At 36.4% G+C, this 461,373-nt stretch carries 323 protein-coding genes, 2 tRNA genes and 3 rRNA genes (2 of these 328 running past the window's edge); 197 read left to right on the top strand and 131 right to left on the bottom strand.

All coding sequences use genetic code 11. The features are described 5' to 3' along the window. Together PQ463_RS08250 and PQ463_RS08245 are read left to right on the top strand one after the other, a co-directional pair. Nucleotides 1–310, top strand: partial view of a DUF1214 domain-containing protein gene (locus PQ463_RS08250; RefSeq protein WP_274257192.1) — the end only. Its footprint begins 1,145 nt before the window's first position; only the last 310 of its 1,455 coding nucleotides appear in the window; the start codon falls outside the window, past its left edge; its stop codon occupies nt 308–310. Between the two features lie 17 nt (nt 311–327). After that, the gene (locus tag PQ463_RS08245; protein ID WP_274257191.1) at nt 328–1,821 is read left to right on the top strand and encodes a DUF1254 domain-containing protein; all 1,494 of its coding nucleotides are present in this window, start codon (nt 328–330) and stop codon (nt 1,819–1,821) included. 139 nt (nt 1,822–1,960) lie between these two features. Here PQ463_RS08245 and PQ463_RS08240 read toward each other — a convergent pair whose 3' ends face one another. The 4 genes from PQ463_RS08240 to PQ463_RS08225 all read right to left on the bottom strand — a co-directional run bounded on the left by PQ463_RS08240 (nt 1,961) and on the right by PQ463_RS08225 (nt 3,946). After that, a complete protein-coding gene (locus PQ463_RS08240; RefSeq protein ID WP_274257189.1) occupies nt 1,961–2,446 on the bottom strand; it encodes a hypothetical protein in 486 nt (161 codons plus the stop codon). 484 nt (nt 2,447–2,930) lie between these two features. After that, nucleotides 2,931–3,068, bottom strand: a complete 138-nt coding sequence (locus PQ463_RS08235) for a hypothetical protein (RefSeq protein ID WP_274257187.1) — start codon at nt 3,066–3,068, stop codon at nt 2,931–2,933. A 184-nt stretch (nt 3,069–3,252) separates the two neighbouring features. After that, nucleotides 3,253–3,414, bottom strand: coding sequence for a hypothetical protein (locus tag PQ463_RS08230; RefSeq protein ID WP_274257185.1), 162 nt, complete (start codon nt 3,412–3,414; stop codon nt 3,253–3,255). A gap of 4 nt (nt 3,415–3,418) precedes the next feature. Continuing rightward, the gene (locus tag PQ463_RS08225) at nt 3,419–3,946 is read right to left on the bottom strand and encodes a hypothetical protein (RefSeq protein ID WP_274257184.1); all 528 of its coding nucleotides are present in this window, start codon (nt 3,944–3,946) and stop codon (nt 3,419–3,421) included. A gap of 527 nt (nt 3,947–4,473) precedes the next feature. Between PQ463_RS08225 and PQ463_RS08220 the strand changes: the two genes are divergently transcribed. Continuing rightward, complete coding sequence (locus PQ463_RS08220) at nt 4,474–5,598, top strand: S41 family peptidase (protein ID WP_274257183.1); 1,125 nt, start codon at nt 4,474–4,476, stop codon at nt 5,596–5,598. A 775-nt stretch (nt 5,599–6,373) separates the two neighbouring features. Here PQ463_RS08220 and PQ463_RS23410 read toward each other — a convergent pair. Then, nucleotides 6,374–6,580: a transposase gene (locus PQ463_RS23410; RefSeq protein WP_443135191.1), complete on the bottom strand. Its 207-nt coding sequence runs from the start codon at nt 6,578–6,580 to the stop codon at nt 6,374–6,376. A 423-nt stretch (nt 6,581–7,003) separates the two neighbouring features. On the opposite strand from PQ463_RS23410, the gene PQ463_RS08210 reads away from it, so the two are divergent. The 12 genes from PQ463_RS08210 to PQ463_RS08155 all read left to right on the top strand — a co-directional run bounded on the left by PQ463_RS08210 (nt 7,004) and on the right by PQ463_RS08155 (nt 20,642). Continuing rightward, the gene (locus PQ463_RS08210) at nt 7,004–8,608 is read left to right on the top strand and encodes an arylsulfatase (RefSeq protein WP_274257181.1); all 1,605 of its coding nucleotides are present in this window, start codon (nt 7,004–7,006) and stop codon (nt 8,606–8,608) included. A gap of 319 nt (nt 8,609–8,927) precedes the next feature. After that, nucleotides 8,928–9,983, top strand: coding sequence for an HAD family hydrolase (locus PQ463_RS08205; protein ID WP_274257180.1), 1,056 nt, complete (start codon nt 8,928–8,930; stop codon nt 9,981–9,983). A 17-nt stretch (nt 9,984–10,000) separates the two neighbouring features. After that, complete coding sequence (locus PQ463_RS08200; protein ID WP_274257178.1) at nt 10,001–10,741, top strand: hypothetical protein; 741 nt, start codon at nt 10,001–10,003, stop codon at nt 10,739–10,741. Between the two features lie 164 nt (nt 10,742–10,905). Beyond that, nucleotides 10,906–11,286 (top strand): helix-turn-helix domain-containing protein, encoded by a 381-nt coding sequence (locus PQ463_RS08195; RefSeq protein ID WP_274257176.1) that lies wholly within the window; start codon nt 10,906–10,908, stop codon nt 11,284–11,286. A 499-nt stretch (nt 11,287–11,785) separates the two neighbouring features. Beyond that, nucleotides 11,786–12,235, top strand: a complete 450-nt coding sequence (locus PQ463_RS08190; protein WP_274257175.1) for a response regulator — start codon at nt 11,786–11,788, stop codon at nt 12,233–12,235. Nucleotides 12,236–13,682: 1,447 nt separating this feature from the next. After that, a complete protein-coding gene (locus PQ463_RS08185) occupies nt 13,683–14,072 on the top strand; it encodes a single-stranded DNA-binding protein (RefSeq protein WP_274257173.1) in 390 nt (129 codons plus the stop codon). 35 nt (nt 14,073–14,107) lie between these two features. Further along, nucleotides 14,108–14,467 carry a DUF7222 domain-containing protein gene (locus PQ463_RS08180; protein ID WP_274257171.1) on the top strand — a complete coding sequence of 120 codons (360 nt, stop codon included), beginning with the start codon at nt 14,108–14,110 and terminating at the stop codon, nt 14,465–14,467. 29 nt (nt 14,468–14,496) lie between these two features. Then, on the top strand, nt 14,497–14,877 hold the full coding sequence (locus PQ463_RS08175) for a Cas9 inhibitor AcrIIA9 family protein (RefSeq protein ID WP_274257170.1): 381 nt from the start codon (nt 14,497–14,499) through the stop codon (nt 14,875–14,877). Beyond that, nucleotides 14,874–16,190 (top strand): PcfJ domain-containing protein, encoded by a 1,317-nt coding sequence (locus PQ463_RS08170; protein ID WP_274257168.1) that lies wholly within the window; start codon nt 14,874–14,876, stop codon nt 16,188–16,190. The genes PQ463_RS08175 and PQ463_RS08170 overlap by 4 nt, the downstream gene beginning before the upstream one ends. A 224-nt stretch (nt 16,191–16,414) precedes the next feature. Next, nucleotides 16,415–16,885 carry a JAB domain-containing protein gene (locus tag PQ463_RS08165; RefSeq protein WP_274257166.1) on the top strand — a complete coding sequence of 157 codons (471 nt, stop codon included), beginning with the start codon at nt 16,415–16,417 and terminating at the stop codon, nt 16,883–16,885. Nucleotides 16,886–17,187: 302 nt separating this feature from the next. After that, entirely contained in the window at nt 17,188–18,066 is an 879-nt protein-coding gene (locus PQ463_RS08160; RefSeq protein ID WP_337992888.1) for a HamA C-terminal domain-containing protein, read from the top strand. Next, the gene (locus tag PQ463_RS08155) at nt 18,063–20,642 is read left to right on the top strand and encodes a DEAD/DEAH box helicase (RefSeq protein ID WP_274257163.1); all 2,580 of its coding nucleotides are present in this window, start codon (nt 18,063–18,065) and stop codon (nt 20,640–20,642) included. The genes PQ463_RS08160 and PQ463_RS08155 overlap by 4 nt, the downstream gene beginning before the upstream one ends. Nucleotides 20,643–20,775: 133 nt before the next feature. Here the strand turns inward: PQ463_RS08155 and PQ463_RS08150 are convergent, their stop codons facing one another. The 6 genes from PQ463_RS08150 to PQ463_RS08125 all read right to left on the bottom strand — a co-directional run bounded on the left by PQ463_RS08150 (nt 20,776) and on the right by PQ463_RS08125 (nt 33,357). After that, the gene (locus PQ463_RS08150) at nt 20,776–24,699 is read right to left on the bottom strand and encodes a P-loop NTPase (RefSeq protein WP_274257161.1); all 3,924 of its coding nucleotides are present in this window, start codon (nt 24,697–24,699) and stop codon (nt 20,776–20,778) included. 168 nt (nt 24,700–24,867) lie between these two features. After that, on the bottom strand, nt 24,868–25,185 hold the full coding sequence (locus tag PQ463_RS08145; RefSeq protein WP_274257160.1) for a hypothetical protein: 318 nt from the start codon (nt 25,183–25,185) through the stop codon (nt 24,868–24,870). Beyond that, complete coding sequence (avs1c, locus tag PQ463_RS08140) at nt 25,172–25,432, bottom strand: AVAST type 1 anti-phage system protein Avs1c (protein WP_274257159.1); 261 nt, start codon at nt 25,430–25,432, stop codon at nt 25,172–25,174. Before avs1c ends, PQ463_RS08145 begins: the two co-directional genes overlap by 14 nt. Nucleotides 25,433–25,434: 2 nt before the next feature. Then, the gene (locus PQ463_RS08135; protein ID WP_274257157.1) at nt 25,435–30,594 is read right to left on the bottom strand and encodes a S1 family peptidase; all 5,160 of its coding nucleotides are present in this window, start codon (nt 30,592–30,594) and stop codon (nt 25,435–25,437) included. After that, nucleotides 30,578–31,786: an AVAST type 1 anti-phage system MBL fold metallo-hydrolase Avs1a gene (gene avs1a, locus PQ463_RS08130; protein ID WP_274257156.1), complete on the bottom strand. Its 1,209-nt coding sequence runs from the start codon at nt 31,784–31,786 to the stop codon at nt 30,578–30,580. Before avs1a ends, PQ463_RS08135 begins: the two co-directional genes overlap by 17 nt. A 272-nt stretch (nt 31,787–32,058) precedes the next feature. Next, the gene (locus PQ463_RS08125; protein WP_274257154.1) at nt 32,059–33,357 is read right to left on the bottom strand and encodes a DUF6602 domain-containing protein; all 1,299 of its coding nucleotides are present in this window, start codon (nt 33,355–33,357) and stop codon (nt 32,059–32,061) included. 564 nt (nt 33,358–33,921) lie between these two features. Here PQ463_RS08125 and PQ463_RS08120 point away from each other — a divergent pair. The 10 genes from PQ463_RS08120 (at nt 33,922) to PQ463_RS08075 (ending at nt 46,711) form a co-directional block, all read left to right on the top strand. After that, entirely contained in the window at nt 33,922–35,064 is a 1,143-nt protein-coding gene (locus PQ463_RS08120) for a caspase family protein (RefSeq protein WP_274257152.1), read from the top strand. Next, nucleotides 35,061–36,161, top strand: a complete 1,101-nt coding sequence (locus PQ463_RS08115) for a hypothetical protein (RefSeq protein ID WP_274257151.1) — start codon at nt 35,061–35,063, stop codon at nt 36,159–36,161. The genes PQ463_RS08120 and PQ463_RS08115 overlap by 4 nt, the downstream gene beginning before the upstream one ends. Before the next feature lie 14 nt (nt 36,162–36,175). Continuing rightward, nucleotides 36,176–37,261 carry a ComEC/Rec2 family competence protein gene (locus PQ463_RS08110; protein WP_274257148.1) on the top strand — a complete coding sequence of 362 codons (1,086 nt, stop codon included), beginning with the start codon at nt 36,176–36,178 and terminating at the stop codon, nt 37,259–37,261. A 400-nt stretch (nt 37,262–37,661) separates the two neighbouring features. Next, entirely contained in the window at nt 37,662–39,098 is a 1,437-nt protein-coding gene (locus PQ463_RS08105) for a hypothetical protein (RefSeq protein ID WP_274257146.1), read from the top strand. A gap of 62 nt (nt 39,099–39,160) precedes the next feature. Continuing rightward, nucleotides 39,161–40,567: a hypothetical protein gene (locus PQ463_RS08100; protein WP_274257144.1), complete on the top strand. Its 1,407-nt coding sequence runs from the start codon at nt 39,161–39,163 to the stop codon at nt 40,565–40,567. Nucleotides 40,568–40,757: 190 nt separating this feature from the next. Then, entirely contained in the window at nt 40,758–41,426 is a 669-nt protein-coding gene (locus PQ463_RS08095; protein ID WP_274257142.1) for a hypothetical protein, read from the top strand. A 43-nt stretch (nt 41,427–41,469) separates the two neighbouring features. Further along, the gene (locus PQ463_RS08090) at nt 41,470–43,308 is read left to right on the top strand and encodes a hypothetical protein (protein ID WP_274257140.1); all 1,839 of its coding nucleotides are present in this window, start codon (nt 41,470–41,472) and stop codon (nt 43,306–43,308) included. A gap of 256 nt (nt 43,309–43,564) precedes the next feature. Then, the gene (locus PQ463_RS08085; protein ID WP_274257139.1) at nt 43,565–44,467 is read left to right on the top strand and encodes a DUF932 domain-containing protein; all 903 of its coding nucleotides are present in this window, start codon (nt 43,565–43,567) and stop codon (nt 44,465–44,467) included. Between the two features lie 355 nt (nt 44,468–44,822). Then, nucleotides 44,823–46,334, top strand: coding sequence for a MauE/DoxX family redox-associated membrane protein (locus PQ463_RS08080; RefSeq protein ID WP_274257138.1), 1,512 nt, complete (start codon nt 44,823–44,825; stop codon nt 46,332–46,334). A 104-nt stretch (nt 46,335–46,438) separates the two neighbouring features. Next, nucleotides 46,439–46,711, top strand: a complete 273-nt coding sequence (locus PQ463_RS08075) for a DUF6520 family protein (protein WP_274257137.1) — start codon at nt 46,439–46,441, stop codon at nt 46,709–46,711. A gap of 62 nt (nt 46,712–46,773) precedes the next feature. Here PQ463_RS08075 and PQ463_RS08070 read toward each other — a convergent pair whose 3' ends face one another. Genes PQ463_RS08070 through PQ463_RS08060 form a run of 3 tightly spaced genes read right to left on the bottom strand, consistent with a single transcriptional unit; the run spans nt 46,774 to nt 53,870 of the window. Further along, nucleotides 46,774–49,410 (bottom strand): alpha/beta hydrolase family protein, encoded by a 2,637-nt coding sequence (locus tag PQ463_RS08070; protein WP_274257134.1) that lies wholly within the window; start codon nt 49,408–49,410, stop codon nt 46,774–46,776. 22 nt (nt 49,411–49,432) lie between these two features. Next, the gene (locus PQ463_RS08065; RefSeq protein ID WP_274257132.1) at nt 49,433–50,836 is read right to left on the bottom strand and encodes a RagB/SusD family nutrient uptake outer membrane protein; all 1,404 of its coding nucleotides are present in this window, start codon (nt 50,834–50,836) and stop codon (nt 49,433–49,435) included. 10 nt (nt 50,837–50,846) lie between these two features. Next, complete coding sequence (locus PQ463_RS08060) at nt 50,847–53,870, bottom strand: SusC/RagA family TonB-linked outer membrane protein (protein WP_274257130.1); 3,024 nt, start codon at nt 53,868–53,870, stop codon at nt 50,847–50,849. 502 nt (nt 53,871–54,372) lie between these two features. Between PQ463_RS08060 and PQ463_RS08055 the strand changes: the two genes are divergently transcribed. Continuing rightward, nucleotides 54,373–54,765 carry a helix-turn-helix transcriptional regulator gene (locus PQ463_RS08055; protein WP_274257128.1) on the top strand — a complete coding sequence of 131 codons (393 nt, stop codon included), beginning with the start codon at nt 54,373–54,375 and terminating at the stop codon, nt 54,763–54,765. A 58-nt stretch (nt 54,766–54,823) separates the two neighbouring features. On the opposite strand, the gene PQ463_RS08050 is transcribed toward PQ463_RS08055, so the two are convergent. Next, nucleotides 54,824–55,000, bottom strand: coding sequence for a BF3379 family histone-like protein (locus PQ463_RS08050; protein ID WP_274257127.1), 177 nt, complete (start codon nt 54,998–55,000; stop codon nt 54,824–54,826). Between the two features lie 77 nt (nt 55,001–55,077). After that, on the bottom strand, nt 55,078–56,775 hold the full coding sequence (locus PQ463_RS08045; protein ID WP_274257126.1) for an AraC family transcriptional regulator: 1,698 nt from the start codon (nt 56,773–56,775) through the stop codon (nt 55,078–55,080). A 223-nt stretch (nt 56,776–56,998) separates the two neighbouring features. Here PQ463_RS08045 and PQ463_RS08040 point away from each other — a divergent pair, with 223 nt between their 5' ends. The 4 genes from PQ463_RS08040 to PQ463_RS08025 all read left to right on the top strand — a co-directional run bounded on the left by PQ463_RS08040 (nt 56,999) and on the right by PQ463_RS08025 (nt 60,230). Then, nucleotides 56,999–57,796 carry a hypothetical protein gene (locus tag PQ463_RS08040; RefSeq protein ID WP_274257125.1) on the top strand — a complete coding sequence of 266 codons (798 nt, stop codon included), beginning with the start codon at nt 56,999–57,001 and terminating at the stop codon, nt 57,794–57,796. Nucleotides 57,797–57,819: 23 nt separating this feature from the next. Beyond that, nucleotides 57,820–58,686 carry a helix-turn-helix domain-containing protein gene (locus tag PQ463_RS08035; protein ID WP_274257124.1) on the top strand — a complete coding sequence of 289 codons (867 nt, stop codon included), beginning with the start codon at nt 57,820–57,822 and terminating at the stop codon, nt 58,684–58,686. Nucleotides 58,687–58,736: 50 nt separating this feature from the next. Continuing rightward, the gene (locus PQ463_RS08030; protein WP_274257123.1) at nt 58,737–59,918 is read left to right on the top strand and encodes a hypothetical protein; all 1,182 of its coding nucleotides are present in this window, start codon (nt 58,737–58,739) and stop codon (nt 59,916–59,918) included. A 111-nt stretch (nt 59,919–60,029) separates the two neighbouring features. Next, nucleotides 60,030–60,230 carry a YqaE/Pmp3 family membrane protein gene (locus PQ463_RS08025; RefSeq protein WP_337992883.1) on the top strand — a complete coding sequence of 67 codons (201 nt, stop codon included), beginning with the start codon at nt 60,030–60,032 and terminating at the stop codon, nt 60,228–60,230. A gap of 205 nt (nt 60,231–60,435) precedes the next feature. On the opposite strand, the gene PQ463_RS08020 is transcribed toward PQ463_RS08025, so the two are convergent. The 9 genes from PQ463_RS08020 to PQ463_RS07980 form a co-directional block, all read right to left on the bottom strand. Then, on the bottom strand, nt 60,436–60,882 hold the full coding sequence (locus PQ463_RS08020; protein WP_274257122.1) for a hypothetical protein: 447 nt from the start codon (nt 60,880–60,882) through the stop codon (nt 60,436–60,438). Nucleotides 60,883–61,001: 119 nt separating this feature from the next. After that, nucleotides 61,002–61,556: a YceI family protein gene (locus PQ463_RS08015; protein WP_274257121.1), complete on the bottom strand. Its 555-nt coding sequence runs from the start codon at nt 61,554–61,556 to the stop codon at nt 61,002–61,004. Nucleotides 61,557–61,561: 5 nt separating this feature from the next. Further along, complete coding sequence (locus PQ463_RS08010; RefSeq protein WP_274257120.1) at nt 61,562–61,975, bottom strand: cytochrome c; 414 nt, start codon at nt 61,973–61,975, stop codon at nt 61,562–61,564. A gap of 18 nt (nt 61,976–61,993) precedes the next feature. Then, nucleotides 61,994–62,836: a DUF5777 family beta-barrel protein gene (locus tag PQ463_RS08005; protein ID WP_274257119.1), complete on the bottom strand. Its 843-nt coding sequence runs from the start codon at nt 62,834–62,836 to the stop codon at nt 61,994–61,996. Between the two features lie 23 nt (nt 62,837–62,859). After that, the gene (locus PQ463_RS08000) at nt 62,860–63,252 is read right to left on the bottom strand and encodes an OB-fold protein (RefSeq protein WP_274257118.1); all 393 of its coding nucleotides are present in this window, start codon (nt 63,250–63,252) and stop codon (nt 62,860–62,862) included. A gap of 29 nt (nt 63,253–63,281) precedes the next feature. Then, nucleotides 63,282–63,686, bottom strand: a complete 405-nt coding sequence (locus PQ463_RS07995) for a winged helix-turn-helix transcriptional regulator (protein WP_274257117.1) — start codon at nt 63,684–63,686, stop codon at nt 63,282–63,284. Nucleotides 63,687–63,826: 140 nt separating this feature from the next. Beyond that, the gene (locus PQ463_RS07990; RefSeq protein WP_274257116.1) at nt 63,827–66,277 is read right to left on the bottom strand and encodes a TonB-dependent receptor; all 2,451 of its coding nucleotides are present in this window, start codon (nt 66,275–66,277) and stop codon (nt 63,827–63,829) included. 84 nt (nt 66,278–66,361) lie between these two features. After that, nucleotides 66,362–67,261, bottom strand: a complete 900-nt coding sequence (locus PQ463_RS07985) for a FecR family protein (RefSeq protein ID WP_274257115.1) — start codon at nt 67,259–67,261, stop codon at nt 66,362–66,364. 49 nt (nt 67,262–67,310) lie between these two features. Then, a complete protein-coding gene (locus PQ463_RS07980; RefSeq protein ID WP_111376270.1) occupies nt 67,311–67,826 on the bottom strand; it encodes an RNA polymerase sigma factor in 516 nt (171 codons plus the stop codon). A gap of 198 nt (nt 67,827–68,024) precedes the next feature. Here PQ463_RS07980 and PQ463_RS07975 point away from each other — a divergent pair, with 198 nt between their 5' ends. Next, entirely contained in the window at nt 68,025–69,050 is a 1,026-nt protein-coding gene (locus tag PQ463_RS07975) for a hypothetical protein (protein ID WP_274257114.1), read from the top strand. Here PQ463_RS07975 and PQ463_RS07970 read toward each other — a convergent pair. Continuing rightward, the gene (locus tag PQ463_RS07970; protein WP_274257113.1) at nt 69,035–70,156 is read right to left on the bottom strand and encodes a PepSY-associated TM helix domain-containing protein; all 1,122 of its coding nucleotides are present in this window, start codon (nt 70,154–70,156) and stop codon (nt 69,035–69,037) included. The genes PQ463_RS07975 and PQ463_RS07970 overlap by 16 nt on opposite strands. Before the next feature lie 45 nt (nt 70,157–70,201). Then, nucleotides 70,202–72,649 carry a TonB-dependent receptor gene (locus tag PQ463_RS07965; RefSeq protein ID WP_274257112.1) on the bottom strand — a complete coding sequence of 816 codons (2,448 nt, stop codon included), beginning with the start codon at nt 72,647–72,649 and terminating at the stop codon, nt 70,202–70,204. 806 nt (nt 72,650–73,455) lie between these two features. Here PQ463_RS07965 and PQ463_RS07960 point away from each other — a divergent pair. The 8 genes from PQ463_RS07960 (at nt 73,456) to PQ463_RS07925 (ending at nt 81,144) form a co-directional block, all read left to right on the top strand. Continuing rightward, a complete protein-coding gene (locus PQ463_RS07960) occupies nt 73,456–74,439 on the top strand; it encodes a hypothetical protein (RefSeq protein WP_274257111.1) in 984 nt (327 codons plus the stop codon). A gap of 781 nt (nt 74,440–75,220) precedes the next feature. Next, complete coding sequence (locus PQ463_RS07955) at nt 75,221–75,529, top strand: hypothetical protein (protein ID WP_111376265.1); 309 nt, start codon at nt 75,221–75,223, stop codon at nt 75,527–75,529. Nucleotides 75,530–76,367: 838 nt separating this feature from the next. After that, a complete protein-coding gene (locus tag PQ463_RS07950; protein ID WP_111376263.1) occupies nt 76,368–76,964 on the top strand; it encodes a class I SAM-dependent methyltransferase in 597 nt (198 codons plus the stop codon). A 122-nt stretch (nt 76,965–77,086) separates the two neighbouring features. Continuing rightward, nucleotides 77,087–77,665, top strand: coding sequence for a PhnA domain-containing protein (locus PQ463_RS07945; protein ID WP_274257110.1), 579 nt, complete (start codon nt 77,087–77,089; stop codon nt 77,663–77,665). 74 nt (nt 77,666–77,739) lie between these two features. Then, complete coding sequence (locus PQ463_RS07940) at nt 77,740–78,126, top strand: DUF983 domain-containing protein (RefSeq protein WP_239457789.1); 387 nt, start codon at nt 77,740–77,742, stop codon at nt 78,124–78,126. Nucleotides 78,127–78,616: 490 nt separating this feature from the next. Then, on the top strand, nt 78,617–79,300 hold the full coding sequence (locus tag PQ463_RS07935; RefSeq protein WP_111376259.1) for a Crp/Fnr family transcriptional regulator: 684 nt from the start codon (nt 78,617–78,619) through the stop codon (nt 79,298–79,300). A 126-nt stretch (nt 79,301–79,426) separates the two neighbouring features. Then, nucleotides 79,427–80,209, top strand: a complete 783-nt coding sequence (locus tag PQ463_RS07930; protein WP_337992882.1) for a YoaK family protein — start codon at nt 79,427–79,429, stop codon at nt 80,207–80,209. 167 nt (nt 80,210–80,376) lie between these two features. Then, nucleotides 80,377–81,144 (top strand): HD domain-containing protein, encoded by a 768-nt coding sequence (locus tag PQ463_RS07925; protein WP_111376258.1) that lies wholly within the window; start codon nt 80,377–80,379, stop codon nt 81,142–81,144. 232 nt (nt 81,145–81,376) lie between these two features. On the opposite strand, the gene PQ463_RS07920 is transcribed toward PQ463_RS07925, so the two are convergent. Beyond that, complete coding sequence (locus tag PQ463_RS07920; RefSeq protein ID WP_274257109.1) at nt 81,377–81,817, bottom strand: hypothetical protein; 441 nt, start codon at nt 81,815–81,817, stop codon at nt 81,377–81,379. 257 nt (nt 81,818–82,074) lie between these two features. On the opposite strand from PQ463_RS07920, the gene PQ463_RS07915 reads away from it, so the two are divergent. Next, nucleotides 82,075–82,755, top strand: coding sequence for an aspartate/glutamate racemase family protein (locus tag PQ463_RS07915; protein ID WP_111376256.1), 681 nt, complete (start codon nt 82,075–82,077; stop codon nt 82,753–82,755). Nucleotides 82,756–82,833: 78 nt separating this feature from the next. Here PQ463_RS07915 and PQ463_RS07910 read toward each other — a convergent pair whose 3' ends face one another. Continuing rightward, entirely contained in the window at nt 82,834–83,814 is a 981-nt protein-coding gene (locus PQ463_RS07910; RefSeq protein WP_274257108.1) for an AraC family transcriptional regulator, read from the bottom strand. A 234-nt stretch (nt 83,815–84,048) separates the two neighbouring features. Between PQ463_RS07910 and PQ463_RS07905 the strand changes: the two genes are divergently transcribed. From PQ463_RS07905 to PQ463_RS07800, 22 genes are all read left to right on the top strand, one after another. Beyond that, entirely contained in the window at nt 84,049–85,254 is a 1,206-nt protein-coding gene (locus PQ463_RS07905; protein WP_274257107.1) for an FAD-dependent oxidoreductase, read from the top strand. Nucleotides 85,255–85,431: 177 nt separating this feature from the next. Next, nucleotides 85,432–86,979, top strand: a complete 1,548-nt coding sequence (locus PQ463_RS07900) for an alkaline phosphatase family protein (protein WP_274257106.1) — start codon at nt 85,432–85,434, stop codon at nt 86,977–86,979. A 528-nt stretch (nt 86,980–87,507) separates the two neighbouring features. Further along, complete coding sequence (locus PQ463_RS07895; protein ID WP_274257105.1) at nt 87,508–87,804, top strand: hypothetical protein; 297 nt, start codon at nt 87,508–87,510, stop codon at nt 87,802–87,804. Nucleotides 87,805–88,064: 260 nt separating this feature from the next. Further along, complete coding sequence (locus tag PQ463_RS07890; RefSeq protein ID WP_274257104.1) at nt 88,065–88,991, top strand: hypothetical protein; 927 nt, start codon at nt 88,065–88,067, stop codon at nt 88,989–88,991. Nucleotides 88,992–89,043: 52 nt separating this feature from the next. Further along, nucleotides 89,044–89,793 (top strand): hypothetical protein, encoded by a 750-nt coding sequence (locus PQ463_RS07885; RefSeq protein ID WP_274257103.1) that lies wholly within the window; start codon nt 89,044–89,046, stop codon nt 89,791–89,793. Nucleotides 89,794–90,351: 558 nt separating this feature from the next. Beyond that, complete coding sequence (locus tag PQ463_RS07880) at nt 90,352–90,696, top strand: YoaK family protein (protein WP_337992881.1); 345 nt, start codon at nt 90,352–90,354, stop codon at nt 90,694–90,696. Then, complete coding sequence (locus PQ463_RS07875) at nt 90,669–90,902, top strand: hypothetical protein (protein WP_274258012.1); 234 nt, start codon at nt 90,669–90,671, stop codon at nt 90,900–90,902. Before PQ463_RS07880 ends, PQ463_RS07875 begins: the two co-directional genes overlap by 28 nt. A 78-nt stretch (nt 90,903–90,980) precedes the next feature. Further along, nucleotides 90,981–91,424: a hypothetical protein gene (locus PQ463_RS07870; protein WP_274257102.1), complete on the top strand. Its 444-nt coding sequence runs from the start codon at nt 90,981–90,983 to the stop codon at nt 91,422–91,424. A 211-nt stretch (nt 91,425–91,635) separates the two neighbouring features. Continuing rightward, a complete protein-coding gene (locus PQ463_RS07865; RefSeq protein WP_239452901.1) occupies nt 91,636–91,899 on the top strand; it encodes a DUF4134 domain-containing protein in 264 nt (87 codons plus the stop codon). Further along, nucleotides 91,899–92,213 (top strand): DUF4133 domain-containing protein, encoded by a 315-nt coding sequence (locus PQ463_RS07860; RefSeq protein ID WP_274257101.1) that lies wholly within the window; start codon nt 91,899–91,901, stop codon nt 92,211–92,213. Before PQ463_RS07865 ends, PQ463_RS07860 begins: the two co-directional genes overlap by 1 nt. Nucleotides 92,214–92,240: 27 nt before the next feature. After that, nucleotides 92,241–94,730, top strand: a complete 2,490-nt coding sequence (locus tag PQ463_RS07855; protein WP_274257100.1) for a TraG family conjugative transposon ATPase — start codon at nt 92,241–92,243, stop codon at nt 94,728–94,730. Continuing rightward, nucleotides 94,727–95,413: a conjugal transfer protein TraI gene (locus PQ463_RS07850; protein WP_274257099.1), complete on the top strand. Its 687-nt coding sequence runs from the start codon at nt 94,727–94,729 to the stop codon at nt 95,411–95,413. Before PQ463_RS07855 ends, PQ463_RS07850 begins: the two co-directional genes overlap by 4 nt. A gap of 11 nt (nt 95,414–95,424) precedes the next feature. Further along, nucleotides 95,425–96,045 (top strand): hypothetical protein, encoded by a 621-nt coding sequence (locus tag PQ463_RS07845; protein ID WP_111376245.1) that lies wholly within the window; start codon nt 95,425–95,427, stop codon nt 96,043–96,045. A gap of 4 nt (nt 96,046–96,049) precedes the next feature. Further along, nucleotides 96,050–96,685, top strand: a complete 636-nt coding sequence (locus tag PQ463_RS07840; RefSeq protein WP_274257934.1) for a TerB family tellurite resistance protein — start codon at nt 96,050–96,052, stop codon at nt 96,683–96,685. A 4-nt stretch (nt 96,686–96,689) separates the two neighbouring features. Then, a complete protein-coding gene (gene traJ / locus PQ463_RS07835) occupies nt 96,690–97,898 on the top strand; it encodes a conjugative transposon protein TraJ (protein ID WP_274257098.1) in 1,209 nt (402 codons plus the stop codon). A 24-nt stretch (nt 97,899–97,922) separates the two neighbouring features. Beyond that, complete coding sequence (gene traK / locus PQ463_RS07830) at nt 97,923–98,531, top strand: conjugative transposon protein TraK (RefSeq protein ID WP_274257097.1); 609 nt, start codon at nt 97,923–97,925, stop codon at nt 98,529–98,531. A 7-nt stretch (nt 98,532–98,538) separates the two neighbouring features. After that, complete coding sequence (locus tag PQ463_RS07825; protein WP_274257096.1) at nt 98,539–98,790, top strand: hypothetical protein; 252 nt, start codon at nt 98,539–98,541, stop codon at nt 98,788–98,790. Between the two features lie 4 nt (nt 98,791–98,794). Further along, nucleotides 98,795–100,087, top strand: coding sequence for a conjugative transposon protein TraM (traM, locus tag PQ463_RS07820; RefSeq protein WP_274257095.1), 1,293 nt, complete (start codon nt 98,795–98,797; stop codon nt 100,085–100,087). A gap of 12 nt (nt 100,088–100,099) precedes the next feature. Further along, complete coding sequence (gene traN / locus PQ463_RS07815) at nt 100,100–100,933, top strand: conjugative transposon protein TraN (protein WP_274257094.1); 834 nt, start codon at nt 100,100–100,102, stop codon at nt 100,931–100,933. A 30-nt stretch (nt 100,934–100,963) separates the two neighbouring features. After that, nucleotides 100,964–102,100 (top strand): hypothetical protein, encoded by a 1,137-nt coding sequence (locus tag PQ463_RS07810; protein ID WP_274257093.1) that lies wholly within the window; start codon nt 100,964–100,966, stop codon nt 102,098–102,100. 22 nt (nt 102,101–102,122) lie between these two features. Then, a complete protein-coding gene (locus tag PQ463_RS07805; protein ID WP_111376239.1) occupies nt 102,123–102,434 on the top strand; it encodes a hypothetical protein in 312 nt (103 codons plus the stop codon). Continuing rightward, a complete protein-coding gene (locus PQ463_RS07800; RefSeq protein WP_274257092.1) occupies nt 102,431–102,763 on the top strand; it encodes a helix-turn-helix domain-containing protein in 333 nt (110 codons plus the stop codon). Before PQ463_RS07805 ends, PQ463_RS07800 begins: the two co-directional genes overlap by 4 nt. Before the next feature lie 112 nt (nt 102,764–102,875). Here the strand turns inward: PQ463_RS07800 and PQ463_RS07795 are convergent, their stop codons facing one another. Next, nucleotides 102,876–104,912, bottom strand: a complete 2,037-nt coding sequence (locus PQ463_RS07795; RefSeq protein ID WP_274257091.1) for a transketolase family protein — start codon at nt 104,910–104,912, stop codon at nt 102,876–102,878. 72 nt (nt 104,913–104,984) lie between these two features. After that, entirely contained in the window at nt 104,985–107,612 is a 2,628-nt protein-coding gene (locus PQ463_RS07790) for a glycoside hydrolase family 3 C-terminal domain-containing protein (RefSeq protein WP_274257090.1), read from the bottom strand. Between the two features lie 299 nt (nt 107,613–107,911). On the opposite strand from PQ463_RS07790, the gene PQ463_RS07785 reads away from it, so the two are divergent. The 36 genes from PQ463_RS07785 (at nt 107,912) to PQ463_RS07610 (ending at nt 176,250) form a co-directional block, all read left to right on the top strand. Then, the gene (locus tag PQ463_RS07785; protein ID WP_274257089.1) at nt 107,912–108,940 is read left to right on the top strand and encodes a LacI family DNA-binding transcriptional regulator; all 1,029 of its coding nucleotides are present in this window, start codon (nt 107,912–107,914) and stop codon (nt 108,938–108,940) included. A 258-nt stretch (nt 108,941–109,198) separates the two neighbouring features. Continuing rightward, entirely contained in the window at nt 109,199–111,352 is a 2,154-nt protein-coding gene (locus PQ463_RS07780; RefSeq protein ID WP_274257088.1) for an alpha-glucuronidase family glycosyl hydrolase, read from the top strand. A gap of 167 nt (nt 111,353–111,519) precedes the next feature. Then, nucleotides 111,520–112,257 carry an SDR family NAD(P)-dependent oxidoreductase gene (locus PQ463_RS07775; RefSeq protein ID WP_274257087.1) on the top strand — a complete coding sequence of 246 codons (738 nt, stop codon included), beginning with the start codon at nt 111,520–111,522 and terminating at the stop codon, nt 112,255–112,257. Nucleotides 112,258–112,379: 122 nt separating this feature from the next. Then, complete coding sequence (gene uxuA, locus PQ463_RS07770; RefSeq protein ID WP_274257932.1) at nt 112,380–113,543, top strand: mannonate dehydratase; 1,164 nt, start codon at nt 112,380–112,382, stop codon at nt 113,541–113,543. A 138-nt stretch (nt 113,544–113,681) separates the two neighbouring features. Then, a complete protein-coding gene (locus PQ463_RS07765) occupies nt 113,682–116,288 on the top strand; it encodes a glycosyl hydrolase 115 family protein (RefSeq protein WP_274257086.1) in 2,607 nt (868 codons plus the stop codon). Nucleotides 116,289–116,339: 51 nt separating this feature from the next. Further along, nucleotides 116,340–117,446 carry an endo-1,4-beta-xylanase gene (locus tag PQ463_RS07760; RefSeq protein ID WP_274257085.1) on the top strand — a complete coding sequence of 369 codons (1,107 nt, stop codon included), beginning with the start codon at nt 116,340–116,342 and terminating at the stop codon, nt 117,444–117,446. A gap of 256 nt (nt 117,447–117,702) precedes the next feature. After that, nucleotides 117,703–119,136, top strand: coding sequence for an MFS transporter (locus PQ463_RS07755; RefSeq protein WP_111376306.1), 1,434 nt, complete (start codon nt 117,703–117,705; stop codon nt 119,134–119,136). 21 nt (nt 119,137–119,157) lie between these two features. After that, nucleotides 119,158–120,192, top strand: coding sequence for a glycoside hydrolase family 43 protein (locus PQ463_RS07750; RefSeq protein WP_274257084.1), 1,035 nt, complete (start codon nt 119,158–119,160; stop codon nt 120,190–120,192). 164 nt (nt 120,193–120,356) lie between these two features. Then, on the top strand, nt 120,357–121,838 hold the full coding sequence (locus tag PQ463_RS07745; protein ID WP_274257083.1) for a xylulokinase: 1,482 nt from the start codon (nt 120,357–120,359) through the stop codon (nt 121,836–121,838). 9 nt (nt 121,839–121,847) lie between these two features. Then, nucleotides 121,848–123,173 (top strand): xylose isomerase, encoded by a 1,326-nt coding sequence (gene xylA, locus PQ463_RS07740; protein ID WP_274257082.1) that lies wholly within the window; start codon nt 121,848–121,850, stop codon nt 123,171–123,173. Between the two features lie 401 nt (nt 123,174–123,574). Beyond that, nucleotides 123,575–124,231, top strand: coding sequence for a fructose-6-phosphate aldolase (gene fsa / locus PQ463_RS07735; RefSeq protein WP_111375839.1), 657 nt, complete (start codon nt 123,575–123,577; stop codon nt 124,229–124,231). Between the two features lie 560 nt (nt 124,232–124,791). Beyond that, entirely contained in the window at nt 124,792–127,881 is a 3,090-nt protein-coding gene (locus PQ463_RS07730) for a SusC/RagA family TonB-linked outer membrane protein (RefSeq protein WP_274257081.1), read from the top strand. A gap of 11 nt (nt 127,882–127,892) precedes the next feature. Beyond that, entirely contained in the window at nt 127,893–129,833 is a 1,941-nt protein-coding gene (locus PQ463_RS07725; RefSeq protein ID WP_274257080.1) for a RagB/SusD family nutrient uptake outer membrane protein, read from the top strand. A gap of 149 nt (nt 129,834–129,982) precedes the next feature. Then, nucleotides 129,983–131,713 (top strand): glycoside hydrolase family 43 protein, encoded by a 1,731-nt coding sequence (locus PQ463_RS07720; protein ID WP_274257079.1) that lies wholly within the window; start codon nt 129,983–129,985, stop codon nt 131,711–131,713. A gap of 97 nt (nt 131,714–131,810) precedes the next feature. Then, nucleotides 131,811–133,046, top strand: a complete 1,236-nt coding sequence (locus PQ463_RS07715) for an SGNH/GDSL hydrolase family protein (RefSeq protein ID WP_274257078.1) — start codon at nt 131,811–131,813, stop codon at nt 133,044–133,046. 37 nt (nt 133,047–133,083) lie between these two features. Further along, on the top strand, nt 133,084–135,801 hold the full coding sequence (locus PQ463_RS07710; RefSeq protein WP_274257077.1) for an alpha/beta hydrolase-fold protein: 2,718 nt from the start codon (nt 133,084–133,086) through the stop codon (nt 135,799–135,801). Between the two features lie 30 nt (nt 135,802–135,831). Beyond that, entirely contained in the window at nt 135,832–138,288 is a 2,457-nt protein-coding gene (locus PQ463_RS07705) for a glycoside hydrolase family 95 protein (protein ID WP_274257076.1), read from the top strand. 17 nt (nt 138,289–138,305) lie between these two features. Next, the gene (locus PQ463_RS07700; protein ID WP_274257075.1) at nt 138,306–140,588 is read left to right on the top strand and encodes a glycoside hydrolase family 127 protein; all 2,283 of its coding nucleotides are present in this window, start codon (nt 138,306–138,308) and stop codon (nt 140,586–140,588) included. A gap of 42 nt (nt 140,589–140,630) precedes the next feature. Beyond that, on the top strand, nt 140,631–142,208 hold the full coding sequence (locus PQ463_RS07695) for a glycoside hydrolase family 43 protein (RefSeq protein ID WP_274257074.1): 1,578 nt from the start codon (nt 140,631–140,633) through the stop codon (nt 142,206–142,208). Between the two features lie 22 nt (nt 142,209–142,230). Beyond that, nucleotides 142,231–144,153, top strand: coding sequence for a glycoside hydrolase family 97 protein (locus PQ463_RS07690; RefSeq protein WP_274257073.1), 1,923 nt, complete (start codon nt 142,231–142,233; stop codon nt 144,151–144,153). Nucleotides 144,154–144,159: 6 nt separating this feature from the next. Next, complete coding sequence (locus tag PQ463_RS07685; protein WP_274257072.1) at nt 144,160–146,754, top strand: glycoside hydrolase family 31 protein; 2,595 nt, start codon at nt 144,160–144,162, stop codon at nt 146,752–146,754. Further along, on the top strand, nt 146,751–149,225 hold the full coding sequence (locus PQ463_RS07680; RefSeq protein WP_274257071.1) for a glycoside hydrolase family 31 protein: 2,475 nt from the start codon (nt 146,751–146,753) through the stop codon (nt 149,223–149,225). Before PQ463_RS07685 ends, PQ463_RS07680 begins: the two co-directional genes overlap by 4 nt. A 52-nt stretch (nt 149,226–149,277) precedes the next feature. Beyond that, nucleotides 149,278–150,615 (top strand): glycoside hydrolase family 43 protein, encoded by a 1,338-nt coding sequence (locus PQ463_RS07675; RefSeq protein ID WP_274257070.1) that lies wholly within the window; start codon nt 149,278–149,280, stop codon nt 150,613–150,615. Between the two features lie 37 nt (nt 150,616–150,652). After that, nucleotides 150,653–152,023: a glycoside hydrolase family 43 protein gene (locus PQ463_RS07670; protein WP_274257069.1), complete on the top strand. Its 1,371-nt coding sequence runs from the start codon at nt 150,653–150,655 to the stop codon at nt 152,021–152,023. Between the two features lie 131 nt (nt 152,024–152,154). Further along, nucleotides 152,155–154,032 carry a glycoside hydrolase family 97 protein gene (locus PQ463_RS07665; protein WP_274257068.1) on the top strand — a complete coding sequence of 626 codons (1,878 nt, stop codon included), beginning with the start codon at nt 152,155–152,157 and terminating at the stop codon, nt 154,030–154,032. Between the two features lie 693 nt (nt 154,033–154,725). Beyond that, nucleotides 154,726–157,926 carry a SusC/RagA family TonB-linked outer membrane protein gene (locus PQ463_RS07660; protein ID WP_204251869.1) on the top strand — a complete coding sequence of 1,067 codons (3,201 nt, stop codon included), beginning with the start codon at nt 154,726–154,728 and terminating at the stop codon, nt 157,924–157,926. A gap of 10 nt (nt 157,927–157,936) precedes the next feature. After that, nucleotides 157,937–159,826, top strand: a complete 1,890-nt coding sequence (locus PQ463_RS07655; protein WP_274257067.1) for a RagB/SusD family nutrient uptake outer membrane protein — start codon at nt 157,937–157,939, stop codon at nt 159,824–159,826. Between the two features lie 40 nt (nt 159,827–159,866). Continuing rightward, a complete protein-coding gene (locus PQ463_RS07650; protein WP_274257066.1) occupies nt 159,867–162,890 on the top strand; it encodes a SusC/RagA family TonB-linked outer membrane protein in 3,024 nt (1,007 codons plus the stop codon). A gap of 27 nt (nt 162,891–162,917) precedes the next feature. Then, the gene (locus PQ463_RS07645; protein ID WP_274257065.1) at nt 162,918–164,657 is read left to right on the top strand and encodes a RagB/SusD family nutrient uptake outer membrane protein; all 1,740 of its coding nucleotides are present in this window, start codon (nt 162,918–162,920) and stop codon (nt 164,655–164,657) included. A 44-nt stretch (nt 164,658–164,701) separates the two neighbouring features. After that, nucleotides 164,702–165,736, top strand: coding sequence for a DUF5627 domain-containing protein (locus tag PQ463_RS07640; protein WP_274257064.1), 1,035 nt, complete (start codon nt 164,702–164,704; stop codon nt 165,734–165,736). Nucleotides 165,737–165,768: 32 nt separating this feature from the next. Then, entirely contained in the window at nt 165,769–167,445 is a 1,677-nt protein-coding gene (locus PQ463_RS07635) for an endo-1,4-beta-xylanase (protein WP_274257063.1), read from the top strand. Between the two features lie 602 nt (nt 167,446–168,047). After that, nucleotides 168,048–171,056 (top strand): SusC/RagA family TonB-linked outer membrane protein, encoded by a 3,009-nt coding sequence (locus PQ463_RS07630; RefSeq protein WP_274257062.1) that lies wholly within the window; start codon nt 168,048–168,050, stop codon nt 171,054–171,056. A 9-nt stretch (nt 171,057–171,065) separates the two neighbouring features. After that, the gene (locus PQ463_RS07625; protein ID WP_274257061.1) at nt 171,066–172,562 is read left to right on the top strand and encodes a RagB/SusD family nutrient uptake outer membrane protein; all 1,497 of its coding nucleotides are present in this window, start codon (nt 171,066–171,068) and stop codon (nt 172,560–172,562) included. 255 nt (nt 172,563–172,817) lie between these two features. Then, a complete protein-coding gene (locus PQ463_RS07620; protein ID WP_274257060.1) occupies nt 172,818–173,780 on the top strand; it encodes a glycoside hydrolase family 43 protein in 963 nt (320 codons plus the stop codon). Between the two features lie 53 nt (nt 173,781–173,833). Continuing rightward, nucleotides 173,834–175,117 carry a family 8 glycosyl hydrolase gene (locus PQ463_RS07615; protein WP_274257059.1) on the top strand — a complete coding sequence of 428 codons (1,284 nt, stop codon included), beginning with the start codon at nt 173,834–173,836 and terminating at the stop codon, nt 175,115–175,117. A 17-nt stretch (nt 175,118–175,134) separates the two neighbouring features. Continuing rightward, nucleotides 175,135–176,250, top strand: coding sequence for an alpha/beta hydrolase-fold protein (locus PQ463_RS07610; protein ID WP_274257058.1), 1,116 nt, complete (start codon nt 175,135–175,137; stop codon nt 176,248–176,250). A 351-nt stretch (nt 176,251–176,601) separates the two neighbouring features. On the opposite strand, the gene PQ463_RS07605 is transcribed toward PQ463_RS07610, so the two are convergent. Further along, nucleotides 176,602–178,521, bottom strand: coding sequence for an RICIN domain-containing protein (locus PQ463_RS07605; protein ID WP_274257057.1), 1,920 nt, complete (start codon nt 178,519–178,521; stop codon nt 176,602–176,604). Nucleotides 178,522–179,404: 883 nt separating this feature from the next. Between PQ463_RS07605 and PQ463_RS07600 the strand changes: the two genes are divergently transcribed. The 4 genes from PQ463_RS07600 (at nt 179,405) to PQ463_RS07585 (ending at nt 182,917) form a co-directional block, all read left to right on the top strand. Next, nucleotides 179,405–180,385 (top strand): hypothetical protein, encoded by a 981-nt coding sequence (locus PQ463_RS07600; RefSeq protein WP_274257056.1) that lies wholly within the window; start codon nt 179,405–179,407, stop codon nt 180,383–180,385. Nucleotides 180,386–180,421: 36 nt separating this feature from the next. Next, a complete protein-coding gene (locus PQ463_RS07595; protein ID WP_274257055.1) occupies nt 180,422–180,928 on the top strand; it encodes a TlpA family protein disulfide reductase in 507 nt (168 codons plus the stop codon). A gap of 93 nt (nt 180,929–181,021) precedes the next feature. Next, the gene (locus tag PQ463_RS07590) at nt 181,022–181,855 is read left to right on the top strand and encodes an SMP-30/gluconolactonase/LRE family protein (RefSeq protein ID WP_274257054.1); all 834 of its coding nucleotides are present in this window, start codon (nt 181,022–181,024) and stop codon (nt 181,853–181,855) included. Between the two features lie 147 nt (nt 181,856–182,002). Further along, a complete protein-coding gene (locus PQ463_RS07585; RefSeq protein WP_274257053.1) occupies nt 182,003–182,917 on the top strand; it encodes a glycoside hydrolase family 16 protein in 915 nt (304 codons plus the stop codon). Nucleotides 182,918–183,020: 103 nt separating this feature from the next. On the opposite strand, the gene PQ463_RS07580 is transcribed toward PQ463_RS07585, so the two are convergent. From PQ463_RS07580 to PQ463_RS07550, 7 genes are all read right to left on the bottom strand, one after another. Continuing rightward, complete coding sequence (locus PQ463_RS07580) at nt 183,021–184,409, bottom strand: endo-1,4-beta-xylanase (protein WP_274257052.1); 1,389 nt, start codon at nt 184,407–184,409, stop codon at nt 183,021–183,023. 120 nt (nt 184,410–184,529) lie between these two features. Continuing rightward, nucleotides 184,530–185,633, bottom strand: a complete 1,104-nt coding sequence (locus PQ463_RS07575; RefSeq protein WP_274257051.1) for a CIA30 family protein — start codon at nt 185,631–185,633, stop codon at nt 184,530–184,532. Nucleotides 185,634–185,636: 3 nt separating this feature from the next. Beyond that, nucleotides 185,637–187,163 (bottom strand): RagB/SusD family nutrient uptake outer membrane protein, encoded by a 1,527-nt coding sequence (locus PQ463_RS07570; RefSeq protein WP_274257050.1) that lies wholly within the window; start codon nt 187,161–187,163, stop codon nt 185,637–185,639. Between the two features lie 58 nt (nt 187,164–187,221). Further along, complete coding sequence (locus PQ463_RS07565; protein ID WP_274257049.1) at nt 187,222–190,320, bottom strand: SusC/RagA family TonB-linked outer membrane protein; 3,099 nt, start codon at nt 190,318–190,320, stop codon at nt 187,222–187,224. 453 nt (nt 190,321–190,773) lie between these two features. Beyond that, nucleotides 190,774–194,898 carry a hybrid sensor histidine kinase/response regulator transcription factor gene (locus PQ463_RS07560; RefSeq protein ID WP_274257048.1) on the bottom strand — a complete coding sequence of 1,375 codons (4,125 nt, stop codon included), beginning with the start codon at nt 194,896–194,898 and terminating at the stop codon, nt 190,774–190,776. A 238-nt stretch (nt 194,899–195,136) separates the two neighbouring features. After that, entirely contained in the window at nt 195,137–197,416 is a 2,280-nt protein-coding gene (gene bglX / locus PQ463_RS07555; RefSeq protein WP_274257930.1) for a beta-glucosidase BglX, read from the bottom strand. Nucleotides 197,417–197,764: 348 nt separating this feature from the next. Then, nucleotides 197,765–198,091, bottom strand: coding sequence for a hypothetical protein (locus PQ463_RS07550; RefSeq protein ID WP_274257047.1), 327 nt, complete (start codon nt 198,089–198,091; stop codon nt 197,765–197,767). Nucleotides 198,092–198,265: 174 nt separating this feature from the next. On the opposite strand from PQ463_RS07550, the gene PQ463_RS07545 reads away from it, so the two are divergent. The 20 genes from PQ463_RS07545 to PQ463_RS07450 all read left to right on the top strand — a co-directional run bounded on the left by PQ463_RS07545 (nt 198,266) and on the right by PQ463_RS07450 (nt 231,908). Further along, nucleotides 198,266–201,004: a substrate-binding domain-containing protein gene (locus PQ463_RS07545; protein WP_274257046.1), complete on the top strand. Its 2,739-nt coding sequence runs from the start codon at nt 198,266–198,268 to the stop codon at nt 201,002–201,004. 231 nt (nt 201,005–201,235) lie between these two features. Next, nucleotides 201,236–202,594, top strand: a complete 1,359-nt coding sequence (locus PQ463_RS07540) for a sugar porter family MFS transporter (protein ID WP_274257045.1) — start codon at nt 201,236–201,238, stop codon at nt 202,592–202,594. After that, entirely contained in the window at nt 202,557–204,173 is a 1,617-nt protein-coding gene (locus tag PQ463_RS07535; RefSeq protein WP_274257044.1) for a glycoside hydrolase family 32 protein, read from the top strand. The genes PQ463_RS07540 and PQ463_RS07535 overlap by 38 nt, the downstream gene beginning before the upstream one ends. 170 nt (nt 204,174–204,343) lie before the next feature. After that, complete coding sequence (locus PQ463_RS07530; RefSeq protein WP_274257043.1) at nt 204,344–207,445, top strand: SusC/RagA family TonB-linked outer membrane protein; 3,102 nt, start codon at nt 204,344–204,346, stop codon at nt 207,443–207,445. 14 nt (nt 207,446–207,459) lie between these two features. Further along, nucleotides 207,460–209,151: a RagB/SusD family nutrient uptake outer membrane protein gene (locus PQ463_RS07525; RefSeq protein ID WP_274257042.1), complete on the top strand. Its 1,692-nt coding sequence runs from the start codon at nt 207,460–207,462 to the stop codon at nt 209,149–209,151. A 19-nt stretch (nt 209,152–209,170) separates the two neighbouring features. Continuing rightward, nucleotides 209,171–210,568, top strand: coding sequence for a DUF4960 domain-containing protein (locus PQ463_RS07520; protein WP_274257041.1), 1,398 nt, complete (start codon nt 209,171–209,173; stop codon nt 210,566–210,568). A gap of 22 nt (nt 210,569–210,590) precedes the next feature. Continuing rightward, the gene (locus PQ463_RS07515) at nt 210,591–212,147 is read left to right on the top strand and encodes a glycoside hydrolase family 32 protein (RefSeq protein ID WP_274257040.1); all 1,557 of its coding nucleotides are present in this window, start codon (nt 210,591–210,593) and stop codon (nt 212,145–212,147) included. Nucleotides 212,148–212,173: 26 nt separating this feature from the next. Next, nucleotides 212,174–213,079 carry a carbohydrate kinase family protein gene (locus PQ463_RS07510; protein ID WP_274257039.1) on the top strand — a complete coding sequence of 302 codons (906 nt, stop codon included), beginning with the start codon at nt 212,174–212,176 and terminating at the stop codon, nt 213,077–213,079. A gap of 735 nt (nt 213,080–213,814) precedes the next feature. Beyond that, the gene (locus PQ463_RS07505; protein ID WP_274257038.1) at nt 213,815–214,402 is read left to right on the top strand and encodes an RNA polymerase sigma-70 factor; all 588 of its coding nucleotides are present in this window, start codon (nt 213,815–213,817) and stop codon (nt 214,400–214,402) included. Nucleotides 214,403–214,491: 89 nt separating this feature from the next. Next, the gene (locus PQ463_RS07500; protein ID WP_274257037.1) at nt 214,492–215,415 is read left to right on the top strand and encodes a FecR family protein; all 924 of its coding nucleotides are present in this window, start codon (nt 214,492–214,494) and stop codon (nt 215,413–215,415) included. A 142-nt stretch (nt 215,416–215,557) separates the two neighbouring features. Further along, nucleotides 215,558–218,935: a SusC/RagA family TonB-linked outer membrane protein gene (locus PQ463_RS07495; protein ID WP_274257036.1), complete on the top strand. Its 3,378-nt coding sequence runs from the start codon at nt 215,558–215,560 to the stop codon at nt 218,933–218,935. Nucleotides 218,936–218,942: 7 nt separating this feature from the next. Continuing rightward, nucleotides 218,943–220,376: a SusD/RagB family nutrient-binding outer membrane lipoprotein gene (locus tag PQ463_RS07490; protein WP_274257035.1), complete on the top strand. Its 1,434-nt coding sequence runs from the start codon at nt 218,943–218,945 to the stop codon at nt 220,374–220,376. A gap of 11 nt (nt 220,377–220,387) precedes the next feature. Beyond that, nucleotides 220,388–221,962, top strand: coding sequence for a calcineurin-like phosphoesterase C-terminal domain-containing protein (locus PQ463_RS07485; RefSeq protein WP_274257034.1), 1,575 nt, complete (start codon nt 220,388–220,390; stop codon nt 221,960–221,962). Between the two features lies 1 nt (nt 221,963). Continuing rightward, nucleotides 221,964–222,872, top strand: a complete 909-nt coding sequence (locus PQ463_RS07480) for a glycerophosphodiester phosphodiesterase family protein (RefSeq protein ID WP_274257033.1) — start codon at nt 221,964–221,966, stop codon at nt 222,870–222,872. Nucleotides 222,873–222,912: 40 nt separating this feature from the next. Then, a complete protein-coding gene (locus tag PQ463_RS07475) occupies nt 222,913–223,197 on the top strand; it encodes a hypothetical protein (RefSeq protein WP_274257032.1) in 285 nt (94 codons plus the stop codon). A gap of 565 nt (nt 223,198–223,762) precedes the next feature. Beyond that, nucleotides 223,763–226,639 (top strand): TonB-dependent receptor, encoded by a 2,877-nt coding sequence (locus PQ463_RS07470; RefSeq protein ID WP_274257031.1) that lies wholly within the window; start codon nt 223,763–223,765, stop codon nt 226,637–226,639. Nucleotides 226,640–226,843: 204 nt separating this feature from the next. Beyond that, the gene (locus PQ463_RS07465) at nt 226,844–228,052 is read left to right on the top strand and encodes a DUF5690 family protein (protein WP_274257928.1); all 1,209 of its coding nucleotides are present in this window, start codon (nt 226,844–226,846) and stop codon (nt 228,050–228,052) included. A gap of 37 nt (nt 228,053–228,089) precedes the next feature. Then, the gene (locus PQ463_RS07460; protein WP_274257030.1) at nt 228,090–229,247 is read left to right on the top strand and encodes a TIGR03364 family FAD-dependent oxidoreductase; all 1,158 of its coding nucleotides are present in this window, start codon (nt 228,090–228,092) and stop codon (nt 229,245–229,247) included. Nucleotides 229,248–229,398: 151 nt separating this feature from the next. Beyond that, nucleotides 229,399–230,079 carry a phosphonatase-like hydrolase gene (locus tag PQ463_RS07455; protein WP_274257029.1) on the top strand — a complete coding sequence of 227 codons (681 nt, stop codon included), beginning with the start codon at nt 229,399–229,401 and terminating at the stop codon, nt 230,077–230,079. 146 nt (nt 230,080–230,225) lie between these two features. Next, complete coding sequence (locus PQ463_RS07450) at nt 230,226–231,908, top strand: DUF4983 domain-containing protein (RefSeq protein ID WP_274257028.1); 1,683 nt, start codon at nt 230,226–230,228, stop codon at nt 231,906–231,908. A 193-nt stretch (nt 231,909–232,101) separates the two neighbouring features. Here PQ463_RS07450 and PQ463_RS07445 read toward each other — a convergent pair whose 3' ends face one another. The 3 genes from PQ463_RS07445 to PQ463_RS07435 all read right to left on the bottom strand — a co-directional run bounded on the left by PQ463_RS07445 (nt 232,102) and on the right by PQ463_RS07435 (nt 236,798). Continuing rightward, complete coding sequence (locus tag PQ463_RS07445) at nt 232,102–232,686, bottom strand: helix-turn-helix domain-containing protein (protein WP_274257027.1); 585 nt, start codon at nt 232,684–232,686, stop codon at nt 232,102–232,104. 526 nt (nt 232,687–233,212) lie between these two features. After that, on the bottom strand, nt 233,213–233,995 hold the full coding sequence (locus PQ463_RS07440) for a GLPGLI family protein (protein WP_274257026.1): 783 nt from the start codon (nt 233,993–233,995) through the stop codon (nt 233,213–233,215). 4 nt (nt 233,996–233,999) lie between these two features. Next, nucleotides 234,000–236,798, bottom strand: a complete 2,799-nt coding sequence (locus PQ463_RS07435) for an outer membrane beta-barrel family protein (protein ID WP_274257025.1) — start codon at nt 236,796–236,798, stop codon at nt 234,000–234,002. A gap of 1,126 nt (nt 236,799–237,924) precedes the next feature. On the opposite strand from PQ463_RS07435, the gene PQ463_RS07430 reads away from it, so the two are divergent. The 10 genes from PQ463_RS07430 to PQ463_RS07385 all read left to right on the top strand — a co-directional run bounded on the left by PQ463_RS07430 (nt 237,925) and on the right by PQ463_RS07385 (nt 251,811). Beyond that, the gene (locus PQ463_RS07430) at nt 237,925–239,064 is read left to right on the top strand and encodes an FIST signal transduction protein (RefSeq protein WP_274257024.1); all 1,140 of its coding nucleotides are present in this window, start codon (nt 237,925–237,927) and stop codon (nt 239,062–239,064) included. A gap of 2 nt (nt 239,065–239,066) precedes the next feature. Further along, complete coding sequence (locus tag PQ463_RS07425; RefSeq protein WP_274257023.1) at nt 239,067–242,093, top strand: PAS domain S-box protein; 3,027 nt, start codon at nt 239,067–239,069, stop codon at nt 242,091–242,093. A gap of 1,003 nt (nt 242,094–243,096) precedes the next feature. After that, on the top strand, nt 243,097–244,644 hold the full coding sequence (locus tag PQ463_RS07420; protein ID WP_274257022.1) for an alkaline phosphatase family protein: 1,548 nt from the start codon (nt 243,097–243,099) through the stop codon (nt 244,642–244,644). Nucleotides 244,645–244,865: 221 nt separating this feature from the next. Continuing rightward, nucleotides 244,866–245,150: a hypothetical protein gene (locus PQ463_RS07415; RefSeq protein WP_274257021.1), complete on the top strand. Its 285-nt coding sequence runs from the start codon at nt 244,866–244,868 to the stop codon at nt 245,148–245,150. Between the two features lie 237 nt (nt 245,151–245,387). Next, nucleotides 245,388–246,901, top strand: a 16S ribosomal RNA gene (locus PQ463_RS07410). Between the two features lie 130 nt (nt 246,902–247,031). Continuing rightward, nucleotides 247,032–247,105: transfer RNA gene (locus tag PQ463_RS07405), tRNA-Ile, on the top strand. Nucleotides 247,106–247,196: 91 nt separating this feature from the next. Continuing rightward, nucleotides 247,197–247,270 (top strand) — tRNA-Ala (locus PQ463_RS07400). A 126-nt stretch (nt 247,271–247,396) separates the two neighbouring features. After that, nucleotides 247,397–250,279, top strand: a 23S ribosomal RNA gene (locus tag PQ463_RS07395). 153 nt (nt 250,280–250,432) lie between these two features. Further along, nucleotides 250,433–250,542, top strand: a 5S ribosomal RNA gene (rrf, locus tag PQ463_RS07390). The 16S, 23S and 5S rRNA genes sit together here with 2 tRNA genes alongside, the layout of an rRNA operon. A gap of 219 nt (nt 250,543–250,761) precedes the next feature. Further along, nucleotides 250,762–251,811: a proline iminopeptidase-family hydrolase gene (locus PQ463_RS07385; protein WP_443135196.1), complete on the top strand. Its 1,050-nt coding sequence runs from the start codon at nt 250,762–250,764 to the stop codon at nt 251,809–251,811. Between the two features lie 122 nt (nt 251,812–251,933). On the opposite strand, the gene PQ463_RS07380 is transcribed toward PQ463_RS07385, so the two are convergent. Continuing rightward, a complete protein-coding gene (locus PQ463_RS07380; RefSeq protein WP_274257019.1) occupies nt 251,934–252,773 on the bottom strand; it encodes an alpha/beta hydrolase family protein in 840 nt (279 codons plus the stop codon). A gap of 368 nt (nt 252,774–253,141) precedes the next feature. Between PQ463_RS07380 and PQ463_RS07375 the strand changes: the two genes are divergently transcribed. Beyond that, entirely contained in the window at nt 253,142–253,315 is a 174-nt protein-coding gene (locus PQ463_RS07375; RefSeq protein WP_274257018.1) for a hypothetical protein, read from the top strand. Between the two features lie 218 nt (nt 253,316–253,533). On the opposite strand, the gene PQ463_RS07370 is transcribed toward PQ463_RS07375, so the two are convergent. The 4 genes from PQ463_RS07370 to PQ463_RS07355 all read right to left on the bottom strand — a co-directional run bounded on the left by PQ463_RS07370 (nt 253,534) and on the right by PQ463_RS07355 (nt 256,225). Further along, entirely contained in the window at nt 253,534–254,187 is a 654-nt protein-coding gene (locus PQ463_RS07370) for a response regulator transcription factor (protein WP_274257017.1), read from the bottom strand. Nucleotides 254,188–254,190: 3 nt separating this feature from the next. Next, entirely contained in the window at nt 254,191–254,964 is a 774-nt protein-coding gene (locus PQ463_RS07365) for a sensor histidine kinase (RefSeq protein WP_274257016.1), read from the bottom strand. Further along, nucleotides 254,961–255,341, bottom strand: coding sequence for a hypothetical protein (locus PQ463_RS07360; RefSeq protein WP_274257015.1), 381 nt, complete (start codon nt 255,339–255,341; stop codon nt 254,961–254,963). The genes PQ463_RS07365 and PQ463_RS07360 overlap by 4 nt, the downstream gene beginning before the upstream one ends. Nucleotides 255,342–255,610: 269 nt before the next feature. Continuing rightward, complete coding sequence (locus PQ463_RS07355) at nt 255,611–256,225, bottom strand: hypothetical protein (protein WP_274257014.1); 615 nt, start codon at nt 256,223–256,225, stop codon at nt 255,611–255,613. A gap of 317 nt (nt 256,226–256,542) precedes the next feature. On the opposite strand from PQ463_RS07355, the gene PQ463_RS07350 reads away from it, so the two are divergent. The 3 genes from PQ463_RS07350 (at nt 256,543) to PQ463_RS07340 (ending at nt 259,358) form a co-directional block, all read left to right on the top strand. Further along, the gene (locus PQ463_RS07350; RefSeq protein WP_274257013.1) at nt 256,543–256,965 is read left to right on the top strand and encodes a hypothetical protein; all 423 of its coding nucleotides are present in this window, start codon (nt 256,543–256,545) and stop codon (nt 256,963–256,965) included. A 76-nt stretch (nt 256,966–257,041) separates the two neighbouring features. Continuing rightward, nucleotides 257,042–258,265: a hypothetical protein gene (locus PQ463_RS07345; protein WP_274257012.1), complete on the top strand. Its 1,224-nt coding sequence runs from the start codon at nt 257,042–257,044 to the stop codon at nt 258,263–258,265. Between the two features lie 442 nt (nt 258,266–258,707). Next, a complete protein-coding gene (locus tag PQ463_RS07340; RefSeq protein ID WP_274257011.1) occupies nt 258,708–259,358 on the top strand; it encodes an outer membrane beta-barrel protein in 651 nt (216 codons plus the stop codon). A gap of 243 nt (nt 259,359–259,601) precedes the next feature. Here the strand turns inward: PQ463_RS07340 and PQ463_RS07335 are convergent, their stop codons facing one another. From PQ463_RS07335 to PQ463_RS07305, 7 genes are all read right to left on the bottom strand, one after another. Further along, nucleotides 259,602–260,243 (bottom strand): class I SAM-dependent methyltransferase, encoded by a 642-nt coding sequence (locus PQ463_RS07335; protein WP_274257010.1) that lies wholly within the window; start codon nt 260,241–260,243, stop codon nt 259,602–259,604. A 291-nt stretch (nt 260,244–260,534) separates the two neighbouring features. Continuing rightward, nucleotides 260,535–262,538, bottom strand: coding sequence for a RagB/SusD family nutrient uptake outer membrane protein (locus PQ463_RS07330; RefSeq protein ID WP_274257009.1), 2,004 nt, complete (start codon nt 262,536–262,538; stop codon nt 260,535–260,537). A gap of 12 nt (nt 262,539–262,550) precedes the next feature. Beyond that, nucleotides 262,551–265,943, bottom strand: coding sequence for a SusC/RagA family TonB-linked outer membrane protein (locus PQ463_RS07325; protein WP_274257008.1), 3,393 nt, complete (start codon nt 265,941–265,943; stop codon nt 262,551–262,553). Between the two features lie 339 nt (nt 265,944–266,282). After that, nucleotides 266,283–267,275: a hypothetical protein gene (locus PQ463_RS07320; protein ID WP_274257007.1), complete on the bottom strand. Its 993-nt coding sequence runs from the start codon at nt 267,273–267,275 to the stop codon at nt 266,283–266,285. A gap of 10 nt (nt 267,276–267,285) precedes the next feature. Then, the gene (locus PQ463_RS07315) at nt 267,286–267,579 is read right to left on the bottom strand and encodes a hypothetical protein (RefSeq protein WP_274257006.1); all 294 of its coding nucleotides are present in this window, start codon (nt 267,577–267,579) and stop codon (nt 267,286–267,288) included. 37 nt (nt 267,580–267,616) lie between these two features. Continuing rightward, nucleotides 267,617–268,279, bottom strand: a complete 663-nt coding sequence (locus PQ463_RS07310) for a hypothetical protein (RefSeq protein ID WP_274257005.1) — start codon at nt 268,277–268,279, stop codon at nt 267,617–267,619. Between the two features lie 9 nt (nt 268,280–268,288). Next, on the bottom strand, nt 268,289–268,687 hold the full coding sequence (locus PQ463_RS07305; protein WP_274257004.1) for a hypothetical protein: 399 nt from the start codon (nt 268,685–268,687) through the stop codon (nt 268,289–268,291). Nucleotides 268,688–268,956: 269 nt separating this feature from the next. On the opposite strand from PQ463_RS07305, the gene PQ463_RS07300 reads away from it, so the two are divergent. The 5 genes from PQ463_RS07300 (at nt 268,957) to PQ463_RS07280 (ending at nt 276,016) form a co-directional block, all read left to right on the top strand. Next, entirely contained in the window at nt 268,957–269,703 is a 747-nt protein-coding gene (locus PQ463_RS07300; RefSeq protein WP_274257003.1) for a LytR/AlgR family response regulator transcription factor, read from the top strand. Continuing rightward, nucleotides 269,703–271,625 (top strand): histidine kinase, encoded by a 1,923-nt coding sequence (locus PQ463_RS07295; RefSeq protein WP_274257002.1) that lies wholly within the window; start codon nt 269,703–269,705, stop codon nt 271,623–271,625. The genes PQ463_RS07300 and PQ463_RS07295 overlap by 1 nt, the downstream gene beginning before the upstream one ends. A gap of 130 nt (nt 271,626–271,755) precedes the next feature. Further along, nucleotides 271,756–273,024, top strand: a complete 1,269-nt coding sequence (locus PQ463_RS07290) for a hypothetical protein (RefSeq protein ID WP_274257001.1) — start codon at nt 271,756–271,758, stop codon at nt 273,022–273,024. A 53-nt stretch (nt 273,025–273,077) separates the two neighbouring features. Beyond that, nucleotides 273,078–274,490: a tetratricopeptide repeat protein gene (locus PQ463_RS07285; protein WP_274257000.1), complete on the top strand. Its 1,413-nt coding sequence runs from the start codon at nt 273,078–273,080 to the stop codon at nt 274,488–274,490. Nucleotides 274,491–274,558: 68 nt separating this feature from the next. Continuing rightward, nucleotides 274,559–276,016 (top strand): hypothetical protein, encoded by a 1,458-nt coding sequence (locus PQ463_RS07280; RefSeq protein ID WP_274256999.1) that lies wholly within the window; start codon nt 274,559–274,561, stop codon nt 276,014–276,016. 19 nt (nt 276,017–276,035) lie between these two features. On the opposite strand, the gene PQ463_RS07275 is transcribed toward PQ463_RS07280, so the two are convergent. The 30 genes from PQ463_RS07275 to PQ463_RS07130 all read right to left on the bottom strand — a co-directional run bounded on the left by PQ463_RS07275 (nt 276,036) and on the right by PQ463_RS07130 (nt 313,079). Next, nucleotides 276,036–276,494, bottom strand: coding sequence for an RNA methyltransferase (locus PQ463_RS07275; protein ID WP_274256998.1), 459 nt, complete (start codon nt 276,492–276,494; stop codon nt 276,036–276,038). 90 nt (nt 276,495–276,584) lie between these two features. Next, nucleotides 276,585–277,736, bottom strand: coding sequence for a hypothetical protein (locus tag PQ463_RS07270; protein WP_274256997.1), 1,152 nt, complete (start codon nt 277,734–277,736; stop codon nt 276,585–276,587). A gap of 64 nt (nt 277,737–277,800) precedes the next feature. Further along, nucleotides 277,801–279,291 carry an eCIS core domain-containing protein gene (locus PQ463_RS07265; RefSeq protein ID WP_274256996.1) on the bottom strand — a complete coding sequence of 497 codons (1,491 nt, stop codon included), beginning with the start codon at nt 279,289–279,291 and terminating at the stop codon, nt 277,801–277,803. Between the two features lie 59 nt (nt 279,292–279,350). After that, a complete protein-coding gene (locus tag PQ463_RS07260; RefSeq protein ID WP_274256995.1) occupies nt 279,351–280,463 on the bottom strand; it encodes a hypothetical protein in 1,113 nt (370 codons plus the stop codon). 83 nt (nt 280,464–280,546) lie between these two features. After that, nucleotides 280,547–280,984 (bottom strand): HIT family protein, encoded by a 438-nt coding sequence (locus PQ463_RS07255; RefSeq protein WP_274256994.1) that lies wholly within the window; start codon nt 280,982–280,984, stop codon nt 280,547–280,549. A 4-nt stretch (nt 280,985–280,988) separates the two neighbouring features. Continuing rightward, the gene (locus PQ463_RS07250; RefSeq protein WP_274256993.1) at nt 280,989–282,641 is read right to left on the bottom strand and encodes a pyridoxal-dependent decarboxylase; all 1,653 of its coding nucleotides are present in this window, start codon (nt 282,639–282,641) and stop codon (nt 280,989–280,991) included. After that, nucleotides 282,638–284,371 (bottom strand): eCIS core domain-containing protein, encoded by a 1,734-nt coding sequence (locus PQ463_RS07245; protein ID WP_274256992.1) that lies wholly within the window; start codon nt 284,369–284,371, stop codon nt 282,638–282,640. The genes PQ463_RS07250 and PQ463_RS07245 overlap by 4 nt, the downstream gene beginning before the upstream one ends. Nucleotides 284,372–284,558: 187 nt before the next feature. Continuing rightward, nucleotides 284,559–284,930, bottom strand: coding sequence for a hypothetical protein (locus PQ463_RS07240; protein WP_274256991.1), 372 nt, complete (start codon nt 284,928–284,930; stop codon nt 284,559–284,561). A gap of 74 nt (nt 284,931–285,004) precedes the next feature. Next, on the bottom strand, nt 285,005–286,123 hold the full coding sequence (locus PQ463_RS07235; protein WP_274256990.1) for an eCIS core domain-containing protein: 1,119 nt from the start codon (nt 286,121–286,123) through the stop codon (nt 285,005–285,007). A gap of 3 nt (nt 286,124–286,126) precedes the next feature. Next, nucleotides 286,127–286,891, bottom strand: coding sequence for a GH-E family nuclease (locus tag PQ463_RS07230; protein ID WP_274256989.1), 765 nt, complete (start codon nt 286,889–286,891; stop codon nt 286,127–286,129). Nucleotides 286,892–286,919: 28 nt separating this feature from the next. Beyond that, nucleotides 286,920–287,495 (bottom strand): hypothetical protein, encoded by a 576-nt coding sequence (locus PQ463_RS07225; RefSeq protein ID WP_274256988.1) that lies wholly within the window; start codon nt 287,493–287,495, stop codon nt 286,920–286,922. A gap of 6 nt (nt 287,496–287,501) precedes the next feature. Beyond that, nucleotides 287,502–288,869, bottom strand: coding sequence for an ATP-binding protein (locus tag PQ463_RS07220; protein ID WP_274256987.1), 1,368 nt, complete (start codon nt 288,867–288,869; stop codon nt 287,502–287,504). Further along, on the bottom strand, nt 288,859–289,782 hold the full coding sequence (locus PQ463_RS07215; protein ID WP_274256986.1) for a hypothetical protein: 924 nt from the start codon (nt 289,780–289,782) through the stop codon (nt 288,859–288,861). Before PQ463_RS07215 ends, PQ463_RS07220 begins: the two co-directional genes overlap by 11 nt. Nucleotides 289,783–289,848: 66 nt before the next feature. Continuing rightward, complete coding sequence (locus PQ463_RS07210) at nt 289,849–290,688, bottom strand: hypothetical protein (protein ID WP_274256985.1); 840 nt, start codon at nt 290,686–290,688, stop codon at nt 289,849–289,851. Between the two features lie 12 nt (nt 290,689–290,700). Then, nucleotides 290,701–292,641 carry a hypothetical protein gene (locus PQ463_RS07205; RefSeq protein ID WP_274256984.1) on the bottom strand — a complete coding sequence of 647 codons (1,941 nt, stop codon included), beginning with the start codon at nt 292,639–292,641 and terminating at the stop codon, nt 290,701–290,703. A 223-nt stretch (nt 292,642–292,864) separates the two neighbouring features. After that, on the bottom strand, nt 292,865–296,560 hold the full coding sequence (locus tag PQ463_RS07200; protein ID WP_274256983.1) for a contractile injection system tape measure protein: 3,696 nt from the start codon (nt 296,558–296,560) through the stop codon (nt 292,865–292,867). After that, nucleotides 296,544–299,261 (bottom strand): baseplate wedge protein, encoded by a 2,718-nt coding sequence (locus PQ463_RS07195; RefSeq protein ID WP_274256982.1) that lies wholly within the window; start codon nt 299,259–299,261, stop codon nt 296,544–296,546. The genes PQ463_RS07200 and PQ463_RS07195 overlap by 17 nt, the downstream gene beginning before the upstream one ends. Beyond that, the gene (locus tag PQ463_RS07190; RefSeq protein WP_274256981.1) at nt 299,261–302,983 is read right to left on the bottom strand and encodes a baseplate J/gp47 family protein; all 3,723 of its coding nucleotides are present in this window, start codon (nt 302,981–302,983) and stop codon (nt 299,261–299,263) included. Before PQ463_RS07190 ends, PQ463_RS07195 begins: the two co-directional genes overlap by 1 nt. Continuing rightward, entirely contained in the window at nt 302,980–303,414 is a 435-nt protein-coding gene (locus PQ463_RS07185; protein WP_274256980.1) for a GPW/gp25 family protein, read from the bottom strand. The genes PQ463_RS07190 and PQ463_RS07185 overlap by 4 nt, the downstream gene beginning before the upstream one ends. After that, the gene (locus PQ463_RS07180; protein WP_274256979.1) at nt 303,407–303,706 is read right to left on the bottom strand and encodes a PAAR domain-containing protein; all 300 of its coding nucleotides are present in this window, start codon (nt 303,704–303,706) and stop codon (nt 303,407–303,409) included. Before PQ463_RS07180 ends, PQ463_RS07185 begins: the two co-directional genes overlap by 8 nt. A gap of 133 nt (nt 303,707–303,839) precedes the next feature. Continuing rightward, nucleotides 303,840–305,639, bottom strand: coding sequence for a type VI secretion system tip protein VgrG (vgrG, locus tag PQ463_RS07175; RefSeq protein ID WP_274256978.1), 1,800 nt, complete (start codon nt 305,637–305,639; stop codon nt 303,840–303,842). Then, entirely contained in the window at nt 305,639–306,313 is a 675-nt protein-coding gene (locus tag PQ463_RS07170; protein WP_274256977.1) for a CIS tube protein, read from the bottom strand. Before PQ463_RS07170 ends, vgrG begins: the two co-directional genes overlap by 1 nt. 11 nt (nt 306,314–306,324) lie before the next feature. Beyond that, on the bottom strand, nt 306,325–306,495 hold the full coding sequence (locus PQ463_RS07165) for a DUF5908 family protein (protein WP_157957661.1): 171 nt from the start codon (nt 306,493–306,495) through the stop codon (nt 306,325–306,327). 6 nt (nt 306,496–306,501) lie between these two features. After that, nucleotides 306,502–306,972 carry a phage tail protein gene (locus tag PQ463_RS07160; RefSeq protein ID WP_274256976.1) on the bottom strand — a complete coding sequence of 157 codons (471 nt, stop codon included), beginning with the start codon at nt 306,970–306,972 and terminating at the stop codon, nt 306,502–306,504. Further along, complete coding sequence (locus tag PQ463_RS07155; RefSeq protein WP_111364636.1) at nt 306,959–307,429, bottom strand: phage tail protein; 471 nt, start codon at nt 307,427–307,429, stop codon at nt 306,959–306,961. Before PQ463_RS07155 ends, PQ463_RS07160 begins: the two co-directional genes overlap by 14 nt. Nucleotides 307,430–307,482: 53 nt before the next feature. Next, nucleotides 307,483–309,060 carry a phage tail sheath family protein gene (locus PQ463_RS07150; RefSeq protein ID WP_111423162.1) on the bottom strand — a complete coding sequence of 526 codons (1,578 nt, stop codon included), beginning with the start codon at nt 309,058–309,060 and terminating at the stop codon, nt 307,483–307,485. 36 nt (nt 309,061–309,096) lie between these two features. Beyond that, complete coding sequence (locus PQ463_RS07145; protein WP_274256975.1) at nt 309,097–309,918, bottom strand: hypothetical protein; 822 nt, start codon at nt 309,916–309,918, stop codon at nt 309,097–309,099. Further along, nucleotides 309,915–310,484, bottom strand: coding sequence for a Pvc16 family protein (locus PQ463_RS07140; protein ID WP_111364641.1), 570 nt, complete (start codon nt 310,482–310,484; stop codon nt 309,915–309,917). The genes PQ463_RS07145 and PQ463_RS07140 overlap by 4 nt, the downstream gene beginning before the upstream one ends. Before the next feature lie 363 nt (nt 310,485–310,847). Next, a complete protein-coding gene (locus tag PQ463_RS07135; protein ID WP_111423166.1) occupies nt 310,848–311,708 on the bottom strand; it encodes a helix-turn-helix transcriptional regulator in 861 nt (286 codons plus the stop codon). A 393-nt stretch (nt 311,709–312,101) separates the two neighbouring features. After that, the gene (locus PQ463_RS07130; protein WP_274256974.1) at nt 312,102–313,079 is read right to left on the bottom strand and encodes a GlxA family transcriptional regulator; all 978 of its coding nucleotides are present in this window, start codon (nt 313,077–313,079) and stop codon (nt 312,102–312,104) included. 140 nt (nt 313,080–313,219) lie between these two features. Here PQ463_RS07130 and PQ463_RS07125 point away from each other — a divergent pair, with 140 nt between their 5' ends. Next, the gene (locus tag PQ463_RS07125; protein ID WP_274256973.1) at nt 313,220–313,531 is read left to right on the top strand and encodes an EthD family reductase; all 312 of its coding nucleotides are present in this window, start codon (nt 313,220–313,222) and stop codon (nt 313,529–313,531) included. 231 nt (nt 313,532–313,762) lie between these two features. After that, entirely contained in the window at nt 313,763–314,005 is a 243-nt protein-coding gene (locus tag PQ463_RS07120; protein ID WP_111364648.1) for a hypothetical protein, read from the top strand. A 21-nt stretch (nt 314,006–314,026) separates the two neighbouring features. On the opposite strand, the gene PQ463_RS07115 is transcribed toward PQ463_RS07120, so the two are convergent. Continuing rightward, complete coding sequence (locus PQ463_RS07115) at nt 314,027–314,530, bottom strand: DNA-deoxyinosine glycosylase (RefSeq protein WP_274256972.1); 504 nt, start codon at nt 314,528–314,530, stop codon at nt 314,027–314,029. Nucleotides 314,531–314,878: 348 nt separating this feature from the next. Here PQ463_RS07115 and PQ463_RS07110 point away from each other — a divergent pair, with 348 nt between their 5' ends. From PQ463_RS07110 to PQ463_RS07095, 4 genes are all read left to right on the top strand, one after another. Beyond that, entirely contained in the window at nt 314,879–315,304 is a 426-nt protein-coding gene (locus tag PQ463_RS07110; RefSeq protein ID WP_274256971.1) for a hypothetical protein, read from the top strand. A gap of 410 nt (nt 315,305–315,714) precedes the next feature. After that, nucleotides 315,715–315,942 (top strand): hypothetical protein, encoded by a 228-nt coding sequence (locus tag PQ463_RS07105; RefSeq protein WP_274256970.1) that lies wholly within the window; start codon nt 315,715–315,717, stop codon nt 315,940–315,942. A 13-nt stretch (nt 315,943–315,955) separates the two neighbouring features. Continuing rightward, a complete protein-coding gene (locus PQ463_RS07100; RefSeq protein ID WP_274256969.1) occupies nt 315,956–316,426 on the top strand; it encodes a hypothetical protein in 471 nt (156 codons plus the stop codon). 776 nt (nt 316,427–317,202) lie between these two features. Further along, a complete protein-coding gene (locus PQ463_RS07095; RefSeq protein ID WP_274256968.1) occupies nt 317,203–317,514 on the top strand; it encodes a hypothetical protein in 312 nt (103 codons plus the stop codon). 319 nt (nt 317,515–317,833) lie between these two features. Here PQ463_RS07095 and bioB read toward each other — a convergent pair whose 3' ends face one another. Further along, entirely contained in the window at nt 317,834–318,823 is a 990-nt protein-coding gene (bioB, locus tag PQ463_RS07090) for a biotin synthase BioB (protein ID WP_274256967.1), read from the bottom strand. A gap of 109 nt (nt 318,824–318,932) precedes the next feature. After that, nucleotides 318,933–319,403 carry an Lrp/AsnC family transcriptional regulator gene (locus tag PQ463_RS07085; RefSeq protein ID WP_111364653.1) on the bottom strand — a complete coding sequence of 157 codons (471 nt, stop codon included), beginning with the start codon at nt 319,401–319,403 and terminating at the stop codon, nt 318,933–318,935. 190 nt (nt 319,404–319,593) lie between these two features. Here PQ463_RS07085 and PQ463_RS07080 point away from each other — a divergent pair, with 190 nt between their 5' ends. From PQ463_RS07080 to PQ463_RS07045, 8 genes are all read left to right on the top strand, one after another. After that, complete coding sequence (locus PQ463_RS07080; protein WP_274256966.1) at nt 319,594–320,409, top strand: DUF1338 domain-containing protein; 816 nt, start codon at nt 319,594–319,596, stop codon at nt 320,407–320,409. 37 nt (nt 320,410–320,446) lie between these two features. Then, the gene (gene amaB / locus PQ463_RS07075) at nt 320,447–322,000 is read left to right on the top strand and encodes an L-piperidine-6-carboxylate dehydrogenase (protein ID WP_274256965.1); all 1,554 of its coding nucleotides are present in this window, start codon (nt 320,447–320,449) and stop codon (nt 321,998–322,000) included. Nucleotides 322,001–322,163: 163 nt separating this feature from the next. Next, complete coding sequence (locus PQ463_RS07070) at nt 322,164–325,286, top strand: SusC/RagA family TonB-linked outer membrane protein (RefSeq protein ID WP_274256964.1); 3,123 nt, start codon at nt 322,164–322,166, stop codon at nt 325,284–325,286. 22 nt (nt 325,287–325,308) lie between these two features. Then, nucleotides 325,309–326,808: a RagB/SusD family nutrient uptake outer membrane protein gene (locus PQ463_RS07065; protein ID WP_274256963.1), complete on the top strand. Its 1,500-nt coding sequence runs from the start codon at nt 325,309–325,311 to the stop codon at nt 326,806–326,808. A gap of 138 nt (nt 326,809–326,946) precedes the next feature. Further along, nucleotides 326,947–328,953, top strand: coding sequence for an MGH1-like glycoside hydrolase domain-containing protein (locus PQ463_RS07060; protein WP_274256962.1), 2,007 nt, complete (start codon nt 326,947–326,949; stop codon nt 328,951–328,953). Between the two features lie 193 nt (nt 328,954–329,146). Next, nucleotides 329,147–331,282: a beta-galactosidase gene (locus PQ463_RS07055; protein ID WP_274256961.1), complete on the top strand. Its 2,136-nt coding sequence runs from the start codon at nt 329,147–329,149 to the stop codon at nt 331,280–331,282. Between the two features lie 153 nt (nt 331,283–331,435). Further along, nucleotides 331,436–333,733: an aminotransferase class III-fold pyridoxal phosphate-dependent enzyme gene (locus PQ463_RS07050; RefSeq protein WP_274256960.1), complete on the top strand. Its 2,298-nt coding sequence runs from the start codon at nt 331,436–331,438 to the stop codon at nt 333,731–333,733. Nucleotides 333,734–333,902: 169 nt separating this feature from the next. Beyond that, nucleotides 333,903–336,851 (top strand): FAD-binding and (Fe-S)-binding domain-containing protein, encoded by a 2,949-nt coding sequence (locus tag PQ463_RS07045; protein WP_274256959.1) that lies wholly within the window; start codon nt 333,903–333,905, stop codon nt 336,849–336,851. A gap of 562 nt (nt 336,852–337,413) precedes the next feature. Here the strand turns inward: PQ463_RS07045 and PQ463_RS07040 are convergent. From PQ463_RS07040 to PQ463_RS07025, 4 genes are all read right to left on the bottom strand, one after another. Next, nucleotides 337,414–339,423 carry a hypothetical protein gene (locus tag PQ463_RS07040; RefSeq protein ID WP_274256958.1) on the bottom strand — a complete coding sequence of 670 codons (2,010 nt, stop codon included), beginning with the start codon at nt 339,421–339,423 and terminating at the stop codon, nt 337,414–337,416. A gap of 55 nt (nt 339,424–339,478) precedes the next feature. After that, nucleotides 339,479–340,912 (bottom strand): hypothetical protein, encoded by a 1,434-nt coding sequence (locus PQ463_RS07035; protein ID WP_274256957.1) that lies wholly within the window; start codon nt 340,910–340,912, stop codon nt 339,479–339,481. Between the two features lie 87 nt (nt 340,913–340,999). After that, nucleotides 341,000–342,697: a RagB/SusD family nutrient uptake outer membrane protein gene (locus tag PQ463_RS07030; protein ID WP_274256956.1), complete on the bottom strand. Its 1,698-nt coding sequence runs from the start codon at nt 342,695–342,697 to the stop codon at nt 341,000–341,002. 19 nt (nt 342,698–342,716) lie between these two features. Further along, nucleotides 342,717–345,911, bottom strand: a complete 3,195-nt coding sequence (locus PQ463_RS07025; RefSeq protein ID WP_274256955.1) for a SusC/RagA family TonB-linked outer membrane protein — start codon at nt 345,909–345,911, stop codon at nt 342,717–342,719. Nucleotides 345,912–346,836: 925 nt separating this feature from the next. Between PQ463_RS07025 and PQ463_RS07020 the strand changes: the two genes are divergently transcribed. The 9 genes from PQ463_RS07020 (at nt 346,837) to PQ463_RS06980 (ending at nt 368,638) form a co-directional block, all read left to right on the top strand. Then, nucleotides 346,837–349,041, top strand: coding sequence for an alpha-galactosidase (locus PQ463_RS07020; RefSeq protein WP_274256954.1), 2,205 nt, complete (start codon nt 346,837–346,839; stop codon nt 349,039–349,041). A gap of 832 nt (nt 349,042–349,873) precedes the next feature. Beyond that, nucleotides 349,874–350,551, top strand: coding sequence for an RNA polymerase sigma factor (locus PQ463_RS07015; RefSeq protein ID WP_274256953.1), 678 nt, complete (start codon nt 349,874–349,876; stop codon nt 350,549–350,551). Between the two features lie 87 nt (nt 350,552–350,638). Next, a complete protein-coding gene (locus tag PQ463_RS07010; RefSeq protein ID WP_274256952.1) occupies nt 350,639–351,820 on the top strand; it encodes a FecR family protein in 1,182 nt (393 codons plus the stop codon). A 234-nt stretch (nt 351,821–352,054) separates the two neighbouring features. Further along, on the top strand, nt 352,055–355,363 hold the full coding sequence (locus PQ463_RS07005; RefSeq protein WP_274256951.1) for a TonB-dependent receptor: 3,309 nt from the start codon (nt 352,055–352,057) through the stop codon (nt 355,361–355,363). 25 nt (nt 355,364–355,388) lie between these two features. Next, nucleotides 355,389–356,999 (top strand): RagB/SusD family nutrient uptake outer membrane protein, encoded by a 1,611-nt coding sequence (locus PQ463_RS07000; protein ID WP_274256950.1) that lies wholly within the window; start codon nt 355,389–355,391, stop codon nt 356,997–356,999. Between the two features lie 237 nt (nt 357,000–357,236). Next, a complete protein-coding gene (locus tag PQ463_RS06995) occupies nt 357,237–361,199 on the top strand; it encodes a beta-galactosidase (protein ID WP_274256949.1) in 3,963 nt (1,320 codons plus the stop codon). Between the two features lie 87 nt (nt 361,200–361,286). After that, nucleotides 361,287–363,638 (top strand): beta-galactosidase, encoded by a 2,352-nt coding sequence (locus PQ463_RS06990; RefSeq protein WP_274256948.1) that lies wholly within the window; start codon nt 361,287–361,289, stop codon nt 363,636–363,638. Nucleotides 363,639–363,674: 36 nt separating this feature from the next. Next, nucleotides 363,675–366,647, top strand: coding sequence for a glycoside hydrolase family 2 TIM barrel-domain containing protein (locus PQ463_RS06985; protein WP_274256947.1), 2,973 nt, complete (start codon nt 363,675–363,677; stop codon nt 366,645–366,647). 125 nt (nt 366,648–366,772) lie between these two features. Then, nucleotides 366,773–368,638 (top strand): glycoside hydrolase family 35 protein, encoded by a 1,866-nt coding sequence (locus tag PQ463_RS06980; protein WP_274256946.1) that lies wholly within the window; start codon nt 366,773–366,775, stop codon nt 368,636–368,638. 342 nt (nt 368,639–368,980) lie between these two features. Here the strand turns inward: PQ463_RS06980 and PQ463_RS06975 are convergent, their stop codons facing one another. Continuing rightward, entirely contained in the window at nt 368,981–369,826 is an 846-nt protein-coding gene (locus tag PQ463_RS06975; RefSeq protein WP_111376567.1) for an AraC family transcriptional regulator, read from the bottom strand. A 179-nt stretch (nt 369,827–370,005) separates the two neighbouring features. Between PQ463_RS06975 and PQ463_RS06970 the strand changes: the two genes are divergently transcribed. The 9 genes from PQ463_RS06970 (at nt 370,006) to PQ463_RS06930 (ending at nt 387,910) form a co-directional block, all read left to right on the top strand. Continuing rightward, nucleotides 370,006–370,920 (top strand): dihydrodipicolinate synthase family protein, encoded by a 915-nt coding sequence (locus PQ463_RS06970; protein ID WP_274256945.1) that lies wholly within the window; start codon nt 370,006–370,008, stop codon nt 370,918–370,920. A 199-nt stretch (nt 370,921–371,119) separates the two neighbouring features. Continuing rightward, nucleotides 371,120–372,703, top strand: a complete 1,584-nt coding sequence (locus PQ463_RS06965; RefSeq protein ID WP_274256944.1) for an aldehyde dehydrogenase (NADP(+)) — start codon at nt 371,120–371,122, stop codon at nt 372,701–372,703. 1 nt (nt 372,704) lies between these two features. Continuing rightward, nucleotides 372,705–373,715, top strand: a complete 1,011-nt coding sequence (locus tag PQ463_RS06960; protein WP_111423213.1) for a 4-hydroxyproline epimerase — start codon at nt 372,705–372,707, stop codon at nt 373,713–373,715. A gap of 454 nt (nt 373,716–374,169) precedes the next feature. Next, nucleotides 374,170–375,405 carry an NAD(P)/FAD-dependent oxidoreductase gene (locus PQ463_RS06955; protein WP_274256943.1) on the top strand — a complete coding sequence of 412 codons (1,236 nt, stop codon included), beginning with the start codon at nt 374,170–374,172 and terminating at the stop codon, nt 375,403–375,405. Between the two features lie 3 nt (nt 375,406–375,408). Beyond that, complete coding sequence (locus PQ463_RS06950; RefSeq protein ID WP_274256942.1) at nt 375,409–376,710, top strand: aminopeptidase P family protein; 1,302 nt, start codon at nt 375,409–375,411, stop codon at nt 376,708–376,710. Nucleotide 376,711: 1 nt separating this feature from the next. Beyond that, on the top strand, nt 376,712–378,868 hold the full coding sequence (locus PQ463_RS06945; RefSeq protein ID WP_274256941.1) for a S9 family peptidase: 2,157 nt from the start codon (nt 376,712–376,714) through the stop codon (nt 378,866–378,868). A gap of 247 nt (nt 378,869–379,115) precedes the next feature. Beyond that, nucleotides 379,116–382,322: a SusC/RagA family TonB-linked outer membrane protein gene (locus tag PQ463_RS06940; protein WP_274256940.1), complete on the top strand. Its 3,207-nt coding sequence runs from the start codon at nt 379,116–379,118 to the stop codon at nt 382,320–382,322. A gap of 11 nt (nt 382,323–382,333) precedes the next feature. Beyond that, nucleotides 382,334–383,794, top strand: a complete 1,461-nt coding sequence (locus PQ463_RS06935; protein ID WP_274256939.1) for a SusD/RagB family nutrient-binding outer membrane lipoprotein — start codon at nt 382,334–382,336, stop codon at nt 383,792–383,794. 267 nt (nt 383,795–384,061) lie between these two features. Continuing rightward, nucleotides 384,062–387,910 (top strand): M43 family zinc metalloprotease, encoded by a 3,849-nt coding sequence (locus PQ463_RS06930; RefSeq protein WP_274256938.1) that lies wholly within the window; start codon nt 384,062–384,064, stop codon nt 387,908–387,910. A gap of 417 nt (nt 387,911–388,327) precedes the next feature. Here PQ463_RS06930 and PQ463_RS06925 read toward each other — a convergent pair whose 3' ends face one another. Next, on the bottom strand, nt 388,328–389,539 hold the full coding sequence (locus PQ463_RS06925; RefSeq protein ID WP_274256937.1) for a M24 family metallopeptidase: 1,212 nt from the start codon (nt 389,537–389,539) through the stop codon (nt 388,328–388,330). A 207-nt stretch (nt 389,540–389,746) separates the two neighbouring features. On the opposite strand from PQ463_RS06925, the gene PQ463_RS06920 reads away from it, so the two are divergent. The 5 genes from PQ463_RS06920 (at nt 389,747) to PQ463_RS06900 (ending at nt 395,964) form a co-directional block, all read left to right on the top strand. Next, a complete protein-coding gene (locus tag PQ463_RS06920; RefSeq protein WP_274256936.1) occupies nt 389,747–391,027 on the top strand; it encodes a S28 family serine protease in 1,281 nt (426 codons plus the stop codon). Nucleotides 391,028–391,368: 341 nt separating this feature from the next. After that, nucleotides 391,369–391,971 (top strand): murein L,D-transpeptidase catalytic domain-containing protein, encoded by a 603-nt coding sequence (locus PQ463_RS06915; RefSeq protein WP_274256935.1) that lies wholly within the window; start codon nt 391,369–391,371, stop codon nt 391,969–391,971. A gap of 218 nt (nt 391,972–392,189) precedes the next feature. Beyond that, the gene (locus PQ463_RS06910; protein ID WP_111376580.1) at nt 392,190–393,215 is read left to right on the top strand and encodes an NAD(P)-dependent alcohol dehydrogenase; all 1,026 of its coding nucleotides are present in this window, start codon (nt 392,190–392,192) and stop codon (nt 393,213–393,215) included. 367 nt (nt 393,216–393,582) lie between these two features. Beyond that, nucleotides 393,583–394,089, top strand: coding sequence for an acetolactate synthase small subunit (locus PQ463_RS06905; RefSeq protein WP_274256934.1), 507 nt, complete (start codon nt 393,583–393,585; stop codon nt 394,087–394,089). Nucleotides 394,090–394,182: 93 nt separating this feature from the next. After that, nucleotides 394,183–395,964 (top strand): mechanosensitive ion channel family protein, encoded by a 1,782-nt coding sequence (locus tag PQ463_RS06900; RefSeq protein WP_111376582.1) that lies wholly within the window; start codon nt 394,183–394,185, stop codon nt 395,962–395,964. A gap of 278 nt (nt 395,965–396,242) precedes the next feature. Here the strand turns inward: PQ463_RS06900 and PQ463_RS06895 are convergent, their stop codons facing one another. The 11 genes from PQ463_RS06895 to PQ463_RS06845 all read right to left on the bottom strand — a co-directional run bounded on the left by PQ463_RS06895 (nt 396,243) and on the right by PQ463_RS06845 (nt 406,277). Further along, nucleotides 396,243–397,598, bottom strand: coding sequence for a hypothetical protein (locus PQ463_RS06895; protein ID WP_274256933.1), 1,356 nt, complete (start codon nt 397,596–397,598; stop codon nt 396,243–396,245). Between the two features lie 80 nt (nt 397,599–397,678). Further along, complete coding sequence (locus tag PQ463_RS06890; protein WP_274256932.1) at nt 397,679–398,752, bottom strand: response regulator transcription factor; 1,074 nt, start codon at nt 398,750–398,752, stop codon at nt 397,679–397,681. Nucleotides 398,753–398,851: 99 nt separating this feature from the next. Further along, nucleotides 398,852–399,976: a hypothetical protein gene (locus tag PQ463_RS06885; protein WP_274256931.1), complete on the bottom strand. Its 1,125-nt coding sequence runs from the start codon at nt 399,974–399,976 to the stop codon at nt 398,852–398,854. A gap of 23 nt (nt 399,977–399,999) precedes the next feature. Further along, a complete protein-coding gene (locus PQ463_RS06880; RefSeq protein ID WP_274256930.1) occupies nt 400,000–400,785 on the bottom strand; it encodes a polysaccharide deacetylase family protein in 786 nt (261 codons plus the stop codon). 137 nt (nt 400,786–400,922) lie between these two features. Beyond that, nucleotides 400,923–401,420: a 4'-phosphopantetheinyl transferase superfamily protein gene (locus tag PQ463_RS06875; protein WP_274256929.1), complete on the bottom strand. Its 498-nt coding sequence runs from the start codon at nt 401,418–401,420 to the stop codon at nt 400,923–400,925. Then, nucleotides 401,417–401,671, bottom strand: a complete 255-nt coding sequence (locus tag PQ463_RS06870; RefSeq protein WP_274256928.1) for an acyl carrier protein — start codon at nt 401,669–401,671, stop codon at nt 401,417–401,419. The genes PQ463_RS06875 and PQ463_RS06870 overlap by 4 nt, the downstream gene beginning before the upstream one ends. A 1-nt stretch (nt 401,672) precedes the next feature. After that, a complete protein-coding gene (locus PQ463_RS06865) occupies nt 401,673–402,941 on the bottom strand; it encodes a beta-ketoacyl-[acyl-carrier-protein] synthase family protein (RefSeq protein ID WP_274256927.1) in 1,269 nt (422 codons plus the stop codon). Further along, nucleotides 402,938–403,375, bottom strand: coding sequence for a 3-hydroxyacyl-ACP dehydratase FabZ family protein (locus PQ463_RS06860; RefSeq protein WP_274256926.1), 438 nt, complete (start codon nt 403,373–403,375; stop codon nt 402,938–402,940). Before PQ463_RS06860 ends, PQ463_RS06865 begins: the two co-directional genes overlap by 4 nt. Nucleotides 403,376–403,386: 11 nt before the next feature. Further along, nucleotides 403,387–404,439, bottom strand: a complete 1,053-nt coding sequence (locus PQ463_RS06855) for a type III polyketide synthase (RefSeq protein ID WP_274256925.1) — start codon at nt 404,437–404,439, stop codon at nt 403,387–403,389. Beyond that, a complete protein-coding gene (locus PQ463_RS06850; protein WP_274256924.1) occupies nt 404,436–405,149 on the bottom strand; it encodes a methyltransferase domain-containing protein in 714 nt (237 codons plus the stop codon). The genes PQ463_RS06855 and PQ463_RS06850 overlap by 4 nt, the downstream gene beginning before the upstream one ends. After that, entirely contained in the window at nt 405,150–406,277 is a 1,128-nt protein-coding gene (locus PQ463_RS06845) for an NAD(P)/FAD-dependent oxidoreductase (protein WP_274256923.1), read from the bottom strand. Nucleotides 406,278–406,447: 170 nt separating this feature from the next. Here PQ463_RS06845 and PQ463_RS06840 point away from each other — a divergent pair, with 170 nt between their 5' ends. After that, nucleotides 406,448–406,804: a prenyltransferase/squalene oxidase repeat-containing protein gene (locus PQ463_RS06840; RefSeq protein ID WP_274256922.1), complete on the top strand. Its 357-nt coding sequence runs from the start codon at nt 406,448–406,450 to the stop codon at nt 406,802–406,804. 243 nt (nt 406,805–407,047) lie between these two features. On the opposite strand, the gene PQ463_RS06835 is transcribed toward PQ463_RS06840, so the two are convergent. From PQ463_RS06835 to PQ463_RS06805, 7 genes are all read right to left on the bottom strand, one after another. Continuing rightward, nucleotides 407,048–407,737, bottom strand: coding sequence for a CPBP family intramembrane glutamic endopeptidase (locus PQ463_RS06835; RefSeq protein ID WP_274256921.1), 690 nt, complete (start codon nt 407,735–407,737; stop codon nt 407,048–407,050). A 75-nt stretch (nt 407,738–407,812) separates the two neighbouring features. Beyond that, entirely contained in the window at nt 407,813–408,403 is a 591-nt protein-coding gene (locus PQ463_RS06830; protein WP_274256920.1) for a Crp/Fnr family transcriptional regulator, read from the bottom strand. Nucleotides 408,404–408,521: 118 nt separating this feature from the next. Next, nucleotides 408,522–408,740: a hypothetical protein gene (locus tag PQ463_RS06825; protein WP_274256919.1), complete on the bottom strand. Its 219-nt coding sequence runs from the start codon at nt 408,738–408,740 to the stop codon at nt 408,522–408,524. A gap of 54 nt (nt 408,741–408,794) precedes the next feature. Further along, a complete protein-coding gene (locus PQ463_RS06820) occupies nt 408,795–409,316 on the bottom strand; it encodes a PPC domain-containing DNA-binding protein (RefSeq protein WP_274256918.1) in 522 nt (173 codons plus the stop codon). Nucleotides 409,317–409,321: 5 nt separating this feature from the next. After that, the gene (locus tag PQ463_RS06815; RefSeq protein ID WP_274256917.1) at nt 409,322–410,833 is read right to left on the bottom strand and encodes a glycoside hydrolase family protein; all 1,512 of its coding nucleotides are present in this window, start codon (nt 410,831–410,833) and stop codon (nt 409,322–409,324) included. A gap of 203 nt (nt 410,834–411,036) precedes the next feature. Beyond that, nucleotides 411,037–413,217, bottom strand: a complete 2,181-nt coding sequence (locus tag PQ463_RS06810; RefSeq protein WP_274256916.1) for an HAD-IIB family hydrolase — start codon at nt 413,215–413,217, stop codon at nt 411,037–411,039. Between the two features lie 266 nt (nt 413,218–413,483). Continuing rightward, nucleotides 413,484–414,383 (bottom strand): carbohydrate kinase family protein, encoded by a 900-nt coding sequence (locus PQ463_RS06805; protein ID WP_274256915.1) that lies wholly within the window; start codon nt 414,381–414,383, stop codon nt 413,484–413,486. Nucleotides 414,384–414,718: 335 nt separating this feature from the next. On the opposite strand from PQ463_RS06805, the gene PQ463_RS06800 reads away from it, so the two are divergent. Next, on the top strand, nt 414,719–417,100 hold the full coding sequence (locus PQ463_RS06800; protein ID WP_274256914.1) for a TonB-dependent receptor: 2,382 nt from the start codon (nt 414,719–414,721) through the stop codon (nt 417,098–417,100). A gap of 57 nt (nt 417,101–417,157) precedes the next feature. After that, the gene (locus tag PQ463_RS06795; RefSeq protein WP_274256913.1) at nt 417,158–418,255 is read left to right on the top strand and encodes a PepSY-associated TM helix domain-containing protein; all 1,098 of its coding nucleotides are present in this window, start codon (nt 417,158–417,160) and stop codon (nt 418,253–418,255) included. A gap of 294 nt (nt 418,256–418,549) precedes the next feature. On the opposite strand, the gene PQ463_RS06790 is transcribed toward PQ463_RS06795, so the two are convergent. The 3 genes from PQ463_RS06790 to PQ463_RS06780 all read right to left on the bottom strand — a co-directional run bounded on the left by PQ463_RS06790 (nt 418,550) and on the right by PQ463_RS06780 (nt 422,575). Then, nucleotides 418,550–419,359 (bottom strand): SDR family NAD(P)-dependent oxidoreductase, encoded by an 810-nt coding sequence (locus PQ463_RS06790; RefSeq protein WP_274256912.1) that lies wholly within the window; start codon nt 419,357–419,359, stop codon nt 418,550–418,552. A 71-nt stretch (nt 419,360–419,430) separates the two neighbouring features. Next, nucleotides 419,431–420,018, bottom strand: coding sequence for a TetR/AcrR family transcriptional regulator (locus PQ463_RS06785; protein WP_274256911.1), 588 nt, complete (start codon nt 420,016–420,018; stop codon nt 419,431–419,433). A 169-nt stretch (nt 420,019–420,187) separates the two neighbouring features. Continuing rightward, the gene (locus tag PQ463_RS06780) at nt 420,188–422,575 is read right to left on the bottom strand and encodes a TonB-dependent receptor (protein WP_274256910.1); all 2,388 of its coding nucleotides are present in this window, start codon (nt 422,573–422,575) and stop codon (nt 420,188–420,190) included. Nucleotides 422,576–422,716: 141 nt separating this feature from the next. Here PQ463_RS06780 and PQ463_RS06775 point away from each other — a divergent pair, with 141 nt between their 5' ends. The 6 genes from PQ463_RS06775 to PQ463_RS06750 all read left to right on the top strand — a co-directional run bounded on the left by PQ463_RS06775 (nt 422,717) and on the right by PQ463_RS06750 (nt 429,181). After that, the gene (locus PQ463_RS06775; protein ID WP_274256909.1) at nt 422,717–423,739 is read left to right on the top strand and encodes a sensor histidine kinase; all 1,023 of its coding nucleotides are present in this window, start codon (nt 422,717–422,719) and stop codon (nt 423,737–423,739) included. Next, a complete protein-coding gene (locus PQ463_RS06770; RefSeq protein WP_274256908.1) occupies nt 423,736–424,434 on the top strand; it encodes a LytR/AlgR family response regulator transcription factor in 699 nt (232 codons plus the stop codon). Before PQ463_RS06775 ends, PQ463_RS06770 begins: the two co-directional genes overlap by 4 nt. Nucleotides 424,435–424,513: 79 nt before the next feature. Next, nucleotides 424,514–425,557: a tetratricopeptide repeat protein gene (locus PQ463_RS06765; protein ID WP_274256907.1), complete on the top strand. Its 1,044-nt coding sequence runs from the start codon at nt 424,514–424,516 to the stop codon at nt 425,555–425,557. Between the two features lie 18 nt (nt 425,558–425,575). Further along, the gene (locus tag PQ463_RS06760; RefSeq protein ID WP_274256906.1) at nt 425,576–425,986 is read left to right on the top strand and encodes a hypothetical protein; all 411 of its coding nucleotides are present in this window, start codon (nt 425,576–425,578) and stop codon (nt 425,984–425,986) included. Nucleotides 425,987–426,178: 192 nt separating this feature from the next. Next, nucleotides 426,179–427,855 carry an aspartate-alanine antiporter gene (aspT, locus tag PQ463_RS06755; RefSeq protein WP_274256905.1) on the top strand — a complete coding sequence of 559 codons (1,677 nt, stop codon included), beginning with the start codon at nt 426,179–426,181 and terminating at the stop codon, nt 427,853–427,855. 393 nt (nt 427,856–428,248) lie between these two features. After that, nucleotides 428,249–429,181, top strand: coding sequence for a T9SS type A sorting domain-containing protein (locus PQ463_RS06750; RefSeq protein WP_274256904.1), 933 nt, complete (start codon nt 428,249–428,251; stop codon nt 429,179–429,181). A gap of 84 nt (nt 429,182–429,265) precedes the next feature. Here the strand turns inward: PQ463_RS06750 and PQ463_RS06745 are convergent, their stop codons facing one another. From PQ463_RS06745 to PQ463_RS06700, 10 genes are all read right to left on the bottom strand, one after another. Beyond that, the gene (locus PQ463_RS06745) at nt 429,266–429,712 is read right to left on the bottom strand and encodes a copper resistance protein CopD (RefSeq protein ID WP_274256903.1); all 447 of its coding nucleotides are present in this window, start codon (nt 429,710–429,712) and stop codon (nt 429,266–429,268) included. A 20-nt stretch (nt 429,713–429,732) separates the two neighbouring features. Then, nucleotides 429,733–430,449: an anaerobic ribonucleoside-triphosphate reductase activating protein gene (locus tag PQ463_RS06740; RefSeq protein ID WP_274256902.1), complete on the bottom strand. Its 717-nt coding sequence runs from the start codon at nt 430,447–430,449 to the stop codon at nt 429,733–429,735. Continuing rightward, nucleotides 430,403–430,570, bottom strand: coding sequence for an anaerobic ribonucleoside-triphosphate reductase (gene nrdD / locus PQ463_RS06735; protein ID WP_202006439.1), 168 nt, complete (start codon nt 430,568–430,570; stop codon nt 430,403–430,405). The genes PQ463_RS06740 and nrdD overlap by 47 nt, the downstream gene beginning before the upstream one ends. Then, a complete protein-coding gene (locus tag PQ463_RS06730) occupies nt 430,551–432,674 on the bottom strand; it encodes a ribonucleoside triphosphate reductase (RefSeq protein WP_274256901.1) in 2,124 nt (707 codons plus the stop codon). The genes nrdD and PQ463_RS06730 overlap by 20 nt, the downstream gene beginning before the upstream one ends. Nucleotides 432,675–432,688: 14 nt before the next feature. Then, nucleotides 432,689–433,420 (bottom strand): iron-sulfur cluster repair di-iron protein, encoded by a 732-nt coding sequence (gene ric, locus PQ463_RS06725; RefSeq protein WP_274256900.1) that lies wholly within the window; start codon nt 433,418–433,420, stop codon nt 432,689–432,691. Between the two features lie 30 nt (nt 433,421–433,450). Beyond that, nucleotides 433,451–434,965 carry an L-aspartate oxidase gene (gene nadB / locus PQ463_RS06720; RefSeq protein ID WP_274256899.1) on the bottom strand — a complete coding sequence of 505 codons (1,515 nt, stop codon included), beginning with the start codon at nt 434,963–434,965 and terminating at the stop codon, nt 433,451–433,453. A gap of 28 nt (nt 434,966–434,993) precedes the next feature. Then, a complete protein-coding gene (nadA, locus tag PQ463_RS06715; protein ID WP_274256898.1) occupies nt 434,994–435,926 on the bottom strand; it encodes a quinolinate synthase NadA in 933 nt (310 codons plus the stop codon). A 192-nt stretch (nt 435,927–436,118) separates the two neighbouring features. Further along, the gene (locus PQ463_RS06710; protein ID WP_274256897.1) at nt 436,119–438,116 is read right to left on the bottom strand and encodes a TonB-dependent receptor; all 1,998 of its coding nucleotides are present in this window, start codon (nt 438,114–438,116) and stop codon (nt 436,119–436,121) included. 60 nt (nt 438,117–438,176) lie between these two features. Beyond that, entirely contained in the window at nt 438,177–439,022 is an 846-nt protein-coding gene (locus tag PQ463_RS06705; protein WP_274256896.1) for a hypothetical protein, read from the bottom strand. Between the two features lie 71 nt (nt 439,023–439,093). Continuing rightward, the gene (locus PQ463_RS06700) at nt 439,094–439,462 is read right to left on the bottom strand and encodes a hypothetical protein (protein ID WP_274256895.1); all 369 of its coding nucleotides are present in this window, start codon (nt 439,460–439,462) and stop codon (nt 439,094–439,096) included. Nucleotides 439,463–439,586: 124 nt separating this feature from the next. Between PQ463_RS06700 and PQ463_RS06695 the strand changes: the two genes are divergently transcribed. From PQ463_RS06695 to PQ463_RS06665, 7 genes are all read left to right on the top strand, one after another. Beyond that, the gene (locus PQ463_RS06695) at nt 439,587–440,063 is read left to right on the top strand and encodes a c-type cytochrome (protein WP_274256894.1); all 477 of its coding nucleotides are present in this window, start codon (nt 439,587–439,589) and stop codon (nt 440,061–440,063) included. Nucleotides 440,064–440,095: 32 nt separating this feature from the next. Then, complete coding sequence (nosZ, locus tag PQ463_RS06690) at nt 440,096–442,069, top strand: Sec-dependent nitrous-oxide reductase (protein ID WP_274256893.1); 1,974 nt, start codon at nt 440,096–440,098, stop codon at nt 442,067–442,069. 90 nt (nt 442,070–442,159) lie between these two features. Further along, entirely contained in the window at nt 442,160–443,125 is a 966-nt protein-coding gene (locus tag PQ463_RS06685; RefSeq protein WP_274256892.1) for a nitrous oxide reductase accessory protein NosL, read from the top strand. Between the two features lie 188 nt (nt 443,126–443,313). Beyond that, nucleotides 443,314–444,546: a nitrous oxide reductase family maturation protein NosD gene (locus PQ463_RS06680; RefSeq protein WP_274256891.1), complete on the top strand. Its 1,233-nt coding sequence runs from the start codon at nt 443,314–443,316 to the stop codon at nt 444,544–444,546. Further along, nucleotides 444,543–445,265 (top strand): ABC transporter ATP-binding protein, encoded by a 723-nt coding sequence (locus tag PQ463_RS06675; RefSeq protein WP_274256890.1) that lies wholly within the window; start codon nt 444,543–444,545, stop codon nt 445,263–445,265. The genes PQ463_RS06680 and PQ463_RS06675 overlap by 4 nt, the downstream gene beginning before the upstream one ends. Beyond that, the gene (locus PQ463_RS06670) at nt 445,249–446,016 is read left to right on the top strand and encodes an ABC transporter permease subunit (RefSeq protein ID WP_274256889.1); all 768 of its coding nucleotides are present in this window, start codon (nt 445,249–445,251) and stop codon (nt 446,014–446,016) included. The genes PQ463_RS06675 and PQ463_RS06670 overlap by 17 nt, the downstream gene beginning before the upstream one ends. 30 nt (nt 446,017–446,046) lie before the next feature. Continuing rightward, the gene (locus PQ463_RS06665; RefSeq protein WP_111376616.1) at nt 446,047–446,418 is read left to right on the top strand and encodes a group III truncated hemoglobin; all 372 of its coding nucleotides are present in this window, start codon (nt 446,047–446,049) and stop codon (nt 446,416–446,418) included. A gap of 138 nt (nt 446,419–446,556) precedes the next feature. Here PQ463_RS06665 and PQ463_RS06660 read toward each other — a convergent pair whose 3' ends face one another. From PQ463_RS06660 to PQ463_RS06630, 7 genes are all read right to left on the bottom strand, one after another. After that, nucleotides 446,557–447,153, bottom strand: coding sequence for a Crp/Fnr family transcriptional regulator (locus PQ463_RS06660; RefSeq protein ID WP_111376617.1), 597 nt, complete (start codon nt 447,151–447,153; stop codon nt 446,557–446,559). Between the two features lie 252 nt (nt 447,154–447,405). After that, complete coding sequence (locus PQ463_RS06655; RefSeq protein ID WP_274256888.1) at nt 447,406–448,728, bottom strand: OmpA family protein; 1,323 nt, start codon at nt 448,726–448,728, stop codon at nt 447,406–447,408. 29 nt (nt 448,729–448,757) lie between these two features. Beyond that, nucleotides 448,758–455,060 (bottom strand): MBG domain-containing protein, encoded by a 6,303-nt coding sequence (locus tag PQ463_RS06650; protein ID WP_274256887.1) that lies wholly within the window; start codon nt 455,058–455,060, stop codon nt 448,758–448,760. Nucleotides 455,061–455,074: 14 nt separating this feature from the next. Continuing rightward, a complete protein-coding gene (locus PQ463_RS06645) occupies nt 455,075–456,202 on the bottom strand; it encodes an ABC transporter substrate-binding protein (protein ID WP_274256886.1) in 1,128 nt (375 codons plus the stop codon). A 49-nt stretch (nt 456,203–456,251) separates the two neighbouring features. Further along, the gene (locus PQ463_RS06640) at nt 456,252–456,839 is read right to left on the bottom strand and encodes a phage tail protein (RefSeq protein WP_274256885.1); all 588 of its coding nucleotides are present in this window, start codon (nt 456,837–456,839) and stop codon (nt 456,252–456,254) included. A gap of 230 nt (nt 456,840–457,069) precedes the next feature. Then, nucleotides 457,070–459,424, bottom strand: a complete 2,355-nt coding sequence (locus PQ463_RS06635; protein WP_274256884.1) for a mechanosensitive ion channel family protein — start codon at nt 459,422–459,424, stop codon at nt 457,070–457,072. Nucleotides 459,425–459,530: 106 nt separating this feature from the next. Continuing rightward, entirely contained in the window at nt 459,531–459,776 is a 246-nt protein-coding gene (locus tag PQ463_RS06630; protein WP_274256883.1) for a hypothetical protein, read from the bottom strand. Between the two features lie 90 nt (nt 459,777–459,866). Here PQ463_RS06630 and PQ463_RS06625 point away from each other — a divergent pair, with 90 nt between their 5' ends. The 3 genes from PQ463_RS06625 to PQ463_RS06615 all read left to right on the top strand — a co-directional run. After that, nucleotides 459,867–460,163 carry a winged helix-turn-helix transcriptional regulator gene (locus PQ463_RS06625; RefSeq protein ID WP_111423310.1) on the top strand — a complete coding sequence of 99 codons (297 nt, stop codon included), beginning with the start codon at nt 459,867–459,869 and terminating at the stop codon, nt 460,161–460,163. A 189-nt stretch (nt 460,164–460,352) separates the two neighbouring features. Continuing rightward, nucleotides 460,353–460,616, top strand: a complete 264-nt coding sequence (locus PQ463_RS06620; RefSeq protein WP_274256882.1) for a hypothetical protein — start codon at nt 460,353–460,355, stop codon at nt 460,614–460,616. A gap of 80 nt (nt 460,617–460,696) precedes the next feature. Beyond that, on the top strand, nt 460,697–461,373 hold the beginning of the coding sequence (locus tag PQ463_RS06615; protein ID WP_274256881.1) for a CusA/CzcA family heavy metal efflux RND transporter. The gene runs 3,700 nt beyond the window's last position; only the first 677 of its 4,377 coding nucleotides appear in the window; it begins with the start codon at nt 460,697–460,699; its stop codon lies beyond the right edge, outside the window.

Raw genomic sequence — 461,373 nt, 5'->3', positions numbered from 1 at the left:
TATTCTCCATGTGCCTGCAAATGTTCCAACCAAGCAATACTGGTCGGCAACAGTCTACGACCGGACAACACATTGCCTTATCAAAAATCTGCAGCGTGCAAGCAGAGCGTCAAATGCAGCGGAGATCCAAAAGAACACAGACGGCTCGGTTGATATTTTCTTCGGCCCAAAATCCCCTGCAGGCAAGGAATCAAATTGGATACCAACGGACCCTAAGGGGAAATTTGAAGTATTATTCAGGCTTTACGGCCCGGAAAAGCCTTTTTTTGATAAGACATGGAAACTTGGAGATATAGAAGAATTCAAATAAGCAAAATCACTAAACCAATGGAAAATAAGCTCATCTGCGTAATTTTGATGGCAGCCTTGACGGCATGCAACCAAAATAAAAACAGGGATGCGGAAGCATCAAATTCTAAAGGGATTGAAAGCCTAGCGCCAGCCCAGGAGCGACGGCAGCTGCCAACGGGGCCCGACACGAATGTAAAAATCACCCGGGAATATGCTGCTCTGACAGCTAAGGATGCCTATTTTTGGGCATGGCCTTTAGTAAACATGTACAACCGCCGAATGGCTTTCAAGGATGTAAAAGAGTTGGCCTTGTCCGGGCCTCTTTTAATGGCTCCGCTCAATCAGTTTACGATGCTTACTGATTATGTGATACCTACGGAACGCGCTGTAGCCTGTCCCAATCAGGATGTGGTTTACGGCATTGGATGCCTTGCCTTAGACCAGTCGCCGGTTGTCGTGCAAGTGCCTGATTTTGGCAAACGTTTTTGGGTCTACCAGATAGTTGACCTGCGGACAGAAAGCTTTGCCAAATTGGGAAAGATGTACGGCAATAAGCCGGGCTTTTATTTATTGGCAGGGCCGGACTGGAAAGGCGAGGTGCCGAAAGGAATAACAGAAGTTTTCCGCTCGTCCACCAATACAGGATTGGTGGGACCCCGCGTTTTCCTGGATGACACAAAAGAAGACCGAAAAGCAGTTCAGGAGGTATTGAAATCGGTCGTGATGTATCCCTTGTCGGATTATGACGGCAAAATGAAAACCGTCGATTGGGCCAATATCAAAAAGCTTCCCGGAGGCAGCTCAGGGAAAGAAGAAGCGGTATGGGTAAACCCCCAGACATTCTTTGACGAGCTGCCTGTTGTGCTGGCAGATGCAAAGCCATTGCCAGGCGAGGAGGCAAAATATAAGCAGATACTTGCTGTAATGGAAGCCGCCAAGAAAGACCCAAAACTGAAACAGGCGATGATTGATGCAGCTGTTGAGACTGAGCGTCAGGTAATAAAACCTTTAATGGAATTCCGCAACTGGGGGATCCAATTGCCTTTTCACTGGTCAGGGGTAACGAACGGCGCATCGTGGGGCACGGATTATTTTACGCGCACTGCGGTAGCCAAATCCAATATCCTGGTCAATGCCCCAAATGAAACACGCTACTTTTATCAGGATCTGGATTCAGAAGGTGCCCGATTGAACAGCTCGAACAAATATAAAATTACTTTTGCCAAAGGACAGCTGCCTCCTGTTAATGGATTTTGGTCGCTTACATTATATAACGAGCATCACTTTTTTGAAATCAACAAGCTCAACAGATATTCATTGGGTACAAAGAACAAGACAATGGCATACAATTCGGACGGTTCGCTGACCATTTATATTCAATCAGTTCCGACTGATGCGAAAACCCAAAACAATTGGCTTCCGGCCGTTGAAAAGGGGGATTTTTCGCTTTATCTTCGCACTTACTGGCCAAAAGAGGAAGTAGTAAATGGAAAATGGACTCCGCCAGCTATAATGAAAGTAGTAAAATAGTTTTAAACTATAAGCGGGGATATCATTATCGAAAAGATTAAATGATAAAATAAAAAAGGCGCCAGTTGTCTTTAATTGGCGCCTTTTGGCTTTGTGAACCTGCTGGGATTCGAACCTTTTTAACAAATTAAATAGGAAATTATTTTCTCATTCTATAAATTATTTTCCGAGTATTGCTTTCTATGAGATCCCAATCCCATTTTTCGGGACTTCCCAATTCCGGATTTATACTTTCCCAGCTTTCTGCTCTTTTTTTTGAACTACAAGAAACATTGCATTTAATTTTTGCTTCAATATTAGGGAAACTTAGGTTAATAAAAATTAATCCCCAACCGTCTATCCTGTATCTGTAAGTTTTTCCTTTACACCTTTTAGGATCAAGTTTGATCTGAGTAACTAAAGCTTTTCCCTTACTCTCAGGATAATAAATTCCAAATGATAAATGCTTTTCTCCTTCAAGATTTGAATATTCAAAATAGTCTTGAAATTTAGAAAAATTATTAAAAGATACTATTTCTTGTTCCATTTTGGAGTAAGACTCGTAAATCACTGCGTTTGAATCCGATAAAATGAATTTAATCAGTTCATATAATTTATTCTTATCAATTATTTCTTCTCTTTGCATTAATTGGAATTGTATAATTTTGAATATTTTTCAATTTGATCCCTCTATTTAAATTAGTTAAATGCACATAACTATTTATAAAAATAACTCTAGAATAATTTTAATTGTAAAACTGGAGTATGAATTATTATCTCTCTTGTCCAAATCTTATCAAGAGTAAATACATTCTCGTTTCATAAATTAATATTAACTTCAATTTGATTTATTTTTTCTAAATCCCCTTTAAAATGGTTTGAAAATTGTTCCATTAGGACTACTAAGTAAAAAAGCTTCAGATTTCTCTAAAGCTTTCTATATATTTATTTTTGAGCATTAACTTCAGGATTTATCTCAGCACTGTCGGGTGTTTTTTATTTCTAGAGTGGTATAGCCTATCAGACTGAACCTGCACTGCAAAATGAAAATGCAGAGAACTTGCAGCAGATGCATTCTTGCGGCTTTTAAGTTGATAGCCCTCAGAAGATCAGACCCGCTGCGCTGCGGGCTAATTTTTAAGGGTTGTTTTCTTTTTCATTAGTTTTTTCTTCTGGAAAAAATCGCTTAAAGCTTTTTCTTCAGCTGGTGTCAGAGAGTTTAGCCCGCCGATGCTGTCTATTTCCAAGTCTAATTTTTTTGTTTTCATAATTATTTATTTTTGTTTTAATTTTAAAACAATGTTCTAATGCTAAAGGTTTGGAAATAAATTAAGCCTATTCTTTGGAGTGCAAACCGTGATAGTGGGCAGAAAAAGCAAATCATTCAAATGCAAAGCCTCTTCCCATTAGGCTAATTGCTCAAATCCACTGCTGATGTTATGCGATCGGCATTTATTTTTTTACCGTAATTTTTCCTTTTGCAGTTTTTACCGCAGCATTTTTTTTAGATTTTCTGCTTGCAATAAAATCACTGATTTCTTTTCGTTCTTTGTCAGTTAATGGAGGACTTTGAATTATAAAATCTACTCCTTTAGGTTCTTTAATCAAGTTCATCTCTCTAAGATTTAAAATATTTTTTCACTAATTTTTTTGCCGCTTCAGTTTCGATAATCATTCTCTGATTTTTAAAATGAAAAGCGCCTAGATTTTCTTCGTAATGTTTAATTAAGTTTGTTTTAGCTGTAAATGCGACAAAACCGTCAAAGCCTTTTTGGAAAGAGACTTTGCAGGCATAAGCCACTAAATTTCCTGCAACACCCTCATAAAGTTTATCTTTGCCAATATTAAACGGGGAACTTTCAAGCAAATTCATATAAATGTGGTCCTGTTCGACAGTTATGCTTAAAAGGCCTTGCAAAATTGATGGATTGTTTGCTATTGTCAGTTTATAGACTTCTTTCTGCAAATCTTTGAATTCTAATTTCCAGTCAAAATTCCAGCCATTCTTTTTGGTTGCATTTTTCAAGTCAGCTGTAGTCATTCTGCTGACTTCTGTTTGAAAACTGTCTCCAGAAATTGTGTTTAAAATGGAATCTGTTAATTTGTCAATTATGAAATCTTGTTCTATTTGAATTTTATTGCCCATACTTCAAAAATACGAAATAATTTGATTTTTATGAAATAGAATTTCTGCCGCGAATTTTCGGTCCGCTGCATTAGTTAGTTAGTTAGTTAGTTAGTTAGTTAGTTAGTTAGTTAGTTAGTTAGTTAGTTAGTTAGTTAGTTAGTTAGTTAGTTAGTTAGTTAGTTAGTTAGTTAGTTAGTTAGTTAGTTAGTTAGTTAGTCAGTTATATGTTTTCTCTTTTCTTCTTCTTCTTCTTCTTCTTCTTCTTTTAGATTGTTTTTTTTTCGATTTTGTTTTGGCCGGCGATTGTGGAGTTGGGAAAAGAGTGCGGTTGATTTTAATGGGGAGGATTATTTTATGGCCATTTGAAATCCAAATTGTTTAGAACAGAAAAAAAATGAAAGTAGCTATAGCATAATATAAAATAAACAAGACAACCCGTATTTTTCACTTTTGTAATTTGTAACTTTTTTAAGTTTTAATTGTAGCTTTTTTGACACGCACAAAAAAACAAAAGAATAGTTTTACAATTTAAAACTAATCCATCCATGAGAAGAAAACTACAATTGCAATTTCAAATTTGTAAAAATTGTTTCAAATTAAAAACTATTTTCTATTTTATCATCTTATCTTCGATCCAAAGCGTGTTTGCTCAAACAGAAACTGAAGATGTTTTAAATGGCATCTGGAAAATGAGAGGATATGGAAAAATTATAACTATTAATGACACAGCAGTAAACAGCTACGAAACAACATCTATTTCATGTACACTAAGTTCTCAATTGAAAAGAAATGATATTTTGCAATTGGGAACTATTAAAAGAGTGGATCAAAATTTGCTTACCATTACGCAGGGTATAAAAATATACACACTAGATAAAATAAGTGAACTGCCAAACACCGCTGAATGTAATGTAGCAAAACTCGAAGATCCTAATTATAATTTTGATGTTTTTTGGAATATGATGAATGAAAATTATCCTTTTTTTAGCGAGCGAAAAATGGATTGGCTCAGCATAAAGGAAAAATATTCAGGCAAAATCAAAAATAAAACTCAGTTACGCCATACTTTGAAAAGTATAATCAAACAGTTAAATGATGGGCATACAACCTTGATTATGCCTAAAAAAAATAGTGCATTTCCCCATTACAGAACAAACCATAAAACAGTCGTTTTGGAAGATGAAATTTTAGGACGTTATGTCAAGAATCCAATAAGATATGGAACGAGTATTAAGGGCAACGGTCTGTTAAACTATGGAATCACTGAAAATAATATAGGTTATATACAGATAAACAATATGCTGTTTTTTTCTCATAAGTACAAGAATCCTGACGCTCTATCGGGATATGATTATTTATTCGGCTACCTGAACGCATCTGAAAGTAATCCTAATCATTTTGAAGATGAAAAAAGCGGAATTAGAACGCTAATGGGGAAAATCATCAAAGAGTTACAGGGAACAAATGCAGTAATTATAGATTTGCGTTTCAATTCAGGAGGCTATGATTTGGTGTCATTAGAAATACTAAGGCATTTTATTGCTGAAGAAACTAAATTATATTCTAAAAAAGCCAAGTTGTTAAACGGTTACACAGAACCGGAGTTTGTTTCTGTTGCACCTGCTGACACAACATATAATAAACCAGTTTTTCTTCTCACAAGCCACTAGACTGCCAGCGCTCCGGAAGTATTGTCTCTTGGTTCAATTGCAATGCAAAATATTACGCGCATAGGGTCTAATACTGAAGGCATATTTTCTGATATTATAGAAAAAAAATGCCTAATGGCTGGATATTAAACCTTTCCAATGAAATTTACCAAGATATTAATGGGACTTGTTATGAAAGCATAGGAATTCCCCCAAATAAAAAAATAAACTATTCTCATAGTCAAAATGTATTTATTAGAAAATTAAGAAAGAAAATAGGCAATGGAGACGAAGCTATTGAAATGGTGTTTAAATTGATTGACAAATAGATTACTTCGAGCAAGACAGGTGCTTAGCAATGTCATGTTTAGTAAACAGATTTGCGGGCGATTCAAATTGATTGAAAGCAAAAAAGCTTCAGAGAAATCTGAAGCTTTTTTATTGGCACCGAGAAAGGGTTTGAATCTGTAAATTTCTGGAGACTTTTATCCCGACAGAATCTAATTCTCTAGCAATTCTCGGGCTCCTGTATCGGCATTGTTTCCACTGGTATAATCTTATGGTTTCGCGTATGATGTGGGCTTTTCGTACTGATTTTGCAGTGTGTGCTCTTTTGCGCCATCGAAAAAAACTGCCTTCGTGGATCTAAAAAATCAGACGCTTCTTCTCAATAGGAAATATTTCAGAATTTTCGCTGATGAATTCATATTTCACCCGCCGCTCTTTGACTAGATATTTTGAGGCTTTTTTAGGATATCTCTTTCTATTTCCAGCTGTTTTATCTGTTTCCGCAGCTTCAGCAGTTCATTTTTATGGGATATTTCAGCTGGGGTCTTTTTTTTGCTGTAAATCCACCTTCCTGATAGAGCTTCTTCCAGTGCTGCAGGGTGCTTGGGCTGATATTGAGCTCTCTTGCCACATCACAGACCCTTCCGCAGTGGATGCTCTTGGCGGCGGCCAGAATCTTAAAGCCTAAAGTAAAGGTTCTTCTCGTATTTGTCATGCCGTAAAATTAGCACTCATAAAGTTAGCTTTCAATAAGAAATTCTAAGTGCTATATGCTTCTTTTTTACTCCTTCAGATAAGCACTCCCCAATCTTTTAGTTGCGAAAAAGGTAGCAGCTCCAAAATAGGAACATGACATTATATGGGCTGATTTAATAAACCGCATAAATGGCTAATCTCTCAGAGTCTGTAAGCTCAAATCCGATTTTGAGGAAATAAGTTCGTTGCACTTTCTATTTTTTTGTTGCAAATTATAAAATGAAACCTTTTTACCGTTATTCTGTGTGGGTTCTTTCTTTAAATTTATATTCCCTTGAAAATGAGCGGACGCTTAAGCACAAAAAAAATCTTTAATCATTTTTTAATCAGCTCTTCCATGACATAACAAATTAATCTCTTGTATAATTATAAATCTCTTATTATGAAAAAAAGAAGACATCTATTATCAATATTGGCGCTCTCGTTATTTACGTGCGCTGCTATTGATGCCCAGACGAAAAAAAGCCCGAACATTATTATTCTGCTGTCAGATGATACGGGATGGGGTGATTTAGGCCCTTATGGTGGAGGGGAAGCCAGAGGCGCAGCCACTCCTAATATCGACCGCATGGCAAACGAAGGAATGCAGTTCTGGTCCTTTTACGGCCAGCCAAGCTGCACACCGGGGAGAGCTGCCCTGATAACCGGAAGAATTCCCAACCGCAGCGGTATGACAACAGTTGCTTTTCCAGGAGATGGAGGGGGGCTTCCAAAAGCCGAATGGACTTTGGCGTCTTTATTGAAACGCAAAAATTACAATACTTTTTTCGCTGGGAAATGGCATCTTGGCGAGGAAGATTATTCTATGCCCATTGCGCAGGGTTTTGATGTGATGAAAAATGTAACATTATATCACTTGAATGCCTACACCTATACGGATCCGGATTGGAATGCGGACATGCCGGATGATATCAGAGCAACGTGGGTTAAAGGGACTAAAGGCGCACTCGAAGGAGAGGCAGGCAAACCTTATAGAGAAGTAAGAAAAATCGATGGAAAAGTGATTCCGTTTTTAGATCAGTATACGGAAGAGGAATCCATTAAATGGCTGAAAGAGAATGCTAAAAAGGACAAGCCTTTTTTTATGGAAATTTCTTTTGCCAAAAACCACCAGCCTAACCTGCCTCATCCGGATTATGTGGGGAAATCTGCAGGAAAAAATAAATATGCCGACTGTATTGTCGAACTGGATTCAAGAATAGGCCGCATCATGGACGAGGTGCGTAATCTTGGAATTGCTGAAAACACTTTGGTTATCTACACAGTGGATAACGGCACTTGGCAGGATGTATACCCTGATTGCGGCTATACGCCTTTCAGAGGAACTAAAGGGACAGACCGTGAAGGGGGAAGCCGTATTCCGACCTTGGCTTGGTGGCCAGGGAAAATCAAGGCAGACAGTAAGAACAGTGACATTTTAGGAACACTTGATTTTATGGCAACATTTGCCGCTTTATCAGGACAGGAGCTGCCAACTGTAGACAGGGAAGGAAAACCGACTATTTTTGACAGCTATGATATGTCGCCGGTTTTATTTGGCACAGGCAAATCAAAAAGAAATATGTGGCTTTATTTTACGGAAGACGAATTGGCTCCGGGAGCAATCCGAATTGGTAAATTCAAGGCGGTATTTAATCTGCGTGGCGATGATGGCGCCCATACAGGAGGTCTGGCAGTAGATGCCAATTTAGGGTGGAAAGGGCCAGCAAGTTATGTGGCTACCGTACCGCAGATATTTGATTTATGGGCAGATCCCCAAGAACGCTATGATTTGTTTATGAATAACTTTACCGAGAAGACATGGTTTTTGCCAACTGTTCAAAACATTCTTGCTGATTTTGTCAAAACGTATGAAAAATATCCGCCAAATCCATTGCAGAGCCAAATGTATCCTGGACCAATAACAATCAATGATTACATAATGATGAAAAATGTTCAGGAAAAACTTAAAGCCACAACTACTGCAAAAAGAAGCGGAGGCGGGTGATAAAATATCGGCTGAAGATTGAAAAGCTATTATTTGGCTGCCATGAAATATGTGATTTGTTTTAAGAAAGGGCTGGCTATGCTTGCATATAAGCAGCTGGCTCTTTTTCTAATGCCGTCCCTCAAAGGTTTCTTAGCATGCAGAAGCATATGAAGCAAGCGAGAATGTTTGAGGTTTGGAAAAGGGAGGGAAGAGCAAAAAAAGCCCCTCAAATCGTTATGTAGTGCCTTAACTTTAGCTTTAATAAAGAAGGGAATGAAAGATTTCAAATTTTTATTAAGGTCATATTTTGACCACCAGCAAAATTAAATCAGATAAGATGAAAAAAGTAAATAATACAGCAGGCCTTAAATTATTCCTTTCCGTTGTTTTGCTGATCGCTGCAGCAGGATGCAAAAAAGAAGGGATTAAAGAAGACAGTACCGCCAAGGAAAAAGCTCCGACAGCAGTCTCAAGCGGTGATCATCTGCCATCATGGAACGATACAAAAGTAAAACAGGACATCATTGCCTATGTAAAAGATGTAACCAATACAGAAAGCCCTAATTTTATACCTGTAAAGGACCGCATCGCAACTTTTGACAATGACGGTACTTTATGGGCTGAACAGCCTTTTTATTTTCAGCTTTTCTTCGCCTTGGATCAGGTCAAAGCCTTAGCTCCCAAACATCCGGAATGGAAGAGCAAGCAGCCTTTTAAAGCAGTGCTGGAAAATAATATGGAGGAACTGATGAAGCAGGGCAAAGCAGGATTGATGCAGATAGTGGCCGTCAGCCATGCGGGAATGTCTATCGATGAATTCGAGGCTAGCGTAGGCAGATGGATCAGCACGGCGAAGCATCCGACAAAGAAAAAACTTTATAGAGAACTCATTTACCAGCCTATGCTTGAATTGGTCAAATATCTGCAGGATAACCAGTTCAAAGTATTTATTGTTTCTGGGGGCGGTATAGATTTCATGCGCGCGTGGGCAGAGGATGTCTACGGAATCCCAAAAGACCAGATTGTGGGCAGCACACTCCAGGCGAAATATGACTACAACAATGGCAAACCGGTGATAACAAAACTGCCTGCCCTGGATTTTAATGATGACAAAGAGGGAAAACCAGTTGCAATAGAAATGTATATTGGAAAAAAACCGGTTTTCGCAGCAGGAAATTCAGACGGCGACCTTCAGATGCTGCAGTGGGCGGCTTCCAATAAATACAAGAATTTTGAATTGTATGTCCACCACACAGATTCTATCCGCGAATGGTCATATGACAGAAAATCTCAGGTGGGGACACTCAATAAAGGGCTTGATGAGGGAAAGGCTAAAAATTGGGCTTTTGCGGACATGAAAAAGGATTGGAAAGTGATTTTTCCGAGCAATTAACTGATCAAATGTGAGCTATGAAATTGAAAATATTTAACCGGGAAGCAAAAGGCGCCAGAGATTATGCTGCGTCATTAATGATGCTCTTCGTGGGGCGCATTGCTGGGGCTGCTCAGGAAACCGAAGAAAACAAGGAACCGCAGAGCGGTGCCACTTCGGTAAAACTATCGCAGGAAGTGATGACCCCCACCACTTTAGCCTGGCAGCTGCAATTGGAAGAATATGCAATTTTTAAGACTGAGGGACAGGATGGATTCGCACAAAATTTTCGTTTTAGGGGGATAATTCCTTTGAAAGAAGGATTTTTAATAAAAGTGCCGCAGCTGATAAGGGTTATTACTTTTTTAAATACGGCGCCAGACGGCAAAACCGGATTGGGCGATCTGACTTTGAACCAGTTTTTTCTCCTCACCAAGAAAGACTGGGGGAGTTTGGTGCGGGATGGAATATTCAGATCCCTACAAGAACCGACGACCAGCTGGGTTCTCCCCAGTGGAGTATCGGTCCGGCTTTCACAGTTACTTTCACAGATCTTGGAAAATGGCAGATGTACTGGATATGGGAAAATTTTTTCTCCATATCTGGAAATGACAAGTATGGTTCTTCCGCTTATGCCGTCTTGCAGCCAAATGTCTTTTATACATGGGCAAATGGGGTTTATGCTGGGATTGAGCCCGAATGGCAGATCGACTATAAGACGGGAAAAGTGGCTATACCGATGGATTTCAGGGTTGGATATATATGGTCGGGCAAATTAAAGTATAATGCTTATATCGAACCTGAGGTTATGGCTTATAGATCCGACGGCTATCCGAGAAATTCTTCAAATTTTGGAGTTAGATTAGGATTTAGATGGTATCTGCCAATGTAAAATCTGTCTAACTGGCGGTATTAGATTGAAATAATTTAAAAAAATAAGCATATGGGTAATATGTTTCACAAACTAACAAAGGTAGAAAAAGAAGAATGCTTGGTAAAAATAGAATTTTACACGAATTCTAAAAAGCTTTTTTTGAATAAAGATTTCTGCCTGGCCCAGCTGGCGGAAGAAACAGGAATTACCGGGCATAAAATTTCTTATCTGATTAATTCCGAGTTTGGGGTAAATTTTAATGATTATGTAAATTTAAAAAGAATTCAATGCCTGCTGGAAAATATAAATGACCCTATATTAAAGAATCTATCTATTGAAAAAATGTCGCTTATCTGCGGATTTGGCTCCCGGGCAAGCTGTTTTAGGGCATTGCGCAAACATAAGGGCAAATCTTTAAAACATTTTAAAATAAGCTCGCACCTTTCATAATATTTCTTTAGTTGAGTTGGATCAGAGATAAATCAATCTTGAAGGCTCGGCAGAGCGGCAATAAATCTGGCTGCGAGTCAGTTAATTTGCAACTGTTTCATGGAAAGGGTTCTAATTTTATTTAATGCAGTATTACAAGTTCTTGCATAATCTAGCAATCATCTTTTTATTTTTAGTATCATTATGGCCAGATGGCATATCGTTAATCAGGCAGTAAGTTTATTTAAATGGATAAAGTATTAAAAAAAATAGTTAGTTAGTTTTCTTTTAGATTTTCAGGCTGGCGCTGAAGAATGTTTGGATTTTTCCAAACGGGCATTTTGGGTCACAAGAATGATTTTTTTTTAAAGCTTTTTCTTTCAAAGAAAAAAAAGAATTATCTTTACTGTCACCACCAAAAAAAGTGTAATTCTATTTTCAATTTTAAGACCTAAGTTTTTTTTGCTAACCGTTGCGGTTTTGGGAGCTATTTCATGGCCGCACTATAAATTTAAAAGCTATGTCACAAAAGCGAAATCGGGAGAAAATTATCTATCTGGCAGAAGATGATGAAGATGACAGGCTGCTTTTTTTTGACGGTGTGCAGGATTTAGAGCTGCAGGCAGCTGGCAAGGCCGCCTGCGACGGGCAGGAACTGCTCAATATGCTCGACAAGACTGCAGAGCGCCTGCCCGACATGATTTTTCTGGATATCAATATGCCTATCAAAAACGGCTTTGACTGCCTTGAGAAAATCAGAAGTAGGGAAGGTGCTTTGAAGGAAGTAAGGATCATTATGCTTTCCACCAGCAAAAGCCCCGATAATATCGAGCTCTGCTATAAGCTTGGCGCTGATTTCTATGCTGTAAAACCAAGCAGCTTTCAGGGGCTGAAGGACCTGCTCCAAAAAGTATTTGAAATGGAATGGGGCAGTTTTCAAAAAAGCGCCAGCAAATTTCTGCTTGCCTAGACAGAAAATCTTATCGCAACTGTCGGAACGTCAAGACTAATGGTTCGGAAAATCCGTAGTGTTTTAAAGTTAGTGATATGGAAATTTAGATTGCTAGGATCTTGGAATAGAATAATTATCGGCAAACAATAATTTAAAGATGGGCAGTATTGCTCATCTTTTTTGTTTTAATATTGTCTTAAATGAGCTAAAATCCAACATAGCGGGCATAATATTATGGAAAAGACTTGTTTCAATTGCCAGAAGTATCAGCAGACCAGCTGTCAGCACTGGCAAAAACCACGAAGCCTTTCGGGTTTGAGCACTAAGGCGGTGGGTTTTTCCAGCTTTATTTTGGCCCGCGAAGATGTAGGAGGCCAGGCAGGTTTATTTAGATAATATTAAGTAGTTAGTTAGTTAGTTAGTTAGTTAGTTAGTTAGTTAGTTAGTTAGTTAGTTAGTTAGTTAGTTAGTTAGTTAGTTAGTTAGTTAGTTAGTTAGTTAGTTAGTTAGTTAGTTAGTTTTTGATTGTTTGAGATTTTTCTCTTTTCTTCTTCTTTTTTTTTTTTAGATTTTTTTGTTGTTGTCTGCTCTTAAAATTGTATAGAATATTAGTTTTTAGGAGCTTTTTCCCGCTATTCGCTGCAATCTTCTGCGCCGAACATCGCCACAGAAGGATTTCCACTGCTATCGGGGCTAAAAAAAAAGCAGAATTCATTTATAAAGATAGAATACGATTTTTTATAAGAGCGGGATGCATCCAATTATCTCGTGAATTTGAGAATGAATTTCTCTCGACACTGTTGAGAGTTTTTTATTTCCAAATCGATAAATTGAATAATTATTCTGCGGTATAATAAGGCAGCGCATAATCTAAAAACCAGTTTGGAAAGTTCTCTAATTTAATTTCTATGTTGTTATGGTATAATTCAGCTCCGTTGTATAGTCCTTGCATTCGCTGTGTATCAATCTGCTTATATATTTCTCATTCACGATCTCAACTGCATTTTCGTAACCGTACTGTGTGCCTGATAATTGGATCCTTTTGCGGACAGCCGTAAATTTTAGCTCCTTGAAAATCTTGTCAAGGAACTCCAGTGCAAGGATTTCCAAATCTCCTCCTCTTTTTTGACATGGAAAACAAATTTTAAATGTATCACAAATATAGATTATATCCAGCCAATCTTATTGTGCATTTTGTTTTCCTTTTTTGAATCCTGGCTGGAGGAAATAGGATAGTCTTATTGGTTTTCATTCGAAACGGATAAAAAGGCAGCCAAGTTAGCGTGCACCGGATCCTGCAGGCGCATAACGGCGCTGCCGCCCTTCGGGACTTATAGCCCTCCGTTTCCTTGATGCCCGCTTTATTGCTGCTTTCTTTTTTTCCGTTTTTTCTTTTGAAAACATTTTGTGGGAAAGGCAGGGAAAAAGGATTTTAAAACAAGTAATCACTTAAAATTTAGAAATCATGGAAATCACAGGACGATTGACAAGGGATGCGGTTGTTGCCAAAACAGCCAAAGACAGGGAGGTGGTAAATTTTTCAATTGCAGTCAACGACAGCTACAAAGCAAAAGGAAGCGCCGAAACAACTAAAATAGTAACCTACATAGACTGTTCCTATTGGCTCAGCTCGGGTGTTGCGCAGTGGCTCAAAAAAGGCGCGATGGTTGAGCTTTTCGGACGTGTAGGAGTGAACGCCTATCTCAATTCTGAGGGCAAGGCTGTGGCAAGCCTCACTTTCCACACAAGCAATATCAAAATACTGGTATTTGTCCCAGATGCGCAAGCCTTGCAGGGAACTGCCGTTCCTGCCAAAAACAGCAAAAAGGAACAGCCTGACGACCTGCCTTTCTAATCCGAATCAAATGTATAAGCCTAAAGAAATGAGTTATGAAAGCCTTGAAAAAATCAGTATACGCCGAGTATGACGTGCGCGATGCATTCCAAAAGATAATCCTTTTGGAAATGCAGTCTTATTACGGAACAAAAAAACAGCAGCTCAAAGCATTCCTTGAAGACATGCAGAGAAGCGGATGCATCAGCGGTATGATATCCCAGTTTATTTATCATGCCGACTGTAAAAAATTCTACATCGAACATCTTGATGATTTGGAAGACATCAGAAAAGAAATGGAAGATTCCATTGGGGAAGCCGTAAAAGACCGCTACGGTCTGCCTCATTACACCTTTATATGCTGGCTCTGTTTTGAAGAGTACTGTTATGACATCTACAGAACCTCTTTTGAATAATCTTTTTGTTTAATCTTAAATCTTCCCTTATGAAAGCTTCAGAAAACTTTAAGACCGCTATAGAAAACTATCTCAATCAGACTGCCCTTGCCGATGCTGTCTTTGCAAGGGACTTCTCCAAGGAATCGAAAAACTTGGAAAGCTGTTGCAATTACATTTTCGGCGAGGTGAAAAAAACAGGACTGTGCGCCTTTGACAATCAGGAAATATTCGACATGGCGGTCAAATACTACACCGATGAAAGCATCGGACAGCCTCAGCTAGTTAATTGCAGGGTAGTGGCTAGTCCGCCTGCAAAGGCTGATTTGTTTACTTCAGTTGTAGAAGTTCCGCAGAATACTGCCGTTGTAAAAACGGCAGTAATTGCTCCCAAAGCCGAATCGAAAATCTTAACGCTTTTTGACCTATGATACCTAAAACAATCATCGAAAAGCAGATTGTGTCCCTGAGCGAGACCCTTTCGCCTGTAACCCAAAAGATGCAGGTTTGGGCAGAGAAAAACATTTTCATCAAATGGGGCGTGCTTTCAAGGGGAAAATTCCACTGCCTTGACTGCGCACACTCCTGGAAGCCTGATGCGCTGAAAGCATCCTGCCAAAAGTACATCAACTGCACTGCGTGCAATGGAAAGCTTAAAATGCACCAGTACAATCAGGTGCGTTTCAAAGAAATAGAATATTTCGCTGTGTTGGATGTATGCGGGGGATTTCAGGTCGTTCGCATCATCTGTTCGCACAAGGATATGAAAAAGAGCTGCAAGCCGACCTATTTTCATAAGGAAGTAATGCAGCATTGGATAAACGGGAAAGGGGAGGTGCGCACACTTTCTCTCGGCACGAACGTTTTTTCACAGGCCTATGATACATGGAAATACTATTCTCCCCTTGAAATCCGCCCAAAAAGTTTTGAGGATTCTCCCAAATTCCGCATCAATCCTTATAAGGTTTATCCGTCTTCAAAAGCGATTTTCGTTCTGAAAAGAAATGGCTTCAAAGGCAGTTTCTACGGTATCGCCCCACAGGTGCTTTTTACGGCTCTTTTGAAAGATACCCACGCAGAGACGCTCCTAAAGACTGGGCAGACCGATTTTCTTGTTTATTACCTGACCTCATATTCACAGAACATCAGGGAGAACTGGCAGGCAGTCAAAACCTGCGCCAAGAACGCTTACAAGGTTAAGGACTTCTCACTTTGGGAAGATTACATTTCCCTGCTCAGATGGTTCAGAAAGGATTTGAATAATGCCGATTTGGTATGTCCTGAGAATTTGGAAGAGGTGCACGACAGACTTGTGGAGAGAAAACGCATAATCCAAAGACGCCAGCATATAAAAGAGCTACGCCAAGAAATACAGCAGGCGCAGATTGGCTATGAAGAGCAGAAGAAACGGTTTTTCGGGCTTGAGTTCACAAAAGAGAATCTTTCCATCTGCGTGATGGAGAGCGTGCACGATTTTCTGGAACAGGGCGATGTGCTCCGACACTGCGTATTTACCAATGAATACTACAAAAAAAGGAACTCCCTTATCCTTTCGGCTAGATTTGAGAACAAACCTGTGGAGACTATTGAAGTGGCGCTTCCCTCGCTTGAAGTTCTGCAGTGCAGGGGAGACAAAAACAGGGTTTCCCCGCACCATAAGCAGATTTTGAAGCTTCTGCATCAGAACCTCTATCAGATTAAAATGCGCATGAAAAACAAAAAAGAAGAAAGAGCCGAAATTTAGTTTTCGGCTTTTTTGTGGAATTTCGCGGCGCAGACACTTGAAGGAGATATTGTTTCAGGGTTCAGGCTTAATTCCGAAACAAAGTTCGGGAAGGAAAGGCGGTTCGCAGAAAAAAATTCCCCCATAAATGCAGGAGGGAAAACCTGCTTTATTGCGTTGCTTTTTTCGCTCGCTTTCTCATTCCCGAATGGGGTTCCATTATTAATCTTTAAACTCAAGAAATCATGGAAACTTCAAAAACACTTCAGAACTGGAATCAGGTAGCAGAAGTACAGTTGGTCTATAAAACAAAAGTGAAAGCTTCAGAAAGACCTTATATCAGTTCCTCCAAAACAGTTTATCAGCTGGCGCTCCAGTTCTGGAATCCAGATACAATCGAATTTTTCGAAGAGTTTAAGATCCTGCTTTTGAACCAGTCCAATAAGGTATTGGGCATGTATGAAGTATCCTCAGGCGGAATTGCCGGCACTTCAGTAGACCTCAGGCTGACATTTGCAGCGGCGCTTAAATTTAATGCAGTATCGCTGATTATGATCCACAACCATCCGTCAGGTCAGGTTAAACCTTCTGAAGCAGACAGGCAGATAACCAGAAAAGTTAAAGAAGCAGGCAGAATAATGGATATCACACTGCTGGATCATCTTATCATTACTCCTGAAACTTATTATTCATTTGTAGATGACGGAGCTTTTTAGCTCTGTTATTTAATAAAAACTTTTTATCAAAAGCAAGTTAGCTTTTTTATTAACGGTTGTATCACAAAGAATTTTAACAAATAATACTGTAAAAATTTATTTATAGCAATTTTCTGCAAAATGGATAATTCAACTTTATTAAGACTAGTATTATTTTTTTGTATAATTGTATTGTTGATTTTTCCAAATGAAACTTTTACTAAAAAAAATAAATATTTTTTGTTTAATCTTCTAATAAAATATATCTGATGAGTTTAAAAACTGACATTAGAAAAGATTTTCTAGATTTATTCTACTAAGATATAAAGGATCTGGAGCTGGAAAATTCAAATAAATTAAATTTATTTACTCTACGGGTTACTAATAATCAATTTGTTTACAATGAACTAATTGAGTTATTAGCAGACCAGCTACACTATTTTGCTTTATCTAGAACTGAGGTAAAGAAATTAGTTGATGAAGGAAAGTTTAGGTCGCTTACTGATAAAGCAAGAGGTCTTCTAAGAAATCATTTAGAAATCAAAAAAAATCCATTATCTACGGCTAAAGAGACTGAAGGAGGTGAACTTGGGGAAATATTACTTTATTGCCTATTAGAATCTCATTTAAATGCTCCAAAAATTTTAACGAAACTAGAACTTAAAACGTCAAATCAAATGTTTGTTAATGGTGCAGACGGAGTTCATTTGCTGAAATTAAACGATAAGGATTATCAGTTAATTTTTGGAGAATCAAAATTACATTCGGATTTACAACAAGGCATTTATAAAGCATTTGAATCCATTGGTAAATTACTTTCCCAAAAAGGAGCAAAAAAAGACTTTGAAATTGAACTAGTAAGCAGCCAGCTGATAAAGGAAGCTTACGATGAGAATAGCTATGATCTCTTAAAAAAAATTATCATACCAAGTGCAAGCACAGACGAAACAAATATTGACCATTCGTTTGGAATCTTTTTAGGGTTTAATATTGATATTGATGACGATGAAAAAAGAATGCCCAATCATGAATTTCGTGAAAAGATCAGAGCTAAAATTACTGCTCAGGTTAATTCATTATTAAGCTCAATAAATTATCAAATAAAAAAAACAGAATTTACGGGATATAATTTTTATATATATGTAATTCCATTTTCTGATTTAGAGAAGACTAGACAGGACATAATAAAGGAATTGTTATGAGCCAAATAAAAATCATAGATAAATTAACCGAGGACATACTACATGGTGAATATTTTAAAATTTTATTTGATAAATGTTCTTTGATAAATGCTGAACAAGCTATAAATAAAAAGACAAAAAGCATTCTTTCAAATAAAGAATTGAAGGACTCCTTGAGATTTGCGGATATTCTTTCAAATTCATCAGATTCATCTGCTAGAAACAGAGCTTACCAGATTGTCACATTTCTCAACCACAATTATTGTGAAAATGAAATATATAGAACAATGTCAAAAGCCATATATTCAAAATTGGGTAATTTTCCCGCAGTAAGATATCTGGAAAACTTAAATTCTAATCGTTCGTTAATACCATTTGACCGAATGATTGAAGTGGAAGCAAAAAAGATAATCCAGCATGTTCCGGACTCCGAGAATCAGGTTTTTACGGATTCTCAATATTTATTGTTTAAGAATTTAAGTTCTAGCCTCAGATTTAGCTTTTCTGGTCCTACTTCGATGGGCAAATCATTTATAATAAAAGCTTTTATTAGGAAAGTTATAAAAAATATTCCTCCCGAAAATTTAGTTGTATTGGTTCCTACAAGAGCGCTGATAAATCAGTTTACCATAGATTTAAAAGGAGAATTACAAAGTATACTTGAACGCTATAATTATAAAATTGCAACAAATTCCAATATTAGCGATTTACTGACGGAGGAAGTTCATAACTATATTCTCATTTTAACACCAGAAAGATTAATCAGTTATTTGTCGCAAAAGAACAATCCTCCTATAGGTTTTTTATTCGTAGATGAGGCTCATAAACTCGCACAGGAAAAGGATTCAAGAAGTATAACCACTTATTCTGCTATTGAACGAACGTTGAGTAAATACGGTAAAAATGTTAAGCTGTATTTCTCCTCGCCCAATGTTTCAAATCCCGAGGTTTTTTTGAATTTGTTTGACAGCCAGACCAGTGATAATTACTTTCAAACAGACGAATCGCCTGTTTCGCAGAATTTGTATTTTATTGACATAGTAAACGAAACTGTAGAGCTAATTGAGAAAAATGATTTCAAAAAAATTGAGACAGAAAATTTTAATGAAAAATTTTCCACGATCAGTAGAGTGATAGATTATTTGGGGGAGAATTCTAATAATCTAATTTATAATAACAGCAAACCAAAAACCATAAATGGAGCGGTTGATTTTGTAAAAAATAGAGATAACAAAAAAAAAGAAATCACAACTGCCATTGCCAACGCCTCAAAACAAATTAGGGATTACATCCATAAAGATTATTTCTTGGCTGACTTAATAGAAAATGGGGTTGCTTACCATCATGGAAAACTTCCGCAATTATTGAGAAATCTTGTAGAGGATTTATATAAGAGCGAGGAAATCAGGAATGTATTCTGCACATCGACATTATTGGAGGGAGTCAATATGCCGACTAAAAACTTATTTATCCTAAATAATAAAAATGGTTTAGGAAAATTGGAGGAAATTGATTTTTGGAATCTTACTGGCCGGGCGGGTAGGTTAAATAAAGAATTATTTGGAAATATCTACTGCATCAAGCATGAGGATTGTACATGGGAAAATAAAAGTACTATATTTCTTAAAAAGCCCATTACCTTAAAGCCTACAATTTTGACCAAAATTGACAAGAATTTGCAGAAAATAGAAAAAATTTTATTAAACAAAAATATCAGTGGCACGGAAACTGAAAAAGAAATTCTAGATTACATAGCAAACATAATATGTATCGATACTTTAGAAATCAGGTCTTCATACAAAAGCCCTGTTATTGAAAAACTTATCGAGAAAAATAAACAAAAGATAATTGACATTGCAAAAAGCATTACCAAGGATATAACTATACCAAAAGAGATTCTCAATGCCAATCAGTCGATCAATATCAGCAAGCAGCAAAAAATTTTTAATATTTTAAAGGGAAGACACTTAAAAAAGCAGGAAATAAGACTTCCAAATACTGATATTTCCTATGCTGTCTGTCTGCAGATTTTGGAAAGTATGTATGATTTATATGAGTGGGATAAAGCTGAAAAAAAGCTTTCAAATAAGAATAGTATGAAATACTATGCTGTTATAATGAACCAGTGGATGAATGGAATAACTTTAAATCAAATCATCGTTCAATCTCTTAACTGGCATGATGAAAAATCCTTGCAGATACAAGTTGATTACATTGAGTTTGCAGTATTTGAGAAAAATAATTTAAATCATGTTAACATTGTTATTGAAAAAATTATTGATGATATAGAATACGTCTTAAGATTTTTGTTTGAAAAATATTTTAATCATTACTATCAAATAGTAATAAACTTATTAGGTGAAGAGAATTCAGGAGAAAATTGGGCAACCCTTTTAGAATACGGTACTCAAAATAGAATTGTTATCGCATTACAGAATATGGGATTATCAAGACATACGGCAATGATTATCTATAATAAATGCAGATATGCGCTTACTATTCAGGATTCCAAGCTGGTTTCAATCAACAAAAGTGAAATACTTAAAAATTATAAAGAATCATCAATAGAGTTTCATGAAATAACCACTATGTTATAATATTCTAGTTAGATAAAATACCTAAATACATTATTATCGCTATACCATAAATTGTTATACTTGAAAGTTAAGAGTCCGATGTTATTAAGTATGCTATGGCTGGCAATGGTGTTCACAATGTTTCTTTCTATTGCTAAATTTGCGGTTGGTTTATTTCCTGCTGCGCAGCTTCAATAATCTTAGAAATAATATCCTGATCTGACCATAGCTTTTTTGAATTACAGTTTTCATAATACCAATTTATAAAGCTATTGTTTATCTTGCTTTCAGGAATCAATTTAATGTTTTTTTCGACTGTTTCAAGATGTTTGTGTTCTAGTTCTTCAAGCCATTCCTTATCAAATATTTCATCACTGCTTAAGATTGATCTTGCCTGCGATAACTTCCATACTTCTAATAAAATTCTGTATTTGAGGTCTGCCGTTGACTCTGTCGCCTGTTTTCTTATTTCGACATTCAAAAGATCAGCATGTTCATGATCCGGAATTATAGGTAAAGGGAGGTTTAAATTCAAATCTTCGAACTTAGTGTCATCAAAATCATTTAAAATTTCAAAAAAATCCTTTTTGAATCTAAATCCGCTTATAGCTATGTTGTCCTGGATTGAAACTATTGAGAAAAAATAGGCCGGGTAATCAGCTAGACCGCGAAGTGAATATGCAAGCAAAAAGATGTTGTTTTCCTTTGTGAAATCAAAATCTTTGATACCAATTACCACAGTATCGGCACTATCCATTTTGTTGATTCTCTTGGGCATTATAAAATCATAACCGATTTCCAGTGATGCCGCTTCCAAAATTTGTTTGAGCTGGGACATTTCACTGGTAATAAATTCAGTATACCAATTTTCGATGGCCAGACGCCCGACTTTGACGGGAATCTGAGTACTGAATGGAAAATGATTCATCAAGTAAGTAATACTTTTGTAAAGACGTTCGTATATAATATTTTCATCCTTATCTACAGATAAAGTATCAAAGTATACGGCAGTCAGTTTTTCTATATCGTGAAAAGAAGCCTGCATTTCTGTAAGTTTTAAAAAAATAGACTTGAAATTGTTTGAGGCTACATATTGGTCATTTTCTCCTTTTGGATTAAATAAGTTAACAAATTGGGAATTTGAATTCCTAATTGCGCCAAGCCAAGAATTGATTGATTTTTCTGCTTTCTTTAGGTCGTCTTTATCAGGCATCGTATTGGCATATTTTGGATACGGCTTTACTGGTGTCAATAAATTGTTGAGTTTATCGCTGGCCTGCACATAGATTTCAGTTTCCTTATCTCTTTTGGCTTTATTTCCTTCATAAGAAGAGTCAATAATCCTCAGGGCGCTTTTACACCATTCTATAGCTGCAGCTCGTATTTGCAGATTTTTTTTCTGCCATTCAAAAGCTGAATTTTCATAATAATTTCTGCTTATAGTTTCTATCCATATGTTAGAGTATGAAGCTTCAGATGAATCCGGAACGATTTCCGGACTGATGCTTTTAGTTGCATCACTTCTTGTTACTCTGATGATTTCTTCTGTTGGAAAAGGCAGTATTATGGGGTGGGTATTATATTTTAAATAATAAGGAAGAAAATTATAAACATATTCAATCCTATTCATGCTTTGATTGACCGTTGTTTTTGATGATTCACCATCCCATATGAAATGTATGTCAATATGATTGTCATTTTCTTCAATTCTTAAGGATTCAGTGTTTTTTCTAAGAAAGTTTATAATATTTTGTTTGTTCTCCAAAACATAATTTTCATACAATGGAGGATTTGATATAAAGGCATATTGAAAAAGTCCTACTGCTTCTTCGATTGGAAGATTTTTTAAGTTTTCGGATAAGAAATTTGTGTCAAAGGGAATAGTTAGTTTTAGATCAAGCTTTATAAACCATTTTGCTAGATGGCCGAGACCTACATATGATGGCTTGAACGAATTAGAGCTGTTGATTTTCTTTATTAATGCAGTTGCCAGATAATTTATATCACCTCCCTTAAAATCATATTTTGATAAATTTTTCAAAAGATCTCTCTGTCTGGTCATATTTGCACTGAATTGACTTGGCATCACTTTTAGAAGGTCATCATAGGTGTTGATCTGTTTGCCAGGTATTGTATGCATTACAAACAAATCCAAGGCTCCAATTTTGAATGCCTCGTCAAAGTGCTGCTGATTTTCGAGCCAGTATTTTTGAGGTTCAGTATGAGAAACACCATTGAGCGCATGCAACATATCCATATATGTTCCATGGCTTAGAATTTCTGAAATATTATTATAGAATTCGAAAGATTCTTCTTTTTTGATTAACAGCGCTGCATTCTGAAAGAAATTTTGCTTGTCGGAATCTTGTAGTAATTGATAAAGATTGATAAATGTGTCTGAAATAGCCAAAGTATTGTGCAATAGGTGGAGCAGATGATTAGAACGAATAGGATGCAGCCCTTCGATATTTTTCCCGTCAAAATTAAGAAAATACTCGTTTTGAAGTTCGTTAAGTACTTCACCACGGTCTTGATTTGCAAAAGTTACAGATTTTTCGATGTAACGGACAAGATTTTTAGTTTCGATTTTTAGTTGGAGACAATCAGCTGCCGATACGATTCTAAGAATTTCCGTTTTGGCAGCAGGACTTCTATCATCTTTTAATTTTTTAATCTGTGATTCAAGGCGTTGACTGATCATTTCACCACGAGTCAGCAAGTAAGTGTATTCGATCAGCAGTCCTTTTTCTAAAACCTGTTCCCAGACCGGCTGCCATTCTTTAATTTCCGGATGCAGCTTACCTTTTTGTTTAAATTGGTTGAAGATGTCTTCAGCTTCCTCTTTTCCGATGCTTATGTCTATCGGCTGCAGGCTGATAGTGGAAATGTCCCCCCCATATCTTATCCAGTCTTCGTGCCTGGAAGTGATAATATACTGAACCGGCAGAAGTGATGTACGCTGTACCAGTTTTTGCCAATGATCTACTTCTGCATCTAGACCATCAATAATCACAATTGGGAATTCACCAATCAAAACTCGGGAATGAAGAAACTCCATAACCGAATTAGCCTGCTCCCAGTTATTTGTAATATGAAGCTGGTAAATATTACGTTTTTCTCTCAGCGTATAACCCGTCTGCCAGGCAAGGGTAGATTTTCCCTGCCCACTTGAAGACCTAATAAGAACGACATCATTAGTTTTGACAGCCTGGATTATTTCTTTTTCCCATAATTTTCTCCGCGCTGGAAGGCCGTTTGAAATATGGTAAGGCTTGGCAGATTTACCATCATAATAATTTAAAAGGCTGGAAGGTGATTCATTAGAATAATTTACCTGCTCTATCCAGTTGTTTTTGACAGCTTCATTTTTGACAGCCTTTGAATAGGAGTCTCTGACATCTTCAAATATTACGCGAACATTTTGATGGCTGATTGTTGCGCGTTCCTTAGACCATTGTAAAATATTATTGAGTAATGCATTTATAAATTGTCTTTCTGTACCGATGTTGACGTTCCAAAATTTAATTAAAAGCGTTGTTATGCTGTTTGTAATTTCATCAAATGATATTTTCTCATATGATATTCTGCTTAAAAAATCCTCAATATTAAAACTAGGTTTGTAGTAACTTGCTATTTTTGATTCCCAATGTTTAAGTGAATTTGATGTAAGCTTGTTTTCAAAAAGCTGTTTTAAAGCACCGTCAGATACTTGGAAATTGTAAACCAGTCTGAAACTACTTGAACTATCTGCTAAATAAGTTTGCAGGAAGTTCTGAAGAATATTCCAGTTCCAGAAATCACCTGCATTTAATTTGTTATCCGAGGATTTTAGTTGTATGAATTCACTTGAGCTAGTGGTCAAGGAAGTTTGTGTTAAGTCTATATCTTCAATTCCTTCAAGAGTTATCTTTTCGTTACCTGCCGGTTCTTTTAGTTTGTCAAGAATTAGATGGCAGGAATACAGAACCTGGTAATGAATCCCTCTAAAGTTAACCGCTCCACCGTTTCTTTTTTTTAGGAGAGTATTTAAATCCTCCATGATATCTAATGTTTTTATTTTTTTGTTTTGAGGCTGCATATTGATTAATTAAAACTTGAAGGATTAGCTAACTATTAGATATTAAATTGAAGTTGATCATAAAACTAACGATAAAAATCTCAGAAAATTTATTACACTCCCGTATAAATTACAGCATTTAAATTCTTAATTTGCCTTAATTTTTGTGGTAGAAATGCTATCATCTTGTTATTCAATTTCTGGCGACATATTTTGTTCACTGGATTCTTCTTTTTCTTTATTAAGGTCTTTAAATTGTATAGATTCCATCCATTTTTGCATGTTGGCATGAAGTCTTGCTTTTTCATCGATTGTAGTCATATCAATCCTATGATTGGGAAGTGATTTTACTTTCCTTAAACTTGGAACTACGGAGTGGTATAGGCCGTAATCCTTAATGTCGTTTTCAACTTTATATTTAACTTCTTCAATCGACAAAAATATGTTATGTTCAAATTCTAATCTTGTTGTTGGCGGAGGCATACCTCCGAGATTATTTTTTTTCATTTTGGTCTTCGTATTTCATATTATCAAAGTTTGATACTGAGTTTGCACTAAGTCTGGCCATTTCATTTACAGTATGGAAATCAATGCGTCCGTTTGGTAATTTTCTAATTTTTTGTAAACTTTCAGCGCTTTTCCGGCTGGATTCTGTAAATGACATTAGTCCATTTCGCAGCAGCTCTTCCAAAATACAAAAATTGCGTTCGAAATCCTCGCGAGAGGATAAAAATTGTTTCTTTATTTTTCCCATTTTTAAATGTCAATTTCATCAAAAATTTCATCCATATTGCAAAGTGAAACCCTATGATTTATTGCAATATTTAGCGAATGTTTAACTACATACTCAAATCTTGTAGGCCCATTAGTACTTTCATAGAAGCTTCGGTTGACATAATCGTCGGATTTAATAAATTCATTGATAGACAATGGTGCAATGCACTGGTTTATTGTACTGATGAGCGTTTCACAAAAAAAATTATCTAATAAGTTTTTTTCATTCAGCCTGCTGATATTCCATTCTATAGACTCTAGAAAGACTTCATCAATATCAACTTCAGCAGTAGGTGCAACCACTTCCGGGAAGCTTTTCCTAATTTCATTGTAAAGCTCGCTTTTAACAAAATCTTTCAGTATTGCTGCAATCCTAAAAAAGTTGTAACGAATGGTAAAGTGTCCAATTGTTGTAAATTCTTGTATATCTATTTTATCTAGGCAAGAACTTAAAGCAGCAGGTTGCGAGGCTGCTGTCTCTAAAAGGATAAATGATGCCCGTTCGGTGGAATATATCGGTTTACCACTTAAAGATTGCTTTATCAAAACTGGAACAATAAGTTTTGGGTCGGTGTTGCAAAGTAATGTGATGCAATTGTAAGCCGCTTCAGATATTCGATCGACTGGATGATTAAGGAGCCAGATAAGAAATGAAGCTACTTGAATGTCCGGATCTTCTTCATCATTTGATGTGTTTTCAATCCAGGAATATTTTTCAATTCTCTTCTGGTGCGGCTGGATAAGTTCTGTAAAATGTTCTGACACTAAGTCGTAAATTTTATGAGTCTGTTCAGCTGAAAATTTGTCCTGTAAAAACCATAAAAGCTGGCTCACTACGACCCACGGAATTTCATCAAATTCTTCTATAAATGGCTTTAATATTGACATGCCTTCTTCGGCGGAATCGATGAGCCCCTTTATAACCCTGCGTGCCTCACTATTTTCCGAGGAATAGTTTCCATGCCAGATCATGTACTTTTTGCTCATGAATGCATTTGTACCAGTATTGAGTAATCTTTCTCTTTCATCTGAAAGCTCTTTAAGGGATGAAGCTTCCATCAGAAATTCCGTGACTGGATTCCCTGGCTTGTCTTTACTATAAGAGTTCTCTATTTTTTGCGGTTCTTTTTTATCGATATTGTATTCTATTCCATATACTTTTAATAAAGATTGCAGCTCCAGCCTATTGGATTGATTCAATTCATCAAAAATAGATTTGAGATAATAATTTGCATGCCCTTGCGCATGAAGTTTTACCGCGTTACTAGCAATAAAAGGCAACAGAAATTTAACGGAGACAGTGTCTGTTTGGATGATACTTTGTAACGCATTACTTTGTATAGTCGTAAAACGATTAAGATATCTCTCGGTATCGGTATTTATAATGAATATTTGGCTCATTGCCCAGACTAGCTGACGTGATTTGATTTGGCTGTTTTCAAGAATTTCCAATATTGCTCTTTCCTCTGTTAAGCCGCCGGCTCCCAAAACATAGCCGTTGCCGGGTATTGGTGTGTCTATTTCATCATACTCTGCATTCTTGATTACTTGACTCGCATCAGGCAAGATTTCGAATTTGTAATAATCAAGTGCATTTTTAAGTTTATCATTTCTTATCAGGCCGCCTATAAAATGTTCTTTTTCTTGTCTAACGTACCTTTGAAAAGTCATCTCACCAGAAGCGAAATCCAAAAGTCCAGCCAAAGTTTTCAGAGCTGATAAAACAACGCTGCCTTTATCTGGTAGTGACATCACTCGGCCAATAAGTGCAAGCTGATCTTCCTTGTACCAGCTTGGGCCCATTGACGTTTTAAGCATTTCTTGAAAAACTGCCTTGGCTTTGTTACTATTTCCGGCTAAGCCATATATCTCCATTATTTTAAGCAATTCGGGTGTTCTTTCCCACCTGTTATAAACGTTCTCAATAATGTGTGATTCCCAAATTTTCAAAAGTTCCTCCAAAGCATTACCAAAGTCTTTTTTGATTAGTATTTTACATACTTCATAGAGTGTTCTCCTAAAACCTTCTGAGTATAGACCAAGCTGCAATCTACTCATGCGCGAGATAAAAAAATCAAATAACCGTTGAAAAACCTCTGGTAACAACTTAACTGAAATTTCAAAACATTTGCTATAAATGATAGGGAAAAGGTATTCCGGTAAGTGATAGGCACGATCCCATTTGCTTCTCTCATCTAATGAAAAATTGATTGCTTCAAAAACCCTTAATAATTCTTCTTCGGCAGAAGCAAAATTTGAATCTACCGCACGGCACCATAATAGTCTGCCTTCTATATAACCCAAACTTTGCAGTATGGAGCTAGAGTAATTTTCCCAATTCTTATATCTATTAGTAAGGCTTCTTAATGGAACAAAGTTTTCAGTCTCATCAGTGTAGCCTTCGCAAATTGATCGAAAAAGAAGATTATATATTTCATCAAATTGAAGATCTACTCCATTAGGAGCGCGGAGATTAAATTCTTCATTTTCAGTTGTTTTGTTTTTTAAAATCAGAGTCCTTAATAAATCACAGTCAGAACTATTGTTGAGCAATGCCAGTATGATATTTTTCGCATGCTCTTGCTTGTAACCATAATCGCGCACCAGAACTTCCAAATCTTTAACTAGAAGTTTAAAATGCTCGTTTTTATCAACAATGATGTTATTATAATCATTAAATTCATCAAAAAATAATATGCTCAATGCACGAATGTTTGCCCATCCATCATCAATATCAATTTTCATTTTTTCATGCACCATTTTAGATGGAACAAAATAATCGATACTGCGCAGTGCATATGCATTTATCCAACCGGATCCAAGCTCACGTAATGCATATATATCGTCAGCGCCTTCATTCTCATTAGCTTTTCTAGCACCGTCTTCTACATTTTTCAGCATGGCCAATATACCCATACATCTTTGAAAACCTGTCTTCGGATTATCACTGATGGATAAGGCGTTTGCTCTGATAATTACTTCAAACATGTCTACATTCATCCCGTCATTTGAACGTATTCCCTCTTCAATGAATTTACGGTATCTTTTTTCTAATGATTCATATAAAATATTGGCCTCGTCAATTGCCTTGTTCTCATAAAATAATTGTAAAAAGTTAACAGCATCATAATTGCCAATAAGCAGGTCTGCATCTCGTACGAGATATTTAATAGCTGCGTCATATTTTCCAATAGAGATTAGAGAAAAGGCAAGCAGGTTCGCATGTTCTGTAAAAATACTGTCATAGCGGAAATCAATCCTTTGTAGTAACAGCAATAAACGGATTGTGTCGAGTGTCAGTTTTAACTCTATTGACAATCTGATTACCTGCTTGATATCGTCTAAAACCAGATCAGGAGCAACATCATTCATTGCACATCGGTCTGCCCATGTTTGGTTGCATTGTTGAACAGCAAATGATTTCTTTGAACTCTTTGAATAATGGTAAAGTAGGTTATTAAGTGATAGATCTAATTCAAGTTCTGATGCTAGAAAACTAGAGATATAATCATTTGCAAGTGGTTCTTCTCGCTTTGTCTTTGAGACTGCATAAATTTTGAAAGAGTTGTGATAAATTTCAAGATAATTTTCACCAGAAAATAAATATTTTATCGAATCAAAATTAGAGGTAAATGTTAGTTTTAGCGATTCAGGTAATATCTGATATGCTTCGTCTGTCGAAATGGGTTGACGGACTTGTGAGAATATTATGATAATCCAGAGCTTGCTTGGATTTTCATAAAATCGATCCCATAGCGAATCATAGTAATTGGTGATATCTCCCTGAATTATGGGGATCTTTTTCAGCCATTCATCAAACTTCTCATCAAAAAAATCCGGTTCACAGTTCTTTAAGAAATTAATAAGATAACGCAAATACAGAGGATGTCCTTCAGATTTTTCAGCAAGAGCCTGAACCTCTTCAACTGATATAAGATCTTGCCTTAACTCTTCAATTATAAGCCCTTCACACTGGGACATTGAAAGCGGAGTAACTAGTATCTGCTGTTCTGCAGCGATTAAATTTTTGTAGTGCGAGGGTAAAATTTGCGGAGATGTTGCGGACAATAGTATTTTTATTCCTTTTGGAACTGATGTAGGGAGTACTCCAAGGAATTCCTCCAGTAAGGGAACTTCATCAAGTCCGTCGATAATTATGCAGACCGTTAGTTTTTTTGCCAAGTGATAAGCTGCAAACTCCTCCAAAAGATTTTTCATCCTTAGAAGCCGCTGTTCAAAAGAAAGTTCATCTTTGGGCAGCCGCTGCCCTGTTATGGTTGTTGAAATCACGTTTTCCAAATACTCTAAGAAAAACAGCTTGGATCTGCGAAGGGCCAATGGCTCATTATCATTTGGAATTTTCAGAAAATACCGACAAGCAACTATTGTTGTTTTTAGACGTGGGGAAAAGGATGCTGAAAGTGTTGATTTACCTGATCCAGGTGAGCCGTATAGTAAAAACCAGCTACTGTCAGTTTCAAGAGCTTCTTCAAGTCTGGTTATCACGGCACGGTTTGGTCTCGAGGTAGCTATTTGTTCTTCAAAACCATGAGGAATGTGATATGCAGGCAAATTCTCGTCGAATTCAACACCATTCGATCCCAAGAATTTGGATGCTTTCAAAACACTTACAATTGAAAGTCGTTCATCTAATTGTCTTCGTACAATTCCGGCGACTTTTCCCTCAATTATTACCGGAGCTCCTGAAAGTCCCTCGTGATCGAATTTCGGGTCAATATCAAGCTCATTTATTATAAAATCGCTTGCATCATCGTTTATAGATTGGCTAATTTTTCCATTTAGACTGACCCCCAATTGGCGCGATGCGTATGGGAAGCCATAAATCTGACACGGTTCCCTTAAACGAAGTATGCTTGCTTCCAAAGGCAGAGAATCTAGGTCATCTACATCGCAGGACAATAAACATAGATCTAGATCAATCGAAGTTGCTACAACTTTGCATTCAACTTTTCCTTCACTTCTTTGTATAAATATCTTTTGGTCATCTACATAATCTGCGATGACATGAAAGGCTGTAAGGATTACATTTCTCGAGATTACAAAACCAGTTCCCTGGTCGCTTCCGCAATGAATTTCCAGACAGGATTGCAGTACATGCGAGTGATTAATTAATGGTTTCATGCAACGTAATTTTTATTGCCGCACCTTCCGATACAACGCATTTGTAATTGTATTTTTCTTTCATTTTTTCATCGTTAATATGACTGATAATTTCCAGTGGATAGTTGAAATATAAGGTTCTTTGGTAATCTGTTTTTCTTGTAACGATTCTGGCGATGGTTTCCATATCAGGATGTCCAAAAGAATTTCCATTGGTCGAAATAAGAAATTTTTTTGAATCAATTAAGTGCAGCAATTCGTCATTGGTGTTGACAGCACTTCCATGGTGCGCAACTTTAATAGCGTCAAAGTAGAGCGGAAACTCATAATCAGCATATAAAAGTTTTAAGCTTTCAATTATTACAGAAGGATGAGAATCGCCTAGGAAAAGGATTTTAGAGTTTCCGGATTGCATTATAAATGATATTGAGCTTCCATTGGCAGGAGCATTGTCCTCTGAGAACTCCGTCAACAATAATTTTTCGAAGTCCAAGTTATAGCTTGCAGAAATATTCTTTTCCCGATTAACTTTCATTTCTTTTGCGCTGGCAATTACAAATTCAAAGGCATCATCAATAAAATCGGAACTGGATAAGTCATTTACGTATCCCAGCTTATAAAGCTCCTTTAGCCAATAATCTTTTAGCTTGTCTAATTTAAATTTGTTTGGAGAAAGAATCAAAAATGAGAAGCTGCCCTCAAAAAGAGCTTCTTTGTGAAAAACAACACGTGAACCTGAAAAGTGCTTATTCCAGTTGTACAAACCTTCATGAATTAGCTTTGCAAGTGCTGAGCCTTTTTTTACACTTACATCCCTTTCCTTTTCTAATAGCTCTTCTTTTAGTGATACAGTTGTTTTCATTTCTGCTAAACTTTTTAGAGAATCTGAAAAAAATTTTTTATCATCACCTTCTCGAAATTGTAAATGTCGATAAGAATTATGCCATATATTTTTGATGTCAATAAATTTTACGTTGTTATTTTCTTCTAGAAGTTTATTAATTCCAGAAATATGATCTCCATCGATATGTGTAACAACGATCAAATCCAGAACTTGCTGTTTCAGTTTTAGTTCTTGAAGTTTAGGTTTTAAAAAGTTCCTATATGTATTAACATATCCACCGTCAATCAGAACATTTGTGCCTTCACTAGAAACTAAGAAACTGTCGCCATTGAGTGCGGGAAAAAAAAAAATTTCAGTAGTTTTCTCCATTTTTTTTGTGAGCTGTTTTTATATTACCTGCAAAACAAATATAAGAATAAAGAAACTAATCTATTTTTGCCTTGCGAAAAGAACAATCATTTAGAAACTATATTTTATAGACTTCCTAATGCTTCAAGGCATCTAAAGTAGAACCAATATAAGTTTCTATGTGATGCCTTAATTTTTATCTGTATGTCAGTTTTGTTACTTTTCTTCTTCGTGAATCATCAGCGCATAAAGGCCCTTAGGTATGAAAGCCGTAAATTTAGATGTAATATGGTTTAAGTTTTTGAATTACCAGCGGGCTGTTTGTTCATCCAGAAAAACATCTCACCGCTTTTATTTTCTCCAATATAATTTTGCCCATTTCCTAATGCAATCACTGGTAAATCAATTAATAGCAATATTTCATCATTTTCCTGATAAGCGATTCTTTTGGCTGTTAATGACTTTATGAGTTCCGTGACTTCAACATTTTTGGAGGCTAAGAATTTTTTAAGTTCCTCGTCGCATTTTATACGGCCATTTTTTACAAGTGTCTTTAGAATTATTGTTTCATTTTCATCAATTTTAACTGGTTCCCATTCCATTTTTTTTGGTGCTTCAGCGAGCTGCTCATCACTAAAAGAAGTATAGTTGTATTCCCAGCCAAAATACGATTCATCTATTTGGTTTTCTTTGCAGCTTAAGAATTTGTGAAAACCTTCGGGAGAAAAATCATCACCAAATATTTCTGAGCCCAGGCTGAACCTGTAACTCAATCTGGTCCAGATCATTTCCAGGAGTAAAAACATAGGTTTTTCATTAGTGGTAAACAAAATCTGCCAGAAAAATTCCTTTCGATGCTCTAGGGGATAAGCAAAAGGCATTCCTATATTCTTAATTATCGAATTCTGGCCGCAGATCAGCAGATCGGGAAAGTTAACAGGACTATAGTTGGGTTTTGGGCCTTCTGTGACAGCATCCTTAAGGAGGTTATAAAAACTTTCACGGAGGGCATTCTCCTTTTTATAGCTTTCATACCCAATCAATATTCTAATGGGCCAGAAAGCCTGTAGCTGCAGGTAATGATACATCATCTGTTCTCTCCATGAGAGATCGGGCAGCTGTTCATATGATGGCAGATTCTTGCCGACAAGTAATTTGTAGGAATCAGACAGGATTTGATTCATATATTGCTCTCCGTCCCGAGGTTCGGAAACCTCTATAACGGATCTTAAATTTTCGTGTGCATCATAAATGTCATTTTTGTATAGTTTTTTTTTGACCTGCACTACAGCTACTACGTCGCGGATATGATATTTATATTGATTTGAAAAAGATATTTTTTTGCCATCACCAATAACGATCATGCAGTCCATTTCTTTACTTAATCTGCCGCTGTCATTATAAATAAAGCTATTGTTTACTATTTTCAGATTAAGCCCTGAAAAAATAGATTTATTTAAAATTTCTGAAGTTAATCCTTCATACATGTTGCCTATGGTTACTGTATGCTTGATATCAGAATCATTTAAAGATATCTGTTCAAGTCCTGTTTTCTTAAGTTGCTCGAGAAAATCTGAAATAGTATTAATCATATTGTGATTTATTTAGATTTCCAAATATACTGAAATGTAGATGATTATGCTTTATGCATTTAGGTTCTCGATATAAAACTATGACTACTTTAGCAATAGTAAATTATGCTAAATGATGGATTTTGAAACTGATCTAAAGAGGATTTTATGGCATGACCTTGGGACATTGAGTTGCTGACATAATAGATGTTAAAAGCAATAGTGATTTTACAATCGACAGCCTTTAGTAAATGGCCTAAAAAATATTTGAGAAATCTAATTAAGGTTGTTTCCATTAGATAATTTGTTGCCGGTTGGATGTTTACTGATATGTTATTTAATTGCATATAGGAGATGGGGTTGGTGAAGAGGAGTGCTCAAGACAGTAAAGTATTGTGCGATAACTCAAACAAAGGCAACAGTAGTTGGGAGATTAAGATTTTGAATCAAGATTTTAGACTGGATTCTGATTTTAGGAAGTTTGGATTTTGTTAAAAACAGGTGTAAATACCTATAGTTTTTCTTTTAATTGTCTTTATTTTGCTTTTATTTTATCATGATTTTTAAAACTAGCCACCTTAAAATATGAGTTTAATATTTGAGAATAAAACGGAAGGCCCTAAAATGCATGTGCTGTTAATAGGGGTCGGAGGTTATAGATATCTTAAAGAAGGAATGGAGCCGATTGATCAAGAGTTTGATGTTGCAAAGGATCTTGAACAGTTGACTTCTCCTCCAGTATCTGTTGAAGCTTTATATAAATGCATAAAAGAACTCCATGATGCTGAGAGATGGATAGTGCCATTGGGAAGTGTGCAGATATTATTGTCAAAAGCTCCACAAGGAAAAGAAGTTTTTCCGGGGGAGGATTTAATTCCAGCAACAATTGAAAATATTCAGAATGAATACGAAAAGTGGAAAAAACGATGCGATGAAGATTCTGATAATGTAGCTTTTTTCTTTTTCTGCGGGCATGGATATGAAAAGGATTCATTGCACCTCCTTTTAGCGGAAGATTTTGCCAAATCATCTCTGAATCCTTTTTCTGGAGCATTTTGTTTTACGGAAACAAGAGTTGGATTTCAATCTTGTAGAGCAAAAACACAGCTGTTTTTTATAGATTCATGCAGAGGTCTTACCAATGATATGCTTCTTAATAGGTTCATGGCAAATCCTCTTGATCCGCCTTCCCACACTCAGACAAACTGCCTATATGATCTAACGCAGCAATCTGTGGCAAGGAACAAGAATGCTCAAGGCAGAATGAACAGCATTTCACATTACACAAATTCACTTATCAAAGCGCTTCACGGCGGCATTTCAAAAAAGAAAGATGATGGCTGGGTCGTTTCGACAAGTGGAATATGCGGAGAAATGAATACCCTTATGGGTATAATGAACCCTGGAAATGCAGGAATCGAGAAATGCAGCACTTCCTATAGCGACAGCATCGACCTCCTTCATCATCCAGAAGCTCCGCAGGCCGAGATAAATATAATGTGCTGCCCAGATGAAGCGCACAGTGCCGCGGGTTTACACTGCAGTAATCTTGATACAGCAGATGAATATAGAAGAGAACCAGAACCTCAGCCCCAACCCTGGATATTTCAAGGTAGCGCGGGAATGTATAGGATTTCAGCTGAATTCAATGATAATTCTTTTTCTAACCACGTGGAGTATTATCCGGTTGAACCGCCTTTTATGAAAACAAAAATTTATATCAAATGATTAGGTCAACCATTAATATAAATATGAATTTCCAGAATGATTCAGAGTTGAAACAATTGGAGATTCTCGACTCAAATCTTAATGTAGTTATATTTAAGTGGACTACAGAGTCTAGTTATAATGCTCTCCTTAAGGAAGGCGTGTATGCTGTCAGGGTTACGGATCCTAGAGGAATAGAGCATCTAAGAAGTTTTATTGCGGGTTCAGAACCTAATATTTCTGTAAATATTGGGAATGACGACAGTTTAAACGAAGAGAAGTTTAATTACAAAACATCTAATTGGAAAGATATTGACATGCAATATCTAATGAATTTTCAGTATCCTTACGATCAAAAATTCAGATATGATTACAATTTTATTCATGAGTTTTTATCTGAGCGTTATCGTGAAAATGTTTTTCCAGTAAGTATTTTCAATGAAATAGATCTAAATCAGTCCTATAAAATTAGCACCTTAGAAAAACCAAATTCCAGACTTTATCTGAAATATGGAGGGATTAACTTTCTAGTGAAACTGCCTATTAATGAGGAAATAAACATTTCGGTTTCAAATAACCGAAGCACAAGATCGAGTCATGAACTCTGCTTTACAGTTGAGCTTGGATCAAAAGAAGCTGAAACACTTTTAAGGATGCTTTCAATAGGAGAGATAGGAAAAGCAAAAAGCCTTTTTGAGCATATTAATTATGCGGAAAAACTTCTTTATGATAAGATAGAAAATCCTTCGTACGCTTCATTAGGAGGCTATTTTCTTTTGCGCACTAATTCAATCGAGAACCTGCACCACTGGCCGAAAAATCTTGCAGATTGGTTTGACTGGCTTCCGGACGGATGTATTATACATGCAGCACAGTTGATGCGTGGACCGAATCCGGATCTTCTTGAAATCAGGGATTATCTTCTGGAGGCTTGCCGAAGAGGAATACCGCAGTTTACAGACGGTTTAAAACTTCTTCATGAAGGTTTAATGAGGCTACATTATATGAATCAGGAGGATGAGGTAATTATCGCTGCATATAAAGAAGTCCGCAACTGGCTGTCCTGCGCTGATTCTGCCAGTGCATTTACGGTTTTGCGCAGCAGACAGAAATTATAGATAAAAAAAGGATTATGAAAAATGTATTCAATGTTAATGCGCTTCCAGCCACATTTGGCGATTGTCTTCTTGTTGAATATGGAGACGACAAAAAGTTAAATCGTATCCTCATAGATGGAGGGACAGGGGGGACAAAAGCTTCAATCAAAAAAATATTCAATCTTCTTCCTGAGGATGAGAAAGAATTGGAATTGCTTGTTGTAACTCATATCGATCAAGATCATATAGAAGGAATTTTATCAATTCTGGAAGAGAAGGCACTGCCTTTCAAAATTAAATCCATTTGGTATAACGGCTATCTGCATCTTCCAAGCGATGATACCGAAAGTTTCGGTCCGGCACAGGGCGAACGACTGACTGCGGCAATACTTAGGCATTCACTCAAATGGAATACTGAATTTAATGAAAAAGCAGTTGTAGTCCCTGATAATGGAGAGCTGCCTGTCGTAATATTGGGCGGGGGGATGAAATTAACACTTTTATCGCCAACAAATGAAAAGCTGCGTCTTCTGCGCCCTGTATGGGAGAAAGAACTGGAAGATAATGGATTGAAAGCAGGTTTTGGATATAATATGGAGGACGAAGGCGAGGCGGATGATACCGAAAAATTTGGTAAAGGATTTTTTAATATCGAGGAGCTTGCGGCTAATCCTTTTAAAGAAGATAGTAGGGAAGGCAATGGAAGCAGCATTGCCTTTAAAGCTGAATATTGCGGAAAATCAGTACTCTTCTGTGCAGATGCGCACCCTTCAGTATTAATCGAATCATTAGATAAATTAGGAAAGGAAGTTCATGAATTTGATTTGGTAAAAGTTTCGCACCATGGAAGCCATAGCAATACTGGTCCGGATTTTCTAAAAAAGATTTCCAGTGCCAGATTCCTTGTCTCGACTAATGGCAGCAGATACAAACATCCCCATGCAGAAGCTATCGCACAGATTATTGTTTCGGATAAAAATCATAAGGAAATTATTTTTAATTATAAAACTGAGTTTAATTCAATGTGGGACAGCAAGATTTTGAAAGATAAACATAATTATAAAGCAATATATTCTGAAAACGGCTGCAATAGCTTGACAGAATTATTTCCTAATGATTAAAAGAAAATCTCCAATTTCTACTTTCACACGTATCACTAAGTATTTTGAAAAAATAAGTTATGGATCTGCAGGATGGAATTGAAAGATATGTGATGGCGCAGGAAAATGTCTACCATCAGATATTTGGATGAAATAAAAAAAGAAAGAAACAAACAAACAAAGCCATTGGATGTGGAATGCTTGAATAATCGGATATTGGCGTTATGTTTTTTATTTTGAAACTGCGCAGAATAACTGCGCAGAATAGCTGTTATTTTGAATCGTAATCAGCAGTAAATGTTTAAAAAATCAAATCAGTTTTAGAATAAAAGAAAAGATGATCCAGCTTTACAATATTCTGATGATTTGAGAAAGCGAAGAAGAATCTAAATATTTACGGCCTTTAAAATCAAAATGAATTATGAGTCTAGTTTATACAATTACATCAGGATATTTAGAATGCCAGGATGAGAAGGTAGATATTCCTTTTGCTTTAGTGTTTTTAGAAGACGGAATTTACAGGCTTGAAATAAATCTTGAAGATCATTCCCTGCATAAGAAATATGAGTTTGCTTATTATTACAAACTAGTTGGCATAACTGAGAAAAAATATGAAATCGAATGTGCCGGTTTGTTGTTGACCAAACATAATAGCTATAATAACAAAATTGAGTTTAGACTGGATGGGGATGTTAAACTTGTCAAACCCAATTCTAAAAAACTTTCCAATGACGAAGAGGATTTCAGAGAGCGGATATGGTTTGTTGAACTGGAAAACTTTAAGACAACATTTGCAAATTTTACACATACTACAAGGAAGAGGGGGTTTAGTGATGTTGACGATTTTTTTACCAATACTATTCCGGATCATACTGAAACAACTTTGGTAATTGATAATTTGAAAGATAATGGCAATTATTTTAAAGTCAGGATCATTCAAAAGATAAATTCTCAAAATTTGCTGCTGGATTTTAGAGAAAGTGAAGGACACTGTAGATTGTATTATGATGATTATCTTAGTATTAAGAAAGATCTAATTTCCCTGTTATCTTTTATGAATGGTGCAGTTGTAAAAATTAGAAAGGAGTACATAGGAGAATTTTATGGACAAAGCAATACAGGCTACTTTTCACGGGCAGAAATAAATTACTCGTTTTTAAATAAATACGATGACAGCCATAATAATTATCTGCAGATAAATTATCACCATTCATACTCCAACAGGATTTTTTGGGAGATTTTTAGTAATTGCTTTAACAGATTCAGGCATTTTAATGAGATGCTGGATTTCAGCTCATTAATTTTTTCACTGAATGTATCAACTCAAACGATGGGTTTAAAAGAAAGATATTTTATACTCATCACAGCTTTGGAAAAAATTGCCAAAAAGTATTCTGAGAGTATAAATCAGCAGCCAGGTAATTTTATAGATAATGAGTTCTTCGAGAAACATATTAAAGCCAAACTTTTAGATTCAATTCTACCAGTAAAAGAGATTGATAAAAATGCCTGGAATCGAATGAATTCTATTCTTTCAAATTTAAACAAAAACAACAGTTCATCTAAAAACTTATTGGATTTTTTAATTTTTGCAAAAATTCCAATTAGCACAAGTGTTAAAAAAATGATCAAAAAAGAAAGGAATTCAGCCGTTCATGAAGGAAATATTGGAAATAGCAACGAAGAAATGTGGAAAAATTATTTAAAACTTGATCATATCTTAAGGGATGTTATTTTAAATCTAATAGGATATTTTGGATCTAGAAACAGGAAGGGGCTTTATGCCACAATTGATGAATTTGAACAGGCGAATCCAAAATATAATAACAGAGTATCAAATATTATAATAAAACCGTAGACTATACAATATTCGAAGGCTATTTATAAATTAGAAATTATGCTTCCTATCATCATTAGCTTATGGAAAAATATGAAAATATAAAAGAGGAACCAATTGCGGTTAATCTAACTGCTGTAATTGATTTTCTTTCTGAATTCAAAAAAATAAAGAATGGAAAAATACTTTCAAAATACGAGACTATCAATAACGTTGATATTGAGTTTTTTAATACCAGAGACTATATTGAATATAAAACCTCTTCACTAAAAAAAATAGATCAAAACATTGAATCTATCGGCTTTGGTATGCTTGATCCTTTTGAGATTTTAATCGGCGATAGAAGATTCCAATTGCTTAAAGGTGCAAAGTCCGCAAGATTTAAGCTGTCTGGACTTGAAATGAATGGAAAGATAAAAGAAATTGAATCTAATTTTTCGGACAGCAAAGGCTACTACAGGGCAATACTCTCGATTGACGGCTTTACAAAAATACCCAGTAATTACTTTTGGACAAAATCGTTCAAAATAAAACAGAATATAAGAGCCGCAGGATATCTGGAAATAAATATTGGTAATTACAGTTTGGGCTTGTTTGATTATATGATAGACAATCAAAATTATTTAATTCTTGAATGTCACTGCGAAACAAGCAGGATTGAATTTGAAAAACTGCTTGAAAGTATTCTATATTCATTTGCATTAGTAAGCGGATGTTTGGTCAAGGATGCCCAATATATTCTGAAATTTCAGGATCCTGATTTCAGCAGAGTTGAAGGATTTTCATTTAAAAAAAGCAATGAAAGTGTTATCACAAACAGAGAACTATACAATTACAGGGAGTATAAGGCATATTCTGGAGCCGATGGGTTGTTTTTTTTTCCAAAAAATATATTTTCAAATTTAGCGCAATCCTGCCGTAATGATGATATTTTGCTGCGTGCAGTAAGGATCATTTGCCAGTCAAGAAATCTTTCGGTAGAAATTGAAGCAGCTGCTATTTTTGTAGCACTAGAAACTGTAAAAGGTATTGTGATAAAGGAAAATAGCGAAAAAATTGCACCTTTCAAGGATCCAAAATTTGCAGATCAGATACTAAAAGAATTTAAGATTAAAATTGATTCTTTTGATGACAGTAACTTCAACAGTAAAAAGTCTGTTATAAATAAATTAGACAGCCTAAATCAAGTCGGAAACAACGAAAGCTTCAAGCTGGCTTTTGAATTGTTAGGATTTGAATTAAGCAAAAGTGACTTGAAATGCATAAGCATGAGAAACCGATTTCTGCACGGCAATATGCCTTATGATGACAAAAATGAAGTGATAAGAATGAAAGAGCTTACCAAAATAAGTCTGAGCGCTCATTTTCTTACCTGCTGCTTAATCCTGAAATATGTCGGATTTAATGGTGTTGTCAAAAACTTTCTCAAATATCTGGATCTAACAAATTGTATTGACGAAGTGGATGAAGAATTGTTCCGGCATATATAAGCAGGATAATTTTTTATTGATTAATTAAAATAAATATATTTGAAAGACTTTCCAATTTAAATTGTAATAAGGTTGTGACTGCATTTCTTTGACAATTAAAATGGATTAATCTTCCGAAAGAGATTTAAGGGGCACTCTATAAATTACTAAAAAAAATGCTGGGGAAACGAAAACTTTATCATAATTTAAAATGAAAAAAATCTTATTATTTATAATTCTAATCCCAAATTTTATTTTAGCGCAAGTAAATTTTGATGTAAGAAATGTTAATTGGGGAATGTCGATTAAAGAAGTTAAAGATTCCGAAAAATATTTAACTCCTTCTAGTGAACAAAATAATGAATTAGTTTATAGTAATATTGAACTTAATGAAGACATAACTTGCAGATTAATTTATTATTTCTCAAATGGTAGATTATCGCAACTTACTTATGTAGTGTATGGTCCAAAAGATAATAATTCAAGAGTAACTCCGGAACATAACGTTCCCATTTCATATAAAATTAATAAAGTTAAATTTATATTTGAAGCATTAATCAAGAAACAGATGACTCCTTTTTTTTTAGGTTGGAGAATCACTGGTACTAGGGGAGATGCAGATAAAAAACTAAAAGAAGGAAAGATTGACGACGAAACCATAAATTTGATCCAAACAGAATTAAATCGACTTAATGGCGATGGAGTAAAAATATCTTACGAGAGCAAAAGAAGTTGGGCAAGCTTTGAAATAAGACATTTTAAAAAAGAGGAATTTAATACTTGGTTAAAACATGGCGATGACTATTATAATACGTATTTATGGTTGAAGATAAGTCCTAGTATTGAAGTTGAGAAAGAAATAAAAAAGAGTGAATTCTAATTAAAAACATCTAAAAATACCTAACCTCAAAATTTTAGAATAAATGAACAAACCAAGTCCCGAAGCACTTGAAGAATTAAGGAAGCGTTGGGAAGAAATGCAGGCTATTCGTAAGTCACGAAGAACACAGGAAGAAATAATCAATGAGCTTTCATTATTAATTAGCGGTTTTCAAAAAGGTTCATTTCTACCTTATCTAACTCAAATGACGAGCCGTATTGACCAAAGGGAAACTTCAGAAGTCTTTAAAAACCTGATGTCTCCGATGAAGCAATTTGTATATTTAACAGATCTATATTTTTCAGTCGAGACTGGTGGAACTAAAGTAGGTATTTCGAAAGAAGAATGGGATAAAATTACTCGCTTGTTGAATGAAATTGAAATGACCTATTTCGTGGATATTGGCTTTAATGACGAAAACATAAAAGATAGTCCAAATATAGATAAAGTTTCGGTTTCATTACAAACTTTTCTAAATTACTTTGGGAATGCACAATTATCCTATGATGAGCAAACATTAGAAAGATTACAAAGAAACTGTGGCGAGTTTAATGAAGAAGTGAAAGAAATTCTCGGTTTTTCAGTAACAGAGTCAATTACTTTTTGCAGTCATATTAAAGATCTCATAAATAAAAAATATACAGATTGCAATTACTATTTTTTGAATCAGGAAGAATGGCCAAAACTAACGAAGAGATTCGTTGAAAGGGGAATAATTGACCCACGGGAATGGATAGATGAGCCCGAACTAAAGCTTATGAAAGATTTTGTGCATAAGCCAGGTTTTATATTTATTCAAAATGTGAGTGACATTTATGAAGTAAACTTACCAGCCAATACTACTAAACTATTAATTGAGTTTTTAACTTATGATGAAAATCAAAAAAAAGGAGAAATATTATATTATGCAGACAAAAATCCTTTTTTTGATACACCATTAATAAAACTTAATGAAGCTGAGTTTTTGTGTCCTCAATACAAATTTTTAATTGAGAGCTTTTATAATAGAATCAATTCTAAATTATCTGAAATAAAAAAAGAGAAATATACCCAATTTAGAAACCTGAAACTTGAGAAAAAAGTGGAAGAAGTTTTTAGAAAGTTATTTGGTAAAGAAGCTCTAATATTTGATTCTTACTATGTCGATAAAAAAAGGTCTGAACAAGACTTACTTATTATGTTTAAAGGTTTTTTCTTCATAGTAGAAATTAAGGACACTCTTTTCAGAGCGCCAATGCGTGATCCAATAAAAGCATTTGATAAGATAAAATCTGATTTCAAAAAATCAATTCAATATGGATATGACCAATGTGTCAGAATCGAAAATAAATTCGCGGAAGGAAAATCTTTTGAGATTTTTGACAGCAAAACTCACAAAAGCATATTCCAAATAAAACCAAACAAAATCAAAGATTATTTTTCTATAGTTGTTACTCAATTCAAATATGGGAATATTCAAACAAATCTTGAAAACCTATTAACAAAAGATGAAGAAGCACTATATCCTTGGTCTGTTTGTATAGATGATTTAGAAGCTTTTGTTCTTGCTTTAAAAAAACTAAAAAAAGGTATGGCAAGAACACAGTTTATAAACTATTTAAGACACAGAGAGGCCTACAACGAGCACTTAATATGTGGAGATGAATTGGAATTATGTGGATACTTTATAAATTCACCAAATGACTTTGAGAAATTTTCAACTATCGAGGAAACTTTTAATGCTGACCCAAGAATGTCTGAATTATTTGATGCAGAATATTATAATGGATTAGGATTTGAGAATGAAATTGACATAGAAATTAAGAGACATAGAAAAGTTAGACCTTATCAAAAGAAGTGGGAATTTGATATAGTTAGTGGAAATGACTTTATAAACAAATAATAGGCTGCGGGTAAAATTAACTACAAGAGGTTTGGGCGATTGGCTAAAGTTATTAAAACTAAGCAAAATTTGGCTTATAAATTTAATGCTAACACCGCTAAACAGTGGTTTAAAGAAATGGCAAGAATGTGTTAAATTCACGTTTTTCTTTCTCAATAAAATATTTACTCAATATCTAATAGAGATAAATTTTATTTGTTTTGTACCTTATTTGTACCATTGATTATTAAGTTGTTGATTTTCAAGTTGGTTATTTTTGAAGAAGAAAAGTAAAACTGAAGTATGCTGTCTTCATTCGAAACAGATAAAAAGGGCAGCCAAGATAGATCCAGCCGTTTGCTGCATGCGCATAATAGACTCCGTTTTACTTCGTCTACCCTTTGGGACTTATAGCACTCCGCATCCTTTAACTGCATTGATCTGTGCTTTCTTTTTTTCTGGAGATGGCATAATGTATGAGATCGCTGGTGCTTTGGGGAGGGGCGAGAAAATCTTTATCACTGCAAAACTCCCTAACTATATCCATGTGGGAAAGGAGGATCTCATTGAAAAATACCTTTTCCTTACCATCTTGCATGACGGAAGCGGGAGCATAACGGCTGCCTTTACGTCGATACGTATTGTATGCGCTAATACACTCAATGCAGCCATGCAGTCTAAAACCAATACGGTGCGCATTCGCCACACTTCAAATGCTAACGACCGTCTTGCGCAGGCACATAAAGTGATGGGGATTTCAGATACCTTGTCCAGCAGTCTGGAAGCAGTTTTTAATTACTGGAGTAAAACCGGCATATCAGATAAAGAGATTAAAAACCTAATCCAGCATGCTATGGCACCCAGCACGGAAGTGCTTAAAAAACTTCAGGAGGGAAGAGACGAGGAATTATCCGCCTGTTTTAATAATATGGTCGATAATGTTTTTGAATATGCCATGGCACATCCTACACAGCAGACAGCCACAACTAAAGGAACAGTCTTTTGCGCTTACAACGCTGTAACAGGATATTTTCAGAATGTGAAAAAATACAAAAATGAGGAAGCAAAACTTTGTTCTATCCTGATGGGAGGAACGGCACAGCTCCGTGGTCAAGCAGCATTTAATTTATGCCTTGATTTTGCTGTTAAAGGCTTTAGTTCCTATATGGTACAGAATTGAGTTTGTTTAAATTGGAATACAGGCTGTAAAAACGGCCTGTATTCTTATGCCGGCGTCGCTGCAAATCTTATGATTTACAGCGCTTTTATTCTGAAGATATGTTAAGATGAGGTTTGTTTGAAGCCGATTCCATATTTAATTTTATTTGAAGGGAATGAAAATCAGGACTTACAAAACAAAAGTTCTTTAAAAAAATCTTTACGAGGAAAAAAGAGGTGTTTTTTAAAAATTTTGGCTCCGTTTTTATAATCTCTTGTTTATGGTCTGTTTATACTTTTGAAGTAATCATTTTTATAGAAATTATTTTTCTAATCTAAATGTTTGCGTAATAAGTTTTAACCAAAGAAAATTAGACATGAAATTAAACTCAAATACTAAGGCTGCCATTTTTGAAACCACATGTTTGCTATATATTTTTCTGCTGGTTTATGCCGCTATGAATAAAGCGCTTGATTTTGAAAAATTCAAAGTAGAGATGGGGCAGTCACCGTTATTAAGTGCTTTTGCTGACTGGATGTCCTGGCTGGTGCTGATAATAGAGTTTACAATAGTCTTTTTTCTTTTATTTCCTAAGACGCGGACTAAAGCACTTTATGCAGGATTTTGCCTGATGTCCATGTTTACCGCGTATATTTTTATAATGCTGAATTTTAGTTCTTTTCTTCCCTGTTCCTGCGGTGGAATATTAGAAAATATGACCTGGAAGCAGCATTTCTTATTCAATGTTTTCTTTGTACTGATTGGAGCATGGGCGCTCTGGCTGCATAACGATAATAATAATTCTATAAATCGAAAGCTTGGATTTTCTTATGCTATCTGCTTATTTTTGAGTGCCCTTGTCAGCACAGTTATAGTGGTGGTTTTATTTTTCAGCTCAGAGGAAATAATGCAGCATCAGAATCCTTTTATACGCCGTTATCCCCATCATCCGGCAACTCTTATCGATACACTGGATTTAAAATACAATTCATATTATTTTGCTGGTTCAGGCAATGGCAATGTTTATCTCGGTAATCTGACAGTCCCTCTATATCTATTATCTATTGACAGTCTCATGCATCAGCAGAAAATAAGAATGACGCTGGATAAAAGCAGTTTTTCTTTCAAAGAGATTAAAATAAATGTAAATCCTCCATTTTTTTACTTGGCTGATGGCAGAACGCCTGCTATTTTTAAAGGCAGGGTAGATAATTGGAGGGCTGAACTGCAGCAGACACGACCGCCTTACTTTACAAATGCGATTCCAATAGACAGTTCAGCTGTAACATTTAATGGAATAAGCAGCAAGACGGGTGACAATACGCTGGGGATATTCCGTTTCGGGAACCATTCAAAGGTACATATGTCGCCTGAACTTCTACAAAAGCAGGTTGATGGAGTGTTTGATACTGAAGGCATGCTTCATTACAGTGAGGAAATGAAAAGGATAGTATATCTCTATGCCTACAGAAATCAGTACATTGTTGCAGATCAGAGCGGCAGGTTAGACTATAGAGGCAATACTATTGATACTATTTCAAAAGCGCAGATAAAAGTCGCATATCTTAAAGACCGGACTGAACGGACAATGTCAATACCTGCTCTTAATGTCAATAAAAGCAGCAGCGTCTGCGGGCATCTGTTATTTGTAAATTCAAATGTTCCCGGGCGCTATGAGCAGAAAGAAGTCTGGGAGCAGGCATCGGTCATTGACGTTTACGACCTTAGAAGAAAAACCTATCTGCACAGCTTTCATATCTATGGAATCGGAGATCAAAAGCTTCGAAGCTTTATGGTGACCCCAACGCATGTCTATGCTCTTATCGGCAGCCAATTGGCGGTCTACAGGCTTGGCGGGCAGATACGCCAAGAAATGAAGCTTAACTGAAATGAAAACTAACATTAGACAATATACCAGCGCTGAGTGTCAGGAATCAGATCGAACACCTGTAGAAAAAAGTAGATCATGTTTTAACCTTAAATTATAGTATTATGAAATCAATCGTTTTGAAAAAGATGATGCCTGCGGCAGTTTTTATGCTGGGCATCTCGGGAGCGTTTTTCACTATGTCAATGCAGAGCGCTGCAGAGGACGTGGTTCCGATCATCGGCTTTGTGCCAAGCGAGGATGACCCTTGCGATATTCCTGTTTCCTGTGATACCGCCCAAGGACAGCTTTGCCGTCTTTTTGGAGCAACAGGCCCGCAGGCTAAAGCAATGGACAGTCCCACAACCTGCAACAGGGTAGTGTTCCGTCCGCAGTAAAAATTAGGAACAATCCTTAAAAGGCAAATGCAGCTCTTTTAGAGCTGCATTTGCTGTTTAAATTATTGAAGGCCATTTTTTATCCAATCGGCTGGAGGGATGTTTTTTAAATGGAAGTCAAACCACTGGCGGATCCTTTCTGAGAGATCCAGCTGATTCTCAGAGGACGCCAGATCGTGCCCTTCTCCTGAATATACAAGCATGATGTTCGGTTTTCCAAGACGGCGCAATGCCAGATAGTATTCTCTGCTTTGGTTCCAGCTGACGTTTTCATCAGCGTCTCCTGTCCAAGAGAGCAGTGGAGTGGTGCAGTTTTCGGCATATTCTATCGGTGAATTTTTCCTGTAGCCCTCGCGGTTTTCAAATAGCGAGCTTCCCATGCGGAACTGGTGGTTTTCAAAGAGCCACATCAGAGGCTTGCCGAACAGCCCTACTGAGAGATAATGGCTTGTAAGATCCGAAATTCCCGAACCGGAAACAGCGGCCGCAAAAAGAGGGGTCTGGGTAATGATGAAATTGGCCTCATAGCCTCCGAAGGAATGGCCGATCAGTCCGATTTTATTTTCTTGGATAAGGCCGCTTTTCATCACTTCCTGTGTTGCAGCGATCACGCAGTCCGCTGCGGATAATCCCGGATTGCCTTTCTGATACGTAATATCGGGAAGAAGCACGAAGTATCCCTGTGTTGTATACGCTGATATGTTGAATCCTTCCGCATCCGATTCTGAAGGGCTGACATAAGTATGGATTTTGTCTGAAAACTTCTCGTAAACATGTACGATCATGGGGTATTTCTTCTGCGGATCAAAATCTGCGGGATAATATAAAATGCCTTTCAAGGAATCTCCAGCGCTATTTTTGTAATGCATAATTTTTGCCTTCCCCCAATAGAAAGACTCCTGCTGCAAATTGCTTTGGAAAATAAGTTTAGGCCCCTGTTTTCTGTTCTTTTTCACCATCAGACGGGGAGGCAGCTCGTAATTCTGCTCCATATACATATATGCGTTAGCAGACGATGCCTTTGCCATAAGGCTCAGGTTTGAATTATGGGAGTATGCCAGTTTTTCCATTGATCCACCCGACCAAGAGTAGTAGCCTGAACCGCCATCTTTGTCTGAGGCTTCCAGCAGTAATTCCTTATCAAGATTTATGGGATCCAGTATCCAGCCGTCGTAATTCAATCTGCCGGCTATGATTCTGGAGTAGCCTGCCAGACGGAATCTGGTTTTGGTTTCCCGGCCATGGGTCAGGCGCCTTGCAGAAATTCCATCCGGGGTTACAGCCCAGATATCATATTCATCGCACAGGACTATTTCATGATCGAGGGGCGTGAATCCTAAAAAAGGATAGGATTCTTCTGCATTAGGATGTTCGCTTTTATTATGTGAAAAGGATTCTCCGATATTCTTTGTGATATGGGTGCGGGTCTTTTTTTGGATGTCATAGATCCACCAGCCTCCTTCTTGAAAATACGCTATGTATTTCCCTGTTGGGGAAGGGATGGTATAGAGGAAAAAATCGGAATGTTTCTTTAGCATCAGCTCTTTTTTGCCGCTGGCCAGATCAAGGAAATAATAATCCTTTGGGCCTTCCCTCATATATTGGGGTTCATACTGTCTGGTATTGGAAATTACGGCATGCTTCTGATCTCCGGTGAGCATGGCCTGAGGCAGTGAATCGTTTGAAACAAGCCTGTAGCGGTCTTCCTGCGGATGCCATAATCCAAGATAGACTCCCTCAAACTTTTTTTGCTTTTCTTCCGTTGGGTAGATCCATTTGGCATTTGCATTCCAAAGCTGCACATTTCTGCTTTTATTCGCGCCATCAGATTTCTCTTTTTGCTGCAGGCCGAAAAATACGCTTTTCATGTCTTTTGAAATCTGCACTTTATAGCTGGCTTTTGGGATAGCGAGCGTATCTCCGAGGAATATCTGCTGCGTCTGGATATTGGAACGATGCAGCTTGGCATTGGGGATATCATATAGGAACAGCTGGCAGCCGGATTCAGCATCTGTTTTTTCCGTAAATGCCAAAGCATCTCCTTCCCTGTGCCAGGTTAGATTGTCAAATGTGCCAGCAGTGGTGCATATAACCGTATTTCGCTCCGTTGCAGGATCCAGCAGGTTTATTGAGTATTGGCCACCATTTTTTGCGGTGTAGAGCAGCAGACGTTTTGCCGGGTCGGAGACAAAGTCTTCGACGCCTGAAATATGATATTCCCCCTTGCCGTCCGGAGATTGAATGGAAAGCGTTTTTTCTTTTGTAATTTCTTCTTTTAGAATTGCAATTTTACAAATTGAAGGGAGGTATGAGTGTTTTATGACTCCTTCTACTTCCTTTTGCCGGCCGGTCTTTAGATCTATTTGATGAAGGCATTTTTCTGTTTTATAAGCAAACCAGTCTGAAGAAATGAAATTGCCCCTTTGGCCCAGAGCAAAAGAATATTTTTTGGAAGATGCCGTGCTTTTTAAAAAAAGCGTATCGGCTCCGTCTTGCCGATATACAGTATAGCTTACCCAGTTCCCGTCTGGACTGATTTTTTCAGGATACAGTTCTTCCCATTTTTTATAGTCGGCCGGAGTCAGATGCTTTTTCTGCAATGCCTGCCCCGTTAAAGGGCAGGTGACTAATTGCAAAACTAAAACTAAAAAAAAGACTGCCTTGCGACAGGGTAACGGCATTTTGATATGTTTTTTCATTATGGCTGGATCAGTATTAAGGTTAGTAGCCTGGATTTTGAGGCTGAAGATTTGGATTGAGATTGAGCTCGCTCTCAGGCAGAGGCAGCAGCCTGTCGGTATCGTTCCAGCCTGTTTTGGACTGCAGAGCAGCGTTTATTCTGCCTGTGCGCTTCAGGTCAAAGAAGCGGTGTCCATACTCGGTGAAGAGCTCTTTTCTTCTCTCTACTATGACGGCCTCGATAATCTGATCTTTGGATTCTGCCTGCAGGCTGCCGAGCCCCGCTCGGCTTCTTATCATGTTGAGGTCTTCCAGCGCTCCGTGAAGATTTCCAAGCTGCGCGCGCGCTTCTGCTCTTATGAGATACTGTTCCGCCAGACGCAGAACCATAGAATATTCTTTTGAAGCGCCGGTAGATTGCGATTCTCTGTATTTAAAGGCATGATGCCATATTCCCGTTTCGTTTGAAACTTCAGCTATCCAATGCGTTTTTCGAAGATCCTCCATCTCAAATGAATTAACCAGAGATTCATTCAATGCGGCTAGAGGAGGAGCGCCGGAACTGAAAATAAAGATGCTGGCCTCATCCGTGTTTTTTCCGGTCAGTGATGGCATGAACTGCCAGATAGCTTCGCTTGAATTTTTTAGAAACACCTGATCCAGATCTGTTTCCAGATGATAGAGGGATTTCTGCTGCAGCACTGCCGTGGCCATGGCTTCAGACTCTTCCCAGTCCGCTTTATAAAGATGCACCCGGGCTAAAAGCGCCTGTGCCGCAAATGAATTTGGACGCACTCGATCTGAAGTCAGGTAAGAGGGAGGGAGCATCAGAGCCGCGGCTTCTAAATCTGCTATAACGCGCACATAAGCTTCACTTTCGGGCATTCTGGCCACTGTGCTGTTATGCATGTATTGGGTTGTCTCAATATAGGGAATGCCGCCAAAGAGCTGGAGCAGATAGAAATGGAGAAGCCCCCTTACAAATAGAGACTCACCCTGCAGCTGTCTTTTCTGCTGCTCATCAAAATTGGCAGACTTGAGGCCTTCAAGAATGGCATTGCAGGCATAAATCTGGCTGTAGGAGCTGTTCCAGAACAGAGCGATATTGCTGTTGGAAGGTGAGACCGTATTGGTGTAGAAAGCAAAGGAAGCATCGCTTGAGGCATCATACCAGTCCAATTCGTCGGTGTAGCATCCCAATTGGACCGATAATCCGAATTGTGTGCCTGTGAGTATGCTTGAGTCGCGCATTTTAGCGTAGACATCCGCCATAGCGGCATTGGCTGTCGTGTAGTCTTCAAAGACAGCCTGGCTTGAGAGCTGTGATTTTGGAAAACCGGCATCCACAAAAGAATCGCAGGCTGCGGCAGAAAAAAGCAGAGCGAGAAAGAATATTTTTTTACGAATGAACCAAAGGTTCGGCTTGCTGTTATACATTGGTTTCATAGGACAGATTTTAAAAGGTTAGCATAATTCCTGCTGTAAAGATTTTTAAGGGCGGCAGATAGCCTGACATGCTGAATTCAGGATCTCCATCCTTGTATGGAGTAATGGTCAGAAGGTTCTGCCCCTGCAGCGAAACGGTGCATTTGAGCTCTTTTGCGTTAAGCGGGACATCGTAAAACAGCGCTACGGTCTTTAGCCTTACGTATGACGCATCGACAATTGAGCCATCGCTCATCGCAAAACGGGATTGGGCTAAGACTGCCGCTGGATTATACCCGGCAGAATAGATCTGATAGGGGCCTGCATCTCCCGCGCTGGTCCAGCTTTTGGTCATCCTTTCAGGCTGATTACCAATATATCCCGCTAAGCCATTGTCAAAGCTTTGGTTGCGCTGTTTGACAAACTGAAAGAGAAAATCCAGTCTCCACTGCTTGTATCGGAACTGGTTCTGGAAACCTCCAAAATAATCCGGATTAAGATTGACTACAGTCTGCCTGTCATCGGGAGAAGAGATTATGCCGTCATGGTTCTGGTCTTGGAACTGGTAGATGCCCGTTAGGGGATCGAGTCCTGCATAGCTGTACCGCAACTGGATATTCAGCGGTTCTCCGATGCGGTATCTGTTCTGGTAGGTGGAGCCGTTGAGGTTTGGGAATGCCAAGAGCCTGTTTCTGGAAAAGCTGATGTTGATATTGCTGGTCCAATTGAAATTTTTCCTGCTGAAATTAGCTGTGCGGAGCGTGAATTCCAATCCCCTGTTCTGCACTGTTGCCGCCAGATTCGCCTGAATCTGGGAGAACCCCGTGGTGCCGGGCAGAGGAATTCCCACCAGCTGGTTGGATGATCGGTTCTGATACCATGCTGCGGTCAGAAAAATGCGGTCGCCGAAGAATCCAAGTTCTGCCGCGGCCTCTAATTTCCTGTTGACTTCCCATCCGAAGTTTGGATTGTAGAGACGGCTGGGCTGCAATCCGATTATATTGCCATAAGTGGCGCCTGAAGAGACATAGGTATTGAGATACTGGTAATCGCCAATCTGATCGCTTCCCGTAGTACCGAAGCTCGCCCTTAGCTTTCCGAAGCTGAGCCATGAATTTTCAGAAAGGAAGCTTTCATTGGAGAACAGCCATGCCAGACCCACGGCGCCGAAGTTTGCAAATTGATTGCCGGGGCCGAACCGGCTTGACCCGTCACGGCGAGCGGTAAGATTTAAAATATAGCGGTCCTTCCAATTGTAGTTGGCTCTGCCGAAAAATGCCTGATAACGGTACAGCAGCCCATCGCTCAAGAGCACCTGCTGGTAGGCGGCAGAGGCAAGATTGTAAATAAGGCTGTTGGAGCTGAAGCCTGTTCCAGACTGGAAAAGGCGGGTGGTATTTTGCTCTTGGAAAGTCCCCCCTAATAGAATTTCCAGTCTGCTCCCGCCGATTTCTTTTTTCCAGTTGATCTGCGGTTCTATAATCCAAGAACTGCGATCGGTATTATTGAGTATTATATTTGAAACCGCACTGGTATAGCCATAGGATGGGTTGTATATGGTCGAGGGATTAATGCGGCTTTCGGTATGCTGCAGGTCTGTATAGCCAAAACTGCCTCTTATGATAAGATTGGGAATGATCTCATAAGAAAGCACGCCATTGGCCAGCAGATCGCTGGTCTTTGAGACATATTGCGATGCCAGAAGGCGCAACGGATTTTCCCAAGTGCCATTTTCCCAGTTTAGATTGCCTTTGGAATCAAACAGGGCGGGAGCATTCGGGGCCAGCGTGCGGGAATCGAAAGTGAAGTCGTTTGCCGGCTGGTCATTGTTTTGCGAATTGTAGCCTGCTGAAATGACCAGACGGAATTTATTGTCGGCTGACTGGTGGTTTAAATTGAATTGCACCCCGCCCTTTTTATACATAAAATCTCCCGGAAATACTGTGGTTTCGGTATGGTAGCTGCCGCTTAGCAGAAATTGGGTGTTTTTGGAGCCTCCGCTCAAGGTTCCCTTTATGTCCGTGATAGCGGCGGTACCGCCAATAAGTTCCTTCTGCCAGTCGGTGTATCTGCCCTGATCCCAAGTTCCGTTAATATCATAGTCCCGTTTAGGGTATTTGGTTCTGCCGTCATTTATGAATGCCTGACGGCGCATAGAGAGGTACTGTTCGGTATTCATGAGCTTCATGAAACGGGTGACTCTTCCAGCTCCTGATGATGCGCTGAAATTAAAGCTGGTTTTCCCTTCTTTTCCCTTTTTTGTGGTGATCAGCACTACGCCATTTGCCCCTCTTGAGCCATAGATGGCGGTTGCATCGGCATCTTTGAGCACCTCTATGCTTTCGATTGCTGCCGGGTTGATGCTGTTAAGGGGGCTGGTATTGAAGGTGGGGAAGATGGTTGAGGTCTGTTCGTAGCCTATGGGGTCTGTGGCATAGGGAACGCCGTCTATGATGTAAAGGGGATTGTTGGCATCGGGCCTTATGCTGTTCTGGCCCCGTATTTTAATATCGAATCCTCCGCCCGGAACTCCTGTTGTCTGGGTTATCTCGACGCCTGCCATACGGCCCTGCATGGTGGCAAGCACGTTGGTGACGGGCTGCGTTTCAATGTCTTTTGAGGTGATCCGCGCGATGCTTCCCGTGCGCTCGCTCTGTTTGACCGAGTAGTAGCCAGCATTGACCCGGACTTCCTGCAGTTCAGTGGTGGACGACTGCATGACAATATCCATAACAGGTTTTCCTTTTACGGGAATTATGGCCGTTTTGAATCCAATAAAGGAAACCGACAAGGTGTCTTGGACGGAAACCAAAATGGCATACTGGCCTGTAAAATCGGATACCGTGCTGGTCTTGGCTCGTCCCTTGACCGCTATGGTGACGCCTGGAATGGGACTAGTTCCGTCGGAGACGGTTCCGGTGAGCATATAGGGTTCTGATTTTTGGAAGAAGTGCCGGGAATTTTTGGCTGAAACGGCGGAGAATGAAAGGAGCATTGCTGTAAAAAAAAGGCAATAAAGAGCCTTTCCATCCTTGGAAAATGAAAAATAATTCATAATATTGGGATTGGTTAGTTAAATGGATATTTGATTAGCTAAGGTCCTCTGCTCTAGTTTGGTCGCTGCAGCTGAGGGCCATTTTTTGTTTATTATGGTAATTAAATAGTGTTTCTATGCATTGATCAAAGTTTTAAATTTTTAAAAGCGAAAATTCCAAAATTTAAAGTAGCGCTAGAATCTGAAGAAGAGAGGTACAAAAAAAGGGCAGGTACTCACTTTAAACGTTATCGAGGCACTGGCGGTACCCTACCACGAATAAGTGAGCCCACGCCCATATTAAGGCGTGAGCATTGACACTTATCATCTCGTGGTTATTTTAAACGCCAGTTTTCGATAACGAGATTCAAAGCGAATGCTTCAAATATTTTTATGTGAAGAATCGCAAAGTTAATATTCAAAAATTGAATAAAGAGCAAATATACCTAAAAAATATTCACATACATATAAGTATGTGTTAAACTTTTATTTAATCCCGTTATTTCTGAATTAATAAAATGACATGATAGTAGAACTTATTATTTCGGAATTAGATTTTTATTTAATTGAAAAAGTTAGAGAATTACGAAAAAAAGAGAATATCTCACAAGTGCAATTGGCTCAAAAGATTGGGGTATCTGAAGGTTTTATAGGTCTTGTCGAAAACCCTAAACAAAATCATAAGTATAATATTAGAATGTTGAATAGAATTGCAAATGCATTAAAACTCAAATCCTATTTTGACCTGTTTCCTGATAAAGTATTATCTAATGATATTGTTAAAATTAAAATTGAACTTTTTGATTCAAAAAATAAAGATCGAAATTCTAGATTTAAAAGTGTAAAGATCACTTCTTGTACTGATTCAGAAATAGAAGAGTATAATAAAAAGCAATCTAGAAGTAAATCCAATTAATCTTAAAAAAAAGCCTTTCAATTGAAAGGCTTTTTAAATAAAGTAAGATAAAAGATAATTATTTCTTAGATTCTTCAATAGAAACTTTTCTGAATTCTTTTAAAAGCTTTTCAATTTCTAAAGATGATTTGCGGGCTCTCGCTCCGGCAGCTTTTACTCCTTTTTCAGCTAATGCATCCGATTCTGTTTTGAATGTTTCGATTTCAGCATTGATTTTTGCCAATAGATCTGTCATGGTATTTCTTTTTTTTAAATTACAGTAGCAAAAATATGAAGTTAAATAGGATATCCCAATCTCTATCAAATAAAATTTCAGGGCTTTTCTTTTTTTAGCTGCCCGATGAAATAGGAGGGGGCTATGCCCGTTTTTGCCATAAAGGCTTTGGTGAAGCGCTCTGTGGTGCTGAAGCCGGCTTCCTGAGCCAGTGCGGCGTAGGTGTAGTATTTCAATTTGCTCTCTGTCTGGAGCAGCGGTATAATATAATCGATGCGCAGTCCGTTTATGTATTCGTTGATTCCTTTATGTCTGTAGTGCTCCAGTATGTTTGCCAGATATTTGGCATTGGTGTTAAAGTCGGCCGCAAGGCTTCCTAGCTTCCAGTCTTTTTCGAGAAACCGCTTTTTGTTTTCGAAATTTTCAAGCTGTTTGAGAAGTAGGGAAGCTGTTTCAATGCTGATATTTTTTAAGGGAACTGTATCCGTTTTAATTTTTGAACTGTTTTTCTTTGCATCAAGCTCCTGCATAAGCAGCCGATAATTCTTTTTATATATGTTTCTGAGCCTATAGTGGCGGCAAATCAGCGCAATGATGCTGATGGACATTAAAATGGTGCAGGCTATGAAAATGCGTTCATGCTCTTTTTTCCAGGAAAGCTTCTGTCTGATGGTCTTGTTTTCTGCCGCTATCTTTTCCTTTTCCGAGAGAAGCTCTTTGGTGTCATACTGCTTGTGGATCTTTCCCAATATGTATCTGCTGTTTTCTGTCAGCAGGGTGTCAGCTTTAAGCAGCTGGTCGATGTAGTAGCTTTGCCTGTTTAAATCTTTTGCGCTTTTGGAATAGCTGATCAAGAGTTCAAAGGCCTGCCTTAAATCCGGGCGCAGGTATTTCTTTTCATTGAAGATTTTATCCACTAGCGCAAAATAGCCTGCAGCTTTTGCCTTCTGGCCCAAAGACCAGTAGCTTTTGCCGATGTAAAAGTATCCGACGGCTTCATTGCCGAAGTCATTGTTCTCTTTGATGGCTTCAAGGGAGGATTCGATATTTCTTATGGAGGCGCCGTAGTTCTTTTTGAAGTATTCGTTGATTCCTTCAGAATGCCTGAAGTATGGAATCATTTCTTTGATGCCGAGCCTTTGGCTTTCTTCGATACCGAGCCTGTTAATTTCAGAGCACCGTCCGTAATCTCCCAGTTTGTTATAGCAGAGCCCCAGCATGTGCAGTGAATTAAGGTAGGGTCTGGGCTGCTGACTTTTATAATAGCCGGCGCATTGCTGCATCAGTGAAGCTGCTTCCCCATAAAAGCCGATATAGAATTTGGTCAGGGCGATGCAGTATTTTACCTTATGGATAAGATACTGGTCATTGGTTTTGGAGATGTAGCTGTTGGCTGTCAGATAATTGTCCAGGGCTTCCTGCTGCTTTTTCATTCCGTAGTAGACGGTTCCCCTGCTCAGATAGGCGCCACCAATCAGCCTGCTGTCATTGGATTTTTTCGCTGCATATATCATGCTGTCCGCATACATCAGGCGCTGTTTTGCAGGGGAGATTAGTGCCAGATTCTGGTAGCCGCCGATAATCTCCTTGCAGTTTTTCTCATTCTGGGCTTTATACAGATAGGCAAAGGCATAAAGTGCCGCACTTGCGCTGTCTTTTTTAAGAGCGTAGAATCTGCTGTCCAGATATTCGTAGTTCTTTTCCTTTAGGGAATCGGGAATCTTCCAGCTGTTTTTCTGGGCTGAGGCCAGATAAAAGAACAGCAGGAATAATAAAAGCAGGTTCGGTCTATTCATAAGCATGCGATTTAAGGGGGGGTACTGATTATGGAAATATTGGGCATTGCCTCTTTGATGTGAGAATAATTTTACTTTACAATATAAATGTAGCATAAACAATTGGATAATAGCAGATTATTTGTGGGAAATGCACTATGGATTTCGCGAAAATCCGAAGTGGAAATAATGAAAACCCGAAGATAAAAGGTTGCGGGGCATTTTTAGGCGGAATAGCTTTGCCTTGAATTCAAAAAGCAAAATGCTGGGCAGGGTGCCGGGCAGAAGTTCTGCTTATCCGGATGAAAAGGACTGGGAGAAGTTCCCATTCATATTCAAACCACTTATTATGAAAACCATTTTATTATGCATCATCACATCAATTTTTTTTATTTCATGTTCTGCCGATTCTGATTTTCAGGCTCAGGAGAAACAATCCGGCATTGCCGGAAAGGGTACTGCCCAGATCCAGTATCCAAGCAATCCCGAGAATCCTTTCGATCAGCAGGGAAGAGAGATTTACCGCCTGCTGGATCTTTACCATCAAAAGAATGCGTCTCCCAATTCAGTGTCAGAGCTTGCCCGCCAAATTAGGTTCCTTATGGAAGGGGTAAACGGCGGATCGGGAAAAAGCGGCAGACTTATACCTTTTACTGATGACCTTGTGCAGTCCATTATGGACGATCCTGATAACAGCATGATCTTAATTGTACAAAATAGCGTTCTGCAGTCCTATGCAAAGGAAAGCCTCATTATTTTTCTTCAGGAGCTTATTGTTAAAAGGCAGGAGGTATTTAGTGTCACCAACAGCTATATTATAGGATATGAGGCCCAAGTGCTCGATGATGCCGATTTTACTTCAGAGGAAGCAGAGACCATTTTGACCGTAGCCTCCATTTCAAGGTATTCGCTCTATTCTGAGGAAGAGCGCAAGGATAAGGATTGGGACATTCTTGTGGGAAACAGATCATGCAGACCTTTCTTTGAAGCTAATGAAGCGCCGCTTGTCAGAATAATCAGCCTTTTAGGCAGGCTGATTTAGGCTGTCTCATATCAGATTCCATTATGCTGAAAGATTTGATTGGCGGCAAAATGAATCAGCTGTCTTTTTCAGGCGTTGCCATTGATTTGGTTAAGGAATATGCGGCTAAGCTTTCTTCAGAAGAATCATTTGTTCTTCATCATCCCGTTATGCTCTTAATGAAGTCAGGCAGATTTAAAATGCGCACTGGAGAAAGCATTCAGGATCTAAAAAAGCATGATCTGCTGATGCTCCCGCCGAAAATCAGCTGCAGAGCAGTTGAATGGGAGGATGGGCCGCAATTTTATGTGATTGGGCTATCTGCCAGCAGGATGAACCGAGGCTCTAATTTCCATTACACAGATTCTCTGTTTTACAGGTCAGTGAGGGAAGCCATAAAAATAGGCCTAGATGTGAAAGACTATAAAGTGCTGTCGCTGATATGCAGGCTGCTTTATAAAGAAGGGGATAGAACTGAACCTGCTGATTTTGATAGGGAATTATGCCGCATGAGTGCTGATCTGCTTTTTTTTGAAATGAAGCTCATCCATTCCAAGTACTTTAGCCTTGCTGCATTGCATGCTTCGAGAGGAGAAAGGCTTTCACTGCAGTTTTTGGCTGTTCTTGCCATTCACTGCCGAAAGCATCACAGCGTGAAGTTTTATGCCGGTGCGCTGTATGTCACTTCAGGCTATCTGAATAGGGTGGTGAAGGAAATAACAGGAAAATCTGCCAAGAAGACAATAATTGAGGCTGTGCTTGTCCAAGCAGTAAACCTGCTCCAAGATTCCAATTTCACCATTGCTGAAATAGCGGAAGAGCTGGAGTTCAGCTCCCTTTCCGCATTTGACATTTTCTTTAAGAAATTGATGTTCTGCACCCCGTCTGAATACCGTTCGAAATGCCCCTAGAGATTTAAGAGTCGTTAGTTTTTAGTATTAACTGCAATTGAAACATGAAAATGATGAACAATAGATATCCTTTAGAATGGCTGGATGATCTGATATTGGAACGTTTTGGCTCCAATGGAATGGATGCGGGCCAATTGACCAAAGAGCAGCTGGCTGCGATTTCAGAAGATGCGGCAAAAGAGTCGGTGAGGATCCGGGTGAGGATCAAAAACGAAATATTTGCCCTGAGGCGCAGAAAGCAGATCCGCCTTCTGGTCAGAAAGTACCATTCGACATTGATTTTCCTATTGGATGCGATGGCGGACAGGCAGAAAGAGGGTGCCTTTCAGAATGCTGCCTTGTCAAGGTGTGGTGAGGATATCATAAGATGCCTTGATGGTCTGCTGTCATTTTTGGAGCAGCGGTATTCGGGCTATTTGAGTTTGGATGAAAGGATGCCCATTGTGTATCTGCTGGTCTGCAGAAAAGAGGCGCGGCTCAAGCTGAAACGGCTTCAGAAGCTTCAAACAGGAAGCGGGCAGATGCAGCAGGCTTTAGGAGCGGTTGTGGAGGAACTGGCCCAATCTCTTTCGATGCAGGGCAGCAGCAGAGCAACTTTCCGCCAGGCGATCTATGAACGGACCCTTTTAAATGAGCTTTTGCAGATTGACTATTCTCAAGACGAAGCGATGATTGCGCTTTTGGACCAAAAGCTGGTCAGTTTGAATTTCAACAGCGCCGTTTATATCAATCTGCTGATAAGCCGTTTTATGTCCGGATTGGAAGAGCGGGAAAGCCTTTCTGAAAAGCTCGCTTTTTTATCCTATTTGCTTAAAGAGGTCAGTCAGATCCCTTCGGGCGGAAAGCTGTTTTTCAATGCTGGTCTTGAGCCTGTAAAAACAGTATTGGAGAACTGGTTCAGACGCGAGCTTGAGTATCTGGAAAAACAGATAGAGTTTGCCGGGGGACAAGGTCTTGCCGGTTTGGCCCAGAAGCATGAGAATAAACTCGAATGCGATCTCTCGGCAGATCAGATCGGGATTATTCTCAGAGCTGCCGATGAGGCTCGCGTGGTGAAGTCCAGATCAATGAGCCTGGTCTTCCAAAGGATAGTGCCCCATCTGTCCACCGCCTTTAAAAGGGATCTGTCCTACCAGTCGGTGCGCAGCAAATCCTATAATGCGGAGGAGAACGACAAGAATATTGCCATACTCACTCTGGAGAAGATGATCAGGAAAATCAGGTCGTATTGAATGCCTATTTGATTATCTGATTTTCTTTTGAAACAAAATCTGTTGAGAGGCGTCTTACTTGTTTTAGCTCTGAATTCTTTTCTTTTACCGTATCATTAAAACCAAAAAACTATGATGACCTTAATTGCCATATTTTTTCCCTCGCTGTCTTTTCTTCTGCGAGGAAAGCTTCTCACAGCTCTTTTATGCCTTATCCTTCAGATCACGCTTATCGGTTGGATTCCCGCGGCCATATGGGCTGTAGTGTCGCTTCAGAATGCACGAGCAGATAGAAGGGCCGGTAAAGTGATAAGGGCAATGAAGGCAAAGTAGGAACGGCCAATAGCTGGTGATCCATCAATCTGAGTTAGCGCCTTTTTAAGGTTTTTGGCAATCGATCTGATGGCTTTGGCTTTTAGGAGGCCTATTGGGTCTGCAGGATGATTTGGGCTAAAAATTTGCCATGGCCGAAGGTTTTAAAATCCGCATTATATTCCCTAATTTGCGGCAGAATTTTTAAGAAAAAAAATGATTTTAATCAAGTTTGGGAATTGGTGCTGATCTGATTTCTTAGCGCCGCATTTAATTGCATTTTAGTCTTTGGCAGATGCGACAAAACCTGTTTAGGCGTTTTAACAACTTCTCTGCTGATTGGATCAAACCATTTTACTTCTTTTATAACTTCTGCACAGCATTCATTGTTTGAGTTAGAAAAGCAGCTCTTGAAATTGATAGTGTCCCCTATATGGCAATATTTCATTTCAACTGAAAAGGATTGGGTAAACATCAAAGCTTTATGGCAGATTAATTCATGATTTCCTTCCTGTAAGCCTAAATGCATGGAATTGAGTTTTTCTTTTGAAAATCCGTTATTGAATAAAAAGTGATATAACAGTCGAAGGGCATATGAAATGTATGCGGCATCTTCCATAACCATATAATCATTTACATCTTCTCCGGTAACAATGTAATTTCTGCAGATCATTTTAGTTTAATTTTAAGGTTAAAAAAAGAGACCGGCGCTATAAATTCACACCGGCCTACAGAACATTTGTCATGTTTAATGCTCTTTCAAATCTGGATAGGGCTGATTATTAAAAGAGATTATTTAATTAATGAAAAATTATAATCAATCTCGATTTTGTCGGCAATTTTCTTTCTCACAAGACTAGGTATTTCAATAGCAAAGTCTTCAGGTTTTACTTCAAATGAGCCAATGGCTTTAACTCCATTTTGAGCTTTGGAGATTTTTACAATCACTGAGACCGGTTTTGTTTTTCCGTGAATGGTGAGATCTCCTTTTAATGTGAAATTTTTGGGTGAAGCTGTAATTTTTGAACTGTCAAAATCTTCAACTTTACCTTTGAAAGTTGCTTTTGGAAATTTTTCAGATTCCATGTAATTTTCATTAAAGTGCTCTTCCATCAGCGCCACTTTAAAACGAAATCCCTTTATAAGCACCAGACTGGCAAAATCCCCCGTTGTCTGATCCAGAACAGCCGATGCTGATTTGCTTTCGGCGGCAACTTCTTCGTAAGATGGCATGGATGCCTGAAATTTTATATTGCCTGTTTTTGTAATTAGTTTTTGCGCAGTTCCCTGAGTATGTGCTGCTATAGCTACCAGTAGCGCTAAGAAAATTAGATATGGCTTTTTCATAAAAATTAGTTTTCTTTTAGCCCATCGGTGTTCCATTTTACAATTAGATCAATATTAGCCTGAGCCATTCTGCCGCCTTGAGGCATAAGTCCCTGCTGGCCGCTTTGCAATTGAATTCTGCCTAATAGACCAGCATTTTCTACAGCAGCTTTTACCTGCGCATAAGTAGTTAATGGTCTGAAAGATGCCGATCTTCCGCTTGAGTGGCAGCTTATGCAATTGGCATCAATAATAGATTTTACATCTTTATTGTAGGTAATAGCAGTTGTTGGATTTGTGGGATCCGTCGGGTTTGTCGGGTTTGTCGGGTTTGTCGGGTTCGTTGGACTTGTTGGCGTTTCGATCTCCTGAGTTGTATCAGAATCACTGCAGCTTGCCAATGCAGCGAGTAAAATTGTAAGTGCGATTGTTTTTTTCATGATTTATTGTTTTAATTGTTAGAAAACTCGGTAAAGGTTAAAGCCAAAGAAGAAATCTCCTTTGCCCCAGTCGCCAGAGGCATTGGTAAGATATCCGCTCTCGCTCATAGATTGTGAATTGGTAAATATTAATTGAAATATGTGTCCGCCAGTTTCTATATCAAGGCCCACAGACAGCGGATTTTTATAAAAGTCCGGCTTATCAAAATTGTGCATGTATTCTAAATTGACAGACAGCCTCTTCGTGATCTTATAGCGTCCCCCGCCGCCAAAAGAAAACTGATTGTCCCTTTCTATATCAGGATTGTAAAGGTTCTTGTGTATAAAGGATGGCACTAATTCTAATGAGAATTTTTTACTCACTTTTCTGGAAATTAAAACCTGCTGCACATAGGTCATGCGATGTTTGGATTCTAAGCCCGGGTACTGGTCTTTTTCCAAAAAAGTATTGATGTCTGCCACACTGTATCCAACAATGTCGAGAGGGAAACTATCGTTTTGTCTTGCCATTCGATACTTTAATCCGATTTCATACATTTTGTTTAAAGTATGTCTGGAAAGGCTCGCTGATAGCCAATCTGTAATGCCATAAATTCCCCCAAGTTTTGTGGTGGCATTGTCAAGGCCGAAAAAACTGTCAAAGCCATCTTTTACAGAGCCGAAACGGTGTGAAACCACAAAATAAAACTCTTTTTTAGCCGGCATTTTTGTGGTCTGCAGCGTTACCAGCTGTAAAGCTTTAAAGGTTGCTGTAGAATAGCTTTCTTCTGTCTGAGTAGAATCAAGACTCTTTAGTAAATCATCCTGAGAATAGGCCAGTGTTGCTAAAAACAGGCAGAACGGAACTAGAATTTTCTTCATAAATTAATTAGTATTGGTTTGGGTTATTTAATGCTGCATTGGTCAATTTTGACTTCCATAAACAGTTCGTCATATCCAATGCATTTGCCTTTAATCGTAGTTTTTTTATCGATCATTTTGTCTTTTAGCTTTTCTTTGAAAAGGCAGAAAACGCTATTTTCAAGTACAATTGCAGAATCGGTTTCTTTGGTTGCAGCTCCTGTTATTTCAATAGTTTTGTTGAGATATAATGCATCTGCTTTTTTAGGATCTGCGGTATAGTCTTCAAGAAGTTTTTTTGCCGTTAAACTAAAATCTGGAGCTTCTGATTCTATATTGCGGGCTTCTTTAAAGATGACTCCATAATAAAAGTAGATGCCCCCAGAAATTATTAGCAGTAATATTGCGGCTAGAATTGCTGTTTTTTTTCTTTTCATATTTGGTTTGTATTAGTGATAAATAATAATCAGCCAGCGCTCTTTTTTACTTGATGGCTTTCATCGCGCATTTTTTTTCGATGCTGTAGGCCAAAATCCCGTAATGATTTGATAATAGGTTCCAGCGAAGAACTGTAATCGGTTAATTGGTACTCGGTTTTAGCGCGGCTTTGATCATCTGTTTTCTTTTCAACAAATCCGTTTAGTTCCATTTCTTTCAGTTCATGGGCCAAAACTTTGGAAGCAATTTTGTGCACTTCTTTCTGAATTTCAGAAAACCGTTTGCTGCCTTGCATAAGGGTCAGGATTATCGGAATTCTCCATTTTCCGCCGATCATGTAAATGGCGTCCATAATGGATGCTATTTCAGACTTGCATTGTGATGCAAATCTGATCTGCCGTTTATTGGATGTTGAATTTTCTTGTGTATCCATGCTTTAAAACTGTCTCAAATCAAATGATGATTCTATAGTGAAACAGCCTTAGTAAAGATTACCCTACCAAAGAATTGCGATTTTTTGAAAAAAGAATAAAATATAGAATAAGAGTTTTAAAAAACTCTTGCGGAAAGATGTTAGAATGAAACTCTAAAACTCAGATTTGGAGTTCTTTGCAGCGAAAAAGTGTCCACTTCTTCTATAGAATTGGTTAAAGTATTTATTCTGTAATATTCGCTGATTTCATTTCTTCTGTTTAGGATATTTAAGATTGATACGCCAATTTTATATTGAATTCCCTCTGCGGTTTCCCACTTGTAGGTTGAAGAAAGGTTAACCTGCCAAAACATATGAAGATTGCTGTTGTTTGGTTTATTGTAAACCAGTACAGGATCAGAAAGATCAATTTGAGATAAGTCTGGAGATGTTTTTGGCCTTCCTGAAGACCATTTTGTGCCAAGAGCAATCTTGAAATTATTTTTCTCATAAATTCCTGCCCACGATAAAGTGTGCGTCAGCTCAAAGTTGTTTGGAAAACGGGGATATTCGTAATTGATAAAATGATAATTGTTTTCATTGTAAGTATAGCTTAACCACGTAAGAAAGCGGTTTATTTTTTTTTGGATCAGCATTTCTGTTCCCCATATTTCATAATCGCCGGTAGTTCTGACAAATTCCAGCTGATTCTGAAAACCCTGGCTGGAGGTCGTTATTCCGGTTACTTTTTTGTAAAAGTTTTCGATATCCAGAAGCCAGCTGTTTTTTTGGAAGAATAGGTTTAATGAAAGCTGTCTGCTTCTTTGTATTGGAATTGTGCCGTTATTGGAAACAATCCAGCGTCTTTTTTCGATGCCGAAATAATCTTTCTGCAGATCAATAATCTGCTGGGAGTTTTGGCTTTTTAGCTCGCCAAGTAATTCTAAAGTCACACTTTTGCTGATTCCGTAACCCAATTGAATTCTGGGCTCTGCAATATATTTTTTGAATTTTTCAATATAATTAAGCCGCATTCCGCCCTTTGCATATACTCGGGAAATGGTATCGCTATATTTTCCTTCCAGAATTAAAGCATGAGTTCTTAAAACCTCTTTTACATTACGATAAAAATCGGGATTGGTTACCTGCTCTAAATTTGTAATGCCAATTTCATTAAACTGATAGCCGTCGCTGAAGCTAAATTTAGAGTTTAGGATATGATTGTTCTCTAAATTCACGCCATTATTATTGACTGTGTTTTCCTGAATAACAGTCTGGTTTTCGTAAGCTGTGTTTTGATTGGCCAAAAGCTCGTACGAAGAATTATAGATATTAATCTTGGTGGTGTTGAAGCTGTTCCAGTTTCTTCTCCATGAGAGATTTGCGCCGTAATTCTGCTGGCGCAAATTATTGTTTTGCGATTTATTGATACTGTATGAAGCGGCACTTTTAACAACCTCTAGATTATCTTTTATGGTTATTAAATCCAATATTATTTGATCTTTGATCCCTATTTTTTGAGCATATTTTATCGTAGCATCATAAAAGCCAAATTTTTTATCGCTTTTATAATTGAGATTTTGGTTCTGCGAAAAATCTGTGATTGTAGTATTTTGAAATACTTTATTGAAGTACTCCCGATAGGTAGGGGTTTCTATAAAATCTGTAATCGATTTACGCGCCGAAATTTCGATGTAGCTTTTTTTAGAAAAATTATACTTTCCGTACACATCAGCATTAATCATATTGATTCCTGCGCTGAATGAATTTTTTTCTGCTTTTTCCGGAGTGGAAGAAATCGCAACTACACTTGAAACGCTTTCTCCGTAAAAGGCAGAACTTCCGTTTTTATAGATGGAAATAGTATGCGCAAGATTTGGATTGAAAACAGATATTAAACCAAAAAAATGTCCCGTTTGAAACATTCGTATCCCATTCCACAAAAATAAATTCTGATCGTGCGTACCGCCTCGAACATTGATGCTTGATACGCTTTCATCGAGACTGTTTACGCCCGGAATCTGCTGCATGGTCTGCAAGGCATCAGGTTCAATTAAACCGGGAAGAATACCAAATTTTTTGGGTTTAATTTCAAAAGATCCATCAGTGTTTTTTGAAATGCCCGAAGCCAGGATAGCATTGGTTTTAATTTCGTGCAATTCTGTTATTTCAGGTTCCAGTAGGATTTGAATGCAGTCTTTATCCCCTGTATTGCCTGCCGTAATTCTCTTTGATGCAAAACCGACATGGCTGATTGCAAAAGTATTTCTGCTTTCTTCACTAAACTCAAAATAGCCTTCTGAATCAGTTGTAAAATGATTTTTATTGTTTAAACTGATGTTGGCATTTTCAATGGGCTTTTTATCTATCGAAGATAAGACATAGCCGCAAATCGTTTTTAAAACAGCATCCTTTTTATAGATGTTGATGAATTTGTTGCCTATATTTTCAAAAGATAAATTGGTTCTTTTTCCAAGATATTCCAGTTTTTGGTCTAATGAAAATGATTTCTTGGGAGGATTTAATTCGAGGCCTTCAATATTGTCTTCGGTATAATTAAAGCTCACGCCATACTGTTTTTCAATATCAATTATTATTTTTTTAAAAGGCATAACCTTTCCTTTGTCCTGAGCAGAAAGATTCAGGACAAGAAAAAAGAGAAAAAACAAAAAATGGAATTCTTTGGGGCGGAACATTTATTTTTCGTCAAAAATTATTTTGCTGTTTGAAACTTTTCTAGCTTCTAAATGATAAGTCGTGCCAATAATCTGCAAAGCTGTATTGAGATCTTTTGCAGGCAATTTTCCTGTAAACAGGGAGATGGTGTCTTTGGCATTCAGATCGATTTTAATATTGTATTGCCTTTCAACTTCATCTAAAATAGTCCGTATGTTTTCTTTATAAAAACAGATCTGGTTATCCATCCATTCTGGCTGTAATGAACTTACAGTCATTTTTATCTGTTTTCCACTCTCAAAGCGAACGCTTTGTCCATGAGTTAATAGAATTTCAGCGTTGCCATAAGTTACTTTGACACGGCCTTGGTAACACGCAACATCAAACTTATTTTTTCTGGCTTTAACATTAAATTGCGTTCCTAAAACTGTTACTTTTCCAAGATTGGTCTGCACTTCAAATTTTCTGCCTTTTGCCACTTTGAAATAGGCTTCTCCTTTTAGTTCCAAATGCCGGTTGCTGTTCCAATTCCATTTTTTATAGTGTATTTCAGAACCTGAATTTAAAACCACTTCAGAATTATCGGGTAATGAAAAAGCAGTCTTTTTTCCAAGATCGGCAGTTTCTGTTTGAGGGATAAAAACTTTCATTGCAAAGGCAATTCCAAGAGCCAGGACAAAAATAGCGGCAGCTCTAAAGATCCATTTTTTGTATAATGGAACCGTTTTTGGAGCTGTTTTTTTCTGGCTTAAAATATTCGATAGCATAGCATTCTCATCCAAATCACCTGCTTCGAGATGATTGGTGTATTTTTTTATCTTTTGATATTTTTCAAAATCGGGACTTGCCTCAAATGCTGCCAATTCATCAGGAGATAATTCGTCGTTGAGCCATTTTGCCAATAAGCGATCTTTTTTCATTTTATCGTATATTTAATTAAAACAATTAGAACTGAATTTACCCTACTTTTTATAAATCAATTTCTTTGCGTAAGCTTAACAGGGCCAAATGAATGCGTTTTTCCACGGCCTTTACGCTGATGTCTAGCTCCGCGGCGATTTCGCTGTATTTTTTTCCGTCAATTCTGTGCATCAAAAAAGCTGTGCGCTGTTTTTCGTTTAAGTTTTCGATGGCTTTTAAAAGTTTTGCCTGAAACTGTTTTTCTTCCAGAAGATATTCCGGACTTTCATTTGTTTTATCCAAACCGGTAAAGTTTTTTTCATATTTCAAAACCACTTTCTGGTGCGAAATCTGGTTGAGGCTGCTGTTGTTTGCAATAGTGTAAAGGTATGATTTTGCTTTTTCTAAAGGCACAGAAGCGCAGTTCTGCCAAAGCTTAACAAATGCTTCCTGAGTTATGTCTTCTGCCTGTTCTGCGTTTCCGAATTTGTAGAATAGAAAATTTCGAAGCGCTTTTGCATGGCTTTTGAAGAAAGACGAAAAAATGATTTCATCACAAGTATTGGATTGGTTTTGGTCTGGCATGTAGAGTTTCAATTTTTCAGCGTAAAAGTATTTGTTTTTAATTTAAGTAGGGTAAAAGTAGAGATGATTGTTTTATTGAGGAATAAAATGCTATTGGTTTTTGATAATTTAGCATAGATGAAAATTATGAAAGCCTTGATTCAGTGTATTAAAAAACAGTTTCTTTCAAAATTTATTTACCTTTGTAAAAACATAAATATGTTCCTTTTGAAAAAATATTTATCAATTGCAGCTTTCCTGTTCTTGCTGTTTTCCTGCCAAAGTGAAATAGACGAACAAAACACTACTTCGCAGGGGACAATTACTGCTGTTTCTCCGCTTACAGCTTATCTGCAGAGGGTTGCGATGGTTAAAACCGTACAGGACAATATGATTGACGGGTCGAGTTATTGCACCATAAAACTCCCTTATGCCGTTACGGTAAACAATGAGAAGATTGCGGTTAATGCCACAGCCGATTATCAGAAAGTTTTGGATAACATCAACGCCAGCAATTATGATGAGGATATTGTAAGAATAGATTTTCCGGTAACGATGGTCTACTACAATTACATCGAAAAACTGATTCCAAATCAGGCAGATTTTGATTCTTTGATTGATTATTGGAATCTCTATCCGGATCTTTTATCCAAAATCAACGGTCTGAATATCAATTATCCGATAACCATTAATAGCTACAACAGCACCAATCAAGCAGCGGGTTCTCAATCGATAGTAAGCGACGAGGCCTTTTTCAATTTCATTAAAAATTTAAATGAAAGCCAGTACATATCTTTAAAGTACCCTATCGCAATTACGGATTATAATAGTCAGATAAAATCGATTTCAAATAATCTCGAGTTTGAAAATGCCATTAAATATGCCATAGACTATTGTCCTGAAAATAATCTTGCGCAGTTGGATTTTACAGCAGCCATCACAAAAGGTTCTTGGGAAATACCCTATTTTTATGATGGCACTGTTAAGACTTCAAATTACAGCGATTATTCATTTGTATTTAAAACAGATAAATCGGTAGTTGCCAGCAAAGCAGGAGTTTCAGAAACCGGGCAGTGGGAGAGTTCAGTCCAAAACGGGATTACGGCAGTAAATATAAGTTTTAGCACTGGAGTGCTTTCTAAATTGAATTTTAACTGGAAATTGTTTGAGTTTAATAATTCTCAGATACGATTGCGAGACGCAGGCGCAACGACTAATTATCTTTATTTTCAGAAGAAACAGTAACGGTTCTTTTTCTTTCTTCCCAACCAGATAAGAAATCCTGTTACGGGTAATGTTGCCGCAAATAGGCAAACCAGAAAAGCTAAGATTTTTGTTGGATAGCCATAAATGCTTCCCGTATGGATCGGATAAATTAGGCGTCGCACTTTATCTCCGCTGCTCAGGGATTCATATGGCCTAATTTTCAAAAGCTTGCCTGTATATTTGTCAAAATAAGCCATGCTTGAAATATTGGGAATGGATTTTTCAAGATTCAATTTAATAGCCATAATGCTGTTTATGGTATCAGATGGAATTCTAATCTGTGTATCGCCTTTGTATTTATAGATGTTTTCTGTTTTAGAAAGTATGTTTTGATAGAAATAAGTTTTGTCCATTTTTGGATCTGTTTTCGTCGGATTTTCAACTTTAGCCGAAGGTTTTTTACCTGTTCCATCTGCTAATAGATAAATGCCGCTTTCAAACCATTTGAAAGACCACGTTAATCCAGTCAAAGAGATTATCAGAAGGAATAGAAAACTGTAGAAGCCAAAATTGGAATGAAAATCCCAATTAACCCTTTTAAAAGAAGCGTTCCATTTTACGGTCAATCTCTGCTTTAGGTTTTTTGTTTTTTTTGGCCACCATAAAATTAGCCCCGAAAGCGGCATGAAAACAAAAATAAGGCAGCTGCAGCCTGTGATAAACTTTCCAACTTCTCCTAGAATTAAATGGCGATGCAGATCTAAAATGATAGAGAAAAACCTGCTTTTTTCTGGAATTGCAGCCAATACTTTTCCCGTATACGGATCTACTGAGAAAACCTGATCCTTTTTATCGGCATCTGTTCCGGAAATAATTGCGGTTCTCGCCGGATCCTGATAAGTTTGGATTCGGTCTAATGCTGTAATTCTGTATTGTTTTTCAATGGAAGCAAGGTAAAGATCGACAGGCATTTTTTTTGTTCCGATGGCAGAAACTTTATAGAATTCAGGATGTATAAAAGAATCAATTTCTTCTTCAAAAACCAGAATGCTTCCGGTAAGGGCTGCAATAAATACAATAAGCCCGGACGCTAGTCCGAGCCATAAATGTAAATACCCAATATTTTTTTTAAATGTTTTATTCATGCAGATAGGAGATGAAAAATATTTTTTAAATGCAGTTAAAGCTATTTAGAAAGAATAGCCAAGGGTCAAAAGCCAGTTTGAAGGTGCTCCAGGGAATAAGCGGATATAGTCGTATCCTCCAACCCAATAGGTTTTGTTTAGAATGTTATTAGCATTCAGCTGAATTTTAAACTTATTGATATTATAGTAAAAAGCGGCATTGAATAAGGTATATCCAGGAAGCGTTTCCGTAGTGGTCTGGCTCATGGTGCGTGTTGTTGCAAAATTAGATCCCATTGCGATTCCAAAATCTTTTAAAGCGCCATCCGTAAAATTGTAGCGAGTCCAGATATTGCCCTGCTGTCGAGGCGTATTTGGTTTTTGTCTTCCAATTTCGACTTCAATGGGGCTTTCTGTAATAAAAGCTTCATTATAGCTGTAAGCGGCAGAAATGCTCCAATTGCGGGTGATATTTCCATTAAGATCAATTTCGATCCCTTTAGATTCCTCCTCACCAATAGATCTCATTAAATCTGGATTCGACGGATCATTTGCAGGATACAATGTGTTTTTCTGCTGTATTTTGAATAAAGCAACCGTCACAAAAAGTTTTTCGTTGAACCAGGATGATTTTCCTCCAAATTCAACCATATTGCTTTCTAACGGATTAAATGGCCCTCCCGCATTTGGATTTGCCAGAGTTGACGCCGTTTGAGGATTATAGCCCTGAACATAAGTTCCGTATAGGTTAATATTTGGATTAAGGGTATAAGTAAGGCCAAAACGCGGTAAAAACGAATGCTGTTTTACTTTTGTTTCTGTAGCTTTTTTGTAATTTACTTTATCTGAATATTCATCGTAGCGAATACCGATTAAGGCCTGAAAAGCGCCAAATTTAATATGGTCCTGAATATAGATTCCATACAATGAATAATAGGTTGGGTCAACCTGGCGCGCCGCATAAAAATATTTGCTCATATCTTTTAGCTGCTGCGATGCAAATGGATTGCTCAAATCAAAATGAGCTACGTTTGGCACTGGATTTCCTTTAGAATCCAACAAATAATTGGATTTGTTTGCAGGGTTATAAGTGGCAATAAAGCCATTGTTGGCGGCATTTCGGTAACCGCTTGCAGTCAATTGCGAACCGCCTGCGGGAACCTCTTCCTGAGCATAATCAAAACCAGCTATCAGATTATGGCCTAAAGCGGCTGTTTTAGCTTCGTATTTAAAGAAAGTGGAAAGATTGTCGATATAACGCTTGCGCTTGCGTTGGAAAACCTGCATTTCAATTGCTGTTGGGATTGTAGATCCGTCTGCGGCAGAAGCATATTTATTGGCACCGCGATGCTCTAAAAGATCCTCGTTGTATCCCGTTCTGATATAAGATCCTGAAAACGATAAGCGATCTGAAAACTGGTGATTTAAGGAAGTTGTAACGATATAGGTTTCCTCTTTTAAATAATCGTTTGTTGAGTTTAACGAATTTGAAATTTTTGTAGAGTAGAGGCTGTTTTCGTAAGTGGATTGTCCGCGGTCCAGATTTCCATTCGAACTGCTGTAGATCAAATCAAAATTTACGCTTGTTTTATCATTCGGAAGAAAAGATAGGGAAGGAGCTACAACAATATTCTTATCGTATTGCAGATCTCTGAATGAGTTGGCATTTTCGTAACCTAGATTCAGACGGTATAAAAGCGATTTATCTTCGGTTAAAGGGCCTGTGAAATCGGCTAAAGCTCTTAAAGTGTTGAAACTTCCCGTAGAAAAACTCACACTGTTTGCTGCCTGATCCAAAGGTTTTTTGGTCACACGATTTAAAACTCCTCCAGGAGAAGCATTTCCAAACAGTGCCGATGATGGTCCTTTTAAAACTTCCACACGCTCCAGATAGTTTGCCAGAGGCTGTTTCCAAAATCCGGTAGAGGTTCGCATGCCATTTAGCAATTGCGTATTGCTTCCTCCGTTTATTCTAAAACCTCTAATGGAGATATCGTCGTAAAAAGTAAACTGGCTTACACCGCTGAAATTTTTTACTACGTCGCCCACGCGAATTGCTCCCTGATCGGCAATTAACTCTTTTGTGGCATATGAAACAGCCTGCGGCAAATCCTTTAAAGCGATTTCTGTTTTGGCACCGATAAAAGATTTGGTATTTCGATATGATTTTTCTTTGCGTCCGGTAATTTCTACAGTCTGCAGCGCATTGATGTTTTCTTTTAAAGTAATGGAAATATCGAGATTTTCATTTTCATGCAGTTCAACGTTTTTTTGTTCTGCTGTGAATCCCATCGCAGAGAAATAGACTGTATAGTTTCCGGCAGCAAGATTTGCAATTTCAAAATTTCCCTTGTCATCAGAAACAGCATTCTTTTTAGGACTTTTAATTGATATGGAAGCGTAAGAGACGGCTTCGTTATTTTCGGAAATAATTTTTCCGGTAATTTTAGCATTTTGCGCCGAACCAATATGCAGAAAGGCGAGCAGTAATAAGAAAGAGAAAGTTAATTTCATGGCGGTTATTTATTTTTCGTCCGCAAACTTATTATTTATTTAGACTAAATACAAATAATTTAAATATTAGAAGCCATTTGTTAAACAAGGGGCAATCTCCGCGAACTAATTCTAGCTCCTTATTTTTTAATTCTGTTTGTTTTTGAACGGATTAAATTAATCAATGGAAAATATTTAAGTAATTGGTTTTTACCGTTTTATTTAGGTTTGACTAAGGACATCTTTTATTTTTAATTTAGTAAGGCAGGATTCTTCCATTTTAAAAGCAGTTACCTAAAAGTAAGTGAATTTGAAATGAGAGATATTATTTTAGCATTTAATTTTGGAGGTTGCATCCAAAGCCAAAACCTGCACCCCGATTTTGACACGGAAATTTTCGCAGTTTTTATAAATTTCGGAGGAGTAGGGATGAGCTGGAGATTGGGTGAGACTAATATATAAGTAAAAGGAGTTAGGTGCTATTTATACAGATTAGCGGGTAAATAAGGCAATGCAGCGGCTTTCTTTTGGCCGGCCAAGAATAATAAACATCGATAAAAGCGGTTCGGATACTGCCGTTATCAAAGTCCATAACAAGCGTTCGTTTTGCAAATTGGCCGTATAATTTTTGGATTCAAGATTGCTTCTAGATTTATTTGAGAGATGCGGCAGAATCTTATTATATTGCTTTGGAACCATGAAATGAAGAAATATAATGCAATACGTATTTATACTGATTTTTTATATCTATCTTTTTCTTAATTTTGATAGCAGCGTGTAACAGAATTGGACAGCAAAGATATATCCAATGTAAAACGATGCAATGTATGGCAACGAAGAGTTATAATGACAAGAAAATGGGAACCTACATTTTTGGTTCGGTGCTTTTAGTTTTTTTTATTTATATTTTTTTATTTTCTCCTGATACTCTTCCATTTTACAAGCAAAGAATGATGGCATTTGCCTCATCTTTACTGGCTGGCCTATTTGCATTTTTTCTTTCAGGTTCGGTTAGGCTGACTGGGCAGTCTCCGGAAACTAAATTTGGAAAAATTACTATGCAGGCTGGTTCCGGTATTGCTGTTTTTATTCTTGTTTTGATCTGGTGGATGGTATCACCGCCAATTTCAGCTGATAAAGAAACAAAAGAGGCTGTAATGGAATTATCCGCTATTAAAATTAAAGATATTACGGCAAGAGTTACATTTCACATAGACAATGCTGATGAAAGAGCGCCTGACTTCTTTAAGAACACAGCAGAATTGGAATTAAGGATAATCGAGGATAAAGATCTAGATTCTCTTAATGTACAGGGATGGAAGAATGGTTTTTTTATCTCGGGGAATTCATTAGATATAATATCCAGCACCCAGCTGTTTGACAGAAAATTGATCCAGAGCGTGGACTTAAGCTCTATTGAATTGATAAGGAATTATAGGGATTTTAAAGGAAAAATCAATAGTTTAAAAGATAATAAAAAGTGGGCTAAATCAAGTTTTGAGGGGCTAATGCAGGTTGTGGAAACTAATAAATGGCTTGATAGCTTAAAGAGAGGCAGTGATAGTCTGGATTTTCCTGTAACATTTGATGATTTTCTTGCCTTATACAAGGTAACTAATAAGCAAAAGATCGAACTGACAGAATATGATTACCGCATTAAAGTTTATCCGATAAGAGCAAAACTGGAAGTTTTTAAAAACGATTCGCTTATAGGAATATCTGAAGGCATTGTCGTTAAGGTCTGGGAACACGATGAGGACGTAAGAAATCTTTTTGTGGTTAAATTTCCCGTAACCAAACTTAATCTTTAAAATAAGCAGAGGCATCTTTCTGCCGCCTTAAGAGAGCCTTTGTTAGAGGATGTCTTCAAGAAAGGGAAACCAGAATAAATTTTTGTTTCGGATAATTGCTCTAATTTGTTTTATTTCCAGTTACAGTTTGCATCCCCATTTAGTTGGTTATGCGTTTTTTCCTTTTTTCTAAGTTTTGGTTTTGGCCAGTGGCGTAGAAGGGGCTAGAAAGATTCGCAATTTTAATGGGAAGATCTCGAATTCACTTTTTTTATTGGTTTGCCGATTTGTCTCGCGATTTTTTTAAAATATTAAAAATGTTGCCGATACGTTTGTCTTGAAAAATATTTACTTGATTTAAATCAAATTTTTTGCAAAGCATTTAATTGTATTTTAGTCTTTGGAGACTCCTAGAATTGAGCAGCGGCTATTATCAGGATTTTAGTAGGATTTATTTGTTATGGAACTATAGGGCCAGAGATTAGCCGCTAAATCTCTGGTTTTATTATTTAGGCAAATTATGATATTAGTTTTTTGACATGACCCGGCTATTTTAATTCAGCTCATTGCCAATTTCCCCAGAAGGGTTTTTCTCGGTTTCGGCAAGCTATTTGAGTACTGTCTGCCGGCATTAGACAGATCAAAGATGGCCACCATTTTAATGATGATAGGCTGATCTGGAATAAGGTTGTTCAATTTTTCACAGCTGGGCGATGCCGCTAACTTTTAGTCCGAATAAAGCGGAAGATATCAGAATGTAAGTTATATATAAGCCTATAACGGTTTTGAATTTTAGAAATATATGGATCAAATGGATATTGGGAAGGAGAAAGGCAGGTGCGAGTTTTTAGATCAGATTTTGATCGTTCTAGGGCATGCGTATCCCTGCAGCGTGGCTTTTGAAGAAATGGCCGAAATGTTTTGCGGCCCTGGCAGCGGCGCATCCTTATCGGGCAGCAGCATCGAAATTGAGTCAAGAGTCATGGAGGCCTTATTGGAATTGGAAAGTTTAGGCCTTGTGGCTATAGATTCTAATAGCGATGAAAGCTCTCTCAGCGTTTTAGGATTGGAGCGGATTGCCGGAAAAAGATTTTTTTTGCGGCTTGTATGATTTTTTTATTGGTCTGCATTTCCATCTGCAATGCCTTTCTGAAATGGAGAATGGGAAATATAATGCGGTTCAATCAAGATGCATACGCGAAGAATGCGTGCAATATAAAGATAAAACGAAAGGAGTGTGGCAATGCCGTGGGCTTAATAAAGGGCTTTGCGTTTTGGAGCCTTAATTTAGGGCAGCTCTTATATCGCTGCTGATTTATAATTGAAATCGGAATCCTTTGACGGAATTCTTGATTTAAATCAAAAAAATAGTTCGGATATTTATGCTATTTTCGCTTCTCAAGTTCATGGGAATGAGAATGATTTTTAGGAGAATTTCAGACAGCTAAAAATCAGACTTTTTTGTTATTATTGCCGCCAGAGATTTAGCTTCTTTAATCTCTGGTTTTCTTTGCAAGGGATCTTACTATTAATTCATTTTTAACTATAGCCAACTATTTTTGAATCCTGCGGCATCCCCAAAAAAAAAGCTGTTTGCTGCTTTTGCTTTAATTGGAAAAGCTTTTTGGGGAAGCGCTGCTGGAAAGAAGATGGCACTTTTCCGGCTTTAAGGGATAAGGGCAGATTCTAAAAATATCCCGCCCTCTATTTATGCCATTGGTTATTTATTTATCTCTAATGGATAATATTCGGCTGCCAAAGCGGCCTGTTATAATTATCTGTTAAAATTACATTTTCTGCCCCTTCTTTTTTTTGATTTAAATCAAATTTTATAAAGATATTAATCAGCTAAATATATTGGGACTCTCTATATTTTTGCCACTTGTCAAATTATTCCATTTAGCAGGGAAAATTAAGCCAACTGCAGCAAATGCAAAAGTATTTATAAAATGATTTTTGAACAGCTCAAGCAAAATAGATCTATTGATGATAACGAGTTTAACCAAGTGTACCCTATTAGGATAAAGAAGCTGGCTGCCCGCCATTGGACACCTGTAAAAATAGCCAGAAAAGCGGCTGGTTTTTTGGTGGACAAACCTGGTAAAAGGGTATTGGATATAGGCTCGGGGGCTGGAAAATTCTGCCTTGTGGGGGCCGCTTTAACCAATGGGATTTTTTATGGGGTCGAGCAAAGGGAATCGCTTATAAAATTATCGCGGAAAATTGCCGAAAAATATAAGATTGATAATGCAGAATTCATACACTCAAATATTATGGAGATATCTTTTTTGGATTATGACGCTTTCTATTTTTTCAATTCATTTCAGGAAAATATAGATCTGACGGCCCGCATTGACAAATCAATTGATCCAAGTGAGGAACTGTATAATCTATATACGGCTTATCTTAAAGGCCAGCTGGAGAAAACTCCCATTGGCACAAAACTGGTTACCTACTGGAGCAATTGCAGAGAGGTTCCAAAGAGTTTCAGCCTAGAATCCGTTTCGCACGGCGGGGTATTAAGCTTCTGGAGAAAAACGGCTTAAATTGGGGCATGAAATCTATAAACGCTGCCAAATAAAATCAATTAAAATAGGGACTGTGAAGGATATATGGATTTAGAATATGTTCTGAGAAGCCTGTAATCTTTATTTCCAAATAAAATAAAATGAAATTAGAGGAATTATTAAAAAAGAGAAGCGGAAATGTCTGCGAATTGAGCGACATCAATAAAAATCTAGTTGCTTATGAAGTTCCGCCAGCCCAAAATAAAGGGGCGGACGGTTGGATTTTAATCAATGAGAAATGCCTTCGCCAAATTGAAAAAAAAGAGGAATTGGATGATGCTTTCTGGAAAAATTTTCTGCCAATATCAATGTGGAGCGAAGTGCCGGCCGTGCAGGTGGTATCATGGCGCATGCTTAACCGGTTTCGCAATGAAAGCTGGGCAGCCGATGCGCTGGATATGATGTATTTGGATGATGAAAATCTGCAATGGGCAAAAGCAGCCGGAGACCATACCGATGACGGGGCCATTAATTTCCACAAAGACAGCAATGGCAATATCCTGCAAAATGGCGATACGGTGACCCTTATCAAAGATTTGGATGTAAAAGGTTCGTCTTTAAATGCGAAAGTCGGCACGGCAGTTCGAAACATCCGTTTGGTCCATGACAACCATGAGCAGATCGAAGGGAAAATAGAGGGGCAGGCTATCGTGATTTTAACCAAATTTGTAAAGAGATAGTCCCTCAGGGCATCTATAAACTTAAAATTAAACCGTGGCTCATGGATTTGGAGCTTTAAATGGATATTTCGAAGATGAAGAAAGGAAGCAGATTAAATAGCATTTTAACGGGAAGCTGCCCTAAATGCCAGAATGGGAATATGTACGTGGATAAAAACCTGCTGCATTTGGGCTCTGTTTTAAAAATGCATGAGAAGTGCAGCCATTGCGGGCTAAGATATCAGATAGAGCCTTCTTTCTTTTTTGGCGCAATGTATGTAAGCTATGGGTTGAATGTCGGTGTTGGAATTGCTGTTTTTGCCATCTCATATCTTATTTTTGATTCTGGAATAAAAACATCGTTTATTGCAATTACTGCAGTGCTGGTAATTTTGTTTCCGATATTGCTGCGATTATCCCGAAATATTTATATCAATATGTTTGTCTGCTATGATCCGAAAGCGGCAATAAAAAAAGAATAATTTAAAAAACTCCTGACCGGAAAAAGGAAGAGCGTTTAACTGATGCTTTTCCTTTTTTTTTAGATTATCTGATATGGCATTGGCAGTGGCGGCAGCCTTTCGCCTTATGCGCTATGATAGCGCATTTATTTTGCATTGCCGGCTGCCAAGTTTTATAGCTATAGCGCTTGCACTGGCTGTTTTTTCTGTGTTTTTATCGGCCAGCATTCAGATTAGATAGGATTTCTTTAAATTCCCTTATGGCTCTTTCATTGGACAATAGGTGCGACGTTAGAGATTTCTTCATTGGCAGATTCTTTAAAGCTTTTAAAATTTGCGGCGGAGCGGTCTGCAAGGCACAACGGCATATGCCGGCTTATCATTTCAGGGGGCAATGCTGCAAAAGCAAAAGGTTTCGAAATCGATCCAGCTGATTGGAACGGCATATAAAACTTGATTTAAATCAAGTTTTATATGGAGTAGGGAAAAATATTGTAGCTTTGATACAGCTATGATTTCAAAATTCATCTTCAATAACCAGTATATTTTAAATGAGCTGCCCCAAAGCGATAGGGACCTGCTTGAAAAGGTGATGCAAAGCAGAAAGTATGCTAAAAACCAGACAGTATTTACCGAAGGGACGCTGCCTACAGGCATTTTTTATATTCAGACAGGCAAGATCAAAAAGCACAAGGTCGATAATGATGGAAGGGAGCAGATTATTTACATCTACAGTTCAGGAGAGTTTTTCGGCTATACGGCCATACTAAGCGAGAAGGCATATGGAGATAACGCTGTGGCCATTGAAAATTCAGTCATTTCATTTATATCCAAAGAGGATTTTTTTAATATTCTTAATAATTCTGCAGTGTTTTCGCGCCTGCTTTTAAAATGCCTCAGCCATGAGTTTAGCGTGGTGGCAAATCTAATGGCTGTTTTATCGCAGCGGACCGTAAGGGAGCGCGTGGCGCTTAGCCTATTGATTCTGCATGATAAATATAAAACAGATGATGGCCAGAAAAATGTTTTTATTACCCTTTCCAGGGGAGATCTGGCCAAAATGGTAGGCACTGTAAATGAAACTCTGGCAAGGGTGCTCCATGATTTTAAGAATGAAAATCTTATATGGATGGAAGGGCGCAAGATCCAGCTGGTTAATTTCCAGCAATTGATCCGCATAGCCAATTTTTATTGATGGCAAGGCTATGAAGGTTAACTGATCTGGCCAGGCTGGGCGGAATTTTGTTTGAAGAGAGGAAAGCTGCCCCTTCTTTGCAGCAATATGTTAAGGAGGCAAAAAGAAAAATTGCCCTATTTACAAATGAAAGGCATTTTAAAAGTAATGCTTCGCCAACTTATAAAAGCACTGCTGGAAATGTTTAAGCACCGAGGAAAAAAAAGAAGTTTGAGGCACAATCTAAAAATTGCCGCCCTTCTCTCGTCTGTTGCCGGGATGGTAAATGTGGCAGGTTTTTTTTCAGTGCAGACCCTTACCACCAATGTGACGGGCCATTTTGCGTTTTTTGTAGATGAAATCTTCAAGCTTGATCTCTTAGCGGCATTGACGTGCTTTGGCTATATATTTTTCTTTTTTATGGGCTCTTTCACATCGAGCCTTCTAATGGAGCTGGTAGTGCGCAAAAGAGAAAATATCGTGCATCTTATTCCTGCCTGCATTGAGATTGCAATTTTATTTTTTATTGCCTTCTTTGGAGATGGCTTAAAGGCCGTTTTTCCAAATTTAATTTCCTTTATTCTGCTTTTTGCAATGGGAATGCAGAATTCTTTTGTTACAAGAATCTCAAATTCCGTAGTGAGAACCACCCATTTAACCGGCCTATTTACCGATTTGGGCATTGAGCTGTCCCAGCTTTTCTTTTATAGGGAGCAAAATAGGAAAGCTGAACTTTCCTCTTCAATTAAGCTGCGGATAATTATTATCAGCTTTTTTTTCATTGGAGGCATTACAGGAGGCGTTTTTTATTCAAAAATAGGGCTGCAGGCATTATTTCTTGGAGGACTTATATTGTTTGCGGGCTTAATTTATGACAATATTAAGCTAAATGTAATCCTGCTTGCGCGCAAATTAAAAAGAAAACAATAGCAGATCAAATCCAATCCGATCTAATCTAATCTAATCTAATCTAATCTAATCTAATCTAATATAATCTAATCTAATCTAATCTAATCTAATCTAATATAATCTAATCTAATCTAATCTAATCTAATCTAATCTAATCTAAAATATAAGTTCTATTAAATCTTACCAAAATGGAGTATAAATATTATATCAGCAGCCACAACGGCATCGAAACGCTCTATAGAATTAAAGAAGGCAGAATTGGAGATTCTGCAGGCACTTTGGAATCTTTTCAAAATGGACGGTGGAATGGCGATTTGAGCTCCTTAAAATCTTTTATGAGCAGGTATGCTTCCGGCTGGCTCGATGAAGGCGACGCCATGGATTATAAGACAGCCATAAGGGCATTAGGAAAAAAAGTGGATGAGGCCAGAAGTTTTGCGGCTGAAAAGCATGGAAACCAGAAATATGGAAAATACCCCTATGAGGTGCACCTTGTAAATGCAGTTAGCGTATTGCTGCGCAATGGCATTTTGCCTGACACTGAAATGAATATCGATTTATGGAGCAGCGCTTGGCTGCATGATGTGCTGGAAGATACAGATACGGACAGGGATGAAATAATTGACAGGTTTGGGATACATATTTTTGAAATAGTATGGTCCCTGACTGATGGCAAGGGGGAAAACAGGAAAGAAAGGAAACAGGCAATGTATGAAAAAATAGTCCTGAACCAGAATGCAATCATAATCAAACTCGCTGATAGGATTGCGAATCTGGAATTCAGCATCATTGGCAATAATCAGGAAAAAATCAAGCTGTATGCCGATGAAAATGATGAATTGAACAGCTATTTGGCCGGCAGGATTACTGAAAAAGAAGGGCTGGTGCTGCTGGATTATCTCAATGGCCTGGTTGGCAGAATGAAACTGCAGCACTATAACAGATTGGCTCCATAAAATCTTCACTAGCAGATTCATATCGGAGAGTGCCTGTTAAATCATCGGAAGGAGGGAAATCCAGAGAAGCGATGGCTCAGATTTTTTTAGGCATATGCAATGCTTTTTTATGAGCTCTTCCCGCTATACGCTGCACGTGAGCGTTAGCGGACTGGCGAAGCAAGTTCCGGCGCACTATTTTGGGCACGGATCAGGCAAATGTGCCGGGCCGAAATTGGTTGGCGCAAAATTTTCAGCCGTTTATTTTGTCCATATGGTAGCGCGAGAGCCATTTTTCCATTTTCTGGAGCGGCTGTATTTCTTCAGGGCTGCCTGTGGGGTCCAAAAGCCCTGTTATGGTCCTTGAGCAATGGAATTTTTTATCTTCAAAAAGACAGGTGAACCTGGGGAATTCGTTGTGGGATACCAGCCATTGGTTCTGCTCTGTCTTTTTTATTTCAAACTTCTTCATTTTTCTTAAGCTTTCCAGCATCTTCAGGAATTCCAATGAAGCAATGTTTCGGAATTTTCTAAGAGTGTAGATTGTATAGTGCAAAATTAATGGAATATTGCCGGCATTGGATGCTTTAAATGGAGAGATTGTTTTTTTTTTTTTGGAGTTTTTTCCGCTTTTCGGTTTACCCGATCTATGGCGGACTGGGGAAGGAATCTTTTTTGGCCAGCTGTGTATCAATTTTATATGATGATATTTTTTTGGAGCTTTCTTCCCCGTGCCATCGGATTTTCTCTAATGCCTAGACCGCGGTGACAATATTGATGAAATTGCGGGCAAGGTTAAAAGGCAGTATTTTGTGTAAATTAGCAGACGTAAAACGGCCAAAGTTATCTATGTCTTTTGGAAGAGATGTGTTTAATGATCATTTAAAATGAGAGCATCGGCTCTGAAATCGGCAGGCAGTTGCAGGCTAAACAGCCATAAATTAAGAAAACATGAGAAAAATAGGATTGGTAGGCGGCATAAGCTGGGTGTCAACATTGGATTATTACAAGTTTATCAACGAAGGTGTAAATGCAAGGCTGGGCGGACTGAATGCCGCCCAGTGCATCATCTATTCCCTTAATTTTGGGGATGTTCAGGCCAAAAGCTGGGAAAATTCCTTTGAATTACTGTTGGAGGCCTGTGAAAGCCTTAAAAGAAGCGGGGCAGAAGGCATTGCCCTATGCGCCAATACAGCGCACCTTTTTGCAGACAGGCTTCAGCAAACCGTGAGACTGCCCATTATCCATATAGGGGAAGAGACCGCAAAGGCCGTGAAGAGGCAGGGGCTTAAAAAAGTGGGATTGCTGGGCACAAAGTTTACCATGGAGATGGATTTTTATGCCGGCAAGATGCAAGAGCATGGACTGGAGATGCTGATACCCGAAAAAGAAGAAACAAGGGATTATATCCAATATACGCTAAAAGAAGAGCTGGGTGTTGGACTTATCAATCCTGAAACCAAAGCCAGCTATATTGCCATTGCCAATGATCTTGTTGTCCGTGGTGCAGAATGCATCATTCTGGGCTGTACGGAAATCCCAATGCTCATCAGCGAGGATGATTTTGCAGTGCCGGTTTTTGATACCGCAAAAATACATTCGCAGGCCATCGTGGATTATATGCTTTCATGAGGCGTTTTCCCAGATTGAGAACAGTTAGTGTTAGTGAGAACAGGTGTTTTTATGTAATAAAGAAACAGCTATACTGACTTATCTAGAGCGTCTAACCTGGCTTGGGGCAATGCCGAACTTTTTTTTAAATGCATTGCTAAAGTGCTGCAATGAATAGTAGCCCAATTCAAATGCGATTTCAGAAGCCAGTTTTCTGCCGTCAAGCAGATCGTTTTTTGCCAGCTCTAAACGCAAGTCAGACAGGTAGGAGAAGGCTGTCTGATTAAACATTTCTTTAAAACCCCGCTTCAGCTTGTATTCGTTTATTCCTGCTATTTTGGCCAATTCAGCCAGTGTGGGAGGCGACTCAACATTTTTACCCAGATAATCGCGGGCAAATACGATCCGCTCTTTGTCGTAATCATGTTTTATGTATTGGGATTTTGAATTTTGAAAAGCATTGAATGATTCCGCCTGGAGAACAAGCAGCTCAATTGTTTTGGATAGAAGAAACAATCTTTTTAATCCGCTGGAGTACTCACAATTCAAAATAGAATTGATGCAGGTCTGTATGGGCAGATTGATATTGAGATTGGAATTTGAAAAAGCCGAAGGGGTTCCCGAAGCTATTTTGCCGGCAAACCTTTTAAGGGATTCATTCCCGTCTTTGGACATTCTCAAAAAAGAATTCTTTTCGAATTGAATCATAAATGACTTCATCCGCAATTCATCAAATTTCATTTTGCCTTCAGCATTGGTGCCATAGAATAAATTGTGCTGATTTTTATTCAGCTCAAAAGAATTGTCCATTCCATCCTGTTTGATGGAGGTTCTTCCCTGAAGGTTAAAATGCATGGCTACCAATTCCGTATCTCCTTTCCAGTCCAGTTCGACAGGGCTGTCAAGATTAGTTTCAGAATATAGAATCTTGATGCCGTCAAAAAGCCATTGCCTGCCCGTTACTTGCCCAAAAGGCAGGTTCATTTCAAAAACGTCTTCTTTGAAGCCGTGATTGCTAAAATCATTTTCATCAAAGGCTATTTCAAGCGCCTTTTTATCATTTTTTAATTCAAATCCCATTGCTCCTTAATTTGCCAGCCTGACTCCTTTTTTTGCAACTCCGTTTTCTGCAAGCTTGATAGTTTTGCATAATGACAAAGCAAGGAACAGACAAATACAAATTTAGAAAAAACTCCGCAGACTGATGCTTTCCAGAACGATTATTGAAACTATGGCTTGCAGGAAAAGAGATACAATGGGGAAACTCAGGGTATTGCTGGATCAGTGTTTTGCGCTAATTATTTAAGGAATAAAATGGATTATAAATCAAATAGAAAAGCAATGGATAAAAAAGCGATTATAATAGGCGCGGGCGCAGCAGGGCCAATACTGGCTCTACAGCTGAAAAAAATAGGCTTTGAGCCTGAAATATTTGAATCGAGATCAGAAGAGAATATAAAAGAGGGCGCCTTTTTAGGCGTCACTCCCAATGGTCTTAATGTATTGAAAGAATTTGTTGATTTGAAGCTGCTCAAAGAAGATTATACTCCCGGTTCGATGAAATTTTTTAATTCCAAAGGAAGACAGATAGCAGAACTGGGCACGGCCTATCAGAAGCAGCAGTATGGAGCTGAGACCATTCAGATTAAAAGGGCAAACCTGAACCGATATGTCCGGATGGCGGCAAAAGCTGCAGGTATAACAATAAACTATAATAAAAAATTTCTAAGGTATAGTGAGGCAGACAGAAAAGTGACCGCATATTTTGCTGACGGAACTGAAGCCGTAGGCGATATTATGATAGGCTGTGACGGAATGTTTTCCGAGGTTAGAAAACAGCTGTTTCCTGGAGTTTCCGCTCTCAAATACACCAAACTTATCTCAACTGGCGGCTATGCGAAGATTCCTGAACTTTCAGAGCCGTTGGATTCAATACAGATGACTTTTGGCGAAAGGGGATTTTTTGCCTATTCGGTTTCTGATAAGGGGGAAGTCTGGTGGTTCAACAATTACTTTAGAGAGCTGCAGCCAAAGCGGCAGGAAATGGAAAAAACGCTAAAAGCCGAAATTCAGAAACATTTAATAGATGTACATAAAAATGATGATCCTCTGTTCTCTAAAATAATAAAAAATAGCCATGAGATTATTGCCTATCCGATTTACGATGTGCCTAAGCTTCTGCATTGGCATAAAGGCAGGGTCTGCCTTATTGGAGATGCGGCGCATGGCATTTCTCCTCATATTGGACAGGGAGCATCATTGGCTCTAGAAGACACAATTGCAATTGCCGAGTCATTAAAATTGCATGGCGACTACAGCACTGCGTTTCGGATTTTTCAGTCTGAACGCCAGCCCAGAGTAGAAAAAATAATAAAAAGCGCCAGAAAAACAGGCGATTCTAAAACCAGGAGCAATCCAATGGGAGCATGGTTTCGTGACCGCTTAATCGGTTTTTTTATAGGCAGGCAGATCCAAAGGCTTGATTGGATTTATGGCTGGATCTATTCACCCAAGAGTTAAATTTGAAGCGGTTAAAGACTGATAAAACGGCCATTCTTTTTTAGGATTAAAGCAATTTCAAGCTAGGATAAGTGCGCCTCTGGGGCCAGCTTTTAAAACAGGTAGAACTACTTGCGCAGGCTTGGCTTTAATTGTCGTAATTTACTTATATTTAATAACTTAAAAAACAGCTGGAATATGGAAAATGCAAACCAATTTGACGGACTGGAAACTTTTGAGCATATTGTGGTGCTTATGCTGGAGAACCGCTCATTTGACAATCTGTTAGGCTATCTCTATAAAAATGGCGAACTGCCGCCTGAAAAGCCTTTTGAAGGGCTTTATAATCCCAATATTGACTATGCGAACCCCATTCCCGCCAGAGCGGCGGGCTATCCAGAGAAAACGGACATTTCCCCTTCGCGGGCGGTGAGCTACTCGATGCCCTATCCGGATCCGGGTGAGGAATACCCCCATGTCAATACGCAGCTTTTCAATTCCATCATCCCTGAGAGCAATATAGGAGCGGCTGACTATAAAATGGCACCGCCTTATAATCTGCCGGCTTCCCCGGGCGAGCCCAGCATGAATGGCTTTGTCAACGATTACGAAAATACGCTCAGGTCAGCTTACAGCATTGATAATCCTACCTATGAACAGTATGAGGTGATCATGCAGTGCTTTGAGCCGGACCAGATTCCTGCAATGGCCACTTTAGCCAAAGAGTTTGCGGTTTTTGACCACTGGTACTGTTCGGTGCCGAGCCAGACCTACTGCAATCGGGCATTCTGGCATGCGGCAAGCTCAGGGGGAAAAGTGATTAATCCCCTTGGCGAGGATGGAACAGGTTTTCCAGGCATTGATGGCGATCTGCATGGGATGGATTCATGGATAAAGGATGTCTGGTCGCTGCCGACCATCTTTGACCGCATGAACGATAATAATGTTTCATGGAAGGTCTATTCGCCTATTGCGCCTTTAAGCCTGACCTATATAGTCAATGGAACCGGCGAGGGAAAAGACAATACGCACGGGCATCTCGATTTTTTCTTTGATCTGGAGTTTGGCACCCTGCCGCAATACTGCTTTGTGGAACCCCAGTTTCTGCATAAGCACAATGACCAGCATCCGTCGGCAGTGAACCATGAATTGGCTGTCGGGACGGTGAAGTTGGGAGACGAGCTCATCGGCGAAGTGTACAATGCCATCAGAAAAAGCCCCAAAAGGGACAAGATACTTTTCATCATCACCCATGACGAGCACGGAGGCTGCTATGACCATGTGGCGCCGCCAGGTACGGTACCGCCTGCTGCTGGCATGAAGGGGGAGTGCGGTTTCGGCTTTGACCGTCTAGGGGTGCGCGTTCCGATGATAATGGTGTCTTCCTATATCCAGCCGCAGACGGTAGTCAGCGGACAGTTTGAGCATGCATCATTCATAAAGACGGTTTGCCAGAAATGGCAGATGGATCCGCTGACCGATAGGGACAGGGATCCTGAGGTTTTGCCCTTTACAGAAGTCTTTTCTAATCAGAAAAGGGCAAATTGGCCTGAAATTCCATCAGGGATGGACTTAAGGGAGCTGCTTCCTGAACCGGACACCAGCGGGGATCCCTTAAACGGGCTTCAGAAAGCCATGCTAAGCAGCCTGCTGCATATTGAGAAGGCCAGAGCGCTGGGCAATACCCAAAAAGAAGAGATACAGACCATTGGCGATATGATGGAATTTATAAAAAGGTTCCAGTGACCAATTGCCGAATGCTTTAATTTATGAAGCCCCTGAAGACTTATGTTTTCAGGGGCTTTTTAAATCTTCGCAAAGCAAACGCCCTTTGTCTATTTTTGATTTTGGGCTCATTGAAGCGTTCAATATAGGGTCTGATAATTGGCTGCAGATGAATTAAATTAGGGGGCAGAAACCAGAGATTAGAGCGGCTAACCTCTGGAGCCAATGCGTAGAGTACCAAAAACATTTTTCTTTTTTCTGTTCTCAAAAATAACTGCCACCCAATTATTCCAGTACAATTTACGGCTTAATTTTCTGATAAAAAAATGATTTTAGTCTGGCCAATATGGTGGGCACCATTAACGAAACCCTGGCTAGGGTGCTTTATGATTTTAAAGATGAGAGGCTTAGCTGGATGGAAGACAGAAGGATATAGCTTCTGGATTTGCAGCAGCTGGCCAATGTCGCCAACTTTTAATTCGGATAAAGCCGATGATATCGGAATATAAATTATATATTAGCCACTTATGGTTTTAAATGCAAAAAGATATGGATCAGACGAATATAGGCAAGAAGCAGAACAAGAGCGAGTTTTTAGATCAGATGCTGATCGTTCTTGGCAGCGCTTATCCCAGAAGCCTTAGTTTTGAAGAGATGGCCGAAGCGCTTAGCAGCCCTTCTTCCTCTTGGTTTTCATCGGCCAACGGTATTGAAAATGAGACAAAAATCATGGAAGCCTTATTGGAATTGGAAAATTTTGGGCTTGCTGCCATAGATTCCGATACCGATGAAAGCTGCCTCACCATTTTAGGCCTGCAGCGCATAGCGGCAAAAAGTCCGATTTAGCGGATCTGCACTTCTTCTGTTTCCAATATCTTTTTTTTACTATGCCCTGGTCCATTGACGCGAATCTATCTAAAACCTTTACGGATATCGGATTGTTCCGGGCTGATTTATATCGGGCTGAATCCAGATTGTCTTTTTTCTGAAATTTGCATTGCACTGAGGGCGGTTTTGAGGGATCGGCAATTGGATTGCTGCAGAATGTGGCAGAATTGGAATGGTGTGCCGCCTAAAAATAAAATGCCTGTTATGGAAAAGCTTGTATGGATTTGAATGAGAGAAAAGTTAAGAAGCTTGCTGGGATTTTTATGCTGGCAGCGGGTCTGGCAATGGCCTTTTTTGACCTGAAAAGCGGAGCCAGAACAGTAGGTCCGCTTATAATTCCTGCTGTTTTTATCATTGTTGCGCTATCGATTCTTTTTAGGGGCATTTCAGGATGGTTTTCTCAAACAGCGATGCTGACGCTTCTAAGGCCAAAACCGCGATATGGATTTTTGGGCGTTTTTATTGCGACGCTTTCAATATTTTTCAGTGCAGGGTTTTTGGTGTTATTTTTTGCTGCTCAATTAAAATGGGATATCGGCCTGTCAGGCTGGATAGCCGTCTGCCTATCTGCATTTTTTGCGCTGGCTTTAATCCATGGTCTGATATTTGGGGCTGCGGTTTCCGAAAAGCGGCTCAAACTGATGCGGAAGAGGCGAAATAGGCTGTCTGCCGATGATAGGGGAATCACAGTTGAAATGCCGCTGTTTGACAAGAGCTGTTTTATGGCATGGCAGTCCATTGAAGCCATTGCCTATTACAATTATATTGCGGGCAGCGATTTTACAGAACATTATGCTGGGTATCGGCTTTATTTGAACGCCGTTCCGATCTATGCGAAATATGAAAAGCAGTTCTGGCTCAACAGGCTGTTTCCGAAAGATTCCCAAAGCAGAATAATAGACATTGGTGATGGGACGGAATGCTTTTGGGAAATGCCAAAAGTTGCGGCGAAATATTTAGGGACGAAAGCGGATATCGAGACCAAAGACGCAATGAAAAGCGCATTGGTCTCAAGAAGGACCTATAAAAGCGGAAATAAAGCCATAACCTCGGAGCATTGGAGGCCAAACGGCGGCGGGGAGGAAGAGATTATTTTCAACAGGTCCAATAGGATCCTCGATGAGATCAGGAAGAGCTGCCGATAGGAATTTACCCTAAAGGGAACTTATAGAATAGATAACCATAACAGCCAATTTGATGGCAAGAAGAAGGATAACCATGCTTTTATTGGGAGCTGCGCTTTTCATACTGTGTGCTGCAGTTTACTGGCTATCGGCATTGTATGGAAAAATGCGGTATGATGCCGCCTATAAAGATTACCGGATGGGCATCAGCGCGGAGAATTATGCCCTTGTTCCCGTCTCAAAAGCTGTTCCCCAGGACCTATTGTCTGAAAGGATAAATTTTGACACTGTAAACCATAAATTCATTCTCCCTTTAAAGCATCAGTATTATGATGAGCAGAAGAGCCTGGCCATAATTAGGAACTGCACCTATATATTTGATGCGAAGGGCGTCCTGCTTTCAAAAATAGAATCTGCAGAGGAAATGGGGCAGCAGACCGAGTTTGGCCATTGCGTGAAATTGGAGGACGTGCTCGGCGCTAAAAATGAAGCGGTCACGGTGGCGCATTTTCGGAAAGAGAAATGCACCCTGAACTTGAATCCTTTCAGGGGGCTTGGCAGCCCCAACGGACCGGGCAGAAATATGGCCTGGCAGGGCACTGCCTATATTGGTTTAAAGATGCAGAAGGAAGTTCTGAAGCTTAAGGATGGGGAAGTGTCGGCCAGGAATTTTTTCTCGAATAGATATGAAAGAAACGATTATGAACTGGGCATAAGCCTTTACCGGGTGCCGGTTGAATTTCAAAAAATCTCCTGCGTAAGCTTTTTGGTGAGGCGCAAAGCTTACGGGCCAAACGAGCTGTACATCATCCGATCAAGATAAATGGGCTTAAGGCTTTTTTTATCGCTTAAAGCAATGGGAATTTGTTTTTCAGTTTTCTTTTAAGTCCATTCGAACCTTTTTTCCACTGGGCTTAAACTTGATTTAAATCAAAAAAATAGTTCGGATTTTTATATTATTTTCGTATCTGAAGTTCATGGGATTAAGGGCGATTTTTAGGAGAATTTCAAGGAGCACTAAAATCGGACTTTTTTGTTATTATAGCCGCCGGAGATTAGCTTTTCTAATCTCTGGCTTCTTTTTAAAAGATCTAATCATTGTTCAGATTAACTACAACCAGCTATTTTTGAATCCTGCGGCATCCCCAAAAATCAGTTATTGGCATAACTTCGGAAATAATAAAAGTTTTTGGGGAGGCGCTGCCGGAAAGGGAACGCACCGTTTCTCAATGCATCGGGTGCCTGCTTGTTGCGTCTGAAAAAAAGATTTATAAAAAATGTTTATCCATCAGGGCAGAAAAAGAAATTCGAAGCACAATCTCCAGATTGCCTCACTGCTGTCTTTTGTTGCGGGAGCAGTCAATGCTGCCGGCTTTTTGCCATGGGGCTGCAGAACTCGCTGGTCACCAGAATTTCCAATGCTGTGGTGAGGACAACCCATCTCACAGGGCTCTTTACGGATCTAGGGATCGAGCTCTCCCAGCTGTTTTTTTATAGGGATGCGCAATCAAGGCGCAGGCTGTTTTCCTCCATTAGGCTCCGCTTTACGATAATCGGCTTTTTCTTTCTGGGAGGCATTGCAGGAGGCCTGCTGTATTCCAAAGTTGGGATCGCGGCCCTATTGTCCGCCGCGCTGCTTCTGGCCATAGGGATTCTTTATGATAATCTTAGGCTGAAAATTAGGCTGGCCAGAAGAAGATGCAGACAGAGGCAGAAGCGCAAGTAATCCGTAAATCCGCCATTGCTTTCGATAGTTGGGAGCCTGCTCTGATTTTGGAAGCAGTTCGGCCATTAAATTTAAAAGCATATGTACGCAGAAACTCCTGGAATGTTCCGGGAGTTTTTTTTTGCCATGGAATAAAGCAGGCTGTTGAAATCGGAGGGGTACTGAAAGGCACAGAAAAAGTTGTACTTGCAGGGGCCTTTGCGTAATTGTTCCTTTGTCCTGCAATGAAATCGGAATGGGTTCCGGTTTTCTGAAAGGATGTCTAATGTTTAAATGGGATGGTTATGCTTGGAGATGTTTCATGGAAGGCTTTTGTGATTGCAGCCACTGCTTTTCTTTTTTTGTGGTACGGCTATGTGTTTTTTCGGTATTATCCGAAGAATTTCATTTCGATTTTGAAAGGGGGCTTTAGGCGCCGATCTTTGGCTGCAGAGGACATGAAAAGCGATAGCCCATTTGCCAAGTTTAAAGAATCTTTCAGTACGCTTGAAGATGCAGAAGAGCTGTATTCCAAATTGTTGGATGCATTTGCTGAAAGCGATGCTAGAGGGGTATCCAAAACGGAATTCAAACATTATCTGCAGTTTGTGCTGTCTGAATACCCTTTTGTGAAGCAGTCCGCTTTGCGTGAAAAAATCAACTCCCTTGTCATTTCGGAGAGTCTTAAGTATCCGGAATTTGTTTTGGGCAGTCTGGAGATGGACAGTCTGTGGGAAAAGCAGCGATAAAAAATAGGCAGAGAAATTTCCCCTGTTCGCTCTAGTGCGTTATGGCGGTTTGTGACAAGGAGATAGAAGCTGTAGCAGCGGCATTTCTCTGCTTTTATTTCAAGTGATGGTTTAATTTAAATGATGGGAGATGAAAAGGTGGAATTGGAGATTGAAATTCTTATGGAGAAGGCTTAAAAATATATCGGACACTTTAGCACTGTCCCTGCTGATGCTTTATTCAGGGGCTCTTTACAGCCAGGATGGGGTGGCGGGCATCAATGAGGCCAACCAGAAGGTGCGCAGCTACTTTGATGCGGGCACCGAACTGATGTACGCTGTGGGAGCCATATTGGGGCTTATCGGAGCGGTGAAGGTGTACCAGAAGTGGAATGCGGGCGATCCCGATACGGGAAAGGTCGCCGCGGCATGGTTTGGCAGCTGCGTGTTTCTAGTGGTGGTGGCTACGGTCATTAAATCCTTTTTTGGGGTCTGATGGCAAACAGCGTTTACAGGATCAATAAGGGCATTAATCAAAGCATTGAATTTAAAGGCCTCAAAGCGCAGTATATCTGGTATTTAGGTTTTGGAATAGTGGCGCTTATGATACTTTTTGCCGTGCTTTTTATTGCGGGCGTGCCTTCCCTTGCATGTGTTGGGCTTATCGGAATTGCAGGGGCCTTTCTGGTCTTTAAGATATATAGAATGAGCGCCAAATATGGAGAGCATGGCTTGATGAAAGCCATAGCCTCAAAGCGCATTCCCAACTGCGTGAAGGTGCGCAGCAGGGGTGTTTATATAAAGCTGTAGCTATAGAACGTTAATTTATAGGAAAGGATGGAGAAGAGGATGGAAGAGCTCCTGCCGATTATGGCAGTGGAGCATGACTGCATATTGTCAAAACAAGGGGATATAACCTTAGTTTTTAAGGCGGATCTGCCTGAGATTTTTACGCTTTCAGATCAGGAATATGAAGCTTTCCACCAGTCGTGGATAAAAGCCATAAAGGTGCTGCCGAAGTTTTGCGTTTTCCATAAGCAGGACTGGTTTTTAGAAAGGAAATATAAAGCTGATTTCTCAAGCGGGGACAGCAGTTTTCTGACCCAAAGCAGCGAGCGTTTTTTTAACGAAAGGCCTTTTTTGGATCATTCCTGCTATATTATGCTGACCCAAAAGCCGCAGGGAAGGAGAAATGCAACCTCGCTGTTTTCTAATCTGCTCAGGAGTTCCATAGTTCCCGAGGAAACTTTAAAACCGCAGCTGCTGCAGGACTTTACAGATGTCTGCGGCCAGTTTAAAAGGATCATGGAGGACAGCGGATTCATAAAGCTGGTGCGTATGAAAAATGAATCGCTTAAAAGCGGGAGCAGAAGGATCGGGCTGGTGGAAAAGTATTGTTTTTTATCGGAGCGGGAAGATTCATTTGTTTTCAGCGATATCAGATTTGATGAAGGCTTGGAAGTGGGCGATAAACGCTGCCAGCTTTTTACCCTCGGCGATGCGGCCGATCTGCCGGGCCTATGCGGATCTAGAATCAATTTTGACCGCTATTCGACTGATAGAACCAAATTTAGCGTAGGATTTGCATCAGCTTTAGGGCAGCTTTTGTCGTGCAATCATATCTACAGCCAGTACATTTTTATTGAAGATGCTCAGAAAACCATTAGGAAGCTGGAAAGCAAGAGGCTTCGGCTCCAGTCGCTGTCGGCTTACAGCAGGGGAAATATGATTGCCAGAGATGCCGCTAATGATTTCCTGAATGAAGCCGTGTCTGAGCAGAGGCTTCCCGTAAAGGCCCATTTTAATGTGCTGGCATGGAGCACGGATAAAGAAGAGCTCAAGGACATTAAGAACAAGGTGTCATCAGCACTTGCCCAGATGGATGCGGCCGCCAAGCTGGAAACGGTTGGAGCCCCCCAGATTTATTGGGCTGGAATTCCAGGCAATGAAGGGGATTTTCCGATGAATGACACTTTTGACACTTTCACAGAGCAGGCGGTCTGTTTTCTGAACATGGAGACTGGCTGCAGATCTTCGCTGAGTCCTTGCGGTTTAAGGCTTGGAGACAGGCTGACCGGAAAACCGGTTCATGTGGATATCAGCGATGAGCCTGTTAGGAAGGGAATCTGCACGAATCGCAATAAGTTTATACTCGGGCCTTCGGGCAGCGGAAAATCCTTTTTTACCAACCATATGGTGAGAAGCTACTACGAGCAGGGAACGCATATAGTGCTGGTGGATGTCGGGCACAGCTACAAAGGGCTCTGCGATATGGTGGGCGGCTATTATTTCACGTACGATGAAAAGAATCCGATACGCTTTAACCCTTTTTATATTTCAGAAGGGGACTCTCTGGATACCGAGAAAAAAGAAAGCATTAAAACGCTGCTTTTGGCGCTGTGGAAAAAAGACGATGAAACCTTTAACCGAAGCGAGTATGTGGCGCTTTCAAATGCCCTACAGCTGTATTATGAAACGCTGGATGCCGATTCGGATATTTTCCCATGCTTTGACAGCTTTTATGAGTTTCTGAAAGAGGAGTTTGTTTTGATTCTGTCGGATGATAAGGTAAAGGAGAAGGATTTTGACGTGAATAACTTTCTATATGTATTGCGTCCCTATTATAAAGGAGGTGAGTTTGATTATCTGTTAAATGCAACAGAGAATCTGAATCTTCTGAAAGAAAGGCTTATTGTCTTCGAGTTGGATAATATCAAAGACCATCCGATTCTTTTTCCGGTGGTGACCATCATTATTATGGAAGTATTTATCAGTAAGATGCGAAAACTGAAAGGTGTCCGCAAGATGATACTCATTGAAGAGGCGTGGAAGGCAATTGCCAGGGAAGGAATGGCAGAATACATTAAGTATTTGTTTAAAACGGTAAGGAAGTTCTTTGGAGAGGCAGTTGTGGTTACGCAGGAAGTGGAGGATATTATTTCTTCTCCCATAGTAAAACAGGCCATCATCAATAACAGCGACTGCAAGATCCTTTTGGACCAGAGCAAATACCAGAACAAGTTTGATCAGATTCAGGAGCTTCTGGGACTGACCGAGAAAGAAAAAGCGCTTGTGCTTTCGGTAAACAAGGCCAATGATCCCAATAAGAAGTACAAAGAAGTTTTTATCTCCCTTGGTGGCATGCTTTCTAAAGTTTACAGAACCGAGGTATCCTTGGAGGAATATCTGGCATATACTACTGAAGAAAGCGAGAAAGTGAAAATGAATGCCTACGCCGAGAAGTTTGGCGGGGACATCAAAAAAGGAATAGCCGCAATGGCTCAGGATATGAGGGAAGGAAAACAATTAAATGAAAAGGAAAAATGAAAAAGAGATTAATTGCCAGTGCGGTCTGCCTGCTGCTTATCAGCACCCCTGTGAGACCTGCTGAAACGGCTGCAGTGCTGCCGATACTGGAAATTGTAAAGGCAGTAACAAAGAAAGTTATAAAAGCAATTGATCTGAGGATCCAGAGGCTGCAGAATAAGACCATATGGCTTCAGAATGCACAGAAAAAAGTTGAAAATGTCCTGTCAAAATTAAAGCTCGATGAGATATCGGACTGGACCCAGAAGCAGAAAGAACTTTACAAAGGCTATTACGAGGAACTCGCCAAAGTAAAATCAATCATAACCTATTATCAGAGGATAAAGGATGTCACTAAAAAACAGACCAGACTGGTTCACGAATATGAAAGGGCATGGAATCTTTTTAAAAAGGATGCCCATTTTAAAGAAAGCGAGATACAGTATATGGAGCGCGTTTATTCCGGAATTCTGGAAGAAAGCCTTAAGAACATCGACCAAATTTTTTTAATCCTGGATTCTTTCTCAACGCAGATGAGTGATTTGAAAAGGCTGGAAATTATCAATAGAGCTGCAGACCAGATCAACGCCAATTATGATGACCTGATGCTGTTTAACCAGCAGAATATAATGCTTAGCCTTCAAAGGGCTAAAACAGAAGCTGATGCAAATCAAGTCAAAGAATTTTACGGAATTCCGCAATAAAATTAAATATTATGAAAAAAGTAATCATACTGCTCTTCACGGGATTTCTTTTAAGTCAAGGAATTCACGCGCAGGCCAGGCAGAGAAAGGAACTGCTGCTGCAGATTGCTGCACTTCAGGTTTACATGGATTATGCTAAAAAAGGATATTCAGCTGTTTCGAAAAGTCTGAATTTCATTGGTGATGTAAAGAAGGGAGAAGTTAATCTCCATGGTGATTATTTTACATCGTTATTGAAGATTAATCCGAGGGTGAGAAACTATTATAAAACAGCAGAGATCATCTCCTTGCAGTTTAAGATAGTGAAAATGTATAAAAGCACTTATGCTAAACTCAAGACTGATGATTTATTTCAGGGAAATGAGCTCGATTATATTGCGCGTTCTTTTGAAAGGCTGCTAGAAAGCTGCAATGAAACTTTGGACCAGCTTCTGGTTCTTACAACTGATTCAGAACTGGAGCTTAAAGATGACCAAAGAATAGCGCGTATTGATGGGCTGCATAAAACGATGGTTGAGAATTACGATTTCTGTCTGTCTTTTAGCAATGAAGCAAAGTTACTGTCATTGTCAAAATCTCATGAAAAAAGAAGTGCTGAATCCGCACAAAGCATTTACGGACTTAAAAATTGACGCCATGAAAAGGATATTGATTTTAGTATTTCTGGTCTTTTTTGGATTTATCCCAAGCAGCATAAATGCGCAGTCGGCAGAAATCCAGCAGCTGATCTTAAACATTGAAAAACTCTCGCAGTTCAAAAAGATTCTCAGCGATATGAAAAAGGGTTATGAGCTGCTTTCAGGAGGCTACAAAACAGTTAAAGATATGACTGAAGGAAATTTCAGCCTTCATAAAACATTCTTGGATGCCCTTATGCAGGTAAGCCCAACGGTCAAGAATTACAAAAAGATAGGAGATATCGTGAACTTCCAGATATTGTTGGTAAAAGAAAGCAAAAAAGGACTTTCCAGATTTATAAAAAGTGAAAGTTTCAGCCAGCAGGAGATCAATTATTTTGAGAAAGTTTATGGAAACCTTTTGAATCAGAGTTTAAGAAACCTTGATGAACTCACTATGGCAATTACAGCTGATAAGCTGAGAATGTCAGACGATGAAAGGCTTCAGGCAATTGATGATATTTATATGGAGATGCAGGATAAACTGTTGTTTTTGAGGGGTTTTAATAAATCATCAAGCATGCTGGTGCTGCAGAGAGCAAAGGAAAAGAAAGATGTTTATGCTTCCAAAGAACTTCTTGATTTAAAAAATTAATGCGATGAATTTGTATAAATCTTTAAAGAGAATTCTGTTTTTAAATGCAGCTGTGTTTATGCCTTTTGCTATTCATGCTCAAGGCGTCGGAGATGATATGCAGAGTTTGCACTCCGTGTTGGACCAGCTTTATGATGAGATGATGCCCTTGTGCAGTAATCTTTTGGCTGTAGGGCAGGGGATAGCTGGTTTTGGGACGATCTGGTATATAGCTTCCCGAGTCTGGCGCCATATTGCAAACGCTGAACCTATAGATTTTTATCCCCTGTTCAGACCTTTTGCGATCGGGTTCTGCATCATGATTTTTCCATCTGTTCTTGCTCTTATCAACGGGGTTATGAAACCGACTGTCACGGCTACGGCCGCTATGGTTACGGGATCCAATAATGCTGTGGCGGTTCTTTTGAAAGAAAAGGAAAAAGCAATCAGAGAAACGGATCCATGGCGGATGTATGTAGGGGTTTCCGGTGCTGGGGACCGTGACAGGTGGTATAAATATACTCATGATGAAGATCCTTCCGATGAGAGCTTGATTGCCGGTATCGGAAACGATGTCAAATTTGCCATGGAGAAAGCATCCTATAATTTTCGGAATTCTGTTAAGGAATGGATGAGCGAGGTGCTCAGAGTATTATTTGAAGCAGCGGCTTTGTGCATTGATACCCTTAGGACATTCCAGCTTGTAGTGCTTTCCATTTTAGGGCCGCTTGTATTTGGCATAGCTGTATTTGACGGGTTTCAGCATACCCTCACCGTCTGGCTTGCCAGATACATAAACATTTATTTATGGCTTCCCGTTGCCAATATCTTTGGAAGCATCATTGGGAAAATTCAGGAACTGATGCTCAAACTGGATTTATCGCAGGTGGAGGCAAGTGGAGACACCTTTTTTAGCCGGACCGATATGGCTTACCTCATTTTTATGATTATTGGAATCATAGGCTATTTCACTGTTCCGTCAGTTGCCAATTATATTGTCCATGCAGCCGGGGGCGGAGCTCTTGGCCAAAAAGTTACCAGTATGCTTGGCAGTTCTGCCAATTCAGTAATTGCCAAAACCTCGCATGGGGTTGGCATGGCAATGGATGCAATGGGAAATGCCGCTGGGCAAATGTCGCAGAGCATGTCTTCATCAGCTGGCAATGCTCCCTATTTTAAAGAGAAGGGAAATTACATGAATGATAAGCTCAAAGGAAATTCCAAACAGACTTAAAACCAACATCCCATGTTTACTAAAATGAAAAATATAGATGCCGCTTTCAGATATGTGAGAGGTTTTACAATGCTTGTAATTGTTGGGTGTATGGCAGTGTGCTGTTATGCACTGTATAAAAGTTTCCAGACCGTAAGGATGATGCAGGACAAAGTGTATATTCTGGCCAATGGCAAAGCGCTTGAAGCTTATGCGTCAGATCGAAAGGATAATGTGACTGTGGAAGCCAGGGATCATGTGAAAACCTTTCACAAGTTTTTCTTTACCCTTGACCCTGACGATAAAGTGATTAAAGCCAATATCACAAAAGCGCTGTATCTGGCAGACGGCAGCGCCAAGCGCATTTATGATGATCTGAAGGAAAATAATTTTTATTCAGGAATTATATCCGGGAACATCAGCCAGACCATCCTGATTGATAGTGTGAGCATTGATATCCGAGAATATCCCTATCGTTTTAGATGTTATGCCAGACAGAACATTATCCGCACTACCAGCATTATAAAAAGAAGTCTGATTACTGAAGGTGCGCTTCGAAATGTATCAAGAAGCGATAATAATCCGCACGGTTTTCTGATCGAGCGTTTTAATACTGTTGAAAATAAGGATATCTCGGCTGAAACCAGAAAATAAAATTCATATGAAATCTTTATTTAAAAAATGCACTGAGCCAATGGTTTATCACAAGTTTTATCTGCTGGCGCAGAAAAGATGGGCTGAAAAAATGAAAGGATTCACAGGTGGCCTTTCAAAGAGACAGCTCATATGGGCACTGCTATTATTTACGGTTTTAACATCAGGGCTTCTGATCTACAAGCTGTACAGGGCATTTTATAAAGAGGCTGGGGTTCCAGAAGTTTCAAAAACTAAGAAAATCAACTTAAAAAACTAAAATTATGCAAGAGAAAACAATATCGCTAAAGGAGTCTAAAAAGAGAAAGATGCTTTTAATGCTGCCTCTTATAGCGCTTCCGTTTCTAACATTCCTATTCTATTGCCTAGGAGGGGGACAAATGGAAGCCAAGACAGCAGAGAATGATAAAAAGAAAGGATTTAATTTTAATCTGCCGCTGCCTAAATTTAAAGGAGACTCAGCACTTGACAAGATGGGCTATTACGATCAGGCGGCAGCTGATTCTATAAAACTGCGGGAGCAGATTAAAAAAGATCCCAACTATTTTGATGGTAAAGCTCAAGAAGTTAAGGCAGATTCATTTTCCGCGGATGATTTTGACTCCGGCATGCTTCCAAAAAGCAGATCGGCTTTTAATTCGCAGCCTTTTCAGGACCGCAATGAGCAGAAAGTTTACGAGAAGCTTAGGGCTCTTGAAAAGGCAATCAGCCAGCCTGCTGTCCCTAATGCTTATGGCCAGGATATGCGGGAGTTTGAAAACTATGGGGCATCAAAAAGCGAACCGGATGCGATAAAAAATTTGGAGCAGATGATCTCGCAAATGGGCACTTCTGAGGAACCTGATCCTGAACTGAAGCAGCTTGGAGGGATGCTGGAAAATATTTTGGATATACAGCACCCCCAGCGCGTGCAGGAAAGGCTTAAAGAATCATCTGACAGTAAAAAGGGAAAAATATATCCAGTGCAGAAAAAATTGCCGGAGAACATCATGAGCTCCCTTGAGCGGAATGCCAATGCGCAGGATCCTGTAAAAACAAATGCATTTTATTCGCTGGACGAAGAACAGCCTTATGAAATGATGCAGAATTCCATTGAAGCAGTTATTCATCAGACACTGACTATTGTCAACGGATCGATGGTCAAATTAAGACTTTCGCATGATGTTTTCCTGCAGGGAACAGCGATACCCAAGAATACTTTCCTGTACGGAACTGCAGCTTTAAAAGGCGAGAGGCTTGAGGTAAAGATTGCAAACATACAGTATGGTAATTCCATATTTCCTGTCGAGCTGGCTGTTTACGATATTGACGGGATTGAAGGCATCTATATTCCTGGGGCGATCAGCAGGGATGCTGCCAAATCATCCGCAGACCGTTCCATCCAGAGTCTCGGTCTTGCCGGAATTTCGGATTCATGGGGCGCGCAGGCTGCAGAGATGGGAATTGAAGCGGCAAAAAGCCTTTTCAGTAAAAAAGTGAAACTCATTAAAGTGCTTGTAAAAGCAGGTTATAGGGTGCTATTATATGATGAAAAACAAAAGAATTTAAAACCTTAAAAGAAAGAAGAGATGAAAAGAATAATCTATCTGCTGCTGCTTGCATGTCTTGCCGGTATTTCAGCTTACCCTCAGGGATCAGGAAAAGAAACTGCATTTTATGAAGATCATTACAAAAATCTCCAAATTGGTTTTTCTAAAACCACAAGCATAGTATTTCCCTATGCCATTAAAAGCATAGATAAGGGAAGCGCAGATGTGCTGGTGCAAAAAGCAAAAGGGGTGGAGAATGTACTGCTGGTTAAGGCTGCCAAACCGTATTTTTTTCAGACCAATCTAACAGCTGTAACTTCAGATGGAAGGCTATACGTGTTTGTCCTGAATTACGATGACGGCTGCTCCGATTTAAATATTAAGGCGGAAGATGGCATCGCAGTTAATAAAGATATCCTTTTCTCTCGTGAGAACGAGAATCAGAAAAAGATCGAACAGGGGGCTTGGCTTGCATTAGGCAAAAAGAAAAAAGCAAGCGGGATTAAAAGTTTAAAGTTTCAAATGAGCCTTGAAGTCAATGGCATTTTTATAAGCCAGGATGTTATGTATTTCAGGATAGCATTGGAGAACAAATCGAAAATAAATTATGACATCGACCAGATTCGGTTTTTTATAAGAGACCAGAGGAAATCAAAACGGACAGCCTCACAGGAAATTGAAATGGTGCCGCTGTATGCAACTTCAGCTTCGCTGGTTATACCTGATAAATCTCAGGTTGTAAAAGTTTTTGCTTTTGGCAAATTTACCATTCCTGAGAAAAAATACCTCACAATTCAGCTTATCGAAAAGAATGGCGGAAGAAACTTGGATGTTGACATTAAAAACATGGCAGATAAAATGCTTTCACTGTAGTTCAGATTTATAAAAATAAATAGCAGCACTATGACAATCGACTTAAGTGACAGTGAAATGATGCTGGGTTACGCCCAAGAAATGGCTTATCTCGGCTACACGGATGTTGCCTTTAATATTGATCAGGTTAATAACAGTGATACGCTGGAGTTTTTTCGCGATCCGCAGCAAGCAGAGGAATATTGTGCTGTAATGGCTAACGATGCAGAATACTTTGAGAGACTGCCTGTAAAGTCGCTGATACATGATTTAAATGCGCTTATGCAAAGCGGAATTGACCTGTCCTCTATTGAGGCTATTGAGATAACTGGTTTTGCCAGGGGCGAAAGAGAAAGGAAAGAATTTTTAGAGAATAATTTAAATGGAAGTATCATGAATGAGAAGAATTTAGAATTTTTGGCAGACCAGATCAAGTATGCTGGTTTTGGGGAAGCGCTGCAGCCCATATTAAAAGAGCAGCTGGGAAAAGGGGAAAAGGAATTTACGGTTCTCCATGAAGCCAATTTTGAGAAGAGCGCCTTTAAATGCGAGCTGAGCTTTAAGAAATCCGACCGGAGCGATCTGTATTTCTTCAACTCCTATAAGGCCATGCTCTCCAAGGAAGGGGCTCCACATACATTGGAGCAGATCTTCTATATGGGAAAGGATAATAATTTTACAATGAAGGAGGCTTTTAATCTGCTGGAAGGAAGATCGGTCAATAAAGATCTTATGACCAAGGAGGGCGAGAAATATAATTCTTGGATTTCTTTGGACTTTAAGGATGCCGAGCCAAACGGAAACTTTAAGATGAACCATTACCACCAGAATTACGGCTATAATCTTCAGGCGGCTCTTGAGAAGCATTCCATTAAGGAGCTTCAGACACCCGAGTCTAAAGAGAGTCTGCTTGGCTCGCTTAAAAAAGGGAATATCCAATCGGTCACTTTTGTTGTCAATGGCGAGGAAAAGAGAAGGTTTGTGGAGGCCAATCCGCAGTTCAAGACCATCAGGGTCTATGACGAATCGATGCTACGCATCAATGACAGACAAAGCCAGGAGCAGAAGCAGAAGGATTCCAAGGAAGATATCTCCAAAGGGGAGAAGAAGAGCGCTGATGGGCACGGAGATGATGATTTGGGGGAGAACAAGGAAAAGAAGGCGAAAAGAAGATCGCCGTCCATTTAGCTCAGGTGATCATTGATGGATTATGGAAAGCGTGAAACCCTTGGCAGATTTTTTTTCTGCCATTGAAAAGGACGGGCGCATCGGCACGGCGCATATAGCCCTTTATGCGGCCCTTCTGCAGTTCAGGTCTGCCAAAGGCTTTGCCAATCCTGTTGAAGTCTTCAGAAGGGAATTGGCGCCCACGGCCAAGATATCTTCCGCATGCACCTACCATAAATGCCTGCGGGAGCTCGATGAGTACGGATACCTGCGCTATGAGCCTTCTTTTAAGAAGACAAGGGCAAGCCGGATATATTTTTTTGATTTTGAACTGCGTAAATTAATGGAGCCATGAAGCCTTTTGCTTTTGAGGATCTTCCCAATATATTGGGAAGCCTTGTGATGCGTGTGGAGAGCATTGAGCGTATGGTAAAACAGATCAGGGACAATAAGCCTCCTGAGGATTTTGATCCGGGCCTAATGACCATTCTGGAGGCCTCAAAGCTCGTGAATCTATCGGTGGCCACCATCTATTCGAAAGTATGCCGAAAGGAAATGCCCGCCAACAAGAAGGGCAAGAAACTTTATTTTATAAGGTCAGAACTGCTGGAGTGGATCAAATCCGGGAGGATCAAAACCATGTCGGAAATGCAGCGGGAAGCGGATCAGAGATTTAATAAATAGGATTATTTTGGAAAGCCTGCACAAAATTTGCAGGCTTTTTGTTGCATAAAAAATTAAGCCAATAACTTAAATAAAATAGGCTTACCTTTTTGTGGCAAAACAGAAGGCAATTCTAATGTGCTATTCCTAAATATTTTACGATCTCATTGCTAATATTTTCAGCCGTAAATCCAAATTTTTGATCTAAAACTGAAGCTGGAGCTGAGTAGCCAAAATGATCTAAACCATAGACAATTCCTCGAGAACCCACTAAACTTTCAAGATTAATAGGAAGACCGGCTGTCAGACCGAAAACCAATCCGTCTTTTGGAATAATGCTTTCTTGATATTCTTTTGGTTGAGATCTGAAAATGCCCTCAGAAATAATGGAAGCAACATTTATCTTTAACTGTTTTGTTTTTTCCAATTCAGAGGCTGCTTCTAAAAGAGTGGCAACCTCAGATCCGTTTCCGATCAAAGTAAGATCTGGATTTTGGTTTTCTTTAATTAGATATCCCCCTTTTTTAGCTTGTGATGCAGCTGCAAATTTTGGATCCTTGTACGGAAGATCTTTGATGTTTTGTCTTGAAAGGATTAATGCTGTAGGAGTTGTTTTATTTTCAACAGCCATTTGCCAAGCTACCGAAGTTTCAGCCGCATCGGCTGGACGCAGTGCCAAAAAGCTTTGACGGCCAGAATGGTTTTTAATTTTTTCTAAAAGCCTGATCTGAGCCTCTTGTTCAATCGGCTGATGCGTTGGCCCATCTTCTCCAACTCTAAACGAATCATGCGTGAATACATATTTTACAGGAAGCTCCTGAATTGCAGCAAGACGCATGGCTGGTTTCATATAATCAGAAAAAACAAAGAAAGTGGCTACAACAGGAATTACTCCGCCATGCAGAGCCATTCCATTTGCAATTGCGGCCATTGTAAGTTCGGCGACGCCTGCTTGAAGAAATGCTCCGCTAAAGTTATCTTTCTGCATCACTGAAGTCTTTTTCAAGAAACCGTCCGTTTTATCGCTGTTAGACAAATCAGCAGAAGAAACAATCATGTTTTCTATTTTTTCAGCCAAATAGCCTAAAACCTCCGCAGAAGCATCGCGTGTTGCCGCATTAGCTTTTTGAGATATAGAACTGAAGTCCATTTCAGGAAGTTCTCCGCTGAAGAACTGCTGGATTTTTTTAGCAGATTCAGGATTTTGGCTTTCCCACGCCAAAATTTTTGATTTCTTTTCTGCAGCATCCTTAGTTTTTTGTTCTAAAACTTTTTGATAATGGCCTTCAACGCTGCTGTAAATGGCAAAAGAATCTTGTGGATCAGCGCCCAAGTTTTCAAGTGTCTTTATAAAGTCTGCTTTTGTTGCCCCGATAGGTTTGCCATGAAGTTCACATTGCCCTTCGTATAATGTGCCCTCAGAAGTTACGCAGCCTTTTCCCATAATTGTCCTTCCAATAATAAGCGTAGGCCTTTTTAATTCGGCATTTGCTGCGTTTAACGCAGAACGTATCTGGGTATGATTGTGAGCATCAATAGTTATGACCTTCCATCCCCAAGATTCATATTTTGCGGCTGTATTTTCACTCGTTACTTCGTCGGTCATGGATGATAATTGCACATCATTGGAATCATAAAACATGATAAAATTGTTTAATCCCAAATGTCCTGCAATCCTTCCTGCTCCCTGCGAAATTTCTTCCTGAATGCCTCCGTCTGTTATAAAACCATATATTTTGTGATCAAATAAATTATCGAATTTTTCAGATAGGAATTTAGCGGCAATGGCAGCTCCAACACCCATAACATGCCCTTGTCCCAATGGACCGGATGTGTTTTCAATACCTCTCTTTACATCAATTTCTGGATGGCCAGGCGTTACAGAACCCCATTGTCTGAAATTTTCAAGATCTGTTTTTTCATAATTTCCCAAAAGATAGTATTGGGCGTACATTAATGCAGATAAATGCCCAGCGTCCATAAAAAAACGATCTCTGCAAATCCAGTTCATTTCAGTTGGATCATATTTCAAATATTCAGAATATAAAATGTGCATAAAATCTGCTCCTCCCATTGATCCTCCAGGATGTCCGGAATTTGCTTTTTCAACCATTGATATTGCTAAAGCTCTAATATTATCTGCTGATAATTGGTCTATTGTCTTGTCCATTTTTAAGTTTTTTAATAAATGCTAATGATATGCCTTTGACTAAAATTAAAATTCAAAGGCACTGCTAATTAATTATTTTTCTATTTCTAAAGTTTGAGTTATAATATTGCCTTTTGTTCGATTTTTTTCATCTGGCTGTGAACCTCCAACTGCAATTTGAATTTTGCCTTCATATGCTTTTAAGCTTCCGTTTTCTGTCACATAAGAAAGATCTTCAGGAGAAAGAGCAAAATTGACAACGGTACTTTGGCCAGGTTTCAAGTTGAACCTTTCAAATCCTTTGAGGCTTTTTAAAGGAGATTTTATGGATGCATTTGGATTAATTAAATACAGTTGCGCAACTTCTTCTCCTTCCATTTTTCCGGCATTGGTTATTTTAACAGAAATAGTGGCTGGCTGGCCCTTTTTTATTTTTGCAGGAGCTTTTACTGCGCTGTATTTGAATTCAGTATAGCTTAAACCATAGCCAAATCCGTATAAAGGAGTGCCTTTAAAGTAACGATATGTTTTATTGTCCATTTTATAATCAACAAAAGAAGACAAATCGGAATCGTCTTTGTAAAAGGTTACCGGAAGTCTTCCAGCAGGATTATAGTCTCCAAAAATGACATCGGCAGAGGCCGTTCCTGCAGATTGTCCGCCATACCATATGTTTAGGATAGCCGGAATGTTTTCTGCTTCCCAAGGCACAGCTATTGCGCTGCCGGTCATCATGAGAAAAATTACGGGTTTTCCAGAAGATTGAAGCATTTTTAGAAGTTTTGTCTGCACTTCTGGAAGTAGGATGGAAGTACGGTCTCCACCATTAAATCCGGGTGCATCAACAGGCATTTCTTCTCCTTCAAGTTGAGGAGAAATGCCTCCTGCAAAAATAAAGGCATCTGCATTTTTATGGCGCCCAATTAAATTCGCAAAATCTGTTTTTATAAAATTCCCGGTTTGCAGAGCCACTTCAGCTTTTCCTTCACCTTGCCAATATTCCAACACTAGTTTATAAACAGAATCTTTTTTGGTTTGCAGTTTGTATGTTTTTGCTCCCCATCGGTTTTTTTTCCAGGCATCTATAACTTCTTTACCGTCAATAATAAACCTGTAACCGTCATCTGCGGCCACTTCAAAAGTAATTGAACCATCCTCATCTGCTTTAAAATTGGTAGTATAGCGTGCCGAAAAATGATTTGCTTTGATGTTTTGGGCAACCATTTCTCCTTCCTGCCAGAAATTATTTATTTCAGATTCAGTTCTCGTAGTTTCAGGTGCGCCAGATAAGGTATTGTTATTATAATACTCAGCTTTAAAGCCTTGTTTTCCTTCATAAGAATAACGGCTCTTTAGATCTTTGTAAACCAGTAATGTATCATTTGTAAAGTTGGTGGCTTTTTCATAAACCACTTCAGTTTCAGGGCTGACTTTCTCTTTAATGCCTTGCAAAACTGTTGTTAGTTTTGATGGAGTTCCGTTGTAATTTCCAAGTATGGAAATTGAATTATCTGCATTTGGACCTAAAACAACAATCTTTTTAAGTTTTTTGCTTAATGGAAGCGTATTTCTTTCGTTTTTAAGAAGTACTATAGATTGTCTGGCCATTTTTAGAGCATGCTCCTTATGCTCATCTGATTCTAGAACTGAATTTGGAGTCTGTGCATATTTAACCATTGAGACAGGATCAAACATGCCCAGCCTAAAACGGATCAAAAAAAGACGTTTTACAGAAGCATCAATCTGTTTTTCGGTGATTTGTCCGTTTTTAACAGCTTGAACAAGTGATTTATAAGCATCTGTTCCGCAGTCAATATCTGTTCCATGGAGCACTGCATCGGCTGAAGCAGATGCGGCATCAGAATGTGTTTTATGGTTTTTGAAAAAATCATCAATAGCCCAGCAGTCAGATGTGACATAACCGGTAAATTTCCATTCATTTCTTAGAATGTCATTCATTAGGATATCACTGGCGCAGCATGGCTGGGTTCTAAAGGCATTGTAAGCGCACATAACCCCTGCAACTTTAGAGCTGGTGATTAATTTTTTGAAAGCGGGCAGATACGTGTCCCAAAGTTCATATGGAGTTACATCCACATCAAAAGTGTGGCGTAGAGATTCTGGCCCGCTGTGTACAGCATAGTGTTTTGCACAGGCTGCAGCTTTAAGATATTTAGGATCATCTCCTTGAAGGCCTTTGACAAATGCATCGCCTAAAATAGCTGTCAGATAAGGATCTTCTCCATAAGTTTCCTGTCCGCGTCCCCATCTGGGATCTCTAAAAATATTAATATTTGGGGTCCAGTAAGTAAGCCCTAAATAACGTTCGTTGGTTCTGTTAAGTTCAACAGCCTTATTGTAAATGGCTCTGCCTTCTAGAGCAGAATAATCGGCCATTTTGAAAAGCGAGTTTTTATCGAAAGTAGCGGCCATTGCAATCGCCTGCGGGAAAACGGTTGTTTTAAAAGGAGTTCTAGCGACCCCATGAAGCGTTTCGTTCCACCAGTCATAAGCAGGAATTCCCAGTCGCGGTATAGCAGGTGCCGCATTTAGCATTTGTGCCACTTTTTCTTCTAATGTTAATTGCCCCACTAAGTTTTCTACTCGTTCTTCAAAAGTGAGATCAGTATTTTGAAAAGGAAATTTGGAATCTTTATTCTGTGCAGTGCACCAAAGAGAGAGTAATATCAGGATCTGATATTTTATTTTTTTTGTTTTCATATAAATAAATTTTACTGATGCTGGGACTGATGAAGTGCTGTATTTTTTATTTTAAAATAAATTGCAACCGATTGTGTAAAGGAAAGAAAAATAATTTAACTTTAGAGTGTTATTTGATAAATAATGCCATTTTACTGTTTTTTTTAATTATTTTTGATGATAAATGTTTACGTTTTCTATTGGTTATAAGTAAATTTGTTATAAGTAAATTTGTCATGTAAAACGAAAACAGGCGGTATTGAATTGCTGTGCTAAACTTTTTAAATTATGTTCAAAATTTACGACTAATCATAATAGTAATGGAAGAAAATAAATATGTAACGATTTATGATATTGCTGAGAGGCTTAATCTGGCAACATCTACTATTTCACGAGCTTTAAAAGATCATCACACGATAAGTGATAAGACGATTAAAAAAGTGAAAAAAACCGCTGAAGAAATGGGTTTTGTCCCGAATACTTTAGCAGCAGGTTTGCGTGGGAACAAAACCAGAACCATTGGCGTTTTGATTCCTACCGTTACACAGCCCTTTTTATCTTCTCTGATTAGCGGAATCGAAATCGCGGCTCAAAAATCGGATTATACCGTAATTATTATGCAGTCGCACGACTCATATGAAGAAGAGGTAAATATGGCCAAATCTTTATATAGCAATCGCGTAAGCGGCGTAATTTGTTCTCTGGCAATGGAAACAAGCGATACAGCTCATTTCCATCAGTTTTCAAATAATAATATTCCGTTGGTTTTTGTGGATAGAGTTCCAAAAGGATATAATACTTTTAGAGTTGTAATTGACAATTATACAGCAGGCTACAAAGCAACCAAACATCTTATTGAACAAGGCTGCATCCGTATTGCCCATTTTTCTGCTGGTTCAGAATTGGGAAACTTGTATAATGAAAGGAAAAGAGGTTATATTGAAGCCTTAAAAGATCATAATATCGAAGTGGACGAAGAATTAATCATCAACTTGAATTCGGTTACATATGAAGACGGGGTAAAGGGCAGCAACGCTTTATTTGATTTAAAGCCAATTCCGGACGGATTGTTTGCACCAGGAGATATTTTGGCTGTAAGCGCAGTTCAAACTGCAAAAAAACGCGGAATCAGAGTCCCTGAAGAGTTTAAAGTAATTGGTTTTAATAATGATCCAATTTCGCAGATTATTGATCCAAATATATCGACTATTACGCATCCTGCAGAAAAAATGGGAAAAGCAGCGGCTGAAATTATCATTAAGAATTTGAAATCGTCTAAAAATGACGATGCGAAAGAAATCACTTTTTTAAATACAGAAGTACTCGCGAGAGAATCTACTCAAAAGTAATTATTTTTAAGATGCTACAGAGCAGGATAGTTTTTGTAATTATCCTGCTTTTATTTGTTAAATAAATTATTTTTTTGAAAAAAAGGCATCCAAAATTTTTTTCTTAAACAACAATCCTATATTTTTACGCAACCGATTGCAATTATTGTTTTATTTAGAATAATGCATTTTTCGGTTCAAAATTTTATTATATGCTTTTAATAAGGTGTAAAATATTGATGTTGTAAAAATGAAATTGTCAAGAATAAATTAAAGCCAATGACTTCATTAAGATTTGTTTTCCTGTTTCTTCTTATTTCCTTTTCGACTGCAGCGCAAAAGGATTATAAATTGTGGCTTCAGTATAATACAGTTGCTGATTCAACAGCAGCTTCTGAATACAAGAACAATCTTAAAGGCATTGCAGTATTAGGAAATTCTGAAACCATTAAAATTGCTGAAAAAGAACTCAAAACTGGATTTGCGGATATGTTAGGAAGTATTCCTGAAATCAGAAAAGACGTAAAAGGAGAGAATAATCTAATTGTTGGCTCACAAATGAATTTAAGTTCCGAAATCAAAACAGAATTGCAAGCTGATTTGAATAAAATCAATACTGAAGGTTTTATTATCAAATCCATTTCACTTAAAAATAAAAAGCAGATAGTCATTACAGGAAAGAATGATATTGCTGTTTTGTATGGCGTTTTTCATTTCCTGAGAATATTGCAAACCAATAAATCGGTTAAAGATTTAAATATTGCTGATTCTCCAAAAACGAATATCAGAATCTTAAATCATTGGGACAATCTTGACAGAACGGTAGAACGTGGTTATGCTGGATTTTCGTTATGGAACTGGCAGAAACTTCCAGATTTTATAGACCAGCGCTATATTGATTACGCTAGAGCGAATGCCTCAATTGGAATTAACGGAACGGTTTTAACCAATGTAAATGCAAACGCCTTAATTCTGACTCCGCAGTATTTGGAAAAAGTGGAAGCATTAGCCAATGTTTTCAGACCTTATGGAATAAAAGTCTATCTAACGGCAAGATTTTCGGCGCCAATTGAAATCGGAAATCTAAAAACAGCCGATCCAAAAGATCCTGAAGTGATTAACTGGTGGAAAAATAAGTCGGCTGAAATCTATAAACGAATTCCAGATTTTGGCGGATTTTTGGTAAAAGCCAATTCAGAAGGTCAGCCAGGGCCTCAAAATTACGGCAGAGATCATGTTGATGGCGCTAATATGCTGGCCGATGCCGTTGCACCTTTTGGCGGTGTAATTATGTGGAGAGCCTTTGTATATTCTGAACATGATGCCAATGATCGCGCTAAACAGGCTTATGCCGAATTTCAGCCGTATGACGGGAAATTCAAAGAGAATGTAATGGTTCAAGTCAAAAACGGAGCGATTGATTTTCAACCAAGAGAGCCGTTTCATCCGTTATTTGGAGCCATGCCAAAAACGCCTTTAATGATGGAATTTCAAATTACGCAGGAATATTTAGGTTTTAGCGCACATTTGGTTTTTCTGCCTAAATTATTTCAGGAAGTTTTGGAATCGGATACCTTTCAAAAAGGAAAAGGTTCAACGGTTGCTAAAGTTGTTGATGGCACTTTATATAAAAATAAACTAACGGGAACTGCCGGTGTTGCTAATATTGGTAACGATTTAAATTGGACAGGACATCCTTTTGCGCAAGCCAATTGGTACGGTTTCGGAAGATTGGCATGGAATCCGTATTTAGATTCTGAAGTTATTGCAGAGGAATGGTTGAGAAGCACATTTTCTAATAATGAAAATTTCATTAAGACAGTAAAAAATATCATGATTGAATCGCGTGAAGCCGTTGTCAATTATATGACACCGCTTGGTTTGCATCATATTATGGATACAGGGCATCATTACGGACCAGGACCTTGGGTTTCCAATTTATCAAGACCAGAATGGAATCCGACGTATTATCATAAAGCAGATAAAAACGGAATAGGTTTCGACCGATCGAAGTCAGGAACAGATGCTGTTTGGCAATATGCACCGGAAGCTGCCAAACTTTTTGATAATGTAGAAACTTGTCCTGAAAAAGAGCTGCTATGGTTTCATCATCTTTCATGGGATTATAAACTGAAAAACGGACAAACGCTTTGGAATGGCTTGGCGCTAAAATATCAGGAAGGTGTAGATCAGGTTAGAAAAATGCAGGATGTTTGGAACAAAACTGAAAACTATATAGACAGTGAACGATTTAATGAAGTGAAAATGCTATTGGAAATTCAGCATAAAGAAGCAAAGTGGTGGCGCGATGCCTGTTTGCTGTATTTTCAACAGTTTTCAGGAAAAGCGCTTCCTGATGGAGTAGAAAAACCGACACAAACATTAGAGTATTTTAAATCATTAAAATTTCCTTTTGCACCGGGAAATGGATAAATAAATTGGATAATTGTAACACAGATGACGCAGATTCACTATTGCGAAGACACGGGAAAAAACGGATTTTTTCCAATTAAAATCGTAAATAAAAAATCTGTGTAAATAAGCGTTTTCGCAATAGCGAATCCGTTTTAGCAGCATTCTAAAAATATAGCATAAAAGTTATGAGCAAGAAAACGGCAATTGTAACGGGAGGAAATTCGGGATTAGGTTTTGCAACGGCAAAAAAGCTTTGTGACAACGGAATCACAACTTATATAATTGGCAGATCGAAAGAAAAAACAGAAGACGCCTGTAAAGAAATTGGAGAAAATGCCATTCCTGTAATCTTTGATTTAAATGATTTGAAAGGTATTCCGGCAATGATTGAAAGCATTGCCAAAAACAGTCCGATTGATATTTTGGTCAACAACGCCGGAATCAATATGAAAAAAGAAATTCCCGAGGTAACTAATGAAGATTTCCTTTCGATAATTCACACCAATTTATTGAGCGTTTTTGCCGTAAGCAGAGAAGTGATTAAAAACATGAAAGAAAACGGAGGCGGAAGCATCATTAATATCAGTTCGATGGCATCACAATACGGAATTCCAAAAGTAATTGCATATTCGTCAAGCAAAGGCGCTATTGAAGCGATGACGCGTGCTATGGCAGTTGAATTGGCTCAGTTTGGTATTCGTGCCAACTGTATTGCTCCAGGATTCATTAAAACGAAAATGTCATCAACAGCGCTTGATAACGATCCGGAAAGAAAAAATAAAGTATTGGGAAGAACGCCAATGGGCTATTTAGGCGAGCCTTCAGACATTGCAGATGCGGTTTATTATTTTGCTTTAAGCGAATCAAAATATACTACAGGTACAGTATTGCCTGTTGATGGCGGGAATAGTATTGGGTTTTAGCGAATGCTGAAAATGGCTCGCAAAGACGCTAAGCCGCAAAGTATTTTTCTTTTTAAGCTTTTTTGAATAAAAACTTTGCGGCTTTGCACCTTGGCGAGATAAAAAAAATAAGTATGATAAAAATGCAGCAAACCATGCGTTGGTTTGGACCTCAAGACAACGTAAAACTTATCGATATTAAGCAAGCGGGCGCAACAGGAATTGTAACGGCATTGCATCAGGTCCCTGTTGGCGAGATCTGGACTGTTGAAGCGATAAAAGAAAGACAGGAAATTATTCGCAATTGCGGCTTGGAATGGACTGTCGTTGAAAGTCTTCCTGTTCATGAAGAAATCAAACGAGCTTCTGGAAATTATCTGATATACATTGAAAATTATAAAATCAGCTTGCAAAATCTGGCGCAGTGCGGCATCAAAATCATAACCTACAATTTCATGCCGATTCTGGACTGGGTGCGAACCAATCATAATTTTATAAACGAAGATGGAAGTAGGGCTTTGCTCTATAATCAGAATGCGTTTGCTTATTTTGATGTTTTTCTTTTAAAAAGACCGGATTCGGAAAGCGATTATTCTGATGCTGAAAAAGAAAAAGCGTTACAGTTTGGAAATCAATTATCGGAAGATGAAAAAGCATTATTGTTTAAAAATGTTTTGTTAGGACTTCCGGGAAGCAAAATCAATTTTACAGCAGAACAGATTTTGTCTCTTTTAGAAAATTATGCTGAAATCGACAATCAAAAGCTAAGAGAAAACCTGATTTATTTTTTATCAGAAGTAACTCCGATTGCGGAGAAAAATGGACAAAGATTAGCCATTCATCCGGATGATCCCCCGTTTTCGGTTTTAGGCCTTCCAAGAATTGTCTCAACAGAAGAAGATTTGAAAGCGATTTTTGATGCCGTTCCATCAGCAGCAAACGGATTGTGCTATTGCACAGGTTCGTTAAGTGCCGATCCAAAAAACAATCTGGAAAGAATAATAGACGATTTTGGAGACCGAATTCACTTTTTGCACCTGAGAAATACTATCCGCGAAAGCGAAACTATTTTTAGGGAATCAGAGCATTTAAACGGTGATGTTAAAATGGAAGCGATTGTTGAGAAATTGCTGGTGTTAGCGAATAAAACTAAAATTAGTATCCCAATGCGCCCAGATCACGGTTTTCTGCATAGAGTTGATGAAGCAGCTGAAACTTATCCGGGTTATTCGTTGACGGGAAGGTTAAAAGGTTTGGCGGAGTTAAGAGGTTTGGAAATGGGAATTGGGTATAAATTGAATTTATAATTAAAGTTTTCTAAATCTAATGCGCTTAGAATTGCCCGCAAAGTGGCAGAGCCGCAAAGCTTTGTTTTGAAAAGGCTTAAAAAGAATTGCTATGCGACTCTGCCATTTTGCGAGATTAAATAAAAAGGTTGTCACGCTATGTGTTTAAAAATTAAAACTTCATACATAATCCTGCTGTTTTTCCTAATCGGATTAAGCACAAATTCATATGCGATAAATCCAGAAAAATATGTAGTCAATCAGGCTTCTAAAGAAAATTTTCCTTTAGTAGGCAATGGGAAAATAGCTTCAATTTTGGTTGACGATAAAGATTATGCAGGAGTTTTAAAAGTAATAGGACATTTGGAAAATGATCTTTTTAAGGTTTCCGATTTACATCCGAAAAGAATTAAAAAGATTTCAGAAGCAGAAGATTTTGTTGTTATTATTGGTACACTTGGAAAAAGTGAAATCATCAATCATTTAGCCAAAAAAGGAAAAATTGATGCGAATCTGCTTCAGGGGAAATGGGAAAAATTTGCCACGCAGATAGTTGAAAATCCGTTTAAAGGAATCAAGAAAGCGCTGGTGATTGCAGGTTCAGATAAAAGAGGAACGATTTACGGAATTTATGATTTGTCTAATCAAATTGGAGTTTCGCCTTGGTATTATTGGGCTGATGTTCCAGTTAAAAAACAATCAGAATTGCATGTTAGGCCTGGAATTCATTCGCAGGGAGAGCCAAAAGTAAAATACAGGGGGATTTTTATAAATGATGAAGCTCCAGCATTAACTGGCTGGGCATTCGAAAAATTTGGAGGTTTCAATTCGAAATTCTACGATAAAGTTTTTGAATTGATTCTGCGAATGAAAGGCAACTATTTATGGCCGGCAATGTGGGGCAGAATGTTTTATGTTGAAGATCCGCAGAACGCTGTTTTGGCTGATGAATACGGTATTGTAATGGGAACTTCGCATCATGAACCCTTAACGAGAGCCCATGCCGAATGGGGAAAATCTAACGGGAAATGGGATTTTACTGCCAATTCAGAAGCTTTGATTCAATTCTGGAAAGACGGAATTAAACGAATGGGAAACAAGGAAACCATCGTTACCATTGGAATGCGTGGCGACGGCGACGAACCTATGACGGAAGGAACTGCGATTGAGTTATTAGAAAATATTGTAAAAACACAAAGAAATATCATTTCACAAATTACGAAAAAGCCAGCAGAGGAAACTCCGCAACTGTGGGCGCTTTACAAAGAAGTTCAGGATTATTATGACAAAGGCATGACAGTTCCCGATGATATTACGCTTTTGCTGTGTGATGATAATTGGGGAAATATCCGCAAACTTCCAGAACTGGATTCGAAACCCAGAAAAGGCGGCTATGGCATTTATTATCATTACGATTATGTTGGCGGCCCAAGAAATTACAAATGGATCAACACGAATCAAATTGAAAGAGTTTGGGAACAAATGGATTTGGCGTATCAATACGGTGTCGATAAAATCTGGATTGTAAATGTGGGAGACATCAAACCAATGGAATTTCCGATTGAATTTTTCTTGAACATGGCGTGGAACCCTGAAAAGTTCAATGCTGGGAATTTAGAACAGTATTATGCAGATTGGGCTAAAAAGAATTTTGACAATCAGTTTACAGCTGAAATTGCAGAGATTTTGAAATTATATACAAAATATAACTCACGAAGAAAGCCTGAATTATTAGACTCAAGAACATATAGTATAACGAATTATAATGAAGCAGATAGGATTGTTGCAGAATATCAGAAACTGGTTGAAAAAGCTAATTCGGTAAATGAAAAATTGAAACCAGAATACAAAGGTGCTTTTTATCAGCTGGTTTTATTTCCTGTTTTGGCAAGCGCTAATTTAAATGAGTTGTATGTGGCGCAGGCTAAAAATCAATTGTATGCAGAACAGGGAAATGTCGCTGCAAATGATTATGGCGAAAAAGTAAAGAAGTTATTTGAAAAAGATGCCGAGCTCACAAATTATTATCATGCCCAAATGGCCAATGGGAAGTGGAATCACATGATGTCTCAGACACATATAGGTTATGATAATTGGCAGCAGCCTGAGAAAAATGTGATGCCGAAAACAAAGAAAATTGCGCCTGCAGTTCAAGCGGTAAAAGTGATTACCGCTGAAGAGATTTTAAAAAAAGAGACATCAATTAGCAAAAAACAAGATTTAGCTCAAGCTCATGGTTTTATTGAGAACGACGGTTACATTTCAATAGAAAGTGAAAATTATACTAAAGCAATAAATTCAGATTCTGTAAAATGGACGATAATTCCAAATCTTGGAAAAACATCATCAGGAGTAACTTTAAAGCCTTCGAATAGTAAACCTGTTGAGATTTCGGAACAGTCTCCAAGGTTAGAGTACACTGTTTGTTTTTTTAGCAAAGGAAAAATAAAAGTAAATGCCTATTTTTCGCCAACAATCAATTTTAAAAAGGGAGACGGATTAAAATACGGAATCGGCTTTGATGATGAGAAACCGCAAATCATGAACCTCAACGCAGATTCTTCGGAAAAAGCTTGGGTAGAATCTGTCGCGAATAATATTAAAATAATAGCCTCAACTCATAAAATTGAAAAAGCAGGAAATCATGTTTTGAAAATTTACGGAATTGATCCTGCTTTGGTGCTTCAAAAAATTGTAATTGAAACCCAAGAAGGAAAAGTTTTGCAGTCGTATTTGGGATCGCCACAGAGTTTTAGGAAGGAATGATTACTATCTCCGTTAAGAGAAAAAAACTATTAACTATTTAAACCAAAAAATATGAAATGCATTAAACCTTATTTAGTTGCCGTCACAACTTTGCTGGCTGTCAGCTGTACATCGCAAAAAGAAACCGCTTCATTAAAAGATGCTTACAAAGATGATTTTTACATTGGTACTGCTTTAAGCGCGAATCAAATCGAAGAAAAAGACAAAAAAGAAGATTTTTTGATTCGAAAAGAATTTAATGCAATTACGGCAGAAAACATCATGAAATCTATGTTTACGCATCCGCAAAAGGACAAATATGATTTTACTTTGTCTGATAAATTTGTGGCGTATGGAGAAAAGAATAAGATGTTTATTCACGGACATACTCTGATTTGGCACAGCCAATTAGCGCCTTGGATGGAAAAGATTGCCGACAGTACGGAAATGAAAGCATTTATGCAAGATCATATTACGACAATAGTTTCCAGATACAAAGGCAGAATCAACTCTTGGGATGTTGTAAACGAAGCTTTGAATGAGGATGGAACTTTAAGACAATCTGTTTTTTTGAAAACATTGGGCGAAAAATATTTGGTTAACGCTTTCAAACTAGCGGCAAAAGCAGATCCAAAAGCAGAATTATATTATAACGATTATAATATCGAAGAACCTGCAAAAAGAGCAGGAGCGATTGCTTTAATCAAAAAAATAAAAGCCGAAGGCGGAAAAGTTTATGGAGTTGGAATCCAGGGACATTGGCGATTGGAAAGTCCATCAATCGAAGAAATAGAAAAAAGCATTTTAGAATATTCGGCTTTAGGGCTTAAAGTAGCGTTCACAGAATTAGATATTACGGTTTTGCCAAATCCGTGGGATTTGAAAGGAGCAGAGATTAGTCAAAAATTTGAAGGAAGCGCAAAAATGAATCCATATCCGAAAGCATTGCCAGATTCTATTCAAAACAAACTTGCAGAACGTTATGAATCGATTTTTAAATTATTTTTGAAACACAAAGATAAAATCAGCCGTGTTACTTTTTGGGGAGTTCATGACGGACAATCTTGGCTAAACGATTGGCCAATAAAAGGAAGAACTAATTATCCGTTGCCATTTGATGCGACTTTAAGGCATAAAAAAGCTTACAGCAGTATTTTAAATCTTAAAGAAACCAAATAATAACTGCTAAAAATACTTGGATTTTTATAAATTAATTAACAATCGGTTGTGATTTGAAAAATAAATTAAATAAAGAAAAGTAAATTTGTAAAATATGTTTTTTTGTATAATTTTACACAACCGATTGTTTTAATGAAAACTGCCATGATATTAGCAGTTAAAAGAATGAGAAATGATCAAAAAAACTGAATAGCTTTATTTTTAGAAACCACTTTTGCTTACATAACTAATCAATAAAATGACCACAAACCCACGAATGACTAACATTTCACAAAAACTATCCATCAAAGAAAAAATTGGATACAGCTTAGGAGACTTAGCAGCCAATTTAGTTTTTCAAACTCTGATGACGTATTTGGCGTATTTCTATACCGACATTTACGGCTTATCGCCAACAGATTCTTCGATCATTATGCTGATTGTTGGATTGGTAGCAGCTTTTATTTTTAATCCGATTATTGGGGTTTTGGCAGACAGAACCAGTACCAAATGGGGAAAATTCAGGCCGTGGATTTTATTGACAGCGATTCCGCTTGGAGCAGTTGCTTTATTGGCGTTTTCAACTCCCGATTTCTCATACAAAGGAAAAGTAATTTATGCAGTTATCACCTATACTTTGCTGTTGCTTTTTTATGCCGGAAACAACCTGCCATATTCTGCTTTAAGCGGTGTTATTACGGGTGATATGAAAGAACGAAATAGTATGTCGTCCTATCGTTTTGTTGCGGTGATGTTTGCCCAGTTTTTTGTTCAGGTTTTTATGCTTGGCATTATCAAAAGTGCCGGAAACGGAGATAAAGCGATCGGAATCGAAAAAGTAATGACTGCGCTGGCCATTATTGGAACAATCATGCTTTTAATTACTTTTTTAACTACAAAAGAAAGAATCATTCCCAAACCAGAACAAAAGTCAAGCGTAAGAGAAGATTTAAGCGATTTAATCAAAAACAGGCCTTGGATAATTATGCTTTCGCTAACGACTTTGGTTTTTGTGACTTTGGCAATGAAAGGTGGTTCGTATGTGTATTATTTTGAAAATTATGTGGATAAAGAGCAATTAGCCATTTTTATTCAGCCTATTTTAGATGCTTTATCCAATATCGGATTGAATCATTTTGGGAATGACCCCGTTTCAGCAGGTTTCGGACTGTTTAATGCAGGCGGAATTATTTTTATGATTGTTGGCATTACACTTTCTAAAAATCTGGCAGACAAGTACGGAAAAAGAAATGTTTTTGGGGTGTTTTTATTCATCTCGACTTTATTCATTATTGCATTCTATTTTTATCCGCCAACATCAATTAGTCTGATGTTTTTCTCTCAAATTCTGCACGGATTTTTCTACGGAATCACAATTCCGATTCTTTGGGCAATGATTGCCGATGTTGCCGATTATTCAGAATGGCTCAATAACCGTCGCGCAACTGCTATTATATTCTCTGCAATGATGGTTGGACTAAAAACGGGATTAAGTGTTGGAGGTGCTTTAACCACTTTATTTTTGGGTTATTTCCATTACGTTCCAAATGCACCAGAGCAGTCTCAAACTGCGATAAATGGAATCAAATTACTGGTGAGTATTTTTCCTGCAATTCCATTTTTAATTGGAGCTGGATTGCTGTTTTTCTATAAAATTAACAAAGAAATGGAAGTGCAGATCGAAACCGAACTAAAACAAAGAAGAGCTTAATCATTTAAACAAAATATTACTATGCCTGAAGATAGCATTGAACACATTAATTTTGAGGAAATTAATGACCTGGCGATTTCAAAGCCTTTAGTGTCCCATATGTACACAGCCGATCCTTCGGCACATGTATTCAACGGAAAAATTTACATTTATCCATCTCATGATATTGATGCCGGAATTCCGTTTAATGATAATGGGGATCATTTCGGAATGGAAGATTACCATGTTTTTTCTATGGAAGATATTTCATCAGAAGCAGTTGATAATGGTGTTGCGTTGCATGTAAATGATGTTGCTTGGGCTGAAAAACAAATGTGGGCACCTGATGCAGCTCATAAAAACGGAAAGTATTATCTGTATTTCCCAGCTAAACGAGCTAACGGAATTTTTCAGATTGGCGTTGCCATTTCGGATTCGCCAGTTGGGCCTTTTGTTCCTGAAAAAGAAGCGATAAAAGGAAGTTACAGCATAGATCCTGCTGTTTTTGAAGATGAAGATGGTAAACATTATATTTATTTTGGAGGAATATGGGGCGGACAGCTTCAGAAGTACCGTAATCATCAGTACGATCAAAATAACGAAGAACCTTTGGCTGAAGAAAAAGCTTTAGGGCCAATAGTAGCTTTGTTAAGAGATGATATGTTGGAATTTGCCGAAGAACCAAAAGAAATTCAAATTTTGGATGAAAACGGAAAAGTGATTTTGGCAGGAGATAATGCCAGACGTTTTTTTGAAGCTTCTTGGGTTCACAAATACAACGGAAAATATTATTTCTCGTATTCGACAGGCGATACGCATTTTATTTGTTATGCTATTGGCAGCAATCCGTATGGACCATTTACGTATCAGGGAAGAATTTTGAATCCAGTTGTAGGTTGGACATCGCACCATTCAATTTGTGAAGTAGAAGGCGAATGGTATTTGTTTTACCACGATTCGAGTTTGTCAAAAGGGGTAACGCATTTGCGAAGCATGAAAGTAACCAAAATTGATTATTTGGAAGATGGTTCTATAATTACGATTGATCCATACGGAATAAGAAGATTGATTGATTAGGGCTTTTTGCGTAAAAAAATTTCGCGAAAATTACAATCGGTTGTGTTGTTATATTTCGACTGATTTTAAAGAAATGGGAACCAAAGCAGCGGCATTTATTGCACATGATGAAGAAACAAGGTGTTATGTGCCGACAAAATTAATAATAAGAGAATCATTATAGTATGTATTATATCGGTTATGATATTGGAAGTTCTTCTGTCAAGGCAGCTTTGGTAGAAGCAGAAACAGGCAAAAAAATCATTGTTCTGAATGAGCCTCAAAATGAAATGGAAATCCTTTCTATTCACCCCGACTGGGCGGAACAAGATCCTGAAATCTGGTGGAAGCACATTTGTACGGCAACAAAAAGAGCCATTAAAGAAGCGAATATTGATGCTTCTAAAATTCAGGGAATTGGTATTTCGTACCAAATGCATGGATTAGTGATTGTGGACAAAGAAGGCGCTCCTTTACGAAATTCAATTATTTGGTGTGATAGCCGTGCCGTTGAAATTGGAAATAAGGCTTTCGCCGAAATTGGAGAAGAAAAATGTATGTCGCATTTATTGAATTCGCCAGGGAATTTTACGGCTTCAAAACTAAAGTGGGTTAAAGAAAACGAACCTCAGCTTTACCATAAAATTGCTAAATACATGCTTCCCGGAGATTACATCGCTTTGAAATTGACAGGTGAAGTAACAACGACCAAAAATGGTTTGTCTGAAGGAATGCTTTGGGATTATAAAGAAAATAAAGTAGCCGATTGGCTTTTGGATTACTACGGAATCGACCAGTCTATGACTCCAAAAATTGTAGAGAATTTTACAAATCAGGGAGTTGTTACTGAAAAGGCTTCAGCAGAGTCTGGTCTTCCTGCGGGAATTCCTATTGTGTATAGAGCAGGAGATCAGCCTAATAATGCTCTTTCATTAAATGTATTGAATCCAGGAGAAGTGGCGGCTACGGGTGGAACTTCGGGAGTGTTTTATGCAGTAAGCGAAATGTCTTCTGGAAAAAGCACTAGAGTAAACAATTTCGTCCATGTAAACTACGAACTGGAAACGCCACGAGTGGGTAAACTTTTGAATATTAACGGAGCTGGAATTCAGTACAGATGGCTTCGCAATAATATGGGGAACGAAAGTTATGAGGCAATGAATGAAAAGGCTTCAAATATTGAAATTGGATCAGAAGGAGTAGTTGTGATTCCGTTTGGAAATGGCGCAGAGCGTATGTTCAACAATAAAACTATTGGTACGCATTTCTTAAACCTCAACCTGAATATTCATAACAGCGCGCATTTATTCAGAGCTTCTCTTGAAGGAATTGCGTTTTCGTTTGTGTACGGAATGGAATGTTTGAAAGATGATAACGCAACGATTAATGTAATTAGAGCCGGAAATGATAACCTTTTCCGTTCTGAGATTTTCTCCAATACTGTAGCAACTTTAATCGGCCATGAAATCGAGATCTACAACACAACAGGAGCGGTTGGCGCGGCAAGAGCGGTTGGCTTAAAAGATGGCGATTACAGCAAGTTTGGAGCAAATGTAAGCGACAACGACCATGTAATGACGTTTTTACCGCTTCATAACAAAGAACCTTACGAAGCCGCTTATAAGAAATGGAAACAAGAATTAGAATTAATATTAACAACTAAATAAAAGAATCAAATGATAGTTTTAGGAGATAAAGAATACTATAAAGGTATTGGCCAAATAAAATTTGAAGGAAAAGAGTCTGATAATCCATTGGCATTTAAATATTACAATCCAGACCAAGTTGTAGCTGGAAAAACAATGCGTGAGCACTTTAAATTTGCTATCGCTTACTGGCATACTTTCTGCGGACAGGGCAGCGATCCATTCGGCCCAGGAACGCAGCAGTTTGCTTGGGATGCTTCACCAGATCCTTATCAGGCAGCGAAAGATAAAGCAGATGCAGCTTTTGAATTTATCAGCAAAATGGGATTCGATTATTTCTGTTTCCACGATTACGATTTGATTGCTGAAGGAGCAACTTTCGCAGAATCAGAAAAACGTTTGGCTTTTATTACAGATTACTTAAAACAGAAAAAAGCAGAGTCTGGAATCAAATTGCTTTGGGGAACTTCAAACTGTTTCTCAAACCCAAGATTCATGAACGGAGCGGCTACAAATCCTGATTTTAATGTTGTGGCAAGAGCTGGAGGTCAAGTAAAATTAGCACTTGATGCAACAATCGCTTTAGGCGGAGAAAACTACGTATTCTGGGGAGGTAGAGAAGGTTATATGTCTCTATTAAATACAGATATGGGAAGAGAATTAGACCATATGGCGCAATTCTTAGCAATGTCTAGAGACTATGCAAGATCTCAAGGTTTTAAAGGAACTTTCTTCATCGAGCCAAAACCAATGGAGCCATCAAAACACCAATACGATTTTGACTCCGCTACAGCAATCGGATTCTTGAAAAATTATGGTTTAGATAAAGACTTTAAAATCAATATCGAGGTAAACCACGCTACATTGGCACAGCACACTTTCCAGCACGAATTGGAAGTGGCTGCAAAAGCGGGAATGTTAGGAAGCATTGATGCCAACAGAGGCGATTATCAAAACGGATGGGATACAGACCAATTCCCAAACAACATTCAGGAAACGACTGAAGCCATGCTGGTATTCTTAAAAGCTGGCGGATTGCAAGGCGGAGGAGTTAACTTTGATGCTAAAATCAGAAGAAACTCTACCGACTTAGAAGATGTTTTCTTGGCGCACATTGGCGGTGCTGATACTTTTGCAAGAGCATTATTGACTGCAGATAAAATCATTACTTCTTCTCCTTACGAGAAATTAAGAAAAGAAAGATATAGCTCATTCGATTCTGGAAAAGGTAAAGATTTTGCTGAAGGAAAATTAAACCTTAAAGATCTTTATGCAATCGCTCACGAAAATGGAGAATTAAATCTTCAAAGCGGCAAACAAGAATTGTTTGAAAATATCATCAACCAGTATATTTAATTGGTAAACTTCTATAGCAAACCTAACAGGTTTTAAAACCTGTTAGGCTTCTTAAAAAAAAACTTAGTGAGAAATAAATTAAGAGAATCTAAATTTTTAAATATGATAGTTATAAAACGTTAATATTAAAAAAAAAAGGATTCTTTTAGATGAAAACTTCGAAAATGTGCATTAAGATTATGGCTTTTTTGAATCGAGATTTGAAAAAAATAGATTAAAGGTTTAGTTGCTATTTTTTGAAAATCGAAACGAATAAAAGGTCAGTTTGATAAAATAATAGGGAGTGTTTTTTATTGAAGGTTTTTTGAAGAGCAAAATCAATCGAAATGCACATTTTTAACTCACTAAAATTTAGATGTGCTGCAGCGCGTTTCTCGAATTAATCACAAACCAAAAAACTTATGAAATTTTTTATTGACACTGCCAACCTTCAAGACATCGAAGAAGCGCAGGCTTTAGGTGTTTTAGACGGTGTAACCACCAATCCGTCTTTAATGGCAAAAGAAGGCATTACAGGAAAACAGAATATCCTAAAGCACTATTTAGATATTTGCAATATCGTTGACGGTGATGTTTCGGCAGAGGTAATCTCAACAGATTTTGACGGAATGATTAGAGAAGGTGAAGAACTTGCTGGACTGCATCCCCAAATTGTAGTGAAACTGCCTATGATTGGCGATGGTGTAAAAGCTTGCAGATACTTTTCTTCAAAAGGAATTCGCACCAATGTAACTCTCGTTTTTTCTGCTGGTCAGGCTTTGCTTGCCGCTAAAGCTGGAGCAGCTTATGTTTCTCCATTTTTAGGAAGATTAGATGATGTTTCGACAGACGGAATGCACTTAATTTCTGAAATCAGAGAAATTTACGATAATTATGATTATCAAACTCAAATCCTTTCAGCTTCTGTAAGACATACGATGCATATTGTAAATTGTGCCAAAGTTGGATCTGATGTCATGACGGGGCCGCTTTCTGCAATTAAAGGTCTGCTGAAACATCCTTTAACAGATATTGGCTTAAAACAATTTGCAGAAGATGCGAAGAAGATGAATCTTTAGTATTTTTATTTCCATGTTTATAGTTTTAAAACTCTCTTCTAGCTATTTAGAAGGGAGTTTTTTTATGGAATATAAGCAACCGATTGTTTGTTTTTAGTTTTGCATGAAATATATTGTTTTACACTCAACTTGTTGATTTATAGTTTGTAATGTTGGAAAACTCTTATTTTATAAGGAATTGAGATGATTCTGTTTGAAAAATCTTTTTATGGTTTTACTGCAGCGTTTTAGTGTTTTTTCAAAAAATATTAAATTTTAACTTTTTATATTTTTTTTAAGGTTTTGAAGTAAACGATTTATTATCTCTAACGTTTTCGTTGTATTAAACCCTGCTATTGATAATTATTTAATATTTTATTAGAATAAACAAGGAATCTGTTTTTTTGGCAAGGTATTTTTTTTAAAATGATAAAGAAAATTAACGCAACCGATTGTGTTTTACAGGTATTTTTTTATATTTGTAATAAATACACTTATAAAGTTGATGGTCTATTTTAACTGTTAAAGTATTTTGAAGAACTAACCAACAAAAACCAATTTTAATAATTAAATCAGTTTTTATGAATAATTTTTTTATTACAAGTAAATCAAAGCATATAAAAAGCTTCGGTTTTTTGATCCTATTGTTTTTGGTCTCAATGCAAATTAAGGCGCAAACAACAGTTACAGGAACAGTGTCGGATGCGAATGGTCCAATTCCTGGTGTGAATGTCAATCTAAAAGGAGCAAAAAACGGAGTAAGTACAGGTTTCGATGGCAACTATGTTATAAGTGTTCCTTCAAATGGTGTTCTTGTCTTTAGCTTTATAGGTTTTAAAAGCCAAGAGATTAGCGTGAATGGAAAAGCAAAGATTAATGTGCTTTTGGAGGAAGATTCCAATAATTTAAAAGAAGTTGTCGTAATAGGATATGGCACTCAAATTAAGGAGGCTGTTACAGGATCGGTTGCTTCATTGGGAGGAAAAGAATTAAATGAAGTGCCTGCCGCCAATATTACCCAAGCCTTACAAGGAAGGCTTCCAGGGGTTGAGATGACGCAAACTTCTTCTAAACCTGGTGCCGCTATGCAGATAAGGATTCGTGGTACAAGATCTCTTACAGGAAGTAATGATCCTTTGGTAGTACTAGACGGAGTTCCGTTTGCGGGTTCGATAGGAGATATTAATCCTGCAGATATTAAGTCTGTAGATATCCTGAAAGATGCTTCGGCTACAGCTATTTATGGTTCTCGTGGTGCCAATGGCGTAATTTTAGTGACTACTTTAAAAGGAAAGAAAAATCAGAAAGCTACATTTACATATAATGGTTTTAGCGGGATTAAACAGGTTTTCTCAAAATATCCGATGATGGATGCTGCTAAATTTGCAGCTCTTCGTGATTATACAGGTTTATATGCAGATGGTGTTGACGAGAAAAGAAATGTAAATACAGATTGGCAGGATTCATTGTACGGTTCTGGAGAAATGATCAGCCATGATGTTAGCGTTTCGGGCGGAACTGAAACAGGCGCTTACAATGCAGGTTTAGGATATTACAAAGAAGAGTCGGTTCTTCCAGGCCAGAGCTATGAGCGTTTTAGCCTTAGAGCAGGTTTAGACCAGCAGATTAATAGATCTATTCGCATTGGATTTAATACCAATAGCAACTACAGCATTACAAATGGTGATAATATCGGAACAGGAACTATTCTGCAGACTTCACCGCTTGCTAATCCATACAATGCAGATGGCTCTTTGAAAAGAACAGTTAGCATGGCAGCAGATGACCAATGGGTTTATACTAGAGAATCTATTGAAAATTTAGGGGATGCTTATGTGAATTTAAATAGAGCTTTCAGTTCTTATAATAACATTTTTGCGGAAATTAAAATTCCTGGAGTTGAAGGTTTAAAATACAGATTGAATACCGGTTTAAATTTACGCACATCAAATGCTGGATATTATGAAGGTCAGGGAGTTTTTGACGTAAACCCTGCAACACTTTCTAATGCGGCCATAACAAACGGCTGGTCTACGCAGTGGCTGTTGGAGAATTTACTGACTTATGATAAAACGTTTGCACAGAAACATACCATAAATTTTGTCGGATTGTATTCAAATGAGCAATATACAGGACAAAGTTCGAGAGTGACTCGAAACGGAATTACTTCTGACGCATTCCAGTTTTATAATTTAGGGCAAAGCGAAGAAGAAGCTGTGATTAACCCTGCAGATCAGGATTATACGCAATGGGGATTGACATCTTATATGGCTAGGCTAATGTATTCGTATGATAACCGTTACTTTATTTCCGGAACAGTTCGTTCTGACGGCTCATCAAGATTATCTCCAGGTAACAAATGGGTAACTTATCCTGCAGTATCTGCTGGTTGGACTCTTTCAAATGAGTCATTCATGAAAGATATTAAATACATTAATTTATTAAAATTGAGAGCGGGGTATGGAGAAACTTCAAATCAAGCAGTATCTCCTTATGCAACGCTGGGGGCTTTAAGCACAAGACCATACAATTTTGGAAGCAATAACTCAACAGGAGTATATGTTACTGAACTTCCAAATCCTAATTTGGGATGGGAGTTTTCAACTACATGGAATTATGGTTTAGATTTCGGATTTTTTAATAACCGTTTATCTGGTACAGTTGAATATTATAAAACAGATACAAAAAATCTATTGCAGCGTGTGGGACTTCCAGCTACATCTGGTGTAAGCAGTTATGTGGCTAATGTAGGAGAAACACAAAACAAAGGTTATGAAATCTCATTGAACGGAGTTATTTTAGATAATCCTAAGGGAGTGACATGGTCTGTGGGAGTTAACTTCTACAAAAATGAAAATAAGTTAGTGTCTTTAGCATCAGGTGCTAGCCGTGACGAAGCCAACAACTGGTTTGTTGGATATAATATTAATTCAATCTTTGATTATGAAAAGGTTGGAATCTGGCAGGAAGGCGATCCGTACATGTCAATTTATGAACCAGGGCCAACTGGAATTAATCAGCAGGGAACAGTTGTGGGATCGATCAAAGTCAAATATACAGGAGATTATAAGCCAGATGGTTCGCCAACCCGTGCCATTAATGCAAGCGATCGCCAGATTATAGAAACAGATCCAGACTTTCAGGGAGGTTTCAATACTAATGTAACTTACAAAGGATTTGATTTTAATGCAGTAGGAGCATTTAAAAGCGGAGGTGTATTAATAAGCACATTGTATGGAGGAGCAAGTTATATGAATCTTTTAAACGGGCGTAGAAGCAACGTTGATGTTGACTACTGGACTCCAGATAACAGAGATGCAGAATTCCCTAACCCAAGAGGCATCAGAAGTGGTGATAACCCTAAATACATGTCTACTATGGGATACTTTGATGCTTCTTATGTGAAGATTAGAGCAATGACTCTTGGTTATACTCTTGATCAGGACTTTACAAGAAATTTAGGCATCGATAAATTAAGACTTTATTTCACAGTGCAGAATCCGTTTGTTTTATTTTCTCCATATCATGATAAATCTGGAATGGATCCCGAAACGAATTCATTGGGTGACGAAAATCAGGCTGTTGCCTCTTACCAGAGAAGATTTTCTGTTATAGGCACTAATACTCCTGCAACCAGAAATTATTTATTTGGACTTAATTTAACATTTTAATCAGAACAGATATGAAACGATATATTTTTAAAAATTTAATTATAGGATCAACAGTTTTACTTTCATTGGCAGGCTGTTCCGATATATTAGAGGAAAAACCTCATGATTTTTACGAACCAGGCTATTTTAAAACCGAACAGGGAGTTAAACAGGGTTTAACTTCCCACTATGCACATTTGCGTTGGATTTACGGACAGGCTTATTTTTATAATGCATGCCAGACAGGAACAGATGAAGCGACCTATGCGCAGAGTGCAGACGGAAATTTTAAAGATCACGATTTGTCAGGTGTTGGGGTAATAAACCCAAATTCAAGCCGTTCGGATGTTTTGTGGAATAACTCTTATTATGATATCAATACTGCTAGCGGTATTATCGAAAATGGTGCGGCCGTTGGAGTTGCCAGCAGTTTAATTGCGGAATCAAAATTTTTTAGAGGGTTTGATTACTTCCTTTTAGTGCAGACTTTTGGGGGCGTGCCGTTAGACTTAGGAGCTGGAGAATTAAAGTTTAACAGCAAACCATCCAGATATTCTAAGCGTAATACAGTTCCTGAAGTATATACAAAAGCCATTTTTCCAGATTTGGCTACAGCGGTTAAGGACCTTCCAGATGCGCCTAGATTGACTGGTACGGTAACTAAAACTGTAGCGCGGTTATTTTTGGCAAAGGCATATCTTACTTATGCTTGGTGGTTAGAAAACCCAAATAGCATTCCTACTTATCCAGATGCTCCGAGAACTGATCCTGATGGACATAATGCGCAATGGTACTTTCAGAAAGCTTATGATTTGGCCGTAGAAGGTATTAATAATCCAGGGTCTTATGGATTGCTTGATTCGTATTATGATGTTAATGCCGGCGCAAATGACAGAAATAAAGAAGTGATGCTTTTTGCAGATCATACGCAGGAAAGCGAGTATTACAATGGAGCTAGCCTTACGTACGGAAGCGGCGGTGCTCCAGATAACTTCTCAGGTTGGATGGTGACTTGGAACTATACTGCTATAAGAAGTAAAAACGGAACAGCGGCAGTTTCTTCAGTACAAAGAGAAGCAAATCAATTTTTAGGGCGTCCGTGGACTAGAATGGCTCCGCCTATTGAAGTTTTTACGAATACTTTTGCAGATAAGACGAACGATTCAAGATATGATGGAACTTTCACAACAGTATTCAGAGGGAATTGGAATCTTCAAGGAACAGGTCTTACGGGCGTGGCAACGCTGGCCAATGCAAATGGTCTGACAATTAAACCAGGCGATGCGGTTTTAAGTTTCCTGAATGATGAACCATCAACTGCAATCATTTATCCTTCTGGCCAAGGCGAAAGCGGAGTAGGTGCAGGAGTATTGCCAGGAAGGGCAGATTATGTGATTTCTCCAAAAGGCATTAGCAGAATCGTATATCCAGGTTTCTGGAAACTTGGGCCATACAGAACAGATAATGCTGGAGGATTGGGACAGCCTAATGCAGGAAGCACAAGACCGTTTCCAGTAGCAAAATTCTCTGAATTATATTTGGTTGCAGCCGAAGCAGCTGTTAAAGGAGCTACGGGATCTTGGAGTGCCAGATCGCTTGTAAATGTACTAAGAGCCAGAGCAGGAAAATGGAAATGGGATAATAATGGCAATACTGCTAAAATTCAGGATAATAGTGCTGCTATGACCAATGCGACTCCAGCCGTAATTGATATTAACTACATTCTTGCTGAACGTTCACGTGAGTTTTTTGGCGAAGGATACCGCTGGTATGACTTGGTAAGAACACAGAAGTGGAATGAAATTGCAGGGAAATATTCTATAGGAGGATCTAACTACGGACAGCATACACCAGAAATAGTAACCAGAACAATTGATCCGCACCATTACCTAAGACCAATTCCGCAAGGACAAATCGATGGAATGGAGATGTCTGCTGATGAAAAAGCAGTTTACCAAAATCCGGGATATTAAGTTTATTTTTCTAAAAACTAATGCTAAGCAAATAAGGTCAATTTTATAAATTATCTTATTAGGGTTTATTAATTTAGTTTTAAACAAGCCGGGAGAAATCCTCTCGGCTTTTCAATATTTTTCGAATGCACTTTAACAAACCAAATAAAATGAGTAATAAAAAAAAGATTTTTGTATCAGCTGCTGTTCTGTTTTGCTCTATGCTTACGCAGGCTCAGCAAAGCAGCATACAAAAAAAGAAAAGCAGTAAAGACCCCATTTTTTCAAATGCAACTTACGTGGGAGATGACCAGATTTACAAAAGCAATCCGTTAAAAGAAGATGAGTTTTATTCTCCGATTCTACAGGGATGCTATCCTGATCCAGCCATTACAAGAAAAGGTGATGATTATTATATGGTGTGCTCTTCGTTTGCCATGTTCCCTGGGGTGCCCATTTTTCACTCTAAAGATTTAGTAAACTGGACCGATTTGGGTGGAGTATTAAATAAAGTTTCGGAGTTCAATCCTCATGATACGGGAATCAGCTCTGGGGTTTATGCTCCCGGAATTACTTACAATCCTCACAACGATACTTTTTATATGATTGTTACTGCCTTTACAGGCGGTTTGGGGAATATCATTGTAAAAAGTAAAGATCCTAAAAAAGGATGGGGAAGTCCAATTAAATTAGCTTTTGATGGAATAGACCCTTCTATTTTCTTTGATGACAACGGAAAGGGGTATGTCGTGCATAATGATGCTCCTGATAAAGGGAAAGAATTGTACCAGGGACATCGCGTAATTAAAGTTTGGGAATATGATTTAGAAAAAGATCAGGTAATTCCGGGAACAGATAAAATTATTGTAGATGGCGGGGTTGATCTTTCTAAGAAGCCAATTTGGATAGAAGCTCCTCATTTGTATAAAAAAGACAATCATTATTATTTAATGTGTGCCGAAGGAGGTACAGGAGGAAATCATAGCGAGGTTGTTTTTATTAGTGACAGTCCAAAGGGGCCTTTCAAACCAGCAAGTAATAATCCAATCCTAACACAGAGATATTTCCCTCAAAACAGACCCAACAAAGTAGATTGGGCGGGGCATGCTGATCTAGTGCTTGGGCCAGACAATAAATATTATGGCGTGTTTTTAGGAATTCGTCCAAACGAAAAAGATAGGGTAAACGCAGGGCGTGAAACCTTTATGCTGCCTGTAGACTGGTCTGGTACTTTTCCTGTTTTTGAGAATGGTTTAGTGCCAATGGGGCCAAAATTAAAAATGCCAAAAGGTGTTGTAAACAAAACGGGCAAAGATGGTTTTTTCCCTAATGGCAACTTTACATTTATCGAGAATTTTACATCCGAGAAGTTAGATTACAGATGGATTGGATTGCGAGGGCCAAGAGAGCATTTTATTTCTATTGTTAAAAAAGGTCTGCAGATTACGCCATTTGCAGTAAACATAAAAGAGCTAAAACCAACTTCTACCTTATTTTACAGACAGCAGCATAATACTTTTTCTTTTTCAACCACTTTAGAATATAAACCAGAATCAGAAAAAGATTTGGCAGGAATCGTATGTCTTCAAAACGAAAACTACAACTATGTTTTTGGTGTTACTAGGAAAGGAAAAGATACTTACATACTGTTGGAAAGAACAGAAAACGGACAATCGGAAATTGTATCAAGCGCAAAAATAGATGCTAAAGGAGCTTTACGCTTGCAAGTTAAAGCAACAGGCGACAATTATCAGTTTAGCTATGCTTTGAATGGAGGCGATTTTGAAAATCTTGGCAATCCAGTTTCAGGAGATATTCTTTCGACAAATGCCGCTGGCGGATTTACAGGAGCTTTGGTAGGTTTATATGCTACTTCATCAAATAATTCACATCCGAAATAAAAAAATTAAAAACTCAAACTCCCATTTATTTCAATTTAAAAAATGATTTATGGGAGTTGTTTTTTAGGATAGCAGCAGCCATCAAATTTTAGAAGAAATGATAAAAAGATATTTTAAATATTTATTGCTATTACAGCTTTTCACTTTAATAATAGGATGTAAGGCCAATCAGCCACTGGCGAATTCTTCTGAAAAGACGAATGCTGAAAACTGGGTCGGATCATGGGCTTGCGCGCCAATGCTTGTAGAACCAAACAACATGCCTCCAGCCCCAGGTTTGGCCGAAAATACGCTTCGTCAAATTATAAAAGTTTCGATTGCAGGAGAGCATATTCGACTGCGTTTCTCAAATGTATTCAGTGATCAGCCTACCGTTTTAAAAAAGGTAAGCATTGCCAATGTTCTTGATGCTCCCGCAATTGATAAAAACACACAAAAAAATCTCAGTTTTAATGGGAATCAAGAAGTAACATTACATCCAGGCCAGGAAGTATTTTCAGATAAACTGAATTTTCAGCTAAAGCAAGGCCAATTACTAGCCATAACCATTTATTATGGAGCTGCGTCACAAAAAACAACTGGGCATCCCGGATCGAGAACAACGTCTTATATTTTGTCGGGAGACCATCTCAATAATGACGTTTTTTCCGAGTCTGTAAAAACAGATCATTGGTATTCTATCATGGGACTTGATGTCGCGGCATCAAAAAATACGTCAAATATTGTTTGTCTAGGAAACTCCATAACAGATGGCCGCGGATCTGGAACAAACAGGCAAAATCGCTGGACAGATATTCTAGCCGCTAGACTGGCTGCGAATAAAGCAACTCAAAATATTGGAGTTTTAAATTTAGGGATAGGCGGAAATTGCGTTGTAAAAGGCGGATTAGGCCCAACAGCATTAGACCGTTTTGACCGTGATGTACTTTCGCAGGCAGGCGCAAAATGGCTTGTAATATTGGAAGGGATAAATGATATAGGAGGAATTAAACGTCCAGAAGATGCTCCTATAAAAGCCCAGGAAATTATAGGCGCTTACAAAATTATGATAGAAAAAGCACATGCCAAAGGCATAAAAGTGTATGGCTGTACGATTCTGCCTTTCCAGAAATCATTTTACGACGCACCTTTCAAGCAGGAAGCAAGAGATGCTGTAAATGCATGGATTCGAAACAACCATTTTGATGCAGTAATAGATTTTGATAAAGAAATGGCTTCTGAAACTGATTCTAAAACCATTTTATCAAATATGCACGATGGCGATTTTTTGCATCCTAATGAATTGGGATATCAGAGAATGGGCGATGCAGTAGATTTGAATTTATTTAAGTGAAATTCAATTTAGTATTAAAACAATTTTAATAAAAGTCATGAAATCAACAATTAGATTTTTCGCAATAGCAGTCCTTTTTTTAACGGGACAGCATGGATATTCTCAGGATCCAAATTTTCATGTTTATTTAAGCTTTGGACAGTCCAACATGGAAGGCGCTGCTCCGATAGAAGCTGAAGACAAAATAAATGCAGATCCCCGTTTTCAGGTTCTGGAGGCAGTAAATTGCCCTGACTTAAATCGCGAGATGGGAAAATGGTATACCGCAATTCCGCCATTATGCCGATGCAAAACAGGATTGACATTAACAGACAATTTTGGAAGAACAATGGTGGCCAATCTTCCTAAAAACATAAAAGTTGGAGTAGTAAATGTGGCTGTCGGAGGGTGTAAAATAGAACTTTTTGATAAGGATAACTTTGAGAATTACATGAAAACAGCGCCAGATTGGATGTTGGGCATGATCAAAGAATATAATGGAAGTCCGTATGCAAGACTTGTTGAAATGGCAAAAATTGCGCAAAAGACAGGAGTTATAAAAGGCATTTTACTGCATCAGGGAGAATCTAATACAGGAGATACGCTATGGCCTAAAAAGGTCAAAATAGTATATGATAATCTAATGAAAGATCTGAACCTTGATCCTAAAAAAGTGCCATTGCTTTCCGGTGAAACCGTTCATGAAGAACAAAAAGGAAAATGCGCCAGCATGAATGCAATCATTGCAACGCTGCCTCAGACTATTCCAACTTCTTATGTAATTTCATCAAAAGGCTGTGCAGTGGCTTCAGATTTTCTTCATTTTAGCGCAGCGGGATACAGAGATTTAGGGAAACGTTATGCTGAAAAAATGCTTTTGTTATTAGGGTATAAATCTAATAACACAAATGATCCTTTTATCGTTCAGGCACCATTTGGATTTGACCAGTTAAATCCAGCAGTTCCAGCGGGAAAAGTCGAAACGGTAAATTATAATTCAAAGACAGTTGGCACAGTAAGAAAAGCCACTATATATACGCCTCCAGGATTTAGCAAAAGCAAAAAATATCCAGTTTTATACCTTTTGCACGGAATTGGCGGAGATGAAAAAGAATGGCTTAATGGCGGAAGTCCGCAGATTATATTAGACAACCTTTACGCAGAGGGAAAACTCCAGCCAATGGTTGTGGTAATGCCAAACGGAAGAGCCATGAAAGATGACAGCGCTGCAGGAAATATAATGGCGCCAGACAAAGTGCAGGCATTTTCAGATTTTGAAAAAGATTTATTGAAGGACTTGATTCCTTTTATCGAAAAAAAATATAATGTTTACAAAGACAGAGAGCATCGCGCCATTGCAGGATTATCTATGGGAGGCGGACAGTCTTTGAATTTCGGATTAACCAACTTAGACAAATTTGCTTGGATTGGCGGTTTTTCATCAGCTCCAAATACAAAGAAAACAGAAGAATTGGTTCCTAATCCTGAAGAAACCAAAAAGAAGCTGAAACTGCTTTGGATTTCTTGCGGAGATAACGATTGGCTGCTTGAAAACAGCAGACGAACTCATGATTACTTATTCAAAAATAATGTGCCGCATATTTATTATCTAGAGCCAGGAGTTCATGATTTCAAAGTATGGAAAAACAGTTTGTACATGTTCTCACAGTTATTGTTCAAACCTGTTGACCAATCCAGTTTTGCAAAATATACGGTTCTAGGAACCACAGCTCAAACCAACATACGTAATGCTAAATATCCTCAGATACTGCCAGACAACAGGGTAATTTTTAAAGTAAATGCCCCTGAAGCATCAAAAGTGCAGATAGACTTAGGAAGAAAGTACGATATGCAGAAAGACGGTCAAGGAGTTTGGAATGTTACTACTGATGCAATTAACGGCGGATTTAATTATTACTCGCTCTTGATTGACGGCGTGGCAGTTGCAGATCCGTCAAGCGAAACTTTTTACGGAATGGGACGTATGGCCAGCGGAATAGAAATTCCGAAAAGAGATGGTGATTTCTATGAATTGAAAACCGTTCCGCATGGCGAGGTAAGTATAATGAAATACTTTTCAAAAGGAACTAATTCATGGCGTGAAATGTATGTATATACGCCGCCAGGATATGCAGCTGCATCTGAAAAATTCCCAGTATTGTATCTTCTGCATGGAGGAGGTGAAGACCAAAGAGGATGGAGCACTCAAGGAAAAGCAAATTTGATTTTAGATAATTTAATTGCCGAAAGCAAAGCAAAGAAAATGCTTATTGTAATGCTTGACGGCAATATGGGAAATACAGGCGGAATTGCTGGTTTTGGCGAAGAAACATTAAAAGCATTTGAAAATGAGTTGGAAAATGAAGCAATACCTTTCGTAGAAACTAATTTTAAAGTTGCAGCAGACAGCAAAAATAGAGCCTTAGCAGGTTTATCAATGGGAGGGCTCCAGACACTTTACGCAGGAATAAAAAACTCAGATATGTTTTCAAGTCTGGGCATTTTCAGTTCAGGATGGTGGGCAAGCAATCCAAAATTATCAGATCCTCAATATGAGTTTATAAAAAACAATGTCTCCTCTATTAATGCTAATCTAAAAGACTTTTGGATCTCGATGGGAGGAAAAGAAGATATTGCATACGAGAACTGTAAAATTATGATGCAGAAATTCGACCAGTTTGGCATTAAATACAGCTACAGCGAGTATTCTGGCGGACACTCTTGGCCAGTATGGAGACATGATTTAATGATGTACTCACAGTTATTGTTTAAATAGCAAAATGCATTGTTAAATGAGAAAAAAAACATGAAAAATCATTTATTTAATCTGCTGTTTTTCTTTGGGATTTCCATATTCGCGCAAGCGCAATCAGATCTTAAACTTTGGTACAAAACCCCGTCAGGCGATGTTTGGGAAAATGCATTGCCAATTGGAAATGGTTTTCAGGGCGCAATGATTTATGGGAATGTTGGAAAAGAAATTCTTCAGATGAACGAAAGCACGGTTTGGAGCGGAAGCCCTAACAGAAATGATAATCCGCTGGCAAAAGAAGCTTTGGCTCAGATAAGACAGTTTCTTTTTCAGGGAGAATATAAAAAAGCCGAAAAACTCATCAATGAGGCTATCATTACCAAAAAATCTCATGGCCAGATGTTTCAGCCAGTCGGGAATTTGGAACTGAATTTCCCAGATCAGAAGTATTCCGATTATTATCGTGAACTGGATATTGAAAATGCAGTTGCAAAAACAATGTATAAAGTAAATGGAGTAACTTTTACCAGAGAAGCTTTTACCTCTTTTGCAGATAGAGTTTTGGTCATTAGACTTTCAGCCGATAAGCCTGGACAGCTATCATTTGCAGCTGGTTTTACATCAGAACATAAGAAGCAAAAAATTATAATTAATAATAATGAAATTTCACTTTCGGGAAAGACAAGTGATCATGAAGGGGTAGAAGGAAAAGTTCAGTTTAATGCATTAGCAAAATTAAGAGTTGATGGCGGAAGCGTAAGTGCAGCTGATAATACTTTAAAAGTTGATAAAGCAGATTCAGTGGTAATCATGGTTTCTATAGCCTCAAACTTTATAAATTATAATGATATAAGGGGTGATGAAAATAAACTCGCTAAATCTTATCTCGATAAAGCGTTTGTCAAGAATTATGATAAAATGAAAGCGGCTCATACTGCTGCGTATCAAAAGTATTTCAAAAGAGTAAAATTTGATTTAGGAACTACAGAACAAGCTAAATTGCCTACAGACCAGAGACTATCCAATTTTAGAAATGTTTCAGATCCGTCTTTTGTAACTTTGTATTATCAGTACGGCAGATATCTGCTAATTTCTTCTTCACAGCCAGAGGGACAGGCTGCAAATCTGCAGGGAATCTGGAATCGCAGCATGACACCGGCATGGGACAGCAAATATACCATCAACATTAATACCGAAATGAATTACTGGCCAGCCGAAAAAACAAACCTTTCTGAAATGCATGGGCCTTTGCTGAAAATGATTCAGGAGCTTTCGCAGACAGGACAGGAAACCGCCAGAGTAATGTATGGAGCAAGAGGCTGGATGGCGCATCATAATACCGATATCTGGAGAATAAATGGCGCTGTTGACGGCGCAACTTGGGGAGTTTGGAATGCAGGCGGAGGCTGGTTGAGCCAGCACGTTTGGGAGCATTATTTATATACAGGTGATTTAGCATATTTAAAATCGGCTTACGAAATATTAAAAGGAGCAGCTCTTTTTTATGCTGACTTTCTTGTTGAAGACCCTGCAAACGGATGGCTGGTGGCAGCACCTGGAAATTCGCCTGAAAATACGCCAATAGCACATCAAAATTCTGCAATGACAGCAGGTTCTACCATGGACAATCAAATTGTGTTTGATGTTTTTAGCACGCTGATAAAAGCTTCAGAAGTTTTACAGAAAGACGCAGCATTTGCAGACAGTCTTAAAATGCTGAGAAAGAAACTGCCTCCTATGCAGATAGGCAGATACAATCAGCTTCAGGAATGGCTTGATGACGTAGATGATCCAAACGATAATCACCGCCATATTTCACATTTGTATGGTTTGTATCCGTCTAATCAGATTTCGGCGTATAGAACTCCAGAGCTTTTTGCCGCTGCAAAAAATACACTGCTGCAAAGAGGCGATGTATCTACAGGATGGAGCATGGGTTGGAAAATAAACTGGTGGGCAAAAATGCAGGATGGAAATCATGCTTACAGCTTAATTCAGAATCAGTTGACACCGCTTGGCGTAAATCACGAAGGAGGCGGAACCTATAATAACCTTTTTGATGCGCATCCTCCGTTTCAGATCGATGGTAATTTTGGCTGTACTTCTGGAATCACCGAGATGCTGATGCAGAGTTCGGATGGAGCAATTCATCTGCTTCCTGCTTTGCCAGATGCCTTAAAAGAATACGGACAAATAAGTGGTTTAAAAGCGAGAGGAGGTTTTGAAATAAAAGATTTAAAGTGGAAAAATGGAAAAATAATCGCTTTAACTATTTATTCTAATCTGGGTGGCAATCTAAGATTAAGAACTCCTAATGAGCTTATGCTAAAAAAGAGCAAAAAATTGAAAATAGCATCAGGAGAAAATCCAAATCTATTTTTTGCAGTGGAACAAACCGAAAAACCAATTATTTCTAAGGAATCAAACCTACAGCTTCTAGATATTAACACATCTTATTTGTATGATAGGATGACTGAAAAAGGGAAAACCTATACTTTTTACTTTCAATAACTTCAAACTCAAGTATAATGAAAAACACAATTTTGTTTTACCTATTCGCCCTATTGATGGGAGCCAATATATCGGCTCAAATGAAGCTATTTGATTTAAGTGAAGTAAAACTAAAAGAAGGACCATTTAAAAATGCTCAAGATGTAGATCTAAAGTATATTTTAGCTTTAGATCCGGATAAACTTCTAGCGCCTTATTTATTAGAATCTGGGCTTCCGCCAAAGGCAGATCGTTATGGCAATTGGGAAAGTATAGGATTGGATGGGCATATCGGCGGACATTATCTTTCGGCTTTAGCTATGATGTATGCATCTACCGGAAACAAAGAGCTTAAAGAGAGGTTAGATTATATGCTTTCAGAATTGGCGCGCTGTCAGGCTAAAAATGGCGAAGGCTATGTTGGGGGTATTCCGCAAGGCAAAGTTTTTTGGGATCGAATCCATAAAGGAGATATTGACGGAAGCAGTTTTGGACTCAACAATACTTGGGTTCCTATTTATAACATTCACAAACTTTTTGCTGGTTTAATTGATGCGTATCAATACACTGGAAGCGAGCAAGCGAAAGATATAGCAATAAAACTTGGAGATTGGTTTATAGAATTAATCGCACCGCTTTCTGATGAACAGATTCAGAAAGTTTTGGCAACAGAGCATGGAGGCATAAATGAATCTTTTGCCGATTTGTATGCCATTACAAAAGATAAAAAATACCTTGAAACGGGCGAAAAATTATCGCATAAAGCCTTATTGAATCCGTTATTGCAAAAAGAAGACAAACTCACAGGACTTCACGCTAATACTCAAATACCAAAAGTGGTTGGTTTTGAAAAGGTTGCCGTCCTTTCTGATAATAAAGAATGGTCAGATGGTGTGCAATATTTTTGGGATAATGTGACCCAAAAACGCACAGTTGCATTTGGAGGAAACAGTGTTGCAGAACATTTTAATCCAATTTACGATTTCAGCGGTATGGTAAAATCGAATGAAGGGCCAGAGACCTGCAATTCGTATAATATGGAACGTCTTGCCAAAGCTTTGTTTCTCGATAAAAATGATGTGCGCTATCTGGATTTCTACGAAAGAACACTTTACAATCATATCCTTTCAAGCCAGCATCCCGAAAAAGGAGGTTTTGTATATTTTACGCCTATTCGCCCAAATCATTACCGCGTGTATTCTCAGCCTCAAACAAGCATGTGGTGCTGTGTGGGAACGGGACTTGAAAATCACGCCAAATATGGAGAATTAATTTACAGCCATTCGCAAAATGATCTTTTTGTAAATCTTTTTATTCCATCGGTTTTAAAATGGAAAGAAAAAGGTATAGAGTTGGAGCAAACCACAAAATTTCCTTATGAAGATGAGACAGAATTAGTTTTAAAACTTAAAAAAGCAAAAAGCTTTGCTTTGAATATCCGTTACCCAAAATGGGCTGAAAGTTTTGAAATATTAGTGAATGGAAAAGAACAAAAAATAGCATCTAAACCCTCTGAATATGTTGCGATTTCAAGAAAATGGAAATCAGGAGATAAAATAAGTGCCAGATTTAAAACGTCAATACATCTAGAAAATCTGCCAGACGGCTCCAATTGGAGTGCATTTGTCAAAGGGCCAATTGTGCTGGCGGCCAAAACTTCGACAGAAGGATTAGACGGCTTGTTTGCAGATGACAGCCGAATGGGACACGCCGCAAGGGGAAAATTTATGCCACTTGATAAAGCCTATGCATTGGTTGGAGATAAAGCAGATTATATATCAAAACTAAAAGAAACAGGGAACTTAAGATATAAGTTAGATTCATTAGAATTGGAGCCTTTTTTTGAAGTGCACGATGCCCGTTATCAAATGTATTTTCAGACGTACTCCAAAGAAGAATACAAGGAAAAGCAGGAATTGCTAAAACAGCAGGAAATTGAAGCGATGGCTCTTGAAGCCAAAACAATAGATAAAATAAATTGCGGAGAACAGCAGCCAGAAGTCGATCATTTGTATAAAGGTGAAAAAAGCAATTCGGGTTACGAGGATGGGAAGTTCTGGCGAAATGCGCGCTCTTATATCTCTTATCAAATGCTGAACAAAAACAGCAAAGGTCAGTTTTTGCAAATCAGTGTTTTAGATGAATTCAACAGTGATAATATTACTATTCTCATTAATGAAAAACCAGCTGTAATAACATCATCTGATAAAAAGACAATCAGCATAAAAATAGATGACAAGGAAGTGCTGAATATTAAAATTCTGGCAAAAGAGGGAAAAATCAGTCCGAAGTTCTCTCAGCTTAGAATTGTAACGGATTAACACATAATATTTCCTTTAGAAAGGTCAAAAATCGAAACCGAAATGAAAACAAAAGATTTTATATATGCCGTTCTGGTAATTGTATTGAACATATTGACAAACCAAGCTCAAAAAGGCAAAGCCCAGAACCCCATTATTTTTGCAGATGTCCCCGATTTATCTATAATCAGGGTTAATGATGCTTATTATATGAGCAGTACCACAATGCATATGAATCCCGGAGTTCCTATTATGAAATCTAAGGATTTAGTGAATTGGCATTTGGTTAATTATGCCTATCAAACCTTAGAGGATCATGATGACCGACTGAATTTGGATCATGGCAAAAACGACTACGGAAGAGGTTCATGGGCAAGCAGTCTGCGTTATCACAATGGTGTGTATTATGTAAGCACTTTTTCAGGAACGACAGGAAAAACCTATATATTTTCCACAAAAAATATTGAAAAAGGTCCATGGAAGAGAACTGTTTTAAACAATTCCTATCACGACCATTCTCTTTTCTTTGATGATAATGGAAAAGTGTACTTAGTTTGGGGAGCAGGAAAAATTCAAATTGTAGAATTAAAAGAAGACTTATCAGAAGTTAAAGAAGAAACTAAGAAAGTTTTAATAGAAAATGCCAATGCTCCTGCGAAGAGCGATATTATGCTGCCGGCAGAAGGATCACAGCTTTTTAAAGTTAACGGAAAGTATTGCTTATTTAATATCTGCTGGCCCAAAAACGGCATGCGCACGGTAATTATACACAGAGCCGATACTATTGCAGGGCCATGGGAAGGAAAGATTGGATTGCAGGATTTGGGCGTTGCTCAAGGCGGACTTATTGATACGCCAGACGGCAGATGGTTTTCGTATTTATTTAGAGATGCAGGAGGCGTAGGACGTATTCCGTATCTGGTTCCTGTAAAATGGGAAAATGGCTGGCCAATATTGGGCGACAATGGTAAAGTGCCTCAAAATTTAAATCTTCCAGCCAATAAAAGCTTAATTCCTGGAATTGTAAATTCAGATGAGTTTAATCGTAAAAAAGGAGAAAATGATCTGCCTTTGGTCTGGCAATGGAATCATAACCCAGATAATGCAAACTGGTCGGTCAAAGAAAGAAAAGGGTATTTAAGATTAAAAGCATCCAGAATAGACAGCAGTTTTACTCAGATAAAAAATATTTTGACACAGAGAACTTTTGGACCTTTATGTTCGGGAACTGCTATGCTTGAGCTTTCAAATATGAAAGAAGGAGATTTTGCTGGACTTTCGCTGCTGCAAAAAGATTTTGGCTTGGTTGGAGTAAAAGTAGATCAGGGAGCAAAAAGAATTGTGATGATCGATGCTGAAAAAGGAAATCCAAAAGAAGTAGAGAGTGTTCCATTAAATCAGGACAAAATATATTTTAAAGCCGAATGTGACTTTAGGAGTCAAGCAGATCAGGGAAGATTTTATTATAGTTTAGACGGCAAAAAATGGATCAGCATTGGAAAATCCATTAAGATGCCGTATACCATTCCGCATTTTATGGGCTACCGATTCGGGTTGTTCAATTACGCTGCTAAAACTGCTGGAGGTTTCGCCGATTTTGATTATTTCAGAATTGATGGAAAGATTTCAGAAACGAAATAATCCTTATAAAACGCATAATAAAATGAATATAAAATTTAGATTCAGTCTAGCTTTGTTTCTGTTTACGATTGCTTATTCGTATGGACAGAAAGCAGTTTTGACTTCTCCCAATCAAAAAATAGCGGTTAGATTATTTGACAGTCAGAATACTAATTCTGGAAATTGGTATTTGCAGGTGAATTACGGCAATAAAGACAAACATGATGAAATAATTCCAAAAATAGATTTGGGAATTGTACGAAACGACCAGACCTTTTCAAAAGGCTTAAAATTAAAAAAGATCGGCAAATCTGCACTTATTAAAGAGCAGTACAAAGCATTGCACGGCAAAAAATCGGAACGTTCCAATACCGCAAATGAAGTGGTTTTGTATTTTGAAAATGAATCGAAATCCCATTTAAATATAATTTTGAGAGTGTATAATGACGGTGTGGCATTCCGTTATGAATTTCCAGAAAAACAAGGAACTTATACCATTTCAGATGAGTTAACGGCTTATTCTATTCCCGAAAGTACAGAAAGATGGCTGGAAAAGTTTGATTTGTCCAATGAAGGGCTTTACACTAGTATGGACAATGGAGATGTACAGCAGGACTGGTGTTATCCAGCGTTGTTTAAAGCAAAAAATAGCCCTTGCTGGTATCTGATCCATGAAGCCGATTTAGACTGGAATTATGCTGCTTCTAAACTGGCTAATACCCAAAATAAAAACCAGTATAAAGTAACGCTTCCCGGAACAGAAGAAGGCGTAGGAGAGCCTTTTGCTAAAATAACATTGCCTTGGAAATCGCCTTGGAGGGCTGTAATTGTGGGAGAACTTGGAGATATTGTCAAATCTACTTTGGTGGATGATGTGTCTAAACCTTCTGTTTTAAATAAAACAGATTGGATTCAGCCGGGTGTTGCGTCATGGAATTATTGGTCGAATAACCACGGAACAAAAGACTATAAAACCGTAACCCAATTTGCCGATTTAGCAGTGGCCATGAATTGGCCATATACACTTTTGGATTGGGAATGGGATCAGATGGAAAATGGCGGCAATTTAGAAGATGCCATAAAATATATTCATTCAAAAGGAATTAAACCTTTAATGTGGTACAATTCAGGTAAATTTAAATGGATCACTTCAACGCCTATTGACCGAATGCTGACTCACGAAAACCGAGTTAAGGAATTTGAAAAGCTAAATAAACTTGGCGTTTACGGGATAAAAGTTGATTTCTTTCTAAGTGAAAAACAAGAAATCATAAAGTATTATTTGGATATTTTAGAAGATGCAGCGAAGTATAAAATCATGGTCTATTTTCACGGATGTTTGGTGCCGCGTGGATGGCAGAGAACTTATCCGCATCTTATGACTTACGAAGCTGTCCGTGGAGCTGAATGGTACAACAATGGGCCTGAATTAACCGCAACGGCAGCAGAACATAATAATACATTGGCTTTTACCCGTAATGTCGTAGGATCAATGGATTACACTCCGGTAACTTTTACCAACTCACAATTTCCTCATATTACTTCTTATGGCCATGAACTGGCATTAAGCGTAATTTTTGAATCAGGAATACAGCATATGGCAGATAGACCCGAAGGTTATTACGAATTGCCAGATGCAGCCAAAACATTTTTGAAACATGTTCCCGCCTCTTGGGATGATACTATTCTGCTTGACGGGTTTCCCGGAAAATATACCGTTATCGCAAGAAGAAAAGGAGCAGATTGGTTTATTGGCGGTATTAATTCTGGAAGAAAAGAAAGAAACCAGAAGTTGAAATTTGATTTTTTGCCAGATGGACAAACTTTTAAGCTCACTTTAATTGCTGATGGAAATCATGATAAAGCTTTTTCAACGCAATATTTATTAGTAGACAAAACAAGTTCGGTAGAGGTGAAAATGTTACATCAGGGAGGTTTTGCAGCGATGTTAGTGGTAAATAAATAATGGTGTATGTTTTTTAAACTTAAGCTTATAGCTCCTTTTTTTCTGATATTTTTATTTGGTTTTAAAAATATAGATAAAAGTTATATTCTCGAAAAAGACCGTCTTTTGATTCCTTTAAAAGAGGGAATGCTGCATATTATTCCTCTAACGGAGAATTCGGTTAGAATTCAGTTATACACCGAAAACACAAAAGAACTGCAAGAGCTGATTTTGGTAGAGAAGCTTGCTGTTCCTGTTTTTAAAGTTGCAGAAAGCAATAAAGAAATTCAGTTAAAGACTAAAAGTTTAACTGTTGTATTTGATAAAGAGGAAAAAAGTTTAAAGTTTAAAGATAAAGAGGGGAAAATATTCTTAAGTGAAAAAAGTGCGGGTAGAAAAATGACGTTAAACGATGCAAATGAATATGCATCTTTTACAGTCGAACAGCGTTTTGATTCGCCAGACAACGAATTTCTTTTTGGTTTAGGCCAATTTCAAGACGGGCATTATAATCTGAGAAACGTCAGTCGAAAATTGACACAGGTAAATACTCAGATTGCCATTCCTTTTTTGTACTCCAATAAAGGATACGGAATTTTATGGCATCAGTATGGCTTAACAGAGTTTAATCCAAATGACAATTTTATTGCGCTTTCTAAAGAGATTAAATCTTCTGAAAAAGGAAAAGAAGAAGAGGTGACAACAACTTCTGGAACCCAGAAAGTATTGCAGAAAGAAGTAGTTTACAAAGGGAAATTTAATTTAGAAAGAGAAGGACAATATTCTATTATGCTGGATTTGGGCGATATGGACAATAGGCATCTTGTTATAATTGACGATAAAAGAGTAATAGACCAGTCCAATTTATGGTTGCCGCCGGCCGTTAGTGAGCTTTTAGATTTAACAGCAGGAGAGCATGAGGTTAAGATAATCTGCAATTCGGCTAATACCCCAAAGCTTTCTTTTAGAAAAACGGATAATTCAACAACTTTTCGATCAAGTTCTGCTCAATGTCTGGATTATGTTGTTTTTAAAGGCAAAAATGCAGATGAGGTAATTAGCGCCTACAGAACCGTTTCGGGTAAATCGCCATTGTTGCCTTTATGGGCATATGGCTTTTGGCAGTGCCGTGAACGATATACTTCAAGCGACCATTTAATTAATACAATTAAAGAATTTCGAGCACGAAAACTACCTGTAGACGTTATAGTGCAAGATTGGCAATATTGGGGTGATAACGGCTGGGGCGTACCTCAGTTTGATGAAAAGAATTATCCAAATCCGTTGGGTTTTATAAAAGAATTACATGACTTAAATGCTCATTTTACTGTGTCGATCTGGTCAAACCCTGATAAAAATTCTGTTATAGGAAAACAATTTGATACAAAAGGATTGTACATTCCTAATGCAAAATGGTTGGATTACTTTAATCCTGAAACACAAGAAAGATATTGGAATACCTTAAACGATAATTTGTTTTCTAAAGGGGTAGACAGCTGGTGGATGGATGCAACTGAACCTGAAAACGATGCACTCGTTGGTACGATAACACATCAGGGGCCGGGAGATTTTTATCGTCTTACTTATCCGCTTTTTGTTAGTGAGTCGGTTTATGAAGGCCAGCGAAAAACAAATCTTCAAAAACGTGTAGCCATTTTAACCCGTTCAGCATTTGCAGGACAGCATCGATATGGAACCATAAATTGGTCAGGTGATATAGGCGGAAACTGGGATAGTTTTAAAAGACAGATTGTTTCGGGAATGAATTTTACTTTAACTGGAATGCCTTATTGGACAACCGATATTGGCGGTTTTTTTAGACCTGGCGCCGGACAATACACAGATGAAAATTTCCATGAATTATTAACCAGATGGTTTCAGTGGGGGGCATTCAGCACCATTTTCAGAATTCATGGTTATCAGACCGAAACAGAGCCTTGGAAATATGGATCTAAAGTGGAAGAGAATATGAGAAGAATGCTAAATCTTCGCTATACGCTAATTCCTTATATCTATTCTGAAACTTCAAAAATAAAAGAAGGATCAACTTTTATGAGGCCTCTTGTAATGGATTTTCAAAATGATGAGAATGCGGTAAATCAGCCTTATGAATATATGTTTGGAAGTTCCATATTAGTGGGGCCTATTACAGAGGCAGGAATAAAACAATGGCAGGTTTATTTGCCTAAAGATACAAATTGGATAGACTTTTGGACTGGAAAAAGCTTTAAAGGAGGTCAAAAAATAGAAATAAATGCTGAAATAGATAAAATCCCACTATTTATAAAAGCGGGGTCAATTATGCCTTTTGGTCCTGAAATGCAGTACACAGCTGAGAAAAAATGGGATGATCTTGAAATAAGAATCTACGAAGGTGCAGATGGTGAATTTACGCTTTATGAGGATGAAGGAGATAATTACAATTATGAAAACGGATCTTATTCGTTAACTAAATTCGAGTGGAAAAATGCTGAAAAAAGATTGATAATAAATGCAGTTAAAGGTTCATTTAAAGGCATGCTGAAGACTCGAAAATTTAATATTGTTTTAATAGGTTCAAAATCAGAGGTAAAACCAATTGAGGTTGAATATTCAGGTAAAAAAGAAAATTTTAGGTTATGAAAAAGAAATATTCATTAGTACTGGCTCTTTTTATAATGGGTTTGTATGTTAATGCGCAGTCTTATCAAAAAACAGGATTAGGATTGAAGACAGTTATCAATTCTACCGTAATTGAAATTCAGTTTTACAGTCCGCAAATTGTGAGAGTTATAAAGTATCCTGAGAAAAATACCTTTGAGAAAAAGAGTTTATCGGTAATTAAAGAGGCTGAAAAAACAAAACTTGTTATAAGTGAAAACGGTAGAGCAGTTCGAATTAAAAGTAAAGTAATGCAGGTAAACCTGAATTTGCATTCAGGCAAAATTTTATTTGAATCTTTGTCAGGCGCAGTTTTATTAAATGAAAAAGAAAGAGGAGCAGTGTTTACCAATTTTAACGACACTGGCAATAAAACGTTCACCGTAAGTCAGTCATTTGTATTAGATCCAAAAGAGTCTATTTACGGCTTAGGAATACTTCAAAATGGAAAAATGTCGCAACGAAACCAAAAACTGCATATGGTTCAGAATAATACATGGGATTTTGTTACTTTTTTCCAATCTGACAAAGGCTACGGATTGTTTTGGGATAATTATTCCCCAACAGATTTCAATGATAATGCTGAAGAAACCTCTTTTAAGTCAGAAGTGGGTAATGGCATTGATTATTATTTCATGCTTGGGAACAACGCTGACGGTGTTATTGCCCAAATGCGGGACTTAACTGGCCATGTTCCAATGTTTCCAAAATGGACTTTTGGTTTTTGGCAGAGTAAAGAACGTTATAAAAGTCAGAATGAAATAGTAGAGGTCGTTAAGAAATACCGCGGTCTCGGTGTTCCATTAGATGGTATTATCCAGGATTGGCAATATTGGGGAGATAATTATCACTGGAATGCAATGAGTTTTCTAAACCCTGAATTTTCTAAACCCGAAGAAATGGTAAATGACATTCATAAATTGAATGCGCATCTTCTTATATCCGTATGGTCATCTTTTGGTCCTGAAACGCCTCAATTTAAAGAAATGAAGGAAAAAAATATGCTGTTTGATTTTCAGACATGGCCGCAGTCTGGAAAAGAGGCATGGCCGCCAGATATGAATTTTCCTTCTGGTGTAAAGGTCTATGATGCCTACAATCCAGAAGCAAGAGATATTTATTGGAAACACTTAAATAAAGGATTATTTTCTTTAGGAATTGACGGTTGGTGGATGGACTCGACAGAACCTGACCATTTGGATTTTAGACCTGAAGATTTGGACGCTAAAACATTTTTAGGATCTTTTAGAAAAGTGAGAAACGCTTATCCGTTAATGGCAGTTGGCGGGGTTTACGATCATCAGCGCCAATTCTCATCGGCAAAAAGGGTTTTTATTTTAACACGTTCGGCTTTTGCAGGACAGCAGCGTTATGGAGCCAACACATGGTCTGGAGATGTTAATTCTTCTTGGGAAACCTTACGAAATCAAATTCCGGCAGGGTTAAATTTTTCTCTTTGCGGTATTCCATATTGGAATTCTGATATTGGCGGTTTCTTTGCTGGAAGCTACAATACCAATTCAAATGATGGTTCGGGTGCAAAAAATCAATCCTATCAGGAACTCTATATACGCTGGCTGCAATTTGGGGCTTTTACACCAATGATGCGTTCTCATGGTACTGATGTTCCAAGAGAGATTTATCAATTTGGAAAAAAAGGAGAACCTATTTATGATGCTATCGAAAAAACAATCAACCTGCGTTATATGCTGCTTCCTTATATTTATTCGAATGCATGGAAGGTTACAAAAGAGCATTCTAGTTTTATGCGTGCTTTAGTAATGGACTTTAAAGATGAAAAGGTTAAAGACATGAACAACGAATATCTGTTTGGACAATCGATTTTAGTAGCACCAGTTGTTAACGCGCAATATACTCCCGAAACAATTGTTAAAACAAACGAAGATACGGGATGGAATAAAAAAGAGAGAGATGAATCTGCAAAAAATGCTGTTGTAGATTTTAATGAGAAAAAAATAAAAAAAGTCTATCTGCCAGACGGAAGTCTATGGTATGACTTCTGGACAAACAAGAAGCACAGCGGAGGACAGGAGATTGATCAAGAAACTAAAATTGATCAGATTCCTTTGTATGTTAAAGCGGGCAGTATTATTCCTCTAGGACCAAAAGTTCAATATGTAGAGGAGAAGAAATGGGATGATCTTGAAATAAGAATCTACGAAGGAGCAGATGGTGAATTTACGCTTTATGAGGATGAAGGAGATAATTACAATTATGAAAACGGAAAGTATGCTACAATAACGTTTAAATGGAATGATTTAAAAAGAATCCTAACCATCAATAATCAGCAGGGATCGTTTTCTGAGATGATAAAGCAACGCAGATTTAAAATTATAAAAATATCTTCAGATCACTTGGAATCAGATGCATCTGCAAAGGAATTGGAAAAAACAATTAGTTACAACGGAAATCAAATTTCGATAAAGCTGTAAGGAATAATAAAATATCAAATCAGATAATTCAAAATTTTTTAAATTAAATATTATGAATAAAAGCACCCATAAAATTATAGTTTTCTGCTCTCTTATAATGATTTCTTTTCAAGGAATTGCCCAAAGTGATATTAAGCAAAAGCCGATAATCCAGACAAAATATACCGCTGATCCAGCCCCAATGGTTTACAAGGATACTGTTTTTTTATATACTTCTCATGATGAAGATGATGCGGAAGGTTTCAAAATGCTTGACTGGCTTTTGTATACTTCCACAGATATGGTAAACTGGACCGATAGGGGAGCTGTAGCCTCTTTAAAAGATTTCAGCTGGGCAAGACAAGACAACGGAGCTTGGGCCATTCAGACGATTGAGCGCAATGGCAAATTTTATCTGTATGCACCGATGCATGGAAATGGAATAGGGGTTTTAGTATCAGACAGTCCTTATGGGCCTTTTAAAGATCCATTGGGAAAACGATTAATAGATACTGATCATAAATGGAATGATATTGACCCATCTCCTTTTATAGACGATGATGGACAAGCCTATTTGTATTGGGGTAATCCGGATGTTTATTACGTAAAATTAAATAAGGATATGATCTCTTATTCGGGCGATGTTGTAAAAGAACCAACTAAACCGAAGAATTATCAGGAAGGCCCATGGATTTACAAAAGAAACAAACATTATTATATGTCTTATGCTTCAACCTGCTGTCCGGAAGGAATTGGATATGCTATGAGCAATTCTCCAACAGGACCGTGGGAATACAAGGGAATGGTCATAGAAGCCAGCGAAAAAACAAGAGGGAATCATCCGGGAATTATTGATTATAAAGGAAAATCGTATGTTTTTGGGCATAGTTATGATGTTATAAAAAGACAAACTTCTACATTTTATGAAAGACGCTCGGTGGATCTGGATGAAATCATTTATAATCCTGACGGAACGATAAAAACACTGTCGTATTTCTCCGTTGATGGACCTGCTGCTGTAGGAGATATTAATCCTTTTAGCCGTGTTGAAGCCGAAACAATTGCTTGGAGTAAAGGTGTGAAGTCAGACAAAAAGGATCAAAAAGGAGTTTTTATAACCCAGATTGACCATAATGATTACATAGAAGTTAAAGCAGTTAATTTTAAGAAATCACCAAAAGAATTTTTAGTAAATGCATCTTCTGTTTTGGGAGGTAGAATAGAAATACATCTAGATGATAAAGATGGAGCACTTTTAGGAGTGTGCGATATAAAAAATACAGGAAGCGCGAATAATTGGAAAGATTTTGCCTGTAAGGTTAAAAACGTAAAAGGTCTTCATAATGTCTTTTTTGTATTTAAGGGAGAAGGAAAATCCATGTTTAATTTAGACTGGTGGACTTTTAAATAATTTTTATTTCTAGTTTAAAAAGTAAAAAATAAGGAAAATGTCATATAAAATTTATGTAAAAAAATTAAGGTTTTTAGCAGCATTTAGCATTTCTGTATGCGGTTTTGCTCAAAACCCTATCGTACAGACTAGCTATACAGCAGATCCGGCGCCAATGGTTTACAATAATAAACTGTATTTGTATACTTCGCATGACGAAGACCATTCGACTTGGTTTACCATGAATGACTGGAAATTGTACACTACAGATGATATGGTAAACTGGACAGATCATGGAGCGGTATTATCGTATAAAGATTTTAGCTGGGCAAAAATGAATGCTTGGGCAATTCAATGCATAGAAAGAAAAGGCAGATTTTATTTGTATGCTCCAATTACAGATAATCAAGGGCGAAATGGGATTGGCGTAGCAGTTTCAGACAGTCCGTATGGGCCGTTTATAGATCCGTTAGGAAAACCTTTGGTGCAAAATAGTGACGCCGATATTGATCCGACTGTTTTTATCGACGATGATGGACAGGCTTATTTATTGTGGGGCAATCCGGTTTGCCATTATGTGAAATTAAATGAAGACATGATTTCTTATGCCGATGAGGTAAAGATATTTCCAAATACAATTGAATCGTTTGGAAAGCGTACCGGAAAAGAAGATCCGCGCAGACCTACCACTTACGAGGAAGGGCCGTGGCTTTATAAAAGAAACAGATTGTACTATCTGTTTTTTGCTGCCGGACCAATTTCTGAGCATATAGGATATTCTACAAGCAAAAGTCCGCTTGGGCCGTGGAAATATCAAGGAGTTGTAATGCCTACGCAGGGTGAAAGCTTTACCAATCATCCTGGGGTAATAGATTTTAAAGGAAAAACGTATTTCTTTTATCATAATGGCGCTTTGCCAGAAGGCAGCGGTTTTACCAGATCTGTGGCAGTTGAAGAACTGCAATTTAATTCTGACGGTAAAGTCAAAGAAATGAATATGACAGAAGGCATCAAAAAAGGAATCGCTACTCTGAATCCGTATGCTAAGTCAGAAGCAGAAACGATAGCTTGGTCTAAAGATGTAAAATCAATGCAGAATAAAGAAGTAGGCGTCTTCATAACTGCTATGAAAAACAATGCCTTCACGAAAGTGAAAGATGTTGATTTTCGTGAATCGGGCGCTTCAAAATTTACAGCTCGCGTAGGTACTACGCACAATGGAAATGTATCAATGGAAATTAGACTTGATAGTCTGGAGGGAGAATTGATAGGAACAGTAAAAGTTCCTATGACGGGAGGAAATGATAGGTGGGCTCTGGTTACAGCAGATATCAAAAAGGTTTCTGGAGTGCACGATCTTTATTTTATATACAAAGGCAATGCCGCTGAAAAAATCATGTATTTTGATTATTGGATGTTTTCGAAATAGCATTTTTAGCTAACCCTACTTCAGTAAAAAGAGTTTAATCATTACAAAAAGAAAAATCTTCAAAGGTTATGAATCTTAAAAAAATAATATTTTTATGTTTAGTTAGTTTCTTTAAACTAAACGCCCAATCAGTGGTAAAAAGTCCGGACGGAAAACTTGCGGTGTCGGTTTCTGCAGATAATGGAATGCCCCAGTATAGCGTAACATACAATGAAAAAACATTTATAGAAAAATCGCCATTAGGCTTAAAAACGAATGCGGGAGATTTTAGCTCCGGACTGGCTTTGCAGGCGAATAGCGTCCAAAACAAAGTTGACGAATCGTATCAGCTGCGCAACATCAAAAAAAGCAGCGTGCATTATACGGCCAACGAAGCTGTTTTTTCATTCACAAAAGAGGGCAGGCCGGCTCTAGATGTGATTTTTAGGGTGAGCAATAATAATCTGGCATTCAAGTATAAAGCATATCCGCAGAAAGAAACGCTTTCGTGCGTGGTTCAGGAAGAGGCTTCGGGATTTCTGATGCCAAGCGGAGCCACTACATTTCTATGTCCGCAAAGCAATCCGATGACCGGATTTGCGAGAACAGGTCCTAGTTATGAAACTTCGTATATGTTAGATGATGCCGTTGGAAAAAATGGCTGGGGAAATGGATACACTTTTCCATGCCTGTTTAAAGTAAACGGCGGATGGGTCCTGATTTCTGAAACAGGAGTAGACGGCGGCTATTGTGCCAGCCGCTTGATAGGACATGAGAACGGATTGTATTCCATTGGATTTCCGATGCCGGGAGAAAATAACGGAAACGGAACAGCTTCGCCGGGAATCCCGCTTCCGGGAGAAACGCCATGGCGCACCATTACAATTGGAGAAACCCTTGCTCCGATAGTGGAGACCACAATTCCGTTTGACTTGGTTAAGCCAAAATATGAGGCCTCTAAAGAATACCAGTACACAAAAGGCACTTGGAGCTGGATTATCAAAATGGATAATAACACCACTTTTCCTGTTCAAAAGCAATATATTGACTTCAGCGCTTTAATGGGATATGAAACCATTTTAGTCGATGCGCTTTGGGATACGCAGATAGGCCGAGATAAAATAGAAGAATTAGCGGCGTACGGCGCTCAGAAAGGCGTTGGGCTTTATTTGTGGTACAATTCAAACGGGTATTGGAATGATGCTCCGCAAGGCCCGAGAGGATTGATGGATAATGCGGCCATCAGACGAAAAGAAATGGCATGGATGAAAAGCATCGGAATCAAGGGAATTAAAGTGGACTTTTTTGGCGGCGATAAGCAGGTGACCATGAAACTCTATGAAGATATTCTGACGGATGCCAATGAATTTGGAATAATGGCTGTTTTCCATGGCTGCACATTGCCTCGAGGCTGGGAACGCATGTATCCGAATTACGCCTCCAGCGAAGCGGTTCTGGCAAGCGAGAATCTGCATTTCGGACAGCAGAGCTGCGATAATGAAGCTGTAAATGCGGCGACGCATACTTTTATCAGAAATGCGGTGGGAAGCATGGATTTTGGCGGAAGCGCTTTGAACAAATTCTACAATAGCGATAACATTCCCAACAAAGGCTCTAAAAGAATGACTTCAGATGTTTTTGCTTTAGCCGCTTCAGTGCTTTTTCAGAGCGGAGTGCAGCATTTTGCTTTGGCGCCTAACAATTTATATGATGCTCCGGACTGGGCCATAAAATTTATGAAAGAAGTGCCAACGGTCTGGGATGAGGTCCGCTTTCTGGAAGGATATCCAGGCAAATATGCTGTGCTGGCCAGAAGAAAAGGGGCAAAGTGGTATATCGCGGGAATTAATGCTGAAGATAAGCTGTTAAAGATAAAGTTAAAACTAGAAATGCTTAATTCTGGAACGACGGTAAATTACTACGCAGATGACGATCAGTTAAACGGAAAAGTAAGTAAATTGATAGTAGGCAAAAACAAAGAAGTTGAAATAAAAATACCTAAAAATGGAGGTATAGTAATAACAGATTAAAACGTTTTACTGATCCATTCTTATATAAGCCAGCTTATTGGTTAAGCTGGCTTTTTCTTTCCAAATAGTATCCATGTTTTTTGATGTGCTGTAATTATTACAATCGGTTGTTTTTTTGCTTCTAAATTTACTTCCTATTGAATCTATTACGCTTCAATTTGGGGCTAATGTGCTGATTATATGAATATATTGTGGTAATATGCTTACAATACAGAACTGTTTATAGTATTAAGTGTAAAATACACAATTGTTAATAATTTTGAGGATTAGCTGAAAAACCAATATTGTTTCTAGTTGAAATTGTTTTTAAAATATTAAATAATCAATAAATTACGTTAAAAAGTATTTAATGTATTATTATTTATGTGTTTTTTTACGGAATAATCAGTATAATTTCAAACAATCGGTTGTGTAATTCATTTTTTTCTATATTTTTGTTAACATAAAATTCACATTCATTTCTCAAAAACAAACCGAAGATTTCATTAATCAAATAATGGAGTCAGATGAACTATAAAAAACTTACTAACCAACCTTTTAAACCACAAAATAATGACTCACAATTCGACATGAAGCAATGATGATTATAAGCAGTTATCTATGGTTCGACAGGATAAGTTTTTCCTTGTATTCCTACTGCTTATCAATTTGAGAAGAGATAAATAAATAATTAGTTCAAACATCTTAATTAATATGAGAATAAAATTACGTGAAATTTTTATTGGCATGAAGTATCTGCCTTTAGGAGTTTTGTTTCAGTTTTTGTTTACAGGTGCATTGCAGGCTGCTGAGAAGGCGAAACCTTTGGAAAAAGCAGTATTCCAGACTAATCAAGAAATTATAATAACAGGACGAGTAACCTCTGCCAATGACCATTTGGGAATTCCAGGAGTAAATGTTGCCGTAAAAAACGTGCCGAATGCGATTGCTGTTACTGACATAGATGGTAAATACGTTATAAAAGTTCCGTCGTCAAAATCGATTTTAGTTTTTACAAGCGTAGGGTTTAAACCGTTGGAGATAGCCGTAGAAGGTAAGTCTGAAATTAATGCAGAAATGAAGCAAGATCAGACCGATTTGGGAGAAGTGATTATTGTGGGATACGGAAAACAGAAAAAAGCAAGTTTGGTTGCCTCCATTGCACAGGTTTCTGGTAAAACGCTAGAACGTGCAGGAGGGGTTAACAGTATTGGTGCTGCTTTGACAGGGAATGTTCCCGGGTTAATTACTTCTGCTAGTACTGGTATGCCAGGTGAAGAAGATCCGCAGCTTTTTATTCGTGGAGCTAGTACTTGGAACAATGCACAGCCGCTTATTTTAGTAGATGGGGTAGAAAGATCAATGAATAGTGTCGAAATCACTTCTGTAGAATCTGTTTCGGTTTTAAAGGATGCTTCTGCTACTGCGGTTTACGGAGTGAGAGGGGCTAATGGTGTAATTCTTATTACGACCAAACGAGGCCGTTCTGGTGCTGCGCTTATCAGAACCACTGTTAATACTACGGTAAAAGTGCCTTCAGAACTTCCTGCCAAACTGGATGCTTACGATGCGCTTATGGTTAAAAACAGGGCTATTGAATACGAATTGGCGTTGAGCCCTTCAAGCTGGAACGATTATCTGCCACAGGCTATAATTGATAAATACAGATATCCCGCCAATACTGCTGAAGCTGAACGTTATCCGAATGTTGACTGGCAGAAAACGCTTTTTAAAGATTATGCAATGTCTTACAATGCAAGTTTAAATGTAAGCGGAGGAACCAAATATGTGAAGTATTTTGCCAGTGCCGATTTTGTAAGCGAAGGAGATCTTTTTAAAAAATACAACAATAATAGAGGATATGATGCGGGATACGGTTATAACCGTTTAAATGTTAGAAGCAATTTAGATTTTCAGATTACGCCAAGCACTGTTTTTAAAGTTGGACTTGCGGGTTCTCATGGTGTTAAGAAAAGCCCTTGGGGAGCTTCGGGAAGCGAGTATCCAATGTGGGATGCGGCTTATTCGACAGCTCCAGATGTGTTCCTGCCTTTCTATGCTGACGGTTCTTGGGGGTATTACGCGCCTAATCAAGGTAAAGCTTCTAACTCTGTGCTGAATTTAGCGATAAGCGGGGTGCAGTATGTAACCAATACAAAGTTAAATACCGATTTTACGCTGGAGCAAAACTTAGACAAAGTAGTCAAAGGGCTTAGTTTTAAAGGAATGATCGCTCTTGATAATACTTTTGTGGAGAATAACAGAGGGGTAAATGATTTATATAATGATGTACAGCAGAAATGGATAGATCCAAACACTGGATTGGTGCTTTACAAAAATAGTTTTGACTTTAATAACCGATTTGATTTTCAAGAAGGGGTTAAGTGGTCGCCTAGTGCAGGTACTGTAAATGATGGGGCTTCAGTTCGTAACCTTTTCTATCAGCTTCAGTTAAATTATCATACCAAAATTGCCCAGAAACATGACATTGGTGCTTTGGGGCTTTTTAACAGATATCAGACTGCGACAGGAAGTGAAATTCCGCACTTCAGAGAAGATTGGGTTTTCCGTACCACTTATAACTACGCCGACAAATATTTTATCGAATATAATGGAGCCTACAATGGATCGGAGAAATTTGATAAAGAAAACCGTTTTGCATTTTTCTCTTCCGGTGGGGTAAGCTGGATCGTTACCAAAGAAAATTTCATGAAAGGAACAGCATCATTTCTGGATTTGTTAAAATTGCGTGCCACTTATGGAGAGATTGGTGATGACAACGTTAATGGAAGATGGCTGTATATGTCGCAGTGGGCTTATGGAGGCAATGCGCTGATGGGAGTGACAGGCGAAGCTGCAGAACAGAGTCCGTACACTTGGTATAAGGAAGCTTCTGTGGGTAATCCTGATGTTCACTGGGAAGTAGCTAAAAAGAGTGATATTGGGGTTGACTTTGGTTTTTTCAAAGGATTGGTTTCAGGAACTTTTGATTGGTATAGTGAAGACCGTAGAGATATCTTATTGGACGGCCTTAGAAGAGCAATACCTTCTTATTATGGTGCAGTGGCCCCTGTTGCCAACCTTGGACAGGTTCAGAATAGAGGTTATGAGCTTGAGCTTAAATTTAATTATACTTTTGGGAGTGGCCTGAATCTTTGGTTGAACACCAGCATTACGCATGCCAAGAACAAAATCATAAGTGCCGATAATCCTGAGTTGCTGCCAGATTACCAAAAAGGAGAAGGAAAAGCAATTGGACAGAGTTACTCGTATGTTAGCAATGGCTTCTACAATACATGGGATGAATTATACGCCAGCACTATTCATAGCACAAATGATGGACAAAAATTACCAGGCAATTATAATATCCTGGACTTTAATGCAGATGGTGTTATAGATGCGAAGGATAATATTCCGTTCGGATATTCTGGGACACCGCAAAATACATACAACACCACTTTTGGAGTAAACTGGAAAGGTTTCAGTGCATTTGTTCAGTTTTACGGTGTAAGCAATGTTACCAGACAAGTCGTTTTAACCAGTCTGTCTGAACAGAATCACGTGGTTTACGATCAAGGATCTTATTGGTCAGCTGATAATACAAATGCCGATTCTCCAATGCCTCGCTGGCTATCTACTGCAAGCAGTTTTAATAATGGAAGCAGATACATGTACGATGCCTCATACTTGCGTCTAAAGAACGCTGAGATTGCCTATACATTTGACGGAAAATCAAAATGGGTAAAATCTGCAGGTCTGCAAAGCATTCGAGTATATATCAACGGAAACAACTTATATCTATGGTCAAAAATGCCAGATGATAGAGAATCTAATTTTGCAGGAACAGGGTGGGCGTCACAAGGAGCGTATCCAACTGTAAAGCGATTTAATCTGGGAGCCAATATTATATTTTAAACTGAGAATTATGAAAAAATATATAAACACTATAGTAAAGTACAGCATTGTTTTAAGTGCGCTTTTAATTTCGGGATCCTGTGAGGATTATCTTGAAAAATCATCAGATTCTGATATTTCGTCAGAAGAGGCATTCAAAAATTTTGAAAATTTTCAAGGCTTTACAGAAGAATTGTACCATTGCATTCCTGATTTTACAAATGCCTATTGGACAAATTCATGGAATTGGGGAGAAGATGAAATTCAGTCTACAGCTCGTGATTTTCATTTTGTATGCAAAATTGATAAAGGAGATTTCTGGGGATGGCAGACTGAATTTGACGGATGGCAGGCAGGCTGGATGAACAGAAGAAATGTGAGCACAAATAGCGACCGTTTTGCTAAAGATTTGTGGACATTAGGATGGGCAGGAATACGTAAAGCTAATATAGGACTGGCCAACATTGATAAAATGACCGAATATACAGAGGAAGAAAGGAAAATGATAAAAGGACAGCTTTTATTTTTTAGAGGCTGGTTTCACTTTCAATTCATGCAGTATTTTGGAGGGCTTCCCTATATTGATCAAGTGCTTCCTAGTGATAAGCCCTTAAAATTGCCAAGACTTACCTATCAGGAATGTGCAGATAAAGCAGGAAGCGATTTTAGAGAAGCTGCCGATTTACTGCCGGTGAATTGGGATGATACTACCATTGGAAAAAGAACTTTAGGAAAAAATGATCTGCGCATTAATAAAATAATGGCTCTTGGATATTTAGGAAAAAATTATCTATGGGCAGGAAGTCCGTTAATGAATAAGGTGTCTACCGGTAATGCTGGTTATGATGCCGAATACTGTAAAAAAGCGGCAAAAGCTTTTGGTGAACTTTTGACTATAACAGAAAGCGGCGCATCTCAGTATAAATTGGTTCCATTCAGCAAATACAGTGATAATTTTTATACAACAGGAGGTAACTGGAGAATGCCTGGATCAACAGAAGCGATTTTTAGAGGACCTTATTTTGGTGCAAACGGATCGAATTGGGGAACTTCAAAACAATATCAGCCAGCTCCCCAAATTTGTGATGGCGATGTGAAGTTTTTGCCAACAGCAAATTATGTTGACAATTACGGAATGGCAAATGGAATGCCGATTAAAGATATTACGAAAGCTGATCCAGAATCTGGATATGATCCGCAATATCCTTGGAAAGGAAGAGACCCGCGTTTTTATAATGATATTGTATTTGATGGCGTAAAATGTGTTACAGGATCTATGCCTGCAAACGAAGAGCAAAACAGATATGCCAATCTTTATACTGATGGAAGCTATAGAAATATAAGCTCAGGCAGCAGAACAGGATATTTGCTGTATAAATTCATTCCAAGAACAGCCAATAAATTTGATGATGGTTTTGGGTACGGAAACAATCTTAATATCCACCTTCCATGGATGCGTCTGTCAGACATCTATATCATGTATGCAGAAGCAGCCGCGGTAGGTTACGGCGGTGCAGCAGGAAAAGATCCGCAATTTTCAAAAACAGCTGTTGATGCTATAAATGTGATCCGCGACAGAGCTGGCGTTGGCCATGTTGCAGCTGTATTTACAGGTGGTTTAGATGCGTTTATTGGAGAAGTAAGACGTGAACGCGCAGTTGAATTGAGTTTTGAAGGACACCGTTTTAACGACTTGCGCCGCTGGATGCTTTTAATTGATAGTCCGTATACTTTGAAAAAGTCAATTGAATTTGATAGAGCAGGTCCATTAGATGTAGATAATCCAAGCCAGAATAAAGTGCTTAATATTCGCGAGGTGGTAATATTGGAGCGAAAATTTTCTGAAAAACATTATTGGCTGCCATTAAAAAATGCAGACGTAAATATGTATATGGAGTTTTCACAGAATCCAGGATGGTAGTTCATAGACTATTTTAATAAACTAAAAAAAATATAGAATAATGAAATTTATACAGCTTAAAATAGTGCTATGTTTTGCAGTATTAACTTTGTTACCTGCTAAAATCCTTGCACAAAATAATCAAAAAATAAATTTAACAGGGATTATAACTGGAGCAGAAGGAAAGCCTCTTGAAAATGCGACTTTAGTAAGCAGTTCGGATAATGTTTCGGTAACGACAGATGCTACAGGGAGCTATTCGATTACAGTAACGCCAGATGCCGATTTAGTAGTGCAGGCGCCGGGATATCAATCACTTTCCGTTAAAGCTTCTACCGGAATAGACGATTTAAGTCTTAATCGCATTGCGGCAGACCAAGTGCAGATTGCTTTTAAGAAGGAAGATGCTCAGAATTTGATGGGAGGCGTTTCGTATATAAATGTGCCTCAAATAATAGATAAAAATTATACGACTTACAGTCTTGACGGGGTTCAGGCTCTTGTGGGAGGTTATAATGGAAGTATATGGGGCATGGGAGGCGATTTAGTGCTGGTAGATGGCTTTCCAAGGCCGGCCAATTCAATACTTACTACTGAAATAGATCAGATTACTTTTTTGAAAGGAGCATCTGCCGTGGCGCTTTACGGAAGCCGCGCCGCTAAAGGGGTGATTTATATTACAACTAAAAAAGGCAAAATTCAAAAACAGCAGATTACATCAAGACTGGATAATGGCGTGTTTATTCCCAAGAGCCTTCCTAAATATTTGGGATCAGCAGAATACATGCAGTATTACAATCAAGCGAGAGTTAATGATGGTTTAGATCCTTTATATTCAGATGAAACAATCTATAATTTTGCTTCGGGGAAAAATCCGTACCGATATCCGAATGTTAATTATTATGCACCTGAATACATAAAGAAATTTTATTTTAATTACGATGCCAATGTCGAAATTACCGGTGGTAATAAAGTGGCCAGATATTTTACAAATGTCAATTTTCTATCGCAACAGGATCCTTTGCAAGATTTTGGTGAAGCGGCACATAATAACATGAATAGATTTAATATTAGAGGTAATGTAGACCTTAGCATTAATGATCGAATTTCTGCAACTATAGGCGCTAATGCCATTTATTCAAACACAAGAGGAGTGAATACAGACTATTGGCAAAATGCGGCAACTTTAAGACCGCATCTGTTCAGCCCTTTATTGCCAATTAGCATGATTGAGCCAAATGATAAGGCAACATTGGCTCTTGCTAACAGCAGTAATTATATAATAGACAATCAATATCTTTTGGGCGGTACGCAGCTTAATCCGACAAATCCGTTTGCAGCAATTTATGCCGGAGGATATAATACCTTCACAAGCCGTCAGTTCCAATTTAATACTGGCGTTGATGTGAAGTTGGGAGATTTATTGGAAGGTCTTTCATTTCACACTGATTTTGCTGTAGATTATGCTACCTCTTATACTCAGTCGTATAATAATTCGTATGCTACTTATGAGGCAACTTGGAATACTTACGCAGGATTTGATCAGATAACATCTTTGACAAAATACGGAAAAGATGCAAAATCTGGAGTGCAGAACATTAGCAATAGTGCTTTTGATCAGACAGTGGCTTTCTCAGGACAGTTTAATTATGTGAAAAAAATAAAAGAGCAGCATAATGTATCAGCTATGCTGACAGCTTCAGGATTTCAGCAATCACGATCTGAAGTGTATCATAAAACCAGTAATGCTAATTTGGGGTTGAACTTAGGGTATAATTTCAATCAAAAATATTTTGCAGAATTCAATGGTGTATATGTCCACTCAGCAAAATTTGCTGAAGGAAACCGAGGGGCATTTTCTCCAACGATGTCTGTTGGATGGAAATTATCAGAAGAAGAGTTCATGAAGAGTGTAAGCGCGATCGATTATCTTAAATTGACAGCTTCGGGAGGTGTTTTAAATACCGATCTAGACGTAAACAGCTATTATTTATATCAGAGCATCTATACTCAGACAGATGGTGCTTGGTTTAGCTGGAGAGATGGTGCGCTTAACAGAAGTACAGACTCAAGAAGAGGTGAAAATTTAGACCTTACTTTCGCACAAAGAAAAGAGATAAGCTTTGGTCTAGAAGGTTCGTTCTTCGAGAAATTAATAACATTGAACAGTAATTTTTTCATTAATAAATTCGAAGGAAATGTTATTCAGGCTGCAAGTTTATATCCTATCTATTATACGACAGGCTGGCCAAACACTTCGTTTATTCCTTACATCAATTACAATGATGATAAACGTACAGGATTTGATTTCGATTTGAGATTTAACAAAAAGGTCGGAACTGTAGATTTAGCGCTTGGCTTTACAGGAACTTATTTAAATACTGAAGCTTCAAAACGTGCAGAGCTTTATGAAGACTCTTATCAAAACAGGCAAGGCAAACCTTTGGATGCTTTATGGGGACTTAAAAATGATGGTTTTTTTAGAGACGCAAATGATATTCAAAACTCGCCTTCACAAACTTTTGGACAGGTTAAACCAGGTGATATTAAATATAAAGACCAGAATGGCGATGGTATAATTGATGTGAAAGATGAGGTTTATTTGGGTAAAGCAGGATGGAACGGAGCTCCGTTTACTTATGGGGTTAACTTTACTGCTAAGTGGAACAACTTTACATTCTTTACAATAGTTACAGGCCAGACTGGTGCTTACGGCATGAAAAATAACTCTTACTATTGGATAGATGGAGAAGATAAATATTCTGTAAATGTTCGCAACAGCTGGACAGAAGAAACAAAAGATACTGCTGCTTTCCCTCGATTAACGTCATTGAATAGCGATAATAATTACCGCTCATCAGATTTCTGGATTTACAGCACCAATAGGATTGATCTTTCTAAGGTTCAAATTACATACGATTTTCCAAAAAAAGCGCTGAGTCAGACTTTCTTTAATGGTTTAAGTGTTTATGCGCTAGGAGCCAATCTTGCGACCATAGCAAAAGAAAGAGAATATATGGAATTGAACATAGGCAGTGCTCCGCAAACCAGATATTTCAATCTAGGTCTTAAAGCATTATTTTAAATTTTAGAAACACTTAATTTAATTAATATGAAAAAAATAAAACTATTAACTTTTATATCAATTGTGTTTGTTTTTTGCAGCTGTGATGACTTGATTGAGCCTGCCATAGAAAATAACAGGGGATTGAAAGATATGTACGCGGAAGCAGAATATGCTCAGGGAATTCTTTTAAATGCTTATACTAGACTTCCCGGAAATTCTTGGTCCTTTAACGATGTGGCGACAGATGACGCCGTTACCAACGATATCAATAGCAACTATCTTAAAGTGGCAACAGGACAGTGGACTGCCAATTTTAATCCATTAGACCAATGGACAAATTCAAAAAGCGCTATTCAATATCTAAACATATTTCTTGCGGAAGCCGATAAGGTAAAATGGGCAAAGGATGATAATGTAAGCGTATTGTTTAGAAATCGGCTAAAAGGCGAAGCTTACGGTCTGCGTGCACTTTATATGTACTACTTATTGCAGGCACATGCAGGTGTTGCAGCAAATGGTGAGTTATTGGGAGTTCCGGTTTTATTAGAGCCTCAAACTTCAACTTCAAACTTCAATGTTGGCCGCAGCTCATTTGAGGATTGCATGAAACAATTGTACGCTGACGTTGCAAAGGCTGTTGAATTGCTTCCGTTAGATTTTGAAGATGCTGCAACTCTGCCTCCTGGGTATGATAATTTAGCAGATTATAATCGTGTTTTTGGGCAGTACGCTAGACAAAGAATGTCTTCTAGAATTGCACAAGTGGTAAGAGCTCAAGCGGCTTTATTGGCAGCGAGTCCAGCATTTAGTTCTGGAAGCACTACTGCTTGGGAAAGCGCAGCTAAATATGCAGGGGAATTATTAAATCTGAATGGCGGCATTGCAGGTATCGATCCGAACGGTTTAAACTGGTACAATAATGCGGCTGAATTGAGCAGTTTAGGTGGAGGAGTAAATCCTAAAGAAGTAATCTGGAGATCGGATATTGCAGAAAGCAACACTTTAGAAAGCGATAATTTTCCGCCGACACTTTTTGGAAAAGGGCGTGTTAATCCAACTCAAAATTTAGTGGATGCTTTTCCTATGGCGAATGGATATCCTATTGCAAATCCGGCCAGCAATTATAATGCTGCCAATCCGTATGCCAATCGTGATCCGCGTTTGCAGAAATTTATTTTAGTCAATCAGGCTACAGCGGGTGTAAACAATACTGTTATTACTACAGCAAGCGACGGAAGCACAAATGACGCGCTGAACAAAGTAGGTACATCGACGCGAACAGGCTATTATATGAAAAAATTATTGCGTCAGGATGTTAACTTAAATCCAAATGCAGTCAATAATCAAAGACACTATAAGCCTCGCATGAGATATACAGAGCTGTATTTGATTTACGCTGAAGCGGCAAATGAGGCATGGGGGCCATTGGCTAGTGGTTCTGCAGGATTTTCGGCTTACGACGTAATTCAGGCACTAAGAAAAAGAGCAGGAATAAGCCAGCCCGATTTGTATTTGGAATCTATTAAATCAGACCAGTCTGCGATGCGTAATTTGATTAGAAACGAGCGCCGATTGGAATTATGTTTTGAAGGTTTTAGATTTTGGGATTTGCGCAGATGGAATTTAAACTTAACCAGCGCAGCAGAAGGAATGAAAATTCAAGGAGGTGCCTATCAAAAAATTACTGTGGAAAATAGACTTTTTCAAGAGTATATGAATTATGGTCCGATACCATATTCTGAAGTTCTTAAGTTTAACGCTCTCATTCAGAACAAAGGATGGTAGAATTATTTCTATCTAAAATGTCTATTATATAAATGTATAAAAAAATGAAAAACAAGATATTTTTAATGGCCGCGGTTCTCTTTGGCTTATTGGCAGCATGCACTAACGATGATCAAAATTTTGATGATTATGAATATTCAGCAGTTTATTTTGCTTATCAGTTTCCTGTTAGAACCATAACTTTAGGAGAAGATATATTTGATACATCGCTAGATAATGCGCATAAATGTAAAATTATGGGAACTTTAGGCGGGGTTTATGAGAATAATAAAGACGTAACAATTGATGTTTCGGTTGCCAATTCTCTAACATCGAATCTTTTATTTAAGAGCGGAGGCGATCAGATTGTTGCCATGCCTTCAAATTACTACACACTTTTGAGCGATAAAATTGTTATCCCGAAAGGTCAGATTTCTGGAGGAGTCGAAGTGCAGTTGACAGATGCTTTCTTTGCGGATCCTCTTGCCATAAAAAAGACCTATGTTATTCCGCTTCAAATGACAAAAGTTATGAATGCGGATTCTATTTTGTCAGGAAAAGCATTAGTTGCAAATCCATTAAGACCCTTAGCTTCCGATTGGAGTGTAGCTCCCAAAGACTATGTTTTTTACGCGATTAAATATGTAAATCCTTGGGACGGATTTTATTTAAGAAGAGGTAAAGACACTTTTGTTGGAAATAACGGAAACACTGCGCTTAATAGAGTAGTAAGCCGTCACAGCCAATATGTTGAGAAAGATCAGGTTAACAGGATAAATACCTTGTCAATGAAGACTATAGATTTTCCTGTTACTATTAAAGATAATACGGGAGCCAATATTAATTTCAATCTGGTGCTCACATTTGACGATAATAATGGGTGTACTGTTTCTGGAAACAATAGTGCTCAGTTTACAGCAACTGGCACAGGTAAATTTGTGAAAAGAGGGGAAAAAAACAGCTGGGGAAGCAAGGATCGCGATGCGCTTTATTTGGATTATAAAGTGAATTTTCAAGATTTTAGCCTAACAACCCAAGACACATTAGTGCTTCGTGATAGAGGCGTAACTGCAGAATTATTTACGCCAGTTGCCAAATAATTGAAATTATTAAAAGTATAAATTTAAACGATATGAATAAATTATATAAAATGGCGATGCTGTTCTGCACTGCTGCAGCAGTCTGGTCCTGTGCAAATGATAGTGTTTTAGATTTTGAATATGCCAAACCTGAGTCCATTGCCAATCAGGAGAAAATAGATGCCTATAAAGATTTAAAAACCTATGTTGGCAGATCGGGCAATCCAGATTTTAAATTAGGTGCCGGAATTTCATTATCAGAGTATGTTTCAGGTGGAATTGTCAAAAGGCTTGTAGATCGAAATTTTGACGAAATCACCATGGGGTACGAAATGAAGCATGGGGCAGTAGTTAAAAATGACGGCACGTTTGACTTCTCTGGAATAGATAAACTGCTGGCAGCCACTCAGCAATCTGGAGTGACGCTATTTGGGCATACTTTATGCTGGCATGCCAATCAAAATGCAGCTTACTTAAAGGGCCTTATTGCTCCTGTAATCATTCCATCAACAGGAGGACCAAGTTGGGATCTTGTAACAGGCAATGATTTTGAATCAGATAACACATCCAATTATCAGGTTAATTCAAATGTAACCATGGCATATACTGCAGCTGGCGAAGGTGCAAACGGAGTAGGCAGAGCGCTTAAATTAACCAATGCTGCAGTTCGTGCGAACGACTGGGAGGCACAGCTGTTTATAAAATTTTCTCCAGCTGTTCAGGCAGGTGAAAAATACCAGTTGTCAATGGATATCCGTTCAGATGTAAATGCTTCTTATCCTACGCAGGCACATGTAACGCCAGGAGCCTATAAGCACTGGGATTTTTTCGGAACAATTTCTTCAACGCCAACTTGGACAACCTATACAAAAGAAATTACCGTTTCGGCAGAGCAGGCAACTTGTGGAGTAATTGCTTTCAATCTTGGAAAAACGGCTACCAATTACTATTTTGATAATATTACATTAAAGAAGTACAATTCAACAGGAGGAAGCACAATCATTGAGAAGACTCCAGAAGAGAAGAAAAATATCATTAATGAAAGTCTGGAGAAATGGATCTCAGAAATGATGAAAAAATGTGCTCCTGCCGTAAAAGCTTGGGATGTGGTTAATGAGCCGATGGATGACGGCAAACCTTACGAATTAAAAACAGGTATTGGAAAAACTTTGGCCGCAGACGAATTTTTCTGGCAGGATTATTTAGGTAAGGATTATGCGGTAGAGGCATTTAGATTGGCAAGAAAATATGGTAATCCTACTGATAAATTATTTGTAAATGACTATAATCTTGAATATAATTTGGACAAATGCAAAGGGCTTATTACGTATGTAGAGTATATTGAAAGTAAAGGACAGAAAGTTGATGGGATTGCAACACAGATGCATATTAGCATTAATTCGAATAAAGAAAATATTGCAGCAATGTTTCAATTATTGGCGGCAACAGGCAAGCTTATTAAAGTTTCAGAATTGGATATTGCTGTAGGAACTGCAGATGTGACCGAAACTATGCTTCAAAAACAAGCTGAAATGTATAAATATGTTGTAGATATGTATTCAAAATATATTCCAGCCAAACAAAGATATGGCATTACGGTTTGGGGAGTTAGCGACAGCAAAAAAGATTCTTCTTGGCTTCCTGGCGAAAAACAAGCTTTATGGGATATCCAGTTTACCCGTAAACCAGCCTATGCACGATTTGCAGATGGATTAAATGAAATGAAGTAAAGTAAATATATTTTTAAGTGTTTTTTGTAGCCCGATGCAATAGCATCGGGCTTTTTTATTGAATAGGTTTTGTTAGTTTAAAAAAGCGGCTAATTTTTTAACAACCGATTGTTATTTTGGCTTTTTCTAGCCTTTTTTAAATCAATATCAGTATAAGATAAATTGCAAAACCGATCATTTTAACTGATTTTAGTAAATTTTTACTGATATTTTATAGGTTTTTAAAGATTTTACGCTCTTTTTTCAATATTGTATTTTTTATAGAAAGTCGGTCAGTTAGCTACTGAATTATAATTATTTATTTAATAATTATTTTTAAAATGAATAATTATTAAATTTTTTAAGATAAAAATATTTTTAATGTTTTTATTTGTGTTATTTTTTGAGTTTTTTTTAAATAAATTATTAAGCAACCGATTGTTTTACGAGTTGTTTTTTTATATTTGTGATGATATGTTGTTTGTAAAATTGATTCATATTTAAATAGTCTTTTTTATAAAAAAGATTTTAAGCATAAACGGAATAAAAGAATACATATGAACCTTTACTGATTAAAAAAACAAAAACCATTAACTATTTAAACCAAACAAAAAACAATTAATATGAAGTTAAAACTCAAAATTGCACTAATCGGACTGCTGTTAGTTGGCAGTCATAACATAATGGCACAATCAAAGACCATTCATGGCGTGATTACCGACCCTTCGGGATTTCCGTTGCCGGGTGCCAGTATTAATGTAGTAGGTACGCAAAATAGCGCATCGACAGATTTTGACGGTAAATACTCTTTAAAAGGAGTTAATCCTACCGATAAAATAACGTATTCTTATGTTGGTTTAGTTTCACAGACTATTACTGTAGGCGAAAGAAGCTCAATCAATGTGACTCTTGTTCAAAACACGCAAAATTTAAATGAAGTTGTAGTAGCCTATGGTACTCAAAAGAGAGCTAAGGTTACAGGAGCGATTTCTACGGTAAGTTCAAAAGATATTGCCGCAGTGCCTATTACCAATGCTGAATCTGCTTTACAAGGACGTGCTGCAGGGGTTACAGTGGTAAATGGCGCGCCGGGTTCTAATCCTACAGTGAGCATTCGTGGTCTGGCAACAATGGGAAACAGTGCTCCTTTATATGTGATTGACGGAGTTTTAACTGGGAATCTTTCTGGATTAAGCCCTAATGACATTGAGAGCATCTCGGTTTTGAAAGATGCTTCTACAACCGCTTTATACGGTTCTAAAGCTTTTAATGGCGTTGTTATGGTGACCACCAAAAAAGGTAAAAAAGGCCCAGGCCAATTAAACTTTAGCACTTACGTTGGCGGACAGGAAGTGACAAAACGATATAGTGTTTTAAATACGCAGCAATATTTGCAGTACGCTAAAGATTTAGGAAGCGATTTAACAGCAAGAGCGGCAGAGTTTGGAAATATCAATACCAACTGGCAGGACCAGATTTTTCAAACAGGAGTTATGCAGGATTACAACCTGAGCTTTTCAAATGGTACAGAGACTTCAACAGGGCGTTATTCTGCAGAATATATGAAACAGGATGGAGCTATTATCAATACGGGTTTCGAACGTTATTCTTTTAGAGCCAATAATACGCAGGATATTGGTAAACTAAAAATAGGAAGCAACATGGGGGTTTCTTTTAGCACGATTAATCCAGAGCGCAGCTCAGGAGGAAGAACTTTACTTGAGCATGCCATTAAAATGGCTCCATATTTCCCAATTTATAATGAAAACAGTTTAGGCGGTTATCAAGGGCCTAGCGCCATTGATGGAAATGATGCTGAAAACCCAGTGCGTGTTGCTAACTTAGGGTATCAAAAAATTAACAACCTGTCTATTATCGGAAATATTTATGCAGAATTGGAAATCTACAAAGGGTTGAAATTCAGATCGCAAGTTTCTTTAGATTACTTTACAAGTAAAGATCATACTTTCATTCCAAGTTTTCAAGATGGTTCTTACCATAAACAAGCATTTTCTTCTACTAACGAAACAAATTCTCAAGGGCAAACTATCGTTTTCGATAATAGTTTAACGTATAAAACAACGATTGCTCAAAAGCACAACCTTGAAGTATTGGGAGTTATTACTAAAATTGACGGCAAAGGACAAAGTTTAGCAGCAGGTAGCAAATACTACATTTCAAATGAAATTGATCAGTTAAGATATAATGAGGGGAGTTTAGGGTCTTCTAATTATGAAGAAAAAAACTTAGGATATATTGCTCGCATCAATTATGATTATGATGGCAAATATCTTTTAGCAGTTTCAGGACGTAGAGATGCATCTTCTCGTTTTGGGGCAAATAACCGTTGGGGGAATTTCTACTCAGTGGCTTTAGGTTGGAATATTGCGAAAGAAAACTTTATGCAAAATTCTATTTTCAGCACCTTAAAACTTAGAGCTAGTACAGGAACAACAGGAAATGATAGAATTGACAATTACCAATACAGCGCTACTTTATTGGCAAATTACAATTATCCAATTGGAGGAGAAAATGCACCTGGCGTTTCTTTAGGTGTTGCGGCTAATCCGGACTTGAAGTGGGAGTCAAAACTGGATAGAAATATTGGTGTTGATTTCGGTTTATTTGATGATGCGCTAACAGGTTCATTTGAGTATTTCAATAATAAAAGCAGCGATATTCTTTTTGCAGTTCCTCTTGCTGCTTCTGTCGGATCTGCAGGCGGCGGAACTCAAATTCAAAATATTGCAGATGTAAAAGTAAGCGGTTTTGAGGTTTCTATTGGTTACAATGACAGAAAAGGAGACTTTACATGGTCTGCCGTTGCAAATTTAGGGACAAGTAAAAATGAAGTGGTTGGTTTAGCGCCTGGAGTGACCAGCGTATTAGGTGGTCCTTCTGCAAGAGCAGGTTTAGAAAATTTCTCTAGATTAGAAGTAGGACAGCCATTATTCTATTTTTATGGATACCAGACTAATGGAATTTACCAAAATCAAGCAGAAGTGGATGCTGTTTTTGGACCAGGTCAGACTGCTATAAAACCGGGAGATATTAAAATTGTAGATCGCGATGGCAATAAAGTGATCAATTCAGATGATAAAACAAACATCGGAAATCCGTATCCTGATTTTACTTACGGTTTAAACCTAACTGCAGCATATAAAAACTTTGATTTCAATTGTTTTATCACAGGAGTTGCAGGAAATGATATTTATAATGCAAACACTTTTGACCTAAAAGGAATGAACCGTTTGTTTAATGCCAGCACTGATGTTCTGGACAGAGCAATTGTTCAAAACGGTGTTGTAACAAATCCGTCAGCGACTTTGCCAAGAGCACAAGGAGCAGATATCAACTGGTCTTCTGCAAATCAGCGCTATATTGAAGATGGTTCTTTTACAAGATTAAAAAACATCGCTTTAGGATATACATTAACTGGAGATGCATTTAAGAGCTATTTCTCAAAAGCAAGATTCTATATAAGCGGACAGAACCTTATAACAATTACTAATTACTCTGGTTTAGATCCAGAAATCGCACGTGCCGATGGCAATGCAAATTCAGCAGGTATTGATTTAGGAAGGTATCCACAGCCGAAATCGGTAATTTTTGGAATTGATGTTACATTTTAATATTTAAAGATGATGAAAAAAATTAAATATATATTTATAATGCTGTCTGGAGCTTTAATCATGACTTCATGTGACAGTAGCGAATTAGAATTGACTAACCCCAATACTTTATCGCCTGAAACTTTCTTTAAAACTGAAACTCAGGTGCAGTCTGCTGTAAATGCTTCGTATGCAAATCTGCAGACAAGAGGGCTTTATGGAAGAAATCTTTTCTTCGCAATGGACCTTATGGGACATGATGCTTTAGGAAATCCGCAGTTGGAAGGTAACAAAAAACCTTTTCAGGATTTTTCTTTTAATGCAGGAAATGATATTATTCAATACTATTGGGAGTCTTGTTTTACGGGAATATCTAGAGCAAATTTTGTGCTGGATAACGAACAGAGAATCAATGCGCTTCCCAATAATGTTTTGTCTCAGGAAAAAAAGAACAAGTATTTAGGAGAAGCTCATTTTTTAAGAGCCTACTATTATTTCCTGCTAGTAAGACGTTTTGGCGATTTGCCAATTTATAAAACAGGTACTATTGTAGGAAATGCAAGAAGCCCTAAAGCAGAGGTATACGCTTTGATTGAAGAGGATCTGGTATTTGCAACACAAAATCTTTTGCCAAAAGGATCAGAATCTGCAGGAAGAGCCAATAAAGAAGCAGCTTATGCGCAATTGGGTAAAGTATTATTGTACCAAAAGAAATATGACGAAGCTTTAGCGGCGTTTAACAATGTGACTGGTTACAGCCTTGAAGATAAAGGTAATTTTTACAACAACTTCATGCAAGAAACAGAACATGGCAAAGAGTCGATTTTTGAAATCGAGTTTGATGAAAAAAATGGAACTGGTGATCAGTGGGGAGCTGTTGGTGACAGTGGCGGAACCGGTTTTGATGAGTCAACGCTTAGAGGTCAGGAATACGGAAATCTTAGCTGGTACAATGTTTATCCATCAGATGGTCTTTTAGACTCTTATGAAGCAGGTGATAACCGTTTTGGTGATACTTTTTATGTGCCAGGATCAACTTATTTAAAAGGAGCTAAGGTGATGGTTCCAAGTAATTTTACTACTTCTGCAGGCATTAGAAGAGCAGGATGGAAAAAATATCAAAACTATTACAATAGAGAAGATGAAGCAACGCGTTCAAGCATTAACTTTAAAGTGATGCGTTATGCAGATGTATTGCTTATGAAAGCAGAATGTGAAAACCAGAGGAATGGCGGTTCGCAGACAGCAGCGATTGCTTATATTAAAGAAGTTCGTGACAGAGCAAACTTGGCAACGAATATTACAGCATCAAAAGACGCAGTTTTTGCGGCAATTGTTCACGAACGTCAGGTAGAATTTGCTGGAGAACAATCTCGTTTTGATGATCTTATAAGATGGAACATGGCAAGTACAGTATTGCAGGGTACAGGTTTTACTTCTGGAAAAAGTGAGCTATGGCCTATACCAAACAGAGAAACATCTTCTAATCCTAAAATAAAACCAAGCGATAACAATCCTGGTTATTAAGATATTTAAATTTTGGTTAGTTTAAGTTAAATAAAGTAAAGTTAAGTAAAGTTAAGTCAAGTTAAGTCAAGTCAAGTTAAGTCAAGTTAAGTTAAGTTAAGTTAAGTTAAGTTAAGTTAAGTTAAGTCAAGTTAAGTCAAGTTAAGTTAGTTTTTTTATAAACAGCGCATTTATTGCGCTGTTTATTGTTTACAGAAATTGAATTGCAGAAAAACTGACTGCATTTTCGAAATTATTTCAATTAAATCAGATAAAATGAAAAATACAGGTAAAATTTTATGTGTGCTCTTTTGTAATTTATTTGCAATAAACATAGAAGCACAAAATCCGATTATCAAAGATATTTTTACAGCCGACCCAGCACCTCTAGTGCATAAAGGCACTTTGTATTTGTACACGGGACATGATGTGGCAACTCAGGAAGATACCAATTATAAAATGGCCGACTGGCACGTTTTTTCTACCATCAATATGAAAGATTGGAAAGATCACGGAGCCCTTCTTTCTCCAAGTGCATTTTCTTGGGCAACTGGCGATGCGTATGCAGCCCAGTGCATAGAAAGAGACGGAAAATTCTATTGGTTTGTTTCTACATTTCATAAAAAAGATGAAGTAAGCCAGGGAGGTGCGGCAATAGGCGTGGCAGTTTCAGACAGTCCAACTGGGCCTTTTAAAGATGCGATAGGGAAGGCGCTTATTATAAATGAAATGACAACAGATATGAAATATGGTTGGGATGATATCGACCCTACTGTATTTATAGATGATGATGGACAAGCGTATATGTTTTGGGGAAATGGAAGCTGCAAATGGGTGAAGCTTAAGAAGAACATGATAGAATTGGATGGAGAAATTACCACTTTTAAGCCTAAAAATTATATTGAAGGTCCGTGGGTGTACAAAAGAAAAGGACTTTATTATTTAGTGTATGCCAGTGCAGGCACAAAACCTGAAATGATAGAGTATTGCACTGCAAAAAACATAACGGGACCATGGAAGTATCAGGGAATTATTCAGGAGAATGTCCAAAATAGTTTTACCACCCACCCTGGAATTATTGACTATAAAGGAAAGTCGTACTTCTTTTACCACAACGGAAGTTTGCCTACAGGAGGCAGTTACAGACGTTCAATTTGTGTTGACTATATGCATTATAACAAAGACGGAACTATTCAAAAAATTATACAAACCACAGAGGGGGTAGGTTCCGTTAAATAAAATCTCATTTTGTTTTTTCGTACGAAGAAATACTATTTAAAAAGATAAATATAATGGCATATAAAAAATTAAGCATTAAAATTTCGGTTTCTGTGATGGCATTCGTGCTAACAATGCCTTTATCGGGAATAGGGCAGAGCAAAAAGAAAACCGCTAAAGCAGAGACTGAAAGGCCTCAATACAAAAATCTCTTTAAGGAAGCCGGTTATAGTCAAGATGAAATAGACAAGAAACTAGCTAAAGCCTATTTTGATATATTCGAAGGTCCAAACAAAGTATATTTTAAAGAAGGAGATGATCTGGGATATGTTTCCGATGTTAAAAATAAAGATGCCCGTACCGAGGGAATGTCTTACGGTATGATGGTGGCTGTCCAGCTCGACAAGAAAGATGTTTTTGATCGCTTATGGAGATGGTCTGTAAAATATATGCAGCATCAGGATGGGCCAAGAGAAGGCTATTTTGCCTGGAGCGTAAATCCAGTGACCAAAAAGCAGAACTCCGCAGGTTCGGCTTCAGATGGTGAATTATATTATATTACGAGTCTTCTTTTTGCTTCTAACAAATGGGGCAATAATACAGGAATTGACTATTACAAAGAAGCAAGGAGAATCCTCGATGCCATGTGGAAAAAAGATGGCACAGGCAATGTGCATAATATTATAAATATTGAACACAAACAGATTTCATTTGTTCCTGAGGGAGGTGGCTATAACTGGACAGATCCTTCTTATCATGTCCCTGCATTCTTCGAAATTTGGGCACTGTATGCTAAAGATGGACATGAACAATTTTATAAGGAATGTGCAGGGGTTTCTCGTAATTTTTTGCATAAAGCCTGTCATCCCGTAACAGGTCTTAATTCTGATTACACCGAGTTTTCTGGAGAACCGCATCCAACACCTTGGATGCCTGCGGGATTTCGCTATGATTCATGGCGAGTTCCCATGAATGTGGCAATGGATTATACTTGGTATGGGAAAGATAAAAAATGGCAGGAGGGATATGCGAAGCGCTTTCAAAATTTTCTTCGATCTAAAGGATTGGACAAGTTCGAAGATCAATTTAATCTAGATGGCTCAACCCCCGATTTTATCCTTCAAGCCGGTCCTGTAAAAAAGCTTAGGCATTCTATTGGGTTGGTAGCCACTTCAGCAGCAGCATCATTAGTCAATCCCGATAAAGAAAGTTTAGATTTTGTTCATGCCCTATGGAATGCTAAGCTTGAGCCTTACGAAGACGGTTACTTTGATCCCTATTATGATGGGCTGATGTATCTTTTTAGCCTAATGCATCTTAGCGGAAAGTATCAAATTATTGTTCCAGAAGTAAAATAATTTTTAAAACAGAAAACATGAAACAGTATAGAATTGTCATCTTATTGATTTTATCAAGCTTTGTTGGTTTTGCACAGACAAAAACAACTTCAATTATCGAAGATTTTAAACCTTCAGTGGTCAATCAGCCAGGACAGGAATATCCAAAAGTTAATTCTCAAGGTTATGCACGATTTCAAATTTCAGCGCCAGAGGCAAAATCTGTTGTAGTGAGTCTTGGATTGGGAGGGGCCAAAGGCGGAACTGTTCTTGCAAAAGATCAGGACGGCTATTGGAGAGGCACTACAGAAGGAGCAATGGATGAAGGTTTCCATTATTATCATCTTACAATTGATGGCGGAATTTTTAATGACCCTGGCGCGCTCAATTTTTACGGATCTACACGTTGGGAAAGCGGTATTGAAATTCCGGCGCACGATCAGGATTTCTATGCATTAAAAGATGTTCCGCACGGAAATGTGCAGCAGATTCTTTTTCCTTCAAAAAGCACTAATACATCACGTAGGGCTTTTGTATATACCCCACCTTCTTATCATAAAGATAAGGACAAAAAATATCCAGTGCTGTATTTACAGCACGGCTGGGGAGAAGATGAAACGGCTTGGAGCAATCAGGGACGTGTAAACTTAATTATGGACAATTTGATTGCGGAAGGCAAAATAAAACCATTCATTATCGTCATGACGTACGGAATGACAAATGAAGTTAAGTACGGCGGATTGGCAAGTTTTAAAATAGAACCATTTCAAACGGTTCTTGTAGAGGAATTAATTCCGTACATCGATTCAAATTTCCGTACGATTTCCAATCAGGCAAACCGTGCCATGGCTGGTCTGTCAATGGGCGGAATGGAAACGCATTCTATCACGGTCAATAAACCTGATGTTTTCTCTCATTATGCGCTTTTAAGCGGAGGAATTTATAAGCCGGAAGAAATTGAAGATAAGTCAAAGCTTAAACTTATTTTTATAAGCTGTGGCAGCCGCGAAAGGCCCGAATCAGTACAGTCTGCGGTAAAAACATTGAAAGATGCAGGGGTTAATGCGGTTTCATATATCTCTGAAAATACGGCTCATGAATTTTTGACTTGGCGAAGAAGCTTCAAAGAATTAGCTCCGCTATTGTTTAGATAGTTCTTAAAAATAAGATACTTTTTGGGGTGTCTATTCTGGTTTTGGATGGAGTAAAGATATGAAAGCCATTTTTTGATGTATGCAGATTGTCTTTGGGATTTCTTTCTGATGTTTTTTAAAAATACCGGCAGCTGAAAATTTATCTCGCATTTTAAGCGCCAGTCAATGATTTATTTAAAGGAAGGCTGGATTTGCTTTAGCTTGTTTGGCTGCAAAGTTATTGGCTGTTCGTTAAATTTGAAGTGAAAAATAAAACCACTATTTTAAATTTTAATTAAAATAGTGGTTTTTGCATTAATAAATAATAATGGATAAAACTATAAAGTTAGTATCTATATATTTAAGAATAGGCTATTCAATTACGATTTTTTTGGTTGTTGCAGTTGAATTTTGAAGAATCTTCGCTAAATATATGCCTCTAGGAAGTTTAGTTCTTATAACATGATTAGTATTAGATTTTAGATTTTTGGTTTCGTATAATGGCGCACCAGTAATTGAGTATATAGTCAGAGAATAATTTTCGTCTGCTTGTGAAGCATAATAAATATTAAACTCTCCATCTTTTGATGGGTTCGGATATACTTGAATATTAGTATCTGCTTCAACATTATCTGCCAAAATAGCAGCATTGGCAATTTTTGCTGTAGCCCCTATTTTATTGAACTTGAATAACTGGCACGAAGTCCCGTAATATTCCCAAAGCTGAAGATTTGCCGTGCCATCCATATTGCAATTGGAAGTGTCCCAGCCTTTTGAAGTATCTACGGCTGATTTTACGCTGTAATAGCCATTGCCAACATCTGTTACCAGCCATTTTTGGGCATCATTGCTATAGTCATCCCAAAGTCTTATCGATTTTCCATTTGCTGGATCTGCGCTTTCAAGATCTATTACGCGTCCTGTAGAACTTGCATTTGATTTAAATCGCCAATAGCCGTTTCCAGCATCAATGGCAATCCACTGCTGCGCTGTTGCTCCTGATCTATCCCAAGGGCGAATCGCAGTGCCATTTGCATTAGTTCCGTACTTAAGATCTATTACCTTATTTGAGTTTGTTTTAAATTCAATTTCATAGACACTATTATTTATTAGTGTAGTGCAGTTTTGCGATGGGATGTTGCTGTTTGCATATGCAGAGAACCATTGTTTGACTGGTGCAGCACAAGCCTCCCAATTGTTATTGAATGCAGTTGTAACATTGTATGGATCTGCATTGGTTATAAGGCCTTCCGGTGCGAGCAGATTCCAGCTGCAATTTCCGGCAGCATCAATTCTTCCTTTCAGATTGAGCCCAAAACCGCTTGTCGTGCCAGTGCCCCAGGTCCCATCACCTGTGGGAGACCAGTCCGTTTCTGTTATCATAATAGGAGCAACATTTGCAATAGGCTGGACATTAGCATTCCAAGCGTTATTAAAACTGGTGGTGTTTTCTGCATTTGCTCCCCAATATCCAGGATAAACATGAACAGCATAACCAATATTGCCGCCTGTTATCAAATGGTTTGGATATCCTTGGTAATGGGATTGATATCCCGTTCCCGGTATCCAGCAGACATTATTTGCACCATTGGCTCTAATTTTATTTACTAAATCCTGAAAGTAATTATGTAAAGCGGCAAAATGTTCATCGCCCGTAGCTCCCCAATTTCCATTTGTCCCAAGTATTTCTATAGGCTCATTGGCTATTTCAAACATCACATTATCTACATTTTTTAAATTTGGATGGCCCGATAGATATTGCCACACAGTTCTTAGATAATTATGGTAATTGTCTCCATAGGCAATTCGATTAGGACATACTCCAGGAGGGCGAAGGACGACATAAAGCCCTCTGCTTCTAGCATGATTAATTAAAGGAATTATAACTTGATTTACATAAGTTACCAATCTGTTGTAATCAAAGCAGGAGATATCATTTTCTCCCGCTGAGCAGCCTGGCGTATTGGTCCAGTAAGGATCGATATGAAGCCTTATATAATTTAGTTTCCATCCATTATTTGTGTCTGTTAGTGCATCCATAACTGCATTATTATAGTTTAGGCAGCCTTGAACATTGTAGTTGTCCCAGCGGCATTGGCCATAGGAACAGCCATTAAACCACGGACTGGGAGTTATGGCAACGCCATGAAGCAAAACGTTTTTTCCGCAAGGATCCTTTAAATTTTTACCTTCAATATGCAATGGAGGCAGAGGCATTCCGGGCCAGGCAAATAATTGCATTAAAGGAATAAACATTAAAAATAGAAAAAGTAATTTTTTAAATCTTTTCATAACTTAAATGGTTTTAATTAGTTAGTAAATCTACTCCTGATTTAGAGTAAGTTTTTTACTGCTAATTTAATAATAAAAGATATTTAAAAACAACCGATTGTGTTGTTTTTTAAGAAAATATTTTATTGGAGGATTCTGAGTGAAATTTTGATAATCAAATTTGGAGCGGTCTATGCGTTTAGCTTTTGTTTTAATGCTTTATGTGCAAGCTTTTTTAAAAGGCCAAGATCGATTTGAAAAGTGAGTATATAGCAGTTTACTTGGAAAATCGGTAAAATTTGTGAATTATATCGTTTATTTTTACAGCTTCAGATTAACACTGCTTTAGCTTTTTGGTCGTAGAAAAGATATCAGCTCAGTCTGTCGGAATGCTTGACAAAGCAATGATCCAGCATGACTGAATGCCGATCAATAGCGATGCGCATTATATTAGTAGGGATGGGATTCGTTTAGGAATAAACAGAAATCATGTGAATTGTTATAGTTTAAAGCAACCGATTGTTTATATTTGAGAGGCAGCTTAGCCAATCATGCGGACTAAAAATGGGATTAAAATTTTTATGCTTGTTTAGACCAGATTAAATCTTTTTATAACTCTTATCTGGTTTGTAGACAGACTTGTTTTTTCTTGAAAAATATTAGCGAATAGCTTTTTTAAAGCATTTAAGACAGCAATAGAGCAGGAAGAATGGAACATTAGCCTTTGTGGTGAAAAAGGCGCTGTTGAAAAAAAACATAAGATGTATAAAAAAAATAGGACATGCCGGATTTGAATTAAACAGATATTTATTGCCAATTTGACTGAAAAAATATGAATAGAGTTTCTTTTTTGCTTTTACTCCTTTTAAACTGTAAACTGTTCTGCCAGATGCAAAATAGTTCAATGAATCAAATTTCTGAAAAAGGCTATAAAATTCCCTTGGAAGATTCTGATTTGTTAACGCAAAATAACATAAAAGGAAAACATGCTATTCTTTTAAAAGGTGCAATAAAGAATTTTAAAGGGAAAAGCTGGAGCTTGTTAAATGAAGGGTTTTTAGGCAATGAGAGCATTAAAATTACGGTGGACAACGATGGCTCTTTTCAGCAGCTAGTTCCTGTAGAGGGAATCACAAATTTATATCTCATTTTCAATGATGATGCAGTAAATATAAATGTTGAACCTAATAAAATTGTTACGCTGACTTGGGATGAAACAAGCTTTATAAATTCTGTCAAAATTGACAGTCCTGATGCGCTCACAAATAAAAAGCTTAATTTTAGTCTGCAACTGCATAAAAAATTCAGAAATGCAGAACTTTCTTTATGGAAAATAATCAGTGAGAAAAGTTCAGATAATAAAAGCAGTTTTTATAATCAGATAAATAACTTGTTTAATGAAGAGTTAAGGGAATTGGATACTGCAGAAATAGCGCAGAATGTGTTTTTCTTCAAGATATATTATAAATTTCAGACCCTTCTGCTGGATATAGGATTGTTGGACACCTTCCGTCTTTCTCTTGATGGGACAAACAGTAAAAGTAAAAGTTTTCAAAACTATTATTCAATGATTGCATCAAATAAACTCCTGTCTAATGAAATATTCTACCAATGCCCTGAATACAGGGATTTTCTATATAAGTATATAAGCCGGGAAGAACTGTTTGATGACACCATGGTTTTAAATTCAATGGAAATGAGAAACTCAAAGGGAGAAATTATGGAGGTGCCCTATACGCTGACTAGATTTTTTGACATTCAAAATGATAAAAGCCAATTGGATATTTTGTGGTCGCAATATTATAAGGCATTATCCCAAATCTCCATCAGTTCTATTAGAGACTGGTATATTTCCAACCATATAATCAATTCTTTTAAGAGCTAGCCTTTTAATGAGGTGGAGCCCATATATGCTGACTTTTTGAAGAAATGCCAGACTTCTGTCTATAAGGATACCCTAATTTCCACATTTAAATATTACAGAAGTATAGGTGACGGTTTTAAAGCGCCAGAATTTACATTAAAGAATGAGAAAGGGGAGATGGTATCCCTTTCCCAGTTTGCGGGAAAAGTCGTGTATCTTGATTTTTGGGGGATATCATGCGCTCCATGCCTGCATGGCATTAAAAATTATATTCCTGATTTGCATAATAGATATAAAGGAGAAGATGTAGTGTTTATTAATATCTGCATCGATTCAAAAGAAGAAAAATGGAAGGAAGCTTTAAATGATTTAAAATTGGATGGCGTCAATGTAATTGCAGAAGATTTAACATCAAGCCAGATCTGCAAAGATTATCGCATTGATGCAGTGCCGCATTATCTGCTTATTGACAGAAAGGGCAATTTAAAGGAGATAAATGCTCCAAGACCAAAAGATTTATTAAGCAGAAAAAGCAATAGCATTGATGGGTTATTAGCAGAATAAATTAACGGTTGCAGTAGGTGGAAGGCATTCCGTAACTGATCATTCAAACATTAGCGGCAATAAAATAATATTAAATCATATAAAATTTAAATCATGAAAAAACTAGGTCTCTTGCTAATGATAGGGATGATTCCTGTAGCTGCTTTTAGTCAAAGAGCAGCTAAAGTATGGGAATCGGATTCTTTATTTCTCAAACCAGAATCGGCGCTTTATGATTCTTCGAAAAAGATTGTGTATATCTCTAATATAAATGGAGAATACCTAGCCAAAGACGGAAATGGATTTATTTCTAAAATTAAAACAAATGGACAAATAGAAGTTCTAAAATGGATTGATGGACTGGACAATCCGCAAGGAATGGCTTTATTTAAAAATAAACTGTATGTGGCTGATATTAATAAAGTTCTGCAAATAAATACCAATACATCTAAAATAGAAAAGGTATATAAAGTGGATTCTGCAAAATTTTTCAATGATGTTACATCAGATGCCAATGGAGACATTTACATATCGGATTGTTTTGACAATAAAATCTATAAAATATCTGATGGAGAAATAAAGGTATGGCTTGAATCTGATTTTCTTTCTATGCCAAATGGATTATTATCCAGAAAAGATGAAGTTTTAGTGTTGAATATGAAAAGCCGAACTGCTTTTGCGGTTAATAAATCGACAGGCAAGGCTTACGAGATTTTTAATGGAATTGATAATTTGGACGGCATTGCCAGTGATGGAGGTGACGGACTGATAGTATCTGGAGCATGGCAGGGACAAGTATTTCATATCGATTCAAAAGGAAATAAAAAACTCATTATTGATTTAGGAAAAGAAAAAATTGCTGCAGCAGATATTGAATATATCGCAGAGAAAAAGCTATTGATAGTGCCGACTTTAAATAAGACTGTAATAGGATATCATTTGGAGTAAAATTATTCTTATCGCAAGCTGTATTTGATACAGCAGTGAAAATGCAACATCTATGGCATTAACTGCCTCAAATGTGGCATTCTGTTTTTTCATATAAAGTTACTTTTAGTCCTTAATAGAAACTAAATAATAACTAAATAACATTTCATGAAAAAATTAAGTCAGGTTGCCTTAATGCTAACATGTGCTGTTGGATTTTCTTCTTGCTTTGAAAATTCAGGCACAGAGAAAAAACAGGATGGGATAAATGCAAACAAGAAGACTAATAAAGCCGCAGAATCTGATTGGATAAAACAATTCGAAGACACTTTTGAGACAGATATCTCGCTTTCAAAGTGGACAAAAGTGCAGCGTACCGACTACAATTCTAAATATTGCGATTACAAAAGCTCTGTGCCTTCAGTGCAATCTAGAGACGGAAAAGGATGCCTGGAAATTAAAACAACTAAGCTCAGCGCAACCAAATACCAGTCAGGACTTGTGAAGTCGCTTTATGAGTACACGCCTGAAAATAATACCGAATACAGATTGTCTGCCATGATAAAACTGCTGGCAATGGATGGAGCCAATTATAAGTCATTTGCGCAAACATATGGCGCATGGCCGGCCTTCTGGACAGTTCAGGAAAATGGATGGCCTACACCTGGTGAAATTGATATTATGGAAGGCTATTCTTTTGCTCCAAATGCTTCCCGATTTGCCTCTAATCTTTTTTACGGGACAGATGTAGGGGCAAATCAATTGGGAAATCTGGCAGAAAGGCAATATCCTGGAAGTTTTAATATTGATGGAAACAACGGATGGCATTTATATGAATGTTTTATAAGAATGAAAGATAATGCCGTTACTGTAACGGTAAAGATTGATAATACAATTGTTTCGACCTATACCAATAGCAGTGTGGCTAAACTTAATTTGAATAATTTTAAAAAGCACAATATTATTTTAAACTTGAATGTAGGATCAAACGATTCCAGTTTTATAGATCCGAATAAAATAAATTTGTTTACAGCTGCAATCATGTGGGTAGATGAGGTTTCAGTATATAAAAGGACGATATAATATCGAGTTCTTTTGAGTTTATTAATAACAAAAAACACCACTCATAACGGAGTGGTGTTTTTTTTGGCAGATGGCTGCCGATCTAATTCAAATTTGTTTTGCTTTAATCTAAACCTTCTAAAAAACCGGTGTGCGAGCTTTTAACAGCAAAATTAGAATCGTACAATAAAGGCCAGTCATTGCCCGGGTGATTCAGTTCAGTGCTGAACGGAATCCATGATTCATTATCTCTCATTCCCCAAATTGTCAAAGCGTATTTGTTTGCTGCCGGAAGCGCATTATAAATCTGCACCATCTCTTTATATTTTGCTTTTTGAGCCAGTCTTCTTTCGTTTGTAAAAGTCGAAATATCATTAAATTGGTTTACCTGTATATCCAATTCCGAAACATGGATTTTTAAGCCTTTTGCCACTGCTTTGTTAAGATCAGCTTCTATTTGCGCTTTGGTTGGGCTTAAATAGGTATTGTGCATCTGAAAGCCAACACCATCAATTGCTTTGGCTGTTTTTAAATCGTCCAGTAAACCAAAAACTTTGTCTTGTTTGGCAGTATTGGCAGAGGTAGCGTAATCATTATAGAATAATAATAATGAAGTGTCGCCTGCAGCATTTGCAGCTTCTCTTGCCCATTGAAAACAGTCTTTAACATAGTTTGGTCCCATTCGCTGCGAGAAAATAGTATTTCTCATGGCGCCACTGTCATCGATAGCTTCGTTAACCACATCCCAAGATTTTACTTTCCCTGCATAATGCGTAACCACATCGGTAATGTATTTTTTAACTTCAGCTGCAAATTCAGCATCTGTACCAGAAAAATCTTTAAGCCACTGCGGCACTGCATTATGCCAAACTAGAGCATGGCCGTGTACATTAATATTATTGGCGTTTCCATAAGCTACAATTTTGTCGGCTACAGTCCAGTTATACACACCGCTTGCAGTTGAGATCTGATCCATTTTCATTTCGTATTCGGCAGAAATGCTGCTGAATTCATTTTTCAGAATAACATCATAAGGGCTTCCGCTTGCCAATTGTGAAGCTTTTATGGCCATACCAACAAAAAACGGATTGGCCAGTTTATTTGCTTTCACCTTTAAAAAAGTGGGATCTTCAGGGATATTGCTTGTGCCTGTTGTAACAACCGCAATTACATTTGAATAGTCAGAAATCTGCGTTTCGTTTTTGGCTCTCACCCTGTAATAGTATTGCGTTCCTCCAGTTAGGCCTGTTACAGCATCATTTAGATCAGTAATTTCTTTTGCATTGTAATTTGGGACAAAAGAGGTGAAGTTTTCGGCAGTTGAAACATCCAGAAGATAGCTTTTGGAATGCGAAACATAATTCCATTTGGCTTTAAAACCATGATCATTCACATCTTTTGGAGCATTGGCAACCGGCGTTTCCAGAGTTTCAACGGTTTGGTTATCGTCATTTGAGCATGCATTTAAAAAAAAGACGAGGCCGGCCAGCATTAATAAAAATTTACTTTTCATACTGTTTGTATTATGGACATTCTTTTTCATAGAATGTCCTTATTTATAGTTATTTTTTCGATTTAATAAAGAGGCCGTTTTTGGCGACAGCCTCTTTTTAAAGTTAAAATGCCAGATTAATTATTGATAGCGGATTTTAATGTTATCAAATTTAATGGCGCTAGGATTAGGGGTGTCTCCCTGGGCAATTCCAACTTTAATTTCGTTGATTTTAGATGGATTTAAATTCGCAGCTGTATTAGATCCAAAACCGTAGTTGTCTTTAAAATCAGCAATTGATATGGTTTTTGTAGTCCAGTTTACATCCGTAATTTTAAAGTTATAGCCATAGTTCACTCCGTCGATAGTATTTAGCTGGATTGCAAATTGGGCGCCCGCAACATTTGCGCTTACGTCAATGTCAATATAAGCTTTTGCAGCATCTGTATTAGAAGCGCTTAGGAAACTGGCCCCGCCGCCGCCACTGCTTCCGTTGTAGCCATTGGCAGTTGAACCTGCCCAAACCAATGTGGTGTAATTTCCAGTCGGACCTCCAGCTGTACTGGTGTTGAAACTTTCTACGTCTCCATAAGATGTCCAATCTTTTCTAAGGCCATTTCCGTCAAAATCAGATACGAGAATAATGGTTGCAAAATCAATTGTCTTTTTTGCTGTTCCTCCAGGTGTGGTAATGGCAAGTTCTGATCCAGAAGCTGCATCTGTAGGCAAACCGATGATGATAGAAGATGACGATTTTACCGTATAGCTTACCGCTTTTCCCGCCAAGGTAATAGAGGAAATATTATAAAACCAGGTTCCTTCGATTTCTAACGGAAATCCTGGAGTCGCAACAGCGGGAGTTGTTTTGGCAATTGTTGGTACAGGCTGTAAAATCTCAATGTTTTTAGTAACAGAGCCATTTGCAGTTGTAAAGGTGATGGGCTGCACGCCAAATCTGCTTCCCAGTTTTTCATCAAAAGGAATGGTGAAAATAAACGATTTGTCTGAATTGTAATTAGGATTAAAAGCAATATTGATAGTATTATCAAGTGTAATCTTTTTTAGCCCCGTTAAACCTTCTCCTTCAACTCTTACTTTATTGTTTGGAAAGGCCTGATTTAGTAAATCTCCCGGTTCGGCAACCATTGCATCTATGTTTGCGCTGGTCGCATCATCATTCTGGCAGGCTGTAAAAGAAGCCAGCATAAAAAGCAGTAGAATGCTATATTTTATTGTATTGATCATAGTTTAGTTATTAAAGTTAAAAGGAACCGGAGCTTCCAATAATGATGGATTGGTATCTATGGCAGACTGAGGCAATGGAAGTTCAAAATAATTGCTTCCTGGAGTTATCTTTCTTGAAACCAATTCTGTTCTGGCATCATCAGAATAAAAGCCTACTTCCTGCTGCGAGATAATTGCAGCTGCTTCAGCAAGACCGCGGCGTTTTAAATCGAAGAAATATTGTCCTTCTAAAGCAAATTCAATTCTTCTTTCATTAAACAGATCATCTCTTGTAAGTGCTGTTTTAATTGGTAATCCTGCTCTTTTTCTTACTTCATTAAAAGAGCTTAAAGCAGCTGCAGAAGTAGTGGATGGCGCTCCTGCCAATAGCGCTTCAGAATTCATAAGTAGAATGTCCGAATACCTTAGAATAATCGTGTTTTGAGAGGTTCTCATAAAGAATACATCGTTTCTTTCTGCAGCAGAGCCCACAATGTATTTTCTGAAATTTGCAGCAGTTGAAGAATATATTTTTTTGTATGTAAAACCGCCTTGGCTTTTTAATAATTCAGGGTAAAAATCGCCATCGGTCATAATGGTGTTTTTCTTTCTGATATCTTTTGGCTCAAATCCATTTTGCAGGGAAATTGATGGAAGGTAAACTCCCCATCCGTCACCACCGCCTGTAATTCCAGTGCCTCCAGGAACTATATACGCCTGATTGGTGTTTTGAGTTCCCCATTCTGTAGCAATAGCTTTCCATTGAAGCGCAAACATGCTCTCTGCACTGTTATTATTTTCCGGACTGCTGAACAGGTTTCCGTATTCTTGAATTAAAACATACTGATTACCGATAATTTTCTGGGTTAAAGCCGCACATTGGGCATACTCATTTAAAGTCAGATGCACTTTGGCTAAAATTCCCATTGCGGCATATTTAGTCACGTATCCTTTCTTTAATCCTTTTTCCGGTAAATTTTCTGTTGCGTATTCTAAATCCTGCTTGATGAATTTGTAAACATCTGCAACAAGATTTCTTTTTGGCTGTGCTGCAGAACCCGCTTTATTGATGATAGGCACGGCTCCAAAAGTTCTAACTAAATAGAAATAGGCATTGGCCCTCATGAATCTTGATATGGCAATTGCATTTTTATAGGAAGCCTCAGGGAGTTCGCTTTTTCTGGCTTCAACCAGACTCATTAAGTTATTAGACTGGTCGATAACTGAAAACAAGGCCACATATCCTTCTGTAAGAATCGGATTTTGAGATGTCACTTGAGCATCTTTAAACTGCGCATATGCACCGTCAAATGTAAAGGCATTTCCGGCATACATGTCCCCTACGGCAATTAGGAATTTGTCGTTAAAGGCAAACCAAGGCTTAAAGTACAAGCTCTCTGCGATTCCGTCAAAAGCGGTAACGCCTTCAGGCAGATCGCTTGGCGTCAATTGGTTCTCAGATGGCGCATTCAAAAACTCATCTGAGCAGGAAAATAAAGACAGCAATGGTATAAGCATTCCCATCAAAAAAAGTTTAAAAAGTTTTTTCATAACTATATTTTTTTGTTAATGACTGCAAGTCATTAAGTTGAATGTGTTTTTATAAAGCTTAGAATTCTAAATTTACCCCTATGGAAGTTATTCTTGGCACAGGATAGCGCCCTAAGTCGATACCGCTCAGTGTTATATTCTGGTCTAGGTTTCCAAGAGCTGGATCAAATCCGGTATATTTTGTAAACGTGTACAAGTTTTGAACGTTAGCATACAATCTTACTTTAGATATAATGGAATTGTCGAAAATTTTATTTGGCAGATCATAGCTCAAAGAAACATTCTGGATTCTTAAATAAGAACCGTCTTCAACAAATCTGTTCGAGATTCTTCCGTTGCCATTTGGATCATTAAGGGTGATTCTCGGAACATCGGTATTTTCATTCACTCCAGGTTCAAAAGCCTGCATGGCCTGTGTGCTTACGTTTCCAAATCGGTCTCCAAAGCCAGGATATATGCCGTCAGTATAATGGCGCGTAAAGTTGTAGATCTTGTTGCCTTGGCTTCCTGTTAAAGAAACCGAAAAATTGAAGTTTTTGTATCTAAGGCTATTGGTAATAGCATAGGTAAAATCTGGAATGGCATCTCCTATGGCCGTCTGGTCTTTACTGTCTATTTTTCCGTCACCATTAAGATCTTTAAATCGAATGTCTCCCACACCTGTTCCTGCTTCTTGAATTGGTCCAGCTGCCAGTTCTGCAGCATTTTTAAACAAGCCATCTGTTACATAGCCATAAAATTGTCCTACAGGCTGTCCTTCGGTAGTTCTGGTTACGTTGTATAAATCAAACTGCACTTTTCCCAACAATGATTTGCCCTGACCTTGAAAACGTGTCAGTTCATTATTGTATTTTGAAAAAATGATCGTGGTATCCCAGCTAAAATTTTCTGCAGCGATGTTTCTTGTATTTAAAGTAAGCTCAATCCCTTTGGTTACAATTTCGCCCGTATTCAAATAATAGTTAAGCGCACTTTGATTGGATTCATCGTTGATTTGTTTGGTCAGGAAATCTGAAGAGTTTTTGATGTAATAGTCAAAATCTAATTTCACTCTGTTGTTAAGCATAGCCAGTTCAAAACCAGTATTGAAAGATTTAAGAGATTCCCACTTTATATCTGGATTTCCTAAATTGTCGATCGTTGGCGAAACCCCGCCAAATGGCGATGCTAGCAGCGATAAAATGGTCTGGTATCGGTTTGCCGGAATGTTTTGATTTCCTACAAGACCATATCCGGCTTTGAATTTTAGATAATTGACGCTTTTTGACAAAGGCTCAAAGAATTTTTCGTTGCTCACTGTCCATCCTCCTGAAAATGAAGGGAAATATCCCCATTTATGGTTTGGTCCAAAGTTGGATGAAGCATCTGCTCTTAAAGAAGCGGAAAAAGAGTATCGGTCAGAAAAACTGTAGTTTAATCTTGAAATATAAGAGGTCATAGACCAGCGTCCTGAACCGTTTCCGTTTAATGCAGTGGCAATATCACCGATATTCAGGTTGGTGAAATCTTTATTTAGGAAATCGCCTGTTCTGTAGCCACTTAAATATTCATAATAGCTTTCCTGCGCTTCCTGGCCCAGTAAAAAAGTAAAATTATGCTTCTCGTTTAGCGTTTTGCTGTAAGTCAGATAGTTTTTGATATTCCAGTAATAGCTCTGATCTTGCTGTTTGAAGGATTTGTTTAAAAGTTCCGTTACGTTTCCTAAAGTGTATTTAGGCACAAAAGTGCTGTTTTTTGAGAAATTCAAATCGTATCCTAATTCTGATCGGAAAACCAATCCTTTTAAAATAGTAAAATCAGCAAATAGATTTCCATTGATTTTAAATCTTTCTGTAGTGGCATTATTGTATTCAGATAAGGCAATCGGGTTAGTGGCTTCATTTGCCGATGATCCCAAACCGGATGTTGGCCCAGCATAAGAACCGTCTGCAGCTCTAACCGGCAATTCTGGAGACTGTCTTAAGGCGTTCATAACCAATCCTCCTCTGTCATCATTTCTTACCACTTGCTGAGATGATTTGCTTATTGAGAGGTTGTTGCCAATTTTAAGCCAAGATTTTACATTAGAATCTACATTTAAACGCATTGCCAATCTGTTGAAATCTGAGTTTAAAACAATACCCTCCTGGTCAAAATAATTTAAAGAAGTGTAAAAGCGTGTTCCATCTTTTTCTCCAGAGAAAGAAAGCTGGTGATTGTACATGGTTGCAGTTCTGAAAAGTTCATCCTGCCAATTTGTGCCGTTTCCAAGCAGATTGGGCTTTTGATATTGATAAGGAACTGGCTCTCCGTTTAGCTTGTAGATTTTTGCCTGATAAGCTGCATATTGGGGCAGGTTTAAAACATCAACCGTATTGTTTATCTGCTGAGTGCCTAAATAGGTTTCGTATGTAAATTTAGATTTTCCCTTTTTTCCTTTTTTAGTGGTAATCAAAACCACTCCATTTGCACCGCTTGAACCATATATGGCTGTTGCAGAAGCATCTTTTAAGATATCGATCGTCTCTATATCTGAAATATTCAATCCAGACAAAGCGGAATTTTTAGTCTGTCCGTTTCCTCCGCCTAGAGCGCTAAACGAAAAGGAATCATTGTTCTTGTCTGCAAAAACAGGCGTTCCGTCGATCACATATAAAGGCTCATTCCCGTTAATGGAAGTAATTCCTCGAATCTGAACAGAGATTCCCCCGCCTGGAGTACCAGAGTTTTGCGTAACATTCACACCTGCGGCTTTACCAACAAGAGCCTGATCAATGGAAATAAATGGCTTATCCTGAATTTCAGAAGCTTTAATGGAAGATACTGCGCCATTTATGTCTTTTCTTTTTGATGTCCCGTATCCGATAACGACCACTTCGTTTAATTTTTCGAGGTCGCTCGCCATCACCACCTGCATATTGGGTTTAGCTTCAAGGATTAAATTTTTGTATCCTATATAAGTGAAAAGCAGCATTGCTTTTGGCTCGACATTATTCAATACGAAACTGCCGTCAAAATCCGTGACCGTTCCGTTTTTGGTTCCCTGTACTATCACACTAACCCCTGGAAGACTGTTTCCTCCCGATGTTACTTTACCTTTAACAGTTTGAGCGAAGAAAAAATTTCCCCACAAGCATACTATTAAGCACAATAGTCTTTTTAATGTTTTTTTCTGCATAAAGTTTGGTTGTTTAGTTTAAATTGAAATAATTAGTAATTCGTTAAGTTTTAAGAAAAACATTTAAAAATTTGGGTGTTTTGCCAAGAGATTGTTTTGAGTTAGGTTGGCTAAACTTTTTTCTTAAATATTTCTTAACGAAAGTATATTCTAGAGGTGTTGCTTTGTAGAACAGATGATGCATATTGTGCAACAGATGATGCAAAAAGCGCTTCTGAAGCGCTGTAAATGCTAAATTGAAGCCCTATAGTCATTATAACAGCTTCTGAAGTATTGATAATTTTTTAGACTTAAAAATATTGTTTGTTCAAAATATTAAGGGTTTAATTTTTATTTGCTGATTTTCAGCTGAAAATGTAAAGCTTCGATTTTGAAAAAAATCACTGACAAAAAAAAGAGCTTCGGTGTAAACCGAAGCTCTCTGCCATTTGATGTTTAATTATGGATATTCTGCTATTCTTTGGTTCTTTTTTCCTGAGTGGGCAAATGGCCGTATTTGATTTTATAGCATTTGGCAAAATAGGAGGGAGAAGTAAAACCTACTTTGAAGCTTATTTCGTTGATATTATTATTGCCCTGTTCTATGAGCTGTTTTGCTTTTTCTAATCGCACATTTCGGATAAATTCATTGACAGAAACACCTGTTAAGGTTTTTATTTTTCGATACAGCTGGCTTCTGCTTAAAAAGATTTTAGAAGAAAGGAGTTCGACCGTCAATTCAGGCTCGCTGATGTTCTCATTAATGAAATGCAGAATTTTTTGGATGAAATCATTATCCAGCGAGGTTGTTTTTTCTTTCCCCTGCTTTGTGATGCCGCTGTAAAATTTCTTAAACATAATCTGTCTGCTAGTGATAAGCTGTGCCAGACTCGATTTTAGAATGTCCAGTTCAAAAGGTTTGCTTAAATACATGTCAGCCCCCGAATCGATGCCTTCGAGTCGGTCTTTTACCATTGCTTTGGCAGAAAGCATCAATAAAGGAATATGGCTTGTTTTTAAATCGCCTTTTATGTTTTTGCACAGTTCCAGTCCGTCCATGACTGGCATAATGACATCGGTTATGATTAAATCAGGCAATTTCTGTACGGCAAGGTCGTAACCTTTTTGGCCATTTTCGGCTGTAATTACTTTGTATGACTTGCTAAGTTCCTGTTTTAAATAATTTCTCAGTTCTGTATTGTCTTCTACAATTAAAACGGTATAGGCTTTTTGGGTTTCTGCTTCAGAATTGGATTCGATCTCATCTTGAACAGGTTCAGATAGAAGTTCGTTTTTATTCTCTATTTTATATTTCTCATCGATGACCTCACTTCCTTTATATAGCGAGCTGCCTAGCGGAAAAGTTATTTTAAAGCTTGTGCCTTGGCCAACTTGGCTCTCAACTTCAATTTTTCCTTTATGAAGTTCGACAAATTCCTTTACAACCTCCAAGCCAATTCCTGTGCTTCCGTAATATTCCTTATTGAGATTATTAACTTGGTAAAAACGGTCAAAAATTTTATTCAAATCTTTTTTTCGTATTCCCGAACCTGTATCTGCAATGGTTATCGAGAAAGATGGAACTTTATTTCCGTCAATTATTAATGCATTTTCGGTCTCTGATGCGTTTATGGAAATATGGATCGAACCATTATCAGGGGTAAATTTAAATGCGTTCGAAATAATATTAAACAGTATTTTTTCCAGCATTTTAGGATCCAGCCAATCTTCGAGCTCGTCTGCGGACGATTCAAAATTAACAGCAATGTTTCGGGCAGCGGCTTCTTCATAAAAGTAGCCTATAACGGCTTCTGTAAACGATACGACTTCGACTTTCTTGGCTTGGAGCGAAATTTTATTAAACTCCAATTTATTAAAATCCATAAGCTCATTAATTAGTCTGGAGAGCCTGTCGGAGCTTTTGTGCACTATTTTTAATTTATTGTGGATCTCAGGAGATATTTTTTTGCTTTTTAAAATGTCTTCCAGCGGATTAATGATCAGCGTTAAAGGAGTTCTGAATTCATGCGAGATATTGGTGAAAAACTGCAGTTTTTTATTGTTTAATTTCTCCAATTGAATGTTCTTTTCCTTTTCCAGAATGATAGCCTGTTTCGCTTTGAAACGGTTTTGATAGATCTTGTTAAGATAAAGGATCAGGAAAATTAAAATAGAAGAATAGATTAGATAAGCCCAAATGGTTTTCCACCACGGGGGAAGCACCTTTATTTTCAGTTCTAATTGATTGCCGCTCCAAGTGCCGTCCGCGTTGGCCGATTTTACTTTAAAGGTATAATTTCCCGGAGCCAGATTGGTATAGGTTGCTGTTCTGTTATTTCCTACATAGTTCCAGTCTTTTTCAAAACCTTCGAGATAATACGCATATTGGTTTTTCTTAGAATAATTATAATTGATTCCCACATATTCGATGGTAAAAACAGACTGCGTGTAATTAAGCGCAATTTCTTTAGTCTGTGAAATTACCTTGCTTAATGGCGAGCCTTCTTCATTTGGCTTTACTGATTTATTGAATAATTTAAAATCACTGAAATAAAGGCGCGGGGCTTTTTCTGCTTTTTTAATTTCGTTTGGATTAAAATAATTGACTCCTTCATAACCTCCAAAATAAAGTTCTCCGTTCCCGTCTTTATAAACAGCATTGTTGTTAAAATCGTTATCAATAAGACCATCATCTTTATTGAAGTTGGTGCTTTTTCGGTTTTTAAGATCAAGTTTTGTAAGCCCGGATCCGCCGCTTACCCATAAAGCGCCATTATTGTCTGAAATTATAGCGCGAATTGATTTTTCCTCAAATCCGGGAAAATCATCATAATTGGAGAATGTCCTGTTTTTTTTGCTGTAGCTAAACAGGCCTTGAGCATCTGTTCCTATCCATATCGTTTTGTCATTAGATTCATAAATAGATAGAATAGTTTGGATGCTATTGTTCTTATTTATGCCTCCGAACATGGCATCGCGCATTTTTGCCACTTTGAAGCCAGCTTCGTCTTTTATATTGATTTTATATAATCCTAAGATTGTACCGACCCACAAAACATTATCAGAGTCCACAAAAACTTTACGGATGAAAGCATTATCCAAACCGTTTTTGACAAATGGTTCCGAATCGCAGTGTACAAATGTGCTGTTTTTATTATCAAAATAATGAAGTCCTTTTATAAAAGTTCCGATCCAGATTCGGCCTTTTGAATCTTCAGAAAAACTGAAAATCCGATTTGATTTTAATCCAGGCGTATTTGCTGTATTATAGTTTATAAATCTTGAAGTTCCGTTTTTTAAGAAATAGATGCCGCGATCCCAGCTTCCAAGCCATATGTTTTGTCTGCTGTCTATAAAAATGGCTTGAATATCGACAGCATCCAGACCTGAATAATAATTTTGGTTTGTTTTGTTAACGTGAATGTAGCTTTTATTGGCAAGGTTATATATGTCAAGTCCTCCTCCTTCATTGCTAATGAGCAGGTTTCCTTTTTTGTCTTTTGCAACCGAAGTGACATAGCTTGTCTGCAGGGAATTTTCATTGTTGGCAAGCGATTCCAGCGAGTTGAATTTATTATTGGGCTTGTCAAAAACGCCAAGCCCTTTGTTAAAATATCCTAGCCAGAGTCTTTTTTCTTTGTCCTCGTACAAGGACCAAACCGAATTGGATTTTAAGCTGGCGCTATTGTACTTGCTGTGCAGGTACTTTTTTAGCACTTCTCCCTTATAATTTACAGCGAGCAACCCGTCATTTTCGGTGCCGCAGACAATGTAGCCCAAACTGCTTTGCACGATTGATAGGATTTTATTTTTGGTAATGGCGTAGTTTTCAAATCGATAATTATCTGTTTCAGGCTTAATTTTTATCAGGCCGTTTTCGGTTGTGCCCATCCATAGGTATCCAAATTTGTCTATAACAAGACTTTCAATGTCGTTAGTGAGAGGTTCGCGTTTAAATCTGTCTTTATAAACCTGTTTGGCTTTTCCATTGGCGTCAATTTCTAAAAGCCCGTAACTGGTTCCTAAATAAATAGTTCCCTGTTTGTTTTTAACCGAAGATTTTATGAGAAAATTGGGTTTGTCGAGCACTTTTGAATGAACTAAAGAAGCCTTTAAGGTTTTGATGTTGAGTTTGAATAGCCCAAAACCGTAAGCGCCTAAGTATAGATTGCCGCTGTTGTCTTCAATAATTGTTTTTATAGTGATGGGCTGCGTGTATCCTTGTGTTATGGCATCCTCTATATTGATTCGGGTAAAGTTATCCAAATCCCTGTTATATAAGCATAACCCCTGATCAGTGCCCACCCAGAGGTTATTTTTGGAATCTATAAACGTAGAATAGATAAAATTGCTGTTTACCGAACCAGGTTTGTTCTCGTATTTATATCCGAAATAATTTACGCCATCGTATCTATATAGGCCAGCACCGCTTGTACCGATCCATATAAAATCATTTTTATCCTGAATGATGGAAGAAACAGCCCGTTTTGAAGCGGTCTCTTGTATGCTTCTAAACTGGTAGCTGTCAAATTTGCCTTGTGAGAACAGCGAGTTTGCAATGCTAAAGAAGCACATAAGGATATAAGTTGTCTTTTTCATTTAGATATAACAGTATGCATTATCCGATTTGTTTAAGTGGATTTTTTTAGGATATGGGAAACAATATTAATAAAACTAATTTGAACACTTATTTTTTTTTATTCAAATCTGCCATATTGCCAAAATCCTGAGTGCGATTATGAACCAATTAAGGAATTATCGTACTCAGGATATATAAATTTAAAGGATATTTTATTCTTGTTTAGAGAATTATTCTTTGGATTTTATTTTTCTGGTTTTATTTTAGCTCAAATTTACCGGTAAGCCCATTATTGGAATTCCAGCCCGCCATAATATTAAATTTGCCGGGTTCTACTAAAAATTTGCCGTCGTTGTCATAAAAGCCAAGTTCTTTGTCTGTTAGGATAAATTGGACTGTTTTGGTTTCTCCCTTTTTTAATTCAATCAGCTCAAAGCCTTTTAATTCTTTTACAGGTCTTGCAATGCTGGCAACAGGATCATTTATATAGAGCTGGACGATTTCTTTTCCATCAAACTTTCCTGTATTGGCCACATCGACAGAGATTTCTATTTTTTCCCCTTTTTGAAAAGAAGGTTTTGAAATTTTCAGGTTTTTATAGTCAAAAGAAGTATAGCTTAATCCATAGCCGAATGGGTATAGAGGAGTTTTCTCGACATCAGAATAGTGCGACCAGAAAACATTATTGTCTTTGTCTGTAGGCCTTCCGGTATTGTACAGATTGTAATAGATAGGGCATTGGCCTACGTTTCTTGGAAAGGACATCGGCAGCTTGCCGCTCGGATTATAGTCTCCGTACAAAACCTGTGCAATCGCATTGCCAGATTGCGTTCCCAATTGCCATGCTTCAACAATAGCAGGTATATGTTCTGCCGCCCACGGTATGGACAAAGGACGTCCGTTGTTTAAGACTAAAACAATATTTGGGTTTACTTTATAAACCTCTTCTAACAATTGCTGCTGATTTCCTGGAAGTGCCAATTCTGTTCTGCTGCGCGCTTCACCGCTTTGAAAGCCTATTTCGCCCAGCACCATTACCACAATTTCAGCCTCTTTTGCCGCTTTTTTTGCCGCTTCAAATCCGGAAAAATCAGTGGTGTTAACTTTCACTTCGTCTAAAAAGGATTGTTTGTTGGTAGCGACATCGGTTCCTTTTTCATAAACTAATGCGCTGTTTTTATATTGCTGCATTCCTTCCAGAACCGATACTGTGGTGTTGTCATCAGCGGCGATTCTCCAGCTTCCCAGAGGGCTGTTTTTATCATTGGCCAAAGCGCCGATTAAAGCAATTTTAGCGCCCGATTTTTTTAAAGGCAGAAGATTTTTATCATTTTTTAATAGCACAATCGATTTTTTGGCCATATCCAGAACATCGTCGTTGTTTGCTTTGCTGCCAATATCTGATTTTTCGCGAGCTTCGTCACAATATTTATAAGGGTCGTCAAAAAGGCCCAGTTCAAATTTCACGCGAAGGATTCTGCGCACGGCATCATCAATCACGCTTTCCTTTACCGATCCATTTTTTACCAGTTTAGCCAGTTCTGTAACATATATATTCGATTCCATATCCATATCAGAACCTGCGAGAGCCGCTTTTTTAGCCGCATCGGCACCATCTGCGGCATAACCATGTGTGATCATTTCGGCTATTGATGCCCAATCAGAAACCACAAATCCTTTAAATCCCCATGAGCCTTTTAGAATATCTCTCTGTAAAAAAACATTTCCTGTAGCGGGAATGCCGTTTAAGGTATTGAATGAATTCATAAAAGTTCGGATTCCTGCGTCGCTTGCCGCTTTAAAAGGAGGCAGCACCGTATTGTATAGTTTAGAATTGCTCATATCTACGCTGTTGTAATCTCGGCCTGCTTCTACAAAACCATAACCGGCAAAATGTTTTGCACAGGCGATGATTTTGGTATGGTCAAAACGCTCGCCTTGAAAACCTTTAACTCTTGCTGTGGCAATTTTACTTCCCAAATAAGGGTCTTCACCGGCGCCTTCCATAACTCTTCCCCATCTTGCATCATTTGAGATATCGACATTAGGGGCAAAAGTCCAGTTTAATCCAGAAGCAGATGCTTCTAAAGCAGCTACGCCAGCCGAATTTTTAATGGCTTCCAAATCCCAGCTGGCAGCTTCCGCCAGAGGAATTGGGCTTAAGGTTTTGTAGCCGTGGATGACATCAAAACCAAAAAGGAGCGGAATTCCAAGACGGGTTTCTTCAACAGCAATTTTTTGCACGGCTCTCACTTCTTTTACGCCTCGAACAGTTAGCATGGAGCCAACCCATCCTTTTTTGATATTATTGTATTTTTCTTCATTAGAGCCCGATTCAGGTTTAGGTCCGGTAACATCCCATGAACCGTTGTACTGATTCATTTGGCCAACTTTTTCTTCCAATGTCATTTCTTTCATTAAAAGCGAAATTCTCTCTTCTATCGGTTTGGTCGGGTCAAGATATTTTTTTGTTTGTGCATAACTGGTTCCATAAATTGCCAGCAGTAAAAATGCGTATCGTTTCATTTGCTTTTTCATCATTGCGGTTTTAATTTTATTATTGAGATTAAATTAGGTCACTTTCTAATGCTGTTTTTCTGCGCAGTTTATATTCAATGCCAAAAAATCATCTTAGAATGGCATGGGCAGAAAATTAAAGGCTGTAAATGTACTTTTAGCAAAGCAGTCTGGGTAATAAATTTGAAGCATTATGTGCGACAAATGATGCATTTTCAGCCTTCGAGATAAGCAAGAACAAAAGATAAGCGGCATTAGACTGCATGAGTGTTTTCTAAGCTATGCTTTTTATAAAATATCAGTGCAATGATAAAAAAGGAACCTAATTAGCATAAAACAAAAGGCGGTGTAAATCTACACTGCCTTTTGTTATGCTCTTAAACTGAATAATTTAATGCAGAGCGGAATTAATGCGCAGGAAATGGCAAGAAATATAGCAACCCTGATATAATTGAGCGTCTGCCAAAGGGAAGTTCGTTTTGCAAGATCCTTTGCAAGTGAAGGGTTTTCTGCTATTTTTTGAAAATCAATGATGTTTGCCTGATAGTTCATTTTGACAATCCATCTTATATTCGATTTAAATTTCTTTTCATTGGCTTGATGAATTTGGTTTAGATGTCCTATCTTGGATTTATGCGAAAATCTATCTGATTCTAAATTGATTAAATGAATATTAGCGTTTTTATTATTTCGCATCAGATATATCATTTGCCATTTGTGTACATGAAATAAAAGTTTAATTTTACTTTTGAAATTTTACACCTTTTCCTGCTTGTCATTTATAAAATAATCCTTCCTAATTATTTTGGCAAGCCGCTGTTTAAGAAGGTATTTTCGAAATTTATACTATTTACCAAACCTCATTACTTCATGTATCAATCTATAAAATATATTGTGCTGTTTTTTACAGTATCGTTAAGTTTAGTTTCCTGTAAGCAACAGCAGGGAGACAAAATTAAAGTTGGCTTTTCGCAAGCCATGAGCACAGACGATTGGCGCAAACAAATGAACAGTTCCATAAAAATTGAAGCTTCCTTGCGGCCAGAAGTAGATTTAACCATCAGAGACGCCAATAATAATGTAGAGAAGCAAATAGAAGATATCGAACGTTTTATTTCTAACAGAGTTGATGTTATTATCGTATCGCCAATCCAGTCCAAACCTTTAACGGCAGTTGTAGAAAAATCCATTAAAGCGGGAATTCCCGTTCTTGTGGTTGATCGAAAAATTGAAGGGGAAAATTATACGGCTTATCTTGGAGCCGATAATATTGAAATTGGACGAATTGCCGGCCGATACATCATCTCACACAGTAAAGGTTCCGGAAATATTATAGAAATTACCGGTGCCAGCGGATCGTCTCCGGCATATGAAAGAACGCTTGGTTTCAATCAGATCATCAATGAGAATAAACGTTTTAAGATTGTAAACACCATTAAGGGCGACTGGGAAAAAGAATCGGTTAAAACGCCTTTGAAAGCAATTCTGCTGCAAAATCCAAATGTTGAATACATTTTTGCCCATAACGACAGAATGGCTTTAAGCGCTTGGGAAACGGCTAAAACTCTTGGGCTTGAAAAGAAAATCAAGTTTATCGGTGTTGATGCTTTAAATACTGTAAATGGCGGAATTGAATTAGTGAAAAGCGGTGTGCTAGATGGTACGATTTTATATCCGACAGGTGGAAATGAAGCTTTGAAACTGGCCCTTAAAATGCATAACAAAGAAGCAATAGCCAAAAACAATATTCTCAATACTATTGTGATTGATAAAAACAATGCTGAGATTATCGAAAACCAGATGGACAAAGTCGATCAGCAGCAGCTGGTGATAGAGTCGCAGCAAAGCGCTATCAAAGTGCAGGAAAAAGAATATGCTTCGCAGAATAATCTGGTTCGGCTGCTTAGTTTTTTTCTGGTCATTATTTTAAGCTTGACGATTTACAGCATTTATTCTACGATTTCTATTTCAAAAAAGAAAAAACAGCTCGAAAAAATCAATCAGACGGTAATCGACCAGAACAGCGAGATTCAGGAAATGGCTCAGATTGCAGCTAGAAGCAATGAAGCAAAACTGAATTTCTTCACCGGACTATCGCACGAATTTAAAACGCCGATTACTTTAATAATGAGCTATGTGGAATCTTTAATTGAGAATGAGAAAATTAAAGGAACCGCCTTAATTGATGAAGTGAAACTAATCTACAAAAACTCAAACAGATTGTTACGGCTTATTAATCAGTTATTGGATTTCAGGAAAATTGAAGAACAGAAGTTTACGCTAAGAGCCTGCAATACTAAAATTTATGATTTCACAAATGAAGTAATGGCCAATTTTAAAGGCGAGGCGGCCCGACGAAATATAGATTTTCAGTTAAGCTGCAAAAACAAAAGTCTAGAACTGTTCATTGACCGAGGTTTAATGGATAAGGTTTATTTCAATCTATTGTCAAATGCCTTTAAATTCACGCCGGACAATGGGAAAATTAGTATTTCAATTGTCGAAAATCAGGATAATACTGTAAAAATTCATTTCAAAGATTCTGGAATTGGAATCCCTGACGATGAGCTTGCAAACGTGTTTGATCCTTTTTTCAGGGCATCAAATAATAATAAAAACAGCTCGGGAATCGGTTTGCATCTGTCTAAAGAATTTGTGCTTCTGCATCAGGGAAAAATCGAACTGAAATCAAAACAGGGAAGCGAGTTTATTATCACTTTATTAAAAGGCAGCAGCCATTTGAAGCCTGGCGAAATTGTTCAGAAAGTAGAGAATCTGACCAGTATTCCAAGTTTAATTACAGATAATCTTGACATTGAACCTGATTTAAAAGAAACAAACACCATTTCTGGTGCTGAGAAGCATTCGCTTTTGATTATAGAAGACAGTATAGATTTGGTTAATTTCCTAAAAGCCAAACTTTCAGCTGAATATCAAGTTTATGTATCTAACGGAAGCGATGCAATTGAACAGGCTTTAGAAATTGTCCCGGATATTATAATCTGCGACATTAATTTGGCTGATAAAGACGGTTATGAAATTAGCAGGGAACTAAAAAAAGACTTGCGTTCTTCTCATATCCCGATTATAATCTTGACAGCGCAAAGCAATAAAGAATCGATTTTGAAAGGGCTTCAGAGTGGGGTAGACCAATATTTGACAAAACCTTTCAGCCTTTCGATTTTAAAGCAATCTATTTCCAGTCTGCTTTTCAACAGGGAAAAACTGCGCTATTATTATACGAATAATATTTATCGAGTTGAACCAGAATCTAAATTCGGCAATCAGGAACAGACCTTCATTACCAAAATGAATGATATTGTTACGAAGAATGTCGAGAATCCAAAGTTTTCTGTTGAAGATTTGGCGGATAAATTGGGTGTTTCCAGAGTCCAGCTGTACAGAAAAGTTAAAGCTATTATCGGAATTAATATAAGCGACCATATCAATAATGTCAAATTAGAGAAAGCGGCGGAGCTTTTGAAGTCAAATGAGATGAATATTTCTGAGATTGCCTATTCGCTTGGATTCTCATCTCCAAACTATTTTTCTACAGCTTTTAAGAATAAATTTGGAATTTCTCCTAAAGAATATAAAACGTCCCATTAATTTTTATTTGAAATTGATTCTTTTGAGGTATCAATTTCGAAGCTTATGCAACAAAATCGAAACTACAAGGTTTTCGTAAAAGATTTTTAGTTTGTGTAAAGCATTGTAAATAAAGGTTTTAGGTTTGTAATATCAATCTATCAATATTTAAAGAAATAAATTGTAACATCGTTAAAAATAAGTTGATTTTTTTGCAGATATCTTAGCAGGAAAGTTTTTAATACATGTACAATGAATAAGATATTGATTTGGTCTGTTACTGCTGCACTGGCAGGTTTTCTTTTTGGTTTTGATACCGTAGTTATTTCTGGAGCTGATAAGCAATTGCAGCTTCTTTGGCATTCATCTGATGCCTTTCATGGTTCAGTTGTAATGGCAATGGCTTTATGGGGAACTGTTGTTGGTGCGATATTTGGAGGAATCCCTACCAACAAATTAGGACGAAAAAAGACTTTGTTCTGGATTGGCATTTTATATTTTGCTTCGGCAATTGGGGCTGCTTTGGCCAATAATCCATTTGTGTTTGCCGCCTTTAGATTTATTGGAGGTTTAGGGGTTGGCGCTTCAACCATTGCCGCACCGGCTTATGTTTCGGAAATAGCTCCGGCTGACAAGAGAGGACGTTTGGTAGCTTTGTACCAGTTTAATATTGTATTGGGTATTTTAGTAGCTTTTATTTCTAATTATTTTTTGAAAGATATTGGAGAAAATGCTTGGAGATGGATGGTAGGCGTTCAGGCAATTCCTTCTTTGGTTTACATTCTTTTTATTGTAACGATTCCAGAAAGTCCGAGATGGCTTTTATCTAAAAACCGTGATGAAGAAGCGCGTAAAGTTTTATATGCAATTGATCCAACTGCAAATATTTCAGATTTAATCGATGACAGTCGCGAAAATGGAGCCGCTAAACATGAAAATATTTTCATGAAGAAATACCGTTTCCCTTTAATTCTGGCTTTCCTAATTGCATTTTTTAATCAGTTTTCAGGAATTAATGCATTTCTATATTATGCGCCAAGAATCTTTGAGGAAGCCGGACTGGGACAAAATACAGCATTACTGAGCAGTATCGGAATCGGAGTTACCAATCTTATTTTCACCTTAATCGGTGTGGCATTAATCGATAGATTAGGAAGAAAGCTGTTAATGTACATTGGATCTGTTGGATATATTATTTCGCTCGGATTAGTATCGGCTTCTTTTTATTGCAATTGGGGAGGATTGTCAGTTCCAATTTTCCTTTTCCTTTTTATTGCCTCGCATGCCATTGGTCAGGGCGCTGTAATTTGGGTTTTCATTTCAGAAATTTTTCCAAATCACATTCGCGCGTCGGGACAGGCATTTGGAAGTTCGGTGCATTGGGTTCTGGCTGCGATTATTCCATCTCTAATTCCAATGTTATTCTCAGAAATCGGACCGGAAGTTGTATTTCTTATTTTTACGCTGATGATGGTGTTGCAATTGCTGTTTGTAATTTTTCTGATGCCTGAAACAAAAGGAATTGCTTTGGAAGCGCTAAGTGAAACACTAACTAAAAAAAATAACCACAAAAATGAAATCAAAGAAACATCTCCCGTTAGCTCTTTATAGTGCCGTTTTACTGTCGATAGCAGGATTAAAACCCTTTTCTGCAGCGGCGCAAACTGCTGCTGTAACCGTATCGGGGACAGCAGAAGAACAAATGTATCGCCCAAACATTCATTTTACGCCAAAAAAAGGCTGGATGAATGATCCCAACGGAATGTTTTTCGCCAATGGCTATTACCATTTGTTTTACCAGCATTATCCAGACGGAAATACATGGGGACCAATGCACTGGGGACACGCCATTTCTAAAGATTTAATTAAATGGGAAGAATTGCCAATTGCGATTTATCCCGATAAAGACAAATATATTTTTTCTGGAAGTGCTGTTGTGGATACACACAATGCATCTGGTTTAGGAACAGGAAAAACAGCTCCGATTATTGCAGTGTATACACTGCACGATATGATAAAGGAGAAAGAAGGCAAAATAGATGTAGAACAGCAGGATATTGCTTTTTCGAATGATAACGGATTTACATGGCAGAAATTTGAGGAAGGAAATCCTGTCGTGAAAAATCCTGGAATTCGAGATTTTCGTGATCCGAAAGTTTCTTGGGATGAAACGAACAAACAATGGATTATGGTGCTGGCGGCGCAAGATAGAGTACAGTTTTACAAATCTTCTAATTTAAAGAATTGGGAGCTGCTATCTGACTTCGGAAAAAACATCGGTGCTCATGGCGGTGTTTGGGAATGTCCGGATTTCTTTGAAATAAAAGTAGAAGGAACTACAGCAACCAAATGGGTTTTAATTGTAAATCTAAATCCAGGCGGGCCAAACGGAGGTTCTGGCGTTCAGTATTTTGTTGGAGATTTTGATGGGAAAACCTTCACGATGGATAAAAGTTTCGCTGAAAGGGTAAAAAATGAAAAAGCAGTTTGGGCAGACTATGGAAAAGACAATTATGCGGGAGTAACCTGGAACAATGTGCCAGCTTCAGACGGAAGAAGATTATTTATCGGATGGATGTCAAACTGGGATTATGCGCAGCAGGTTCCCACAACAATATGGAGAAGCAGCAACACGATTCCGCGCGAATTGCAATTGGTAAAAAAAGGAAACCATTATACTTTGGCGAGTAAACCGGTAAGAGAATTAAATAATTATGCTGTCCAAACCATTAAAGTGCAAAATTTAAGCGGAAAAGGAACTCTAAAAGTAATCGAAAGCGGAAAAGCAGATTTAACAAAAGCTGTTATCAGTCTGGATTTAAAAAAACTAAAGCAGGATAATTATACTTTCACGCTTTCAAATTCAGATGGAGAATCTTTAAGTTTTGGTTTAAACAACAAGGAAAATTATTTGTTCATTGATCGTTCTAAAGCCGGAAGAATTGATTTCTCAGATAAGTTTGCTTCAGATGTAAGCAGGGCGTTTTTGGAGGGAAGCCAAAAAAGTGCCGCTTTTAAAATTATTTTGGATAAAACTTCAATTGAAATCTTTTATAATAACGGCGAAAAAGTGATGACAGAAATCTTTTTCCTAAATAAGCCATTTTCAGCTCTTTCACTTTCTTCAAAAGAGAAAATAGAATTGAAAAACGGGATTGTTCAAGTGTTGGACATTAATAAAAAGCAATAAGACAATCGAATAGAAATTTTCTAATTCAATCCAAAAAAAGACCGCATTGCCGTAAGAAGGATAATCTCTTTCAGGCTCGCTGCATCTATTTTTCAAAATAAAAAACTGCTAAGGAGTGGCAGACAAACATGACTAACTATTAAAAATAACCTTAACCAAACCAAAAATTTATGAGAAATAAGATTTTTTATTTTCTATTTTTCTTTTTTCCAATGCTCATGACGGCGCAGGAAAACGGAATAAAAGGAACGGTAATTTCCTCTGATGACGGAATGCCGCTTCCTGGTGCAACAGTATTGATTTCGGGAACCAATACCAGTTCGGTAACCGATTTTGACGGGAATTTTTCCTTTTCCAGTATTGCTTCTGATGCTGTGCTTGTAGTTTCTTTTGTGGGCTATAGTCCTCAGTCGATTCCAGTTAAAGGACAGAAAATACTCAATGTAACGCTGAAAGTTGATAACAATCAATTGAATGAAGTTGTAGTGACCGGATATTCCAAACAAAAGAAAACAGATATTACCGGAGCTGTCGCTGTTGTAAACATGAAAGATGTTATGAAACAGCCGGAACCAAATCCGATTAAGGCTCTGCAGGGAAGAATTGCCGGCGTAAAAGTGTCGTCTGACGGTTCGCCAAGCGGAGGAAATACCAAAGTTGTGATTCGCGGTGTTGGAACTTTGAACAATACAGATCCGCTTTACGTTATTGACGGAATGCCGACAAAATCGGGAATGCACGAATTGAATCCTAATGATATTGAGACTATTCAGGTATTGAAAGATGCTTCATCTGCCAGCATCTACGGTTCAAGAGCTTCAAACGGCGTAATTATCATTACAACCAAAAAAGGAAAAGAAGGCAAAATGAGAATCAATTTCAGCACTTATGCTTCATTTTCCGACTATTCAAGAAAATTGGATGTGCTGAATGCCAACCAGTTTGGGCAGGCGCTTTGGCAGGCTAACATTAACGATGGATTGAATCCGAATAGCAATAATCTGCGCTATCAGTTTGACTGGTCGGTAAACAATAATAAACCGCAACTGAATAAGGTTCTGGTTCCGGAATATTTAGATAGCGAACAAACTTTAAAGGCATCAAATACAGACTGGTACGATGCCATTTCCCAAACAGGAGTTGCCAATTCTTATGATTTGTCTGTGTCAAATGCATCAGATAAAGGGAATTATGTTTTTTCATTAGGCTATTACGATAATGAAGGTGTAGTGAAAACTACTGATTTTGAAAGAATTTCTGCCAGAATGAACAGTTCATACAAATATTTTGACGGAAAATTAGTCATTGGGGAAAATTTCAGCTTAAACCGTACCAACGAAGTGACAGATCCAGGCGTTTTAGATCCGGCATTGCGAGCACTTCCAATTATTCCGGTGCATACTGTAGATGGAAAGGGATGGGGAGGACCTGTTGGAGGAATGAACGACAGACAAAATCCGGTTCGTCTTTTAGAGTATAACAAAGACAACAAATACGATTATCTGCGTCTTTTTGGCAATGCTTACGCCGATTTGGAAATCATTAAAAACCTGCACATTAAAACGAGTTTCGGAATGGATTACGGTTTTTATAAAAAACGCACACTGCAAAGAAGCTACAAATCGGGTTATCTGCAAAACGACCAGACTTCGGTTACGATTGACCAGTCTGTGAGTGACAAATGGACTTGGACCAATACTGCAATCTACAGTTTGAATTTCGGAAAAAACAATCTGAATCTGATGGCGGGAACGGAGATGTACAAAGATACGTATGATACAAATACATTGCGCAAAAATGACTTTCTGATCGAAACGCCGGATTATATGTATCCTGATGCAGGCACGGGAGAATCTTTCACCAGCGGAACTTCAACAGTATATTCTCTGCTTTCGTATTTTGGAAAAGCAGACTATGAGTTTGACAACCGTTATCTGGTTTCGGCTACCATTCGCCGTGACGGTTCTTCCCGTTTTGGTAAAAACAATCAGTTTGGAACATTTCCCGCGGTTTCTGCAGGATGGAGAATCAGCAATGAGAGTTTCATAAAAGATAAAATAACCGCTATTTCCGATTTAAAATTAAGAGCAGGATGGGGACAGACCGGTAATCAGGAAATCAGCAATACAGCAGTCTATTCGCTTTATCTGGCAAGTTACGCTGGCGGAAGCCCAACCTGGGCTACTTCTTATGGAACGGCTTACGATATTGCAGGAAACGGAAACGGATTGCTTCCTTCCGGTTTTATTGCGACGCAGTCTGGAAATGACGATTTGAAATGGGAGACCACCACGCAGACCAATATTGGTCTGGACTTTGGTCTGTTCAAACAGAAACTGAGCGGATCTATCGACTATTACATTAAAAAAACAGATGATATTTTGGTATTGCCTCCGTATTTGGGAGTTATTGGAGAAGGAGGAAACCGTTGGGTAAACGGAGCTTCAATGGAAAACAGAGGTTGGGAGTTTTCATTGGGCTATCATGATGAAACTTCTTTTGGATTGAAATATGATATTTCCGGAAACATTTCGGCAAACAGAAATAAGATTACGCAATTGCCTGATGAAGTAAAAAACAATTACGGAGGAGACGGACTTGACGATAATATTTTGGGGCGTCCGATTAATTCAATGTATGGATACGTCACTGACGGATTGTTTACAAGCCAGGATCAGGTGGATAATTCGGCAATTCAGGAAGGGAAAGGCCTTGGGAGAATCCGCTACAGAGATTTAAACGGCGACGGTGCAATTACAGATAAAGACCGCACGTGGATTGGAAACCCAAATCCGGGATTGCTGTACGGAATCAATTTGAACTTGTCTTATAAAAACTTTGATTTCACCACTTTCTGGGAAGGTGCGACAGATGTTGATGTCATCAATAACACAAAGTATCAAACAGATTTTTGGAGTGTCGATGACGTGGGGTCAAATAAAGGAACGCGCCTGCTGAATGCCTGGTCATTGGATAATCCAAATTCAACTATTCCGGCATTGACAACAGTGGACAGAAATGCAGAATCGAGATTTTCAACTTACTATGTGGAAAACGGAAGCTATTTGAAACTTAGGGTTTTACAATTTGGCTATAGCCTGCCAAAAGAATTATTGAAAAAATTAAGCATGGAAAGCTTCAGACTATACATCAGCGGTCAGAACCTATTGATTCTTGATGCGAAAAGCTTCACAGGCGTAGATCCTGAAAATGCAGGTTTTGGATATCCGCAGCCGACAACATTTACTGCCGGCCTTAATTTCACTTTATAATAAAAGATTTAAAAATGAAAAAAATACTATATATAGCAGGATTTGCAGCGATGGGCTTCTTTGCTTCCTGTTCCGATTTTTTAGAAAATGATCCCCGTGGCGTACTATCGGAAAAAGATATTGTTACGCCTGAAAATGTTGAAGGATTTATGAATGCGGCTTACGCGCAGTTAGGAAATGACCATTATGATTCTCCTTACAGTTTATGGCCTTTTGGAAATGTCCGTTCTGATGATGCCTACAAAGGAGGAAGCGGCACAAATGATATTCAGGATTTTCACTTTTTTGAAGTTTCAAATAATATACGCCCGGATTTTGGAGAATTGGACAGTTTCTGGTACATCAGTTATGTTGGTGTTTCTAGAGCCAATAAAGCATTGAAAGCTTTGGAACAGATCTCGGAAGCAGATTATCCATTGAAGAAAACGAGAATGGCAGAAATGCGTTTTTTAAGAGGGCATTTCTATTTTATGCTGAAAATCATGTTTAGAAATGTGCCTTATATTACTGAAAATATTGCAATAGAAGATTATAAAACAATTTCAAACAAAGCGCTTTCAAACGAAGAGCTTTGGAATAAAATCGCAGAGGATTTTCAGGCTGCAGCCGAAAATTTACCCGATGCGCAACCAGAAGTTGGCCGCGCGACTAAAAAGGCGGCCTATGCTTATTTGGCAAAAACTAGATTGTATCAGGCCTATACTCAGGACGAAACTTTTAAGGTTACAGGAATCAGTCAGCAGCATTTGCAGGAAGTAATAGCGGCAACCGATAAAGTAATTGGAAAAGCATCTTTAGAACCTGATTTTGCCAATAACTTCTTGCCGGGAACTTATGAAAACGGACCGGAATCTATTTTCTCCATTCAGTTTTCAGACAACGACGGAACGCTTTACGGAAGATTGAATTTTTCTGATGTTCTTTCTACACCGCAAGGTCTAGGCTGTTGCGATTTTCATAAACCAAGCCAGAATTTGGTGAATGCTTTCAAAACCGGAGCAAATGGTTTGCCAGAGTTTGATACGTATAACAATGAAGATTTTGATTATAAAAATATAGATGCTAATACAGTTGATCCTAGATTGTATCATACCGTAGCGATGCCAGGACTGCCTTATAAATACGATCCTGAGTTTCTGTATGTTGAAGCTTGGGTAAGATCTCCGGGAACGTATGGCTATTATGCTTCTTTAAAAGAAAACGTGGCTCCAAGCTGCGGCTGTGTGGTTAATATTGATCCGTTTTATGGAAACTCAAAAAATAGAATTCAGATCCGTTATGCCGATGTGATTTTGATGCGTGCCGAAGCTTTGATTGAACTGGGAAGACAATCTGAAGCTTTGCCATTGATTAACGAAATCAGAGAAAGAGCGGCGCAGAGTACAGGAAGACTGCCTTATGTGAGCAACTTCAAAATCAATACGTATGTTGACGGAAGCAATTGCAGCTGGACACAGGATTTTGCCCGCAAAGCTTTGCGTTGGGAACGCCGTTTGGAATTGGCGATGGAAGGAAGCCGATTCTTCGATCTTGTCCGCTGGGGAATTACAGATCAGGTTATGAATGATTTTTACGCAAAAGAAAAAACAAAACGCACGTATTATCAGGATGCCTTTTTTGATGCCCACAAAGAGGAGTACTGTCCAATTCCGCTGAAGCAGATTAATTTCAGTCAGGGATTGTACAAACAGAATCCAGGCTATTAATCTTTAAAGAATCAGCAATATGAAAAAAGCTTTAAATAAATATTGGACCAAAGTGTCTATGGCATTGGCGATGATTTTTATGATTACTGCCTGCGAAAATGGTTTTGAAACTGGCGGATTTGACGTGAGTTCGCCTTCAAATGTGCTTTCATTCAAACTAAATGGAGTTTCAGGAAGCATTGATCAGGTTACGGGAAAAATTTCTGTAACAATGCCTTATGGATCAGATATTACAGCTATAAAACCGGAAGTTGTTTTTGCAGAAGGGGCAACATCAAATCCTGAATTAAATTCGGCTCTGAATTTTACAAACCCAGTAAAATTCAGAGTGGTTAATGGTAATTTATATAAGGATTATACGGTAACCACAACCGTTTTAAGTCCGATTAAGAGTTTTACAATTAATGGCGTTGCAGCAACAGTGAACGACATTAGCAAAACGATTAATATGACTCTTCCAGAAAATACCGATTTAACAGCGCTAAAACCAGAAATTGAAACAACAGATGGAGTTACGATTTCGCCAGCATCAGGAGCAGCAATTGATTTTACTAATGCTGTGACTTTTGTAATAACATCAAAGGGGAAAAGCGTTAATTATACGGCAAATGTCGGAGTTCCAGCTGCAGGATTAACGGTTGCATTTTTAGGAACTGCCGCTACAAGGTCTGGAATAACCAACATGGACGAAATAACAGCTTCAAATTGGCTTTTTGATACTTTTTCAGGAGCAAAATATATTTCTTTTGAAAGTATACAAAATGGTGCAGATTTAAGCGATATCGATGTGATATGGTGGCACTTTGATTCGGCTGCAAACCTGCCTTCGGTGGCTTATAATCCCGCAGTTACCAATGCATTGAAAAACTTCAGAACAAATGAGGGAAATCTGCTGCTGACTTCTTTTGCTTCGCAATATGTCGATGCTTTAGGAATTGTTCCATCAGGAAAAGGACCGAATAATGTTTTTGGCGATTTCCCTCCAAATGGATTTGTAGACGGAAATTCTTGGGGAATGTCGTTTGTAGGCCACGAAAACCATCCAATATTTCAGGGCTTAATCACTTTCGAAGCAGGAAAAGCCAATTTATTGCAAAGCGGCACATTCAGATTAAATCATACGGCTTGGTGGTTTTTACCGGAATGGGGCGGATATAATAATGGAGAAGGATGGAGAAATCAGACAGGAGGAACCAATCTGGCCAGTGAAGCTTGGGATAATGCATTGGACGGAAGGGTTACAATTGCTGAGTTTCCAAATGCAAGCGCCAATAAAAATGTAATTGTTATCTCCATGGGGGCTTACGATTGGTATAATGAAACCAATAGCAGCGGAGTGCCAAGCCAGGCTAATGAGTTTATAACAAACATCAGACTATTGACGCAAAACAGCATCAATTATCTAGCGGTAAAATAATCCATTTAAGAATTTTATTAAAATGAAAAATAAAAATATAATCACAATCGCTTCGCTTTTCTTTTCGCTGGTTTCGTGCAGTCAGGATGAAACGTATATTGGAGGCTCAATTTCGGGGGGAAATTCTGAAATTTCGAGTGTTTTTCCTGTTCCGCCGGCGCAGTGGATGGGCGCAAACGATCCGTATTACAGCGCGGGCTATACGGGAGATGTCATGCCTTTTTTTGACAACGGAAAATTCCATATTTATTTTCTGCATGATGCGCAAAATAAGCCGGCAGGAAAAGGATTTCATGACATTCATGAATATCAGAGTACAGATCTGGCGCATTTTACTTATGAAGGCCAAACCATTCCGTACGGTACAGCTCTTGAACCTGATTTTGCCGTTGGCACAGGATCAGTTGTCAAAGTAGGCAGCCTTTATTACTTTTATTACACTGGCCACAATGAAAATCCGGCTTTCGTTCAGTTGAATGCCAGAGAAAGCGTTTTGTGCGCAACTAGCAGTGATCTGAAAAAATGGACAAAAGTTCCGTCCTTTAAAATTACAGCTCCAGCGGGCTATTATAATTATGATTTTAGAGATCCGCATGTGTTTTACAATGACGAATTGAAGAAATATTCAATGCTGGTAAGCACGCAGACAGAACCGGGAAGAAAAGCCGTTCTGCTGCATTTTACAAGCGCTGATCCGGCATCTGGAAAATGGGATGTTCAGGCTCCGCTTTACACCACAGCTCCTGAAGATAATTACCTGATGATGGAATGTGCAGATATTTTTAAAATGGGGACTTACTGGTATCTGATCTTTTCTGAGAATTGGAGCGGTAATAAAGGAACGCATTATCGAATTTCATCATCAATAAATGGCCCATGGACAAAACCAGAAAATGACAGAATCGATGGAGAGTATTTTTATGCAGGAAAAACAGCTTCTGACGGGAATAAAAGATATGTTTTTGGATGGAATGCCAGAAAAACGCCTGAGAATGATTTAGGAAATAAAGATTGGGCAGGAAATATGGTCATTCATGAATTGATTCAGAATTCAGATGGAACTTTAGGAACGCAATCGCCGAAATCAGTTAAGGATTTGTTTTCTAAAAAGAGTAGAACTGCAGAAGTAGATGCAATTACTTCTAATGCAGCAGCTAATAATGGAACTTATTCATTGTCCGGAGAAACAGAAAAAGCGATGGTAACTTTTAAAAGCATTGGCAAGAAAGTTAAAATAAAGGCAGAAGTTGCTTTAGCAAAAGCTTCAGGAACAACGGGATTTGTTTTTCATACCAATGATACAGGAAGCTATTATAAAGTGATTTTGGATATTGCTAACGGAAGGATAAGCGGTTATAATTCGGCTTCGCAGGAAGTTACTCGTTTGCCATTTGCATTTCAGACAAATGTAAAATATGATGTTGAAATAGTTGCCGAAGGAAGTGTTGTAGTAGTTTACATTAACGGAAAAGCAGCGCTCACCAACCGTGTTTACGGAAGAGACCAAAATAAATGGGGCATTATTGCTGAAGGGCAATCAAGCACGATATCAAATCTTCAGGTAACGCAGCCAGAATAAAAAAATAATAGTAAAATAATTTTAGAATGAATAACGGAAAAAGCCTTAAGGCAGTGGCATACGGAGAGGTGCTTTGGGATGTTTTTGGCAATGAAAAAAAGATTGGGGGAGCTCCATTGAATGTAGCCCTGCGAATGAAAACGCTGGGATGCGAGGTGGCCATGATAAGCTGTGTGGGAAATGATGAAGATGGAGTATCAATAAAGGATCAAGTGAAAAAACTGGGGCTTGAAACAGATACAATTGCAGTTTCTGAAGATTTTCCAACAGGTTTGGTTAATGTTACCTTAAATGAGCGCGGATCGGCAAGTTATGAAATCAGCTATCCGTCTGCCTGGGATAAAATTGAATCGAATGATTCGGCAAAAGCAGCAGTAAAAACAGCTGATGTATTGATATACGGAAGTTTGGTCTGTCGAGACGATGTTTCAAGAAAAACGTTAAAAGAGCTGCTGCCTTCAGCGGCCTATAAGGTCTTCGATGTCAATTTAAGAAAACCGCACTATTGCTATGAAATTCTGCAGGAATTAATGGATTCTGCTGATTTTATTAAGTTCAATGATGAGGAATTGCTTGAGATAGCGGCGACTATGGATTCTCCTTTTACAGGCTTGGAAGAAAACATGCGTTTTATTGCAGAGAAAAACAAGGTGCATGCGATGTGTGTCACTAAAGGAAAACACGGAGCCCTATTAATGTGGGAAGGAGAGCTTTATCAGAATGGCGGATATCCTGTTAGAGTATCTGATACGGTTGGAGCAGGGGATTCCTTTCTCGCAGCTTTAATCACATCGTTGCTTACCCATAAAACACCGCAGGATGCAATTGATTTTGCGTGTGCTGTTGGAGCGCTTGTAGCTGAAGCGCCAGGAGCAAATCCTGAAATTTCACCTTCCAGAATTGAAAATCTGATGAGGAATGTTAAAGCTTAAAATTTTAGACTGCACCCAATAAAGCAGTTTTATAGCATTGATATTTAGCTGTAGAAGTAAGCCTGATGCCTCTTTGGCATCAGGCTCAATTTTTATTGGCCTGCAGTAAAGGTTTAAGTATAATATCCTACTATTCTGATTATAAAGTGAATATCTTTTTTAAGTGAACTAGATGATTTATTACTATTTTAACGATAGGATATTATAGAATTAAAGAGATTCAAAATTTTAGAATGTGCTGGATATTTTTTTAATTAATATTTGTGGGAATATAACGATATTATTATTCTATATTTGCTTAACTACTGACAATAAAATGTTCTTCTGAAAATCCGATTATTTGCCAAATTATTGGGCACAACACAAACGATGTCTTTTGTAAGACTTTATTTTGTAAAATTTGTACCTTATTTGTACCTCGGTATTACTTAGGTATTATAAAATAAGGAAAGTTAATTTCTGTATCGGGAAATAAAGTAATGCCATAAATAGGACTTTTTTGAATAAAGCCCTAACAGACAAATTCTAAAAAGTTAAATACGCCTCATTTTAATAATGAGGCGTTTTAATTTCGTTTTATTATGAATTGATTTTATAAAACAATTATTTTAAAATTTTATGGTAAAACCGTCTCTATTACGAATAAAATTTATAGATAGCTAATTTAACACAAAGTTAAATTAACTTCTTAGGTATTTTTTGTCTGTTGCTTTTCATTTGCTTTTTTAATCTCTCATGGAAAAAGATCTTTTGAAAATGCCGGACGATGAACTTCAGAAATTAATTTTTGAAGGAAATGACATCGCGTTTTCAGTTATTTTCAACCGATATTGGAAAAAGCTTTATTTGTATGCTTTTAAAATCTATAAAGACGAAGCAATCTGTGAAGATATTGTGCAAGAAATCTTTATAAGTCTTTGGAAAAACGCCTCTAGCACTGTAATACTTAATCTTGAAGCTTATCTTTTTAGAGCGGTAAAATATAAAATCGCCAATCAGATTCGAAACTTAAAATTTGATCAGAAGCATATTGAAATAATAGAGAGTATTCCAGATCCAAGCTTGACCATAAACGATTTAGAATATATTGATTTGGAGAGAAATATCAACGAGCAGATCAATAAACTGACTCCAAAATGTAGAGAGGTTTTTCTGCTCAGCCGTATGGATCATTTTACAAATGCTGAAATTGCGGCAAAACTGAATCTTTCTATTCACACTGTAGAGAAACATATCAGCAATGCTCTTAAGCAGCTTCGCTTAAACAATGCATCTTATAATTATCTTCTTTTTTATTGGGCAGCGTTCTTTTATGTTAACTAAAAAACACTGGTTTTAAGAAAACGTTAAGCCTGCATTTTCGACTACTTGTTCGATTCAAAAAATGTGACTTGTCTATAAAAGCGCATATTTTGAAAAAAGAAACCTTTTTGCAATTGGCAAAAAAATACGAAGAAGGCAGCTGCTCGCCTGAAGAAAAAATGGCCGTTGAATCATTTTTTGATAAGATGCAGGATCAATCATCAGATATAGAAATATCTGATGAAAAAGGGGATGTAATTTTCAATAAGATACTTTTAGAACTGCAGGTACAACCCAAAAAACATGTATTCCGAAAAGTGTTGAAAATCGCAGCGGTTTTAGTTGCCGGACTTACCATTGCATTTACTGCAGCTAAGTTTATTTTCAAACCTGCAACAATTACCCAAATTGCTGCCAAAGGAGAAAAGAAAGAAATTTTTCTTGAAGACGGAAGTGTTATTGTGCTAAACTCAAACAGCAGCATTACGTATCCGGAGGAATTTGAAACTACAAGAAATATTAAACTGGTAGGACAGGCTTATTTTAAAGTTTTTAGAGATGTAAAACGCCCTTTTATTGTACAGACGCACGACGTAAAAGTTAGAGTGCTCGGAACTTCATTTGACATTAATTCATACAATCATCACGACACCAAAGTAAGCGTTATTACAGGAAAAGTGGAAGTCACGTCACCCACTGGAAAAAAAGTGCAGATTACCAAAAATCAGCAGGCCGATTTGATAAAGAATTCAGATTTGCAGATTTCTGAAGAAAACAGTAAAGATAAAATCGCCTGGATCAGTAATACCATCATGCTTAAAAACACGAAACTTTCTGAAACCGTTAAGATTATTGAGAACTGGTACAATGTAGATATTGCAATAGAAGATCCAGAATTAAACAACCTTACTATTTCTGGAAAGTTTAAAGATGAAAAACTAGAGAATGTATTAGAAAGTATTGCCTATTTGAAAAACCTAAAAATAAATTACACAACTAAAAAACAAATAACTATAAGAAAAAAGACTCCTTAAAAACAAAAAATAAACCCGCTTCCGGTGCAACGGAAACGGGCGATTTAAAAAGACTAAAAATAAAATTTATAGCCTAATAGTAATGAATACGAAACTACAATTTTTTTTCAATAAGTATATAAAGATGAAAAATCTTTACTTAATGATTTTATTAATTTTTTCCTTTAAAGGATTTGCATCAGAACAGTCTGCAAAAGATGCGCAGATAAGTCTTAATCTTAAAGATGCTACAATTACAGAATTTTTCAGAGCTGTTGAACAGAAAACGACTTTTACATTTGTTTTTGATGAAAAGATATCTGGAACATCACAACGCATTTCAATCTATGCAGATAAAGAAAGTCTTGACGGAGTGCTTGCAAAAGTAGCTTCTAAAACGGGACTTTCATTTAAAAAACTAAACAATACCATTACTGTTACCCGAAGTCTTCGCGCACAAATGAATGTGCGAGGAAAAGTTTTGGACGAAAGCGGGATGCCAATGCCAGGAGTTACGATTCTCGAAAAAGGAACAAAAACCAACACAATGACAGATATGGAAGGAAATTTCAGCTTTGCTGTAAACTCTTCGGCTGTTTTGGTTATTTCCTACATGGGGTACGTAACTCAGGAAGTTGCTGCAAGTGCTAGTCCTCTTACCATAATAATGAAACCAAGTACGAGTGAATTGAATGAAGTTGTGGTAACCGCATTGGGAATTAAAAGAGAAGAAAAAAAATTAGGATTCTCGCAACAGACTATCAAATCTGATAATTTATCTCAGGGAAGACCAAATAACTGGTCATCTGGATTAAAAGGAAAAGTGGCAGGATTAACTATCACTTCTACAGGTTCTGGACCGTTAAATTCGCAGCAGATTACGCTTAGAGGTAACAGATCATTAAGTCCAAAAGGAAATTACGCGCTTATTGTGGTAGACGGAGTTCCTGTAAATGCTGAGATGACAACTTCGGGATCCAGCAGCGCCTATATGGGGGAAGATTCGCCAATTGATTATGGAAACGGAATTTCTGATCTTAATCTAGATGATATCGATGAAGTTACAGTTTTAAAAGGTGCAGGTGCAACTGCACTTTATGGAAGTCGTGCGGCAAACGGAGCCTTAATTATTACGACAAAATCTGGAAAGAAAAACAAAGGTTTAGGAATTTCTTTAAACACAGGAGCTACTTTTGATGTTATCCAGAGATGGCCAGATTATCAGTACAGCTACGGACAGGGAACAGGAAATTCGCCAGATGCTTCTGGCAACCAATATTATTCTTATGGAAATTCTGCAGACGGAACTTCAACCAGCGGAACCAGCAGTGCTTGGGGACCAGCCTTTACAGGGCAGAATTTTTACCAGTATGATCCAGCTTTACAGGGACAATCTGCACAAAGAACGCCTTGGCAGTCTTACCGAGATAACCGTAAAGATTTCTGGAGAACCGGTGTGACTTTAAATAATAATATTTCTATTCAAGGTGGCGATAATAAAGGATCAATGCGCCTTTCTGTTGGAAACCAAAAAAATGAATGGATTATGCCTAATACTGGTTTTGACAGGGTTACAGCCGCTGTTAATGCCAACTATCAGGTATCGGATAAAATTAAATTGGGAACGGCGATTAATTACAATACTAGAAACAGTGATAATCTTCCGTCTACGGGCTATAACAATGGTTCTATTGCGTATTTTATGATTTTTCAGCAGCCCAATATCGATTTGGACTGGTATCGTCCAATCTGGGTAAAAGGCAAAGAGCAGATCGAGCAGCTGCATCCTTTTAGTTCTTTTATAGACAATCCGTATTTGATTGCTTATGAAGCGACCAATACCTTAGATAGCGATCAGATTGTTGGGAATATTTTTGCCAATATCACTTTGTCATCCAATCTGGAATTAATGCTGCGTTCGTCTATGAATACTTACAATCAGACAAGAGAGCAAAAAAGACCTTACAGCATCAATAGATATGCGAAAGGATTTTATGAAAGACAAGATGTTTTCAAACAGGAAATCAACTCTGACTTTTTGCTTTCTTATAAAAAAGATTTCGGAAATAAATTCTCTCTTGCGGCTTCAGCCGGAGGAAATGCTATGAGTTATAAATACAGAAGAACAGAAGCCGAAGTAACGGGTTTGGTTGTGCCTGGAGTTTATAAACTTTCGAATGGTTCAAGCGCGCCAATTTTGACTTTGGGCGATGCTTACAAAAAAATGAGCAGTTTGTATGGTTTGGTATCGATGTCTTATGCAGATATGCTTTTTGTTGATATTACAGGAAGAAACGACTGGACGAGTACGCTTCCGGTTGAGAATAATTCATTTTTCTATCCGTCGATTAATACAAGTGCGGTTATTTCTGAAATGGTTTCGCTTCCAAAATCAATTGATTTCTTAAAATACAGACTTTCTTTTGCTCAGGTAGGAAATGATACAGAACCTTATAAAACGCAGAAATATTACGGACAAAGCGCTTTTCCAAGTTCTGCGCAGACTTTAACGGTTTTATACAATGACCATTTTAAACCAGAAATTACAACCAGTTTTGAGACAGGTTTTGAAATCAGAATGCTTAAAAATAGACTTACGGCAGATGCTACGGTTTATGAGAGTGTAACTAAAAACCAAATTATCGATATTCCGATGGATTTTTCAACAGGTTACAGCGGAGCGGTTTTGAATGGAGGTAAAGTGAGAAACCGTGGAATCGAGCTTACCCTTGGCGGAAAAATTATTGATGGGGATAATTTCAAATGGAATGCAACGACGAACTGGTCACGCAACTGGAATAAAGTAATGGAATTGCCAGAAGGAATCGATGGCCAGCAGATTATTGGAACAGGAGGAACAGCTTCAATCATCGCAAAAGTGGGCGGAACAACAAGCGCCATCTACGGTTTCGGATTTGTACGTTCTCCTGACGGTCAGATCGTTTATGACAATGCAGGTCTTCCGGCTTATCCAGAAGAGATTCAATATATTGGAGATGCAAGTCCAAAATGGAAAGCAGGTTTAACGAATAGTTTTTCAATCGGGAATTTCACTATGAATGTAACAATTGACGGTCAGTATGGTGGAATCATTTATTCGCAGACGCATCACAAACTTTCTGAACAAGGGAAATTAAATTCAAATAGTATGGGAAGAGAAACTGGCTTTATCATTGGTGAAGGTGTAGTGCAAAATGCAGACGGTTCTTATTCTCCCAATACAAAAGAAGTAAAAACGGCAGATTGGTATACTCGTTATTATAGAAGAGCCAATATAGAATCCAACTCTTTTGATGCTTCTTTTGGAAAACTTCGCGAAATCAGCCTTCAATATAACTTGCCAAAAAGATGGCTGAAAAATACAGGACTTCAGTCGCTTCAATTTTCAATTTTTGGAAGAGATTTAGCAACCGTTTCAGATTTCCCAATTTATGATCCAGAGACAGCAGCATTAAATGGAGATACCATTTTGCCAGGTATCGAAATGGGGCAGATGCCGTCTCCGGCTACGTATGGTTTCAATTTAAGTTTGACTTTATAATAAGACAATGAAAAAGATAAAAATTACAGCAATACTATTACTGCTTACAGGACTGACTATTTCTTGTACAGGAGGTTATGAAGAACTAAACGAGAATCCTAATCTGATTACAGAGATAAGCCCGGGTACTTTAATTAATCCGATTATTTACGGAATTGCTTCTCAAAACGCAACGCAGAGTGTAGATGTCACTTTCAATTTAATGCAGGTTTCGCTTCCTTTTCCAAGCATCTCGGGAGGTTTGCACCGTTATGATGTGAGCAACAATATTGGAAACTCAGCATGGAATAATTATTACAAATGGCTTAACAATATTAGAGAAATGCGCATGGCTTCTGTAAAGGCTGGAGACGGCAATTATGAAGCAGTTGCGTTAACGCTAAATGCTTTGGTGTATGCGAATCTTACGGATCTTTTCGGACCAGTTCCCATGACTGAAGCAGCGCGTGGAGAAGATGGCATTTTATATCCAAAGTATGATACCCAAGAGTTTATTTATGAAACACTTTTGGCCGATTTAGAAAGAGCCAATACGCTTTACGATACGAGTAAAGCAATGATTTATACAGAAGATATTTTGTTTCAAAATAATGTTCTAAAATGGAAGAAGTTTACAAATTCCTTAAAAATGAGATTGCTTTTGCGAGTTTCAAACAGAACAGAAATTGGAGCTTTTGCAAAATTGGCTTATATGGCAGATCATCCTGAGATTTATCCTGTTTTTACCAATACGGCTGAGAGTGCTATTTTGAAAGTAACGGGTGTCTCTCCAAATGTTTCTCCGTGGGGAAGACCGCAGGATTTTAACCTGAACATCAAAATGGCTTCCTTTTTTATTGATAATTTGAATACGTTGGAAGACCCGAGAAGAGCAATAATTGCTACTGGGGCAACGGCTTTGGTTACCAATGCGCCAATCGGATTTAAAGGAATTACAAGCGCTTATGCAGGTTCAGATTCGCAGTTCAAATACAATGCTTCGACACTTTTGAACATGCAAGCGCAAAACCCGATGCAGATATTTCTCTTAACGTATGCCGAAGTTGAATTTATCAAAGCAGAATTAGCACAGAGAGGGCTTATCACCGATGCGGCTGGACATTATGAAAAAGGTGTTAGAGCAGCCATAGAACAAGTAAAAGCTGTAGTTCCAGCGACTTATTTTAACAAACCAGAAGCTCAGTATAATGGAACATTAGAAAGAATTATGCTCCAGAAATATTACGCCTTATATTTTACAGATTACCAGCAATGGTTTGAATACCGCAGAACAGGATTGCCTGTATTGCCAACAACATCTGCAATGCTAAATGGAGGAGTTATGCCGTCAAGGTTTACCTACCCAGACAATCAGCAGATTAAAAATACCGAAAACTATCACCAAGCAGTTGAAATGGTTGGAGGAGATAATATCAATACGAAAGTTTGGTGGGATAAATAAAATTAGAAAAAATGAAAAAGACATTTATATATAGTGCTATGTTGTTTTGCGGAGTTTTAACAGCGCAGACAACCGTAAAAGGAATCGTATTTGAAGATTTAAATCAAAACGGGAAAAAGGAAAAAAAAGAAAAAGGAATTGCAAATGTCGCGGTTACAAATGGGCGTGAAGTTGTTTTAACCGATAAAAAAGGAAACTACCAATTACCGCTTCAAAGTGATGCTATAATTGCTGTAATCAAACCTTCGGGATACAAGATTAAGGTTAATAAAGATAATTTGCCTCAGTTTTTCTATAATTATAAACCAACTGGTTCTCCTAAAGGGAAATTTGAAGGAGTGGCTCCAACAGGAAAATTGCCAGAATCTATAGATTTCGGATTGCTTCCGCAAAAGGAAACCAATGATTTTACAGCGCTTGTTTTTGGAGATCCGCAGCCGTATAATCTGGAAGAAGTTGATTTTTTTGCTCGAGGAATTGTAGCGGAAGTTGAAGGGATTAAAAATATTCCGTTTGGATTAAGTATGGGAGATTTGGTTGGAAATGACCTTAGTTTATTCAATCCGTATATTCAGGCGGTAAAGAAAGTAGGAATTCCGTGGTACAACCTTTTAGGAAATCACGACTTAAATTTTGATGCCAAAGCAGATAATCTGGCAGATGAAACCTATGAAGCTCATTTTGGCCCTGCCAATTATGCTTTCAATTACGGAAAAGTGCATTTTATTGTTTTGGACGATGTTTTGTATCCAGATCCAAGAGATCATGAAGGCTATTGGGGCGGTTTTACAGAAGAGCAGATGCAGTTTATAGAAAATGATCTAAAAACAGTTCCAAAAGACAATTTAATCGTTCTGGCTTTCCATATTCCGATAAGCGAGCCGGACAGCAAAGACGATTCATTTAGAGACGAAGATCGCCAGAAGTTATTTGAATTATTGAAGGATTTCCCAAATACACTTTCGCTTTCGGCACATACACATATGCAGAGACAAGATTTTTTCGATAAAAAAGACGGCTGGTTACAAGAAACGCCACATCATCATTACAATATCGGAACAACATCTGGCGACTGGTATTCTGGAAAACTGGATGAGAAGGGAATTCCAATTTCGGTTATGAGAGATGGAACACCAAAAGGTTATGCTTTCATTCATTTTAATGGAAATAAATATACGGTTGATTACAAAGTAGCAGGAAAACCAGAAAATTATCAGATGAAAGTTTTTGCTCCAAAAGTGGTAGCCAAAGGAAAACGTACCAAATCGGGCGTATTTGCCAATTTTTTTATGGGAAGCAAAAAAGACAAAGTAATGTACCGAGTAGATCAAGGCGAATGGAAAGAGATGAATTACGTAGAAGTAGAAGACCCATCGTATGTAGAGTTGGTTTACGAATGGGAATTGTCTGAAGTGCTTATGCCTGGAAAACGTTCATCAGATCCAGAAAAAAGCACGCATGTATGGAGAGGAAATATCCCTTCGGATCTTGCCATTGGAGAACATGCTATCGAGATCAAAGCGACAGATATGTTTGGCAAAACGCATTCGGCAAACACCACTTACAGAATTGATAAAGTGAAATAAAATGCTAAAAGTAAAAGGGATAATTTGTGTTTTAATTGCGGTATTAACAGCATATTCGTGCAAAAGCCAAAAGGCAGTTACAGCAAAAAGAACGATAGAAGTACATGGACATCGCGGTGATAGAGGGAATTTTCCTGAGAATTCAATTCCTGCTTTTCTCAGTGCTGTAAAAAAAGGTGCTGATGTGGTAGAATTGGATGTCGTAATTTCTAAAGACCAAAAAGTAGTCGTTTCTCATGAACCTTTTATGTCTTCGCAGTATATGAGTGATACTGAAGGAAAGCCAATTACAAAAGACAAAGAAAGGAGCTATAATCTTTATGAAATGACGTATGACAGTATTAGAAAGTTTGATGGCGGTTCGAGAGGAAATACAGCTTTCCCGATGCAGCAGAAACAAAAAACATACAAGCCTCTGCTTTTAGAAGTGATTGATAGTGTTGAACAGTATATTGCCAAGAACAATTTAAAGCCGGTACGATACAATATCGAAATCAAATCTGAAAAATCGGATTATGGAAAAAGACAGCCAGAACCTAAAGCTTTTACTGATTTGGTGATGAAAATTATTAAAGAAAAAGGTGTTGAAAGAAAGATTAACATTCAGTCTTTTGATCCGACAGTTTTAAATGTAATACACAAAAGATATCCAAAAATAAAAATTGCTTATTTGGTTGGAGAAGGCAGTATAGCTGAAAATCTTTCTTTACTTGATTTTAAGCCTGAGATTTACAGTCCGCATTATAAATTGCTAAACCAAGCAGAAGTCGATTCACTTCGATTGATGAAAATGAGAATCATACCGTGGACTGTGAATGAAGATGCAGCAATTGACAATATGATACTGCTTCAGGTAGATGGAATTATTACGGATTATCCTGAAAAAGTATTGAAAAGAAGGGCACTTTAAAACTTTGTAAAATTAATTAAACTATAGAATTTTGTTGAAAATGAAGGGAATAGATTTAAGAGAGCACCGAATTCTTGCTGCAGCCTTTGATAAATTTGAAGCCTTATCTTCTGCTTTTCCAGATGTTCTGGAACAGTCACAGGAGAATGATGTCCGTGCGGCAATGGAGTCTCTGGACGGATTGCATAAAAAGTATCAATCGCTATTTCATGAACTTCAAAAGTGCATTGAAGAATATGAGCACAAGAAAAAGACGGTTCGTTCGGTAATTAATAAAGCGAATCGAAAATTGACTTGCGAACCAGTCAGAAGAACAGCGGGTTAAATTGGTCTATTTTTTTATTTAAAAATATCATAGTTGCAAGACCTCTAAGTTTTTAAAACTTAGAGGTTTTTTTATGTTTGACTATGTAGAAATATAGATTAGATGTAGTGGGTTTTGGTGCCTCCAAAGAAGGAATGGATTAGTTTTGGTTTTAATGTTATTTCATTTTCAATCTGTACTTCTGTCAGCGCGCACATTTTAGCAAGTGGAGCCATCTATCCAAAAGTGTTATGTTTTCTGAAGTTAATTTATCACCGCTTATTGCTTTAAGTTTACTATTTGTAAATATTTTTCAAAAATCAATCCGCTTTAAGTCTGCTTAGTTTTAATTCTTGATGCTATAGCTTTTTTACCATTTATGCTCCAAAATGAATAAAATACTTATTCTACGGGACAGAAAGCCGATCTGCTAGGTTAAACGATCAATCCATTTTACAAATCCTTAACAAAATGAGGCTTGAAATTTTCATTTCTTTAACAATTCGATAATTTTAACTTTTTCACTATTTGTAAAAATCACAGTTAATTTGCTGTAATAAATTTAATATTTGTAAACAAACTAACCATGAAAACAATTTACAAGGCAATTTTTATTTTCTCCGCTCTCTTTATTGTGCAAAACATGACAGCACAAAAAGCCACAATTAAAGGGACAGTTACAGATTCACAATCTCCTTTGCCAGGAGCTACTATTATATTGTCAAATAATCAAAAAGCAACTACGGGTTTCAGCGGTGATTTTGTTATTCAAGATGTAAGATCAGGAAACTTAGAATTGAAGATTTCATACATAGGGTACGAAGTAAAAACGATTCAGATTGAAGTAAAAGAAAACCAGCAGCTGAATTTAGGAATTATTCGACTGGAGGCTAATTCAAAAGAATTAAATGAAGTGGTAGTAAGCGGAATGAGCCAAAGAAACAGCGAAGCAAGAGCACTAAACATGCAGAAAAAATCAATGAGCATTGTAAACGTGATTGCTGCCGATGGTATTGGTAAATTACCAGATCGTAACGCTGCCGAAACAGTGCAGCGTATGCCAGGAGTTTCTATAGAACGCGATCAGGGAGAAGGACGTTTTGTTTCGGTGAGAGGATTGCCACCTTTTTGGTCATCGACTACCATTAACGGAAACAGAATTCCAACTGCAGAAGAAGAAACGACTTCAAGAGCTACAGCATTTGACTTTTTTCCATCAGACCTTATTGCTTATGTAGAAGCTACAAAAGCCATTACACCCGATATGGATGGAGATGCTATTGGCGGAAGCGTCAATTTTACTACTCAGACTGCGCCAACTAAAAAAACAATTAAAGCGAGTGTTTTTAGTGGTTACAATCAAAAATCAGATAAAGGAATTTATAGCGGATCGCTTACTATTGGTGATAAAAGTAAAAACGGAAAGTTTGGTTATATTATTAATGGAACGTATTGGGACAGAAACTGGGCAACGGATAATTACGAAGCCAGAAGACAAGGCGATCAGGGAGTTTACCGCTTAGAATTAAGAGACTATACTGGAGTTAGAAAAACGACAGGTTTAAATGCAGCGATGGAGTTTAACCCGTCATCGAGAGACAAAATTTTCCTAAAAGCGACTTATGGCGGACTTTCTGATGAAGAAACGCATTATAAGCATCGTATCAGATTTGATAAGTTCAATAGCACTACAAACGCTTTAACAGTAGAACAGCAGGATATTCATAATGAATTAAAGACTGAGTTTGTTGGTATTGATTTAGGAGGAAAACACCAGCTGGCTAACGGAAACTTGGATTGGAGTCTGGCTTCTTATAGAAATGAGTTTAAATACGGAAATATTCCAAACGCTGAGGACAATAGCTATTTTTTAATTCAGTTCAATCAGACTGGAGTTGGAGTTAAACCTGAATATTTAAAAAATATACCAATAGCAAGTGGAGGAGCAGGAGGGCCAAGAGCGTACTGGGCTGCTGATGGAGGAATGCTGGATCCTGAGAATCCAAAATCAATTTTTGATTTTTATTCTGACCCAAATTTCAAAACCGATCCGACAAAGATGAAATTCTCTACGCTGGAATTATACAAAATTAGCATTGTAGAACGCGACAATATTATTGCTGCGGTAAACTACGAGCATAATTTTAATGAAAGTCTTAAAATGAAGTTTGGTGTAAAATTAACCGACAAAGATCGTATTGCCACTTTTAGAGATGAGTATTACAACTGGGTTGGATCGCCAACACCGTTCTTATCGAATTATAGTTCAGATTTAATCAATCAGCCTGGCGGAACAGATTATATGAGACGAGAAACAGGAACCAATATTGGTAACACATTTGGGCCGGTTCTATCAACGGATGGAATGACTAAGTTGTTTAATACTTCGCAAGGAAATCTGGTTTTAAATCCTGTAGATTCTCAGATTCCGGAATTAGGAAAAGGCTTGGGAAGAAATTTTAATGTAGACGAAACTACATCTTCAGCTTATGCAATGGCGACTTATTTATTAAATGATAAATGGACTATTTTGGGAGGTCTGAGAACGACTCACACCATTACAAAAGTTACAGGAAAAACGGTAGAGAATAATGTGGTGGTTGATGCTGAAAACACAAAATCTTATACATCGGTTTTACCAATGCTACATGTAAAATATTCTCCGATCGAGAATTTAAACGTACGTTTTGCAACAACAAGAACATTTGCAAGACCCAATTTTGGAGACATTTCGCCAGCGGGATCATTAAATACTATTGACGGAGAATATGCAGGAGGAAATCCAAACTTGAACCCGACCTATTCATGGAACTTTGATTTATTGGGAGAATATTTCCTTGATGAAGTAGGATTAATTAATGCTGGAGTATTTTATAAATCAATTACAGATCCAATTTTTGATGATACGTATCAAGGTACTATAAACGGAATTCCTGATATTGAAATCAGTTCGCCTACAAATGGCGGTGATGCTTGGATTGGTGGAATTGAATTTGGAATCACAAAAAGATTCAGCTTCCTGCCTGGATTCCTAAAATATTTTGGAACTCAGATCAATGCAACGCTTATGAACTCTGAAATGACATTGGGACAGAACGCTAATAATCCTAACGGAAGAAAAGTGTCAACACCTTATCAGGCCAAAGAATTATACAATCTGCAATTGTTTTACGAAACAGGAAAACTAAATGTGAGAGCAGCTTTCAACTATAAAGGTGCATACGCCACAAGTTTTGATGCCAATGCCAAAAATACCGACATGAATGATATTTATTATGGTAAATACAATTCGTTAGACTTTTCAGCTTCTTATAAAATAGGAGATCATTTCACCATTTTCAGTGACGTAAATAACGTCTTAAATGAGCCTTTGATGTATCATTTTGGAGAAACTCCAAACAGGCCAAAACAGGTAGAATATTATGGCGTAAAATTCAATCTTGGTTTAAAATATAATTTATAGACAACTATAAGTTAACTCGTTGGATGCTTGTCGGTTTTATTTTTACGGTTTATTTTTTTTAACTGACTGCATCCAATGAGTTTTACGCTCATCTCAACTTACACTCCAACTTTCAACCAATCTAAAGAAATTATGTCTGCAAAAACATCCAATTTTAGGTTTATATTAAAAGCATCCATAGCAGCATTTGGAACTTATTTCTGCATGTATGCTTTCAGAAAACCTTTTACTGCGGCTACATTCGAAAGTATGTCTTTTTGGGGTATCGATTATAAAATTTTATTGATTCTGGCGCAGGTTTTAGGTTATACGTTTTCTAAGTTTTTAGGAATCAAAATTATATCCGAATTAAAATCATCTAAACGTATTTTATATTTAATAAGTTTTATAGTTATTTCAGAATTGGCATTATTGGGCTTTGCTCTAGTTCCCGCTCCTTATAATATCCTGTTTTTATTCATTAATGGATTGCCGCTTGGAATGATCTGGGGAATTGTTTTTTCTTATATAGAAGGAAGAAAAACGACAGAACTTTTGGGTGTAATTTTATGTTCTAGTTTTATTGTTTCGTCAGGAACGGCAAAATCTGCGGGGGTATTTGTGTTGCAAGTTTTGGGCTGTACCGAGTTTTGGATGCCTTTTGTTACGGGGCTTCTTTTTATTGTTCCTTTAATTCTGTTTTCACTGCTGCTGGAGAAAATCCCAAATCCTGATCAGGAAGATTTGGACTTGCGATCCAAACGAAAACCGATGGACAGAAAAGAACGCGCATCGCTTTTCAGACAGTTTGCATTTCCGCTAACAGTCATTATTATATTTTACACCATGCTTACGGCAATGCGTGAATTCAGAGATAATTTTGCACGAGAGCTTTGGGATGCTTTGGGATATAAGGAAAGCATTTCGATTTACATGTATTCAGAAATTCCAATTGCAATATCTGTACTTGTAATTTTAGGATTTTTAGGAAGCATGAAAAACAATTATAAAGCATTTAGAAATTACCATATAGTGTTGCTGGTGGGTTCTTTGCTAATTGGAATGACCACTTTCTTATTTGAAAAACATTTATTAGGAGCATTTCCATGGATGATGATCTCGGGATTCGGGATGTACATTTGTTATATTCCGTTTAATGGTCTGTTTTTTGACCGAATGATTGCAACCTATAAAATAAAAGGAAACAGCGGATTTCTAATCTACATCGCCGATGCTTTCGGATATCTAGGCAGTGTTCTGGTATTGTTTTTTAAAAATTTGGGAGACAAGGATATTTCTCTGTTAAGCTTTTTTACCGCTTGCATTTATCTTCTCTCGTTTGTTGGAATCATTACCACGATAATGTCTTTTAATTTCTTTAGAAGAAAATTTAAAAAACACATAAAAATTAATGCAGCTCCTTTGTACACTTGAATGAAGGACAAATTAAAATTCATAAAATAATTAAGATATGAAAGATAAATATGATTTAATCATAATTGGATCAGGGGTTTTGGGCACATTTCATGCCTATCATGCCTTATTAAAAGGAATGTCAGTTGCGGTTTTAGAAAAAAACAGCAAGCCTGAAGGAGCTACCGTTCGAAATTTCGGGCAGGTTGTACCATCAGGAATGGACAGAAAATGGCAGAATTTCGGTAAGGAAAGTTTAAAGATTTATAAAGACATTCAATCGCAGTTTGATATCAGCATTCGTCAGAACGGAACCATTTATTTGGCATCAAATGAAGAAGAAATGCAGCTGATAGAAGAACTTCATGAGATTAATATTTCAAATGATTACGAATCTAATTTGCTGACAAAAGAACAATGTCTGGCAAAATACAGTGGTTTGAGAGCTGACTATTGTACGGGTGGATTGTTTTTTCCGCAGGAAGTTACCGTAGAGCCTTCTACGATGATTCATAAACTACATCAATATATGACGGCTAATTTAGGATTGGATTTATTTATGAATACAACCGTAGTGCATACCGAGGATAGGTCCAATGAAGTAATAGCAGTAACATCGACAGGTTTGGAATACAAAGCATCGAAAATTATTATTTGTAACGGAAGCGATTTTAAAATCTTATATCCTGAAATTTATAACAGCAGCGATTTGATTGTTTCTAAGCTTCAAATGCTGCAAACCAAACCACAGCAAAATTATAAGCTTGATGGGTCTATTTTAACGGGATTAACGATTAGAAGATATGAATCTTTTGAAGAATGCAAATCGTACACAGCTATCAAAGCAAAAGAGAACCCAGATAGTTTTGAGAAAAAATATGGCGTTCACATCTTATTCAAACAGGCTCTCGACGGATCTGTTATTTTAGGAGATTCTCACGAATATGCCAGTGCAAAAGAAATAGATTCATTAGGATTTGATTTGAATATGGATATCGACCATTTTATGATCGAAGAAGCTAAAAAAATAATTGATCTGCCAACGTACGAAATTCAAAGCAGATGGTTTGGAATGTATTCGCAATGCAAAACCAAAGACATTTTTGAGCATACAATTGGTGAAAATATTCACATCATAACCGGAATTGGCGGTAAAGGAATGACGGGAAGTGCTGGATTTGCCAAGCATAATATCAATAAAATTTTTAATGCATAAACTAAAAATAATTAACCATTAAGAGATTAAGAAATTAAGAAAATTAAGTATTACTTCTAAAACTTGGTGGTAGAAAATAATCCAAAAAGAGAATTAAGAATATTTAAGTTTTGATTCTTAATATATCTTAATGGTAAAAAAAACACAGAAAATGAAAATTAATGAAATTGAAATGGTTGTTTTTGATATGGCAGGAACAACAGTAAACGAGCAAAATATAGTGTACAAATCTCTGCACAAATCCATTAATAAATTTGGAATTGATGTATCTCTGGAATTGGTTTTGTCACTGGGAGCAGGAAAAGAAAAATACCAAGCGATACAAGACATCTTAAAATATATCAATATTACCGATAAAGAAAAAACAGACCAAATATTTGAATATTTCATCGAAATACTAGATCAGGAATATCTGACGGCAAAAGTTCTTCCTATTGAAGGAATTGAAAAAGTGATGGAAAACCTAAAAAAAGATGGCGTAAAAGTAGTTTTGAATACTGGATATAATAGTTTGGTTGCCAATGCACTTTTAGAGAAATTAAATTGGAAAAAAGGTATTCAATATGATGCTTTAATAACAGCAGATGATGTTGAACAAGGAAGACCTTTTCCTGATATGATATTTAATGCAATGAAGCTCTTCAATATTACTGATGCTTCGAGAGTGCTTAAAGCCGGAGATTCTGCCATTGATATAGAAGAAGGCAAGAATGCAAAATGCGGTATTACCATTGGTGTTTTATCAGGAGCTCAAACCAGATTGCAGCTTGAAGAAGCTAAACCTGATTATATTCTAGATTCTCTGGCTTCATTATATAGCATTTTGAATTAATATTTTTTGCCACGAATTGCACAAATTTTCACTAATTAATTCGTGTAATTCGTGGCAAAAAAAACAAACTAATTAGTTAAAATAAAATCCCTGCAGGAGATAGTTACGAGTAGATAAGAGAGTAATCAACAAAACAATTCAACCCAATGAAAAAGATTTTTAGATTAAGTTACTTTATAATTCTTGTAAGTGTACTTTTAGTCACTTCATGTACCAACGATGCAGCACTCGCGAGCGATGAGAATGCGGCAACTGCAAAAACTATTTCGAAAACTGGTAAAGCAGCGTTAAGCAGTGGTACTAAAAAATTACTGATTATTGGTATCGACGGCTGTCGTGGTGATGCTTTAATGGGAGCCAATACGCCAAATGTTCATCCTTTATTGCCTAATTCAGTTTACAGCCTTGATGCTTTGACAGAAGCCCCAACCTGGAGCGGAAATGGCTGGTCAACTATGCTGAGCGGTGTTACACATTTAAAACATGGTGTAACAGACAATTCATTTTCTAGTCCAAATTTCGGAACTTATCCAAGTTTTCTAAAACGTTTGGAAACTTATAATTCGGCTTTAAAAACAATGTCTATTGTGCATTGGGCGCCAATCAACACTTATATCGTTGACGGAATAGATGTCGAAAAAACGCTGACAACTGATTTGGCGGTAAAAAATGAAGCAGTGGCTGCACTTACAAATGATAATCCAGATGCTTTATTCCTGCATTTTGACGATGTCGATCACGCAGGCCACAGTTACGGATTTTCAATAAATGTTTCGCAATACAAATCTTCTATCGAAACAACTGACGGATATATTGGAGAGATTCTAACAGCTTTAAAAAATAGACCCAATTATGCCAATGAAGACTGGCTGGTTGTGGTTGCACCAGATCATGGCGGAATTGTTACAGGGTCAACAGGATCTCACGGAGGAACTTCTTATGAAGAAAGAAATATTTTTACCATCTTCAATAACAAAAATTTCACTTCGACTAAAATCGAAAAACCAGTTGATCCTACAACCACTATCACAGGTAAATTTGCCAATTTTAATGGCAATAGTATTTATGCTTCAACCAATAATGCGCTTTATAATTTCGGAACTTCGAGTTTTACAGTAGAATGTAGAATAAAAACTTCTGGCTATTCTAGCGATCCATCAATAGTTTCTAATAAAAACTGGGTAAGTGGTAAAAATCGCGGGTTTGTAATTTGTGCTAATACGGGAGGAAAATGGAAAGTAAATATCGGAGATACTCAAAATCGTGTGGATATTTCGGGAGGAACAATCAATGACGGAAAGTGGCATCATTTGACATTAGTGGTTGATCGTACTGCGAAGCTGGTAAAAATCTATGAAGATGGCGGATTTGCTGGTCAGGCATCTATTACAGATAGTTTTGGAAGTTTAACATCAGGACTGCCTTTTGCTGTAGGACAAGACGGAACTCTAGCGTATGGTGCCAATGTAAACGGAAACATTGCTGAGGTTAGAGTTTGGACCAAAGCGCTTTCTGAAGCTTCAATTTTAAATTACACGTGTTCCTCTGTCACATCTTCCCATCCTGATTATGTAAATCTTATTGGATATTGGAAAGGGGATAACGGGTCAGGAAATTCTTTTACAGATTCGAGTTCAAAACAAGTAAATCTTACTTTTCCTAATACACCAACATGGACAACCAGCACAGCGAGTTTAAAATGTGGGACAGGAATTGGAGTTGTTCCAAAAATGGTAGATATCGCTTATTCGTCACTGCAATGGTTTGGCGTGCCAATTAATTCTGGTTGGTCATTAGATGGACGTTCTTGGCTTCCTGCAGGAAATTAAATTATATTAGAATTGTGTTTTTGTTTTTTTCAAAGGCAGCCTCGATTTTTGAGGTTGCCTTTTTTTTTGTTTAACCGCAAAGAACGCAAGTTTTTTACAGGTTAGGCTTTTAAAAAACGCGAAGTTCGCAAAGCTTTATAAATAAAAACTTTGCGAACTTTGCGTAAACCTTAGCGCTCTTTGCGGTTAAAAATCAACTATTACTTTCAGAATAAAAATAAAGAACCAGCATCACACAATTTTCCTGAGTTCTGTTTTCAGGCACGTGAGGAAGTCTTCCATTAAAGCATATAGAGTCGCCTTCGTTTACAAGAACTTCTGCATCATCAATAATATAAGTTACGCTTCCTTTTATTATATATTTGAATTCCCAAGCATCAGTAATCACTTTTTCACGTTTGCTGTTAGGCTCCACCTCAAGAATTACAGCTTCAAAACCTATCGAATTAATGCTTTTGCTGAATATGTGATAGTAATTAAAACCTTTAGTTTCAGATCGGTCTTCCTTTTCTATCTTTTGGTAGTCTTCTTTTTTGATGTGAATATATTTCGCATTTTTTATGTTTTTAACTCCTTCAAAAAAGTAAGTGACATCAGTATCTAGAGAGTGGATCAGCTCAATTAAAACTGGAAGGGAAGGAATAGTTCTGCCATTTTCAATTCTTGAAACCAGTCCGTTGCTGACATTAGCTCTGCTGGCTACTTCGTGAATTGTTAAGGCATTTTTTTTCCTGATTTCTTTTAATCTTTTTCCAATGCCTATTAAAAAATCTTCCATATTATTTAACTCTCTTTAAAAGGTAAATATAATATAATTATCCTCTCCAGCATACAGTTTGGTTTAAACAGTGAAATATATCACTATTGGGTTTTTATTTATTAGATGAGGCATCTATGGCTTATCGTCTACAACTTTTCTGTTTTTAATTTCTTCAAATTTTCTTTATAAAAGAATCAGGTGACAAAGCCTTTTTCTCTCATATTTATCCTACTTATTTAATAGTAGTATAATTGCATAGATTCGAGTACAGTTAAGGTTGTACATATAAAGGTTTTTTTTTCTTTTTCCTCTTTTGATTGGTGTAAAAACCGATTTGATTTCACATTTTTTTTATAGAATATTTTAGAATACACTATCTAAACATAAAAAAAGGGGCTTTGTAGTTCGCAGAAAAAAGAGAAGAGGCTTCATTTATACTAAGCTACAGTTCCGCCATACTATTGTATACTCCATTTATGTATTCTGAAACTTTCAAGAACCATTTAAATTAGTTTTTATATAAGAAATAAATTTTAATGGCTAGTTAGAGAGAGTAGGCCTGCAATGTTTTTTTTGCCCATTTTCCCCAGTCTTTCAAAGCATCCATAAGTATTTTGTTTAGTCCTTTATTGTCAGTAGGTTTGCCTTTAACTGGTGGAGCTAAATCTTTGTCAGAAACTGGAATTTCAGTAACTTTTGTGGCAAACCATGTCATATTTTCATGTGGCAGAGCCAAGCCTAAAATTGTTCCGGGTAAGCCCGTAAAAGATTCGGGGCCACCTGAAAATGGAATTTGAATTGTGTAATAGGCTACAACATAAACAGAATCGATAATTATAGCATTTGCTCTGCGGCACTCATAGCCCGCAATTTCTCTAGTTTCATCTGTAATTTTCCAGTCAATTTTACGCAAGCTGTCTTTAACTAAGTATAAATCATCGTATACGTTTTTTTGTGTAATGCTGGTTTGCGTATCAAGATCTGTGGCGATAACATTTTTTAAATTGGCCATTGCATCGTCAGCAATCCAATGGTTGGTTGCTGATTGATTTGTTTCATGCCATTTGTACAAACTCTTGTTTTTTGAAAAACTAAGAATGCTTTTTGTTGTTTTAAATTGTGGATTGTTTTTTTTATAACTTTCAAAAGCAGCTTGATAATAACCTTCAGTTTCTCCTTTTATTTTTTTTATAATCAATGCATACATATTCGATTTTTTCTCATATTCGATTACGCCATTTTCAATAAAGTGGTTAGTTTGTGCAAAAGTATTGCAACTTGCCAATGCAATTATCAAAATTAAAATGTGATTTATTATTGTTTTCATGGTTTTAGTTTTGTTTAATTTCTCCTCCGCCCATTTTGCTGAAATCCCAGCTTACAGAGAACATAAAGTATCTTTGGATAGTGGTATAAGTGCTTTGGCTAATGTTTCCATTATATGCAGAACGATTAAATCCTACATTTTGGTTCAAAAGATCTCTTCCCGTTATAGAAACTTTTAAATTATCTGATTTTAAGAATTTTTTGGTGATAGATGCATTCCAAATAAAACGTTCAAAAGTTTCCTGAATCACTTGCGTTTTTCCATTATATTGATAATTGCCATCTGTGCTAATTTCTAGTTTGAAAGGCAATTCTATACTGGTCCAGAAATTTCCATTAAAACCCCAGCCATTACTATCGCTATTTTCGTTTATACTCGCATCAGCAACGTTGTAAGTAGGTCCGAAACTAGTATTGAAATTATATTTTTTTTCTTTATACTTTGATAAGTTTAAATTAAAGGAATAAGTTGAATTTTTAGTTTGATTCAGTTTTGTATTGATATAATTATAATTTACATTTTTGTTGGCGCTTAAGCCAATTCCTGCTGTCATGTCTATGGCTTTGATTGTTTTACCAAAATTACTATTCAGATAATAACTTGTTGCAGCCTTATTTTCTAGGTTTACAAATTTTGATATACTTTCTCCTCTATCATTTGTAACCACATTACTTATTATCGGATTTAGCGTAAAATTATATGATCCATTAATCGAAAAATATTGATTGGTAAGCACTTTGTAGGAGTAATAGCTACCTCTAAAAGTATTTCTAAAAGAAGGATCTAAATTTGGATTCCCCACAATTGTATTCAATTGGTTTTGATTGTTTCGAATAGGCTGCAACTGATCTAATGTCGGCTGATCGGTGTTTCCGTTATACGACAAGCGCAGTGATTCTCTTTGTTTAAAATTATATTGATAGCTTATCTGAGGCATGTAGTTGACAAATTTTTGCTTAAAATAACTATCTGTATAAACATCATATTGTTTAAAGTTTACACCACTAAATTTAGAGCCAAAAGAAAAAACAGTTTTATTTTTTCTGTAATTAAAAATCGCTCCAACTTGGTTTATCGTTTGGTCTAATTCATAATTATTGCTAAAGATGGAATCCAGAACATTATAATCGCCATCTGGAGATTGATTAAAAGATTTACGATCAGCTTTTCCGTTACTGATGTTAAATCCATAATTAAGAATTAAAGATAGGCTTTTGGATAAAGGTTCGGTATAGATTAAATTTGATTTAAAAGTTCTATTGCTAATAGTATTGATTTTATTTTGATTGACTACTTTGGTGCTATCTGGATTAATTACGGCTGGTGTGAAAAATTCAGCCCTAGAATTTAGGTAACCATTACTTTTGCTATCTGTACTTGATTGGCTTAAATTAAGAGATAATGTTCGGCCAGTTTTTTTAAGTCTTTTGGTTAATAAAGTATTTATATTAAATGCTTTATCATCAACATCGTTTGTAGTTGTCTGTTTCAGATTATTCAATTGGTTACCCTGTTCGTCAGCACCTTTTCGCATTTCTGCTTCACTTGAATTACTATTTTTAAATAATCCATCAACATTTAATTTTAAAGTTAAAGTAGTATCAATTTTAATTTCATAAGCAAGATCAAGCTTATTTTTAGTCATTTTTTTTTCAAAACTCTTGTCTGAAGTATTATAAATACTGCTAGAACTTAAATTTTGCTGGTTGATATCATTGCGGTTTCCTGAAAGTTTGATATCGCCAATTTTGTAATTTGCATTGATTGATTCTTTATCACTGTTCCATTTATTGTCAAAATGTATTCCGCCCGTTTGAACTACTGGAATTCCTTCGCCATTAAATTGTCCGTCCCAGCTATCAAATTCATCATTTCCATTGTTCGAAAAATAAATACCGCCGTCATCAGTTACCTGATAACTGTTTTGGCCATATTTGTCTTTGTCTTCCCATCCTAATCCAACTTGTCCAGTGTTGCCTAAAATGCCATAAGCGGCTAATTTTTTCTTATCCCAAAACTTATTAAACATAGCCTGGCCTTTGTAAAAATTTTCAGTTCCTCCTCCGAGTTCTACTTTCCCAAAATGACCATTTTTTTTGCCTTCTTTAAGCTTTACATTTAGCGTTTTGGTTTTCTGGCCATCATCAATACCAGTAAAAGCGGCTTGATCGCTTTTTTTGTCGTACAATTGCACTTTATCAACCATATCTGCACGAAGGTTCTTTGTAACTAAAGTCGGATCATCTCCAAAAAATTCCTCTCCATCAACTAAAACTTTGGTTACAGTTTCGCCCTGAGCGGTAATTTTTCCATCTTTATCAATTTGTATTCCCGGAAATTGTTTTATCAGATCTTCCACTTTTGCATTAGGCTCTATTTTAAATGCTTTTGGATCAAATTCTAAGGTATCTCCTTTGATTTTCATAGCAGCCCTATTGCCTTTTATGATAATTTCTGATAGCAGTCTGCCTTTATCAGCCAAATTGATTTTGCCGTAATCTTTGGTTAGCTTTGTCGAATCAAGAGAAAATTGATCTACAAAATCAGCATATTTGGGATAAGAAACCAGCAGAATAAATTTGCCAGTTTTAATATTATGCAGCTCAAAATAGCCATTTTCTTTGGCTCGGGTAAATTTTATTAAAATGGAATCTTGTGCTCTTAACAGAGAGATTGATGCTTTCGATAAAGGAGAATTGTTTATGGTATCTATTGCATATCCTTTAACTGTGCCTGACGTTTGTGCCTGTAAAATATTTGATAAAAAAAGAAAGCAGCATAATAATAGAATGGTTTGTCTCATTAATTGGTAGTGGTTTTTGAAAAAGAGGCATTATAGTTATATTTTATTTTTTTAAATAGAAAATAAATGCGCTTGTTGCATGATTTGTTTTTTGATTAAGCAGGATTGCAGATTCTAATATTAAAATTTCTAGGAAGCGTTTTATTCCTGGATTCAATGCGATGACTCTTTACAAGGAGGTCTGGTAATTTTCTTCAATTTTATAGATTGTATTGGGTTGATTATTTGTAGTGCGATTATTATTGCCACAGCAAATAAAGAGAAAAGTTTAGGATAATTTTTACGGTTTTCCTCATTCTGATGCAATTGGAGTAGCATTATTTTCTTTCTTTCTTTCTTTCTTTCTTTCTTTCTTTCTTCTTCTTTTAGATTGTTTTTGTTTTATTAGTTTTTTTTTCTTTACTCTTCTCTTCTTCTTTTAAGATTGTTTTATTTTGGTTTTGGCTGGCGAAGGGGAGTTGGGAAAAGAGTGCGGTTGATTTTACTGGCAAATATATTTTTTACAGCTATTTGATTGCAGATGGTTTATTAAGATTGGTGCGAGGTGGTTTAAGTCCAATTCACGCTGCAAGGTAAAAGGCTTATCCTTTTTGAAGATAGGCTTTTTTTATTTCTCATTTTGATAATAATGAAGTTTTACCTTATAAAAAATGATTCGCCGATTTTTCTTGATTTATGTTTAAGATCTTATAAAACCTCGATGAAATGCAATATTTTTCGTTTAAGTGGTAAACATGTAGGATTTTTTTTGTATTTTAGTATGACGAAAATATAAAGAGCTGAAGGTGAATGTGTTTGTTTTTTTTTTTTTTTGAAGATGCTTCTTTTTTTGAGAAACTATAGATAAAGAAAATTATTCGAATATATATATCAGGAAATGCCGGAGAACTTAAGTTGGCTATAGATTTGGCCCTGCTCAATGTATAAAAAAACGCCGCTACTGCTGAAGGCTCACTTTTTGGCGGCAGAAATGAAAACGGATCTTTTCCTGCCTAAAAATAAGGCGCTAAAAGGAACCTGCTTCGAAAATTATGCTTGATAGCCTGAAAAAGCAGTAATATGCTAAAACGGCCTTGAAGAGATTTATAATTTAATTCAAATCAGTCAAACTAAAAAAGTGATTTAAATGAAAACAGCTTCCATTTTATTTGAAGACAATTCTTTCAAGAAAGAATTCAATAATGATAATTTAGATTTCGCTGAGTGCGACCTGGTTTTAGGCTTTGGCTCAAGGGATTTATTGGCAGATGGGAAAATTTTCACCCAGTTGAGGAAGAGATTCCCATCTTCGGAATTGGTCTTATGCTCTTCAGCCGGTGAAATTTATGGGCACGAAGTGCTGGACAATACCATAAGCCTCACAGCAATTAAATTTTCTTCGACTCAAATTAAGACCTGCGAAGTTGATATAGCAGATTTTGAGAATAGTTTTCAGGCAGGCTCTTCGCTGATAAGGAAGTTTAGCCAGAATCGTTTAAAATTGATTCTCATACTTTCCGATGGAGGAAAGGTGAATGGGAGCGAGCTGGCAAACGGAATGAATTCGGTGAAAGAAGAGCAGGTGCTAATTGTAGGCGGTCTGGCTGGTGATGGAGCAAAATTTGAAAAAACAATCGTCGGGTTGAATAGAATGCCGGAACAGGGTAAGATAATAGCCATCGGATTCTATGGCGAGAAACTCTTGGTTTCACATGGCTCATTAGGGGGATGGGAAAGTTTCGGGCTCGAGAGGCTGGTTACAAAAGCGGAAGGGAATGTTCTATATGAAATCGACGGGAGAAACGTATTGGATCTCTATAAAATTTATTTAGGGAAATATGCTGAAGAATTGCCGGGTTCGGCACTTCTTTTTCCACTGTCAATTAAAATTGACGGGACAGATGAGCCTATTGTTAGAACCATCCTGTCAATAGATGAGAAAAATCAAACCATGACTTTTGCGGGCGATGTTCCGACAGGCAGCAGGGTGCGGTTCATGAAAGCTAATTTTGACCGCCTTATAGATGCGGCAAGTGAAGCCGCTTTGTCCTGTCTGCAGGTTAATAGCTTTAATCCTAAGCTGGCTCTTTTAATCAGCTGCGTCGGCAGAAAATTAATTTTGGGATCCAGAATCGATGAAGAAGTTGAAGCGGTGTCAGAGATTTTTGGCAATACCGCTATTGCAGGATTTTATTCGTATGGGGAAATTTCTCCCTTAAAGCCATTTGGAGACTGCATACTGCATAATCAGACCATGACCATAACCTGCATTAATGAAATGAATTAGCTATGGAGCTTCATAAACTTTTGCAGAGGCAGATAAATAAAAATCTGCCTGCCGAGCTGCAGGACAATCCATCTTTCCAATCTTTTATAAAGTCGGTTAATGATTCGTATTTATCTTTCGAAAGGGATAAGGACCTAATGGATCATTCTTTCCAGGAAAGCGAAAAGGAGTATAACGAGGTGCATCAGAATTTAAGAAATGAGTACAATTTAAAACAGCTGTCAATTCTAAATTTGTATAAAAGCCTAAATGAGCTGGACCAGAGGTATGTATCTATTAAAGAAGATGAGAAGAACGATCTTCTTTTTATTTCAAAATATTTAGGTGAGGAGATCGCAAAAAGGAAGGAAACGGAGAAAAAATTAGTGCAGACCGCACAGTTTTTAAAGGCATTATTGGAAAATCTGCAGTCGGGAATTTTAGTTGAGGACAGCAGCGGCACCATTTTGTTTGTTAACCAGCATTTATGCGATATGCGCGGCATTAAGGCTCTGCCTGATGAAATGATTGGGAAAAAGTCCAGTGAATATATAGATGATGCCCAGCTGCTGTTTAAAGACGCAGAAGCCTACAGAAGGAGGATAGATGAAATTTTGCTTCGCAAAGAAATTGTCACCGGAGAAATACTTGAAACAGTGGACAACCGCTTTTTCGAGCGCGATTACATACCCATAATGATGGAAAATGAATGCATTGGCGATCTCTGGAAATCCAACGATGTGACGCAGAGTACAAAGAGCAAAAATCTGCTCAAACAGAGCGAGGAGCGCAACCGCATTATCATGAACTCGTCGCTCAATGCGATAGTGACCATTGATACATCGGGAAAAATAACTTTTTGGAACAGCCAGGCAGAGATTATTTTTGGATGGAGGAAGGAAGAGGTTTTAGGCAAAAAATTAAATGATACCATAATACCTAAACGGCACAGCCAAGAGCATGCGAGAGGCTTAAAGCGTTATCTCGCAGCAGGTGATGGCCCCGTCTTAAATAAACAGATTGAGCTTCCCGCATTACATAAGGCCGGATATGAGTTTCCCGTGGAAGTTTCGATAATACCCTTAGAACAGAACGGGGAGGTTTTCTTCTGCTCTTTCATGCAGGATATTTCTGAAAGGAAAAAAACGGAATCCAAATTAAAGCTTCAAGAGGAGAAGTATCGAAATATTATAGCCAATATGAATCTGGGGCTAATAGAAGTCGATAATGATGACGTGATCAGATATGCCAATCAAAGTTTTGCCGATATATCAGGGTTTGAAGGCAAGGAACTAATCGGCTTAAGGGCTTCCGAAACTTTTGCATTCGGCGATAATATAGAAAAATTGGAAGCTAAAAAAAAATTAAGGGAAAAAGGCGTATCGGATGTTTATCAGATGCCTGTCAGAAATAAAGGAGGAGAGCTCAGGTGGTGGGCAATAGGTGGAGCGCCAAATTACGATGACAAAGGGAATCTGGTTGGATCAATCGGCATTCATTTGGATATTACCGAGCAGAAGCAGATGGAGATTGAACTTGAGAAGGAAAAAATGAAGGCCGAACGCGCCTCAAAGGCTAAAGAGGCTTTTTTAGCCAATATGAGCCATGAAATAAGAACGCCGCTAAATGGCATAATCGGCTTTTTGAGAGAGCTGCAAAGGCAGCCGCTGACTGATCTGCAGAAAAAATATGTAGAAAACAGCACTGTAGCATCCAAACATCTGCTGTCTATCATAAACAATATTCTTGATATCTCAAAAATCGAAGCAGGCGAGATGTCGCTGGAAATAGAAGACTTTGTTTTTGAGAAGGTGATCGCAAATGTTGTCAATGTGCTTGGGCCATTGGCAAAGAAAAAGGGGCTGAAGTTAAGCAGGCAGATTTCCAAAGATGTCCACAAAATACTCAAAGGCGATATATTAAGGCTGGAGCAGATACTGTTTAACCTGATCGGAAACTCCTTAAAATTTACCAGCAGAGGAGGAATAACCCTAAAATGCGAAGTGCTGAAGGATGCTGAAAATTTTCAAAGCCTGAAAATAGCGGTAATCGATACGGGAATAGGAATGGAACAGAGTTTTGCAGAGAAAATATTCAATAAATTCTCTCAAGAAGACAAAGCGGCTAACCGGAAATTTGGCGGAACCGGACTGGGAATGGCCATTACAAAAGAGCTGATTCAGCTCATGAAAGGCGAAATTAAGGTTAAAAGCAAAAAGGGGGAAGGCACAGAGATCAGTTTTGTAATTGATTTGGAAAAGGGGAATATCAATGCCATAAGAAAGGCCGAAAATGAAATCAATGTCGACATTTCCGGCATAAGCGTTCTGCTGGTTGAAGACAATGTCATCAACAGGATGGTTGTCATCAATTCACTGAAGTACTTTGACTGCATTGTCACTGAAGCTGCTGATGGACTGGAGGCCCTGGAAATTTTGAAAAATAAAAGTTTCGATATTATATTGATGGATGTTCAGATGCCAGAAATGGATGGCATTGAGGCAACAGTAAAAATAAGGGAAGAATTGAAGCTGCAGACACCGGTGATTGCCCTTACCGCCAGCGCTTTCAAAAGCGAAGTCTACAGATGCAGAAGTGCGGGAATGAACGATTACATTACCAAGCCTTTTGAAGAGTTTGACCTGATTGAAACTATTTCTAGGCACATAGTTCGGCAGGAAGGCATTGCCGACGGTTTGGGCCCGCGAGAAAATGAGAAACTCTATACCCTTAAAAATTTGGAATCCATAAGCAGGGGAAATGCTGAGTTTATTGAAAAGATGGTTAGAGTTTTTATTGATCAGATCCAAGAGGTGGTTCCAAATGCGGAAAAAGCGATATCTTCAGGTGATTTTCCAGCTCTGAGCCAGATAATGCATAAGATCAGGCCAAGCATTGAAAGCATGGGGATTTTTAGCATTATTGAGGATATTAAAGTTTTGGAGCAGATCAGCAGTGAGGATAAAGATAAAGAAATGATAAGAAGTCTGTTCCATAAAATAAGAGATACCCTACTTGCAGCTGCACAACAGCTGGAAGAAGACCGGTAATGCTTCAAAGTTAGCAATAAGGGATTTTTGATTCCCAACCTTTTGGAATTGAATGGATTTTCAGGGAAATTTGGGCAGTGATTCAAAGTTGGCGATATGGAAATTTAGACTGCTAAGATCTTGGAATAAAATAAATATCGGTGAATAATAATTTAGAGATGAGCAGTGTTTGCTCATCTTTTTTGTTTTAATGTTGTCTTAAATGATCTAGAATCCAACATAGGGGACATAATATTATTGATATGAAATAGATTTTCTGGCGCAAAGTTCAGTTTGCTACGTCAAGTTGTGTCAAGCTGCCTTAGTTAGTTAGTTAGTTAGTTAGTTAGTTAGTTAGTTAGTTAGTTAGTTAGTTAGTTAGTTAGTTAGTTAGTTAGTTAGTTAGTTAGTTAGTTAGTTAGTTAGTTAGTTAGTTAGTTAGTTAGTTAGTTAGTTAGTTAGTTAGTTAGTTAGTTGAAGATTGTTTTTTTTTATTTGATTTTGACCCTTTAATGGAAGATCGAAATATTGTATTTTCTAGTAATGACTCGAGCTTAAATTTCAAGACATTCTTTATACAGTGTTTTATTTGGTTTTAAAATTTAAATAAACATTCTGCGTCTAGGATTTTGATATTAATTTAGGACTGACGAATTATTATGGAAAGAAATTTGGTCCCTTTTTTATTATATTTATTTCAACTATTAAGGTTAAATGTTCTTTTGAAAAACTAGTTATTTATTACAATAACAGCCAGATTATAAATGATGTTTTTATAAGATTTTAAATTGTAAATCCTTGTATCTTATTTATACCTTGCCATTGCTGAATCCATATTAAAAAAGGATTGCTGATTTTGCATCCGGAAATAAAAAGTAGAAAATGCTGTGAATGCAGAGAGAGCTAACTTGCTAAGCCTGTCCGTCAAGCTTTAATTTTAATAAAATGAGTAAAACTACTTGTATGGATCTGATTTTAATTATCGTAATTTACTTATGTTTAGTAAAATAAAAACAGTTAGAAAATGGAAAACCCAAACCAATTTGACGGACTGGAAACTTTTGAGCATATTGTGGTTCTTATGCTTGAAAACCGTTCTTTCGACAATCTATTAGGCTATCTCTATAAGAACGATGAGATACCACAAGAAAAATCTTTTGATGGGCTTTATAACCTGAATACTGATTATGGAAATCCTATTCCGACGAGAGCCAGCAGCGATCCTGGGAAGACAAGTATCTCTCCTTCACGTGCGGCTAACTACTCGATGCCATATCCAGATCCAGGTGAGGAATATCCGCATGTTAATACGCAGCTTTTCAATGTAATCATTCCTGAGAGTAATATTGGAAAGGCTGACGATAAAATGACGTCGCCTTATAATCTACCAGTTTCGACGACTGCACCTAGCATGAATGGCTTTGTCAATGATTATGAAAATACGCTTAGGTCAACCTACAATATTGAGAATCCAACATATGAACAGTATGAAGTAATCATGCAATGTTTTGAGCCTGACCAGATTCCAGCAATGGCGACTTTAGCGAAGGAGTTTGCAGTTTTTGACCACTGGTATTGTTCGGTGCCAAGCCAGACCTATTGCAATCGAGCATTCTGGCATGCTGCAAGCTCAGCGGGCAAAGTTATCAATCCCCTTGGCGAGGATGGAACAGGATTTCCTGGTATTGAAGGTGATCTGCATGATATGGATTCTTGGATAAAGGATGTCTGGTCACTACCTACTATTTTTGATCGTATGAATGATAATAATGTTTCATGGAAGGTCTATTCGCCTATTGCTCCTCTAAGTCTTACTTATATAGTAAATGGGACAGGAGAAGGAAAGGATAATACGCATGGACATCTTGACTTTTTCTTTGATTTGGAGTTTGGAACCCTGCCACAATATTCATTTGTAGAACCTCAGTTTCTTCATAAGCACAACGATCAGCATCCATCGGCAGTGAATCATGAGTTAGCTGTCGGGACGGTAAAATTAGGAGATGAGCTCATAAGGGAAGTATATGATGCTATTAAAAAAAGCCCAAAACGAGACAAGATACTTTTCATTATTACTCATGACGAGCATGGTGGCTGTTATGATCACGTGGCTCCACCAGAAACAGTACCGCCTACTGTAGGCATGAAGGGAGAGTGCGATTTCACTTTTGATCGTCTTGGTGTTCGCGTTCCTATGATAATGGTGTCTTCCTACATTCAGCCAAATACAATAGTCAACGGACAGTTTGAGCACGCGTCATTCATAAAAACGGTTTGCCAGAAATGGGGGATGGATCCGCTGACTGATAGGGACAAGGATCCTGATGTTTTACCATTTACAGAAGTTTTTTCCAATCAGAAAAGAACAGATTGGCCTGATATTCCATTAGATATGAGTTTAAAAGAGTTGCTTCCTGAGCCTGATACTAGTGGCGATCCTTTAAATGGACTTCAGAAAGCAATGCTAAACAGTTTATTGCATATTGAGAAGATGAAAGCTCTTGGACATACCCAACGAGAAGAAATACAGACAATTGGCGACATGATGAAATTTATCCAAAGATTTCAGTGAAATCAATTTCGCTTTGAATTTTGTATCTATAAAGTCTTTGAAGTTGTGTCTTTAGAATTTTTCTTAAATTTTTAAATCTAATTGGTATGCCATTTTTCTCTGAAGGCATATTTAAGGATTTTTAAAATGTAATTTTTCGAACTTTAAATTTCTATTTTGATATTGTTTAATTGGATAATTTTAGTAAAAAATCACATTTGAAAGAAAAATAGTACTGTGTTTTGATTTTTAAGTCATGTGTTATCAGTGCGTTAAGAAATAATCCGAAAAAAGATCAAAAAAAGCTGGGCAAAAGCATTGGAAAAGCGGAAAAAGGTTCTACTTTTGCACCCGCAACAGCGAAAAACGCTCTTAGACATTCCGGCAGCTTGATCACATTTGAGGAAAGAGATTTCCGAAAAAAAAGATTAAAAAAAGCTTGCGGGAAAAGAAAAAGCTTTTTACATTTGCACCCCGCAAAACACGGAAAGTTCCTTGAGATACTGGTAAGAAAAACGAAAAGATGAGGCGAAAAGAAAGCTTCAAAAATTTTTTAAGTTTTTCTTGCGAGAAACAAAAAGAAGTTTTAGTTTTGCACCCGCTTTGAGATACAGGCGAAGACAGAAAAAGATACGTTCGTAGACATATTGAATTGACAGCCGTTTTGAAAGAGATTTCAAAACAAAATAGAATAAGAGTAATGGAATCGAGAGATTCGAAAAGAACCGATAGATAAAGGCATCGAATATATAATATTAAAATATACGATGAAGAGTTTGATCCTGGCTCAGGATGAACGCTAGCGGCAGGCTTAACACATGCAAGTCGAGGGGTAGAAGTCTTCGGGCTTTGAGACCGGCGCACGGGTGCGTAACGCGTATGCAATCTGCCTTCCACAGAGGGATAGCCCAGAGAAATTTGGATTAATACCTCATAGCATAGCCAAACCGCATGGTTTGGCTATTAAAGTCACAACGGTGGAAGATGAGCATGCGTCCCATTAGCTAGTTGGTAAGGTAACGGCTTACCAAGGCTACGATGGGTAGGGGTCCTGAGAGGGAGATCCCCCACACTGGTACTGAGACACGGACCAGACTCCTACGGGAGGCAGCAGTGAGGAATATTGGTCAATGGGCGCAAGCCTGAACCAGCCATGCCGCGTGCAGGATGACGGTCCTATGGATTGTAAACTGCTTTTGTACGGGAAGAAACACTCCTACGTGTAGGAGCTTGACGGTACCGTAAGAATAAGGATCGGCTAACTCCGTGCCAGCAGCCGCGGTAATACGGAGGATCCAAGCGTTATCCGGAATCATTGGGTTTAAAGGGTCCGTAGGCGGTCTTGTAAGTCAGTGGTGAAAGCCCATCGCTCAACGGTGGAACGGCCATTGATACTGCAGGACTTGAATTACTGGGAAGCAACTAGAATATGTAGTGTAGCGGTGAAATGCTTAGAGATTACATGGAATACCAATTGCGAAGGCAGGTTGCTACCAGTGGATTGACGCTGATGGACGAAAGCGTGGGTAGCGAACAGGATTAGATACCCTGGTAGTCCACGCCGTAAACGATGGATACTAGCTGTTGGGCGCAAGTTCAGTGGCTAAGCGAAAGTGATAAGTATCCCACCTGGGGAGTACGAACGCAAGTTTGAAACTCAAAGGAATTGACGGGGGCCCGCACAAGCGGTGGAGCATGTGGTTTAATTCGATGATACGCGAGGAACCTTACCAAGGCTTAAATGCAGACTGACCGATTTGGAAACAGATCTTTCGCAAGACAGTTTACAAGGTGCTGCATGGTTGTCGTCAGCTCGTGCCGTGAGGTGTCAGGTTAAGTCCTATAACGAGCGCAACCCCTGTTGTTAGTTGCCAGCGAGTCAAGTCGGGAACTCTAACAAGACTGCCAGTGCAAACTGTGAGGAAGGTGGGGATGACGTCAAATCATCACGGCCCTTACGCCTTGGGCTACACACGTGCTACAATGGCCGGTACAGAGAGCAGCCACTGGGTGACCAGGAGCGAATCTATAAAGCCGGTCACAGTTCGGATCGGAGTCTGCAACTCGACTCCGTGAAGCTGGAATCGCTAGTAATCGGATATCAGCCATGATCCGGTGAATACGTTCCCGGGCCTTGTACACACCGCCCGTCAAGCCATGGAAGCTGGGGGTGCCTGAAGTCGGTGACCGCAAGGAGCTGCCTAGGGTAAAACTGGTAACTAGGGCTAAGTCGTAACAAGGTAGCCGTACCGGAAGGTGCGGCTGGAACACCTCCTTTCTAGAGCCCAAAGTGTTAGCCTCAGGGCACGCTTGGGAAATAAGATGCCGGACATTAGGTTCTGGATCTTGAAATTGCATTACTCTTGCTGTTAATTTAAAGAAATAAACTTTTAAGTAAAAAAAAACAGAGTCTCGTAGCTCAGCTGGTTAGAGTACTACACTGATAATGTAGGGGTCGGCAGTTCGAGTCTGCCCGGGACTACTTTTTAAGGCTTAAAGAGAAGGAAATTCTAGAGTTGAAGCGTTATGAATATTAATTCATAATTCATAATTCACAATTCATCATTAGATTTGGGGGATTAGCTCAGCTGGCTAGAGCGCCTGCCTTGCACGCAGGAGGTCAACGGTTCGACTCCGTTATTCTCCACAGTTCCGAAAGGAAAAAAGTTCATTGACATATTGAGATAAGAAAATAATAAGAAAGTAGAAAGCGTTTTTATTAGCAATAATAAAAACAAAACAAAACGGTCTTGTTTTAAGGAACAAGATTGGTGCAATAAGCAAAATAAGGGCGCATGGGGGATGCCTAGGCTCTCAGAGGCGATGAAGGACGTGATAAGCTGCGAAAAGCTGCGGGGACGGGCACACACCGATTGATCCGCAGATATCCGAATGGGGCAACCCGCTATATTGAAGATATAGCACACCGATAGGTGGGCAAACCCGCTGAACTGAAACATCTAAGTAGGCGGAGGAGAAGAAAACAAAAGTGATTCCGTAAGTAGTGGCGAGCGAACGCGGATTAGCCCAAACCAGGATTGTTACGGCATTGCTGGGGTTGTAGGACCGCGACATTTCTTGCATAAAGAATTAGAATCTGCTGGAAAGTAGAGCCATAGAGAGTGATAGCCTCGTATAAGTAATGAATGTAAAGGATAGCGGTATCCTGAGTAGGGCGGGGCACGTGAAACCCTGTCTGAATTTGGCGGGACCATCCGCTAAGGCTAAATACTCCTGAGAGACCGATAGTGAACCAGTACCGTGAGGGAAAGGTGAAAAGAACCGTGAATAACGGAGTGAAATAGATCCTGAAACCATGCGCTTACAAGCGGTCGGAGCCCCTTCGTGGGGTGACGGCGTGCCTTTTGCATAATGAGCCTACGAGTTAACGCTGCTGGCAAGGATAAGTGGTTAAGCCATGGATCCGCAGCGAAAGCGAGTCTGAATAGGGCGCTTTAGTCAGTAGTGTTAGACGCGAAACCGTGTGATCTACCCATGGGCAGGTTGAAGCTGTGGTAACACACAGTGGAGGACCGAACCGGTTGACGTTGAAAAGTCTTCGGATGACCTGTGGGTAGGGGTGAAAGGCCAATCAAACTCGGAAATAGCTCGTACTCCCCGAAATGCATTTAGGTGCAGCGCTGATAATAGTTATATAGAGGTAGAGCTACTGATTGGATGCGGGGGCTTCACCGCCTACCAATTCCTGACAAACTCCGAATGCTATATAATGTTTTACAGCAGTGAGGGCTTGGGTGCTAAGGTCCAAGTCCGAGAGGGAAAGAACCCAGACCATCAGCTAAGGTCCCCAAATATATGCTAAGTTGAAAGAACGAGGTTTGTCTGCCCAGACAGCTAGGATGTTGGCTTGGAAGCAGCCATTCATTTAAAGAGTGCGTAACAGCTCACTAGTCGAGCGGACGAGCATGGATAATAATCGGGCATAAGCATATTACCGAAGCTATGGATTTTGTGGCAACACAAAGTGGTAGGGGAGCATTCTGACAGGGCTGAAGGTGTATCGTAAGGTATGCTGGACCGGTCAGAAAAGAAAATGTAGGCATAAGTAACGATAATGCGGGCGAGAAACCCGCACACCGAAAAACTAAGGTTTCCATAGCTATGCTAATCAGCTGTGGGTTAGTCTGGACCTAAGGCGAACCCGAAAGGGACAGTCGATGGCCAACGGGTTAATATTCCCGTACTTCTTATTGCTGTGATGGGGTGACGGAGTGATGAAAGCGCCGCGAACTGACGGAATAGTTCGTTAAAGCACCTAGCTATAGGCTCTCTAGGCAAATCCGGAGAGTTTGGTGAAATGCGATAGTACTCGGAGTCTTCGGACAAAGAGATAGTGCGCCTAAGGGCTTCCAAGAAAAACCTCTAAACTTCAGGCAGTAAGAACCAGTACCGTAAACCGACACAGGTAGTTGAGGAGAGAATCCTAAGGTGCTCGAGAGATTCATGGCTAAGGAATTAGGCAAAATAGACCTGTAACTTCGGGAGAAAGGTCGCCCCGAGCAATCGGGGCCGCAGTGAAGAGGTCCAGGCGACTGTTTATCAAAAACACAGGGCTCTGCAAAATCGTAAGATGAAGTATAGGGCCTGACACCTGCCCGGTGCTGGAAGGTTAAGAGGAGATGTTATCTTCGGAGAAGCATTGAATTGAAGCCCCAGTAAACGGCGGCCGTAACTATAACGGTCCTAAGGTAGCGAAATTCCTTGTCGGGTAAGTTCCGACCTGCACGAATGGTGTAACGATCTGGACACTGTCTCAGCCATGAGCTCGGTGAAATTGTAGTAACGGTGAAGATGCCGTTTACCCGCAGTGGGACGAAAAGACCCTGTGCACCTTTACTATAGCTTAGTATTGACCTTGGATAAATGATGTGTAGGATAGGTTGGAGACTTTGAAGCGGCGTCGCCAGGCGCTGTGGAGTCATTGTTGAAATACAACCCTTTGTTTATCTGAGGCCTAACCCCGCGATGTGGGGGACAGTGCTTGGTGGGTAGTTTGACTGGGGTGGTCGCCTCCAAAAGAGTAACGGAGGCTTCTAAAGGTTCCCTCAGTACGCTTGGTAACCGTGCGTAGAGTGCAATGGCATAAGGGAGCTTGACTGAGAGACATACAGGTCGATCAGGTACGAAAGTAGAGCATAGTGATCCGGTGGTTCCGCATGGAAGGGCCATCGCTCAAAGGATAAAAGGTACGCCGGGGATAACAGGCTGATCTCCCCCAAGAGCTCATATCGACGGGGGGGTTTGGCACCTCGATGTCGGCTCGTCACATCCTGGGGCTGGAGAAGGTCCCAAGGGTTGGGCTGTTCGCCCATTAAAGTGGCACGCGAGCTGGGTTCAGAACGTCGTGAGACAGTTCGGTCTCTATCTACTGCGGGCGTTAGAAATTTGAGTGGATCTGATTCTAGTACGAGAGGACCGAATTGGACTAACCTCTAGTGTATCTGTTGTCCCGCCAGGGGCACCGCAGAGTAGCTACGTTGGGAAGGGATAAGCGCTGAAAGCATATAAGCGCGAAACCCACCACAAGATGAGATTTCTTTTAAGGATCGTGGAAGATGACCACGTTGATAGGCTACAGATGTAAAGGCAGTAATGTCACAGTCGAGTAGTACTAATAATCCGTAAGCTTATGCACACCCTTTTTCCCGAGCCAATGGCTCGGGAAGGAACTTTCTTAAATAAAGCTTATTTGTTTCTTTATCTCAGTATGTTAAAATATTGTTTAATTGATAATTAACAATTTACAATTGATAATTAATAATTAAAAGCTGCTTGCAGCGAATAGCCTTAAGGTGGTTATTGCGGCGGGGCTCACCTCTTCCCATCCCGAACAGAGAAGTTAAGCCCGCCTGCGCAGATGGTACTGCATCATTGTGGGAGAGTATGTCGTCGCCTTTCTTTTGAAAAACCCTATCCAAATCGGATAGGGTTTTTCTGTTTTATGCCGGTTTGGAATCGTCTTTAGCTAGAGATTTTTTATTTTCAATTATGCTTGCAATTTTATTTTAAAAGCGTCAGCGCATTTCTAAAACTGAATTGAATACAAGAATTTATTATAGAATGATATTTATTACCTTTAGCTTTTTAAATCAGAGGGTTAATATAAAACGAATGCTTATGACGGTTTACAGAAATATTTTTATAGGTGTTATTTGTGCGCTTCTTTTGTCGGCGTGCAATAATAAAAGTGATTTAAATAAACAAGATAGTAATCTTAGTTTATATTTAAAAGATACTGCATCTGGTATAAAGACTGGAGGAATAAAAGTTATTGATATAAATACTCCAAAAGGAAAGTTTAAAGTATGGACTAAACGAATTGGAAATAATCCTAGAATAAAACTGCTGTTGCTAAATGGAGGGCCGGGAGCTACTCATGAGTATTTTGAATGCATGGAAAGTTTTCTTCCTCAAGAAGGAATTGAATTTATTTATTATGACCAGCTCGGTACAGGTAATTCTGATAACCCTAATGATCCGAGCTTTTGGGATTTATCACGATATGTAGAGGAAGTGGAGCAGGTGCGTAAGGCTCTTAATTTGGATAAAAACAATTTTTATTTATTAGGACATTCATGGGGTGGAATTTTGGCGTCCCAGTATGCTCTTAAGTATCAACATAATTTGAAAGGGCTTATTGTTTCCAATATGATGATGAGTGCTATTGATTATGATAAATATGCAGATGAAGTGCTGGCAAAACAGATGGATCCAAAAGTGCTTGCAAGAATCAGAGAGATAGAGAAGAATAAAGATTTTGAAAATCCTGAATATATGCGATTGCTGATGCCTAATTTTTATTCAAAGCATATATTACGCTTAGCTTCTGATAAGTGGCCTGAACCCGTGAATAGGTCCTTTAGTAAAATAAACCAGTCGCTGTATGTAACCATGCAAGGGCCAAGTGAATTTGGGCTCTCAGGAAAACTTGAAAAGTGGGATATTAAAAAAGAGCTTCCAAAACTAATTGTGCCAACGTTATCTATAGGAGCCAAATATGATACTATGGATCCAGAACATATGAAATGGATTGCGTCTCAAGTAAAAAATGGCACTTATTTGTATTGCCCTAATGGTAGCCATATGAGTATGTATGATGACCAGGATATTTATATGAATGGTTTAATTAAGTTTCTTAGGGACACCGACGGAAGTAATGAAAAATAATGCAGACAGAATAGATTTTGGAATTTTGAAATTACAATATCTATGAAGAGAGAAAAATAAAATAAAGAGGAAATGGAGCTTTTTTTTAAAACTCTTCCTTAATTATGGTTATAGGAAGTGTTTTAATTTGATTTTTTTGCTTTTTTGGTGCTTAAAGCTTTCTCTTTTATCCATTGAATTGAAATATCAAAAGGTAGAGTAATATCTCCAGAAACAGTATTGTGCCCGAGTGACGGAAACAGAGTATACTCGAAAGGTTTGCCTTGAGCTTTCATTTCATTTAATTGTTCTATACAAAGCTTAACAGGAATCTGTATATCTTTCTCACCAAAAAGCCAAATTCCTGGAATAGAAAGAGTATTTAGAGAAGTTTTGGGATCAGTTGCAACGAATTGATATCGATCTGGATCATTTTTAGTATGCTCTCGAGCATCTGTTTCGGTATGGTTTTCCCAAAAATTATTATTTCCATTAGTATAAAACTGAAATCTAAGCTGTTCCAGAGTTGTAATGGTAGGGCCACTAAATAAGACCATAAATTTTATTTGGGGATTTTTGCTTGCAGCAATAGGGATTATCCACCCTGCCTGACTGAAACCAACCAATCCGATTGGTATTTTTTTATCTTTCAAATTGCTTCGAAAAGTATTTACTGCTTCACTTGCATCTTGAGATAATAGATTAAGATTGGCAGTGTCAATGTTATTTGTGCCTACAGATGGCCCCACATATATACCGCCAGATTCTCCAACTCCGCGTTTATCATATGTGAGTACGGCAATGCCTTCGCTGGCTAGACGTTTTGCAAATTCTAGCTCTCTTTTTACGGGATCAGAACCATGAACAATTACAACTGCTGCAAATATTTTTTTAGGTGTTAAAATGGAACCCGAAAGAGTGACACCCTCGCTTTCGAACTTTACATCTTGAATGGTAAAATCAGCGGATTGGGAAAATGCCATTTTAGGCAGAGTTATGAATAATAGTGAAAGAAATAAAATTTTAATGTTCATTCTTGTTTAATGGACCTTTAATATCGATTTTTAGATAGATAGCTGAAAATGATTGTCAATAATGTGAATTGCAATGTTTTTTCTGTAAATTATGTACTAGCTAATTGCTAATATAAGAAATATTAACTCAGTTAAAAGTAACTTCTTTCTTTTCTTAATTAAGAATGTAAATCATCGTTAAATATCCGACAAGTTTTTAATCCTCATTTTCCTTAATCCATTCGGCTTTTTCCTGCATTCATTGTTTTGTTGTTGAGTATCAAGTGACATCACCATACTTTTATTTCATCAAATAACTAGAACTAAAACTAAAAGAGATGAATAAAGAACTTACATTTTTAAGAACATTCGCCGCAGTTACGGCAATTAGTATAACCATGCTTGCTACGTTCGCATTCAAAAAATTAGGCAACCAAAGATTCAGTGAGATTGACATCGAGCGAATTAATATCATAGAAAAAGACGGTACAGTAAAAATGATCATTACCTAATGTAGAACGTTTTCCAATCGGGATAGACAAAATCAATAATCGTCCTACCAATTCTGATAGTAAGAAACGTTTGGGAATGGGTTGAGAAATAGAGGAGTGTTTAAAAATTAGTGATGATGTAAATTATCCAAAATGCAAAGAGAAAATGCTGGCTAAAGATTAGACGAATACTTATAAACAGTAGCGCAATTGTAAAGAGTGTTAGCTCTGGTGACCTATTACAAAAATGGTTCTGTCAGTCTGTGTTTAAAAGAAAATAGTACAAGACCTACTTTTGATTTGATGTTATATTTTTCAAATAAAGCTGCTCTGTACGCTTCTATTGATTTTATCGACAAATTCATAATTTCTGCCATCTGCTCATAGGTTAATTCTCTCTCGTCGCAAACCAATTTAAGGAAATCCAATTCTCTTTGAGTTAAAATAATATTGCTTTTTTTCTCGCCGCTGTTATCATAATTTCGAACACGTTTAAGAATTTCAGAAACGTTGTTATATCCTATTTTAATAATGTTATCAATAGCAAATTTCAAATCGTGGGCTGTACAATTCTTATGTAAAAATCCTCTTGCTCCATGATGATAAGCTGAATCAATTATTTGTTCGTCGAGATGCTGTGTTAATAGCAATATCTTAAACTCTTCTTCTTTTTCTTCCAGCATTTTTAACACTTCAATACCATTCATATATGGCATAGAATAGTCTAGAATGTAAATGTCTGGAGTTGGATTTATGGGGATTGCTTTCAGGAAATCTTCACCATTATCAAATTCATTAATTACTCTATAGTCTCCTATTTTGTGTAGCAATTCTTTTAGGCCTTGTCTTACAATAGAATGATCATCAATTATGCAAATATTGGTCTGTTCCATGTTTTATATTTTTTTATTTTCAGAAAGGGTAATTTTAGTACCAGATCCAACCTCGCTTTCTACAGTTAGATGATAGGCTATACTGTTAGCTCTGTTTGCCATGTTTGTCAATCCTAAAGATAATTGATCTTTTTTATCGGCAGAATTAAATCCTTTGCCATTATCTGTAATTGTCATTTTAAAGTGAGGTTTGGTTGTTATAGAAACATTCATTTTAGAAGCTTTGGCGTGTTTAAGAATATTACTAATGCATTCTTGAAATATGCGGTAAATAATTATCTTCTCATTATCGCTAAATTTCTTTACTACTATTTCTTCAAATGAGTAAATAATTTGAATTTTGTTATTTTTTTGCAACCTCTCTATTTCTATGATTATGGCTTTTATTACATCCTGTTGTAATAACATTTGGCTATTCAAGGCATGACTGATACTTCGTATGGATTTTGATAAATTGCCTAATGATTGCGATACTGGTTCTAATATTTTTTCTAATTCGGGAGAATCCAATTTCATGTTTTCTATTTGAAAATTGATATAGGTCAGCTGCTGGCCGGCATCATCATGCAGATCCTCAGAAATATTATTCAATACTTGTTCTTGGGTTTCAATTACAGTTTGCGTAATGGCTTTTTGGAAATTGAGATCCTTCTCATGTAGAAGTTCGGTATATTTTCTTATTTTATTAAAATAAAGACGAATAAGAATAACACAGAAAAACAGTATTAAGCCAATAAAAATAAACGCGATTATTATTCCTAGTACGATTTGATTCATTTGCGGTGGTATTTTTCTCTGTAGATGTAGATATTAATTAAAGAATAGTAGGCGATACAAACTATATTCACAACGAAAACATACAGTGTAACTTGGCCAAATAAAACTATTCCCGTTACCTGTAGTGGTTTAAATCCTAATATTAACCCCATACCAAAAAAGAAATATACTGGAGCAAACAGCAGTAAATAATTATTGGATAAGAAATACATTAAATTCTCTTCTTGTAACTGTCTATAACTTTCGTAAATGAAAAGTATAACATAAAGCAAGGCGCCAAAAATGAAAGTGTAATAGTTATTGGCATTTGTTATTTCTACAATCATAAAATTAATAGTAGAAAATAGTGCAAAAAGGCACAGTGTAATATTGGCCATTTTTTTACTGTTTATGTTTTCTCTAAATGCCAATATCCAAAGAACATCATGAAAAACAATACTGATATTGAATGGTATTCGAATTGACCGATTATTATATATTAAAATAGAGTTTACAAGTTCTGTAATAAAAACTACAAAAAGAATATACAGAAGATAACGGTGCATTTTAATTTTCCAGCAAAGATTGCATAAAGCAAAAAGCAGCGTTATTATAACGCATGCTTTTATGGGATTTATAATATCAAGTATATTCAATTTTATATGTTTTACAATGGCAAATTGTTAACGTGATGAATTGGAGGTTCAGTAGAATAATCATAATAATATGGTGCTCCGTTTACTTGAATAATAACAACAGGTTCTGTAGATGGAGTAGATTTTTCAGTTAAAGTAGCTAAACTGAATTCAAACTCACTATCATTATTTTTTACATATTTTTTTGCTAGACTTTTTATTAAAGCTGTCGAAAAACAATATTTTCCCTTTGTGTAGTCTGGCACCATTTCTACTGAAACAATCTGCTCTTTATCAATTACCACGGAAAGATAAGCGTCATATCCATGTTCTTTAATTATACCTTTAAGTTTTCCCCAACTAATAGCGTACTTTCCTTTTTTATTGCTGACAGTGCCTTTTACTTCATGTATTTTTAAGACAGCCTTTTCTAATGTATCTGGGCATACAAGATGTCCTTTCTTCTTTAGCCATGCAGTTTTTTTATCCAAATCAGATATGGTGTAATATTCTTCTAAAGTTATGCATTTAGCATTTAGCGTTTCGGGATCTGCACTGGTATTTGTCTCTACGTTATCGGGTTTTTCTTTTTTATTGCAGGCAGCAATGGTTAAAATAGCCATTAAAATTAGGGCGCATTTTTTCATGATTAAAGTTATTTCAGGGTTAATAATTTATTTCTTCAAATTTTATAATAATCCTCACTCACACATTAGGGTAAAACCCTATTTTAATAAGGTTTTATCTCTAATAATCAATTTATGCGCTAAAATAGCGATTTTCTTTTAAGAACAATACATATTGATAATATTCAGATAATTAGGTAAAAAACTACCCTCTTTTAGGTGTTTCCCCTAATACTAAAATTGGTGTCTGGAGTAGTTTTGGAATACATATTTCATAACACAACCAGGCAGCCGAAAAGGGAATTTATAGAGTAGGCATTACTATAAAATTAAATATTATGTACTTACAAAATTTACAACTTGAACCCCTTAATTACAATATTATTAAAAGCGAATTGCTGAATGATATTGATAATGAACCGATCCCTACATTAGATGAAGTTAAAGAAAGTTTAGCAGAAATGTATCAGCAGGCTAGTGAGGCCACATCACAGCTATATTATTCGAATCTAGAGAGTTTAACACAAGCTAGAACTGTAAACTTTTCTGCTTTACTGGCTGGCTCGAACTTATGGCAAAAATTGAGAAAATTTCTTTGCGAGTTTCTAACACCCGATTCAACGGCTTCTGAGATTATTGATAAAATAGTTGAGTTTATTGCCTCTTTTATTCCTGGTGGAGTTTTTATTAGCTATCTCGTAAAAATACTCATTAGATATATTTTGAATCTAGGATATGCAGAACTATGCCCTTTAAGCTAATCGGAACATAAAAATTAGGTTAATGTAAAATATAAGTTTTTCGAAATTTTAACCCTAAACTATAAACCATAACTATATGAGAACCAGAAAACAATTTTTAGGTTTGCTAATTATAATCAGCTGTAACTTGTTTGCACAAGATTGTAAGTGTGATAAACTTTTGCAAGATGGACTTTATTCATTTACTAAAATGACAAAGACCGAGTCTTTCAGTAAGGATTTAAGAACTTACTATTTGTCTGAGACTTTTAAGACAGATATGAAAAGCGGAAAATGGGGAAGCTCACTTACCATTCCCATTAAAGGTGTTCCGTTTTCAATAGGAATGAATGACAGCGATCAGAAATTCTCTGAGTTAAGAACTAGTCTTTTGGAAATTAGTGAATTAAATATTGATGAGGGAAGTGTGCAAGCATCGTTTGGATCCATTCCCAATACAAGTCTTTATGATGCTTTTGTTGAATGTAACAGAATATGCTATCAAAATGGCTCCGGATTTATTCAGGGAAAGAATCTAGAGACAGAAGATGCTGTTGTCTTTACAATATACTACAAGCCATCATCTCCAACAGATCCGATGCCGGTTGTTACCAATTTTAATATTTTGCCCGAAGGTAACCTTGTCAGCGGGGGTCTCAGTATCAATCAGAAATTGGCAGGTTTCACAACATTAATTACGTGTAAACGTCCGATTGATAAAGATCTGGTTTTGACTCTTCAGACAGACAGGGGAGGAATTACCAGTAAGGCATACGCACAAGAAAGTATTTCATCTGGCAAAGAAATCCCGATTGGTACTGTTATTTCATCTTATTTAAATTTTGAGCAGTTTAATACTGTTACAAAAAACAATGAAAAAAGCCCTGGGGGAATTTGGACTTCAAACAAAAGTAAATGGTCGCCTTGTGATGGCAGACCAGTTCCTAATTCGAAATTTCAAGCATTGACCTCTCAATCTTTGATACCAGATCTTAGAGGGGTGTTTGTAAGAGGATTGAATATATTTGATCCTAATCAGCCTGTTACGCCTATGACAGGAGAAAGAGGGGATTGGGATAGTCGTATTGTTGGAAGCTACCAGTCAGATTCATTTCAGGGGCATAAACACATTGACCAAGATAAAATAGCCATCTATTATGGCAAAGAATCCCCAAATGATCCTCATCAAAGGCATAATGTTACTGGTACTCCAGCAAACAATACTGCAGGTACTGTAAACGCTGGTTATGGCACTCCAAGAATTAGCAATGAAACCAGACCAAAAAATATATCACTTTATTATTATATCAGGATAAATTAGAAAACTCGTTTGTTATCAAATGAAAAATTTAAGGGTGCATTTGCGCCCTTAATTATTTTTCCATATTTAGATAATACAAATTCTGTTTTCACTACTAAGAAATATTATTGTTATTAATGAAGATTATTTGAGAAATCTTTTTTCTTATCAATTCATAGCTTAGAAAAAAAGCTTACTAAAGAACTTTATCTAAGCCTAGTAAATTTATGTTTGACAGCATTTTTATTTTTAGATAATCCATATGTTTTTTTAGAAATACTGTATAAATGTGGTTTCATTTTATAATTTGAAACATAATTGGCCTAGTATTATAGCTGAAAATCAATTTTGTAAGATAACTTTGGTGAGAAATAAGCCACTAATGCAAACTCTAATTATTTTTGATTAAGCTGACGGGCTTGAGAATAATAAATCCCTTTATTACAAACTAAAATTAAAAACTATGAAAAAGTATCATTTATTAGTTGTCTTTTTTTTCTTTTCACTGGCAATGTCAGCACAAAGCAGCCAGTCATTTTTGCTTAATCTGTACGGAGGGTATACTTTTTCCGACAGAGTAGATTTCGATTCCTCTTATGGAAAGGTTGAAGATGGTTTTGAATATGGTATAGGTTTGGAATATTTTATAATGGATAATGCATCTATAGAATTAAAATATAACAGACTTGATACACACATGCCTCTGTATACAAAAATACCTTTAAACAATGGAAATATTCCCGCTGGATCTCAGGTTAATGTTGGAGATGATAAAGGTGCTATCAACTATATACTAGCTGACTATACTTATTATTTCGGTTCAAGTTCACAAAAGGCGCTTCCTTTTCTAGGTGCAGGTTTAGGAGTAGCAATTCTTGAAACACCTAAAAGCGGTAGCGGAACGTATTTCGCTTGGGAGATTAAAGGTGGTGTGAAAGTAAAAACAAATTCACCATTGTCAATTAATCTTCATGCTTACTTGCAATCTATGTCGGCAGCTGTTGGATATGACTATTACTGGGATTACTATTGGGGACCAGTGGCAGTAACTGATTATGCATCAACATTTCAGTTTGGGCTAGGCGCTTCGTTGAGCTACGATTTCAGCAAATAATAACTTAGGTATTAGACTCTTAAAAGAGACTTAGAAATTTCTCAAGATTCTTAGTGTAAAAAAATACCAGTAGTTATTGATTGTGTATGGATAAAGACAGATATTTTTGATATCTGTCTTCTTTTTTTTATGAAATAGTGATTCTGCTGTGCAAACTTTGAGCAGTATTTTTTATATAGTGCTTTGAAATTGTCTGATATTAAATTTATTGATAAAATACACCAAAGATTTCTCCATATTATTTTAAATAGAAGATAAAAGAGTTGTGTTCTTGTTTTTGAAACTGCAAAATGTAAAATTCTGTATTTTGTCATTAGGAGTTATATGATTTACGGTAATACAAGAGATTTTCTCAAATTTATTTTCAAACTTTTTAGTCAAAGTCTGCTCTGAGTATTGCTTAATATCAAGTCCGCTACATTTAGTGGGGCCATTTTCTGAAAACGTTCCAATTATCAGGAAACCATTTACTGCCTGCTGTACAATATTCAGATATTTTGAAGTTTCTTCTTGTGTTGTCAAAAAATGAAAAGCTGCTCTATCATGCCAAACAGCATAGGTTCTTTCTGGTTCGAAATTAGTAATATCACTTATTATCCAGGTTACTTTTTGCGCTTGGTCTCCTAAACGTTTTTGTGCTCTTTCAATTGCTTTTGCTGAAATGTCCAGAACAGTAATATTCTTGTAGCCTAGTTTCAGTAAATGATCTACAAGTTTACTATCACCACCACCCACATCAATAATCTGAGCTTCTTTGGTTAACTCAAGAGAAGCAATAAAATTGAGTGAAGTTTCAGGTATTTCTTGTGTCCAGCTTACCTCACTAGGGCTTTTGGTTTCGTAAACGGTTTCCCAATGTTCCTTATTCTTATTATTATCTGCCATGATGTGTTTCTAACTTGAATTGTTTATGATGTTTAAATTGTGGTATTCTAAAGTTTCTAATTATATCAATATTGTGATGCCACAAATTTCAGCAGTTTATTTTTCTTGCACAGTTACTTTAGTCACAAAAGTGTTTTATTGATAAAATAAAGTCTATAAATATTCTTTTTGGCAAAAAAAAAGCTGTCCTTTTGAGACAGCTTTTTTTATTATAAAATTTCGAAAGATTAATATGAAGACTCAATAAAGTCAGTATTAATATTCTTTCGCTTTTGAATGGATCAAAAAAGATTAAATTTTACTTTCATCTTCAACAGCATCCTGCCATTTATCCCAAACTTTAACTCCTGCATCATATCCATCATAACCAAAATTCTGGCTTAGCTGACCTTTGATATTTGGTTCAATAGCAAGTCTATACGGAATTGGCCAGTAATTGTTTCGTTTGTCCATCGAATAAAACTTTACACCTGGTTTAAGAGAAATTCCAGCTGGATATTTATTGTAAAGTGTGTAATGAACAATACGCTGCCACCAGTAGCTTCCGCCAGTTGCATCTTTTCCTGATTGCTTATCCCAAGTGTCTTTGTTATAGGTATTTCCCCATTCATCTGCTTTTCCGCTTAGAGCTAAACAGTGTGAGATACGTTTTAACTCTACATTTCTCCATTCTTCCATATAAAGCTCTCGTCCTCTTTCTGCGCAAATATCACCAATTGTTACTGTGGTATACATTCTTGAAGCTTTTGCTCTAGCTCTTACTACATTCACATCTTGAGCTGCTCCAGAAACATTACCTTGATAAAAACGAGCTTCAGCACGTAATAAATAAGTTTCTGCTAAACGATAGATATACATATGTGCACTTGCTCCTGCAGTAGCACCTTGAAAGTCATTTGCTGCCGGATTGGCTTCGGCCACAACATCATGATAAAAGATTTTGTAATGAGGAAAATCAAACCAGTCACGAATAGAATCTTGTGCTAACAATTTCCCCGTAGCATCTTTCATTCTAAAATTTTGTCCAGCCCAAGTAGCGCTTCCGCCAGCTCCAGGAGCATATTTAAGATCTTCCATATTTACCCAGTTACCAACAGTGCTGTTATGTCTAAGATCAACCTTGTCTTCAACACCATTAACAACCCACATAGGATGCTGTGAATAGTAAGAACCACTAATTGTACCAATACCACGACCGATTGCTCTTTGGTAATCATACTTTGCATTATAATTGTTTTTATCATTCGATGGAAAACGAGGCGCTGCTGTTTTTCCGTCAGGGGTAATTAAGTTGGCATCATTCCAGTTTGGACCAAAAATTCTCATAGAAGAAAATGCTAAAAACGATTGAGCTCCTCCATTTGGTGCTACCAAGATAGCTTCTGTATTAGAACCAATTACTTTATTTTCTGGCCTGTGCAAATCCCAAATTACATTTCTTGTAATAGGCCATGCAGTAGGATTTCCTCCCGGATCAAAAATTCCTAAATTTCCTTGTACTAAAGAATAGCCTGATTGATTGATCAAAATATTGGCTTGCGCTTCAGCTTCTGCAAATTTGCCTGATGCTAAATAACATTTAATCAGCAGCTGACGGCAAGCACCTTTGCTAATCATACCTACATAACCAATTTTTGCTTGTTCTGGCACCCATTCTACAGCTTTCTCCATATCAGCTGTAATCATTTCAATAATGGCTTCTTTTTTAGTAGAATAATAGCTCTGCTTAGGTACTTCCAAAATTTTAGTAATCAAGGGTATATCTCCAAATTCATACACTAAGTTTAGATAACGATATGCTCTATGAAAATAAGCCTGTCCGATATATTTACGTTTAATATCTTCTGATAAAGTTGTTACTTTGTCAATGTAGGTCAACACCGTATTTGCATTTTTAATACCTGTATAAGCTTCAGTCCAAAGGAATCCAAGATAAATATGTTCTCCACCCGCATCTCTTCTGTAATCTCCAGTAGGAACGATGGTATTGGCATAATCAGCAATATTACTTCCTGTATCTGTTTTTCCATATTGCGCCATATCAGAGAAAAGATACTCTGTTCCAATTGGTACGCTAACACCAGAATAACCAAAGTGAATATAGTTATTACGCAATTGTTTATCGCACAATGCTAAAGTTGCCTGCAACCCAGCTTCTGTAGAAAATGTAGTTTCTGGTTCGTAGAACGAAAGCGGATCTGCTTCCAGAAAATCTTTTGAACAAGAACTAGAAAGCGCTGCCAATAATACAAAAGGCACTAGTCTTGAAATGCTATTTTTTATATATTTTTTCATTGTTGAATAATTTTAAAGTTGGAAATTAAAACCTAAATTAAACTGTCTTGTAGCCAGTCCGCCTGTTTCTGGATCTCCATAATATTTCCATTCTTTAGAAGCAGCCCATGTTGCCACGTTCTGAACAGAAGCATAGATTTTTATGCTTTTAATATGCACTTTATCCATAAGATCTTTTGGGAGTGTATAGGCTAATGAAATATTGTCGAGACGAATAAAACTACGGTCATATAATCTTCCTGGCGCAACTGGAGTTCCAGCAGGTCCTTTTGCATCAAGACGTGCCCATTCATTTGTTGGGTTGTCAAGTGTCCAATACGGATTCAGGTATGGATTAAAATTGAATTTATATAAACTAGAATCGTTGAACGTATTCATATAATTGGAATCAAGCGATTTGCCTCCCATATTTGAATACATGCTGATGCCTAAATCCCAATTTTTATAAATTTTGAAATCGTTACGTAGCATCCATTGCACTGGAGGATTTGAATTTCCTAAAAACTGTTTGTCTTTTTCATTATAAACGGCTTTTTTATAAGGATTTCCATCTGCATCTACTGCATCTACATCATCTGCTGTATAGCTGTTCGCCACTTTTGGATCTCCAGGACGCTGTCCGTATTTTTGAGCCTCTTTCCATTCGTCTTTCTGCCAAATTCCGGTTACTTTATAATCCCAGATTTGAGTGATTGGTCTTCCTATAAACCATCCATTAGCAGAGTCATCTCCTTCTTTTTTTCCAACAACATTACCGCTTGCATCCTTAATATCTACCATATTGCCATACAATGACACAATCTTATTCTCGTTATAAGAGATTCCGAATGAAGTACGCCATTCAAAGTTTGGTTTTCTCATGTTTAGCGTATTAAGACTCAATTCGATACCTTGATTTTGTACCTCTCCAAGGTTAGTAGCAATTGTTGAAAACCCTGTAAAACCAGGCAAAGATTGGCTCATAATCATGTCATGAGTAGATGATCTGTAGGCGTCTATAGTAGCAGTAATGCGATCATGTAAGAAACCTAGATCAAGACCTATGTTTGTTGAAGTTGTTTTTTCCCATTCCAAATTAGGATTTGCCATACGATCAAGAGATAAATACTTTATTTCAAGCGCTTTTCCTGAAGCATCTAGATACCCCATTGTTCCTGTATTTACCAAGTTTGCTAAAGAAACGTACGGATCTACAAGCGTTCTGTTTCCATTTTGCCCCCAAGACAAACGCAATTTACCTGTGCTCATCGCATCCCAGTTAAACCATTTTTCATTTTTAAAGTTCCATGCAACTCCAAAAGATGGGAAAACTGCATAAGGATTTGAAGCTCCAAATGCCGAATATCCGTCACGGCGTATAGTAGCTGTAAGCATATAACGATTATCAAACGAATAGAAAAGTCTAGCCATTAATGCATCTGCGGTTTCATGCGTATCGTTTGATCTAATAGCACTATTTGCCATTGTTGCCGTATTTATGTAGTGAAATCCTAAAGCATCTGAAGGCTGAATATTATAAGCATCTATCTCATCTGACCAATAACGACGCTCCTCAGCTTCTTGAACAAAAGTGGCAATAATGTGATGTTTTTGTGCAATAGTATAATCCCATGTAATGGTATTATTCAAGTTATAATCAAATCTTGTCGAATTATTTCTGTTTACCCCTGTAGTAGCTGCAGGCCAGTTTGGATTCTGCGTAGATCTGAAATAACGGTCGTGAAAAAATTGATAGCGAGGAGCAATATTAAAGGTATAAGTAATACCTGCTGGCAGACTTACTTTAGCATTGAAAATAGTGTTCAATGTGGTATATCCCGTCTCTTTATCAATAAATTGACGCTCATAGTAATAGTTGTAATTCTGTCCAGAAACATTTTTCCCCATTGGCTGTCTTTCATAGTTTCCATTTGCATCTATAAAAGTTCCAAACGGACTGGTTCTCATCATATTATTAAACCCAGAACGCGTGTCTAAAGAAGGGGTAACATCTCCATCAGATCGATCTTGAAAATTAACGTTTAATCCAAGGTCAAGCCAATCTGTAACTTTAGCATCAACTTTCATGTTAGAACGAGCAGATTTATAATCATTTCCAACAATCGCTCCTTCTGAAGTTAAATAGCCAAAAGACATATAGTAATTTACTCTATCACTTGCTCCAGAAATACTCAAATTATTATCATGATTAATTCCTGTTCTAAAAGAGCTGTCACTCCAGTCGTGTGTTTTATTGGCTAAGAAATTTGCCATCAAGGAAGGATCAAAATTTAATCCTAAACGATTTCCCCATACTTCTTTACTGCTTTTTCCATTTGTTTGAGAAGCAGGCTGATACGCTAACCATTGTGCTTCTGTAATGCCCCATTTAGCTAAATCATTTGGATTTGAAAAATAGCCTGGTTTTCCATTAGCCACTGTTCCTGCTATAAATGCTTCGTATTGTCCTGTAGCAGGGTTAACGCCATAAGTTTGAGCAGTTTCCCAATCTTCGCGGTATTTTAAGTAGCCTTCAGGAGAATATACGCTACGATAAGCGCTCTTGTTGCTAATGGTTGTGTTTGTGGTAAAGCTTATCATAGGTTTTCCTGTTTTACCTTTTTTGGTTGAAATAAGAATAACTCCCGCAGCCGCTCTCGAACCGTAAACAGATGAGGCCGAAGCATCTTTTAAGATATCAAGCTGGGCAATATCGTCAGGATTGATTTCTGAAAGCTCACCATAAAATTGCATTCCATCTAGAATAATAAGCGGTGCATTGTGAGGACCACTTTTTTCATCCTTATTAGTACTGGCAGTATAGACAGAAGTCTGCCCACGAATTTGTATTTTTCCGCCTCCTTTTGCTGAAGGATCATAACCAACTCGTACACCAGGAGTTCCTCTTAAGATATCTTGAACTGTCTGCGGATTTTGGTTTACTAATCTATCAGGAGAAACCTGAGCAATTGCCCCTGTTAAATCCTTTTTCTTCATTTTACCGTATCCTACAACTACAACTTCTTCGAGAGAAGATGTTGCTCTTTGCATCTTTACATTTACGGTGGTTTTTCCTTTTACGGAAACTTCAGTATTGGTATAGCCCATAAAAGAGAATACTAATACGGCATTTTCATTTTCTACTTTTAAAGAAAATTTCCCATCAAAATCTGTTAAGGCAGCATTTTTACTTCCTTTTTCTAAAACGGTAACACCAGGGAGCGGCATACCATTTTCATCATTGATCTGTCCAGTGATGGTTTTTTGCTGTTGTACATTTTGCGATTTCGCAGCACCTTTAGAACTAATGGCATATCCGTGGACTTGGGATAAAGAAAACAAAACGCAGAATAGCATCAATTTTGTTTTCAAACTAAATCCAGATACACCATTAGGACCCATTTTAATCCTGATAAAATTTGTCATTTTGGTTGGTAATTTGGTTAATTGAATAGTTAGTTTTGGAAATTGCTTATTACACCAATCAATTGGAGGTAATCAGTAATTTCGTGTGCAAAATTGACTAATAATGACTTTTAGAAGGAGAAATAAAATACATTTTTGGGTGCAATAAAGTCCTGAAAATATATTTTCATGGGTTTTTTAGCAATAAAAAATATTTTCTGTAAAAAAAATATTAAAAAAATGAGAATAAGATGTTTTGCTTTTCAAAACGAAGTTTGAGAAATGCGCTTGGAATCTGATTTTTTAAAATAGGTCTTGCAGAAGCTATTCAATTAATTAGGCGAAATTTTAAAAGTAATATTAAGGTTTTGAAGGATATAGATCTTTTAGAGGAATGACAATGCCGTTTTTAGATATTTCACATTTAGGGTAATCATTTTTATGTACTTTAAATGTAAAGTGAATATCGCCAGACGAATTCGTTTCATTTAATTTTCTGAAAGCATTTAAAATTTCAATTGGAGATAATTCGTATTGAATATTGTAATCTTTTTTATTCTTCCAATAGATATAAAAGATTTTAGGAATACTTCGAATCGCAGCGGTATCGGCATCTTCTGAGATTTCTATTCTATCTTCTTTAAATGAATATACATAAACACTTTTCAATACATCTTGTTCTTCTAATTCTACTTTTGCTGCCCATTTGTATTGGTTTTGAAGCAAATCAGAATAATCAGTGATGTTTTCAATGCTTTTGTAACGATTGTATTTTTGACCTAAAGATTCTTCATAAACGAGCATATCCAAATTTCCTTCAGTTTCTTTTGCTATAAATGTTTCTACAAGCAGAGACTCTGTATTTGCTTTTTCATTTGGGATTATCTTTAAAAGAATTTTGCCTTGAGAATGTACTTCTAAAATTAAAATAGGAACGACATCTTTTTCTTTAACCAAACCTTTCATTTTCTCATAAGAAAGTGGAGTTGTAAGTTGATAAAATTTGCGTTCGTCTATAGAGAAATACTTTAGGTTGAGAGAATCGGGCAAAAGTTCTTCCTGCCAGATTTTGAAGAAAACAGAATTTTCACTTCTGGCACTGGTTACTCGTTTTGATTCAGAATCGATATCACTTTTAGAATGGTTGAAATTATTATAAAAAGTGGCATCTATGATTTGAATGCTATTTGAATTTCCTACTGTTGAATTTTCTGAAACACTATGAATTTCAGCATTCCAAAACATTTTGTCTTGCTCTTTGTTTTTAAATCTAGTTGCGAAATAAAGGATAATTAAAACAACCAGAACTATAGCTAAGATGATGTTGATATAATCGAGTTTTGTGTTTTTCATGGTCGCTCAATTAATGTTGATATGCTTTTGCTAAAGCACCAAAATAAGAGAATACCGCAAATGCCATAATTGAAGCAACTACCAGAAATATAGAAAAGTATTTGAATTCTTTTTTATACGGAATGTCATTGAAAAATATCGAAATCAAGACTGAAATTAGTGGAATTGTAAAGCAGAATAATGGCATAAGTGAGCCTCTATAAGCAGAAGAAGCTGAGATCAGATTTATGTAATCCATATAATTATACAGAGCTATTTCTATACAAAACAATAAGATAATGGTAATAAAAGGATTGTTTCTCATGTATAAATGATATTTGGATTTTTAAATATAATAAATGTTATTCTTCATTCTGATTAATTTGTGAATAGATTTTGCCTTTCCAAAACAGGGGTTTATTTGGGTTTTCAGGATGTTCAAAAACAAAGTCGAATTTTGCTTTTAGAATTCCATTATTCCATAAAATTGTATCAATTTTGATGTCACCTTTTTTACAAACATAAATCTGTTTTTTTGCAGAACCCGAAATGCTGTTTAACTCGATTTCAGGTACACATTTATTTTTTATAATTTTCAGAATCAAACTGCTATGAGTCGCTGCATTTTTATTGGTAGAACAATAAATAGTATCTCTGCCGATTTTTTTAACGGTAATAAAATTTGTTCCCGACCATTCATAACTGTTAGTTTTAGATTTAATCGAATGAAATAGGTGAGTGGTATCTACCAGCTGATAAAACCTTGCCAAAGAATCTTTAAAGATTCTGCCATTTTCATCTTTCATTCGGTCAGTCTCTTGCGGGCAAAATCCATCGCAGCTTAATTGTCCAAAATCATTTCGATAAACTCCTTCCGGATAATCCCAGTCTTTTGCGAATGAAAAATCACCAGATACATTTTTCTGCCAATTAATTTTAATTTCTAAATTTTCATTCTTTTCAATGATTGAACTGCCAGTGAAAAAGAAGATTATCAAGAAAGCGTATATAAATAACTTTATCATTGGAGTTTATTATTCTGATTTTATAAATGAGAGATACTTTTCGTCGCATTGCGTAAAATGCACATATTCATTCATTGAATTTCCGTAATTCTGAATTTGTATTTTATCGGTATCATATATTCCGCCGATTTTTCCAAAAGCCAAATAAACAGTGTCATCTTCATTCTTTTTTCCAAGTTTACCTTTTGAAATAATTTTATTCTTATCGAAAATTAGAAAAAAATATCCATCGCTTTTCTTTTCGATTTTAATTTTAAACCTCGAATTTTCGCAAGATGTCAAAACATAAACTCCAGCAATTTCTTGATCATTATTGAAATATAAAATTGAAGATTCCTGTTTTTGTAAAGCATTGATAAAAAGGAAAAAGCTCGAAAGCGTATAAAGGATAAAGTTTTTGTAAATCATGATTAGTAGATAAAAATAGTAAACAGATACTACAAATTTGAAAATAAAAAATATATAGATTTTAGCCAATATAAATTCGCTAAAAAACAGAGAAGATTTGCCATACTCTTTTTTAAATATGAAAAAAAATATATCGAGAGTATAGTATTTAAGACATTGAAATAAAAAATTATATATTCGTACTACAAATTTTGATCTTAGTAGAGAACCAATTTCGAACTGCTTTTATTCGGGTCTAAAATTTAATTTGTAAAACTGTTATTTCCTATATGAACAAAATACGGACCTTAATAATAGAAGACGAACCAGCGATTAGAAAAGAATTGCAATGGTTAGTCTCACAAGAAGATTCTTTAAAACTTGAAGCAATGGCCAGTTCGGTAAAGGAATCATTGGAAATTTTGAAAACTTTAGAAATCGATTTGATATTGATGGATATTCAGCTTACAGATGGTACTGCTTTCGATATATTGAATCAGATAGAAAAGACTTCTTTTCAGATCATTTTTATTACCGCATATAATCATTTTGCAATAAAAGCCATTAAATATGGTGCGTTGGATTATCTTTTAAAGCCAATTGACAATGATGAATTTGTAGCTGCGATAGAAAAAAGTAAAAAAGTAAAACAGTCTGATTATCTGAGTCAAATTAATCTTTTGAAAGAATATAGCTCAAGAACGATTGATATGAGTTCTAGAATCTGCATTACGTCTTTGGACTGTATGCAGATTGTTCGTCTCAACGACATTATATATCTGTCTGGCGAAGGATCTTATACGCAAATTCATTTGGAAAACAAGAAAGTAGTAACGGCTTCTAAACCCTTAAAATATTATGAAGATATTCTGCCTGAGGATTTTTTCATAAAAACCCATCAGTCTTATATTGTCAACAAAGATTTTATTGATAAGTATATGAAAACAGGGATTATAGTTATGAAAAACAACGCCGAAATTCCTGTGGCAACTCGTAGAAAAGAGTTTGTTATAAATCATTTAAATCCTTTGAGATAATGAAAAAAACATTGTTTTTTTTGCTGCTGACTGTCATTGCATGCCAACAGAAATCTAAAAAAGTTTCGATTCATCCAGAAAAAATGCTGGAGTCATTGCAGGTAATCAGCGATAGTTTAGATCAAAATCCGGAAGCCGATAAATTGGCTTTTTGGTCAAACAAACTTAAAGATAAAGATTTCTCAAAAACAGGTTCGGCTTTAGCATTTATACATTACAATCTGGCTAAGAATCTGGTAAAAAAAGACATTGACAGTGCCAAACAGCATATCAATTTTGCTTTAGGTATTGTAGAAAAAGAAAAAGAATTCAATGCGCTGAAATTTACCATTTATAATGGAGCAGGTTTAATTTCAGAACTTGAAGGAAAGTTTTATCAGTCGGTTTATTATTTCAATAAATCTGCGGCAATCATTATGAATGATGATTCGCTAAAATGCAAACCAATGGCAAAAGTCATCTGTTTGCTAAATGCGGCTCAGGACAATAATAAAATCAGCCAATACCAAAAATCGATTGAACAGAATCAGCTTGCCTTAAAAATTTTAAAGGAACTGCCTGAGGATAATTATAAGTATAATTTCAGAGCTTATTCGCAACTGTTTACGGCTTGTGAAGAAAGCAATATTTATAAGCCAGATTCGCTTCTTTTTTATATTAAAAAACTCAAACAGATTTCGGCAAAAACAAATGAACCAATGCAGGTTAGATTTACCAATGAGCATATGGCGCATTATTATTTGCTGAACAATCAGTGCGATAAAGCCATACATCATTACAATTTGGTAAAAGAATATGATGAAGAAGGTCTATCAGCAAATCCTGAAAGTCCTGTCATGATTAAAAATCTGTATACGACTATTGCTAATCTAATTGATTTGCTTGTTCAAACCAAACATTTTCCTGAGGCAGAAAACTTAATTAAACAAGCTGACAAGATTGAAAACCAGCATTTGCAGCTGTTGTCTTATTATGAAAAGTGTCTGAATAAGAAAGCCAAAATGCATTATCATTTTGCGAAAGGAAATAAAGAGAAAGCTCTGGAAGAAGCAGATGAGATATTGGCGCTTAAAGATAATATCCTAAGAAATTCAGGTATTCAGGCTACAGAAGAAATGGCTACGATTTATGAACTGCAGGCCAAAGATCGATCTATTCATGGGTTAAATAAGACTATTGATAATACTGAGAATCGCCTTGAACGAAATCAATTATTACTGCTTGTTGTTGGTTTATTGTCACTGTTAGCAATCTCATGGATATTCTTGCTTTATTTTTTCCAAAGGCAGAAAAGACAAAAGCAGGAGAAAGAGAAAATTTTGCTGCAGCAGCAATTGCTGAGAACGCAAATGGAACCTCATTTTATTTTCAATACATTGTCTGCATTGCAAAGTTTTATCAGATTTGATGAAAAAGAAAAATCAATTAAGTATTTAAGCCAGTTTAGCCGATTGTTGAGAAGCAGTTTAGAATTGAGCCGTAAAAATTATGTGCCTCTGGATCAGGAAATAGAAGCCATTGAGAATTATTTGAGTTTACAGCAGATGCGTTTTGAATATACGTTTGCTTACAAAATAATAGTGCCAGATGTGGATACCTCAGCTTTATTGATTCCTCCAATGCTGATTCAGCCATTTGTAGAAAATGCCATTATTCATGGTATTGGAAATCTTTCTGATAAAGGATTGATAACTCTAGAAATCGATGTGCAAGAAAATCAGATAGTAGCGAAAATTACAGACAACGGAAAAGGCTTTCAAGATAAATCAAATATAGATTCTGATCATCAATCTTTATCGGGAACTATAGCCAAAGAACGTTTGGAGATTTTGGCGAGAGAAAATAAAATTAAGACCAATATAGAAATATCCTCAAACGAGCAAGGAACTATAGTTTTACTGACACTTCCTCTTAAAAACTAAAAACCGCAGTACGGATTTATAAAAAATCTTTACGAATATTCAATAACAGCATACGGATTTATATCGGTTAAAATTTGTATGCTTATATTTTTCAAATTTGTCTTGAAATGGAAATAAAAAGAGTAATAATTTGAAAGCTAAAAACAATTTAATTGGTGCCGTGCTGTGTGTATTTTTATTGACGGCATGTTCTAAAAGAATACTAACCGATAATCCCGAACCTGAGGCAACGCTTTATGAAATTAACCATAAAGAAGATGTCAGCTTGGTTTTCTTCGATCATAACCAGGACGACGGTTTAGAAAAGCATTTAAGTATCTACCAGAGATTTGCTGAAGCTTTTGATACAATTCAAGATGTGCATGTATTTCACGTTAGTGAGAATTGCGTGATCGAGTTTAGAAATTATGGCTACTATTATTTTAATAACCATGATGACAAGATTAAATCGGGAATGATATTGTCCAATGGTGTCGATAAACCGATTCTTGTAACCAATGCCGACAAGTATATTGAAACCTACGAATCGTATTTTAAAGTTCCATTTAACGATAAAGTCTATTATGGCAAATTACGAAAAGCAGAAATTGCAGAGAGACAGAAAGAATCGGAAAAAGAATTGAAATCAAAATTTAAAGTCGATCAAAACTATGCTGATAATCTGATAAAGAATTCAAATGTTTCTTATTATCCAAAGACGAATGCTTTTTTGAGCTGTTCTACCGGAAAGGTAACGGCAAAAGCTTTTAAAGATAATGCTAAAAACGCAAAAAGTTTTATGCAGATAGAAACGCTGTATGACAAAAACGGATTGATTAAACAATACTCAACTATAATCAATGGTGTTTTGTATTCCGAAGACTTGTATTATAGAAATTCACATCATTTGATTGATAGTATTGTACGAAAAAATGAAAAGGGAGAGAAATCTAAAGATGTTTTTAAATATGGCAAAAAACAATTCAGTATTATTTCTGTAGATCAGAAAAATGTAATGATTGCTAAAGTGTTTCATCTTAACGACAAATTTCAGTGTGCAAAAAGCGAAACAGTAAATGGGAGCGGAGATGTAGTTGCTATCACTTTTTTTGAATATGATGAATTCGGAAGAATTGTAAAAGAGATCAATTCAACGCAGAAACTGGTTTATGAATATAAAAACAACCAAGAAGTTTTTTATTCTAAAATGAAAATTTACAGCATAAAAGATAACGCATTGCTTTCTGAGAACATAAGATATTCAGAAGGAAAGAAAGACACTTTTATATCAAAAGAAGGAAATAAGATTTTATCAAAAACTGTTTCATCAAATAATCCCAACGGCTGTACCAAAACAGTATACAATTATAATTCTGATAATAAATTGAGTGAACTATATGAGTATTCGTATGAGAATTAATTCTTTTTTCTAATCAAATTTTTTAGCAAACCAATTACTAGTAGACAAAATATATGAGACTTATTATTTTTATGTTTCTTGCTTTTACTTCATTAACAGTTGTAGCGCAGGAAAAAATCCAAAAAGAAATCAATTATATCCGCAGTTTCCGTAAAGAAGCAGATAGAATTGTTGTAGAGTTAGGCGTTAAGCCGAGACTATGTTTTATACCGACCAAAAATAATCCAAATTATGTCAAGTTTAGCGCATTAGTACAACCTTATCAAAAGAAAGAAAATTTATATGAGATCGGAATTGAAGAGGTAACAGGTAATATAAAATCACTTAGAATTTTGAATAAAACCGAGACGGCAGAATACCAATCTATAAAGCCGTATTTTCCCGCTGCTGTTGCGGCAGTTTCGGCAAGTCAATTGCCTGAAAAATATTATGATGAAGCACTTGAATTGTATAATAAAGAGCAATATCAAGAAGCGATGGAAACTGTAACCAAGTCAATAGAGATAAATACGCAAGACCCAGAATATCATCAGCTAAAAGCACTTTGTTTGGCACATTTACAGCTATATAAAGATTCTACCGATGAAGCGGAGTACGCACTCGAAATGGATATGGCCAATCCTGAACTGTATGAATTGATTGCAAATAATTATTACTTTTTAAGAGATAATGAAAATGCAATTAAAAATTTTGACAAGGCAATTCAATATGATATAAACATTATAGTTAGGGTTTATCATAATTACATCAAATGTCTAATTGATATTCCTAGTTCACAACGAGCAATAGAAGTTTACAAACTGTACAAATATCGTTTAGACAGTCCAAATAACTACGGAGACGATTCAGGCAATTTTGCTGATGATTTAGAATTTTATGCCGGTCAGGCATATCAACAGATAGCAGATTGGGGGACTGCTGCTGAAATTTATGACCGGCTTATTGTCGTAAATCCAGATGTTTACGGATACCGAGCGCAGAGAGGAAGGCTTTATCAGGAAAAAGGCGAATTTCCCGCAGCAATCAGAGATTTTGAAATAGCACTAAAATTGGATGAAAAGGAGAATATTTTATTGACTAATCTCGCCACGATTTACCAAGAACTTCATGATTATAAAAAAGCTGAAACAGCATATGAAAAATATTTAAACAAAAATCCAGACGACGCTGTGCAAATAAGCAATTACGGCTATTTGCTATTGGATGAAAAACGTTATAAGGAAGCGCAGGCAAAATTTGAAGCTTCTTTTAAAATTGATGATGCCAGTATTGATACACATATTGGAAGAATATTGACAGCGTATCTGCTAGGTGATTCCAAAAAGAAGGATCTGTTTATTAAGGTGGCAAAATCTCAATTTCCGAATATCGAGATTAATGCAGCGACTCTAAATGCTCTTATAATAACAGGTAATTATTACTATTCAGAAAAGATTATTGGGATTTGGAAAGAAGCTGTTAACTAAAGTTTTAAAATACTCAAATCAAAATTTAGACAGTCCGTTTTATTTACAGAAATAGCTAAAAAAATATTATGCGCATTATACTCATTATTTTTATGTTTTTATCATCTACCGTAAGATGTATTTCACAGGATTTGCAGGTTTATTCTCCTTCCAAAAAAGAAAAGCTTTCAACAGAAGCGTATGAAGTTTTCAGAACCAATAAGTTTTTAGATTTTAAAGATAAAGACAGTTTGATTGAAAACATCGAGGGTTCCGTTTATAAGAGAACCAATTTGAATACCTTTTTTCAGTATAAAAAAGATTGGGAAAAAATTCAGAAGGAAGATACGGCTTCTTATGCAAAAAAAGAAAACGCAAAATATGTGTATAAAGACCATTCGATGATTGAAACTTATTTAGAATTTGGCAGTTACAATGTTCGAAAAGAAATAAAAACGGTTTATAATCCGAAAAGTTTTGTGTTGCTTTATGAGAAAAAATATTTTGTGGGAGAAAATTATAATCGCACTGAAAGCATTGTTAATGAATATGATATTCAAAACAGAGTAATTAAGATTACAAAGCGAACCGAATACAGTAAAAAGGAGAATAATGAGGAATCTATAATTACGGCTAGATACGAAAATGAAACCGTAACCATTACGAGTAAAAACGGATCTGTTGTATGTGAACTTGTTGGAAGTAAGACTTTTTCAAAATCTCCAGTTAAACTTAAATCTGCGTTAGCATTGCCTTTTGATTATTATAAATATATGGAAGAATGCTATTTGGAAGAAAGCAAAAAGTGTTTTGAAAAATATCCACGGGTTGAAGGAAACGAATTAAAATCTGTGTCAAATCTGATTTATAAAAAAGTAAATAAAAACACTCCAAATGTTGTATATCGCATAGATAATGGAGGATTGGCATTCGAAACCTATATTTTAAATATTCGCGATGAAAAAGAGGAATATTTCTTAGATCATTTCATTATAAATGTCAAAAATCAAGAGCTAATTTCGAAACAGCTTATTGCGATTGAAGCAGATGGAGAAATCCCTGAAAATGTCAATTATACTGCTAAATCATTTGTTATAAATAAAGACTTAACGATCAGTATTTTTGAAATGCGATTTTCAAAGATTTATAAAAAGCTGAACGAAGGATATAAAATTACATCTGACGGAAAAATAATAAGTTCTAAAAGCAAATCTAAAAATAGGGCAGAAGCTAATTCTTGGTCAGGAAAATACACTTTTAAAAGAACGAACAAAGATGAGCTTGTAACCAGTTTTTTGATAGACATAAAAAATCTAGACGATATTGCTATTGTTTACATTGGTGATGGAGAAAAGGCTGAATCGTATAAAAAACTTAAAGCAGAGAACGTAGCAGAGGATAAAATTAAAATAATATTCAACAAGAAATATGACGAATTAGGAATTATATACATTCAAAAAAATGATAAGCAATATATAATTTCAGGAGAGCCAATCTCGAACATTAATCCTGGAAATGATGAATATCCGCTTAAGAAAATGAATTAAGAAACTTGTTAAAATGCTATTAAGAACGCGGTTTAGCTAGATTTCTATCATACATAACGATAGTTCCTGCTACGGCTACATTCAAACTTTTTTCTGATTTAAATTTTACTAAATGATGGCATTTTTCCATTACTTTTTTAGATAAGCCATGATCTTCTGCGCCCAATATATAAACACAGCGTCTAGGATGTTCGAAGGTTTCAAGATCAGCCGCTTTTTCAGATAATTCAACGCCGACTAATCTGGCTCCTTTTGGTAAATTTTCAAAAAAGGCTTCAAAAGTATCGTAATGAAAATATGGAATTGCTTTTACCGCATCGTGCGTATCGCAGGCTTGTTTGGCATATCGGTTTCCTATGGTAAATATAAAAGTAGCGCCTAAGTTTTGAGCCGATCGCCACAAAACACCTAAGTTTTCTGGTGTTTTACCATTTTGTATTCCTATACCAAAGTATTCATTTGTAAAATTATTGCTCATGGGGCAAAAGTACAAACTGTATGTAGATAAATCAATTTTTTGTTGAGACGAAAAGAAGTCTTATGATACAAAACAGTTTTTACTTATACATTATCTTGGATATTTATTTTCAGGATGATTTCTTTTATAAAGTTCATAAGCATCCCAATCATCATCATTCATGATATATAAAGCTCCTCTTATTGTTCTTCCTAAAAGTACCATTACGTCTAATGGCGAGAGGCTAACCGATTTTGTTTTTTTGTCTTTATGTTTATGTTCATTATCCTTTTCCTCTTTTTCTTCTTCGCTTGAATCTTCATATAGTTTTTTGCGTTTGCTTTTAAAATTGCTATAGTTTTCCTCGCTATTAAATTTTGCTTTATTGTCTATAGAAGTCTCAAAATCATCTTCTTTACGTTCTCCTTTATGTTTAATTCTGCCTTTTGATACGCTTTTGCCTTTACCATATACTGTATACGGATTAAGCTGTATAAGACGCATCAGTAATTCGTGTCCTTCGCCAGGGTAATTTTCTTTACCGCCATCAATTATTTTTTGTAGCCTTTCATAAGATATTTTATAGTCTTTGATTAAACGCTTGCGTTGGCTTTTTTTAAATTTTGAAGGAGCTTCGGTGTTCAATAGTTTAATGAATTCATCTAGGGTTACGACTTGTTCGTCTCTTATTTTTTCAAGGGAGTGTTTTTTTATTTTTTTCGCAAGTCTAAACGAAAGAGAGGAATGGCTTACAGTATGCGGTCCAGCTTTACCGACAGCAGGAGGGACATTGTGAGAATCTGTGTTATAATGTGTAAATACAGTAGGATATCGGGCTTCTTCGCTAAAGTCATTATGTTCATTTGCTAATCTGGTATCTAACCTCCATGCGTCAAACTGATTTTCAAATTCTTGACTTGGATCATAGGTAGAATAATAAACAGTTCTAGTTCCTCCTTTTTTTAGACTTTGTATTTTTGAAAGTACCGTTCGCTGCACAATGGGACTCTGTTTTTGTAATTTTGTTTGCGATAAAGAATTTGTTAATGATTTTGTCTGTAAAGCTTTAGCTCCCATTTGGTCAGCCTCATTTTCTAAAGCTCTGTCATCATTAATGTTTACTTTATTTTCTTTTCTTTGAAAAATAGTAGCGGGACGGTTGTCTTGTAATGATATGGTCTTATTTTGCGTAGTATTTTTTATCAGACTGGTAGAAGCAGCTTGATGGTTAGTTTTATTGCTTTTATCGGAAGTATATTCCATTTTTATTTTCTTTAAAATTATGAGTATCGTAAACTTGGTAATGTATCACACAAACAGAATTGGGTTAGATGCCAAACAATTTTTGTAAAAAGTGTAACCCGACCCCAACCGCAAGACCGGTTGCTATGGCAGGAACTGCTGCGGTAGCAAGAGTTGTTCCTGTAGCCAGTACTAAACCGCCAGCAATTAAACCGCCAACAGAAGAACGGGTTTTCTGAGCAATAGGATTTGAAGAGGTTGTTAATGAGCCAAGCTGAGCAACTAAAAAGCGGCGTAAAGGCCATTTCCCTGTTTTAATATTAGAGGAAGCACTCTTTAGCCATTTATGTTTGTCTTCAAACTCTTTAACTATATGATCGCGATAAATAACCATTAGTTGCCCAATAGCATTTGTGTCTTTAAACAATCGTACAGCACCACCATCGTCTGTAGCTGCCAATCGGCCTAAGTCGAATAAAAAAGAAAAAGTTAGATCTTTTAATGCCTGATCTCTCTCTTCTCCATCTAGTTTGTGTTCTATAGAATCACCTGAATCAAGATATAATTTGGTATAAATTTGAGATCTTGTACTTTTTCCTCCTGAAAGACTTTTTGCTAAATTAACATGATCACGTTGTCTTGATCGGCCTTTTTTCTTTCCATTCTCAATTGCATTAGGGTATTTTTCTATTTTACCACCAATTTGATTATGATGATCTTTTTCTTCATCATTTACTTCTTCAGCTATTTTACTATCGCCTTTTGCTTGCCATCGTCCATTTGGTAATATTTCTTTACCCATAAGTTTATCAGCAAATGTATGTACACCTATTTCATGAATAAACATTCCTATCAAGTTACCTATTGAAACTTTTTCTAGGTACCATTTGTTTAATTGAACCCCAATACTTCCTGGTGTTCCAGGATGAAACTTTGTTCCTTTATGATGATTCCATGCAGGAGTTAGTTCACCAGTATTTGTAATTTCTATTTCGATAGAATCCTCTGGGAAAAAGTGTTGAAGTGCATGTTGCATAATTTCTACCAGAGAAGTAAAGGTTTTGATCGTTTTTTTATCATTTCCTAACATTGCCAATGCTCCTGGTTTAGGTGCTACCGTCATCCTTTGAACCGTTTTTGAAGATGTGTTTTCAGATGCTTTGCCCTTCATTTGCAAAGTAGGTTTTACACGTCCCTGTTTTTGTTGCACCACATGCCAAGCTTCATGAGGCAAATGTTTCTCTTGTCCTGAAGCAATATGGATATCAGAGCCTTGCGCATAGGCATGAGCATTGAGTTGTGCAGGTTTATCTGAGTTGTAATGAACTTTTACATCATCCATAGAATGACCAGAAAGATTCTCTATTCCTGATTTCAAATTGCCTGGCAAACCAGTATTATTGTCTTTTTTTTGAACAAGATTGGAAGTAGATTTCTGAGCAATAGCTTTTTTTTCAAGCTTTTTTTGCACAACATTCGATTGTCTGTTATCTTGTAACTGAACAGCATTATTATTGGCATTTGATGCACTAATCTGTACCTTATCGTGAGATATTTTTTCTTGATGCTGTACCATTTTTTACTTTTTTAGAAATCTACTTCTTGTTTTAAACAATCTTGTTCTTGAACTTGAAACTAACTTGTCTTATAATTTTGGACTACAATATCATATAGTGGAGTTGGAATTAAGTTATTTACGGTCAAAAGAACATTTTGGCAGTTTTCATCCCAATGTGTAAAATCTCCATTATCAAAATTAATAGTGCACATTATATCGTTTCCTTGACTATGAGTGCCATGCGAGCCGTCAGAAGTTCCAGGTATCCAGACTTTATCGGCAAATTGAAAAAAACAAATGCCGATCAATTTGTTTGGGTTATTAGCTGCATAATTTATACTGCCTGACAATTGCCCTTGGACAATATTTTGATAATTAGGTTTTGTTCTATCATGCCCAATTTCTGTAAATAAAATAGGCTTTTGATATTTATCATAAGCTATATCTACATAGCCTCTTCCAGAACTTTCAGCATTTTCAAAAAGATATTGACGATCATTATAAGTTTGAGGAGCTAGAAATAGTCGTTTGTTTAAGTTTTTAGTAGTTACTTGATCTAAAGCTGCAAACAAAGGATCCCAAAAGCCAAAACATGGATATTTTGCGCCATAAGTGCCAAAATCCACAGGATGTCCAATTATTACTTCTCTATAGTTGGCATAATTAGAAGCTTCAATGTTTGCCCATGATGTTGTAAAATCGATACAGTTTTGAGCATTATAGTCATTAAGGGTCGGTTCGTTTCCTATAACTATTCCTATGATTGCACTATGATAATCTGTTTTATCTTTATTTGAATAAGAATCTATTAAACCTGGAATTAGATCATTTCTTTGCGGTAAACCTTCTCCCGGTTTGACAAAATAATTCGAAACAGATGCTAAAACTTTGATGCCAAAAGAATCGCAATAATCCAAAAAGCCTAAATGATCATTTTTTAAATGCCAATCGTACAATCTAATGAGTTTAACTCCCATATTGGCTAATGTCTGGATGTCATTTCTCGCTTTATTGGGACCATTTAGATCGCAGTGGCTTCTGCTTTTTGATGTATATTCTTTTCCCCAAACAGGAGCGATGCATGTGTAAGACATATCACTTCCGTAGAATACATAAGTATGATTTGCAATTGATGGGGTGTACCCGCGTGGAAACGGGGCATAACAGATTCCGTTAAAATTTGTGTTCATAATAGTTTTTTTATGGTTAATGTTTAAAATATTAGTTGTAAAAGCTTAATTTATAGGTTATTATCATTTTTGTTAAATGTTAATCAGTAAAGGTTTTTAATTATTTCGGATGTTAAAGTTTTCAATAAATCATCACTTTCTATTTTAGATGTTTCTTCGACAGAATTTCCATAATTGCGATCTGTAAATGTTTGGTTATCAAATAAAATATTGGTTTTGTATCTCGGAATCATGTGTATGTGTAAATGCTCAACATGATTTCCACATTGCAAATAGTTATATAAATCTGGACTAAAAAGAGTGTCTATCGATTTCTCTAAATGATGCTGGATTCTTTGAAATTCCATTAAAGCATCAGGAACAATTGAAGAAAATCGAACCAAATGAGTATTGTACAAAATGACTAAGGTTCCTAAGGTATGTTGTTCTCTGCTTAGCATAACCGTCCAGTATTTCCATTCTTTTATAATACCCTGATACGGAATTTCTTTATCTTTAATTTGGCATAATATGCAGTTCATGTTGCTATTTTATTGGAGTTGCTAACGTTTGGCTCGATGGAATGAGATTTCCATTAATAATTTCTATTTCAAAAAGCATTGCTTGTTCTGCTATTAGTTCAGCAATAGATTTTGATGTTAAAGGAGTTACATCTCTATGCATGTTATAGATAATGAAGGCGTGATTTTGTTTTTTGCCAAACCATTCGCCGTAATTTTTAACGATGCTGAAATTCGGGATATCATAACCCTCGTCTACTTTATTCCATATATACTGGATAAATGTTTCAGCTATTGCATTATAAGAGTAGGGAATGCCCATTTTGTCTTTTAATGCTGCAAAATTGATGGTAAAGAGTATTTCCCATCCGCACGAATTATTGTCTATAAGGTTAAATAAGCAATTGTTGTTTAATGCTTCAGAAATTGTCTTGCTCGATTTGTATAATGAAATTAAATAGTCTTGATAACCTGTTAATCCTAGTCGATGAATTGAAGTCCATGCGCTCGCAATCCCATTTGAAGATCTTGTGTTTTCGATTGTATAGTCAAAGGCTCTTAATTCGCCATAGTATTTCTCAGATAATTTATCGTTTGAAATAATGGTGTCGTCTTTGCCAATAAAAAAACTGCTAGAATAAGGACATAATCCGTTTTTATGAAAATCAACTCCAATAGAATCGTATTGGGATATTTTTTCTAATTTTCGAATAACGCAGCTTATTTTTTGAGTTATTTCTTCGGAATCTGATAGGGCTGTTATTTCGTCTTTTTCGGTTTTTAAAAAAGTAAACCATAACCATCCTATCACGCTGTCAAGATGAAGATATGGCGTATAATCTAATTTATGTTCTTTTACAATTTTCTGAGTTGTTTCATAAATGGTTTTCGTACTGTCATGTATAAAATCTATAGTTGTACCTCCGCAAGAAATAATCGCAGCGACTCTTTTTCCTTGTTTAATCTGTTCTTCAAAAACTTCCTTTAGTTTCTCTGAAGTTATACCTTCATTAGACTCAATTGGAATTCTAATGCAGTTTTTTTTTCCTAATCCTAGTAGACTGCAAGTATGTTCGATAGAGTAGTGGGCACCTCCCGATATAAGGATTACCAAATCATTCGGAATGCCATTTATTGGGCTTTTTGGCTCAATTCTCTGAATAGCAAATTTTATGGCATAAAACATTGTAACTTTTCCGCCATTGCAGGAAATTCCACAAGCTTTGTCCCACGCAATTAATTTGCCAATGCATCGTGAAACTTTTTGTTCAAACAAAATAGATTTTCCGCCATAACTATCCATAATTGCATTGTTATTATGAATCTGCATTAATATTGAGGAAGCAAGAGTATCTATTAAAGGATTGGGTATGAGATTAAACATAGAGTTTTTTGATTGCACTCTAAAACTTCCTTCAAATATTTCTGTAAGTTCTTCTAGAACTTGCTCGGTACATTTACCATTAAAAGGGATTTCTTCGTTTGCCAGTTCTGAATTGTACTGAAACTTTTTAACGGGATGTTTAGGTCCTAATATATTTTTTGCATTAACATAACTTTGAGCCAACTTAATAGTCTGAATCAAATCTTCAAAATTAGAATAACTGTTATGTAAATATCGATCTGTCTCTATTAGGGCTATATTGTCAAACTGATTTGTGGGCTGTACTATTTTCATAATCTTTCATTTAAAATTTCTTGTAAGTGTTTAATCACTCCCATACGGTCTCTTTTATATCCAAGGAACATTTCACCGTCATTTCCGTCCTTGTCTTTTAATAAATGCTCTACACCGTTCTCACCTCTATCGTTTCCTAATCGTTGCAAATCATCACTTAATTTATGTAAACTTTCCTTCCATGACATTTCCAATGTTTTTATGGCTGCTGCATTATTGGAAGAAATAATATTTTTAGAGGATAAAATATTGAAAATTAGTCTTAATCGCAGGTATTCGCTAGCTAGAAAATCTTTTCCAAATCTTTGGCTTTCGGTTTTTGTTTTTGAAGAATCTTCGGTAATTACCTTTTCTAAAAAGAAACCTAGAGAATGTATAGTAGGATTGTTATGTTCTCCTTGAGGATAAAAAACTTTTCCACTAGATGCTTTCATCATTTCATTTGCGCTAATAAGGTGTTTAGATTCACCAGGAACTTCATCATCTACTGTTGCGCCTACGAGGGCGTGTAATTCTTTAAGAAAAGAAGATATTATCGGTAATAAATCGTTTCTGTAATTTACATAGGTCTGATTATCGCAAGAGAACATGGCATCAATATCTGAACCTGGTTTTTCATTAGTGGCTTTTCTTTGGTTTCCAGTGGCATATGAGCCATATATTATCGAAATAAAAGTACCTCCTAAAACCCTTCCAACCATATTTGTGAATAGTGCAATATTTTCTGTTACGGCTAATCCCTCTTTAAAATGATCAGCTTGTTCATGTTTCATTCTTGTTGCATCCTCAATGATTTTATTAGTTTGTTCTCGAACGATTTCAATTTTTGAAGGATTTCTTTTGCGACTACCTTTCATGTCGTAATCAAATGTTTGAGGATTCATGTCTCTTAATCTGTGAGAGTCGCTTATTTTGGCTGGTTTGGTGCTTACTGTAGTTCCTTTAGCTATAGTTTCAAATGTTTCATCTCTTATATATAAATTTTGATTTGCCACATTTTGTCCTCTAATGCTCAATACACGAAACCATCTGTAAATATGTTCCGATTTTTTATCGACATGTTCGTATAGTTCGTGATTGGGACCTCTTCTTGATCTATATTTAATGTCAGAATCAATTGTTATTTGATCGCCATGAGACAATTCATAAGCTTCTTCTCCTTCCATTATAGAACCTTTTATCATTTGTACCAAATGGGTTATGCCTGTAATGCTAACATCTATTTTTTTTAATTGAATAGGAGCAGTTTTTTTTTGAATAGGAGTATGGGCAGGAACAATTTGCTTATTTGAATAATTTAAAGCTTTAGTTCCCATAATATCAGCTTCGCTTTCCAAACCTTTATCATCGTTCACATTCACTTTGCCTTTCATCTGCAAAGTTGGTTTTACTCTGCCTTGTTTTTGCTGTACCACATGCCAGGCTTCATGAGGCAAATGTTTTTCCTGTCCTGATGCAATATGAATATCTGTTCCTTGCGCATAAGCATGAGCATTTAGCTGAGCTGGTTTATCAGAATTATAATGAACTTTGACATCATCCATAGAATGGCCAGAAAGGTTTTCTATTCCAGATTTTAAATTGTCGGGTAGGCCAGTGTTGTTTGCTTTTCTTTGTAAAATAGAAGCAGGGCGATTGTCTTGTAAAGTGATTGCTTTGTTCTGAATGGGCTTTTCAGTCAGGCTATTCGCAAAAGATTGTGTTGTAGCTTTTTCATAACTATTTTCCATATCGTATTTTATTAGAATATTGGGAACCCGTTATTAAATCTGTGAATTGGCTTTTTTTCTTATGGTGTTTTGCTTGTATAAGTTTTCATTATTTTTAGGTTTATTCTAGTTTTTTTTGAATATGAAGTCGCTTACTACTTAGGTATCAAAAAAACTAGTGCTAACACTTAAAAAAATATCAAATTTCTTATCTGCCAGTTTTTGCTGCTGCCGCTGCCGCTGCCGCCGCTCTTTTTTCTTGTAAATGCTTTCTTAGTTCAGACCTTTTTGCTTCTCTTTTTCCGTCTAGTTTTGCTCGAGCGGCCGCATGCTGTTTACTTTTTACCTGTCCATGACCTGGGTCTTTTCTATCCATCCCTGTGCCTGAAGCTTTTTTAGGATGATCTGCTAGTTGTATCACATTATTATTAGATATTCCATCTTCTATTTTTCTTTGCAAAACAGATTTTGGACGGTTATCTACAATTGCTGAATTCTTGCCATTATTTTTTTTCTGTGCTACAGAACTTGCTACAGATTGGCTTTTATTATCAGATGTTTTGTTAGTGTAAGTATTCATGTTTTCTTTAAATTTGGTTAATTAATTGTACGCTGCTAGGTTTAGTTTTGGAGTTTAAAGGTTGTATTATAATTTCATAGATTAGTTTCTTTCAGTTTAGCTCCTTCTATTGTATACCGAGGAGAACCTACAGGTTGAACATGAAGGGTTTGTTTAAATTCTGTTGGAAGGTTTTTAACTGTTTTTGATCCTTTTGTTACTGTTTTTCTTTTAAGAATTTTCATTTTGTATTTAATTTGAGTGCCATTATTACCACTTAGTAGATTGTTTGCTCTATTCTCAATGGTTTTATGTCGCCCATTCATTGAAGAAGTAATGGGGACAATATTTTTGAAATTTCCAGTGCCGCCCAATTGATCATTAACCATGTGTCCTCCAACCCAGCTGCCTCCAAGAAATTTCTTTACCTTTTGCGCTTCCGCTCTTGGTCCTTTTTCAACACCAGTCGGCAGATATATATGATTTATCCATCCAGAGGTATAATCATCTATTTTATTTCTTACAGTCATTGTTTGTTTTTTTAAAGCAACCTTAGGAGGGGAAGCTTTCTTAGCATTTAACTTAGCCTTTTTGTTTTGCTTTTTAGCTTTTTGTATGATAAGAGATTTTAATTGATTGGGTTTGTTGGAATTGTTACGGAGAGACTTTTGATCTACAGAATAGTTTTTATTTTGAGATCTTAAGCTATTCTCCTTTGTTTTAGTTTGCAAAGCTTTAGCCCCCATAACATCAGCTTCCTTCTCCAAACCTTTATCATCGTTTACATTCACTTTGCCTTTCATTTGCAGAGTAGGTTTTACTCGTCCTTGTTTTTGCTGTACTACATGCCAGGCTTCGTGAGGTAAATGTTTTTCTTGTCCAGAGGCTAAATGAATATTTGATCCTTGAGCGTAGGCATGAGCATTAAGTTGTGCAGGTTTGTCTGAGTTATAGTGAACTTTTACATCATCCATAGAATGACCGGAAAGATTTTCTATTCCAGATTTTAGATTATCGGGCAGACCAGTGCTGTTTGTTTTTCTTTGAATAGGAGTAAATGAAGAGGTGATTGCTGTTGAATTTTTAGCAATTTTTTGCTGTACAACAGAATATTCCCGATTATTTTTTAACTGTATAGCATTGGTACTGCTGCTTGTGTTTGAAGCAGTTTCAAGCGTTTTATCTTCTAATATTTTTTTGTATTGCTGTATCATTTTCTAAGCTGTTATACCTGCGCCACCAGTGCCTGGATCAGGATCGTAACGAAAATTTTTATAAAAACCTTTGTTTTCAGGTTCGTCATCTGGTGTGTGGTATCCAGATTCGTCATCCTCACTCTCATAATCGATTTTTTTCTTTTTTTCATATTTGTGACTTTCATTGCATACTTTGCAAAAAGCTCTTAGACGATCGGGATCATTGTGATCTTCTTTTATTTCTGCATCAGACGCACCTTTAGATTTCAAATCACGTTCACGTTGTGCCCAAGTAGGATAGTGATCTAATGTTAAAGCGCGTTGCTCGTGTTTATTTCCACCTTTACTCGTATAAGCAAATTTGGTTAGCTCCAACTTATGGCTTCCCTTTCTTGTAAAGGCGAGTGGACGTCTGCAGCCAGGACAAGTATAAATTGCATCAAAATTGCTATTTACATTGGCACGTTGATGGGCAGTATTCTCTATAACATGGTCTCTTGTATCATTTGGTATATGAAATCTTTTTTGTTTTTTGGCTTGTGGCGGAACATAATCGCCGCTACCATCGTCGTCACTTTCTGAGTCTTGTCTTTTTCTTTTCTTTTGATTCTTTTTTCCATTTAACTGTGTAACCCTGTTGTCTGATAATGCATTCTCTTGAAGCTTTTTCTGTACGACAGAGTATTCACGATTGTCTTTTAATTGAGCTGTGTTATTGCTGTGAGTAACATTCGCCGCAGCAATAGAGGTTATATTTTCGGATATTTTTTTGTGTTGTTGCGTCATTTTCTTCTTTTTTGAATTATATAACTGCTTATTCTTCCGAGTCTATTTGATCTTTATATGATGTGACTTTTACAGGGCCAATACCGCCTAAATAATGGATTGCCGAACAAAACGGATGATTATGAATCATTGTTTTTAAGCTTTCAAGGTTTTTATCGTAATAAGGGAGTTTTACTTTTTTTCCTGTAATGAGTTTTATGAGATGATCATTTTCTAAAGGATATATTTTAAAAAGAGGTTTTCGGGCCGCATAAAAAAGACTTTCATCATCAGCAATAAAAGAAATTTCACCACGGTTTTCTTTTAGTTTTTGAGGATTGTTTTTTAATAAATGAATAATCTTAGCCTCAATTTTACTCACCATTTCATCTACACTTTTTTCGGTAGTTTGTACAACCAAATAAAGATTTTGGCTCGTAATAAGATATCCGTTTATGAAAAAAAAGATTTTGTCGTCGAAATCATTCAAGGCCATTGCAATGATGGTATTAACATAATTGGAATCGAAATATTTTTTCCAGTTTCCAATTTTAAGAGTCACTTTAAGGCGATGCAATTGAGGCGCAGCAACGGCAACTTTTTTTATGTTTTCGTTCTTTTTCATAATGCGTCAATTCATTTGAGTAACCATAAGGGTTTTGTTCTCCTTTTTAAATTCACGTCTAATGCCTTCCAATAAATCCTGCTTACTTACTACAGTTTCATTTTTTTGAATAGCAGCCAAAGCACAAAACCTCAGAATGTTGATAATGGCACCTCCAGCCAGTTCATAGTTTTCGGCAATATTTTCAATATCAATATTAGGATCAAGCTGGCATTTTCCTGAAAAGGCTTTTTCCCATAAGAGCATTCTTTCTTCGGCAGTTGGCATCGTAAAATGAATCATTGATTGAAACCTTCTTGAGAAAGCTTCATCCATATTTTCTTTTAAGTTGGATGCGAGAATGACTACTCCAGGAAAATCTTCAATTCTTTGCAATAAATATCCCGTTTGCTGATTGGCGTGCCGATCGTTTGAAGAAGAAGCATTGGTTCTTTTTCCAAAAAGTGCATCGGCTTCATCAAAAAATAAAATCCAGTCCTTGTGTTGCGCAACATCAAATATTTTAGACAGATTTTTTTCTGTTTCTCCGATATATTTTGAAACAATCATAGAAAGATCAACCCTATAGACTTCTCGATTGGTGCTTTTTCCCAACAATGTTGCTGTAAGCGTTTTTCCAGTTCCGGGAGGTCCGTAAAAAAGGGTTCGATATCCGGGTTTTATTTTATTTTCAAGACCCCATTCTTTCATAAGGGTTTCACCATGATTAAGCCAAGCATTGATCTCCATGACCTGATTCATAACATGTTCTTCGAGAACCAAATCGTCCCAGTTTAAATTGGTCGAAATTTGCTGAGCCGGAAACGAAACACTATGTTCAAGTTTTGGCAGAGTGCCCGTTATGAAAAAGTTTAGCCAGCGCTCGTTAATCGATAGAATCTGATTCAGAATAGGAACATTAGATTCAGTACTTTCTAGAACCATAACCTGTTCTTTGGCAAGAATATTAGAGGTGTTTAGAATATGGAGCAATTCAATTCTTAATTCAGGATTGACAGCCGTAATCAAAAAAGAGAGCGTTTGACCCGTCGGTAAAAAACCGCTGTGATTTTTATTGACAACACCGCCAAATTCAGTAAAACCACGATCGTACATAGCATTTTTGCTGAAGAAAATATCAAGAGCTTCAGGTTTAATCTGAGGCGCTAGAATCAGAGCAAGACAAAGCCGTTCGTAAAGATTCAAGTTCCATTCAGCTATTTTTTTATAGTAAATACTGTCTTCGGTATCGGTATCAGCTTCGGGCAACGGAATATCCTGCCATCGATTTTCATGGCCTTCTTGAAGCAGATAACTGCAGATAACCTGATCGATTACCTTCTGCAGCCAATCCATTTCATTATACAAAACCATAATATTGGAATTAGTTTCCATAAGCTCCAAATAGTTTTTCTACATCGTCCAGATTTGCATCAGTCCATTTAAAGTATAATAAAGCCGTATTAGGATTTAACTCATTGGATTGTAACATGTCCAGATAAAAACCTTGTGCATTTTGCATAAGCATCTGAGTGTTATAATCAATGTCATTATGAAAATTAGAATCAAAAAAAGAATCTGTCCATGCGCTCACATTGTTTTCTCTGGCAATGAAATCACTGATGAAATAGGATAGTTTTTCGTCTTGAACGACTAATTTTTTAGCTTTAAAATAAGCGGGCTTTCTTTTAGTTTCTCTATGGTAATACTCAATATCTTTTGACTGGATTGTCTTGGTTTTAGAATGCCCAAAAATATCTGTCAGGCCAAAGTTTTCTGCTTCACAAGCCAATTCCAGTTCGGCATTTGCTTCACCAGCTGTGGCTAGAGTAGTGTTTTTGGCCGTAGCACTTTCTGTTACTACATACAATTCTCTGAAAGAGTATAAGGTTTGCGTTAGTTTTATAATTAACTGCTGCTGGATCTCGTTCCAATTATTAATCTTTACAGATTCTGGTTCTTCAGCCTTAAAAATAAAACTTCCTTTATGGGCAAAAGCCAGTATCTGCTTACTGAACTCAAAATCGCCTTCAATAGAACCATTTGCAAGCGATCTTCCAGAATAAGGTTTTGAAATGCCATCGCTAAAATTCCAATTGGCATCGTTTAAGGCAATTACACTGCTAATATCAGCATCGTGATGTGATATAATGCCATTGCGATAAATGTTTCCCAGAAGAATGATTTCGCCATTTTTAATCTGGAAATAATCACCAGGGAAAAGACTTTTATTCAACGGTTTTGTTGGCAAAAATCCTCCTGTTTTGAGATAAAACTGTCTGTAGAAATTCTTGTTAGTATGATCCATAACCTTAAAAAATTAGGTTTAAAGTCCACTGAATGCATATTGAGACAGTGGACATTTTAATTTGTCTTAAGAAGCATAAGCTGCGGCAGTGGCTGCGGCTAAACTAGATTGAAGTGATTGAAGCTTGATTTGCGCTTTGCTTAAATTGGCAGTTGCAATGCTTAATTGTCTTCCTGTTTCGTCATTTGCCGTATTGGCTTTTTCGTAAGCAACCTGAGCATTTTTATAAGCATGGTATATTAATCCTCTAATCGAAAAATCGGAATCATCCGGCACAGGTAATGGCTTATGTAAAGATTTGTGACCTGTTAAGGTAAAATACAATTTGCTTGCTTGTCTAGATTCTAGAGTGATTGCTTCTTCAGATTCAAGAACAGAAGCTTCTGCGGCCAATGTAGATTTTAAAGCTACGAGTGTCAGAGCAACCGCATTGTTGGCGTCTGTGCCAGCAGTGTTGATTCTGGTTATTAAATCATCAGAAATTAGCGGATTAAGGGCTTTTTTACGAATAACAAGATTAGACAGTTTATTAATTATTTCGACCGAATAAATCAATTTACTAATCAAATCGCTTATCCAAACGCTCACTCTTTTTGAATCCTGAGTTGCAGTTGACGTTTTTGAAAAGGCATCTTCTGAATTAAGAGCTAAACCTTGAGCATTTTGAACAACCTGATCTAATAAGTTTTTATTGCTTAAAGCATGAGAACGATTACTTTCTGAAACCAATAAATAGCCTTGATATTTGGTTGCTTTTTCATTTAGCGAGTTTACAATAGTTTGCTGCTGCTGAACAATTGCAGTCGCATCAACCACTTGATTTTTAATATAATCTAGTTCGGCTTTTTTCTTTTCTGTAATTCCGTATCTCTGCAAATTAGGACGTGTTGATAATAAAGTTTCCATATAGTTGAGGTGTTAAAGAGTTGATGATTTCGAATTCTTTTTTGTAGAGTAAGATATTGGCGTTGTGTTTTGCCAATCTGAAAGACTGTTGGTGTATTTCGCTTTAGAATTTTCACTGCCATTGTAAAACGACAAGACAACAGGAATATAACTTTTTTCTTCAACCAGCGGGTTTCCAAAATTATCGGTAGTTGTACTGCCAATATGTACGCTAAATTCTTGACCCGAAGCTGCTTTGTGGTGACTAGCACTCGTAAAGTTGCCAGCTGGAATGTTTTCTGCTAAATTTAAATTGAAGAAGAAAGCTTTGCTGTTTTTAACCGGTTTAGGAGAATTGTCTTTAATGTTTTTCAGTTTAGCATTCAAATCAGTTAATTGACTTTTTGCAATGCGTAGTTTCTCTTTAGTGTCAGCCAAAGCACTTTTTAAACTAAGATTTTTTTGTTTGTCTTGATCTGTTTCTTTGTCTTTTTTAGCTCCTTCTGTTTGACCTGCAGAATTGTTTAGTGTAACAATCTCTTCTTCAAGAAATTTAATTTCTGCGTCTACAACTTTAATTTCTTCGTCTAACTCCTGTGTATCAATATCATATTCAAGGCTTTTCAGATCTTCATTTGTAGCGATGTCATCAGGATAAGGCAAAAAGAAACATCTATAATCAATTTCATTTGATTTTAAGACTTCTTCTTTATCAACAGTAAAAATGATTCCAGACAAATCTTCAGAAGAATTTCCAGAATTAGTAATATTCTTAGCGTTTTTTAAAGTATAAGTTAGCGCAAACGTCTCAGAAGGTGCAGACAGATATTCATCAAACGTATTGATTTCTTTTTTGTAGTTTTCTGTAAAGATGATTAAAAGAAAAGCAACATAATTTTCGCCAAGCACTAGCGGATCATTATCAGAATCTCTAAGTTCTTTATAAGCGATAGTCGTTTTATACTTTCCTTTAGCATCTGGATTCTGAGAAGCAGGAATGCTTTTGCATTGAGATGAACTGCCCACTAATAGTTCTGCTGTAGAAGCACTAAAAAAAGATTTCCTGCTGTCTTTAACCATAATGATATTATAGCTCAAGACAGGATTAGCTAATCCTTTATTTGGTGTTCCAGAATCTCTGTCTTCTGGTAAAAAAGGACTTTTGTAAACATCAAATGAAACGCTAAAAGTACCTGCTGTAGGATCAAACTGTTTTGGCACTTCTACAGCCAAACTTTGGTTGAATAATGCATTGTTGTAGTTATATGCTTTTTTAGAAGCATCATATTCTACTTCGCTACATTTTATAGCACCTTCTGCAGCTCTTGTAGCGATACTTGCTTTAGCTTTCGTATCGTTATCTATCGTTAATACTGCAGTAGTAGCTGTTAAATCTGAAGTTGTTACTTGCAGTAAATTGTTGACAGAAGTATTGGTTAATTTCGCGCCGTCGGCCACTACAGAAGTCGAAACTTCAGAAATAGAAGCAGTAGCTTCCATAGCATATTGCGAATTCTGTTCGGCAATATAAGCTGTTTTGTTAATCAGATTATAAGCCTCAAGAGCCTGCTGGTATATTTGAGTTCCATAATCTGCAGCATTGATAATGCTATAAATACTTCCGATATCACTTGCCAAACGCACAATAGAATTTGACGCAATCTGAATGTTAGATGCACAAACCGCCATATTGGTAACGGCTTGTGTTACATACGTTTTCTGCTGATTTGCAGATAACAATAAGTTGTCTGCCATGTTCTTATTCTTCACAACCACATTGTTTATATGTTGCTGTTCTTTGTACATTTTGGTTGTTGCATCTAGTTTTTCCTGCGCAACAATTTCAGCTCCTTCGGCATAGTAAAGAGTAAACATTGAATTGCTCAATTGTGAACTCAATTGTTTTTTGGTCATCTCCTGACTTTCTAATGATGACAATACACTAGAATGCAGATTTTCATTGTAACTGTTCATAATAGTTTTTTTAGTTGATTAATTTATATTTCAAGATCGTATGTAATGTTTTTTTATTCTTTAACACATAGAAACATAAGTTTTACTCTCTTAAAAAGGCGTTTCACTTATTTAAATGCACATAGCTAGAACTATGTTTAAGAAACTAGTTTCTTTTTGTGTTCTTTTTTTATGTATAAAATCTATGTTTTTATGTGTTTAAGAATTTAAGGACAATATTTACTTAATAAGGCCAAATGACATGCAAAGGCTTATCCATCCAATGGTATTTTATAATCGAAAAGGCAAAAGGAGATCTATTAATCAATATATCATAAGCCCTTTTGTCTACTGTAAGTTCCCATTTGTCTTCCAGTTCTACCAGAATTCCGTCACGAACAAGCCAGTTTCCTCGAAAACCATCTATGGAGCAATCTCCTATATCTGGCCAGTACGAAATTGCTGCTTGTATTAAACCGTTTATTAATTGCTTTTCCTGATCAGATATTTCTATGAAATCAGGTACTGTGTCTGTCAATGGCAGACCGCACAAAACTTTATTCAAAGGCAAATAAACCTCTTCTGTTTCCTGCATTCCCGTAACGACGTACTGCAAATACTGCACGGCTCTAACCTGATGTTCGTTGCTTATAAATTTATTTTCAGAGGTTAGATTCAGTCGGGCAAACAGCATTGCGATATAATCGTTCAAGAGCACAATTCCTGCGTTTCTAACTGCAACGCCTTGCTTGAGGCTAGTTTTTGGTTTTTCTTTAATTTTAATTAGTTCCATTTTCGATAGTATTTCGGTTTGTTTTAAAATTGGTGCAGTTTGTTTTTCTGTTCGAAGAATTTCTTTGAAACCAAGTTGTAATGCGGGCGGAAATTGATAGATATATTTTTCCATGTCTGCTAAAAAGTTTTTCTTAGAAATTCCTTTTTTGGTCACTACCTCCCAGATCAATTCATTCCAGATTTTATCAATTGCAATAAGCCTCCAATTATCATTGACAACAGCCTTTAAAAGTTTTCGAAGCAAGAGATGCTGCATTTCTTTTGAAGCCAAACCTTTGATGGTTACAGCTCCCAACACATGATTGAATTTTTCTAGAATTCTCAAATATGATTCTCTGTTTTTGTCCAATTGGCTCACGGCATTGCACAAATTATGAAAGCTGATAGTACGGCAGAGCCAATCCATTTGGGCCTCAGGAATAAATTCTTTTTTCATAACCCTGAAGAAAATCTGAGGCTCTTTTACCATAAAGACATTCAGAATATCTTTGATTTCTATGCTTTTAGAAATGCCGAAAACAGAAGGAATCTGGCGTTCGATAATTATATTAAAAATCAATCTGTATTTCTCTTTTTCTGATAATTCCTGAATTTCAAAAAGTAGGTCTGAATTAACAGACTCTGAAATTCCGTTAGAAACTGCATAATCAGAAATCATTTCGCTTTCAAAAAAATGTTCTAATTCTGTAGCAGAGTTTGAAGATTCAAAAGTTTTTGTTTCGTTTTGAAGCTGTATTTTTTCTTTTGAAATAGTCCTTTTCAAATACAATTTCAGTTCTTTGTGAAGCAGTTTTTCAAACAAAACTTCATTGCCTTTATAAGCTGAATATTTTAAAATTACGTTCCAGAATAGCTCATTTAATTCCCAAGTAATTTTATTTTTTGAAACCGATTTTACGCTATTGCGAATAACAGCCGTTGTTTTCTGAATCCAGTTCTTTTTTATAGCAACCGCATTAGTCAGGAAATAATGCAATAGATTTTCGCTTTCTTTTCTGTCTTGTTTTCGCAGTAACACAAATCCCGAATCATTAAAATTGACTGTTAGCAATTGAGCCAATTCCTGTTGATCCTGCTGTGACGTGTTCTGAATAAGCAATGCAAGCGCAACAGTATCAATTGAACTTGTATTTTTTAATTGGTTTAAAAATGTCTTTTTGATAGCAATTCCAAAAGATTTGATTCGTTTAGACTGAATCAGTTTTGCTATAAATTGAAAATAGTCGTTGCGTCTAGTGTCTGTTACTTTCTTGGATAACTCCACAATAATAGTTTCCAAAAACAGAGAAGAGTTATGTTCGGGATGAAACAGTATTTCCTGCATTCCGAGTAGCAATAAATTATCCGTCATTAATTCTTCAGGAAAATCATATTTGTCCTTTTCGTTCAGGATTTCATAGACAACCTGAATGGTTTGTACCAACTTTGTTTTTTTATAATTAGCAGTTTTTACCAATAACTGCAGCATTTCTCGGTTAAGAATCAGCGGAAGTATTTTCTTTAAAACTTCTTTATTTCCGTACGAAAGCATTACCTCAAAAGCCATTTTCGGATGCAGTAAAATGGTTCTCGTTAGCGATCTTTGCAAATCGATAAAAAAGACACTTTTGGCGCTATTTTTCTGCAGTTCTAATTCTAGTTTCGCAACCAGATTTTTAAAATGAACAGCTGGATAATTAGAGCTATTTCGCTTTATTTCTTTGCAGTAAATCGCATTAAGATTGGTATAAATGGTTGCCGAATTATTGTTTTTAACCGCCGCAGGAATTTTAGCATTGGTAAACATCGCCAATAAATGTTCGTGGCTCAGATTGTTTTTCCTGCCTAATTCTTTAATGCAGAAAAGCAGAAACGCACGATTGTCAGCATTTTTATTTTTGATTAGAAAAAGCATTCCAATTTCCCATAAAGCTTTACTGTTTGTTTTGAGTTTAAAAGTCTGGCTCAGCTTATTCAAATAAATTACAGATTCCATTTGAAGAAGCGATGGAGTAGTATCCAATCTTGAAAAAAGCACTTTTATAGAAGTTTCGTTTAAATCCTGAAGTAGAGAAGCAAGCAAGTTTTCGTCTTTAAAAATAGGCTGAATAAGCGCATTAAATTTTGTCTTGTTTTCAGTGCTCAGTGCTACAATCAATTCGTTCAGATTGTCTTTTTCTGTTTTAAATTTTCGACTGTTTTTATCTTTAAGTAATTGTTCAAGTAAATTCCAGTAATTTATCTTAAAATCAGGTAAATGATTTTCAATTTTTTGAGTTTCGTATTCTTGAGTTAGTATTTTTAGGCAAGCAATAAAATTGTTGTTCTGAGAAGTTTTATCAGAGAGTTTTACAATCGTGTTTTCGATCAGGACAATAAGTTCTGCGTAAGCAATATTATAATGATTTGCCATTTGCAGAATACTGCTTTTCATGAAAGCGAGCTTATTAAACAGAGTGCCACGCTCAAGCAATAAAAAGTTAAGAATAAAGAACCAAAGATTCTTTTTGAAACTTATTGTGCTAGTCTGGATAATAGTTTCTTTAACTTGAATATTGACCATAATCGAGCTAAACTCCATAATCGAGCTACTATTATTTGGTTCAAGCGCTGCTATTATTTTGGTTATATTCTTATCGTCAAACTGCCAAGCAATTCGTTTTCTAACCTCTTCGTGCGTCATTCCAGTTTCCTTGATAATCGCAATAACATCAGTTAGATTATTCTGAAGCAATTCTGCCATAATTTGGTTTACAGAACCTTCTTTGTTTTGATAATTCCATGGTAAATAGCCTTCTAACAAAAAGACCATCAAATTCTCAAGAATCGATTTTTCTTTATTGTAAACCGCGATTCCGTTTTGTTTCTGACTGTTTTGATACAAAATTAATTCGGCAATTTTCTCTCGTAATAAATTGCGTATTTTTCGGCTCAGATCAAATTCGAGATCGCCATAATCGCAAGAACCAAGATCAAGTTCCAATGATTCAATTCTCCAGCTTTGTTCCTGCGGGCATAATTCATTAAAAATAGTCGCGACTTCTCTAGGCAAATTAATTTTGCTCCAGGCACTCAAACGTTCCTGAAGTCTGTAACTTTCTTTTTTCTGGTCAAAAGTTGTGTCCCACTTTAGACTCGATACAATATGGCTATTTATTTCTTCCATTTTTCGTTCCTAAAATTGAGGTTAAACTATTGATCAAATTCACTGAAGAAATCTCAGGATTTGCCGTTTCTAAATTATTTTCCTGTTTATTCAATAAATCTTGAGTGTTCTTAAAACGCAAGCTGTCATGCCAAGTACTGTAACTAGGAATCAGAGTTTCTAGTTCTTGAACACTTACAAACAGGCATTCGCATTTTATGCTTGTCGGAAGGCATATCGAAAGAAATAGTTTTAAGCGTTTTTTGAATTCTGGAGTTTGTAATTCAGGAATAAAATCAGGAAATAGTAAGATTGCATTTTTCTTAAAAAGTTCGTCATTGATTGTAATGATTCCGTTTCCAGAAGAAACTGTAATACGAAATGCGTAATCGGATAATTTACTTTTTGTATAATCTGGAGTCGTTACCGTTTGCGAATCGCCAGAAACCAAAAGATATTTCTCGGTAGCAAATTCTAAATAACCACTTTGAAACTGAGCATCTAAAACAGTTTGATCGGCATTATTTAAAATGTAATTTATGTTGCTTGTTGATTGAAAATTAATATTTTGAATGTTATAACTTAAACTATTACTTTGCTTTATTATTTCAAAATTATATTTCAGTTGACTTAACAGAATAGAGGTTTCAATAAAGATGCTTCCTTTTCTATTTTCTTTAAACCAATATACTTTTTGTATTGTTTTATTGGCGTTCAGTTGGTCTTCAATAGAACTCTGGGAAGTGTCAAATTGAGTCGTAATAAAATTGTTGTATATATTTTTTAAACCGAAAAGTAAATTCAGTTTTAACTCAAAACCCGAAAAATTGCTGCAATCAGTTTTGCTTAATTTTTCTTTTTTATTAAGATGTTCTGATTTAAAAATAAAATCAGACGTGTTTTCATTTATGTGATCGTAATGATCATTTTTAATATTGAGATTATTAATCTGGGCTATTTTTGAAGCAGTCAGAAAATTGTAAGCTTTTATTCTGTTATAGGTTAATAAATCGAGGTTTTGCAGATACAAGCTCTTCAAAATGATCTGATCTTTTTTCTTATTTCCAGTATAAATTGTGCCATCAATTAGGGCATCGATAACTTTAGGCGATTCGCCATGTCTGGCAAGCAGATGATCTAGTATTGAATTTCTTCGTTCAAAATTGACATCTTCTTCCTCCATGATTTTCATCATTCCAAAGATGTAAGCATTGTAAGGATCCTGCTGATATTCTAGCCAGCTTTTTTCTTTCAGTTCTTTTTTATTTTCTTCGCCATAAGTGTATTCAAAGACATTGTTATTTTTTAATAAAGGTTTGATATGAGGAACATTGTACAGCGACTGATAAAAATAGCTTGGAGAAAACATTTTGTATGGAACAGGATATTCTAAATGTTTTTTCTCGTACTTATCTTTTAGCGCATAAAAAGCATCTTTGTCTGAAGGCGAACCGCATACAGAATTGGTAAAAGAAAATAGTTTTGAAACATTGGCCAATTGCGAAAACTGATTGGCCAAAACCTGATCAAATAAAGTTAAATAGCCTTTTAGCTGACGTGATTGTGCCACTTGTATAGGTGCAGAATCATCTTCGATTTTATCGTCGCCAATGCCATATTGCTGGGGAAACGTATTTTGAATAGAATAATAGCTGTTAATGTCTCTGAAACTGCTTTTTGGTAATTTTATCGCTGGCTTGTTATTTAAACTTATCGCTGTTTCCTGATATTTGGTGAGATTAATTTGCAATGGACTTAAAGCATCTGTTTGCACTTCTTTTCCGTTGCAGATTAGCTGTAGTTTTTTCTCACTGTAAGAAGCTAGAATATCTATAAATATTATTTGATTTATAGTTGATTGCAGTGCCTGAACAATATTTTGATTTTGATAAAGCTGAAGCCCTGAAACTGAAATAATGCCAGCTACAGACTCAATTACTGGAATTAGATCAATAGTTTTGAGAGTATCTTTTTTATCTAATATAGATTCATTTAGAATCCAGCCATTTTTAAGATAAGGTCCATCATATATTTCTGCAGCATTATATCCGTTTTCTTCTAGAGTATCGTAATTTACCTGAGCTATTTTTGGAAAAATATAAGTGCGAAGTTTGCCTTGCAGTTCCAATAAAACAGTTTGTTCGTCTGCGTCTTTTTCAATTTCAATTTTTCCGCCAATTAAACAATTCTGAGGCTGCAGCGCAATTGGCATATTAAAAAGTTCGCCAATATTTCGGCTTTGATTAAGGTAATAAAATGTTGATTTACAAATAGTATTGCGTTGAATGCTATCGGTAATGTCGGGATTTATATACAGATACACTTGATAAACTCTGCTAAAGGGCAGAAGATTATCATTGTAGGTTGTAATTTCGGCATTATAAACTTCTTCGATCCCATCAATGATATATTTTTTATAATCATCAATGGTATAAGGCGAAGTAGTCAAGATTTTATACGGAAGGTAAAACTGATTTTCCATTTCCATTTTCCCTGTAGAATCGGTCAAAATATCCGGAATAGAAAAATCGGTACAATAACCTAATTCAGTAAGCGCATAACATACCTGATCCAGTATAGTCATTCCTGGATCACTTGGGTTAAAGTTGGTCCATTCTGTGCCAATATGATTTTGGATATAATCAATAGCCTCGTCTTTCAGGAAATTAAAATCCTGATGCGGCGGAAGCTGTGTTTTTGTTATTTGATTATTGGTATCCATTATGTCAGATATGAAATGTTATGATTAGGGGCAGAAACTAAAAGGGTTGCCTGCCCGTATGGCATTAAAGTTTTTTTTTCGCTTTTTAAAGCTGTTTGCACTCCTGTAATGGGATTGATGTAATAGCTAGAAAAGGAAACATTTTCAACCGTAAGAACTCCTTCAATACTTTGAATAAATGTGCTCACTTTGGCATCAATAAGCGGTTTGTCGATTTCTATTTCAGAAGAACAGTTGGTAATCCATGGCGATAAATATTTCTTTAATGCGAGATTTACATTTTTGCTAACCAATGTTTTTTGATAGTTTGGATCGACTATAATTGAAATATTAATGGTGACATATTCTAGATTAAAATTGGAAATGTTCAGGTTTATAAATGGCGATGAATTGGCGCTTAAATATTGTTTTACCTGAATTTCGAGTGCATTTGTTACCAAAGGAATAAAAGCGTTGGAATCGTTATCTGACGCTATTTTTTTGACTAAATAAACATTTGTGCTATTGTCACTTTTTTTAGTAACTACTTTTGAATAATATACGGTATCAAAATTTTCGGCAATCAGCGTATAATAATCGGTTTGTGTGCTGGCTCTATTTTTGGTTTTAATGCTATTGCTTACTCTTTTGTTTCTATCGGTTTTGTCTTCGGCAGCTTTTCCTCCAAATGAAGCAAAAGGCTGAAGGATCGTGCCTATTTCCGGAATCTTGATTTCTGGTTTAGTGATCACGTTTGCATCAATTTGCGGACTTTGTGTATCGGTCAAAAATGAAGTTCCTGTTCTTTGCACACTAAATCCGTTGGTTTGCATAAAAGTGGTTTTAGAAAACGAAGCAAGATTTCCAATAGCGGCGATAGAAATCCAGTTTTTGTTTCCAGGCATTATGGTATTGTTATTATAGCAATCTGCCGGAATAGGAATTTCTATAATTCCAGAACATCTAAACTGGCTGGTTTGATCCGACAATGGCTGAATGTTTTTCCAACCAGAATCGCTTAAATAGTAATACGAAAGGCTATTCTGATTGGTAAGCGCAGTCGAATTTCTAGCCAATTCAAAATAGAGATTCAAAGTGCTGTCGCAAATCAGATTATCTAGTTCGATAAATAAGGCGCCGTTATAATTAAAAGAGGGATAGAGCGGAAAACCTTTTACAGCATCATTCTCAGAACTCCCAATGATTTCTGTACTGAATAAATTGGTCTCGGTTTTATCTGCTGTAGCACTATCAAATACAGTATAGTTTGAAAAAGGAGCATAAATAAAATACTGCAACGGATAATCTCCTGCCGTGCCATCAAGTTTATAGGTTACGCTAGCATTATAAATGGCAGAAAAGGTTTGTATTTTTGGCGCAAATGGTACATTGGCGGCAGCAATAAAATCTTTTACTTCCTTGTTTTTTGCCATTGCGAGTTTATTGCCGTTTTGCAAAGCAATACTAGCCACAACATTGGCATACAATTCTGATCCAAAACCATATTCTGGGCTTGATAAAGTCATTTTTATAAATCCAGATGAACTTTCTTCAGTAAACTTTAAAGATTCCTTTTGAATATTTGGATCGGGTTTCCATACTTTAATATCAGTTTCTGTAGCATCTAAATTTGAAACTGATTTAGAATATACGTAATAACTGCTAGACGTACTTAAAATATTATTTTTGGCATTTTCAGGTACAAGGTCAAACAAAAAAACAGGCTGTGGAACCTCGTCAGCTGGAATGAAAACCTTATCAACATCACTGCTCTCTATCTTTGTCATTTTAAGACTTTCCCATGATTTGTCTTGCATCACATCAAAGCATGCCATAAAGCTAGCATTTCTAAATTCGGGTAGAATTAGAATAGGATGATTTCTTGGATGCAACATTTTAATTTTTTTTAGAAGCGTTGATTTATCATCTTTACTCGGTGGCTTCAGATAATCATTGTATTGTTTGTAATACAATTCAAAATTGGCTGGTCTTTTATCCCAATCTATTTCTACAATAAAACTGTCTAGAGGTTTACTCAATATTTCATTGTTTCCAATAATAAAATTGGCATTTACTAACGGAATTGGCCCAAAAGGAGTGAAGGGGTTCTTAGTATTTAATTCTCCAAAATCATTATACAATTGAAAGGTTTTAACGCCTGTTACTTTTAAAGCAATAGTTATCGAAGTAATTTTAGGAGGCTCCTGCGGATTTGGAACATTCTGAAACAAAATCTTCATCATCGGCCAGTCACTTTTTAGTCCGTCAGGATTAACTAAAAAAGGTTCGATCGCAGCTACAGTAGGATCAAGACTTATCTTGATGGTAAAAACAGTATTTTGTTTTGTAGCGTCTGCTGTAAAATCTGTTGGATCTAAATCTAATTTTAGCCATTCTTTTTGCGTGCTCAAAAAATAATTGGCTTCTTGCAACATTTTTATATCTATAGAAGAATCAAAATTCAATGTCAGGTTTATAGTTCTTTCTCCTTCACGCAATAATAACATTGGCGAAGCAAATCCAATTCCGATTAGAGAAGGATTTAGAGAAAGATCATCTGAACCAAAAGTTTCCCAACTGATGGCTTTGTTTTCTGCATCTAATTGAATTTCGGTCGGTTTAACAACGGTCTGCAAATTATAAGAGGCATTGTTTTTATCCTGATAAGATAGCTTATGCACGCTTGCAATCGCAGCAGGATTTAGGTTTACATTTTTCTGTGAAGAAAATAGAATTGGATTCTTTTGCGCATCGACGCCTGCATTAAACAAAGTTCCAGCTGGTAAAGTAAAAACAGATGTGGGTTTTGTGAGTGTGGCACACAAAAATGTATGATCGGCAACGGCAGGGAGTCTGGTCTGCTTTAGAATATCTTTATAATAAAAATCAAGATGTTTCTCAGAAAGACCATTCATACGATCTTGTTGCACTTTTAAAATATTTACAAAAGAGCGTAAAAGAACGGTGTCTGGAAAATGTCCTTTTTTAAGGTTTAATTTCTTGAATTCTTTTGCCGCATGATGAATTATGGTTTCTAAAAACTGAAATAGTTTATCGCCAATTTTGGTTAGAATATCCAGACTGAATGCTGTTATTGAACTTGTTTCCTGTAAAACGGAATGTTCTGTTTCAAACCCGAAAACTTGCCAAAAAGGAGTTTTATCTTTATTGATGAACCAAATGCTTTTGTCAAAAGAATTAAAATCTTGCAAAGGCGCTGAGGCAATAGACAAACCATCAACAGATAATTTACATAAATATTCTCTAAAAGATTGAATCGCCCAAAAATCAACACTTAATTTTGTTTTTACCTCTTGTAAAATGTAAGTCTTAAGATCATAGATTTCGCTATTTCTTAGCATATAATGTGTCCAGCGCTCTATAATTTTATAGATGGCTGTAATGCGGTCAAAGAGACTGTTTAAAGCATTTGAATGCGGAATGCCGCCGTTTACCTTTTGGACTAATCTTTGAATTTCGGTACAGCTGTTTTTATAATCAGTATGCAGTTTTTTGTAATTTGTTTTTGAAATCGAAGCCATCAGGAAAACGGGATCTTTTAGCAAAAACGGACTCCAGTTGCCATGAATGGTATTGCTGTCATTATAGAAATTGATCAATTTGCTAAATTCTGCCAAAAAGTACAGCCAGTCTTGCTCGGTTCTTCCGTCTACTAAATACGGATTGGGAACGAGTGCTTCGTTAAGAGAATTTATGGCGCTATTTTGATCAATTAAAATCATTTTTTCTTATCTAAGTTTGTTCCTTCTTTTACATAAAATGGGAACACATAGTTGTGTCTTGTATTGGTTTTGGAATAGATGTAACTAATCAATATTTCTATTTTTCCGTTTGTAATATCAGTCGATGCTACTTTTACATCCTGCACCAATATTCTTGGTTCGTAACGCAATAAGGCAAACTTGATAGCTTCGATAATTTCGCCTTTGAGCGTACTATCTATTTTTCTAAACATAAACTGCTGTATTCCTGAACCAAATTCAGATTCAAGAGTGCGTTCACCTTTGCGAGTGTTCAGAATAACATTGATTGATTCGTTAATATTGGTTTCATTGGCAGACAAATTCAGCATATAATTATCTGCAGAGAAAGACACCGGAAATGCCCATCCTGAACCTAAAAAGGCAGTTTCATTATGTGCTGTATTATCCACCGATCATCACATTAAATGCTCCGAGCATAATTGAGCCTCCGTGAGCGGTTGTATCTCCCATTCTTGCGGCTGGCATACCGCAGATCATAACCGTTGCAGATCCTTTTATAATAGAATCTGGTGGTCCTACACAAACCAACGTATCGCCAACTTTGGCTGCTGGTAATCCTGCTATTAAAACAGTTGGCGCTCCTGGTCCCACAATAGGTCCACCCACGTGCGGAACTGGCGGTACTCCCGGAGTAACCATTGGACACTGATGAAAATCTGTAAGTCTTGCTGCTGGTGGCATAGTTTTTTTTGTTTATAGTTTATAGTTTATAGTTTATAGTTTGTCGTTTGTTGTTTTTGGTTCATAGCTTTTTTTAGCCATAATAGGAGATGAACCATCAACCATCAACCATTAACCATTAACAACAAATCAGTTAATTAATCATAACCATCGCACCTTTCAATGTCAATTGCATTCCTCCAGATACTTGCGCAATTTGTCCGCCTTGAGCGGTGTATTGCATATCGGCATTTTCTTTGATGTTTAAGCCTTTCAAAGCAACGTCTCCGCCACTTGACTGTATATTGACACCTTGATTTCCTTTGATGGTTACGTTTTGATTTGCTGAGATATTGATATCTTTCTGACTTGATAAATCAATACCGCTGCTAGACATTATAATACTGTTGTTGTTTTCGTCCTGAATCGTAATTTTCTTGTCTTTATCGCTTATGATGATGGTATTTTTATTGGGTGTAGCAACAGTCCATACTTTATTTTCATCATCAAATTGCACTGAAATTCCTGATTTGGAAACAATGGCTTTTATTGAGTTTTTCTGATTTGGATCTAAACCTGCAAAAGGTTTTATGCTGGTACTGCTATAAACACTTCCCAGTATTATCGGATAACGTGGGTCTTCATTTATAAAACCCAGAATAACTTCGTCTCCAACTTCAGGCATAAAGAAAGCTCCTGCTCCGCTTGTCGAATAAAAATTGGTAAGCCTTGCCCAAATTCCTTCGCCTTTAGGATCCAATAGAGGAACATCGACTAAAACTCTATATTGAGAATCGGGATCTTCGTACATCTGTTTTACAGTTGCATTAAAGAGACCTTTTGCTCCAGGAACTAAACCAGAAGCGGGTGGAGCCATAACATCTGGTTCTTCGGTAAACCATAGTGGAGAAAGCCCCAGTGAAACTTCAGAAACCCAGTTTCCTTGTGACAAATCATGTACAACTCCTGCAATTAAGTAATCGCCATTAAAGCGATCTCCAACACCGGCGAAGGTCATATATTTTCCTGGGTCGATTAAATTTGTGCCTTGAAATGAGGCTTCACCCATTATTTTAGAATATTCACTTTTAATAATCTGCGCTTTGGACCAATTGGTTAAGTCAGCAGTTTCTAGAGGAGCTGAAGTCTGCAATTGATACGTAGAAAGTCCAATAACTTCAGAAAGTTTTTTTGTGGTTAAATTTCCAGCTCCAGAAACATTCGGTGCAGCATTGCCCGTTACTACAGCTTGGGTTTTAAAATCCCAACTATTTGCGGCAGCGTTTCCTAATTGCGTAACAGCGCTTAATTTAGCATTAAATTCAAGCAGGGTATCACCATATGTTACGGTAAGCACCGATGAGGTAGTTTTATCAGGAGGAAATACAGAAATTTTCCCATTTAAAGTCGTTACTATTAGTCCATTTGCCTCAGCAAGAGCCAAAAGATAGTCCCAATCTGTAACATAATATTGCACTTGCTCTGGCCAAGTTGTGCTTGTAGCCGTAACATCTGCGCTTAATCCCGAATAGTTTCCTATAAGGGACGACATAATATCACTGTCTTTTTGTTTGGAGTAAGTAAGGCTTTTTCGGCCTACAATCATTTTTATAGCATTGTCTCGGCATTCTACTTCTAGAGCCGATCCTACAAGATTATCAATGCGAATGGTCTGGCTCATAATTATACCTGAGAAAATAACGGTATTATTACTGTCATATCCTGCTTCAATGCTAACTGCTGCGCCTGGAACAAAAGTAGAAGAAGAACTGGCGTCAAATTGACCTGTGTTGGGTTCTCCGTCTAGAATGGTAATTTTTGCAGAGGCAATTCGGTTTACTTTTTTTTCTATATGAACAGAAAGCACGCTTAGTTCGTCGGCTATAGGTGAGCCGTCGACTTTTACGACAAATGTTGCGATTCCGCCACTTTTTATTTCTGTTGAAGCACTCATTAATTAGAAGGGTTTATAGGTGGAAAAATCAATTTGTCGATACCATTTAGGTTTCTGAATTTGTTAAGTTTATTATAGTCCGCAACCTGTATGTAATACGAATCATCGTTCCATACTTTTTGACATAGCTGCGGTAAAGACATTCCTTCAGAAACGCTTACAATGTGGGTAAGATCCGGAGATTCTGGAGCATCTGTTCTTGTTACTGTTTTTGGAGAAATGTAACGGCTGAAAGACAATGATATCTTCGCTCTCAACGGACTTCCATCTGGTTTAAACAGCGTATAAGAAATATCAATAGAATCTAGTACTCCGTTGAATGTGATGTTCTGTCCCCATTGTACTTTTACAAAATTAGGACGGTGTATTTTACCGTTATAGGTGTAAATAATCGTTTCTAATGCTGTTATTTCTTTGGCCATATCAGTACGTTTGGCATCTACAATTCCGGTACAGTCTATCACCATTTCAAAGCTCAGTTTGTCGCTTGGCGTGCTTTTGTACTTTTGCGAAGCCGAACTTGTTGCAGGTGCTTGCTGCTCGTTGTATTCGATGCTTTTCTGTATTTTGATATTGTCAGGATTAATCATGAAAGCATACGGACTTCCAGAGAATTTGTTTTGAAATTCTTCGTCTGTATATCCCGTAATTTTCATTAATTCTAAACTTGCCATTGGGGTATTTTTTAACGTTTATAGCTATTCTCCTGATTTTTCTCTGCAATTAATCTTTTACATTCTTCCAGAAGCTGTTTTCTCAAAATGGAAAGTTCTCTTTCTTTGGTCAGAGCCGAATTTTTCGCATTTGTTGTTACAATTTCCGTTTTGATAATGAGTTCTCTTATTTCGATTGGCATAAGGGTCTACGTAAAAAGTTTATTAAATTTGGTGTCCTTAGAAATGTCAAAATAGGTGTAAGCCAGTTCAATAGATTCTATCGCAATGTTGCTTTCCTGAGAGTTTAAGTCAGAAACAGAATATTTTACTGGATAAGCGTTGTTAAAAGTCCATTGCATGCAAACTACACCAGAGGCATTGAGCAATTTTAAGATCACATTTTTGGGCTGTATTGGGTTTGATAATCCTTGATCGATGCAGTTGGCGCACCAATTGACCAACTGAGATCCTGCGGGTACCATAGCTCTTTTAAGCACTAAGTTCTGACCGTTAGAAATGGTTGGGAGGCGATATTTAAATCTATTTTCGCCTCCGCAAACAATTTCTTCTACGCTTAGTTCTTTAGAAATTCCAGATACCTCTTTGAAAGCCGCATCTACACCCGCAAAAGAGAGTGTAAAATAAAAGCTTACGGGATAATCATTACTTACCGCCATTTTTAATGATCAGTTGTTCGTGTGCAATTTCTATAGTGTCTACCGCAACCTCGTTACCGTCAGATTTCAAATCGGTGCTGGTAATTTTGGTTGGCCAAGCATTGTTTAAAGTCCATTGCATGGTAACACCGCCTTTTTCGTCTAATAACTTTATTAGAACCGTTCTTCTTTTAATCGTATTCATTACGACTTGCTGATGCCAATCCCAAAAAGTATTATCGTTTACAAAAATTCCTCTTTTCATTGTTACGTTTCCGTATTTGGTAATGCCAGGCATTTTTTCTACAGAAAAAAGAGGACTGTTGCTTTTGCGATATTCTATAATTTGATTTTCGACATCCATTCCTGTAACTTCCTGAAAAGCTACTTTTGTCAATTCTGTTCCAAGATCTACTTCGAATCTGAACTTTGGCATGGGCCATGTTGCGCCTTGTACGCTTCCGTCATCTGTTGGCATAATATTTTATTTTTAAATTAAAAATTGCTTGATTAATAAGAGTCTTTATTCTGTTAACTAGAAGTTGCCATTTGCTGTTGAAATGTCAGAACGATAAATTCTGCTGGGTGTACAACGGCAACTTTTACAGTTACATTCATGAAACCATTTAATAGGTCATCTGCAGTCATTGTAGAACCTAATCCGCAGGCTACAGAAAAGGCTTCAGAAGCACTTGCTCCCTGTAAACCTCCTTGCTTCCAGATCGAACTAAGAAAACTGCTGATCATTGAAATTACAGCTTCCCAAGTGTTTTTATCATTAGGTTGGAATACATAAGCCTGAGCCGCCAGTTTACAAGATTGCTCTAAGAAAATCATGGTTCGTCTTACTGGTATGTATCGCCAATCTTGACTGTTTCCGTCTAGCGTTCTTGATCCCCAGATTAAAATGCCTAGACCATTAAATGTTCTAATCGCATTAATCGATTTACCAGAAACAGCATCAACGTTTAAATTGGCTTGCTGACTTTCAGAAAGAGAAATTGGCAATGATGATACGCCTACAAAAGAAGTATTTGCAGGAGCTTCCCATGGACCAACAGCATTATCTACAGTAGTAATAACTCCTGCCATAGCTCCACTTGGAGGAAGAATATTGGCATCGGCCAAAATATGCTTAATCATCAAAGAGTAAGTCTGACTGGCAATAAGCAACGCATTGTGGTTTTGTGTCACAGTCAAAGTGCTTGATGGACTTTGAATATTAGCAATAATTGATGCAGCGGCTGGGTTAGGAGCGCTTGGCGGATTAAGAACTGCTTCTAGCTGTTTCAAATCTCCTCCGAACAAATTAGTGTAGTCAATATCAGAAGTCTGCATTATGGTAGTTCCTATAAAAGGATAATACGCCATTCCGTAGTTTAATCCGACAGAACCTGTGTTCATTCTGAAATTGCTAATATCTTCAGTATACAAAATAGGATCAGGAGCGTCACCGCCAATAATGTCAAACAAGCACATTGAAGTCTGCATTTGCGTAGCCTGAAGAAGCATAGACTGCATTAGAGTTCCATTGTTTTCTACGCTTAGCAAAGTAGCTTCTGGACAAATGTACATCGTCGGTTCTTGCTCATTCAGCAATAAAGAAAGACCTTTTGTCAAATCATTCAGCTGTACATTTGGGTTTACAACCGGAATGCCTGGAGTTCCTGCTTTTTGTGACTGAGGCCCATAAGAACCTACGGAAACAATATAAGCATCACCACCGCCATTTTCATAAAATAGCCTTACGCTATTGTATAAATAATACACCGTGTTAGGATCTGGAACAATAGAATAATACGTTCCTGCAATAAGCATGTAGTCTCCCTTTAGGGGCTGACTCTTTTCTGCTACCAGATAGTATTCAGGGCTGTATTGTTTGGACGGACTTGCTGGCGCAGGTGGATCCGGCAAACAGAAAAAAGCCTGAAAATCAGCAAAAGATGTGATTTTTACTGGCACATTCGTATACGATTTTCCTTCGTATGCGGCCTGTGGTGTGTACCCTATAAATGCTGGTATAGCCGTAGCAACTCCAACAACAGAATTGGGAAAAGCATTTAATTCTTGAATGTAAACACCAGGAGTTTGAATGGTAGATAAATTCATTGATTTTAGTTTTTAGTGTTCATTTTTAATAGTTTTTTATAAATAGATATACATTGGTGATGCGACTTCATTTTGGTCGCTATTCTCGATAATTCCTACTCGGGAGACATCTGGACATGGAAGTCCTTTTATAATTACTTTGGGCTTTGTATTGTTTTGATTGGTAGATGCTGAACTGCTTACCAAATCAAATTTATATTTTGGTTTTTCGCTAAGTGTGATATAGGTTTTATTGGAAGTAAACAATAATGCCGATTCACCAGTTTGGATCGTTACATTTTGAGGGCCGTCAAATTGTATGTTTTCCTTTTCGGTAATCGAGGGATTGTTGAGCTGTACAGCATTTTTATTGATAAAATAATATTGCCATTGTGTTGCTCTTGCAGTAAAGTTTATTTCAAAAAGTGGAGAATTGGCAGATAATATATCTTCGAAATAAATTTTTAAATGACCAAAATGAGAAGATACTGGTTTGTTTTCTAAAGTTTGGTTCAATAGTATTTTACCATTATTGCTTAAGTTTTTAGGATCTTGACTAGAGTAGGTAATAGCTCCAATCCAGTTCATGGGCAATGTGGTAAAGAGAATAAAATTGGGATTGCTGCATTTAATATCAAACTCAAAATAATCTTGCTGTGAAGTTTTAGAAATATAATCTAATAATTCTGCTAGCGAAGATTTTGTGTTAGAATACAAATCAAATCCGTTTGAAGCGGAATTCATTCTGAATCCGAATTTTTTTAGTGTTTTATCTGTTCTATGACTTGGAATAAAGTGGAGACAATTGCATTTTCCGTTATCAAAAAAAGTATGATAAGTTGCAATGCTAAAAATCTTTATGTAATTACTCTGTATCATTTGACAATGTTATTACTGGTGTTTTTTACAGACGGTATGATTTCCATAGTTTCGTGCGCCTGAACTTTTATCAGTTTCATTTTATAAATAATCGAAGGCTGATATTTTGCCGCCATTGCTGTCCACAAACTATGCATCTGATGGTAAGAGATCTTTTCGTATTCAAATTCTAATCTGCTCAAGCCATCTGGAATAGAAGAGGAGGATGAAGCATCTATATAATTGTTGATCTGAAAGAAGACAATTATCGCGTCAAGAAATTTTAAAGATTCTGTATAATCCTCAAAATTGCTGCTTATGAGCAAGTCTATATTATATCTTTCTGTTGGATTAAAATTGGAATAGTTGCCGCTTTCTAACTTCTGATTTCTGATATAAAAAGGTTGATTGGTTTCTTTTTCAATATTTATAAGAGACAAAACCACTTTGTTCTGATTTGCTTTTGGCAAAGTTCCGCTTGGCTCAATAAGATAATTCAAGACGGTTTTGTCTTCGGTCAAACCAAAACGGTTTTTTAAAAACTGTCCCAGTAATTTATTCGTAAATTGAAGTGCCTGATTGATCATCGCATTTAACTCTTAGAATTAATTAAAGTGTCATAGCTGGGAAATTAGCTATTCGTAATTGTAAAAGTAGCTGAGAATTAGATTTGTACGAAAAATTGGTAATATACTTTTTGTAGACAGAGCCAGTAGAGAGTATCTGTTTTTTGTAGACAAAATGTAGACAAAGTTTTTTTTGTCTATGCTTTGTCGCAGATTGCAGTTTAATGGCTTTCAATTTCTTGTCATACTTATAAAAATAACTTTCGAAGAAGTATAGATTTAAAGAAATAAAAAGCAGAAAAATTGAAAGCACGAAGCGGTTTCCTTAATGCTGAGGTATAAGGAAAACATGCAAATCTTGAAGGTAAAATAAAGGAGAAAATTTTAAGAAACTGTTCTTAAGTATGAGATTATATCATCTTCTTTTTTAAGCGTTAATTTCTTTTTCAGACGATATTTATGAGTTCGAACACTATCTTGATTGATGCCCAAAAGATTGGTAATATCATTGTTACTCATATTCATTTTAATATAGCAGCAGTACTTTAAATCTCTAGAGCTTAAAGAAGGATGCTTTTTGGCAAGAGCCAGAAGAAAATTGGGATTGGACTGTTCAAAATAGATTTTAAAATCATCCCAAAGTTTATTGTCATTTGCAACCGTTTTGATAGAATTTACAATAGACATTAATTCAATTCTTGTTGCATTGTCAACATTAGGATAGAGATAAGAAATACGTTCTTTTATTTTTAATAGAACTTCAACTTTCTGGTCGAGTTCCATTACATAATGGCTTAATTTGTCTGAATCATTCTGCTGAATTGCTGCTTCGGCAAACGATGTGGCAGATTTGTTTTGTGATTCTGTTTTTTTTAAGAGAAAAATAGAACGTATTCTATAAATTAAAAAGTCGGTATTTTGAATCTGATTATGCGGATAAGTGAAAACAATATTCTGCTTTGACCAGCATAAGGATTCGCATTCATAATTTTGAGTCAAATATAAAATTGGAATATCCCTTTTATCAGAACTGAAATTAGTGTCATTTAAAACAAGCTTATTTTGTTTAAAACCCAAAATTACCAAGTCCGGATTTAGAGAGTTTATCGTATTTTTTAAATCTACTCCTCTCGAGACAGTGACTGTAGAAAATGCATAGTCTGAGACTATAGATATGGCATTCAATATCACAGTCAATATTGTGATATCGTCACATCCAATTACTATAGATTTTTTTTCGAGCATCTTTTGGGGGTGTTGCTTCTTATGAAATAATATTGCTAATACATCATACGAAATGAAAAATAAATAATAACATTTTCTGGCTATAAAGCCGTTTTAGTATCTGATAGAGTCTAACCGATAGTTTTTGATACACAAAGTCATTTCTCTATTAAACATTAAAATGGTTTTATAACTTGATTTTAAAAGAATAAAAATATTTGGATTAAATATTGGCTTGTAAAAAGGAGTGTAAATTTATTCAATCTATAGGAATATTACTATGAGTAGTATTACGTGTTTTTGCATTTTCTGTGTTAATTAACATTTTTTTAATCAAATACGAAATACTTTCAAGAAGGCCAGACTTTATTTTGGCCTAAGTGATTTAGAAAGAGAAGTTTGAAGGAAAAAAAATTAGGCGGCGCCTTTATGATATTTCTTTTTATATTCCATTGGCGGAATTCCAGTAATTTTTTTGAAAGCATCTCGAAAGGCTTTTACATCAGAATAGCCTACTTCGTACATGACTTCATTTACTGTTTTGCGATCTGTTTCAAAAGCTTTTTTGGCAGCTTCTATTTTTACCCTCTGAAGATATTCACTCGGAGTATTTCCTGTGGCTTTTATAAATCTTCGGTCAAAATTTCTTCTGCTGACATTAAGTTTGGTAGAAAGATCGTTCATGGATAATTTTTCTCCCAAATTTTGTTCTAAATAAGACTGTGCATGAAGCACCATTTCATCTTCATGTTTCTTTTGACCCGAAAAGATAATAAACTGCGATTGCGTACTTCGGTTCATTTCAATCTGAAATACCTTTGCACAATAAACCGCAGTAGCTCTGCCGTAATATTTTTCGATTAAGTAAATCATTAGATTTAGAAAAGAATACGCACCGCCATTGGTATAAATTCCATTTTCGTCTGTAATCAATTCATCTATTTGCAGATTTATTTTTGGAAACATCTTGCTGAAATTTTCCTTAACAGACCAGTGCGTAGAACAGCTTTTTCCGTCCAGAAGCCCAGATGCAGCAAGCATAAACGCGCCCGTACAGATGGTGGCTATTTCGGCTCCTTTTTTATATTGTTTCTGCAGCCATTGCACCAATTCATCATTATGCTCAAGAGCAAGGTTATAGTTATGGTTTAATGACGGAATAATGATAAGATCGGTTTTGTTAACCTGAGAAATATGAAGATGAGGTTTTACAGTAAAGATTCCTTGGTTGAACTCTACTTTTTCAGAAATTCCAGCAAGTTGGATATGAAGCAATTCCTTTTTGCCATTTGCTTTATTAAAAGCATTTGCTTTTGTAAAGATTTCGTATGCGCCAGATATGCTTGAAAGATTATTGTCTCCTTCAGGAACTATGATGGTAAGCTGTTTCATTTTCTTTTTTTATATAAAGGTACTAAAAGTTGCTGTCCAAATGCACCATTGAGAATGTCTGGTTTTCACATCAAACAATTTAGAATTTGCTTTTAAATTTACTCTAAACAATTGTCTAACATCAAAAAGAAATCAATATTATGGCAAAGATGACAGTAATCTACAAAACGCCAAAAGACATCAGCTCGTTCGAAAAACATTATTACGAAGTTCATATTCCATTAGCCAAAAAGCTTCCAGGATTAATAAAATATGAAGTAAGCAATGGAGCAGTTCGATCAACGACAGGACATTCAGATGTATATCTTATGGCCAATTTATATTTCGATTCTTTTGAAGCGATGATGGAATCTTTTAAGTCGGATATCGGACAGCAATGCGCCGCTGACCGCAGAATCCTAGCCAGTGATGATGAGGTGCAGATTTATGTGTATGATGTGAAAAACACTTGATTTTTCAATGTTTCATTTTAACGGTTCAAGGTTCATTTTACTATTTCTGGTTTCAGATTATAATCTGAAACCATTTCCAGAGGTTCAGAAAGAAAGATTAAAGTTTTTCATTTTAATTTTAAATATTATTTCATTGCCGTTTTTCTTACGCAGAAGAAGAGCTGATTGCAATTGAGTATGTAATGAACTTATAAGGTAAAATAAAGTATTAATTTAAATACAACCAGACCTATGGCCGCTATTCCTGACGAATTGTACAATGTTAAATTTGCAGCATACTTCGATTCAATGAAAGAATTGTATATACTAGATCAAAAGTTTAAAGTGATGTGTGATGCTTACTGCGCAAGTACGGCTAAAACGGAGCTTTATAAGGATAGAAGCGAAAAAAATTTCCGACGCAGAATGAAATTTGAAAATCTATCAAGAGAATTAGAAGAAGAAATTCTGTTCTATATCATGCGAAATAGGTAATTCTTCAATATTGCCTGAAAATTAATCTTCATCTTTTGAAAGCCCAACTTGCGATACAGCTTTCCATTGTTCTATTTTTTCAACTTTAGTTAAACCAGCATTCAATCCGCTTGTTGATGGCAGGATTGTATAAATTATTCCTTCCTGCGATACAGTATGTTTGTAAAAGTATTTTGCTGCGGCTTTGCTTTCAAAGAAAACATACTTGATATTTGGAAACTGTTTGTGTAGACTCTCAAAATCATTAATAGTTTCTTCGGTTATTTTAGCATCGCTGCTTCCTTCTCTTTTGCAGCTTTTAAGGACATTCCAAAGTCCAATATTGTATTTTGCTAGCAACGCTTTTCGATCTTCGTAAGAAGCACTGAATTCTTCTTCAAAAATAGAGAACAAAATTTTCCAGAAAAGATTGCCTTTGTTTGCATAGTATTGCTGCTTCGCAATAGACTGTTCGCCCGCCATAGTCCCCATAATTAGAATAACTGTGGAATTGTCAATTAAGGGTTGGAGGGCTTTTTTTAGCATTGGTTTTTCTGTTTTTTGTTGCGTAAAATTAGAGATAAAGATTTGAAATGAGCAGAAGACATAAAAATCAAAATAAATAAATGTATTTAATTGGTATTGGATTTAGTTTTAAAAGAAAAAACTTTTAGATATTTACGTCTTAAAAGAAACTGTGGTGGCGCAAAGTCAGAGACATTTGCGTAGCGCTAGTGAAGAACACTTTGCGGAGTGGGGATGGAAGCACTGGTAAATTACCAGATGGTAGAACTGCAACTTCAAGGCCTGGGAGTACAGATGGTAGACCAACTTTAGAAATAAGAAATCCACAAAACTGTAGAGGTATAGAAATAAGATATAATCAATAGCTAAATGAATTATTATAGAGAAATTAACACCGCAAGGAATATAATGGTTTCCAAATTGTCTGAAACTGATGAGAATTGTTTAGAATTCAATTTGATTATCGGTAAAGTTTCTGATATAAAAAATGACATCAATCATTTATTAGATGTTAATGAGATTATCTTTGATGATAATAACTTACAATTTTTAATTACATTCGATAATTATATTAGTTATTCTGTTTTAAATGAAAGTTATGAGAATTTAGGTGGTGAAATTTATCATGGTGAAAAAATTAGAATATACTCATCTTCAAATTTTTTAGATTATCTTAAAAAAGAAACTTTTGCAACTTCAGATTATCCTGGAGAATTTAAGCATTATGCATTTATTACATCAAGGCACATAATCAATGTAGCATCACTAGAAGAGCCAATAATTGAAAAATTATAATCCCCCGCTCTCCGAAGAGTTCGTTATGAAAAGCTGTGCAAATGTCTCTGACTTTGCGCAATTTTTTTTGTCTTAGAAATTGTAAACGTGACAAAAGTCTCCCGACTTTTTTCTTTTGCAGAATGATAAATAATAAGTTAAATCCCCGCTCTCCGAAGAGTTCCTTATGAAAAGCTGCGCAATCCCGAAAGCTTTCGGGACTGACTTTGCGCAATTTTTTTGTAGTTATTAGAATTTTGATACATTACAAAAGTCTCCGACTTTTTCCGTTCATACCTTGTTAGAATTTTTTGTTTTAAAGTCAGAGACTTTAAGAACGTGTATGTTTTTAAGTACATTTGTTTGAAAGGCGCAAAGTCAGAGACATTTGCGCAGCGCTAGTGTAGAACACTTTGCGGAGCGGGGGCAGTATGTCAGTGGGAGGAAAAATCGCTTCAGCTAGAGATGCAGGTAATATTGGAGCTGGAATTGTTGCAGGAAGAAATGGTTATTCATGGAGTTTTTCTAGATTAGCTTTTGATGCTTTAGAATCATATCAAAAATCCGAAATAACTACCGAAGGTAATACGACACAAAAAGCTCAGAAGGTAGGATATGAAATAGGAAATGATTTATGGCATAAATATAATGAAGACTAAAAATCAGCATAAAATGAAACAAATAATATTAATATTAATATGTAACATATTATTTAGTGGCTGTAATAGCTCTAAAAGAAGTACTATCATTTATATATATTCAAGTGACAAAACTAAAGTAATTTCTATTATAAGTAATTACAAAACTAATGAAAGAATAATTGCAGTCGGAAAAGTATTGGAAAAACCTAGTTCAAATTATGTAAGATTGGATATATCAGATATTACGGAACTAGAAGATGAGATAGGAATATGCTGGACTTTTAACAATGAAGGATGGCAGATTGTAAACAATAATTCTAAGATTGAAGAAATTGTTTTGGACACAACAAAATATAAAGTGAAAACTCGTTGGTATGAAGATGAAAATGGCATACCAAATACAAAATATTATATTAGAAAAGATTGCTTTACATTTGGAACATTACGTTACTCAAAAAATTATCCAAAAGATAATGGAGTTATAGAACGATTAGATAATTAATCTTATTGGTTTGTGGTTAATATTTTCAGCTGTCATTTACAGATAACAAGCGATTCATAGTATTATGTCACAAAAATTAAAACGACTTTCAGGTTGTCCAAAATCAAAAAAGCCACTTCATTACAGAGTGGCTAATTTATAATATCTGAAAAAAGAAATATTAAATTCCATTTATAACAAATAACCGTTAGATCCTGCGGAGCAGGATTTAACGGTTATTCTAATTTAAAGGTAGTAAACGAACCTTATTCTTTCGGAATAGCTGTAAATGTACCTTTAGTAATATTGAAAAATCTTTCTTTTATCTGAGCACCGTTACAGAATCCAATATTAGAATATCCATTACTATTGCTTAGGTTACTAATTGTAAATTCCCCCGCTCTCCGAAGAGTTCCTTATGAAAAGCTGCGCAAATGTCTCTGACTTTGCGCAATTTTTTTGTAGTTATTAGAATTTTGATACATTACAAAAGTCTCCGACTTTTTCCGTTCATACCTTGTTAGAATTTTTTGTTTTAAAGTCAGAGACTTTAAGAACGTGTATGTTTTTAAGTACATTTGTTTGAAAGGCGCAAAGTCAGAGACATTTGCGCAGCGCTAGTGTAGAACACTTTGCGGAGCGGGGGCTGCAAGGGAAGTTGCTAAAAAAACTGATCTTAAAGGTGTCTCTAAACAATTAGCTAATGGTGTAAAAAATATTACAAATAAAAGCGTCGAAAATACAACAAATGGGCTTGTAAAAAATACAGTCGATGGAATTAAAAAAAATACAAACTGATGAAAAAGAAAAATATACTTTTACTGTTGATTTTTTTAGTACTAATTTTTTTAAACAAGAATGTACTAATATATAGACCACTATTAAATTTTGTTCCTACCAAAACAATAACAGGAAAAATTATTAATAAAAAGAATTTTTTGAGAAGAGGGTTTTTAACAAATGCTTCAAATTTTTATTATGAATTTCATATTAATGGGAAAGATTATTATAACCCTAGCTATGATGATAATTATAAGATTGGTGATTTTGTTCTAATTGAGTATAGTGAATCATTCCCTTTTATGAATAGAATAAAGGAAGTTCAATAGAAAAGTTAATATGCGAACGAAAATCGTAGATATAGTTAAGGGTGCAATTTTGTCCTCGCTCTCCGAAGAGTTCAACTGAAAAACTGCGCAAATGTCTCTGACTTTGCGCATTTTTTTGCCTTAGAAATTGTAAACGTGACAAAAGTCTCCTGACTTTTTTCTTTTGCATAATGATAAATAACAGGTTAAATCCGATATTTTTGCCCGAAAAGAAAAAAATGAAAGAAGGGTATGTAATTAGAGATCAAAAACTGCACGATTCTGAAAGTTTTCAAAATTGTGCAGTTTTACGGGCTATAAAGGGCGATAAAAATTTGTTTTAGGCTATTGAACAAGCATTTTTATTTTCTTTAACCAAAGGCTTAAGCCCAAGATTTTGAAACATCTGCATATCTTCAGAAAGTCCTGGATTTGGTGTTACCAATAAAGTTTCGCGTTCTCCTGTAAAAATAGAATTAGCACCAGCCATAAAACACCAAGCTTGTTCTTCTTCGGTCATTTCGATACGTCCAGCGCTTAAACGAACAATAGAAGCAGGCATAACAATACGCGCTGTAGCTATCATTCGAACCATATCCCAAATAGGTACTTTTGGATTGTTTTCTAGTGGCGTTCCTTTTACTCTGGCCAAGGCATTTACAGGAACAGATTCTGGATGAACAGGCATTGTCGCTAAAGTTAAGAGCATAGAAACTCTATCGGCATTAGATTCTCCAAGACCAATAATTCCGCCCGAGCAAACTGTGATTCCTGCTTTTCTAACGTTATTGATAGTGTCAAGACGTTGGTCAAACTTACGCGTGCTGATTATTTCATCATAATAACTTTCAGATGTATCCAAATTATGGTTGTAAGCATACAAACCTGCTTCTTGAAGACGTACAGCTTGTTCTTCGGTAAGCATTCCGAGTGTGCAGCAAACTTCCAAACCAAGATCGTTTACACCTTTTACCATTTCAATAACACGGTCAAAATCTTTGTTATCACGAACTTCGCGCCAAGCGGCAGCCATACAAAAACGAGAAGAACCACCATCTTTTGCTTTTTGCGCATGTTCTAATACTTTTTCTGTCGGAAGAAGCGCCTGAACTTTGATATCCGTATGATAACGCGCTGCTTGTCCGCAATATGAACAGTCTTCTGGACAACCGCCTGTTTTTATAGAAAGTAATGTGCTAACCTGTATTTCTGAAGGTTTATGAAACTCTCTATGTACAGTAGCAGCCTGATAAACCAATTCTAACAAAGGCTGATCGTAAATTGCTTGAATTTCTTCTTTTTTCCAGTCGTGTCTAATTTGAGTGTTCATTTATTTTGATATGCTTTTAATGATTTTTTGTCAAATGTATCATTTTACTGTATCATCAAAATGTACCACTTTTTATATTTTGGGTAGACCGGTTAGAATATCAAATATTTTAAACAGGAAGATTTTTCTCAAAAGCAGAACCAAAAGAGAAAAAAGAATCGGTGCTTCCTACGCCTTCAATCTGATGCACTTGTTCGTAAAGAATTTTACGGAGTTCTTCGTTATTTGCAGCTACTATTTTTATGAATAAAGCATATTTTCCCGATACCCAATGGCATTCTATTACTTCAGGTATTTCCTTAAGTTTTTCGGCAATGGAGTAGGAAAAACGAGCCTCTTTTGTAACAATTCCTGTATAGGTAATGGTTTCAAAGCCAAGTTCTTTTGGATTTAATTTTACAGAAAAGCTATTAATTACTCCTGCTTCTTGCAGTTTTTTGACTCTTAGATGCACCAGCGAATTTGAAATATTTAATTCTTTAGCCAAATCTGAAAATGGTATTCTTGCATTCTCACTAAGTTTTTGTATGATTTCTCGATCTAAATAGTCAGTATTTTCATTCTTCTTGACCTTTGCCATAAGTGCTCTTTAATTGATGATTCTATTATTTTGACAATTCTTTTGTTAAAAATGGTTTTTAAAGTGTCAAAATTACAAAAAATAACATAACAAATGTCTAATTGTAAATAATCGTATTGTTATACTGTTATAATAACAGTTATATATATAGATTTGTGTCATAATAACACTATTTTAACTTAACTACAAAATGAATAAAGATCAACTACTTACAAAGCTGTGGGAGCAATATGTTGAAATTACTCCGTCGGCATTAAAAATTCATGAACTCCTGGAAGACAAGGGAGAAGAAATTAAAAATGATCATATCGCAATTCGTACTTTCAATGATAAGCGTGTGAATATCCAAGTTTTAGAAAAGCCGTTTCTGAATGTTGGTTACGAGGCAAAAGGAGAGTATCATTTTGAAACTAAAAAGCTTTTTGCAAAACATTACGAGCATGCAACTGATAAAGACGCACCAAGAATTTTTATTTCTGAATTGGAATTAGAAAAATGTTCTGCAGAATTACAGGCTACAGTGGCTAATTTACTAGACAGCTGTGATCAGAATGCGTTCAATAATCCAGAATTGGTTTTAAGCGGATCTGTTTGGAACGGAAATTCACAGGCGGTTTACAAATCATTATTAGAAGAGTCTGAATATGCGGCTTGGATGTATGTGTATGGTTTTAGAGCCAATCACTTTACAATCAATACCAATGCTTTAAAAGGATTTAAAACTTTAGAAGAATTGAATAATTTCTTAGAATCTAGCGGATGGGAACTGAATGCATCTGGAGGAAAAATTAAAGGAACTCCAGAACAGCTTTTGGAGCAATCAAGCACATTGGCAGATTTATACGATATTGATTTCGAAGAAGGAACGTTAAAAGTGCCGTCATGTTATTATGAATTTGCATTGCGTTATCCGATGGCAAACGGAGAATTATATCAAGGTTTTGTGGCTTCATCAGCAGATAAAATATTTGAAAGCACCGATGTAAAGCTTCAAAAAACGTTATAATATTCATTTAGTATAAAAAGAACAATTAAAAGTCACAATGACGAATACAGAATTGCAGTTTGGTATAAAAGAAGCTTTAGAGCAGCTAAATATAAAAGAAGTTAATAATGGAACTTGGACAGGGCTTAATAATTTTTCTGATGGGGAAATTTTAGAAAGCTACTCGCCCGTAGATGGAAAATTAATCGGAAAGGTTAAAACATCAAGTACAGCTGATTATGAAAAAGTAATGGAATCGGCTACTGATGCTTTTAAACAGTTTAGATTAATGCCAGCGCCTCAGCGTGGAGAAATCGTGCGTCAGTTTGGAGAAAAATTGCGCAAAAATAAAGAAGCTTTAGGGAAACTGGTTTCTTATGAAATGGGAAAATCACTTCAGGAAGGTTATGGTGAAGTTCAGGAAATGATTGATATCTGTGATTTTGCAGTTGGACTTTCGCGCCAGCTTCACGGATTGACAATGCATTCAGAAAGGCCAGGACATAGAATGTATGAGCAGTACCATTCTCTTGGAGTTGTCGGGATTATTTCGGCATTTAATTTTCCAGTGGCTGTTTGGGCTTGGAATACCGCTCTAGCTTGGATTTGTGGCGATGTCTGTGTTTGGAAACCTTCAGAAAAAACACCTCTTTGTGCAGTTGCTTGCCAGAATATTGTGGCAGAGGTTATAAAAGAAAACAATTTGCCTGAAGGAATTTCGTGCTTGATTACAGGAGATTATAAAATTGGTGAATTGCTAACCAACGATAAACGAATTCCGTTAATCTCGGCTACTGGTTCTACGCGAATGGGTAAAATTGTAGCGCAGGTAGTTGCAGGACGTTTTGGTAAATCGTTACTAGAATTAGGTGGCAACAACGCCATTATCGTGACGCCAGATGCAGATATTAAGATGACCGTTATCGGTGCTGTTTTTGGTGCTGTTGGTACGGCAGGACAAAGATGTACTTCTACACGCCGTTTAATCATTCATGAAAGCATTTACGAAAAAGTTAAAGAAGCTCTGGTTTCTGCTTACGGACAATTGCGCATCGGGAATCCTTTAGACGAAAAAAATCATGTAGGTCCTCTTATCGACAAGCAGGCAGTTGAATTGTATAATGATGCTTTGAAAAAAGTGGTAGAGCAAGGTGGCAAAATTTTGGTTGATGGCGGAGTACTTTCTGGTGATGGATATGAAAGTGGCTGCTATGTAAAACCAGCAATTGCAGAGGCTGATAATTCTTTTGAGATTGTACAGCACGAAACTTTTGCCCCTGTCTTATACTTAATAAAATATTCGGGAACTGTTGAAGCGGCAATTGAGATGCAAAATGGTGTAATGCAAGGACTTTCTTCTGCAATTATGACAAATAATTTAAGAGAAGCCGAATTATTCCTGTCTGTTACAGGTTCTGATTGTGGTATTGCAAATGTAAACATAGGAACCTCTGGTGCTGAAATTGGAGGTGCTTTTGGTGGTGAAAAAGAAACTGGTGGTGGCCGGGAATCTGGATCTGATGCCTGGAAAATTTACATGAGAAGGCAAACCAATACAATCAATTATACTACAAGTTTGCCGTTAGCACAAGGAATAAAATTTGACTTGTAAACTCTTTAGAGCCAGCTAAAGCTTAACAAAAAATATCAACGAGAATACTGCATTTTGTTTGATAATGTTTTTTAAGGCATTATCGAACAAGATGTATACACATGCAATACAAAAACTAAAAAATTAAAAACCTAAAAAATTACTAACTTAAACCATTACCAAGATGAACAAAAAACTAATTAGGGTAATTTACTTTATTCCTCTGCTGTTATGCTTGTGGCTGCCAAACATCAGTTTTGCACAAGCACAAAAAACAATTTCAGGAAAAGTGACGGATGACAAGAATAATACGCTGCCTGGCGTAAGTATTTCGATCAAAGATTCTAAATACAATGCTGGGACAGATATTGATGGAAACTATACCTTAGTGTATCCATCGACGTTGGAGAATCCGATTATTGTTTTTTCTTATGTAGGATTTATTTCCATAAGTGAGAGTATAAATAATCGTTCAGAACTTAATGTATCTATGCAGGAAGAAACCAATAAATTGAATGAAGTAGTTATTATTGGTTATGGTTCTCAAAAGAAGAGTAATGTTACGGGAGCTATTTCTACAGTTAAAAAGGAAAGCCTTGAAACTCGTGCTACAACAAGTCCATCTGAAGCACTTCAGGGCTTAGTTGCTGGGGTCAATGTGCAAAAAAGCGGCGGTGTTGCAGGTGCTTCTGTAAGTGTGAAAATTCGTGGAGTAAATACCTTTGGAGCAACAGAACCACTTTATATCATTGACGGTTTTCAAGGTTCTATTAACACTATAAATCCAACCAATATAGAATCTATGGAGGTTCTTAAAGATGGTGCCGCAGCTGCAATTTACGGATCTGTTGCTGCAAATGGTGTAATTATCGTAACGACTAAAAATGGACAGAAAGAAGGCGTAAAAGTAGATTTCAGTTCTTTTTTGAGCATTACAAATCCATCAAAAACATTAGATATGTTAGATGCTGATGGTTATCGTACGGTCAATAAAAGAATGTATGATGAGTATAATAAATATGCAACTTCACCAAAACCTCTTCCAGCTTATATTACAGCACCATCAGATGTAAATACAGATTGGCAGGACGAAGTTTTCCGTTCTGGTTTTACACAAAATTATGGTTTAGGAATTCAGGGAAGACAGGGAGATTTTAAATTTGCACTATACGGAAATTACGTAAAGCAAAAAGGTATTGTAATTGATAATGAATTTGGACAGCAAACAGGTAGCGCTAGAATCAGTTTCAAAAAATCAATTTTTGATATTGATGGAAAAATGGCCTACATGGGAACGCAAAATGCATTGCCAAATTTTCAGTTGAAAGAAGTATATACCATGGCTCCTTTGGTTCCTGTTTATGACGATACAGAGGAATACGGTTACGGATTAGCAAATAAAAATGGTTTGCCAGCAGGAACAAACCCAGTTGCTGAAGAGCATTTTAGAAAAAGCAATGATATCGGACAAGATATCACGGCAAATATTTCGGCAACAGCAAATATTGCGCCTTGGTTAAAATACAAACTGGCTTATTCTTACCGTGTAAAAAACAACCAACAGACTGCACATTTCCCTCCATATATTGCAAATCCAAAAGAGGTGCATCTTTATCCAATGCAGACAGAGTTGAGAACAACTTGGAATGAGCAAATCTTAGACAATATTATTACTATTGATAAAACTTTCGGAAAACATGTTTTTGGTTTAATGTTGGGTAATACTTTTAACAGTCAGGCATCAAACTGGAATCAGGTTAGTGTTGAAGGTAAAACAACAGATTATACTGTAGAAAATGGACAGTTGGTTTCTATCGATCGTCCATCAGGATTTCTTGATCCTGGTTTTGAAACAATTGGTGCTGGAAGAGGAGGAACCTATTCTGCTGACGGCTCAAAATTTGAATACAACAGAGTATCTTTCTTTAGCAGGTTAAACTACTCTTACAATGATCGTTACCTGCTTCAGGTGACAGTTAGAAAAGATGGTTCTTCTAAGTTTGGAGAAGATAGCCGTTGGGGAACTTTCCCATCTATTGCTTTGGGATGGAAAATCGAACAAGAAGATTTCTTCCCTAAAGATATGATTCTTTCTACTTTAAAATTGCGAGCAAGCTGGGGACAATTGGGTAACGAAGCGGCTTTAGGATATTATTCTGCAAATACGCTGATCAAAACAGGTAATTCTTTAGGAAACGGTTATGTTCAGGGTGTAGGAAGCAATCCTTGGCCAGGTAGTATTGCAACAGCATTAGAAAATAGAAATCTGCAATGGGAAACTACAGATTCTAAAAATATCGGTTTAGATTATACGCTTTTGAATGGAAAAATTAGCGGATCTATGAACTACTACTATAATGTAACAGACAATTTATTGATTACAAAAAAACTAGCTCCATCTGCCGGAATCGATGATCCCGTTCTTAACGTAGGTAAAATTAGCAATAGAGGATTTGAGTTTGAAGTAAATTACCGAGATCAGGTTAATGAGTTTAAATACAACGCAGGATTGAATCTTACGACGCTTAAAAACAAAGTAGAAGAATTGGCTAATGACGGACAAACTATTTATGGAGAAGGATTAAAATACGGAGATGAACACTTTCCGACACAAGCTCGTGTAGGAAGCCCAATAAGCGGATTCTATTTATACAAAACAGATGGTATTTTCCAATCAGCTGAAGAAGTGGCGGCTCACAATAAAAATGGTGTTTTATTACAGCCAAACGCGCAGCCTGGAGATATTCGCTTTAAAGACTTGAATGGAGATGGTGTTATAGATGAAAATGATAAAGCTTATGCTGGAACAGGATTACCAAAATTGGAAGTAAACCTTAGTTTAGGTGCAAGTTATAAAGGATTTGATTTTTCTGCATTGATTGGAAGCGGATGGGGAAATAAATTATATAACGGAAACAGATATTTCTATGAGTCTATGAATGCTGGAACTAACATGTTAGCTTCTACATTAAACTCATGGACACCAGAAAACCACAGTAATATTCCGCGTGCAGTATTGCAAGATCCAAACGGAAACAGCCGTGAATCAGACCGTTTTCTTGAAAGCGGAGATTTTATCAGAATGCGCCAATTGCAATTTGGCTATACTATTCCAAACAAAATGTTAGGTAAAGCAAAAATCGACAAACTTAGATTTTATGTAAGTGCCGAAAACTTGTTTACTATCACTAATTATTCAGGAATTGATCCAGAATTCTCGCGTAATTCGGTAGTTAACACAGGTGTTGACCGTTTTGTTTATCCATTTACAAGATCATTTGTTTCTGGAGTTCAGTATATATTTTAATTCTATTTAATAAGACATTATCATGAAAAAGATATTTTTAATAGTATCCGCTATAGGTTTATTCACTTTTGCAAGCTGTGATGACTACTTGGATAAACAATCTCCAGATGAACTTACATCAGATAATTTTTGGAGGAATAAAGCTGATGCCGAATCGGCTTTGGCGTCAACTTACTCACAATTAGAATGCGCTGTTGATGAATGGGCTTTCGCCGAAGTAAAATGGCCAGTTGAAGCGTATCGCGAAGACATAAACGAATTAGGAAGCGATGCATTAAACTACCAAAACTGGGTTGAACTTTCTACTTTTACTTACACAAACGGAAACAGCCAGTTTACTAGTTATTGGAGAATTAACTATAGAGGAATTAGTAATGCCAATCAGGTTATTGATAAATTGCCGCAGGTTCCTGCATCAAAAATAAGCGATGAAGACCGTAAGCAAATCGAAGCAGAAGCTCGTTTTTTACGTGCCTATTATCACATGAAATTGATTTTGAACTGGGATAAAATTTATATCAGAAATAAATATGTTATAAAAGAAAGTGATTTAAACATTCCGTTGTCAAGTCGTGCAGAAGCTTGGGATTTTATTACGAGCGAATTTAAAGCTGTAGCAGCTATTTTGCCTGCAAAACAATCTGCAGATAAAACAGGACGTGCAACAAGCGGCGCTGCGAACAGTTATTTAGGATTTGCGTATTTGACAAGATCTTATGAAGAAACAGCTCAAAAACAAGCTTTCTTGAATGAAGCGCTTACCGCATTTAGCAAAGTGCAAGGATACGAGCTGGTTAAAGATTATGTTTCTATGTTTGACGGAACAATGAAAAACACTAAAGAATCGATTTTTGAACTTCAGTTTTCAGAAACTACAGCAAACGGAGCGTTCTACCGCAATGCACTTCACTACTGGATGGCAGCAGCTGAGCTTGGTGGATGGGATGAAATTCTTCCAAGCCCAATGCTTGTAAATGAATTCAAAAAAGAAGGAAAAATTGCGACAACAGGAAACTACGATTCACGTTTATACAGCACGATTTTCTTCAAAGATCCATATTTTAATGATGCTGATAATCCATTGGTATTAGGAACAACTTACGATGATAAATTTGGAGATACAGACAAACCAGTTTACCGCAAGTTTATTCCAAGCACACAGGAAAAAATGGATCAGGAATTTACAGCAATCAATATTCCTTTAATGCGTTACTCAAATGTATTATTGATGCAGGCTGAAGCTCTAAATGAATTAGGACGCCCAGGAGAAGCAATTCCGTACATTAACAAAGTTCGCGCTAGAGCAGATATGCCAGCAATGACAGGAACAAGTGGTGCTGAAGTAAAAGCGCAAATCGAACACGAAAGAATTTTAGAATTCCCTCTTGAAAATTTCCGTTTTTACGATTTACGCCGTTGGGGCAAAACAAAAGAAGCTCTTGATGCTGTTGGACGCACAGGTTTTGACGCAGCAAAGAATAACTTTTACCCAATTCCATTGACAGAATTGCAAACGAATTAATTCTCTCAAAATGATTTAAATATTTAAAAAGAATAGCCTATATTTCTTGGCTATTCTTTTTATCTAAAGATATTGGTCTTCTCAGTAAAATGAGCTGACCTATAGCTATATAACAACACAACACAAAAATGACACAACATGAGCAAAAAGAAAATACTTTTTATTCTTTCATCCCTCTTTCTAATACAATCAGGTTGGTCTCAAAAAAGCTTTCCAAATTTAGAATCTGCTAAAAATAGCATCAATTATAAAGGAAATCCAGCAAACGCAACCGACAGAAAACCATTAGCGTTCTCTGATAAAGGAGCTTGGTTTGCATTTGGATTTTTAGAAGGTTCAAATGTTCAAGCAGGATTTTCAGGACCTTTTTTGATGACAGAACAAAACGGAGTATGGTTAAGTCCATCATTTGTTTCGCTTGAACTAAAAGACGAAAACAAACAGGAAGTAATCAACTGGAAAAGTTCATTGGTTTCGCAAAACAGTTTCAACAGCCATTTAGAACAGCAGTTTAAAAATGACAAATTAGAAGTAAAACAGCAATTGGTATTTTTATCAGGCCATTCGGCTTTGCAAAAAACAAGTATTACAAACAAAAGCACAAGATCAATCACTATTTTTCCTTCGTATAATGCGTCTCTTTTTTTAGATGATTTGCAATTATCTAATGAAAAAAACACTTTAAAAATTGTTTCTGCAAAAAGCACTGCTATAGGATATATTCAGTTTTTAAAATCAAATCATGGAATTGAAATTACGAAACAAGGATTCAAAGCACAGACAGAAAAATTGGTTTTAAAACCAAATGAAACCAAAGAAATTATAGTTTCTCAAAGTTTTATTTTTCCACAGTATTCTTGGAAAACAGAAAATGAAACGATACAAAAAACGGTATTTACTACACTGTTAAACAACACACAAAAAGAAAAAGAAAAACTGTTGGCAAACCTTATTGCCAAAAAGAAAAGCATTTATAAAGATGAGATCTATTCAGATTTTGCGGCAAAATTGGTATTGACTTTACAAAACAATACAAGAATTGCAGCAGAAGGATTAAAACATGGAGGCCTTTTTCCGAGTTACAATTACGAATGGTTTCACGGTTTTTGGGCTTGGGACAGCTGGAAACATGCCGTCGCAGTAGCTAATTATGATACCGAATTAGCCAAAAATCAAATGCGTGCTTTGTTCGATTATCAAGATCCAAATGGTTTTATTCCAGATTGCATTTACAGAAATAATCTTCTTGAAGAAAACAATTATAGAAATACAAAAGCACCGCTTGCGGCTTGGGCAATCTGGAAGATTTATGAAAAAACGAAAGATGCTGATTTCATAAAAGAGTTTTATCCAAAGCTTACATTATATCACAACTGGTGGTACAAAGAGCGTGATCACGACCAAGACGGATTATGTGAATTTGGTTCGACAGATGGAACTGTAATTGCAGCAAAATGGGAAAGCGGAATGGATAATGCCGTTCGTTTTGATGATAGTAAAATCTTGAAAAATGGCGAAAAAGCGTATTCGTTAGATCAGGAAAGCGTTGATTTAAATTCATTTTTATTTGCAGAGAAAAATTATTTGAGCAAAATGGCAACAGTTTTAAAATTGACTGATGAAGCAAAAAAATGGAAAGACGAAAGTGATGCATTAAAACTGAAAATTCAGAAGCAATTTTGGGATGAAGCGACAGGCTGGTTTTATGATACGACAATTGATGGCAAAACAATGATAAAAGCAATGGGATGCGAAGGATATTGTCCGATTTGGGCAGAAGTTGCTACTGCAGAACAAGCCAAATCAGCAAAAAACAATATGATTGATCCAGCTAGTCTGAACACTTTTGTGCCTTTGCCAACATTAGCTGCAAATCACCCAAAGTTTAAACCTGATAACGGATATTGGAGAGGACCAATTTGGCTTGACCAAAGTTATTTTGGTATTAACGGATTGGAAAAATACGGGTATGCAAAAGAAGCAAATGAACTAGCGCATAAACTGATGCATAATGCTGAAGGTGCTTTAGATAAAGGAACTACCATAAGAGAAAACTATCAGCCTGTAACTGGTAAAGGATTAGAAGCTTTTAACTTCAGCTGGTCGGCTTCACATTATTTAATGCTACTTTTAGAAGATAAATAATAAAAAGTCAAGATTTAAACATATAGAAACATAGATCGGTAGATTTGCAATAGGAACGTTAAAAGACGTTTCACTTTTCTAAAGCAAACATAGCTATGTGTTAGAAACTAGTTTCTTTCATCTATCTTTTTTTAGAAATAAAAACTATGTGTCTATGTGTTTAATTTAACTTAATAAATAACAACAACTAACTATGTTTAACCACAATATATCTTTCACAAAAATAATAACGGCAGGATTGCTTATTGCAGGCTGCTATTCAACACCAGTTTTTGCCCAAAGCAAGAAAAGTACAACTACAGAGAATAAAGATCCGCAGCGATTTTTTTCAAAGCCTGATTTAATGCAGATTGGAGTATATTATTATCCAGAGCAATGGCCAAGAGAACAATGGGAGCGCGATTTAAAAAACATTAAAAAACTAGGTTTTGAGTTTACGCATTTTGCTGAATTTGCATGGACTTTTTTGGAGCCTGAAGAAGGAAAATATGATTTTAAATGGCTGGACGACGCATTGGCTATTGCCGAAAAACAAGGTTTGAAAGTAATCATGTGCACGCCAACGCCAACTCCGCCAGCATGGATGGGAGAAAAGTATCCTGAAATCTATCTGGTTGATGCAAGCGGACGAAGAAGAGAACACGGTAACAGAGCCAACCAGTCTGTGTCTAATGAAAAATATAGAGAATTTGTTGCTAAAATTGTTACTGAATTAGGAAAAAGATACGGTAATAACAAAAATGTAATTGGCTGGCAGGTTGATAACGAACCAGGAGCGCCAGACGATTTTAGTCCATCAGCACAAAAAGGATTTCAGAAATGGCTTAAAGCGAAATACGGGACAATCGAAAAATTAAATGCGGAGTGGGTAGCGAGTTTCTGGAGCATCAGATACAATAATTTTGAACAGATTGCGATTCCAAATGCAGAGATTTATTTTGAAGACAAACTAAGTCCGCATGCTATATTAGATTTCAAAAGATACACAGCAGATTCTCAAGCTGAGTATTTGAATTTGCAAGCTGAAATACTTAGAAAGCATATCGATCCAAAACAATGGATTACGACAAATTATACCAATGTGGTTTATGGTGCTGATCCAAGGAAAACAGATAAAATGGATTTTGCAACCTATACCATGTATCCTGTAAGCGGAAGAAATCAATTAGGAGGACAAAATTTCAGAATGGGACACCCTAATAAAATTTCGGAAGCCAATGATTATTATAGATCTATAAATGGCGTTACGGGCGTAATGGAAATGCAGCCTGGACAAGTAAACTGGGCAAGCATTAATCCGCAGTTATTGCCAGGAACAGTTCACATGTGGATTTCTCAGGCTTTCGGTGGAGGCTGTTCTTTTACTTGTACGTACAGATATAGACATCCGCTAGGAAGCAGCGAAATGTATCATGACGGAATTGTGGGAACAGACGGAGTCACTTTGACAACAGGAGGAAAAGAGTTTGTACAATCTATTGAAGACATGAAACTGCTTCGTAAAGAATACAATCCAAAAGCGGTAATTCCGCAGGAAATTGCGAAAAGAAAGACAGGATTTTTATGGAGTCACGAGAATCTGTGGGATTTGGAAAACCAAAAACAAACAGAATTCTGGAGTACTTGGAGACATAGAAATACCTATACTTCAGCAGTAAAATCAACTGGTGCGCCAATGGATTTTATTACAGAAGAAAGCGATTTTTCGGCTTATCCGTTTATTGTTGCTCCAGCGTATCAGTTAGTTGATCAAAAACTGGTAGAGAAATGGACAAAATATGTTGAAAATGGTGGAAATTTAATTCTTTCGTGCCGTACAGGGCAGAAAGATAAAAACGGTCATTTCTTCGAAGCAAATTGGAGCGGACCAATTGTACCTTTAATCGGAGCAGACGTTGAGTTTTTTGATATGTTGGTTGAAGATGTAAACGGAACCATAACTGCTGGAAACAATACCTATAAATGGAATGTTTGGGCAGATGTTTTAAATCCGAAACAAGGAACTGAAGTTTTGGCTTCGTATGCCGATCAGTTTTACAAAGGCAAAGCGGCTGCGATTACCAGAAAACTTGGAAAAGGAACCGTTACGTATATTGGAGCCGAAAGTAAAGATGGGAATCTAGAGAGACAAGTAGTAAGAACGGTATACGAACGTGCAAAAGTTGCTATTGAAGATTTACCAAAAGGCGTTTATGTAGAATGGCGTGATGGTTTCTTTGTTGGTGTAAATTATACTAATGAAACTGTAAATCTGCCAATTCCCGCAGGAAGTAAAATATTAATGGGCAAAAATCCATTAGAACCTGCTCAGGCTGTTATTTGGAAATAAAAATTTGCCACGAATTACACCAATTTACACGAATTATAAATCTTCCTACAAGGTTTTTAAAACCTTGCAGGATAATCTTTAAAAAGAAAAAATTCGTGTAAATTGGTGTAATTCGTGGCTAAAAGAAAATATGAAACATTTTAATAGAATACAATGATTTTTTCAGAAACAGTTATTCAGGATTTAGTAAAAGAACATTACGGTTTAAATGTAATCGTAAAAGCATTAAATGGATATGATGAATTGAATTTTCTTTTATCTGATGATAAGAATGAAAAGTACATTCTAAAAGTATCAAATGAGAGCCATTCATTTCCATTTTTAGAAGCGCAGGCTGCCATCATGAGACATCTTGCCAAAAGTGATATTTCTGATTGTTTTCAGCATTTCTGTCTGAATGCAAAAGGGGAGGAGCTGACCCAGATTGTGACAGATTCAAAAACCTATTATATTCGAATTTTAAACTTTCTGGAAGGCACTTTTTGGGTAGATGAAAAGAACAAAAACAGTCAACTGCATTACAACTTGGGTTCATTTTTAGGCAATATGGATAACGCTTTGGCTGATTTCTCTCATCCAGCAATGCATCGCAATTATACTTGGGATATTAGCCGTGCAAGCGAAGCAGGCGATAATTTAAAGTATATTCTAAATCACGAAAGAAGACGTATAGCGGGTTATTTTTTATTGCAGTTTGACACAGAAGTATTACCAGAGTTGCACCGACTAAGACATGCTTATATTCATAATGATGCCAACGATTATAATGTTTTGGTAAAAGACAATCGTATAAGTGGCCTAATTGATTTTGGTGATATGGTGTATACGGCTTTAATCAACAATCTAGCGATTGCTTGTGTCTATGCGATGCTTGATGAAAAAGATCCGTTGGCTGTAGCAGCAAAAATTGTTGAAGGATACCATAATTCGTATGCACTTACCGAACAAGAATTAGATTTATTGTATTATCTCATTGCAGGAAGACTTTGTATTAGTGTGACACAATCTGCTTATAATGCATCATTGGATAGTAACAACGAACATCATTTTGTGACCGAAAAACCAGCTTGGGATTTGTTGTACAAACTGATAAAAATAAACCCTATAAAAGCACAAGATGCGTTTAGAAAAGCATGCGGTTTTGACGGAGTAATCAATACTAATGATTATTCTGAACTTCTTGAAGTTAGAAAAAAGAAAATAGGAAGAAATTTAAGCATTGGCTACAAAGACAAACTTAAAATCGTAAAAGGAGCTTTACAATATTTATACGATGACAAAGGAAGAACTTTTGTTGATTGCGTAAATAATCCATCGCATGTGGGGCATTGCCATCCAGTTGTGGTTAGAAAAATGCAGCATCAAATAGCGACTTTAAATACAAATACCAGATATTTAAATGATGCTATAACCGATTATGCAGAAAAACTAACAGCAACTTTACCCGAAAAACTAAGTGTCTGCTATTTTGTAAACTCTGGAAGCGAGGCCAATGATTTGGCTATTCGTATGAGCCGTCATTTTACCAAACAAAGAGATATTATCGTACTCGATCATGCGTATCACGGGACATCGACCGTAGCAATGGAAATGAGTCCGTATAAATTTGACAGCAAGGGAGGTTCTGGCCAAATGCCGTGGATTCATAAAGCAATTAATCCAGATTTGTATCGTGGTCCTTATAAATATGGAGATGCAGCAGCAGGAGAAAAATATGCTGAAGATGTACAGCGAATTATCGAAAACTTAAAGAAAGAAGATAAAGCGCCAGCAGTTTTCATCTGTGAAACTTTATTGGGAGTTGGAGGTCAGATTCCGTTGCCAGAAAATTATTTGAAAACCGTTTACGACTACGTTCGTGCAGCGGGAGGAGTCTGCATTGCAGATGAAGTTCAGGTTGGTTTTGGAAGAATTGGAGATCATTTCTGGGGCTTCGAATTGCAAAATGTTGTTCCAGATATTGTTGTCTTAGGAAAACCAATTGGTAACGGACATCCGCTTGCAGCTGTAATAGTAACCGAGGAGATTGCAGAAGTTTTCAACAATGGTTTGGAGTACTTCAATACTTTTGGAGGCAATCCTGTTTCTATGGCTACCGGATTGGCTGTTTTAGAGGTAATTCAGGAGGAAGAAATGCAGCAGCATGCTTTGGAAACGGGTAATTATTTGATGAACGGACTAAAAGGTCTAATGGCTAAATATCCTATTATCAGTGATGTTCGAGGACACGGATTATTTATTGGAGCAGAAATGGTAAAAGATAGAACTACCATGGAACCAGCTATTCCTGAAATAGATATTGTAGTCGAAAAACTGAAAGCCAAAGGTTATCTATTAAGTACTGACGGACCTCTTCATAATGTTTTAAAAATAAAACCGCCAATGCCATTTAATAAACAAAATGCTGAGGAAATGGTTGAGTTATTAGACATTGCATTAAGCGAATTATAGATTTTTTTTAACACATAGAAACATAGTTTTTTATTTTGTGAGAAAGACGTTTCACTTAGCATGAATGCACATAGCTGTGCGTTAAGAAACGAGTTTCTTTTTTATTACCTTTTTTAAAGATAAAATCTATGTTTCTATGTGTTAAAACACTATTAAATAATAAATAAAAATGAATAATAATATCCTTCCAAAGATTTCTGCTAAACTTGCAGGTTTAGCAAAGGAATTAGAGGGCAAATTATTTTACGATCATACCGTGCGTCTGCTGTACGCAACAGATGCAAGCGCTTACAAAGAAATGCCTTTGGCAGTAGCTGTTCCGAAATCGAAAGAAGATATTCAAAAAATTATTGCTTTTGCAAAAGAAAACAACAGCAGTATTATTCCTCGTGCGGCTGGAACTTCACTGGCTGGGCAAGTGGTTGGAAACGGAATTGTGGTTGATATTTCGCAAGAGTTTACCAAAATTATTTCGGTAAATCAGGAAGAAAAATCAGTTTGGGTAGAACCAGGAGTTATTCGTGATGAACTGAATCTTCATTTAAAACCTTATAAGCTTTTTTTTGGACCAGAAACTTCTACCAGCAATCGCTGTATGATTGGGGGAATGGTTGGAAATAATGCCTGCGGAGCGAGATCTGTTGTTTATGGATCAACCCGCGAACATGTACTCGAAATAAAAGGTTTTCTGGCAGATGGAAATGAAGTTGTTTTTGGTTCTTTGATTAATGCCGAATTTGTAGATAAATGTAACGGAATTAATGTTGTAAGCGAACTAGAACAAGCAATTTATCTGCAAGCTAAAGAGATATTATCGTCTCAGTACAATAGAAGCTTATTTAACGCCAATTTTCCTAAGAAATCAATTCCGAGAAGAAATACAGGATATGCGCTAGATTTATTGGCAGACAGCAGTCCGTTTAATGATGCTGATGAAAAGTTCAATTTCTGTAAACTAATTGCAGGCTCCGAAGGAACATTGTTTTTTTCTACAGCAATCAAACTAAATCTAGTTGATGCCTTAAAACCGTATTCAGCTTTGGTTTGCGTTCATTTTGAAAGCATTCATGAATCTTTAAAAGCTAATATAGAAGCATTGAAGTTTAATCCAGACAGTGTGGAGTTAATTGACCATTATATTCTGGAATGCACCAAAGAAAATATAGAACAAAGTAAGAATCGTTTTTTTGTAAAAGGCGATCCTCAAGCTATTTTGGCAGTAGAATTTTTGAGAGATTCTCAAGAAGAAATAGACAGCATTGCCAGAGAAATGGAAGCTTTGATGCGTTCGCAAAATCTTGGATATCATTTCCCAATTGTTTATGGTGAAGACACCAATAAAGTTTGGGCATTAAGAAAAGCAGGATTAGGATTATTGTCCAATATTCCGGGTGATGCCAAAGCAGTTGCCGTAATTGAAGACACAGCGGTCGATGTAAATGATTTACCTGATTTTATTGAAGATTTTAATGCAATCCTGAAAGAGAGAAATCTAAACTGTGTGCATTATGCGCATGCCGCTACGGGTGAATTGCATTTGCGCCCCATTATAGATTTAAAAACTCATGAAGGAACGGCACTTTTTAGAACTATTGCAACCGATATTGCGCATTTGGTAAAAAAATACAAAGGTTCGTTGAGCGGTGAACATGGAGACGGAAGACTTAGAGGAGAATTTATTCCGCTAATGTTGGGAGATGAAATTTATCAGTTATTTGTTCAGGTGAAAAAGGTTTGGGATCCTTGGGGTGTTTTTAATCCTGGGAAAATTGTGAATACGCCTCCTATGGATACGAGTCTGCGTTACACGGCAGGACAAGATACGCCGATGCCTGAAACTTATTTTGATTTTTCGGAACATAACGGAATTCTTCGTGCCGCAGAAATGTGCAACGGTTCTGGTGACTGCAGAAAAACAGAGAAAAGTGGTGGTACAATGTGTCCGAGTTATATGGCTACTCGAGACGAAAAACATACAACTCGAGCGCGTGCCAATATGCTGAGAGAAACCATTACGAATTCAGCAAAAGCAAATAGGTTTGATGATGAAAACTTACTTGAGGTTTTAGATTTGTGCCTAAGCTGTAAAGGCTGTAAGTCAGAATGCCCTTCAAACGTAGATATGGCAAAACTGAAAGCAGAAACTTTACAGCAATATCATGATAAAAACGGTGTAAAATTTAGATCAAAACTGATTGGAAATACGCCAAAAATAAATCAGTTGTTTGCTTCAGCTCCGTGGCTATATAATTTATCTACGAAAGGAATTCTCGGAAATTGGATTAAGAAAAGCACTGGTTTTGCTGTAGAAAGACAATTGCCTTTAATGCACAAAATTACTTTTGCAAAATGGATAAAAAACTATAGTCAAACAGGTGATTTTAGAAACGGAAATGTGTATTTGTATAATGACGAGTTTCTGAATTATTATGATGTCGAAATAGGACAGACGGCTGTCAAACTTTTAAATAGATTAGGTTATAAAGTTTTAGTTCCTAAAATTGGAATCAGCGGAAGAACATATCTCTCAAAAGGAATGTTGAAAGAGGCGCGAGAAATTGCTGAACAGAATATCAAAGATTTTGAGAATGCGATTCCAAATGATGGTCTTTTGATCGGAATTGAACCTTCGGCAATACTTTCATTTCGTGATGAATATCCTGATTTGTGCCGTGGAGATTTAAAAGAAAAAGCAAAAAGAATTGCAGGTAAAACTTTTCTAATAGAAGAATTTCTAGCACAAGAATTGGATGCAGGAAGAATTGCATGCGATAGTTTTACAGATCAAACAGAAAGAGTGCGAATGCATGGACACTGTTTTCAAAAAAGTTTATCGTCTTTAGTTCCGCTTAAAAAGATACTTTCATTGCCAAAGAATTATACAGTTTTAAATATTCCAAGTGGGTGTTGTGGTATGGCAGGTTCGTTTGGCTATGAAAAAGAGCATTATGATATTTCTATGAAAATTGGAGAATTGGTTTTGTTCCCTACAATTAGGGCAGAAGAAGAAATTACGTTAATCGCTGCGCCTGGAACAAGCTGTAGGCATCAGATTGCTGATGGCACAGGACGAAAAGCACAGCATCCGGTAGAAATATTGTTTAAGGCTTTGAAATAGAGATTGGTTTATCTCAAACATTACTGTTGCAGATATGCTGGGCGTAGACGCACTGCGGTGCGTCTCTACAGATATGCTTTGTGTTTAAAATATATTTTGATTTTTTTTTGAATTCAAAATACAGAAATTATTATCGTTCCAATATTCCGTAGAGGCACACTGCAGTGCGTCTCACGCGCGTTTGTCCTCAAAGATTTTCCTGTTGTAGATATACTGGGCGTAGACGCACTGCGGTGCGTCTCTACAGATATGCTTTGTGGATAAATTAATCTGTGTAGATCTGTTTAAATCTGCGAGAGAAAAATTCTATAGGTAAAATTATCTCTCGCAGATCTCGCAGATTTAGCAGATTTTTTTTGTTTAAATGTATTGATAATAACAAGCAAATCTCCTTGAGATACTGGGCGTAGACGCACTGTAGTGCGTCTCTACAGATGCACTTTGTGTATAAATTAATCTGCATTAATTTGTTTAAATCTGCGTGAAAAAAAATGCATAAAAAGACAAGCCTCCAAGTATATTTTGGAGGCTTGTATCAAAAAACAATAATTCAAAAAAAAAATTATAACTTAATATTTATCGTATTGCCATCTTTAATGACCTTATTGATTAAAAGTTTTTTACCGTCAGTTATTTTTAACTTTAGATTTTTGCCAGCTCTTTCAACTGTAATATCAAAATCGTGTTCAAATGCATGAATACGTTTTAGTTTCATAGTAGACCAAGATTTAGGAAGTCGTGGCGTAAAATCGAAACTATGTAAACCTGTTGGGCGAATGCCAAATAATCCTTCTGTAAAAATTCGGCAATACAAACCGCTTTCAGCCGAAAGATGACGTTGATCGCCTTCTGGATAGGCTTCTACAGGATAAGGAACGTGATCACCCAATAAGCGTCGATCAGAATAGTAATGCAAGAAATCAAGCGCTTTATCTGTTTCGCCAGCAGCAAGAACTCCTCTTAAAGCATACAAAGTAGAACGATCCCAGAATATTTTATCGCCAGCAACACTTGCAAGACCATCTTTAGTCCATAATCTAGGAGAGAATAAAGCATCTATAGTTCCGTCTTTTCGATCGTAAATGCCCATAGTAAGTGGCGTGCAAATCCAAGCTCTTAAAACATCATTTTCTTTGTAATATTTGTAGGTTTCAAAGCCTTCAACTTTAGCTCCAAAATACTTTTCAATAGCTGTTCTTAATTTTTCAGCTTCGGCTTTATATGCTTTCAACTGTGCTTCGTTTTTTTCTAAAACTTTGCCTAGGTAAACAGCAGAATTTAAAGCATCATAATATAAAGAAGAAGTATTCAAATTGGCTTTTCCTGCAGGAAGGCGTCCTTCTAGCTCATCAGAATCTGAAGCCACTGCGCCGTCAGCATTTATTTTTCTATGGCAATATTCTAAGCACCATTCAATTAATGGCCATAATTGTTTTGCTTCGTCTGCATTTCCTCTCGAAAGTGCGTAACGAGCAGCTCCATAAGCAATCATAGCGCCATCTCCGCGATCTCCCGCGCCTGCCCAAATATCTGTTCCTTCAGCAACAATAGAACTCGGAATAGGTTTGTAGTCTTTGTTCATGAATTTGGCAAACTGAAGATAGGCATTTAACGAAGCTTTATTTCCATATTCGTAACCTAAATATGGAAAAAACGGACCAATATATTCCGCTTGATCATTTGCCCAAATAGCAGCATAATACGATTCTCCGCCAGGACCATGCATTGGACCGCCTTTGGTTTCAAAAATACTTTCTGCTGCTCTGATTTTCGCAAAAGCAAATTCGGTATTCAAAACCTGATCTGGTGTTTCCAAAATCAATTTGCCCCATATTTCGCTAATCAATTCTAAACGTTTGTTTTTCTCCTCTTCGGCATTTACGGCCAGAACTGTTTCATTTGCTTTAACGCCTGTATAAATAACAGAAAAACTAACCGTTTCATTTGGTTTCAGATTAAAACTTCCATTATTAATAAGATCTGCATGTATCGTATAACTGCCTTCAGTTCCTTTTGCTGGATCTGTAGTGTATACCGCATTTGATTTTGGAATTTCTACAATACAGTTTTTATCAGAACTGTTTTTAATGGTATAGATTTCATTATAAACCGCTAAAGCTGTAGAAGGAAAGAACTGTCTCGTAAGTTCAAGTTTGTCTGTTTTGCTTTTAACCAATAATGTTCCGTTAAGCGTTAAAGAAACTGTTTTTTCTGCAGGAATTGGTTTGTAATTTACAGTCACAAGATCAAAAGCATCCTGCGCAAACTGACGCGTTAAACTCGCATGCGTATTATTCGGAATAGTTCTCAGCATTGGCCAAACCAAACTGCGTGTAGCATGAAATGAACCATCGGCTGCGACACCATATCTCAGAACGCAAGAGATTCTTTTACCGCTCATTTCAATATGATCATCATGCGGAATTGTACTGTTTATTTGCCAAGAAATGGAACCGTCGGTATTAATCTGCCAACGTTGGTCGTTTTGCGAGAATGCTGTATTTGTAATAAAGCAGAATGCAATAAGTACAAATAAAATAGGTTTAAGTTTTTTTCTAGAAGATATCTTCATAGCGTTTAATTTTAAATTGTGTCCATTGTATTAGTAGTACATTGGACGAGTTGTTTTAGCGAAAGGCTGCCGTTATTTTTTGTCCAGGATTCACACGAATTGTAATAGCAGTGTAGGGATTTCCCTTGTTGTCCTTTTCATGAATTACGGCAGCTTTTTTATCATTTATAAAAATGGAATTATAATTTCCAGTAAACATAGCTTTCCATTCTATAAAATTTTCGCCTTTGTTGTGTAGTGTTGTTGTTTGGTTTTTGTGTTGCACAGCTAATGTTGTCTGTAACACGGGTAAATTGTCGACCTCAGAAATGCTATCTTTTTTTCCTCGATTTACTGTTGTTATTGTTTTTTTTGATGCATCTGGCTCTATTCCCATATAGCCGTGTATGATGCCTTCAATTACGCCGTATGAAACTTCTGGATATTCTCTTCTTTTGGTTTCAGGGGCTGTTAAGTGTAAAATGTATTCGTACGCTTTGTCTTCGTAACCATATTTATATAATAAAAAAGGAAGATAAGAGGCGTTTTCTACATTGCTTTTGGAAGAAAGAATGTTCTTAATTGTTTTTTCGGTTCTGTCTGCATTTGTTAAAGCATCAAACCATAATAAAAATAGTTCGCCAAAATCTTTACTGAATTTGCCGTCAGCGGTATAAATGACATTATAAGCCGAAGCATTTTGATCCCACCAGATTTGCTCGATCTGTTCTTGGTATTGTATTGCTTTTTTCTCAAAGAAAGGTGCTTTTTCAAATTGCCCTTTTTCTTTTAAAATAGAAGAATAGGTAAGCAGACCACGATAAATTGCTGCAACCAGATCGACTCCCATTTTTAGACCTGGAATGCCTTCAGAATAAGAAGCCAGTCCACGGCATTTATGAAAATCGTCTTTAATATTGAATGGAGCAGGAGAGTTTACAAATTCAGGTCTTGTCAGTAGAGAATCGGCTTCTAGGACCCAGCGTTCGATATATGCTGTTGATGATTTTTCGAAGAAATTCTCAAACTCAGGATTTTTTATATAACCTTCATCGCCAGTCCATAAATACAATCTCCAGCAGGTAAATATGACATCAAAATTGCTGTTAAGATTGTACCAGAATTCTTTGTCGTTTCTGTAATCTTCGGGAGCAGGTTTTCCATATTTATTGATTTCCCAATAAGAACACCAGTCTTTATTTTCTGAAATGTTTTTAGCAAATAGCGAAAACATGTTTTTATTTTCCTTACTCAACCCAAGGATTTCTGCGCCAATGCTCTGATGCGATACGTCTCTCATGCAAAATGCAGATCGAGAAGGCAGAGCCGCTTCATACCATGGTCCAACAGGATCATTCGAATCTCCTTTATAGTTCAATGCCATACTTTTGGCACGCTCAAAAGCTAGTTGAAGTGCAGCATCTGAAGATTTGAAAGTAACGGTTTCTTGACTAAATGCATTCAAAAAGAAACAGCAATGAGCCAGTAAAACTAAAAAATGATTTTTCATAAAGCTATTTTCGATTTGGATTTTGGTTTGAATACATTTTAAAAGCAAACCCATCGCCCTTAGATGGGTTTGCTTAATTGGTTATAGTTAATTATAACCTGGGTTCTGGGGTAAACCTGTTCTATTAATCTCGTCTCTCGGAATAGGGAGCAGATAGTGTTGTGGTTTGAAAATCCTTTCCTGAACTTTAGAATAGGTGTAAGTTTTAGAACCGTCATTGTTTTTGGTAATAATTACTCCCATTAAAGGTTTATTTTCAGTTTCTTCGGCTATTTTCCAACGACGCACATCGTAGTAGCGGAAACCTTCAAGACATAATTCAACTTGTCTTTCGTTGCGAATTTTATTCTCTAAAGCTGTTCCAGTTAAACCTGTCAAAGGATTTGTAATTCCTGCGCGTTGTCTTAATAAATTTAAATATTGAATAGCAGTTCCTTCATGCCCCAATTTAAATTCCGATTCAGCATAGTTCAAATAGATTTCTCCTAAACGAGAAATAATCCAAGCTTTATTAGTCTGCGTTTCATTATTGTAATTGTACGTTGTATCGCAATATTTACGGAAAGTATAACGCGTTTTACTAGCGTTCCAAGTATCCCATCCTTGAGGAGAATCTAAACCTCCTTCGTAGAATTCAGCTTTATTTGAACTTCCTGCATCGTAACGATCTTGAAAGAATTCAGGTTTTCCGTAAGCGCGTCCATCATAAACAATATTTTTATAAAAACGTGGATCTCTGTTCACATAAGGTTTCTGAGGATCATAACCAGATGTTGGATCTGTAATGTCTTTTCCGTCAGCTGTTCCGTAAGCATCAATATGACTTTGGCTTGGAGCAAAATTTGCCCATCCGTGAAAACCGCTTGGCGAATTAAACATTTCTACACCATTAAAAGCACTCCATTGAGGGTCTTTACTAGACAAACGAGAGAAGATAACTTCTGAATTGTTTGTAGTAAAAAGGTCTTCATATTTTTTGTCGTAAAGCGAGTACATATTTAAATCCATAACCGCTTTTGCTGCGTCTGATGCTTTTTTCCATTTTGTCAAATCATTAGATGGATTCCATTGCGGACTTGCTGCATAAAGCAATGTTCTAGATTTTATAGCAAGAGCAGCACCTTTTGTAACTCTTCCAAAATCTTTAGGTGTTAAAGGAAGCAATTCGGCCGCTTTGTCTAATTCACCCACAATAAAATCAACGCATTGGTCATAAGAACTGCGGTCTACTTTAAAGTCACTATTTAATTCAAAAGGTTTAGTAACAAGCGGAACTCCTCCGTAATCGCTAATTAATTTAAAGTATGCATACGCTCTTAAGAAAAGCACTTCGCCTTTTAATCTGTTTCTCCAAGCGTCGTCTCCAGGCACGTTATCAATTCGGGACAAAAAGATATTACAGTTTTGGATTGTAGCATAAGTAGGCTTCCAAGTATTGAAATCTCCTGCGTTGTCTGGTGTAAGAGCACCAGAATTAAGATTCCACACATCGTAATCGTTAAAATTATTAAAAGCTTCGTCGCAGGCCGTAGATAAGATCCAGCTTCTGTTTGTTCTATCATTCCAGTTGTGCTGAGTGCTTGGCAATACCGTATAAAGATTATTAGCGAAAGCTTCTGTAAGTTTTAAGTCATTCCACACATTTTCATCTGTATAAGAATCCAAAGGAACTTTATCTAGAGGATCTTCGCTACAGGACGTTACAGCAGCAACAGCAATAAAAAGAGAAGCTAATATAAGTGCCTTCTTTTTTATATTTATTAGTTTATTGATTTTATTTTTCATGTCTTGATCTTTTACCTTGTTATAATTCAATGCTTACACCGATTCTGTAAATACGGGTTTGTGGATAAATTACACCTGTTTTATTGTTTGTTTCAGGATCTAAATTGTACTGTTTCATGTGGTCGATAGAGAACAAATTTGTTCCTCCCGCATAAAATCTTGTATTTAGTATTCCGAATCTAGACAGTACTTTTTCAGGTAATGTATATGAAACCTCTAAAGATTTTAGTCTAAAGAAAGAGGCATCTTTTAGCCAAAAGTCCGCTTCAATATTGTTTCTAGGATCAGAATCATTGAAGGCAACAGGGTATTTAGAATTTGGATTATCTGCTGTATATCTGTCATCGTATAACCATCTTGGGGGTGCTACAATAGCGCCTTGCGCTTGCGGCAAGATTACTTGTTTTGCTTTTGCCTGACCAGTCCAAAGCATGTCTACAGAAAAACCTTTGTATTCAGCTCTAATCGGAATACCATAAGCAATTTTTGGAGTTGCAGATTCAGGAATTCTCACTTTATCATTAGAAGTAATGTTTCCATCACCGTCAGTGTCTTTTACCCAAAGATCGCCAGGTTTCGCTCCTTCAAAATGAGGTGAATTGTCTACTTCTGCTTGAGTACGATAAATTCCGTTTGTTTGGTATACTAACCAAGAATCGATAGCTCTTCCAGTTGATTTTTGCCAAGCTGGAATGTTTGCCGCTTCATCGCGAAACAATACTTCACTTTGTGCATAAGTAAAATTAAAACCAACACTATATTTAAAACTATTGATACGATCAGCATAATTAATAGACCAGTCAGTTCCTCTGTTTACCGTTTTTCCGATATTTTCTTTTGGAAGCGATAATCCTGTGTACAAAGGCACAGACGCATTTCTTGCTGCTAAGATGTCAGATCTTTTATTACTGAAATAATCAAAAGTTGCTGTTAATTTATTTCCGAAGAATCCAAAATCAAAACCAATGTTTTTAGAGTCTTGGATTTCCCAAGTAATGTTTGGATTCGGAGTAGAAGAAAGATAGATACTGTTGTTTAATGTATAGTCTGATCCAAAATAGCTGTAAAGCTGCTGATCTGTTGTTAACTGATATCTAGTTAAGAAAAGATATTGATTAAGATAATCCACTCCATTAATAGTTTCTCTCAAATCGTCGTTACCCATTCTTCCCCAAGAAGCTCTTATTTTTAGTAAATCAAATCCTTTAATATTGTTTTTGAAGAAAGGTTCTTCAGAGATTTTCCAACCTGCACTTATAGCAGGGAACATACCCCAACGAGTTGAAGATGGGAAGTTGAATGATCCGTTGTAACGAGCAGTAACTTCTGCAAAATATTTATCATCAAAATTGTAAGCCACTCTTCCAAGGAAACTTTCGCGTCCGTCTTGATAAGCTCCGCCTGTAGCATTTTGCCCTTTAGTGCTTCCAGTAAAAATCTGATCCAATTGATCACTCAATAAATCTCTTCTATAAGCATACGTTTGCGTTTTGTCCATTGTAGTCTGCTCATATCCTACAAAAGCGTTTACAGAGTGTTTGTCGAATTTACGATCGTAAGCAAGTTTTGCGAAATAGGTATTTTGATTGGCAATTCGTTCTTCTTGCATTACACTTGTGATGCTAGTGCTGTTTTTTACGTTATTATAGCTGTCGTTTGTTTTGTCATAAGAATAAGCATCCCAAGGTTTTGTGAATTTCTTTTCACTACGCACATTATAATCAAATGCTGCATATCCGCTAAGAGATAATCCTTCAGTTATTCTTGGTAATTTTAGCTCAAAACCGATTTTTGGGTTTACAATTAAGTTTACCACTTTATCATAACCTGCCGCTGGTGAAGACATTAAAATTGGGTTTCTACCATTTGTAATTCCCGATGATGGATAACCGTTTTTCCAGTATGCAGGAATAAAAGGATACATACTAACGGTCTCATGCATAATACTTCCAATGCTTACTGCTGGATAATTTCTGTCTTCTTTACGCGTAGCAATATCTAAGTTTACCTTAAAATTTGAAGTAATATTAACATCAATATTTGATCTCAAATTGAACTGTCTGTATCTCTCGTCACTATATCTAAGGTTACTTTCCTGATTTAAATATTGGCCAGAAAAGAAATATTTTACTTGTTCATTACCTCCATTTACAGAAAGCGAAAGGTTGGCTTGCGGGGCATCTTTTCTATAGACTTGTTTCATCCAGTCTGTGCTGGTATAGTTAGGATCGTTTCCTGCTTTGTATTTATCAATTTCTGCCTGAGTGTAAGGAAGCGATGTTCCTTTATGAGCATTAAGTTCATTGTAATACGTCATGTATTCCCAAGAATTAACTCTTTCGCTCATTCTAGTTAACTGCTGAACACCATAAGATCCATCAACTTTAATAGTTGGCGCACCTACTTTTCCTCTTTTGGTAGTTACCAGAATAACCCCATTTGCAGAACGAACTCCGTAAATTGCCGCCGATGCATCTTTTAAAACCGTTACAGATTCGATATCATCAGGATTGATCCTGTTTAAGTCACGGTCAGGAATACCATCCACAACTACAAGCGGACTTGTTCCTCCGCCAAAAGAGTTGAACCCTCTAATTAAAAGAGTAGAGCTATCATCACCCGGCCTTCCAGAACGGTTACTAGCGATTACTCCAGACATACGTCCGGCAATTCCGTTTGATACGTTTGCAGACGCATTTTGAGTCAAAACACCTCCTTTAATCGATGCAATTGCTCCCGTTGTAGAAGCTTTTTTCTGTGTTCCGTATCCTACGACAACAACTTCGTTTAAGGTTTGATTTTGTTCTTCAAGCTGAATGCTTGCCGCATCGTCTGCACGAACTTCTTTTGTTAAAAATCCAGTGTAAGAAAAAACAAGAATGCTATTGGAATCTGGAACTTCAATAGTAAAATTACCATCAAAGTCTGTAGTAGCTGTAATTTTTGTTCCTTTTACAAGAATATTTACACCAGGAAGTGGTTCTCCTTGTGGGCCAGTTACTTTACCTTTTATTAGTTTTTCTACTGCAAACGATGTGCTTTTGCTATTTGTCAGAGCCAGATTAGTAGTCAGTTTGTTGGAGATTTTATTCTCTCCTAACTCTGCAGCAAAAGAAGTTTGTAAAGTAAGCGCCAGTAAGGCTCCCGATGTTAGTTTGGTAATCTTCCATGTCTCAGAAGAAAGCCAATCTTTTGTTGGTTTTTGTTTGGTCATGTTTCTTAATGGTTTTTGTCAGTTAGTAATTTATTCTCTCGTGGTTCGTTTTTTTCTTTTTCATTTGGAAAAACAAAATGCCTTGAGCTCCTGCATATTGTTCATGAAAAAAGAGATAAATGTGAAATCCAAATGTATAAATGTTTCTAAGCTGACACATACCAGTACCTACCAGTTTTTTGCGATATGTGTAAAAAACAGGACTTGTTTAATATAATATTAAAAATAAAGTGGATAATATATGCATAAAACTCAAATTTGATCCATTTGAGCTTATAAATAAGGTTTTTCTTGGTTTTTGCAATAGATTTTATTTAAATTTTATGTCCGTAAGCCCGTTTTTCAAAAATTGATTGCAAATTTGAATTGCAGAAAAATGTGTTTTTATTTTTAAAAGTGGATAATATAGTATCAGATTTTTTTTTGCTAAATAATTTTAGGCTTTTTGAACGTTTTTCTTCTATTAACCATACCAGTCAATGTTTTTAAGCTAATATGTAAGAGTAAACTTGTTTATATTTATTCGTGTTTTACGATTCGGAGTGATTTTTAGGTAATAAAATATCAGAATCGATAAAAACGGATCAAATTTTTGTCAAAAGTCCATTTTGAAAAAAAACTTTCCATGCTTTAGAAAAGAAAATCAAAAGGCAAAAAATTGGATTTAATTATATTTTGCTATTTTTGGACTTCATTTCGTCATAATTAAAAATGGACTGATTAGAGCTCAAAGCCATTTTTTTTATGAATTGTACCAACGATGCTCCTCTATTGGTATAATTAAATGATTTTTTTCTCGTGGTTTTGTTGATAAATGTGAAGCACGGAGTTTCAAAAGAAATAGAATTCTAATCTGAAAAGATTGTTATGGACCTCTTTTAGAATCTTCCATAAAAGAACATTCACTATTGTTAATTAAATTTTTATGAAAAAAGTACTATTCCTATTAGTTCTGACTACTTTATTTTGGAAGACTAATGCACAAAATGATCCTATTGCTATAGAAACCCAGAATACGGCATTGATCTTAAAAGTAGCAAAAAACGGATTGCTTTACCAGTCTTATTTAGGGACAAAATTGGAAGCTTCAGCATATAATGCGCTTTCTAAAGAAACTGAAAGAACATTTGTTATAAACGACGGAAATCCATTGCTTAATCTAAGACATCAGGCATATCCAACTTACGGAACAGATAATTTGTTTGAATCGGCTATCAGGATGACGCATAATGATGGGAATCCTGCTTTGGAGCTGGTTTATGTAAGTCATCAGACCATAAAGATTGATGGTAATACGACTGAAACTAGCATAAAAATGAAAGATCCGGTTTATCCTGTAGAAGTTACGCTTCATTATAAGTCTTTCTACAAAGAAAATGTTATTGAGCAATGGACAGAGATTGTGCATCGCGAGAAGAAACCTGTAACGTTGTATAACTATGCTTCGTCTATGCTGCATTTTGATGCTGATAAATATTGGTTGACTCAATTTCATGGCGATTGGGCAAAAGAAGTTAGAATGCAGGAAAGCGAATTAACGAGCGGTGCCAAAGTAATCGATTCTAAATTAGGTGTAAGAACCAATATGTACCAGACGCCAGTCTTCTTTTTGGCATTGAATGACAAAGCAAAAGAGAACACTGGAGAGCTTGTGGCAGGAACTATTGCCTGGTCGGGAAATTTTAAATTTACTTTTGAATTGGATAATAAAAAATCACTGAGAATCAGTTCTGGAATTAACCCGTTTGCTTCAGAATATAGTCTTCAGCCGGGTGAAGTATTTACAACGCCGTCTTTTATTTATACTTTTTCGAACAAAGGAAAAGGACAAGCAAGTAGAAATTTGCATTCTTGGGCAAAAAACTATGGCGTAAAAGATGGGGATAAATCTCGTTTGACTTTATTGAACAATTGGGAAACTACTTTTTTTAATTTCGACGAAAAGAAATTAACAGAAATGTTTGAAGATTCTAAAACATTGGGTGTTGATATGTTTTTATTAGACGACGGATGGTTTGGAAATAAATATCCGAGAAGCGGAGACAAATCTGGTTTAGGAGATTGGCAAGCAACGAAAACAAAACTACCAAATGGTTTAGGTTTTCTAATGCAGCAGGCTGAAAAAACAGGAGTTAAATTCGGAATCTGGATTGAACCAGAAATGGTAAATCCGAAAAGCGAATTGTATGAAAAACATCCAGACTGGGTTTTAAAATTGCCAAATAGAGCAGAAAGCTACTATCGTACGCAATTGGTTTTAGATTTATCAAATCCTAAAGTGCAGGATTTTGTGTTTAAAACGGTTGACGATATTATGCAGACAAATGGCGGTGTAGCATTCTTTAAATGGGATTGTAATCGTATGATGACCAACGCGTATTCTACGTATTTAAAAAATCAGCAATCGCATTTGTTTATTGAATACACCAGAGGTTTGTATAAAGTTTTAGAAAGAATTAAAACTAAATATCCGCATTTGCCAATGATGCTTTGTGCAGGCGGTGGCGGAAGAACAGATTATGCTTTCTTAAAATATTTTACAGAGTTTTGGGCTAGTGACAATACTGATCCTTACAACAGAGTATTTATTCAGTGGGGGTATTCACAGTTTTTTCCAGCTTTTGCAATTTGCAATCACGTAACATCTTGGGGAAATCAGTCTATTAAATTCAAAACAGATGTTGCCATGATGGGAAAATTAGGTTTTGACATTAATGTAAAAGAACTGAAAGAAAAAGAACTAAAATATACTCAAGATGCAGTAGCTAACTATAAAAGATTAAGTTCTGTAATCTGGCATGGCGATATGTATAGAATTGTTTCTCCTTATGAAGACAGTCGTGCCGTTTTAATGTATGTTGACGAATCAAAAGACAAAGCCGTTTTATTTTCGTATACACTTCATCCGCTTTATGATCCGCAATATAATTTGGTTCGTTTTCAAGGTTTAGATGCCAATAAAAAGTATAAAGTGGAAGAAATCAACTTAATGCCTGAAGCAAAGCAAACGCTACAAGAATCTGGAGAACCTTTTACAGGAGATTATTTAATGAATGTGGGTTTGAGAGTTTCTTCTTCAAAAGTAGAATCAAGTGTTGTGCTTGAAATCACAGCAGTGTCTGGAAATTAAAAAACATTTTTTCTAAAGTAAATCAGCTGTTTGATCTCGTTTAAAGTAACGAGATTAAACAGCTGATTTGTTTTAATTAAAATCTAATTTAATCTGCTAATTCTGCGTGAAATATTTTTATGTCTAGATTTTTCACGCAGATTTAAAATGATTTTGGCAGATGTAGACAGATTTATTTTTAATCTGTAGAGACGCACCGCAGTGCGTCTACACAACGCATATCCACAATACGTTAGACGCACTGCAGTGCGTCTCTACGGAAAATTGGAACGAAATCTCATTTATTAAAAATCTAATTTAATCTGCTCAATCTGCTAGATCTGCGTGAAATACTTTTGGGTATAGATTTTTCCACGCAGATTTAATCTGTGTAGACGCACCGCAGTGCGTCTACACAACGCATATCCACAATACGTTAGACGCACTGCAGTGCGTCTCTACGGAAAATTGGATCGAAATCTCATTTATTAAAAATCTAATTTAGTCTGCTCAATCTGCTAGATCTGCGTGAAATATTTTTACATTAAGATTTTTCAGGCAGATTTAAAATGATTAGGACAAATCGTCAATTTTCTAAAACAGTTTACTTTTTTGTAGGTGATAGAAAAAAAATGTGTTCGAGCACATTTTTTATGTTTTTCTTTTTTTTATTAAAACTTAATATATACATTTGGCGCTAAATGATAATAATATTTATCAAATTTAAAATTTTATGTAGATAAAATTGAATTATAATTTTCTATAAAGAGATTGGTTGTTAATAATTGAATTTGGTAGATTGTGACTATGCTGTTTTAAAGCAGAAAAACACAACTACTATTGCAAGGCTAAAATGTTTAAAAAAAACAGTTGTCCAAATACTGTTTTTGAGTTTGTGTATTTTATAAAAAGTAATTACCCAGTGGCGAAAATTCACTCACAATTGATTTTACTAAATGAATCCGTTGCTTTATCGAAAGTAGCGGCTGGAAATGAATTGATTTATACAGAACTTGTCGAAAAGTACTGGCAAAAGGTATTACAACATGCGCTCAGTTTTGTAAAATCATATCCAGTTGCTGAGGAATTAACCCAAGACGTCTTTCTTCAAATTTGGAATAAACGTGAAAAATTAGCCGAAGTAAACAGCTTTGATAATTATCTTTTTATCATTAGCCGAAATCTGATTATTACTCATATTCGAAAAAAATTAATTGAAACAGATTCTCTTAAAGGGGAAAAATTGCAAGAGTTATTTTTTAAGCCTGATGAACAGTATGAGTTCAAAGAATTGGTTGAAATTATAAACGAAGGTGCCGCACTTTTGCAGGAACCAAGACGTTCTGTTTTCTTGTTAAGCCGAATGGAAGGTAGAGATACAGACTATATTAGTAAGGAACTTGGTATTGCAACGAGAACTGTGCGCTGGCATTTATTACAGTCATTAAACTTCCTTAGAAACCACCTTCATCAACAGTATAATGTCGATGTATTGATGTTAATTTTATTTACCGCGTATTTTTTTTCATAATTTTTTCATTTTTCATTGCCACTTTAACAACCAAACCTCGTCTTTATAATTGAAGGCATGTTTTGGCATTTCAAAAAACTTGTATGTATGTATCAAAAAGAACAATTTAAAGTACTCATGGAGCAGTTTGTCTCAGGTGAAATTTCATCTGAAGGAAAGGCAACTTTACTTGCTATGCTTGACAATCCTGAATATTCGGAGGAGTTTGATACTATTCTTCGGGAAAATTATGATTCTATTGAAATTCCGCCAGTAAGTCCTGAAACGACGGATAAATTTGTAAGTGAGCTAAGAAAGAAAATGGATGTTTCTCCAGAAGAAGAAGATTCGCAATCATTTGTTTTTAGCTTATTCAATTGGCGAAAAATTGCAGTTGCGGCTAGTCTTTTATTTGCCGTTGGATATGGAATACATTTTTTTACGCAAAATAAAGATAGACAGTCTTTACAATTGGCATCAAAAAAGATCGAAGATAAGGCGCCAGGAAAAACAGGTGCTATACTTACTCTCTCCAACGGTTCTAAAATAGTATTAGACAGTGTTGGAAACGGGTTGTTGGCGAATCAAAGCCATACCACTGTTTCAAAAAAGAATGGAGGACTTGTATATAATGCAGATGACAATGCACAAGTGGTTTACAATACGATGACTACACCAAGAGCTCACCAATATCATCTGCAATTATCAGATGGTACAAAAGTATGGCTTAATGCATCGTCATCAATTACATTTCCAACTTCATTTGCTGCAAACGAGCGAAAAGTTAAAATAACAGGAGAAGTCTATTTTGAAGTAGCCAAAGATAAAACAAAACCATTTAGGGTTTTGGTTAACGATATGCAAGTAAATGTATTAGGAACTCATTTTAATGTAAACGCTTACGAAGATGAGGCAACCATAAATACAACACTTTTAGAAGGAAGTGTGTTAATTACTCAGAACACTAAAAAGATACTTTTAAAACCAGGACAGCAGGCGCAAAAACTTAAATCTGGGGTAATTGCTGTCAATGATAATATAAACACGGAAGAAGTAATGGGGTGGAAAAACGGTTTGTTCTATTTTGAAAATGCAAATCTTCAGAAGGTTTTGCGCCAATTGAGCCGTTGGTATGATGTAGAAGTAGTGTATGAGAAAGGTGTGCCTTCAAGATCATTTGAAGGAGAAATTCAAAGAGATCTTAATTTGTCGCAAGTACTGCGAATTTTAGAAAAAAATAAAGTTCATTTTAAAATTGAAGGTAAGATTTTGAGAGTGATGCCAGATTAAACAAAAGGAATAAATCCTTTTTAAAAATATTTATTTACGATTCATAAAAAAAGCCAGCTAATGTTGGTAGCATTCGCTGGCTTGTTCCTCAAAATTAAGGAACAGTTATGGAAAATAGATAAACAAACCAAGCAAGGAGAATTTAGTATTAACCAAAACCATTACGAAAGTATGAAATTATTACCAAAACCAAAGCCAAAGAAACATTGGCTCTCATCAAAAACCCGGAAAGTTATGAAATTAGCCTCCATACTGGTTGTTGTCATGACTTTACAAGTCTCAGCATCAGTATCATCGCAGACTGTTACTTTTTCAGGAAAAAACGTCGCAGTTAAAAAAGTACTATCAGTCATAAAAAATCAAACGAATTATGTTTTTTTCTATGACGTTGAGATTCTGAAAAATCTTAAACCAATTTCTTTAAACGTAGTCAACGCTCCAATAGAGAAAGTATTACAGCAGACTTTCGCAAATCAGTCTATTACATGGATTATTGAAGGAAAAACAATTTCTTTTGCGCTTAATGCAGAGAAAACGAAGAGCCCTAGTACAGTAATAATGCAAAAGCAGATTAAAGGTAAAGTGCTTGACGATGCAGGGATGCCTATTCCAGGAGCTAATGTTAAGGAAAAAAATGGAACGGCTTCTGTACAAACTGATGTAGATGGAAGCTTTTCTATTACAGTACAGTCATCAAATAGTATTTTGGTTATTTCTTATGTCGGTATGGAAACCAAAGAGGTAAAAGCATCTAGCGAGTTTCTATCTGTTACTTTGACTCCACAAAAACAAAAATTAGAAGAAGTTTTAGTGCAAGTTGCTTACGGAACCCAAAAGAAAAAGACACTTACCGGAGCACAGGCTTCTGTAACCCAAAAAGCACTTGAAGATCGTCCTATTACAAGTTTGACAACAGGTCTTCAGGGAACAATGTCAGGAGTAACCGTTACTACGACCAATGGTCAGCCGGGAAAAGATGGCGCGTCTATAAAAATTCGTGGTATTGGTACTTTAAATAATAGCAATCCTTTAGTTGTAGTTGATGGGGTAATAGCCTCAATGAGTGAGGTGAATCCTTCTGATGTTGAAAATGTAACTGTTTTAAAAGATGCGGCTTCTTCGGCTATTTACGGTTCAAGAGCAGCAAACGGAGTGATTTTGGTTACTACTAAAAAAGGAAAAAAAGGAGGAGTTCAGGTGCATTTTGAATCCAATACAGGAATTCAGCATCTTGGGCCATTGCCAAGTTATTTACCTGCTTGGCAGCAAGCATCAATGTTTAATCAGGCAAAGCTGAATGAAGGAACTTCTGCAGACAATTTGCCGTGGAGTGCAGATAAAATTCAGAAATTAAAAGACGGAAGCGATCCCTATAATTACCCTGATACAGATTGGTTGGGGGCGTTTTATAAACGTGCGGCCTTACAGACCAATCATTATCTTAGAGTAAGCGGAGGCGATGGCAACTCACAATATTCTTTTTCTCTAGGGTATTTTGATCAGAATGGTAATGTTGATGGTTTACGAAACCAAAAATATTCAAGCAGATTCAACATCAATTCAAAAGTGAGCGAAAAGTTAAGTGTCAATGGTAATATTGCCTATCAATATATGCCTACACAGGAGCCAATAAGTTCTTATGCGCCTAGCTTTAGTTCTATGTTAAAGCTTCTTAATCGCATCTCAAATACAGTGGTTAATCAATATCCAAATGGTCAGTATGGTTATGTTGGAGATGGAAACCCTATGGCTTGGCTAGATTCAGGTTCTGAGAATAAAACTATAGCCAATACCCTTACAGCAAATATTGGTGCCGATTGGGAACTTGTAAAAAACTTGCATTTCAGACCAGCAGTGCAATATCGTGGTACGTCAAGCCAAAGAAAACAGTTTATGGAAAAAATCGAGTATTTTAGTCAGACAACTGGTGCGGCAACAAAAACTCAAGGACCTAACCAATTGTACCAAGTTTGGGATAAAAATACCTATTACAATTTACAGGCTTTACTAGACTATAAATTAGATTTGGGAGAAAATCATCATTTGACATTTCTAGGTGGAGCTACGAAAGAATATAGTCTTTATGAATATGTTTCTGCCTACAGACAAGATTTTTTAAATAACGAACTTACAGAAATAAATGCAGGTCCTTCAACTGGACAAAAATCAGAAGGTTATTCTAATGATTGGGCTTTACAAGGCTATTTTGGGAGATTTAATTACAATTATAATGATCGTTATTTGTTTGAAGCAAATTTCAGGTATGATGGTTCTTCTCGTTTTAAAGGAGACAATAGATGGGCGTCATTCCCTTCGTTCTCTGCAGGTTGGAATATTTCTAATGAACAGTTTTTTGAGCCTGTTAAAGATGTAATTAATTCATTAAAATTTAGAGCATCATGGGGTAAACTAGGAAATCAGCAAACAACGGTTAACGGAGTAGCTACGACTTACCCTACTTATGCAACTATTGAATCTGGAGAGGATTACTCTTTCAATCAGTCTTTGGCTCCAGGTATTGCTCCTAATAGTGGTGCCAATAGCGATGCTAAATGGGAAACTACTACGGCTACAGATTTTGGACTTGATATTTCGGTACTAAACAACAGTTTGTCATTTACAGTTGATTATTTTACTAAAGATACAGATGATATCTTAATGACTTTGCCGGTTGGAGAAGTATATGGTTTAAAGGCTCCGATTGTAAATGCTGGTTCAGTATCTAATAAAGGATGGGAATTTTCAGGAAGATACAGTACAAAAATCAATGATGTTAAACTTGATGTTGGGGCAAACCTTACATACATCAACAACGAAATTACCGATTTAAAAGGAGTAGGGCCGATAATCGGTTCTGGAAGTATAACATTTCAGCAAGTTGGATACCCAATCAATTCTTTATACGGTTATAAATGTGAGGGAATCTTCAGAACAAGTGAAGAAGTTGCTAATCATGCAAAACAAAATGCAAATACAGCTCCTGGAGATTTGAAATACGAAGATATTAATCATGATGGTAAAATTGATGCCTCAGACAGAACCTATCTTGGAACTTATTTCCCTAAAACTACATATGGTTTTAATATTGGCGCAACTTACAAAGCGTTTGAGGTCTCTGCATTTTTTCAAGGAGCAGCTGGCGTAAAAGCAAACGTATCAACTATGATTGGACAAATAGGAGGATCAAGTTCTAAACCGACAACAGCATTTTTAGACAACTGGACAGTTGATAATCCAGATGCTTCTTTCCCTAGACTTTGGACTTCGTACAAGCAAAATGATCCAGAAAGCACGCCATCATCTTTTTGGGTAAAAGACGCTTCTTATCTACGTTTGAAATCTTTAATGGTTGCTTTTAATTTTCCAGAAAGTCTGAATAAAAAGCTTGGAATTGCAAATGCTAAGATTTATTACAGTGGACAGAATATTCTAACGTTTACCGATTTTTATTCTTGGATAGATCCAGAAGTAGGTTCGAACGCTAGTATTTATAGCTATCCACAAGTAGTAACAAATTCGATTGGACTTAGTGTCAATTTTTAATTAAAGACTTTTTAAACAATACGTTATGAAGAAAATACTTCTTTTTATATTTTTTGCTGCTATCTCAAGTTTAGGTGGTTGTCAGGATGATTTTTTGGAAAGAACTCCAAAAGATGCTTATAGTGATGCTTCATTATGGTCTTCAAAAGCAGATGCTACAGCAGCTTTAAACGGGTGTTATGCTGGCTGGGAAACTGGATCTGCTATTATTGGCGACGACTGTTTTACAGATAATGGTTTTGATCAGTTTGGCTGGGATGGATATGAACCAATGGCCTCTGGATTAGTAACTCCAGGCGATGAGTGGTTTCCTAATTATTGGAGCTATAAAACCATTCAGCGATGCAACTGGTTTCTTAGTAATGTTGATAAAACACCTGCATCTTCTTTGAACGAAGAATTAAAAAACAGAATGAAATCTGAAGTTCGTTTTTTGAGAGCTTATCAATATTATAAAATGACAAATTATTATGGAGATGTGCCTTTGGTAACAACTGCATTAACTCCTGCTGAGTCAAACACAATTGCTAGAACTCCAAAAGCAGAGGTTGTGGCATTTATTATGTCAGAACTGGATGCAATTGCATCTTTTCTTCCCGTTAATTATTCAGGTGCAGATATAGGGCGTATTACCAGAGGAGCTACACTGGGATTAAAGGCGAGAATTCAGCTTATTCAAGGCGATTTTGCTGGAGCAGCAACAACTTCTGCATTATTGATGTCAGCTCCTTTTACGTATACTTTATTTCCAAATTTTGAAGAGCTTTTTAGACCAATGAATCATGATAATCAGGAAACATTGCTTAATTGCCAGTCTTTAAAAGATCTTAATTCTGAATGGTATCCAATAGTATATGCTCCTAAATCACAAGGAGGATGGAGTTCTTATGCACCAACGCAATCACTTGTTGATACCTATGAAACGATTAATGGAAAAACAATAGAAGAAGATGCGACCTATGATCCATTGCAACCTTACAAAAAAAGAGATCCACGTTTAGACATGAGTATCATTAGACCAGGATCTTTCTATATGGGATCTTATTTTGATCCGTATCAGGGTGATGATGATTACAATTTAGTAATGGATAATACATCGCAAACAGGATATAATCTTAAAAAATACATTTCTAATCTAGACGATTATAGAGGAACAGATTACGGTACTGATATTGACAATGTTGGTGGAGCCATAATGGTAATTAGATATGCAGAGGTTTTACTGACTTATGCAGAGGCTAAAATTGAGTTGAATCAGCTTGATGAGTCTGTATATGATGCCATCAATAAAGTTAGAACCAGAGCCGGAATGCCTAATGTGGACAAAACGGTGTATAATAATCAGTCAAAAATGCGTGAGTTAATCCGTAGAGAGCGAAGAGTAGAATTAGCTTTTGAAGGATTAAGATTTATTGACACAAGACGCTGGAAAATTGCACAAGATGTGATGCCAGGTGTAGTAAAAGGAATTTTAGAAGGATCTGTAGATCATTCAAATGGTAATTTAACATTAATACCTAATACCGTTAAAGAGGTTACAACACGTGTTTTTACCAATCCTAAACATTATGTTCTGCCAATTAAGCAGAATGAAATAGATATCAATAAAAATTTGAAACAAAATGCTGGATACTAGTGTTTTGTAGGTTTTTGTTTTTTTGTTTTTAGTTTTGAATTAAATAGAGAGAGAGGAGCTCCAGCTCCTCTTTTTAATTTTATAGTTTGCCGTTATGGTTTCTCGAAGCAGTTGTGCATAGTACATTTTAATTGCTAAAAGTAGAGAAACTAAAAAATCAAAAGCATAAAAGTTCTATTGTAGAATTGTTGATGCTATGGCGAACTATCAGATAGATAATTTTAATAAAATGCATTTATGAAAAAAGTATTTCTGTTGTTGCTTTTCGTTTTTTCTGCAAAAACAACAATACTTACAGCACAAACAACATTGCCAATATGGACACCCGATAATGGCGACGGGACTTTTAAAAACCCATTGCTGTGGGGTGATTGGCCCGATCCTGATTTGATTCGTGTTGGAGATGAATTTTACTTTGTTTCTACCAGTATGCATTATGTGCCCGGATGTCCAATTCTAAAGTCGAAAGATTTGGTCAATTGGGAAATGGCAGGTTATGCAGTAGATAAATACAATGAAGATCAACGCTACAATCTACAAGGAGGAGACCGATATTTGAGAGGTTCTTGGGCAGCGACAATTCGTCATTATAACGGATTGTTTTATGTCGGGTTTTGTACGCCAAACTGGGATAAAGAAAAAGGGAATTTTTCGATATGTACAGCAAAAAATATCAATGGTCCGTGGACTAGAACTATTTTTCCAGAATATTTATATGACCCAGGTTTGTTTTTTGATGATAACGGAAAAGTATATGTGGCACATGGACAGCAAAAATTGTATATAACAGAACTAAATGCCAATGCTTTATCTGTTAAAACTCCTCAAAAAGAAATTTACGATAATCGAGAGTATCCTTATCTCGAGGGATCGCATATGTATAAAGTAAATGGAAAATATTACATTTTGGGTTCTACAGGTGGCACAAAAGGCCGACAAGTCTGTTTGAGATCTGATAATATTTATGGGCCTTATGAATCTAAAGTAGTTATTAATGATGATCATACTTATCCCGGAAACGGTTTGCATCAGGGCGGAATGGTGCAGTTAAAAGACGGATCATGGTGGTTTATCATTATGCAGGATCGTGGGCCAATTGGCCGTACGCCAAATTTAGAACCTGTGACTTGGATTGATGGATGGCCAATGTTAGGTGTTAACGGCAAAGGAGTGGAAACGCATAAAAAGCCTATTGTCAATGAAACATCTACGATCAAAGTTCCTGCTGCATCTGATGAATTCAACAATTCAAATCTTGGATTACAATGGCAGTGGAATCACAATCCAAATGATAAAAAATGGTCACTTAAAGAGCATAAAGGTTATATGCGATTAAAGGCGTTGAAAGCCAGTAAACTTTACGAAGCCCAAAATACTTTAACCCAAAGAGTTCAAGGACCATATTCAACAGGAACTGTAGAAATGAATGTGAAGGGTTTAAAGGATGGAAATACCGCTGGTTTTGGTATTTTTCAGGTTCCTTATGCGTATGTAGCTGTACAACAAAAAGGAAAAGAAAAAAATCTGGTGATGGTTAATAATGATACTATCATAACATCAGTAAAATTTACAGGAAATACCGTTTGGCTTAAAGCCAATGTAACGCATGAGAACTATATCGCAACTTTTGAATACAGTACTGATGGCAAAAAATTTCAGCCTATCGGGAATACTTTAAAAATGGGACTTGGTTTAGACTGGACAGCCAATCGTTTTGCTTTGTTTAGTTTTAGTACCACAACTGCAGGCGTGGATGGATTTGCCGATTTTAACTGGTTTCATTTCAATAATGAAAACGCATTCAAAAAAGAAGAAGCATCAGTAGTTCCGAAAAAATTTGCGCATCCTGAACGCGTTCGTTATGACGGAAAAGGAATGTATATTGAAGGAAAAGAATTTTTTACCTATAGTGCAGCATTCCATTATTTCCGTTGCCCAAAAGAACTTTGGAGAGACCGGTTTAAAAAAATCAAAGAAGCTGGTTTTAATACTGTCGAGACTTATGTGCCCTGGAACTGGCATGAACGTGAAATGCCAGACAATATTAACGATTATTCTAAACTTGATTTTACAGATTTACTGGCTTGGTTAAAAATGGCGCACGAAGAGTTTGGTTTCTATACCATTGTTCGTCCGGGGCCTTTTATTTGTGCTGAGTGGTCAGGAGGCGGTTATCCGCAATGGCTGGCAAAATACAGTCCGGGAAAAGAAACTTTTTGGCTTCGCAGTGCCGATCCCGAACATATAAAGTGGTCACAGCATTGGTATAGTGCCGTATGCAAAGCATTAGAAAACGAACAAATTTCGCGTAAAGCAAAAGGAGAAAAAGGCATTATTCTGTTACAGATCGAAAACGAATACGATGCTGATGAATCCTCAAACAAAGAAGTTCTTTTAAAAGGACTTTACAAATCAGTTAAAGAAAACGGAATTGATATACCGATGTTTACTTGTCTGACCAATGAATGTCGTAACAGTAAAGATGTCGAACTTTCTCAGGTTTTTGATTGTGATAATTATTATGTAGGTCTTAATGAAGCTCCGGGTTGTGCTATTAGAATGGCAGATCTGAGAAATAAACAACCTAATGCACCTGGATTTGTAACCGAACTTCAGGGTGGATGGTTTTCTTTGGTTAATGGAAGATTGAGCGAAGATAATTATTCAGATGCGCGTCATTACAAAGCAATCAATCTAATGAGTTTATTAGGAGGAGCTTCTGGAATAAATGCTTATATGTTTTTTGGCGGAACCCATTTTGAAGGATGGGGAGCCCGCGGCATGACAACTTCATACGATTATAATGCACCCATTAGAGAAAATGGAGATCTAAGTGCTAAATATTACGTTGCAAAAGAAATTGGAGATTTCTTAAAATTATATGGCACAAAATTAATGCAATCTGAAGGCGGACCATGTGATTTGAGTATAGATGGGAAACCAGCTCCGAAAAATCTTTTTGGTGGAGTTCGTATGGCTGCCGATGGAACAAAATTTGTCTTCCTGCATAATACAGATGATAAAAATCCGATATCAGGAAAAGTAACTCTTATTCCAGGAAAAATCAATAGAAGCAGCGAGCCAATTTATAACATTAATCAGAATGGGGAGAAAGTCTTAATTGAAACGACAGGAGCAAATTCAAAAGAAATTGTAAATATTCCTGCCTTGGATGTTGATTTCAAACTAGCCGATCTCGATGCAAAAGTATTGGTAATTCCGCCCGGAAAAAATCCTTCGGAAGGCGAGTGGTGGCCAAAGAATAATACTATTGAAAAAAAGAATTCAGCTCAGAAAAGCATTCGTATTTCAAAAGTATTAATGAAAGATGATCCGAAAGAAAGTGCGGTATGGGAGCCTTTGAAAGCAGCAACTTCGCTTTCAGAAAACGGAGTAAATGATTTTAGATACAGCTATTATAAAACAAGCATTACACTTACAAGAGAACAGGCAATTAGTCAAAATAAGCTATTGTTCAATATGTTTACCCGTGACATTGTTAATGCAGAGGTAAATGGGCAAATGGCCAAAAGAATAGCTCCGGATAAAGCCGATGCGCAATCTTGGCCAACCCGTGATTGTTTTATCCGTATTGGATCAGAGGTGTTTGACAATCAGTTTGACGTGTCGGGATTATTGAAAGAAGGAAACAACGAAATTATAGTAGTTTATGAAAACTTAGGACATGCACATGGTTATATGCCAATGGAAGAATTGGCGGGTATAAGACGTGCAGGTTTATCTGATTCTACGGCTAAAATAAACTTCGAACTGAAATGGGAAATTGCTAAAGATTTAGGGGGTATTACAGCAGGATTTACCAAACCAGAATTGAAAACTTCTAAATGGAAAAAAATTAATCTTGACACCACTACAGAACTTTTGAAGAAAGGAAACGGAGCTCCAGTTAAAGCAGATCCCAATAATTTAGTTACGTGGTATCGAACAGAATTTGAACTTAACGAAAATGCTGATGCTGAAAAAACATGGAAACTTTTAATTAATGCTTCAGGTAATGGCTATATGTATTTGAACGGACATAATATTGGCAGACATTGGGAGGCGGGGCCGCAACGCGAATTCTATTTGCCGGAATGCTGGCTTCGTTTTGGAAAGAACGAAAAAAATGTCATCAGCATTCAGCTTCGCCAAACCATAAATGGTGCAGAGATAAAAGGAATGGAAGTAAGAGAATATTGATTAGTAGAAAGTGGTTTAGTATTATAACCAGTTCTTTAATCATAAAAAAGGTAAAATCAATTATTGATCTGTCTAAAAAATGTAATAATGAAAAACACAATTGCACTTTTAACCTTGCTGTTTATTGTAGGAACAGCTTCATCACAAAATAAAACAGCAAGTCAACTATCAGTAAATCAGACAGCCAATTTCGAAATAGGAGAAAATGATTTCATGCTTAACGGAAAGCCATATGTTGTAAGATGTGGTGAAATGCATTTTGCAAGAATTCCTAAAGAATATTGGGTGCATCGTTTAAAAATGGCAAAAGCGATGGGATTAAATACGGTTTGCGCCTATTTGTTTTGGAATATGCATGAGCCAGAACCGGGAAAATTTAACTGGACAGGAATGGCTGATGCCGCTGAATTTTGCAAACTGGCACAACAAGAGGGATTGTACGTTATTTTGCGTCCGGGGCCTTATGCTTGTGCAGAATGGGATTTTGGCGGTTTTCCGTGGTGGCTTCTTAAAAAGAAAGACATTAAACTTCGCACGCAAGATCCTTATTATTTGGAGCGCTGTCGCATATATTTAAAAGAGGTCGGACGCGTTTTGGCTCCATATCAAATCAATAACGGAGGCAATATTATAATGACTCAGGTAGAGAACGAATATGGTTCTTATGGAACAGATAAAGAATATTTGGGTAAAATAAGAGATTATTTGAAAGAGGCAGGTTTTACTGTTCCGCTTTTTACTTGTGATGGGCCTTCACAGTTAAAAAATGATGTGAGAGAGGATATTTTTAGTGTAGTAAACTTTGGAGGAAATCCTGAATCGGCTTTTAAATCATTAAGAGAAATTCGTCCTAAAGGTCCTTTAATGTGCGGAGAATATTATCCCGGTTGGTTTGACTCTTGGGGAACTAAGCATCATACGGGTTCTGTTGACAATGTAGCAAAAGAAATAAAATATATGTTAGACCATAAAGCGTCTTTCAGTATATACATGGCTCATGGCGGTACTACATTTGGAATGTGGACAGGTGCTAACAGTCCTCCTTATTTGCCTCAGACTTCAAGCTATGATTATGATGCTCCAATAAGTGAAGCAGGGTGGGATACAGAGAAGTTTTATGCTTTGCGTAAACTATTTGCAGGTTATTTGCAGGAAGGAGAAACATTGCCAGAAGTTCCTGCGAGAAATAAAGTCATCAAAATACCAGAATTTGCGACGACAAAAATAGCCCCTTTATTTTCTAATCTGCCTGATTTTATTGAAGACAGAATTCCGCAGAACATGGAAGAATACAATCAGGGATTCGGAAGTATTTTGTATCGAACAACATTGAAGGGAGGAAAAGCAGCTACTTTAAACATAAAAGAAATACATGATTATGCATGGATTTTTATTGATGGAAAAAAAATAGCAAGTCTTGACCGAAGAAAAGAAGAAAACAGCTGTCAAATACCTGCCACAAGAAAAGGAGCTGTTTTGGATATTTTGGTTGAAGCAACGGGCAGAGTAAATTATGGCGGTGCATTACATGATAGAAAAGGTATTACTGAAAAAGTATTTCTAACCGATATTGATTCAAAAAGTATTGATTTATATAACTGGAAAGTTTTTCCAATTGCCTTAAACAATAACAAAACTCCTGACCATTTAAAATTCGAAACAGGAAATACAACAATGCCAGCCTTTCATAAAGGAAACTTCACACTAGATGAAACAGGCGACACATTTCTAAATGTATCTACTTGGGGTAAAGGTTTGGTTTGGATAAACGGGCATTGTTTAGGGAGATTTTGGAATATTGGACCTACGCAATCTATGTATGTTCCAGGACCTTGGCTTAAAAAAGGAAATAACGAGGTGGTTGTTTTAGACTATATGGGGCCTTCAAAAAATATACTGTCAGGAATGGAGCTTCCTATACTTGATGCTTTAGCGCCTTCTTTAGTAAGAACAAAGCACAAAAAAGAGAATCAAAAATTGCAGTTGCAAAATCAGGTGCCTGCATTTATTGGTAAAGCTAAACCTTCGATTGAATGGCAGGAAGCAAAGTTTAAAAGTGTAAATGGACGTTATGTATGTTTTGAAGCTTTAAACGGATATCAGGAAAAAAGCCCTTACGCTTGTTTAGCCGAATTATATCTTTTTGACGAAAATGGAAAAGAAATTCCGCGTGCCAAATGGAAAGTGGTTTATGCTGACAGCGAAGAAATAGAAAGCGAAGACGGAAAGGCAGATAATGTGTTTGATTTGCAAAGTACCACGTATTGGCATACGCAATATTCAGAAACAGAAGACAGGTTCCCTCATCAGATCGTAATTGATTTAGGGAATATTAAAAGCATTGGCGGAATGAAATTTCTTCCACGTCAAAATTCTCCAAACGGACAAATAAAAGAGTATAACATTTATATCAGCAAAGAACTGTTTAAGGGTTTATAAGCTGAAGATTGTTTAGTCCTAAAAATTAAAATGATTATGTTCAAAATCAATCAATATTTGGTTCTGTTATGCCTCTTTTTTTTGCAGAATAATGTAGGAGTATTTGCTCAGAAGTCAGCATCAAAAAGAATAACGGTATCTGCTAAAAATCCTAGGAATGCTTTAAATTTAAATACCAACTGGGCTTTTTTTAGAGGTGATGCCAAGGGAGCAGAAACAGTAAATTATCAGGACAAAGACTGGGCTTCGATCAGTATTCCGCATACCATGCGTCTTGAAAAAAAACACAATGGAGGCAATGCCATTTATCAGGGAATTGGCTGGTATCGCCGTTATTTTAAATTGGATAAACAGAATCAAAACAAAAGAATCACCTTAAGCTTTGAAGGTGTTCAAATGAATTGTGAAGTGTTTTTGAATGGAGAAAAACTTACAACGCATTATGGTGGCTACCTTGGTTTTGTGATCGATATAACCAATAAGGCTAAGTATGATAATAACAACGTTTTGGCCGTTAGAGTTTCTAGTGAAAATGATCCATTGACACCTCCAGGAAAACCACAATCCGGATTGGATTTTTACTATTATGGTGGAATTTATCGTAATGTAGATCTTATTGTAACAAATAAACTGTATGTCTCAGATCCGCTCGAAGCAAATAAAATTGCAGGAGGAGGACTTTTTATTACGTACCCAAAAGTGAGTAATGATAAAGCAGAAGTAACCATAAAAACACATGTTGTCAATCAGACCAAAGAAAATAAACCAGTTCTTTTAAAAACAACTATTAGGAATAAAGAGGGAGTAGAAGTTGCAAAGATGAGCACTGTAGAATCTTTTTTTGGAGAAAAAAACTTTTTGCAAAATCTTACTGTTTTAAAGCCAAAATTATGGCATCCGGATCATCCTTATTTGTATCAAGTCGTTTCTGAAATTTATGAGGGAAAAGAGCTTATAGATGTGAAGACAACAAAAATAGGAGTCCGTACTATTTCTTTTAAATCACCGACAGGAGAAGCAGACGGTTTTTATATCAATGGCAAAAAGCTCTATCTGCGTGGAGCAAACCGCCATCAAAGTTATCAGAATATTGGAGATGCAGCATCAAATTCGATGCAGTACCGCGATGCTTTACAAATCAAAAAAGGAGGGTTTAATGCTGTAAGAGCGTCTCATTATCCTCAATCTCCAGCTTTTTTAGATGCTTGTGACGAGATTGGTTTGCTGGTTGTTGAATGTGAGCCGAGCTGGCAGTTTTTTAATAAAGATTCTGTTTTTATAGCACGCACGCATCAAAATGTGAGAGAAATGATTAGAAGAGACCGTAATAGGCCTTCGGTATTTTTATGGGAAACTTCTCTTAACGAATCACCTACACCAGATTATTGGGCAAAAGAAATAGTAAAGATTGCGCATCAGGAAATGCCAAACGATCAAATGTTTACTTCTGATGATTTCTTTGCAAAAGGGAAAAAATTCTATGATGTAAGTTACAAAGTAATTAACGAAGATGGTACAGATCCTATGATTACAATGCCTTCACTTACTCGTGAATGGGGGGACACTTGGATGGCAGATCCTGAAAAAGAAAATGGACTTAGAGCTTCGCGAATTTATACCGAAAAAGGACTTTTAGCACAATGTTATTTAAGACAAAATGCACTTAACGGAAGTATGCTCGAAGAAGAAGGCGCCTACTGGGATCATGCCAGACTCGATGCCAATAAAAGAATTGGAGGATATTTCTTGTGGAGTTACAACGATTACACGAGAGGAACCGATAGCATCACGGCTTTTAGCGGAGTGGTCGATATAGACCGTTACGAAAAATTTGGATACTATCAGCTTAAAGCGATGCAGGATGCTCGTAACTCTGTTTATGGGCCAATGGTATATGTGGCCAGTTACAATAATCGCCCAGATCTGGATTCGGTTATAACTGTTTTTTCTAATTGTGATAAGGTTCGATTATATCGAAATGATGTATTTGTCGGTGAAATGACAAGAAGGGAGAATGCCAAAACAGCTCCTTTTGTATCAGCCAAAGGCGGAAGCCCGTATTTTAAGTTTAGGACAAAAGGTTATCAAGCTGGTGAATTAAAGGCGGAAGGGATAATCGATAAAAAAGTTGTTTGTTCTCATGCTATTAAAACTCCGGGAGAAGCCGATCATCTTGAAATAGAAGTCGCAGATCGTGGAATTAATCCAATCGCCGATGGCTCTGATATGGTTCCTTTTTATATTAAAGTTTGTGATAAAAACGGAACTGTTCTCAGTAATAAAAATGCATTAGAAACGTATCAAGTTAATGTAGAAGTTTTAGGAAACGGAAGATTGATTGGCGCAAATATTCCACGCGTTAAAATAGCTACACAACAAACAGAGGGCGGAATCGGGTATGGAATAATCCAGACAACGAATCAAGCTGGAGATATTGTAATAACAGCTTCCAGTCAAGGGCTTAAATCAGCCAAAACAGTTATTAAAACGGTTCAATACCAAGGAGAATATGTTCCCGACGGTGATCATGCAAAGTGGGACGAAGAGAAAGAAACCAGTAGTGAGCAGTCATTTTCAAATAAAACAAAATCAGAAGCATTGCCTCCAGTCATAAAACTTGTTGCAAATCAAGTAAGTTTTTCAACTAAAATCGATAACAAAGGATTGGAGAATATTTTAGACGCAAATCCGTCGACATTGTGGTCGTCTTCAAAAAAAGATTTACCAGTTGTAATGCAAATAGATTTGGGAAAAAAAATGATGTTGCAAGGAAGTAAAATCGTTTGGGGAAAAGATAGCGATTGGTATACCTATTCTCTAGAAGTCTCAGAAGATGGTGCAAAATGGGCTAATGTGTTTAAGGAAATAAAAGTTTCTGGTCAGGATTACAAACCTTTACTATTTAAGTATGAAAACATAAAATATGTGAGAGTAATTATTTTGGATGTACAGCCTGAGAATAGTAAAGCAGCAATCAAAGACATAGAATTATACGGTGTTCCAATGTAAATGAGAAATTTTTATAGAGGTTCCATAAGTACGAAAATGAACCAAAGTAAACCCTATTAATAATAACAGAAAATTGAAATAAAACAGTGTTTTAAAAAAATATATAATAATCTAAATATCATCAAATGAAAAAAAGTCTTTTTATTTTATCTGTTTTCCTTTTGCTGGTCGGAAAAGCAAATGCGCAAACAAAACATACATTTGCTATTAAAGACAGCAATTTTGTATTAGACGGCAAGCCTATTCAAATTCATAGTGGCGAGATGCATTACGCCAGAATTCCTAAAGAATATTGGCGCCATCGCTTGCAAATGATGAAAGCCATGGGATTAAATGCCGTGGCAACGTATGTTTTTTGGAATTATCATGAGACCGCTCCCGGAGTATGGGACTTTAAAACCGAAAATAGAAACGTAGCTGAGTATATCAAGATCGCTCAGGAAGAAGGGCTTTATGTAATATTGCGTCCTGGTCCGTATGTGTGTGCCGAATGGGAGTTTGGTGGCTATCCTTGGTTTTTACAAAAAGTACCAGACATGGTAATTAGAGGAAATAACAAACAGTATTTGGCAGCGACAAAAGCATATTTCACAGCACTTTATGGACAGGTGAAAAATTTACTGGTAACCAATGGCGGACCAATTATCATGGTTCAGGGCGAAAACGAATTTGGTTCGTATGTTGCGCAACGCAAAGATATTTCGATAGAGGAACATAAAAAATATAGCGCTGCGGTTTTCCAACAGTTAAAAGATGTAGGTTTTAATGTGCCATTTTTCACATCAGACGGAAGCTGGTTATTTGCTGAAGGTGCACTTCCAGGGGCTTTGCCAACGGCTAACGGAGAAGACGATGTTACGAAGTTAAAAGAAGTAGTAAACAAATTTAATGGAGGAAAGGGGCCTTATATGGTTGCCGAATTTTATCCGGGCTGGTTGGATCATTGGGCAGAACCTTTTCCAAAAGTAAGTGCAGAAGAAGTGGCAAAACAAACTAAAAAGTATCTTGATGCTGGCGTTTCTTTTAACTATTATATGGTTCATGGAGGAACAAATTTCGGATTTACCTCTGGTGCTAATTATGACGGAAATCATGACATTCAACCTGATTTAACTTCCTATGATTATGACGCTCCAATTAGTGAGGCGGGCTGGGCAACCGAAAAGTATAATGCTCTTCGAGATTTATTAAAAACAGCAAATACACCTAATGTTCCCGCAAAAATTAATGTCATTGCAATACCAGAAATCAAATTAACTAAAGCAGTCGCTTTAGAATCGTTGAAGAATAAAATTAAACCGGTAAACAATGAAAAACCGATGACTTTTGAAGAATTGAATCAAGGGTACGGTTATGTTTGGTACAGCAAAAAATTCAAACAGCCTATTAGCGGGAAATTAGAGCTAAAAGGACTTCGCGATTATGCTATTGTTTATGTTAATGGACAAAAAGTTGCTGAGTTGAATAGTTATTACAAAAACTATGAATGTACGATTGACGTTCCTTTTAATGCAACTTTAGACATTATCGTTGAAAACATGGGGCGTATTAATTATGGAGCAAAAATCATAAATAGTACAAAAGGTATAATTTCGCCTGTAATCATCAACGGGCAAACCATAACTGGCGACTGGAATATGTATCCTTTGCCAATGGATAAAATGCCAAATCTTGTTGAGGCCAAAAACAATGCAAAAGCGGGACAGCCTGCTCTTTATCAGGGGACTTTTAATTTGACTAAGAAAGGAGATACTTTTCTTGATATGCGTGATTGGGGTAAAGGTATTGTATTTATCAACGGAATCAATATTGGACGTTACTGGAGTGTTGGGCCACAACAAACCTTATATGTGCCAGGATGTTGGCTGAAGGAGGGAACTAATGAAATTGTAATTTTTGAACAAAAAAATGACAAAATTCAAACAAGTGTGAAATCGACCGAAACTCCAATTCTAGAGGACTTACAGCCTGAAAAAGGTGAAGTTAAGTAAGAATGATTATTTTTCGTAAATAACAAAAAAGGCTTTGATTTCTGATGAAATCAAAGCCTTTTTATGATATAAGAGAAAGTTTAATCTGTAGAGATATACCGCAGTGCGTCTACGCAACGTATATCTGCAATACATTAGACGCACTGCAGTGCGTCTCTACCTTGTGTCTTTGCGAATGTTTTTTTCTCTCACAGCTTCTAAAATCCTTTTAATCTTGATAATCTGTGGCTAAAAAAAACTTTGCGATTTGGCGACTTTGCGAGCAATTTTTTCTCTCGCAGATTTAGCAGATTTTATAGATTTTTTTGATCTGCTTTAATCATTTAAAATCTACATGAAATATTACAAATTCAGTTTTCTATATTGTAAAGGCGAAAGCTGTTTTAATTCCTTAAACTTTCGATTAAAATTGGAAATATTATTGAAACCGCATAATTCGGCAATTTCCAAAACAGAGAGTTCTTCATTATTAGATAATAATTTTGCCGCTCTCTCAATTCGTACTTCAATTAGAAATTGAAAAAAAGACTTGTTGGTCCGGACTTTAAAATACCGGCAAAAGGCATTTTTGGTCATACTGGCAATCGAAGCAATTTCATCAAGCGTGATATTTTTGTGGAAATTGGTCATTACATATTCAAACACAATCTGCATTCTTTTTCCTTCGTTATCTGTTATTTTCTTTTGATATAAATAATTAGAAAGCGGAGTAGTTTCTGATGTTGAGAGCCATTTTAAAATATCCAGAAATAATATAAAACGGGTATAGCTGTCAGCTTTTTTTAGTTTCTTAAAATACTTGACTACTTTTTTGGGCGCGTTATGAATTATGAATCCGTTTTTACTGCTTTCTAGAATGGGATGGATATTTCTAAAAGTAGGCAATTCAAAAAAATCTCTTCCGAACGAATTGAATGTAAAGAATAAAGTACGCATTACAGAAATTACATTTTCTTGAATGTCGCTTCTAAAAACATGTGGCAAATTGCTTCCAATTACGAGTATATCGCCTTCATGATACTGCGAAATAGTATCACCGGCAAAAACGGCTCCTTCTCCTTTTTCTATAAAACTAATTTGAATTTCTTCATGCTGATGAAGTTTATCATAGAATGATACTTCGATATCTTCTTGATATATAAGGGGATCTTCTCCAGATTTTGGAATTTTAAATGGGAAAACTTTCATATAGTGGTTAGTTAGTTATGATCAAATATATTGTATTTGAATAAAAAAATGATGCTATAATGTTCAGTTTTTTAAAATTTACCACTATAGAGGGTAATATAGTATCATTTTGTGGTAATTTTTAAAGGGTGCGCTCTGTTGTTTCTAGATAATTTTGGCCTTAATAAAAAATTAAAATTATGAGTATTCAATGGAATGGCGTTATGCCAGCGGTAACTACAAAATTTACTGCAGATGACAAATTAGACTTCAATATGTTTGAAGTTAATATGAAGGCACAATTAAATGCTGGAGTTTCAGGAATTATTTTAGGAGGGACTTTAGGTGAAGCCAGTACGCTTTTAGAGGAGGAAAAAAGAGAATTAGTAAAACATACTGTTGCACTAACAGAAAATAAAGTGCCTGTAATTATGAACATTGCAGAGCAGTCTACAAAAAATGCAATTTTGGCCGCTAATAAAGCTGAACAAGATGGAGCAAAAGGATTAATGATGCTTCCTCCAATGCGTTACAAAGCATCTGATTTTGAAACGGTTACTTTTTATAGTGAAGTGGCAAAAAACACTTCTCTTCCTATTATGGTTTACAACAATCCAGTCGACTATAAAATTGAAGTTACTCTAGATATGTTTGAAGAATTATTAAAATACGATAACATTCAAGCAGTAAAAGAATCAACTAGAGATATCTCTAACGTAACTAGAATGATCAACCGCTTTGGAGATCGTTTAAAAATATTATCAGGAGTAGACACATTAGCATTAGAAAGCTTATTTATGGGTTCTGATGGATGGGTTTCTGGATTGGTTTGCGCTTTCCCTGAAGAAACAGTGGCAATTTACAAATTGGCAAAAGCGGGAAGATTTGATGAAGCGTTGAAAATCTATAGATGGTTCTTACCTTTATTAGAATTGGATATTAATGCATTTTTAGTTCAGAATATTAAATTGGCAGAAGTTGCAACAGGAATTGGTTCAGAATATGTTCGTGCGCCAAGATTACCATTGCAAGGAGCAGAAAGAGAAAGAGTTTTAGCGATTATTGCTGAAGGATTGCGCACAAGACCAACTTTACCAGATTATAAAAATTTATAATAGCATATTTAAAAGATTGGCTTTGCTTTTTTAGTTTTCAGTCTCGGTTCTCAGCTTTCAGTCGCAGTCTCAGTTTTTCAGTTTCCATTTACAGTCAGGGTTTTCGGTTACTGCGTTTACTGGGGCTGCGACTGAAACTTGAGACTAAAATCGTGGCTGAAAACTACAATGGCATTTAATTCATTTATAAGAAAAAAACATGATTACAGGAAAAAATTATATAGGAAGCCAGCTAAAAGCAGGCGGTACAAAAATACTAAAAACGTTTAATCCGCTATTGAATACAGAAAATCCATGGGTTTTTACAGAGGCAACTCAAGATGAAATTGAAGAAGCGGTTGCGCTAGCCAATCAAGCATTTGCGAGTTATAAAAATTATTCTGGTATTGAAAAAGCTAAATTTTTAAACGCTATTGCAGATGAAATTTTAGCATTAGGAGATGATCTTTTAGTTCAATATTGCACCGAATCGGGTTATCCGAGAGGTAGAGCAGAAGGAGAACGCGGAAGAACAATCGGCCAGTTGAAAGCTTTTGCCGATATGCTTACAGAAGGAAGCTGGGTGCAAGCTACAATAGATACAGCAATAATTGACAGACAGCCTGCGCCAAAAGAAGATTTACGCAAAATGTTAACACCTCTAGGACCAATTGTGGTTTTTGGATCAAGTAACTTTCCTTTTGCATTCTCTACAAGCGGAGGAGATACAGCTTCAGCTTTGGCTGCGGGTTGTCCAGTTATTGTAAAAAGCCACTCTATGCATATAGGAACAGGCGAAATGGTTGCTTCGGCAATCATAAAAGCGGCTAAGAAAACTAATATGCCAGAGGGTGTTTTTTCTAACCTTATAGGTGATGGAAGAACGCTTGGGACAAGTTTGGTAAAACATCCATTGGTAAAAGGAGTTGGTTTTACAGGAAGCATTAAAGGCGGACGAGCTTTGTGCGATTTAGCTGCACAGCGCCCAGAACCAATTCCAGTATTTGCCGAAATGGGAAGTATTAATCCAGTGGTATTATTGCCTAATGCTTTGAAAAAAAATAGCCAAAAATGGGCAACGGCTTATGCGGGTTCTATTACTTTGGGAGCTGGGCAATTTTGTACGAATCCAGGGTTATTGCTTGCTTTGAAAGGAGAAGAATTAAATGATTTTACTGAAAAGTTGGATCAGGCAATCGAAAAAATTCAGCCAGGCTGTATGCTGCACCCTTCTATTTATGCTGATTTTAATAACGGAATTGCAAAAATAGAAGAGCAGAATGGAGTTTCAAGAATAGCGCAATTTAAAGGAGAGACAACACCAAATCACGGTGCTTCAACTGTCTTAAAAGTTGATGGAAAAGAATTTTTAAAAAATGCAGTATTGCACAATGAAGTTTTTGGACCATTTTCTATTTTAATTGAATGCGAAAATGAAGCTGAATTAATAGAGGTAATTTCTAAGCTTGAAGGACAGCTGACAGGAACAATCATAAGTGAGGAGAACGAAATTGAATCTCATAAAGGAATAATTGGTGCTTTACAGAATCGTGTAGGTCGTTTGATCTATAATGGTGTTCCTACAGGTGTAGAAGTTTGTGCTTCTATGCTTCACGGAGGACCTTATCCTGCATCTTCAGATTCACGTTACACAGCAGTTGGTATAGATGCAGTGTATAGATGGGTGCGTCCAGTAAGTTTTCAGAATTGGCCAGATCATTTGCTGCCAGCTGAATTACAAAACGAGAATCCGCTGCAAATTGTTCGTACAGTAAATAATAAACTAACACTATCTCAAATATAAAATGGTAAAGAAAACTTTTTTTTGCGTAGATGCTCATACGTGCGGGAATCCAGTTAGGGTTGTTGCCGGTGGCGGACCAAATCTACAAGGCAATTCGATGAGCGAAAAACGGCAGCATTTCTTAAAAGAATATGATTGGATTCGTAAAGGATTAATGTTTGAACCAAGAGGGCACGATATGATGAGCGGAAGCATTTTGTATCCGCCAAGTAATCCTGATAATGATTTTGGAATTTTGTTTATTGAAACTTCTGGCTGTCTGCCAATGTGCGGACACGGAACAATTGGAACTATTACAATTGCTGTCGAAGAAGGTTTGGTGACTCCAAAAGTTCCTGGAATTATTAAAATGGAAGCGCCTGCAGGTTTAGTGCACATCGAATATCAACAAACAGGCAAAAAGGTAGATTGGGTACGTCTGACCAACGTTAAATCGTATCTAGCGGCAGAAGGACTTACTATTGATTGTCCAGAATTGGGCGAAATTGTTTTTGATGTGGCTTACGGAGGAAATTACTATGCCATTGTCGATCCGCAAAAGAATTTTTCTGGTGTTCAGGATTTTACAGCAAGTAAAATTGTTCAGTATAGTCAGGAAGTGCGTAAAAAAATTAACGAAAAATATCCAGATTATTTCATCCACCCAGAGAATGATACAATTCGAGATGTATCACATATGTTATGGACAGGATCGCCTATTGACTCAACATCATCTGGCAGAAATGCTGTTTTTTATGGTGACAAAGCAATCGACCGTTCACCATGTGGAACGGGTACATCAGCCCGAATGGCACAATTGCACGCTAAAGGAAAATTGAAAAAAGGAGAAGAGTTTATTCACGAAAGTTATATTGGAAGTAAGTTTATTGGAAAAGTCGTAGAAGAAACTTCTATCGGAGATATTCCAGCTATTGTTCCAAGCATTCAAGGATGGGCAAAAGTATACGGATATAATAATATTATAATTGATGAAAGCGACGATCCATATGCATTTGGATTTCAGGTTATTTAAAAATCAGTTTATAATATAATTAAGCTGTTGGTTAAATTATATTATTGTTTTTTGAATAGTCTCTAGTTTTAACTATGGGATTTTAGAAATTGTAAATAAGATGGGCTTTAGCCAAATTAACATGGTTGTTGTTTAAGCTAAAACCATCTTTTACAATTTTAATTACTATCTAAAGATCAATGTCTTAAGTTAAGAGATTTTTGATTTCAGATTTGAGCATAGAATAAATAATATTTAGATATAGCCAGTGGTTTCAACCGCGGGCCCATATAGATTGTTTTTTGATTGCATACCCGTGGTTGAAACCACGGGTTATGTTTAAAAACGGAGTCAAAAAAATAATTGATAAGCAAAGTCCAAGGCAATTGGTTTTAGCTTAATGAAACATATAATCTAATCCAACAGATTTAAAATATAATTAGTAGTTCAAAGAACTCTTAACGAAATAAAATTTATGAAAAAAGTTGCTGTTATCGGCGGTGGAATTATTGGCTTATGTTCTGCCTATTATCTTGCAAAGGAAGGTTACGAGGTGAGTGTATTTGATGAATCTGATATGAGCAATGGCTGTTCGTATGGAAACGCAGGTATGATTGTACCATCACACATTATTCCGCTGGCACAGCCGGGTATGATTGCTCAAGGAATAAAATGGATGTTTGACAGCCGTAGTCCATTTTATGTAAAACCGCGTTTAAGCAAAGATTTAATAAACTGGGGAATGCAGTTTTATAAACATGCCAATTTACGCCATGTAGAAAATGCGATGCCTGCTTTACGTGACCTATCTTTATTAAGTAAAGAATTATATCAGGATTTTGCCAAAGAGAATAATTCTTTCTTTTATGAAGAAAAAGGACTTTTAATGCTTTATAAAAGTGATAAAGTAGGAGAAGAAATGCATCACGAAGGAAAAGAAGCAGAACGTCTAGGACTTGAAGTAGATTATCTCTCAAAATCTGAAGTGGCACTTTTAGAAAAAGGAACCAATACCAATGTAATTGGGGGAGTTCATTATAAAAGTGATGCTCATTTGTATCCGCAAAAATTTATGGCTTTTATCAAAGAGGAATTATCTCGTTTAAAAGTCGAAATCCACTCACAAACCAGCGTTAAAGATTTTGTTTTAGAAGGAAATAAAATTGAAAAAATTGTTACCGATAAAGGGCTTTTTAGAACTGACGAAGTGGTTTTGGCATCAGGATCTTGGAGTCCTTTTTTGGCTAAAAAATTAAATATCTCAATTTCTATTTTACCAGGAAAAGGATACAGTTTTACTTTAAAAGATAAATCCCAAAAACCAAGTATTCCATCTATTTTATGCGAAGGAAAAGTGGCCGTAACTCCAATGGCAAATGATATTAGATTTGGAGGAACTATGGAAATAACACACACCAAAGACAATAAAATAAACGCAAACAGGCTTCAAGGAATTATAAATAGCATCAATGATTTTTATCCTGACATGAAAGTGGAAATGCCAAAAACAGAAGACACTTGGTTTGGGTTTAGACCATGCACGCCATCCGGAATGCCAATTATTGCTAGAGACAAAAAAATCGTAAATTTGACCTTAGCAACAGGACATGCCATGATGGGATTAAGTCTCGCACCGGCAACAGGAAAAATCATAACAGAAATTATTTCTGGAAAACCGACTTCTGTAGCTATTGACAGATTCCAAATATAAAATATGAGATACAACCAGATTCCGGTTTCTTTGTTTATAGAAAACCGAAAAAGATTTACCGAAAAAATGCTGCCAAATAGTTTGGCCATTTTAACTTCAAATGACGTAATGCCTAATAACGCTGATGATGTTATGGGTTTTGCTCAAAATAATGATTTGTTTTATCTGTCTGGTATTGATCAGGATGAAACTATTCTGGTGCTTTATCCAGATGCTTTTAAAGAAGAAAACAGAGCTATACTTTTTGTAAAAGAAGCAAATGAACATACGCTGACTTGGGACGGTGATTTTTTAACCAAAGAACAGGCCACGGCTATTTCTGGAATCAAAAATATCAAATGGATTCATGAGTTTGAGAAGGCTTTACAGCTTTTTGCCTTTGAATCAGATGTTTTTTATTTAGGTCACAATGAGCATATCAAAAGGGTAACGGCTGAAATGGAAACCAGACAAGACCGAATGATTAAATGGTGCAAAGAAAAGTATCCATTGCATCAATACGAGCGTGTGGCAAAAATAACGCGCGAATTGCGTCCAATTAAATCGAACGAGGAAGTTGATTTAATTAAAAAAGCAACAGCAATAAGTGTTGAAGGTTTTCATAGAATTTTAAATACCATTCGTCCTAATATAAACGAATATGAATTAGAGGCCGAGTTGTTGTACGCTACCGTAAAAAATGGAGGAACAAGACAAGCTTTTAAATCAATTATAGCCTCTGGTGGAAATGCATGCTCATTGCATTATAATACTAATGATGATATTTGCGAAGAGAATGAAATGGTTCTTCTCGATTTTGGAAGCTGTTATGCCAACTATAATTCAGATACCACAAGATGTATTCCGGTTAACGGAACTTTCAGTCCTAGGCAAAAAGAGGTTTACGAATCTGTTTTGCATTGTTTGAAAGAAGGTTCTAAATTACTAAAGCCTGGAGTTTTATCGAAAGATTATGAACTTCAAATGGCTAAATTAATTGAAGCTGAATTGGTAAAATTAGGATTAATTACTGAAGAAGAAATTAAATCTCAAGATCCAGAAAAACCTGCTTACAAGAAATATTTCATGCATGGAACTGCGCATCATTTAGGACTTGATGTTCATGATGTTGGTTTGTATTCAAGACCTTTTGAAAAGGGAATGGTGCTTACTTGCGAACCTGGAATTTACATTAGAGAAGAAGGAATAGGATGCCGTTTGGAAAATGATTATCTGATAACAGAAAATGGAAATATCAATCTGAGTGAAGCTATGCCTATTGAAATTGCCGAAATTGAAAATTTAATTAAAAATAAAAAAGGATAAGATGAGAAAATATTTGTTGTTGGTACTGTTTATATGTACATCTGTTTTCGCACAGAAGATTGATATTAACAATCTAAATTGGTTGCCAAATTCTCATTCTTTTTGGGTGAATCAAGACAGTAACGTGGTCGTTTATGATGTTGATAAGCTAGATAAACAAAACACTATTTTATCAAAAGCACAATTAGCTGCTGCTGGATTTACAGGCGAAATTGAACAATTGGTTTGGAACGATTCAAAAACAAAAGTATTAGTCTATACAAATTCTAAGAAAGTTTGGAGAGACAATACTAGAGGTGATTATTGGTATTTTGATTTGGCCACAGGAAAAGGAAAACAATTAGGCAAAAACTTGGATGCGTCATCTTTAATGTTTGCTAAGTTTTCTAGCGATAATGAAAATGTTGCCTACGTTTCAAAACACAACATATATGTTGAAAATCTGAATTCTGGAAAAATTACGCCAGTAACTACAGACGGTACAGATAAAATTATTAACGGAACTTTTGATTGGGTTTATGAAGAAGAACTAGCTGCTCGTGACGGATTCAGATGGAGTCCAGACGGAAAAAGCATTGCTTTTTGGAGAGTAGATGCTACATCTACCAAATTCCATTTCATGATCAATAATACAGATTCGTTATATCCGACAATTATTCCTGTGGAATATCCAAAAGCTGGAGATAAACCTTCTTCTGTAAAAATCGGAATTGTAAATATTGATTCTCTTCAAACCAATTGGTTAAATATTCCTGGAGAACCAGATAATAATTATTTGGTTCGAATGAAATGGCTTAGCAATGAATCTATTATGGTAGTTCAGTTAAATAGAAACCAGAATCAGGTTACGATGTACGATTGCAATGCAAAATCGGGTGCAGCGAGAGTGATTTATAAAGAAGAATCAAAAGCATGGATTGACGTGTTTGATACTTCTGCTGGTGAATATGACGTTTTTCCTTGTCAGTTTGTAGACAACGGAAAAGCCTTTTTATGGAGTTCTGACGCAGACGGATGGATGCATATTTACAAAATAAGCCTTGACGGAAAATCAAAAGAGTTAATCACTAAAACTAATTTTGATGCTTATTTTAAAGCCTATAATGAAAAGACCAAAACAATATATTTTATTGCTAGTCCAGAAGATGCTACTCAGCGTTACTTGTATGAAACAAATTTAAGTTCGAAAAAAACAAAAAGAATAACTCCAGCAATTTTTGACGGTACAAACCGATATGTTTTTTCTACAGATGCAGCTTATGCAAGACATACCAATTCTAGCATTTCGAGAGATTACAATCAGAGGTTGATTGCCTTGTCGGGGCATCAAAAGATTTATCCAAAAGAAGCAGATGTTTTTGTGGCTCCAAGACGAAATTATTCAATGGAGAAGTTTAAAGTAAAAACTGAAGATGGAGTTGAAATTGATGGTGTAATGGCAAAACCATTGGATTTTGATCCTTCAAAAAAATATCCTGTTTTCTTCTATGTTTATGGAGAACCGATGGCTTCAGTAGCCAATGACAAACCGTATTTTAATGGTTTTATCGCTGAATTGATTCCAAAAGGATATATCGGAATTGCTATGGATAATAGAGGAACTCCTGTAATGAAAGGAACACAATGGAGAAAATCTATTTACAAAAATATCGGGATTATCAATACGCGTGATCAGGCAATGGCAGCCAAAGAAGTTTTAAAATGGAACTTCATCGATTCTGATCGTGTGGCGATTCATGGCTGGAGCGGCGGTGGAGCAGTAACTTTAAACTTAATGTTTCAGTATCCAGAAATCTACAAAACTGGAATTGCGATTGCAGCAGTAACAGATCAGCATTTTTATGATAATATCTATACAGAGCGCTATATGGGATTGCCAGACGAAAATCAGGCAGCTTATATTCAGGCTTCTCCTGTAACACATGCTAAAAATCTGAAAGGAAATTTACTATATATTCACGGAACAGGCGATGATAATGTACATTATAAGAATGCAGAAGTTTTAATAAACGAATTAATCAAATACGATAAAATGTTTGATTTAATGATTTATCCAAACCGTTCTCATAGTATTGATGAAGGAGAAGGAACAGAAAAACATCTAGTAGATACTTTTGTCAGATTTATTGAAAAAAATTGCCCGCCAGGAGCAAAATAATAAAAATACATATTATAAAAGAAAGGAGAGTTTCATCAAATTGAAATTCTCCTTTTTTTTTGATTTATGTTATTTGGAACTAAGTTAATTGTTTGATTTTGAAATCTTTCTAAAAAGGTAATATAGTAAATGTGTAATTGCGAAATTGATATTTATAGGGTAATATAAGCAGGTTTTTCGGTAATATATTATCAGAAAAATTATCTAAAAAGCAAAATATTTGCCACATTAATTATAAAACCATTTTATGAAATTCAAGATTAATGTTAGAAAAATTGCAGTACTCTTTTTTGTGCTGTTGACGAAACTGACCTTTGCCCAAGATCGGGTGGTGTCAGGAATTGTTTCAGATGAGAATGGAATTCCATTGCCAGGTGTTGGAATACTGGTAAAAGGAACTCAAACAGGTTCTCAGACTGATTTTGATGGGAAATATTCAATAAAAGCTGATGCAAATGCGGTACTTGTGTTTAGTTTTATTGGAATGCAAACTAAAGAAGTTCCGGCTCGTAGTAATAGCGTAAACGTAAAAATGTCTGCAGGATCTACGCAATTGCAGGAAATTGTAGTTACAGCATTGGGACTTAAAAGAGAGAAAAAATCTTTGGGTTATGCTACGCAAGAAATAAATGGAGATCAGCTTACAAAAATAAATACTGGTAACGTTTCGAATAATATTTCAGGAAAAATTGCGGGTGTACAAATTAGAAGAAATAATAATATTGGAGGATCTACAAACGTTGTCATTCGTGGTACAACTTCTTTGACAGGAAACAATCAGGCCTTGTGGGTTGTGGATGGAATTATATTAAACAATGACAACACCAATACAAGTGACCAGAAATCAAGTGGTAATAAAGGAGGATATGATTATGGTAATGCTGCCTCAGATATAAACCCTGATGATATTGAAACCATGAACGTTTTAAAAGGTGCTGCAGCAACAGCGTTATATGGATCAAGAGCTTCAAATGGAGTTATTATCGTAACACTTAAAAAAGGCAGCAAAGCTAAAGGAGGTTTAGGTATAGATTTCAGCACCGGAATAAACGTTGGGGTGGTTGATAAAGAAACATTGCCAGAATATCAAAACCAATATGGTGGAGGATATGGATCTTTTGGATCAACTGTAGATTTAGGGAGCGGTTCTCATCCGTCTGTAAGTATAGAAGATGCTTCTTGGGGGCCAAAATTTGATCCTTCTGTTTTGGTGTACAATTGGACTTCTTTTTATCCTAATCTACCAACTTGTGGGAAATTATCACCTTATACAGCGGTAAAAAAGAATCCAAACAGTTTTTATCAAAACAGTTTAACTTATATCAATAATATCGCTATTTCTGGTTCGAATGATCAGGGTGATTTTAGATTTGGTTACACTAACTACAATCAGCAGCAAGGAATTCTGCCTAATAGCAATAACAGAAAAGATAATTTTAATTTTTCTGCTAGCTATAAAATTGCGCCAAAAACTAGAATTTCAGCATCATCAAATTATATGAAATCAGATGCGATTGGTATGAATGAGACTGGATATGGAGATGGCGGAAACAACTATTTGAGCAGTGTAAGACAATGGTACAGTACAAGTGCTGATTTTGGTGATCTTAAAGAGGCTTACGAATTAACAGGTAAAAATATAACATGGAATGTGCAATCGCCAACTAAGTTGACCGTTTTGTTTCATGATAATCCGTATTTTCAGCGTTATAACAATTACAACTCGATGAAAAGAGATCGTTTCTTTGGAAATGTAATCTTAAAAACAGAAGTTACAAATTGGTTTGATATCATGGGGAGAGGTGCTGTCGATTTTTATCATCAGTTACAAGAAGAGCGCATAGCTGTGGGTTCAAAAAGAACATCAAACGGATTAGGACAATACTCTAGATATGATAAAAACTTTCGTGAAATCAACTTAGATTTAGTTTTGAATTTTAAAACGGCTATTACAGAAGGTCTAAATTTTACGGGGATGTTAGGAGGAAACTCTAGACGTTCTGTATTAAATTCTATTTATGCTGAGACAAATGGCGGATTGGTTGTTCCAGGAATTTACGCTTTGACAAACTCAATAAATCTAATCAACTATCCTGGCGAGGCAGAGCAGACTATTGGGACAAACAGTATTTATGGGACAGCTAATTTTGCTTATCTTGATACATTTTTTGTAGAAGGAACATACAGAATAGATCAGTCTTCTACTTTGCCAAAGGCGAATAATACTTATTCTTATCCTTCAATCACAGGAACTTATATTTTTAGTAATCATATCAAAGCAGATTGGCTATCTTTTGGTAAGCTGCGTTTAAACTATGCTGAAACAGGAAACGATGCTCAATTTGCAGTAACTTCTCCGAGATATTCTAAAAATAATAATTTTGGTCCAAACGGAATTCGTTTTTCAACAGAAGATAGCAGAAGCAATTCTGATTTAAAAAGTGAGTTGACAAAAGGTTTTGAGGCAGGTCTTGAGCTTAAGTTCTTCAAAAACAGATTAGGAGTTGACTTTTCTTATTACAAAACAAATACAACAAATCAGATTCTATCTATTGAAACGCCTACACAAACAGGATACACAAGAGCATGGATTAATGGAGGAGATGTTCAAAACAAAGGATTTGAGTTAACGGTAAATGCTACTCCAATCAAAACAAACAATTTTACATGGCAGGCAACTGTAAACTGGTCTACTAATAAAAATGAAGTAATTTCTTTAGCAGGAGCAAATCAGATTTCATTAGGAGGTTTCCAAGGAATTAGTTATGTAGCAGAAGTTGGTAAACCAGTTGGTCAGCTTGTGGGTTCTGGTTATACTTATTTAAATGGGCAGAGAGTTATTAACTCAAACGGAACCTATCAAAAAACTTCAGGAGTAGTGATCGGAGATGTAAATCCTGATTGGATTGGTGGTTTTAATAACGTTTTAACGTATAAGAATATTTCTTTCAACTTCTTAATAGATGTTAAAAAAGGAGGAGATGTATACTCTTTAGATCAACAATTTGGACATCAGACAGGTATCTATGAAAGTACAGTGAGTAAAAACCATAATGGAGTTCCGCAGCGTGAGCCTGTTGCTAATGGCGGCGGTGTATTGCTAAACGGAGTTCAAGCAGATGGAGCACCAAATACTGTGGTTGCAGAAATCGCAGATGCTGCAGGATACGATTTTTATGGTTCTATGCCACAGCAAGAATATGTTTATGATGCATCTTATGTAAAATTACGTGAAGTTGGGTTAAGCTACAGATTTCCAAAAAGATTCTTAACTAATACGTTTATCAATAATATGGTCTTCGCTGTTAATGGAAGCAACCTTTGGATCATTCACAAAAATCTTCCTTACGCAGATCCAGAAGCGGGAGCATCTTCGGGTAATTTACAAGGCTTTCAATCAGGGGTTTTACCGACAACAAAAGAGTATAGTTTTACATTGAAAGTTCAATTCTAAAAAATATAGACATGAGAATTATAAAAACAATATTTTTTGCTGGAGCTATTCTATGTACAATAGCTTCATGCGATAACCTGGACAATATGAATCAGGACAAAAAAGGTTATGAAACAGCGGTACCCGCAGCATTAATGACTAGTGCTCAAGTAAATTATGCTTATTTCTTGACTAATGCTTCTGTTAATTCGAACAATTTCAGAGCTTATGTTCAACATTGGTCGACTTCGACTTATACAGATGAAGCTAATTACAATCAGGCAAAAAGAAATCTAGGAAGCAATCATGCTGTATTGCTTTATAGAGATGTATTACAGGATTTATCAAATGCGCAAAAACAAATCAAAGAAATAAAAGCATTAGGTCCAGTAGAAGAAGCGGTGCAAAAAAATCAGTTGGCAATTCTTGAGGTACAAATTGTAATGACGTATCAGACATTGGTTGATTTGTTTGGAAATGTAGCGTATACCGAAGCTTTAGATATTAAAAAGTTCCCTCTTCCAAAATATGACGATGCTAAAACAATCTATTTGGATTTAGCTTCCCGTTTGGATGTAGCTATTGCAAATTTAGATACCGCAAACGCAAGTTTTGATAAAAAAGCAGATTTAGTTTTTCAAGGAAATGTTGCTAAATGGAAAGTATTGGCAAATAGCGTAAAACTAAAAATGGGTTTGCATCTTGCTGATGTCGATCCTGCAAGAGCAAAAGCTATGGTAGAAAGCGCTTATAGTTCTGGGGTAATGAGCAAAGAGGCAGATACGGCTTTGTTTCAGTATTATTCGTCAGTAATAGATATGAATCCGTTATATGATAGTTTGGTAAATAGTAGCCAAATTAACATAGCAGAGTTTTTTGTTAATGAATTAAATGCAAAAGAAGATCCAAGACGTGATATTTTCTTTGATCCGGCTTCAAAAATAAACGGTAAATACAAAGGTGCTCCATATGCTCAGCTAGTTAAATATGTAGATTATTCAAATACAGGACTCAGGTTGAGAAAGGAAACAAATCCAGGAGTTATATTCGATTATACAGAAACCTGTTTTTTACTGGCAGATGCGGCAAGCCGAGGCTTTAGTGTAGGGGCTGATGCTGCAACCTATTATGCAAAAGGAATAGAAGCTAGCATGAAATTTTGGGGAGTTTCTGATGCGAATATCCAAACTTATTTAGCACGTCCTGATGTTGCTTTTGCTACAGCAACAGGAACAGACAAGCAAAAAATTGCCTACCAGCTTTGGATCGCTTACTACAATCGTGGTTTTGAAGCTTGGACTGAATACAGAAGGTTAGATTATCCTATACTGGTAGCGCCTCCAACAGCGGTGCAAGAAGCAAATGGTAAAGTTCCAGTTAGAAATATTTATTCCACATCAGATAAAACGTTGAATGCAGCTAATTATGAAGCAGCTTCAACAGCAATAGGGGGAGATTTAATGACAACGAAGATTTTTTGGGACAAATTTTAATTTTGAGTTAGTTTAATTTGTTTTTGAGCCAGCACTTTTAAGTGCTGGTTTTTTTTTGTTTTATAGTATTTGTAAGGGATGACGGATGTTTTTTAGTTAAGTCGATTGGTTTTTGATTTTAATATTTTATTATAAGTATTTTTTGATTATGTGTTTTTTTATGGTTAAAAATATGATAATTATGTATTAATTCTGAATAAAATACTATCAGAAAGATAGAAGCTTCTGCGGTAATTTTGATCAATTACTAATGAAAAACCTAAACAAATGAAATTAAAATTACTAATCTGCTTTCTGATTTTCAGTTCAGTGAAAATTAGTGCACAAGGTCTGCCTTGTCGGACAAGCGAAGAAAATGAAAAAGTGTACCGGAATAACCCTCATGCACTTCAAGAGAAAAAGAACTTTGATGTTTTCAGTAAAAATTTTGCAGCACAGCGTAAATCTTCTACAGCAAAAACGGCTGCAGTTACTACTTACACAATTCCAGTAGTATTTCATATTTATGGTGATGTACAAGGCGGAAAAACGGTAACCTACGAAAAGATTGTCAATCACTTAGCTCAGCTTAATGATGATTTTAATGGGCGTAACGCAGATTATCAGACCGTTGAATCTTTTTTTCAAGCACGCCGCGGAACGCTGAATATTGAATTTAAGCTTGCGAAAAAAGATCCTAATGGTGGTTGTACGACAGGTGTTGTTTTCCATCCAACTAAAAACGGTTACGGAAACGGTGGAGGCTACGATGACCAGATTGCAGCTGATGCTTGGGACAACACCAAATATATGAATGTCTATATACAGAATGATTTGTATAATGACGGCGCTACAAATAATTCAGGTGTGGCTTGGTATCCAAGTTCAGATATGACAGCAAACAATACAGCTCGTGTTGTTTTCAACGGAGCTTATTTGTATGATAACTCATATAGCAAAGAATTCTCAGCAACGCTTACTCACGAATTTGGTCACTTTCTTAATCTGATTCATACTTTTGAAGGAGGTTGTACAGGAACTGATGAAGTTTCTGATACTCCTGCGGAAGACGGAAAACATACTTTAGGCTGTACTCCAGGAACAAATTGCAGTGGCGATAAAGTAAATTTCGAAAACTACATGGGATATAATGGAGCACAAGGTTGCTATAAAATGTATACACAAGGTCAGATTGACAGAATGCTCGCTGCTTTAGAACACCCTGCGAGAAAATCTCTTTGGCAAGCACAAAACTTAATTGATACAGGTGTTAATTCAACAGGAAGTACGCTTACTGCATCGGCTGTAGCTTTTAAAGAAGCGATTGTAAATGACGGTTCTTTTGATACTTCATCCATAATCAAATTAAACGGAACTAAAACTTTTGCGGTTTCTTCTGGAACAATGACAGCAGGAACTCATTTTACACATACTTTTCCAGCAGGAATTACACCTGTACTTACTGTAAACTCCAACAATCAAATTACAGTTACATTAACTGGAAAAGCAACAAATCATGCATTAAGCAACAATACATCTGGTGGAATTAGTTTTTTACCAGCAGCTTTTGCAGGCGGAACAGCTGATTTATCTTGTACTTCTTTATACTTTAATTTTAAATTCTCAGATCCATACGGAATCTTCTTTGTTGACATGCCAGATGTTACGGTTTCGTCAGCATTGACATGGAAATATTTTGAAATCGCAAAAGGAGATGATCGTGCATTTGGAGGCTGGCGTTATGCGGCGAATGCTTTAAAAATTGAAACGTATGCAAAGAAACTAGTTTGCGAAACGGGTACTAGAAATATTTCATTATTGAATGCAAACACAGCAGTTGGTCCAACAAGCAATATGACTGCTCCAGGTGCTTATCCAAATCAGTTGGATTTAAGAACAGCGAGTTATACAGCTTGGGATGGAAAAACTGGTTATGTAGGATTTGATTATTTAATGGATGGTCTTACCTGTTATGGATGGTTTAAAGTAAAAGTAAACGCTGATGGTGACGGTTATACAATTTTGGAATATGCTTATAATACAAAACCGAACACTCCAATTTACACAGGAATGACCGATAAAACGGCAACAACTTTATCACCAGAAACATTGTATGAAGCTGAAGTAAATGACGGAAGCATAACTTCAACAGCGACAATTGCTTTGAGCACTAATAATGGCACATTTACAAAAAGCAGTGGGACTTTTACAGCAGGAACCGATTATACAATTACAGGCGTACCAGCTGGTTTAACCGCTGTTTTAACTCTTGAAAGCAATTCTAAAACGGTACTTTCTTTTACAGGAAAAGCAACGGCACACAATACAACAAACGATGCTGTTATTACAGTTACGTTTAAAGATGCAGCCATTACAGGCGGAATAGCGACTTTGGATACCGCTACTAAAACAATCAATTTAAAATTCGATGCGCCTTACGGAGTGTTTTATGTAAACAATCCAGATTATACGGCCAATGCAGCATCAACTTGGCAGTATTTTGATATGGGTATTGGAGACAATACGGAGTATGGAGCATGGCAATATGCGGCCGCAGCTTTAAAAATAGAAACTTACGGAAAAAGACTGGTTTCCGAAGCGGGAACAAGAAATATATCTTTCTTATCACAAGGTACTTCTATTGGAGCTTCTAGTAATTTTGCTGCACCTGGAGCATATCCGAATCAATTAGATTTGAGAACAGCTACTTATACAAATTGGGATAATAAAACAGGATATGTTGGTTTTGAATATACAAGCAGGGGACGTGTTTGCTACGGATGGATGCATGTAAAAGTAGAAGCTGGCGGAGTAGGGTATACTGTGTTGGATTATGCTTATAACACCAAACCAAATGAGCCAATTTTAGCAGGAGTGCAAACAACAAATACAGTATTGGCTCCAACAAATTTAACAGCAACTGTGACTAATTTACAAGCTGTGCTTAACTGGACTAATAATGCTACAAATGCTACAAATGTAATTATCGAAAGAGCAGGTTCAGATGATGTTTATGCTGAAATTGCGACACTAGCTAACAATGTAGCTACTTATACCAATACAGGTTTAACTGCCGACAGCACTTATAAATATAGAGCTAGAGCAAAATCAGGTGCTGATTATTCTGCTTATTCAAATGTGGCTACTGTGACAATTCCTGCAGCTCCATTATGCAGTGCGCAAGGAACAAACGGTTATGAATATATAAGTTCTGTAGCAGTAGGAAGTTTTGTAAATGCATCAGGAAAAGAAACAAACGGTTATGCAGATTATACTTCAAAAGTGATTACTTTGAATCCGAATGCAAATACAAGCGTTACTTTAACTCCTGGTTTTAGTGGTTCTGCCTATACAGAATATTGGGGAGTTTGGATTGACTACAATAAAAACAATCAGTTTGAAGCATCTGAAAGAGTAATTAATAATGTTTCATCAAACGCTGCAGTAACTACAAGTTTTACACCTGCGTCATTTACAGGTACTACTAAAATGAGAGTTGTGATGAAATATAATGCTAATCCGTCTTCAACTTGTGGAAATCTAGGAGATGGTGAAATCGAAGATTATACGGTTCAAGCAGGAACTTCTGTTCCACCAAATCCAGCAACTTTAACAATTCCAGCTAATCTTGGAAATGCAGGTGTATATTCATCAGGGTTTTATGCTTCTTGGGCAACATCTACAGATGCTGCATCTTATGAAGTGCAATTGAATACTTCTTCTGGATGGACATCCGCAGGAACTTCTACAACATATTATTTATGGATTCCGAAACAAGGAACTCAAACCGTATATGAATTTAGAGTAAGAGCAATAAATGGAACGGCTTTTAGCGAATGGAGCGCTTCTCATACAATTGATCTACAATCTGGAAGTGCTGGTTTGCCAGGCATAAATACAAATACGGCAAAGGCATTCACAATGTATCCAAACCCAGCTTCAGATGTTGTAAACTTTACTTTTGAAAATATTGATATCAATAAAGTTAAAGTGTCAATTTACAACAGCACAGGTCATTTGGTAGATACAATACATAATACAACCGTTTATTCTCTTAAATATTTAAATAAAGGAGTTTATATTGTTGTGGCTACAGATGGTAAGTTTGTAGAAAAGAAAAAATTATTGGTTGAATAATAGTTGATTTAGTTAAAAATGAAAAAGGGCTGTCTACGAAAATGGACAGCCCTATTTTTTTTACCCTTTATTAATGATTTAATATTTCGCCCGCCGGGGCTTTTTTATATTTGGAAATTGTATTTTTTCTATAAATATTTTGCTTCTCCGAAGCATTTAAAATATTAGAAAAAACTTTAGTGGAGTGGATATTTAATAAAAATCAAATTTAAATTTAAACATAGCCAATGGTTTCAACCATTGGAACACAAAGAGAATCACCAGATGTTCAAAAGCTTCAGAGAAGCATAATATTTATAGAATAAAACATCATTAAAGATCAGAAAGCTCCAGAGGATCGACATATATCTAATAAAAAAAGAGCCATCTTAAATAGAATAGCTCTTCTGAAAATATTGAATCAAAATTATTTTAACCTTATAAACCGAACGGATTATCAATGCTCTGCATTGGCTCGGTAAACCATTTTGGACCTTCAGCCGTCATATAAAAATGATCTTCATGACGAATACCAAATTGACCTGGCATACAGATCATAGGCTCGTTGCTAACTACCATTCCTTCTTTCAGGATAGTTTGATTTCCTCGTACTAAATATGGATATTCATGAATATCTAAACCTGTTCCATGACCCACGCGGTGTGGCAATCCTGGAATTTCGTAATCTCCGCTTAAACCTGCTTCTGCCAAAACTTTACGAGCGGCATCATCTACAGAACCACATGTTGCTCCAATTTGAGCGGCATCAAAAGCTGCTTTTTGAGTTGCTTTTTCAAGATTCCATATTTTTCTGTGCTCGTCACTTGGAGTTCCGTATACATAAGTTCTAGTGATATCAGACAAATAGCCTTCTAAGCGACATCCTGTATCAATCAAAACTACATCATTGTCAACTAAATTTTGAGGAGCAGTAACTCCATGCGGATACTGAGAATCTTCTCCGAAAAGAACAATACAGAAATAAGAACCAGATGCAATACCAGCCTTAATATGTGCTCTATGAATGAAATCTACAACTGTACTTACTGGAATGCCCGGATATAATATACTGGCAGCTGCTTTTTGAACCACCATAGTAATATCTTTCGCTTTTTGAATAATAGCAATTTCATTTGCTGACTTATGCATTCTGCAACCTGCTGTTATCGGTTGAGCATTTACAAAACTAAAGTTTGAATTCGCTTTTGAGATTGCATCTATTAGAAAAAAAGCAGCCGATTCATCCAGCGCAATATTGCCATCAGTGATATTTTTATTTTTCAGAATATTGCCAAACAATTCAGAAGGGCTCTCGTGTTCTTCCCAGAAATTTAGATTTCCTTCAATTTTCATGAAAGTCTTAAAAGTTCCTTCTTCAAATTTTGGAACAATATATTCAACCGTTTCATCTTCAAGAATTATGGCGCCAACCATACGCTCAGACGGATTCCATTTTGTTCCTGTAAAATAATACAGATTCGTTCCAGCATTTACATAAAGCGCTTTGCAATTTTGTTCTTTCATTAAAGAAACTGCTTTTTTGATACGCTGTTTGTATTCTGGAAGCGCTATTGGTACAACATCAAGTGTCATGTTTTGTATTTTTCCTAATTCGATATCTATAGTTGATCCGCCAACTCCAATTGCCATTTTTTATTTTTTAGGTTAGTATTTAATTATAGTGTAAATTATAAAATTGACGCAAAGTTCAATTTTTCAATAAAATTAAAGGATTATTTTTATTTTGTCCTATGTTAATGTAAACTAGATAAAATATTACATTTTAAGGGTAATATAATATCAGTTTTTGCTGGATATTGCGCTTACTTTTAAAATTTTAAAATAACAAGATTAAAAATGAATCGAAAATCCTTTATTATTACGCTGTTCTTTCTTTTCCTCAACATTTTTGCAGTTTCTGCACAGGAATCTTCAGCAAATCTACAGCAAAAACTGACTGAATTATTCCCAAAAGCCATCATAACGCGAATTGATAACTTAGAAAATTATACCGAATCGTATCAAATAATTTTAGACGAGCCTCTAGATCACAAGCACCCAGAAAAAGGAACTTTTCAGCATTATATTTATCTTTCGCATTTAGGTTATGACAGACCAACTGTAATTGAAACTCACGGCTATAATACCGAGAATATTAAGAGTGAAGTAAGCAGTCTTTTACAAGCCAATCAGGTTGCGGTTGAATATCGTTTTTACGGAAAATCAAGACCAAACCCAATTCAATGGGAATATTTAACCAATGATCAGGCGATTGAAGATTATCATAACATTGTTACTAAACTGAAAAAAATATATTCAGGAAAATGGATTTCAACTGGAATTAGTAAAGGAGGAGAAACATCCTTAATTTATAAATCAATCTATCCAAACGATATTGATGTGGCAATGCCATATGTTGCGCCGCTAATTAATACTTGCGAAGATCCAAGAACTATAACTCACACAAGAACTGTTGGAACGGAAGAATGCAGAGCCAAAATAACAGCTTTCCAAAGAGCTGTTTTACAAAATAGAGAAGCTGTATTGGAGGTTTTTAAAGAATATGCAGCGGAGAAAAAAATGCAATTTACAGAAGTTCCTTTCGCGGAAGCATTGGAATATGCTGTTTTAGAATTTCCTTTTTCGTTTTGGCAATGGGGAGGAAAATGCGATGAAATTCCGTCAGTAAACGCCTCTGTAAAAGAGCTTTTCGATTATTTGAATAAAATTGTTGGAGTAGGAACTTACAATGATAAAATGTCGTTTGTGTATTTGCCTTCTTATTACCAGCATTTAAGCGAATTGGGGTATTATGGTTTTGATCTTGAACCGGTTGCCGATTTGTTAACTATTGTAAAAAGCAGTTCTAACGCGCGATTTGCTCCAAAAGATGTTGTGATTAAATACAATCCAAAATACATTAAGAAAGTGCGTAAATATGTTGAGAATAAAGGGGATAAAATTTTATATATCTATGGAGGTTATGATACTTGGTTCTCATGTTCTCCAACGCCAAAATCGAGTGTTGATGCACTAAAAATGGTACTTCCGCAAGGAAGCCATTCAACCAGAGTAAAACATTTTTCTGCGGAAGACCAGAAATTAATTATGGAGACATTAAAAAAATGGCTTAATTAAAAAAAAGAAAGCAACAGATAAAATATTATATTACTAATTGCGTTTATGTTTCTAATAATTTTTGTCAAGTGAAATTTCACTTGGCAGAAATTATTTTTTTGATTTATTGATGAAGAAAAAAAGTCCGTAGCTAAAAACGGATAATATTAACAGTGGATGTAGCATTTCAACATTAAATCAGGTATTTTAATCGATTATTAACAGATAATATTGTTGTTTTCAGATATTTATAATATCTTTAACTTATGATATGGGAATTGTATAACATTTGTGTATAATTTTGCAACAGAAAATTATCAATGATCCCAAGTCATAACTATTAACTTAACATTTTGCCGGATATGAGAGTATTTTTATTGGCACTGCTTTTTTCCTTAAGTTCATTTGCTTCATTAAGTATGAGGGACGAGGATGAAATTTTAGACGAAGTCGAATTCGCAAGACTCACTGAGCATGTGAATGAGATTAAGGCTTTTACGGCGTCAAATCACAAGTATAGCAACAAAATTGCTTTTCTTGTTGATATGAAAATTAAATCAGGAAGAAATCGTTTTTTTGTTTACGATCTAGAAAATAATCAAATTCTTGATCAAGGTTTGGTTGCACATGGAAAAGGATCTGAAACTGGAATAAAAGGCGACATTTTACAATTTAGTAATGCTCCAGAATCTAACTGCACTGCACTAGGAAGATATTCTGTAGAAAAACCATATAAAGGTATATTCGGAAAAGCTTTCAGACTTGCTGGATTGGACGAAACGAATAATAATGCTATGAAACGTGCTATCGTATTGCATTCTTACAAAGAGGTTCCATCTGATGAAAAAGAATACTATATCATCAATAGCCACGGCTGTCCGATGGTTAGTCAAGAATTTTTGGGTAGACTTTCAAAATATATAGAAAGTACAAACTCTAAAATCTTATTGTCTGTTTATTATTAAATAGTAAGACCAAAATATAAATAAAAGAAGAGAACTTAGGTTCTCTTTTTTTTGTATTAATAAATTAGATTTTCATTTTTTGCTATATCTCAAAATCATAATCATTTTCTATAAATGCTCTTATTAGCAATAAATTAGGATAAACTTAACTTGTGTGATAAAACTTCTAAAAGATACAAGTTGTAAATTAGTAGAATAGTAATCTAAAAGTTTATTTTATGAAAGCAGTACGTTTTTTTGGACACAAAGATGTCCGCGTTGTTAATGATATTGAAAGACCTGTTCCTAAGGGTGATGAAGTTTTGTTAAAAATTGGCGGAGCTGGTGTTTGTCACTCAGATCTGCATATTATAGATGAAGGAACAGTCGTTGGAACCGTTTTTACATTAGGACACGAAAATGCTGGATGGATCGAAGAAATAGGAGAAAATGTTGAAGGTTATAAAAAAGGAGATGCAGTTCTTGTATATGGTCCATGGGGCTGTGGGCACTGCAAACCTTGCCAGCAGTCAAAAGAAAATTATTGTGATCATCAATCTGAACAAGCTTATGGTGGCGGTTTAGGTTTAGACGGAGGTATGGCCGACTATATGCTGGTGCCGTCTTCTAGACTTTTAGTACCCATTTACGACTTAGATCCTGTTATTGCAGCTCCATTGACCGATGCTGCGCTTACGCCTTATTCTGCGATAAAACGTTCGCTTCCTAAATTAATGGCTGACGAATATGTTGTAGTAATTGGTGTTGGGGGATTAGGCCATGTTGCATTACAGATATTAAGAGAAATAAGCGGAGCAGAAATTATTGCCTGCGATGTGACAGAAGATAAATTGGCTTTTGCAAAAGAATTGGGCGCGGCTTATGTAATTAATTCTAAAGATGCCGATGCTGCAGAGCAGATTCAGAAAATTACTGGAATCAAAAAAGCCAAAGTAGTGCTTGATTTTGTTGGAGCAACTTCTACGATAGATTTAGGAACAAAAGTAGTGAGCCTTGATGGAGATCTTACTATTGTTGGTCTTGGCGGAGGACATTATCAATACAGCATGAATGGATTGCCTTTTGGGGTGAGCATGACCAATCCGTATTGGGGATCTAGAACGGAACTGATGGAGGTGGTTGGTTTGGCAAGACAAAAGAAAATTCATATCGAAATTGAAAAACATAAACTTGACGAAGCCAATGAAGTGTACGATAGGATGCGACAAGGAAAAATAAAAGGAAGAGCTGTTTTAATACCTTAAAAATAATAGTAACAGATTAAAAAATAGCTCTATATTTGCGACATCAAATCAAGGAAATGAAAAATAGTATTAACATCGCTTCAATTATTATCACAATTATCATTCGATAGTAGTGAAGGGGGTGTTATATAAATAAGTAAAATATACAGTTTAGAAAACCTCCCTTTTAAGGGAGGTTTTTTTGTTTACAGCAAGTATGAAAAATTCAATTCAGAATAGCATTATTATTTCAATTATCATTATTCGTATCACATGACGAGTCAGGATTCTATTGTCTATGCATAAAAGCCTTTCTCAGTCAAATGTGAAAGGCTTTTTTATTTCCAATTAACCCATTCAAAAAAGAAGCACAAATAAAAATCAAGAAATGAAAAACGAATTTACTCTTACCATTTATTCTGAAGATCAATTAAGATTAATCACGAGACTGAGCTCAATGTTTATAAGAAAACAAATAGTCGTTTTGAGTCTTAATATGTCTATTTGCGAAATAGATAAAATGTACAGACACACGATCGTAGTAAATGAAACTTTAGATACTGTCATAAATATAGCAGCACAGATAGAGAAAATTATTGAGGTTTATAAATGCTATTATCATCTGAATGAAGAGATTGTTTTTAGACAAACCGCTTTATTTAAAATTCCGACCGCTTTATTGATGGAAAACATCAATATGGAATTAATGCTTAGGGAAAATGATCTTAAAATTTCAGAAATTCACAAAGAGTATACGATATTGCAAGCTACAGGAACAGACAATGAAATTGAGGTTTTAACCAAAGAATTAAATTCATTAGGATTGATTGAGTTTGTTACAAGTTCAAGAATTGCTCTTGAGAAATCTAATAAGGGTTTTTGCGAGGAAATTTAAAGAATGACGTGATTCTGTTTTTTCTTACGGAAACCTTGCTGTTTTTCTTCAATATTTAGTATTTTTAATAGTCATTACTAAAGCAGATAGAGTATGGTTTCAGGTACAAAACGGATATTGTTTTTTTTCTTGTTGAGTTTGACTTTTTTAGTCAACACCAATACAGCCGAAGCACAGCTTTTAGGCGCAGCAAAGACAACCGAAGAGCCAGTTAAAGTTCCAGATGATTCATTAGGAAGAAGAACACCTCAAGGAACAGTCAACGGATTCATCAAAGCACTGGGCGATCAGAATTATCTGCGTGCCAGTCAGTATCTTGTTCTGAGCAAACGTTCCTATCGTAAAACAGCTGAAAGAATAGAAATAGCAAAGACTTTTCAGAAACTTTTGGATCAGGGAGGTAATTTTTCGCCATCATCTATTTTAAGTAATAAAGAACTAGGACGCTTAGATGATAATCTGACAACCGGTATAGATTTGGTTGGAAATGTATCTACAGATAAAATAGACATACAGCTTTATTTAGAAAATCAATCAGATGATAGCGAGCCGGCATTATGGCTTTTTTCTGCAGAAACAGTAGAAGCAATTCGTGGAGCAGATATTAGCGGAGAAAAAACTTTTTTAGATAGGGTATTGCCTAAATTTTTAAAAGATAGAAAATTAGGAAATGTTCCAATTGGCCACTGGGGAGTGGTGGTGGTAATGGCAGTTGTCACTTACTTATTGTCGAGACTTCTTATTTTCGTACTCATTTTTCTAATTCAAAAAGTGTGGAAGAAAGCAGATACTGAAAAAGGAACCGCAATTATAGATGCTTTTACATTGCCAGTTCAGATGTATCTAACGGTGATTTTATTCGTAGCTTTTACGCAGCGAATGGGAATTTCAATAATAGTTCGTCAGCGATTTAGCATAATCATAATCACGATCGGAATTGTAGCTTTTTTGATCCTGCTTTGGAGAATGACCGATTTTGTGAGTATGTATACTCGAAGCAGAATGAACAATAGAGGACGTGCTTCTGCAGTGTCTGCGGTTTTGTTTTTAAGCCGTACGATGAAAGCCGCAATTGTCGTTATTGGGATTATTGCACTCTTGGGAATTATTGGAGTTGATGTTACTGCAGGACTTGCCGCACTGGGAATTGGGGGGATTGCCTTGGCTCTTGGAGCGCAAAAAACAATAGAAAATTTTGTAGGAAGTGTAAGTCTTATTGCAGATCAGCCATTGCGTGTTGGAGATTATTGCCGAGTTGATGATATAAAAGGAACCGTAGAAGCAATCGGAATGCGCTCTACAACACTTCGTACACCAGCCCGTACTATTGTAACAATTCCGAATGGTCAGCTTTCGGCTAGTAAAATAGAAAATTATGCACATCGTGATCGCTTTATATTCAATCCGATTTTTGGTTTTAGAATGGAAACCACTCCAGATCAAATGCGTTATCTTTTAGTGGAATTAAAATCTTTACTGCTTGCGCATCCTTCGGTTATAAATACTCCACCAATAGTTCGTTTTACGGGTATTACTGCCGATGCATTAAAAGTTGAGATTACGGCTTATATTGAAGCAATAAATTTTGAAACATCACAAGAAGTTCAAGAGGATCTTTTACTGCGAATGCTTGATATTATTGAAAGCAGCGGCACGTCTTTGGCTTATCCTTCACAAACACTTTATATGACTAGGGATACTCCGGTTTCTAATGAAAAAGCGGAAGCAGTTGCTAAAACTGTTAAAAAATGGAAAAAGAATGGTGAATTACAGCTTCCAAAATTTGACCCAAAACGTGTAGAAGAATTAAAAGGAAGTATAAAATATCCTGACGAAGGGAGTTTTAATCCTGACGATGAGGAAACTTTGTTGTAAAAAGAATAGACTGTTTCAAAAAGATAGATTTTTAATTGGAACGAAATATTCTTTATATGTAAAACCCCAGCGGGGTAAAATATTTATAGAATTACAATAAGACAAATAAAAAAGCTCTGGAGGAGCGACATATTTTTTCTACAGCCTTGAAATATGTCGCTCCTCCGGAGCTTTGTGTTATAAAGATTTATCTTTTGCTATAAATATTTAGCTTCTCCGAAGCTTAAAAAAAAGCTGTCCTTTTGAACAACATATTTTTGTTTTGTAACAGTTTTAATTTAGCTTTTAGATTCTTTTACAATTTCCATATTTCCGTCATTTTGTTTTACAATTTTCCAATCAGGATTTAACTCTATTTCGTAAAACTCGTTTGTAACTCTTGTTCCTTCAATTTTGGATGGAATCGGAAAAACAAAATAAGTTTTGCCATCTTTATCATAACTTAAAATACCAGCTTTTCCCAATTGATTTTTTCCTTCGATTGTGGCAAAATTTCCAAAGTTATTTCCCGATTTATCACGCCCTTTAATACTAGAATACACAATTCCTTTATCATTTAAAGTTAGCGTTCCATTCATATTAAAAGTACGCCCATAATGGTCAATATCGGTAAGAGCGACTTTTAGGATTGGTTTATTGATTAGCAATTTGGTGTAATAAGAAATCAGCTTTTTTTGTTCTTCTTCCCGAGCAATTTCTTGTTTGTTTATTTCGATAAAATTATTTCGGGATTTGGCTAATTGTAATTGCTTTTTAGTGATAGTTAATTTTGATTTAAAAACCATAACTTCATAAATATCAGTGAAATTATAAATGTTATCTAAATTTTTTCTCCAAGTAATATTCAAGTAGTCAAAAATCAATCCATAGGCTGGTCCTGTGGCATAAGGAAAAGGTCTGGTGTACGTTTTAGCTTCTTCTCGCTGGTTAATTTCTTCTATAGCTTTTTCATATTTATTGTCATAAGAAGAGAGAACTAAACCTGTGTAATTTGCCAAGCCTTCCAACGTTTCTATTTCTAGTTCAACATTCAGATATTTTGAATATTGATGCTGTCTTTCTTTTCGAAATAGAACGGCATCTTTAAGATAATTTTTGATCTCATCGGTTTTTCTTTTTTCGATAATAGCTTTCAAAGTATTTTTTAATGCCTGATATTCCAATCTCAATAAAATGCGTGCATTGGTTTCGTCAAGATATTCAATCGGGTTTCCATTAAACTTTCGATACTTCATTTGAAGCAAATGAAATAACTCATGAATAATCGTTGCACTTTTATCGTCCAGATAATTATTCAGAACCGCGGCATATTCTTTCTCTTCATACTTTTGTGTGGTATTGACAAAAACTAGAGAATTAGGTTCCATAGTTTTAGAATATAAAACGCCATTATTCGTTTTGCTATTCGGTAATTTTACCAAACTATAGATTGAATTGTCAAAATCGATTACAATAATGCTGTCGTTCCAGATAGGCTTTCCCCAAAGTTTTCCGTTGTCGTTTTCTAAAAGCACTTTTGCTTCCAATAGCTTTTCTTGAATATTTTGCCTGTTTTTAAAAGCTTTGTCTGCTTCTTGCGCTGTAGCAAATTGCAAGATTGTAAAGAAGATTAATAGTGAAAAATTTCTTTTCATTTCCGATTGATTTAAAATTTCGGAAACAAAATTAGATCGAGTAGTTTTGAAAATGAGTTAAGAAGAGGCTGAAATTGGAACTAATCCCAAGGATGATTTTTTAATTTAGAAGACAATTCATGACGGTTTGCAACATCCAATTTCGCGTAAAGATTTCGAATATGGGTTTTTACTGTACTTAGTGAAATAAAAAGTTCATCAGCAATTTCTTTATTTGATTTATCTTTTAAAATCAGTTTGGTGATTTTCTCTTCCTGATTGGTCAAGGTCAGGTTTGAGATTTCTTGTATTGCTTTTTGAGGTTTAAGAACTTTCAATTTTCTGAATTGAAAAATTGAAATAGAAGCCAAAATTAAAACGAGTATACCTAAAGTATAATTGAGCTTTTTCTGAAATGCATATTTTTGCTGTAATATAACATTTGAAATTTTTGAAATTTCATCTTGATACTGGAGATAATATGACGTTTCGCCATAGTAGTTTTTTAATGAAGTGGAAATAGCATTATAAAACGTTTCATCTTTTTCAAAATCGGCTTTTATGTTGAAATCATTTCTTTTGATATCCGAAAAAGCCAGAAGTTTAAGCAGAGGATGTTTAATGCTCTTTTCGCTGTATGTTTTCACTTTCTCTGCAAAATCATGTATTGCCTGCTGCTGCGCTTCTTTGTTTTTTATTTGAGCATTATTTTTCTCTAATTGTTCTTCAAAAGATTTCAGTTTTCTCCATTCTTTGTCTGTCAAATTGCTGTTTTTAGATTGGCTAAACCAATTGTTGCCAGATTTTGGAAAATAGATTGTATCTCTGTTAGAAAAAATAAAATTCCAAAAATTGCTTTTCTCATTATCCGCAACCAATTGTAATCCCTTAATCGAGTTGATATTAGAATGAATACGGTAAAGCTTATCTTTTTCAGATAACAATTGACCTTTAAATTCAAAGTAACCAGAATTATCTGTCTGAGTTGAAAAAAGAATCTGATTTTCGGTAATCATGGTTTCTTCATCATATTTCAGAAGACTCAAATAGACGGTTTTGTTTTTCTGTTCAGCATCAACATATCCCGAAATCTTGTATTGTGCGTAACAAGTCGGAAGAGAAGAGATAATAAAAATCACTAAGAATAAAGTCTGAATTGTTCTTTCTTTTAGCATTTTAAATCAGTAATAGAAAAACTTATGAATGATTAAAAATACAAAAAAAAGAATCCTATTTAAAGAGTTAGTTTAAACAGGATCCTTTTAGTTCTTTTATTAGCCTTCGGTATAAGGTTCGCTCCACAACGAATTTGGTTTTAGGTAAACTTTGTTTTCCTGAAAATCCAATATCGTATTAAATCTTTTTAAAACTTCGTTGCCTAGAATATGGGTTTTGAATTGGGCTGGATTGCTTGTTGCTAGCAATTGTACAGGCACATCATTCAAACATAAATTTCCTAAATAGAATTTTTCGTTTTTCACCGTCAGCACTGGAATTTCTTCTCCTTGTCCGTTTTTTAAAATAACTTTTTTCAGAACTGGTAAATTTTCCTTCGGATATTGCTGTTCCTTCATCAGCTGCTGATCGAGCATTACGGTACGCTGATAGCCATTATCAAAAAGAAAACGTCCATTATAATCTGTATTATTTATTTGAAGCCTTCCTTGAACACAAAATAGAGTGCGAGTAAATTCCATATCAAGTTTTACATACTCTTTGCTTCGTTTAGATAGTTTAGAATGAACTATAAAGAGTTTTTTATCATAATCGATTTCTACTATTTTTCCATCGAATATATTCCATCCAAAACGGCCCACGGTTCCTTGTCCAGATAATTCTACAGGAAAAATCTCCTGATCGTTCCAGATTTGATTTCCAAGTTTAAAACTATGTCCTTTTAAACTGCTTAATTTTAGCTGATCGAGTGCCTCATTTGTTAAAAGAAAATCACTAGTTCCTGAATCAAATTTTAAGTCGAGAGTTTCTTTATCGTCTAATTTTACTTTAAAAATGATATTGTTATACTCTGAAAGCACAAATGGAATTGTATCGTGCATTTCAGGTTTGAGTTTCGAAAAGTTTTTTAATGACGGACATTCAACGCGTGTAAAACAGCTATCAGTATTATTTAAGAGCACTGTAAAATCAAACTTTTTTCCAGGTTTTAATTTTATTGAGATAGAGTCTTCATTAGTATAAAAAGCAATGTTTTTTTCTTTCGGACTTTTATTGGTAACATACAAATCTGGTTTTGCTTTTGAATCTAAATACCATTTTGTTTTTTCTTCATTATCTTCTTTGAAATAGCAGATTTTTGAAGAAGCTTTGATTACACGATTTTTTACTTGAGCTTGACAAACCGTTATGGCAGCGAGCATAAAGACAAGATGTATCTTCATTATTTATAATTTATATTTTGGGATTAAAGCTGAGGCGGAACCAGATTATCTAAATCTGAAAGGCGATAGAATTTGAGGTCATTCAGTTTCATGTATTTGCAGATAAATTCTAAAGTTTCAATTTTGACCTGATAGTTTTCGGTTATTTCCTTGACAGGTTTATGACCGCATAGAATTAGGATTTTATTGTTCTTTTTGGCATAATCTAATAATTCAAGCAAATACGGAATACTAAAATGGATATGGCTATTATCAATATCAAAAGCAAATACAATTTTAGAATTATCAAAATAACTGTCTTGTTTCTCTGGAATTTCACCTCCAAATGCTCGTCCTCTTATAATTTTGAATAAAGGAGATAAAGCTTGATCCAGAGAATCTGATCTTTCTCCGTAAGGATATGCAAAAGAAGTAACGTTGAATCCCTTTTTCTTCATAGAAACAATCATAGGATCTATTTCTTGTTTTAAATATTCTTTGACGCTAAATTGTTTGGTAAACTTAACCGCATTGTAATGATGATAACCGTGTCCAGCTATCTCATGACCATATTTTTGCATTTCTAACAATGTTTTAATTTCTGGAGCTCCAATAGAATCTATTCGGCAGACATTAAAAGTGGCTTTCCAAGAGTATTTTCGCAATGCTCGATCTGCTTCAGACCATTCGTCGACATAAGCATCATCAAAAGATAAAATTACACCCGCTTTATATGCTGGTTTTGCGATAGGTTTCGGTTTTTTATTTTCACATGAAAATAAAGATAAGAACAATAAAAATAATACCAGTTTAGTAAAAAGTATTCTCATAGATTTCAGATTGCTAAAAAAAATAGAATGCAGAATATTATAATTCAAATATAAAGAATTTTCTTAGTTATTGATTCTTTTTGAATTTGTTAACCACCGAAAAAGCGGAACAAAGATGCCATATTGGGCATATAAAATCATTTTCTGAGAGTGACCCATTTTTCAAACCTTCCATGATGGCTGATCGAAATATACTGAAGCCTATTGCCCATTTTTAAATATGGAATTCCATTTTCATCTTTTATAATTTTTTTGTTTTCAACTTCAATTATATTTTTGATGTTTTCTAAATTATCTACAGCAATTGTATGAATGCTTTCTAAAGAAAATATACTTTTGGTATAATACGTGTTTTCATTGCAGGTTACTTTTCCTAAAGAAAGATTAGAGTTTAAAAAATTTAAAGAACAGCACAGCTTTTTGGGACTAAATTCCCGTATTTTGGTCTGTCGGTTATAAATTTTATAAGCAGCTTCTTTCATACTCCATAAAAGCCAGACCATAATTTCAGGTTTTTCAGAGTCTTTTATATATTGCTGTTCTTCTTTAGTAAAAAGCTTTTCTATAAAACCTTTGCGCTGCCAACGGCTTTCTACGCGTGACTGCGCAAGATCTATAATATCATTGCCGATCATTTTTCGGCGAGTTTGGTTTCGATAATTTCAACAGCAGCTTTTACGTTAAGCATGCGTTCCATATCGGCATTGTCAATCACGACATCAAAGTTTTCTTCAATATCCAATACAATATCAACCAGATTGGCCGAATTGATGTTTAGGTCTTTAATAAAGTCGGTTTCTTCTGTTAGATTGTCAAATGCTTCTGTGTTAGCTGTAAAAGGCTTGATAATTACTTTTAATTCCTTGATAAGTTCAGTTCTATCCATCTTAGTTTTCAAATTTTTTAAATAGTATACATGCATTTACATCGCCAAAACCAAAACTGGCCTTTGCAATTATTTTTGGGTTGAATTTAATAGTTTTTAAAAGCACTTTTGAAGGATCAATTAATGCTGCGATTTCAGGGTGAAGGTCAGAACAGTTTATATTTCCAAACAAAAATTCTTCATGAAGCTGTAAAACTGTTGCAACACTTTCGACACTTCCAGAAGCGCTTAAGCAATGTCCTGTAAGGCTTTTTAAAGAATTAATATATGGAAAATCAGTACCGTTTCGACCCAATGCTTTTGTCCAGTTTTCAATTTCAAGACTATCTTTTGTTGTGGCTGTCAAATGACCATTTATAGCATCAATTTCCTTTGCGCTGATTCCTGCATTTTCGATGGCTGTTTTAATGCATCTTTGTACGGCTATACTATTAGGAGCAGTCATAGTTCCGCCATCTCTTTGTCCGCCAGAATTGATATTTCCGCCTAATATCTCGCCATAGATTACGGCTCCACGTTCTTGGGCGGTTTCCAGATCTTCAATAACAAAAGCACCAGCTCCGCTTCCAGGAACAAATCCTGCTGCCGAAGCGCTCATTGGTCTTGAACCTTCTTCGGGTTTGTCATTAAATTTGGATGAGCAGACACGAAGCGCATCAAAACCGCCCCAAATATAGGGACCGCTATCAGATGTGCTTCCTGCTAATATTCGTTTTGCTTGTCCAGATTGTATTCGGTCATACGCCATTAATATAGCTTCGGCACCAGTTGTACAAGCCGAAGAATTTGTTGTAACCTGATTTCCTAACCCGATTTTACCGCCAAGATACGCGCTGACACCGCTATTCATGGTTTGTGCCACAACTGTACTTCCGAGTTTGCGAATTTGAAGTTCATCAATTTTATAAATGCTTTCGCGAAATTTGTCAATTCCAGAAGTTCCAGCTCCAAAAATGGCACCGCTGTCCCAATCTGGATTTTCATTTATTGGTAATCCTGCATTATTCCATGCTTCCATACCCGCGATAACGCCATATAAAATCCCTGTACTATTGAGCCCGCGAAGTTCGAGTTCTGTAAAATACTGCGCTTTCAACTCTTCAGATATTTGAGGCTGACCCGCAATCTGACAAGAAAATTGCAGTTCTTCTAACTGAGCATTATGCCGAATGCCTGAAATGCTGTTTTGCAACGCATGAGTAAACGCAGGAATGCCAACGCCATTTGGTGCAGCAACCCCAAGACCAGTTATAACCACTCGCTTTTTCATAATCTTTTTGTTATCATTCCAGCCAGAACGCCTCGACAGACTTCTTGTCCAGCTTCATTTTTCATTACCGCATTACACTTTAATTTTCCAAAACGAAAAAACAATTTCTCAGAAGTAACCGTTACTTTTTCATTTGGATAAACCGGTTTCAAAAACTCCATATCGGCAGAAGTAAAAGCGATTACAGTGTTTTCTCCCAAATCATTTCCTAAAAGGAATATTCCTAAACAAACCATTCCGATCTGAGCCATTGTTTCAGTTAAGATAACTCCCGGAGTTACAGGATTATTTTTAAAATGTCCTCTGTAAAAGTCAAGATTCTCTCGAAAAGTATATGTTCCTGTCACACCGTTTTCATCAGCATGAAGCAATTCATCAACAAACAAAAAAGGTTCGCTGTAGGGAAGTTGTGCCATTATCTCATTTAATTCCATAAGCTTTCAAATTACCATTGTAATAAAACTCTTTGTGCCGAGAATCCTGGCCCAAAACTCAGCATTAAACCTTTTTCTCCTTTTTTCGGATTTCGGTTCATAATATTTTCTAAAACATACAAAACAGTTGCGCTCGACATATTGCCATATTCTCTGAGAACTTCCTTCGTATCATCAATATTCTTTTCCAGTCCAGCAAAAAGCGATTCTACAGTTGTCACAATTTTTTTTCCGCCCGGATGAAATATCATGTGGTCAATGTCTTTAATTTCTAGATTATTCTGCTTTAAAAAAGGATGGATAATATCTTCAAAATGAGAAGCAATCGTGTCTGGAACTTCAATATCGAGAACCATTTGCAATCCACCGTTAGTGAGTTTGAAGCCCATCATATGTTCGGCATCATAAAAATGATACATTTGTTCATCTAGAATTTCAGGACCCGAATCTTCTTCTTTGGAAGATAATAAACAACAGGCAGCACCATCTCCAAAAATGGCTGCGCTGACAATATTGGGCATTGAGAAATCATCAAGCTGGAAAGTTGCTGTTGGAGATTCAACCGCAATTACAGCTGCACGCTTTCCTGGATTTGATTTTAAAAAATTCTTTGCATAAATAATTCCAGAGATTCCAGCGGCGCAACCCATTTCGGTTACAGGAAGACGTACGATGTCCTGTCTCAATTTCATTTTATTAATTAGATAAGCGTCAAGCGAAGGAATCATAATTCCGGTGCAACTTACGGTAATAATATAATCTAAACTCTGGGGATCCCAGCCTGTTTTTTCTAATGCTTTCTCAAGAACCTGATGTCCTAAAACAATCATTTCACGGCTGTAAATATCATTTTTTTCTTCGAATGAAGTGGCAGTAAAAACTTCTGAAGGTTGCATAATAGAATAGCGTTTGTCTACCGAAGCGCCTTCAAATATTTTTTTCACTTTCTTGACAAAACGTTCTTCCTGACCTTTGAGCCATATATCGACAAACGGAAGAATTTCTTCTGTGGTACGTGAATATTGCGGAAGCTGTTTAACAGCTGTAATTATCTTGACACTCATATTTTTGTAATTATCCATTGGTAGCGAAAAGCCCATTTCCAGTTTATGGAGTAGTTTTTTAAATTTAATTTTTGCGATAAGCTTTCTAATTCATTTTTCTTGAATCCTTTAAGAATAGAAATCAATCCGTCATTGCGTGACATATTGTTGAGATTGAAAACGACGCCAATAAGTTCGAATAGGTGATAAGCTAGTTTGCTTCTATGAAGATCGTTTACTACAATTCCTATCGAAGCATTTTTGTTCAAAGTATTCATTACATCTGCGATCTGATTTGTGGTAAAATGATGTAATGTAAGCGTACACAACACAATATCATATTTTAACTGATGAAATTCTTCGCTAAAAATATCTATACAGAGGTATTCTATATTTGGAAAATCTTTAGAAAGTCTTTTAGCATAATCGATCGTAAAAGCGTTGGCATCAATGCCTATTAGTTTAAAGCTGAGATTATTCTTTTTTCCATATTTGGCAAGCATTCTGAGCATATCTCCATTTCCGCAGCCTATGTCTGCGATTATTATTGTTTTAGAAATATCAGTCTTTTTAAAAAGCTCTTTTATGCCGTGAAGTGTCAGTTTATTACCTCCAAGCAATTGATTGATAGAAGCAATTTGGTCTAAAGCACCGATCAATTCTTCGCCTTCTAGCGAAAAATCATCCATGATTTCAATTTCTTCTGTTCTATATTTGGTGTTTACACTCATTTATTCAACTGTTATCAGACGGCCGTGTGTTTGTTTTATAATAACTGAAAGTAATGACGGAACCGAAGCTGCAATAGTGGTCATTACATGTGTGAAATTTTTGTATGTCAGCGCTTTGGCTAATATTCGTCCAAAGAATAATCTTTTGCTAAAATGCTTTTTCCATTCCTGAATGTACTTTTTCTCCAATTCGCTTCTTGATTTGATCTTTCCATAATAAAAATCCAATATTAATTCTGAAGCAATTTTGGCGCTGTGAATTGCCATTGCCATGCCGTTGCCACACATAGGATGAATTAATCCTGCAGTATCGCCAATCATTAAAATATGGTTTTCTACAGGTTCTTTTCTGTCAAAAGATATTTGGCTTATTGTTATGGGTTTTTCAAATAGGGAAGTGCTGTTTTCAAAAATTGCCTTTAGTTTCTTGTTTTTATAAAGTACTGATTTTTGATACTCTTCAATGTTTTTATACTTTTTGAACGTTTCAAAATCGGCCAAATAGCAAATGTTTATCACGTCGTTTTCGACTTTTGAAACACCGCAATAACCACCTTGAAAGTTGTACAAAGAAACAAGACTTTCGTCAAAATTTCCTGAGTAATGTCCTTTGACTGCCAACCATGGCGATTTTTTAGAAATAAAATCTCTTGACAAAACCTGATCTATATTTGATCTTTTGCCATAAGCGCCCAAAACGATTTTAGCAGAAAGAATTTCTTCAGAAGTGGTTACGGTAAAAATGTCGTTTTCAAAAGAAATATTGGTAACTGTTTCTGTTACAATCGTACAGCCGTTTTCCATTGCTTTTTGAGATAGAAAATGGTCTAATTCATATCGGCTTACTCCAAAACCTCCCAAAGGAAGTTTAGTTTTTGCCGTTTTACCATTTTGTGCTGTAAATTCGAAATTTGAAATAGAAGTAGGATGAAGCTTTAGAACATCCACATCAAGCCAAAATAAATAAGGAAGTATTTCATTTGAAATATATTCTCCGCAGACTTTATGTTTTGGAAACGTATTTTTTTCGATAAGAATCACCTTTAATCCTTTTTTGGATAAGTGTATAGCGCCAGCAAGACCAGCAAGACCGCCACCAATAATAAGCACATCAGGATTTGTTCTCATACTACCAATTTAGTCATAAATCTTACACGAACCTTACTTAATTTGATAAGAAATTAACAAAATTTCAACCTTTATCTTAAAAGAATAAAAAGTGTTTTTCTAGAGTAGTATTGACGAAGATTCATTTAAAAGATAATTTTTACTTTTGCCAAAAATAGCAACATTCATAAATGACAATAGAAGATCTAGTAGGCACTTTTTCGGTTTCGGGAAGCAATCAGGACGAAAGCAATGAAATAACATACAAAGGTGTTTTGACTCTAGCTTTGGATAAAAACAACCGAATTAAAGCAAATTGGCTTATTAATTCGCATCAGCAAAAAGGAACGGGGTTCTTTAAGGACAATATTTTGGTAATTAATTTCAATTATAAAGGCGACGACAATAAAATTTACAAAGGTGTTGCAGTGTACAGATGCATTACAAAAGATGTTTTGGACGGATTCTGGTCTGAGAAACATGGAAATCCACTGTATCTTGGGAGTGAGCATTGCTTAAGAATGGAAACTACTGAGCGATTAAATTAAGATAGAGATTATCTAATTTTAACACATAGAAACATAGTAATTAATTTCTAAAATAAAGAGTACAGAAAGAAACTAGTTTCTAACACATAGATTAAAGTCATATAGCTATGTGTATTAATGCAGGTGAAATGCCTTTATACACAATCTAAAACTATGTTTCTATGTGTTTTAAAAAAAATAAAACTGCGTAAATCACTTAAGACTTACGCAGTTTTTTTATATAAACTATTTAAAATTTATTGGTTAAGCTGGGTTTGCCACAGCTTTATATTTTCTGTTATAAAGAATAATAAAACCAATCCAAATTATTAATAAAATTGCGATTAAAGTTAATTCTGTCGAGTGTAATCCATCTCTGAAGAAATTGTTTAGTGAATGTACTCCTGCGACTGCTAATAATGAACCTGTAGAAGAATATACTTTCCCGATTCCCCAAGTTCCAAAGAAAATAATTCCGAGGAAAATCATGTTGTTTGGAGTCATTTCTAAGTTTAAATGCCAAGCAAACCAAAGAACTGTAATAATCAAGATAGAAGTAAATTTAGGAAGCGATTTTAATTGTTCTTGTAAAAATCCACGCCATCCAATTTCTTCCAAAAGTCCGTAAGCTAGAACGGTAAACATTAATAAAATTGGGAATTTGCCAATTGTAAGGTAATAAACACCAGCAATTAAAACTGCTGGAAGAATCCAATAAACCGCAAATGGAACAATTGCCTTTTTGTATATTCCCTTTAAAGACATTGGATTATGAAGGGAGAATATTTTTATCGCAACCAAAGCTCCTAAAGCAGGACCAGCACCGCGTAGTAAAATCACTAAATACGGATTTTCTATTCCAGATAATAAATTGGTTTTTACAGCTGCATATCTGCAGATTACTGCGACTACGTAAAAAACTATAATGGCTCCAATGTTGATTTTATTTTTCATCGTTTCTATTTGTTTGGTTTAGTGAAGCAAACTTATGGCGCATAAATGAAATTAAAATTGACTTTGGGTAAGAAATCATTTTTCCATAACTCTTTTTCGAATTCGGCTTAGACTTTCTGCTGTTAATCCGAGATAAGAAGCGATGATTTTTAAAGGTGTTCTCTGAAAAATTTCTGGTCTTCCTTCTATAAGTTTTAAATAGCGTTCTTGTGGCGAAAGTGTTAAAAGATTAATCTGTTCCTGCTGTTTACGCACATAAAGCATTTCAGAAATAGCTTTTCCGATTCGTAAGCCTGTTTCAGATCTTTGGTACAATTCATTTAAATCTTGATGAGAAATAGACCAAAGCACTATATCTTCTAAAGCTTCAGTTTTAATAACCGATGGCTGCTGATTTAAAAAAGACATATAGTCGCTTATAAAACTATTTTCATACAATAAATTAATGCAGATATCTCTTTTGCCATCCCAAACAAATAAACCCGCCGACCCTTTAATGATGATATTGAGATATTTTTCGACACCTTGATAATCTTTTATAATTTCTGACTTCTCAAATTCACGGACTTTAATTTTCTCCGAAAACCCTTTCCAGATATTCATATCGGCAGTAAAATACTTTTCGAAAATTCTTTTTACATCTTCTGGAGACGGATTTTGTGGCATTTTTTAAAAATATGAGTTTGGAATGCCAATTTAAGTTTAATCTTTCAAAATAAAAACAGCTGTGTTATCCTGTTATTTATATTTTTTGTGAAGATTGTTTTGACAACTTTGTCAAAGTTTAAACTTTATTTTCTGCTATTAATAGTACCCAAAGAAAAGCTGTAAAAGCAATCGTGATAAAAAAATCAAATCTATCAAGTGGTTCAAAAGAATTAAAAATGAATCTAACGCCAATAACGCCAGTACACATTAGTACAAGTCGAAATAATCTCTTGGCAATTAAACGTAAAGTAGCTTTCGAGTTATTGACATTTTGCTCTTTTATTGAATCGTTCATTTCACAAATCAGTTTATTAAGCCAAAATACAAAAGTAAATGCAGATTTTTGAAATTATTTTAAACAAGGCAATTGTAAAACATTCGCATTCAGCGGTTGTTCTACTTTTCGTTCTAATTTTTCTGAGTTTACTGTGATATAAATCTCCATCGAACCCGTTCCAACTTTCAGTCCAAGAATATGGCCGCCGTATGCATCAAATTTGTCATCGGTTGCTACGCCGTGCATGTGTATAGAAGGTTTGTCTCCGTTCCAGGCAATAGATCCTGTAATGCTTCCCATTTCGACTTTATTGAAAGTTTTGGGATGAAATTTCTTTTCGCCAAAATCATAAAAACCGAAAGTGGCTTCTTGCGCAAAACCAATTCCAGTAAAATTGGCCGAAGGTATTTTTTGCTCTTTTGCCAAGTTTTCAATTAATGCCAAAACATTATCGCCTTCGCGAAGAACCATCAGAAATCCATAATTGGTCTTGGTATAACGGCATTCTTCAGTATCTTTTTGTTGTGCATTAGCTGCATTTAAAGTGAATAAAAGCACTATTGCGATAAAGGTTTTATGGAGTTGAATATTCATGATTATTAAATTAAAGAATTTGGCTGTAGTTCATTGTCATATTTTTCAGGATCTGAAGCGGCATATTCATTTTCAGGTTCTGGAATTACATGAATCTTAGAATCGCTTATAGAGATAACTGCCGAACAGACGTAAATACCAATTTTTCCTTCATTGTATTTGAAATCTAGTAATGTCAGCTTGACAATGTCGTTAATCGAAAGCTCGTAGTAATTACCATAGCGGATAATCTTAAAAGAAATCTGTTTTTCCTCGCTAATTTCAAATTGATTGGTCTGAATGTTTTCGAAGATAAAATTGTTTTTTACATCCTTTTCATTGAATCCCCAAGCTCTAAACTGTACAAAACCATTCATAAAATCAATCGAAATGTAATATCCTGTGCCTTCTTTATCACATTCAATTACAAAACCTGTTTTTCCCATTCCTTCTACAGACAATGTCCCCTCCCATACAAAATCATTAGAAGGTTTTTCGAAACCGTAAATTTCATAACCGCTTCGGCATCCAAATCGCCATTTATTTTCGTTTTCTAAAACAAATTCTGCTGTCGGATTTCCTAAAATAGGTAAGGGTAGAGGCAAATCTTTTTGATGAATTGTTTTCTGATAGAGTTTCTGCCAATAATAATAACTTTTTAATAAAAGTCGTCCGCTTTTATCGACGTCGAGTTCTTTTGGAGGCGGAATTACGCGATGCGTATTGACATTTCCGTCTGCAAAATAGAAATTATAAACCAAAAAATGCTTCCCTTCTTTGACCACTCTTGCTGCATAGTTTCCTTGAGGCATTAGTACATTGTTATGAAAAGCAGAATATTCTCCTCTAAATTCTGAAGAAGACCAATAGCGGACTTTAATATCTTCTCTGATGGATCCTAAAAGATAATGCGTTCCTTTAATCTCAAAAACACAAGGACATTCTACATCATCATAGACATACGGAATATGAAGCGGTTTTTGAAGTACAAAACCTTCTTTTTCTCTTTTTGCAACACCAATACAGCCTCTGCGGTATGTTGGTCCAGAAGCGCTTCGAGCGCAGATTAACAGATAATCTTCGCCTTTGTATTGGTATTTAAAAGGATCTCGAAAACTTATCCATTGTCGCGGATTGTTGTTTGGACCTTCATAATGTGGCGCTTCGCTTTTAAAGGGAAGTCCGTATAGGTTTTCTTTTTTCCAAGTAATTAAATCGGAAGAAATGGCTCTTCCTACTTTTTGTTCAATTCCTTTATCCTGACGTTTTAGACCGGTATAATACATTTCATAACCTTCTCCATCCGATTTTTTGCTAATGTGCATCGTCCATAACATATCGTCGTCCCATTCTCCTGGATCGCCAACAAATAAGGCATTTTTTACTCGTTTCCACGAAAGACCATCTTTTGAGACTGCATGTGCTATATAATCGTGATTAGGAATAATTAAATGAAATAAATGATGAATTCCTTTTTCATCTATAAATACATCAACATCTCCAATTTCCCAGTTGCTAAATCCTGAACCTGAATACATTTTATTATTTATTTTAAACTGTTAGTATATTTTTTTTTGTTTTTAAACACATAGAATCATAGCTTTTCGTTGCGTTAAAAAGGCGTTTCACTTATAATAAAACACATAGCTCTATGTTTTAGAAACTAGTTTCTTTTTTTGCTCTTTTAGTTTAGATTAAAAATCTATGTTTCTATGTGTTTAAAATCTTCAAGCTCAAAAACTTATTTTATGACTTTATAATATTTTAAACCTTCTAAAATTCCTTCTGAAGCCGAAGTTTTGGCTACATAAATGCTTTTTGTTGTTTCATAAGCCATAAGTTCTGCGCTTCGGTTTCCTACAATAATTCCTTTTACGGGACCTCTAAACATGTCGACATCGTTTCCTGAATCTCCTGCGGCAATTACATTGCTTAACGGAATAGACCATTTTCTGCATAAGAACTTAATCGCATTTCCTTTTGATGCTCTTTTAGGAATAAAATCCAAAAATTGTCCGTGACTCGGAATAATATTGACCTTGTACCAGCCTGTTCCTAAAACAGTAATTAATTCGTCATGATTGTATTTTTCTTTTTCGTAGTAATACGAGATTTTATACGGATTTTGAGCTTCTTCTTCCTGAATCCTGATCCATTTAATGGCTTTTAATCTGTTTACAATATCTTCTCTTTTCCATCTTCCAGCGAGGAATTTTGCCCAGCCTTTGTCCAAAATATAATCCTTTCCGTTTGTATAATAGATTTCAGTTCCAACCGAACAAATAATGAAATCGGGTAGGGGAAATTCCTCTTCGTCAATGACTTTTTTTACTAAAGCTAAGTTTCGTCCAGAAGCCATTGCAAAAGCCATTTTATCGGTGCGATTGACAAGGTGAGCTTTTAGTTCTTTTAAACCCGGATTTGCCAGTTTGGGTTCAATCAATGTTCCGTCAATATCTGAAACTAATAAATGATCGATTTTTCGCTTTAATCGGCTAATGTTGATATTGGGATAATGCTGTTTTTTGATTCCTGCTCCAGATGAAAGAGAAAGATTTTCTTTAACCAATTCTACATAATGATTGACATGACTAATCCAGCTATAGTGTTTCTGAATATTGATCGCGCCATTGTTGGAATAGTATTTCCATTGATTTTCATCGGTCAAAATATTTCGGAGCGCTTTTTTAATTTGGCTTTCTTCTTGCGGATTGACTAATTCTCCGTTTTGACAGACCGGAATAATTTCTGACGGCCCACCGTTTTTAGTCACCACAACGGGAAGCCCAGAACTAGCCGATTCGATAACGGTCAAGCCGAAGTTTTCATGCAATGCTAGATTCACAAAAACGCCTCTTTTTTCTGCTGCATAACGATAAATAATAGAAACTTCGTTTTCTACATCATGCTTTTTCGGAATGGCCATTTTTCCGTACAAATCATATTTGTCCATTAAAAGAAGCAAATCGGTTAAAACGTTCTTTTCAGATTCTGGCATTTTGGCAATATCTTTTCGAATACCCGCAAAAATAACCAAATTGGCAATGCTTTGGAGTTCTTTATCTTTTCCGTAAACGTCAATTAAAGTGTTCAAGTTTTTATGGCGATCAGGTCTCGAAAGTGCCAGAATAATAGGCTTGTGCGGATTGGTTAAAAATTTTGATATGCTTTCCTGAACCCAATATTTTCGCTGTATTTCTTCCATGTTTTTCTCAGAATCATTTTCCTGATAGTAATAAGGAACAAATTTTCTGGTATCAATTCCGGGAGAAATGGCGTGGTATTTTCCTAATTCGAAGTTTTTGTAGGCTTTGTAGGTTTCAATTTCCTGTTCGGTCGAAGTGACAATAAATTCAGCAAGTTCTAAGGTTCGCTCTTCAGCAGAAATTCTGGTTTTAAATTTGAATTTTTTTTCAAGTTCTTCTTCTGTTTCTCCGCTTTCAATTAGTTTTTTCTTTTTATAAAATCCTAATGAATGCCCTGTATGAGCAAAAGGAATATTTAATACGGCAGATAATTCGGCTGCGGCATAACCGGCATCTGCATAATGGGAATGAATCCAATCGGGGAAAATATTATGCTGTTTAATGTGCTGCATCGCACCATTTACAAAAAGATCAAGACCTTCCCAAAGCTGTTCTTTGGCTTTGTACTTTTTTCCTAGAAATGGAATTCGCCTTATATCCAATTTATCATTGATAATTTCCACAGGTACTGCATATTCGGGCGAAAGAGCGGAATCGTCTATTAATCTGGTAAAAAGATGAACGTGTTCTACATCTTCATGCTGCGATAAAAATTCGGCTAATTCGTATATGTATTTGGTCTGGCCTCCGTTGTCGGCATCTCGTCCTATTTCTAAACCTGAACCTTTCAAAAGTCCGTGAATATTGATTAGAGAAATTCGTAGTTTTTTCATCATTCTTCCTTAAATTATTTGAATTCACAAGTTACTGCGCCTATATTGATTAGGAAGAAATAATTACATTTTAAATTTACATAGTTCCCATGTTTGAGGAGTGATTTTGATGTTTTAACTATAAAAAGATTGTTTTTAAGCAAAGTTTTTTTCAATTGCCTCCAGCTTTAGTGGGAGGCAATTCATAAACACTAACTTTCTATATTTTATAACAAAACCCGACAGGTTTTTAAAACCTGTCGGGTTTGAGTATCCTATTTAAAGGAATATTAATTTTTATTAATTAAATTCTCAATATCAAATATTGAAATTTTAGGATTTCCACCGGCCGATCCAGCTACTAAAGCGCCAGTTGCACAGGCAAAATTTAGAGCAGCTTGTGGTTCTTTTCCGTTTAAAAGTGAAGTGACCAACGCGCCTAAGAAAGAATCTCCAGCGCCAACAGTATCTTCAACTTTTACGGTATAGCCTTCATTTTCATAAAGATGTTTATCCCACAATAATAAAGCGCCATCTTTTCCTCTTGTAACACAAATTGCTGTAGCATTGGTTAAAGAGCAAATGAAGTTCATGTTTTCCTCTAAAGTGTGGTATGGGGAATCTAAAGCAGCGCTAATTTCCATAATCTCTTCATCATTAAATTTGATGAAATTTGCGGACTGCATTAAATGCTGTAGGATTTCGTAATCATAATGCGGTTTTCGAAGGTTTACATCAAAAACTTTATATGTATGAGTGTTAAGCAATTCTTCTAAAGCTTCTCGTGAAACTTGGTCTCTACAAACCAAGCTTCCGTAAATTAAAACATCTGAATTTACTACTAATTCTCTTGCTTCTTCGTTAAGAATAATCTTGTCCCAAGCCGAAGGATAAAGAATTTCATAAGTAGCCGATTTGCTTTTGTCTAGTGTAACATGTACTAAACCAGTAGGGAAATAATCAGATTTTAGAATAGTATTGGTGTCTAAGCCTAATTTGTTGACTTCATTTATAATAGCTTCTCCATCTGCATCATTTCCTACGCAGCTGATCATATTAGAATCAACGCCTAAGGCTTTCATGCGCAGCGCAACATTCAAAGGCGCTCCGCCAATTTTTTTTTCATTACCAAAAATATCCCAAAGTACTTCTCCGAAAGCGACAGCTTTTAGTTTTTTGTCGTTGCTCATTTTAATTTTTTCTTGTTTTCAAAACATTGAATCCGATGATTAGTGGTTCATCTGATTCCATAAAAATAAAAAAGAATAACGGCTTGTGCAACCTACTTTTTAAATCAAGTGAACTTTCAGACTTATAAATGGCTGAAAATTAACTTGTAAATAGCAAGCAAAATCGTGATTTAATTTGTTTTGTAAAATTGGATTTTCTGCCTGTTTATTGAAACATTTGTTTTTTAAGCGGGTTTTTAATTATTTTTTAAGAAAGTTTTAATCTTTTGCTAAGAAGTCAGTTCTCGTTTATATATTTGTAACCAGTCTAAATAAGGATAAATTACAGATTTTATATGAAAACAATTTTCAAAACACTTAAAAACAATATTTTATGTCGAGTGTTTACTGCCTTTTTGATTCTTTTTTTATGTTCAGAAACGGCTTTTTCTCAATCAACTGTTGGTACAATTTCAGGTAAGGCTGTTGTTAAAGACGGAAATTATTTACAAGGTGCAACCGTTAAAATTTCAGAATTAAATAAAACTACCGTAACCGATTCTGATGGTACGTATCAATTAAAAAATATTCCTTTTGGAACTTATTTGGTTGAAATAAAATCAAACGGTTATGAGTCTTCTCCAGCTTCAGTTATCATTGATCAGAACAACACAGAAGTTACGCTTGATTTTGAACTGGCTTATACTTCGCAAAAATTAGAAGAAGTAATTGTAAGTTCTGGAGGAAACCGATTTGCGAGAAAAGAAAGTGAAGAGGTTTCTAAAATGAAACTGAAAAACATGGAAAATCCGCAGGTTTATACTATTGTGAGCAAGGAATTAATGAAAGAGCAAGTTATAACAGATTATAACAGCGCTTTTAAAAATGTTCCAGGTGCAGGTATTGCCGAAGTTAGAAATCAAGGAAGAACAACCAATATTTCTAGAGGTTTTGCTACGCCACAATTGGTAAGAAATGGTGTTGGAAGTTTTACCTATAACTCAATCGATCCTTCAAATTTAGAGCGTATTGAGGTAATCAAAGGGCCATCGGCAACTTTGTTTGGAAGCACGATTTCTTCTTTTGGAGGATTGTTTAACAGAGTAACCAAAAAGCCATTTAATTTCTTTAAAGGAGAAGTTTCTTTTTCGGCAGGTGATTGGGATTTGAATCGTTTAACGGCAGACATTAACACCCCTTTGAATGAAGACAAAACAGCTCTTTTCAGAATCAATACGGCTTTGCATAGCGAAAGAAGTTTTCAGGATGCTGGATTCAACAAAAGCTTTTTTATTGCGCCAAGTTTCTCTTATGAAGTAAATGAGAGATTGACTTTATTGATTGATGCTGAGTTTAGCGCTTCAAAAGCAACTTCGCCAACACGATTGACGCCTTACACAAAAGCAGACGCTACCGCACATAGCATTGAAGAATTAGGAATTCCATATAATCTTTCATTTGCTAATAATACAGTAAACTACACAGGTCAGCAATATAATATTTTTGCACAGTTGAAATATAAAATTTCAGACCAATGGACTTCACAAACTATCGTTTCGCGTACACGATCTTCATCTGAAGGATATGTTGTGGCTTTGACAATGTTAAGTAATGAAACATTGAGACAGCAAGTTACCAATCAGGATTATCCTTATTATGGAACTGATATTCAGCAGAATTTTAACGGAGATTTTAAAATCGGAAAATTGCGTAATAGAGTAGTAGCAGGATTTGATTTTTACAGCCTTCGTGCCACACGTAATGATGCAATAGTAAACATGCCGGCACTTAATTTTAGAAAGCCTGGAGATGCTTACAACAATTTTACTCTAAATAAAATTGAGCCTTTATTTGCAAATGCTACATACACTAATATGGTGTCAAACAACGAAAGAACATATAGTGCTTACGTTTCTGATGTGTTAAATGTTACCGATAGATTATTGGTAATGGGAGGTGTTAGAGCCGATCGTTATATTAATAAAGGAGTATATTACCCAAGCCGTGATTCTATTGCAGGAAACTATAATCAGACGGCATTTTCTCCTAGATTTGGAGCGGTTTACCAAGTGGTTAAAGATAAAGTTTCAGTTTTCGGAAATTACATGAACGGATTCAACAATGTGGGCGGATCTGATTTTTACGGAAATACTTTCAAGCCTAATCAGGCGAATCAGTTAGAAGGGGGAGTTAAACTTGACTTTAATAAAATCAGTGCGACTTTCAGTTATTATGATATAAAAGTAACCAATGTAACGCGTGATGATCCAGACCACGTAAACTTCCAGATTCAAGACGGAACGCAATTGAGCAAAGGTTTTGAAGCAGAATTAATTGCCAATCCGATTAAAGGTTTAAACATCGTGGCTGGCTATACGTATAATGATAGTGAATACACAAAAGCAAATCCGAGTATTAATGGTTTAAGACCTACAACTGCAGGTTCGCCAACAACTGCCAATCTTTGGGCAAGTTACAGATTAACCGAAGGAGCGGCTTCTGGTCTTGGATTTGGTTTTGGAGGAATTTATGGAAGTGAGTATTATCAAACGAATACTTCAACGTTTAAATTTACGATTCCTTCTTACACGGTTTTAGACGCTTCTGTTTTTTATGACAGACCAAAATTTAGGTTAGGTTTAAAAGTAGATAATCTTACCAACGAAAAATATTGGTCATATCGTTTAGCGGCTCAAAACCCAACGAGAGTTACAGGAAATATTACCTTTAAATTCTAACAGTTACGATTCGTCAATTACAATGATATTATCTACATTTGGATTTTACTGCAAATTATGACCAAAGGTTTTAAAAAGACTATCAGACAAATACATTTGTGGCTCGGTTTAGCATCGGGCCTCATTGTTTTTATAGTGAGTATTACGGGTTTTCTTTATGTTTTTGAAGAAGAAATTCGTGATTTTAGCAACAAAGAATATCTGCATGTTCCCGTTCAGGAAAAGCCATTTATAGGGTTAAAAACTATAATTGAAAACTATGAACGTCTTGAGCCTAAACAGAAAATAACGGCTTTAAAAATAGAAAAAGAAGAACCCAATGCGACAGTTCAAATTTCTACCAAAAAGAAAAAGACCTATTTTTTCAATCCGTACGATGGAACTTTAATAAACCAACAAGGAGCAGACTGGCTGAATACTGTACTAGAAATACATCGCACTTTGTTGTTAGGAGAAGTTGGCGAATTTATACAAGGCTGGTCGGTTGTGATTTTTATCGTTATGCTGATAACAGGATTAATTTTATGGTTTCCAAAACAGAGACGTCAGCTTAAGCAATCCTTAAAGATAAAATGGAGTGGCTCGTCTAAAAGAATCAATTTTGACCTGCATCAGGTTTTAGGATTTTATGCTTCAATTTTTCTGCTTTTAATTGCTTTTTCGGGAACGTATTTCAAATATGATGCGGTTAAAAAAGGAGTTAGTTTAGTAACGGGAAGCAAACTTAGAAAAGGTGACGAAGTGGTTTCTAACGCTAAAATAGATTCGACTACAATTCCTGTTCGTTATAATAATATCTACGAAAATGCAAATGCAAAATATCCAGGTGCAACTTCGGTTTCATTTTCAATTAGAAAAACAGGTGAACTTCGTTTAAGAATGACGTATCCGAATGATTGGGCTAGAAATCAAAACACGCTTTTCTTTGACGGAAAAACAGGGCAGATGCTTCGTACCAAATTATATAAAGACAACAACGCCGCAGATGTTTATGAAGCAAGTAATCACGACTTGCATACAGGAGTTTTCTTTGGTTTTACAGGAAAAATAATCTGGAGTTTAGTAAGTTTGATTGGAGCTTCTTTGCCTATAACCGGATTTATAATTTGGTGGAAGAAAGGGAAGAAGTCTAAGAAGAAAAAGGTTAAAGCATAAAAACCATTTTATGTAAAATGTAAAAAGCGCAAAATTATATTTGCGCTTTTTGTTTTTGGATATATATTGCCGTGTTCCATAGGAACATTTCGTTGGTAGAAACCGATGATTTTGTCATTAGTTTTACGTTCCGTAGGAACGTTTGGTTTTTATCATTTTTTATGGTGACGCATATCAAACGTTCCTACGGAACGTCAATATGACTGTTGATTTTTTTTTTTTCTACCAACCAAACATTCCTACGGAATGATAACTTTGTTTTGAAATTATCTTTTTTGTTAAATCACCAATTAATTAACCATGCGCTTCAACAGAAACATCGTTCCATTTTTCCCAGCTTTCTAATCTTTGATCATAGCTTTGTTTAACAAATGGAAACGCCACTTTTCCTAATAACAATCTCAAAGGCGGATTTTCATTTTCTACTAATTTCACCACTATTGGAGCAGTTGCTTCAACTTTTCCAAAAATGTTTTCTCTTTCAGCCAGAGCTTTTTTGATGTTATCATATGCAGGAATACTTTCACTACTAATTCCGGTATGCCAGATATTAGATTCATATCCATTTGGTTCCAATAAAGTAACGTTAATTCCAAATTGTTTTACTTCAGAAGCCAATGTTTCGCTTAAACCTTCAACAGCAAATTTAGAAGCGCTGTAAAGTCCCATTTCTGTTGGTAAAGTTGCCAATCCTAAAATCGAAGAAACTTGAATAATATGACCATTTTTTTGTTCTCTCATAATTGGCAGAACGGCTTGTGTTAACCATAATGTCCCAAAGAAATTGGTTTCAAACTGTTCTCTCGCTTCTTTTTCGCTAGCTTCCTCAACTGCACCTGTAAGCGCATAACCGGCATTGTTGATCAAAACATCAATTGTTCCAAAATGTTCTTTTACTGTTTGAACCACTTGTAAAGATTCCTCACGATTATTAACATCAAGTTTTAATGGTAAGATTGTACTTCCGTATTTCTCTTTTAAATCGTTTAATGTTTCTAGATTTCTAGCTGTTGCAGCTACATTGTATCCTTTAGCTAAAAAGGCTTCTGTCCAAGCTCTTCCAAATCCTTTTGAAGCTCCTGTAATTAAAATTGTTTTTGACATGGTAATTATTTTTATAATTAATTAATTAATTTTTAAAAATGACCAATCGGTCATTTTTAGGGTAAAAAAAATTATATCAATTTTTCAGATATAATTTTTTTAAGCGTTTTTTCTATTGTTTTCATGTTTTCGTTATTGCCAGACACTCGAGACATTAAATGTCCGCCTTCAAGCATAGCAAAAAGTGTAATGGCAAATTCTGAAGCATTCCAGTCAGGTTGAAATTCTTTATTAGCAATTCCTTTTTCTATAATCGAAGTTAAAAGAACCTGTCCTCGTTTGATGGCGGTGTTTACTTTTTCTTTTACAATCGGGTTTGTATCGTCAGCTTCCGTTCCAAAGTTTAGCAGAGGACATCCGCCAATTACTGGTGGATTGATTGGATTGCTAAAAAAATCTATATAAGCAAAAAGCTGTTCTTTGGCACTTTTACCTTCTCTAAGTGCATTTTCAAGTTTAGAGCTTAGTATTTTCATGTTATGATCTACAGCAGCGCAGGCCAAAACATCTTTGTTTTCAAAATGCACATACATACTTCCTTTAGACAATTTAGTTGCCTCCATAATATCGCTCATAGAAGTGGCTGCAATTCCTTTTGTATTAAAAATAGGAGCTGCTTTTTCTATAATAAATTGTCTGGTTTCTTCACCTTTTGTCATGATAGATTGTATTTAACGATGCAAATATATGACCGATTGGTCATAAAAACAAAAGAATAATGATTTTTTTATGTATTTGATTGTTTTTGAAAGAGATAAAAGAGCTTTGAACATTTGGAAAAGGCAATGTTTAAAGCTCCTTTGCCTAAATTTAATTTATTGTAAAAAACTAATTCGCTCTATTTCTTTCCTCTTCATTTCCAAAATTTCTTTCTTTAGATTTTACATTTTGGTTTCCGAATTTATAACTCAAAGCAATTCTAAAAGCTCTAGAATCACCATAGTTTTTCATTGTATTTTTAATTCCGTTTGAATAATAAGAGATAAATGGTTTTTGAGCATTCAATAGATCTTCTCCTGTTAAAGTGATTGAAAGATTCTTTTTTAAGGCTAGAAATTTCACCGAAACATCTAAAATATTCAAAGTTGAAATATTAAAAACCTGATAGCGTCCTGGCAATTGCAAACCATAATTTAAACCAAGAAAAAGAGTTTTCGATTGATTTACTGTAAAATCGTTATTGCTGTAAATATAACCGTTGTAACCATCTACAGACGCAATTAAATTGGTTCTTGATTTTACATTTTGATAGTTTAAATTGAATCCCATGAAACTGTTCCACCAAGTATATTTATTGAAATTGTAGTATGTTGAAAGACCTATTTGGTAAGTGTCAGCATAGTTGATGGGGGTGCTTTTTGTGATATTTGTTTGAGGATCAATAATGGCTAATTGTTGTCCAAAATTTGAAACCTGAGAAAAATAGATTGTATTTACCCATTTTTGATTTCGAATATAAGAAAACTCAAAATTGTCAATAATAGAAGGCTTCAAAAACGGATTCCCTTCAGAATAATAAAATGGACTGGTTCTAATGACAAACGGATTCAAATAATCAAAATCTGGTCTGCGGATTCTTCGGCTGTAGTTTAGTGAATAGGTATTATTATCATTTGCATTGTAAGTCAAATAAGCTGTTGGAAACAATTTAATATAATTGTTTTTATTAGTTTGGTTTAGATTTTCAGAATAGCCTTCTGTTTGTGTAGCTTCGGTTCTTAAGCCAATTTGCGTTTCCCATTTCTCGTTCAATTTTTTGTTTGCAGAAAAATAGATTGCTTCATTGTATTCTTTGTAAGTGAAAATATTTGAAGAATCAGTATTCAAGATTGGAGTTCCAGTTTCGTTGTCAAAAACGGTCAAATTATTTTTGTTATTGGTATAAAATCCTTTTCCGCCAAAGCTGATATTCGCCCAAGAATAAGGAAGAGAAACATCGATTTTTGCTGAGTAATTTTTCAATCGGTTTAAGTTAGAATTGATTGCCGCGAAATAAGTTCCTGATATATTTTGTTTCTCATTATCCATTTCATTGCCCGAAAACACACGAGAATCGTCTTTTTGATAGTTGAAATAATCTAAATCTACAGTAATGTTTTTGCCTTCATTATTTAATGTAAAAACATTATTCCAATTTATAGAATTCATTTGAGGTTTGTTCTGTGCATTTACATCAGACAAAATATAAGAGTTGATTTCGCCAGAAGTATTATATCGAGTTGTCAGCGGATTATTTGCTGAATTTCTCTCATTAAAACTTCCTAAATATTTTATTCCAGAAGTCCATTTCTCCGTTAATTTATAGTCGGCACCAAAACCAATGCTCAATAAATTTGTTTTTGACTTAGCTGCAATATCTTGTTTCCAAAGTTCGTTTGGGTAATAAATTCTATTATCAGAAGTGGTGAAAAACTGATCTTTTCCTTTATTAATAGAAACTTGAAGTGATAGTTTATTGTAATTGTAGATAAATAATCCGCTTATGTTTCCGCTTGCATAACTTCTTTGCACATAGGTAGTTCCGAGATTTGCTGACCAAGAATTCGCCTTAGCTGTTTTCAATTTAATGTTAATTAAACCGCTGTTTCCTTCTGCTTCGTATTTTGCTGGAGGCGTTGTAATTACCTCGATACTTTTAATATTATCAGCAGGAATCGATCTTAAAAATGCAGATAAATCTTCTTGAGTCATTTTGTTCAAACGATCATCAATCATAACCAGAACTTCTCCTTTTCCAACAATAGAAATGGTTTCGTTTTGAACTCTAACCGTTGGTGTAGATTTTAAAGCGTCCAAAGCAGTTCCACCAGTTGCAACAACAGAATTTTCGACATTAAAAACCAGTCGATCCACTTTTTGTTCTACCAGTTTTTTTCTTGAATTAATGGTTACGCCGTCTAATTGTACTAATTCTTTCACCTCAATTATTCCTAAATCAAGATCTTGATGTACGATTATTTCTTTGGCATAGAATTCAGTTCCAAATTGTTCTATAATTAACTTATAGTTCCCTTTTTCAGTATTTAAAATAAAATTACCTAAACTATCAGTCGAAGCTTGCTGATACAACGTTTTGTCGGTTTTTAATAAAGTTGCTGTCGCAAATTCTATAGGTGTTTTGTTTTGATTTATGATTTTTCCTTTTAAAGAAAATTGCTGGGCAAACGCGTTAATTTGAAATAGAAATAAAATTGATACTAAAATGATTCTGTTCATGGTTTTGATTTTAATTACAGGACAAAACTGTTAGAATTAAAACCCGAAAACCACTTTTATCGACAAACCCCTTCGATTAATCTGCAAACCTGTTAAAATGCTTTTTACTGAATGTATATCTTTGTTTTAAAAATATACCGAATGTATAAAGGAACCATTACCAAAAGGCTAGAATGTTTAATTCATATTATTTATTGGCTTTTAATTTCATATTTCACTTTCGTGAAAAATCCGATTGGAGCACGATTTTCTGTACCCGATCTATTTCTTTGTACTTATTTTATTGTTTTCATTATTACATTTTATTTCCATTATTTGATCGTAATGAAAACGGTTTTCAAAGCTTTTAACTGGAAAAGACTTTTTGCTGGAGCTTTTGTTTCGTATCTCGTTTTTACTTTTCTAAGGTTTGTTTTAGAGCAAATTATAACCAAATTATTATTTGATAGAGTAAATTATACCAATGTCAATTTTCTGAGTTATATGCTCGACAATTTGCATTATAGCAGTATGGCCATTATCTTGAGTTCTTTTCTTTGGTTTGTGATTTATTCGATTCGTCTTTTAGAATATAACAAGGTTATTTTAGAAGAAAATAAGAATACCGAAATTAAATTCTTGAAAGCGCAGATTAATCCGCACTTTGTATTTAATACTTTAAATAACATTTACTCAATGGTTTATTTTCAATCAGATAAGTCGTTGACTGCAATTGACAAGTTGAGCCAGATTATGCGTTTTACGACTTATGAATCGCAGAAAGAAAAGATCAAACTTTCAGACGAAGTTGCGTATATAAAAGCGTATATTGAACTCGAACAATTGAGACATCAGGATAATGTTCGGGTTGATTTTAATGTCGAAGTGAAAAATGAATTTGAAGAAATTCCGCCATATATTTTGTCTCCTTTGGTAGAAAATGCTTTAAAACATGGAGAAGTTTCAGACTCAGAACCAATAGAAATTCAGCTAAAAGTCTCTTCTGAAAAATTGATTTTTAAAGTGAAAAATAAAATCGGAACGCAGAAAAAAGATAGTTTGGGCGGAATTGGTTTAGATAATTTGCAAAAGCGTTTACAGATTCATTATCCCGAAAAACACCAAATTAAAATTACTAAAGAAGAAAACCATTTTACAGCCGAACTTGAAATAGATTTAAAATGAATAAAAAAATAAACTGCATTATTCTGGATGACGAACCTTTTGCCGTAAAACTCATTGCCGATTATGCTTCTAAAATTTCAAGATTGAATGTTTTATACGCTGACAGTGATGTTTTTAAAGCAATCGAAGTTCTAAATACAGAATCGGTTGATTTGATTTTTATTGATATTCAGATGCCACAATTAACGGGAATCGAATTAATGCAAATGTTCAATCAGAAGTATAATTTTATCATTACTTCGGCTTATCCGCAGTATGCTCTAGAAGCATTTCAGTTTCATGTAATTGATTATTTATTAAAACCCATTACGTTTAATCGATTCTATCAAAGTGTTGAGAAATTTATTCGCTGGCAAGAAACTTTTCAAGTTCCAGAAAAAACTGGAGATGATTATCTATTCGTAAAAGCGGACCGAAAGCATTATAAAATTGCTCTAAACGATATTTTATATATTGAAGGATTACGAGATTATATTCGTATTCATACCCATGATGAAAAAATCATGGCTTTAGAAAACATGAAGGATATTTTAGAAAAACTCCCATCAAATCAATTTATCAGAATTCACCGTTCATATATTATTCCAAAAGATAAAATAAAGGTGATTGACGGAAATCAGATTGTAATGAAAAGCGGAAATGCTTTGCCAATAGGAGAGACGTATAGGAAGTTGGTGAGTGATTGGTTGGTGTAACATATTTGTTATGCATTAATTCAGTTGAACAATTAATTTAGTATGTTTATCCTTTAGAAAAACTATCTATAAAATTTAAATGAAAAAACTTTTCCTTTTATTAAGCTTTCTTTTTTTTAATATAAATTATGGACAAATTAATCTTTCAGCAATAGAAGGGTACTGGATAAAGTATAAAGGAGAATTGAAAGATGGTAGTGATCTATCTGACGGATTTACAGAAGATTCAGGTTACATGGAATTTAGGATCAGTCAAGGAAAATTATGTATCAATTCCAATCCAGTTCATAAAGTAAATGAGAGCTGTTTGGATTTTAAATTGATTAAAAATTTTATGAAAACATCCCAATATTCTGGATTTGTAATTGAAAAAGTAACGAAAGATTCTTTAATATTATGCGAGAAAATTGATGGATTGACTGATGATAAACTTAAAAGATCCTATTTTGTTAGACAAGAAGTCATAATTTCAAAATTCAAAGAAGAGAATAAGAATGAGAAAAATATAGTTGCATCAAAATTATTTTCGCCAAAAACAAATGGCACTATTGAAATAGATTTAAACAAAGCTTTTAAAAATAATTATTCAAATTTTGAGTTAGTTGGAAACTTGAAGATTTATCCTGATAAGAAAAGGATAAAAACAGAAATTACATTTTCAACACAAAAGGACTCATCAAGGATAAGATTGGTAAAAAAGGTCATTGATGGTTCTTTTGAAAAATGGAATTTAAAAGATTTAAAAGATTATGAATCAATAGAAATTCCGTTTGTTCTAAAAAGTGAAATTACAAAAACATTTTGGGGAATTTCGGTAATATTTTTTACAACGGATTTAACTGAATTTGATAGAATCTATGGCGTGAAAATGGAAGATATTAGAAAATCATCAGATTACTTTAATAAAGGATTAATTGCTTATGAAGAGAAAAAATATTTAGAATCTATTGCATATTTTTCAGAATCATACAAATTTAATTCCAAGAATATAGACGCTTTATATAACAAAGCTGCGATATATTTTGAAGCTGGAGATAAAGAGAATGCTTGTAAAGTATGGCTAGAAATTTCTGTACTTGGTCAAACAGAAGGAAAACAATTATTCTTAAAAAACTGTGAGTAATTTTAAATAGATCGACTTATGAAATGGTATATTATTATTTTAATTTTCTTGCTATTTTCTTGTGATAAGAAGAACAGCAATGATAAAGTTGTAATTTCAGACGATAATTCAGCTAGTTATTTTCGAAGAAAACTCGAGAATAAAAAACTTAAGGACAGTTTGGATTATCTTGTTATGAGTAAGGGAGATACTTTGGCTTACAATGAATTAAAAGCTATCCATTATATTGGAGAACACAAATTTACAGGTTTCTTGTATTACGCCTTAATAATGTCAAACAAGTATAATTATAAAGTGGCTTCTTTTGATGTTTATGATATTTTAACAACTAATGAGAAATATTTAGATAAAGAAACAAGAAGAATGGCAGATGAATATTTGCTAAAAAGCAAACGATCTAATCCAAATCCCACCATAACTAAGCGTTGATCTCCCAATTTAACTCGTGAACATAAATTTAAGTGCGAGCGTAACACTCGAACAAGGATATCTAAATCTGATGTAATATACGCGACTATTTTTTTTATTTTTAGCAAGACACTTGTAATTTGTTGTTTATAAATGTTTTAAGTATAATGTATTCTTTTTTTGATTAAATTTATCTAAAAAAGAGAACGCAATATGGTTACAGCTATACTTAGAGAACATCCTGAACTGGCACTTTTTTTATGCTTGTCTCTTGGATTCTTAATCGGACGCATTAAAATTGGGACATTTAAAATTGGAGTAGTATTAGGGACTTTATTTGCTGGAGTGCTAATTGGTCAGTTAGATATTAAAATTCCTGGTATTGTAAAAACTATTTTTTTTGATTTTTTTCTGTTTTCTACAGGATATAAAGTTGGCCCACAATTTTTTCAAGGTTTTAAAAAGAATGCCTTTCCGCAATTACTGCTTACTTTGGTGATTTGCTTATCGTGCCTTTTAGTAGCATATTCGGTCTCTACTTTTTTAGGTTATGATATAGGAACTGCAGCTGGATTATTAGCAGGGGCTTTTTCTGAATCAACTGTGATTGGTACCGCTTCAGATGCTATCAGCCACTTAAATCTTGCTGATGCAGAAAAAACCAGATTAATCAATAATATTCCGGTAGCCTATTCTGTAACTTATCTAGTAGGAGCAGCATCTTTTGTTTTTTTTCTGACGGGAATTGCTCCAAAATTGCTTGGTATTAATTTAGTTGAAGAAAGTAATAAACTGGCAGAAACCATTTCGGGTGAAACTGAATATGGCCCAGGAATGAAAAGTGCTTATCAGAGATGGATTATTCGGGCGTATAGAATAACCAATGAGAAGTGGATCGGGATCAGTATAAGTGATTTTGAAAAATTAATTTCTAACAAAAATATTGTTATTCAAAGGATACGCCATAAAAATCAATTGCTAGACCCCAAACCTGATACAATAATTTATAAAGATGATGTACTGGTTATTATGGCACAGCACGGAATCATTTTAGACAGTCTCTTTTCTATTGGACCAGAAGTCCTGGATGAAGAATTATTGAATTTTCCGTTAGCACATCTGGATGTTACGATTACCAATAAAGCAATTGAAGGAATGACGGTAAAGTCTCTTCGAAAAAGCAGTTTCTATCATGGGTTAATGTTAAATAAAATAACGAGAGAAAATCATGAGATACCTCTTGAGTCGAGGACGGTTTTAAATAGAGGTGATATTTTGAATCTTTCAGGCCGACCTGCGAAACTGGAAGAAGCAGCGAAAGAAATAGGTTATTTGGATCGTCTAAGTCCAGAAACGGATATTATTTTTGTTGGTTTGGGTATTGTCCTTGGTGGACTTTTGGGTTTGCTTTCGGTAACTTTATTTGGAGTTTCAGTAACTTTAACAACAAGCGGGGGCGCGTTGGTTATGGGACTGATTTTTGGTTGGTTGCATTCGAGAACTCCAGTTTTTGGTAGAATTCCAGAACCCGCCTTGTGGATATTTGACAATGTTGGTCTTGCAGCGTTTATCGGACTTGTTGGTCTAGCTGCTGGCCCAAGTTTTATTTCGGGTCTTAAAGAAACCGGTTTTGGTATTTTGCTTGCCGGTGTAGCTGTTGCTTTAATTCCTCATATCATCGGATTGTATTTTGGAAGATATGTATTAAAAATAAACCCTCTTATCTTACTTGGCGCACAAACAGGTGCAGGTACCTCAACAATCGGATTAAAAGCTGTTCAAGATGCATCAGGGAGTAAGTTTCCTGTTTTAGGCTACACTATTCCGTATGCATTAGCAAATATATTATTGACCGCTTTTGGGCCAATACTTGTGGGAATGATGTCTTAATAGCAATAAATCGAATGTGATACTATAGTTAAAGTTTATCTTAAACAGCCTTCGGGCTGTTTTTTTATGATTTATAGCAGCCTTTTTTTCGAGCTGGACTAAAAATTATAAGCGATTAAAAATAACGTTTTGCTTTCATGAAGTAGAGGGATATGTTAAAAGATGAAAAAAAAGTTGATTATTTACGGAAAAACGTACATAATTGTGATTTTATTGAGTTATTTTCGTACATATTGTGCTTGCTAGAAGAAAATAATTATCTGTTGCTAAGCACCCGAAGGGAATTGTTTTATCTATTTAACCAAGTTGCTTAATTATTATAAATTTTGGTCGGAATAACCGAAACAGCGACCCTAAACTGACTGAAGGTAGGTAAATATAAATTAAATTATTATGAAAAATTTTACTTTTTTTATTGTTTTTTTATTTTTTGCAGCATTTAAAGCAAATAGTCAAGCTACATCAAGCGGCTCAACGCTAACTGTTACCAATGTGGCAGGTACTGTTATTTACTATGAACATAATATAAATTTAGCTGGTGGGTATATAAATAGTTCTGGACCTGGAGCACCGTTAAACACTCCTATTAGAATAAAAATTTCATCAGCTGGAACAAGTGTCAATCCTTATTTTACGACTGGTGAATTAAATGGAGAATGTGATAGCTATTTAGCTGGAAGTATGAATTCTACAAGTACCGCATTTACCACTACTTTAAATAACTGTTGCAATTCTATAGCTGAAGGATTTGCGAATGGTCTACGTTTCGAAATTCCCATAAAATGTGCTACTCCTGTTCAAGGCAGCTGTATTACATATAATTTTTCTTCTGTTTGCAATCTATATTGCGCTTCATTTTATATGAAAACAACTAATGCTATATGCAGAACAAAAAATTACACTGCACAAATAGGATTTACAGATGGTACATCGACGACAATTACTGTAAATTTTAATGCAAACAATACTGTTTTTTGCTTTGTTAAACCTATCAGCGGTATTTTATCATCTTCTTTTGCTGGATGTAATGCATGTAATACAGAGCCAAGCCCTGAAAGGATTGCTGCTACTGCTGACGAAACAGAATCTAACGCAAAGTATGAAATTATTGTTTCTCCGAATCCAACAGCATCTGTAGTAAACTTTACAGGCAAAAACTTAGAAAAATATGTTGTTTCCTTGTTTGATTCAGAGGGTAGAGTTTTAATTAAAGATGCTAAGATAACTTCTGAAATTAATGTCGGTAAGTTTATTAAAGGAATATACGTTTACGTCATTACGGATCAAAATGGTTTTAGACAAGAAGGAAAAATTATCAAAGATTAATTTTTGAATAGTCAATTGATTTATAGTAATAAGCAAAGAAAAACAGCCTACGGGCTGTTTTTTTTATAATGTAATTGTTAGAGTTCAAATTCCGCCATAACGCAACGTTGACCCCAAAATTAGCATTGTAATACCAATTGAAGTAACCGTTAATATAATGACAGCCATTTTATTGATATTATTAGGTTTAAGTTTTGGAATAATAAAAAATTGTGCACAAACTGCACAAAAGAATGTACAGAAAAGTAAAATCAGTTTTATGGAAACTACTTTTTCAAATCCGTTAGAAAAATGAAACCAGGTTTCAGCTTTAATGCCAAAATCATACGCCATCCAGATTCCGGTTATAATGAGTAAAGCGAGAGAAGACATACCCAGTTTTTCATACTTCTTTTCAAAGTTTAAAATAATCTGCGGATCTTTTTTCTTTAACGCTGTCGGAAGGTAACAAATAGCCAAAAGCAAATGACCGCCAACCCAGATTGTGGCTGCCAAAAGATGAAGTATTAATACAAAATGATGCAAAGTCATAACGTGTTCATTTTGAGTTATCAATCTCTAAAAATAACTTTTATTTTTGGAGTAGAGAAGTTTTTAAGTTGTATTTCTTTGTTTGAATGGTCTAGTTTTGAAAGTGTTGGCACATTATTCATAAAGTGTTGCACATAATAGTTTCCTTCAAAATGCTTAGATTCAAGATATTTTATCATACTCACAAATTCATTCTCTGTAATTAAAGAAGAATGAAAAGTAGTGCGAACTTCAAACGGAATATTAGATTGAATTAAAATAGATAGACTTTCTTCAAATTCAGAAAATAAGCCTGATTGCGTTAGTTTTGTAAAGGTATGAGGAAGACTTTTATAATCTAACGCGACATAATCAATTAATTGATCATGAATCAGGCTATTCAATATTTTTGGGTTGGAACCGTTGGTATCTATTTTAACCGCAAATCCCATTGTTTTGATTTCTTTTATAAAATCAATTATTTTTTTGTGTAGAGTACATTCGCCACCGCTTAATACTACACCATCTAATAATCCTTTTCGAGTTTTTAGGAACGAAAGAACAGAATCAAAATCTATTTTTCCTTTTCCTAAAACAATATCTGGATTGTAGCAGTATAAACACCGCATGTTACAGCCTGCAAACCACACAATGCAGGCCGTTTTATGCGGATAATCTAATAAAGTAAAAGGCGTGAGGCTAAATATTCCTTTAATAGATGATGGTTTCTTCGAAATGTGTACGCTGTTGGTGTTCACCTTTTTTTCCAATATTAAAACTTTCTACAGGTCTGTGATACCCCATTACACGTGTATAAACCAAACATTTGCTTCTTTGGGATTTTTTTTCTTCTAGAATTTTAAGCGTTTTCGTTTTCATAAGCCAAGTGTTTTTGATTGTTTTTATTGAGTAAAATTTCGTCGCATTTTGGACAATATTCATGTTCACCGTTTAAGTAGCCATGAATAGGGCAAATGCTGAAAATTGGTGTTACGGTTATATAAGGCAGTTTAAAATTGGTTAAAACTTTTTTTACGAAGTTTTTACAGGCTTCTGGACTGCTTATTTTTTCTCTCATGTAAAGATGCAAAACTGTACCGCCAGTATATTTGCATTGCAATTCATCTTGAAGCAATAAGGCTTCAAAAGGATCGTCGGTATGATCGACCGGAATTTGTGAACTATTGGTATAGTATATGTTTTCATTTTGTCCCGCTTGCAGAATTTCTGGAAAACGTTTTTTGTCTTCTTTTGCAAAACGATATGTTGTTCCTTCTGCTGGAGTTGCTTCTAAATTGTAAAGGTTTCCTGTTTCTTCCTGAAATTCTTTCATTCGCAGTCGAATGTGATCTAAAATTTCTGTTGCAAAATGAATTCCTGAGGGATCAGTTATATTTTGTTTCCCTTCAGAAAAATTCACAACCATTTCGTTCATTCCGTTTACGCCAATGGTAGAAAAATGATTTCTAAAATGTTTCAAATAGCGCTGTGTGTACGGATAAAGTCCGCGGTCGTACATCTGCTGGATAAAGATTCTTTTCTTTTCTAAAGTCGATTTTGCAATTTGAAGCAATTCATCCAAATGTTCGAACAAACTAATTATGTTTCCTTTATGAAGATAGCCTAAACGCGCCATATTAATGGTCACTACGCCAATGCTGCCCGTCATTTCGGCACTTCCAAAAAGACCATTTCCGCGTTTTAGCAATTCTCTTAAATCTAGCTGTAAACGGCAGCACATACTGCGTACCGCATTTGGTTTATAAGCATCTGGATTCTCGATTCGATTCCCGTTATCATCCAATAGATATTGGCTTCCAATAAAATTCTGGAAATAAGACGAACCGATTTTAGCTGTGTTTTCAAAAAGCAAATCTACATTTTCGCCATTCCAGTCAAAATCTTCAGTAATATTTACTGTTGGAATCGGAAATGTAAACGGCTGCCCGTTGGCATCACCTTCTGTCATAATGGTGTAATATGCTTTATTGATAACATTCATTTCTTTTTGAAAATCAGCATATTTTAAATCTATCAATTTTGAAACGCCTCTGTTTTTAGCTTCCAAAATCAGATTTTCATCAGTGACCTTTAAAAATAAATGTTCGTCATTTCGCGTCGGAATCTGTTCTTTTAGATCTTCTGGCACATTCCAATCCAAGGTAATATTTGTAAAAGGCGATTGGCCCCAGCGTGCAGGTACATTTAAATTGTAAACAAAACTTCTGATTCCTTTTAAAACTTCATCATAAGAAAGCTGATCTTTAAAAACATAAGGAGCCAAATAGGTATCAAAAGAACTGAAAGCTTGAGCGCCTGCCCATTCGCTTTGCAGAATTCCTAAGAAATTGGCCATTTGCCCTAATGCTTCTCTAAAATGAGAAGGAGGTCTGCTCTCGACACGGCCGCGCACGCCATTAAAACCTTCATTTAACAGCACACGCAAGCTCCAACCAGCGCAGTATCCGGTAAGACAATCCAAATCATGGATGTGTATGTCGCCATTCCTGTGAGCAGAACCTTCTTCTTTATTATATATTTTGTCAAGCCAATAATTGGCAATAACTTTTCCCGCGGTATTACTAACCAATCCTGCATTTGAATACGAAATATTGGCATTCGCATTAATTCGCCAATCTGATTGGTTAATGTATTCTTCAACAGTTTGTGTACTGTCTATATAAGTGGTGTCATCGTTTAAACCATTAATATGTTCTCGCTGTAATTTTCTCGTATGACGATAAATTATAAACGAACGCATGGTTTGGAAATACCCGTTTTCAAAAAGCACTCTTTCAATCATATCCTGAATTTCTTCTACAGGCCAAGAATATTTTGCCTCAAGACCAGAAAGAACAGTTTTAAATATTCTCTTATCTACAGGCTGATTGACGCTCTGAAAAGCTTTTTGAATGGCATCCTGAATTTTATAAGCTTCAAAAGGCTTATAATCTCCATTGCGTTTGATTACATATTTTTCCATGGTTTTGATTTTATTTAAGACACTTTTTCAAATGTTTTTTCAAGTTCAATTGCTTTTGGAAACAGAATGTTGTTTTCCAAGTGAATATGCTTTTTTAAATCCTTGTCAAATTCCTCCAACATCAGAAATGCCACTTTATAAGTGTTGCATGAGTCAACTGGCGGTGTATAATTATTGGTTAATGCTGCAATTCTCTTAAAGCGCTGTCCTTCTGTAATATGATCATCTTTTAAAGTTAGAATTGGGGCTTCAATAGATAAAAAAGGCGGTGTTTCCAGCTCTGTACCTTTACTGTGTGCGGCTTTCATTTTTTTAATAAAAGGAAAAACAACCAACTCTTCTCTTTTCATATGAGCCGTGAGATCCAAATACGTTTTTGAAAAAATAGTATGAATTTCATGAAGCTCAGGATGAATCGCACCGTGAACACCGCATAATTTATTTAAATACTCCAAAATGACAGGAGACTTTTCTGTAACATATCTATGATGGGTTTTAGTTATATAATCTGCAATCATATCTGCAGACCAGCTTTTATAATCAAAAGACTGATTGGCAGAATTACTTCTTGCTTTTTCAATATGCTCTATAAGAACGCTTTCTTCAATATCTCTTTTTTTGCATACTTCTTCGATAGTTCGATATCCTTTGCAGCAAAAGTCGATATGGAATTTTGTAAAAATGGCCGCTGTTTTGAAATCATCTGTGACGATTTCACCAATGGTTGTTTTGCTTGTTAGTTTCATAATGGCTTGGGGTATAGATTAATTTTGGTTTTAGCATATTTTTTGGTCTGCCGCAGCTTTACATTGTTTAATGATTAACAAGGAAGCAGCAATCATGTTCGAAAATTCAATAAACGGAATCGTAATTTCATGTGCTTCCGTAAGTGAAACGGCATAATTATGAAGCTCTTTTATTTTTTCAAAAGCTAACTCGGCATTACGTTCTTCACTGGTATAAAACGAAGTAACCATTTTTTGCAATTCCTTTTTAAGTATTTCAAAAGCAAGGTAATCATCCACATTATGAGCTTTTGGAAACTTCGGAATTAGTATTTGTGATGAAAAAATAAATTCGGCAATAGTTTTATCTACATTTTCTGAAGCCTGATGCGCAAAGACCAAACCTTCAAGAAGCGAGTTTGATGCTAGACGGTTTTTACCATGTAGACCTGTTCTAGCACATTCACCAATAGCATAGAGATTTTTAATAGAAGTAACACCATTTTGATCCACTTTTATTCCACCACATTGATAGTGGGCAGCTGGAACAACTGGAATTAAATCTTTCTCTGGTCTAATACCTAGCTCATTGCAGTGTGCCGTGATGACAGGAAATTGATTTGTAAAAGCTTTTGAATCTAAATGTCTGCAGTCTAAATAAACATGATTTTTTCCGGTGATTTGAAGTTCTTTACTAATGGCATTTGAGACCATATCTCTTGTCGCCAATTCGCCTCGAATATCATATTTAAACAAAAATCTTTTTCCTTCATCATTTACAATATGAGCACCAAAACCTCTAACAGCTTCAGAAATTAAAAACAACGGATTCTCTTTTCCTGTAAATAATGCTGTTGGATGAAATTGAATGTATTGCATATCGACAATTTCTGCACCTGCTCGTGCAGCAATCGCTAATCCGTCTCCTGTTGCTATTTTAGGATTTGTTGTGTTTTCAAAAAGCTGACCGCATCCGCCTGTACATAAAACAATAGTTCTTGCTCTAATGTATTTAATTCGATTATGTTTTTTTTCAAAGAAAAAGGCTCCGGTACAAGTAGTTTTAGCTTTTTTTGTTTCGGTATTTAAGTCAATGACCATATGATTTTCTAAAAGCTCAATATTGGGCATTTTCTTGATTATTTTGAGCAGTTTCTGCTCGATTTCCTGTCCGGAGCTATCTTTATGATGTAATATTCTATGTTGAGAATGCCCACCTTCTAAACCTAAATCCCATTGTCCTTTTTCATTTTTATCAAAAGAAGCTCCAATTTCGATTAATTCCTGAAGCCTTTCGGGAGCTTGTTTAATGACCATATTAACGACTTCTTTATCGCACAGGCCACCTCCAGAACGAAGGGTATCATGTATGTGTTTGTTAAAACTGTCTTTTATAAGGTCTGTCACTACAGCAATACCACCTTGAGCAAGCTGCGTATTGGTATTTTTGGCTGTTTCTTTCGTCATTATAACAATAGATAAGTCTGGACGTTTTTTTGCCGTTTTCATAGCAAAAAATAATCCCGAAATACCAGAACCGATGATCAATATATCTGTTTTAAGCATGTTATTTTGATTTAAGTTTATTGCGTTTTTATGATAATTCAAGCATTCTTCTAATAGGCTTTAGCGCTTCTGTTCTCAATTCTTCTGTAATCAGCATTTCTGGCCTTTCATTTTTAAGACACAAATACAACTTTTCGAGTGTATTCATTTTCATATAGGCACATTCACTGCAGGCACAGCTGTTGTCTTCTGTGGTAGGAGCCGGAATCAGCGTTTTATCAGGTACAGCTTTTGTAAGCTCATGCAGGATACCGGCTTCTGTGGCCACAATGAAAACGGCAGCAGGATCCGTTTTAATGAAATTAATAATTCCCGAAGTTGAGCCGATGTAATGTGCTGCTTTTAAAATATGGTCTTCAGATTCAGGGTGTGCTGCAATTTTTGCAGTTGGGTTGTTGTTGTATATTTCAATTAGTTTGTCTAATGAAAAGGCTTCATGCACTACACAAGAGCCTTTCCATAAGACCAGTTCGCGTTTGGTTTCTTTCTGTAGATATTTGCCTAAATTTTCATCTGGAGCAAATATGATTTTTTGTTCTGCTGGTATAGATTCGATTATTTTTTTGGCATTTGCCGATGTGCAGACTAGATCGCTCATAGCTTTTATTTGGGCAGAACAGTTGATGTAAGTAACCACAATATGATCGGGATGCTGTTCTTTGAATAATCTAAAATCTTCTGGCGGACAGCCATCAGCAAGCGAACAGCCAGCGTTCCAATCGGGTAATACTACTTTTTTGTTTGGATTTAGAATTTTTGCTGTTTCTGCCATAAAATGAACTCCCGCAAAAACGATAATATCAGCATTTGTATTTTGAGCTTTTTTTGCCAGTTCAAGACTATCTCCAATAAAATCTGCTATTTCCTGTATATCCTCATCTTGATAATAATGAGCCAGGATAACAGCATTCTTTTCCTTTTTCAATCGGAGTATTTCTTGTACTAAAAAGTTCGTGTTCATTTTTTCTGCTTTGAATTTTCGGCTTCGTTAACCTATAAAACTGTTGGGTATTTATGTTTTAAGCTTGTATCAAAATATATTTTAATACATAATTTTAATAGGGTAAATATATTATCATCATTTTTTTCAAAACATGATTCTAATCATACTGTTTTATATTTGTTTGTATATGTTAACCTTAATAATAACATCTTAATCTAAAGTGAAAGTGAGATTTACAAAGACATTTCGGCCCATTCGCGGAATTTTATTCCAGTCGGCATAAGTGGTGTAATATTTGTCAAAAATGTTTTCTACACCGGTTTGTATTTTTAATTTGTTTTGGCTCCAATTGAAAGTATAGCCTGCATTAACTCCAAAAATGAGATAATCTGGAGTTTTGGTTTGCCCATATACTTTTGCAAATTCATTTTGAGCTAGATTTCCTAAAGCGTTAATTCCAGCATTAAAGTTTTCTTTCTTAAAATCGATTCCAGCGCTGTATTTAATCGGACTTATAAATGGCAAATTATTTCCTTCATTATCTTTTCCTGAACTATAAGTAAGCTGAGACTTAAATTGCCAATTTTCCAGAAAATCATAAGTCAGATTAAAATCGGTATTGAATATTTTGGCATTGTCTATGGCCTCATATCTTTTTACTCCAGAAGCACCAATAGTCATAGGAAGCGTATTAGGGTCAATTTTACCTATTATATAGTTTGAAAAATAGAAATACGAACCCGTAATTTTTGCTGATAATTGCGATGTTTTATATCCAATTGAAAAATTTCCTTCAAGAGCATTTTCATTTTTTAGATTTGGATTCCCGATATAATCATAAAAATCACTGCTGTTGTAGAGATAAAATCCGTAGCCTTCAGATACAGATGGCGCTCTTTCGGCGTAAGCCAAACCAAATCCGAATTCAAACTGATCGATATTTCTGGTATAATTAGCTGCAAAACTTTTTAGGAAACGATTTTTTGAAGCATCCATATCAGGATAAAAAATGCGGAGACTCGCTAAACCAAAATCATTTGCTACAGTATTATTTTGAAATCCAAGATTTGCGCCAATCCTTAGATGATCTTTTTCAGAAATTTTGATATTATCTTCTAAAGACAATCCGTTGTATAAAGTTCTGACATCTGGCCAAGTATACATAAACATCAGATTTTCGTTAGGATCTGAAGGATACATTGTCATCTCTGCAATCGATTTATTGTAAAAACCGTTCAAGTCAGCTAGAAAATTATGGTTTTTCATATTTCCCTTAATTCTCGAATAATAACCATACGTATCAGACCATCCCGGCATATCCATGTGTATCGGTACATTTGGTCTTTTGGTATCGTCCATTCGGTGGGTGATGGAATTAAAATAGCCTTTTGTTTCCCAGTTTGTTATAAGGTTAGATTTTGGCACATATTTATAACTTAGAGATACAATTTTAGCTTCGGCTAAAGAAACATCCATAGGAAGGGCAGGGTATCCCACATTTGTTGCTTTATCATAAATTACAGAAGCTTCCAAAAGGTTTTGTTTGTTTATAAAATATCCAGCAGTAGCAGAAATATTGTATTTGGTAAATTGAGAAAAACTCACTTCTTTGTTTCCACCTGCTTTATAATTATCGGCATCACGATGCATAAAATCGATATGAGTATAAAATCGAGAATCATTATACCCTAAAGACGCACCAATAATTTTTTGAAGATTATTGCTTTCAAAACCAGAATTTAAACTGCCATTCCAGGCTGTATTTTTATCACTAAACTGATTGCGTTTTAAATCGACTGATCCGCCAATTCCTGCACCGTGACAGCTTGCCAGCTGTCCAGATGCTACGCTGGCTTCGGCCAAATTTGAAACCTCAACATAAGAAGTAATCGGATCCATTTTGTCGGTACACGCGCCAAATATGCGCATTCCGTCAATCGTAATCACGGTGCGTTCTGTAGCCATGTTATTTATAACAGGCTCCCATGCATAAGCACCTCTTTTGATCATATTTACTTTTGATGATTTTGAGAGATATTCTTCTACAGAGGTTAATGATTTTGATTGTTTTAGATGTAAAGAAGATTTGCTTCCAATGACAATTATTTCGTTAAGCTTTACGGTTTCAAGACTATCATTTGCTTTTTCCTGCGCCCAGCATATTGTTGAAAACACAGCCAAAAAGAGCGCTGTTAGATTTTTCATCATTTCATACTTTAATAGAAAGAGACAAATTGTGTTATGCCTCTTTCTTGTTATTTTTTAGATTTAAAATTCAATCTCAAAATACAGACTGCTTGATGTATTGTCTGTTGTAACTGCTTCTCCTTTGATAGTTTCGTTTTTGTCGTTAAGAACTTGAAGATTTATTTTCCAATATCCAGTCATGGTCAAAGAAAGTTTTCCTTTATAAAAACCATTAGTTTCAGATTGAAGCAAATCTGTATTATTTGGAGAACCATGATTCCCCATACTTGGCATTCTTGGATCGATTTTCACTTTGTAATTATCAACAGATGAAAATGTCATCATATCCTTCATTTTGTAAATTCCTACTGACATGTCGTTTATTGCCACTTTTGGAGAAGATGGTGTGATATAGGCAATTACATAATTGCTTCCGTCGCTTCCTTTAAAAGAGCTTACAGTTCGTTTTGAAGATGCAGGAACATTTATTTTGTCAGTTGCGGTGTAGCTTGCGCCATTAATTTTGTATGTAATGCTTAGTTCCCAATATTCCGTTTCGTTTTGCGCCATTTGGAAAATGATATCTCCTTCAAAAATTGTTTTCTTATCTACTTTCCCTACTTCAGATCTTGGGCAAGAATGCTGCATCATAGCCATATGCATTAACGGTGTCCAGCTGATTTCGGCATCTGGAATATAAGTATTGGTTTTCTTGTCTTTTATTCTAAGTGAGACATGATTATAACCTTGAACCAAAGAACCTGTTGACGAGAATAATTCTATTGTATGAGTGTCATTTGAGAGTTCCTGTATTTTATGAAGTCCACTTGTTTCATCAACTGGAGTTGAAGAAGAATCGTTATCAGAAGAGCAAGAGAATAAGACAATTGATAAAAATAAAAGTGCTGTGTATTTTAAAATTTTCATGTGATTATGATTTAAATAATGATAATAAAAGATCTGCTGAAACTATTCGGAAGAAAAAAAATCAAATAAAATCAAATGAAAATTGGAGGGCGAAAGATATTGACGGCCTCTAAATGAGAATATAAGTTGTTGTAAAAGGCATTTACTATAAAAGTAGTAGTTCTATTTTTTTCAAAAGAGAATACTGGGATTTTTACCATAAACAAAACCACAGTTTCTGCTGTTTCACTTTTCTTTTCGTTAGAAGCTGGTGTATCATTTTTATAGCTTTTTGCCAGCTCTTTTTTCAAATGGCATTTTCCATTACAGTGTAATTCTGGGGCATTTTTGTTTTCGCATAATTCAGTTGCAATGTAATGGTAGTTGACCACATAATCCAGAAACGGAAATGCTGGACGAAATACCACTGCAAATAAAAATATGTAAATGCAAAACTTCATTATCTGTTTTTTGAGAATACGAAGGTATTATGAACTTTTTTTTGAGGATATGATTGTAATCATACTTTGTGAAAAACAAGTTTTAGAATTTTGATCAAAAGTTTAACAATTAAAAAACAAAGTAATGAACAAATTATTCCTATTAACAATGTTTGGTTTTGCCCTGCTCACATCATGCGGAAAAGAAAAGTCAAACACCGATCAGGATTTTTCTACTCCAGCTCCAGCTGAGAAAACAGCTGACGCAGAATCTTATGATCCTAAACGAGGTATCGGGAAATATGAAACCGTTGAATTAAGCGCCTCTTTAGATAAAGCATTAGCTGAAAAAGGACTTAAAACTGCCGAAGTAAAATGTACCTCGTGCCATAAACCAACAGATGAAAAATTAGTTGGCCCAGGATGGAAAGGGGTAACAGAAAGAAGAACCCCTCAATGGATCATGAATTTTATTACCAATCCAGATCCAATGATTGATAAAGATCCAGAATTGCAGGCGCAATTAGAGCTTTGCATGATTCGTATGCCTAACCAAGGGTTAACAGAAGATGAAGCAAGATCTATTCTGGAGTATATGCGCCAGAATGATGGCGTGAAATAAATGAAAGGAATCAAAATCAAAATAATAGCCTTATGAAAAATAAATTTTTAAAATCGATTTTCGTTGTTACGTTAGGGTGTGCTTTATTTGTTTCGTGCAAACCAAAAGACTCTACAGATGCTGTTGAAGGCGATGCAGCCCAAAAAGTATATGTAGCACCCGGAAAATATGATGAATTCTACAACTTTGTATCGGGCGGCTTTAGCGGTCAGGTCAGTGTTTACGGACTTCCGAGCGGAAGATTGTTAAAGGTAATGCCTGTGTTTTCTGAAGATCCGCAAAGCGGTTATGGTTATAGTGAAGAAACAAAACCAATGCTGAATACTTCGCACGGTTATGTGCCTTGGGACGACCAGCATCACTTAGATTTATCACAAACCAATGGAGAAGTAGACGGACGATGGATTTTTGCTAATGCGAATAATACACCACGTATTGCGCGTATTGACTTGAAAACGTTCAAAACAGCAGAAATTATCGAGCTTCCAAATTGCGGAGGAAATCACTCTTCGCCATTTATTACCCAAAATACAGAATATGTAGTAGGAGCTAGCCGTTTTAGTGTTCCTCCGGATAATGATAATGGAGATGTTCCAATTAATACATACAAGAAAAACTTTAAAGGATATTTAAGTTTTGTGAAAGTTGGAAAAGAAGGAGAATTAGATCTTGCTTTTCAAATTGTAGCTCCTGGAGTGAATTTTGACCTTAGCCACCCTGGTAAAAAAGAATCTCACGGATGGTTTTTCTTCTCATGCTATAATACAGAACAAGCTAATACCTTATTGGAGGTTAATGCCTCTAAAAATGATAAAGATTTTATCATGGCAGTAAACTGGAAAAAAGCAGAAGAATATATTAAAGCTGGAAAAGGAAAACGAATTCCTGCAAAATATGCCCATAATACTTGGGATGAAAAAACTCAAAGTGCCAAATCTGAAATTAAAAACGAAGTTCTTACTCTTGATGCTTCAGAATTGAAAGATATCTGTTATATGATTCCATGTCCGAAATCGCCTCACGGCTGTGATATTGATCCAACGGGAGAATATATTGTAGGTAGTGGAAAATTGGCAGCTTTAATTCCTGTATTCAGTTTTACAAAATTGAAAGATGCGATTGCTAAAAAACAATTTGATGGCAATTATGCTGGAATTCCAGTGGTGAAATATGAAGCGGCTCTTCATGGAGAAGTTCAAAAACCAGGTTTAGGACCTCTTCACACAGAATTTGATGGAAAAGGAAATGCTTATACCACGATGTTTGTTTCGTCTGAAGTAGTGAAATGGAATATTAAAGATCTAAAAGTTTTAGACAGAAAAGCAACTTATTATTCTCCTGGACACCTAATGGTTCCTGGTGGAAATACAGAAAAACCATTTGGAAAATACATGGTGGTTTACAACAAAATTACCAAAGACCGTTACTTACCAACTGGTCCAGAATTGGCACAAAGTGCTCAGTTGTTTGATATTAGCGGAGATAAAATGAAATTGCTTCTGGATTTCCCAACTATTGGAGAACCACACTACGCGCAAGGTATTCCAGCAGAAAAAGTTAGAAATAACGGACAGCTGAAATATTATGATATTGCGGCCAACAAACATCCTTTTGCAACTAAAGGGGAAAAAGAATCTAAAGTGGTTCGAGAAGGCAATAAAGTACATATTTATATGACTTGTATCCGTTCGCACTTTGCACCAGATAATATCGAAGGAATTCGTGTAGGAGACGAAGTGTATTTCCATGTTACCAACCTTGAGCAAGACTGGGATGTTCCTCACGGATTTGCTATAAAAGGAGCAAACAATGCCGAATTGCTAATTATGCCAGGAGAAACCTTAACCTTAAAATGGGTACCTGAGAAAAAAGGAATTTTCCCATTCTACTGTACAGACTTCTGTAGTGCATTGCACCAAGAAATGCAAGGATATGTGCGAGTTTCGCCAGCAGGAAGCAATGTTCCGATTACGTACAGCGTAGGTACCAATTTACCAAAAGAATAGCCAGTAACCTTAAGGGAACAAAGTATTCTTTGTTCCCTTTTATTTTGAATTATTATGAGAAATAAAAAACTATCCCCCTTTTCCAAAATAATGCTCTTTTTATCAGGACTTTTATTGATTGGCGCGATCTTTTTTCCAATCTGGAAAATTGAGCTTACAGCGCCACAATATCCCGAAGGTTTGGTTCTAAAACTTCATGCCTCTAAGATTGCTGGCGATGTAGATATCATCAACGGATTGAATCATTATATTGGAATGAAAACACTGCATACCAATGATTTTATCGAGTTTAAAGTCTTGCCGTTTATTCTAGCAGCATTAGGTATTGTTTCAATTGCTTGTGCATGGAGATCAAAAAGAAAAGGACTTTTTGTATTCTTTTTTTCTTTTGTACTGTTTGGAATATTATCTGCTTGCGATTTCTACAGATGGAATTACGAATATGGACATAATCTAGATCCGAATGCTGCTATTAGAGTTCCTGGAATGGCGTATCAGCCACCAATGCTTGGATACAAACAATTATTAAATTTTGGAGCCTATTCCATTCCTGATATTGGAGGATGGATGCTGATTGCAGTTGGGACTTTGCTTTTTGCAGCTATTGCTAAAGAAAAATTTGCCAAATCATCTGGTCGGCTCTTGGGCATTCTGCTGGTTCCTGCTTTTCTTTTTTCATGTTCCAGTGACAAAGCTGTTCCTATTAAACTAAATGTAGACAATTGCGATTTTTGTATGATGGGAATTAGCGATGGCAGGCATGGAGCTGAAATCATTACGGAGAAAGGCCGAGTATATAAGTTTGATGATATTGCCTGCATGGCACATTACTGCAAAGATCACAATGACACTAAAATCAAGAAATATTATGTACACGACTACACTAAAAATAATGAATTGATTCCAGTTGAAAATGCCTTTTTCGTTTCAGGAGGAACAATAAAAAGTCCGATGAACGGAAATATTGCAGCTTTTCCAAATAAAAGTGAGGCAAAAGCTTTTGAGGCACAAACAAAAGGACTTGAAACTGAATGGACAGCAATTTTGAATAAATAAAAAAATCAACACATAGAAACATAGTTTTTTATTCCTAAAAAAGAGAGTAGAAGGAACAAGTTTCTCCACATAGTTGGACTATGTTCGTTAAAATTAGTGAAACGTCTTTTTTAAGTTTCAAACAACTATGTTTCTATGTGTTGAAAATAATAATTCCTAAAGTGATGTCTTAATTAAAATCTTAAATCATGAAATTTCATATTTGCCTTTCATTCCTATTGTTTTTTAATTGTCTCTGGTCTCAAAAGATTGAAGTAGGTTCAGATAAGTCAGTTAAGACAATTAAAAAGGCAATAGAACTTGCCAAATCTGGTGATACTATTATTGTCAATAAAGGTGTTTATCGAGAAGGTAATATTATTATAGATAAAAAATTAATTCTGCAGGGAAAAGACTTGCCAATTCTAGATGGACAGCAGAAATATGAAGTAGTTTCAATAAAAGCCGATAGCGTATTTTTTTCTGGATTTAAAGTGATCAATTCAGGATATGCTTCTCTGAATGATCCCTGTGGAATTAAAATATACGATAGAATCGGAGTGGTCGTAAAAGACAATTTTTTGGAGAACAATTTTTTCGGAATTTATGTTCAGAAAGGATCAAACTGCATTGTAAAAAACAATACAATAAAAGCCTATCAGAAAGAAGAACAGCGTATCGGGAATGGTATTCATTGCTGGAAAAGCGATAGCATGCAGATTGTAGGAAATAGAATTTCGGGACATCGGGACGGAATTTATTTTGAATTTGTTTCCAATTCTGTCATTTGGCGAAATGTATCTAAAGCCAACATTCGTTACGGATTACACTTTATGTTCTCCAATGATGATTCTTACATCGGTAATGTTTTTAAGAATAATGGAGCAGGAGTAGCCGTTATGTTTACTCGAAACGTAAAAATGTTCAACAATTATTTTGAAGAGAACTGGGGCGACGCTGCTTATGGTTTACTGCTTAAAGAAATTTCGGATAGCTATATTGTTGGAAATAAATTTATCCGCAATACTTCTGGAATTTACATGGAAGGAACAAGCCGCGTAAAGTTGGAAAGGAACATTTTTAAAGACAACGGCTGGGGAATGAAAGTGCAGGCAAGTTGTATGGAGAATGTGATTTCGTCTAATAATTTTCTTTCCAATACTTTCGATATCAGCACTAATGGAAGTCTGGTTCTAAATCATTTCAATAATAACTATTGGGACAAATATGAAGGCTACGATTTAAATCGGGACGGAATTGGCGATGTACCTTTTCATCCACTGAGTCTTTTTGCTGTAATTACTGAAAACAACCCGTCGGCTATGCTATTGTTCAGAAGTTTTATGATTACGCTTTTAGATAAATCAGAAAAAATCCTTCCGAGCATAACACCCGACAATTTTGTAGATGAATCTCCCGAAATGAAATCTCTTGTATTATGATTACTTTAAAAAATATAAATAAAAAATTTGGAAGACTGCAGGTTTTACAAGATGTAAACCTTGAGTTTAAAGCAGGAGAATGCATTGCGCTTATTGGCCCAAACGGTTGCGGAAAAACTACTTTGATAAAATCGATTCTAGGAATGGTATTGCCTGATAGCGGTGATGTTTTACTGCATGATGAATCTGTTTTAAAGAAGTTCGAATATCGAAATAGAATAGGCTACATGCCGCAAATTGGCCGTTATCCTGATAATATGACCATTTCTCAGATAATAGAAATGATCAAGCAGATTCGGAATTCGAAGAAGGAATTGGATGAAGATTTGATTAAAGCCTTCAAATTGGATAAAATGAGTGATAAACAAATGAGGACACTTTCTGGAGGAACAACACAGAAAGTAAGTGCAACATTGGCTTTCCTTTTTAATCCTGATGTTTTAATTCTAGACGAACCGACTGCAGGACTTGATCCGTTGGCGGCCGAAATTTTGAAAGAGAAAATCATTAAGGAAAAAAACAAAGGAAAACTAATCTTGATTACTTCGCATCTGCTTAGTGAACTAGACGATATGATTACTCAAATCATTTTTATGCAGGACGGAAAAGTACATTTTCATAAAACGATTAGAGATCTTTTGGAATCAACAGGAGAAACTAAAATTTCAAAATCTATTGCCACAATATTAAAAGAAAAACAGCATGAACAGAATAATTAAAATTGTCTTACTGGATATTCTTAAAAACAAGATTGTTGTGAGTTATGCGCTAATTCTAGCGCTGCTTTCATGGGGATCTTTTATGCTTGAAGACAATACTGCCAAAGGTTTACTGACGATTTTGAATGTTATTTTATTTACCGTTCCGTTGGTATCTATTCTTTTTTCAACTATTTATATTTACAATAGTTCAGAATTTATAGAGCTTTTGCTTAGCCAGCCCATCAAAAGAAAGAAAATATGGATTAGTTTGTTTGCAGGTCTTGCCATTGCAATGTTTTTAGCTTTTTTTCTAGGAGCAGGAATTCCTCTTTTATTAAATGCACCAGGAATGGCGGGCTTGATGATGCTTTTGTCGGGAAGCTTAATTTCGATTGTTTTTGTATCATTGGCTTTTTTGAGCTGTATTTTAACTCGAGATAAAGCAAAAGGAATAGGTTTGGCCATTTTATTTTGGATGTATTTTGCGATATTGTTTGATGCTTTGGTATTGTTCCTTTTGTTTCAGTTTGCAGAATATCCAATAGAAGAAGCCATGGTAGGTATTACAGCTTCGAGCCCTATTGATTTGGCCAGAATACAGATATTGCTTCATTTGGATCAATCTGCTATGATGGGATATACAGGAGCTATTTTTAAAGACTTTTTTGGAACAGCTATTGGTTTGTTAGTTTCTTTCGTGTTACTCGTTTTGTGGATTGCGGTTCCGTTTCTAATTTCGATTAGAAAATTTGACCGCAAGGATCTTTAATATTTTATTATTCACTCAGAATCAAAAAATATGAAAACAGATATTAGAAATAAAGATGATATAACCGTATTGGTCGATGCTTTTTATTTAAAAGTAAAAACAGACTCCACGATAGGGTATTTGTTTACTGAGGTTGCTATGGTCAATTGGCAGAAACACCTTCCGATTATGTATGATTTTTGGGACAATATTATTTTTCATACCGGAAATTTTGACGGAAATCCTATGTTGAAACATCGAATGTTGGATCAGAAAAGTACACTTACAGAAGCTCATTTTAAGCATTGGACCAAACTTTGGAAAAAAACAGTAGATGATTTGTTTGAAGGTGAAAAAGCCGATGAAATAAAAGTAAGGGCAGAAAATATTTCTAAATGGATGATGAATAAAGTCATTTCTTAATATAAAAACGGGAACTCAAAAAGTTCCCGTTTTTACTTTTTAAAGATATTAGAGATGAATTAATAATTTCTTTTAACCTTGTACAAAAGAAGAAAAAATCTTGCTGTTTTGGTATGATTCAAATCATAAGACATGAAATTAATAAAACAATTTGTGATCTATAATTTCAATTTTTTTGTTTTTGCTCATAATTGATAATGTGCGTATTACGGTTTCTACCCGTAGTCCTGTAAAATCAGCAATTTCTTGTCTCGTATATGGAATTTTCATTTTTATTGATGTGGCTACGTTATTTTGTTTTTTTAGATTATCTAAAAAATACTGAATACGATATTCGGGCTTATGATTGACTATGTTTTTAGAAAAAACAATTTTGTTATAGATTTTCCACGCAAATAGTTTGAGTATTTTAAATTGCATTTCTGGATTTTCTTCAAGAAAAGAAAAAAAACTGTTTTTGGATAATTTTAAAATGATACAATCTGTTTGAGCAATTGCAGAAGCAGGGTAGGGTTGTCCGATAAAAAGTGGTGGTTCGCCAAAACTATTACCTTCATTAAAAATACCTACTGTCAAATCTTTACCATCTTCGTTGGTATAACTCATTTTTACTGTTCCTTCTAAAATTTGATAATAAGAAACGGCTGCGTCATTTTCGAAGAAAATAATGGAGTTTTTGGGAATCTTTTTAGCTACAGCTCCCCAAGTGTAAAGTAAGTCAGTATCAATATGCATGGCAAAACAATTAATACGTTGTAAAGAATTGGTTAAGTCTCTGGAATAGTTTTAATTAAAACAAAGAAAGGTATTAAACAAAAAACAAAACATGATATTTGTTAGCTTTTGAATTGTTTTTATATTAAAATATACTCTGATGCAATTTAGAAACAACTGATATGATTTACGACAAGAAATAAAAAAGAAAAAGCATGAAAAAGAGAAGTGAACTCTTTTATCATGCTTTTACGATTGTAAATTAAAAAAAAATTATTTTCCGTCAACTAATACTAGAGTAACTCTTCTGTTTAGTGGTTTATTTTCTGCGGGAGTATTTGGAACTAAAGGTTCGCTTTCTCCTTTTGAAAACAAATGCATACGGTTAGATTCTATTCCTTTATTCTGTAGATAATCTGAAACTGCTTGCGCTCTTTTCATTCCAATTTCAAGATTGCGCTTTTCTGTTCCTATATCACAAGTATATCCTGTAATATTCAAGTCTGTATCTTTATTCGATTTTAGAATTTTAGCAATTTCATCCAATCTTGTCGCCAGTTCTGGAGTTACGCTCGTGTTTCCAACTTCTTGGAATGCAAGAGGCTGTTTTTCGATATAATTGCGTTCCTCTGTAGTCAGTTCTTTTTTAGCAGGAGGAGTTTCTACAACTTTTTGCTGTACAGGAGTTTCTTTCTGAACTGGAGCTGTTTCTGCTTGCGGTTGTACAGGTTCTGCTTTTTGCTGAACAGGTTCTGACTTGTCTTTAGCTAATGAAAAACCTAATTTCAGTTGAATTCCAGCAGATAAATAACGGCTTTCCTGAACTATTTTGCCATTTCCAATTGTACCGTTTGCCTGAATATTGTCAAGTCCGTTCGGATTGTAAGCCACAATATTGGTATTTGCAGTTTCTTTTGCCAAATCGGTTAGACCATAATCAACATACAAACCAGTGTAAAGCTTTGTATTTTCTTTTAGTTTGAATGTAAGACCAGTTTCAAAGCTTAACATAAAAGCAGGATCTAGACTTACTGTTGTTTTATCTTGCCAGTTGGTTACTTTTCCAAATCCGTGAGATGGCAGATCATCAATCAAAAGATTCATATCTGGATAATAACCACTTAACTGTAGTTCTGAAGCCGAAGCTTTTACAGTCTGTTTTCCCGGAAACATAATTTTTCCTCCGAATCCAAAGTACAATTGCGTTTGAGATGCAATTGAAGTTCTGTATTGCATCATTAATGGAATAGCAAAACCAATAAAATGCTGATCTTCTTTATAGTTTGTCGGTGTAACTTGATACTCAAATGCAGAAGTCTGGTCGTCGACTTCGTAAGTTGAGATTGTTGTTCCGTTATCCAATTCAAAACTGTTTTGATTGTAAGTGATATCAACCCCTGTAGAGATTCCCCAGTGGTCGCTGAAGAAATAGGTGTATCCAACACCTATTCCTCCGCCAAATTTTAATTTGCCGTCTCCGATATTGCTATCATAAAGAATTCCAGACGGACCGCCGTTAATTTTAAAATTAATTTCCTGTGCTTTTATCGTGACGCTAAACAGTGTTAGTATAGCTATGGTCGTTTTAATCTTCATTGCGTGTAATTTTAAATTAAATCTCATTTTTATTTAACCAGTAAGTTGATTGTTTTTAACTGACCATCAGCCAGTTTAAGAACAACAATGTATAAGGCTGTTTGCGAAGGAGCGATAATTTGATTTTTGGCTTTTACATTTGAAATAGTCTGCACTAATTTTCCTGCAATGTCATAAATAACTACCTCAGATCCGCTTAGTTGAGATTCGCTAAAATCACATTCTAAAGTAAATTCTCCTCCTGGTTTAACTGGGTTTGGATAGATTTTGATTTTTTTGCTGAAAACCGTTCCAGAAGTCTCAATTGGACAGGATTTAATTGAATTTCCGTTTTTATCTTTTGCAATTACATGATAAGTACCATTTAAAGGCTGAATTTCGCTATAGTATTGACGGGTCGCGCCAGAAATAGCTGTTCCGTTTTTATACCATTGCCATGCCACAAAATTGTTGGATTTATTATCAAAGAATAAAACATTTGCCCATTGCTGTATAACAAGTCCAGACTGGCTTATTTCTATTGGTTTGACAATTGCTGTCGCTGCGTTATGATTCTGATCCCCTATTTGCGTAGCAGTAATGGTTGAGTTTCCTGAACCTGTAATATTTAAAGTTGATCCAGAAATTGTTCCCAATGCTGTACTTGCAATTGCATATGAAACTGGCAGCCCGCTGTCTGTGGTAGCAGTTAAGGCAACACTGTTCGAATCTGCACAGCCGAATTCTAAAGTCTGATTCCAAGTAATGGTTTGATTGGCTTTAGTAATTTCAAATTCTGCACCAGTAAAGACAATCGTATAATCAGCACCAGCATTAATTGTTCCTAGTTTAATATTGTATTTTCCAACATTTTCTCCAGCATCTCTCGAAAGCAGACCAGTAAGTATTGAGTTTGTATCTCCGTTAGCAAAGCCTAAAGCTGTATAATTGAATACAGGATCTACTGTGCCATACATTTTGGTATGTCCTGCTGCAGCGGCTATAGTAAGAGTATATTTTTGTGTTGTAAAACTTACTTCGTTTCCATAATTAATAAAACCATTGCTGTTTATAGCATATGTTCTAACATAATATGTTCTGTTTCCTCTTAATCCAGATAAAGAATTTGTAAATGTTCCTAATGCAGAAGTAATATTAATTTTTGTATCAGCTGTAGTAGGGCTGGCATGTTGCGCATATACAAATCCAACTTCTGTCAAGCAAGATCCACTGTCAGTGTTTATTCCGTTAGAAGATGCCGTACCAGATAATGAAGCGCTAGTTGTTGTTATTCCAGATACAACTGCAGTATTTAAATTAACTGGATTAGTAGGCTGAGTTACCTCAACAGTTGCAGAAGCCGAGCAAGAATTAGCATCTGTAACAGTTACAGTATAAGTTCCAGCTACAAGACTAGATGCAGTTGCAGCATTTCCACCAGATGGAGCCCAAGAGTATGAGTAAGCACCTGTACCGCCAGTTACGCTTACTGTAGCAGATCCGTTATTTCCGTTATGGCATGATACCGCTGTCGGAGTTGCAGTTAAAGTTAAAGCGTCTGGTTCTGTAATTGTGATGGTATTTGTTGTAGAACATAAATTTTCATCTGTAACCGTTACGGTATATATTCCTGCAGTAAGGCCAGTTGCAGTTGCGGCATTTCCTCCAGATGGAGCCCAAGAATATGTGTAAGCTCCAGTTCCTCCAGTTGCCAATACAGTTGCAGTACCATTATTGCCTCCGTTGCAAGAAACATTAGTATGTGTATCTGTTGCAGAAAGTGCTATAGGTTCTGTAATTATTACAGATTTTGTTACAAAGCATCCGTTTTCGTCGGTTACAGTTACAGTGTAAGTGTTTGGACTTAATCCAGTTGCTGTTGCAGCATTTCCACCAGATGGTGACCAAGAATAGGTATAAGTTCCAGTTCCTCCAGAAGGAGCTACGGTGGCAGTTCCGTTATTTGCTTGATTGCATAAAACATCTGTTTTAGCGATTGTAGCTGTAAGAACAGGCGGTTCAGTTATAGTTACAGTTGCTGTTGCCTCACATGAATTAGCGTCTCTAACAAGAACAGTATAAGTTCCTGCCGGTAATCCGTTCGCAGTTGCATTAGTTCCTCCTGATGGTGACCAAGAATATGTATAAAGTCCTGTTCCTCCAGTTACATTTACTGTTGCAGATCCGTTAGAACCTCCATTGCAAGAAACATCAGTTTGAGATGTTGTAGCAATAAGGGCATCAGGTTCTGTTATGGTAACACTTTGTGTTTTAGTACAAGAATTGGCATCTTTTACGGTTACGGTGTAAGTTCCCGCTTTAAGACCAGTTGCAGTAGCGGTTGATTGAGCAGGTGTTGTATCCCATGAATATGTATAGGCACCAGTTCCTCCGATTGCTGAAACACTTGCAGAACCATTGTTTCCGCCATTGCAGCTAACATTTGTTTTTGCGCCTGGCGTTATTACAATTCCTGGTGGTTCATTGATTGTGAAGTTTTTTACAATAAAGCATCCATTACCTGCAATAATTTTTACAGAATAATTTCCTGCAGTAAGACCAGTAACTGTATCAGTGTTTCCTACATTTGGAGTCCATTCGTAGGTAAACGGTCCAGGAGCTCCTGATGGAACAACTGAAGCAGAGCCTGTGTTTGCTCCATTGCAAAGTACATCAGTTTTACCAGTAGTAGCGACAAGAGTATTGGTTGTATTGATGGTAACGCTTCTCATAATAGAACAACCATTGCCATCTGTGATCGTACAGTTATAAGTACCAGCTACTAATCCGCTTGCTGTAGCAGCAGCTCCTCCAGAAGGTGACCAAGAATAGCTATATCCTCCCACACCTCCAGATGGTGTTACTGTGGCTTGACCGCCAGTAGAACAAGTCGCATCTATTTGAGATGTAGTCGCGTCTAATGCAGACGGCTGGCCAATTGTAAAAGGGACAGTAAGAGAACAGCCATTAGCATCTGTAATTTTACAGGTGTAAGTGCCTGCGGTAAGTCCAGTAGCCGTAGCTCCAGTTTGTCCAGATGGAGTCCATAAATAGGTCAGGGTTCCAGAACCGCCAGATGCGGTAACAGTTGCTGTTCCAGTCGCTCCGCCATTGCATAAAACATCTGTTTGAGATTGTGTAGCGTCTAAAACTAGAGGTTCTGAAATATTGAAGGTCTGAGAAGTCTGGCAAGTATTAGCATCTTGTACCGTTACAGTATAAATTCCTGCTTGAAGACCAGATGCAGTTGCAGCAGTTCCTCCAGACGGAGCCCAAGAGTAAGTATAAGCTCCAGTTCCTCCAGTAACATTTACAGTTGCTGTACCATTTGATCCTCCATTACAAGAAACATTGGTTTGACCACCGTTGCTTGCTGCAAGTACAGGTGGCTGAGATATAGAAAAGGTTCTAGTTGTTTGGCATCCATTAGCATCGGTTACTGTTACTGTATAATTGCCCGCTGCAAGACCTGATGCTGATGCACCAGTACCTCCAGTTGGTGCCCAAGAATACGTATAACCAGGAGTTCCTCCAGTTGGTGCAACTGTTGCAGTACCGTTAGCGCCTCCATAGCAGGACACATTGGTTTGACCTCCACCAGTCACCGCACTTAATACTGATGCAGGCTGTCCAATAATAAAGGTTCTAAATGCTTGGCATCCATTCGCATCGGTTACGGTTACAGTGTAAGTACCTGCTGCAAGACCTGTTGCTATTGCTGCAGTTCCTCCAGAAGGTGCCCATGAATAGGTATATGCTCCAGTTCCTCCAGTTGGGGTAACCATTGCAGTACCGTTGTTGCCTCCTCTGCAAGATACGTCCGTTTTGTTTGCTCCAGTTAATAGGCTTATAGCTGAGGCTGGCTGTCCAATAGTATAGCTTCTTGTTGCTTGGCATCCATTAGCATCGGTTACTGTTACAGTGTAAGTGCCCGCTATAAGACCTGTTGCTGTTGCCGCAGTTCCTCCAGTAGGTGCCCAAGAATAAGTATAACCAGGAGTTCCTCCAGTTGGGGCAACAGTTGCAGTACCGTTAGCGCCACCATTACATGACACATTTGTTTGGCCTCCGCCAGTTAATGCACTTAAAGCCGCGGCTGGCTGACCAACAATAATATTGCTTATCGTAATACTGCAATTGTTGGCATCTCTTATTGTAACAGAGTATGTTCCTGCAATAAGTCCTGTTCTATCTTGAGTTGTTGGTCCATCACTCCAGGTGTACGTATAAGCTGGCGTACCTCCAGATGGTGCAAGGTCAATAGAACCATTAGATCCGCCATTGCATGAAGCGTTGCTTACGTTTACATTTCCTCCAAGTGCAGTATTAGGCTGATTAAGAGTATAGCTAAAAGGTCTTGAACAGTTATTAGAATCCGTGATTGTTACGTTGTAAGTCCCTGCACTAAGTCCTGTTCTGTTTTGTGTAGTTATTCCGTCATTCCATAAATAACTGTAACCTCCAACGCCGCCACTTGGAGTAAGAACAATGCTTCCTGTATTTCCTCCAAAACAAGCAATATGAGTTAAAGTTGCTACTGTAGAAATCAAAGGAGGTTGAGTAACTAAGATACCATTAATAGGTTTAGTGCAATTATTAGCATCGGTAATTACAACAGAGTATGAGCCAACTGAAATTCCTGCTCTATCTTCAGTTGTTATACCATCATTCCATAGGAAAGTATAAGGTCCAGTTCCACCTGAAGGTGCAAGATCTATAGCTCCAGTGTTTCCGCCATTACATGCGACAGTGGTTACACTTGTTGTTCCGTTAAGTACTGCGGCAGGCTGACCTACGACAATATTACTTATCGTTGTACTACAATTATTAGAATCGGTAATGATAACAGAATAGGTGCCAGCCGCAAGTGCTGTTCTATCTTGGGTTGTTACTCCGCCACCCCAATTATACGTGTAAGTTCCGCTGCCTCCAGTAGGAGTTAGATCTATAGCTCCATTATTTCCTCCAAAGCAAGAAACATTAGTAACGTTAGTTCCGCCTTGTATTACTGAGTTTTCTACTATATTAAAGTTTTTAGAAATGAAAGTCCCTTCATTATCAGTTATTACAACGCTATAATTAGTATTTGCAGCTAAATTTGTTACCGTAGCAGTTGTAGGACCATGAGACCATGCATAAGTATAAGGCGATTTTCCTCCTGATGGAGTTACTGTTGCCGTTCCGTTACTAGAACCATTACAAGCAACTGTCTGAGATTGTGTTGTAGATAGAACTCCATTAGTTGTAAATGAGGCCGTATTTCCGTATCCAACTCCTACTGAATTTTCTGCATAGGCTCTATAGTATATTGTTGTTCCTGGAGGAAGTCCAGTTACATTTACGGTAAAAGTACCAGTGCCATTAAGGGTAGCTGTTGATAATTTTGTTACTCCACCGCCACCTATTACAGGATTTGTCGTTACTGACCAAACGATACCTCTATCTAGAGTGCCAGTATCGCCACCATTATCGTTGAAACCTCCTAACGTAGCTGTAGTCGATCCAAAAGTTGCAACGGGAGTTGTTGTGGTTACTGTTGGAACTGATGTACAAGTTACACTTGGAGTATAATTGGTAGGTAAAATTCCTTGAGTAGTTTCAGGAGGAACAGCAGTTGCAGATGTGAAAGTCCAATTCGTATAATTATTAATGCTAGCTCTTAAAACAGCAGAAGTACCAACTAAAGTGCCTGTATATTTTGCGAAATACTGACTTACTTCATTAGTCCCAGGAAATAAGGCAACACAATTTACTCCGTTTGTCAATCCCGGTGGTATGATACTTTCAGCACCTCCAAAAACTGTGGGAGGGACGGGACGGCTATTCCAATGCGTTGTAGAATCATATAAGGAAGAATTATAATCGCCATGAATACCTGCTAAAAAAGTAATCGTGGCTGCCGAAACTGCAGGTCTTACGGTATTGTCAGCACTTTGATAAGCTAACATTTGATCGCCTGCAGATAGGTTAAAATTGTAAGTAGCTCCATCTGGATTAATTAGAAAATCACTTGCTTGGCCTCCAGTTACAGTAAAGGTATTGGCGCTAGTTTCTATAACAGAAATAATTTTTCCGCAAGTCACCCCAGAAGGTATTGTCCATTTGATGTGCGGCTCGCCACTATCATTCCAGCGAGATTCAGTGAGACCATCTGCAGTGAGACCTTCTTCAGTGAAGTATACAATCTCACCTGCGGGTAAATTTTTTAGGGCAATGAAACTGAACCCATCTTGGCCTCCGGTATCAAAGCCAATAAAAGCGATATCGCCAGGCCCTAAAGTTTGTCCTTTTATATTTTGATGTAAACCAAAGACGCAAAAGAACGTAAAAAATAAAAGTAATTTTTTTTTCATAACATACAATTTAGTTAATGACATAGATAAGCATTGTCCCAGCCTCCTAGATGCTCAGGTTTTGTTAATGAGGCAAAAGCCTTAATAAAAATCCCATCGTTTATCAATGTTTCAATTTTTCTAAAGCTTATAGTATTAAGGGAATCCAAATTTAATTGGTATATATAATGATTGAATAGAGTTCTGTTAGTGTCCTTATCAAATCGGATAGTACCTCTAGGACCGTCAATATTTAATTTATGAATGGCTTCAATTAAAGAGCTCGTTTTTAAATTAGTGGCATTTAAAAGTATATGCTTTAATATGAGCCCGTTTTCATAACCTAGAATTGAAAACAGAGAGGGACTTTCTGTATAAACTTCTTTATAATCTGAATTAAAGTTTGTTGCATCAGTATCATGCTGCATCCACGTGCTCACGACATAAAGTTCATGAGGATTATTTTTATATTCATCCAAAATTTTATCATTGATAAAAAAAGGCGTTACATAAAAAGGATACTTTTGATTGATTTTATTTTGTTTCATAAAATCGGCATTCTCTTCTGCATACAGACCGCTATAAAAAGCAAAAACAGCATTAGGCTGTTGCGCATTTATAATTTCATCCATATAAGAAGATTCATTTTCTCTAGGATTAAAGGGAGTTATGTAATGCCCTGTAAAATGATTTTGCTCCTTAAAAGCATATTCTAAAGCATGAAGCATCCCATATCCTGAATCATAAAAGGACGTAGAAGTTGCTATTTTATATTTTTTATCTGAAAAATATTTGCCTAAATGATAGCAAGATTCAGTTAATCCCAAAGAGTTTATAAATATGCCTTTATATGTAGATTGATACGGAATTGTTGCTCCTAAATCTGCAGCTAACAATAAGATATCATTATTAGAAGCATATTGATAAACGTCAGACATATTATGATGCCCAAGGAAACCAATTATAATTGATATATCTTCTTGAAAATTAAGTTTTTGTATTTTGTCAATTATTAGTTTCTCGTCAGCACCAATACCAATGCTTTCTACATAAAATTTTACATTTAGATTATTAAGTTTTAATCCTCTTATAAAATCTTTATCTAGTGAAGGGTACTGTTGAGACTTTGATATTAAAATTCCTATTTTAATGTCGTTATCCATAAAATGATATTAAAAAATAGAGGCAAAAAATGCCTCTATTTTGAATTTATTAGTTTCTAGAAGGGAAAATTCCACTTGTTGCAATACAAAAATTTATTGCAAGATATGGATCGCGTATGCTAAAAGGGCTAGTGCCTCCAGTTGGAGCAGTATTGCCGCCTAATGTAGCTGTTGCACTAAAACCGCCAACTTTGTCAGTTCCACTTCCTCCTGGTTCACTGTAGATATTAGGTGTTGAGCCACTTGAAGAAAAAGAGTTGTTTCCGCCGTCAGTTTCATTAGTAATTGTACCTCCTGTAATAGTAGTTGCAGTTACAGTTACTGCTGCTGTACCACCCGTAAGCGCGTGCACGTGAGCAGGAAGGTTTAATGTTGTTAAAGTAGTAGTTTCAGTACCTGCTCTTTCACCTTGTATGATATTGCTTAAACCAGGGCCTTGACCGAAATGGATAGGAGCTCTTCCTCTTAGATCTGGAAGACCGAATGTATTCACGCCATCCCCGCCGTACATTGTTCCCAGTAATGAAAATAAAGCTGTGTTCTGACTGATTGCAATGAGTTGTCCATTACAATATGCCCATCCTCTAGGAGGAAAATTAAATCCGAAACCTAAAATTGTTCCAAGAAAGACTTCCATAATTTTTTAAGATTTAATAGTTAGTATTAGTTTTGATCGTGTTTTACTTAAGTGCTAAATTACTTTATAACTAAATTATGGGTACACGGGTTTATACGTGTTTTTTGCTAAAGTGCTATTATTTAACACAATACTTTAAAAGTAAGAAAATAATTTCAATATTTTAGGTTAAAAAAGAATGTTCTACGCAATAAAAAAGGCAGTAAATCGTTACTGCCTTTTTTTGTGTTTTAACTTGAGAATGTCAAGCCTTTATTTTTGAAGCTTACATAAAGCTCTTGTCTTGCGGAACTTATCGTTTCTTCGGTCCTATAAATACTGCACCAGAACTTGATTAGAAGTTTATATTTTCCATCAGAAATGGAACTATAATATATTTGTGATGGTTTTGAATTGTTTACCAACGGAAGGTTGGAAAGTGTGTCATTTACTATGGTATTAATTTCCTCTGGAATTGTTTCTCCATTGATTTCAAAAGTTATTTCAACCAATTTAAAATTGTCGGTATAAGTCCAATTGGTAATGTTTTGAGACAATAAGTTACCATTCGGAATAATGATTTCGGCACCGTTTGGGGCATTTATTTTGGTTGTTCTTAATCCCATCGATTTGATACGGCCAGATTCTGAGCTAATTTCAACAACGTCACCAACTTGAATTGGCTTGTCAAAAATCAAGATAATTCCCGATACAAAATTGTTTACAATGTTTTGAAGCCCAAGTCCAACACCGACACCTAAAGCTCCTAAAAGAATGCTCAATTTATCTAAAGGCATTCCAGAAGCCGCAACAGCAAGAAGGTAACCACTTATAAGGACTACCAATCGCGTAATAAGCAATTTTGAATGCTGTCTTTTATTAATGTTTTCTTCATTTTCATCATCAATTTCTCCAAAGAAATAAGCAACGTATTTTTGCAATAGGTGCGCTGCCCAGATTATAACGAAGAATAAAACGATATTACCCAATGTAAATGTAATGCTTCCAATTGTGTTCGGATGGCTTAGCAATTTAGTTAAAGAAGCACGAAGCGATTCCCAAATGTTCAAATTTGAAGCAATCACGATTAGCCACATATAACTAATTACAATGATAAAAGGTCTTTTCAAAGTGTCTGATAAACTTTCGTAATCAAACATTTTTTCAATTCCTCTTTTTACTCTAGTGGTATAAATTTGAAGCAAAATAATTTCTAAAATAATCTTCAAAAGAACACTTAAAGCAACAATTTGAGTAAGCGAAATAAAAGCAGTAAGACTTAACATATTAGAAAGAGAAACTCTTCCGAATAAGTTATAAAGAATAGATAAAATATTTAATCCGATAAAAATGATACTTGCCCATTTAAAAAAGCCTTTTATATAAAGTTCTTCTTTAAGTGTTTTGATCTGAACTAAACCGTAACGAATTCCAAAAATATTAATCGCAACAAAAGCAAAACGCTGTAATAATCCGATTGTGATAAATAAGTCCAGAAAGCAAAGTGCGAAGAATAATCCTAAAAGGAAAAGCCAGTTTCTCATAGCAACGCCCGACCACTGATTCTTGAAAAGGAAGATTAAAACACCAAGCAAGAAAAGCTGAATTAATTCTAAAAATAGAGCAGGAGCATATAAATTAGTTACTACAGCAATATTTAATGCGATGACCAAAACGGGAAGCAAAGCACCGCGATTCAAGTATTTGAAATTTAAAAGCAAAAGGTTTTCGGCGTAGCCATTTGTTTTAAGGTATTTAATGTTTCGGGAAATATACCAAAACAAAAGCCCCATAAAGAAACACAAAGTTATAAGTCCGCCGGCTTTGTAGCTTAGATAGTAAGCAGCGACATTTTCTTCAATTATAATTTTCGCTTTAATGTTATGCGTGACCCTTTTTTTAGCAGCAGTGTCATTAATCTGCCATAAAGAAGGATATTCTTTTTTGAATATACTGATTCCAGATTTTTCCAGTTTGCTTTCAACAGTTGCCAAAGCATTAGAAACTGATATTTTTCGCTGTACTGTAAGTCTTTTTTTGTTGTTTAAAGTGGTCTGGTTTTTAGTCATCAGACTATCAGTAGCAACATATCTTTTTCTAAGATTTCCAAATTCCTTTTGGAATTGCTTACGACGAATGGTGTCTTTTAATAAAGTAATTAAAGTTTTGTCTTTGCGCAGATCAATTACACGTTTCTTGATGTTTTCAAGATTTTGATTTCGGTCATTGATGGCCTTGTTCTGTTCTTCTAATTCCTGCTGAATTTCTTGAAGGACAATGCGGTACATCTGCTGATTGCGCACATTAGGATTGGCTCCTTTTAAACTGGCTAAAATTAAATCCAGTTTACTTTCGGTACGTTTCATATCGCCAAAAAGATGACGGGTATCGCCTGCAAAATCAATGTCATTATAAGCAGATTCTAATACTTCGCCTGCTTTCTCGATTGCCATTAAGTAATCGCTGTCTGTAGCTGTGGTGTCATTAAATAACTTCCCGCGGCTTTCTTTTTTAGTGTTTTTTTGCTCTTGTGCGTAATTGAGCTGTGAGAAGAAAAGAAGTAAAAATAGAGAGAAAAAATAAAAAGTTCTTTTTTGTATAATCATAATTTTGGGGCTTATATTGTGGTCCCAAAATTAATTTTTTTTAGTAGACTTTCAGTTAAGAAAAACTAAATTTAAAAGCTATAACTGAATATTTATCAGAGGTTTTTTATTCCAAATCTCTTGACGCAATTTCCTGCTGAATTTCTTTAAGAAAATTAGAGTGGGTAATAAGAAAAGCCATTGAGAAAGGAAATATTATTAGACTTAATAATCCCTTTTCGAGAAAAACTAATACAATAATGATTAGCAGTAAGATGGCGATTAGTATCAAAATTTTGATTGTTGCTTTAATAGTTTTCTGCATTTTTAAGAGCTCTTCAATGCTCATTTCGCTTGGTTTCTTTGTTTTCATTTGCTATTTTTACTTTAGAATAACAACAAATTTTAATTAAAAAACTTTCCCAAACAATAAGTCAGATTTTTTTGACTACCCAAAACCATTATGGAAGAAAAAGAAACTTGTCCAGCGCAAAGACTGCTAAAAATGTTATCTGGAAAATGGAAGGCAGAAATTTTCCGTCTGGCTGTAGAATCGCCTTTGCGTTTTAATAATTTACTGCGTCAGATTCAAGGTTCAAACAAGCAATCTTTAGCTACGGCATTAAAAGAGTTGGAAGAAGAAGGGCTTTTGGAAAAAATTACAATTAAACTAAAACCGCTTCACATTGAATATAATTTGACCGAGAAAGGAAAAGCTTTAATTCCTGTTTTTCAGCAATTGGAAGGATTATCCCAATAAATCTAAATTGTTAAAAGATATATTCTAGCTATTTTTCATAGTGGAAAATTATATTATTTGGGTTAAGTTTGCATGGTGCGAAAACAAATTGTCTACATATTTATTTTTCTAATAGCGTCAAACAGTAGTTTTGTTCAGCAGTTTTACAAATTGCCAATACTGATTGAGCATTATCAAGAACACAAGAAATTGCAAAATATAAGTTTTGTAGATTTCTTGTCGATGCATTATTGGGGAGAAGATTTAAATGATAATGATGACGATCGCGACATGCAGCTTCCTTTTAAGGCAATTAGCAGCAACACTTTTCATTTTGTTTTCATTTTAGACGAGAAGGATTTAGTGCCAATTCCTTTCAATCCAGAATTACCACAATTAAAAATACCAACTTATAGATCTGATCTACATTCAGATCCAAATTTACTTTCCTTATTCCGACCACCGGTAGCATAAGTTTTTTTAAAAATTTTTATTGAAGCGACTAAAACGCAATGTTTTTGGTTGCTCATTTATTATTTTCTAATTAATACATTATGCTTAATAAAGTAATTCAGTTCTCAGTTAAGAACAAACTGGCAATTGGAATCTTTACACTGCTGTGGATTATCTACGGTGTGTATGAGGTTACTCAATTGCCAATTGATGCCGTACCAGACATCACCAATAATCAGGTGCAAATTATTACAACTGCCCCTTCGCTTGGAGCCGAAGATGTAGAGAGATTAATTACATTTCCGATTGAACAAGCTATTAGCAATATTCCACATCTTAAAGAAAGCCGTAGTATTTCGCGATTCGGACTTTCATTAGTAAGTGTTGTTTTTGAAGATGATGCCGATGTGTATTGGGCTAGACAGCAAATTACAGAAAGACTGCAGCAAGTAGAAATTGATAGAAATGCCAACAGACCCGAAATGGCTCCAGTAACTACAGGATTGGGAGAAATTTATCAATATGTTCTAAAACCAAAACCGGGCTTTGAAGAGAAATATTCTCTAGAAGATCTCAGAACAATCCAAGATTGGACAATTAGAAGGCAGCTTTTAGGAACTGCTGGAATTGCCGATGTTTCAACTTTTGGAGGGAAATTAAAACAATATGAAATTGCTGTAAATCCAGCCCGATTAAAAGCTCAAAATTTAACGATAAGTGAAGTTTTTATCGCTTTAAATACTAGTAATGAAAATACTGGAGGAGCTTATATTGAGAA

It is taken from the genome of Flavobacterium sp. KACC 22763 (assembly GCF_028736155.1).
In the GTDB taxonomy this organism is placed as follows: Bacteria; Bacteroidota; Bacteroidia; order Flavobacteriales; family Flavobacteriaceae; genus Flavobacterium.
This window is presented reverse-complemented; position numbering and strand designations above follow the sequence as displayed.

Coding starts and splice junctions, on each gene's coding strand:
- PQ463_RS08245 (WP_274257191.1), top strand. CDS start 328: ATGGAAAATAAGCTCATCTGCGTAATTTTGATGGCAGCCTTGACGGCA.
- PQ463_RS08240 (WP_274257189.1), bottom strand. CDS start 2,446: ATGCAAAGAGAAGAAATAATTGATAAGAATAAATTATATGAACTGATT.
- PQ463_RS08235 (WP_274257187.1), bottom strand. CDS start 3,068: ATGAAAACAAAAAAATTAGACTTGGAAATAGACAGCATCGGCGGGCTA.
- PQ463_RS08230 (WP_274257185.1), bottom strand. CDS start 3,414: ATGAACTTGATTAAAGAACCTAAAGGAGTAGATTTTATAATTCAAAGT.
- PQ463_RS08225 (WP_274257184.1), bottom strand. CDS start 3,946: ATGGGCAATAAAATTCAAATAGAACAAGATTTCATAATTGACAAATTA.
- PQ463_RS08220 (WP_274257183.1), top strand. CDS start 4,474: ATGAGAAGAAAACTACAATTGCAATTTCAAATTTGTAAAAATTGTTTC.
- PQ463_RS23410 (WP_443135191.1), bottom strand. CDS start 6,580: ATGACAAATACGAGAAGAACCTTTACTTTAGGCTTTAAGATTCTGGCC.
- PQ463_RS08210 (WP_274257181.1), top strand. CDS start 7,004: ATGAAAAAAAGAAGACATCTATTATCAATATTGGCGCTCTCGTTATTT.
- PQ463_RS08205 (WP_274257180.1), top strand. CDS start 8,928: ATGAAAAAAGTAAATAATACAGCAGGCCTTAAATTATTCCTTTCCGTT.
- PQ463_RS08200 (WP_274257178.1), top strand. CDS start 10,001: ATGAAATTGAAAATATTTAACCGGGAAGCAAAAGGCGCCAGAGATTAT.
- PQ463_RS08195 (WP_274257176.1), top strand. CDS start 10,906: ATGGGTAATATGTTTCACAAACTAACAAAGGTAGAAAAAGAAGAATGC.
- PQ463_RS08190 (WP_274257175.1), top strand. CDS start 11,786: ATGTCACAAAAGCGAAATCGGGAGAAAATTATCTATCTGGCAGAAGAT.
- PQ463_RS08185 (WP_274257173.1), top strand. CDS start 13,683: ATGGAAATCACAGGACGATTGACAAGGGATGCGGTTGTTGCCAAAACA.
- PQ463_RS08180 (WP_274257171.1), top strand. CDS start 14,108: ATGAAAGCCTTGAAAAAATCAGTATACGCCGAGTATGACGTGCGCGAT.
- PQ463_RS08175 (WP_274257170.1), top strand. CDS start 14,497: ATGAAAGCTTCAGAAAACTTTAAGACCGCTATAGAAAACTATCTCAAT.
- PQ463_RS08170 (WP_274257168.1), top strand. CDS start 14,874: ATGATACCTAAAACAATCATCGAAAAGCAGATTGTGTCCCTGAGCGAG.
- PQ463_RS08165 (WP_274257166.1), top strand. CDS start 16,415: ATGGAAACTTCAAAAACACTTCAGAACTGGAATCAGGTAGCAGAAGTA.
- PQ463_RS08155 (WP_274257163.1), top strand. CDS start 18,063: ATGAGCCAAATAAAAATCATAGATAAATTAACCGAGGACATACTACAT.
- PQ463_RS08150 (WP_274257161.1), bottom strand. CDS start 24,699: ATGCAGCCTCAAAACAAAAAAATAAAAACATTAGATATCATGGAGGAT.
- PQ463_RS08145 (WP_274257160.1), bottom strand. CDS start 25,185: ATGAAAAAAAATAATCTCGGAGGTATGCCTCCGCCAACAACAAGATTA.
- avs1c (WP_274257159.1), bottom strand. CDS start 25,432: ATGGGAAAAATAAAGAAACAATTTTTATCCTCTCGCGAGGATTTCGAA.
- PQ463_RS08135 (WP_274257157.1), bottom strand. CDS start 30,594: ATGAAACCATTAATTAATCACTCGCATGTACTGCAATCCTGTCTGGAA.
- avs1a (WP_274257156.1), bottom strand. CDS start 31,786: ATGGAGAAAACTACTGAAATTTTTTTTTTTCCCGCACTCAATGGCGAC.
- PQ463_RS08125 (WP_274257154.1), bottom strand. CDS start 33,357: ATGATTAATACTATTTCAGATTTTCTCGAGCAACTTAAGAAAACAGGA.
- PQ463_RS08120 (WP_274257152.1), top strand. CDS start 33,922: ATGAGTTTAATATTTGAGAATAAAACGGAAGGCCCTAAAATGCATGTG.
- PQ463_RS08115 (WP_274257151.1), top strand. CDS start 35,061: ATGATTAGGTCAACCATTAATATAAATATGAATTTCCAGAATGATTCA.
- PQ463_RS08110 (WP_274257148.1), top strand. CDS start 36,176: ATGAAAAATGTATTCAATGTTAATGCGCTTCCAGCCACATTTGGCGAT.
- PQ463_RS08105 (WP_274257146.1), top strand. CDS start 37,662: ATGAGTCTAGTTTATACAATTACATCAGGATATTTAGAATGCCAGGAT.
- PQ463_RS08100 (WP_274257144.1), top strand. CDS start 39,161: ATGGAAAAATATGAAAATATAAAAGAGGAACCAATTGCGGTTAATCTA.
- PQ463_RS08095 (WP_274257142.1), top strand. CDS start 40,758: ATGAAAAAAATCTTATTATTTATAATTCTAATCCCAAATTTTATTTTA.
- PQ463_RS08090 (WP_274257140.1), top strand. CDS start 41,470: ATGAACAAACCAAGTCCCGAAGCACTTGAAGAATTAAGGAAGCGTTGG.
- PQ463_RS08080 (WP_274257138.1), top strand. CDS start 44,823: ATGAAATTAAACTCAAATACTAAGGCTGCCATTTTTGAAACCACATGT.
- PQ463_RS08075 (WP_274257137.1), top strand. CDS start 46,439: ATGAAATCAATCGTTTTGAAAAAGATGATGCCTGCGGCAGTTTTTATG.
- PQ463_RS08070 (WP_274257134.1), bottom strand. CDS start 49,410: ATGAAAAAACATATCAAAATGCCGTTACCCTGTCGCAAGGCAGTCTTT.
- PQ463_RS08065 (WP_274257132.1), bottom strand. CDS start 50,836: ATGAAACCAATGTATAACAGCAAGCCGAACCTTTGGTTCATTCGTAAA.
- PQ463_RS08060 (WP_274257130.1), bottom strand. CDS start 53,870: ATGAATTATTTTTCATTTTCCAAGGATGGAAAGGCTCTTTATTGCCTT.
- PQ463_RS08055 (WP_274257128.1), top strand. CDS start 54,373: ATGATAGTAGAACTTATTATTTCGGAATTAGATTTTTATTTAATTGAA.
- PQ463_RS08050 (WP_274257127.1), bottom strand. CDS start 55,000: ATGACAGATCTATTGGCAAAAATCAATGCTGAAATCGAAACATTCAAA.
- PQ463_RS08045 (WP_274257126.1), bottom strand. CDS start 56,775: ATGAATAGACCGAACCTGCTTTTATTATTCCTGCTGTTCTTTTATCTG.
- PQ463_RS08035 (WP_274257124.1), top strand. CDS start 57,820: ATGCTGAAAGATTTGATTGGCGGCAAAATGAATCAGCTGTCTTTTTCA.
- PQ463_RS08030 (WP_274257123.1), top strand. CDS start 58,737: ATGATGAACAATAGATATCCTTTAGAATGGCTGGATGATCTGATATTG.
- PQ463_RS08025 (WP_337992883.1), top strand. CDS start 60,030: ATGATGACCTTAATTGCCATATTTTTTCCCTCGCTGTCTTTTCTTCTG.
- PQ463_RS08020 (WP_274257122.1), bottom strand. CDS start 60,882: ATGATCTGCAGAAATTACATTGTTACCGGAGAAGATGTAAATGATTAT.
- PQ463_RS08015 (WP_274257121.1), bottom strand. CDS start 61,556: ATGAAAAAGCCATATCTAATTTTCTTAGCGCTACTGGTAGCTATAGCA.
- PQ463_RS08010 (WP_274257120.1), bottom strand. CDS start 61,975: ATGAAAAAAACAATCGCACTTACAATTTTACTCGCTGCATTGGCAAGC.
- PQ463_RS08005 (WP_274257119.1), bottom strand. CDS start 62,836: ATGAAGAAAATTCTAGTTCCGTTCTGCCTGTTTTTAGCAACACTGGCC.
- PQ463_RS08000 (WP_274257118.1), bottom strand. CDS start 63,252: ATGAAAAGAAAAAAAACAGCAATTCTAGCCGCAATATTACTGCTAATA.
- PQ463_RS07995 (WP_274257117.1), bottom strand. CDS start 63,686: ATGGATACACAAGAAAATTCAACATCCAATAAACGGCAGATCAGATTT.
- PQ463_RS07990 (WP_274257116.1), bottom strand. CDS start 66,277: ATGCCTTTTAAAAAAATAATAATTGATATTGAAAAACAGTATGGCGTG.
- PQ463_RS07985 (WP_274257115.1), bottom strand. CDS start 67,261: ATGAAAAAAGATCGCTTATTGGCAAAATGGCTCAACGACGAATTATCT.
- PQ463_RS07980 (WP_111376270.1), bottom strand. CDS start 67,826: ATGCCAGACCAAAACCAATCCAATACTTGTGATGAAATCATTTTTTCG.
- PQ463_RS07975 (WP_274257114.1), top strand. CDS start 68,025: ATGTTCCTTTTGAAAAAATATTTATCAATTGCAGCTTTCCTGTTCTTG.
- PQ463_RS07970 (WP_274257113.1), bottom strand. CDS start 70,156: ATGAATAAAACATTTAAAAAAAATATTGGGTATTTACATTTATGGCTC.
- PQ463_RS07965 (WP_274257112.1), bottom strand. CDS start 72,649: ATGAAATTAACTTTCTCTTTCTTATTACTGCTCGCCTTTCTGCATATT.
- PQ463_RS07960 (WP_274257111.1), top strand. CDS start 73,456: ATGGCAACGAAGAGTTATAATGACAAGAAAATGGGAACCTACATTTTT.
- PQ463_RS07955 (WP_111376265.1), top strand. CDS start 75,221: ATGGATCAAATGGATATTGGGAAGGAGAAAGGCAGGTGCGAGTTTTTA.
- PQ463_RS07950 (WP_111376263.1), top strand. CDS start 76,368: ATGATTTTTGAACAGCTCAAGCAAAATAGATCTATTGATGATAACGAG.
- PQ463_RS07945 (WP_274257110.1), top strand. CDS start 77,087: ATGAAATTAGAGGAATTATTAAAAAAGAGAAGCGGAAATGTCTGCGAA.
- PQ463_RS07940 (WP_239457789.1), top strand. CDS start 77,740: ATGAAGAAAGGAAGCAGATTAAATAGCATTTTAACGGGAAGCTGCCCT.
- PQ463_RS07935 (WP_111376259.1), top strand. CDS start 78,617: ATGATTTCAAAATTCATCTTCAATAACCAGTATATTTTAAATGAGCTG.
- PQ463_RS07930 (WP_337992882.1), top strand. CDS start 79,427: ATGAAAGGCATTTTAAAAGTAATGCTTCGCCAACTTATAAAAGCACTG.
- PQ463_RS07925 (WP_111376258.1), top strand. CDS start 80,377: ATGGAGTATAAATATTATATCAGCAGCCACAACGGCATCGAAACGCTC.
- PQ463_RS07915 (WP_111376256.1), top strand. CDS start 82,075: ATGAGAAAAATAGGATTGGTAGGCGGCATAAGCTGGGTGTCAACATTG.
- PQ463_RS07910 (WP_274257108.1), bottom strand. CDS start 83,814: ATGGGATTTGAATTAAAAAATGATAAAAAGGCGCTTGAAATAGCCTTT.
- PQ463_RS07905 (WP_274257107.1), top strand. CDS start 84,049: ATGGATTATAAATCAAATAGAAAAGCAATGGATAAAAAAGCGATTATA.
- PQ463_RS07900 (WP_274257106.1), top strand. CDS start 85,432: ATGGAAAATGCAAACCAATTTGACGGACTGGAAACTTTTGAGCATATT.
- PQ463_RS07895 (WP_274257105.1), top strand. CDS start 87,508: ATGGATCAGACGAATATAGGCAAGAAGCAGAACAAGAGCGAGTTTTTA.
- PQ463_RS07890 (WP_274257104.1), top strand. CDS start 88,065: ATGGATTTGAATGAGAGAAAAGTTAAGAAGCTTGCTGGGATTTTTATG.
- PQ463_RS07885 (WP_274257103.1), top strand. CDS start 89,044: ATGGCAAGAAGAAGGATAACCATGCTTTTATTGGGAGCTGCGCTTTTC.
- PQ463_RS07880 (WP_337992881.1), top strand. CDS start 90,352: ATGGGGCTGCAGAACTCGCTGGTCACCAGAATTTCCAATGCTGTGGTG.
- PQ463_RS07875 (WP_274258012.1), top strand. CDS start 90,669: ATGCAGACAGAGGCAGAAGCGCAAGTAATCCGTAAATCCGCCATTGCT.
- PQ463_RS07870 (WP_274257102.1), top strand. CDS start 90,981: ATGCTTGGAGATGTTTCATGGAAGGCTTTTGTGATTGCAGCCACTGCT.
- PQ463_RS07865 (WP_239452901.1), top strand. CDS start 91,636: ATGCTTTATTCAGGGGCTCTTTACAGCCAGGATGGGGTGGCGGGCATC.
- PQ463_RS07860 (WP_274257101.1), top strand. CDS start 91,899: ATGGCAAACAGCGTTTACAGGATCAATAAGGGCATTAATCAAAGCATT.
- PQ463_RS07855 (WP_274257100.1), top strand. CDS start 92,241: ATGGAGAAGAGGATGGAAGAGCTCCTGCCGATTATGGCAGTGGAGCAT.
- PQ463_RS07850 (WP_274257099.1), top strand. CDS start 94,727: ATGAAAAAGAGATTAATTGCCAGTGCGGTCTGCCTGCTGCTTATCAGC.
- PQ463_RS07845 (WP_111376245.1), top strand. CDS start 95,425: ATGAAAAAAGTAATCATACTGCTCTTCACGGGATTTCTTTTAAGTCAA.
- PQ463_RS07840 (WP_274257934.1), top strand. CDS start 96,050: ATGAAAAGGATATTGATTTTAGTATTTCTGGTCTTTTTTGGATTTATC.
- traJ (WP_274257098.1), top strand. CDS start 96,690: ATGAATTTGTATAAATCTTTAAAGAGAATTCTGTTTTTAAATGCAGCT.
- traK (WP_274257097.1), top strand. CDS start 97,923: ATGAAAAATATAGATGCCGCTTTCAGATATGTGAGAGGTTTTACAATG.
- PQ463_RS07825 (WP_274257096.1), top strand. CDS start 98,539: ATGAAATCTTTATTTAAAAAATGCACTGAGCCAATGGTTTATCACAAG.
- traM (WP_274257095.1), top strand. CDS start 98,795: ATGCAAGAGAAAACAATATCGCTAAAGGAGTCTAAAAAGAGAAAGATG.
- traN (WP_274257094.1), top strand. CDS start 100,100: ATGAAAAGAATAATCTATCTGCTGCTGCTTGCATGTCTTGCCGGTATT.
- PQ463_RS07810 (WP_274257093.1), top strand. CDS start 100,964: ATGACAATCGACTTAAGTGACAGTGAAATGATGCTGGGTTACGCCCAA.
- PQ463_RS07805 (WP_111376239.1), top strand. CDS start 102,123: ATGGAAAGCGTGAAACCCTTGGCAGATTTTTTTTCTGCCATTGAAAAG.
- PQ463_RS07800 (WP_274257092.1), top strand. CDS start 102,431: ATGAAGCCTTTTGCTTTTGAGGATCTTCCCAATATATTGGGAAGCCTT.
- PQ463_RS07795 (WP_274257091.1), bottom strand. CDS start 104,912: ATGGACAAGACAATAGACCAATTATCAGCAGATAATATTAGAGCTTTA.
- PQ463_RS07790 (WP_274257090.1), bottom strand. CDS start 107,612: ATGAAAACAAAAAAAATAAAATATCAGATCCTGATATTACTCTCTCTT.
- PQ463_RS07785 (WP_274257089.1), top strand. CDS start 107,912: ATGGAAGAAAATAAATATGTAACGATTTATGATATTGCTGAGAGGCTT.
- PQ463_RS07780 (WP_274257088.1), top strand. CDS start 109,199: ATGACTTCATTAAGATTTGTTTTCCTGTTTCTTCTTATTTCCTTTTCG.
- PQ463_RS07775 (WP_274257087.1), top strand. CDS start 111,520: ATGAGCAAGAAAACGGCAATTGTAACGGGAGGAAATTCGGGATTAGGT.
- uxuA (WP_274257932.1), top strand. CDS start 112,380: ATGCAGCAAACCATGCGTTGGTTTGGACCTCAAGACAACGTAAAACTT.
- PQ463_RS07765 (WP_274257086.1), top strand. CDS start 113,682: ATGTGTTTAAAAATTAAAACTTCATACATAATCCTGCTGTTTTTCCTA.
- PQ463_RS07760 (WP_274257085.1), top strand. CDS start 116,340: ATGAAATGCATTAAACCTTATTTAGTTGCCGTCACAACTTTGCTGGCT.
- PQ463_RS07755 (WP_111376306.1), top strand. CDS start 117,703: ATGACTAACATTTCACAAAAACTATCCATCAAAGAAAAAATTGGATAC.
- PQ463_RS07750 (WP_274257084.1), top strand. CDS start 119,158: ATGCCTGAAGATAGCATTGAACACATTAATTTTGAGGAAATTAATGAC.
- PQ463_RS07745 (WP_274257083.1), top strand. CDS start 120,357: ATGTATTATATCGGTTATGATATTGGAAGTTCTTCTGTCAAGGCAGCT.
- xylA (WP_274257082.1), top strand. CDS start 121,848: ATGATAGTTTTAGGAGATAAAGAATACTATAAAGGTATTGGCCAAATA.
- fsa (WP_111375839.1), top strand. CDS start 123,575: ATGAAATTTTTTATTGACACTGCCAACCTTCAAGACATCGAAGAAGCG.
- PQ463_RS07730 (WP_274257081.1), top strand. CDS start 124,792: ATGAATAATTTTTTTATTACAAGTAAATCAAAGCATATAAAAAGCTTC.
- PQ463_RS07725 (WP_274257080.1), top strand. CDS start 127,893: ATGAAACGATATATTTTTAAAAATTTAATTATAGGATCAACAGTTTTA.
- PQ463_RS07720 (WP_274257079.1), top strand. CDS start 129,983: ATGAGTAATAAAAAAAAGATTTTTGTATCAGCTGCTGTTCTGTTTTGC.
- PQ463_RS07715 (WP_274257078.1), top strand. CDS start 131,811: ATGATAAAAAGATATTTTAAATATTTATTGCTATTACAGCTTTTCACT.
- PQ463_RS07710 (WP_274257077.1), top strand. CDS start 133,084: ATGAAATCAACAATTAGATTTTTCGCAATAGCAGTCCTTTTTTTAACG.
- PQ463_RS07705 (WP_274257076.1), top strand. CDS start 135,832: ATGAAAAATCATTTATTTAATCTGCTGTTTTTCTTTGGGATTTCCATA.
- PQ463_RS07700 (WP_274257075.1), top strand. CDS start 138,306: ATGAAAAACACAATTTTGTTTTACCTATTCGCCCTATTGATGGGAGCC.
- PQ463_RS07695 (WP_274257074.1), top strand. CDS start 140,631: ATGAAAACAAAAGATTTTATATATGCCGTTCTGGTAATTGTATTGAAC.
- PQ463_RS07690 (WP_274257073.1), top strand. CDS start 142,231: ATGAATATAAAATTTAGATTCAGTCTAGCTTTGTTTCTGTTTACGATT.
- PQ463_RS07685 (WP_274257072.1), top strand. CDS start 144,160: ATGTTTTTTAAACTTAAGCTTATAGCTCCTTTTTTTCTGATATTTTTA.
- PQ463_RS07680 (WP_274257071.1), top strand. CDS start 146,751: ATGAAAAAGAAATATTCATTAGTACTGGCTCTTTTTATAATGGGTTTG.
- PQ463_RS07675 (WP_274257070.1), top strand. CDS start 149,278: ATGAATAAAAGCACCCATAAAATTATAGTTTTCTGCTCTCTTATAATG.
- PQ463_RS07670 (WP_274257069.1), top strand. CDS start 150,653: ATGTCATATAAAATTTATGTAAAAAAATTAAGGTTTTTAGCAGCATTT.
- PQ463_RS07660 (WP_204251869.1), top strand. CDS start 154,726: ATGAGAATAAAATTACGTGAAATTTTTATTGGCATGAAGTATCTGCCT.
- PQ463_RS07655 (WP_274257067.1), top strand. CDS start 157,937: ATGAAAAAATATATAAACACTATAGTAAAGTACAGCATTGTTTTAAGT.
- PQ463_RS07650 (WP_274257066.1), top strand. CDS start 159,867: ATGAAATTTATACAGCTTAAAATAGTGCTATGTTTTGCAGTATTAACT.
- PQ463_RS07645 (WP_274257065.1), top strand. CDS start 162,918: ATGAAAAAAATAAAACTATTAACTTTTATATCAATTGTGTTTGTTTTT.
- PQ463_RS07640 (WP_274257064.1), top strand. CDS start 164,702: ATGAAAAACAAGATATTTTTAATGGCCGCGGTTCTCTTTGGCTTATTG.
- PQ463_RS07635 (WP_274257063.1), top strand. CDS start 165,769: ATGAATAAATTATATAAAATGGCGATGCTGTTCTGCACTGCTGCAGCA.
- PQ463_RS07630 (WP_274257062.1), top strand. CDS start 168,048: ATGAAGTTAAAACTCAAAATTGCACTAATCGGACTGCTGTTAGTTGGC.
- PQ463_RS07625 (WP_274257061.1), top strand. CDS start 171,066: ATGATGAAAAAAATTAAATATATATTTATAATGCTGTCTGGAGCTTTA.
- PQ463_RS07620 (WP_274257060.1), top strand. CDS start 172,818: ATGAAAAATACAGGTAAAATTTTATGTGTGCTCTTTTGTAATTTATTT.
- PQ463_RS07615 (WP_274257059.1), top strand. CDS start 173,834: ATGGCATATAAAAAATTAAGCATTAAAATTTCGGTTTCTGTGATGGCA.
- PQ463_RS07610 (WP_274257058.1), top strand. CDS start 175,135: ATGAAACAGTATAGAATTGTCATCTTATTGATTTTATCAAGCTTTGTT.
- PQ463_RS07605 (WP_274257057.1), bottom strand. CDS start 178,521: ATGAAAAGATTTAAAAAATTACTTTTTCTATTTTTAATGTTTATTCCT.
- PQ463_RS07600 (WP_274257056.1), top strand. CDS start 179,405: ATGAATCAAATTTCTGAAAAAGGCTATAAAATTCCCTTGGAAGATTCT.
- PQ463_RS07590 (WP_274257054.1), top strand. CDS start 181,022: ATGAAAAAACTAGGTCTCTTGCTAATGATAGGGATGATTCCTGTAGCT.
- PQ463_RS07585 (WP_274257053.1), top strand. CDS start 182,003: ATGAAAAAATTAAGTCAGGTTGCCTTAATGCTAACATGTGCTGTTGGA.
- PQ463_RS07580 (WP_274257052.1), bottom strand. CDS start 184,409: ATGAAAAGTAAATTTTTATTAATGCTGGCCGGCCTCGTCTTTTTTTTA.
- PQ463_RS07575 (WP_274257051.1), bottom strand. CDS start 185,633: ATGATCAATACAATAAAATATAGCATTCTACTGCTTTTTATGCTGGCT.
- PQ463_RS07570 (WP_274257050.1), bottom strand. CDS start 187,163: ATGAAAAAACTTTTTAAACTTTTTTTGATGGGAATGCTTATACCATTG.
- PQ463_RS07565 (WP_274257049.1), bottom strand. CDS start 190,320: ATGCAGAAAAAAACATTAAAAAGACTATTGTGCTTAATAGTATGCTTG.
- PQ463_RS07560 (WP_274257048.1), bottom strand. CDS start 194,898: ATGAAAAAGACAACTTATATCCTTATGTGCTTCTTTAGCATTGCAAAC.
- bglX (WP_274257930.1), bottom strand. CDS start 197,416: ATGAAAAAGCAAATGAAACGATACGCATTTTTACTGCTGGCAATTTAT.
- PQ463_RS07550 (WP_274257047.1), bottom strand. CDS start 198,091: ATGCGAAATAATAAAAACGCTAATATTCATTTAATCAATTTAGAATCA.
- PQ463_RS07545 (WP_274257046.1), top strand. CDS start 198,266: ATGTATCAATCTATAAAATATATTGTGCTGTTTTTTACAGTATCGTTA.
- PQ463_RS07540 (WP_274257045.1), top strand. CDS start 201,236: ATGAATAAGATATTGATTTGGTCTGTTACTGCTGCACTGGCAGGTTTT.
- PQ463_RS07535 (WP_274257044.1), top strand. CDS start 202,557: ATGAAATCAAAGAAACATCTCCCGTTAGCTCTTTATAGTGCCGTTTTA.
- PQ463_RS07530 (WP_274257043.1), top strand. CDS start 204,344: ATGAGAAATAAGATTTTTTATTTTCTATTTTTCTTTTTTCCAATGCTC.
- PQ463_RS07525 (WP_274257042.1), top strand. CDS start 207,460: ATGAAAAAAATACTATATATAGCAGGATTTGCAGCGATGGGCTTCTTT.
- PQ463_RS07520 (WP_274257041.1), top strand. CDS start 209,171: ATGAAAAAAGCTTTAAATAAATATTGGACCAAAGTGTCTATGGCATTG.
- PQ463_RS07515 (WP_274257040.1), top strand. CDS start 210,591: ATGAAAAATAAAAATATAATCACAATCGCTTCGCTTTTCTTTTCGCTG.
- PQ463_RS07510 (WP_274257039.1), top strand. CDS start 212,174: ATGAATAACGGAAAAAGCCTTAAGGCAGTGGCATACGGAGAGGTGCTT.
- PQ463_RS07505 (WP_274257038.1), top strand. CDS start 213,815: ATGGAAAAAGATCTTTTGAAAATGCCGGACGATGAACTTCAGAAATTA.
- PQ463_RS07495 (WP_274257036.1), top strand. CDS start 215,558: ATGATTTTATTAATTTTTTCCTTTAAAGGATTTGCATCAGAACAGTCT.
- PQ463_RS07490 (WP_274257035.1), top strand. CDS start 218,943: ATGAAAAAGATAAAAATTACAGCAATACTATTACTGCTTACAGGACTG.
- PQ463_RS07485 (WP_274257034.1), top strand. CDS start 220,388: ATGAAAAAGACATTTATATATAGTGCTATGTTGTTTTGCGGAGTTTTA.
- PQ463_RS07480 (WP_274257033.1), top strand. CDS start 221,964: ATGCTAAAAGTAAAAGGGATAATTTGTGTTTTAATTGCGGTATTAACA.
- PQ463_RS07475 (WP_274257032.1), top strand. CDS start 222,913: ATGAAGGGAATAGATTTAAGAGAGCACCGAATTCTTGCTGCAGCCTTT.
- PQ463_RS07470 (WP_274257031.1), top strand. CDS start 223,763: ATGAAAACAATTTACAAGGCAATTTTTATTTTCTCCGCTCTCTTTATT.
- PQ463_RS07465 (WP_274257928.1), top strand. CDS start 226,844: ATGTATGCTTTCAGAAAACCTTTTACTGCGGCTACATTCGAAAGTATG.
- PQ463_RS07460 (WP_274257030.1), top strand. CDS start 228,090: ATGAAAGATAAATATGATTTAATCATAATTGGATCAGGGGTTTTGGGC.
- PQ463_RS07455 (WP_274257029.1), top strand. CDS start 229,399: ATGAAAATTAATGAAATTGAAATGGTTGTTTTTGATATGGCAGGAACA.
- PQ463_RS07450 (WP_274257028.1), top strand. CDS start 230,226: ATGAAAAAGATTTTTAGATTAAGTTACTTTATAATTCTTGTAAGTGTA.
- PQ463_RS07445 (WP_274257027.1), bottom strand. CDS start 232,686: ATGGAAGATTTTTTAATAGGCATTGGAAAAAGATTAAAAGAAATCAGG.
- PQ463_RS07440 (WP_274257026.1), bottom strand. CDS start 233,995: ATGAAAACAATAATAAATCACATTTTAATTTTGATAATTGCATTGGCA.
- PQ463_RS07435 (WP_274257025.1), bottom strand. CDS start 236,798: ATGAGACAAACCATTCTATTATTATGCTGCTTTCTTTTTTTATCAAAT.
- PQ463_RS07430 (WP_274257024.1), top strand. CDS start 237,925: ATGAAAACAGCTTCCATTTTATTTGAAGACAATTCTTTCAAGAAAGAA.
- PQ463_RS07425 (WP_274257023.1), top strand. CDS start 239,067: ATGGAGCTTCATAAACTTTTGCAGAGGCAGATAAATAAAAATCTGCCT.
- PQ463_RS07420 (WP_274257022.1), top strand. CDS start 243,097: ATGGAAAACCCAAACCAATTTGACGGACTGGAAACTTTTGAGCATATT.
- PQ463_RS07385 (WP_443135196.1), top strand. CDS start 250,762: ATGACGGTTTACAGAAATATTTTTATAGGTGTTATTTGTGCGCTTCTT.
- PQ463_RS07380 (WP_274257019.1), bottom strand. CDS start 252,773: ATGGCATTTTCCCAATCCGCTGATTTTACCATTCAAGATGTAAAGTTC.
- PQ463_RS07375 (WP_274257018.1), top strand. CDS start 253,142: ATGAATAAAGAACTTACATTTTTAAGAACATTCGCCGCAGTTACGGCA.
- PQ463_RS07370 (WP_274257017.1), bottom strand. CDS start 254,187: ATGGAACAGACCAATATTTGCATAATTGATGATCATTCTATTGTAAGA.
- PQ463_RS07365 (WP_274257016.1), bottom strand. CDS start 254,964: ATGAATCAAATCGTACTAGGAATAATAATCGCGTTTATTTTTATTGGC.
- PQ463_RS07360 (WP_274257015.1), bottom strand. CDS start 255,341: ATGGCCAATATTACACTGTGCCTTTTTGCACTATTTTCTACTATTAAT.
- PQ463_RS07355 (WP_274257014.1), bottom strand. CDS start 256,225: ATGAAAAAATGCGCCCTAATTTTAATGGCTATTTTAACCATTGCTGCC.
- PQ463_RS07350 (WP_274257013.1), top strand. CDS start 256,543: ATGTACTTACAAAATTTACAACTTGAACCCCTTAATTACAATATTATT.
- PQ463_RS07345 (WP_274257012.1), top strand. CDS start 257,042: ATGAGAACCAGAAAACAATTTTTAGGTTTGCTAATTATAATCAGCTGT.
- PQ463_RS07340 (WP_274257011.1), top strand. CDS start 258,708: ATGAAAAAGTATCATTTATTAGTTGTCTTTTTTTTCTTTTCACTGGCA.
- PQ463_RS07335 (WP_274257010.1), bottom strand. CDS start 260,243: ATGGCAGATAATAATAAGAATAAGGAACATTGGGAAACCGTTTACGAA.
- PQ463_RS07330 (WP_274257009.1), bottom strand. CDS start 262,538: ATGAAAAAATATATAAAAAATAGCATTTCAAGACTAGTGCCTTTTGTA.
- PQ463_RS07325 (WP_274257008.1), bottom strand. CDS start 265,943: ATGACAAATTTTATCAGGATTAAAATGGGTCCTAATGGTGTATCTGGA.
- PQ463_RS07320 (WP_274257007.1), bottom strand. CDS start 267,275: ATGAAAAACACAAAACTCGATTATATCAACATCATCTTAGCTATAGTT.
- PQ463_RS07315 (WP_274257006.1), bottom strand. CDS start 267,579: ATGAGAAACAATCCTTTTATTACCATTATCTTATTGTTTTGTATAGAA.
- PQ463_RS07310 (WP_274257005.1), bottom strand. CDS start 268,279: ATGATAAAGTTATTTATATACGCTTTCTTGATAATCTTCTTTTTCACT.
- PQ463_RS07305 (WP_274257004.1), bottom strand. CDS start 268,687: ATGATTTACAAAAACTTTATCCTTTATACGCTTTCGAGCTTTTTCCTT.
- PQ463_RS07300 (WP_274257003.1), top strand. CDS start 268,957: ATGAACAAAATACGGACCTTAATAATAGAAGACGAACCAGCGATTAGA.
- PQ463_RS07295 (WP_274257002.1), top strand. CDS start 269,703: ATGAAAAAAACATTGTTTTTTTTGCTGCTGACTGTCATTGCATGCCAA.
- PQ463_RS07285 (WP_274257000.1), top strand. CDS start 273,078: ATGAGACTTATTATTTTTATGTTTCTTGCTTTTACTTCATTAACAGTT.
- PQ463_RS07280 (WP_274256999.1), top strand. CDS start 274,559: ATGCGCATTATACTCATTATTTTTATGTTTTTATCATCTACCGTAAGA.
- PQ463_RS07275 (WP_274256998.1), bottom strand. CDS start 276,494: ATGAGCAATAATTTTACAAATGAATACTTTGGTATAGGAATACAAAAT.
- PQ463_RS07270 (WP_274256997.1), bottom strand. CDS start 277,736: ATGGAATATACTTCCGATAAAAGCAATAAAACTAACCATCAAGCTGCT.
- PQ463_RS07265 (WP_274256996.1), bottom strand. CDS start 279,291: ATGGTACAGCATCAAGAAAAAATATCTCACGATAAGGTACAGATTAGT.
- PQ463_RS07260 (WP_274256995.1), bottom strand. CDS start 280,463: ATGAACACAAATTTTAACGGAATCTGTTATGCCCCGTTTCCACGCGGG.
- PQ463_RS07255 (WP_274256994.1), bottom strand. CDS start 280,984: ATGAACTGCATATTATGCCAAATTAAAGATAAAGAAATTCCGTATCAG.
- PQ463_RS07250 (WP_274256993.1), bottom strand. CDS start 282,641: ATGAAAATAGTACAGCCCACAAATCAGTTTGACAATATAGCCCTAATA.
- PQ463_RS07245 (WP_274256992.1), bottom strand. CDS start 284,371: ATGGAAAATAGTTATGAAAAAGCTACAACACAATCTTTTGCGAATAGC.
- PQ463_RS07240 (WP_274256991.1), bottom strand. CDS start 284,930: ATGAATACTTACACTAACAAAACATCTGATAATAAAAGCCAATCTGTA.
- PQ463_RS07235 (WP_274256990.1), bottom strand. CDS start 286,123: ATGATACAGCAATACAAAAAAATATTAGAAGATAAAACGCTTGAAACT.
- PQ463_RS07230 (WP_274256989.1), bottom strand. CDS start 286,891: ATGACGCAACAACACAAAAAAATATCCGAAAATATAACCTCTATTGCT.
- PQ463_RS07225 (WP_274256988.1), bottom strand. CDS start 287,495: ATGAAAAAGAACGAAAACATAAAAAAAGTTGCCGTTGCTGCGCCTCAA.
- PQ463_RS07220 (WP_274256987.1), bottom strand. CDS start 288,869: ATGGAAACTAATTCCAATATTATGGTTTTGTATAATGAAATGGATTGG.
- PQ463_RS07215 (WP_274256986.1), bottom strand. CDS start 289,782: ATGGATCATACTAACAAGAATTTCTACAGACAGTTTTATCTCAAAACA.
- PQ463_RS07210 (WP_274256985.1), bottom strand. CDS start 290,688: ATGGAAACTTTATTATCAACACGTCCTAATTTGCAGAGATACGGAATT.
- PQ463_RS07205 (WP_274256984.1), bottom strand. CDS start 292,641: ATGAACAGTTACAATGAAAATCTGCATTCTAGTGTATTGTCATCATTA.
- PQ463_RS07200 (WP_274256983.1), bottom strand. CDS start 296,560: ATGGAAGAAATAAATAGCCATATTGTATCGAGTCTAAAGTGGGACACA.
- PQ463_RS07195 (WP_274256982.1), bottom strand. CDS start 299,261: ATGGATACCAATAATCAAATAACAAAAACACAGCTTCCGCCGCATCAG.
- PQ463_RS07190 (WP_274256981.1), bottom strand. CDS start 302,983: ATGATTTTAATTGATCAAAATAGCGCCATAAATTCTCTTAACGAAGCA.
- PQ463_RS07180 (WP_274256979.1), bottom strand. CDS start 303,706: ATGCCACCAGCAGCAAGACTTACAGATTTTCATCAGTGTCCAATGGTT.
- vgrG (WP_274256978.1), bottom strand. CDS start 305,639: ATGAGTGCTTCAACAGAAATAAAAAGTGGCGGAATCGCAACATTTGTC.
- PQ463_RS07170 (WP_274256977.1), bottom strand. CDS start 306,313: ATGGCAAGTTTAGAATTAATGAAAATTACGGGATATACAGACGAAGAA.
- PQ463_RS07165 (WP_157957661.1), bottom strand. CDS start 306,495: ATGCCAATCGAAATAAGAGAACTCATTATCAAAACGGAAATTGTAACA.
- PQ463_RS07160 (WP_274256976.1), bottom strand. CDS start 306,972: ATGGCGGTAAGTAATGATTATCCCGTAAGCTTTTATTTTACACTCTCT.
- PQ463_RS07155 (WP_111364636.1), bottom strand. CDS start 307,429: ATGCCAACAGATGACGGAAGCGTACAAGGCGCAACATGGCCCATGCCA.
- PQ463_RS07150 (WP_111423162.1), bottom strand. CDS start 309,060: ATGAATTTATCTACCATTCAAACTCCTGGTGTTTACATTCAAGAATTA.
- PQ463_RS07145 (WP_274256975.1), bottom strand. CDS start 309,918: ATGATACAGAGTAATTACATAAAGATTTTTAGCATTGCAACTTATCAT.
- PQ463_RS07140 (WP_111364641.1), bottom strand. CDS start 310,484: ATGATCAATCAGGCACTTCAATTTACGAATAAATTACTGGGACAGTTT.
- PQ463_RS07135 (WP_111423166.1), bottom strand. CDS start 311,708: ATGCTCGAAAAAAAATCTATAGTAATTGGATGTGACGATATCACAATA.
- PQ463_RS07130 (WP_274256974.1), bottom strand. CDS start 313,079: ATGAAACAGCTTACCATCATAGTTCCTGAAGGAGACAATAATCTTTCA.
- PQ463_RS07125 (WP_274256973.1), top strand. CDS start 313,220: ATGGCAAAGATGACAGTAATCTACAAAACGCCAAAAGACATCAGCTCG.
- PQ463_RS07120 (WP_111364648.1), top strand. CDS start 313,763: ATGGCCGCTATTCCTGACGAATTGTACAATGTTAAATTTGCAGCATAC.
- PQ463_RS07115 (WP_274256972.1), bottom strand. CDS start 314,530: ATGCTAAAAAAAGCCCTCCAACCCTTAATTGACAATTCCACAGTTATT.
- PQ463_RS07110 (WP_274256971.1), top strand. CDS start 314,879: ATGAATTATTATAGAGAAATTAACACCGCAAGGAATATAATGGTTTCC.
- PQ463_RS07105 (WP_274256970.1), top strand. CDS start 315,715: ATGTCAGTGGGAGGAAAAATCGCTTCAGCTAGAGATGCAGGTAATATT.
- PQ463_RS07100 (WP_274256969.1), top strand. CDS start 315,956: ATGAAACAAATAATATTAATATTAATATGTAACATATTATTTAGTGGC.
- PQ463_RS07095 (WP_274256968.1), top strand. CDS start 317,203: ATGAAAAAGAAAAATATACTTTTACTGTTGATTTTTTTAGTACTAATT.
- bioB (WP_274256967.1), bottom strand. CDS start 318,823: ATGAACACTCAAATTAGACACGACTGGAAAAAAGAAGAAATTCAAGCA.
- PQ463_RS07085 (WP_111364653.1), bottom strand. CDS start 319,403: ATGGCAAAGGTCAAGAAGAATGAAAATACTGACTATTTAGATCGAGAA.
- PQ463_RS07080 (WP_274256966.1), top strand. CDS start 319,594: ATGAATAAAGATCAACTACTTACAAAGCTGTGGGAGCAATATGTTGAA.
- amaB (WP_274256965.1), top strand. CDS start 320,447: ATGACGAATACAGAATTGCAGTTTGGTATAAAAGAAGCTTTAGAGCAG.
- PQ463_RS07070 (WP_274256964.1), top strand. CDS start 322,164: ATGAACAAAAAACTAATTAGGGTAATTTACTTTATTCCTCTGCTGTTA.
- PQ463_RS07065 (WP_274256963.1), top strand. CDS start 325,309: ATGAAAAAGATATTTTTAATAGTATCCGCTATAGGTTTATTCACTTTT.
- PQ463_RS07060 (WP_274256962.1), top strand. CDS start 326,947: ATGAGCAAAAAGAAAATACTTTTTATTCTTTCATCCCTCTTTCTAATA.
- PQ463_RS07055 (WP_274256961.1), top strand. CDS start 329,147: ATGTTTAACCACAATATATCTTTCACAAAAATAATAACGGCAGGATTG.
- PQ463_RS07050 (WP_274256960.1), top strand. CDS start 331,436: ATGATTTTTTCAGAAACAGTTATTCAGGATTTAGTAAAAGAACATTAC.
- PQ463_RS07045 (WP_274256959.1), top strand. CDS start 333,903: ATGAATAATAATATCCTTCCAAAGATTTCTGCTAAACTTGCAGGTTTA.
- PQ463_RS07040 (WP_274256958.1), bottom strand. CDS start 339,423: ATGAAGATATCTTCTAGAAAAAAACTTAAACCTATTTTATTTGTACTT.
- PQ463_RS07035 (WP_274256957.1), bottom strand. CDS start 340,912: ATGAAAAATCATTTTTTAGTTTTACTGGCTCATTGCTGTTTCTTTTTG.
- PQ463_RS07030 (WP_274256956.1), bottom strand. CDS start 342,697: ATGAAAAATAAAATCAATAAACTAATAAATATAAAAAAGAAGGCACTT.
- PQ463_RS07025 (WP_274256955.1), bottom strand. CDS start 345,911: ATGACCAAACAAAAACCAACAAAAGATTGGCTTTCTTCTGAGACATGG.
- PQ463_RS07020 (WP_274256954.1), top strand. CDS start 346,837: ATGAAAAAAGTACTATTCCTATTAGTTCTGACTACTTTATTTTGGAAG.
- PQ463_RS07015 (WP_274256953.1), top strand. CDS start 349,874: ATGTTTAAAAAAAACAGTTGTCCAAATACTGTTTTTGAGTTTGTGTAT.
- PQ463_RS07010 (WP_274256952.1), top strand. CDS start 350,639: ATGTATCAAAAAGAACAATTTAAAGTACTCATGGAGCAGTTTGTCTCA.
- PQ463_RS07005 (WP_274256951.1), top strand. CDS start 352,055: ATGAAATTAGCCTCCATACTGGTTGTTGTCATGACTTTACAAGTCTCA.
- PQ463_RS07000 (WP_274256950.1), top strand. CDS start 355,389: ATGAAGAAAATACTTCTTTTTATATTTTTTGCTGCTATCTCAAGTTTA.
- PQ463_RS06995 (WP_274256949.1), top strand. CDS start 357,237: ATGAAAAAAGTATTTCTGTTGTTGCTTTTCGTTTTTTCTGCAAAAACA.
- PQ463_RS06990 (WP_274256948.1), top strand. CDS start 361,287: ATGAAAAACACAATTGCACTTTTAACCTTGCTGTTTATTGTAGGAACA.
- PQ463_RS06985 (WP_274256947.1), top strand. CDS start 363,675: ATGTTCAAAATCAATCAATATTTGGTTCTGTTATGCCTCTTTTTTTTG.
- PQ463_RS06980 (WP_274256946.1), top strand. CDS start 366,773: ATGAAAAAAAGTCTTTTTATTTTATCTGTTTTCCTTTTGCTGGTCGGA.
- PQ463_RS06975 (WP_111376567.1), bottom strand. CDS start 369,826: ATGAAAGTTTTCCCATTTAAAATTCCAAAATCTGGAGAAGATCCCCTT.
- PQ463_RS06970 (WP_274256945.1), top strand. CDS start 370,006: ATGAGTATTCAATGGAATGGCGTTATGCCAGCGGTAACTACAAAATTT.
- PQ463_RS06965 (WP_274256944.1), top strand. CDS start 371,120: ATGATTACAGGAAAAAATTATATAGGAAGCCAGCTAAAAGCAGGCGGT.
- PQ463_RS06960 (WP_111423213.1), top strand. CDS start 372,705: ATGGTAAAGAAAACTTTTTTTTGCGTAGATGCTCATACGTGCGGGAAT.
- PQ463_RS06955 (WP_274256943.1), top strand. CDS start 374,170: ATGAAAAAAGTTGCTGTTATCGGCGGTGGAATTATTGGCTTATGTTCT.
- PQ463_RS06950 (WP_274256942.1), top strand. CDS start 375,409: ATGAGATACAACCAGATTCCGGTTTCTTTGTTTATAGAAAACCGAAAA.
- PQ463_RS06945 (WP_274256941.1), top strand. CDS start 376,712: ATGAGAAAATATTTGTTGTTGGTACTGTTTATATGTACATCTGTTTTC.
- PQ463_RS06940 (WP_274256940.1), top strand. CDS start 379,116: ATGAAATTCAAGATTAATGTTAGAAAAATTGCAGTACTCTTTTTTGTG.
- PQ463_RS06935 (WP_274256939.1), top strand. CDS start 382,334: ATGAGAATTATAAAAACAATATTTTTTGCTGGAGCTATTCTATGTACA.
- PQ463_RS06930 (WP_274256938.1), top strand. CDS start 384,062: ATGAAATTAAAATTACTAATCTGCTTTCTGATTTTCAGTTCAGTGAAA.
- PQ463_RS06925 (WP_274256937.1), bottom strand. CDS start 389,539: ATGGCAATTGGAGTTGGCGGATCAACTATAGATATCGAATTAGGAAAA.
- PQ463_RS06920 (WP_274256936.1), top strand. CDS start 389,747: ATGAATCGAAAATCCTTTATTATTACGCTGTTCTTTCTTTTCCTCAAC.
- PQ463_RS06915 (WP_274256935.1), top strand. CDS start 391,369: ATGAGAGTATTTTTATTGGCACTGCTTTTTTCCTTAAGTTCATTTGCT.
- PQ463_RS06910 (WP_111376580.1), top strand. CDS start 392,190: ATGAAAGCAGTACGTTTTTTTGGACACAAAGATGTCCGCGTTGTTAAT.
- PQ463_RS06905 (WP_274256934.1), top strand. CDS start 393,583: ATGAAAAACGAATTTACTCTTACCATTTATTCTGAAGATCAATTAAGA.
- PQ463_RS06900 (WP_111376582.1), top strand. CDS start 394,183: ATGGTTTCAGGTACAAAACGGATATTGTTTTTTTTCTTGTTGAGTTTG.
- PQ463_RS06895 (WP_274256933.1), bottom strand. CDS start 397,598: ATGAAAAGAAATTTTTCACTATTAATCTTCTTTACAATCTTGCAATTT.
- PQ463_RS06890 (WP_274256932.1), bottom strand. CDS start 398,752: ATGCTAAAAGAAAGAACAATTCAGACTTTATTCTTAGTGATTTTTATT.
- PQ463_RS06885 (WP_274256931.1), bottom strand. CDS start 399,976: ATGAAGATACATCTTGTCTTTATGCTCGCTGCCATAACGGTTTGTCAA.
- PQ463_RS06880 (WP_274256930.1), bottom strand. CDS start 400,785: ATGAGAATACTTTTTACTAAACTGGTATTATTTTTATTGTTCTTATCT.
- PQ463_RS06875 (WP_274256929.1), bottom strand. CDS start 401,420: ATGATCGGCAATGATATTATAGATCTTGCGCAGTCACGCGTAGAAAGC.
- PQ463_RS06870 (WP_274256928.1), bottom strand. CDS start 401,671: ATGGATAGAACTGAACTTATCAAGGAATTAAAAGTAATTATCAAGCCT.
- PQ463_RS06865 (WP_274256927.1), bottom strand. CDS start 402,941: ATGAAAAAGCGAGTGGTTATAACTGGTCTTGGGGTTGCTGCACCAAAT.
- PQ463_RS06860 (WP_274256926.1), bottom strand. CDS start 403,375: ATGGAATTAAATGAGATAATGGCACAACTTCCCTACAGCGAACCTTTT.
- PQ463_RS06855 (WP_274256925.1), bottom strand. CDS start 404,439: ATGAGTGTCAAGATAATTACAGCTGTTAAACAGCTTCCGCAATATTCA.
- PQ463_RS06850 (WP_274256924.1), bottom strand. CDS start 405,149: ATGAGTGTAAACACCAAATATAGAACAGAAGAAATTGAAATCATGGAT.
- PQ463_RS06845 (WP_274256923.1), bottom strand. CDS start 406,277: ATGAGAACAAATCCTGATGTGCTTATTATTGGTGGCGGTCTTGCTGGT.
- PQ463_RS06840 (WP_274256922.1), top strand. CDS start 406,448: ATGACAATAGAAGATCTAGTAGGCACTTTTTCGGTTTCGGGAAGCAAT.
- PQ463_RS06835 (WP_274256921.1), bottom strand. CDS start 407,737: ATGAAAAATAAAATCAACATTGGAGCCATTATAGTTTTTTACGTAGTC.
- PQ463_RS06830 (WP_274256920.1), bottom strand. CDS start 408,403: ATGCCACAAAATCCGTCTCCAGAAGATGTAAAAAGAATTTTCGAAAAG.
- PQ463_RS06825 (WP_274256919.1), bottom strand. CDS start 408,740: ATGAACGATTCAATAAAAGAGCAAAATGTCAATAACTCGAAAGCTACT.
- PQ463_RS06820 (WP_274256918.1), bottom strand. CDS start 409,316: ATGAATATTCAACTCCATAAAACCTTTATCGCAATAGTGCTTTTATTC.
- PQ463_RS06815 (WP_274256917.1), bottom strand. CDS start 410,833: ATGTATTCAGGTTCAGGATTTAGCAACTGGGAAATTGGAGATGTTGAT.
- PQ463_RS06810 (WP_274256916.1), bottom strand. CDS start 413,217: ATGATGAAAAAACTACGAATTTCTCTAATCAATATTCACGGACTTTTG.
- PQ463_RS06805 (WP_274256915.1), bottom strand. CDS start 414,383: ATGAGCAACGACAAAAAACTAAAAGCTGTCGCTTTCGGAGAAGTACTT.
- PQ463_RS06800 (WP_274256914.1), top strand. CDS start 414,719: ATGAAAACAATTTTCAAAACACTTAAAAACAATATTTTATGTCGAGTG.
- PQ463_RS06795 (WP_274256913.1), top strand. CDS start 417,158: ATGACCAAAGGTTTTAAAAAGACTATCAGACAAATACATTTGTGGCTC.
- PQ463_RS06790 (WP_274256912.1), bottom strand. CDS start 419,359: ATGTCAAAAACAATTTTAATTACAGGAGCTTCAAAAGGATTTGGAAGA.
- PQ463_RS06785 (WP_274256911.1), bottom strand. CDS start 420,018: ATGACAAAAGGTGAAGAAACCAGACAATTTATTATAGAAAAAGCAGCT.
- PQ463_RS06780 (WP_274256910.1), bottom strand. CDS start 422,575: ATGAACAGAATCATTTTAGTATCAATTTTATTTCTATTTCAAATTAAC.
- PQ463_RS06775 (WP_274256909.1), top strand. CDS start 422,717: ATGTATAAAGGAACCATTACCAAAAGGCTAGAATGTTTAATTCATATT.
- PQ463_RS06770 (WP_274256908.1), top strand. CDS start 423,736: ATGAATAAAAAAATAAACTGCATTATTCTGGATGACGAACCTTTTGCC.
- PQ463_RS06765 (WP_274256907.1), top strand. CDS start 424,514: ATGAAAAAACTTTTCCTTTTATTAAGCTTTCTTTTTTTTAATATAAAT.
- PQ463_RS06760 (WP_274256906.1), top strand. CDS start 425,576: ATGAAATGGTATATTATTATTTTAATTTTCTTGCTATTTTCTTGTGAT.
- aspT (WP_274256905.1), top strand. CDS start 426,179: ATGGTTACAGCTATACTTAGAGAACATCCTGAACTGGCACTTTTTTTA.
- PQ463_RS06750 (WP_274256904.1), top strand. CDS start 428,249: ATGAAAAATTTTACTTTTTTTATTGTTTTTTTATTTTTTGCAGCATTT.
- PQ463_RS06745 (WP_274256903.1), bottom strand. CDS start 429,712: ATGACTTTGCATCATTTTGTATTAATACTTCATCTTTTGGCAGCCACA.
- nrdD (WP_202006439.1), bottom strand. CDS start 430,570: ATGAAAACGAAAACGCTTAAAATTCTAGAAGAAAAAAAATCCCAAAGA.
- PQ463_RS06730 (WP_274256901.1), bottom strand. CDS start 432,674: ATGGAAAAATATGTAATCAAACGCAATGGAGATTATAAGCCTTTTGAA.
- ric (WP_274256900.1), bottom strand. CDS start 433,420: ATGAAACTAACAAGCAAAACAACCATTGGTGAAATCGTCACAGATGAT.
- nadB (WP_274256899.1), bottom strand. CDS start 434,965: ATGCTTAAAACAGATATATTGATCATCGGTTCTGGTATTTCGGGATTA.
- nadA (WP_274256898.1), bottom strand. CDS start 435,926: ATGAACACGAACTTTTTAGTACAAGAAATACTCCGATTGAAAAAGGAA.
- PQ463_RS06710 (WP_274256897.1), bottom strand. CDS start 438,116: ATGATGAAAAATCTAACAGCGCTCTTTTTGGCTGTGTTTTCAACAATA.
- PQ463_RS06705 (WP_274256896.1), bottom strand. CDS start 439,022: ATGAAAATTTTAAAATACACAGCACTTTTATTTTTATCAATTGTCTTA.
- PQ463_RS06700 (WP_274256895.1), bottom strand. CDS start 439,462: ATGAAGTTTTGCATTTACATATTTTTATTTGCAGTGGTATTTCGTCCA.
- PQ463_RS06695 (WP_274256894.1), top strand. CDS start 439,587: ATGAACAAATTATTCCTATTAACAATGTTTGGTTTTGCCCTGCTCACA.
- nosZ (WP_274256893.1), top strand. CDS start 440,096: ATGAAAAATAAATTTTTAAAATCGATTTTCGTTGTTACGTTAGGGTGT.
- PQ463_RS06685 (WP_274256892.1), top strand. CDS start 442,160: ATGCTCTTTTTATCAGGACTTTTATTGATTGGCGCGATCTTTTTTCCA.
- PQ463_RS06680 (WP_274256891.1), top strand. CDS start 443,314: ATGAAATTTCATATTTGCCTTTCATTCCTATTGTTTTTTAATTGTCTC.
- PQ463_RS06675 (WP_274256890.1), top strand. CDS start 444,543: ATGATTACTTTAAAAAATATAAATAAAAAATTTGGAAGACTGCAGGTT.
- PQ463_RS06670 (WP_274256889.1), top strand. CDS start 445,249: ATGAACAGAATAATTAAAATTGTCTTACTGGATATTCTTAAAAACAAG.
- PQ463_RS06665 (WP_111376616.1), top strand. CDS start 446,047: ATGAAAACAGATATTAGAAATAAAGATGATATAACCGTATTGGTCGAT.
- PQ463_RS06660 (WP_111376617.1), bottom strand. CDS start 447,153: ATGCATATTGATACTGACTTACTTTACACTTGGGGAGCTGTAGCTAAA.
- PQ463_RS06655 (WP_274256888.1), bottom strand. CDS start 448,728: ATGAAGATTAAAACGACCATAGCTATACTAACACTGTTTAGCGTCACG.
- PQ463_RS06650 (WP_274256887.1), bottom strand. CDS start 455,060: ATGAAAAAAAAATTACTTTTATTTTTTACGTTCTTTTGCGTCTTTGGT.
- PQ463_RS06645 (WP_274256886.1), bottom strand. CDS start 456,202: ATGGATAACGACATTAAAATAGGAATTTTAATATCAAAGTCTCAACAG.
- PQ463_RS06640 (WP_274256885.1), bottom strand. CDS start 456,839: ATGGAAGTCTTTCTTGGAACAATTTTAGGTTTCGGATTTAATTTTCCT.
- PQ463_RS06635 (WP_274256884.1), bottom strand. CDS start 459,424: ATGATTATACAAAAAAGAACTTTTTATTTTTTCTCTCTATTTTTACTT.
- PQ463_RS06630 (WP_274256883.1), bottom strand. CDS start 459,776: ATGAAAACAAAGAAACCAAGCGAAATGAGCATTGAAGAGCTCTTAAAA.
- PQ463_RS06625 (WP_111423310.1), top strand. CDS start 459,867: ATGGAAGAAAAAGAAACTTGTCCAGCGCAAAGACTGCTAAAAATGTTA.